424 protein-coding genes, 1 tRNA gene and 24 pseudogenes (2 of these 449 running past the window's edge) are annotated in these 450828 nt (G+C 71.0%); 222 read left to right on the top strand and 227 right to left on the bottom strand.

The window, feature by feature from the left end:
- A protein-coding gene (gene uriT, locus MOV08_RS06680) for a uridine transporter UriT (protein ID WP_275306685.1) crosses the window boundary here: on the bottom strand, positions 1-978 show its 5' portion. It extends 462 nt beyond the left edge of the window; only the first 978 of its 1440 coding nucleotides appear in the window; it begins with the start codon at positions 976-978; its stop codon lies beyond the left edge, outside the window.
- The gene (gene uriH / locus MOV08_RS06675; protein WP_039630313.1) at positions 975-1922 is read right to left on the bottom strand and encodes a uridine-preferring nucleoside hydrolase UriH; all 948 of its coding nucleotides are present in this window, start codon (positions 1920-1922) and stop codon (positions 975-977) included. The genes uriT and uriH overlap by 4 nt, the downstream gene beginning before the upstream one ends.
- Before the next feature lie 332 nt (positions 1923-2254).
- On the opposite strand from uriH, the gene MOV08_RS06670 reads away from it, so the two are divergent.
- The 3 genes from MOV08_RS06670 to MOV08_RS06660 all read left to right on the top strand — a co-directional run bounded on the left by MOV08_RS06670 (position 2255) and on the right by MOV08_RS06660 (position 5088).
- Complete coding sequence (locus MOV08_RS06670; protein WP_039630311.1) at positions 2255-3304, top strand: LacI family DNA-binding transcriptional regulator; 1050 nt, start codon at positions 2255-2257, stop codon at positions 3302-3304.
- Between the two features lie 83 nt (positions 3305-3387).
- The gene (locus MOV08_RS06665; RefSeq protein ID WP_275306684.1) at positions 3388-3903 is read left to right on the top strand and encodes a lytic polysaccharide monooxygenase auxiliary activity family 9 protein; all 516 of its coding nucleotides are present in this window, start codon (positions 3388-3390) and stop codon (positions 3901-3903) included.
- Positions 3904-4140: 237 nt separating this feature from the next.
- Entirely contained in the window at positions 4141-5088 is a 948-nt protein-coding gene (locus MOV08_RS06660) for a hypothetical protein (protein WP_039630307.1), read from the top strand.
- A gap of 181 nt (positions 5089-5269) precedes the next feature.
- Here the strand turns inward: MOV08_RS06660 and MOV08_RS06655 are convergent, their stop codons facing one another.
- The 4 genes from MOV08_RS06655 to MOV08_RS06640 form a co-directional block, all read right to left on the bottom strand.
- Complete coding sequence (locus MOV08_RS06655; RefSeq protein WP_052286556.1) at positions 5270-5683, bottom strand: DUF779 domain-containing protein; 414 nt, start codon at positions 5681-5683, stop codon at positions 5270-5272.
- A 170-nt stretch (positions 5684-5853) separates the two neighbouring features.
- On the bottom strand, positions 5854-6780 hold the full coding sequence (locus MOV08_RS06650; protein WP_275306683.1) for an aminoglycoside phosphotransferase family protein: 927 nt from the start codon (positions 6778-6780) through the stop codon (positions 5854-5856).
- A gap of 140 nt (positions 6781-6920) precedes the next feature.
- On the bottom strand, positions 6921-7628 hold the full coding sequence (locus MOV08_RS06645) for an HAD family hydrolase (protein WP_275306682.1): 708 nt from the start codon (positions 7626-7628) through the stop codon (positions 6921-6923).
- Positions 7629-7855: 227 nt separating this feature from the next.
- Entirely contained in the window at positions 7856-8776 is a 921-nt protein-coding gene (locus MOV08_RS06640; RefSeq protein WP_275306681.1) for a ScbA/BarX family gamma-butyrolactone biosynthesis protein, read from the bottom strand.
- 127 nt (positions 8777-8903) lie between these two features.
- Here MOV08_RS06640 and MOV08_RS06635 point away from each other — a divergent pair, with 127 nt between their 5' ends.
- Entirely contained in the window at positions 8904-9557 is a 654-nt protein-coding gene (locus tag MOV08_RS06635; RefSeq protein WP_039630301.1) for a ScbR family autoregulator-binding transcription factor, read from the top strand.
- A 24-nt stretch (positions 9558-9581) separates the two neighbouring features.
- On the opposite strand, the gene polX is transcribed toward MOV08_RS06635, so the two are convergent.
- The 4 genes and pseudogenes from polX to MOV08_RS06610 all read right to left on the bottom strand — a co-directional run bounded on the left by polX (position 9582) and on the right by MOV08_RS06610 (position 14883).
- Complete coding sequence (gene polX / locus MOV08_RS06630; RefSeq protein ID WP_039630299.1) at positions 9582-11315, bottom strand: DNA polymerase/3'-5' exonuclease PolX; 1734 nt, start codon at positions 11313-11315, stop codon at positions 9582-9584.
- A gap of 62 nt (positions 11316-11377) precedes the next feature.
- Positions 11378-12204 (bottom strand): annotated as a pseudogene (locus tag MOV08_RS06625) (LysR family transcriptional regulator substrate-binding protein).
- An 82-nt stretch (positions 12205-12286) separates the two neighbouring features.
- A pseudogene (locus tag MOV08_RS06615) lies at positions 12287-12553 on the bottom strand (formate dehydrogenase accessory sulfurtransferase FdhD); the annotation flags it as partial.
- Complete coding sequence (locus tag MOV08_RS06610) at positions 12553-14883, bottom strand: FdhF/YdeP family oxidoreductase (protein WP_275306680.1); 2331 nt, start codon at positions 14881-14883, stop codon at positions 12553-12555. The pseudogene MOV08_RS06615 and the gene MOV08_RS06610, both read right to left, overlap by 1 nt.
- Positions 14884-15365: 482 nt before the next feature.
- Between MOV08_RS06610 and MOV08_RS06605 the strand changes: the two genes are divergently transcribed.
- A complete protein-coding gene (locus MOV08_RS06605) occupies positions 15366-16373 on the top strand; it encodes a Dyp-type peroxidase (protein ID WP_275306679.1) in 1008 nt (335 codons plus the stop codon).
- Entirely contained in the window at positions 16370-17194 is an 825-nt protein-coding gene (locus tag MOV08_RS06600; RefSeq protein WP_275306678.1) for a family 1 encapsulin nanocompartment shell protein, read from the top strand. Before MOV08_RS06605 ends, MOV08_RS06600 begins: the two co-directional genes overlap by 4 nt.
- A gap of 51 nt (positions 17195-17245) precedes the next feature.
- On the opposite strand, the gene MOV08_RS06595 is transcribed toward MOV08_RS06600, so the two are convergent.
- Together MOV08_RS06595 and MOV08_RS06590 are read right to left on the bottom strand one after the other, a co-directional pair.
- Complete coding sequence (locus MOV08_RS06595; protein ID WP_275306677.1) at positions 17246-18232, bottom strand: alpha/beta hydrolase; 987 nt, start codon at positions 18230-18232, stop codon at positions 17246-17248.
- A gap of 123 nt (positions 18233-18355) precedes the next feature.
- Positions 18356-19981, bottom strand: coding sequence for an amidohydrolase (locus MOV08_RS06590; RefSeq protein WP_039630287.1), 1626 nt, complete (start codon positions 19979-19981; stop codon positions 18356-18358).
- Positions 19982-20101: 120 nt separating this feature from the next.
- On the opposite strand from MOV08_RS06590, the gene MOV08_RS06585 reads away from it, so the two are divergent.
- Together MOV08_RS06585 and MOV08_RS06580 are read left to right on the top strand one after the other, a co-directional pair.
- On the top strand, positions 20102-21121 hold the full coding sequence (locus tag MOV08_RS06585) for an Lrp/AsnC family transcriptional regulator (RefSeq protein WP_275306676.1): 1020 nt from the start codon (positions 20102-20104) through the stop codon (positions 21119-21121).
- A gap of 272 nt (positions 21122-21393) precedes the next feature.
- Positions 21394-22227 carry a PIG-L family deacetylase gene (locus MOV08_RS06580; RefSeq protein ID WP_275306675.1) on the top strand — a complete coding sequence of 278 codons (834 nt, stop codon included), beginning with the start codon at positions 21394-21396 and terminating at the stop codon, positions 22225-22227.
- A 253-nt stretch (positions 22228-22480) separates the two neighbouring features.
- On the opposite strand, the gene MOV08_RS06575 is transcribed toward MOV08_RS06580, so the two are convergent.
- The gene (locus tag MOV08_RS06575; RefSeq protein ID WP_039630283.1) at positions 22481-23353 is read right to left on the bottom strand and encodes a helix-turn-helix transcriptional regulator; all 873 of its coding nucleotides are present in this window, start codon (positions 23351-23353) and stop codon (positions 22481-22483) included.
- A gap of 205 nt (positions 23354-23558) precedes the next feature.
- Between MOV08_RS06575 and MOV08_RS06570 the strand changes: the two genes are divergently transcribed.
- Positions 23559-24410: an oxidoreductase gene (locus MOV08_RS06570; protein ID WP_039640252.1), complete on the top strand. Its 852-nt coding sequence runs from the start codon at positions 23559-23561 to the stop codon at positions 24408-24410.
- 375 nt (positions 24411-24785) lie between these two features.
- Here MOV08_RS06570 and MOV08_RS06565 read toward each other — a convergent pair.
- Positions 24786-25055 (bottom strand): annotated as a pseudogene (locus tag MOV08_RS06565) (transposase); the annotation flags it as partial.
- Positions 25056-25429: 374 nt separating this feature from the next.
- Here MOV08_RS06565 and MOV08_RS06560 point away from each other — a divergent pair.
- Positions 25430-25828: a spore germination protein GerW family protein gene (locus MOV08_RS06560; RefSeq protein WP_275306674.1), complete on the top strand. Its 399-nt coding sequence runs from the start codon at positions 25430-25432 to the stop codon at positions 25826-25828.
- A gap of 83 nt (positions 25829-25911) precedes the next feature.
- On the opposite strand, the pseudogene MOV08_RS06555 reads toward MOV08_RS06560, so the two are convergent.
- Together MOV08_RS06555 and MOV08_RS06550 are read right to left on the bottom strand one after the other, a co-directional pair.
- A pseudogene (locus tag MOV08_RS06555) lies at positions 25912-26260 on the bottom strand (transposase); the annotation flags it as partial.
- A gap of 145 nt (positions 26261-26405) precedes the next feature.
- Positions 26406-27290, bottom strand: coding sequence for an NAD(P)-dependent oxidoreductase (locus MOV08_RS06550; protein WP_275306673.1), 885 nt, complete (start codon positions 27288-27290; stop codon positions 26406-26408).
- A gap of 49 nt (positions 27291-27339) precedes the next feature.
- Between MOV08_RS06550 and MOV08_RS06545 the strand changes: the two genes are divergently transcribed.
- Positions 27340-27747, top strand: a complete 408-nt coding sequence (locus MOV08_RS06545) for a MerR family transcriptional regulator (RefSeq protein ID WP_039630277.1) — start codon at positions 27340-27342, stop codon at positions 27745-27747.
- Positions 27748-27971: 224 nt separating this feature from the next.
- On the opposite strand, the gene MOV08_RS06540 is transcribed toward MOV08_RS06545, so the two are convergent.
- A complete protein-coding gene (locus MOV08_RS06540; protein ID WP_073448726.1) occupies positions 27972-28331 on the bottom strand; it encodes a MerR family transcriptional regulator in 360 nt (119 codons plus the stop codon).
- Between the two features lie 59 nt (positions 28332-28390).
- Here MOV08_RS06540 and MOV08_RS06535 point away from each other — a divergent pair, with 59 nt between their 5' ends.
- Positions 28391-29491: an alkene reductase gene (locus tag MOV08_RS06535; protein WP_275306672.1), complete on the top strand. Its 1101-nt coding sequence runs from the start codon at positions 28391-28393 to the stop codon at positions 29489-29491.
- Positions 29492-29818: 327 nt separating this feature from the next.
- Positions 29819-30895, top strand: a complete 1077-nt coding sequence (locus MOV08_RS06530) for a polyprenyl synthetase family protein (protein WP_275306671.1) — start codon at positions 29819-29821, stop codon at positions 30893-30895.
- Positions 30896-31150: 255 nt separating this feature from the next.
- Here MOV08_RS06530 and MOV08_RS06525 read toward each other — a convergent pair whose 3' ends face one another.
- The 13 genes and pseudogenes from MOV08_RS06525 to MOV08_RS06470 all read right to left on the bottom strand — a co-directional run bounded on the left by MOV08_RS06525 (position 31151) and on the right by MOV08_RS06470 (position 47263).
- A complete protein-coding gene (locus tag MOV08_RS06525) occupies positions 31151-33904 on the bottom strand; it encodes a bifunctional YncE family protein/alkaline phosphatase family protein (RefSeq protein WP_275306670.1) in 2754 nt (917 codons plus the stop codon).
- A 4-nt stretch (positions 33905-33908) separates the two neighbouring features.
- Positions 33909-35282 (bottom strand): ABC transporter permease, encoded by a 1374-nt coding sequence (locus tag MOV08_RS06520; protein WP_275306669.1) that lies wholly within the window; start codon positions 35280-35282, stop codon positions 33909-33911.
- The gene (locus MOV08_RS06515) at positions 35279-36220 is read right to left on the bottom strand and encodes an ABC transporter ATP-binding protein (RefSeq protein ID WP_275306668.1); all 942 of its coding nucleotides are present in this window, start codon (positions 36218-36220) and stop codon (positions 35279-35281) included. Before MOV08_RS06515 ends, MOV08_RS06520 begins: the two co-directional genes overlap by 4 nt.
- A 655-nt stretch (positions 36221-36875) precedes the next feature.
- A complete protein-coding gene (locus MOV08_RS06510; RefSeq protein WP_275298643.1) occupies positions 36876-37388 on the bottom strand; it encodes an SDR family oxidoreductase in 513 nt (170 codons plus the stop codon).
- A gap of 132 nt (positions 37389-37520) precedes the next feature.
- A complete protein-coding gene (locus MOV08_RS43775; RefSeq protein WP_338057138.1) occupies positions 37521-38333 on the bottom strand; it encodes a reverse transcriptase domain-containing protein in 813 nt (270 codons plus the stop codon).
- A complete protein-coding gene (locus MOV08_RS43770) occupies positions 38330-38974 on the bottom strand; it encodes a reverse transcriptase domain-containing protein (RefSeq protein ID WP_338057137.1) in 645 nt (214 codons plus the stop codon). The genes MOV08_RS43775 and MOV08_RS43770 overlap by 4 nt, the downstream gene beginning before the upstream one ends.
- A 617-nt stretch (positions 38975-39591) precedes the next feature.
- Complete coding sequence (locus MOV08_RS06500; RefSeq protein ID WP_275306667.1) at positions 39592-40761, bottom strand: serine hydrolase domain-containing protein; 1170 nt, start codon at positions 40759-40761, stop codon at positions 39592-39594.
- On the bottom strand, positions 40758-42284 hold the full coding sequence (locus MOV08_RS06495) for an alpha/beta hydrolase (protein ID WP_275306666.1): 1527 nt from the start codon (positions 42282-42284) through the stop codon (positions 40758-40760). Before MOV08_RS06495 ends, MOV08_RS06500 begins: the two co-directional genes overlap by 4 nt.
- A 397-nt stretch (positions 42285-42681) precedes the next feature.
- Positions 42682-43728 carry an IS3 family transposase gene (locus tag MOV08_RS06490; protein WP_275306316.1) on the bottom strand — a complete coding sequence of 349 codons (1047 nt, stop codon included), beginning with the start codon at positions 43726-43728 and terminating at the stop codon, positions 42682-42684.
- Between the two features lie 30 nt (positions 43729-43758).
- Positions 43759-44463 carry a group II intron maturase-specific domain-containing protein gene (locus MOV08_RS06485; protein WP_275306665.1) on the bottom strand — a complete coding sequence of 235 codons (705 nt, stop codon included), beginning with the start codon at positions 44461-44463 and terminating at the stop codon, positions 43759-43761.
- Between the two features lie 149 nt (positions 44464-44612).
- Positions 44613-44879 (bottom strand): annotated as a pseudogene (locus tag MOV08_RS06480) (reverse transcriptase domain-containing protein); the annotation flags it as partial.
- Positions 44880-45783: 904 nt separating this feature from the next.
- A pseudogene (locus tag MOV08_RS06475) lies at positions 45784-46131 on the bottom strand (transposase); the annotation flags it as partial.
- Between the two features lie 151 nt (positions 46132-46282).
- Positions 46283-47263, bottom strand: a complete 981-nt coding sequence (locus tag MOV08_RS06470; protein WP_275306664.1) for an alpha/beta hydrolase — start codon at positions 47261-47263, stop codon at positions 46283-46285.
- Positions 47264-47384: 121 nt separating this feature from the next.
- On the opposite strand from MOV08_RS06470, the gene MOV08_RS06465 reads away from it, so the two are divergent.
- Both MOV08_RS06465 and MOV08_RS06460 read left to right on the top strand, forming a co-directional pair.
- Positions 47385-47786 (top strand): MerR family transcriptional regulator, encoded by a 402-nt coding sequence (locus MOV08_RS06465; RefSeq protein WP_275306663.1) that lies wholly within the window; start codon positions 47385-47387, stop codon positions 47784-47786.
- A gap of 151 nt (positions 47787-47937) precedes the next feature.
- Positions 47938-48399 carry a site-specific integrase gene (locus tag MOV08_RS06460; protein ID WP_275306662.1) on the top strand — a complete coding sequence of 154 codons (462 nt, stop codon included), beginning with the start codon at positions 47938-47940 and terminating at the stop codon, positions 48397-48399.
- 162 nt (positions 48400-48561) lie between these two features.
- On the opposite strand, the gene exaC is transcribed toward MOV08_RS06460, so the two are convergent.
- The 4 genes from exaC to MOV08_RS06440 form a co-directional block, all read right to left on the bottom strand.
- Positions 48562-50085, bottom strand: a complete 1524-nt coding sequence (exaC, locus tag MOV08_RS06455; protein ID WP_275306661.1) for an acetaldehyde dehydrogenase ExaC — start codon at positions 50083-50085, stop codon at positions 48562-48564.
- A gap of 143 nt (positions 50086-50228) precedes the next feature.
- Complete coding sequence (locus tag MOV08_RS06450) at positions 50229-51536, bottom strand: helix-turn-helix domain-containing protein (protein ID WP_275306660.1); 1308 nt, start codon at positions 51534-51536, stop codon at positions 50229-50231.
- 87 nt (positions 51537-51623) lie between these two features.
- On the bottom strand, positions 51624-52646 hold the full coding sequence (locus MOV08_RS06445; protein WP_275306659.1) for a DUF6114 domain-containing protein: 1023 nt from the start codon (positions 52644-52646) through the stop codon (positions 51624-51626).
- Positions 52637-53251 (bottom strand): DUF6230 family protein, encoded by a 615-nt coding sequence (locus MOV08_RS06440; RefSeq protein WP_275306658.1) that lies wholly within the window; start codon positions 53249-53251, stop codon positions 52637-52639. Before MOV08_RS06440 ends, MOV08_RS06445 begins: the two co-directional genes overlap by 10 nt.
- A 144-nt stretch (positions 53252-53395) precedes the next feature.
- Here MOV08_RS06440 and MOV08_RS06435 point away from each other — a divergent pair, with 144 nt between their 5' ends.
- The gene (locus MOV08_RS06435; RefSeq protein ID WP_039630249.1) at positions 53396-54052 is read left to right on the top strand and encodes a TetR/AcrR family transcriptional regulator; all 657 of its coding nucleotides are present in this window, start codon (positions 53396-53398) and stop codon (positions 54050-54052) included.
- Between the two features lie 134 nt (positions 54053-54186).
- On the opposite strand, the gene MOV08_RS06430 is transcribed toward MOV08_RS06435, so the two are convergent.
- The gene (locus tag MOV08_RS06430) at positions 54187-55515 is read right to left on the bottom strand and encodes a glycoside hydrolase family 18 protein (RefSeq protein WP_275306657.1); all 1329 of its coding nucleotides are present in this window, start codon (positions 55513-55515) and stop codon (positions 54187-54189) included.
- 362 nt (positions 55516-55877) lie between these two features.
- Here MOV08_RS06430 and MOV08_RS06425 point away from each other — a divergent pair, with 362 nt between their 5' ends.
- From MOV08_RS06425 to MOV08_RS06415, 3 genes are all read left to right on the top strand, one after another.
- Positions 55878-57050, top strand: coding sequence for an acyl-CoA dehydrogenase family protein (locus MOV08_RS06425; RefSeq protein WP_039630246.1), 1173 nt, complete (start codon positions 55878-55880; stop codon positions 57048-57050).
- A gap of 273 nt (positions 57051-57323) precedes the next feature.
- Positions 57324-58478 carry an Rv3169 family protein gene (locus tag MOV08_RS06420; protein WP_275306656.1) on the top strand — a complete coding sequence of 385 codons (1155 nt, stop codon included), beginning with the start codon at positions 57324-57326 and terminating at the stop codon, positions 58476-58478.
- Positions 58475-59683 carry a phosphotransferase family protein gene (locus tag MOV08_RS06415; RefSeq protein WP_275306655.1) on the top strand — a complete coding sequence of 403 codons (1209 nt, stop codon included), beginning with the start codon at positions 58475-58477 and terminating at the stop codon, positions 59681-59683. The genes MOV08_RS06420 and MOV08_RS06415 overlap by 4 nt, the downstream gene beginning before the upstream one ends.
- A gap of 22 nt (positions 59684-59705) precedes the next feature.
- Here MOV08_RS06415 and MOV08_RS06410 read toward each other — a convergent pair whose 3' ends face one another.
- The gene (locus MOV08_RS06410) at positions 59706-60131 is read right to left on the bottom strand and encodes a hypothetical protein (RefSeq protein ID WP_203232522.1); all 426 of its coding nucleotides are present in this window, start codon (positions 60129-60131) and stop codon (positions 59706-59708) included.
- 213 nt (positions 60132-60344) lie between these two features.
- Here MOV08_RS06410 and MOV08_RS06405 point away from each other — a divergent pair, with 213 nt between their 5' ends.
- From MOV08_RS06405 to fxsA, 5 genes are all read left to right on the top strand, one after another.
- Positions 60345-60785, top strand: coding sequence for an Lrp/AsnC family transcriptional regulator (locus MOV08_RS06405; protein ID WP_026248099.1), 441 nt, complete (start codon positions 60345-60347; stop codon positions 60783-60785).
- A 61-nt stretch (positions 60786-60846) separates the two neighbouring features.
- Positions 60847-62508 (top strand): amidohydrolase, encoded by a 1662-nt coding sequence (locus MOV08_RS06400; protein ID WP_275306654.1) that lies wholly within the window; start codon positions 60847-60849, stop codon positions 62506-62508.
- Between the two features lie 530 nt (positions 62509-63038).
- Positions 63039-64703 carry an apolipoprotein N-acyltransferase gene (lnt, locus tag MOV08_RS06395; protein WP_275306653.1) on the top strand — a complete coding sequence of 555 codons (1665 nt, stop codon included), beginning with the start codon at positions 63039-63041 and terminating at the stop codon, positions 64701-64703.
- On the top strand, positions 64700-65455 hold the full coding sequence (locus tag MOV08_RS06390; protein ID WP_275306652.1) for a polyprenol monophosphomannose synthase: 756 nt from the start codon (positions 64700-64702) through the stop codon (positions 65453-65455). The genes lnt and MOV08_RS06390 overlap by 4 nt, the downstream gene beginning before the upstream one ends.
- Positions 65456-65489: 34 nt before the next feature.
- The gene (gene fxsA, locus MOV08_RS06385; RefSeq protein WP_275306651.1) at positions 65490-66059 is read left to right on the top strand and encodes an FxsA family membrane protein; all 570 of its coding nucleotides are present in this window, start codon (positions 65490-65492) and stop codon (positions 66057-66059) included.
- A 152-nt stretch (positions 66060-66211) separates the two neighbouring features.
- Here fxsA and MOV08_RS06380 read toward each other — a convergent pair whose 3' ends face one another.
- The 4 genes and pseudogenes from MOV08_RS06380 to yczE all read right to left on the bottom strand — a co-directional run bounded on the left by MOV08_RS06380 (position 66212) and on the right by yczE (position 68632).
- A complete protein-coding gene (locus tag MOV08_RS06380) occupies positions 66212-66589 on the bottom strand; it encodes an RNA polymerase-binding protein RbpA (RefSeq protein WP_006601711.1) in 378 nt (125 codons plus the stop codon).
- Positions 66590-66854: 265 nt separating this feature from the next.
- Positions 66855-67125 (bottom strand): annotated as a pseudogene (locus MOV08_RS06375) (MFS transporter); the annotation flags it as partial.
- Positions 67126-67154: 29 nt separating this feature from the next.
- Complete coding sequence (locus MOV08_RS06370) at positions 67155-67955, bottom strand: glycerophosphodiester phosphodiesterase family protein (RefSeq protein ID WP_275306650.1); 801 nt, start codon at positions 67953-67955, stop codon at positions 67155-67157.
- Complete coding sequence (gene yczE, locus MOV08_RS06365) at positions 67952-68632, bottom strand: membrane protein YczE (RefSeq protein ID WP_476718406.1); 681 nt, start codon at positions 68630-68632, stop codon at positions 67952-67954. The genes MOV08_RS06370 and yczE overlap by 4 nt, the downstream gene beginning before the upstream one ends.
- A 107-nt stretch (positions 68633-68739) precedes the next feature.
- On the opposite strand from yczE, the gene MOV08_RS06360 reads away from it, so the two are divergent.
- Entirely contained in the window at positions 68740-70245 is a 1506-nt protein-coding gene (locus tag MOV08_RS06360; RefSeq protein ID WP_039630227.1) for an SCO1417 family PLP biosynthesis transcription factor, read from the top strand.
- A 7-nt stretch (positions 70246-70252) separates the two neighbouring features.
- Here the strand turns inward: MOV08_RS06360 and MOV08_RS06355 are convergent, their stop codons facing one another.
- Positions 70253-71890: a hypothetical protein gene (locus tag MOV08_RS06355; protein WP_275306649.1), complete on the bottom strand. Its 1638-nt coding sequence runs from the start codon at positions 71888-71890 to the stop codon at positions 70253-70255.
- A gap of 170 nt (positions 71891-72060) precedes the next feature.
- Complete coding sequence (locus tag MOV08_RS06350) at positions 72061-72255, bottom strand: hypothetical protein (protein ID WP_016576341.1); 195 nt, start codon at positions 72253-72255, stop codon at positions 72061-72063.
- 193 nt (positions 72256-72448) lie between these two features.
- On the opposite strand from MOV08_RS06350, the gene MOV08_RS06345 reads away from it, so the two are divergent.
- A complete protein-coding gene (locus MOV08_RS06345) occupies positions 72449-72913 on the top strand; it encodes a YchJ family protein (RefSeq protein ID WP_275306648.1) in 465 nt (154 codons plus the stop codon).
- A 9-nt stretch (positions 72914-72922) separates the two neighbouring features.
- On the opposite strand, the gene MOV08_RS06340 is transcribed toward MOV08_RS06345, so the two are convergent.
- Complete coding sequence (locus MOV08_RS06340) at positions 72923-73336, bottom strand: RNA-binding S4 domain-containing protein (RefSeq protein ID WP_039630219.1); 414 nt, start codon at positions 73334-73336, stop codon at positions 72923-72925.
- A 56-nt stretch (positions 73337-73392) separates the two neighbouring features.
- On the bottom strand, positions 73393-74505 hold the full coding sequence (ku, locus tag MOV08_RS06335) for a non-homologous end joining protein Ku (protein WP_275306647.1): 1113 nt from the start codon (positions 74503-74505) through the stop codon (positions 73393-73395).
- Between the two features lie 31 nt (positions 74506-74536).
- Here ku and ligD (MOV08_RS06330) point away from each other — a divergent pair, with 31 nt between their 5' ends.
- The 4 genes from ligD (MOV08_RS06330) to MOV08_RS06315 all read left to right on the top strand — a co-directional run bounded on the left by ligD (MOV08_RS06330) (position 74537) and on the right by MOV08_RS06315 (position 78671).
- A complete protein-coding gene (ligD, locus tag MOV08_RS06330; protein WP_275306646.1) occupies positions 74537-75442 on the top strand; it encodes a non-homologous end-joining DNA ligase in 906 nt (301 codons plus the stop codon).
- Positions 75443-75610: 168 nt separating this feature from the next.
- Positions 75611-76831, top strand: a complete 1221-nt coding sequence (locus MOV08_RS06325) for an MFS transporter (protein WP_275306645.1) — start codon at positions 75611-75613, stop codon at positions 76829-76831.
- Between the two features lie 131 nt (positions 76832-76962).
- Complete coding sequence (locus tag MOV08_RS06320; RefSeq protein ID WP_039630210.1) at positions 76963-78177, top strand: D-alanyl-D-alanine carboxypeptidase family protein; 1215 nt, start codon at positions 76963-76965, stop codon at positions 78175-78177.
- A gap of 281 nt (positions 78178-78458) precedes the next feature.
- Positions 78459-78671 (top strand): cold-shock protein, encoded by a 213-nt coding sequence (locus MOV08_RS06315; protein WP_039630209.1) that lies wholly within the window; start codon positions 78459-78461, stop codon positions 78669-78671.
- Positions 78672-78743: 72 nt separating this feature from the next.
- Here the strand turns inward: MOV08_RS06315 and MOV08_RS06310 are convergent, their stop codons facing one another.
- The 3 genes from MOV08_RS06310 to MOV08_RS06300 all read right to left on the bottom strand — a co-directional run bounded on the left by MOV08_RS06310 (position 78744) and on the right by MOV08_RS06300 (position 80676).
- Positions 78744-79319 (bottom strand): GNAT family N-acetyltransferase, encoded by a 576-nt coding sequence (locus MOV08_RS06310; protein WP_039630208.1) that lies wholly within the window; start codon positions 79317-79319, stop codon positions 78744-78746.
- 63 nt (positions 79320-79382) lie between these two features.
- A complete protein-coding gene (locus MOV08_RS06305; protein ID WP_039630207.1) occupies positions 79383-79577 on the bottom strand; it encodes an antitoxin in 195 nt (64 codons plus the stop codon).
- 67 nt (positions 79578-79644) lie between these two features.
- The gene (locus tag MOV08_RS06300; protein WP_039630205.1) at positions 79645-80676 is read right to left on the bottom strand and encodes an alpha/beta hydrolase; all 1032 of its coding nucleotides are present in this window, start codon (positions 80674-80676) and stop codon (positions 79645-79647) included.
- A gap of 152 nt (positions 80677-80828) precedes the next feature.
- Here MOV08_RS06300 and MOV08_RS06295 point away from each other — a divergent pair, with 152 nt between their 5' ends.
- Entirely contained in the window at positions 80829-81122 is a 294-nt protein-coding gene (locus MOV08_RS06295; protein ID WP_275306644.1) for a hypothetical protein, read from the top strand.
- Between the two features lie 15 nt (positions 81123-81137).
- Here the strand turns inward: MOV08_RS06295 and MOV08_RS06290 are convergent, their stop codons facing one another.
- Genes MOV08_RS06290 through MOV08_RS06270 form a run of 5 tightly spaced genes read right to left on the bottom strand, consistent with a single transcriptional unit; the run spans position 81138 to position 88634 of the window.
- Positions 81138-84200 carry an alpha-mannosidase gene (locus MOV08_RS06290; RefSeq protein WP_275306643.1) on the bottom strand — a complete coding sequence of 1021 codons (3063 nt, stop codon included), beginning with the start codon at positions 84198-84200 and terminating at the stop codon, positions 81138-81140.
- Positions 84201-84253: 53 nt separating this feature from the next.
- Entirely contained in the window at positions 84254-85522 is a 1269-nt protein-coding gene (locus tag MOV08_RS06285) for a glycoside hydrolase 5 family protein (protein ID WP_275306642.1), read from the bottom strand.
- Positions 85523-85553: 31 nt separating this feature from the next.
- Positions 85554-86405: a carbohydrate ABC transporter permease gene (locus MOV08_RS06280; protein WP_039630196.1), complete on the bottom strand. Its 852-nt coding sequence runs from the start codon at positions 86403-86405 to the stop codon at positions 85554-85556.
- Positions 86402-87325 (bottom strand): carbohydrate ABC transporter permease, encoded by a 924-nt coding sequence (locus tag MOV08_RS06275; protein WP_275306641.1) that lies wholly within the window; start codon positions 87323-87325, stop codon positions 86402-86404. The genes MOV08_RS06280 and MOV08_RS06275 overlap by 4 nt, the downstream gene beginning before the upstream one ends.
- Positions 87326-87338: 13 nt before the next feature.
- Positions 87339-88634 carry an ABC transporter substrate-binding protein gene (locus MOV08_RS06270; protein WP_275306640.1) on the bottom strand — a complete coding sequence of 432 codons (1296 nt, stop codon included), beginning with the start codon at positions 88632-88634 and terminating at the stop codon, positions 87339-87341.
- Positions 88635-88906: 272 nt separating this feature from the next.
- On the opposite strand from MOV08_RS06270, the gene MOV08_RS06265 reads away from it, so the two are divergent.
- The 5 genes from MOV08_RS06265 (at position 88907) to MOV08_RS06245 (ending at position 94612) form a co-directional block, all read left to right on the top strand.
- Positions 88907-89995 carry a LacI family DNA-binding transcriptional regulator gene (locus MOV08_RS06265; protein ID WP_107080426.1) on the top strand — a complete coding sequence of 363 codons (1089 nt, stop codon included), beginning with the start codon at positions 88907-88909 and terminating at the stop codon, positions 89993-89995.
- Between the two features lie 158 nt (positions 89996-90153).
- Complete coding sequence (locus MOV08_RS06260) at positions 90154-91182, top strand: alpha/beta hydrolase (protein ID WP_275306639.1); 1029 nt, start codon at positions 90154-90156, stop codon at positions 91180-91182.
- Positions 91183-91342: 160 nt separating this feature from the next.
- Positions 91343-92569, top strand: coding sequence for an acyltransferase family protein (locus tag MOV08_RS06255; RefSeq protein ID WP_275306638.1), 1227 nt, complete (start codon positions 91343-91345; stop codon positions 92567-92569).
- 10 nt (positions 92570-92579) lie between these two features.
- On the top strand, positions 92580-93929 hold the full coding sequence (locus MOV08_RS06250) for a sensor histidine kinase (protein WP_420834130.1): 1350 nt from the start codon (positions 92580-92582) through the stop codon (positions 93927-93929).
- On the top strand, positions 93926-94612 hold the full coding sequence (locus tag MOV08_RS06245) for a response regulator (RefSeq protein WP_039630191.1): 687 nt from the start codon (positions 93926-93928) through the stop codon (positions 94610-94612). The genes MOV08_RS06250 and MOV08_RS06245 overlap by 4 nt, the downstream gene beginning before the upstream one ends.
- Positions 94613-94635: 23 nt before the next feature.
- Here the strand turns inward: MOV08_RS06245 and MOV08_RS06240 are convergent, their stop codons facing one another.
- The 3 genes from MOV08_RS06240 to MOV08_RS06230 form a co-directional block, all read right to left on the bottom strand.
- Positions 94636-95028 carry a spore-associated protein A gene (locus MOV08_RS06240; RefSeq protein ID WP_275306636.1) on the bottom strand — a complete coding sequence of 131 codons (393 nt, stop codon included), beginning with the start codon at positions 95026-95028 and terminating at the stop codon, positions 94636-94638.
- A gap of 222 nt (positions 95029-95250) precedes the next feature.
- Positions 95251-96126, bottom strand: coding sequence for a lysozyme (locus MOV08_RS06235; protein ID WP_039630188.1), 876 nt, complete (start codon positions 96124-96126; stop codon positions 95251-95253).
- Between the two features lie 330 nt (positions 96127-96456).
- Entirely contained in the window at positions 96457-97113 is a 657-nt protein-coding gene (locus tag MOV08_RS06230) for a transglycosylase SLT domain-containing protein (RefSeq protein ID WP_275306635.1), read from the bottom strand.
- A 553-nt stretch (positions 97114-97666) separates the two neighbouring features.
- On the opposite strand from MOV08_RS06230, the gene MOV08_RS06225 reads away from it, so the two are divergent.
- Positions 97667-97891: a hypothetical protein gene (locus tag MOV08_RS06225; protein WP_039630184.1), complete on the top strand. Its 225-nt coding sequence runs from the start codon at positions 97667-97669 to the stop codon at positions 97889-97891.
- A gap of 87 nt (positions 97892-97978) precedes the next feature.
- Here MOV08_RS06225 and MOV08_RS06220 read toward each other — a convergent pair whose 3' ends face one another.
- The 5 genes from MOV08_RS06220 to MOV08_RS06200 form a co-directional block, all read right to left on the bottom strand.
- Entirely contained in the window at positions 97979-98686 is a 708-nt protein-coding gene (locus MOV08_RS06220; protein WP_275311707.1) for a transglycosylase SLT domain-containing protein, read from the bottom strand.
- A 449-nt stretch (positions 98687-99135) separates the two neighbouring features.
- A complete protein-coding gene (locus MOV08_RS06215) occupies positions 99136-100029 on the bottom strand; it encodes an alpha/beta fold hydrolase (RefSeq protein ID WP_039630182.1) in 894 nt (297 codons plus the stop codon).
- A 103-nt stretch (positions 100030-100132) separates the two neighbouring features.
- Positions 100133-101374, bottom strand: coding sequence for a beta-ketoacyl-[acyl-carrier-protein] synthase family protein (locus tag MOV08_RS06210; RefSeq protein WP_275306634.1), 1242 nt, complete (start codon positions 101372-101374; stop codon positions 100133-100135).
- A complete protein-coding gene (locus MOV08_RS06205) occupies positions 101371-101604 on the bottom strand; it encodes an acyl carrier protein (RefSeq protein WP_039630177.1) in 234 nt (77 codons plus the stop codon). The genes MOV08_RS06210 and MOV08_RS06205 overlap by 4 nt, the downstream gene beginning before the upstream one ends.
- A 296-nt stretch (positions 101605-101900) precedes the next feature.
- Complete coding sequence (locus MOV08_RS06200; RefSeq protein WP_039630175.1) at positions 101901-102353, bottom strand: MarR family winged helix-turn-helix transcriptional regulator; 453 nt, start codon at positions 102351-102353, stop codon at positions 101901-101903.
- Between the two features lie 168 nt (positions 102354-102521).
- Between MOV08_RS06200 and MOV08_RS06195 the strand changes: the two genes are divergently transcribed.
- The 4 genes and pseudogenes from MOV08_RS06195 (at position 102522) to MOV08_RS06180 (ending at position 105100) form a co-directional block, all read left to right on the top strand.
- The gene (locus MOV08_RS06195) at positions 102522-102932 is read left to right on the top strand and encodes an organic hydroperoxide resistance protein (RefSeq protein ID WP_275306633.1); all 411 of its coding nucleotides are present in this window, start codon (positions 102522-102524) and stop codon (positions 102930-102932) included.
- Positions 102933-103124: 192 nt separating this feature from the next.
- Positions 103125-104316, top strand: a pseudogene (locus tag MOV08_RS44110) (PP2C family protein-serine/threonine phosphatase).
- Positions 104317-104585: 269 nt separating this feature from the next.
- Entirely contained in the window at positions 104586-104873 is a 288-nt protein-coding gene (locus MOV08_RS06185) for a DUF6400 family protein (RefSeq protein WP_235095206.1), read from the top strand.
- 2 nt (positions 104874-104875) lie between these two features.
- Complete coding sequence (locus MOV08_RS06180; protein ID WP_039630171.1) at positions 104876-105100, top strand: hypothetical protein; 225 nt, start codon at positions 104876-104878, stop codon at positions 105098-105100.
- Between the two features lie 30 nt (positions 105101-105130).
- Here MOV08_RS06180 and MOV08_RS06175 read toward each other — a convergent pair whose 3' ends face one another.
- Positions 105131-105793: a S41 family peptidase gene (locus MOV08_RS06175; protein ID WP_275306632.1), complete on the bottom strand. Its 663-nt coding sequence runs from the start codon at positions 105791-105793 to the stop codon at positions 105131-105133.
- Between the two features lie 107 nt (positions 105794-105900).
- Here MOV08_RS06175 and MOV08_RS06170 point away from each other — a divergent pair, with 107 nt between their 5' ends.
- Complete coding sequence (locus tag MOV08_RS06170; protein ID WP_039630169.1) at positions 105901-106278, top strand: nuclear transport factor 2 family protein; 378 nt, start codon at positions 105901-105903, stop codon at positions 106276-106278.
- Between the two features lie 72 nt (positions 106279-106350).
- Here MOV08_RS06170 and MOV08_RS06165 read toward each other — a convergent pair.
- Positions 106351-107462: pseudogene (locus tag MOV08_RS06165) on the bottom strand (IS630 family transposase).
- 320 nt (positions 107463-107782) lie between these two features.
- On the opposite strand from MOV08_RS06165, the gene MOV08_RS06160 reads away from it, so the two are divergent.
- The 3 genes from MOV08_RS06160 to MOV08_RS06150 all read left to right on the top strand — a co-directional run bounded on the left by MOV08_RS06160 (position 107783) and on the right by MOV08_RS06150 (position 110660).
- Entirely contained in the window at positions 107783-108652 is an 870-nt protein-coding gene (locus tag MOV08_RS06160; RefSeq protein ID WP_275306631.1) for an SCO6745 family protein, read from the top strand.
- Between the two features lie 308 nt (positions 108653-108960).
- The gene (locus tag MOV08_RS06155) at positions 108961-109767 is read left to right on the top strand and encodes a hypothetical protein (RefSeq protein WP_275306630.1); all 807 of its coding nucleotides are present in this window, start codon (positions 108961-108963) and stop codon (positions 109765-109767) included.
- Between the two features lie 206 nt (positions 109768-109973).
- Entirely contained in the window at positions 109974-110660 is a 687-nt protein-coding gene (locus MOV08_RS06150; protein WP_275306629.1) for a pyridoxamine 5'-phosphate oxidase family protein, read from the top strand.
- A 70-nt stretch (positions 110661-110730) separates the two neighbouring features.
- On the opposite strand, the gene MOV08_RS06145 is transcribed toward MOV08_RS06150, so the two are convergent.
- Complete coding sequence (locus MOV08_RS06145) at positions 110731-111432, bottom strand: TVP38/TMEM64 family protein (RefSeq protein ID WP_275306628.1); 702 nt, start codon at positions 111430-111432, stop codon at positions 110731-110733.
- A 266-nt stretch (positions 111433-111698) separates the two neighbouring features.
- On the opposite strand from MOV08_RS06145, the gene MOV08_RS06140 reads away from it, so the two are divergent.
- The 6 genes from MOV08_RS06140 (at position 111699) to MOV08_RS06115 (ending at position 117323) form a co-directional block, all read left to right on the top strand.
- Entirely contained in the window at positions 111699-111926 is a 228-nt protein-coding gene (locus tag MOV08_RS06140; protein ID WP_039630160.1) for a hypothetical protein, read from the top strand.
- A 108-nt stretch (positions 111927-112034) separates the two neighbouring features.
- Positions 112035-113210 carry an elongation factor Tu gene (tuf, locus tag MOV08_RS06135; RefSeq protein ID WP_275306627.1) on the top strand — a complete coding sequence of 392 codons (1176 nt, stop codon included), beginning with the start codon at positions 112035-112037 and terminating at the stop codon, positions 113208-113210.
- A 326-nt stretch (positions 113211-113536) separates the two neighbouring features.
- Entirely contained in the window at positions 113537-114379 is an 843-nt protein-coding gene (locus MOV08_RS06130) for a patatin-like phospholipase family protein (RefSeq protein WP_275306626.1), read from the top strand.
- Positions 114380-114759: 380 nt separating this feature from the next.
- The gene (locus tag MOV08_RS06125; protein WP_275311706.1) at positions 114760-115587 is read left to right on the top strand and encodes a spermidine synthase; all 828 of its coding nucleotides are present in this window, start codon (positions 114760-114762) and stop codon (positions 115585-115587) included.
- Positions 115588-115905: 318 nt separating this feature from the next.
- Positions 115906-116364, top strand: coding sequence for a DUF4442 domain-containing protein (locus MOV08_RS06120; RefSeq protein ID WP_039630156.1), 459 nt, complete (start codon positions 115906-115908; stop codon positions 116362-116364).
- A gap of 293 nt (positions 116365-116657) precedes the next feature.
- On the top strand, positions 116658-117323 hold the full coding sequence (locus tag MOV08_RS06115) for a DedA family protein (RefSeq protein WP_275306625.1): 666 nt from the start codon (positions 116658-116660) through the stop codon (positions 117321-117323).
- 134 nt (positions 117324-117457) lie between these two features.
- Here the strand turns inward: MOV08_RS06115 and MOV08_RS06110 are convergent, their stop codons facing one another.
- Together MOV08_RS06110 and MOV08_RS06105 are read right to left on the bottom strand one after the other, a co-directional pair.
- Positions 117458-117667, bottom strand: coding sequence for a hypothetical protein (locus MOV08_RS06110; protein WP_039630152.1), 210 nt, complete (start codon positions 117665-117667; stop codon positions 117458-117460).
- A gap of 92 nt (positions 117668-117759) precedes the next feature.
- Complete coding sequence (locus MOV08_RS06105) at positions 117760-119691, bottom strand: ATP-binding protein (protein WP_275306624.1); 1932 nt, start codon at positions 119689-119691, stop codon at positions 117760-117762.
- Between the two features lie 296 nt (positions 119692-119987).
- Here MOV08_RS06105 and MOV08_RS06100 point away from each other — a divergent pair, with 296 nt between their 5' ends.
- The 8 genes from MOV08_RS06100 (at position 119988) to MOV08_RS06065 (ending at position 127821) form a co-directional block, all read left to right on the top strand.
- Positions 119988-121001, top strand: coding sequence for an alpha/beta hydrolase (locus MOV08_RS06100; protein WP_275306623.1), 1014 nt, complete (start codon positions 119988-119990; stop codon positions 120999-121001).
- 702 nt (positions 121002-121703) lie between these two features.
- A complete protein-coding gene (locus MOV08_RS06095) occupies positions 121704-122918 on the top strand; it encodes a sensor histidine kinase (protein ID WP_039630146.1) in 1215 nt (404 codons plus the stop codon).
- Positions 122915-123328: a roadblock/LC7 domain-containing protein gene (locus MOV08_RS06090; protein WP_039630144.1), complete on the top strand. Its 414-nt coding sequence runs from the start codon at positions 122915-122917 to the stop codon at positions 123326-123328. The genes MOV08_RS06095 and MOV08_RS06090 overlap by 4 nt, the downstream gene beginning before the upstream one ends.
- A complete protein-coding gene (locus MOV08_RS06085) occupies positions 123325-123705 on the top strand; it encodes a DUF742 domain-containing protein (RefSeq protein WP_275306622.1) in 381 nt (126 codons plus the stop codon). Before MOV08_RS06090 ends, MOV08_RS06085 begins: the two co-directional genes overlap by 4 nt.
- Entirely contained in the window at positions 123680-124270 is a 591-nt protein-coding gene (locus tag MOV08_RS06080; RefSeq protein ID WP_039630139.1) for a GTP-binding protein, read from the top strand. Before MOV08_RS06085 ends, MOV08_RS06080 begins: the two co-directional genes overlap by 26 nt.
- Before the next feature lie 10 nt (positions 124271-124280).
- Positions 124281-125645 carry a cytochrome P450 gene (locus tag MOV08_RS06075; RefSeq protein WP_039630137.1) on the top strand — a complete coding sequence of 455 codons (1365 nt, stop codon included), beginning with the start codon at positions 124281-124283 and terminating at the stop codon, positions 125643-125645.
- Positions 125646-125867: 222 nt separating this feature from the next.
- Complete coding sequence (locus tag MOV08_RS06070; RefSeq protein ID WP_275306621.1) at positions 125868-127007, top strand: cytochrome P450; 1140 nt, start codon at positions 125868-125870, stop codon at positions 127005-127007.
- 49 nt (positions 127008-127056) lie between these two features.
- Positions 127057-127821: an enoyl-CoA hydratase/isomerase family protein gene (locus MOV08_RS06065; protein WP_039630133.1), complete on the top strand. Its 765-nt coding sequence runs from the start codon at positions 127057-127059 to the stop codon at positions 127819-127821.
- Positions 127822-127892: 71 nt separating this feature from the next.
- Here MOV08_RS06065 and MOV08_RS06060 read toward each other — a convergent pair whose 3' ends face one another.
- A complete protein-coding gene (locus MOV08_RS06060; protein ID WP_275306620.1) occupies positions 127893-128459 on the bottom strand; it encodes a gamma carbonic anhydrase family protein in 567 nt (188 codons plus the stop codon).
- A 144-nt stretch (positions 128460-128603) separates the two neighbouring features.
- On the opposite strand from MOV08_RS06060, the gene MOV08_RS06055 reads away from it, so the two are divergent.
- Entirely contained in the window at positions 128604-129347 is a 744-nt protein-coding gene (locus MOV08_RS06055) for an acyltransferase (protein WP_275306619.1), read from the top strand.
- Between the two features lie 128 nt (positions 129348-129475).
- Here the strand turns inward: MOV08_RS06055 and MOV08_RS06050 are convergent, their stop codons facing one another.
- Complete coding sequence (locus MOV08_RS06050) at positions 129476-130345, bottom strand: DMT family transporter (protein ID WP_039630129.1); 870 nt, start codon at positions 130343-130345, stop codon at positions 129476-129478.
- Positions 130346-130464: 119 nt separating this feature from the next.
- Here MOV08_RS06050 and MOV08_RS06045 point away from each other — a divergent pair, with 119 nt between their 5' ends.
- Positions 130465-131037 carry a helix-turn-helix domain-containing protein gene (locus tag MOV08_RS06045; protein ID WP_039630127.1) on the top strand — a complete coding sequence of 191 codons (573 nt, stop codon included), beginning with the start codon at positions 130465-130467 and terminating at the stop codon, positions 131035-131037.
- A 51-nt stretch (positions 131038-131088) separates the two neighbouring features.
- On the opposite strand, the gene MOV08_RS06040 is transcribed toward MOV08_RS06045, so the two are convergent.
- The 3 genes from MOV08_RS06040 to MOV08_RS06030 all read right to left on the bottom strand — a co-directional run bounded on the left by MOV08_RS06040 (position 131089) and on the right by MOV08_RS06030 (position 132964).
- Positions 131089-131604, bottom strand: a complete 516-nt coding sequence (locus MOV08_RS06040; RefSeq protein WP_039630125.1) for a GNAT family N-acetyltransferase — start codon at positions 131602-131604, stop codon at positions 131089-131091.
- 25 nt (positions 131605-131629) lie between these two features.
- Positions 131630-132037, bottom strand: a complete 408-nt coding sequence (locus MOV08_RS06035; protein ID WP_205368489.1) for a CoA-binding protein — start codon at positions 132035-132037, stop codon at positions 131630-131632.
- A 147-nt stretch (positions 132038-132184) separates the two neighbouring features.
- A complete protein-coding gene (locus MOV08_RS06030) occupies positions 132185-132964 on the bottom strand; it encodes a type VII secretion system-associated protein (protein WP_275306618.1) in 780 nt (259 codons plus the stop codon).
- A gap of 425 nt (positions 132965-133389) precedes the next feature.
- Here MOV08_RS06030 and MOV08_RS06025 point away from each other — a divergent pair, with 425 nt between their 5' ends.
- Positions 133390-134016 carry a YigZ family protein gene (locus MOV08_RS06025; RefSeq protein WP_275306617.1) on the top strand — a complete coding sequence of 209 codons (627 nt, stop codon included), beginning with the start codon at positions 133390-133392 and terminating at the stop codon, positions 134014-134016.
- A 152-nt stretch (positions 134017-134168) separates the two neighbouring features.
- A complete protein-coding gene (locus MOV08_RS06020; protein ID WP_275306616.1) occupies positions 134169-135647 on the top strand; it encodes an APC family permease in 1479 nt (492 codons plus the stop codon).
- 34 nt (positions 135648-135681) lie between these two features.
- On the opposite strand, the gene MOV08_RS06015 is transcribed toward MOV08_RS06020, so the two are convergent.
- On the bottom strand, positions 135682-138087 hold the full coding sequence (locus MOV08_RS06015) for a glycoside hydrolase family 65 protein (RefSeq protein ID WP_275306615.1): 2406 nt from the start codon (positions 138085-138087) through the stop codon (positions 135682-135684).
- Positions 138084-138848 (bottom strand): HAD family hydrolase, encoded by a 765-nt coding sequence (locus tag MOV08_RS06010; protein ID WP_039630115.1) that lies wholly within the window; start codon positions 138846-138848, stop codon positions 138084-138086. The genes MOV08_RS06015 and MOV08_RS06010 overlap by 4 nt, the downstream gene beginning before the upstream one ends.
- Positions 138849-139036: 188 nt before the next feature.
- Here MOV08_RS06010 and MOV08_RS06005 point away from each other — a divergent pair, with 188 nt between their 5' ends.
- On the top strand, positions 139037-139903 hold the full coding sequence (locus tag MOV08_RS06005; RefSeq protein ID WP_275306614.1) for a universal stress protein: 867 nt from the start codon (positions 139037-139039) through the stop codon (positions 139901-139903).
- Between the two features lie 30 nt (positions 139904-139933).
- Here the strand turns inward: MOV08_RS06005 and MOV08_RS06000 are convergent, their stop codons facing one another.
- From MOV08_RS06000 to MOV08_RS05990, 3 genes are all read right to left on the bottom strand, one after another.
- Complete coding sequence (locus MOV08_RS06000) at positions 139934-141295, bottom strand: nicotinate phosphoribosyltransferase (RefSeq protein WP_275306613.1); 1362 nt, start codon at positions 141293-141295, stop codon at positions 139934-139936.
- A 76-nt stretch (positions 141296-141371) separates the two neighbouring features.
- Positions 141372-141671 carry a DUF1876 domain-containing protein gene (locus MOV08_RS05995; protein ID WP_275306612.1) on the bottom strand — a complete coding sequence of 100 codons (300 nt, stop codon included), beginning with the start codon at positions 141669-141671 and terminating at the stop codon, positions 141372-141374.
- 123 nt (positions 141672-141794) lie between these two features.
- Positions 141795-142664, bottom strand: coding sequence for a universal stress protein (locus MOV08_RS05990; RefSeq protein ID WP_275306611.1), 870 nt, complete (start codon positions 142662-142664; stop codon positions 141795-141797).
- 615 nt (positions 142665-143279) lie between these two features.
- Here MOV08_RS05990 and MOV08_RS05985 point away from each other — a divergent pair.
- Together MOV08_RS05985 and MOV08_RS05980 are read left to right on the top strand one after the other, a co-directional pair.
- Positions 143280-144446 carry an exonuclease SbcCD subunit D gene (locus MOV08_RS05985; RefSeq protein ID WP_275306610.1) on the top strand — a complete coding sequence of 389 codons (1167 nt, stop codon included), beginning with the start codon at positions 143280-143282 and terminating at the stop codon, positions 144444-144446.
- Positions 144443-147622 carry an AAA family ATPase gene (locus tag MOV08_RS05980; RefSeq protein WP_275306609.1) on the top strand — a complete coding sequence of 1060 codons (3180 nt, stop codon included), beginning with the start codon at positions 144443-144445 and terminating at the stop codon, positions 147620-147622. The genes MOV08_RS05985 and MOV08_RS05980 overlap by 4 nt, the downstream gene beginning before the upstream one ends.
- Positions 147623-147661: 39 nt before the next feature.
- Here the strand turns inward: MOV08_RS05980 and MOV08_RS05975 are convergent, their stop codons facing one another.
- The 5 genes and pseudogenes from MOV08_RS05975 to MOV08_RS05955 form a co-directional block, all read right to left on the bottom strand.
- Positions 147662-148108 (bottom strand): Lrp/AsnC family transcriptional regulator, encoded by a 447-nt coding sequence (locus MOV08_RS05975; protein WP_039630100.1) that lies wholly within the window; start codon positions 148106-148108, stop codon positions 147662-147664.
- A gap of 74 nt (positions 148109-148182) precedes the next feature.
- A pseudogene (locus tag MOV08_RS05970) lies at positions 148183-148573 on the bottom strand (ATP-grasp domain-containing protein); the annotation flags it as partial.
- 88 nt (positions 148574-148661) lie between these two features.
- Entirely contained in the window at positions 148662-150356 is a 1695-nt protein-coding gene (locus MOV08_RS05965) for a DUF885 domain-containing protein (RefSeq protein WP_275306608.1), read from the bottom strand.
- Between the two features lie 164 nt (positions 150357-150520).
- Positions 150521-151933, bottom strand: coding sequence for a GNAT family N-acetyltransferase (locus tag MOV08_RS05960; protein WP_039630098.1), 1413 nt, complete (start codon positions 151931-151933; stop codon positions 150521-150523).
- Between the two features lie 83 nt (positions 151934-152016).
- Positions 152017-153621 (bottom strand): alkaline phosphatase D family protein, encoded by a 1605-nt coding sequence (locus tag MOV08_RS05955; protein WP_039630097.1) that lies wholly within the window; start codon positions 153619-153621, stop codon positions 152017-152019.
- Positions 153622-153831: 210 nt separating this feature from the next.
- Between MOV08_RS05955 and MOV08_RS05950 the strand changes: the two genes are divergently transcribed.
- The 3 genes from MOV08_RS05950 to MOV08_RS05940 all read left to right on the top strand — a co-directional run bounded on the left by MOV08_RS05950 (position 153832) and on the right by MOV08_RS05940 (position 156551).
- A complete protein-coding gene (locus tag MOV08_RS05950; RefSeq protein ID WP_275306607.1) occupies positions 153832-154254 on the top strand; it encodes a VOC family protein in 423 nt (140 codons plus the stop codon).
- 215 nt (positions 154255-154469) lie between these two features.
- On the top strand, positions 154470-155369 hold the full coding sequence (locus MOV08_RS05945; RefSeq protein WP_039640229.1) for an RNA polymerase sigma-70 factor: 900 nt from the start codon (positions 154470-154472) through the stop codon (positions 155367-155369).
- 444 nt (positions 155370-155813) lie between these two features.
- On the top strand, positions 155814-156551 hold the full coding sequence (locus MOV08_RS05940) for a GntR family transcriptional regulator (RefSeq protein ID WP_275306606.1): 738 nt from the start codon (positions 155814-155816) through the stop codon (positions 156549-156551).
- A gap of 84 nt (positions 156552-156635) precedes the next feature.
- Here the strand turns inward: MOV08_RS05940 and MOV08_RS05935 are convergent, their stop codons facing one another.
- Positions 156636-157793 carry an ROK family transcriptional regulator gene (locus MOV08_RS05935; protein ID WP_275306605.1) on the bottom strand — a complete coding sequence of 386 codons (1158 nt, stop codon included), beginning with the start codon at positions 157791-157793 and terminating at the stop codon, positions 156636-156638.
- 160 nt (positions 157794-157953) lie between these two features.
- Here MOV08_RS05935 and MOV08_RS05930 point away from each other — a divergent pair, with 160 nt between their 5' ends.
- The gene (locus tag MOV08_RS05930) at positions 157954-158550 is read left to right on the top strand and encodes a hypothetical protein (protein WP_275306604.1); all 597 of its coding nucleotides are present in this window, start codon (positions 157954-157956) and stop codon (positions 158548-158550) included.
- Between the two features lie 83 nt (positions 158551-158633).
- Here the strand turns inward: MOV08_RS05930 and mug are convergent, their stop codons facing one another.
- From mug to MOV08_RS05905, 5 genes are all read right to left on the bottom strand, one after another.
- Positions 158634-159182: a G/U mismatch-specific DNA glycosylase gene (gene mug, locus MOV08_RS05925; RefSeq protein WP_275306603.1), complete on the bottom strand. Its 549-nt coding sequence runs from the start codon at positions 159180-159182 to the stop codon at positions 158634-158636.
- Positions 159183-159194: 12 nt separating this feature from the next.
- Positions 159195-160628 carry an adenylosuccinate lyase gene (gene purB, locus MOV08_RS05920; protein WP_039630089.1) on the bottom strand — a complete coding sequence of 478 codons (1434 nt, stop codon included), beginning with the start codon at positions 160626-160628 and terminating at the stop codon, positions 159195-159197.
- 106 nt (positions 160629-160734) lie between these two features.
- Complete coding sequence (locus MOV08_RS05915) at positions 160735-160890, bottom strand: hypothetical protein (RefSeq protein ID WP_203232521.1); 156 nt, start codon at positions 160888-160890, stop codon at positions 160735-160737.
- Between the two features lie 254 nt (positions 160891-161144).
- Complete coding sequence (locus MOV08_RS05910; RefSeq protein ID WP_275306602.1) at positions 161145-162425, bottom strand: methyltransferase; 1281 nt, start codon at positions 162423-162425, stop codon at positions 161145-161147.
- Positions 162422-163378, bottom strand: a complete 957-nt coding sequence (locus MOV08_RS05905) for a hypothetical protein (RefSeq protein WP_275306601.1) — start codon at positions 163376-163378, stop codon at positions 162422-162424. Before MOV08_RS05905 ends, MOV08_RS05910 begins: the two co-directional genes overlap by 4 nt.
- An 84-nt stretch (positions 163379-163462) precedes the next feature.
- Here MOV08_RS05905 and MOV08_RS05900 point away from each other — a divergent pair, with 84 nt between their 5' ends.
- Positions 163463-164167, top strand: a complete 705-nt coding sequence (locus MOV08_RS05900) for a TetR/AcrR family transcriptional regulator (protein ID WP_275306600.1) — start codon at positions 163463-163465, stop codon at positions 164165-164167.
- Positions 164168-164283: 116 nt separating this feature from the next.
- Here the strand turns inward: MOV08_RS05900 and MOV08_RS05895 are convergent, their stop codons facing one another.
- From MOV08_RS05895 to MOV08_RS05885, 3 genes are all read right to left on the bottom strand, one after another.
- On the bottom strand, positions 164284-166668 hold the full coding sequence (locus MOV08_RS05895; protein ID WP_275306599.1) for an excinuclease ABC subunit UvrA: 2385 nt from the start codon (positions 166666-166668) through the stop codon (positions 164284-164286).
- A gap of 165 nt (positions 166669-166833) precedes the next feature.
- Complete coding sequence (locus MOV08_RS05890) at positions 166834-167244, bottom strand: VOC family protein (protein WP_039630081.1); 411 nt, start codon at positions 167242-167244, stop codon at positions 166834-166836.
- 10 nt (positions 167245-167254) lie between these two features.
- Positions 167255-167698, bottom strand: a complete 444-nt coding sequence (locus MOV08_RS05885) for a helix-turn-helix transcriptional regulator (protein WP_275306598.1) — start codon at positions 167696-167698, stop codon at positions 167255-167257.
- A 222-nt stretch (positions 167699-167920) separates the two neighbouring features.
- Here MOV08_RS05885 and MOV08_RS05880 point away from each other — a divergent pair, with 222 nt between their 5' ends.
- Positions 167921-168997 carry a hypothetical protein gene (locus MOV08_RS05880; RefSeq protein WP_052286546.1) on the top strand — a complete coding sequence of 359 codons (1077 nt, stop codon included), beginning with the start codon at positions 167921-167923 and terminating at the stop codon, positions 168995-168997.
- 39 nt (positions 168998-169036) lie between these two features.
- On the opposite strand, the gene MOV08_RS05875 is transcribed toward MOV08_RS05880, so the two are convergent.
- On the bottom strand, positions 169037-169873 hold the full coding sequence (locus MOV08_RS05875; RefSeq protein WP_275306597.1) for an SGNH/GDSL hydrolase family protein: 837 nt from the start codon (positions 169871-169873) through the stop codon (positions 169037-169039).
- An 89-nt stretch (positions 169874-169962) separates the two neighbouring features.
- Between MOV08_RS05875 and MOV08_RS05870 the strand changes: the two genes are divergently transcribed.
- Positions 169963-170586, top strand: a complete 624-nt coding sequence (locus MOV08_RS05870; protein WP_275306596.1) for a TetR/AcrR family transcriptional regulator — start codon at positions 169963-169965, stop codon at positions 170584-170586.
- On the opposite strand, the gene MOV08_RS05865 is transcribed toward MOV08_RS05870, so the two are convergent.
- From MOV08_RS05865 to MOV08_RS05840, 6 genes are all read right to left on the bottom strand, one after another.
- Positions 170561-171802 (bottom strand): FAD-dependent oxidoreductase, encoded by a 1242-nt coding sequence (locus tag MOV08_RS05865; protein WP_275306595.1) that lies wholly within the window; start codon positions 171800-171802, stop codon positions 170561-170563. The genes MOV08_RS05870 and MOV08_RS05865 overlap by 26 nt on opposite strands.
- A 176-nt stretch (positions 171803-171978) precedes the next feature.
- Positions 171979-172998: a hemolysin family protein gene (locus MOV08_RS05860; RefSeq protein ID WP_275306594.1), complete on the bottom strand. Its 1020-nt coding sequence runs from the start codon at positions 172996-172998 to the stop codon at positions 171979-171981.
- Positions 172995-174332 (bottom strand): hemolysin family protein, encoded by a 1338-nt coding sequence (locus MOV08_RS05855; RefSeq protein WP_067344338.1) that lies wholly within the window; start codon positions 174330-174332, stop codon positions 172995-172997. Before MOV08_RS05855 ends, MOV08_RS05860 begins: the two co-directional genes overlap by 4 nt.
- A 265-nt stretch (positions 174333-174597) precedes the next feature.
- Positions 174598-175023 carry a GNAT family N-acetyltransferase gene (locus tag MOV08_RS05850; protein ID WP_275306593.1) on the bottom strand — a complete coding sequence of 142 codons (426 nt, stop codon included), beginning with the start codon at positions 175021-175023 and terminating at the stop codon, positions 174598-174600.
- Positions 175024-175096: 73 nt separating this feature from the next.
- A complete protein-coding gene (locus MOV08_RS05845) occupies positions 175097-175987 on the bottom strand; it encodes an LLM class F420-dependent oxidoreductase (RefSeq protein WP_275306592.1) in 891 nt (296 codons plus the stop codon).
- A 148-nt stretch (positions 175988-176135) separates the two neighbouring features.
- A complete protein-coding gene (locus MOV08_RS05840) occupies positions 176136-176552 on the bottom strand; it encodes a phage tail protein (protein WP_039629966.1) in 417 nt (138 codons plus the stop codon).
- A 294-nt stretch (positions 176553-176846) separates the two neighbouring features.
- Between MOV08_RS05840 and MOV08_RS44105 the strand changes: the two are divergent.
- Positions 176847-176891, top strand: a pseudogene (locus tag MOV08_RS44105) (hypothetical protein); the annotation flags it as partial.
- A gap of 9 nt (positions 176892-176900) precedes the next feature.
- Here the strand turns inward: MOV08_RS44105 and MOV08_RS05835 are convergent.
- Positions 176901-178382, bottom strand: coding sequence for an APC family permease (locus tag MOV08_RS05835; RefSeq protein ID WP_275306591.1), 1482 nt, complete (start codon positions 178380-178382; stop codon positions 176901-176903).
- A gap of 195 nt (positions 178383-178577) precedes the next feature.
- On the opposite strand from MOV08_RS05835, the gene MOV08_RS05830 reads away from it, so the two are divergent.
- Entirely contained in the window at positions 178578-178865 is a 288-nt protein-coding gene (locus tag MOV08_RS05830; protein ID WP_052286532.1) for a hypothetical protein, read from the top strand.
- Entirely contained in the window at positions 178862-179233 is a 372-nt protein-coding gene (locus MOV08_RS05825; protein ID WP_039629962.1) for a hypothetical protein, read from the top strand. Before MOV08_RS05830 ends, MOV08_RS05825 begins: the two co-directional genes overlap by 4 nt.
- A gap of 102 nt (positions 179234-179335) precedes the next feature.
- Here MOV08_RS05825 and bioD read toward each other — a convergent pair whose 3' ends face one another.
- The 3 genes from bioD to bioB all read right to left on the bottom strand — a co-directional run bounded on the left by bioD (position 179336) and on the right by bioB (position 182616).
- Positions 179336-180070 carry a dethiobiotin synthase gene (gene bioD / locus MOV08_RS05820; protein ID WP_039629960.1) on the bottom strand — a complete coding sequence of 245 codons (735 nt, stop codon included), beginning with the start codon at positions 180068-180070 and terminating at the stop codon, positions 179336-179338.
- An 88-nt stretch (positions 180071-180158) separates the two neighbouring features.
- The gene (locus MOV08_RS05815) at positions 180159-181463 is read right to left on the bottom strand and encodes an adenosylmethionine--8-amino-7-oxononanoate transaminase (RefSeq protein WP_275306590.1); all 1305 of its coding nucleotides are present in this window, start codon (positions 181461-181463) and stop codon (positions 180159-180161) included.
- The gene (bioB, locus tag MOV08_RS05810) at positions 181456-182616 is read right to left on the bottom strand and encodes a biotin synthase BioB (protein ID WP_275306589.1); all 1161 of its coding nucleotides are present in this window, start codon (positions 182614-182616) and stop codon (positions 181456-181458) included. The genes MOV08_RS05815 and bioB overlap by 8 nt, the downstream gene beginning before the upstream one ends.
- A gap of 310 nt (positions 182617-182926) precedes the next feature.
- Here bioB and MOV08_RS05805 point away from each other — a divergent pair, with 310 nt between their 5' ends.
- Both MOV08_RS05805 and MOV08_RS05800 read left to right on the top strand, forming a co-directional pair.
- A complete protein-coding gene (locus MOV08_RS05805; protein ID WP_275311705.1) occupies positions 182927-184060 on the top strand; it encodes an 8-amino-7-oxononanoate synthase in 1134 nt (377 codons plus the stop codon).
- Positions 184061-184335: 275 nt separating this feature from the next.
- Positions 184336-184782, top strand: coding sequence for an ATP-binding protein (locus tag MOV08_RS05800; RefSeq protein WP_039629952.1), 447 nt, complete (start codon positions 184336-184338; stop codon positions 184780-184782).
- 133 nt (positions 184783-184915) lie between these two features.
- On the opposite strand, the gene MOV08_RS05795 is transcribed toward MOV08_RS05800, so the two are convergent.
- The 3 genes from MOV08_RS05795 to MOV08_RS05785 all read right to left on the bottom strand — a co-directional run bounded on the left by MOV08_RS05795 (position 184916) and on the right by MOV08_RS05785 (position 186751).
- Positions 184916-185389 (bottom strand): C40 family peptidase, encoded by a 474-nt coding sequence (locus MOV08_RS05795; RefSeq protein ID WP_039629950.1) that lies wholly within the window; start codon positions 185387-185389, stop codon positions 184916-184918.
- A 412-nt stretch (positions 185390-185801) separates the two neighbouring features.
- On the bottom strand, positions 185802-186110 hold the full coding sequence (locus MOV08_RS05790) for a hypothetical protein (protein ID WP_039629948.1): 309 nt from the start codon (positions 186108-186110) through the stop codon (positions 185802-185804).
- 5 nt (positions 186111-186115) lie between these two features.
- Positions 186116-186751, bottom strand: coding sequence for an ATP-dependent Clp protease proteolytic subunit (locus MOV08_RS05785; protein WP_275311704.1), 636 nt, complete (start codon positions 186749-186751; stop codon positions 186116-186118).
- Positions 186752-186809: 58 nt separating this feature from the next.
- Here MOV08_RS05785 and MOV08_RS05780 point away from each other — a divergent pair, with 58 nt between their 5' ends.
- On the top strand, positions 186810-187124 hold the full coding sequence (locus MOV08_RS05780; protein WP_102925207.1) for a type II toxin-antitoxin system Phd/YefM family antitoxin: 315 nt from the start codon (positions 186810-186812) through the stop codon (positions 187122-187124).
- 55 nt (positions 187125-187179) lie between these two features.
- On the opposite strand, the gene MOV08_RS05775 is transcribed toward MOV08_RS05780, so the two are convergent.
- Complete coding sequence (locus MOV08_RS05775) at positions 187180-188127, bottom strand: M28 family metallopeptidase (RefSeq protein ID WP_275306588.1); 948 nt, start codon at positions 188125-188127, stop codon at positions 187180-187182.
- A 531-nt stretch (positions 188128-188658) separates the two neighbouring features.
- On the opposite strand from MOV08_RS05775, the gene MOV08_RS05770 reads away from it, so the two are divergent.
- The 6 genes and pseudogenes from MOV08_RS05770 to MOV08_RS05745 all read left to right on the top strand — a co-directional run bounded on the left by MOV08_RS05770 (position 188659) and on the right by MOV08_RS05745 (position 193404).
- On the top strand, positions 188659-188961 hold the full coding sequence (locus MOV08_RS05770; protein WP_039629940.1) for an urease subunit gamma: 303 nt from the start codon (positions 188659-188661) through the stop codon (positions 188959-188961).
- A 17-nt stretch (positions 188962-188978) separates the two neighbouring features.
- Positions 188979-189284 (top strand): annotated as a pseudogene (locus MOV08_RS05765) (urease subunit beta); the annotation flags it as partial.
- A 115-nt stretch (positions 189285-189399) separates the two neighbouring features.
- Positions 189400-191121, top strand: a complete 1722-nt coding sequence (locus MOV08_RS05760) for an urease subunit alpha (RefSeq protein WP_039629938.1) — start codon at positions 189400-189402, stop codon at positions 191119-191121.
- 42 nt (positions 191122-191163) lie between these two features.
- Positions 191164-191838, top strand: coding sequence for an urease accessory protein UreF (locus tag MOV08_RS05755; protein ID WP_275306587.1), 675 nt, complete (start codon positions 191164-191166; stop codon positions 191836-191838).
- A gap of 58 nt (positions 191839-191896) precedes the next feature.
- Positions 191897-192592 carry an urease accessory protein UreG gene (gene ureG / locus MOV08_RS05750; protein WP_275306586.1) on the top strand — a complete coding sequence of 232 codons (696 nt, stop codon included), beginning with the start codon at positions 191897-191899 and terminating at the stop codon, positions 192590-192592.
- Positions 192589-193404 carry an urease accessory protein UreD gene (locus MOV08_RS05745; RefSeq protein WP_039629935.1) on the top strand — a complete coding sequence of 272 codons (816 nt, stop codon included), beginning with the start codon at positions 192589-192591 and terminating at the stop codon, positions 193402-193404. Before ureG ends, MOV08_RS05745 begins: the two co-directional genes overlap by 4 nt.
- 6 nt (positions 193405-193410) lie before the next feature.
- Here MOV08_RS05745 and MOV08_RS05740 read toward each other — a convergent pair whose 3' ends face one another.
- From MOV08_RS05740 to MOV08_RS05725, 4 genes are all read right to left on the bottom strand, one after another.
- On the bottom strand, positions 193411-193785 hold the full coding sequence (locus MOV08_RS05740) for a roadblock/LC7 domain-containing protein (RefSeq protein WP_039629933.1): 375 nt from the start codon (positions 193783-193785) through the stop codon (positions 193411-193413).
- A 157-nt stretch (positions 193786-193942) separates the two neighbouring features.
- Complete coding sequence (locus tag MOV08_RS05735; protein ID WP_275306585.1) at positions 193943-194368, bottom strand: roadblock/LC7 domain-containing protein; 426 nt, start codon at positions 194366-194368, stop codon at positions 193943-193945.
- A gap of 70 nt (positions 194369-194438) precedes the next feature.
- Positions 194439-195317 (bottom strand): hypothetical protein, encoded by an 879-nt coding sequence (locus MOV08_RS05730; RefSeq protein ID WP_275306584.1) that lies wholly within the window; start codon positions 195315-195317, stop codon positions 194439-194441.
- Between the two features lie 9 nt (positions 195318-195326).
- Entirely contained in the window at positions 195327-195710 is a 384-nt protein-coding gene (locus MOV08_RS05725; protein ID WP_039629930.1) for a hypothetical protein, read from the bottom strand.
- A 484-nt stretch (positions 195711-196194) separates the two neighbouring features.
- Here MOV08_RS05725 and MOV08_RS05720 point away from each other — a divergent pair, with 484 nt between their 5' ends.
- Positions 196195-197802, top strand: a complete 1608-nt coding sequence (locus MOV08_RS05720) for an alpha/beta hydrolase (RefSeq protein WP_275306583.1) — start codon at positions 196195-196197, stop codon at positions 197800-197802.
- Positions 197803-197869: 67 nt separating this feature from the next.
- On the opposite strand, the gene MOV08_RS05715 is transcribed toward MOV08_RS05720, so the two are convergent.
- On the bottom strand, positions 197870-198367 hold the full coding sequence (locus tag MOV08_RS05715) for a YbaK/EbsC family protein (protein ID WP_039629926.1): 498 nt from the start codon (positions 198365-198367) through the stop codon (positions 197870-197872).
- Between the two features lie 286 nt (positions 198368-198653).
- Positions 198654-199358 (bottom strand): annotated as a pseudogene (locus tag MOV08_RS05710) (lysophospholipid acyltransferase family protein); the annotation flags it as partial.
- A 302-nt stretch (positions 199359-199660) separates the two neighbouring features.
- Between MOV08_RS05710 and MOV08_RS05705 the strand changes: the two are divergent.
- Entirely contained in the window at positions 199661-200074 is a 414-nt protein-coding gene (locus MOV08_RS05705; RefSeq protein WP_275311703.1) for an SSI family serine proteinase inhibitor, read from the top strand.
- A 52-nt stretch (positions 200075-200126) separates the two neighbouring features.
- On the opposite strand, the gene MOV08_RS05700 is transcribed toward MOV08_RS05705, so the two are convergent.
- The 5 genes from MOV08_RS05700 to MOV08_RS05680 all read right to left on the bottom strand — a co-directional run bounded on the left by MOV08_RS05700 (position 200127) and on the right by MOV08_RS05680 (position 204732).
- The gene (locus tag MOV08_RS05700; protein WP_039629920.1) at positions 200127-200285 is read right to left on the bottom strand and encodes a hypothetical protein; all 159 of its coding nucleotides are present in this window, start codon (positions 200283-200285) and stop codon (positions 200127-200129) included.
- Between the two features lie 152 nt (positions 200286-200437).
- Positions 200438-201397 (bottom strand): cytochrome c oxidase assembly protein, encoded by a 960-nt coding sequence (locus MOV08_RS05695; RefSeq protein ID WP_039629917.1) that lies wholly within the window; start codon positions 201395-201397, stop codon positions 200438-200440.
- Positions 201398-201514: 117 nt separating this feature from the next.
- The gene (locus MOV08_RS05690) at positions 201515-202540 is read right to left on the bottom strand and encodes a 6-phosphofructokinase (RefSeq protein WP_275306582.1); all 1026 of its coding nucleotides are present in this window, start codon (positions 202538-202540) and stop codon (positions 201515-201517) included.
- Between the two features lie 186 nt (positions 202541-202726).
- On the bottom strand, positions 202727-203455 hold the full coding sequence (locus tag MOV08_RS05685) for a type 1 glutamine amidotransferase (RefSeq protein ID WP_039629914.1): 729 nt from the start codon (positions 203453-203455) through the stop codon (positions 202727-202729).
- 38 nt (positions 203456-203493) lie between these two features.
- Complete coding sequence (locus MOV08_RS05680; RefSeq protein ID WP_039629912.1) at positions 203494-204732, bottom strand: MurT ligase domain-containing protein; 1239 nt, start codon at positions 204730-204732, stop codon at positions 203494-203496.
- Between the two features lie 187 nt (positions 204733-204919).
- Here MOV08_RS05680 and def point away from each other — a divergent pair, with 187 nt between their 5' ends.
- Positions 204920-205489: a peptide deformylase gene (def, locus tag MOV08_RS05675; RefSeq protein ID WP_275306581.1), complete on the top strand. Its 570-nt coding sequence runs from the start codon at positions 204920-204922 to the stop codon at positions 205487-205489.
- 16 nt (positions 205490-205505) lie between these two features.
- Here def and MOV08_RS05670 read toward each other — a convergent pair whose 3' ends face one another.
- Entirely contained in the window at positions 205506-206198 is a 693-nt protein-coding gene (locus tag MOV08_RS05670) for a TetR/AcrR family transcriptional regulator (RefSeq protein WP_420834281.1), read from the bottom strand.
- A gap of 186 nt (positions 206199-206384) precedes the next feature.
- Here MOV08_RS05670 and MOV08_RS05665 point away from each other — a divergent pair, with 186 nt between their 5' ends.
- Positions 206385-207635 carry an acyl-CoA dehydrogenase family protein gene (locus MOV08_RS05665; protein WP_039629906.1) on the top strand — a complete coding sequence of 417 codons (1251 nt, stop codon included), beginning with the start codon at positions 206385-206387 and terminating at the stop codon, positions 207633-207635.
- Between the two features lie 144 nt (positions 207636-207779).
- On the opposite strand, the gene MOV08_RS05660 is transcribed toward MOV08_RS05665, so the two are convergent.
- A complete protein-coding gene (locus tag MOV08_RS05660) occupies positions 207780-208310 on the bottom strand; it encodes a hypothetical protein (RefSeq protein WP_275306580.1) in 531 nt (176 codons plus the stop codon).
- A gap of 658 nt (positions 208311-208968) precedes the next feature.
- A complete protein-coding gene (locus MOV08_RS05655) occupies positions 208969-209409 on the bottom strand; it encodes a hypothetical protein (RefSeq protein WP_159030782.1) in 441 nt (146 codons plus the stop codon).
- 161 nt (positions 209410-209570) lie between these two features.
- On the opposite strand from MOV08_RS05655, the gene MOV08_RS05650 reads away from it, so the two are divergent.
- Positions 209571-210206, top strand: coding sequence for a LysE family translocator (locus tag MOV08_RS05650; RefSeq protein WP_275306579.1), 636 nt, complete (start codon positions 209571-209573; stop codon positions 210204-210206).
- Positions 210207-210423: 217 nt separating this feature from the next.
- Positions 210424-210531, top strand: a pseudogene (locus MOV08_RS05645) (acyl-CoA dehydrogenase family protein); the annotation flags it as partial.
- A 334-nt stretch (positions 210532-210865) separates the two neighbouring features.
- On the opposite strand, the gene MOV08_RS05640 reads toward MOV08_RS05645, so the two are convergent.
- The gene (locus MOV08_RS05640; RefSeq protein WP_239009952.1) at positions 210866-212095 is read right to left on the bottom strand and encodes an FAD-dependent oxidoreductase; all 1230 of its coding nucleotides are present in this window, start codon (positions 212093-212095) and stop codon (positions 210866-210868) included.
- Between the two features lie 555 nt (positions 212096-212650).
- On the opposite strand from MOV08_RS05640, the gene MOV08_RS05635 reads away from it, so the two are divergent.
- Positions 212651-214267, top strand: coding sequence for a metallophosphoesterase family protein (locus tag MOV08_RS05635; RefSeq protein WP_275306578.1), 1617 nt, complete (start codon positions 212651-212653; stop codon positions 214265-214267).
- Positions 214268-214375: 108 nt separating this feature from the next.
- Here the strand turns inward: MOV08_RS05635 and MOV08_RS05630 are convergent, their stop codons facing one another.
- The 3 genes from MOV08_RS05630 to MOV08_RS05620 all read right to left on the bottom strand — a co-directional run bounded on the left by MOV08_RS05630 (position 214376) and on the right by MOV08_RS05620 (position 217003).
- A complete protein-coding gene (locus MOV08_RS05630; RefSeq protein WP_275306577.1) occupies positions 214376-214645 on the bottom strand; it encodes a hypothetical protein in 270 nt (89 codons plus the stop codon).
- A 557-nt stretch (positions 214646-215202) separates the two neighbouring features.
- Entirely contained in the window at positions 215203-215727 is a 525-nt protein-coding gene (locus tag MOV08_RS05625) for a hypothetical protein (RefSeq protein ID WP_275306576.1), read from the bottom strand.
- Between the two features lie 49 nt (positions 215728-215776).
- Complete coding sequence (locus tag MOV08_RS05620) at positions 215777-217003, bottom strand: MFS transporter (protein WP_275306575.1); 1227 nt, start codon at positions 217001-217003, stop codon at positions 215777-215779.
- 64 nt (positions 217004-217067) lie between these two features.
- On the opposite strand from MOV08_RS05620, the gene MOV08_RS05615 reads away from it, so the two are divergent.
- A complete protein-coding gene (locus MOV08_RS05615) occupies positions 217068-217457 on the top strand; it encodes an ArsR/SmtB family transcription factor (protein ID WP_078875475.1) in 390 nt (129 codons plus the stop codon).
- Positions 217458-217752: 295 nt separating this feature from the next.
- Here MOV08_RS05615 and MOV08_RS05610 read toward each other — a convergent pair.
- Positions 217753-217826 (bottom strand) — tRNA-Met (locus MOV08_RS05610).
- Positions 217827-218092: 266 nt separating this feature from the next.
- Complete coding sequence (locus tag MOV08_RS05605; protein WP_275306574.1) at positions 218093-218548, bottom strand: VOC family protein; 456 nt, start codon at positions 218546-218548, stop codon at positions 218093-218095.
- Between the two features lie 506 nt (positions 218549-219054).
- Between MOV08_RS05605 and MOV08_RS05600 the strand changes: the two genes are divergently transcribed.
- Together MOV08_RS05600 and MOV08_RS05595 are read left to right on the top strand one after the other, a co-directional pair.
- Positions 219055-219588 carry a GNAT family N-acetyltransferase gene (locus MOV08_RS05600; RefSeq protein ID WP_039629887.1) on the top strand — a complete coding sequence of 178 codons (534 nt, stop codon included), beginning with the start codon at positions 219055-219057 and terminating at the stop codon, positions 219586-219588.
- Positions 219589-220451: 863 nt separating this feature from the next.
- Positions 220452-220811: a hypothetical protein gene (locus tag MOV08_RS05595; protein WP_275306573.1), complete on the top strand. Its 360-nt coding sequence runs from the start codon at positions 220452-220454 to the stop codon at positions 220809-220811.
- Between the two features lie 482 nt (positions 220812-221293).
- Here the strand turns inward: MOV08_RS05595 and MOV08_RS05590 are convergent, their stop codons facing one another.
- From MOV08_RS05590 to MOV08_RS44100, 5 genes and pseudogenes are all read right to left on the bottom strand, one after another.
- The gene (locus MOV08_RS05590) at positions 221294-221467 is read right to left on the bottom strand and encodes a hypothetical protein (RefSeq protein ID WP_167739036.1); all 174 of its coding nucleotides are present in this window, start codon (positions 221465-221467) and stop codon (positions 221294-221296) included.
- A gap of 158 nt (positions 221468-221625) precedes the next feature.
- Entirely contained in the window at positions 221626-221940 is a 315-nt protein-coding gene (locus MOV08_RS05585; protein ID WP_275306572.1) for a hypothetical protein, read from the bottom strand.
- A gap of 2 nt (positions 221941-221942) precedes the next feature.
- Positions 221943-222659: a glycosyltransferase family 2 protein gene (locus MOV08_RS05580; protein ID WP_275306571.1), complete on the bottom strand. Its 717-nt coding sequence runs from the start codon at positions 222657-222659 to the stop codon at positions 221943-221945.
- Positions 222602-223018, bottom strand: coding sequence for a sensor histidine kinase (locus MOV08_RS05575; protein WP_275306570.1), 417 nt, complete (start codon positions 223016-223018; stop codon positions 222602-222604). The genes MOV08_RS05580 and MOV08_RS05575 overlap by 58 nt, the downstream gene beginning before the upstream one ends.
- A 100-nt stretch (positions 223019-223118) precedes the next feature.
- Positions 223119-223421 (bottom strand): annotated as a pseudogene (locus MOV08_RS44100) (histidine kinase dimerization/phospho-acceptor domain-containing protein); the annotation flags it as partial.
- Between the two features lie 317 nt (positions 223422-223738).
- Between MOV08_RS44100 and gcl the strand changes: the two are divergent.
- From gcl to MOV08_RS05560, 3 genes are all read left to right on the top strand, one after another.
- Entirely contained in the window at positions 223739-225520 is a 1782-nt protein-coding gene (gene gcl, locus MOV08_RS05570; RefSeq protein WP_102925190.1) for a glyoxylate carboligase, read from the top strand.
- A gap of 139 nt (positions 225521-225659) precedes the next feature.
- Entirely contained in the window at positions 225660-226499 is an 840-nt protein-coding gene (locus MOV08_RS05565) for a TIM barrel protein (RefSeq protein ID WP_275306569.1), read from the top strand.
- A 61-nt stretch (positions 226500-226560) separates the two neighbouring features.
- The gene (locus MOV08_RS05560) at positions 226561-227457 is read left to right on the top strand and encodes a 2-hydroxy-3-oxopropionate reductase (RefSeq protein WP_275306568.1); all 897 of its coding nucleotides are present in this window, start codon (positions 226561-226563) and stop codon (positions 227455-227457) included.
- Positions 227458-227693: 236 nt separating this feature from the next.
- On the opposite strand, the gene MOV08_RS05555 is transcribed toward MOV08_RS05560, so the two are convergent.
- The gene (locus MOV08_RS05555) at positions 227694-228956 is read right to left on the bottom strand and encodes a cytochrome P450 family protein (RefSeq protein WP_420834129.1); all 1263 of its coding nucleotides are present in this window, start codon (positions 228954-228956) and stop codon (positions 227694-227696) included.
- A gap of 171 nt (positions 228957-229127) precedes the next feature.
- Between MOV08_RS05555 and MOV08_RS05550 the strand changes: the two genes are divergently transcribed.
- From MOV08_RS05550 to MOV08_RS05540, 3 genes are all read left to right on the top strand, one after another.
- Positions 229128-229355: a hypothetical protein gene (locus MOV08_RS05550; protein WP_039629879.1), complete on the top strand. Its 228-nt coding sequence runs from the start codon at positions 229128-229130 to the stop codon at positions 229353-229355.
- A gap of 216 nt (positions 229356-229571) precedes the next feature.
- Positions 229572-231050, top strand: a complete 1479-nt coding sequence (locus MOV08_RS05545; protein WP_275306567.1) for a DNA-3-methyladenine glycosylase 2 family protein — start codon at positions 229572-229574, stop codon at positions 231048-231050.
- Positions 231047-231556, top strand: a complete 510-nt coding sequence (locus MOV08_RS05540; RefSeq protein WP_039629875.1) for a methylated-DNA--[protein]-cysteine S-methyltransferase — start codon at positions 231047-231049, stop codon at positions 231554-231556. Before MOV08_RS05545 ends, MOV08_RS05540 begins: the two co-directional genes overlap by 4 nt.
- Before the next feature lie 63 nt (positions 231557-231619).
- Here MOV08_RS05540 and MOV08_RS05535 read toward each other — a convergent pair whose 3' ends face one another.
- A complete protein-coding gene (locus tag MOV08_RS05535; RefSeq protein ID WP_275306566.1) occupies positions 231620-232384 on the bottom strand; it encodes an SDR family oxidoreductase in 765 nt (254 codons plus the stop codon).
- 217 nt (positions 232385-232601) lie between these two features.
- Positions 232602-233537, bottom strand: coding sequence for a ScbA/BarX family gamma-butyrolactone biosynthesis protein (locus MOV08_RS05530; RefSeq protein WP_275311701.1), 936 nt, complete (start codon positions 233535-233537; stop codon positions 232602-232604).
- Positions 233538-233765: 228 nt separating this feature from the next.
- Between MOV08_RS05530 and MOV08_RS05525 the strand changes: the two genes are divergently transcribed.
- Together MOV08_RS05525 and MOV08_RS05520 are read left to right on the top strand one after the other, a co-directional pair.
- Positions 233766-234464, top strand: coding sequence for a ScbR family autoregulator-binding transcription factor (locus MOV08_RS05525; RefSeq protein WP_275306565.1), 699 nt, complete (start codon positions 233766-233768; stop codon positions 234462-234464).
- Between the two features lie 434 nt (positions 234465-234898).
- Positions 234899-237304 (top strand): MFS transporter, encoded by a 2406-nt coding sequence (locus tag MOV08_RS05520; protein ID WP_275306564.1) that lies wholly within the window; start codon positions 234899-234901, stop codon positions 237302-237304.
- Positions 237305-237438: 134 nt separating this feature from the next.
- Here the strand turns inward: MOV08_RS05520 and MOV08_RS05515 are convergent, their stop codons facing one another.
- Positions 237439-238146: a FadR/GntR family transcriptional regulator gene (locus tag MOV08_RS05515; protein ID WP_275306563.1), complete on the bottom strand. Its 708-nt coding sequence runs from the start codon at positions 238144-238146 to the stop codon at positions 237439-237441.
- A gap of 182 nt (positions 238147-238328) precedes the next feature.
- Between MOV08_RS05515 and leuA the strand changes: the two genes are divergently transcribed.
- The 19 genes from leuA to MOV08_RS05425 all read left to right on the top strand — a co-directional run bounded on the left by leuA (position 238329) and on the right by MOV08_RS05425 (position 258269).
- Positions 238329-240131, top strand: coding sequence for a 2-isopropylmalate synthase (leuA, locus tag MOV08_RS05510; protein ID WP_275306562.1), 1803 nt, complete (start codon positions 238329-238331; stop codon positions 240129-240131).
- 500 nt (positions 240132-240631) lie between these two features.
- Positions 240632-241342: a DUF4232 domain-containing protein gene (locus tag MOV08_RS05505; RefSeq protein WP_275306561.1), complete on the top strand. Its 711-nt coding sequence runs from the start codon at positions 240632-240634 to the stop codon at positions 241340-241342.
- Between the two features lie 157 nt (positions 241343-241499).
- Positions 241500-242582: an NADH-quinone oxidoreductase subunit B family protein gene (locus MOV08_RS05500; RefSeq protein ID WP_039629858.1), complete on the top strand. Its 1083-nt coding sequence runs from the start codon at positions 241500-241502 to the stop codon at positions 242580-242582.
- Between the two features lie 65 nt (positions 242583-242647).
- A complete protein-coding gene (locus MOV08_RS05495) occupies positions 242648-244429 on the top strand; it encodes a nickel-dependent hydrogenase large subunit (protein WP_039629857.1) in 1782 nt (593 codons plus the stop codon).
- Complete coding sequence (locus tag MOV08_RS05490; RefSeq protein ID WP_275306560.1) at positions 244426-244974, top strand: hypothetical protein; 549 nt, start codon at positions 244426-244428, stop codon at positions 244972-244974. The genes MOV08_RS05495 and MOV08_RS05490 overlap by 4 nt, the downstream gene beginning before the upstream one ends.
- Positions 244971-245618: a DUF5947 family protein gene (locus MOV08_RS05485; RefSeq protein WP_039629853.1), complete on the top strand. Its 648-nt coding sequence runs from the start codon at positions 244971-244973 to the stop codon at positions 245616-245618. The genes MOV08_RS05490 and MOV08_RS05485 overlap by 4 nt, the downstream gene beginning before the upstream one ends.
- Positions 245615-246307 carry a DUF6084 family protein gene (locus tag MOV08_RS05480; protein ID WP_039629850.1) on the top strand — a complete coding sequence of 231 codons (693 nt, stop codon included), beginning with the start codon at positions 245615-245617 and terminating at the stop codon, positions 246305-246307. Before MOV08_RS05485 ends, MOV08_RS05480 begins: the two co-directional genes overlap by 4 nt.
- On the top strand, positions 246304-247695 hold the full coding sequence (locus MOV08_RS05475) for a hypothetical protein (RefSeq protein ID WP_275306559.1): 1392 nt from the start codon (positions 246304-246306) through the stop codon (positions 247693-247695). Before MOV08_RS05480 ends, MOV08_RS05475 begins: the two co-directional genes overlap by 4 nt.
- Positions 247692-248270, top strand: coding sequence for a hydrogenase maturation protease (locus MOV08_RS05470; RefSeq protein WP_275306558.1), 579 nt, complete (start codon positions 247692-247694; stop codon positions 248268-248270). The genes MOV08_RS05475 and MOV08_RS05470 overlap by 4 nt, the downstream gene beginning before the upstream one ends.
- A complete protein-coding gene (locus tag MOV08_RS44095; RefSeq protein ID WP_420834128.1) occupies positions 248264-248365 on the top strand; it encodes a DUF6893 family small protein in 102 nt (33 codons plus the stop codon). The genes MOV08_RS05470 and MOV08_RS44095 overlap by 7 nt, the downstream gene beginning before the upstream one ends.
- A gap of 146 nt (positions 248366-248511) precedes the next feature.
- The gene (locus tag MOV08_RS05465) at positions 248512-248892 is read left to right on the top strand and encodes a hydrogenase maturation nickel metallochaperone HypA/HybF (RefSeq protein WP_039629846.1); all 381 of its coding nucleotides are present in this window, start codon (positions 248512-248514) and stop codon (positions 248890-248892) included.
- Positions 248893-248896: 4 nt separating this feature from the next.
- Entirely contained in the window at positions 248897-249655 is a 759-nt protein-coding gene (gene hypB / locus MOV08_RS05460; RefSeq protein ID WP_275306557.1) for a hydrogenase nickel incorporation protein HypB, read from the top strand.
- On the top strand, positions 249652-252153 hold the full coding sequence (gene hypF, locus MOV08_RS05455) for a carbamoyltransferase HypF (protein ID WP_275306556.1): 2502 nt from the start codon (positions 249652-249654) through the stop codon (positions 252151-252153). Before hypB ends, hypF begins: the two co-directional genes overlap by 4 nt.
- Positions 252154-252193: 40 nt before the next feature.
- A complete protein-coding gene (locus tag MOV08_RS05450; protein ID WP_275306555.1) occupies positions 252194-252493 on the top strand; it encodes a HypC/HybG/HupF family hydrogenase formation chaperone in 300 nt (99 codons plus the stop codon).
- A complete protein-coding gene (gene hypD / locus MOV08_RS05445) occupies positions 252490-253614 on the top strand; it encodes a hydrogenase formation protein HypD (RefSeq protein WP_039629841.1) in 1125 nt (374 codons plus the stop codon). The genes MOV08_RS05450 and hypD overlap by 4 nt, the downstream gene beginning before the upstream one ends.
- A complete protein-coding gene (gene hypE, locus MOV08_RS05440) occupies positions 253607-254713 on the top strand; it encodes a hydrogenase expression/formation protein HypE (RefSeq protein WP_039629839.1) in 1107 nt (368 codons plus the stop codon). Before hypD ends, hypE begins: the two co-directional genes overlap by 8 nt.
- A gap of 101 nt (positions 254714-254814) precedes the next feature.
- Complete coding sequence (locus tag MOV08_RS05435) at positions 254815-255897, top strand: AraC family transcriptional regulator ligand-binding domain-containing protein (protein ID WP_275306554.1); 1083 nt, start codon at positions 254815-254817, stop codon at positions 255895-255897.
- Positions 255898-255980: 83 nt separating this feature from the next.
- Positions 255981-257150 (top strand): lipase family protein, encoded by a 1170-nt coding sequence (locus MOV08_RS05430; protein ID WP_039629835.1) that lies wholly within the window; start codon positions 255981-255983, stop codon positions 257148-257150.
- Between the two features lie 360 nt (positions 257151-257510).
- Complete coding sequence (locus MOV08_RS05425) at positions 257511-258269, top strand: chitinase (protein WP_275306553.1); 759 nt, start codon at positions 257511-257513, stop codon at positions 258267-258269.
- A 31-nt stretch (positions 258270-258300) separates the two neighbouring features.
- Here MOV08_RS05425 and MOV08_RS05420 read toward each other — a convergent pair whose 3' ends face one another.
- Entirely contained in the window at positions 258301-259584 is a 1284-nt protein-coding gene (locus MOV08_RS05420) for a Dyp-type peroxidase (RefSeq protein ID WP_275306552.1), read from the bottom strand.
- Between the two features lie 195 nt (positions 259585-259779).
- On the opposite strand from MOV08_RS05420, the gene MOV08_RS05415 reads away from it, so the two are divergent.
- Both MOV08_RS05415 and MOV08_RS05410 read left to right on the top strand, forming a co-directional pair.
- A complete protein-coding gene (locus tag MOV08_RS05415; RefSeq protein ID WP_039629830.1) occupies positions 259780-260010 on the top strand; it encodes an acyl-CoA carboxylase subunit epsilon in 231 nt (76 codons plus the stop codon).
- A 128-nt stretch (positions 260011-260138) separates the two neighbouring features.
- Positions 260139-260393 carry a hypothetical protein gene (locus MOV08_RS05410; protein ID WP_275306551.1) on the top strand — a complete coding sequence of 85 codons (255 nt, stop codon included), beginning with the start codon at positions 260139-260141 and terminating at the stop codon, positions 260391-260393.
- Positions 260394-260432: 39 nt separating this feature from the next.
- Here MOV08_RS05410 and MOV08_RS05405 read toward each other — a convergent pair whose 3' ends face one another.
- Together MOV08_RS05405 and MOV08_RS05400 are read right to left on the bottom strand one after the other, a co-directional pair.
- Positions 260433-261497 carry an MFS transporter gene (locus MOV08_RS05405; RefSeq protein WP_275306550.1) on the bottom strand — a complete coding sequence of 355 codons (1065 nt, stop codon included), beginning with the start codon at positions 261495-261497 and terminating at the stop codon, positions 260433-260435.
- A gap of 91 nt (positions 261498-261588) precedes the next feature.
- Positions 261589-261822 (bottom strand): annotated as a pseudogene (locus tag MOV08_RS05400) (MFS transporter); the annotation flags it as partial.
- Between the two features lie 155 nt (positions 261823-261977).
- Here MOV08_RS05400 and MOV08_RS05395 point away from each other — a divergent pair.
- The 4 genes from MOV08_RS05395 (at position 261978) to MOV08_RS05380 (ending at position 266418) form a co-directional block, all read left to right on the top strand.
- The gene (locus tag MOV08_RS05395; RefSeq protein WP_039629826.1) at positions 261978-262718 is read left to right on the top strand and encodes an ArsR/SmtB family transcription factor; all 741 of its coding nucleotides are present in this window, start codon (positions 261978-261980) and stop codon (positions 262716-262718) included.
- Between the two features lie 180 nt (positions 262719-262898).
- Positions 262899-264455 (top strand): APC family permease, encoded by a 1557-nt coding sequence (locus tag MOV08_RS05390; RefSeq protein ID WP_039629825.1) that lies wholly within the window; start codon positions 262899-262901, stop codon positions 264453-264455.
- An 88-nt stretch (positions 264456-264543) separates the two neighbouring features.
- Positions 264544-265377, top strand: a complete 834-nt coding sequence (locus tag MOV08_RS05385) for a PP2C family protein-serine/threonine phosphatase (RefSeq protein WP_039629823.1) — start codon at positions 264544-264546, stop codon at positions 265375-265377.
- Positions 265378-265440: 63 nt separating this feature from the next.
- The gene (locus tag MOV08_RS05380) at positions 265441-266418 is read left to right on the top strand and encodes an MASE1 domain-containing protein (RefSeq protein ID WP_275311700.1); all 978 of its coding nucleotides are present in this window, start codon (positions 265441-265443) and stop codon (positions 266416-266418) included.
- 16 nt (positions 266419-266434) lie between these two features.
- Here MOV08_RS05380 and MOV08_RS05375 read toward each other — a convergent pair whose 3' ends face one another.
- Positions 266435-267496, bottom strand: a complete 1062-nt coding sequence (locus tag MOV08_RS05375) for an ATP-dependent DNA ligase (RefSeq protein WP_039629820.1) — start codon at positions 267494-267496, stop codon at positions 266435-266437.
- Positions 267497-267600: 104 nt separating this feature from the next.
- On the opposite strand from MOV08_RS05375, the pseudogene ligD (MOV08_RS05370) reads away from it, so the two are divergent.
- The 9 genes and pseudogenes from ligD (MOV08_RS05370) to MOV08_RS05330 form a co-directional block, all read left to right on the top strand.
- Positions 267601-267819, top strand: a pseudogene (gene ligD, locus MOV08_RS05370) (non-homologous end-joining DNA ligase LigD); the annotation flags it as partial.
- Between the two features lie 416 nt (positions 267820-268235).
- Positions 268236-268388, top strand: coding sequence for a rubredoxin (locus MOV08_RS05365; RefSeq protein WP_275311699.1), 153 nt, complete (start codon positions 268236-268238; stop codon positions 268386-268388).
- 3621 nt (positions 268389-272009) lie between these two features.
- Positions 272010-272246: a hypothetical protein gene (locus MOV08_RS05360; protein WP_275306549.1), complete on the top strand. Its 237-nt coding sequence runs from the start codon at positions 272010-272012 to the stop codon at positions 272244-272246.
- Between the two features lie 17 nt (positions 272247-272263).
- Complete coding sequence (locus MOV08_RS05355; RefSeq protein ID WP_275306548.1) at positions 272264-272614, top strand: hypothetical protein; 351 nt, start codon at positions 272264-272266, stop codon at positions 272612-272614.
- The gene (locus MOV08_RS05350; RefSeq protein ID WP_275306547.1) at positions 272614-272955 is read left to right on the top strand and encodes a hypothetical protein; all 342 of its coding nucleotides are present in this window, start codon (positions 272614-272616) and stop codon (positions 272953-272955) included. Before MOV08_RS05355 ends, MOV08_RS05350 begins: the two co-directional genes overlap by 1 nt.
- Positions 272956-273225: 270 nt before the next feature.
- Positions 273226-274620 (top strand): DUF3987 domain-containing protein, encoded by a 1395-nt coding sequence (locus MOV08_RS05345; protein WP_275306546.1) that lies wholly within the window; start codon positions 273226-273228, stop codon positions 274618-274620.
- Between the two features lie 116 nt (positions 274621-274736).
- On the top strand, positions 274737-275114 hold the full coding sequence (locus MOV08_RS05340; RefSeq protein WP_275306545.1) for an Lsr2 family DNA-binding protein: 378 nt from the start codon (positions 274737-274739) through the stop codon (positions 275112-275114).
- A 429-nt stretch (positions 275115-275543) separates the two neighbouring features.
- The gene (locus MOV08_RS05335) at positions 275544-276029 is read left to right on the top strand and encodes a hypothetical protein (RefSeq protein ID WP_275306544.1); all 486 of its coding nucleotides are present in this window, start codon (positions 275544-275546) and stop codon (positions 276027-276029) included.
- A 179-nt stretch (positions 276030-276208) separates the two neighbouring features.
- On the top strand, positions 276209-276547 hold the full coding sequence (locus MOV08_RS05330) for a hypothetical protein (protein WP_275306543.1): 339 nt from the start codon (positions 276209-276211) through the stop codon (positions 276545-276547).
- Positions 276548-276675: 128 nt separating this feature from the next.
- On the opposite strand, the gene MOV08_RS05325 is transcribed toward MOV08_RS05330, so the two are convergent.
- On the bottom strand, positions 276676-277842 hold the full coding sequence (locus MOV08_RS05325) for a helix-turn-helix domain-containing protein (protein WP_275306542.1): 1167 nt from the start codon (positions 277840-277842) through the stop codon (positions 276676-276678).
- A gap of 181 nt (positions 277843-278023) precedes the next feature.
- Here MOV08_RS05325 and MOV08_RS05320 point away from each other — a divergent pair, with 181 nt between their 5' ends.
- From MOV08_RS05320 to MOV08_RS05295, 6 genes are all read left to right on the top strand, one after another.
- On the top strand, positions 278024-278434 hold the full coding sequence (locus MOV08_RS05320; RefSeq protein WP_275306541.1) for a hypothetical protein: 411 nt from the start codon (positions 278024-278026) through the stop codon (positions 278432-278434).
- A gap of 830 nt (positions 278435-279264) precedes the next feature.
- On the top strand, positions 279265-279399 hold the full coding sequence (locus tag MOV08_RS05315; protein ID WP_274911822.1) for a hypothetical protein: 135 nt from the start codon (positions 279265-279267) through the stop codon (positions 279397-279399).
- Positions 279400-279569: 170 nt separating this feature from the next.
- Complete coding sequence (amcB, locus tag MOV08_RS05310; RefSeq protein WP_275306540.1) at positions 279570-280682, top strand: cyclophane-forming radical SAM peptide maturase AmcB; 1113 nt, start codon at positions 279570-279572, stop codon at positions 280680-280682.
- Entirely contained in the window at positions 280666-280872 is a 207-nt protein-coding gene (gene amcA / locus MOV08_RS05305) for a multiple cyclophane-containing RiPP AmcA (RefSeq protein WP_275306539.1), read from the top strand. The genes amcB and amcA overlap by 17 nt, the downstream gene beginning before the upstream one ends.
- A gap of 59 nt (positions 280873-280931) precedes the next feature.
- Positions 280932-281606 (top strand): pentapeptide repeat-containing protein, encoded by a 675-nt coding sequence (locus tag MOV08_RS05300; protein WP_275306538.1) that lies wholly within the window; start codon positions 280932-280934, stop codon positions 281604-281606.
- A gap of 16 nt (positions 281607-281622) precedes the next feature.
- Positions 281623-282342 (top strand): hypothetical protein, encoded by a 720-nt coding sequence (locus MOV08_RS05295; protein ID WP_275306537.1) that lies wholly within the window; start codon positions 281623-281625, stop codon positions 282340-282342.
- Here the strand turns inward: MOV08_RS05295 and MOV08_RS05290 are convergent.
- The 31 genes and pseudogenes from MOV08_RS05290 to MOV08_RS44085 all read right to left on the bottom strand — a co-directional run bounded on the left by MOV08_RS05290 (position 282339) and on the right by MOV08_RS44085 (position 307396).
- Positions 282339-282875 (bottom strand): hypothetical protein, encoded by a 537-nt coding sequence (locus MOV08_RS05290; protein ID WP_275306536.1) that lies wholly within the window; start codon positions 282873-282875, stop codon positions 282339-282341. The two genes, MOV08_RS05295 and MOV08_RS05290, sit on opposite strands and share 4 nt — an antisense overlap.
- 172 nt (positions 282876-283047) lie before the next feature.
- Positions 283048-283308, bottom strand: a complete 261-nt coding sequence (locus MOV08_RS05285; RefSeq protein ID WP_275306535.1) for a hypothetical protein — start codon at positions 283306-283308, stop codon at positions 283048-283050.
- 2 nt (positions 283309-283310) lie between these two features.
- Positions 283311-284558, bottom strand: a complete 1248-nt coding sequence (locus tag MOV08_RS05280) for a hypothetical protein (RefSeq protein ID WP_275306534.1) — start codon at positions 284556-284558, stop codon at positions 283311-283313.
- An 81-nt stretch (positions 284559-284639) separates the two neighbouring features.
- Positions 284640-284921, bottom strand: a complete 282-nt coding sequence (locus MOV08_RS05275; RefSeq protein WP_275306533.1) for a hypothetical protein — start codon at positions 284919-284921, stop codon at positions 284640-284642.
- A gap of 4 nt (positions 284922-284925) precedes the next feature.
- Entirely contained in the window at positions 284926-285180 is a 255-nt protein-coding gene (locus MOV08_RS05270) for a hypothetical protein (protein ID WP_274911813.1), read from the bottom strand.
- A 2-nt stretch (positions 285181-285182) separates the two neighbouring features.
- Positions 285183-285779, bottom strand: a complete 597-nt coding sequence (locus MOV08_RS05265) for a hypothetical protein (RefSeq protein ID WP_275306532.1) — start codon at positions 285777-285779, stop codon at positions 285183-285185.
- Positions 285779-286909, bottom strand: coding sequence for a hypothetical protein (locus MOV08_RS05260; protein WP_275306531.1), 1131 nt, complete (start codon positions 286907-286909; stop codon positions 285779-285781). The genes MOV08_RS05265 and MOV08_RS05260 overlap by 1 nt, the downstream gene beginning before the upstream one ends.
- 9 nt (positions 286910-286918) lie before the next feature.
- A complete protein-coding gene (locus tag MOV08_RS05255) occupies positions 286919-287788 on the bottom strand; it encodes a hypothetical protein (RefSeq protein WP_275306530.1) in 870 nt (289 codons plus the stop codon).
- On the bottom strand, positions 287781-288542 hold the full coding sequence (locus MOV08_RS05250) for a hypothetical protein (protein ID WP_275306529.1): 762 nt from the start codon (positions 288540-288542) through the stop codon (positions 287781-287783). Before MOV08_RS05250 ends, MOV08_RS05255 begins: the two co-directional genes overlap by 8 nt.
- Positions 288542-288763 (bottom strand): hypothetical protein, encoded by a 222-nt coding sequence (locus tag MOV08_RS05245; RefSeq protein ID WP_275306528.1) that lies wholly within the window; start codon positions 288761-288763, stop codon positions 288542-288544. The genes MOV08_RS05250 and MOV08_RS05245 overlap by 1 nt, the downstream gene beginning before the upstream one ends.
- Entirely contained in the window at positions 288720-289631 is a 912-nt protein-coding gene (locus MOV08_RS05240; RefSeq protein ID WP_275306527.1) for a hypothetical protein, read from the bottom strand. Before MOV08_RS05240 ends, MOV08_RS05245 begins: the two co-directional genes overlap by 44 nt.
- A gap of 5 nt (positions 289632-289636) precedes the next feature.
- Positions 289637-290644 (bottom strand): phage distal tail protein, encoded by a 1008-nt coding sequence (locus tag MOV08_RS05235; protein ID WP_275306526.1) that lies wholly within the window; start codon positions 290642-290644, stop codon positions 289637-289639.
- 3 nt (positions 290645-290647) lie between these two features.
- Complete coding sequence (locus MOV08_RS05230) at positions 290648-291937, bottom strand: Gp37-like protein (protein WP_275306525.1); 1290 nt, start codon at positions 291935-291937, stop codon at positions 290648-290650.
- A 301-nt stretch (positions 291938-292238) separates the two neighbouring features.
- A pseudogene (locus tag MOV08_RS44090) lies at positions 292239-292592 on the bottom strand (aggregation-promoting factor C-terminal-like domain-containing protein); the annotation flags it as partial.
- 3927 nt (positions 292593-296519) lie between these two features.
- Positions 296520-297191 (bottom strand): annotated as a pseudogene (locus MOV08_RS05220) (tape measure protein); the annotation flags it as partial.
- A 604-nt stretch (positions 297192-297795) separates the two neighbouring features.
- Positions 297796-298095, bottom strand: a complete 300-nt coding sequence (locus tag MOV08_RS05215; RefSeq protein WP_275306524.1) for a hypothetical protein — start codon at positions 298093-298095, stop codon at positions 297796-297798.
- A gap of 104 nt (positions 298096-298199) precedes the next feature.
- A complete protein-coding gene (locus MOV08_RS05210) occupies positions 298200-298478 on the bottom strand; it encodes a hypothetical protein (RefSeq protein ID WP_275306523.1) in 279 nt (92 codons plus the stop codon).
- 97 nt (positions 298479-298575) lie between these two features.
- Positions 298576-298860, bottom strand: coding sequence for a hypothetical protein (locus MOV08_RS05205; RefSeq protein WP_275306522.1), 285 nt, complete (start codon positions 298858-298860; stop codon positions 298576-298578).
- Between the two features lie 24 nt (positions 298861-298884).
- Entirely contained in the window at positions 298885-299205 is a 321-nt protein-coding gene (locus MOV08_RS05200; protein ID WP_274911802.1) for a hypothetical protein, read from the bottom strand.
- An 11-nt stretch (positions 299206-299216) separates the two neighbouring features.
- Positions 299217-299912: a phage tail tube protein gene (locus MOV08_RS05195; protein WP_275306521.1), complete on the bottom strand. Its 696-nt coding sequence runs from the start codon at positions 299910-299912 to the stop codon at positions 299217-299219.
- Entirely contained in the window at positions 299905-300300 is a 396-nt protein-coding gene (locus MOV08_RS05190; RefSeq protein ID WP_275306520.1) for a hypothetical protein, read from the bottom strand. Before MOV08_RS05190 ends, MOV08_RS05195 begins: the two co-directional genes overlap by 8 nt.
- Positions 300300-300638, bottom strand: a complete 339-nt coding sequence (locus MOV08_RS05185) for a hypothetical protein (protein ID WP_274911799.1) — start codon at positions 300636-300638, stop codon at positions 300300-300302. Before MOV08_RS05185 ends, MOV08_RS05190 begins: the two co-directional genes overlap by 1 nt.
- Positions 300638-300970, bottom strand: a complete 333-nt coding sequence (locus tag MOV08_RS05180) for a hypothetical protein (RefSeq protein ID WP_275306519.1) — start codon at positions 300968-300970, stop codon at positions 300638-300640. The genes MOV08_RS05185 and MOV08_RS05180 overlap by 1 nt, the downstream gene beginning before the upstream one ends.
- 7 nt (positions 300971-300977) lie before the next feature.
- Positions 300978-301547: a phage gp6-like head-tail connector protein gene (locus tag MOV08_RS05175; protein WP_274911797.1), complete on the bottom strand. Its 570-nt coding sequence runs from the start codon at positions 301545-301547 to the stop codon at positions 300978-300980.
- A gap of 136 nt (positions 301548-301683) precedes the next feature.
- A complete protein-coding gene (locus MOV08_RS05170; protein WP_275306518.1) occupies positions 301684-302727 on the bottom strand; it encodes a phage major capsid protein in 1044 nt (347 codons plus the stop codon).
- Positions 302728-302794: 67 nt separating this feature from the next.
- The gene (locus MOV08_RS05165; RefSeq protein WP_275306517.1) at positions 302795-303355 is read right to left on the bottom strand and encodes a hypothetical protein; all 561 of its coding nucleotides are present in this window, start codon (positions 303353-303355) and stop codon (positions 302795-302797) included.
- Between the two features lie 71 nt (positions 303356-303426).
- Positions 303427-304857, bottom strand: coding sequence for a phage portal protein (locus tag MOV08_RS05160; RefSeq protein WP_275306516.1), 1431 nt, complete (start codon positions 304855-304857; stop codon positions 303427-303429).
- A 9-nt stretch (positions 304858-304866) separates the two neighbouring features.
- A complete protein-coding gene (locus MOV08_RS05155) occupies positions 304867-306432 on the bottom strand; it encodes a terminase large subunit (protein ID WP_275306515.1) in 1566 nt (521 codons plus the stop codon).
- Complete coding sequence (locus MOV08_RS05150) at positions 306429-306869, bottom strand: phage terminase small subunit (protein ID WP_275306514.1); 441 nt, start codon at positions 306867-306869, stop codon at positions 306429-306431. The genes MOV08_RS05155 and MOV08_RS05150 overlap by 4 nt, the downstream gene beginning before the upstream one ends.
- 70 nt (positions 306870-306939) lie before the next feature.
- Positions 306940-307098 carry a hypothetical protein gene (locus tag MOV08_RS05145; RefSeq protein WP_275306513.1) on the bottom strand — a complete coding sequence of 53 codons (159 nt, stop codon included), beginning with the start codon at positions 307096-307098 and terminating at the stop codon, positions 306940-306942.
- Positions 307088-307396 carry an HNH endonuclease gene (locus MOV08_RS44085; RefSeq protein WP_420834280.1) on the bottom strand — a complete coding sequence of 103 codons (309 nt, stop codon included), beginning with the start codon at positions 307394-307396 and terminating at the stop codon, positions 307088-307090. Before MOV08_RS44085 ends, MOV08_RS05145 begins: the two co-directional genes overlap by 11 nt.
- Before the next feature lie 497 nt (positions 307397-307893).
- Between MOV08_RS44085 and MOV08_RS05140 the strand changes: the two genes are divergently transcribed.
- From MOV08_RS05140 to MOV08_RS05050, 21 genes and pseudogenes are all read left to right on the top strand, one after another.
- Positions 307894-308427, top strand: a complete 534-nt coding sequence (locus tag MOV08_RS05140; protein ID WP_275306512.1) for a hypothetical protein — start codon at positions 307894-307896, stop codon at positions 308425-308427.
- Positions 308428-308533: 106 nt separating this feature from the next.
- Entirely contained in the window at positions 308534-308941 is a 408-nt protein-coding gene (locus tag MOV08_RS05135) for a hypothetical protein (protein WP_275306511.1), read from the top strand.
- Positions 308942-309712, top strand: a complete 771-nt coding sequence (locus MOV08_RS05130) for a RecB family exonuclease (protein WP_275306510.1) — start codon at positions 308942-308944, stop codon at positions 309710-309712.
- Between the two features lie 52 nt (positions 309713-309764).
- Positions 309765-310568: an AAA family ATPase gene (locus tag MOV08_RS05125; RefSeq protein WP_275306509.1), complete on the top strand. Its 804-nt coding sequence runs from the start codon at positions 309765-309767 to the stop codon at positions 310566-310568.
- Between the two features lie 35 nt (positions 310569-310603).
- The gene (locus MOV08_RS05120) at positions 310604-311044 is read left to right on the top strand and encodes an endonuclease domain-containing protein (protein WP_275306508.1); all 441 of its coding nucleotides are present in this window, start codon (positions 310604-310606) and stop codon (positions 311042-311044) included.
- 27 nt (positions 311045-311071) lie between these two features.
- Entirely contained in the window at positions 311072-311323 is a 252-nt protein-coding gene (locus MOV08_RS05115) for a hypothetical protein (protein ID WP_275306507.1), read from the top strand.
- An 18-nt stretch (positions 311324-311341) separates the two neighbouring features.
- Positions 311342-311533: pseudogene (locus tag MOV08_RS44080) on the top strand (CHC2 zinc finger domain-containing protein); the annotation flags it as partial.
- Between the two features lie 25 nt (positions 311534-311558).
- Positions 311559-312206 carry a toprim domain-containing protein gene (locus tag MOV08_RS05110; protein ID WP_275306506.1) on the top strand — a complete coding sequence of 216 codons (648 nt, stop codon included), beginning with the start codon at positions 311559-311561 and terminating at the stop codon, positions 312204-312206.
- Positions 312206-312607 (top strand): DUF3310 domain-containing protein, encoded by a 402-nt coding sequence (locus MOV08_RS05105; RefSeq protein ID WP_275306505.1) that lies wholly within the window; start codon positions 312206-312208, stop codon positions 312605-312607. The genes MOV08_RS05110 and MOV08_RS05105 overlap by 1 nt, the downstream gene beginning before the upstream one ends.
- Positions 312604-313362, top strand: coding sequence for a hypothetical protein (locus MOV08_RS05100; RefSeq protein WP_275306504.1), 759 nt, complete (start codon positions 312604-312606; stop codon positions 313360-313362). Before MOV08_RS05105 ends, MOV08_RS05100 begins: the two co-directional genes overlap by 4 nt.
- A complete protein-coding gene (locus MOV08_RS05095; RefSeq protein WP_275306503.1) occupies positions 313362-313910 on the top strand; it encodes a hypothetical protein in 549 nt (182 codons plus the stop codon). Before MOV08_RS05100 ends, MOV08_RS05095 begins: the two co-directional genes overlap by 1 nt.
- Positions 313911-313917: 7 nt before the next feature.
- The gene (locus tag MOV08_RS05090) at positions 313918-314163 is read left to right on the top strand and encodes a thioredoxin family protein (protein ID WP_275311698.1); all 246 of its coding nucleotides are present in this window, start codon (positions 313918-313920) and stop codon (positions 314161-314163) included.
- The gene (gene nrdJ, locus MOV08_RS05085) at positions 314160-316172 is read left to right on the top strand and encodes a ribonucleoside-triphosphate reductase, adenosylcobalamin-dependent (RefSeq protein WP_275306502.1); all 2013 of its coding nucleotides are present in this window, start codon (positions 314160-314162) and stop codon (positions 316170-316172) included. Before MOV08_RS05090 ends, nrdJ begins: the two co-directional genes overlap by 4 nt.
- A gap of 58 nt (positions 316173-316230) precedes the next feature.
- Positions 316231-316722 carry a hypothetical protein gene (locus tag MOV08_RS05080; RefSeq protein WP_275306501.1) on the top strand — a complete coding sequence of 164 codons (492 nt, stop codon included), beginning with the start codon at positions 316231-316233 and terminating at the stop codon, positions 316720-316722.
- Positions 316723-316830: 108 nt separating this feature from the next.
- Positions 316831-317499: an FAD-dependent thymidylate synthase gene (thyX, locus tag MOV08_RS05075; protein WP_275311697.1), complete on the top strand. Its 669-nt coding sequence runs from the start codon at positions 316831-316833 to the stop codon at positions 317497-317499.
- Positions 317496-317909, top strand: coding sequence for a deoxycytidylate deaminase (locus tag MOV08_RS44075; RefSeq protein ID WP_420834127.1), 414 nt, complete (start codon positions 317496-317498; stop codon positions 317907-317909). The genes thyX and MOV08_RS44075 overlap by 4 nt, the downstream gene beginning before the upstream one ends.
- Entirely contained in the window at positions 317909-318103 is a 195-nt protein-coding gene (locus MOV08_RS05070; RefSeq protein ID WP_275306500.1) for a hypothetical protein, read from the top strand. Before MOV08_RS44075 ends, MOV08_RS05070 begins: the two co-directional genes overlap by 1 nt.
- A 7-nt stretch (positions 318104-318110) precedes the next feature.
- Complete coding sequence (locus MOV08_RS05065; RefSeq protein WP_275306499.1) at positions 318111-318755, top strand: transglycosylase SLT domain-containing protein; 645 nt, start codon at positions 318111-318113, stop codon at positions 318753-318755.
- 8 nt (positions 318756-318763) lie between these two features.
- Positions 318764-319024: a hypothetical protein gene (locus MOV08_RS05060; RefSeq protein WP_275306498.1), complete on the top strand. Its 261-nt coding sequence runs from the start codon at positions 318764-318766 to the stop codon at positions 319022-319024.
- Between the two features lie 61 nt (positions 319025-319085).
- The gene (locus MOV08_RS05055) at positions 319086-320972 is read left to right on the top strand and encodes a DNA polymerase (RefSeq protein WP_275306497.1); all 1887 of its coding nucleotides are present in this window, start codon (positions 319086-319088) and stop codon (positions 320970-320972) included.
- 211 nt (positions 320973-321183) lie between these two features.
- Positions 321184-321318: a hypothetical protein gene (locus MOV08_RS05050; protein ID WP_274911772.1), complete on the top strand. Its 135-nt coding sequence runs from the start codon at positions 321184-321186 to the stop codon at positions 321316-321318.
- Between the two features lie 66 nt (positions 321319-321384).
- On the opposite strand, the gene MOV08_RS05045 is transcribed toward MOV08_RS05050, so the two are convergent.
- Entirely contained in the window at positions 321385-322542 is a 1158-nt protein-coding gene (locus tag MOV08_RS05045) for a tyrosine-type recombinase/integrase (RefSeq protein WP_274911771.1), read from the bottom strand.
- Between the two features lie 81 nt (positions 322543-322623).
- Between MOV08_RS05045 and MOV08_RS05040 the strand changes: the two are divergent.
- A pseudogene (locus MOV08_RS05040) lies at positions 322624-323445 on the top strand (DNA polymerase domain-containing protein); the annotation flags it as partial.
- A gap of 146 nt (positions 323446-323591) precedes the next feature.
- Positions 323592-323960 carry a hypothetical protein gene (locus MOV08_RS05035; protein WP_159030779.1) on the top strand — a complete coding sequence of 123 codons (369 nt, stop codon included), beginning with the start codon at positions 323592-323594 and terminating at the stop codon, positions 323958-323960.
- An 85-nt stretch (positions 323961-324045) separates the two neighbouring features.
- Here the strand turns inward: MOV08_RS05035 and MOV08_RS05030 are convergent, their stop codons facing one another.
- Complete coding sequence (locus MOV08_RS05030) at positions 324046-325590, bottom strand: AMP-binding protein (protein ID WP_275306496.1); 1545 nt, start codon at positions 325588-325590, stop codon at positions 324046-324048.
- A 370-nt stretch (positions 325591-325960) separates the two neighbouring features.
- Between MOV08_RS05030 and MOV08_RS05025 the strand changes: the two genes are divergently transcribed.
- Together MOV08_RS05025 and MOV08_RS05020 are read left to right on the top strand one after the other, a co-directional pair.
- On the top strand, positions 325961-328051 hold the full coding sequence (locus tag MOV08_RS05025) for a SpoIIE family protein phosphatase (RefSeq protein ID WP_275306495.1): 2091 nt from the start codon (positions 325961-325963) through the stop codon (positions 328049-328051).
- 412 nt (positions 328052-328463) lie between these two features.
- The gene (locus MOV08_RS05020) at positions 328464-329816 is read left to right on the top strand and encodes an APC family permease (RefSeq protein ID WP_275306494.1); all 1353 of its coding nucleotides are present in this window, start codon (positions 328464-328466) and stop codon (positions 329814-329816) included.
- A 56-nt stretch (positions 329817-329872) separates the two neighbouring features.
- On the opposite strand, the gene MOV08_RS05015 is transcribed toward MOV08_RS05020, so the two are convergent.
- Positions 329873-330214, bottom strand: coding sequence for a hypothetical protein (locus tag MOV08_RS05015; protein ID WP_039640182.1), 342 nt, complete (start codon positions 330212-330214; stop codon positions 329873-329875).
- Positions 330215-330544: 330 nt separating this feature from the next.
- Here MOV08_RS05015 and MOV08_RS05010 point away from each other — a divergent pair, with 330 nt between their 5' ends.
- The 3 genes from MOV08_RS05010 (at position 330545) to MOV08_RS05000 (ending at position 335116) form a co-directional block, all read left to right on the top strand.
- Positions 330545-333268: a SpoIIE family protein phosphatase/ATP-binding protein gene (locus MOV08_RS05010; RefSeq protein ID WP_275306493.1), complete on the top strand. Its 2724-nt coding sequence runs from the start codon at positions 330545-330547 to the stop codon at positions 333266-333268.
- Between the two features lie 93 nt (positions 333269-333361).
- On the top strand, positions 333362-334735 hold the full coding sequence (locus MOV08_RS05005; RefSeq protein ID WP_275306492.1) for an MFS transporter: 1374 nt from the start codon (positions 333362-333364) through the stop codon (positions 334733-334735).
- 150 nt (positions 334736-334885) lie between these two features.
- Complete coding sequence (locus tag MOV08_RS05000; protein ID WP_039629809.1) at positions 334886-335116, top strand: hypothetical protein; 231 nt, start codon at positions 334886-334888, stop codon at positions 335114-335116.
- A gap of 144 nt (positions 335117-335260) precedes the next feature.
- Here the strand turns inward: MOV08_RS05000 and MOV08_RS04995 are convergent, their stop codons facing one another.
- On the bottom strand, positions 335261-335755 hold the full coding sequence (locus MOV08_RS04995; protein ID WP_052286524.1) for a MarR family winged helix-turn-helix transcriptional regulator: 495 nt from the start codon (positions 335753-335755) through the stop codon (positions 335261-335263).
- A 52-nt stretch (positions 335756-335807) separates the two neighbouring features.
- On the opposite strand from MOV08_RS04995, the gene MOV08_RS04990 reads away from it, so the two are divergent.
- The 3 genes from MOV08_RS04990 (at position 335808) to MOV08_RS04980 (ending at position 337939) form a co-directional block, all read left to right on the top strand.
- Positions 335808-336482, top strand: coding sequence for a TIGR03086 family metal-binding protein (locus MOV08_RS04990; protein ID WP_275306491.1), 675 nt, complete (start codon positions 335808-335810; stop codon positions 336480-336482).
- A gap of 220 nt (positions 336483-336702) precedes the next feature.
- A complete protein-coding gene (locus MOV08_RS04985) occupies positions 336703-337764 on the top strand; it encodes an isopenicillin N synthase family dioxygenase (protein WP_275306490.1) in 1062 nt (353 codons plus the stop codon).
- Entirely contained in the window at positions 337757-337939 is a 183-nt protein-coding gene (locus tag MOV08_RS04980; protein WP_275306489.1) for a hypothetical protein, read from the top strand. The genes MOV08_RS04985 and MOV08_RS04980 overlap by 8 nt, the downstream gene beginning before the upstream one ends.
- A gap of 7 nt (positions 337940-337946) precedes the next feature.
- Here MOV08_RS04980 and MOV08_RS04975 read toward each other — a convergent pair whose 3' ends face one another.
- The 6 genes from MOV08_RS04975 to MOV08_RS04950 all read right to left on the bottom strand — a co-directional run bounded on the left by MOV08_RS04975 (position 337947) and on the right by MOV08_RS04950 (position 345234).
- The gene (locus MOV08_RS04975; protein WP_275306488.1) at positions 337947-339350 is read right to left on the bottom strand and encodes an 8-oxoguanine deaminase; all 1404 of its coding nucleotides are present in this window, start codon (positions 339348-339350) and stop codon (positions 337947-337949) included.
- A gap of 288 nt (positions 339351-339638) precedes the next feature.
- Complete coding sequence (locus tag MOV08_RS04970; protein ID WP_275306487.1) at positions 339639-340841, bottom strand: MFS transporter; 1203 nt, start codon at positions 340839-340841, stop codon at positions 339639-339641.
- Positions 340842-340928: 87 nt separating this feature from the next.
- Entirely contained in the window at positions 340929-342716 is a 1788-nt protein-coding gene (locus tag MOV08_RS04965) for a M4 family metallopeptidase (protein ID WP_275306486.1), read from the bottom strand.
- A 332-nt stretch (positions 342717-343048) separates the two neighbouring features.
- Positions 343049-343342, bottom strand: a complete 294-nt coding sequence (locus tag MOV08_RS04960) for a hypothetical protein (protein ID WP_039640170.1) — start codon at positions 343340-343342, stop codon at positions 343049-343051.
- Positions 343343-343483: 141 nt separating this feature from the next.
- Positions 343484-344482: an alpha/beta hydrolase gene (locus MOV08_RS04955; RefSeq protein WP_275306484.1), complete on the bottom strand. Its 999-nt coding sequence runs from the start codon at positions 344480-344482 to the stop codon at positions 343484-343486.
- A complete protein-coding gene (locus MOV08_RS04950; protein WP_275306482.1) occupies positions 344479-345234 on the bottom strand; it encodes a glucose 1-dehydrogenase in 756 nt (251 codons plus the stop codon). The genes MOV08_RS04955 and MOV08_RS04950 overlap by 4 nt, the downstream gene beginning before the upstream one ends.
- Before the next feature lie 239 nt (positions 345235-345473).
- Between MOV08_RS04950 and MOV08_RS04945 the strand changes: the two genes are divergently transcribed.
- Positions 345474-346694, top strand: coding sequence for an IS110 family RNA-guided transposase (locus MOV08_RS04945; RefSeq protein ID WP_052286520.1), 1221 nt, complete (start codon positions 345474-345476; stop codon positions 346692-346694).
- 17 nt (positions 346695-346711) lie between these two features.
- Here the strand turns inward: MOV08_RS04945 and MOV08_RS04940 are convergent.
- Positions 346712-347826 (bottom strand): annotated as a pseudogene (locus MOV08_RS04940) (LLM class flavin-dependent oxidoreductase).
- A gap of 191 nt (positions 347827-348017) precedes the next feature.
- On the opposite strand from MOV08_RS04940, the gene MOV08_RS04935 reads away from it, so the two are divergent.
- Positions 348018-348662, top strand: coding sequence for a PadR family transcriptional regulator (locus MOV08_RS04935; RefSeq protein ID WP_275306480.1), 645 nt, complete (start codon positions 348018-348020; stop codon positions 348660-348662).
- Here MOV08_RS04935 and MOV08_RS04930 read toward each other — a convergent pair.
- Positions 348554-349171 (bottom strand): flavin reductase family protein, encoded by a 618-nt coding sequence (locus tag MOV08_RS04930; RefSeq protein ID WP_275306478.1) that lies wholly within the window; start codon positions 349169-349171, stop codon positions 348554-348556. The two genes, MOV08_RS04935 and MOV08_RS04930, sit on opposite strands and share 109 nt — an antisense overlap.
- Before the next feature lie 168 nt (positions 349172-349339).
- On the opposite strand from MOV08_RS04930, the gene MOV08_RS04925 reads away from it, so the two are divergent.
- On the top strand, positions 349340-350725 hold the full coding sequence (locus tag MOV08_RS04925) for an AMP-binding protein (protein ID WP_275306476.1): 1386 nt from the start codon (positions 349340-349342) through the stop codon (positions 350723-350725).
- On the top strand, positions 350722-351435 hold the full coding sequence (locus MOV08_RS04920; RefSeq protein ID WP_275306474.1) for an acyl-CoA dehydrogenase family protein: 714 nt from the start codon (positions 350722-350724) through the stop codon (positions 351433-351435). Before MOV08_RS04925 ends, MOV08_RS04920 begins: the two co-directional genes overlap by 4 nt.
- A gap of 108 nt (positions 351436-351543) precedes the next feature.
- Here the strand turns inward: MOV08_RS04920 and MOV08_RS04915 are convergent, their stop codons facing one another.
- The 3 genes from MOV08_RS04915 to MOV08_RS04905 all read right to left on the bottom strand — a co-directional run bounded on the left by MOV08_RS04915 (position 351544) and on the right by MOV08_RS04905 (position 354743).
- On the bottom strand, positions 351544-352527 hold the full coding sequence (locus MOV08_RS04915; RefSeq protein WP_275306472.1) for an acyl-CoA dehydrogenase family protein: 984 nt from the start codon (positions 352525-352527) through the stop codon (positions 351544-351546).
- A 156-nt stretch (positions 352528-352683) separates the two neighbouring features.
- Positions 352684-353892 carry an acyl-CoA dehydrogenase family protein gene (locus MOV08_RS04910; protein WP_275306470.1) on the bottom strand — a complete coding sequence of 403 codons (1209 nt, stop codon included), beginning with the start codon at positions 353890-353892 and terminating at the stop codon, positions 352684-352686.
- On the bottom strand, positions 353892-354743 hold the full coding sequence (locus MOV08_RS04905; protein ID WP_275306468.1) for an enoyl-CoA hydratase: 852 nt from the start codon (positions 354741-354743) through the stop codon (positions 353892-353894). The genes MOV08_RS04910 and MOV08_RS04905 overlap by 1 nt, the downstream gene beginning before the upstream one ends.
- Before the next feature lie 47 nt (positions 354744-354790).
- Here MOV08_RS04905 and MOV08_RS04900 point away from each other — a divergent pair, with 47 nt between their 5' ends.
- The 6 genes from MOV08_RS04900 to MOV08_RS04875 all read left to right on the top strand — a co-directional run bounded on the left by MOV08_RS04900 (position 354791) and on the right by MOV08_RS04875 (position 359725).
- Complete coding sequence (locus MOV08_RS04900) at positions 354791-355975, top strand: acyl-CoA dehydrogenase family protein (protein WP_275306466.1); 1185 nt, start codon at positions 354791-354793, stop codon at positions 355973-355975.
- The gene (locus MOV08_RS04895) at positions 355972-356754 is read left to right on the top strand and encodes an SDR family oxidoreductase (RefSeq protein WP_275306464.1); all 783 of its coding nucleotides are present in this window, start codon (positions 355972-355974) and stop codon (positions 356752-356754) included. The genes MOV08_RS04900 and MOV08_RS04895 overlap by 4 nt, the downstream gene beginning before the upstream one ends.
- On the top strand, positions 356747-357331 hold the full coding sequence (locus MOV08_RS04890; RefSeq protein WP_275306462.1) for a TetR/AcrR family transcriptional regulator: 585 nt from the start codon (positions 356747-356749) through the stop codon (positions 357329-357331). Before MOV08_RS04895 ends, MOV08_RS04890 begins: the two co-directional genes overlap by 8 nt.
- Positions 357332-357374: 43 nt before the next feature.
- Positions 357375-358532 (top strand): acetyl-CoA C-acetyltransferase, encoded by a 1158-nt coding sequence (locus MOV08_RS04885; protein WP_039629777.1) that lies wholly within the window; start codon positions 357375-357377, stop codon positions 358530-358532.
- Between the two features lie 96 nt (positions 358533-358628).
- Complete coding sequence (locus MOV08_RS04880) at positions 358629-358883, top strand: hypothetical protein (protein ID WP_275306461.1); 255 nt, start codon at positions 358629-358631, stop codon at positions 358881-358883.
- A 386-nt stretch (positions 358884-359269) separates the two neighbouring features.
- Positions 359270-359725: a GNAT family N-acetyltransferase gene (locus tag MOV08_RS04875; RefSeq protein ID WP_420834279.1), complete on the top strand. Its 456-nt coding sequence runs from the start codon at positions 359270-359272 to the stop codon at positions 359723-359725.
- Positions 359726-359813: 88 nt separating this feature from the next.
- Here the strand turns inward: MOV08_RS04875 and MOV08_RS04870 are convergent, their stop codons facing one another.
- Together MOV08_RS04870 and MOV08_RS04865 are read right to left on the bottom strand one after the other, a co-directional pair.
- A complete protein-coding gene (locus MOV08_RS04870) occupies positions 359814-359960 on the bottom strand; it encodes a hypothetical protein (protein WP_275306457.1) in 147 nt (48 codons plus the stop codon).
- A gap of 373 nt (positions 359961-360333) precedes the next feature.
- Complete coding sequence (locus MOV08_RS04865) at positions 360334-360627, bottom strand: DUF1330 domain-containing protein (RefSeq protein WP_039629771.1); 294 nt, start codon at positions 360625-360627, stop codon at positions 360334-360336.
- Between the two features lie 195 nt (positions 360628-360822).
- On the opposite strand from MOV08_RS04865, the gene MOV08_RS04860 reads away from it, so the two are divergent.
- The 4 genes from MOV08_RS04860 to MOV08_RS04845 all read left to right on the top strand — a co-directional run bounded on the left by MOV08_RS04860 (position 360823) and on the right by MOV08_RS04845 (position 364580).
- Complete coding sequence (locus tag MOV08_RS04860) at positions 360823-361677, top strand: LysR family transcriptional regulator (protein ID WP_039629769.1); 855 nt, start codon at positions 360823-360825, stop codon at positions 361675-361677.
- Between the two features lie 123 nt (positions 361678-361800).
- A complete protein-coding gene (locus MOV08_RS04855; protein ID WP_275306455.1) occupies positions 361801-363054 on the top strand; it encodes an MFS transporter in 1254 nt (417 codons plus the stop codon).
- 195 nt (positions 363055-363249) lie between these two features.
- Positions 363250-364089: a hypothetical protein gene (locus MOV08_RS04850; protein WP_275306453.1), complete on the top strand. Its 840-nt coding sequence runs from the start codon at positions 363250-363252 to the stop codon at positions 364087-364089.
- An 89-nt stretch (positions 364090-364178) separates the two neighbouring features.
- Positions 364179-364580, top strand: a complete 402-nt coding sequence (locus MOV08_RS04845) for a PPOX class F420-dependent oxidoreductase (RefSeq protein ID WP_039629768.1) — start codon at positions 364179-364181, stop codon at positions 364578-364580.
- A gap of 454 nt (positions 364581-365034) precedes the next feature.
- Here the strand turns inward: MOV08_RS04845 and MOV08_RS04840 are convergent, their stop codons facing one another.
- From MOV08_RS04840 to MOV08_RS04810, 7 genes are all read right to left on the bottom strand, one after another.
- A complete protein-coding gene (locus MOV08_RS04840) occupies positions 365035-365247 on the bottom strand; it encodes a hypothetical protein (protein WP_275306451.1) in 213 nt (70 codons plus the stop codon).
- Between the two features lie 204 nt (positions 365248-365451).
- The gene (locus MOV08_RS04835) at positions 365452-366198 is read right to left on the bottom strand and encodes a DUF4142 domain-containing protein (RefSeq protein WP_275306449.1); all 747 of its coding nucleotides are present in this window, start codon (positions 366196-366198) and stop codon (positions 365452-365454) included.
- An 843-nt stretch (positions 366199-367041) separates the two neighbouring features.
- Entirely contained in the window at positions 367042-367968 is a 927-nt protein-coding gene (locus MOV08_RS04830) for a tyrosine-protein phosphatase (protein ID WP_275306447.1), read from the bottom strand.
- Positions 367969-368037: 69 nt separating this feature from the next.
- Positions 368038-369024: an NAD(P)H-dependent flavin oxidoreductase gene (locus tag MOV08_RS04825; protein WP_420834278.1), complete on the bottom strand. Its 987-nt coding sequence runs from the start codon at positions 369022-369024 to the stop codon at positions 368038-368040.
- Between the two features lie 113 nt (positions 369025-369137).
- Positions 369138-369866, bottom strand: a complete 729-nt coding sequence (locus MOV08_RS04820; protein WP_275306444.1) for a CoA-transferase subunit beta — start codon at positions 369864-369866, stop codon at positions 369138-369140.
- On the bottom strand, positions 369863-370702 hold the full coding sequence (locus MOV08_RS04815; protein WP_275306443.1) for a CoA transferase subunit A: 840 nt from the start codon (positions 370700-370702) through the stop codon (positions 369863-369865). Before MOV08_RS04815 ends, MOV08_RS04820 begins: the two co-directional genes overlap by 4 nt.
- Positions 370699-371466, bottom strand: coding sequence for an enoyl-CoA hydratase family protein (locus tag MOV08_RS04810; protein WP_275306442.1), 768 nt, complete (start codon positions 371464-371466; stop codon positions 370699-370701). The genes MOV08_RS04815 and MOV08_RS04810 overlap by 4 nt, the downstream gene beginning before the upstream one ends.
- A gap of 80 nt (positions 371467-371546) precedes the next feature.
- Here MOV08_RS04810 and MOV08_RS04805 point away from each other — a divergent pair, with 80 nt between their 5' ends.
- Complete coding sequence (locus MOV08_RS04805; protein WP_275306441.1) at positions 371547-372335, top strand: SDR family oxidoreductase; 789 nt, start codon at positions 371547-371549, stop codon at positions 372333-372335.
- 1 nt (position 372336) lies between these two features.
- Entirely contained in the window at positions 372337-373257 is a 921-nt protein-coding gene (locus tag MOV08_RS04800; protein ID WP_275306440.1) for an SDR family oxidoreductase, read from the top strand.
- A 523-nt stretch (positions 373258-373780) separates the two neighbouring features.
- Here the strand turns inward: MOV08_RS04800 and MOV08_RS04795 are convergent.
- On the bottom strand, positions 373781-374302 hold the full coding sequence (locus MOV08_RS04795; RefSeq protein ID WP_275306439.1) for a cupin domain-containing protein: 522 nt from the start codon (positions 374300-374302) through the stop codon (positions 373781-373783).
- 62 nt (positions 374303-374364) lie between these two features.
- Positions 374365-374601 (bottom strand): hypothetical protein, encoded by a 237-nt coding sequence (locus tag MOV08_RS04790; RefSeq protein WP_039629752.1) that lies wholly within the window; start codon positions 374599-374601, stop codon positions 374365-374367.
- A gap of 159 nt (positions 374602-374760) precedes the next feature.
- On the opposite strand from MOV08_RS04790, the gene MOV08_RS04785 reads away from it, so the two are divergent.
- Entirely contained in the window at positions 374761-375693 is a 933-nt protein-coding gene (locus MOV08_RS04785) for a DMT family transporter (RefSeq protein WP_275306438.1), read from the top strand.
- A gap of 12 nt (positions 375694-375705) precedes the next feature.
- Here the strand turns inward: MOV08_RS04785 and MOV08_RS04780 are convergent, their stop codons facing one another.
- The 5 genes from MOV08_RS04780 to MOV08_RS04760 all read right to left on the bottom strand — a co-directional run bounded on the left by MOV08_RS04780 (position 375706) and on the right by MOV08_RS04760 (position 381405).
- Positions 375706-376728 (bottom strand): TolB family protein, encoded by a 1023-nt coding sequence (locus tag MOV08_RS04780; protein ID WP_275306437.1) that lies wholly within the window; start codon positions 376726-376728, stop codon positions 375706-375708.
- Positions 376725-378062, bottom strand: a complete 1338-nt coding sequence (locus tag MOV08_RS04775) for an MFS transporter (protein ID WP_275306436.1) — start codon at positions 378060-378062, stop codon at positions 376725-376727. The genes MOV08_RS04780 and MOV08_RS04775 overlap by 4 nt, the downstream gene beginning before the upstream one ends.
- Before the next feature lie 6 nt (positions 378063-378068).
- The gene (locus MOV08_RS04770; protein ID WP_039629744.1) at positions 378069-378962 is read right to left on the bottom strand and encodes an alkaline phosphatase family protein; all 894 of its coding nucleotides are present in this window, start codon (positions 378960-378962) and stop codon (positions 378069-378071) included.
- Between the two features lie 203 nt (positions 378963-379165).
- Positions 379166-380125, bottom strand: a complete 960-nt coding sequence (locus MOV08_RS04765; RefSeq protein WP_039629742.1) for a trypsin-like serine peptidase — start codon at positions 380123-380125, stop codon at positions 379166-379168.
- Positions 380126-380241: 116 nt separating this feature from the next.
- Positions 380242-381405, bottom strand: a complete 1164-nt coding sequence (locus MOV08_RS04760) for a CaiB/BaiF CoA transferase family protein (RefSeq protein ID WP_275306435.1) — start codon at positions 381403-381405, stop codon at positions 380242-380244.
- 129 nt (positions 381406-381534) lie between these two features.
- Between MOV08_RS04760 and MOV08_RS04755 the strand changes: the two genes are divergently transcribed.
- Entirely contained in the window at positions 381535-382953 is a 1419-nt protein-coding gene (locus tag MOV08_RS04755; protein ID WP_275306434.1) for a tetratricopeptide repeat protein, read from the top strand.
- 16 nt (positions 382954-382969) lie between these two features.
- Here the strand turns inward: MOV08_RS04755 and MOV08_RS04750 are convergent, their stop codons facing one another.
- The 5 genes and pseudogenes from MOV08_RS04750 to MOV08_RS04730 all read right to left on the bottom strand — a co-directional run.
- Positions 382970-385408 (bottom strand): SpoIIE family protein phosphatase, encoded by a 2439-nt coding sequence (locus MOV08_RS04750; RefSeq protein WP_039629734.1) that lies wholly within the window; start codon positions 385406-385408, stop codon positions 382970-382972.
- 109 nt (positions 385409-385517) lie between these two features.
- Positions 385518-386291: a uracil-DNA glycosylase gene (locus tag MOV08_RS04745; RefSeq protein ID WP_039629732.1), complete on the bottom strand. Its 774-nt coding sequence runs from the start codon at positions 386289-386291 to the stop codon at positions 385518-385520.
- 57 nt (positions 386292-386348) lie between these two features.
- Positions 386349-388451, bottom strand: a complete 2103-nt coding sequence (locus MOV08_RS04740) for a SpoIIE family protein phosphatase (protein WP_275306433.1) — start codon at positions 388449-388451, stop codon at positions 386349-386351.
- 232 nt (positions 388452-388683) lie between these two features.
- Positions 388684-389076, bottom strand: coding sequence for a CU044_2847 family protein (locus MOV08_RS04735; protein ID WP_275306432.1), 393 nt, complete (start codon positions 389074-389076; stop codon positions 388684-388686).
- A pseudogene (locus MOV08_RS04730) lies at positions 389060-389263 on the bottom strand (hypothetical protein); the annotation flags it as partial. The pseudogene MOV08_RS04730 and the gene MOV08_RS04735, both read right to left, overlap by 17 nt.
- 375 nt (positions 389264-389638) lie before the next feature.
- Between MOV08_RS04730 and MOV08_RS04725 the strand changes: the two are divergent.
- Complete coding sequence (locus MOV08_RS04725) at positions 389639-391099, top strand: SDR family oxidoreductase (protein ID WP_275306430.1); 1461 nt, start codon at positions 389639-389641, stop codon at positions 391097-391099.
- A 130-nt stretch (positions 391100-391229) separates the two neighbouring features.
- On the top strand, positions 391230-391574 hold the full coding sequence (locus MOV08_RS04720; RefSeq protein WP_039640159.1) for an MmcQ/YjbR family DNA-binding protein: 345 nt from the start codon (positions 391230-391232) through the stop codon (positions 391572-391574).
- Here the strand turns inward: MOV08_RS04720 and MOV08_RS04715 are convergent.
- On the bottom strand, positions 391561-392607 hold the full coding sequence (locus tag MOV08_RS04715; protein WP_275306428.1) for a zinc-binding alcohol dehydrogenase family protein: 1047 nt from the start codon (positions 392605-392607) through the stop codon (positions 391561-391563). The two genes, MOV08_RS04720 and MOV08_RS04715, sit on opposite strands and share 14 nt — an antisense overlap.
- Before the next feature lie 212 nt (positions 392608-392819).
- On the opposite strand from MOV08_RS04715, the gene MOV08_RS04710 reads away from it, so the two are divergent.
- On the top strand, positions 392820-393086 hold the full coding sequence (locus tag MOV08_RS04710; protein ID WP_039629725.1) for a GlsB/YeaQ/YmgE family stress response membrane protein: 267 nt from the start codon (positions 392820-392822) through the stop codon (positions 393084-393086).
- A gap of 147 nt (positions 393087-393233) precedes the next feature.
- Positions 393234-393815 (top strand): TerD family protein, encoded by a 582-nt coding sequence (locus MOV08_RS04705; RefSeq protein WP_039640158.1) that lies wholly within the window; start codon positions 393234-393236, stop codon positions 393813-393815.
- A gap of 124 nt (positions 393816-393939) precedes the next feature.
- On the opposite strand, the gene MOV08_RS04700 is transcribed toward MOV08_RS04705, so the two are convergent.
- Positions 393940-394758: a hypothetical protein gene (locus tag MOV08_RS04700; protein ID WP_275306426.1), complete on the bottom strand. Its 819-nt coding sequence runs from the start codon at positions 394756-394758 to the stop codon at positions 393940-393942.
- A 156-nt stretch (positions 394759-394914) separates the two neighbouring features.
- Here MOV08_RS04700 and MOV08_RS04695 point away from each other — a divergent pair, with 156 nt between their 5' ends.
- Positions 394915-395166 carry a hypothetical protein gene (locus tag MOV08_RS04695; RefSeq protein ID WP_078875459.1) on the top strand — a complete coding sequence of 84 codons (252 nt, stop codon included), beginning with the start codon at positions 394915-394917 and terminating at the stop codon, positions 395164-395166.
- Between the two features lie 118 nt (positions 395167-395284).
- Here the strand turns inward: MOV08_RS04695 and tatA are convergent, their stop codons facing one another.
- Positions 395285-395629 (bottom strand): Sec-independent protein translocase subunit TatA, encoded by a 345-nt coding sequence (gene tatA / locus MOV08_RS04690; protein ID WP_275306424.1) that lies wholly within the window; start codon positions 395627-395629, stop codon positions 395285-395287.
- A gap of 156 nt (positions 395630-395785) precedes the next feature.
- Between tatA and MOV08_RS04685 the strand changes: the two genes are divergently transcribed.
- A complete protein-coding gene (locus MOV08_RS04685) occupies positions 395786-397294 on the top strand; it encodes an LCP family protein (protein WP_275306423.1) in 1509 nt (502 codons plus the stop codon).
- A gap of 94 nt (positions 397295-397388) precedes the next feature.
- On the top strand, positions 397389-398762 hold the full coding sequence (locus MOV08_RS04680; protein ID WP_275306422.1) for a hypothetical protein: 1374 nt from the start codon (positions 397389-397391) through the stop codon (positions 398760-398762).
- Between the two features lie 13 nt (positions 398763-398775).
- Here the strand turns inward: MOV08_RS04680 and mgtA are convergent, their stop codons facing one another.
- Positions 398776-401535 carry a magnesium-translocating P-type ATPase gene (gene mgtA, locus MOV08_RS04675; RefSeq protein ID WP_275306420.1) on the bottom strand — a complete coding sequence of 920 codons (2760 nt, stop codon included), beginning with the start codon at positions 401533-401535 and terminating at the stop codon, positions 398776-398778.
- Positions 401519-401812 (bottom strand): ArsR/SmtB family transcription factor, encoded by a 294-nt coding sequence (locus MOV08_RS04670; RefSeq protein ID WP_078876177.1) that lies wholly within the window; start codon positions 401810-401812, stop codon positions 401519-401521. The genes mgtA and MOV08_RS04670 overlap by 17 nt, the downstream gene beginning before the upstream one ends.
- Before the next feature lie 282 nt (positions 401813-402094).
- Here MOV08_RS04670 and MOV08_RS04665 point away from each other — a divergent pair, with 282 nt between their 5' ends.
- Positions 402095-403651: a hypothetical protein gene (locus MOV08_RS04665; protein ID WP_275306418.1), complete on the top strand. Its 1557-nt coding sequence runs from the start codon at positions 402095-402097 to the stop codon at positions 403649-403651.
- 172 nt (positions 403652-403823) lie between these two features.
- Entirely contained in the window at positions 403824-404978 is a 1155-nt protein-coding gene (locus MOV08_RS04660; RefSeq protein WP_275306416.1) for a PP2C family protein-serine/threonine phosphatase, read from the top strand.
- Positions 404979-405014: 36 nt separating this feature from the next.
- Here MOV08_RS04660 and MOV08_RS04655 read toward each other — a convergent pair whose 3' ends face one another.
- The 4 genes from MOV08_RS04655 to MOV08_RS04640 form a co-directional block, all read right to left on the bottom strand.
- Positions 405015-406127, bottom strand: coding sequence for a PP2C family protein-serine/threonine phosphatase (locus tag MOV08_RS04655; protein ID WP_275306415.1), 1113 nt, complete (start codon positions 406125-406127; stop codon positions 405015-405017).
- A gap of 58 nt (positions 406128-406185) precedes the next feature.
- The gene (locus MOV08_RS04650) at positions 406186-406626 is read right to left on the bottom strand and encodes a hypothetical protein (protein ID WP_275306413.1); all 441 of its coding nucleotides are present in this window, start codon (positions 406624-406626) and stop codon (positions 406186-406188) included.
- A 198-nt stretch (positions 406627-406824) separates the two neighbouring features.
- Entirely contained in the window at positions 406825-407697 is an 873-nt protein-coding gene (locus MOV08_RS04645; RefSeq protein WP_203232514.1) for a hypothetical protein, read from the bottom strand.
- Positions 407697-408995: a VWA domain-containing protein gene (locus MOV08_RS04640; RefSeq protein WP_275306412.1), complete on the bottom strand. Its 1299-nt coding sequence runs from the start codon at positions 408993-408995 to the stop codon at positions 407697-407699. Before MOV08_RS04640 ends, MOV08_RS04645 begins: the two co-directional genes overlap by 1 nt.
- 377 nt (positions 408996-409372) lie before the next feature.
- Here MOV08_RS04640 and MOV08_RS04635 point away from each other — a divergent pair, with 377 nt between their 5' ends.
- The 4 genes from MOV08_RS04635 (at position 409373) to MOV08_RS04620 (ending at position 414354) form a co-directional block, all read left to right on the top strand.
- Positions 409373-410851 (top strand): type III PLP-dependent enzyme domain-containing protein, encoded by a 1479-nt coding sequence (locus MOV08_RS04635; RefSeq protein ID WP_275311696.1) that lies wholly within the window; start codon positions 409373-409375, stop codon positions 410849-410851.
- The gene (locus MOV08_RS04630) at positions 410848-412191 is read left to right on the top strand and encodes a pyridoxal-phosphate dependent enzyme (RefSeq protein WP_039629704.1); all 1344 of its coding nucleotides are present in this window, start codon (positions 410848-410850) and stop codon (positions 412189-412191) included. The genes MOV08_RS04635 and MOV08_RS04630 overlap by 4 nt, the downstream gene beginning before the upstream one ends.
- Before the next feature lie 5 nt (positions 412192-412196).
- The gene (locus MOV08_RS04625) at positions 412197-413414 is read left to right on the top strand and encodes an aminotransferase class V-fold PLP-dependent enzyme (protein WP_275306410.1); all 1218 of its coding nucleotides are present in this window, start codon (positions 412197-412199) and stop codon (positions 413412-413414) included.
- 163 nt (positions 413415-413577) lie between these two features.
- Positions 413578-414354, top strand: a complete 777-nt coding sequence (locus tag MOV08_RS04620; RefSeq protein WP_039629700.1) for a class I SAM-dependent methyltransferase — start codon at positions 413578-413580, stop codon at positions 414352-414354.
- Positions 414355-414413: 59 nt separating this feature from the next.
- Here MOV08_RS04620 and MOV08_RS04615 read toward each other — a convergent pair whose 3' ends face one another.
- Entirely contained in the window at positions 414414-415268 is an 855-nt protein-coding gene (locus MOV08_RS04615; RefSeq protein ID WP_275306408.1) for a COG4705 family protein, read from the bottom strand.
- Between the two features lie 293 nt (positions 415269-415561).
- Between MOV08_RS04615 and MOV08_RS04610 the strand changes: the two genes are divergently transcribed.
- The 3 genes from MOV08_RS04610 (at position 415562) to MOV08_RS04600 (ending at position 420180) form a co-directional block, all read left to right on the top strand.
- The gene (locus MOV08_RS04610) at positions 415562-416767 is read left to right on the top strand and encodes an EfeM/EfeO family lipoprotein (RefSeq protein WP_275306407.1); all 1206 of its coding nucleotides are present in this window, start codon (positions 415562-415564) and stop codon (positions 416765-416767) included.
- A complete protein-coding gene (efeB, locus tag MOV08_RS04605; RefSeq protein WP_275306406.1) occupies positions 416764-418113 on the top strand; it encodes an iron uptake transporter deferrochelatase/peroxidase subunit in 1350 nt (449 codons plus the stop codon). The genes MOV08_RS04610 and efeB (MOV08_RS04605) overlap by 4 nt, the downstream gene beginning before the upstream one ends.
- Positions 418114-418335: 222 nt before the next feature.
- The gene (locus tag MOV08_RS04600) at positions 418336-420180 is read left to right on the top strand and encodes a phospholipase C (RefSeq protein ID WP_039629696.1); all 1845 of its coding nucleotides are present in this window, start codon (positions 418336-418338) and stop codon (positions 420178-420180) included.
- A 120-nt stretch (positions 420181-420300) separates the two neighbouring features.
- Here the strand turns inward: MOV08_RS04600 and MOV08_RS04595 are convergent, their stop codons facing one another.
- Positions 420301-421359 (bottom strand): PucR family transcriptional regulator, encoded by a 1059-nt coding sequence (locus tag MOV08_RS04595; RefSeq protein WP_275306404.1) that lies wholly within the window; start codon positions 421357-421359, stop codon positions 420301-420303.
- A gap of 279 nt (positions 421360-421638) precedes the next feature.
- On the opposite strand from MOV08_RS04595, the gene MOV08_RS04590 reads away from it, so the two are divergent.
- Complete coding sequence (locus tag MOV08_RS04590) at positions 421639-422313, top strand: TetR/AcrR family transcriptional regulator (protein WP_052286512.1); 675 nt, start codon at positions 421639-421641, stop codon at positions 422311-422313.
- A gap of 4 nt (positions 422314-422317) precedes the next feature.
- On the opposite strand, the gene MOV08_RS04585 is transcribed toward MOV08_RS04590, so the two are convergent.
- The gene (locus tag MOV08_RS04585; RefSeq protein WP_275306403.1) at positions 422318-423259 is read right to left on the bottom strand and encodes a PE-PPE domain-containing protein; all 942 of its coding nucleotides are present in this window, start codon (positions 423257-423259) and stop codon (positions 422318-422320) included.
- Between the two features lie 589 nt (positions 423260-423848).
- On the opposite strand from MOV08_RS04585, the gene MOV08_RS04580 reads away from it, so the two are divergent.
- The gene (locus tag MOV08_RS04580; protein ID WP_239009944.1) at positions 423849-424007 is read left to right on the top strand and encodes a hypothetical protein; all 159 of its coding nucleotides are present in this window, start codon (positions 423849-423851) and stop codon (positions 424005-424007) included.
- Between the two features lie 95 nt (positions 424008-424102).
- Here MOV08_RS04580 and MOV08_RS04575 read toward each other — a convergent pair whose 3' ends face one another.
- The 3 genes from MOV08_RS04575 to MOV08_RS04565 all read right to left on the bottom strand — a co-directional run bounded on the left by MOV08_RS04575 (position 424103) and on the right by MOV08_RS04565 (position 427357).
- Positions 424103-425563 (bottom strand): flotillin family protein, encoded by a 1461-nt coding sequence (locus MOV08_RS04575; protein WP_275306401.1) that lies wholly within the window; start codon positions 425561-425563, stop codon positions 424103-424105.
- Between the two features lie 143 nt (positions 425564-425706).
- Positions 425707-426216, bottom strand: a complete 510-nt coding sequence (locus MOV08_RS04570) for a hypothetical protein (protein WP_275306399.1) — start codon at positions 426214-426216, stop codon at positions 425707-425709.
- 742 nt (positions 426217-426958) lie between these two features.
- Positions 426959-427357, bottom strand: a complete 399-nt coding sequence (locus MOV08_RS04565; RefSeq protein ID WP_275306397.1) for a hypothetical protein — start codon at positions 427355-427357, stop codon at positions 426959-426961.
- 246 nt (positions 427358-427603) lie between these two features.
- On the opposite strand from MOV08_RS04565, the gene efeU reads away from it, so the two are divergent.
- Both efeU and efeB (MOV08_RS04555) read left to right on the top strand, forming a co-directional pair.
- Positions 427604-429895 carry an iron uptake transporter permease EfeU gene (gene efeU, locus MOV08_RS04560; RefSeq protein ID WP_275306395.1) on the top strand — a complete coding sequence of 764 codons (2292 nt, stop codon included), beginning with the start codon at positions 427604-427606 and terminating at the stop codon, positions 429893-429895.
- Positions 429896-430038: 143 nt separating this feature from the next.
- A complete protein-coding gene (efeB, locus tag MOV08_RS04555; RefSeq protein WP_275306394.1) occupies positions 430039-431313 on the top strand; it encodes an iron uptake transporter deferrochelatase/peroxidase subunit in 1275 nt (424 codons plus the stop codon).
- 32 nt (positions 431314-431345) lie between these two features.
- Here efeB (MOV08_RS04555) and MOV08_RS04550 read toward each other — a convergent pair whose 3' ends face one another.
- On the bottom strand, positions 431346-432626 hold the full coding sequence (locus MOV08_RS04550) for an acyl-CoA dehydrogenase family protein (RefSeq protein ID WP_275306393.1): 1281 nt from the start codon (positions 432624-432626) through the stop codon (positions 431346-431348).
- Positions 432627-432909: 283 nt separating this feature from the next.
- Complete coding sequence (locus tag MOV08_RS04545) at positions 432910-433368, bottom strand: RrF2 family transcriptional regulator (protein ID WP_039629685.1); 459 nt, start codon at positions 433366-433368, stop codon at positions 432910-432912.
- Positions 433369-433868: 500 nt separating this feature from the next.
- Here MOV08_RS04545 and MOV08_RS04540 point away from each other — a divergent pair, with 500 nt between their 5' ends.
- A complete protein-coding gene (locus MOV08_RS04540; protein ID WP_275306392.1) occupies positions 433869-434780 on the top strand; it encodes a glutathione S-transferase C-terminal domain-containing protein in 912 nt (303 codons plus the stop codon).
- Positions 434781-434819: 39 nt separating this feature from the next.
- Here MOV08_RS04540 and MOV08_RS04535 read toward each other — a convergent pair whose 3' ends face one another.
- Entirely contained in the window at positions 434820-436070 is a 1251-nt protein-coding gene (locus MOV08_RS04535) for a cytochrome P450 (RefSeq protein ID WP_275306390.1), read from the bottom strand.
- Between the two features lie 543 nt (positions 436071-436613).
- On the opposite strand from MOV08_RS04535, the gene MOV08_RS04530 reads away from it, so the two are divergent.
- The 3 genes from MOV08_RS04530 (at position 436614) to MOV08_RS04520 (ending at position 439998) form a co-directional block, all read left to right on the top strand.
- Positions 436614-437150, top strand: coding sequence for a hypothetical protein (locus MOV08_RS04530; RefSeq protein WP_275306388.1), 537 nt, complete (start codon positions 436614-436616; stop codon positions 437148-437150).
- Between the two features lie 154 nt (positions 437151-437304).
- Complete coding sequence (locus MOV08_RS04525) at positions 437305-439350, top strand: hypothetical protein (protein WP_275306386.1); 2046 nt, start codon at positions 437305-437307, stop codon at positions 439348-439350.
- A gap of 168 nt (positions 439351-439518) precedes the next feature.
- The gene (locus tag MOV08_RS04520) at positions 439519-439998 is read left to right on the top strand and encodes a diadenosine tetraphosphate hydrolase (RefSeq protein WP_039629676.1); all 480 of its coding nucleotides are present in this window, start codon (positions 439519-439521) and stop codon (positions 439996-439998) included.
- A 174-nt stretch (positions 439999-440172) separates the two neighbouring features.
- On the opposite strand, the pseudogene rph reads toward MOV08_RS04520, so the two are convergent.
- Positions 440173-442786: pseudogene (gene rph / locus MOV08_RS04515) on the bottom strand (rifamycin-inactivating phosphotransferase).
- A 794-nt stretch (positions 442787-443580) separates the two neighbouring features.
- On the opposite strand from rph, the gene MOV08_RS04510 reads away from it, so the two are divergent.
- The 4 genes from MOV08_RS04510 (at position 443581) to MOV08_RS04495 (ending at position 446783) form a co-directional block, all read left to right on the top strand.
- A complete protein-coding gene (locus MOV08_RS04510; protein ID WP_275306385.1) occupies positions 443581-445011 on the top strand; it encodes a hypothetical protein in 1431 nt (476 codons plus the stop codon).
- Between the two features lie 127 nt (positions 445012-445138).
- Complete coding sequence (locus MOV08_RS04505) at positions 445139-445456, top strand: alpha/beta hydrolase fold domain-containing protein (RefSeq protein WP_239009941.1); 318 nt, start codon at positions 445139-445141, stop codon at positions 445454-445456.
- 309 nt (positions 445457-445765) lie between these two features.
- A complete protein-coding gene (locus tag MOV08_RS04500) occupies positions 445766-446155 on the top strand; it encodes a GPI anchored serine-threonine rich family protein (protein WP_159030776.1) in 390 nt (129 codons plus the stop codon).
- A gap of 109 nt (positions 446156-446264) precedes the next feature.
- Positions 446265-446783, top strand: coding sequence for a hypothetical protein (locus tag MOV08_RS04495; RefSeq protein WP_275306384.1), 519 nt, complete (start codon positions 446265-446267; stop codon positions 446781-446783).
- 81 nt (positions 446784-446864) lie between these two features.
- Here MOV08_RS04495 and MOV08_RS04490 read toward each other — a convergent pair whose 3' ends face one another.
- Complete coding sequence (locus MOV08_RS04490) at positions 446865-447797, bottom strand: LysR family transcriptional regulator (protein WP_275306382.1); 933 nt, start codon at positions 447795-447797, stop codon at positions 446865-446867.
- A gap of 108 nt (positions 447798-447905) precedes the next feature.
- On the opposite strand from MOV08_RS04490, the gene MOV08_RS04485 reads away from it, so the two are divergent.
- Positions 447906-448751, top strand: coding sequence for an oxidoreductase (locus MOV08_RS04485; protein WP_275306381.1), 846 nt, complete (start codon positions 447906-447908; stop codon positions 448749-448751).
- 227 nt (positions 448752-448978) lie between these two features.
- On the top strand, positions 448979-450394 hold the full coding sequence (locus MOV08_RS04480) for an MFS transporter (RefSeq protein ID WP_275306380.1): 1416 nt from the start codon (positions 448979-448981) through the stop codon (positions 450392-450394).
- 24 nt (positions 450395-450418) lie between these two features.
- Here the strand turns inward: MOV08_RS04480 and MOV08_RS04475 are convergent, their stop codons facing one another.
- Together MOV08_RS04475 and MOV08_RS04470 are read right to left on the bottom strand one after the other, a co-directional pair.
- On the bottom strand, positions 450419-450589 hold the full coding sequence (locus tag MOV08_RS04475; protein ID WP_203232513.1) for an SDR family NAD(P)-dependent oxidoreductase: 171 nt from the start codon (positions 450587-450589) through the stop codon (positions 450419-450421).
- An 18-nt stretch (positions 450590-450607) separates the two neighbouring features.
- Positions 450608-450828, bottom strand: the 3' portion of a protein-coding gene (locus tag MOV08_RS04470; RefSeq protein WP_275306379.1) for an alkene reductase. 877 nt of this gene lie beyond the right edge of the window; only the last 221 of its 1098 coding nucleotides appear in the window; its start codon lies off the right edge, out of view — the gene reads right to left on this strand; the stop codon is at positions 450608-450610.

The following is a 450828-nucleotide window of genomic DNA, read 5'->3' as shown; positions in this document are numbered from 1 at the left end:
GTACGGCGTCAGCGTCCACCACGCGGACTGCTCGGCGGACATCCCCAGACCGGCCTGCGCGTCCTGGGCGAAGGCCGGGATCAGCCCGTTCATCACCGCGAACACGCCGGTCATGGTCAGCACCGTGGTCAGCAGCAGCGACCAGGTGGCCCGCTGCTTGAGGTGCCGGGTGGCGACCAGCGGGTGCCCGCTGCGGTTCTCGGTCCGCCAGAACAGCGCGAACGCGGCGGCGGCCAGCACGACCAGCACGGCGATCATCGCCCAGTCGGCGTCGGCCAGCTTCCCGGCCTCGTTGAGCGCGATCAGCAGCGCGCCGACCGAGACCACCAGCAGTGCCACGCCCGGCCAGTCCATCCTGGACGCGGTGGCGGCCTTGGACTCCGGGGTCAGGGTCGCCACCAGGGCGGTGGCCACGGCCGCGACGACGCCCATCGCCCAGAAGACCGACTGGAAGCCGTGGTGGTCGGCGAGATAGCCGCCGGCCAGCGAGTCGATGCCGGCGATACCGCCGTTGACCGCGGTGATCACGCCCAGCAGGGTGCCGTACTTCTTCGGCTCCTTGACCTCGACGCGCAGCATGATCAGGCACAGCGGGACGACCGGCCCGCTCACGCCCTGGATGATCCGCCCGGCGAACAGCATCGGGATGCTGGTCGCCAGCGCGGCGACCACACAGCCGACGGCCATCAGGCCGAGCATGCCGGCCAGCACCCGGCGCCGGCCGAAGACGTCGCCCAGCCGGGGCAGGAACAGCGAGAACAGCGCCGCGGACGTGAAGAACGCGGTCTGGGTCATGCCCACCTCGGCGGAGCTGGCCCCGAGCGAGTCCTCGATGCTCTTCAGCGCCGGGCTGAGCATGCTGGCGTTCAGCTGGAAGGCGAAGCAGGCCGCGAGCAGCGCGGTGACCAGCACGCCGATCCGGACGCCGGACCCGCCGCCGGAAACCTCGGTGGTACGTGGTGCGGTGGAGATGTTCATGCCTGGCCTTCGCCGATCCGCTCCAGGGCGTCCACCACGAGGTTCCAGAACCGCTCGTGGTCGAGCTTGACCGCGACCTGGGTGTGGCAGTCGGCCGGTGCCGGCGCCCGGAAGTCGGTGACGGTCATGCCCAGGGTCAGCGCGCCGCGCAGCTCGATGTCGACCGGCGCCTTGCGGACGGTCATCACGTCCGGGTCGATGACGTACGCCACCGCGCACGGGTCGTGCACCGGCGGGTGGTCGAAGCCCTGGTTCTCGCGGTACGCCTCGCGGAAGAAGTCCAGCAGCTCCAACACGAACCGGGACGGTGCGGTGCCGACCGCGGCGATCTTCGCCTCGACCTCGGGGGTGGCCAGCGCCTGGTGGGTGAGGTCCAGGCCGACCATGGTGACCGGCCACTTCTCGTTGAAGACGATGTGCGCGGCCTCGGGGTCGATGATGATGTTGAACTCGGCGACCGCGCTCCAGTTGCCCTCGTGGTAGCCGCCGCCCATCAGGACGACCTCGCGCACCCGCTCGGCGATCCGGGGTTCCTTGCGCACCGCCATGGCGATGTTGGTCAGCCCGGCCGTGGGGACGATGGTGATCTCGCCCGGCTCGTGCGCCATCACGGTGTCGATGATCAGGTCGACGGCGTGCCGGCGGTCCAGCTCGAAGGCCGGCTCGGGCAGTTCGGGCCCGTCGAGGCCGGTCTCGCCGTGGATGTCGGGGGCGGTCTCGATGGACCGGACCAGCGGACGCGGGTTGCCCGCGGCGAACGGCACACCGGTGATGCCGGCGATGGCCGCCACCGACAGCGCGTTGCGGGTCACCTTCTCCAGCGTCTGGTTCCCGACCACGGTCGTCACGGCGACCAGTTCGACGTCGGGATTGCCGTGGGCCAGGAGCATGGCGATCGCGTCGTCATGCCCCGGGTCGCAGTCGAGGATGATCTTTCTGGCCAACGGGAGAGCCCCTTTGCTCTGCGGAACGGTGAAGCGGGGTGAACTCGATCTCTGGGGCGCGCCAGCCAGGGGCACGGCGTCAGCCGCTCCAGTGGAGCCGGTGCTTGCACCGCGCGCGACCTCGGGAAAACGTTCTCCGGAAATTTCGCTCATGCCACGCGGAGATGTCAATGAAACGTCAATGAAGTGTGAGGCAGGCGACCCGCTTACCCGCTGGTACGGAGCGCACGGAGCTGGTACGTCTGTGCACGGGCGGTGATAACGTTTGCCGCCATCGTCCGGGACGGCGCGGTGCGCAGGGCCGCCGTCCCGTAGTGGAAGGGCACGCCGTCGTGGCCGAAGTGACCTTGCGGGACGTCGCGCGGGCGGCGGGCTGCTCTGTCGCCACCGTCTCCCGAGTGCTGGCCGGCACCCGCCCGGTGGGAGCCGAGACCGCGCGCGCCGTGCGGGAGGCCGCCGACCGCCTGGGCTACCGCCCCAACGAGGTCGCCCGCGCGCTGCGCAGCCGCTCCACCGGCACCGTCGGCCTGGTCCTCCCGCAGATCACCAACCCCTTCTTCCCCTCCCTCGTCCGGGAGTTGGAGCACGTCCTGCACGCCGAGGGCCGGGCCGTGCTGCTCGCCGACTGCGACGACGACCCGGAGACCGAGGCCGCCCGGATCGGCGCCCTGCTGGGCCGCCGGGTGGACGCCCTGCTGCTCATCCCGGTCGACGAGCGGCGCAGCCGGGAGGCGGTGGCCGCCGCCGCGGCGCAGGTGCCGCTGGTGCTGTTGGACCGGGGCTGCGGCCCCGGCGTCGCCGACTCGGTCGCGGTCGACAACGCGGCCGGGATGGCCCTCGTCCTGGAACACCTCGCCGCCACCGGCCGCCGTCGCCCCTGTTTCATCGGCGCCGCCGGGACCGCCTCCGCGGCGGCCGAACGGCGCGCCGCCTACGCGGCGGGGGTGGCCGCCCTCGACCCGACCGCACCGGAACGCGCGGTGCTCGGCGAATTCTCCGTGGAGTGGGGCCGGGCCGCCGTGGACCGCATCTGGCCCGCCCGCCCGGACGCGGTGGTCTGCGCCAACGACCTGATCGCGGCCGGCGCGCTGCAACGCCTGCGCCAGCTGGGCGCCGACGTGCCCGGCGAGGTCGCGGTCACCGGCTTCGACGACGTCCCGCTGGCCGGCCTGGCCGATCCGGCGCTCACCACGGTCCGTCAGCCGGTAGCCGAACTGGCCGCCGAGGCCGCCCGGTTGCTCACCCGTCGCCCGGCCGCGGCCCTGGTCCCGGTCCCCGGCCCCCGCCGTCCGGTCCGCACCGTGCGCCTCGCGCCGGAGTTGGTGGTCCGGGCGTCCAGTGCGCCGGGCGGGGTGCGGGTCGAGCCCTGCGCGACCTCTTGACCGTACGCGGTCAGAGCGTTAAGTCTAGACCAATCGCCTGACACACCCTCGCGTCAACCACCCCCCTACGCGAAAGGGTTGACATGAACAAGAAGAGAAGGCTGGCCCTCGCCCTGGGCGCCGGCATCGCCCCCCTCCTCGTCGTCGGTCTGCCGGTCGGCTCGGCCAGTGCCCACGGTTACGTCTCCTCGCCGCCCAGCCGGCAGGCCCAGTGCGCCGCCGGCACCGTCGACTGCGGCCCCATCAAGTGGGAGCCGCAGAGCGTCGAAGGGCCCAAGGGGCTGACGAGTTGCAGCGGCGGCAACAGCCAGTTCGCCGACCTGGACGACGACTCCAAGCCGTGGCAGGTCACCCCGGTCAACAGCAGCCAGACCTTCACCTGGCGGTTCACGGCCCGGCACGCCACCAGCAACTGGCAGTACTTCGCCAACGGCCAGAAGGTCGCCGAGGTCGACGGCCACGGTGCCCAGCCCCCGGCCGAGGTCTCCCACACCGTCAACTTCGGCGACATCAAGGGCAAGCAGAAGATCCTCGCGGTCTGGAACATCGCCGACACCGCGAACGCCTTCTACGCCTGCATCGACGTCAACATCGGCTAGGTGGTGTCCGCACGTCCCGTCGTCGCCCGGACGGCAGGCGGGACAGGGCGGACCCGACCTGGCCCGCGGTCCGTCGCCTCGCCTTTCCCTCGGCCCACCTTCTCCCTTCTCCGCTCACCGTCCCCCACCGTCGCCCCGCGTTCCGTCCCGGACGCGGGGCGACGCCGCTGTCAGGGGCACCCGTTACGATCGGCGCATTCAAGGACCGATGCGGCCGGCCGCAGCCGGGAGGAAGAGATGGGTCTGTTCCGCCGAGGACCGAAGCGGGATCCCCGCGAGCTCGCACGCGACGAGGAGTTCAGCTTCTTCTCGGAGCGGGAAGGCCGGGTGTTCAGATCCGAGGTCCGGCAGGCGTTCGCCGAGCACGGTCTGGAGGTCACCGCCTATCCGGGAGTGGTCACCGACTCCGCGGGCCGCCAGTTCGGCCTCGGCAATCTGGCCGCCGTCTGTCACCGCGACCGCCGCGGCGAGCGCTGCTGGCCACGGCTCATCCGCGACCACGTCGGCAAGGTGCTGCGCACCATGGACGGCCCGCAGCCGCTGGAGATCCTCTCCCACGACGAGATCCGGGCCTGCCTCTACCCCCGGATCGTCGCCCAGGAGACCCTGCCCGCCTCCGACGCCTTCCGCTACGGCCACGAACCGGCCCCCGGTTTGCGCGAGGTGCTCGCCCTCGACCTGCCCGAGGCCGTCCAGATGCTCAGCGAGGACTCCCTCAGCGACCTCGGCGACGTGGCCGAGCTGCGCATCCGCGCCATGAACAACCTGCGCGCCCTGCCGGTCGAGGGGCACGAGACGGTCCGGCGCGGCGACGGCTCGGCGTTCGAAGTGCTGCTCGGTGACTCCTTCTTCACCGCGAGCCGGGTGCTCGTCCTCGACGACCTGGTCGAACGCCTCATGGGCACCGCCCTCACCCGGGACGGCGCCCTGGTCGCCCTGCCCTTCCGCCATCAGCTGGCGTTCCACCGCATCCACGACGCCCAGGTCATCCCGGCGCTCCAGGCCATGGCGCAGTTCGCGGCGGCCGGCCACGAGGACGCGGCGGGCGCGATCAGCCCCCGGGTGTACTGGTGGCGCCGCGGGATGATGACGCCGCTGAGCGAGCCGGACGGCGACGGCCTGCGGGTGGTGGTCGACATGGAGTTCCAGGACATGTTGGAGCGCCTGGTACAGGACGAGACGTAGCCGCCCGGGCCTCCCGTCGGGGCCCGGCTCCGGGCCCGGAAAAAATTCTTTCGCGAAATCTTCGCCCGAGGGGAACCCCGACCGCCCGCACTCCGTTATTCCCAGTGAGACCCCGCGTTCTCCCCCGTGCGCGGGGTCTCACCATTGCCGCGTGCGCCTGCCGCTGCCGCCCGTGCGGGCCTCACTCGCCGAGCCGGGCCCGCTCCTCGTCGGTGAAGAGCCGCGAGCGGATCAGGAATCGCACCCCCTCCGGCGCCTCCAGCGAGAAGCCGCTGCCCCGCCCCGGTACGACATCCACCGTCAGATGCGTGTGCCGCCAGCGGGCGAACTGGTCGGCCGACATCCAAAACCCCACCGGTTCGGGCACGCCGTCCACCGCCAGCCGCTCCAGCAGCACATCGGACGCTCCGGTACGGAACTCCCCGGCCGGGTAGCACATCGGTGCGCTGCCGTCGCAGCAGCCGCCGGACTGATGGAACATCAGCGGCCCGTGCTGCTCCCGCAGCGACCGCAGCAGCGCGGCGGCGGAGTCGGTCAGCGCGATCCGCGCGGCGTCCCGCGGGAGGCCGGTGTCCTGCTCGTCCGTGTCGTTCACGTGCTGCCCCTTTGTCGGCCGGTCACGACGGGCGCGGTTCCCCTGCCGGGCGGGGGAGTGCCCCGCCCGGCAGCATGGCAGAAGGCCGCCGCGCCGCGGAACACGGCGCGGCGCGGCGGCCCGGGCGGTGGCGACGGCTCACGCCCGACCGCGGTGCCTCATCGGCCGCGTCACATCCGGTGCTCCAACAGCGCGGTGGCGACGGCGACTTGGTCCGGTTCGAGGGCGGACTCGCCGTCCTCGACGTTCCACAGGGCGTTCTGCAGGACCCGGCCGAGCGTCCAGCCCGCGGCCCGTTCGCGGTCCAGGCCCACCACCTCGGTCAGCAGGTCGAAGCGGCGCAGCACCGCCCGCCGGACGTCGCCGGTCGCCACCACGTCGTCCCACCGGTTGTCCAGGGCGGGCAACAGCTCGAAGCCGGGGTCGCCGGCCAGCGGTTCGGGGTCGATGGCCAGCCACGGCTCCCGTTCGCCGGCCAGCACGTTGTCGTAGTGCAGGTCCCAGTGCAGCAGCCGGTCCCCGCTCTCGTCGAGCAGCCCGGCCACGGCGGACGCGCAGGAGCGCACCAGCCGTCGCTCCGCCGGGTCGTGCAGTGCGCGGACGGCCTGCGGGGTCTGGTCGAGCATGGCGGCGGCGAGGTCGGCGAGCTGCCGCAGCCCCGCCGGGGCGGGCACCGCCACCAGCCGCGCCATCAGCTCGGCCAGGATCCGCAGCGCCTCGGTGTCGTCGGGCACCGCCGACAACGGCCGGCCGGCGTCCAGCCGTTCCAGCAACTGGGTGGCGCTCGCCTCGTCGTGGTCGAGCAGGCGGACGATGCCGTTGCCGCGCCAGGCCCGCAGGCCCGACGTGGCGCCGGCGGTCTCCTCCCTCGGCCGTTGGAGCTTGAGCGCGGCGGGCGTGGCGTCCGCCCGCCGCACCGGCAGGACGAGCGAGGCCATGCCGTAGCGGGCGGGGCCGTCCGGCCGCAGTGCCCAGCGGTCGAGGAACGCCGCGCCCAGCGCGGGCAGCTCGGTCAGCCAGGCACGCTCCGCGGCGCCGTGCGCACCGTAGGACGCGACGAACGCGTCGGGGACGTCGATCAGGGCCGACGTGGTCATCGGGAACTCTCCTTCGTGGATCCGGATCAGGGATGCGGGAACGAAGGAGGTGGTGGGGGTGCCCGGGCCGCGGGCAGGCGTCAAAGCATGCCCCCACCCTAACCCGCCCGGGCGACAAGGCGTCCGGGCGCCGGTCGGGGCTACGGGGTGCCGTTCCTGGCGGATCCCTGGGCCGGGATGCGGGCCCCCGCCCAGCCCTGCACGGCCGGCTCCTCCAGGGAACGGACCCACCAGTCGGCCAGCGCGTCGGCCGGCCCGGCGGGCCGCGGGCCGACGCCGATCACCCGCAACCCCGCCGCCGCGGCGGCCTGGATGCCGCAGTGCGAGTCCTCGACGGCCAGCGCGCGGGCCGGTTCGACCCCGCAGAGCCGGGCCGCGGTGAGATAGACGTCCGGATACGGCTTGGGTCTGGTGGTGGCGTCGGGGACCACGACATGGTCGAAGTACCGCCGCAGCCCGGCCACGTCGAGGCAGGACTCGACGACCTCCAGCGGGCAGTTGCTGGCCACCGCCAGCGGTGCGAACCGCGCGGCCGAGCGCACCAGTTCGGGGGCGCCGGGCATGGTCGTCGGATGTGCGGCGACGCGCTGCCGGAAGCGGTCGAGCAGCGCCGCGGTCAGCTCCTCGGTCAGCTCCGGCCGGCCGACGGACTCGGCCATCAGCCGTCCGCACGCGGTGTAGTGCAGGCCCCGGGCCTGTTCCGAGAAGCCGGGCGCGGGGACGTGGCCGTACTCGCGCAGCACCGTGTCACGGGCGTCCACCCAGTGGCGTTCGGTGTCCATCAACGTGCCGTCGCAGTCGAAGACCACGGCGGCTGGGGTCCAGGAAAGGATGCGGTGTGCGGTCATCCGAGATTCCGTTCCGATGGGCCCGGCGGGCGGCGACGTGACCGGGCGCCTCGGAAGGCAGGACGGTGTCGGTGCGCGGCCGCGGCAGCGGGCTGAGGGGTTCCGGCGGAGGGCGGCTCCCGGACCGGGAGACCTGGGCGCGCTCGGCGCCGGAAAATAACGATCGTTACGTTACGGACGGCCACGCAACAGGGTCAATAGATCGATAAATGTCCATATTTTATGCCCTAGGGGTAGCCGAGGGTGCCGTAGGCCGTTGGTGTGCCGTCCTGGACGACGCGGAACACCCAGGTCGAGTGGTGACCGATGCACAGCACCCGTGCGGGCGGGGCGAGTTCGGTGAACCTGACCGCCTTCAGGCGCCCGGCGCACGGCCGGGCCAGCGCGCCCCGGCTGCGGTGGGCCACGGCCTGCCGCGCGGCCTCCAACAGCACGATCCCGGGCGCGTGGTCGGTGGGGTGGTCGAAGAGGAACGGGTGCAGTGGGTCGGCCGGTGCCACCAGTAACCTGTCCCCGTCCTCGGCGAGGACCGCGTCCTGGGGGTGGTTCACCGTCAGCGCGGCGGCTGCCGGCCGGTGTGCCGTCGTCCGGGGCAGGGGCGACGCCGGCCCGGGCGTACTCCTCGCCCGCAGCGCGGCGTAGCCCGCCCCGTCCACGAACCGCACCCCGCCGCCGCCTCGGCCGAACACCGTTCCGCGGGCGGCGAAGGTGACGTCCAGCCGCAGGCCGGTGACGGAACCGTCCCGGGTCCGTCGGACGTCGCTCACCCGGGCACGGCAGGTGATCTCGGTCGCGCCGGGTCCGGCCGGCGGCTCGCTCTCCGGGCACAGGCGGAAATACAGGTCGGTGATGATCGCGTGGTACGCCGCCGGCACCCCGTGGAACCGCAGCGGGACGTACAGCCCGAGCTGGCGCAGGGTCTCCACCAGGACCAGCGGGCTGTGCCGCTGCGACCCGTCGCGGGGGAACGTCGTATGGGCGCGCGGCCAGGACGCCGCCGCCTCGAAAGCGTCCGCGGCGTCCGCCCGCCGGACGTCCGTGAGGAGGACCTCCGCCACGGAGGTCCGGTGCACCAACTCCCGCTCGACGGTGCGGGACCAGCTCAGCGGTCCGCGCTCGCCGACCGTGCCGACAGATGACGTATTCATATGACTAGGGAATATCGAAATTCGAACATGCGCACCGTGGGGAAGTGCCGGCCGGCAGCGCGAATTGGCGGCGGCCGACCGCGGTAGATTTCCTGCAGCTGGCACGAGGACGACATCTGAGGGGCACGTGCAGACCCGGGCGAAGACGACGCGTAGGTTCCTGCTGGAAGCGGCCGCCACCCTGTTCGACGAACGGGGCTATGCCGGGACGAGCATCAGCGATATCAGCGCGCATTCCGGCCGCACCAGCGGCGCGATCTATTTCCACTACGCCAGCAAGGAGAAGCTCGCCCTCGCCATCGTCGAGGAGCACTTCGCCACCTGGCCGCAGTTGATCAGCCGCTATCGACAGCCCGGAGTGCCGGCCCTGGAAAGACTCGTCGGGCTGAGCTTCGAGGTGGCCCGGGCGTTCCGGGACGACATCGTGGTCCGCGCCGGGGCCCGCCTCTGGGCGGAGCGCAAGGCCATCGAGACCCAGCTCCCGGCGCCGTTCCTCGGCTGGATCGAAGCCGTCACCGAGCTGCTCGAAGAGGCCGACCGCAACGGCGAACTCGCCGTCGGAGTGCCGCCCGCCGCCTCCGCGCACGGCGTCGTCTGCGCCTTCTTCGGCCTGCACACCGTCTCCGACGCACTGGAGGGGCGGCGCAACATCGAGGAGCACCTGGGTGATCTGTGGCTGCTGCTGCTCCGCGGACTCCAGGCCGAACCGGACCCCGTGGCGCTGCTCGACCGGGTGCGCCGGCGGGCCCGCGGCCGGCAAGCGGCGGCCGAGCCAGCCTGACGGGACGGCGGATCCGGCCGGTTGCTACGACCGGCGGGCGCCGCCGCGCAGGAAACGCCGCAGCGCGGTGAGCGGCCAGGTGTTGATGATGTCGTCCTTCGTGAGCCAGCCGCGCTGAGCCGTGCCGACTCCGTAGCGCATATAGGGCAGATGCGTGGTGGAGTGGGCGTCGGAGTTCACCGCGAATTTCACGCCGTGCCGCTTGGCCCGCAGGATGTCCTCGTCGCACAGGTCCAGCCGCTCGGGATGGGCGTTGATTTCCAGCGCGGTGCCGGTCCGCGCACAGGCTTCGAATACCGCGTCGAAATCCGCGTCGATTCCCGGGCGTTTGCCGATCAGACGGGTGGTGGGGTGCCCGATGATCGAGACATGGGGATTCTCGCAGGCACGCACCAGGCGGCGGGTGAGCGCCTGCCGACTCTGGTTGAAGTGTGAATGCACCGAGGCCACGCAGAGGTCGAATTCCGCCAGGAACGCATCGGGCCAGTCGACGTCCCCGTCCGGGCCGATGTTGAGTTCGGTGCCGTGCAGCAGCCGCATGCCGCGGTGCCTGCGGTCCAGGGCGCGCACCGCTTCGCGCTGCGCGAGCATCTTCTCGTCGGTCATCCGCTGCATGTAGAGGTTGGGGGCGTGGTCGGTGACCGCGTAGTACGAGTAGCCCCGGGCGGCGGCCGCGGCGACCATCTCCGCCAGCGGGGACAGGCCGTCGGTGAGGTCGGTGTGGGTGTGCAGATCGCCCCGGATGTCGCCCTCGGCCACCAGGTCGGGCAGCTCGCCCCGTAGGCCGGCGGCGACCTCGCCCCGGTCCTCGCGCAGCGGCGGCGCGATCCACGGCAGCCCCAGCCGGGCGTAGATCTCCTCCTCCGTCTCCGAGGCGACCAACTCCCCGCTGCCGCTGTCGAACAGCCCGTACTCGGACAGCTTGAGCCCGTGCCGCACCGCGATCGCGCGAGTGCGGATGTTGTGTGCCTTGGCCCCCGTGAAGTACTGGAGCCCCGCGCCCCAGGAGGCGGGCGGCAGCACCCGCAGATCCACCTGGAGGCCCTTGGTGGTGCGGATCGAGGTCTTCTTCGCGCCGTGCGCGATGACCTCGGCGGTGGACGGGAGCTCCGCCAGCGCGGTCATGAACGGCGCGGACCGCTCGGCCGCCACCAGGATGTCGATGTCCCCGATCGTCTCCCGCATCCGGCGCAGCGACCCCGCGTAGGCGCACCGCTCGCACCCGGTGATCCGGGACAGCTCCGCGGTGATCTGCTCGGCGACGTCCATCGCGGCACTGATCAGGATCCGCCCGCCGCCCGCCTTCTGGAGCAGCGAGATGCCGTGCAGGATGTTCTCCTCGGTCTTCTCGCCGAACCCCTTCAGATCCCGCAACCGCTGCGCGTGGACGGCGTCCAGCAGCTGGTCCACCGAGGTGATGCCCAGGTCCTCGTAGAGCACCATGGCCTTCTTCGGGCCCAGCGTGGGGATGGCGATCAACTCCCGCACCCCCGCCGGGATCGCCGCCCTGGTCTCCTCGATCACCGAGACCCGGCCGGACCGCAGGTACTCCACCACCTTCTCCGCGATCGACGCCCCGACGTGCGGAATCTCCCGCAGCCCCGGCACGTCGAGCTTCGAGACGTCGGCGGGATGGCCCCCGATGGCCCGGGCGGCCTTCTCGTACGCCCGGGCCTTGAAGGCGTCACCACCACTGATCGCGATGAGGTCGGCGTACTCCTGGAGCAGCGCCTCGACCTCTTCGTTGGCGCGGACCATACCTCCAGGGTGCCCCGGTCCCACCGGCACGGCATACGAAGGACGCGGGCCCCGCGCCGGGCTCAGGAGCCCGGAGGGTGTGCCAGGCGCTCCAGGACCGCCGCGGTGTCGGTGCGCCGCGCCGTCTCCACCAGGGCGCGGGCGATCACCGAGCCCGGCTCCCGAGCGGCGGTCACCAGGCCGATGGGCGCGCTGTGGTCGGGCTCCACCAGCGGCACGGCCTGCATCCCGTGCGGGACACCGAACACGTGCAGCCAGGCGTACGGCACGATGCTGGCCCACCGGCCGGCCCTGACGTGGGCGAACAGCGAGGCCACCGAATCCGTCTCGACCCGCGGCGTCGGCCGCAGGCCCAGGCCGGCGAAGACCTCGTCCAGCACCCGCCGTCCCTGCATGCTCGTGGTCAGCAGGCACAGCGGCAGGCGGGACGCCTCGGTCCAGGTCGCGGTGGGACGGCGGGCGAGCTTCTCGGCCACGCCGGTCAGCAGCACGTACCGCTCCTCGTAGAGGGCGACCGTGTGGAAGCTCTCGGCGAGGCTCGGGTACAGATAGGTGATGCCGGCGTCGATCTCGAAGTTCCGCACCCGGTGCAGGATGTCCTCGGCGCGCAGGTCCGCCAGCACCTCCACGGTGACGAGCGGATGCGCGGCGCAGAACGGTCCGGTGAGCTGCGCGACGGCGCCCGAGGCGGTCGGGACCGAACCGATCCGCAGGCGCCCGCCGAGGCCGGTGCGCGGCCGCGCCGGACCAGCAGCACGTCCAGCTCGTCCTCCAGCTTGCGGATCGCCTCGGACAGGGCCGGCTGGGAGACGTAGCAGGACCGCGCGGCGCGCCCGAAGTGACGCTCCCGGGCGAGCGCCACCAGGTACTCCAGTTGACGGAACAGCATCGCGCTCTACCGCACCCCTATCGTTCGGAGCTGCTGTGCAGCCGGTCCGCGCCGGTGTGGACGTTCATCGAGTCGCCGCGGGCACGTTGTAGGTGTTGCCGCCGTCGGCCGTGGCGCCGGCGCAGTACCGGATCCCGGCGATGTCGTCGGCGCCGCGCACCACCCCCTCGCTCACCAGGAACCCGGCCGCGAGGTCGAAGTCGTGACCGGGGGTGCGCATGGTCACCACCAGCGGACGCCCGCCGACCCGGATCTCCAGCGGCTCCTCGCCGGCCAGGGTGTCGGGGCGGTACGAGGCCACCCCCGCGCGCAGGCGCACCACCCGCCGCCGTACGGTCACCCGGCCCATCACCGGCTCCCCGGACGGTCGGCGGGGGACCGGGGGACACCGGCGGGGACCAGCCGGACCAGGACCCCCTTCGAGGTGGGCGTGTTGCTGATGTCGGCCACGCTGTCGAGGGGGACCAGGACGTTGGTCTCCGGGTAGTAGGCGGCGGCCGAGCCGCGCGCCGTGGGGTAGGAGACCGCCACGAACCCCTCCGCGCGGCGCTCCACACCGTCGTGCCACACGCTCACCAGGTCCACCGGGGCGCGGTCGGCGAGGCCGAGGGCGTCCAGGTCGGCGGGGTTGACGAGGACGACCCGGCGGGCGTGGTGGATGCCGCGGTAGCGGTCGTTCGGCGCGTACGGGACGGTGTTCCACTGGTCGTGCGAGCGCAGGGTCTGCAGCAGCAGATGGCCCGTGGGGACGTGCGGCATGGTGAAGGCGTTGCGGGTGAAGACGGCCTTGCCGCTCGGGGTGCGGAAGACCCGCCGGTTGACGGGGTTGGGCAGCCGGAAGCCGCCGGGCGCCGCCACCCGGGCGTTGAAGTCCTCGAAGCCGGGCACGACGCGGGCGATCCGGTCGCGGATGGTGCCGTAGTCCGCCTCGAACTCCTGCCAGGGGACGGCCGGATCGGCGCCCAGGGTCCGGCGGGCCAGCCGGGCGATGATCGCGACCTCGCTGAGCAGGTGCGGGGAGGCGGGCGGCAGCTTGCCGCGGGAGGCGTGGACCTCGCTCATGGAGTCCTCGACGGTGTAGAACTGCACGCCCGTGACCTGCACGTCCCGGTCGCTGCGGCCCAGGGTCGGCAGGATCAGGGCGGTGTCGCCGCACACGGTGTGCGACCGGTTCAGCTTGGTGGAGATGTGGGCCGTGAGCCGGCACCGCCGCATGGCCGCCTCGGTGACGTCGCTGTCGGGGCTGGCCCGTACGAAGTTGCCGGCGACGCCCAGGAAGACCGTGGCGGTGCCGTCGCGCATGGCGCGGATGCCGTCGACCGAGTCCAGCCCGTGCCGGGTGGGCGGGGCGAAGCCGAACTCGCGGCCCAGGGCGTCGAGGAACTCCCGCGGCATCCGCTCCCACACGCCCATGGTGCGGTCGCCCTGCACGTTGCTGTGGCCGCGCACCGGGCACACACCCGCCCCGCGGCGGCCGAGGTTCCCGCGCAGCATCAGGAAGTTGACGACCTCGCGGATGGTGGGCACGCCGTGCTTGTGCTGGGTCAGCCCCATCGCCCAGCAGACGATGACGCTCCTGCTCGCCAGGACCAGCCGGTGCACCTCCTCGATCTCCTCGCGAGCCAGCCCGGTGGCGGCCCGGACGTCGTCCCAGGAGGTCGTGCGGACGTGCCCGGCGAAGTCGGCGAAGCCGGTGGTGTGGGCCCGCACGAAGTCGTGGTCGAGCACGGTGCCCGGCGCGGCGTCCTCGGCCTCCAGCAGCAGCCGGTTCAGGGCCTGGAACAGGGCGAGGTCGCCACCGGCGCGGATCTGCAGGAACCGGTCGGCGATCGGGGTGCCGCGGCCGATCACACCGCGCGCCTTCTGCGGGTGCTTGAAGCGGATCAGGCCGGCCTCGGGCAGTGTGTTGACCGCGACGACCTTCCCGCCGTTGCGCTTGGTCTCCTCAAGGGCGGTGAGCATCCGGGGGTGGTTGGTGCCGGGGTTCTGCCCGACCACGAAGACCAGGTCGGCGTGGTGGATGTCGTCCAGCGAGACGCTGCCCTTGCCGATGCCCAGCGTCTCCTGGAGGGCGGACCCGCTGGACTCGTGGCACATGTTGGAACAGTCGGGCAGGTTGTTGGTGCCGTAGGCGCGGGCGAACAGCTGGAGGAGGAAGGCGGCCTCGTTGTTGAGCCGCCCGGAGGTGTAGAACAGCGCCTCGTCGGGGAAGTCCAGCGCCCGCAGCTCGCGGGCGACCAGGTCCAGGGCCGCGTCCCAGCCGATCGGCTCGTAGTGGTCGGCGCCCGGGCGCTTGACCATCGGCTCGGTCAGTCGGCCCTGCTGATTGAGCCAGTAGTCGGACCGACGGCCCAGGTCGGCCACGGAGTGGGCGCGGAAGAACCCTGCGGTGACGCGCCGCGAGGTGGCCTCGTCATTGATGTGCTTGGCGCCGTTCTCGCAGTACTCGTTGCGGTGCCGCTCTCCGGCCGCGGGCTCCGGCCAGGCACAGCCGGGGCAGTCGAATCCCTTGGCCTGATTGATGTTCAGCAGCGTCAGCGCGGTGCGTCGCACCGACGTCTGGGACAGCGAGTACTCCAGTGCGTGGGCGACCGCGGGCACCCCGGTCGCCCACGTCTTCGGCGCCGTCACCGACAGGTCGTCCACCGGATCCTCGATCGGGCCTTCGATGGTGCTCATGGCCTGCTCGGCCCCCTTCCGCCCGCTGCTGACGCGTCCGGCGCACAGGGCGGCGCCGGACGGCGGAGAAGGGCGCCCGGCACCTGAATTCGCCCTTTCCGGACGCTTTCTGATCCGCCGCCGCATCAGTCTCCGTTCGCCCGCGGAAGGAAGTCAAAGAGGTGTTTCTTCTGGGGTGACAAGGAGCGCCTATCACGTGCTCGGGGTGCTTTTCGAGGCGCTGGTGCGGGACGACGACACCGCACGACGCCCGGTGCCGCATCCGGAAAGCCGACACCGCATGCGGAACGGAGGAATTCCCGGCATCGACGGCGCCCGCTCCGCCGCCCCTCGCCACGCCCCACCGCCTCCCGCCCCGCATGCGGGCCGTGCGCGGGACGTGCGCAGCGCGCCCGCGCTGCGCACGGCTCCGGCCGCACCTACGCTGACCCCGACCCCGCTGTCCCGTTTGTTCGTCATTTCCTACCCCTCCCGGGAGTCCCGTGGCCACCCCGCAGACCGTCGTCGTCCCTCCCTCGAAAGCCGCCGTGTTCCTGGTGGCCACCGTGACCCCCGGTGGCGAGGCCGTGGCGCGGGAGGCGCTGGAGGAACTCGCCGGGCTGACCCGCTCGGTGGCGTTCCGCGCCCCCGAGGAGGAGCTCACCTGCGTCGTCGGCATCGGTGCCGCGGCCTGGCCGCGCCTCTTCGACGGCCCGCCGCCGCGCGACCTGCACCCCTTCCGGCCGCTGGACGGACCCCGCCACCGCGCGCCGGCCACACCCGGCGACCTCCTGTTCCATGTGCGCGCCCGGCGGACGGACCTCTGCTTCGAGCTGTCCCGGCTGATCGTCGAGCGGCTGGGCGCCGCCGCTACCGTCGTCGACGAGGTCCACGGCTTCCGGTACTTCGAGGAGCGCGACCTGCTGGGATTCGTCGACGGCAGCGAGAGCCCGCGGGGCGCGGCGGCGGCCGCGGCGGTGTTCGTGGGCGACGAGGACGCGGAGTTCCGCGGCGGCAGCTATGTGATCGTGCAGAAGTACCTGCACGACCTGGCGGCCTGGCAGTCGCTCACCGTCGAACAGCAGGAACGGGCCATCGGCCGCACCAAGTCCACCAATGTGGAGATGCCCGACGACATCAAGCCGGCGGACTCGCACGTCGCGCTCAACACGATCCTCGACGACGACGGAGCCGAGCGGAAGATCGTGCGCGAGAACATGCCGTTCGGGACCATCGGCCGCGGCGAGTTCGGCACCTACTTCATCGGCTACGCCCGCACCCCCGAGGTGACCGAGCGGATGCTCGCCAACATGTTCCTCGGCGACCCGCCGGGCAACACCGACCGCATCCTGGACTTCTCCACGGCGGTGACCGGCGGTCTCTTCTTCGTGCCGAGCGCCGACCTGCTCGACTCCCCGCCCGCCCCGTCCACCGGCGCCGCATGCCCCGCCGCCGTCCCCCGCGGCGGCTCCCTCGGCATCGGCAGCATGAAAGGAACCCCGGCGCCATGACGCCTTCCGACCCCCTCGCCACCCCGAACAACCTGCACCGCGAACTCGCCCCCGTCACCCCGGCGGCCTGGGCGCAGATCGAGGAGGAGGCCCGGCGCACCTTCCGGCGCCTCGTCGCGGGCCGCCGGGTCGTCGATGTGCCCGACCCGGCGGGTCCGGGCCTCGCCGCCGTCGGCACCGGCCACCTCACGGAGATCGCCCCGCCGGCCCCCGGCGTCACGGCGCGCCTGCGCGAGGCCAGGCCGCTGGTCGAACTGCGGGTGCCGTTCTCCGTGGGCCGGGCCGCCGTGGACGACGTCGAGCGCGGCTCGAACGACTCCGACTGGCAGCCCGTGAAGGACGCGGCGCGCGCCATGGCGTTCGCCGAGGACCGGGCGATCTTCGACGGCTACCCGGCGGCGGGCGTCGACGGGCTGCGGAACCGCACGTCGAACCCGATGCTGAGCCTTCCCGTCGAGCCGCGCGAGTACCCCGACACGGTCAGCCGCGCACTGACGTCGCTGCGCCTCGCCGGAGTGGACGGCCCGTACGCCCTGCTGCTGGGCGCCGACGAGTACCGGGCGGTGAGCGAGACCTCCGACCACGGTTACCCGATCGCGGCGCACCTGACCCGGATGCTGGACGGCGCCCCGATCTGGGCGCCGGCGCTCAGCGGCGCCTTCGTCCTGTCCACCCGGGGCGGCGACTTCGCACTCCACCTCGGCCAGGACCTGGCCATCGGCTACGCCTCCCATGACGCGAGCACCATCGAGCTGTACTTCCAGGAGACGCTGACCTTCCTGACATACACGGACGAGGCCGTCGTCGTGCTGAAGCACTGACGCTCCGGAGCGCGGAAGCACCGGAGCAGTGGAGCGCCGCCCGGCCCCGCGTCAATCGCCGCTGTCCGCGCCCAAGAGCCTGCGCAGCCAGTTCAGATGCGCGGCCAGGGCCGCCCGGGACAGCCGCGCCCGCGGGACCAGGTCGGCGAATCCGTGGAAGCCGCCGGGCCAGACGTGCAGTTCGGCCACGCCGCCCGCCTGCCAGATGCGGTCGGCGTAGGCGACGACCTCGTCGCGGAAGGTCTCCGCGGTGCCGACGTCCAGGAAGGCCGGCGGCAGGCCCGTGAGGTCCTCGGCGCGGGCGGGCGCGGCGTACGGGGACACGTCCGGACCGCCGCGCGAGGCGCCGAGCAGCGCCGTCCAGCCGGTTTCGTTGGCCGAACGGTCCCAGACGCCGATGCCCGCCATCTGGTGGGCGGACGGCGTGTCGTTGCGGTCGTCCAGCATGGGGCACATCAGCAACTGACCGATCGGCCGCGGGCCCTTGCGGTCGCGGGTGAGCAGCGCCAGCGCCGCGGCGAGACCGCCGCCCGCGCTGGTGCCCGCGACCACGATCCGGCCCGCGTCGGCGTCGAGCTCCCCGGCGTGCTCCGCCGTCCAGACCAGCCCGGCGTAGACGTCCTCGATCGGCGCGGGGTGCGGATGCTCCGGTGCCAGCCGATACTCCACCGAGACGACGACCGCGTCCAGTTCGTCGGCCAGGGCCAGCGGCACGGTCACGCCGTCCCTGTTGTTTCCGACGACCATGCCGCCGCCGTGCACGTAGTACAGGAGCGGGCGAGGGCGCGCGGGTGCCGGCCTGGTGGGGCGGCAGATCAGGAGGGAGACGTCCGGGCCGTCCGCGGGCCCGGGCGCCCACCGGTCCTCGACGTGGAAGGCGCCGTCCATGGTCAGGTCGACCTCGGCCATCGGGTCCGCCCCCGGGCCGTTGCGGAGGGCTTCGATGTCCTCGACGGACAAGCCGGTCGTGAGCACGTCCTTCATCGACTCCAGGCTCGCGGCGAGTTCGGGGTCGAACGGCGGCGGAGCTGTCGGCATGGCTTCTCCTCACGCGTGGTCGTCACGCCCATCGACGTCATGTCGGACCCATCATCACTTCGCCCTCGTGCGTGAACCAGAGGGCCTGTCGGCACCGGCCGCCCCTGCCCGGGCCCCGGCCTCCTACCGCGTGCCGGCCGGTGCGGCCGTGACCGTGCGACCGCCGACGACGGTGTGGGTGGGGTCGAGGTCGCGCAGGGTGTCGGCGGGGCAGCGGGCGGGGTCCCGGTCCCAGATCGTGAGGTCGGCCAGGCGGCCCGGGGTGAGGGAGCCGCGCAGGTGCTCCTCGCCGAGCAGGCGGGCGGCCTGGGTGGTGTGCAGGGCGACGGCCTCGTCGTAGCTGATGGCGTGCTCGGGGCCCTGGACGCCGATGACGGTCTGCCGGGTGGTCATGCCCCAGACGGAGCGCATCGCGCCGAACCGGCCGACGGGGAAGTCGGACCCGGCGGCGACCAGGGCGCCCTGGTCGAGCCAGCCGCGGGCGGGAAAGAGGCGCGCGACGCGCTCCGGGCCCCAGAACCCCAACTCCACCTCGGCGGTGTCGTGCAACAACGGCTGCTGGACGGTGACGGGGATGCCCAGCGCGACGGCGCGGGCACGCTGTTCCGGGCCGGCCAGGCCGCCGTGCTCCATCACCAACGTGCCCGCGGGCAGGCCGGGGTGGCGTTCGAGGACGCGCTCGTAGACGTCCAGCAGGACGCGGACCGCGCGATCGCCGTAGGCGTGCGTGCCGACCCGCCAACCACGGCGGACCACCGCCTCCACGGCCTCGACCAGTGCGTCGGGTTCCCACGTCAGCGTTCCGGAGAAGGTGTGGTCGCAGGCGTAGGGCTCCTCGGTGGCCCCGGCCTCCAGCCCGCCGTCGAGGCCGAATTTCACGCCCCACACCGACAGCCACGGGTCGCAGCCGTGGCGCCGGTCCGCCATGGCGTCGAGCAGCTCCTCGACCTGGGCCGCGGAGGTCAGGCCGAGCGCCGAGATCAGCGCCCGCACCCGGGTGCTCAGCGCCCCCGCCTCCCGGGCGGCCAGCAGCGCCGCGTAGTCGTCGGGGGTGACCGCGCAGTCCCGCACGGTGCCGATGCCGGTGGCGGCGTACTGACCGCTGGCCAGGCGCAGGCCGGCGATCCGCCGGGCCCGGTCGGGGGCCGGGAGGAGGCGTTCCACCAGGGGCAGGGCGTTGTCGATCAGCCGGCCGTCGAGCCGGCCGTCGGCGTCCCGGCCGATCACGCCGCCCGGCGGTACGGGCGTGTCCTCGGTGATGCCCGCCAGGCGCAGCGCGTAGCTGTTGACGACGTCGTTGTGGCCGCCGCGCTTGACCAGGACCGGGTGGCGGTCGGTGGCCCGGTCGAGCTCCGCCGCGGTGGGCAGGCGCCGCTCGGCCAGGTTGAGCTCCTGCCAGTTGGTGGTGGTACGGATCCACTCGCCCTCGGGCGTGGTACGGGCCCGCTGCCGGATCAGGTCCAGGAACTCGGCGAGGGTGCGGGCCTGGTGGACGGGAACGTCGTGCGCCCCGTGGGCCGCGAAGATCAGGTGCGTGTGGGTGTCGTCGAACGCGGGCAGCACGGTGGCGCCCGGCAGGTCGTGGACCGTGGTGCGCGCACTCACCCATGCATCGAGGCCGTGGGGGTCGGGCGAGAGGGCCGCGATGCGGTCGCCCCGCACGGCCAGCGCCCGCTGCGGGGCGAGGCCGGGGACCAGCGTGTGCACCGCGGCGCCCCGGATCAGCAGATCGGCTCCCTGGTCGGTCATCGTCTTCTCCACCCGTCGTCTCGAAAGTCGTCGTGACGACACCGTTGTAGAAGCAGATCGCCGATTCACCTACATCTGGCAGCCCACTGCACAGAAAACACGCCACGTTCACGGCCTAAGATGCAGATCATGCGCCAGACGCTCGACGAGACGGACCGCCGGATCGCCGCCGCCCTGCTCGCCGCGCCACGCGCCTCCTGGCGCGCACTGGCCCGCTGCCTGGAGCTGTCCGAGCGCACCGTGGTACGCCGCGTCACCCCGCTGTACGCCGACGGCACCCTGCGCGCGACGGTCGTCCGCAACCCGGCACGCTTCCCGCACCTGATCCCCCTCGCCCTGCGCATCCGCTGCCGCCCCCACAAGATCCGTCAGGTCGCCCACGCACTGGCCCGCCGCGCCGACACCGTCTGGGTCGACGTCCTCAGCGGCGGCGACGAGATCTCCACGATCTTCTTCCTCGACGGCCCCGACGCCCGCAACACCCTGCTGCTGCGCGACCTGCCCGCCACCGACGCCGTCGACTCCTGGACCTCCCACACCCTGCTGCGGGTCTTCCCCACCGCGTTCCGCTGGACCGCCGGCCTCCTCTCACCGGAGGAACGGGCCCGGCTCACCCCCGAACCACCGCCACCGACCGCGCCTCCCGCGCCTCCCGCGCCCCTCGACCTCGACACCGCGCTGATCGCGGCGCTCACCGAGGACGGCCGGGCCACCTACACCGAACTCGCCCGCCGCGCCGGCACCACCGCGCTCACCGCCCGCCGACGCCTCGACGCCCTCGTCCGCGGCCAGGTCCTGCGCCCGGCCACCGAGATCGACCTCGCCCTGCTCGGCGCGCACGCCGAAGCCCTGCTGTGGATCGCCGTACGGCCCGGCGCACTCCAGGAGACCGCACGGATCCTCGCCGTCCACCCGCAGGTCCGGTTCTGCGCCGCCACCACCGGCCCCGCCAACCTCGTCGTCGCCCTCGCCGCGGCCGACCTCGACGCCCTCTACACCTTCCTCACCGACGCCGTCGGGCCCCTGGACGGCGTCACCGCCCTCGACACCACCCCGCTCCTGGCAACCGTCAAACGCACCGGCCTGATCCGCCACCCCTCCCGAACCCCCGGCCCCAGCGACCCGAAAGAAGGCGCCTGACGGGAAATTCCCCCGGTCAGGCGCGCCTTCCCGAGGGTTTGGGGGAGAGCTGGTCCCTGTGTGGTCTGGATCTTGGTCTCCACCATCGATGAGGTGCCGACCGGGAACAGCCGGGCCGGCCGGCACTGTTGCATCGACCGAGGGACCGGCGCCGCACGGGCGGGAACCGCGGAGACCACACGGTCGTCCGCCCCGATAGGACCGGGCCCCGGGATCGCGGTACGCCCGCCGCGCACTCGGACCGAGATGTATTTCCGCAGGAGGACTGTTTCATGACTGACCGGCCGTTGACGCTCATGGCGGTGCACGCCCACCCCGACGACGAGGCCACCGGAACCGGAGGGGTCCTCGCGCGGTACGCGGCGGAGGGCATCCGCACGGTTCTCGTGACGTGTACCGACGGCGGTTGCGGTGACGGACCGGGGGGTGTCAAGCCGGGCGATCCCGGGCACGATCCGGCGGCCGTCGCCTTGATGCGCCGTCAAGAACTCCAGGCGAGCTGTGACGTCCTGAAGGTCAGCGATCTGGAGATGTTGGACTACGCCGACTCCGGGATGATGGGCTGGCCGAGCAACGACGCCCCCGGTTCCTTCTGGCAGACCCCTGTGGAGGAAGGCGCCGCCCGACTCGCGGAGCTCATGCGGCACTACCGGCCCGATGTGGTCGTCACCTACGACGAGAACGGCTTCTACGGCCACCCCGACCACATCCAGGCCCACCGCATCACGATGGCGGCGCTGAAGCTGACCGCGCTGACCCCGAAGGTGTATTGGACGACGATGCCCCACTCGATGATGCAGCGGTTCGGTGAGGCCGTGCGCGAGTTTCACGAGGACGTGCCGGAGCCGGATCCTGCCGAGGCCGCCGCCATGGCCGAGATCGGCCTTCCCGACGATGAGGTCACCACGTGGGTGGACACCACCGCGTTCAGCGGCCAGAAGTTCGACGCGCTGGCCGCGCATGCCAGTCAGAGCGAGAGCATCTTCTTCCTCAAGATGGGCAAGGAGAGGTTCGGCGAGTTGATGGGCATGGAGACCTTCGTACGCGTCCAGGATGCCACCGGCGCGGCCATACCCGAGAACGACCTCTTCGCCGGACTGCGCTGATCCGCCCGTCCGACCGGGGCGTGAGGCGCGTCTGCGGCCTTCGAGATCCGGCCGGCGGGTCGCTCACGCGAGGGACACCGCCCTCCTCTCCCGCTCCGGCCGCACGAGGACGCCACGTTGAGAGCACCCGTTCTTCCCCTCGACGAGGGTTTCGGGACACCGGCGGTGGGGCGCAGGGCCGGCCGGTGTTCCATATCGCCCCCGGCTCACGGGACGCAGTCACTGTGGCCGACCGCTCCTTGTGGACCGGCGTCTAATGATCTGCGTGCTGCCCGTGCGAGGTCTCGGGCTGCCGTGTCCACGCGGCCAGTAGCCGAAGCGTCTCTTCGGAGCTGGAGCCGGCCTCGGCGGTGTAGACACTCAGCCGCTGGTCGGCGTCGGCGGGCAGGGTGAGGGACTCGTAATTGAGGGTGAGCGGGCCGACGATCGGGTGGTGGAAGTGTTTGCTGCCATGCGTGTGCCGATACACGTTCTGGTCGGCCCACCAGCGGCGGAAGTCCTCATCCATGATCGAGAGTTCGCCGACGAGTTCGGCCAGCAGCGGATCGTGGGGATGGCGTCCGGCGTCGCGCCGGAGCGAGGCGACGATGTCCTGGGCGTGGGTGTCCCAGTGGGCATACAGCGAGCGGGCGGTCTCGTCGCAGAACATGAACCGCACCAGGTTCCGCTCGCGGTGCGGCAGCGCGTCGAAGTCGGTGAGCAGCGCACGTGCCATCTGGTTGGACGCAAGGACGTCCAGTCGCCGCCCCAGCACAAGGGCGGGGGTGTGCTCGAGGATCCGGAGCAGGTCGCGCAGCCCCGGGCGGACCGGCTGCGGACGCGTCGCCGTGCGGCGGGGCCTTCCTGCGGCGGGCTTGGCGAGCTGGAACAGATGGGCGCGTTCGACGGGATCGAGGCGTAGCGCGCGGGAGATGGCCTCCAGCACGGTCTCGGAGACGTTCAACCGGCGTCCGCGTTCCAGGCGTACGTAGTAGTCGACGCTCACGCCCGCCAGCTGCGCGACCTCTTCGCGGCGCAGCCCTGGCACTCGCCGAGAGCCGCCGTCGTCGGACAGGCCCGCCTGGCGCGGGGTGATCCGTGCCCGCCGAGAGCGGAGGAACTCGCCGAGAGCTGTGTTGCGGTCCATGCCGTTCACGATAGGGCCCAAGATCGCCCCGACGGTCCGCGAAAGGGGGGCTGGCAGTCCCCCGGTCCGGCTGTCCCCGGGGCGAAGCGGACCCCCCGGAAGTCGATCAGCAGCCGATTCCGGTGCTGAAGTGGAACGTGTCGAGATCGACCGGGAGTTCACCGCCCCGGTCGGCTTCTGTTCGCATCGCACGAAGGGAACTCCCGTGTCGGACACCAAGACATTCCTGATCACCGGCGTCAGCACCGGCCTGGGCCGCGCACTGGCGTGCGCGGCGTTGGCCGCGGGCCACCGGGTGGTGGGCACGGTGCGCACGCCCGCCGACGCAACGGCCTTTGAGGCGCTCGCCGACGACGCGCACGCCCGCATCCTGGACGTGACCGACCATGACGCGGTGGGCACGGTCGTGGACGAGACCGAGCGCGACCTGGGCCCGGTCGACGTCCTCGTCGCCAACGCCGGATACGGCCATGACGGCCTCTTCGAGGAGTCGTCGATGGATGACCTTCGCCGTCAGTTCGAGGTGAACGTCTACGGAACCGTGGCGGTGATCAAGGCCGTGCTGCCGCACATGCGGGAGCGCCGCTGCGGCCACATCATCGCCGTCACCTCGATGGGCGGGCTGATCACCATGCCGGGCCTCAGCTTCTACCACGGCAGCAAGTTCGCGGTGGAGGGCATCCTCGAAACGCTCGGCAAGGAGGTCGCCGATTTCGGCATCCATGTCACCGCCGTCGAGCCGGGCAGTTTCCGGACCGACTGGGCCGGCCGCTCGATGATCCGCGCACCCCGTGTGATCGCCGACTACGACGAGCTGTTCGAGCCGCTGCGCGCCCGGCGCATCCACGGCAGCGGGCACCAGCCGGGCGACCCGGACAAGGCCGCGGCCGCGGTGCTGCGCATCGTGACGGCCGACCAACCGCCGACGCGCCTGCTGCTCGGCACCGACGCGCTTCGCCTCGTCCAGGCCGGACGCGACGCCTTCGAACGCGACATGCTGGCATGGGCCGAGCTGTCGGCCTCCACCGACTTCGACGACGTCAGCCGGTCCGCCTGACGTCACTCGCTGTCGGGCCCCCAGCGCGGGGCCCCGACGGCGACCGTCATCACCAAGTTGGCTCTTGGTCCACCACAGCCGGACCCGCTCGCAGCCGTTCACGCCACCCAGCGCCTCCTGGTAACCGGGTGGAGGGTGATCCGGCTTCTGACGGCGGCGTCCGCGCCGGCGGCGCTGGGCGGGGCGCCGGCATCGAGGCGGATCACATGGCCCCGGCGCGTTCGCCGCGTAGCAGGTCGGGGCGGGCATCGGCCACGGCGAAGGCCCTCGCGAACCCAGCCACGAGCGCGTCCTCGATCCGGTAGCGCCGTGCTCGCTCGTCGCATTGTGGGCGCGAGCAACGGACTGGACGCGCGCGTCCTGCGCTTGACGTCGCCAGCAGATGAGTACGCAGCCGAGGGTGACGAATGCTTGGTGGATGTCGTCGCGGATCTCCCAGCGGATCCGCAGGCGGCGGAACCGTCGCAGGTGGGCGAACGCGCGCTCTACGACCCAGCGTTGGGTGCCCAAGTCGGAGCCGTGCTCGGTGCCGCGGCGGGCGATCGGTGGTTTCACGCCGAGATCCCCGACCAGACGCCGGTACTTGTCGTGGTCGTAGCCGCGGTCACCCAGCACCACGTCCGGGCGGTGTCGGGGCCGCCCCCGCCTGGAGTTGTGACAGGCAGGGCAGGGCCAGGACTCACGTCGGCCCGGCGGCCTCAGCCCAGGGACTGCTGTGTGGCGCGTGCGCGAGTGGTGGCGAGGCGGCACTCTGCCCAGCACGTTGAGACGGGGACATGGGCCTCGAAGAACTGTAGGTTCCCGTCCTCATTGTCGTAGGGCGCGCCGTTGAGCTGCGGCGTCCCGTCGTTTTGTCAGCGCCGTCCTGCCCACCGGAATGTCGAATTCGGCAGGCCCAAGGGGGCTTTGAGGTGGCCGTGGTGTGCCCGGCTCCCCGCTGTGTAACCCGATCCACACGTGGCCCATGCCAGGCCGCCATATCCTCGGTACCGCCGTACCCGCCACCCCGGAGGTATCCGATGACCAACTCAGACGCACCGGACCAGCCCGTCCCGCAGGCCGACATGGCCGCAGCCCTGATGGAACGCCTGGCCGGACAACTCGGTAGTCGGGCCTCGGTGTCAGCCGTCTTCGGTGAACCCGTCACCAGCGACGGAATCACCGTCATCCCGGTTGCCGAATTCGGCTTCGGATTCGCCGGGGGCACGGGCCCCGAAGCCGGATCCGCCAACATCGGCGAAGGAGGGGGCGGAGCCGGTGCCCGCCCTCGCGGCTACATCGAGATCAAAGACGGTACCGCCACCTACAAACCCTTCCGAGCCCCCTGGGCGAATGTCGCCGTACCGCTGGCCGCCCTCATGGCAGGAGCCGTCGTCCCCCTGCTCGTTCGCCGCCTCGTCAAGCGCCGCACTCGCTGAACACCTGCAACGACGAACCAGACATCAACTCATGTACCGCCCTCTCGGATCGCAAAGGGGCTGGACGACGCGGCTCGTCTGCCGATGGCGGTCAGCGCACGGTTTCCATTGATGGCGAGGATGTCGATGAGCCGGTGGACCGTAGGATCGGAAGCCACCCGGCCCGAACATCTCCGGCTCGGCCCGCAGCATGGCGACATTGGCCAGGCAGTCGCCGCCGGGTGGCACGACGAGCGCGAGATCCAGCGCGGTCCTGCCTGGATCGTGCACCGCGTGGGCTTTGCGCCAAGGGCCCGGTGCCGTCGATAGGCTCTGATCCGGACCGGTCTTGTGAGCCGTCTCCGTCAGCGGCAGGTCCCCGGCTTGCGAGACCACACCACGACCGCCGACCTCAATGCGTACACGCAGGTAGGACCCGATGCGCTTCTTCACCTGGAAAGCGCCTCCGCACCAGGCACGAACGGGGACCTCGACAATCCTCATTGCCGCTGGTAAGAGGCGCTTTCCGCTGTGCTGACCACCTGCCGGACAGCCCGTCACTCCACAACCCGAGGTGAGATCCCGGTGTCGGGATCGGTCAGTCGTGGCGGGGTTTGCCGAACTCTTCGATCAGCACGGGATACTGCTCCCCGCCGTGTCCGGCGGCGATCGCACGGTCGGCCATCGCCTTGATCAACTTCGGCAGTTCGGCGTTGACGCCCACCGCCTCGCTCTCCTCGATCAGGTGTGCCATTGACCGGACATGGGTCTCCAGGGACGCCACCTTGGCGGGGAAGGAGCTGCTGTCGATCTGTTCGGCGTGCCCCGGCAGCCATGCGGCCACCCCGGTGGCGATCTGCCGTGCGAATGGCGCATACGTCACGGCGTCCACGCCGGCCGTCCTGAGCAGTGCCGTGCCCTGGAGCCAGGCGTTCAGGACGCTCCACATCATGGCCAGGCCCGCCACGTCGTACAGGGACGCCAGCCCGTGATCCGCACCGAGGTAGGTGACGGTGCCGAGCGCGTCGAGTGTTGTCTTGTGTGCCTCGAAGTCCGCCCGCGGCCCGCTGTGCAGAATCGTCGCCTCAGCGGTTCCGATCGCCGACGGGATCGCCATGACGGCGCCGTCCAGGTATCGGGCGCCGCGCTGCTCGGCCCATTGGGCGGCCTCCCTGGCCTGGGCCGAGTCACCCGAGGTCAGGTTCACCAACGTCATGCCGTCCAGCTCGATACCGTCCGCGCCGAGCAGATCGTGCATGGCCTGGTAGTCGGTGACGCAGACGATCGTCAGGGAACCCGCCTTGAGCGCGTCGCTCACCGTTGGCGCCAGCAGGGCACCCTCGGCGACCAACTGGTCGGCCTTGGAGGCTGTACGGTTCCACACGGTGGTGGGGTGCCCGGCTTTGAGGAAGGCGCTGGCGAGTGCCTGGCCCATCCGTCCCAGGCCGATGATGGTCACAGGTGTTGCGGTCGTGTTGTCCATGGCAGCATCGTCAACGTTGATACCGGTGTGAAGGTCAAGCGAGGTTTTGATGCGGATCGGAGAACTGGGGCGCCGGACGGGCGTCAACACCCATCAGTTGCGCTACTACGAGGCCCAGGGCCTGTTGGAGGCGGACCGCGGCGCGAACGGCTACCGCGAATTCGACGAGAACGCCGTGCTGCGGGTCAGGCAGATCCGGCATCTGCTTGGTGCCGGTTTGTCCTCCGAGGACATCGCGTACGTGCTGCCCTGTGCGGTCGGAGAGGCCCCGCAGCTGCCCGGGTGTCCCGAGTTGGTCGCTGCGATGCGGTCCCGGCTGCAGCGGCTGGACGAGCAGATGGACCGCCTTGCTCAATCCCGCGACGCTCTTGCCGACTACATCGATGCGGCCGAGCGGATGGGTGGCGAGAGCTATCCGCCCTTCGACCGTGCTGTCCAGGAGCCCGTCCCCTCCTGAGCAGCCGGGTGCCCCGTCTTGCGGACCATCTCGACCAGCAACACTCCGCCTGCCTGCGCGGCCACCGCCGATGCCCCGGCCTGAACACGAACATGAACACGCGGATACGGAGCAACACGCCCACTCGGTAGGCGACTTCTTTCCCGCGGTGGTGGACGGAGCCTTGACAAGCCCCGTCTTCCCACGTCAGGAGCACCCTCCACTCGTTCGATCGGTCACCGATGTCATGGGCGTGAGGCGGCGTCGATGACCTCGTCGAGGGTGGCTTGCGAGCGGCGCAGGTCCGCGATGGTGCGATTGATGCGCTCGCGTTCAGCCCGCAGTTCCTGCACCAGCCACGGTGTGGCGGTGACCGCTGGGCCGCCGTCGTGGTCGCGTATGCAGGGCAGCAGTTGGGCGATCTTCTTGCTGCACAGGCCGGCGGCGAACAGCTCCTGGATGCGGATGACCCGGTCCACGGCGCGCTCCGGATAGTCCCGGTGGCCGCCGGGCGTCCGCTCGGACGCGAGCAGTCCCTGCTGTTCGTAGTAGCGCAGCGAACGCTCGCTCACGCCGGTGCGGCGGGCCAATTCACCGATCCGCATCACACGTCTCCCCTCGCCGACTTGAACCTGACATTGGTGTCAGATTCTACGGTTTGCGCATGATGAAGCTCCTGACGCCCTTCACCTCATCGGAACTGACCCTCTCCAACCGCATCGTGATGGCCCCCATGACGCGCTTCCGCGCCGAAGAGGACGGCACCCCGCTACCGATCGTCGCCGACCACTACCGCCAGAGGGCCGGCGCCGGCCTCATCGTCACCGAGGGCATCTGGCCCAGCCTCCGCGGCCAGAGCGGCTGGCGCATCCCGGGCCTGGAGGCCGAACGGCACGTGTCTGCCTGGCAGCATGTCACCGAGGCAGTGCACGACGCCGGCGGTCGGATCTTCGCCCAGCTGATGCACGGCGGCCGTCAGGGGCACCCACGCTCCCGCATCCTCGGCGACATCCCGGCCGGTCCCTCCGCCGTCCCCGTGCCCGGGCCCGTACACGTGAAGGACGGCAAGGCAGAACCGGTCATACCGCGTGCGATGACGCACGACGACATCCGCACGGCCATCGCCGACCACGTCGCCGCCGCCCGCAACGCGATCCGCGCCGGCTTCGACGGCGTCGAACTGCACGGCGCGAACAGCTACCTCATCCACCAGTTCCTGGCCGACAACACCAACCTGCGCACCGACGCCTACGGCGGCGACGTCTCCGGCCGCATCCGCTTCCCGCTGGAACTGGTACAGGCCATCGCGGACGCGGTCGGCGCCGACCGGCTCGGCCTGCGCCTCTCGCCGGGCAACCCCCAGTTCGGCATGGAAGAGGCCGACCCGGCCCCGGTCTATCGCGCGCTCCTCGCCCGCCTCGACGGCCTCGGCCTGGCCTACCTCCACCTCACCGACGCCGACCGCTACCCCGCCCTCGCCGACCTGCGCCCGCGCTGGCACGGCACACTCATCGCCAACGTCGGCGAGAACCGCGCCCCGACCACCCGCGAGGCCGGTGAGGCGGTGCTCGCATCCGGGCGCGCGGACCTGGTCTCGTACGGGCGCCTGTTCATCAGCAACCCCGACCTGCCGCACCGCTTCGCAGCCGGCCTGCCGCTGAACACGCACATCGACCAACCAGCGCTGTACGGTCACGGCGCCGCGGGCTACACCCACTACCCGGCATGGCAGGAGCTCCAGCCGGTCGCGACGCGCCAACCCTGACGCTGACTCGGGCCGACTCGGTCGCTCACGGGCCGACTCGGACCCTGAGACCGACCGGCAAACGGATCACCTGAGGCGGCGCGTGGTGGGACGACTGTCCCACCGGTAGTGGGTGGTGGCTCGATCGGAAGGACAGTTCCAGGCCGATCACGCGGTCGGTTGTCCCCAGCAGCCCGGGACGCTGACTCCGCGCCCAAGCGGCGGGGCGGCCTGCCCGCTCCCGCACGATCGCCCCGGTCGCTACGCCGAGTTGATCTGGTGGTGTTGAATGCGAGCTGGCGGTGTCTGTCGACAGCCGTCCTGTTTGACGGGGTTCCAGGGAGAGCAATGACTGCTGACAACGCGGCCGGTGTACACGAGCGGCTCGCCGGATACCGGGACCGCTTCAACGGGTTGTTCGCGAACTACTTCGACTCGGTCGCCGAGCAGGGGCCGCCGCGCAATTCGTTCGTGCCCGAGGCGCTGGAGCTGGTGCGGGACATGTCGCTGCGGGGCGGGAAGCGGCTACGGGTCGCGCTGCTGTACGAGGCGGCGCGCCTGGTGGCTCCCGATACCGTGCCCGGGCTGGACGAGGCCGCGCTCAGCATTGAGCTGCTGCAGACGCACGGGCTGATCCACGACGACATCATCGACGACTCCCCGGTACGCCGGGGGGCACCGTCGGTGTACTACGCCTACCGCGAGCGGTTCCCTGACCGTCCGCAGACGGCGTTGGGTCTGGCCGTCCTGGCCGGGGACCTGGCCGCGTTTCTGTCGGTCCAGGTGCTGTTGACCGCGCCGGTTCCCCGCGAGCTGCGGCAGGCGATGGCGGCCGTACAGGCGACGGCGGGGGCGGACACGGTCCGCGGGCAATTCCTCGATCTGGAGCGTGACTTCGGCCCGATGCCCGACCGCGAGGTGCTGGACACCGTGTCCGAGTACAAGAGCGCCCGGTACTCGGTGCTGGCCCCGTTGCAGCTGGGTCTGCTCGCGGCGGGCGCGGACCCGGCGGCCCATGAGAACGAACTGGCCCGGTACGCACGACTGCTCGGGGTGAGCGGGCAGATGCGTGACGACTACCTCGACCTGTTCGCGGACGCACGCACGGTCGGCAAGCCGGCCGGATCGGATCTTCGCGAGGGCCGCCGCAGCTACGCGGTGTGCGCGCTGCTGGCAGCGACGAGCGGTGCGGAGCGGGCGGTCGTGGAGTCGGCGCTCGCCGGCCCCGGCTGCCCGCCGCAGACCGTCGAACGGATTCAGGACATCGCCCGGCGCCACGGCGTCGACAACGAGCTGCTCGCCGAGATCCGCCGCTGTGCCCAGGAGGCGGCCGCCGTCGCGGCCAACTGGCGGGGGCGGTGGCGGGACGAAGCCGTCGAGTTCTTCGAACAGCTGCCACTGTGGGGCGTGCTGCGCGCCCAGTGATCTTCCGTGCGGGCCGAGGACAGCAGAAGGTCCACCTGCAACACGTCCGTGTTCGGCTTGGGCCCGGAGGACATCGACTACGTCAGGGGCGTGATGCATGTCCGTCGCCAGGTTCGAGCGATCCACGGCAAGTTGTATTCGGCACGGCCGAAGGGGGCCCCGTGGGGCGCGGTCTGACCGGGGGACGGAAGACGGCCCGACGGCGTGGCCGTCGGGCCGTGGTGAAGCCACTCGCCGCTCAGCCGTCAGCGGACATCAGCCGTCGTTCTCCGAGGAAGGAAGGTACGCGCCCGGCACATCCTGCGGCGCGAAGATCTTGTTCTCGCCCGGGTACGGCCTGTTCCAGTTGTGCGTCTCGTACCAGGTGAGGTGGTTCATCTGGGCGGGGTTGGCGTAGTCGGGGACGGCGTGCGGGCCGGTCAGCCGCTGCTTGGACTTCCACTTGTCCCAGGTTGCCGCCAGGTCCTGCTTGCCCGCGGGTACCGTCGCGGGCGAGACGGCCGCTGCCCCGGGGCTCTGCGCTGCCGGGTTGTCCGAGCCGCAGGGCGGCTGGGTCTTGAGACCGTCGGTGAGGGGGACGCGGTTGGGCTGCGCCTTGAACGGGGTGGTGTCCGGGTGGGCGGTGAAGGCGCCGCTCATGGGGCTGGCCGCGCTGTCCTTCTGGTTCATCGGGTGGATCCCGAGGATCTGCTCGATGGTCCGGATCATCGTGATCTGGGTGTAGTAGTGGCTGTCGGTCCTGCCGTGCTGTGCCCAGGGGCTGATGATCTGGATCGGGGCCCGGTGCCCGTCGACGTGGTCGAGGCCGGCCTGGGAGTCGTCCTCGACGACGAAGATGGCCGAGTCCTTCCAGTACTTGCTGTGCGAGATTGCGTCGACCGTCCTGCCGACCGCAAGGTCGTTGTCCGCGACCTGGGCGGACGGGCTCGCGGGACCACCGGTGTGGTCGTTGGAGAACCAGAACATGTTCAGGTTCGCCGGCCCGTTCTTCTCGAAGTCCTGCTTCCAGACCTGGTACTTGTAGACGTCCGGGACGTCGAGGTCGAACATCGGGAAGCCGGGCACCGACACGTCGTTGAGCGAGGGGATCGCCGACCCGGTCTTGATGGGGTAGGCCGTGGGCTTCCCGGTTGCGTCCATGGTCCTGGCGTCGCAGTACAGGTTCTGCCAGGACGCTCCGGACGGCTTGCTCTCCACCGACTGGAACTCACCGAAGTCCTTGACGGACTTGCCCGCGGCCTGCGCACCGGTCCACAGGAAACCGGACCTCTGGTGGCCGAGCGCGTCGTTCTCGGTGTCGTAGCTGCGCTGGTACTCACCGGCCGAGGACTCGGTGTACTCCGGATTGTCGCTCTGCATCAGCCAGTTGTGGCCCTCGGCGGAGTTGGTGCCGATGTCGTAGGTGTTGTCGTACAGCCCGAACTGCTTGGCCAGCGCATGCTGGTTCGGCGTCACGTTCCCGCCGAACTGCGTCAGCTTCGGATCGCCGTTGCCCTGCGGGAGGTCGCCGAAGACCTGGTCGTAGGTCCGGTTCTCCTTGACGATCAGGAAGACGTGCTTGATCGTCGAGGGGTCGCCGAGCCGCTTCGGGACCGCTGTCGGCTTCGCGTGGCTCGTGCCGTCGGTCCTCTTGACCGAGTCGCCCGTCCAGCCGTTCTGCTTGAAGACCTTGGCCGTCTCGGACCTGATGACGCTGTCGTCGGGCAGGGTGAACCGCTGCAGGCTGGAGGTGGTGTCGTGGGTGCCGTGCGCACCGCTTGCGTTGGGGCGGCGGGCGTCGATACCACGGGTGTTGGAGACCAGCACCTGCTTGCCGACGGTGGCGATCTCCGAGGGGAAGTAGTCCGTGGGCAGCAGGCCGACGTAGCTGACCGGCTCCTGCGGGCTCTTGTACTTGTACACGGCGACCGCGTTGGCGCGGCCGAGCGTCACCAGCAGATGACCGTCGTCGGTGAGCGTCACAGCGTTGGGCTCGTAACCCACCGACGCCTCCGGCCACGGACGGGTGGCGATGGTCTGCACGACCTTGTCGCCGGTGGTGCTGATGACCGACACGTCGTTGGTGGCGGTGTTGGTGACGAACAGTGCCCCGCCCTTGGCGTACAGGGCGGTCGGGTGCAGACCGACGTCGATGCTCTTGACGGCGGCATCCGGCTTCGCCAGGTCGATGACGCTGACCGTGCCGGTGGTGGTGGCACCGGTCTTCGGGTCGGCGGGCACCTGGGTGTCGTAGGAGTTGATCGTGGGCTCGCCGGGCTTGGCCGGACGGCCGCCCTCGTTGCTGACGTAGAGCTTGTGGCCGACCTTGACCATGTCCCGCGGGGCGTTGCCCACGGCCCAGCTGTGCTTGACGGCACCGGTCGCCGCATCGAGGGCGACCACCTTGTTCTGGCCGTTGACCGCGGCGTACACGGTGGAGCCGTCGGACGAGAACACCGGCTCGCCCACCAGCGCGTGCTTGGCGCCGTCCGCCGGGATCTGGATGAACGTCGGGTTGCTGACGCTGCCGTCCGGGTTCACCGTGAACTTGGTGTAGCCGTCGGTCTGGCCCAGCCACAGCTGCTTGCCGTCGGGCGAGTACGTGGGGCCTTCCTGGCCCACGGAGTTGCTGCTGATGCGCGGGGTCGACGATGCGGAGGCGCCGACGAACTGCTGCACCTTCCAGTTCTTGCGGTCGACGATGGCCAGCGCCGCCCCGCCGTCGGTCAGCGAGGCCGCGACGTGGGTGCCGTCCGGGCTGACCGAGGACGACATGATCTTGCCGTTGTCGATGACTAGGCGGTCGCCGTACGGGGCGATGTACTGGTCGCTGGAGACGACCTGGCCGTCAGCCGTCTTCTGGCCGACCCGGGCGGTGCCGAACTGGTGCGTCTGGGCGTAACCGATGCCGGCGGTGGCGGCGAGAACGACCGCGGTGGCCGTGGCCAGGGTGCCGCGGCGGCTGAAACGTCTGCGGAGATTGCCGGCACGGTCGTTCTCGTCATGCCGGCGGCGGCGTATGACCTGCATGGAGTTATCCCTTCGAGGTGGCGAGCAGCGCGACATTGCCGTCGAACTGCCACAGCGGGTTGGGTGCGTCGCCCTGCGGGGTCCGCACCAGGAAGTAGCCGTTGACTTCCTTCGGTCCATCGCCATCGGCCACGAACCGCCCGTCCGGGCTCACGTCGAGCTGATAGATGGCCTGGCCGGCGGCGTCGACGCCGGGGAGGTGCCAGGAGACGACGCAGCGCCAGTCGTTGCCCGCCCCCTGCGCGGCAGTCCGGAGGCTGCCCTTGGTGCACGTCGCCTCGGCTTTCAGCTGGGCTTCGGTGACCTGCGGCCGGTGGAGTTGCTCGGTCTGCATGCGGTACAGGTGGGCGAAGGCCGTGGCGACCGAACGCTGCACCTTGTCCTGCTCGATCCCGGAGCCGGTGGCCGTGGCCGTGGCCGACGTGGTGAGGACCGCCACCGTCACGGCGACCAGCCCGGCCAGCGGCAGAACTCCGACGGTGACCGCGCGGCGCCCCGAGCCGTCGTAGCTCAGGTTCGTGAAGTCGCGCCGCAGGAACAGCAGGTAGGCCAACGCCGTCGCCAGCACGGCCCACGCCAGGCTGACACCGGTGCCGATCAGGAGCGGGGCGAGCTGGGCCGGGCCGGTGAACAGACCGTTCCAGGCGATGAAGGCGTAGCTGGGCAGGGCGAGGCGGACGGCGACCGGCAGCGGCATCATCTGGGCGAGCTGCATCGCGAGGGCGACGAGGACGGGCAGCAGCAGTCCCATCGGGGAGCGCCCCAGCGCGACGGACCCGAGCAGTCCGATCCCGGCGAGGGAGAGGGTCGGAGCGAGGACGCAGACCCAGGCGAGCAGGACCTTGACGGCGGCGTCCGCCGGCGTCAGCAGGTGGCCGTCGAGGCCGACCAGCGGCTGGTTGCCGATCGCCACGACCCCACCGGCCGCGCTGGAACAGGCCAGCCCGGCCACGAGCAGCAGCAGGACGGTGAGGCTGGCGAACGCCTTGGCGGCGAAGATCCGCCTGGGCGACCGGACCGCCACGAGCAGGTGGCGCCAGGTGCCGAGTCGGTCCTCGGCGGCGAACACGTCGCCGGCGACCACCGAGGTCAGCAGCGGAAGTGCCCAGGTGCCCGCGAAACCGAGCATCACCAGCGGTCCGGCCCATCCGGTGGCGTGCATCCAGCGGCCGAAAAGAGTGTCGACGGGGAGCGTGCTCTGTTGGCTCACCGCGGCGACGAAGAGCGCCGGCGCGATCCAGCAGGCGAGCACCAGCAGGCGGATCCGCCACTGCGAGACCAGCTTGACCAGCTCGAAGCGGTAGCCACGCGCCACCGAGGCGCGGCGGGTACCGGCACCGTGGGGCTGGGCGTGGGCGTGAGCGAGGGTCGCGTTCATCGTCCGGCCTCCTCAGGTTCGGTGAGGGCGAGGAACGCTGCTTCGAGCGGCGACACCACGGGGGAGAGCTCGCGTACCGCGATGCCCGCCCGCACCAGCCGCACCACCAGTTCGTCGAGGGCGGGCACCGGTGCGCGCACGACGAGCACCTGCGTGTCGTGCCGTGCCCCGGCGTCGTCGACGAGGCGGATCCCGGCTGTTTCGGCGGCCAGTCGGCGGGCGGCGTGCGCGTCGGAGGTGCGTACGCGGTAGTCGAGTTCCCGTTCCTCGGCGGCCAGTTTGCTCAACGGCCCGGAGAAGACGACCCGCCCGGCGGCGAGGATGCTGACGTCGGAGCACAGGGCCTCGACGTCGTCCATGCGGTGACTGGAGAGCACGACGCCGGTGCCGTCCGTCGCGAGCCGGGTCAGCACACCGTGCACGTGCTTCTTGCCGGCCGGGTCCAGGCCGTTGGACGGCTCGTCGAGCACGAGCAGCCGGGGCTTGGTGAGCAGCGCCGCGGCCAGCCCCAACCGCTGTCGCATGCCGAGGGAGAAGCCGCGAGCCCGGTCGTCGGCGACATCGGTGAGCCCGACCTGCGCAAGTGCGTCGTCGATCGCCGTGGTCCGCGCGTCGTCACCGCGGAGAGCGGCCAGCGCGGCGAGGTTCTGCCGGGCGGTGAGCGAGGGGTAGAGACCGGGTCCGTCCACGAAGCCCGCGACACCGTCGGGAGCGTCGAGCGCCCGCCCGACCGGCGTACCCAGGATCTGGAGGCTGCCGCTGTCGGCGACGGCCAGACCCAGCAGAAGGCCGAGCAAGGTCGTCTTGCCGGCGCCGTTCGGTCCGACCAGGCCGTGAATCTGCCCCTGCGTCACATCCAGGTCGACGCCGTCGAGCGCGACGACATCGCCGAACCACTTGGTGATCCCGCGAGCCCGGACTGCGAGGAGTGCGTCCATGAGTCCCTTCCTTCGAGAGCCTCAAGGACCGTAGATGCGGTGCGCGGCAACGTTCAGGAGCAGTCAGCTGAATGCTCAAGAAACGGTTGACGACGGGTATGCGCCGTCGGCGGCGACATCCCCACCGACATCTGGACCCGATACATGGGTGACGCCCTCGCCGGTCTCCCCGACGCCGCCTTCCCCACCCCCGCCCCCTCGGCGCCGGCACCGACGAGCCGGGCGCCCCCACGCCCTCCCCGTCCGCCCTCCCCGTCAAGAAGGGTGGCAAGGCCGACGCATCGCCATAGCGGAGATGGCCGACTTGGGCCCTGACCCCGGAGTGTGGATACCGGAGACACTCGGATCCTGCCGGTTCGGGAGGACGGAGTCGCCGCGGGGATGAAGCCCACTTCGCTCCCGCGGCCTCAGTCGCCGCAATGGACAGAGGTGTTGCGGGTGCCAAGCGTGTGCGTGACCGCGCCGGTCCGAGGGCTGCGGGAGGTGCGCCCTTGTGCAGCGGTTGTGCGGTTCACCTGGTGGGTGGCGTCTTAGCGCTACGCGGCCGTGGACGGATCAAAGGTCATCGTGGCGCTGTACTCGATACTTCCGGCCTGGCCGTCCCCGGCGGGATCGGACGGATCCCCACCCTCGGTGCCGCTGCCGGGGACGGGTGCTACAGAGAAGGTTTTTCGTCTGTTGGGGGTACAGCGCTCATAACGGTGCTGACCTGCTGCAATGGTGGCTTTGACGGCCGTTGGGAGAGCGTTGGTCCGGGTATGGTCCGGATCTTGGGTACCCTGGCCCGGCTCCGTCGTGCCGTGGGCGACCCGCTCCTGGTCCGCGCGGGCCAGGGCATGGTCCCCACCCCAGAGTGCTCGAACTCGCGCGTTGCCTTTCGGCGTGCGGTGCGGCCACCCCCGCCCAGTGCGACGCTGGCCGACCGCGTACCGGCTCCACCGGTCCAGGTGCCTCGGCGGCTCCCGCGTGTGGGTGTTCGGAACAGGCGCGGCTGACCGTTGGAAGCGCCGAGCCCGCCATCGACGGGAATGAGGGCGCCGTTGACGAAGCGGGCGTCTGAACTGGCCAGGAAGGCGGTGACATCGGCGACTTCGGCCGGTTCGGCGGGGCGCTGCATGGGGATGCGCTGGCGGAACACGGCGAGCGTGTCCGCGTGCGAGGTGAGCACGCCCTTGACCGCGCGGTTCGCTGAGTAAGCCCGGGGCGCGGTGCCGGGATCTCTCCCGGTCCGTTTCCCCGGACTTCTCGCCGAACCCGCCGTGCGCCTCTCAACGCAACGGGCTCTCCACGGAGACCGCCATCAGGCTCGAATCTCGGTCCACGGACTGGGGATGCGCGCTCCTCGCCAGCGGTATCGGGTAACGACCACCGCTGCCATGTCGAAGAGCTCGGTTCCCTCCGCCGAGATCGGCCGCCACTGCCCAGCGGGAGTGACGAACCGTCGGCGGATGTCTTTCCACGTCCAGTTGTGCCGGACCCTCAGCATCCGCATCACTCGCCACCAGATGAAGTCGGCGAGTGCGCTGAACTGGTTCTTGGCCACGGCATGTCGGAAGTAGGCGGACCAGCCCCGCACAATCTGGTTGATCCTGATCAGCAGGGTCTTGAGATCTTGTTGCGACTGCCTGCGGGTCAGAGCACGGATCTTCGCCTTCAACTGCCGGATGGGGTGCTTGGCGATGAACGTGTAGACGTGCCACTGATCCGTCCTCTTCTTGCGGCGCCACTGGATGTGGAACCCCAGGAAGTCGATTCCGTCTTCCAGGTGCGTGACCTGGGTCTTCTCCTGAGACAGGCGAAGACCCAGTGGCCTGAGCACCTGGCTGACGTCCTCGCGCACCGCCAGTACGTCTTCGCGGCTGCCGTTGACGAGCACGACGAAGTCGTCCGCGTAGCGGACGACTCGCCAGTTCGGCAACTGCTTGCGACTGCGGCGGGCTTGGCGCTGCCATGCGGTGAACATCACCCCGCCCGGCTTCCATGGCTCCATCAGGTGCTCATCGAGTACCGACAGGGCGATGTTGGCCAGTAGTGGGGAGAGGATCCCGCCCTGCGGGGTCCCGGTCATGGTTTCCTTGTTCTCGCCGAGCTCCGTCAGAATTCCGGCTTTCAAGAACGCCTTGACCAGGGCAGAACACGTTTGTCCTTCACCCGGGTGCGCACGCGGTCCATCAGGGCCACGTGGTCGATCCGGTCGAAGCACGCCTCGATGTCCGCGTCCAGCACCCAGCGGTAGCCGTTGGTGCCGAAGTGATGGATCTCGGCGATCGCGTCCTGGGCCCGCCGGCCCGGCCGGAATCCGTAGGAGACCGGCGTGAAGTCGGCCTCGAAGACGGGTTCCAGCACCAGCTTCAGCGCGGCCTGCACGACCCGGTCCGCGACCGTCGGAATGCCGAGGCTGCGGACTTTCCCCGACCCGCCCGGTTTCGGGATCTTGCGTTCCCGCACCGGAAGGGGTCGGAACGAGCCGTCCTTGAGAGCGGCTCGCAGGTCATGCAGGAACCCGGGCGTCCCGATCCGTTCCTCGACCTCGATGACCGTCAGGCCATCGACACCGGGAGTGCGGGCACCCTGGTTTCCCGCGACCCTGGCGAACGCCATGGTCAGCGTCGCTGGGTCGTGCACGAGGTTGAACAGGTCATCGAACCGACGGCTCGGATCGGCCGTCGCCCAATGGTGCAGCTTGGTCTGCATCTCCAGTACCCGAGCTCGAGAACTTGGATCCTCACTGTTCAGCGAGGTGTCTTCTGGCATTGCAGTCCCTCCTTGCATGTTTTCCGCTGCCGCCCTTCCCCGTGTGACCGGCTTTCCCGGCCTCGGAGTACTACGGCGGCTCCGCCCCGTCCGATCCGTTCGGCTGTCGGTGCACCTATCCGCGTTCCTCATCTGGGAGTTGAGGAGCGTGGAGCTGTGATCGGACGGTTCCCGTGTTCACTGTGATTCGTTTGTCGAAGTAGGAGCCCGACTGCGTCCCAGCGGCCTCGCCACGAGTACGCCGCAGGCTTTCCTCGTGGCCTCCCACGCCCGCTCTTGAATACGGTCGTGGAAGTTCCCGCCGCCCCTTCGGACGACGAGACGCACCGCGCCCGGCCCAGATCCGCCAGGTTCGAGCCGGTGTCGGGGTTGAAGGACGTAGTAACGCCGGTTCCTCGCGTACTCCTCTTCGTCTCGCTCGCCGGACCCGCACCATCTGGCAGTGCTGGTACGTCCCGGCTTTGTCAGGGCCGCTCCCGCCCTCCCCGGCACCACCCGGATCAGGCTGCCCTCAGCTACGCTGACCTGCTGCGACAGGCCAGAGGTGACGGTCTTGCACCTCCACTCGAACCACAGCGCCTCACGGCGCAATCAAGATCCCCGACAGCGTCACCCACTCAGTCCCGCCGCACCAGGGCTCGGTCCACCAGCCGGAGCGCGGCCCGGGCCTGGGCCTCCCGGCCCTTTGGGTCCGTGCGCAGGGTGAAGACCGCGGTCGCCACGGCGCGATCCCCGTCCGGGGTGACACCGCTCTCGGAGACTGTGCCGAGGTGCGTGCCACCGTGGAACCAGATCCCGGAGCGGCTGCCGGGTACCGGGCGCCAGGCGATGCCCAGCCCGTAGCGGACGCCCGGAGCGGCGATCCATCCCTCGGCGGGGACCGTCCGCCGCATCGCTGCCAGCTGCGCCGCGGGGAGCAGCCGTCCGCCCATCAGCGCGCTCAGGAACGCGGCCAGGTCGCGCGGGGTGCTGACGATTCCGCCGTCCGCCCAGCCCCCGGCGGCCAGCGAGGTGTCCACCGGCCGGGGGCTCCCGGGGAACTCCGTGTACGCCGTGGCCGTGGGCCGGGGGACGTACGGCGAGCTCCCCGGGGTGAACGTGTGCCGCAGGCCGAGCGGTTCGAGGATCCGATCGTGCAGGAACTCGGCCCAGGAGTGGCCCGTGGCCTTCTCCAGCACCATGCCGAGCAGGACATAGTCGGTGTTGGAGTAGCCCCAACGGCGTTCCTCCGCCGGGTCGTCGCGGCGCGGCAGCCAGCCGGGCGGCCGTCGCAGGGCCGCCGCCACCTGCCGGTCCGGCGGGTCGGACGGCCGGAAGCGGGCCGCGCGGTACGCCTCGGGCGTGAAGTCGCCGAATTCGGCGTACTCGTTGAGTCCGCTGGTGTGGCGCAGCAGGTTGACCAGGGTGATCCGGCGGCCGTCGTTGCCGTTGCCGTGGACCAGTCCGGGCAGCCACCGTTCGACCGTGTCGGTGAGTGACACCCGTCTCTCGTGGGCGAGTTGCAGGACGAGGGCGGCGGTGAAGGTCTTGGTGTCGCTGCCGATGCGGTAGTAGGCGTCCCAGGGCACGGGGTCGCCCGTCGTGAGGTCGGCGACGCCGGACCGGGCCGCGGCCCGGCCGCGCGCCGTGCGCACCTCGGCGAGGACGCCGGTCGCCCCGGTGGCGCGGACCGCGTCCGCGTCCCGCTGGAGCGGACCGTCCTGCCGGGCCGCCCGCGCGGCCGGTGCCGTACCCGTGACGAGGGCCGTGGCGGCGGCTGCCAGGGCCGTCCTTCTGCCGATCGTCATCGTGTCCCCTTCGGGCAGGTCAGGTCCTGGGCGGGCAGCGGCCCGCCGCGCAGATAGCCGTTGACCGCCCGGTCCGCGCACGGGACGGAGGTGCGCCCCTGCGCGCCGCGGCCGTAGACGCCGTGCGAGCGGATGTCCGCCGACACCAGGCGCGAGCCCTTGAGCTTGCGGTGCAGGGCGAGCGCCCCGTCGTAGGGGACGTTGCCGTCGCGCATCGCCTGGAGCATCAGGACGGGCACGGAATTGGCAATCCGGGTGCCGGGTTCACGGGGCGCCGTCTTCCAGAACGGGCAGGGGGCCATCATGTCGTTGACCAGGGGGCCGAAGACGGGTTGGGCGGCCCGGCTGTGCTGGATGTTCCGCCAGTAGGTCTCCGTTTCCCCGGGCCAGCCGCCCGCCGGCCAGCCGCCGTCGCCGCACATGAAGACGGCGCCGCCGGTGAACGATGCGGCGATCTCGGGGGAGTTGAGGAACGCCAGCATGCCGGTGAGCTCCGGATTGGGCCGCACCTTCCGGCCGTCCGCCGCGTCCACCAGGGTGCGCACGGTGCGGGCCAGCGCCGCGTCGTCCTCCTGCTGCTGGACGAACTGCCGCAGGAACAGCCGGATCAGCGGTGCGCCGAGCCGGGTACCGGCGACGGGGACCGGCCGCCGCTCGGCCCGGTCGAGCAGGCGCTGGACGGTCGCGCGGACCTCGGGCGCGGTGCGGCCGAGGCGGTATGTGCCGGCGTGCCGTGCCGTCCACGCGGCCCACTCGTCGAGACCGGACTCCAGCGGCTTCCCGGCCCGCCGGAACAGCTCGTACTGGGTGGTGTCCGGGTCGGTGGACGAGTCGACGACCATCCGGTCCACCCGGTCCGGGAACAGCTGGGTGTAGACCGCGCCCAGGTCGGCACCGTAGGAGACCCCGTAGTACGACAGCTTGCGCTCACCGAGGGCGGCGCGGATGGCGTCCATGTCGCGGGCGACATTGCGGGTGGACGCGTGAGGGAGGAGGACCGCGTTGTCCCCGTGCGCGAAGCAGCGGGCGGCGGTTGCCCGGTTCCGGGCCACCCCGTCCTCGAAGTCACGGCGCGGGGAGGTGCGTTCGCGGGGCGGGGCGGGCGCGGGGGCCGGGCCGCAGCCGAGCGGGGTGCTGCCGCCGATGAAGCGGGGGTCGAAGCCGATCAGATCGTAGTGGTCGGCGACATCCCGCAACGCGGGCCGCAGGCCCAGGGTGTTGGCGAGGCCGGAGCCGCCGGGCCCGCCGGGGTTGGACAGCAGGATGCCGCGGCGGTGGGCCCGATCCTTGGCCTTGATCCGGGAGACCGCGATGCGGATGGTGCGGCCGTCGGGTACCGACCAGTCGAGGGGGACGGTCAGGTCGCCGCACTCCGCGCCGGCCGCGACGAGGTCCTTCTGCGCAGCCGGGCAGGCGCCCCAACGGAGGGGGCCCGGCGGGGATGCCTGGACCGGCCGGGATGCCTGGGCGGGCTGGGCGACGAGTAAGACGAGGCCGGCGGTGAGCAGAGGCAGGGCGCGCATGGTGCTCCTGGGGCAGGACGGTTGATTGCCCCGACCCTAGAAGGCGGCCCGGCGGGCGGCCATCGGGCCGGCCCTACAGGCCATACGGGGGATTTCCCCACCTCTGCCTAAGGGTTGTCCCGTAATCCCTGGTGGATCAGCGCACGGCGTCAGATGCGGTGCATCGCAAGGCGGAGGGGCATCCGGATACCGGGCGTATCCGGATGTTCCGACAACGCGGCGTGGGGGTACCTCCCAGCGTCAGCTGGGGGAGGGCCGTAGCTGTCGTCGTGCGCCCGCCAGGGATTACGGGACAACCCTTAGTGTCCTGGGTCAGGGATTCGTTTGCAGTATGCGGCGACTTTGTCGAGGATTTCGTCGGCGGTCTTGGTGAACCGCTCCGGGACCGGTGGAGGCTCTATACGTTGACTCCAGCCGCCGGTCGGGGTTGGTGTTGAGCGTAGTGGTTGGTCTCGTACTCATGGGGCGGGATGTCGCCGGTCGCGCTGTGGAGGCGCTGGTTGTTGAACCAGTCGACCCATTCCGCGGTGCCGAGCTCGATGTCGGCGAGGCCGTGCCAGGGCCTGCGGGGTTTGATCAGCTCCGTTTTGTAGAGGTCGATCTGGCCCTCCATGAGCGCGTTGTCCAGGGCGTCGCCGATGGTGCCGATCGAGGCGTCGATGCCGGCCTCGATCAGGTGCGCGGTGAACGCGAAAGACGTGTACTGACTGCCCGCATCCGAATGATGAACCAGCCTTGGTCCAGCGGGAGTTCCGGCGCGATTGCGGCGCCATAGGGCCATGTCGAGGGCGTCGAGGACCAGCTTGGCCCGCTTGCTGGTCGCCGCGGACCAGCCGACGATCGCCCGGGAGAACACGTCCATGACGAATGCGACGTAGACGATCCCGGACCAGGTGGCGACGTAGGTGAAGTCCGCGACCCATCGCTCGTTCGGCCTGGAGGCGGTGAAGTCGCGTTGCAGCAGGTCAGCCGCCCGTTCATGCCCATCGTCGCGCAGGGTGGTTCGGATCTTCTTGCCACGACGGGCGCCTTCCAGGCCGAGCTCGCGCATCAGCCGGGCGACCGTGCAGCGGGCCGCGACTATGCCCTCGCGATGCAGCTGCCGCCAGACCTTCCGGACTCCGTAGACGCCGTAGTTGTCGGCATGCACCCGACTGATGTGCGCCTTCAGCTCCGTGTCCCGCATCGCGCGGGCGCTGGGAGCGCGGTTCTTGGCGGCGTAGTAGGTGCTCGTTGCGATCTTCAGTCCGTGGCTGGAGAGCACACGGCAGATCGGCTCGACCCCGAACACCTTCTTGAACTCGTCGATGAACGCTACGAGCGCTTTGACGGCCGGTCGGTGAAAGTCGGCCCGGGGCGCGGTTCCGGCCTTTCGACCGGCCCGTTTCCCCGGACCGCTTCCCGAACCCGGCGGGCACCTCTCAATGCACCGGGCTCTCCACAAGCCCCGGAAAGAGCCGCGTGTTGGACGTTCTCATCCCGTGACAGGCCAGGGAGTCGGGATAACGGAACCCCGATAGCGGTAGCGAGTCGTGCCTACCTTCTCGGGATCGAACAGCTCCCTGTTCTCACTGGCGGGCCACCATCCACCGCCGCAGTAACGGTTGCGGATTTCCTTCCAGGTGGACCGGCGGTGTTTGCGCCGCATCCATCGCCATACCGTCTGCCACACGTAGTGGCTCAAGTAGGCGAAGGTCACGGAGGACACCCCGGGCCGGAAGTAGGCACACCAGCCCCGCAACGCCATATTCAGTCGACGCAGCAGGTCGTCCAACGGTTGATTCACTTCGACCTCTCGGCACAGCGTCTTCACTTTCCGCTTCACGGCCTGGACGGCCTTCTTTGCGGGGTATGTATAGACGTAGTGCTGGCTGGTTCCTCTCTTGCGGTGGCGCTGGAGGTGCCACCCGAGAAAATCCAGCCCTTCCTCGATATGGGTGATCAAGGTCTTCTCCGGTGATAGGCGCAACCTCATCGTGGACAAGACCTCTGCGATCTCCTCGCGCAGAACTTCGGCATCCGCTCGGGAACCGAATACCATCAGGCACCAGTCGTCCGCGTATCGCACAAGGCGATAGGTGGGCAGACCGTGACGGTGTCGTCTGGCTCGTTCCAGCTTCCCAGCTCCGGGGCCTCCTGGCGCCTGGGCGATGTACTCGTCCAGGACGGAAAGCGCCACGTTGCTGAGCAAAGGCGAGAGGATCGACCCCTGTGGGGTTCCGGCAGTGGTCTCCGCAGCAGGCGGTCCTCACCGAGGATGCCCGCCTTGAGGAATGCCTTCACCAGGTCCAGTACGCGCTTGTCTCCAACTCGACGCCGCACGCGGTCCATCAGGGCCGAATGTGAAATCTCGTCGAAGCAGGCCGTGATGTCACCCTCAACGATCCACTCATAATTGCGTGGTCGCGAGGCGAGGTAGCGCACCTCGGCTACCGCGTCATGGGCCCGGCGATTCGGACGGAACCCGTAGGAGCACGGGAGAAAATCCGCCTCGAAAATCGGCTCCAACACCAGCTTCAATGATGCCTGGGCCACCCGGTCGGCGATGGTCGCGATCCCCAGGCGGCGAAGTTTCCCACCTGCCTTCGGGATCATGCGCTCCCGAACCGGAAGCGGGCGGAAACTACGGTCCTTCAACTGCGACCGCAGAGCGTCGAGAAAATCCCCGACCCCCTGCCCGGCCTCGACCGAACGAGCCGTTCGTCCGTCCACGCCAGCCGTGCGGGCACCCTTGTTACCCGCACCCGATCCCAGGCCACTAGAAGAAAGCCGGGATCGGCAACGAGGTTGTAGAGGTCGTCGAACCTGCGATGAGGATCATCACGAGCCCAACGGTGCAGCTTGGTCTGGATATTCAGTACCCGTCGCTCCGCCATATATACGGCGTGCTCCAGTTCGTCGGTATTCACCAGCGAAAACCTCCCGATATTCCAGCAGCCTCGACTGCTGACTTGCTGGCCCCCTTGGCCCTGCAGCCGTCTCTCACGGCCTCCACGGCGGGTCGTCACGCCCGCGACTACTACGGGGCCTCCGCCCCATCCCACGGTCCTCAGCCGGCAACGGACCTGCCCGCCCCGAAATGGCTATCCGGCAGGAGGGCGACCGCGGATGGTTCCCACGTTCACCATGTGATCGATCGGTCAGGTAGGTGCCCAGCTCTACCCCGGCAGCATCGCCACGTCTACGCCGCAGACCTTCGACGTGGCCTCCCCACCGACGGAACTAAACGGCTTCGGAGTTGAGGACCGGCCCGAAAGGCCCAGCCCTCACGCACTGCGCACCGGCCCATATCCACCAGATTTGACCCGGCTTCGCTGTTACGGGGCGTCAACCACTGGTTCGCTCTCGCTACACCTTCTGACCTCGCCGAACGGGCCCGCACCGTCTGGCAGTTCCGGCACGTCCCGCTGTCGTCGGGGCCGCTTGCCACCCTCCCCGGCGTTCCCCGGATCGGGCTGCCCCCAGGCTTCGATCAGGCCGCTGCGACGGCCCGACGGGTGTGGTCTTTCACCACCTCTCGATCAACATCGCGCCTCGTGGCGCACAGCTCGGCCGCGAAGAAAGCCGACGCCGCCTTCAAGATCTCGATCGCCCGCCGCAGTTCGGCGTTCTCCGCCCGCAGACGCTTGATCTGAGCGGCCTCCTCGGACATGGTGCGGGGCCGCTGGCCCGCGTCCACCTCGGCCTTGCGGACCCAGGTCCGCACCGTCTCGGCCGCACCGATGCCCAGCTTCGCCGCGACCGCCTTCATCGCGGCCCACTCGGTCGGGTAGTTCGGACGGATCTCCGCGACCATGCGCACCGCACGCTCGCGAAGCTCGGCAGGGTAAGGGGACGGACGTGCCATGACTCGATCCTCTCAGGGAATCGAGCCTCCATCAGACCCGGAGCGGTTCAGATGGGCTTGGCCCAAGACTGCCGCCCGCGACCAGCACGAGCATCCCGACAGGAGATCATGCCACCCCGATGACCTGCGACTTCAAAATGGCGGGGCTTTTCTATATCGAGAGGCGGGATGGCTGAGGGCGGCCGAGGCCCTCGACGTTCTCCTCGGCGACCGCGGCAGGAAGGTGCTCCTCGGCGAAGGCGACGGCGTCGGCGACCGCCTTGTCCGCGGCAGGGAGGTGAGCGGCGAGCAGATGCCACACGTGTCCCATCCCCGGCGCGACATCCAGGCGCAGGGGTACGGAGTCCTCGGCCAGCTTGGCGGCCAGCCTGACCGCGTCGCTGAGCATGACCTCGTGACCGCCGGTCTGGATCAGAACCGGAGGCAGTCCGCGGGTGTCGGCGAAGACCGGCGAGGCCAGCGGGTTGTTCCGCGGGGCGCCGCCCAGGACGATGTCCGCGGCGCGGCTCAGCCCCGCACGGTTGACGGACGGGTCCACGCCGTCCAGCGTGAACATCGTGGCCCCGGTGTGTTCGAGGTTGGCCCAGGGGGAGATGGCGATCGAGGCGGCCGGCATCGGAAGTCCCTGGTCACGGGCGGCGACCAGGGCGCTGACCGCCATCGCGCCACCGGCGGAGTCGCCGGCGAGCACCACGTTGTGCGGTTCGGCGCCCTCTTCCAGCAGCCAGCGGTAAGCGGTGACGGCGTCCTCGATGGGGGCGGGGAAGACCGCCTCGGGCGCGAGCCGGTAGTGCGGGACCACAACGCGGGCGCGCAGGCGTCGGGCGAGATCGCCGACCAGGCCACGGTAGCCCTGCGGGTCTCCCGCCAGGTAGGCGCCACCGTGGAGATAGACCAGGTGCCGGCCGGGGACGGCGTCCGCGGGAGTCGCGCACTGGGCGGCCACCCCGTCCGCGTCCACGGAGTCGAAGGTCACCCCGTCCGGTGCCGGAAAGCTGTCCTGGAAGAACTTCCGGTAGGCGAGCCGGGCGTCCTCCACAGTGTCGGGGCCTACCCCGGCGGCAGCGTCGATGACACCGCCGCTGCGAGTCGCCCATTCCTGGTAGAAGACGGGAACATCGATCGAGACCATGGCAGGTCCTCCTCGTCGCAGATGCACAGCGGCCGCGTCCTGGCCGCCCTGCGAGTCTCAGACCCTCACATATATGTGAAGGTCAAACGGGGCCCGAAGGCGACGCCGTACGCTCGGCGGCATGAGGATCGGAGAACTAGCGGAACGCACCGGCACCTCCCGGCGGTTGCTGCGCTACTACGAGGAGCAGCGGCTGATCACGCCTGGGCGTTCCTACAACGGCTACCGTGAGTACGAGGAAGCTCACGTGGGCCGTGTGATGCAGATCAAGGGACTGCTCGGCTCCGGGCTGCCGACCCGGATCATCCGGCAGATCCTGCCCTGCCTGGACAAGCCCCGGAGCATCTACTTCGACGATCTGACGCCCGAGATGCTCAGGGTTCTGGAGTGCGAACACGGCCACCTGACGCAGCGGATCGACTGCCTGACCCGCAACCGGGACGCGATCGGCGAATACCTGGAGACGGTACGCGGCATGAGAGCCGCCGCCGATCCCTCCGGTCGGGCGGGCGGAGGCTCGTAGGCTCCTTCACTTTCGCCGGAACAGCCTGCGCAACCAGCTCCCCCTCGGCCCGGGGTGACGGGGTCGCCGGCTGCCTGCACTCCCTGACCGGGCAGGTCGCGTGATCCGTATCCGGCGGCTTCCTCTTGCACGCGCGGTCCAGACGGGGTGCGTGGGCCGCGAGCAGGGATATCAGTTCGTCGCGCCAGCGGCGCACGGTGGTGTCGCCGACCTGGTTGCCGCCGGCCATGTCGGCGATGCGCTGGTCGTGGCGGAGCACGGCGAGCACGATGACGACGATCCGTCCGGGTGCCAGACGCCGCCAGCGGGAGCCGATCTTCTTCAGGTGGCGGCTCAGCAGATCGGTGCAGTATTCGTTGGTTTGCCGGGACACCGGCAGGCGGCACTGGTAGACAGGGAAGCCGGTGACCTCCGGCACGCCGGGATCTCGTTCTGGCTGTACTCCGGTGTGGACCCGGCCGAATGTGCTCGCCGCGCGGGGCAGAGCATCGAAGTCCTCTTCCGCCACTACGCCAAGTTCCTGGACGGGGTCCGGGAACAGGCCAACCGCCTCATCGAGCAGTCGATGAAGGAGTGGGACCGCGTCAGCCAGGGTGTGGTGCCTGAGGGGTGAGTCGGGGCTTTGGTCCGCGACTGGTCCGGAACAGCTGGTCAGGAGCGGGATAGCGGTGGGAGAAACTGGGAGTTGCGGCGTAGACCGGGCCCTGGGATGAGCGGGCCGAGCGGAAGGCGCCTGACCGGCTAAAGCCCAGGTCAGGCGCCTTTCCTTGGGCCTCTAGAAGAACCCGAGCTTCTTCGGCGAGTACGAGACCAACAGGTTCTTGGTCTGCTGGTAGTGGTCCAGCATCATCTTGTGGGTTTCGCGGCCGATGCCGGACTGCTTGTAGCCGCCGAAGGCGGCGTGGGCGGGGTAGGCGTGGTAGCAGTTGGTCCATACCCGGCCGGCCTGGATGGCTCGGCCGGCGCGGTAGGCCGTGGAGCCGTCGCGGGTCCAGACGCCGGCGCCGAGGCCGTAGAGGGTGTCGTTGGCGATCGTGATCGCCTCGTCGAAGTCGGCGAACGGGGCCACCGCCACGACCGGGCCGAAGATCTCCTCCTGGAAGATCCGCATGTCGTTGTTGCCCTCGAAGACGGTCGGGCGGACGTAGTAGCCGCCCTCCAGCTCGCCGCCCAACTCGGCCCGGGTGCCGCCGGTGAGGACCTTGGCGCCCTCCTTCTGGCCGATGTCGAAGTAGGAGAGGATCTTCTCCAGTTGGTCGTTGGACGCCTGCGCACCGATCATGGTGTCGGTGTCGAGGGGGTGGCCCTGGACGATCTTCTCCGTGCGGGAGACGCCGGCCGCCAGGAAGTCGGCGTAGTGCCCGCGCTGGATCAGCGCCCGGGACGGGCAGGTGCACACCTCGCCCTGGTTGAGGGCGAACATGGTGAAGCCTTCGAGGGCCTTGTCCTGGAAGTCGTCGGCGGCCCGGGAGACGTCGTCGAAGAAGATGTTGGGGCTCTTGCCGCCCAACTCCAGGGTCACCGGCCGCAGGTGCTCGGAGGCGTACTGCATGATCAGTCGGCCGGTGGTGGTCTCGCCGGTGAAGGCGATCTTGGCCACCCGGGGGCTGGAGGCCAGCGGCTTGCCCGCCTCGACGCCGAAGCCGTTGACGATGTTGACGACGCCCGGCGGCAGCAGGTCGGCGATCAGGCTCATCAGGAAGTGCACCGACGCCGGGGTCTGTTCGGCGGGCTTGAGGACCACCGTGTTGCCGGCGGCCAGCGCCGGGGCCAGCTTCCACGTCGCCATCAGGATGGGGAAGTTCCAGGGGATGATCTGGCCGACCACGCCCAGCGGCTCGTGGAAGTGGTACGCGACGGTGTCCTCGTCGATCTCCGAGAGGGTGCCCTCCTGGGCCCGGACCGCGCCCGCGAAGTAGCGGAAGTGGTCGATGGCGAGCGGGATGTCCGCGGCCAGCGCCTCCCGTACGGGCTTGCCGTTCTCCCAGCTCTCGGCGACCGCCAGCGCCTCCAGGTGCTGTTCCATCCGGTCGGCGATCCTGTTGAGCACACCGGCGCGTTCCGCCGCGGGCGTGCGGGCCCAGCCGGGGGCGGCGGCGTGGGCCGCGTCCAGGGCGCGCTCGACGTCCTCGGCCGTGCCGCGGGCGACCTCCGTGAACGGCTGACCGTTGACCGGCGTCGGGTTCTCGAAGTACCGGCCCTGGGCGGGCGCCACGAACTCACCACCGATCCAGTGGTCGTAGCGGGACTGATAGCTCATCACGGCATCGGTGGACCCGGGGTGCGCATAACGTGCCACGGACGGCCTCCCCATCACTTGCGCGGCGTGGCCCGCCGCTCCCGTGCGGCGGGCGGTGGTGGGGAGGGTAGGGCGGCGAACGTTGCACGAACGTTGCGCGGTGCGGGGTGGGGGAGCGGGGCCGGTGGGCCGGTGGCGTTCCGTCACGGGGCGGCGGCTCCGGTGCGGTCGGCGAGCCCGGGGCGCGGGCCGGTGCGGCCGGCGGTCAGGCCGTACTCGGTGCGCAGCCGACCGGCGGCGGTGGCGGACGCGGCGCGCGCTGGGGAGCGCTCCGGCAGGGCGTCCACCAGGGCCTCCCGGATCTCCAGGTCGTGTTCGCCCCAGGGCGTGTGCGCCCACGCGCGGAGCTGGTCCGGGTCGCCGGCGGCGAGCAGCGCCCGGCGCATCCGGTCCTCCAGTGCGGTGCGCAGCCGGCGGATGCCGGGCGCCTCGGACGACGGCAGCAGCGGGCCGTGGTAGGCGTCGAGCGCCGAGGTGAGGTGATGGGCCGTCACCTCCCGTTCCACGGCGCACAGATCGGTCTCCACCGGAGCGCCCAGACGGTACGGGCGGGAGCACAGCAGTGGGCCGACGAGCTGCCGCAGCCGGGCCAGCTCGGCCCGAAGGGTCACCGGCCGCACTTCCCGCTCGCCGTAGAGCAGCACCGCGAGCTGTTCCCCCGTCAGGCCGGCCGGATGGTGGGCCAGCAGCACCATGATCTCGCTGTGCCGGCGGCCCAGCCGCAGGCGCTCGCCGTCGCGTACCAGCAGCGCCTCGTCGCACCCGAGCGCCGTCAGATGGGTGCCCGACTCCCTTGTCCTGACGGCGAGATGGGCCTCCGCGGCGCGGGCGGTGGCCTGGACCAGGGCGAGGCTGTGCGGGCTGGCCAGGTGGTCGCCGCCGGTGATGTCGACGGCGCCCAGCAGCCGCCCGGTCCGCGGGTCGTGCAGCGGTGCGGCGGCGCACGTCCAGGGCTGCGCCCGCCGGTTGTAGTGCTCGGTGGCGAAGATCTGGACGGCGTGGTCGGCGGCGAGCGCGGTGCCCGGCGCGTTGGTGCCGGCGTGCCGTTCGTCCCAGCGGGCGCCGACCACGAAGTTCATCCGTGCGGCACGGCGCAGCACCCCCGGGTGCCCCTCCACCCACAGCAGCCGCCCCTGCGGGTCGCAGACCGCCAGCAGATGCACCCCGTCCTGGGCGATGCTGCCCAGCAGCTCCCGGAAGACCGGCATCGCGCGGGCCAGCGGGTGCGCCTCGCGGTAGCTGTGCAGTGCGGCCTCGTCGAGTTCGACGGGGGCCACGCCCTCCGGGGCCGCGCACGCCCGGGCCGAGCGGCGCCAGGAGTCGGCGACCACCTGCCGGACCGGCGGCGCCACCGTCCCGTCGCTCAGGAACGCCGCGTGCGCCCGGCGCACCGTACGGATACGTTCGGCCGGATCGGCGCCCGCCTCGATCGCCAGCCAAGGATTGCCCACGCGTCACCTCTCCGTTGCGGCTCCTGCCCGTACGCCGATGGTGCTCGTAGCGGGCGGGGCCGTAAACCCCGTGTCGGGCGTGTCGGATCAGCCGCCGGCCGGGTCGCCCGCCTGGAGCCGCAGGCCGTTCGCGACGATCAGGTCCGAGGTCACCAGGGCCTGCTCGGCGGTCACCCGTGTCATGTAGACGAACGGCGGGACGATCGGGGGAACGGGCAGGGTGTCGGGGGTGAAGGTGAGACAGAGCACGCCCTCGATGCAGCCGCTGAACTTGGTGAGGTAGAGGGTCACCTCGCCCTTGAGGTCCAACGCGTCGGAGGACAGGCGGAGTTGTGGGCCCTGTGCGTCATGGGTGAGGAGGCGGTAGTCGGTCAGGGAGGCCGCTTTCATGCGCAGCACCATCACCTTCTTCGGCCCGTCGACCGTCGGGACGGTGGTCACGCCGGCCAGGGTGAAGCCCTGCGGGGCGAACTTCGTGGTGGTCACGGTCGGCGGGACCGGCGGCGCCGGCGGGCCGGTCGCCACGGCCCGCTGCGCCGGCCCGCCGAGGGCGGCGAGCAGCGCGAGCGGCAGCCCGACGGCGAGGGCCTTGCTGCCGGTGCCGCGGCGGGCGGGCGCAGGGTCCGGCGCGTCCTCCGCCTCGCCGCCACCCGCCGCTCCCTCCGAGTCGTCCGCCCCCGTCCGGCCGCCGTCCGCCGTGGCGCCCCGGACCGGCGTCCAGCCGAATCCCATCGCGCTGCCGGCGATCCCCAGTCCCATCCCGACCAGGAACCCGCCGAGGTTGGTCGCGGCGAACGAGAGCACCGACAGGATCAGCGCGTTGACGCTCACGTAGTGGTGCGCGGCCGGCGTGCACCACAGGAACACCCCGGCCGCCATCAGCGCCAGCCCGATGCCCAGCGCGGCCAGTCCGCCCAGCCCCAGGCTGATCAGCACGGGCAGCGGGGAGAGCGGCACCAGCAGCAGTTCGATGCCGCCCAGCAGGAGCAGCAGCCCGCCCCAGAACGGCCGGGTCCGGCGCCACCGGCGTAGCGCGGCCCGCCGCTGCGGCCAGGGCAGGGCCCGGTCCAGGTGGGCGCCCCACCGGGCGCGGCGCGCGCTCAGAAACACGTCCGGCCGTCCAGGCTGACGCTCACCCGCAGCCCCTTGAGGCGGAAGTTGCCGCCGGTGGCGGACCAGGCGTGCGACTTGACGCCGGCCACCTCGATGGTGCCGGCCTGGAGTCCGAACTTCCCACGCGGGCCCTTGACCCCCGGCACCGCGTCGAGGGTGCCGGCGTCCCGGCCGATCTGGGCGGTGCCGAACCGGGCGTCGCCGACCAGGTCCTCCCCGTCGATGACGAGGCTGTCGGCGCGCACCGGCCCGGCGTCGCCGCCCGCGGTCAGCTTGAACACCACGGTCCCCACCGGGGTCTCGACCCGCGCGGCCTGGCAGATGTCGGTCAGGTCGGCCTTGCCGATGCCCAGCAGGGCGACCGGGTGGCCGCGGTCGTCGGCGTCGCGGTCGGTGTGCACGTACGAGGCGAGGCCGGCGCTGGTCAGCTTGCCCGACGCGACCTGGAAGTTGCTGCCGGACACCGCGAAGGAGGCGGCCAACGCGCCCTGGGCCATCGCGGCGGCCAGCGCGCCCACGGCGAGGACGGCGGGCACCGCCACCGCCGCGGTCTTCTTCCAGGCGGTCCGTCCTTCGGGCGCCGTACCGTTCGGTGTGCTCACTGCGTCCTCCCCGGGGCAGCGGTCGAATGCGCGAGGGAAGTGCTTCATGGAGCTGTCTGCGGGGGCCCGCCGCAGAGCCGAAGACGCAGATGACGTTCTGTCATACTGCGCAAAAATCCTGGCAGTTGGAGACTAGGGCGGATTTTGAATAAGAGTCAACAGCGCGGACGGGCGGCCTCGCGCGGCGCCCACGGAACCGACCGCTACCAGGCACGTCGGGCCGAACTGATAGCCACCGGAAAGAAGTTGTTCGCCGACACCTCCTACGACGCGCTGTCCATGGACGACATCGCGCGCCAGGCAGGGGTCGCCAAGGGCCTGATCTACTACTACTTCACCAACAAACGCGGCTACTACCTCGCGATCATCGAGGACGCGGTGGCCGAACTCGTCGAGCGGGCGGGAAGCACCCACGACCTGCCACCGGTCGAGCGCGTCCGGCGCACCGTCGACGGCTATCTGCGCTACGCCCAGCACCACCAGGCCGCCTACCGCACGATCGTCACGGGCGGGGTCGGCTTCGACGCCGAGGTGTTGGCGATCCGCGCCCGGGTCCGTGCCCGGCTGCTCGGCACCATCGCGCGCGGCGCCTGGGGGCGGGAGGAGATCCCGGTGCTCGCCCGCACGGCGTTGACCGGCTGGCTCTCCAGCGTCGAGGGCGTCACCCTCGACTGGATCGAGGAGCAGGAACTGCCGCGCGAGACCGTCGCGTTGCTGCTGGTCCGCGGGCTGGGCGACACCCTCCGCCTGATAGAGGAGTTCGAGCCGGGCTGTCCGGCGCCGCCCCGGCCGCCGGCCTGACCAGGCGCCGCCCCGGCCTCGGTCGGGCCGGGGTCGACGGAGCGGGCGGAAGGCCGTCGCCTCCCGCCCGCTCGCGTCCCCCGTTCCTCGGGGCGGTTCGTCGGTGCGGTCCCCCGTGGCCGGCGCTCCCGGTGCTACTTGATGGACTTGATCAGCTCACCGTCGGGGGTGTCGCCGCTCAGCTCCCAGAAGAACGTCCCGCCCAGACCCTGGGCGTCCTTGTAGGCCATCTTGTTCCCGATGGTCTGCGGGGTGTCGTAACTCCACCACTGGTCACCGCACTTGGCGTAGGCGGTGCCGCCCACCGTGCCGGTGGCCGGGCAGCGGCTCTTGAGCACCTTGTAGTCGTCGATGCCCGCCTCGTAGGTGCCCGGTGCCGCGCCGGTCGCTGTGCCGCCCGGTGCGTCCTGGGTGACGCCCGACCAGCCGCGGCCGTAGAAGCCGATGCCCAGCAGTAGCTTGTCCGACGGGACGCCCAGCTTCTTGAGCTTGGCGATGGTGTCGGTGCTGTTGAACCCGGCCTTCGGTATGCCGTCGTACGACGTCAACGGGGAGTGCGGGGCGGTCGGCCCCTTGGCGTCCCACGCGCCGAAGTAGTCGTAGGTCATCGGGTCGTACCAGTCGACGTACTGGGCCGCGCCCGCGTAGTCGGTGGCGTCCATCTTGCCGCCGTCCGACGCGTCCGCGGTGATCGCCGCGGTCACCAGGTTGCTCTGGCCGAACTTCTCCCGGAGCGCCTTCAGGACGCCGGTGAAGGCGTCCTTGCCGCTGGTGTCGCAGGTCAGACCGCAGGCGTTGGGGTACTCCCAGTCGACGTCGATGCCGTCGAAGACGTCCGCCCAGCGCTTGTCCTTGACCAGGTCGTAGCAGGACTGGGCGAACGCCGCCGGGTTCTTGGCGGCCTCGCCGAACCCGCCCGACCAGGTCCAACCGCCGAACGACCACAGCACCTTGAGGTCGGGGTGCAGCTTCTTGAGCTTGCGCAGCTGGTTGAAGTTGCCGCGCAGACCGTTCGGGTCGTCCCAGGTGTCGGCCTTGCCATCGACGCTCTGGTCGGCGGTGAACGCCTTGTCGTAGTCGGCGTAGGAGTCGCCGATGGCGCACTTGCCGCCCTGGACGTTGCCGAACGCGTAGTTGATGTGCGTCAGCCTGGCCGCGGAGCCGGAGGTCTCGATGTTCTTGACCTGGTAGTTGCGGCCGTAGATACCCCAGTTGGTGAAGTACCCGACGACCTTGTTGCCGGCCGCGGCGGTCCGGGCCGCGGTGACCGGGTGGGTGGCGGTGGGGACGCCGGTCGGGGACAAGGAGGGGTTCCGCGCAGCGGTTCCTGCCGGGGTGGTGGCGGGCGACGGGTGGGCGGAGGCGGAACCGGCGAACAGCGTGCCGGCCAGGGCCGCGGTACACAGGGCGGTCGCGGCGGCGATCAGCCTCCGCGGCGCTCGCTTCCGGTGCGGTCTGAGCATGTCGTCTCCTCGGAGGGGGGCGAGGGTGGAGCATGACGGCGTTCCGGGGCACATGCCTGCCGAATTGGCATGAACGCGCGAAACGTTGTGGAGAAGGTAGAAGGACTAGACCACTGAGTCAATGGTTCGGACCAATTTGCCGACGGCGTCGCCCGCTGCGCGATGTGGTCCGGATCTGCCCGACGATCGATGATCAACCCGTGACGCCGGGCCGCCGATCGGGCATACTCCTAGCGCCACAGCCGCAGGTCATCGCCTTCCGCGACCCGGAAAGCGATCATCGGCCAGGCACGACGGAAACCGGCGCCGCCGCCACCCTTGCGCGCGTCGCCGTAGCGCCCGAAAGGGAGGAGAGCGCCGCCATGACCGAGTACGTTCCGCCGCCGGTGGACCGCAGGCTGCCCACCGAGGAGGCCCGCGACCTGATGGCCCTGGTCCGCGAGCTCGCCGCGCGCGAGATCCGGCCAACGGCCGCCGAGGAGGAGGAAGCCGGCCGCTTCCCGCGGGCCCTGTTCGCCCTGCTCTCCGAGTCCGGCCTGCTCTCGCTCCCGTACGCCGACGAATTCGGCGGCGGCGGTCAGCCCTATGAGGTCTACCTCCAGGTCCTGGAGGAGCTCGCCGCCGCCCGGCTCACCGTCGGCCTCGGCGTCAGCGTCCACACCCTGGCCTGTCACGCGCTCGCCGGATACGGCACCAAGGAGCAGCGCGCCGAGCACCTCCCGGCCATGCTCGGCGGCGGCCTGCTCGGCGCCTACTGCCTCTCCGAGCCCGCCGCCGGCTCCGACGCGGCCTCCCTGACCACCCGGGCCACCCGCAGCGGCGACAGCTGGACCCTGGAAGGGACCAAGGCGTGGATCACCCACGGCGGGGTGGCCGACTTCTACACCGTGCTGGCCCGCACCGGCGGCAACGGCGCCCACGGCATCACGGCCTTCCTGGTGCCCGGCGACGCCGAGGGCCTCAGGCCCGCCAAGCCCGAACGCAAGATGGGCATGAAGGGCTCGCCGACCGCCCAGCTGCACTTCGACGGGGTCCGGGTGCCCGACTCCCGCCGGATCGGCGACGAGGGCCAGGGCTTCTCCATCGCGCTCTCGGCCCTGGACTCCGGCCGCCTCGGCATCGCCGCCTGCGCCGTCGGCATCGCCCAGGCGGCACTGGACGAGGCCCTCGCCTACACCGCCGGACGCCGCCAATTCGGCCGCCCGATCGTCGACTTCCAGGGTCTGCGGTTCATGCTCGCGGACATGGCGACGCAGGTGGAGGCGGGCCGGTCGCTGTACCTCGCCGCCGCCCGGCTGCGCGACGCCGGCGCGCCGTTCTCCAAGGAGGCGGCGATGGCCAAGCTGTTCTGCACGGACGCCGCGATGCGGGTGACCACCGACGCCGTCCAACTCCTCGGCGGCTACGGCTACACCGTCGACTTCCCGGTCGAGCGCTTCATGCGCGAGGCCAAGGTCCTCCAGATCGTCGAGGGCACCAACCAGATCCAGCGGATGGTGATCGCCCGGCACCTGGCGGGGCCGGAGTCGCACTGAGCCACCGGGGCGGGGCCGGTCGGACGCCCCGCCCTGCCCGTCCGCGCGCCACCTGAACTCGCCTTGTACAACGGGCGGTTCGAGTGTGCAAGGACGCCTCTTCGTCGCTCCCGGGCCGGATGCGGAGCGCTGTCGGCACACAGGTCGCCACCGGGCGCGGTGGCGAGCCGCCCCACCACCTTCCTCAGGGGTGTGGCCGCCCAGCGCTATCTGACGTACCGTCAATTCTCTGCTTCCCGGTGATCCACCGTCCGGCAGTGCCCAGGAGGGACCGTGTCCGACCGTCCGATCGCGCTCGACGAATACCCCATCCACCAGGCGCCGCTCTCCATGCGGCAGGTCGCCACCAGCGACCGCAACGCCTACGACCGCTGCATCTTCCACGTCCTGGACCACGCCGGCCGCGCCCTGCTCATCGCCGGCCTCGGGGTCTACCCCAACACCGGCGTCATCGACGCCTACGCCACCCTGCGCCTCGGCGACCGGCTGCACGCCGTCCGGGCCTCCGACGCGCTCACCGACGACCGCCTCGCGCTCACCGTCGGCCCGCTCACGATCACCGTCGAGGAGCCCCTGCGCCGCCTCCGGCTCACCTGCGACCCCGACCCGTCCGACCCCGACGGCCTCTCCTACGACCTCACCTGGACCGCCTCCTTCCCCGCCACCTGGGAACCGCACCACACCCAGCACCGCGGCGGCCGGCTGATCCTGGAGGGCCGCCGCTTCGTCCAGGCCGGCACCTGCACCGGCACCCTCCGGGCGGCCGGCGAGCGGCTCACCGTCACCGCGGGGGAGTGGACCGGCACCCGGGACCGCAGCTGGGGCGTGCGCCCGATACCCGGCGAGGACGGCGGGCGGGCCGCCGCCGAGGCGCCCACCGAGGGGTTCCACTGGATCTGGTGCCCGGTCCGCTTCGACGACCGGTTCGTCATGGTCATCGTCCAGGAGGACGCCGACGGCCACCGCACCCTCAACGAGGCGCGGCTGGTCCGCGACGACGCTCCCGACCGCCAACTGGGCTGGCCCTACGCCGACATCGGCTACCGCCCCGGCACCCGCCACCCCGAGCGCGCCGTCCTCCACCTCACCGACCCCGCCCGCAAGCCCCTCGAACTCACCGCCGAGATCCTCACCTCCTCGCCGCTCGCCCTCGGCGCCGGCTACCCGCCCGCCGACGACTGGCAGCACGGCACCTGGCAGGGCCGCGGTTGGACCGACCGTCGCGTCTACGATCTCTCCGATCCGGCCGCCCACCCCCTCGCCGCCTACGGGGTCACCGATCACGCCGCCCGCTTCACCCTCGACGGCCGCACCGGCTACGGCATCTTCGAGCACGGCAGCTTCGGCCGCCACGACCCCAGCGGCTTCACCGGCTACGACTCCGTCGCCCCCGGCCGCACCCACCGCCCCGGGGAGGCCGCACGATGACCGCCACCCCGCGCCCCCGCACCACCACCCGCGACCCCGAGGAGCTCACCCGGCGGCTCACCGCCTGGCTCGCCAGCCGCACCCGGGCTCTCGACCCCTCGCACGGGCTCCCGACTCCGCCCGAACAAGGGGGACCTCCACCCGCAGCGGGCACCCCCCTCCCGGCGCCCCGGGTCACCGCGGTCACCGCGCCCGCCTCCAACGGCATGTCCAGCGAGACCCTGCTCGTCGACATCGAGCACCCGGCCCCGGACTCCGCCGAGCCCTCGGCGGCGCACGCGCGGGGCGAGGCCCCCACCTCCTGCGTCCTGCGCCTGGCCGGCGACCCCGCCGCGTACACGATCTTCCCGCGCTACGACATGCCCCGGCAGTACCGCACCATGCGCCTGGTCGCCGACCGCACCGATCTGCCGGTGCCCCGCCCCTTCTGGCTGGAGGAGGACCCCGCGCACCTCGGCGCGCCGTTCTTCGCCATGGCCCGCGTCCCGGGCCGGGTACCGCCCGACGTCATGCCCTATACGTACGAGGGGAATTGGCTGTACGACGCGACGGACGCCGAACGCGACCGGCTGGAGGACGCGAGCGTCGCCGTCCTCGCCCGCCTGCACGACCAAGTCCCGGTGGAATCGGCGGAGTTCCTCGCCCTGCCCGGCGCCGGGAGCCCGCTCCGGCGGCACGTCGACGCCCAACGCGCCTACTACGCCTGGGTCGTCGACGGCCTCCCGCGCTCCCCGCTCATCGAGCGCGGCTTCGCCTGGCTCGCCGACCACTGGCCCGAGGACCCCGGTGAGACCGTACTGACCTGGGGCGACGCCCGGATCGGCAACATCGTCTACGACGGCTTCGCGCCGGCCGCGATCCTGGACTGGGAGATGGCCGCCCTCGGCCCCCGCGAGCTGGACCTGGGCTGGATGATCTACCTCCACCGCTTCTTCCAGGACCTCACGGAGGGCGGCGGTCAGCGCGGCCTGCCCGACTTCCTGCGCCGCGACCGCGTCGAGGCCCGCTACGCCCGGCTGACCGGGCACGAGCCCCGCGCGATGGAGTTCCACACCCTCTACGCGGCGCTGCGGCACGCCATCGTGATGCTCAGGGTGGCCTACCGTCAGATCCACTTCGGCGAAGTGCCGGTCCCGGCCGACCCCGACGGGCTGATCATGCACCGGGACACGGTGGAGGCGATGCTCGCCGGCCGCTACTGGTGAGCCGCGGCCGGCCCGCGGAACCTCAGCTCCGGCGGCGTGAGCGCGGCACCCGGGCCGGCCGCTCACCCGGGCCGCCGGGGTGCGAGAACGGCTGGCGCCGCCAGTCCAGGCCCTGGGGAAGGGTCAACAGGATCGCCGCGTCCTGCTCGTGAGCGTCCATCATGTCGTCGGTGTCCGCGGCGTCGGCCGCCGGCCGGCCGGAGCCCTGGCACACCGTCAGCGCGAACGGGTTCCACGGCGAGGGGCAGAGCGCGTGCTCCGGGAGGGTGTCCTCGTCCGCCAGCAGCGCGATCGGCTGCCCGCAGTCCGGGCAGCTCACGCGGTAGATCTCGTAGGTGTCGAAGGGATCGTCCGCGGTGTCCTCGATCAGGAAGTCGAAACTGTCGCCCTCCTGGGCGCCGATGTCGGCCGCGGCGAAGTCCTGCTTCAGGCGTCGCATGATGTCCATCCCCCTCGGGTGGGCCACTCGGACCGCTGACTTCGTTCGTGTGACCGGCGGTCTCGGCCAACACCAGCAATGCCCCTCATGCCGCGCGCATAATCGCCGACGCCCCACGGAGCCGGCGTCACCGGTGTGGCATTCCTCACATGAGCCGGTGTTGGGGCGTCCACGATCCAGCGCGCGCTGCGCGCACGCGCCCGCGCACAGTAGGTTGAGCGGGTGGAGGAGTTGGACCGACAAATCGTGGATCTGCTCGTCAAGGACGGGCGGATGAGCTACACCGACCTGGGCAAGGCCACCGGCCTGTCCACCTCGGCGGTGCACCAGCGGGTGCGCCGCCTGGAGCAGCGCGGGGTCATCCGCGGCTACGCCGCCATCGTCGACCCCGAGGCCGTGGGCCTGCCGCTGACCGCCTTCATCTCGGTCAAACCCTTCGACCCCAGCGCCCCCGACGACATCGCCGACCGGCTCGCCGAGGTTCCCGAGCTGGAGGCGTGCCACAGCGTCGCCGGCGACGAGAACTACATCCTCAAGGTCCGGGTCGCCACCCCGCTGGAACTGGAGCACCTGCTCACCCGCATCCGCAGCCTGGCCGGGGTCTCCACCCGCACGACGGTGGTGCTCTCCACCCCCTACGAGGCCCGCCCGCCGCGGATCTGAGCCGGCCGGGAGTCGACCCCCGGGCGCCGGGCGCCCCGGCGCAGGGGCGAAACTGTCCGGTATGAGCGAGCGCAACCCCGAGCAGGCCCCCTCCCGCACCGTTCTCCTGCGGGGCGGTGAGGTGCACAGCCCCGCCGATCCCTTCGCCACCGCGATGGTCGTCGAGGGCGACCGGATCGCCTGGGTCGGCGAGGAGGGCGCGGCCGACTCCTTCGCCGACGGCGTCGACGAGATCGTCCACCTCGACGGCGCGCTGGTCACCCCGGCGTTCACGGACGCACATGTGCACACCACCGCCACCGGGCTGACCCTCACCGGTCTGGACCTCTCCGGCGCGGCCACCCTGGCCGAGGCGCTCGACCGGATCCGCGGGTACGCCGCCGGCCGACCGGCCGGCACCGTGCTGCTCGGCCACGGCTGGGACGCCAGCGCCTGGCCCGAGGGCCGCCCGCCGTCCCGCGCCGAACTGGACGCCGCCGCCGGCGGTCGTCCCCTCTACCTCACCCGCGTCGACGTGCACTCCGCGGTCGTCACCACCGCCCTGCTCGACCTGGTCCCGGGCATCCGCGAGCGGTCCGGCTTCCACCCCGAGGCACCGCTGACCGGCGACGCCCACCACGCCGTACGGGCCGCCGCGTACGCCACCGTCACCCCCGCCCAGCGCGCCGAGGCCCAGGCCGCCGCGCTGACCCGGGCCGCCTCGCTCGGCATCGGCACCGTCCACGAGTGCGCCGGCCCGGAGATCTCCAGCGAGGACGACTTCACCGCGCTGCTCGCCCGGGCCGCCGACGGCACCGGCCCCCGCGTCATCGGCTACTGGGCCGAACTGATCGCATCCGCAAAGGATGCCGACCGGATCCGTGAGCTCGGCGCGCACGGCGCGGCCGGCGACCTCTTCGCCGACGGCTCGCTCGGCTCGCACACCGCGCATCTGCACGCCCCCTACGCCGATGCCCCTCCCGGCTGCGCCGGCGGGACCCACACCGGCACCGCGCACCTCGACCGCGACACCGTCGCCGCCCATGTCGCCGCCTGCACCGAGGCCGGCATCCAGGCCGGCTTCCACGCCATCGGCGACGCCGCCCTGACCACCGTCACCGACGGCGTCCGGGCCGCCGCCGACCGGGTCGGCCTGGCCCGCGTCCGCGCCGCCCGGCACCGCGTCGAGCACGCCGAGATGCTCACCGAAGCCACCATCGCCGCCTTCGCCGACCTGGCCCTGACCGCCTCGGTGCAGCCAGGCTTCGACGCCGCCTGGGGCGGCCCCGACGGGATGTACGCCGCCCGCCTCGGCGCCGACCGGGCCGCCGGCCTCAACCCCTACGCCGCGCTGCTCAAGGCCGGCGTCCCGCTCGCCCTCGGTTCCGACAGCCCGGTCACCCCGCTCGACCCCTGGGGTACCGTGCGCGCCGCCGTCTTCCACCGCACCCGCACGCACGGCATCTCCGCCCGCGCCGCGTTCACCGCCCACACCCGCGGCGGCTGGCGGGCCATCGGCCGTGACGACGCCGGCGTCCTGATGCCCGGCGCCCCCGCCGACTACGCGGTCTGGCGGACCGGCGACCTGATCGTCCAGGCCCCCGACGAGCGCGTCGAGCGCTGGTCGACCGACCCCCGCTCCGGCACCCCTGGCCTGCCCGATCTCACCCCCGGCAACGACCTCCCGCACTGCCTGCGCACGGTCGTCGGCGGACGGCCGATCTTCGACCGGCCGATCGAGTGACATCGCGGGCGCCGGTGGCGGCGGACACCGCGCCCGAACCTGCCTGCCCCACCTGGGAAGGCTCGGCACTGACCTGGGACGACGCGAAAACCACGCTGGCGGAGCGACTGTTGACAGCAGGCGCCGGTCGGCGGGTAGGTTCGGCCGGGTCCACCACAGGACGTCCGACCGGGAGACCTCCGCGCAGTCGTCGAACGCAGCTGGGCCATGGGACGGCGAGCCATCCGGCACGCCGCCACTGGGAGCCAGGTCCAGCGCCAGGGCGATGGCTAGGTCGGTCGGCAGGTGCGACCCGGATGGGGCCCGGCGCTCAGTAGACAACGGCTCTCGGTCGACCCGCAGCCAGCGGGTCCCAGGTCGGCCCGAAGGGCGCCGGGCCCCGATCCGCACCCCACCCCCCCGCACCAGACGGCACCGGGCGCCGCGCTCGTCACGGTCCGCGCACGGTCCGCGCACCCCGGCCCCACGCCCCCGGCCCCCCGATGTACGGTCAGCTGACAACCGGACGACCTGCAGGAAGGCCCGCGACCGTGCCATCGGGTTCCGACACCACCGCAGAAGCCGTGCGCGGCCCCGCGCCCGTCGGCGCGGTGCCGTCCACCGTGACCGGCGCCGACCGCCGCCCCGGTCGCGCCCGCCGACTGGCCGCCCTGGCCCGCCGCGAGGCGCCGCGCACCGCCCTCGCGGCCGTCGCCGGCGTCGCGCTCGGCCTCGCCTTCCCGCCCTACGACCTGTGGCCGCTGTCCCTGGTCGCGGTGGCCGCGCTGTCGCTGCTGACCCGCGGCCGGCGGGCCCGCCAGGGCGCCTGGACCGGCTTCGCCTTCGGGCTGCCGTTCTTCCTCATCCTGCTGAAGTGGCTGCACGTCGTCGGCTGGGACGCCGTGGTGGGCCTGTCCGTCGCCGAGACGCTCTTCGTCGTGCTGCTGGGTGCGGGGCTGGCGCTCACCTCCCGGCTGCCCGCCTGGCCGCTGTGGACCGCGTGCCTGTGGGTCGCCCAGGAATGGGCCCGGGACCGGCTGCCGTTCGGCGGTTTCCCCTGGGGCCGGCTGGCCTTCGCCAACACCGGCTCGCCGTTCACCCCGCTCGCCGCGCTCGGCGGCGCCCCGCTGGTCACCTTCGCCGTCGCGCTGGCCGGTGCGCTGCTGGCCGCCTCCGCGACCGCCCTGTGGGGGCTGCGCCGCGGCGGCGGTCCGCGCGCGGTGGTCCGGACGATGGAGGCGTTCGGGCTGGCCGCCGCGGTCACCGTGGCCGGCCTTGCGGTACCGGTCCCCACCAAGGCCGACGACACCGCCCGGATCGCCGTGGTGCAGGGCAACGTCCAGCAGCCCGGCATGGACTTCCTCGGTCGCCCGATGAAGATCCTGGACAACCACGCCACCGCCACCGAGAAGCTCGCCGACGACGTCCGGCACCACCGCGTGCCCAAGCCGGACCTGGTCATCTGGCCGGAGAACTCCTCCGACCTGGACCCCTTCCAGTTCCCGCAGGCGTACGACCGGATAGACCAGGCCGTGAAGGCGATCGGTGTGCCGGTCCTCGTCGGCGCCCTGGTGGACCATCCGACCAAGCCCGGCTACGTCTTCAACGAGGGCATCGTCTGGGACCCCAGGACCGGTCCGGGCGCCTCGTACACCAAGCAGCACCCGGTGCCGTTCGGCGAGTACGTCCCGTTCCGGGAGCAGCTCAGCAAGATCATCACGCGGTTCCAGCGGGTGCCCCGCGACTTCTACCCGGGCGACCACACCGGCCTGCTGAAGGTCGGCCCGGCCAAGCTCGGCGACGTCATCTGCTTCGAGGTCGCCTACGACGAGATCGTCCACGACACCGTCGGCGCCGGCGCCCGCGCTCTGGTCATCCAGACCAACAACGCCACCTACGGCCGCACAGGCCAGCCCGAGCAGCAGCTGGCGATGTCCAAGCTGCGGGCCGTCGAGCACGGCCGGGCCGTGGTCACCGCGGCCACCAGCGGGATCAGTGCGGTGGTCGCCCCCGACGGGACCGTTACGCACCAGATTCCCGAATTCACCCAGGGTGTGGTCTCGGCCCGCATCCCCCTGCGCGACGAAACGACGCTCGCCGACCGCGTTGGAGCGGCTCCCGAGTGGCTGCTCGCTATCGTGGGCCTCCTGTCCTGCGGGGCCGCCGTCATCGTCGGCCGCCGCGGGCGTACGAAGGACGAGAAGGGGCAGCAGTGACAGACGGTCAGCGGCAGTACGGTCCGCTCGGCAGCACGTTGGTGATCATTCCGACGTACAACGAGGCGGAGAACATCAAGCCGATCGTCTCGCGGGTGCGGTCCGCCGTCCCCGAGGCGCACGTCCTGATCGCGGACGACAACAGCCCCGACGGCACCGGCAAGCTCGCCGACGAACTGGCCGCCGAGGACGACAAGGTCCACGTGCTGCACCGCAGGGGCAAGGAGGGGCTGGGCGCCGCCTACCTCGCCGGCTTCCGCTGGGGCATCGAACAGGGCCACGGCGTGCTGGTCGAGATGGACGCCGACGGCTCCCACCAGCCCGAGGAACTGCCCCGGCTGCTCACCGCCCTCAAGGGCGCCGACCTGGTGCTCGGCTCGCGCTGGGTGCCCGGCGGCCGGGTGGTCAACTGGCCCAAGTACCGCGAGGTCCTCTCCCGCGGCGGCAGCACCTACTCCCGGCTGATGCTGGACGTCCCGATCCGCGACGTCACCGGCGGCTTCCGCGCCTTCCGGGTGGAGACGCTGCAGGGCCTGGGCCTGGACGAGGTGGCCTCCCAGGGCTACTGCTTCCAGGTCGATCTGGCCCGGCGCGCGGTCCAGTCCGGCTTCCACGTCGTCGAGGTGCCCATCACCTTCGTCGAACGGGAGCTGGGCGACAGCAAGATGAGCCGCGACATCGTCGTGGAGGCGCTCTGGCGGATCACCGCCTGGGGTGTCGGCTCCAAGGTGAGCAAGATCCGCGGTCGCTGACCGCCGGGCGGGCCGGGCCAGGCACACTGGTGGCATGACGTTCGGAGCCACACCACCGCCGAGTCCCCGCCCGCCGCGCTCGCGCGCCCGCCGATTCGCCCCGTTGGGCATCGCCGCCTGGATGGTGCTGGAGATCTGGCTGTTGACGGTGGTCGGCGGTGCCACCAACGGTCTGACGGTCTTCCTGCTGCTGCTCGCCGGGGTGCTCGTCGGCGGCGCGGTGATCAAGCGGGCCGGCCGCCGTGCCTGGCGCAACCTCACCGGCGCCCTGCAGACCGGCGGCGCCCCCGAGGCGCCCCGGGAGACCGGCTCCGGCGGCACCGGCAACACCCTCCCGATGCTCGGCGGGCTGCTGCTGATCGTGCCCGGCCTGCTCTCGGACGTGCTCGGGCTGCTCTGCCTCTTCCCGCCGACCGGGCGGCTGATCCTGCGCGGCGCCGACAAGCTGCTGACCCGGTCGGGCAGCTTCACCCCCGGTTCCTTCGGCGACGTCTACCAACAGGCGCGGATGCACCGCCCCGACGGCCAGGTCGTCCAGGGCCAGGTGATCCACCCCGACGAACCGCCGGCCGCGCGGCGCCAGGACCCGCCGCTCACCCGCTGAGACCGGGCCGCACCGGGCGGCCGGGGGCGGATCGGGCGCGCGAGGCCCGCCCACCCGGCCGCCCGGTCCGGCAGGAACGCACGGCAAGGGCCGGTGCCACCGTCGGTTCGGTGGCACCGGCCCTTGCCGTGCCGCTCTGCTCGTTCCGCCCGTCAGGCGGACTTGCGGTTGGTGTCGCGCGGATGCACGGCGATGTTCATGGTGCCGGAGCGCAGGACGGCCAGCCGCTCGGCCAGCACCTCCTCCAACTCCTCGCGGGTCCGCCGCTCCATGAGCATGTCCCAGTGCGTACGCGCCGGCTTGCCCTTCTTCTCCTCAGGACCATCCCCATCCACCAGAAGAGAGGGTGCACCGCAAACCTTGCACTCCCACTCCGGCGGAATCTCGGCCTCAACCGAGAACGGCATCTCGAAACGATGTCCGTTCTGGCATGCGTACTCCACCGCCTGGCGCGGGGCCAGGTCGATGCCGCGGTCGGTCTCGTAGCTGGTCACCACGAGGCGCGTGCCGCGGAGAGCTCGCTCACTCATGAATCGTGCCTCCCGGGCTTGTCGCCCACAGGACAGGTGTCGCTGTCGTCGTCATCCGGTCAACGTCCGGTCGGCGGTGAAGATTCCCGTCATCGGGACATACGTCGCCTGCGTCGCCCGTCGTGCCGCCCCTTGTTGTACCCACCAACGCCCGGTTTGTCACATCTGGCAGCAGATGTCACCCAGCGCCTCAAGGAGTTGAGCGCGCAGTAACGGTCCGCCTGGTGAGTCAAAGGCGTACACTACCGCCCCGCGCCCTCAAGGGCTAAATCCGGTCAGGTACCGGACCACCGGCCGCCGCGCTCGCGCGCCCCACCGGCACCCCTGCCGGCAGGGCGGATCCGACCGCGAAGGACGCCACCGGGGTCACGATCGCGTCCCGGTGGCTCCCGGTCGGCCGGCAAGCCGCCCCGAACGCCAGCGGCCCCGACCGGCTCACTCCCGGTCGCCCCTCTCGTACGCGGAAAAATACTCCGCTTTCTTGCCGCGCGGGATCGGATGGGAGAACAGGGGCGGGAGAGCGGCTGCCTGCCGCCCGGCGCCGCGGAGATCCGTCAGAAGCGCCCTAGACCCAGCGCCCCCGTGCGGTCAGCACCGTGCGCAGCGTCTCGATGTGGTCGGTCATGATGCCGTCCACGCCGAGGTCCAGCAGCGCCTCCATCCGATCGGCATCGTTGACCGTCCAGACGTGGACCTGCATGCCCAGTGCGTGCGCGGCGCGCAGGAAGAGGGGGTCGACGACGCGGATCCCGGACTGCCGCTCGGGGACCTGGACGCAGACCGCGCTGCGCCGCACCGGCGCGCCCAGCAGCCGGTCCAGCGGCAGCGCCCCGCGCCCGTAGGAGCGCAGACGCAGTCCGGCCACCCCGCGGGTGCCCAGCGAGCTGGCCATCCGGCCGCCGGCCAGGCGCTGTGCCCGGGCCACCCGGGCCTCGGAGAACGAGCCGACGCACACCCGGTCCCAGGCGTCGGTGCGGCGCAGCAGGGCCAGCAGCGGCTCCAGCGCGCCTTCCGCCTTGAGGTCGACGTTCCACCGGGCCTCGGGGAACTCCTCCAGCAGCTCCTCGAAGAGCGGCAGCGGCTCCCGGCCGGCGACCCGGGCCCGGCGGACCGCCCGCCAGGGCAGGGCCGCGATGGCGCCCCGGGAGTCGGTGACCCGGTCCAGGGTCGCGTCGTGGAAGGCGACCAGCGCGCCGTCGGAGGTGGCATGGACGTCGGTCTCCAGATAGCGGTAACCGAGGCCGGCCGCGCGGCGGAAGGCGAAGGCGGTGTTCTCCAGGCCGTCCGCGGCCCCGCCGCGGTGGGCGAAGGGCAGCGGACCTGGGTGGTCGAGATAGGGATGGCGAAGGCGTATCGCGGGGGTCACTCCGGCAGTATCGCGCGCTCCGGTGACGGCCGGGGCGAGCGGGCCACCACTGTGGACGGCCGCTCGGGCAGGCCCTCGATCGCGAACCGGCGCAGGAAGAACTGGGCCAGCGGCCCGATGGCCAGCGCGTAGACCACCGTGCCCACGCCGAGCGAGCCGCCGAGCGCGAAACCCACGGCGAGGACGGTCACCTCGATGCAGGTCCGCACCAGCCGGACCGGGCGGCCGGTGCGCCGGTGCAGCCCGGTCATCAGCCCGTCGCGCGGCCCCGGGCCGAAGCGCGCGCTGATGTAGAGGCCGGTCGCGGCACCGTTGAGGACGATCGCGGCGACCAGCAGCGGGATGCGGACGGCCAGGGGGCCCAGCGGCGGGACGAGCGCCAGCGTCGCGTCCATCACCAGCCCGAGGATCACCACGTTCGAGACCGTGCCGAGGCCGGGGCGCTGGCGCAGCGGGATCCACAGCAGCAGGATCAGCGCGCCGGAGACGATCGTGACGGTGCCGATCGTCAGTCCGGTGTGCCGCGCTATGCCCTGGTTGAGCACGCTCCACGGCTCCAGGCCCAGGCCGGCGCGGACCATCAGGCCCATGCTCACGCCGTACGCCACCAGCCCCGCATAGAGCTGTACGAGCCGGCGCGGCAGATGCGACCGCCTGGTGCCGGACCCCTGGGTGATGGACACGACTCTTCCCCCTCCTGGCAGGATTGGACTGGTGCGTGCCACCATGTGGCATGTCCGGGCTCGCGATGTAGAGCCAATTCGGGGAAGGTGGACTGATCTTTATGGCGCAGTGGACCTCCGCGGTGGGTGCGCCCCAACTCGCCCGGCTGCTCCGGTCGCAGGACCCGCGGGCCGCCGAACTCACCGCAAACGGGCGGAAGTTGCCCGCCTACCGCAGCCTCGCCGACGGCGTCCGCCGGCTCGTCCTCGAAGGGCGGGTGCCGGTCGCCGCCCGGCTCCCCGCCGAGCGCGAGCTGGCCGCCGCGTTCGGCGTCAGCCGCACCACCGTCGCCGCCGCCTACGAGGCGTTGCGCGCCGAGGGGTTCCTGGAGTCCCGGCGCGGCTCGGGCAGCTGGACCGCCGTCCCGGCGGGCAACCCGCTGCCCACCCGCGGCCTGGAACCGCTCCCGCCGGAGGCCGCGGGATCGATGATCGACCTCGGCTGCGCCGCCCTGCCGGCCCCCGAGCCCTGGCTCACCCGCGCCGTTCAGGGCGCCATGTCCGACCTGCCGCTCTACGCCCACACCCACGGCGACTACCCGGCCGGCCTGCCCGTCCTGCGGCAGGCCCTCGCCGACCGCTTCACCGCCCGCGGCATCCCCACCATGCCGGAACAGATCATGGTCACCACCGGCGCGATGGGCGCCGTCGCCGCGATCTGCCGGCTGTGTACGAGCCCCGGCGAACGGGTGGCCGTCGACTCGCCCTCGTACGCCAACATCCTCCAGCTGATGCGCGACGCGGGCGCCCGCCTCGTCCCGGTGGCGCTCGGCGAGCGGCTGGCGGGCTGGGACATCCCGGCCTGGCGCCAGGTGATGCGCGATGCCGCGCCCCGGATGGCCTATGTCGTCGCCGACTTCCACAACCCCACCGGCAGCCTCGCCACCGAGGACCAGCGCCGCCGCCTCGTGGACGCGGCGCGCTCGGCCGGCACCCTGCTGGTGGTCGACGAGACCATGGCCGAGATCGTGCTCGACCCGGACACCGAACCGCCCCGCCCGGTCTGCGCGTTCGACCCGGCCGGCAGTGCCGTGATCACCGTGGGCTCGGCCAGCAAGGCGTTCTGGGCCGGGATGCGGATCGGCTGGGTGCGGGCCGCGCCCGACATCATCCGCAGCCTGGTCGCCGCCCGCGCCTACTCCGACCTCGGCTCGCCCGTCCTCGAACAGCTCGCCATCGCCTCCCTCCTGGAGAGCGGCGGCTGGGAGGAGGCCGTCCGGATACGCCGCGAGCAGGCCCGCGAGAACCGCGACGCGATCGTCGAGGCGGTCCACCGGCACCTGCCCGACTGGGAGTTCAGCGTCCCGCGCGGCGGTCTGACCCTGTGGGCCCGGACCGGTGGACTCTCCGGCTCCCGGATCGCCGAGGCGGGGGAGCGGCTCGGGGTGCGCGTCCCCTCCGGGCCGCGGTTCGGTGTGGACGGCGCCTTCGAGGGCTTCGTCCGGCTGCCGTTCACGGTCAGCGGCGCGGTCGCCGACGAGGCCGCGATCCGGCTGGCCAGGGCCGCCCGGCTGGTGGCCACCGGGGCGTCGGTGGAGGCGGAGCCGCCGCAGGCGTTCGTGGCCTGAGACGACGTCAGGTGTGGACGGTGGGGGCGTCACAGTCCCCGCCGCCCACCGGCGTCGCGTCGCCGCGCTTGGCGAACGACACCGGCGGGTGCGTGGGCGCGGGCATCCCCGCCGCGTCCGCCGGGTCGGTGCGTTCCGGCAGCAGTGCCAGGACGGCCTGGCGGTGCGCCTCGCCGGTGGCGTCGTCGTACGGGTCGGGGGTGGCCGGTACCTGGAGGCGGAGCACCGGGCCGCTGCCGAGCCGGGCGTAGCCGCGGCCCGGCGGCACCTGGGGGAGCGGGGTGGTGTGCGGCTGGGCGCCCAGCACCGCCCGCACCTCCTCGGCGGTGGCCGGTCCGAGCACGATCCGCGCCTTGGTGTGGGCCCGCACCGGGTCGCTCAGCAGCTCCGCGGTCTCGAACTGGTCGGCCACCGCCACCGTCACCTGGGCCGCCCGGCCGTGCCGCAGCGGCACCTGGAGCAGCCGCTGGGGGTCGTCCCGGCCCTCCACCGAGGCCAGGTGGGACAGCGCCGTCAGCCGGTCCGCGATGATCCACAGCGGCCGCCGGGTGTTCGCCGGAGCGGGCTGCCCGGACTGCTGCGCCCGGTTGGCGGCGACCAGCCGCCGCTCGGTCTCGTGCGCCGCCCACTCCAGCGCCGCCAGCGCCCCCGCCAGCCCGCTCTCCACCGCCAGCACCCCGTGCCGCCCGGCCAGGCAGCCGAACTCGCCGGAGCCGCCGCCGTCGATCACCACCACATCGCCGTGCCGCAGCGCCTGGAGAGCGATCGAGCGCAGCAGCGTCGTCCCCCCGGCGCCCGGCTGCCCCAGCGCCAGCAGGTGCGGCTCGGTGGACCGCCGGCCGGTGCGCCACACCACCGGGGGCACGTCCTGCGGCGCGCCCCCGCACACCACCGGCAGCGTCCGCTGCACGGATTCGGGGTCGGTGAAGCCGAGCACGGTCTCGCCCGGCGAGGTCACGAAGGGCTGCGCCGCGATGTCCGACGGCAGCGGCCCGAGCGCCGTCATCACCAGCTGGTTGGCCGCCTCGTCCCAGTCGAAGCGGTACTCCCGGCCGCGGCCCGACTTAGCGTGCAGCAGCTGCTCGACGCGGACCCGGCACTCGTCCTCCCCGTCGGGGAAGTACGCCGGGTACTTCAGCTGGAGCCGCGCCGGCCGCCCGTCCTCGTCGAAGGCGTACGCGGTGAACGCCCGTTGCCAGTCGCCGTCATGGGTGTAGAGGGGGTTGGGGTCGCCCTCGTCCGAGAAGCACGGCACCAGCGCCTCGTAGAGCGCCTGCAACCGCCCGGTCTCCGCCTCGCTCGGGCCGGGCTCCGCCACCTGCGGCCGGTCCCGGCCCAGCCACGCCGCCACCGCCATCAGCGCCACCAGCGCGAGCAGCGGACCGTACGGCGCCACGCCCACGATCAGCACCCCCGCGCCGATCAGGAAGCACAGCGGCCCGCGCTGCTCCTTGGGCGTCGCGGCCCAGCGCCCCCGTCCGGCCGCCACCAGCCGGCGCAGCCCCCGGCTGATGGTGATCAGCGGATGGAGCACGTCGGTCGCGCCGTCGGCCGCGGTCCGCGCCAGTTCGCGGCCGCGGGCGATCGGGGCGCTGCTGGTCAGGGCGTTGCTGGTGAGGATGCGGGGCAGGGGGCGCCGGGCCACAGCGGTCTCCTGGTGCTCGTAGGGGCGGCGGGCCGGCTCTGCGTGGGCGGCGAGCCGGGGCGGGTTTCGCGCGCCGCCGCCCGGACGGGACGGACCGGCCCGGGCGGCCGGTGGGACGGGCGGCGTCGCGCGGTGGGGAGGGCGGGCAGGGCCTGCCCGCTCGGGGTGCCTTAGAGCTTGATCCCGCCGAGGAGGCTGGCCAGGCTCGCTCCGCCGGCCTTGATGCTGGGCGCGATGGCCGAGCCCGCGAGGTAGAACCCGAAGAGCGCGCAGATCAGGGCGTGGGACAACTTCAGGCCGTCCTTGCGGAAGAAGAGGAAGACGATGACACCGAGCAGGACGACGCCGGAAATGGACAGAATCATGAGGGTTCTCTCCTGGGTGTGGGGACGGTCACCGTGAGTTCTTCCAGTCTCACCGCCGGTATCAAGCCAAGAAAAGCTGCAAATGGAGTATTTATCGGGGAAATCCCTCAAATGGGCCACGGTCATGGGATCCTGACCGGCCGACACCTCGCCCGGCGCCAACCCGCCCCGCCGGACCCGGCACAATCGTGGCGTGTCAAAGCCCAGAAAGCCGTCGAGATCCCCGAAGCGCCGGACCCGGCAGCAGCCGCCCGCACCACCCACGATCACCGAGGACGCGCCCTGCCCGTGCGGCCGTGCGGCGTCGTACGGCGAGTGCTGCGCCCCCTTCCACCAGGGGCGCGCCACCGCCCCGACGGCCGAGCGGCTGATGCGTTCCCGCTACAGCGCCTTCGCCGTCGGCGACACCGCCTATCTGCTGCGCAGCTGGCACTCCACGACCCGCCCCGCGGCCCTCGAACTCGACCCGGCGCAGCGCTGGACCCGCCTGGAGATCCTCGCCGCGACCGGCGGCACCGCCTTCCACGCCGAGGGCGCGGTCGCCTTCCGCGCGCACTACACCGCGCACGGCCACACCGACAGCCAGGAAGAGCACAGCCGCTTCGTCCGCGAGGACGGGCAGTGGGTCTACGTGGACGCGCTGCCCGACATGCCGTAGGGCCCGCTGCTACGGGCGGTCGTCGGGGTCCGGGCCGGTGCCGAGCCGGCCGCGCAGCTGGTCCAGTTCGCGGCGGTCGCGCTTGGTGGGCCGGCCCGCGCCGCGGTCCCGCACGGCGATGACCGCGATCCCCTCCCGCGGCGGCGCCGGCGGGCTGTTGTCGACGTAGCACTCGACGGCGACCGGGGCGCCCACCCGCTTGCGCACCAGCCGGGTCACCACCACGATGCGCTCCTGGCCGGCCTGCCGCAGTCGCACCTCGTCGCCCGGCCGCACGCCGTAGGCGGGCTTCACCCGCTCGCCGTTGACGCGCACGTGCCCGGCCCGACAGGCCGCCGCGGCCGCCGAGCGCGTCTTGGTGAGCCGTACCGACCAGATCCAACTGTCGACCCGGGCGGTGGTCATCCCCTCGTCAGAAGCCATGCCGTGACTCTAGAGGAACGGCGGACCCGGCCGTTCGGGCCCGCGGTGGGCGGGCCCTAGGACGCCGTGGGCTTCGTCGTCCGCTTCGCCCGCGTCTGCTTCTTGGCCGCGGTCTTCCCGGTGGCGCCGCTATCGGCCGGGGTCTTCGCCGCGGTGGACGAACCGGCGCGCGCCGTGCCGGTGTTGGCCTTGGCACCGCCGGTCTTCCCCGCGGCGGCCTTGGTGGCCTTCGTCGTCCTCGTGCCCGTGGTCCGGCCGCCGACGTCCTTCGCGGGCGCGGTCTTCTTCGCGGGCGGCGGCTGCTTCGCCGCCGTCTTCTTGCGGGCCGTGCCGCGGCCCCGGATCGGGGTGACCGAGGCGGCCTCCGTGCCGTCCCCCGCCGTGCCCGAGGTGCCGCCGCGGGCGGCCCGCACGCTCCGCTCCAACGCCGCCGTCAGATCGATGACCTGGGCGCCGGGGACGGCCGGGGCGCCGGGTGCGGCCGGGGCACCGCCCTGAAGTTTCGCGGCGACGAGTTCCTCCACCGCCTCGCGGTAGTCGTCGTGGAGTTCGGCCGGGTCCAGTGCGCCCAGCGAGTCCATCAGGGTCTCGGCCAGCTTCATCTCGTTCTCGCGGATCCTGACCGCCTCCGGCGCGATCCCCTCGGCGGAACGGACCTGGTCCGGCCACAGCAGCGCGTGCATCACCAGCGCCTCGTCGTGCGCCCGCAGCATGGCCAGGGTCTCCCGCCCGCGCATCGCCACCTTGCCGATCGCGACCTTCGCGTGGTGCTCCAGCGCCTCCCGCAGCAGGGCGTACGGCTTGACGGCGGAGGCCCCGTTGGGGCCGAGGTAGTACGCCTTGTCGAACTGGAGCGGGTCGATCTCGGCGGGGTCGGCGAAGGAGAGGATCGACAGCGTCTTGGCGGTCGGCATCGGCAGCCGGGACAGGTCCTCGTCGGTGATCGGCACGACGACCTCGTCGCCGGGCGGCTGATACCCCTTGCCCACCTCCTCGTTCGGCACCTCCGCGCCGTCCAGTTCGCAGACCTTGCGGTACTGGATCGGTGCGCCGTCCTTCTCGTGGATGCGGACGAAGGGGACCGACGAGGTGCGGTCGGTGGCGCTGTAGGTCTTCACGGGGATGGTGACCAGGCCAAACGATATGGACCCATTCCAGATAGATCGCATGGTTCGTCCCTTGTGTGGGATTCTCAATGGTATGTCGCCGATCACCGTCGTGGAGGGGCGGCGCCTCTCGCTGACGAACCTGGACAAGGTCCTCTATCCCGGGACCGGCACCACCAAGGGTGAGGTGCTGCACTACTGCACCACCACCGCGGACGCGCTGCTCCCGCACCTCCACGACCGCCCGGTGTCCTTCCTCCGCTACCCCGACGGGCCGGACGGCCAGCGCTTCTTCACCAAGAACGTGCCGCCCGGCGCCCCCTCCTGGGTGAAGAGCTGCGAGGTCCCCCATTCGAGGTCGGGTCCGGCCCGCCAGGTGCTCCTCCAGGACCTCGCCTCGCTGGTCTGGGCCGCCAACCTCGTCGTCGAACTGCATACCCCGCAGTGGACCTGCGGCGCACCGGGCATGGCCGACCGGCTGGTCTTCGACCTGGACCCGGGCGCCCCCGCCACCGTCGTGGAGTGCTGTGCCGCCGCCCGCTGGCTGCGCGACCGGCTGGCCGCCGACGGCCTCGACGCCTATGTCAAGACCAGCGGCTCCAAGGGCCTGCACCTCGTCGTGCCCGTCGAGCCCACCCCCGCCGACCGCACCACGGCCTACGCCCGGACGCTGGCCGTCGAGGCCGGTGCCGCCCTGGGGGACCTGGTCACACACAAGATGACCCGGGCGCTGCGGCCCGGCAAGGTCTTCATCGACTTCTCGCAGAACGCCGCCGCCAAGACGACCGCGACCGTCTACACCCTGCGCGCCCGGGCCACCCCGACCGTCTCCACCCCGGTCACCTGGGACGAGGTCGCGGGCTGCACCGAACCGGGGCAACTCACCTTCCTCCTCGACGAGATCGCCGGGCGCAGGGAGCGCTACGGCGATCTGCACGCGCCGTTGCTGAGCCCGGCCCGGGCCCGTCCGGTGCCGCGCGGCGACCGGCGGCCCGTATAGCCCGCGGAGTCCGCCGCGCAGTTTTGGAACGATCGGTTCAAAGGTGCGGTAGGGTCGGCGCGGGCGGGGCCGGGAGGCGTTCGGCCCGGTCGATCTCCCCTGTGAACACAGGGGCTTTCGCCTGCCCTCATACGGGAACGATCGGTTGCGAAAGGTGGTGTCGGCGGAGTGCAGCGCGCCGTATATGTGCTGGCCATGGGCGTTTTCGCCATGGTGACCAGCGAGTTCGTGGTGGCGGGACTGATGCCGCAGATGGCCCGGGGACTGGACGTGGGGATCCCGGAGATCGGCTACCTCATCACCGCGTACGCGGTGGCGATGGCGGTCGGCGGGCCGATCCTCACGCTCGCCGTCCGAAGGCTCCGTCACAAGACGGCGCTGACGACGCTGTTCGGGGTCTTCCTGGCCGGCAATGTGCTGGCCGCCCTGGCGTCGGACTACGGCGTGATGATGGCCGCCCGGATCGTCACGGGGGTCGCCGCGCAGGCGTTCTTCGGCGTGGCGGTCTCGCTCTGCGTCCAACTGGTCCGCCCGGAGATCCGGGGCCGGGCCATCGCGGTGGTCATGAACGGCCTGATGCTCGGCACCCTGCTCGGGCTGCCGCTCGCCACGCTGGTCGGCGAGCACCTCGGCTGGCGGGCCGCGTTCTGGGTGATCACCGGGATGACGGTGCTGGTGGCGCCGGCCACCGTCGTCGGGGTGCCCGGGGCGGCTCGGGCCGAGGGCGGCGGGGGCATACGGGAGGAGGCGGTCGCCTTCCGCCGGCCGCGGCTGTGGCTGGCGTTCTCCACCAGCACCCTGACCATCGGGGCGACCTTCGCCGCCTTCAGCTACCTCAACCCCGTCCTCACCGAGGTCACCGGCTTCGCCACCGGTACCGTCCCGCTGCTGCTCATCGCGTACGGCGCGGCCACCGTCGTCGGCAACACCGTCGTGGGGCGCCTCGCGGACCGGCACCCGGTCGGGGTCCAGGTCGTCGGGCTGACGCTGAACTCCCTCTTCCTCGCCGGCTTCGCGCTCCTGGCCCACCTGGCCGTCCCGGCGGTGGCGATGATGCTGGGCGTCGGGCTGGTCGGGGTGACCATGAACCCGGCGATGGCCACCCGGGTCCAACGCGCCGGCAACGCCGGTCCGTTGGTGAACTCGGTGCACTCCTCCTTCATCACCCTCGGGGTGATCGTGGGCTCGTCGTTCGGCGGCCTGGTCATCGACTCCCACGGGCTGCGGGCACCGTTGTGGCTCGGCGCGGGGCTCGCCGTCCTGGGGCTGCTCACCCTGCTGCCGGACCTGTTGCGCGGCGCCCGGCCGGAAGGGGGCCCACGGTCCGCGACCGACCCGGCACCGCGGGCCGCCGCGCCGGCGCCGGAGGCGTGCGCCGTGCGGTCCTGACGGCGCGGCGGCGGGGGAGCGGAGGACGGGTTCCGGACGTCCGGGCGGGCCCGTCCACCGCCCTCGGCGACCGGAAACCGTATGGAGTAGGCCAACCGGCGCGCTGCCCTGGCCGTTCTTAGCGTGGCCACATGTCGACAGCGACGTGGTCCCCCGTCAGAGCCCTGTCCACAGCGGCCGTCTGCACCGCGAGCCTGCTGGCTCTGTGCGGTCCGGCGGTCGCCGACGGCCCCAACGGCATCGACGACCTGCGCGGCGCACCACCGACCCCGGCCGAGAACCTGCTGGACGAGCCCGGCGTGCAGTTCCTGCCCCGGCCGGGAGTCCCCGAGCCGCCCCGGGTCTCGGCGCTGTCGTGGGCCGTCACGGACCTGGCGAGCCACCGGATCCTCGCGGCCAAGGACGTCCACCGGCCGCTGCCGCCGGCCAGCACCCTCAAGACGCTCTTCGCGCTGACCGTGCTGCCGAAGTTCTCCCAGGCGGCGGTGCGCACCGTCTCCAGCGCGGACCTGGCCGGCATCGAGGCCGGCAGCTCGCTCGCCGGCCTCAAGGAGGACATGCCCTACCGCGTCGCCGACCTGTGGCACGGCGTCTTCCTGACCTCCGGCAGCGACGCCGTGCACGCCCTGGCCGCGATGAACGGCGGCTGGGGCAGGACCATCGACGAGATGCAGGCGACCGCGCGGCGACTGGGCGCCCGCGACACCACCGTCGAATCCGCCGACGGCTTCGACACGCCGGGCCAGACCTCCTCCGCCTACGACCTCTCCCTCTTCGGCCAGGCCGGGCTGACCAACCGGGACTTCGCCCACTTCGCCGCCACCAAGACCGCCCTCCTCCCGGAGGACGGCGGCCCGGACGCGTACGGCATCCAGAACACCAACCGGCTGCTGGTCGGCTCGCACGGGGTGGCCCCCTACGACGGTCTGATCGGGGTGAAGAACGGCTACACCACCCATGCCGGGAACACCCTGGTCGCCGCCGCCCGGCGCGGTGACCGGACGCTGCTGGTCACCGTGATGAACCCGCGCTCCGGCGCGGAGAACGCCGTCTACGAGGAGGCCCGCGCCCTGCTGGACTGGGGATTCGACGCGGCGCCCCGGGCCGCGGCGGTCGGCCTGCTGCCCGCCCCGTCGCCCGGCCCCGGCAGCGAGCGGGCCGCCCAGCGGGCACCGCGCACCACGCTGCACCGGGCAGGGGCCGCCGGGGCGGACGGAGGCATCGACGACCTGGTCGTCTGGACCTTCTGCAGCACCGCGGTGGTCGCACTGGCCGGGCTCGGCACCGCGCTGTGGTGGCGCCGACGGCAGCCGGCCGGTCAGGACGACGACGGCGCGACGTCCTGACCGGTCCAGGCGTCGCACATTCATGCGATCGGTCGGGGATACGGAGGACGCGGCGTGGCCTTGCCCGGTGAAGGATGACGCGTTTGCCATGGTTTGTGGTGACTGGCGGGCCTGGTCGGTGTAGCGTCCTGATCAGCTGTCATGGTTCCGAAGTGCCGGGCGCCCGTGCTGCATTCACGGGCGTTCTTGCTGTCCGGTACGTCTCCGGGCCAGGGCGATCACCTCCGGATTCCGCGGGGTGCGGGAGCCGATTCGGGCCCATAGAGCGAAGGAGACGCAACATGGCTTCGGGCACGGTGAAATGGTTCAACTCGGAGAAGGGCTTCGGCTTCATCGCGCAGGACGACGGCGGCGCCGACGTCTTCGCGCACTACTCGAACATCGACGCCACCGGATACCGGGAACTGCTGGAGGGCCAGAAGGTCACCTTCGAGGTCACCCAGGGGCAGAAGGGCCCGCAGGCGGAGAAGATCCGGGTGATGGCCACCCCGTGAGCGCGGCCCCGCCGCACCGGACGGCGCCCGCCCCCGAGCAGGGGGCGGGCGCCGCCGTACGACACGACCCGCCTACGGGAGCCGGTCGTTGAGGATCTTCTGGAACAGCCGGTGGTCCTGCCAGGCACCGTTGATGAACAGGTACTTCTCGGCGGTGCCGTACGGCGTGAAGCCGCAGCCCTCCAGCACCCGCTGCGAGGCGGCGTTGTCCAGCAGCGTGCCCGCCTCCACGCGGTGCAGGCCCAGTTCCCGGTCGGCCACCGCGCAGACCGCCCGCACCGCGGCGGACGCCAGCCCGCGGCGCAGGTGCCCGGCGTCGATCCAGTAGCCGACGCTGGCGCTGCGCAGCGGGCCGTAGGTGATCTGGGACAGGGTGATCGAGCCCACCACGTCCGGCTCCCCGGACCCCTCGTCCGCCTCGCGGACCAGCACCCAGGGCATCACCCGCCCGGCGTCCCGCTCCGCCAGCTGCCCCCGCAGGCGCTCCACCTGGCCGGCCGGGGTGTAGAAACCCTCCTCGCGCCGGGGTTCGGTCCGGCGGAGGTGGTCCAGACTGCGCTGGTAGGAGCGGGAGAGCCCGGTCGCGTCCGCCAGCTCGGCGGGGCGCATCAGGACGTCGGGGGCGAGCCGGACGGGCGTGGTGATCATCCGGTCAGGCTAATCCCGGGGTCCGTTCTTGTCCCGGGGCCTGCGCGGATTCACCGCGATCGATCACTGCGGCGGCTGGTCCGTGTCCCGGTCCGTCCCGCCGAGCTGTTCCTTGAGCTTGTCCTGGGCGGTGTCGACCTGGCTCTGGTACTTGCCTTGGGTCCGCTCGTCGACGTAGTCGCCGGCCTTGTCGATGCCCTTACCCGCCTGCTCCTCGTGACCCTTGAGCAGTTCCTTGAGCTTGTCCAGCACGGACATGGATCGTCCTCCTCGGCGTGGACCCCCCTCGACACTCCCAGCATCGCCCCCGAACGGACGAACTGCATCAGGAGTCGCTGGGAATCGGCGCCTTCAGCTGGTCGCTGATGAATTTGATGGAGCTGGTCTCCATGCCCTTCTGGTAGTCCCAGGCATTGTGCCGGCCACCGGGAATGACCTGGAACGTGGTGTGGATCGGGCCCTTTCCGTACTTCTCCCGGAAACGGCGGATGGGGTTCAGCACCCCGGCGCCTTCCTTGCTGCCGGCCTGGAACGCGATGTACACGTCCGGTCCGCCCTTTTTCAGCAGGCTCGCCGCGAGCTTTTCCGGATTGTTGGCGTCCTTCTCTTTCTGGTGCCCGGCCCACATCGGGGAGTCCGGCACGATGTCCGGGCCGCTGGCTATCGCCGCCTTGAACTTCTCCGGGTACTTCAGCACGGACTTCAGGCTCGCGAAACCGCCCGAGGACGACCCCATGAAGGCCCAGCCGTCCCGGGAGTGGAAGGTGCGGAAGTTGGCCTTGACCAGGTCGACGACGTCGTCGGTCAGCCAGGTCCCCATCTTCTGCTGACCGGGAATGTCGCTGCCGTCGTGGTAGCGGGTGTCCGGATTGAGCATCGGCATCACCACGATGAACGGCAGACTTTTACCCGCCGCGGTCCACTTCGTGAGATTTTCCTGAAGCTTGATGTCGCCGCCGACCCAGTAATTGGTGACCCCGTCCTTGTCCTGCGGACTGCCCAGGCCGCCCGGCAGGGCCATCAGCACCGGAAAACCGCTCTTGGCGTATTTGGGATCCTGGTATTCCTTGGGCGCCCATACCCAGACGCTGCCGGTGACACCGGATTTCGCGCCCTTCAGCGTGGTGCGGGCTATGTGCGTCCCGTCGTCCAGGGTCCGGGTTATTCGGAACTCGCTCTTCGGGCCGCTGGGCATCCGGGTGTCCTGGTCCACCGGCTTGACCGGGGTGGACGCGCTGCCCGGGCCGCCGGCGTTGAAGTCGACCGGGTTGCCGTTCTCCGAGCAGCCGGCGACGGCGAGCAGGGCGCAGGACGCGACGAGGACGGCGGCGAGGCCGCGGGCGTAAGGGTGTTTCAACGGTGACTCCGCTACTGACGATCACACGCGAGTGACCATGACGATCAAGTGCAAGTGACCATAAAGAGGGAATTCGGGCGCTCGCGGTTCCCTCGTGCGCCCATCGGCCCGCTCGACGGGCAGTCCGCCCCGGTCCGGCCGAGAATGCAGCGGTGACCGATGAACACCGCAGTGCCGATGACACCGCCGCCCGCGCCGTGCCCGGTGACGAGGAGCGACGGCTGGCCAGAAGGGCGCTGGCCGGCCGCGCTCGGGACGCGGCGGATCTGGCGTTGCTGATGGACATGCTCGGGCTGGACCCCCGCCGGGACCCGGCCCGGGAGGCCGCGCCCGGGCCCGGTCCGCTGCGCGGGGGCCGCGGGCGCGGCCCCGGCCGGGACCGGCGGCGGGCGACCCGCCGGGACACCTGCCGGGACGCCCGCACCCGCTCGGCCGACCCCGGCTGAGCCGCGCCGCCGGTGTCAGTCGGACGCCTGCGCCCCCACCGCCCGGCACAGCCGCAGCGTCACGATCTGGAACGGCCGCAGCGCCATCCGCACCGTGTCGCCCTCCCGCTCCAGAGCCGGGCCGTCCTCGGTCAGGCGCTCCAGCAGGTCGGTGGTGACCGCCCCCGCCAGCGCGAAACCGCAGGTCAGGGTCGCTCGGGCGCGTCCGCCGCGGGCCTCGTGGAGCCGGACCACCACATCGCCGCTGTGGTCGTCGGCCAGCTTGACCGCGGTGACCACCACCGCGTCGTCGTCCACCGAGACCAGCGGCGGCACCGCACCGGACCCGGTGACCGCCCGCTCCGGCAGATTGATCCGGTGCCCCTCGCGCACCGCGTCACCGATCGTCGCCCCGGGGACCAGCGCGTAGCGGAAGCGATGGGTGCCCTGGTCCGTCTCCGGGTCCGGGAAGCGCGGGGCGCGCAGCAGCGAGAGCCGCACGGTCGTGGTCGTGCCCCGCTCGCCCTCGGAGCCGCCCTCCCGCACCGTCCGGGTCACGTCGTGCCCGTACGTCGCGTCGTTGACCAGCGCCACGCCCCAGCCCGGCTCCGCGGCGTGCACGAACCGGTGCGCACACGCCTCGAACTTGGCCGCCTCCCAGCTGGTGTTGGTGTGGGTCGGCCGGTACAGGTGCCCGAACTGGGTCTCCGCCGCGTACCGCTCGGCGTGCAGGTCCAGCGGGAACGCGGCCTTGAGGAACTTCTCGGTCTCGTGCCAGTCCACCTCGGTGTCGATGTCCAGTCGCCGCTGCCCGCGGGCCAGCGTCAGCGTCTGGACCACCCGCGAGCCGCCGAAGCTCCGCACCACGCGCACCGTCGCGGCCTCCGGTGACGCCGCGGCGAGCACCACCTCGTCCGCGTCGGTCAGGTCGGTGACCACCTCGCGGTAGAACGCGTCCACGTCCCAGGCGTCCCACATGTTGGGGAAGTCCGGATGGAGCTGGAGGAGGTTCGCCGCCGCGCCCGGGGCGACAGCCTCCCGCCCGGCGCCCTTGTCGTACGCGGAGACGACCAGGCCGCGGCCGTCGATCTCGATCCGGAGCAGGTCGTGCTGGAGGACGAACCCGCCGGCCGGGCGCGGCCCGGCGACCACCGGACCGCCCTCCGCCGCCGGCGGGGCCACCGCGCCGGCCGCCACCCCGCCCCGGGCGTGCGGCGCCGCGTTCGCCACCAGCCGCCGGTCGCCGCCGCCGGCCAGGGCCGCCAGCGCGCCGCCGATCAGCCCCTCCAGCTCGGCGGCGACCGCCGCATAGGTCCGCTCCGCCTCGCGGTGCACCCAGGCGATCGAGGAACCGGGCAGGATGTCGTGGAACTGGTGCAGCAGGACGGTCTTCCAGATCCGCTCCAACTCCTGGTACGGATAACGGAATCCGGCGGTGACGGCGGCGGTCGCCGACCACAGTTCGGCCTCCCGCAGCAGGTGCTCGCTGCGGCGGTTGCCGCGCTTGGTGCGGGCCTGGCTGGTGAGCGTCCCCCGGTGCAGCTCCAGATAGAGCTCGCCCACCCACACCGGGGCGTCGGGGTGCTCCGCCGCGGCCCGGGCGAAGAAGTCGGCGGGCTTCTCCCACCGCACCACCGGCGAGCCGTCCAGGTTCCGCAGCCGGCGGGCCTTGGCGACCATCTCGCGGGTGGTGCCCCCGCCGCCGTCGCCCCAGCCGGTCGGCGCCAGCGAGTGCCGGGCGGTGCCCTTCTCCTTGAAGTTGCGTGCCGCGTGGGCGAGTTCGGCGCCCGACAGTTGGCAGTTGTAGGTGTCCACCGGCGGGAAGTGGGTGAAGATCCGGGTGCCGTCGATGCCCTCCCAACGGAAGGTGTGGTGCGGGAAGGAGTTCACCTGGCTCCAGGAGATCTTCTGCGTCAGCAGCCACTTCGCCCCGGCCGCCTTGATGATCTGCGGCAGCCCCGCCGCGAAGCCGAAGGTGTCCGGCAGCCATGCCTCGTCGTTCTCGACGCCGAACTCCTCCAGGAAGAACCGCTTCCCGTACACGAACTGACGGGCCATCGCCTCCGAACCGGGCATGTTGGTGTCCGACTCCACCCACATCCCACCCGCCGGAACGAACCGCCCCTCCGCGACCGCCTGCTTGACCTTCGCGTAGACCTCGGGCCGGTGCTCCTTGATCCAGGCGTACTGCTGCGCCTGCGACATGGTGTAGACGAACTCCGGCTCGTCCGCGAGCAGCGCCGTCATGTTCGCCGTCGTCCGGGCCACCTTGCGCACCGTCTCGCGCAGCGGCCACAGCCACGCCGAGTCGATGTGGGCGTGCCCCACCGCGCTGATCCGGTGCGCGGACGCCGCCGCCGGCGCCGCCAGCACCTCCCGCAGCCGGCGGCGCGCCGCCGCGGCCGTCCCGCCCACGTCCTGCAGATCGACCGCGTCCAGCGCCCGGCCCACCGCCCGCAGCAGCTCCCAGCGCCGCGGGCTGTCCACCGGCAGCTCCGCCATCAGCTCGCCCAGCACCTCCAGGTCCAGGGCCAGCTCCCACACCTCGGTGTCGAACACCGCCAGGTCCATCCGCGCCAGCCGGTACTGCGGTTCGTCGCCCGCGGTCGCCCGATCGCCCAGCGCCGTGGGCCGGAACGGGGGGACGTCGAGGATGACGGGGTTGGAGGCGGCCTCCAGGTGCCACTCGACCCGCTCGCCGCCGCGGGCCGGCGCGCCCACCCGCACCCACTGGTTGCGGGGATTGAGGCCCTTCACCGGCGTGCCGTCCGGCAGGTACACCAGCGCCTCGCACTGGAACCCCGGCATCCGCTCGTCGAACCCCAGGTCCAGCACCGCCTCCACGGTGCGGCCCGCCCACGCCTCCGGGACGGTGCCCCGCACCCGGAACCACGTCGTCGCCCAGGGCGCGCCCCAGGCGTCCCCCACCGCCACCGGGGAGTGCGCCGCGGCCAACCCCTCGGCCACCGACACCGGTTCGCCAGGGGCCACCCAGGCGGCCACCTCCAGCGGCACCGATTCCGGGTACACGGCGGGACGGATCCGTTCGTCGAGCACCCGCTTGAGGCGGGCTTCGACCAGTGCGCGATCGTCATGCATGGCTCACGGCTCCAGAGGTCGGGGAGACGGGGTGCGGGGCGGGCCGGCAGGGGTCACTGCCCCACCTCGTCGGGGGTGCACACCTCGGTGATCCCACGCGACGTCAGATATGCGGTGTCCGTGGCGAGTTGGGCGAGCACGAGGGCGGGCCTGGCGCCTTGCGCGGCCAGCCGCGCCCACGCCTCGAAGACCGGGCCGCCGGGCGCGCACACCGACCGGTGCGGCGCCTCCTCGGCGTCGCCGACGTCCACGACCAGTGCGGTGGTGCGCGCCGGCGGGCGGTGCGGCCGGTCCCGCCAGTGCGCCGCCTGCTCCGCGAAGGCCCGGCCCACCGGCTTGACCGCCCGGTCCTCGGTGAGCAGACCCAGCCCGTACTCCAGCTCCGGGAAGTCCGCGAGCGACCGCGAAACGTCGTACGCACACCACCAGGTGATGCCCCAAACCTCTTGGCAATCAAGGGAGTTGGCGACGGTCGTGGTGGTGAAGCGGGCCGCGCGGTCCTCGGGGATGTGCGGGGCCGGGGCGCCGACCTCCTGGAGCCAGACCGGGCGCCGCGGGTCGCGCGCCCACGCCTTGGACAGCTCGATGAGGTACGCGGCGTGCTGCTCGGTGGCGACACCGGCCGGACCGTGGCGCTGCGCGGTCCCGTTGAACACCCAGGAGTGCACCGCCGTCATCGCGCCCAGCCGGGCGGCGTGCGCGGGGGTGAAGGGATGGCCGTCGAGGTACCAGGCGGCGTCGTACGCGGCGTGCAGATGCGCCCGGCCGGGCGCGCCCCGCTCGCACGCGGCCAGCATCCGCTCCAGCCAGGCCGCCGCCTGCGCCCCGGTGATCCGGTCCGGGTCGGGGTGCGGGCGGTCCGCGAACTGGTTGATCTCGTTGCCGAGGGTCATCCCGAGGAAGCCGGGCCGGTCGGCGAGCGCGGCGGCCAGCGTCCGCAGGTACTCCTCCTGGCCGGCGAGCACCTCCGGGTCGGTGAAGAGGTTGCGGCGGTGCCAGGTCCGCGTCCAGGCGGGCAGGAAGTCGAAGCTGGACAGGTGACCCTGGAGGCCGTCCACCGCGACGTCCAGGCCGCGCTCGGCCGCCGCGTCGGCCAACTGCACCAGTTGCTCGACGGCGCGCGGCCGGATCAGCGTGCGGTTGGGCTGGAACAGCGGCCACAGCGGGAAGACCCGCACATGGTCCAGGCCGAGGGCGGCGAGCGCGTCCAGGTCGGCGCGCACCGCGTCCGGATCGAAGTCCAGCCAGTGGTGGAACCATCCCCGGCTGGGCGTGTAGTTGACGCCGAAGCGGATCCGGCGGGGCTCGTCGGGTACGGGCATGGTGGTCCTGTCCCTCCGGGTGGGTGTGGCATCAGCCCTTGACGGCGCCCTCCCCGACGCCGCGGAAGAAGTAGCGCTGGAGACCGGCGAACAACACGATCAGCGGAAGGACGGCGATCACCGAACCGGCCGCCACCAGCCGCTGGTTGTCCGCGAAGGTGCCGTGCAGATAGTTCAGGCCGACGGTCAGGGTGAACTTGGACTGGTCGCTCAGCACGATCAGCGGCCACAGGAAGTCGTCCCAGGCACCCATGAACGCGAAGACCGCGACCACCGCGAGGGTGCCCTTGACCGACGGCAGCGCGATCCGCACGAACCGCTGCCAGGCGGAGGCGCCGTCCACAAACGCCGCCTCCTCGACCTCGTACGGCAGCGCCGCGAAGGCGTTCCGCATCAGCAGGACGTTCATCGCGCCGATGCAGCCGGGCAGTACCACCCCGAGCAGGGTGTTGTGCAACTGCAACTGACGCATCGTCATGAACTGGGCGATCATGATGCTTTCGACCGGCACCAGCATCGCCATGACGAAGACCACCACGGCGACCCGGCGGCCACGGAACCGCAGCCGGGCCAGCGCGTAGCCCGCCAGCGCCGCGCCCGCGCAGTTGGTCAGCACATTGGCCGCGGCGACCTTGAGGGAGTTCAGCGCGAAGTCCCAGACCGGGATCACCCGCGCCACCTCGGCGTAGTTGGCCAGCGTCGGACGGTGCGGCAACAGGCTCGGCGGAAAGCGGTAGATGTCCTCGCCGGGGCCCTTCAGCGACGTCGACAGCTGCCACAGGAACGGTCCGACGGTCAGCGCCAGCACCGCGAGCAGCAGCAGATAGCGGGCCGCCAACGACCATCCGGCCGCCCTCCGCCGGCGCCCCACCGCCCTGGTCACCGGTCCTCCTCGCGATGGGCGCGCAACACCAGCAGCATCAGCCCGAGCGTGAGCACGAAGACCACCACCGACAGCGCCGAGGCGTACCCGACCCGCCCGCTGAGCCCGGTGCCGGCCTGCTGGACGAGCAGCACCAGCGTGGTGTCCTCCCCACCGGGGCCGCCGGTCGCCCCGGCCATCAGATACACCTCGGAGAACACCTTGAAGGCGTTGACCGCGGAGAGCGCCGCCACCAGCACCATCGTGGCGCGCACCGCCGGCACCGTGACGGTCAGGAAGCGCCGCACCGGCCCGGCCCCGTCGACCGCGCACGCCTCGTGCAGCTCCCGCGGCACCTGGGCCAGCGCCGCCAGATAAATGATCATGTAGTAGCCGAGGCCCTTCCAGACCGTCACCGCCATCGCGCTGAGCAGCAGCAGCCACGGATCGCTGAGGAAACCGGCCCGGCCGAACCCCAGCGCCTCCAACAGCGCGTTGATCAGCCCCCGGTCGTCCAACAACCACACCCAGATCAGCCCGACCACCACGACCGAGGCGACCACCGGCAGATAGAACGCGGCCCGGAAGAAGGCGATGCCGGGGACGCTCCGCCGGACGAGCAGCGCCAGCAGCAAAGGCAGCACCACCAGCGGCGGCACGACGCCCAGGACGTAGAGCACGCTGTTGCGCAGCCCCGTCCAGAACATCGGGTCGTGGAGCATCTCCCGATAGTTGGCGCCGCCGGTGAACCGCCCGGCCCGCAGCGTCCGGGCATCGGTGAAGGAATGCGCCACCGTACTCAGGAACGGATAGAGGCTGAATCCGCCGACGACCAGCAGCCCGGGCGCGAGGAACAACCAGGGGCTGGTGGGCAGATGCGTACGGATTCCCCGGCGGCGACCGGAGTCCCGTGGCGCGACGGCCGCCGCGGCATTCCGCATGCCCATCCCGGCCTCAACCGGTCTTCAGCAGACGATTGCACTCCGCCACCGCGGAATCCAGTGCCTCCTTGGGCGACTGCTTTCCCTGGAGGGCCCGGGCGACCGCATTGCGCAACACCGTCTTCATCTGGTCACTGAGCACTACCGGGGTGTAATTCACGGCGGTCTTCAGGGATTTCGCCGCCGCCACCCGCACCCGCGTGGCGTCCGTACCGTCCTCCTGGGTGAAGTACGGATCGTCCAGCGACCCCTTCGTGCTCGGAAAGACCGCGACCTGTTCCGCGAACGCCATCTGGTGCCGCCGGTCCGTCACGAAGTGCGCGAACGCCACCGCCGCCGGTTTCGCCTTGCTGTCCGCGCTCACCATCAGGCCCTGCACATACATATTGGCCTTGCCGGTGTTGTTGACCGCGTCGGTGATGCCGATGTTCTTGTAGAGGTCCGGCGCGTCCCGTTGGAAGTTCTCCAGATCGAGCGCGCTGCCCGGATTCATCGCCACCGACTGCTGCTGGAACTTGCGCCCCGCCGACTCGGCCACCGCGGTGAGCGCCTGCGCATCCAGCGCCCCGGCCGCGTACAGCTGTCGGTAGCGCGTGAGCAGCTCCACGCCCTTGGGTTCGTTGAAGGTGAACTCCGTGCCCCGGGCGTCCATCAGGCGCACGCCGTAGCGACCGAAGTCCTCGATCGACGGCGCGCCGGCCAGCATCGCGATCCTGCGGTCGCTCTTCCGCGCCATGGTCAGCGCGTCCGCGAACAGCCGGTCGTAGGTGGTCGGCGGCTTCGCCGGATCCAGACCGGCCTTCCGGAACAGGTCCTTGTTGTAGAACATCGGGCCGGTGTTGAGATACCAGGGGAAGGCGTAGACGCCGGACAGGCCCGGCATCTCCTGGCTCCGCCAGGCCCCGTCCAGATACTCGCCCCGGTATGTGCCCGCCGCCGTGCCGATGTCGAGCGCCAGCCCGGCCTTCGCCAGCGGATAGGCGAGGTCCGGCGACACATTGACCACATCGGGCAGGGTGCCGGCGGCGGCGTCCGCACTCAGCTTCTGCGGATAACCCTCGGCCGGCTGGTCGATCCACTTCACCTTGGTGCCCGGGTACTTCTTCTCGAACTCCGCGATGACCCCGTCGAAATACTTCTGGAAACGCGCCTTCAGATTCCAGGTCTGAAAGGTGACCTGCCCTTCCACCTTCCCCGCTGCGCTGCCGGAATCCCCGCCGCCGTCCGGGGCGCCACACGCGGACAGGAGAAGCGCGGAGGCGGCGAGTGCCGCGGTGGCGGCGGGTGTTCGACGGGAATGACGACGCATGGCCGGCTCCTTGGCTGAAGTGCTCGGAAGTGCTCGGACCAGAAATCTGTCGAAGGTCTCGCAGCGCGGGGAACCGGTGCCGTACCGCGGGCCTCAAGGCTCCCGGATCGCGACGCGGCAGACGCTACTAATGCGATTTAGTAGGTGTCAACACCCCGGTATCACAGCGCTTTTGAGGTGCTGCCCGCTCGCTGCCCGAGCATTGATTGACAGGCCCCGCCGCCCTGATCAGACTGTCGGCACTCATGCGGTTCGGCCCGGAGGAGCCCGCGATGACAGCGCCCGGTGAGGCGGCCCGCCGCAAGCCGGCGCGCCGCCCGACGATCAAGGACATCGCCCGGCGGGCCGGCGTCTCCGAGAGCGCGGTCTCCTTCGCCCTCAACGACCGGCCGGGCGTCTCCGCCGACACCCGTGCCCGGATCCGCAAGGTCGCCGACGAACTGGGCTGGCAGGCCAACAGCGCCGCCCGCGCCCTCTCCGGCGAACGCGCCGACTGCCTGGGCCTGGTGCTGGCCCGCCCCGCCCGCACCCTGGGCGTGGAGTCCTTCTTCCTCCAACTCGTCTCCGGCATCCAGGAGGTGCTCTCCGCCCGGCGCACCGCCCTGCTCTTCCAGGTCGTCGAGGACCTCGACACCGAGTGCGCGCTCTACCGCCGCTGGTGGGCCGAACGCCGGGTGGACGGCGTCCTCGTCGTCGATCCCCGTACCGACGACCCCCGCCCCGCGCTCCTTGCCGCCCTCGGCCTTCCCGCCGTCGCCATCGGCGGCCCCACCGCCCCGGCACCCACCGGACCGCCCACCGCGCCGCTGCTCTCCACCGTCTGGGCCGACGACGCCAAGGCCATGGCCCGGATCCTGGACCACCTGCACGACCTCGGCCACCGACGGATCGTGCACATCGCCGGACTGCCCGGCCTCGCCCACACCGCCCGCCGGATCCACTCCCTGCGCACCGAGGCCGTCCGGCGCGGCCTGGACGCCCGACAGGTCCGCTCGGTCACCACCGACTACTCCGACGCCGAGGGCGCCGAGGCCACCCGCCGCCTCCTCGACGCGGCGGCCCCGCCCACCGCGATCATCTACGACAACGACGTGATGGCCGTCGCCGGCGCCTCGGTCGCCGCCGGCCGCGGCATCCCCGTCCCCGGCCGGCTGTCCGTCGTCGCCTGGGACGACTCCCCGCTGTGCCGCGTCGCCCACCCCCCGCTCACCGCACTGGTCCGGGACACCGCGGGCTTCGGCCGGCTCGCCGCCGGCGAACTGCTCGCCCTCCTCGACGGCGGTCCGCCCCGCACCGTCGAGGGCGAACTCCCGCACCTGGAGCCCCGGGAGAGCACCGGCCCACCGCCGCACGGCAACTGACGAACCATCACCACCGCCGTGGCGGCCGCACCCCCTACCCGTCATACCTGAGGACTACGCGCGAGATGCGCTCCCTGGCGGGACGCCGATCACTCACCGCGCTCCCTAGCTTCGGTGCCGGAACCACCCACCGCCCCGGCACGGAAGGACCACCCACCATGGCGCCCCGCCCGCGCACCAGACGCCTGACCCGCACCCTGCTCGCCGTGCTGGTCACCGCCTCGGTGGCCGTACCGGTGTCGGGCGCGGCCCGACCCGCCGCGGTCCCGGCACCGGCCCCCACCGCCCTCGGCCCGCTGCGGGACACCACCCCCACCGCCCTCGCCCGCCGCTACGCCACCACCCGCGCCGACATCCGCGCGGCCGAGCGCGCCGCCGACGCCCACGGCGACCACCGGCGGGCCGCCGCCCTGCACGCCATGGCCGACCCCGGCCGGCACTTCCTCACCTTCGACGGCCGCGACGGCGGCCGCAGCACCGAGGTCTACGGCGACCTCGCGCACGCCGACCGCATCGCCGTCCTGGTCCCCGGCTCGGACACCGGCCTCGACACCTACCAACGCCTCCGCGACGGCGCCCGGGCCCTCCAACAGCAGCTCCGGCGGGAACCCGGCGGCCACTCCGCCGTCCTCGCCTGGCTCGGCTACCCCACCCCCGCCACCTTCGGCCCCGCCGCCCTCACCACCGCCCGCGCCGACGACGCAGCCCCCGAACTCATCGACTTCACCAGGCAGTTGAGGAGCGCCGACCCCACCGCCCGGATCGCCCTGCTCTGCCACTCCTACGGATCCGTGGTCTGCGGCCGGGCCGCCCCGGACCTCCCCGCCACCGACCTCGTCCTCTACGGCAGCCCCGGCGTCGGCGCCGACACCGCCGCGGACCTGCACACCCGGGCCACCGTCTGGGCCGGCCGCGCCGCCGGCGACTGGATCGGCCACGTCCCGCACGCCCAACTGCCCCTGCCCACCACCACCCTCGGGTTCGGCACCGACCCGGTCTCCCCAGGGTTCGGCGCCCGGATCTTCCCGGCCGGCGACGGCGGCCACAGCGACTACCTCAAGCCCGGCACGCTCTCCCTGGAGAACCTCGCCCGGATCACCGCCGGACGCCCCCCGGTCGCGGCCCCGCACGGGACCACCCCGGACCGGACCGCCGCCGCCCCACAGCGGGAGGCCCGCCGTGGCTAGGGTCTGTCGTCAAACTCCCGTCGTTCGCCCGGAGGGCGGGCCTCGCGGCGTCTGGTGCGTGCGATCTCAAGGCGGAGGGTCATCCCGGTACCGGGCGTACCGGGATGAGCCTGACAACGCGGAGAGCGTGCGTGCCAGGCGTCGCGAGGCAGGCGGGAGTTTGACGACAGGCCCTAGCACCCCACGCGCCGCCGCCGCGGCCCTCGTCCGCCGCGTCCAGGCCGCCACCCCGCCCGGCCGCGACCGCGCCACCGACGCCCTGCGCGCCTTCGCCATCCTCGGCGTGGTCCTCGGCCACTGGCTGGTCACCGCCCTGATCACCGACAGCGGCACCCTGCACGGCGCCAGCCCGCTCCAACGGATGCCCCAACTCGCCCCGATTTCCTGGCTGTTCCAAACGCTGGCGGTGTTCTTCCTGGTCGGCGGCGAGGTCGCCGCGCGCAGCCACGCCGCCGCCCGCGCCCGCGGCACCGCCCACCACCACTGGCTGCACGCCCGACTCGGCCGACTGTTCCGCCCGGTCGCCGCGGTGCTCGCGGTCTGGACCGTGGCCACCGCCGCGATGCTCGCCGCCGGCGTCGGCCTGGACACCGTCCACACCCTGGCCAAACTCGTGCTGTCGCCCCTGTGGTTCCTGCTGGTCTTCGCCGCCCTCACCGCGGCCACCCCGCTGATCGCCCGCCTGCACCCGGCCTGGCCGTGCGCCGTCGTCGTCCTCGTCGACGCCCTCCGCTTCGGCCTCGACGCCCCCGGCTGGCTCGGTTGGCTCAACCTCCCCGCGGGCTGGCTCGTCCCGTACTGCCTCGGCGCGGCCCGCGCCCGCGGCGCCGCCCACCGCCGGACGACCGGGTGGGCACTGCTGCTCGGCGGCGCCACCGCCACCGCCGCCCTGGTCCTGTGCGCCGGCTACCCCGCGTCCATGGTCGGCGTCCCCGGCGCCGCGGTCTCCAACCTCAACCCGCCCACCCTGGCCGCCGTCACCTTCGGCCTCGCCCAGTGCGGCGCGGCCCTGCTGCTGCGCGCCCCGCTCAACCGGGCGCTGCGCCGCCCCGGCGCCTGGACGGCGGTCGCCCTGCTGAACCTCTCCGCGATGACCGTCTACCTCTGGCACCAGACCGCGATGATGGCGGTCACCGCCACCGGCTGGTTCCTGGCCGGCCCCCTGCCCGGTCTGCACACCCTCCCCGACGGCCCCGCCTGGATCCTCGCCCGACTCGCCTGGCTGCCGGTCTTCGCGGGCGCACTGCTGGTGTGCTGGGCCGCGTTCGCCGCGTACGAGCACCGCCGGCCGCGCGCCCGCGACCGGCACGGGGCGGAGCCCGAGGGCACCGGCCCGGTCGCCGACGAAGGGAACCCCGCCCGCCCGGCGGTGCTGCCCCATGCCTAAGGTGCATCCCGTGACGAGGGGGAAAGCGGCAGGTCGGCTGAGGGCGGCCCTGCGAACGGTGCCGCACCGGCTGCGCGAGGATCTGTGGACCCACGCGGCCGAGGAACCGCCGGCGGCCGGCGGCCGACCACCCGGCTGGCTGGAATGGCGGCCGGCGATCATGGTCCCGCTCCTGATCGGGGCGATCGTCCTGCTCGCCGGGAACACCAACATCTACGCGTTCGGGTACGGCATGGGCATGCCGCTCGCCGTCCTCGCCGCCGGGATGCAGGCAGCGGCGCTCGTCCTCGTCCTCTACCGCCCGGTCCTGGCCTGGTGGGCGACGACCGCGGTGCTGCTCCTGGCCGGCTGCTACGCGGCGCTCCACGTCGACCCGTTCACTCCGTTCGGACCCGAACCACCCTGGCGGCGCACCGCGTTGCTCGCCCAGGCGGCCGTGCTGTTCCTCGCGGCGCTGCGGGTCCGCCCCAGAGCCACCGCCGAAATGCTGGCCCTCGGGGCGCTGGCCGGCCTCCTCGCCGACGGCCTGTGCCTCGGCGGACCGCTCATCGGCCAGCTGAACGGTGCCCGCCTGCCGGTCACCGTCCTCGCGCTCTGCGCCCTGATCGGCGCCCTCCTGAGGGGCCGCCAGAAGGCCCGCACCGAACTGGTCGTCCAGGAAAAGCTCACCGCCGAGGAACGCGCCCGCCGCACGCTCCTGGAGGAGCGCAACCGGATCGCCCGCGAACTCCACGACGTGGTCGCCCACCACATGTCGGTGATCTCCATCCAGGCCCAGGTCGCCCCCCACCTGACCGAGAACCCCTCCGACGAACTCAAGGACAACCTCCGCGGCATCCGCCAGAACGCGGTCGAGGCGCTCACCGAACTCCGCCGGGTCCTCGGCGTCCTGCGCTCCGAGGACGTCCGACCGGAGCACGCCCCGCACGCCCCGCAGCCCACCCTCGACCGGCTCGACGAACTCGTCGGCAACGTGCGCGGCGCCGGCGTCCCGGTCACCGTCGACACCACCGGCACGCCCCGCCCGCTCTCGCCCGGCACCGGGCTGTCGGCGTTCCGCATCGTCCAGGAGGCGCTCAGCAACGCCATGCGGCACGCGCCCGGCGCCGCCGTGCACGTCGCGCTCGGCTACCGCCCCGACCGCATCACCCTGCGCGTCACCAACACCGCCCCCGACCGCCCCGCCCCGCCCTCCCCGGGCACCGGCCACGGCCTGCTCGGCATGCACGAACGCAGCGCGATGCTCGGCGGCGAACTGGCCACCGGCCCCACCCCCGACGGCGGCTACGAGGTCACCGCGATCCTCCCGGCCCCCGCCGCCCACGCCGCCCCCTCCGACGACGCCGAGGACACCCGATGACGACCGCCGCCACGCCCTCCATCCGCGTACTGATCGCGGACGACCAGATGATGGTCCGTCAGGGCTTCACGGTGCTGCTCAACGCCGAACCGGGCATCGAGGTCGTCGGCCAGGCCGTGGACGGCCACGACGCCATCGCCAAGACCGCCGAACTCGCCCCGGACGTCGTCCTGATGGACATCCGGATGCCCGGACTCGGCGGCATCGAGGCCACCCGCCGGATCACCGAACCGTCCGACGCCACCGTCAAGGTTCTCGTCCTGACCACCTTCGACCTCGACGAATACGTCTACGAGGCGCTGCGCGCCGGCGCCTCCGGCTTCCTCCTCAAGGACGCCTCGGCCGACGAACTCGCCCAGGCCGTACGCGTGGTGGCCGCCGGCGACGCGCTGCTGGCACCCGGCATCACCAAGCGTCTGATCGCCGAGTTCTCCCGGATGTCCGGCGCCCCGCGCGCCCCGCTCAAGGACCGGGTGGCCGGTCTGACCGAGCGGGAGACCGAAGTGCTCTCATTGGTCGCCCAGGGCCTGTCGAACGCGGAGATCGCCCAGCGCCTGGTGGTCGCCGAGCAGACCGTGAAGACCCATGTGGGCCGCATCCTGGTCAAACTGGAACTGCGCGACCGGACCCAGGCCACCGTCTTCGCCTACGAGACGGGGCTGGTGCGGCCCACCGGATACTGAACCCCCTTACCGGGGCGGCCGGTTCAGTGCCGGACCACGACCCCGGGCGCCATCCGCCCGCAGTTGGAGCCGGCGACCCGGACGCTCACCTTCTCGATGGCCCCGCCCCAGTCCACGCACCGGCCTTTCGCCGCGAGATAGACCGGTCCGGCGTACGTGGTGTATTTCCCGCTGTCGAATACCGGATCGGAACTGTGGTCGGACGGCCCGAGCTCGGCATGGATGAATACCGGCTTCCCCGGACTGTTCCGGATCGTCACCACACAGTTCTTTCCGGTCTTTGCGCTGTACGTGAGATAGACCGTGCCTTTTCCGCTGACCGGTGCGGAATTCACGACGCCGTAACCGCCGCCGCACGCCCCGTTGTACGCCGCGCTGCGGACCGGCGCGGCCGCGGCGCTGGTGGCCAGGCCCATGGTGGCGACGCTCGCCGCGGCCAGCGTCGCGGAACCGATGAGGAGAGAGGAACGCTTCATGGAAAACCCCCGTCAGGTGGTGTCCTTCGCGTGGTCGTGCACCGAATGGGTGCTGCACCGTGTTGGACACCGGCCGGACGGGGAGGGTTGTAGGCGAAATTCCGCCAGGACGCGTGTTCCTGTTTCCGCTGCGTCGCCTTTTGCCCGCTCGCGGGCCTTCGCTCAGTCGTCGTCCTCGCCGTTGGCCAGCACTTTCAGCCTGCTGTACGGGCCGTTGAACCGGTTGTGGTCGCCGACGGTGTGCCCCGAGGAGGTGTGCTGCCAGATGCTGTGGAACCGCCAAGCGCCCGGCAGGGTCCCGACGTCCGAGCCGTAGCGCGGGATCCACAGCGGGTTGCTCCGGCCGAACCGACCGGAGTTGCCGGTGCACCGCTTCCACCAGTTCGTCGAGGTGTAGATCACCGCGTCCCGACCGGTCTCCTCCCGGTAGGCGCGCACGAAGTCGGCGATCCAATTGACCATGCTCGAATGGCTCCTGCCGTAGCAGGTCGCGCCATAGGGGTTGTACTCCATGTCGAGCGCGCCCGGCAGCGTCCGGCCGTCCCGCGACCAGCCGCCGCCGTGGTGCGAGAAGTACCGGGCCTGCTCGGCGCCGCTGGAGTGGTCCGGCAGCGCGAAGTGGTACGCACCGTGGATCATGCCGGCGTTGTACGAGCCCCGGTACTGCTGCTCGAAGTACGGGTTCTTGTAGCTGTTCCCCTCGGTGGCCTTGACGTAGGCGAACCGCACCCCCATCCGCCGCAGCTTGCGCCAGCCCACGGTGCCGTTGTGGCTGGAGACGTCGACGCCGGCCACGGTCTTCCGGTTCCAGGCGCCGCGCTGCTCCGACGCGCCGGACCGCTCGGTCCCCTCGTGCACCGCGATGGTCGAGCCCATCCAGTCCTGCTCGGGGTGGGCGGGGGTCTTTCCGGCGTCCGGTGTCGCGGTGGCGGTGCCGGGCAGGCCGAGCGGCAGTGCGAGCACGGTGACGAGTGTGACGAGGGAGCCGGCCGCAAAGGGGACCGTACGCCGGGCCGGTGCGGATCTGCGCAAGGGCATCGCGTGCCTCCGAAGAACTTCGGTCGAGTCTGTTTCAGCAGCTTTTGAGCAGGATTCTGCCGATGAAAAGACTTATACGCTGAACTGACCGATTCCATGGCTCGATGGGCCCGCGGTCCGCCGTCCGGCCGGGCCATCTCACTCGTCTGGGCGGCCCCCGCGAGCCCTCCGCCCGACGGCCGTGGCACATGACGAGCGGGCCCCGGCAGTGCCGGGACCCGCTCTCCGCTCAGCGGCGAACGCGCCATGTCGCCGCTTCGCCAGCTCTCTATGTCGACCCTGCCGGGTCGCCTGTCTCCTGCGTTGCTTCCGTCATCGACGGTGGCTCGCTCAGTACGCCGAGTTGACGTTGTCGATGGAGCCGTAGCGGTGCGCCGCGTAGTTGGCGGCGGCGGTGATGTTGGCCACCGGGTCGGTGAGGTCATGGGCGGTGCCGGACACGTGGTAGGTGTCGAAGGTGGGCTGGATCACCTGCAGCAGCCCCTTGGAGGGTATGCCGTTCTGGGCGTTGACGTCCCAGTCGTTGACGGCCTCGGGGTTGCCGCTGGACTCGCGCATGATGTTGCGGTGCAGGCCCTCGTAGCTGCCGGGGATGCCCTTGGACTGCATGATGTCCAGGGACTGGCGGATCCAGCCGTCGAGGTCGTCGGCGTACTTCTTCGGCGCGGCCGGGCGGTCGGCGGAGCGGCTGGCGGCCTGCTCGGCGACGCGGTCCTGCTTCGCGACGGCGGTGACCTTGATGTGGTCCGCGACGGACGCGCTCACCGGACGCTCGGCCTTGCTGTCGGCCTTGGCGGGCATCCCGTCGGCGCTGACCGGCTTGACCGCGGCGGGGGCGTGCGCGGCCGTGGTCGCGGCGTGGCTCGGGGCCGCGGTGACGGCCAGGCCCGTGGTGGCGCCGGCGGCGGCCAGGGCGGCGACGGCGACCTTGTGGGTGCGGGTGATGCGGGCGATCCGGGCAGCGCGGGGCAGGGTGAAACCGGGCATACGGGGGTGACCTCTTCCAGGTGCGGGGGACGGGGAGGCGGCCATCGTTGGCGCGTTCGGACCGGAGGCTCTTGGCCGCGTTCGCCGTTGGGGCGGGAGGTGCGGCGCGCTCTCGGTGCGACGAGATCCATGGTTAACGGCCGACCTCGTGGGTGGCAATGCCCCCCTGTACTACCCCTCTTCGTGAGATGTCAGCGGATGTCCGAATTGGGTGGGTATTTACGCCGTGTTTGCGGGTCGGCTCCGCCCTGACATCGACTAGGCGGACTCGTACGTGACGTACGTCGCGTGCCCGGGGTCACCCGCGGAGGCCCTCGAAAGCCCCCACGGAGTCCCGCGAATGTTGCCTGGGTCACATCCGAAATCCCCATCGCCGCCGCCCACTTCGGGCTCCCCGGGGCGCGCCCGAAGCGGTTCGCGCCCCCCTCGTCCGTCGATACGGCGGTGCCGCTCGTCCGTTCGTAGCAGCGCCCGGGCTGTCGGAAGGCGGCGGAACCGCAGGTCCCGGAGAGTGAGACCACGCACAACCACCACTCACCGTAGGGAAGTGCTCATGCTCCGTCGCCTCACCGTCGTGCTCGCCGGCCTGGTCGCCGCAGGATCCCTCGCCACCGGCGTCGCCGCCGCGGCCCCCGCCGACCACCACGGCCGCCAGCGTCAGCACGACCGTCATCACCAGCACCGCCTCACCCCCAGGGAGCGCGAGGGCCTCCGTATCGCCGGCCACGTCCTGGACGTCCTCTTCGGCGGCCCGTCACGCCAGGACCACATGTACTGACGCCCATGGCGATGGCCCTGACCGCACAGTGCGGTCAGGGCCATCGCCATGGGCGTCACAGGCGCCTCAGGGGCGCGAAAGGCCGCCTCAGTAAGCCGAGTTGACGTTGTCGATCGAGCCGTAGCGGTGCGCCGCGTAGTTGGCCGCGGCGGTGATGTTGGCCACCGGGTCGTAGAGGTTACGGGCGGTGCCGGACACGTGGTAGGTGTCGAAGGTGGGCTGGATCACCTGCAGCAGGCCCTTGGAGGGTATGCCGTTGCGGGCGTTGATGTCCCAGTCGTTGATGGCGTACGGGTTGCCGCTGGACTCGCGCATGATGTTGCGGTGCAGGCCCTCGTAGCTGCCGGGGATGCCCTTGGACTGCATGATGTCCAGGGACTGGCGGATCCAGCCGTCGAGGTCGTCGGCGTACTTCTTCGGCGCGGCGGCCTTGGGGGCGGCCTTGGGCGCCTCCTTGGCGATCTCCGTGCGCTCGGCGGAGCGGTTGGCGGCCTGCTGGGCGGCGTGGCCCTGCTCGGCGACCGCGGTCACCTTCAGGCCGTCCGAGACCGAAGCGGCGACCGTGCGGTCCTGCTCCTTGGCGTCCGCGCCGGCCTGCTCCTTCGCGACGACCGGCAGGCCGTTCGCGCTGACCGGCTTGACCGCGGCGGATGCGTGGGCGACCGGGGACGCGGCATTGCTCGGCGCCGCGGTCATGGCCAGGGCGGCCGCGCAGCTCGCGGAGGCCACCAGCGCCGCGGAGACCTTGTGCGTGCGGGTCAGGCGGACGGAGCGGGGCAGGGAGAAGTGGGGCATGGGCATGCGGGGGTGACCTCTTCCAGGGCGTGGTGGCGGGGGAGGTGGCCATCGGTGGCGTTTGTCGGAACCGAGGGTCAGTGCCGCGCTCGCCGCTCTGGCGGGGTCCGCAGGCCCGTTCTCGGTGGTACGGCAAACATGGTTAGCGCCGGCCCGGGATGATGGCAATGATGCCGTGTACTACCCATCTTCGTGCGTTCGGGCGAGATGTCCGTAATGGGGCCTGCGATTTCCGGCCCGCACCGCCCCCGGACCCGACTAGCCCGCGTCGTACGTGACGTACGTCGCGTGCTGGGCGTCACCGCCGGAAGCCCTCAAGGACCCCTCCGGACACGGCAGTTTGTGCCCCCGGTCACAGCCCGGCGGGGCCGGTCCGCCACTCCCGGCGACCCCGGCCCCGCCACTGCGCGGTCACCCGGCTACGGCACGTGGCCGCCGGGCCCCTCCGCTCACGCCCACGCCGGATCGGCGACCGCTCCCGCCCCCGTCGCGGCCCGGCGCGCCACCGTCCCCAGCGGCCGGTCCGTAAAGAAGCGGACCGCCAGCTCCGCGACCTCCGCCGGGCGTTCCAGCACCACCCAGTGGTCCGCGTCGGGAATGCTCAGGAAGTGGCTGCCCGCGATCGTCGCCGCGAAATCCCGCTGCCGGGCCGGTGGGGTCACCGTGTCGTGCTCACCGCTGAAGACCAGCGCGGGGATGCCGGACAGGCCCCCCGAGAAGTCCGGCCGGTCGGTCAGCGCCCGGCGCAGCGAGTCCACCGCGTGCGGCGAGTGCAGCGCCGCCTGCAACATCGCCCGCCGTACATAGCGGTACGCCAGCTCCCGCCGGGTCACCGACCGGCTCTCGTCCCGACACAGCAGCCCCTCGGCCACCATCGTCGCGAAGGTGTCGGTGTCCCCGTCCGTGAGGAACCGCGAGGCCCGCCGCCAGTGCGCCACCTGTCCCTCGGTGATGTGCGACGGCACCCCGCCCAGCGCGAGCCGGGCGATCCGCCCGGGGAACCGCCGGGCACACCCGAAGGCCAGGCCCGCCCCGTAGGAGAAGCCGAAGAGATTGATCCGCGGGGCGCCGAGATCGTCGATGATCCGCAGGATCGCCGCACACAGCAATTCGATGCTCGGCCCCGGCGGCAGCGCCTCCGCGCCGCCCATCCCCGGCAGATCCGCGGTCACCACGTCCGCCACCGACGTCAGCCGGTCCTCCATCTGCGGCCAGCCGAACATCCCCTGCAACGCACCGCCCAACACCATGACGGGCTCGACGCACCGGTCCGGCCGCCGCAGCACACGGTACGCGTACGACACCCCGCGCACCGACAAGGAACGGATCACTTCCTCGGACATGGCTTTCCTTCTGGGAGAGGCTCGATGGGGCCCGGAGCACCGGTCATGCCCCGGGGCGCGACCGGTGGATCACGACCGGGCGCCCCGATCCACCGGAGGGGCCCTAACCGCGGGTCAGGACGAGCGCCGCATTGTGGCCCCCGAACCCCAGCGACGTCTTGACCGCACAGTCGAACGCCGCCGACCGGGCCTCGGCGTGCACCACGTCGATCGGGATCCGGGGATCGGGCACCGTCAGGTTGGCGGTCGGCGGCACCAACTGCTGCTCCAGCGCCAACACGGTCAACGCGGTCTCGATCCCGCCCGCCGCGCCCAACGTGTGCCCGGTCATCGCCTTCGTCGACGTCACCAACGGATGCTCGCCGAGCACTCTGCGCAACATCACCGCCTCGATGCGGTCGTTGAGCACCGTCGAGGTGCCGTGCGCGTTCACATGCCCCACGTCGTCGGGCCGGACGTCGGCGTCCGCCAGCGCGCTGCGCAGCGCCCGCTCGACGCCCCGCCCCTCGGGATCCGGCGCCACCGCCCCGTACGCGTCACTGGACGCCCCGTAGCCGGCGATCTGCGCGCGGATCGGCGCCCGCCGGGCCCGGGCGTGCTCGGGCCGCTCCAGCACCAGCAGCCCCGCACCCTCGCCGACGACGAAACCGTCCCGGTCCACGTCGAACGGGCGACAGGCCGCCGCCGGGTCGTCGCGCCGCGTGGAGACCGCCTTCATCTGGCAGGCGCTGGCGATCAGCAGCCGGGAGAGCACCGACTCCGCGCCGCCCGCGATGGCGATGTCGCACGCCCCGGCGCGCAGCAACTGGTGCGCCGTGCCCACCGCGACGGTCCCGGAGGAGCAGGCCGTCGCCACCCCCAGGCTGGGGCCGTGCGCCCCGAGGTCCATGCAGACGCTGCTGGCCGCGCTGTTGATGACGGTCAGCGGCGCGAGCTTGGGGGAGACCCGCCGGGCGCCGTAACCGGCCATCGCCGCGCTCTGCTGGTCGTAGAACGGCAACCCGCCGTGGGCGGATCCGATCACCACCGCGACCCGGCCGCTGTCCCAGCTCTCCGGGTCCAGCCCGGCGTCGCCGACCGCCTCCCGGGCGGCGATCACCGCGAGCTGCGAGAAGCGGTCCATCAGCCGCTGGGCGGCCACACCGAGGAGCGCGGTGGTGTCCAGATCCGCCGCGGTGTACATGAAGTCGCAGGGCAGGTCGACGAGTTCGGCCTGCTGGGACACGTTGCCGGGCACCACCTCATGGGTGATGGTGTGCCAGGTGGCCTTCGTCCCCACGCCCGCGGCGGTCACCAGGCCCAGTCCGGTCACGGCCGCGGCGAACGGCTGCTGGCGGGCCGTCACGCGGCGACTTTGCCGTCGATGGCCGCCACCAGCTGTCCCACCGTGTCGCGCGAGGTCAGCGACACCTCTTCCAGATCGATGTCCAACCGCTCCTCGATGAGCACCCGGAGCTCTTCCAGGGCGAGGGAATCCAGCCGCAGGTGGCGCAGTGGGGTCTGCGCGGTCACCTCTCCGCGGGCGACCCCGAACCGTTCCTCCAGCAAGGTGTTGACAACTTCTGCCGCATTCACGTGGCGCTCCTCCGCTGTTCGTAGGCGATGCCGCCAACCGCGTTCTGGGCGGGATTCGCCGGTGGCTCCGGCTGGTTTGGCCACCCTTTATACGCCTTTGTCCCGGTCGCTCCCCAACCGTGGTAGCTCAAAGGGGTGATGGGGCACACCGGAGTGGGGGAGAGGCCCCCTTACGGGCGCCATGCGCCGCGGGGGCAGCTTGTTGTCTAACGCTCGAACGGGCAGCGGGGTACGGGTCGGACGGCGGCGGCTGCGGTCCGCCCCCCGCGCCGGACCCGCCGGGCCGCGGCTTGCGCTCAGGCTTCGTCGAGCGCGCCGGTGACCCGTCCCAACAGGCTGCGCAGCGTGCGGAGTTCGTCGACGGTGAGCCCGGTGGCGGCCATCATCCGCCGGGGGACCGGCAGCGCCCGCTCCCGCAGTTCCTCGCCGGCCCCGGTGAGTCGGATGATCACTGAGCGCTCGTCCTCGGGGCTGCGCTCCCGGTGCACCAGCCCCGCCGTCTCCAGCCGCTTCAGCAGCGGCGAGAGCGTGCCGGAATCCAGCCGCAGCCGCTCGCCGATGCTCTTCACCGGCTCCGGCCCGTGCTCCCACAGCACCAGCATGACCAGGTACTGGGGGTAGGTCAGCCCCAGCTCCTTCAGTGCGTCCCGGTAGACGTTGCCGAACGCCCGCGAGGCGGCGTGCAGCGAGAAGCAGACCTGGTGGTCGAGGCGGAGCAGTTCGGCGTCGGAAACCGGGAGCGTGGTCATGGCTCCAGGTTAACGTGCCGCGGCCAATTGAGTTGTGCACAACTAACTTGCGTACAACTCAATTGCGTGCGAGTGTGGTGTTCGGCCGGATCGCACGGCCGGCCCACCACGGGCCGCGAGATCGTGCGCCGTCCGCCCTCATCCACCACCCGCTCGAAGGGACCCCTCATGGACGCGCTGTACACCGCCGCCGCCACCGCCAACGGTCGCGAGGGCCGGGCCGTCAGCTCCGACGGCCAGCTCGACCTCGCCCTGGCCATGCCCCCGGCCCTCGGCGGCAACGGCGCCGGCACCAACCCGGAGCAGCTCTTCGCCGCCGGGTACGCCGCCTGCTTCGCCAGTGCGATGGCCAACGTCGGCCGCCAGATGAAGCTCGACACCAAGGACGTCTCGGTCACCGCCGAGGTCTCGATCGGCAAGGACGACACCGGGTTCGGCCTCGCCGTCGTCATGCGGGTCGAGCTCCCGGACACCCTGGCGGGCGAGGCGGGGCGGCAGCTCGTCGAGGCCACGCACCAGTTCTGCCCCTACTCGAAGGCCACGCGCGGCAACATCGACGTCGAGCTGGTCATCGAGTAGCGGGCCGAGGGCGGGGCGGCGACGCGTCGCGGAGGGGCCGGCGCCGGCACCGCGCCGGCGCCGGGGATGTCACAGGATCATCGTCGCGAATCGGGTTATCCAGGCATTTGCCTCATGCGAGTGCAACCATGGTGCATGCCCTTTCGACGGCTGACGCATCTGTACCAGCGACCGGATCCGAGCCACGCCCTGATGCTGATCCCGGTCGGGCTGATCGTCGCGGTCTGCGTGATCGACGTGCTCTCCCCACCGGACATCCACCTGGGGCCGCTCCTCGTCGCCGCCCCCGCCCTCACCGCCGCCCTGGCCGGCCCCGGCCCGACCGCCCTGATCGGCACGCTGGCGGTCGCTGCCCAGGTGAGCATCGGCCTCGCCCGCGGCGTGTTGTTCACGGAGAACCTCTACGCGCAGATCGGTGCCCTGATCGTGGTCTCCGCACTGGTCTTCGTCTTCACCGTCGTACGGGAACGCAACGAACGCCGCCTCTCCCGCAGCCGCTCCGTGGCCGCCGTCGCCCAAAAAGTCCTCCTACGCCCCCTCCCCCCACACAGCGGCGACCTCGAAATCGCCTCCCTCTACCTCCCCGCCGAAGAAGAAGCAGAAATGGGCGGCGACCTCTTCGCCGCCGCCCGCACCACCGCCAGCACCCGCCTGATCATCGGCGACGTCCGCGGCAAAGGACTCCCCGCCTACAGCCACGCCGCCCTCATCCTCGGCGCCTTCCGCGCCGCCGCCCACCGCCAAGCCACCCTCCCCCGCCTCGCCCGCCACCTCGACGGCGCCATCCGCTGGGACACCAGCCAATGGCACACCACCACCAACAACACCAACCCCAACACCAGCACCGGGACCGGGGTTGATACCGAGGCCGACACCGGGACCGGAACCGGGACTGGTGCCGGCGTCGGGGCTGGGGCTGGGGCCGAGGAGACCTTCGCCACCGTCTCCCTCCTCGACATCCCCGACCACCGCCACGAACTGAGCACCATCAGCTGCGGCCACCCACCCCCACTCCTCCTCCGCAACGGCCACGCCCACCCCTCACCCCCACCACACCGCCCTCCCCATCGGCCTCGGCACCCTCGCCGGACCCCCCAACTACCCCATCGAAACCTTCCCCTTCCACCCCGGCGACCTCCTCCTGCTCTACACCGACGGCGTCACCGAAGCCCGCAACCCCCACGGCACCTTCTACCCCCTCACCGAACGCGCCCCCGCCTGGACCCACCACACCCCCCACCACCTCCTCCAACAACTACGCCAAGACCTCCTCACCCACACCAACGGCCGCCTCACCGACGACGCCGCAGCCGTCGCCATCCGCCGCCTCCCACCCCACCCCCACACCCCCGACCATCCGCATGCGGGGGACGGGGCCACGTAGCCGGCCCGGGGCCCGAAGGCGACATCGACGCCGGCCGCCACCGCCGTCCAGCCGGGCGTGACGTCCCACACGCCGGGCATGACATCCGTCACGCCCCGCCGCCCGGCCTCCCGCCTCGCCCCCGATATTCCGCGCTTCCGCGGCCTTCCCTCGGCCCACATCCGGAGGGTTCGTCCGGCTGACGCTTCCTCAGTCGCGTCCCACTTGCTAAACACGTCCGATCGGGGGGACTCGTCCGAATCGTCCGCGAGTGGTACAGGAAGCGCAGCATGACCGACCGCACCGGCTCCTCCGACTCCGGAGCCGACATATCCCGCGTCACCGGCATCTCCGGTGACGGTTCCCTGGGGACCTTCGAGTTCGACTTCGCCGGCCACGAAGCCCGACGACGGGCCGAGATCGTCGCCGCGCTCGGCGACGACTGGGACCCCGTCGCGGTGCTCGCGGGCGAGGCGGAGGCGCAGCGGCTCCTCTACTCCGACCTCGACGCCGACCAGCAGGCCCTCTACGCCCGGCTGGTCGCCGCCGGAGTACTGCCGGCCGCCGAGCAGGGCTGAGCATGCTGCCGATCGACCCCACCGCCGACATCGGCCGCCGCGCCTGGGTGCCCTGCCCCCGCTGCCAGGACCACCAGGACTGCGGTACCTGCCGCGACGGCCGCACCTGCGCCGACCACTGGCGCTACCTGCTCTCCAACAAGGGCAGCCGGCTGCACCTCCAGTGCCCGACCTGCGCCCACCTCTGGTCCTGGGACTCCGGCTTCGGCGCCGGCGGCCGCCCCTGACGCGGCCGCTCCCGCTGCACCGGCACCCGCTTACACCTCGCTCCGCCGGGCCTCCTCGTAGGCCACTTCGAGCGCCCGCTCCGCCGGAACGGGGCGGTCGGGGCGGACTCCCACGCCCTTCCAGTTGGTGCCCGTCACCGCGTTCACGGTCCGCGTGGTCGGCACCGCGACGGTGATGTACGCGGTCACCGGATGCCGGGCGGTGGGATGCGCACCGCCCCGCGTCGTCTCGCCGACCACCACCGCCCGCCCGAGCGCCTGCAGCGTGTACGCCACGTCCTCCCCGCCGGAGAACGTGGTGGCACTGGTCAGCACGTACACCGGCCGGTCGAGGTAGCGGGGCGCGGGCAGGTGCGCCGTCGTCCAGTACTGGCGGGTGGAGTCGGTGGCCCGCTCGTAGATGTCGTTGAGGTGCACCTGGTCGTCGGGGAAGAAGTAGCTGCACCACATGGCCGCCCCCTCGGGCGAGCCGCCGAGGCAGCACCGCAGGTCGAGCAGGAGGGCCCGGGTGTGCGCGACCAGCTCCATCGCCGCGCCGATCGCCCGAGCACCCTCACCGGCGTCGGCGATCCGCCGGAGCTCGATCCGGCCCACGTTCCCGTCGAGCCGCTCCACGGCGCGGATGCCCTGGTCCTCCGCCCTCAACCCGGCGAGGAACGCCGCCCGGCCCGCGCCGTCGTCCTCCGATGCCACGGACTGCGGCTCGTCCTGCCACCCAGTGCTGTGACCGGGATGGTCCACCGTGGTCGGACGGCGGCTCGCGGGACGAGCGCACGCGCAACGGCTGGTATTACTGGGGCATGCAGGAAGAGACGGCACGCTCCGCGATCGACACGTTCATCTCCGCGTTCAACGCCTCGGACGACAGCTATGTGACTGCCCTGCTCTCCCAGGCCCTGACCTCAGACGTGGTCTTCTGGGGGCCGTTGGGTCGCATCGAAGGAATCGCGGCGGTCGAGCGGTTCGTGCTGGACATCCGGCGCCACCCGGCGGGAACCGGCACGATGGTGCGCTGCTCAGCGGTGGACATGCCTGACGAGTGGGCCCGATACCAGTGGGTCTTCACCACGCCGGATGGAGGCCCCCGCCTGGCGGGAACGGACGTCGTCCATCTGCGGCGGAGCCTCATCGACCAGGTCATCGTCTTTGCGGGGGAGATCGAGCCGTCCGCCTCCTGAGTCGTCCTTCTGTCGCTGTCCTTCTCGTGAACTTGTCCCTTTCAGCACTCCGGGGCTGCGGTTCGCGGTCGGTCAGGCTGCGGCGTTGAGGGGGCGTCCGCCCCAGCGGATGCCCTTCTCGCTGCGGATGCGGGCGCGTTCCTTGCGTTGGGCGGCGAGTACGTCGGGGTGGCGGGCGTTGGCTTTGCGCCAGCGCAGGTAGCGGTGCAGTGCCTGGTTTTGCGTGGGGTCGCTGCGATGGTGGGAGTTGGCCAGGGTGAACTGCCGCAGCGGGCCGAAGTGGGCCTCGATCGGGTTGGCCCAGGATGCGTAGGTCGGGGTGAAGCACAGCTCGACCTTGTTCTTCTTCGCCCAGCGGCGGATGTCGGCGCCGGTGTGGGCGGAGAGGTTGTCCAGGATGAGGTAGATCGGGGCGCCGTCGGGTCGGGCGGCGCGGATCGACTTCAGCGCGGCCAGGGTGTTGGCGGTGCCCTTGCGGCAGCGGTTGTCGCCCCACAGGCGGTCGTCGCCCACGGAGTAGCAACCGTGGAAGTAGGTGACGCCGTGGGTGCGGCGGTAGGTCGCCGGCAGCCGGTTTGGCTTGCCCTGCTTCGCCCAGCAGGAGCCTGCGGTGGGCCGGATCCCCAACGGCCCGAACTCGTCGAAGGCGAAGACCCGGTCCGGGAAGCGGTCCAGAACCTGCTCGATCCGGTCGAGCTTGGCGTCGCGATGAGGGGCGGGTGATTCCTTCCATGTCTTGGTGCGCTGGAAGGTGATGCCGCGGCGCCGGAGCAGGCACCGTAAGGGTTCACGGCCGATGCGGATGACACGTCCGTGCACTTCCCGCAGGTAGGCGGCGAGTTTGCCGATCGACCAGCGGGTGAAGGGCTGGCTGAGCCCGGTGGGGCGGGTGGTGGCCGTCCGGATGACGAAGTCCTCGTCGTCAGGGGTGAGCAGGCGGGGACGGCCTCCCGCCCACTGAGGGCCAGGCCGATCTCGTTGAAGCGGTGGATCACGTCGCGCACGGTGTCCTCATCGGCCTGGACCGGCTGGGCGATCACCGGCACCCGGTTTCCGCCCGCCGCAGCGAGCAGCATCATCGCCCGCCGGTAACGCACCGAACTCGTGCTGCCCCGGCGCACGATCTGCTTCAGCTTCTGCCCCTCCTTGCCGGTCAATCTGCGTATACGGACAGGCTCAGCCACCGCGCCTCCAGCGATCGAATGGACGTCACCGCACATCCAACCGTCACGACCACCAACCCGGCGAACCTACGCGGTCACAGCACTAGGCCCCGCCCGGCCTGCACCCCGCCCCCTGTTTCCCGGGAGGGACGGCGCCGGACCGGCACCGACCGTGCCCCCGACCGCCGCCCGGACGTCCTTTCCCGCCGCTCTCCTGCGCCGCCGCCCGGACGGCGATAGCGTGCGGATCACGGAGCCACCCCGGGAACCGCCCCGCGCAGGCCACCGGGACCGCCCCACCGCCCATCGCACTTCCAGCAGCCCACCGAGGAGTACACAGCATGGAGCCGACCACGGCACAGCGGGCACGATCGCTCTGGCTGATGACCGAACCCCTGCACGCGGTCTGCTACTTCGACGACGACTGCCGGGCCCTGGGCAAGTCCCTCGGTCTCAAGGGCTTCTGGATGGGCTACTTCGCCTTCCGCACCGCGCCCCTGGGCGCCGTCGAACCCGCGGCCGCCACCGCCGTCCTCGGCGTCTTCGCCCCGGGTATGGTGGCCCGCGCGCTGCCCGCCGCGTGGCACATCGTCAGCCCCGCCCACGTCCTCGACGAACGCGGCACCCGCGCCGCCCACGCCCTGCGCAGGATCGCCCCGGACCTGGACCGGACCGCCCCCGCACTGCTGCCCCGCCTCCAGGAACTCGTCGACGCCGCCCCCGACACCGCGCGCCCCCTCTTCGCCGCCAACCGCGCACTGTGCGACCACGCCGACCCCGTGGAACGCCTGTGGCAACTCACCACCGCGCTGCGGGAGTTCCGCGGCGAGGCCCATCTCGCGGTGCTCGCCGAACGGGAACTGGACGGCTGCGAGGCGCTGGTCCTCACCGCCGCCTCCGGCCGGGTGCCCGAGGGCACCATGCGCGAGGACCGCGGCTGGACCGAGGAGGAGTGGGCCGCCGCCGCGGACCGACTGCGCTCCCGCGACCTTCTCGACGCCCACGGCGCGCCGACCGCGTCGGGGCTGCGCGAACGCACCCACATCGAGGAGGAGACCGACCGCCTGGCCGCCCGGCTGCTCCGCCCCCTCTCCCCATCGGAAGTCGACGAGCTGCTGGAGCTGCTGCACCCCGTCGTCCGCCGCATCCTCGCCGCGGACGTGCTGCCCTTCCCCAACCCCATCGGCCTGCCCCACCCCGACACGCCGTAACGCCGTTCGACACCGTGCCCCCGAAGCATCCCGTACCACCTTCCGCTCGTCGGAACGACCGGTACGAGCCGCCGACCCCCGGCACGTCCGGCTGATTCAGAAGGTAACGCGCCGCACTGACAATCGAGTTCTCCCCGATGAAGGCGGCCCCTGGACTACGACGTGATTGTCAGCCGCGCTACGAGGTGATTGTCATCTGGTGGTCCGATGGGTGCTTTGGGGTGCTTTGCAGCGACAGATCGGATCACCTCCGACGGAAGCGGCGTTGTCTGAGTATGGATCCGAGAGATTTGTGGGACCGTAACGCCGTGCTGGCAGAAGCGTTTTGTCGTGGTGACGAACGTGTCCGGGAAGCACAGGCCAGACTTGACGAGGCACAGGCCGACCGCTCCCGCGTGCTGGCGGCGTTCGCGGTGACGGTGGGCAGTACGGGCGCGGTGGCCGGACTGTTCGGGCTCAACGAACGGGAAGTGCGGATCGCCCGGCGCACAGTGGGCAAGGACGACGCGCGCGCCGTCGCCGAGGAACTCCTGTCCACCACCGCCCGCGTGCCGCCCAGGGAAAAGGAACCGGAAGAATCAGCTCCGGTGATCGATCACAATTCCGATCCGCTCACCGCGACCGGCAGTCGCCCGGCCGCTACGGTGCCCCCCGCCGTCCCGCCGGAACAGAACTGGTCGCCCGCCATGGACGCGGTCCTGATCGGCAGTTGGCAGACCGGCGTGGACCTGAGGGAACTGGCCGTCGAATTCGGTCTCGACCTCTCGCGCCTGATCGCCCGCGCCCAGCAACTGTCCGCCCAAGGGCGCTTCTATCCGGGCCCCACCGAGACCTACGCGGGCCGGCACCGCCGCGGCCCCGGCGACGTCCAAGAGGCCGAATACACCATCCCCGCCCAGCAGTCGGCGACCTGGAACGGAGCGCCGGCCGCCCATCACATGACCTCCGCCTGGCACACGGGCGCGATGTCCGCCACCGACCCCGTTGCCGACGTCACCGCCCTCAGCTCCGACTGGGACAGCGCCCTCGCCCCCTGGGGCAGCATCGCCCCGGCCCACGAGGAGCCCGCCGCAGCGGCCCACCAACCCTGGGCCCAATATCACCTCAGCTCCTGACCATCGACTCTGTACGAATTCGGTTGCTGCCTAGCCCCTTGGCAACGAATTCCGTGAAATACCTGGCATGAATATTGTGAAGTCGTTAATCTGACGGGCAGACCCGCTGGGCTGCCCACTCGCGTACACAGCCCGCCTCCCGGCCCGTGGCACGGCAGCGCCCGTACCCCGGCAGCCCACACAGACAGGTAGACAGGCAGACCGCCATGACCACGTCCATACCCGCCACGGGCCGCACACTGAACGAAACCGACCGCACCCGACACCGCCGGCTCCGCGAACAAGGCAGCCTCGACCGCGCCGAACTCGACGCCATCCTGGCGGCCGGCTTCGTCTGCCACCTCGGAGTGACCGTCGACGGCACCGTCCGCGTGATACCCACCGTCTACGGAACGGACGGCACCACTCTCTACCTCCACGGCTCGGTCGCCAGCCGCAGCCTCGTCTCCTCCCCGGGCGCGGACGTCTGCGTGACCGTCACCCACGTCGACGGCCTGGTGCTGGCGCGCTCGGTCTTCGAGCACGGCGTCAACTACCGCAGCGCGATGATCTACGGAGCACCCCGCCCCGTCACCGACGACGAGGAAAAGCTCGCGGGACTGCGCTGCCTCACCGAGCAGTCCGCACCCGGCCAATGGGAGTACGCCCGTCGGCCCAACCGCAAGGAACTGGCCGCCACCGCCCTGCTCGCCCTGTCCCTCGACGAGGCATCGGTGAAGATCAGGACCGGCGCCCCGGAGGACGGCGACGGCCCGGACGCCGAACTGGGCCTGTGGGCCGGCGTCCTCCCGCTCCGCACCGCATGGGGTACCCCCGAACCGGACCCCGCACTCGGCACTGGGACACCGCTCCCGCCCCACATCGCCGCCCGCGCCGGAACACCCGCGTCCTGAGGGCCGCAGGGCACGAACTCCCGAGTGAACGGGCCACGAGGAAGCGGTCCCGCGTGAACGGGCCGTGCGATCAGCCCCCGCGCAACGCCTTCCGCTTGTACCAGGCGATGGCCACCGCCACCAGGCCACTGACCGCGATGAAGCCCATGGACAGCAGGAACGCCGGCGAGGTGGGCGCCGACGCCCGCGCCCCCGCGACCGCATAGGCCGCCGTATTCGGGACGCTCCCCAGAGCCGTGGCCACCAGAAACGGGAACCACCGCATCCTGGAGACCGCCGCGCAGTAGTTCGTCGCCGCGAACGGCAGCCCCGGGAGCAGCCGGATCAACAGCATCGAGCGGAACCCGTGCTCGCTCAACTGCCGGTCGGCGGCGGTCAGCCAGCGGGCGCGCAGCAGCGGCCGCAACGCCTCCTGCCCGAGCAGCCGACCGAGCCCGAACGCCAGCCCGGCGCCCAGCACCGTCCCGGCGAGCGCCGTGACCAGCCCCGACTGACTTCCGAACAGCGCGCCCGCGGCGAGGTTCAGGACCGGCCGCGGCACGAAGGCGGTGGTGCACACGCCGTACGCCACCGCGAACATCACCAGCGCCGTCGGCCCCGACCACTGCGCGGGCCAGCCACCGGACAGCAACTGTTGCGGGCGCCACAGCAGCATCGCCGACGCGGCGCAGACCAACAGGACCAACAGCAGGGCAAGCCGCGACCAGGGCGAGAACAACACACGCGTGCAGCGCGCGGCGAGGCCGTCGGGCGTGGCGGCGGGGACGGGCATCCCGGGAGCGTAACCGACGCCTCCGGCGTGCCGGAGGAATCCGGGCCGCACGGCCACGAATCGGGACAGTCGGCAGGCCCGGGTCCGCCGCGCGCCGGCGCCCTGCACCGCGCACCGGGCGACCGCGCAGCGCCGCGAGACGTCGTCCCGATGCTGTCCCGATGCCGTCCCGATGCCGTTCCACTGCTGCCGTAGCGCTGTCCGACTGCCGTCCCGCGGCCGTAAATCATTCGACGCCGGAGCGGCGCCCCGGCACCATATGACGCATGTTCCGGCACGCCTTCCTTCCGATGCCGTCCGCGGTCGCACCGACCGCCGCGGATGCGCCGAAGGCTGCCGCCGCATTCCTCGCCGCAGCCCCGGCGATCGACGGTGCCGTCCCCGCCGCATGCCTGGCCGACACCGCAGCGCCCGCCGTCGCAGCAGCCACCACCGCTCCCGCCGCCGCGGCAGCCCTCCAGGCCGCCGTTGCCGCAGACGGCGCGCGAAGCTGACCCTCTCCGGATCGTCCGGCGGACCCCGCAGGGGGAGGGTCGGAGCGGACCAGGGGTCCCCACGGCGCCACGTCGCCGTCATCACCGCATTTCGCGAGGAAGAACACCATGCCCAAGACGGCATACGTCCGGACCAAGCCGCATCTGAACATCGGCACCATGGGCCACGTCGACCACGGCAAGACCACGCTCACCGCCGCCATCACCAAGGTCCTCAGCGACCGGGGCACCGGCACGTTCGTACCGTTCGACCGCATCGACCGGGCCCCGGAGGAGGCCGCCCGCGGCATCACCATCCAGATCTCGCACGTCGAGTACGAGACCGACACCCGGCACTACGCCCACGTCGACATGCCCGGCCACGCCGACTTCATCAAGAACATGGTCACCGGCGCGGCCCAGCTCGACGGCGCGATCCTGGTCGTCTCCGCGCTCGACGGGATCATGCCGCAGACCGCCGAGCACGTTCTGCTCGCCAAACAGGTCGGCGTACGGCACATCGTCGTCGCGCTCAACAAGGCCGACGCGGGCGACCCCGAGCTCACCGACCTCGTCGAGCTGGAGGTGCGGGAACTGCTCACCGCACACGGCTACGACGGCGAGCACCTGCCCGTCGTCCGGGTCTCCGGCCTGCGCGCGCTGGAGGGCGACCCGCGCTGGACCGACGCGATCGCCGCCCTGCTGGACGCCGTGGACACCTATGTCCCGGTGCCCGAGCGGTATGTGGACGCGCCGTTCCTGCTGTCCGTGGAGAACGTGCTCACCATCACCGGACGCGGCACCGTCGTCACCGGGGCCGTCGAACGCGGCACGGTGCGCTGCGGCGACCAGGTGGCCGTACTGGGCGGGGAGACGCTGCACACGGTCGTCACCGGGGTGGAGACCTTCGGCAAGCCCATGGAATCCGCCCAGGCGGGCGACAACGTCGCGCTGCTGCTGCGCGGCCTGCCCCGCGACCAGGTGCGCCGCGGCGACGTGGCCGCAAGTCCCGGCAGCGTCACCCCGCGACACCGTTTCACCGCCGAGATGTACGTCCTCTCCTCCGAGGAAGGCGGTCGCCGCACGCCGCTGTCCACCGGATACCGACCGCAGTTCTACATCCGCACCGCGGACGTGGTCGGCGCCATCGACCTCGGCGAGCGGGCCGTCGCCCGCCCCGGCGAGACCGTGACCGTGACGGTCGAACTCGGCCGCGCGGTACCGCTGGAGCCGAGCCTCGGCTTCGCCATCCGCGAGGGCGGCCGAACCGTCGGCGCGGGCACGATCCGCACCGTCGAGGGCTGACCGCGTAGGGACCAGCGGGGGAGGACAGGCCCGCCACCGAGCGGGGCCCACTCGGCGCCCATCAGGGGCCCGTCCGGCCATGCCCGGCCGGACGGGCCCCGACTCCGTCGGCCCCGCCGTCCCTCCCGGCCGCCGTGTCCGGTTCGCTTCCCCGTGCCACTGGTCACCTCCGCGCCTCGCCTTTACGATTCCGCCGGACCCCGTCCCCTACGACGACCACCACAGCCACAGCCACAGCCACAACCATGATCACGACTGCTACTGCTGCTGCGAACTTCGGCCACCCACTACGGCGAGGAACCAGGGCGCGAGAGGAAGGTCATCGCATGCCGAGAACGGCGTTGGTCCTCGGCGGTGGGGGACTCACCGGCATCGGCTGGGAGGTCGGCATGCTGGTCGGGCTCGCGGAGGCGGGTGTTGACCTCGGCGGGGCCGATGTCGTGATCGGCACCTCCGCCGGATCGATCGTCGGCGCGCAACTGACCTCCCGTCTGCACCCGTTGGAGGAGCTGTACGCGCACCAACTGGCCGCGCCGGACGGGCTGCCGGTCGACCGCATGGGCCCGGCGATGTTCGCCCGGTTCGCCGCCATCGCGCTGCGTTCCCGGAACGCGGTGTCCTTCGGCGCCCGGCTGGGCCGGCTCGCGCTGACCGCACACACCGTCCCCGAGGCGGCGCACCGCAGGGGGATCGCCCGGACCTTGGGCGTGCACGACTGGCCCGCGCGACGGCTCATGATCACCGCTGTGGATGCGATGACGGGGGAGCGCACCGCGTTCGACGCCACCAGCGGAGTCCCGCTCCTCGACGCGGTGAGCGCCAGCTGCGCCGTACCGGGCGTCTACCCGCCGGTGACCATCGACGGGAAGCGGTGGGTGGACGGCGGAGTGCACTCCAGCGCCAACGTGGACCTGGCCGCGGGCTACGACCGAGTCGTGGTCATCGCCCCCATCGCCGTCAGCGGTGGCCCGATCGTCGCACCTCGGACGCAGGGCGCACGACTGACGGGCGAGGGCGCACGGGTCTGCGTGATCACTCCGGACCGCGCCGCAAGATCGGCGTTCGGCCGCAACGTCCTGGACCCCGCCAAACGCGCCGACGCCGCCCGTGCCGGCCGCCGCCAGTCAGCCACCCACGCCCCAGAAGTCCGCGCCCTCTGGATCACTTGATCATCCGGTTGAACAGATCGCTCGTCCGACCCCACCACCCGATCACCCCTCACCACCAGATCCCCCGGCGCCCTACCGCAAGAGGCACCTCAAGAGGCTCTGTCGCCTCACTTCACTCCAGTCGCCGCCACCCCACCCCACTCCAGTCACCCCCCACCCCACTCCAGTCACCCCGCCCCGCCCGTCACAATGGCAGCGTGCACAACGAATCACCGGCGAACGGCGAACCGCGGACCGACCAACCCCCGACGGCCGACCGGACCGCCCAGGACCCCACGGTCGCCCACACCTCTGCCGAGACCTCCGACGAGACCTCCGACGAGACGGCAGGAGGTGATCGACGCGGATCGGTCGCGCCGCCCGCCGAGAACCCGGTCCCCGTGACCCGCGCCGTCGACCACGGCACGGCCAAACTCCTCCCGGACATCGATCGCCCCCGCGCATGGCTGCTCACCGTGGACGGGGCCCCGCAGTCGTACGTCGACCTCGACGACCCCACCCACCTGGAGTTCGAGTACGTCCGCAGGCTCGCGCACGTCCTGGACGAGGCCGCGCCGGCGGGGCAGCCGCTGGACGTGTTGCACCTGGGCGGCGGCGCGCTGACCCTGCCCCGCTACCTTGCCGCGACCCGCCCGCACTCGCGGCAGGACGTGATCGACGCCGACCACGGCCTGCTCGCCCTCGTCACGGAATACCTGCCGCTGCCGGACGACTCCGGGATCACGGTGCACGCGCGGGACGCCCGAGCGGCCTTGGCGGACGCGCCGGAGGCCGGCGTCGACGTGATCGTGGCGGATGTCTTCAGCGGCTCACGGGTGCCCGCGCAGCTGACCTCCATCGAGTACGCGCGCGCCGCCGCCCGCGCACTGCGCCCCGACGGCTGCTACGCCGCGAACCTCGCGGACAGCGCCCCCTTCGACTTTCTGCGTCGCCAACTCGCCAACTTCGCCGCGGTCTTCGCCCACCTCGCCGTGATCGCGGAACCGTCGGTGCTGCGCGGCCGCCGCTTCGGCAACGCCGTGCTGCTCGCCTCGCACGCGGAGCTCCCGATCGCCGACCTGGCGCGTCGCACCGCCGCCGACGTCTTCCCCGCGCGTGTCGAACACGGCCCAGCCCTGGAACGCCTGATCGCCGACGCGCGCCCCGTGCCGGACGCCGAGGCGCTCCCGTCCCCCGTACCGCCTGACGGGACCTTCAGCGTCGCCTAGTCGCCTAGTCCCTAGAGCCGCCTAGCCCCTCGACTCTGCTCTCGGTGCTCTCGGCCCTACAGCTCTCCGCATCATCGGCAACGCTTACGCAGCGTGATTGATTCCCTTCGCCGTGTTGCCTTCGGGTGGGGTGGGCGTCGTCAAGGTTGGGGGCTGTCGTGCGGGTGTGGCCGGTGGGTGGCGGACCGGGGTTGGGTTCCGGGTGTGCGGTGCGGGGAGGGAACGCCCGTGGCGGGGTTTGAGGTGTGGGGTGCGGGCCGGTCGCGGGGCGGGGGATGGCCTCTTCACAGCTAAGCTACTGCTAGGTAACATGGCGCCATGTCCTCAGAGTCCTTGCCGTCGATCGGCGACATGATGGCGGCATCCGTGCCGATGGTCCGCACCCTGAACCTGGAGTTCACCGAGACCACCACCGAGCGTGCCGTGGTCCGCATGGCCGACCAGCCCGACTTCCACAACCACGTCGGTGGCCCGCACGCCGGCGCGATGTTCACGCTGGCCGAGTCCGCCAGCGGTGCGATCGTGATGACGGCCTTCGGCGATCAGCTCGGTCGCGCCGTGCCGTTGGCGGTGGGTGCCGAGATCGGCTACAAGAAGCTCGCCATGGGAGCCGTCACCGCCACCGCCGAGCTGGGCCGCCCGATATCCGAGGTGATCGCCGAGCTGGACGCCGGGGGGCGCCCGGAGTTCCCGGTGAAGGTCGAGATCACCCGCGACAAGGACGGCGCGGTCACCGGCGAGATGACGATCGTGTGGACGCTCCGCCCCAATCAGTGAGGCTGATGAGCCAGGCTGCGGCCCGACGGTGACCGTGGGTGAGCGGCCGGGGCCTCCCCGCTGAGGCTCGCCGCCTCGGCCGTTTCGGGTCGGAGCGGAACTTTGACCGGTGTTGAGGCGTCTCCATAGGTGTCGTCGCGAAAGCCACCGCTCGTTCGGGGATTCATGATCGGGACGATCCGGTCGAGTACGCTTCCCTGGCGCGCCGCATCGGCGCGCCAGGGAAACGACCGACCGGTGCCGCAGCACCGGGCAACGGCCCATGGGGCCCAACATCAGCGGAGGAAGCGGCCTTGCACATCCAGGAGTGGCTGGCGACGGTACCCGCCGTGAGCGTCTACCTCCTTGTGGGGTTGGTCATCGGGCTGGAGAGCCTGGGCATTCCGCTGCCCGGTGAGATCGTCCTCGTCAGCGCGTCGATCCTGGCCGCGACCCAGGACCACATCAACCCCTATGTGCTGGGTGCCTGTGCCTCCGCCGGCGCGATCATCGGTGACTCCATCGGCTACATGATCGGTCGCAAGGGCGGCAAGCCGTTGCTGGCCTGGGCCGGCCGGAAGTTCCCCAAGCACTTCGGTCCGGACCATGTCGCCATGGCGGAGGCGAAGTTCGAGAAGTGGGGCATGTGGGCCGTGTTCTTCGGCCGCTTCATCGCGCTGCTGCGGATCTTCGCCGGTCCGCTCGCGGGCGTGCTGAAGATGCCGTACTGGAAGTTCCTGATCGCCAACATCCTCGGCGGCATCATCTGGGCCGGCGGTACGACCGCCCTGATCTACACCGTCGGCATCGTCGCCGAGCCCTGGCTCAAGCGCTTCTCGGTGTGGGGCCTGGTCGCCGCGGTGCTGTTCGGCATCGGGTCGTTCCTGCTGATGAAGCACCGGGCGAAGAAGGCCGCCGCGGCGCGTGAGGCGGCGGCGGTCGAGGCCCAGGCCCCGGTCGTCGCGACCACGCGCGACTGAGCCGGCGGCCGGCGCACGCACACGGCGCCCCGGATGTCCTGACGTGGACATCCGGGGCGCCGCGCTTTTCCCGTGCTCGGCCCGGGGGACGGAAGGGGATCCCGTTGTCGTGGCACCCGCCCGCTGGGTGCCCGCTACGGCATCTGCCAGGTGTCCGGCCCGCCGTCGCGCCACTCGATGACGCCGGTGTCCTCCCAGACGAAGCGTGCGGTGGAGAATCCTGCCCGGCGAAGGATCGCGGCCACGTCGCCGGGGCGCAGTGCCCGGCCCAGATCGTGTCCGTGGAGCGTGACGCGGCGGCCGCCGGTGGACGGCGGATGCACGATGACGGGGGCACGCTTCATGCCTCCAGGATGCGACGGACCCGGCGGCTCCGCATCCCGAGCGCAGTTGCCGCGTCACGTACAGTTCCGGTCCCGAGGCCGGTGGCGTGGGCTCACGGCCCGGTGCGCGGCCGGGAGAAGAACGGACGGTCGTCGGGGTCGGGGTCGGCACGGCGCCACCAGCGTGGCTCGCCGCCGGTCGGGCGCACCGGGGCGGCGGTGCGGACGCCGCGGCGCAGCCCGGCCAGCATGGTGCGGGCGCCCACGATGAAGAGCGGGTCGCCGATCAGCTTCTTGGCGACCAGGGCCTTGCGGCAGGCCCGGAGCGCGGCGGCCGGGTCGCCGTGGGCGCGTTCGATCAGCGCGCGGGCGTAGAGGATCGTGGAGTGCAGCCAGAAGTCGCTGTCGGCGTGGCGGGATTCCCAGGCGCGGCGGGCCGCGGTCCGGGCCCGGACCGCGTCGAGCGGGGCGAGGGCGATGGCGAGCAGGGCCCAGCTGTGGGCGGGGCTTGGGCCGAACCACGGGTCGCGGGAGGAGTGTCGGGCGGCCTCTTCCAGACAGGCCACGGCGGTCGCGGTGTCCTCGCGGTGGAGCGCGAGGACCGCGTGTGCGTGGGCGATACGGGCCAGGCCGTCGGCGTCCGCGTGCATCACGGCCGCCTGCCACGCCCGGTCGAGCAGGGGTTCCGCGGCGGCGGGGGCGTTCTCCTGGGCCGCGAGGTAGCCGGCGAGCCACAGGGCGCGGGCCCGGAGCGCGGTGTCCTCCTGGGCGAGCGGGAGCAGTCGGTCCAGGTGGGCGCGGCCTTCGCGGCGGAAGCCGCAGGCCGCCCACTGGAACCACAGGGAGACCGCGATGTCCAGGGCGCCGAGTGCGTCCTCGGCGTCCAACGGGGGCCGGGTCAGCGCCGCGTCGAGGTGGTGCTGCTCGTCCTCGACGAGGCGGACGGCGAGTTGCTGGCCGGTGCCCTGCCAGGTGATCTGGGCCTCGGCCGCGAGGGCCGCGCACGCCTGCCGGAACCGGCGCAGGGCCCCGGCCTCGTCGCCGGCCTCGCGCAGTCGGAGCCGCCCGAAGTCGCGGGCGCCGCGCGGGAGCCGGTAGCGGGGCGGCAGCGCGGTACCGGAGCCGGGGGCGCCCTCGGCGTCCCGTACGCATACGAGGACGGAGGCGGTGCGGAGGCGTTCCAGGGCGTCGCCGACGGCGGCTGCAGAAACGTCACTGCTGGCGCAGACGCACTGCGCGAGCCAGGGGTCGAAGTCGCCGGGGAGGACCGAGAGACGGGCCCAGACCTGGCGGTCGAGAGGGGAGCAGAGGGCGTAGCCGGCGGCGTGCGCGGCGTGCAGCGAGGTGTGGCGGGTGGTGGGGGAGGGGCCGGAGAAGTGCAGAGGGCCGTCCGCGTCCAGCCGGGCGGCGAGTTGGGCCAGCGTCATCCGGTCCAGCTGCCGGGCGGCCAGTTCGATCGCCAGCGGGCAGCCCTCCAGCGCCCGGCACACCGCGACCAGCAGCTCCGCGGCGGCGGGGCCGGTGCGCGCGGCGAGGAGTTCGACGGCCGGTCCGGCGATGCCCTCGCCGAGGGCCACCGGCAGCGGGGCGAGGGCGACGGTCCGTTCTCCAGGCAGTCCCAGCGGGCGGCGGGCCGTTGCCATGATCCGCAGTGCGGGTTCGGTCCGCAGCAGCCGGCGGACCAGGGCCGCGCAGGCGTCGAGCAGCGGGTCGCAGTCGTCGAGGAGGACGATCATGCGGTGGGCGCGGCAGTGCCGGGCGAGTCCTTCGACGGTGCCTGCCGGGGGGAGGCCGGCCGTGCGGCGGAGGGCGCCGGTCAGCTCGTCCGCGGTCAGTCCGTCCCAGCAGGCGATCCGGACGACTGTGCCCGGGTGGGCCGCGGGGTGCTCCTGGAGGACGGCCCGGGCCAGCAGGCTCTTGCCGACCCCGGCCGGGCCGGTGAGCGTGACCGGTCCGGGCCCGCCCAGCAGCCCGGTCACCTGCTCGTGCTCAACGGCCCGCCCCACTACGGCGGGCAGCGGCCCGTGATCGGCCCACGCGGTCATCGGTCATCCCCAACCACGGCACAGCGCCGTGCACTTCCCTAGGAACGACCCACGATGCCAGAGCCGGCTGTGGGGCAAACAGCGGATGGGCTGCACCGTTAGGGGGAAACGTGTTCGGTGCGCTTGACGCGGGTGTTCGTCTTCATGGTGCTACAGATCGGTAAACCCCAGGTCACGAAGGGCGGGGGCGGCGCTCGACAGCGGACGGGTCGATCTTAAAGTGGTGCCTTTCGACCGGTTTCGCGGTGGCACCGTGGTGTCCCGGCCGGCCCCAAGTGCCTGAGGAGATCGTTCCGATGAAGTCCCTGCGCGTCCGAGCTGCGGTGAGTGTGGTGGCCTTGGGGCTGCTGGCCGGATGCGGCGGGCCGGGGCAGGACGTCGTGGACGCGTCGAACGTGCCCCGGCTGCGGGCCCGTACCGCGGACGCGCTCAACGGTCGGCCGCAGGTGGTGATGCCGCGGGGCCCCCGCTCGGTGTTCACCACGTACCGCGCGACCGGGGAAGACGGCACCAAGGTGGTGCACACCAAGTGGCACGGGAGGGTGTCCGGCTACACCGGGGACATGTGGGCCTGGGTGCCGCCGCAGTACAACCAGGCCAAGTACGCCCGGAGCGGCTTCCCGGTGCTGATCGCGCTGCCCGGTGCCTGGGGGTATCCGTCCAACTACTGGACGGATGCGCCGTTCGCGCTGGAGGAGCGGCTGTCGGAGTGGGCGAAGGAGGGCAAGACGCTGCCCTTCATCCTGGTGATGCCGGTGCTCAATCCCCGCAAGACGTACTACGACGGCAGCGACATCCCGGGGCAGCCGAAGATGGGGAGCTGGCTGACGCGGGACGTGCCGGAGTTCGCCCGGACCAACTTCCGTACGTATGCGACGCGGGACGGCTGGGCCTTCATGGGCTCCTCGTCGGGCGGGTTCGCGGCGTTGAAGGCGGTGCTCAAGGAGCCGCAGCGGTTCAAGGCGGCGATCGTCAACGGTCCCGACACCGCTCCGGACTCGCCGCTGTGGAAGGGGCACCCGGCCGAGAAGCTGGCGAACGACCCGCGGCATCTGGCGCGGCAGTTGGCGGCGCGCGGCGGGCCGCAGGTCTACCTGGCCTTCGAGCTCGGGAGCAAGGAGGCCGCGGTGCCCGATGTGAAGCGCTTCGTCAGTGGCTACACCGACGGGGTCCGCGGGCCGATCCACTCCACGCTCTTCGAAATACCGGATGGTGTGCACAGCGGTCACACCTACATCAAGCGGATGCCCGAGTCGCTGCACTGGATCAGCGAGCAGATGCAGGGGCCGGTGGCGGCGCCGTCGGTCTGACGGTCCGTCGGCCGCGGTGCGCGGCGGGCCCGTTGGTGGGCGGCGCGACCGGTGTCGTGCCGCGGTCCGAGGGTGCCGGTCGCTCTCGGACCGTTTGACTCCGTCGTTGACGCCGTGCGGGACGCGGTGTGTTGACGGCGGACGCGGCCTGCGTGCGGATGGGCCGCTGCGCGCCGCTCCCCGCGGGGCGCCGGCCCGCGGGTGACGGTGCGGGGTGCGGTGCCGGCGACAAGATCGCATGCGTCCACGGTGTCCCGAATCAGCGATCCGGCCTGCGGTTTCGTGGTGCGTTGCGTTCGCTGCCGGGCGGTGGCGAAGTGCTAGCGGGTCGTCAGGAAGCGACCCAACCGGTTGCGCTCGGGAGCGGCGTCGGGAGCCAATGGCCCCAAAGGGAACCTTTGTTGAATCCCCGTCAGGTGTCAGAAGGTTACGGATCGTTGTTGGACTACCGTCGATGGCGTGATGCTAAGATCATCGCACTTGCCAACCGGGTAGTCACCTGCTATGGCAAAAGTGAATTCCGCGTATCAGCCTGAGAAAAACGCCACCCCGGGGAGAGCTATGCCATTATCCGGGCCTTCAGAGGCTTTCTGGCAGGCGACTGTGCGCGGCCGTTCGTCGAGTGTCTGGGGCCGCGTTTGAATATCCACACGGCAGCCGGGCACACGGCACCTGGTGGCTTCGTCATCCGAAGAGAGACCTATGACGCAATATCTCCAGGACCCAGCGCTTTGGGCATTGGTCGCTGGTACCCCTGTCGCCGCTACCGCGATTATTCGTGGTCGAAAAAAGATATCGGAGCTGAGAAAAGAAAAGCTTGATCTGAAGCAGCACTACGCTCAACTGGAAGAGCACTATGCGGAGGCTGTGGAGGAGGCCAAGGATCGCGCCGAAGAGGCCACCAAGAATACTCTGAAGGCCGCCATGCGGACCCTCCAGGGTCTGGCGAGCGAGCAGCAGCTGACGATCTCCAAACTTCAGGAGACATACGGCGAGCATAGGATTCTCCAGGATCTGCTCGATATCGACCACATGAACTCGCAGTTCGCGCGGCGCGCTCAGTCTATCGCCGTGCTCTGTGACGGATGGCTCGGTCGGCGCCGTAATGACGCCTCGCTCTACGACGTAGTCCGCAGTGCAAAGGGACGTATTCGTCACTTCACCCGCGTCGAGATCCGCTCGCAGAGCAATTTCGCCATCGTGAGCCGCGCCGTCGAACCGGTGGCGCTGGTCCTCGCAGAATTGCTGGACAACGCCACCAGCTATTCCGCGCCGGAAACGGTGATCGAAATCAACATCCGCCCGGTACCCAAGGGCGTGTGCATCGTCGTCGACGATGCCGGTGTCGGCATGAACGAGGAGGAAAAGGCTCGGGCCGGCCAGCTGCTTTCCGGCGGCAATGCGGCCAGCGTTTCCAGTCTCGGCAACCCGCCGCAGTTCGGTTTCACGGTCATCGGCGTGCTCGCCGCCCGCTACGGCTTCACGGTCTCGGTCGACTCCACCTCGCCGTACGGCGGTGTGCGCGCGGTCGTCCTGCTCCCCGACGAGTTGCTCACGTCCCTGCACGAACCCGAGGAGGCTCCTGCCGTGGCTGCCGCGTCCACCCCGTTGCCGCCCGAGAACCCTCCTGGTCAGCAGGGTGCCCCGCTCCCGGGGCGGCACCGTGCGACGGCACCGCCGCCGAGCTTCGACGACTCCGGCGCGGACGCTGTGGCGGCGTCCGAGACGACCGCCGGCGGACTGCCGAAGCGCCGCCGCCGCGGCGCCATTTCGATTGTGCCGCCGGCGGCCGAGAGCACCCCCACCCCGGCTCGCGACAGCGCCCGGACCGCGTCCGCCATGGGCGCGTTCCAGCGCGGTACGCAATCGGGCCGTCGTTCCACCCAAGCAAGCAGTGAAGGGCATGAGGTTCCGTGAACTACGATCTGTCGTGGATGCTTGACAGTGCGCTGGAATTGCCTGAAGCACAGCATGCGATCCTCGTCTCCGCCGACGGCCTGCTGATGGCCCGTTCGAAGGAGGTCGGCCGGGACCACGCCGATACCGTGGCCGCCGCGATGAGTGGTATGCAGTCGCTGAGCCGAACGGTCGCTGATTTCTGCAACAGCACCGGTCCCGCGGTACGCCCGCAGTGGCGGCAGACGCTTGTGGAATTCGACCACGGCTGGGTCTTCCTCATCTCGGCCGGTGAGGGTGCCTATCTCGCGGTGTCGGCGTCGCCCGACGTCGACATGGGGGAGATCTCGTTCCGGATGCAGCAACTGGTCGGCCAGCTCGGCAAGGCACTGACCAGTCCTCCGCGTGAGAGGGCCGATATCCAACCATGACGACCGATGACGAGCCGGAGCTGGTACACGAGGCAGCGGAATTAGTACGGCCGTACGTCATCACCAACGGCCGGGACCTTGTCGACGACAGCGCCTTCTCGCTGCTGACACTGGTCACCGTCGCTCAGGATCCACCCCGGACCAAGCCGCTCGACCCGGAGAAGCAGCGCCTGTTGGAGCTGTGCGCCGGGGGTTTTCTGTCGATCGCCGAGATAGCCGGGCACACCGGGCTGCCCGTGGGCGTCGTCAAAATTCTGGTGTCCGATCTCACGGAGGAGGGCCATCTCTATGTCCGCGCGCCCATCCCCAGCGCTCAGCTTGTCGAACGGCAAATCCTGGAGGAGGTGCTGAATGGGCTCCAGGCTCGCTTTGGATGACGGGGTGTACCTGCGGAACTCGGTGCAGACCGCGGCGAAGATCCTCGTCGTCGGGCACTTCGCGGTGGGCAAGACCACGTTCATCGGAACCCTGTCGGAGATCCCGCCGCTGCGCACCGAAGAGGTCATGACGCAGGCCAGCGCGGGCATCGACGACCTGAGGGCGGTGCCGGAGAAGACCACGACGACCGTCGCGATGGACTTCGGCCGGCTGACGCTGAGTGAACGACTGGTCCTGTACTTGTTCGGAACTCCCGGTCAGCAGCGTTTCGTTCAGGTATGGGAGGACATGACGCGCGGGGCGCTCGGGGCGCTGATCCTGGTCGACCCGCAGCGACTCGAGGAGTCCTTCCCTGTCATGGACCTGGTGGAACACTACGGCATCCCGTATGCGATCGCGGTGAACCGTTTCGACGGGACTCCGGAGCATTCGTTCGACGAGATCCGGGAGGCGCTCGATCTGCTCCCGGATACGCCGGTCGTCCATTGCGATGCGCGTGACCAGAAATCGTCGGCAGATTCTCTGATCACGCTGGTCCGCTATCTCCAGTCCCGCCTCAACTAGGAGTGCATTGATGCAATCTCAACCGGAATTCCAGACTCCACCGCCAGGTTGCCCCGCACATGCAGATGGCATGAGCACGTCCCTGCACGGTCCGGAATTCGCCGCCGCCCCGCACGCGGTCTACACACGGCTGCGGCAGTACGGTTCGACCGCCCCGGTCGAACTGGCCCCCGGCGTCGAGGCGGAACTCGTCACGGACTACGCCACCGCGCTGCAGATCCTGCAGAACCCGGACACCTTCGCGCGTGACCCGCGCCGCTGGCGGGCGCTCAACGAGGGCCGGGTGCCCCTGGACAGCCCCGTGCTGCCGATGATGATGTACCGGCCGAACAGCATGTTCTCGGACGGGGCCACTCATCTGCGGCTGCGTCAGGTGGTCACGGACAGCCTCGCCAAGGTCGATATGCACCGGGTCGCCCGGCACGTCGACCGGGTCGCGGCCTACCTCGTCGACCAGTTCAGCATCCGCGGCAAGGCCGATCTCATCGGCGACTTCGCGCAGGTCGTGCCGCTGCTGGTCTTCAACGACCTGTTCGGTTGCCCCGCGGAGCTCGGCGACCGGCTGATCGTCGCGATCTCCAGCCTGTTCGACGGCATCGACGTGGAGCGGGCCAACGAGGAGATGGCCGGGGCGCTGTTCGAGCTGGTCGCGCTGAAGCGGGCGCTGCCGGACGAGGACGTGACGTCCTGGATGATGCAGCACCCCGCCAAGCTGACGGACGAGGAGATGGTCCATCAGCTGGCGCTGCTCATCGGGGCGGGCACCGAGCCGGTGCAGAACATCATCGGCAGTTCGCTGCTGCAGCTGCTGTCCGAGGAGCAGTTCGCCGATGGTCAGCACGGTGGGGGCGTGCTGGTCGAGGACGCCATCAACGAGGTGCTCTGGAACAGCCCGCCCATCGCCAACTACGCCGCGCACTACCCGACCCGCGACGTGGAGGTCTCCGGGAGCAGGCTGTCGGCCGGGTCGCCGGTGCTCATCAGCTTCGCGGCGGCCAACGCCGACCCGACCCTGTCGGCCAGTCGGCAGACCTTCAGCAAGCGGGCCCACCTCGCGTGGGGTGCCGGGCCGCACGCCTGCCCGGCCAAGGACCCCGCGCTGCTGATCTCCATCCGGGCGATCGAGAAGCTGCTGAACACCCTGCCCGACATCGAGTTGGGCGTTCCGCAGGAGACGCTGACCTGGCGGCCGGGTCCGTTCCACCGCGCGCTCAATGCACTGCCGGCCCGGTTCACCCCGATACGGGCGGACCGGCGTTCCTCCGCGGCCCACCCCGCACAGCAGGCCGCGCAGCCCGACGGTTCCGCTCAGGAGCAGGGCAAGCGCAGGAAGAACGGTTGGTGGAGTGGATTCCTGAACTGGTGGAAGGTGTGAGCTTTGCGACAGCGTAGATGTTCAATCCTCGCATAAACGTTCACGCGGAGGGGTATGCAGCGCTGGCGATTACTGTGTGATCTTCTGGAAAGGGAGTCGCCCGTGGAGCCCGCCCTGGCTACCACCTCCGTCGACCGACGCAGTGTGGTTGCGCTTTTCTCTCGACTGCGTTCGGCGCGAGGGCAAGCGAATCCGTTGCCGTTCTACACGCAACTCCGGGCCATGGGAGAAATGGTTCCGGCGCCCTGGGGCGGGCACGTGGCGACCTCGTACCGGCTCTGCCACCAGGTGTTGCGGAGCCGGGACTGGCGCGTCCCGGACAGCGGCTGGCGGGCCGCTCAGGTCGATGCGGCACGGTGGCACGCGCCCGCTTCGCGGCAGATGGGTGCCACGATGCCGATGCTCAACCCGCCGCATCACACGCGGATGCGGCGGCCGTTGGGAAATGTCTTCGACCGCACCTCGCTGCAGCGCATGCAGAAGTCGGTCGAAAAGAACGCGGACCGGCTGCTTGGCAATTTCTTCGAGGAACTCCGCGGCGGTACCGCCGATTTCTGCGCGATGGTCGGCGACGAACTGCCGATTATCACTGTCGGTGAATGGCTGGGACTGCCTTCCGCGGATTTCCCGCTGCTCCGTACGCTCACGCACGACCAGGTGCACACTCAGGAACTCTTCCCCTCGCCCAGTCAGCTCGCCATTTCCGATTCGGCCACCCGGAGTTTGCGTGAGTACTTCACCGGTCTGATACGAGAACGCCGAAAATCCGCGGGAGACGATCCGGTGTCGTCCTGGATCCGGATGTGGGACGAGTTCGAGGCCGACCGGGACGCCGCCGACGAGGCCGTCTACGCCCTGGCGCTCTTCATGGTCCTGGCGGCGCTGGAGACCACCTCGCACCTGCTGACGAGCCTGGCGTGGCTCCTCCTGGAGCACCCCCGGCAGCTGGACTGGCTGCGCATCAACCCCGAGCACATACCGGGCGCGATCGACGAGACGCTGCGCTACGACGCCCCGATCCACATGATCAGCCGGATCGCCCCCGAGGACACCGAGCTCGCCGGAGTACCCGTCCGCAAGGGCGAGATGGTGCAACTCATGGTGGGAGCCGCACACCACGACCCGGAGCAGTACGCCGCTCCCGAGGTCTTCGACATCCGGCGCAAGGCGCCGCACTTGAGCTTCGGCGGTGGCATCCACTACTGCCTCGGCAACGCGCTGGCCCGTATGGAGGCCGACTGCGTCCTCTCTTCGCTGCTGCGGCGCCTGCCCGGCCAGGGGCTGCGGGTCGCCGGCACCCCCACCTGGGCGCCGCGGGTGGCCTTCCGCCGACTGATGGAACTCCCGGTCGTCCGTGCCTGATCGAGGGCATCCCCCGCAGGCAGCGTGGCTCAACGAACAAGGAACAACCATGATGCACGACTTCAAGACCCTCCTCGTGACGCACGAGGGACCCGTGCTCCGGGTCAGACTCAACAGCCCCGAGACCGGCAACGCCGTCTCCGGGCTGATCCTCGACGAACTCCTCACCGTGCTCGGCGCGTTGGACGACGAGACCGGCATACGGGTGCTGGTCCTCTCCGGTGAGGGCGACGACTTCTGCCTGGGCGGCGACCGCAGCGAGTTCCCGGAACTGCTCGCGCAGGACAGCGGCGGTCTGGCGCTGCGCGCGCTCGGCAACAAGGCCCGCCGGGTGTGCGACGCGCTGGCGACCACCGACGTGGTGACCATCGCCCGCCTCCACGGCGGAGTGGTCGGAGCCGGCGTGGGCCTGGCGATCTTCTGCGACCTGCGGGCGGGCGCCGACACCTGCCGCTTCCGACTCCCGGAACTCGGCCTCGGGGTACCGCCGGCCTGGGGCGGCATCATGCCGCGGCTGCTGAACGAGGTGGGCGCCGCCAGGGTCCGCGAACTGATCCTCACCGCGAGCACCTTCGACGCCGCGACCGCCCGGGAACTCTCCATCCTGCACACCGTCGTCCCCGAGGACGAGCTGGACGCGGCCGTCGCCCGCTGGACCAGGCCGCTGGTCCGCCGGTCGCCCACGGCGCTGCGTACCGCCAAGGTCATGATGAACGCCTACGGGAACGCCAACCGCCTCGCGGACGCCACGCTCTTCGACGCGGAGCTGCTCTCCTCCGCGCTGAGCCGCGGCCAGCAGGCCCGGCGGGGCTGAACCCCGCGAAACGGGGAGGCGGACCCGTCGGTGCGGCCCTGACCAGGCCGCACCTAGCGCATCCGGGCCCGTCAGGCCGTCGACTCCCTGGCATCGGCACCGTCCGCGGCGACCGGGACCGCCGCGCGGTGGCGGGCGGCCAGCTCCAGGTACATCGCGGCGTTCAGCTTGATGGACTCCCGCTCCTCCGCGGTCAGTTCGCGCTTGACCTTGGCCGGCACGCCGGCGACCAGCGAGCCCGGCGGCACCCGCATCCCCTGCGGGACCAGCGCCTGGGCCGCGATCAGCGAACCCGCGCCGATGTGCGCCCCGTTCAGCACCGTGGCGCCCATGCCCACCAGCACGTCGTCCTCGACGGTGCAGCCGTGCAGCACGGCGTTGTGGCCGACCGAGACCCGCTCGCCGACCGTCACCGGGAAGCCCGGGTCCACGTGCACCGTGCAGTTGTCCTGGATGTTGCTGTCGGCGCCCAGGACGATGGGGCCGCAGTCGGCGCGCAGCACCGCGTGGTACCAGACGCTGGTCCCCGCGGCCAGGGTGACGTCGCCGACGACGACGGACGTGGGCGCGGTGTACGCCCCGGGGTCGATGCTCGGCGCCTCGCCGCCCACTGCCGCGATCACTGCCCGTTCTGCCATCTGCGCATCTCCTCGCCGGTTGAGTGCCGCGCCACCAGCACCGTAGACGAACCGGCCGCCGGGCGAAGGGGGCGGCGGCGGGTGGGGTGAAGATCACAGTCCGGCGCGCGGTCGGTGGCCGGGCGCGCTGAGTACGGTGTGCGGGTGCCGATAAACCAGAACGTGTTCTCGTCCCTGACGGCCTGGCGGCGCCGGGCGGTGTCCCGCGCCGTTCACCGCGGGGCGCGTTGGGTGCGGGAGACCGGGGCCGTCACGGCCGAGCGCCCGGGCCCGTACCGCTTCCGCCGGATCGGCACCGGCACCCGGCTGGCGTTCCCGCAGGGCACGGTCTTCGGCGACCCGTGGATCGAGCTCGGTGCGTACTGCATCATCGGCCAGGACGTCACCCTCACCGCGGGCATGATGCCCGATCTGGATCTGGGCGCGGACCCGATCCTGACGTTGGGCAACGGCGTGGTGCTGGGCCGCGGCAGCCATGTGATCGCGGACGTCCGGTTGACTATCGGTGACGACTGCTTCTTCGGCCCCGGCGTCTACGTCACCACCACCAACCACAGTTACGACGATCCCGAGACGCCGGTCGGCAAGCAGTGGCCGCGCAGCGAGCCGGTCGCCATCGGGCCGGGCGGCTGGATCGGCACCGGTGCGGTCATCCTTCCCGGCGCGCGGCTGGGGCGGAACGTGGTGGTCGCGGCCGGGTCGGTGGTCCGGGGCGAGGTCCCCGACCATGCGGTGGTGGCCGGGGCGCCCGCCAGGATCGTCCGCCGCTGGGAGCCGGGCGCGGGCTGGCAGCCACCGCTGCGGACGCCGGCGCCGGTGCCGATCCCCGAGGGCATCACGCCGGAGCAACTGGTGGCGTTGGGGGAGTGGGAGAAGGCGGAGAGCTAGGGCGTGTCCGCAAAGTCCCGCCTGCCGTCACGTTTCCGCCTGCCGTAGGTCGTCCGGGGTCTGCCCCCTGTGGGGTCTTGTGGGGGCTCGTGTGGTGGGTGGCTGTGCGGTTGTCCGGGTGTTCTTCGTCAGCCGTGGGTCGCCAGCAGGACCGAGCCGACCAGGGCGAGGGAGGCCCCGGCGGTCTGGACGGCGCGCATCCGTTCCTTGAGGACTCCGAGGGCCGCCAGCGTGGTGACGACCGGGTACAAGGAGGCCAGCACCGCCGCCATGGTGACCGGGCCGTGCTGGGCGGCTATGGCGTAGGTGCCGTTGGCGGCGACGTCGGCGATGCCGATGAAGGCGAGGGCGGGGAGCGCCCCGCGCAGGGCGGACAGCCCGCCCTCGGGTAGTGCCGGGACGCCGCGCCGGACCGCGGCGAACAGGGCCGCGCCGCCGACCGCCACATTGCACACCCGCTGGACGAACAGGGCGAGGAAGAGCCCGGTCACGGTCGTGGACGCCTCGGCGATCAGCGCCATCACCGCGCCGAAGCCGAGCGCGGAGAACAGGGTGAGCGCGATCGTCCGGCGGGCCACGGACGTGCCGCCGAGTCGGGGCCCGCCGGCCAGCAGGACGCCGATCACCGCGACGACGATGCCCGCGGCCTGGAGGAGTCCCGGCCGTTCGCCCGCGACGATGCCGACGCCGAGCGGGACCAGGACGGTACCGACCGAGCCGAGCGGGGAGACCACGCCCATCGGGCCGAGGGCGAGTGCGCGGTAGAAGCAGAGCATCGCGGCGGGGCCGACGACGCCGGCTCCGACGGCGAACCACAGTTGCGGACCGGCCTCCCGCCAGCCGCCGGTGGCCAGCACGATGCCGCCCAGCACCAGGGCGGCCAGCGTCTGCGAGACCACCACGACGGTCAGGGCGGGCAGGCGCCGGGTGAGCAATCCGCCGCCGAAGTCGGCGAGCCCCCAGAGGAGGCAGGTGGCCAGGGCGAAGGCCGCGGTCATGGAGAAACCTCGCAGTACAGTGAAGCGGACGCTGAAGTACACCACACCGTAGTGCAATAAATTGAACCGCGGTAGCGAATATATTGACCTGCCGCCCCGACCACCGACTTGGACGGACCGTGACGGACCTCGACCAGCTCACGCAGGCGCTCGCCCGCAACCTCAAACGCTGGCGCACCGAGCGCGGCTACACCCTCGATGCGCTGGCGGCCCGCGCCGGAGTCAGCCGCGGCATGATCATCCAGATCGAGCAGGCCCGGACGAACCCGAGCGTGGGCACCACCGTGAAGATCGCCGACGCGCTCGGCGTCAGCATCACCACGCTCCTCGACTACGAACAGGGCCCGCAGGTGAGGATCGTGGCACCGGGTCAGGCGGTCCGGATGTGGTCCACGGAAGCCGGCAGCTACACCTCGCTCCTCGTGGGCGGCGAGGCGCCCGGCCCGTTCGAGATGTGGGACTGGCGGCTGATGCCGGGCGACGAGAGCGCCTCCGACCCGCATCCGCCGGGCACCGTCGAGCTGTTGCACGTCCGGTCCGGCACCCTCACCCTGATCGTCGACGGCGCGACGCACGAGGTGCCCGCCGGGGCCTCGGCGACCTTCGAGGCCAAGGTCCCGCACGGCTACCGCAACGACGGCACGGAGCCGGTGGAGATGACCATGTCGGTGATCATCCAGGCGGCCCGCTGAGGCCGCCGGGCCCGCTCGGGCGGTGGCATCCGGCCGCGTGGCGCCGGTCGTTCAGCCCGCCACGGTGCCCGGCCTCCGGCGCAGGTCCAGGGAGAGCGGCGTGGCGTGCTCGGCGAAGCCCAGGCTGCGGTAGAGCGGCGCGGCGGCATCCGTGGCGTGCAGGTCGACCCGGCCGATGCCGTGCCGCGCGAACCACGCCAGCAGCGCCTCGGTCGTCGCCCGGGCGTAGCCCCGGCCCCGATACCGCGGATCCGTGCAGACGTTGAAGACGAAGCCGACCCGGCCCGTCGGATTGGCCGGGGACGGCAGCCGCTCGTCGATCCGGCCGAGCGCGCACGCCGCGAGATGCGGCGCGGCTGCCCCGGCCCCGGTCCCGGCGGGCTCCCCGTCCAGCACGAAACCGATCAGCCGGGCCCGTGGGTCGGCCAGCTGCCGGCGCGCCACGGCCTCCGCGTCCCGCTCCCAACTGCCGGGCTCATCACGGCCGTTCATGGCCAGATACATCAGCCGGCGCAGCCGGACCAGCTCGGCGGCGTCCTGCGGACGGGCGGCACGTGGCGTGATCATGGCGGCATGCTAGGGCACCCCGCGTTCACGCCAAACGGGGTATCTCGATCGCCGGGCAGCGGTTCATCACCATGGCGAGGCCGGCGGCGCGGGTGCGGTGGGCGGCGGCGTCGTCGATGACACCGAGCTGGAACCAGACGGCCTGGGCGCCGACGGCGACGGCCTCGTCGGCGACGGCACCGGCGAGTTCGCTGCGCACGAAGACGTCCACCACGTCGATCTTGAAGGGGACGGCCTCCAGGGTCGGGTACCCCACCTCCCCGTGCACGGTCTCGGCCTTGGGGTGCACCGGCACGATCCGCTTGCCGTAGCGCTGGAGGGTCTCGGCGACGCCGTAGGCGGCGCGCTGCTGGTTGGCGGACAGCCCCACCACCGCCCAGGTGTCGCCGAGCTCGGTGAGGATCCTGCGGATGGTCGCCTGGTCGGCGTGCATGGGCGTCTCCTGTCGTCCCTGGTCCCGGTCTGCCACAACGGGCGGCGGGCTCCGAACATTCCGGACGCGCCGCGTTGCGTTCGGCCGGGAGACAGCGAGACGCCCCGCCCGAAGGGGAAGACGGGCGGGGCGGGTTCAGGGGGCGGGTCAGCCGGTGCCGCGGGCCAGGCCGGCGCCGACGACGTTGCCGGTCGCCGCGGAGCGGGCCGGCTTGCCGATCGCCCGGCCGCCGGTCACCGGCTCGGGTGCGCCGGCGCCGGTGCCCGGCCGCAGCGCGGTGGCGGGGGCGACCTCCCGGGTGTGCTGCCCGGCCTCGGCGCCGCCCGTGGCGGCCAGCGCCGCACGCAGCTGCTCGGGCTCCACGACCATGCTCACCGGGCCGGACGGGTTGACGTAGAGGGCGTGGCCGGGCGGCAGTTGCTTGACGAGTTCGGCCGCCGGCCGCCGGTCGAAGCACAGCCGGCCGGCCGATTCCAGGTGGGCGACGGAGGTGTAGACGGGGACGACCGGGGCGCCCTCGGGGGACGCCGCGGCCAGAGGTGCGCCGGTCGTGGTGACCAGGAAGGAGAGCTCCGCCCGCGCCAGCTCCTCGTAGACCGCCTGCTCCGGGCCGTATCCGGTGGCGGACAGCTGCACCGCGCGGTCCACGGCGTCGGTGGGGTCCGCCCAGTCCAGCATCTGCGGCGACGGGCGGTACTCCGGGTTGTCCCGCCACTCCGTGATCTCGCCGTCCGGGCCGGACCGCCACTGCCCGACCACCGCCCACAGCGGTGGTGCGTCCTCGCCGGACCAGGTCAGGTCCACCATGGCCAGCCAGTGGTCCGGTGCCTGGCGGGCCGCCTCGACGACCTCCGGGGGCGGCACCGGCATCTCCTCACCGGTCACCGGAGCGCCGGCCGTCATCGCCGCCTGTGTGCTGTCGTCCATGAAGCCCTCCGCCGAGCCGCCGTTCCGTTCCCGCCGGGCCCCGTGGCTCCGTGCGGCGCCGGGTCCCGCTTGGGCCACAGTGCCCATGGGCACGGCGGACGTCTCCCCGACGCACCGTGCGGACGGCCCGGGTACGCCGCCCGGCGGTGCGCACTGCGCCCGTACGGCGGACACCGCAGCGCGGCGCGGGGCGCCGGGGGCGGGACCGCCCCGTCCGGCGGCGGTGGAGAAGGTTCTAGGGCCTGTCGTCAAACTCCCGCCTGCCTCGCGACGCCTGGCACGCACGCTCTCTGCGTTGTCGGGCTCATCCCGGTACGCCCGGTACCGGGATGACCCTCCGCCTTGAGATCGCACGCACCAGACGCCGCGAGGCCCGCCCTCCAGGCGAACGACGGGAGTTTGACGACAGGCCCTAGGCTGGTCGGATGCAGGAGCAGTACCGGACGCTGGCCCGTGAGGGTGTCCACGAGATCGAGATCAACAAGTCCCGCTTCCTCTGTGCGCTCGCGCCGGTCGCGACGGAGGCGGAGGCCCAGGACTTCATCGCGCGCGTCCGCAAGGAGCACCCGACCGCCCGGCACCACTGCTTCGCGTACGTCCTGGGGGCCGACGGCGGGGTGCAGAAGGCCAGCGACGACGGCGAACCGGGCGGTACGGCCGGGGTGCCGATGCTGCAGATGCTGGTCCGGCGGGACGTGCGCTATGTGGTCGCGGTGGTCACGCGGTACTTCGGCGGCATCAAACTGGGGGCGGGCGGTCTGATCCGTGCCTACGGGGGTGTGGTCGGCGAGGCGCTGGACGCGCTGGGCACGGTCACCCGGCAGCGGTTCCGACTGGTGACGGTCACCGTGGACCACCAGCGCGCGGGCCGGCTGGAGAACGACCTGCGCACCACGGGGCGGGCGGTGCGCGAGGTGACCTACGGGGCCGAGGTCCACATCGAGGTGGGGCTGCCGGAGGCGGACCTGGAGGGCTTCCGGGCCTGGCTGGCGGACACCACGGCAGGGACGGCCCGGTTGGAGCTCGGCGGGGAGGCGTACGGGGAGGTGTAGGCGGCGGCCGGCCGCCCGGTGGCCGACGCCGGGGTGCGGCGGGTGCGGGTTCGGTCCGGGCCGGTGCGCGGCGGTGGTCGGCGTGTCAGCCTGGGGTCCCGCGGAACGGGCCGCGGCCGGTGTGCGCGCCGGCAGGGGAAGGGGCTTGACGGGTGTCGGACCTGCTGGGGGAACGGGCGGGTTTCGTCCGCCGGATCGGGCTGTTGCAGGCCATCGCGATCAACATGAGCCAGATGTGCGGCATCGGGCCGTTCGTGACGATCCCGTTGATGGTGGCGGCGTTCGGCGGGCCGCAGGCGGTCATCGGGTTCGTGGCGGGTGCGGCGCTGGCGCTGGCGGATGGGCTGGTGTGGGCGGAGTTGGGGGCGTCGCTGCCGGGGGCGGGCGGCAGTTATGTGTATCTGCGGCAGGCGTTCCAGTACCGGACCGGGAAGCTGATGCCGTTTCTGTTCGTGTGGACGGCGATGCTGTTCATCCCGCTCGGGATGTCCACCGGCGTGATCGGCTTCGTGCAGTACCTGGGCTATCTGTGGCCGGGGATGAGCCAGGCGCAGGGGGACGCGGTCGGACTGGCCGTCACGGTCGGCATCGTGGTGCTGCTCTGGCGCCGGGTGGAGCGCATCGCCCGGCTCACCGTCGTGCTGTGGACGGTGATGATCGCCGCCGTCGGCCTGGTCGTCCTCGCGGCGTTCACCCACTTCAGCCCGGAGCGGGCCTTCACCTATCCCGCGCACGCGGTGGAACTGACGTCCAGTCACTTCTGGGTGGGGTTCGCCGGCGGACTCACCATCGGCATCTACGACTACCTCGGCTACAACACCACCGCCTACATGGGCGCCGAGATCAAGCGGCCCGGCCGCACCCTGCCGCGGGCCATCCTCTTCTCCATCCTCGGCATCATGGCGATCTACCTGCTGCTCCAGATCGGCACCCTCGGCGTCGTCGACTGGCGCGAGATGCTCGACCCGCACAGCACCGCCGGCTCCTCGGTCGCCTCCGCCGTCCTGGAACGCGCCTGGGGCCGAACCGCCGCCGAAGCCGTCACCGTGCTCATCCTCGTCACCGCCGTCACCTCCGTCATGACCGGGCTGCTGGGCGGCTCCCGGGTCCCCTACGACGCAGCCCGGGACCGGGTGTTCTTCCGCCCGTACGGCACGCTGCACCCCCGCCACCGCTTCCCCGTCCTGGGGCTGCTGACCATGGGCGGCATCATGGCGGCGGGCTTCCTCCTGGGCCGGCACACCGACCTGACGACCGTCATCCAGCTGCTCACCACGGTGATGGTGCTGGTGCAGGCGCTGGCCCAGATCGCGGCGGTCACCGTGCTGCGGCGCCGGCAGCCGGCGCTGCGCCGCCCCTACCGGATGTGGCTCTACCCGCTGCCGAGCCTGATCGCGCTGGTCGGCTGGCTGGTGATCTACGGCTACGCGGACCGCAACGCCCCCGGCCGGCACCCCGTCGAATGGTCGCTGGCCTGGGTCGCGGCGGGGCTGGCGGCGTTCCTGGGATGGGCCCGCCACGAGCGGGAGTGGCCGTTCGGGCCGAAGCGGATCAGCGAGGAGTACCTGCGCGGGACGGACCCGGACGCGGCGGTGGCCGGGGCGGGGACTCCGCTGCCCCAGCCCGATTGACCGCACCGTCCAGCCGCGGTGGTCGACGGTCGGGTCAGCCGTCGGGGAGGTCGATGCGGCGGGTCGTTCCCGGGGCGACGGTGAACGGCCGGCCGCGCAGCCGGACCCGGACCGCGGCGTGCGCGGACTCCGGCACGGTGATCCGCACCCGATCGGTGCGGATCCGCAGGTCGATGTCCCGGTGGCGGCGGTAGCGGATCCGCACGCCGAACTTGGAGAGCTGGGGGAGCGGCGCCGGATCCAGCCACAGGGCGCGCTCCCGGGTCTCCAGGCCGGTCATCCCGCGCTGCACGAAATCGAGGGTGCCGGCCATCGCGCCCAGGTGGATGCCCTCCGCGGTGGTGCCGCCCTGGACGTCCGCGATGTCGCCGGTGAGCGCCTCCGCGCAGTACGTCCAGGCGTCGTCCCGGCGCACCCGCGCCAGCACCCAGGCGTGGACCACGGCGCTCAGCGTCGAGCCGTGGCAGGTGCGGTGCAGATAGTGGTCGACGGTCGCCCGCCAGACGTCGTCGTCGAGGAGATAGCCCAACTGGCCGAGCATGCCGGCCAGTTCGGAGGGCGAGAAGAGATAGCCCAGCATCAGCACGTCGGCCTGTTTCGACGCCTGGTAGCGGTTGACGGTGTCGCCCTCCGCCTCCAGGATCCGGTCCAGCCGCCGGATGTCGCCGTAGCGGGCGCGGTAGCCCGCCCAGTCGAGCTCGGCCAGCTGCCCGTAGCCCGCGAACTGGCTGATCACGCCGCGGTGGAACGGCACGTACAGCCGGTGCGCGAGGTCGTCCCAGTGCTGCCGCTCGTCGTGGGACAGCTCCAGCCGTTCGAACAGCGGCCGCCGGCGCCCCTCCGGCAGCGTCCGGCACAGGTCCAGCGCCCGGGTCAGCACCCAGGCCGCGGTGACGTTGGTGTAGGCGTTGTCGTCCAGGCCCGGCCGGTCGGCTTCCGGATAGCCGTCGTGGTACTCGTCCGGGCCGACCACCCCGCGGATGCGGTAGCGCTCCAGCGCCGGGTCCCAGTCCGCGCTCGCCGCCCAGAAGCGGGCGACCTCCAGCAGCATCTCCGCGCCCTTGGTGTGCAGGAACGCGGTGTCGCCGCTGGCCTGCCAGTACTGCCACACGTTGTAGGCGATCGCCGAGCCGACATGGTGCTGGAGGTGCGAATGATCCGGCAGCCAGCGGCCCGAGCGCGGGTTGAGGTGCAGCCGCTGGGTCTCCTCGCGGCCGTCGCTGCCGCTCTGCCACGGGTACATCGCGCCCGCCCGACCCGCCTCGCGCGCCGCCCGGCGGGCCGCCGGCAGCCGCCGGTGCCGGTAGTCCAGCAGCGCCCGGGACACCTCCGGGAAGTGCAGGTTCAAGAACGGCAGCACGAACAGCTCGTCCCAGAAGACGTGCCCCCGATACGCCTCGCCGTGCAGGCCGCGCGCCGGCACCCCGACGTCGAGTCGCGCGGTGTGCGGGGAGAGGGTCTGCAGCACGTGGAAGACGTGCAACCGCAGGATCCGGCCGGCCTCGCCCGGGACGTCCAGCCGCACCTGCCGCCACAGGTGCTGCCAGGCGCGGTGGTGCGAGGCCAGCAGCCGGGGGACGGCCGGGGCGCGGCGGACCGTCTCCAGGGCGGCCGGGAGCGGTGCGGTGCGGGCCCGGTCCCGGGAGGTGTGCAGCGCCACCGTCTTGTCGACGGTGGCCGGGGTGCCCGGCCGGACCGGGACGGTGAGCACCCGCCGGGCCGTGCGGGCCGCGAGGGCGGTGCGGGCGGTGCCGCCGCGCGGCGCGGCGCGGATCCGGGCGGCCAGCGCGACGGTGATGCCGGAGGCGATGGTCCGGCAGCGCAGCCAGTACACGCCGTCGTCGGCGGAACCGGTCTCCCAGTCGGTGAGGTGGGCGTCGGCCAGCTCGCGGTACCGGGCCACCCCGGTGTTGCGGACGTCGCCGTCCAGCCCCGCCTCGACCTCCACCTCCCCGGCCCAGCCCTGGGCGGTGAACACCGCGCGCTGGACGGCGAGATCGGGCTCGGCCATGTGCACCAGACGGCGTTCGGTGACGGTCAGCCGCCGGCCGGCGCCGTCCTCGTAGGACGACCAGCGGGTCAGCGTGCCGCGGCGCAGGTCCAGCGTCCGGCGGTGGCCGGTGAGCTGCGGGTGGTCGGGCGAGAGCCAGGGGCCGGGTCCGTCGGCGTCCGCCGGGCGGATGCGGTAGCGCAGCGGCAGCCAGTCGGGCAGGTTGACCAGGTCCTCGTTCTCCACTCGGCGGCCGGCGACGGTGGAGGTCAGCCGGTTGTAGACGCCGGCCGCGTAGGTGCCCGGGTAGTGCGCGGGGCCGCACGGCGCCTCCGGGGCTGCGCCGCGGGTGGCGAACCGGCCGTTGCCCAGCGTGCACAGCGCCTCCCGCAGCCGCTCCTCCTCGGGGTCGTACCCCTCGTACGTCCAGGTCCAGGCCGGCGCCGTCATGGGGCCGTCCCGGGGGCCAGCAGATCGCCGGGGTCGGCGACCACCACATCGGCGCCGTGCCGGCGCAGCGCGGCCGCGTGCCCCGGGGTGCCGCTCCGGTCGACGCCCACGACCAGACCGAATCCGCCGCGCCGGCCGGCCTCGACCCCGGCGGTGGCGTCCTCCACCACGGCCGCCTCCCGGGGCGGCACGGCCAGCCGCCGGGCCGCCTCCGCGAACAGCGCCGGGTCCGGTTTGCCCGGCAGTCCCAGCCGCGCCGCCTCGTTGCCGTCCACCACGGCCCGGAACAGCCCGAGCAGTCCCGCCCGGGTCAGCAGCTCGGTGGCGTGCCGGGACGCGGACACCGCGGCACAGGGGATCCCCTCCCCGCGCAGCGCGTGCACCAGCCGCACACTGCCCGGCCACACGGCGGCCCCGCGCTCCCGCAGCAGCGCCCGGAACACCTCGTCCTTACGGGCCGCGACCGCCGCCACGGTGCCGGTGCCCGGTGCGTCACCGGGGGAGCCGGGCGGCAGCGCCAGCCCCCGGGAGGCCAGGAACGCGGCGGCGCCGTCCAGCCGGGACCGGCCGTCCACGTGCCGGAGGTAGTCGTCGACCGGGTCGAAGGGCCGCTGGCCGCCCGCGGCCGCCAGACAGGCGTCGAACGCCTCCTGCCAGGCCGCGGCGTGCATCCGCGCGGAGTCGGTGAGCACCCCGTCGGTGTCGAAGACCACGGCCCGCACCGGACGCAGACACGCGGCCAGCGGTGACGCGGCGGACATGACGGGTCCCTTCGGCATTCCTTCATCACACTCGCCCCTCCATGGCACCACGGCATCCGGTCCGGGGCCGCTCGGATGCGCCCGCGGGCCCTGGCGTGCCCCCGGTGCCGGGGCACACGATGGAAGTGGGCCACCCGGCGCCCGCCCCGGCACGGCCACGGCCCGAGCGACGGAAGGCGGTGGGGACCATGGAACTCCCCCTGGTCGTAGGCGTCGACGGATCGGACGCCGGGCTGCGCGCCCTGGACTGGGCGGTGGACGAGGCGGCGCTGCACGGACTGCCGCTGCGCCTGGTCTACGCGTCCCGGTGGGAGCGGTACGAGGGGGTGGCGCCGCAGGAGAGCGCCCCCGAGGAGCAGGCGATGGCCGACCGGGTCGTCGCCTCCGCCGCCGACCGCGCCGCCCGCCGCAACCCCGAGGTCGAGGTCACGGTCCAGGTCCTGGCCGACGACCCGGTCACCGCGCTGCTCCGCGAGGCCCCCTATGCCTCCGCGGTGGTCCTCGGATCCAAGGGGCGCGGGGAGTTCGCCGATCTGCTGCTGGGTTCGGTGAGCCTGTCGGTGGCGGCCCGCGCCGGGCATCCGGTGGTGGTGGTCCGCGGCGACCGGGCCGGCCTGGAGAGCGGCCACGACCGGGTGCTGCTCGGCGTCGGCGACACCGCCAAGGGCTCCCCGGCCGTCCGGTTCGCCTTCCGGGAGGCCGAGGCCCGGGGCTGCGCCCTCGACGCGATCCGCGCCTGGCGCTGCCCCGCCTACGAGACCGCGGACCGCGACGGGCGCGCCGCAGGACCCGAGCACCACTACGAGCAGCAGGCGTCGGCGCTGGTCGACGCGGCGGTGGCGGAGGAGGTCGAGGCGCACCCGACGGTGCACGTCCGCCGCACCACCGTCGAGGGCCCGGCGCACAAGGTGCTGGTCCGGCGGTCCGCCGCCGCGGACCTGCTGGTGCTGGGCGCCCGCCACCGGCACGGCCACTTCGGGTTGCAGCTCGGCCGGGTCGGGCACGCCGCGCTGCACCACTCCGCCTGCCCGGTCGTGGTGGTCCCGCGCGGCTGACGCCGCGGCGCCACCCGCGCGCTCCGGTCGTCAGGCGAAGTGGTCGTACGGCGCCAGCACCGCCCGCTCGATCCGTCGCCGCACGTGCCCGGCGAGGGTGGCCAGCGGAGTGGAGGTCGACGGCACGACCGGGACCGGCGACCGGATGGCCCGGGCCGACGCCGGCAGCTCCGCGAGGTCGGCGGTCAGCCGGGCCCGGGCGTCGGCCAGCGGGGTCCGCGGCGCACAGCGCACCCCGTCGCGCATCAGCGTCTTCAGCAGCGCCACGCTGCCGGCCGGCGCCGGCTCCTCGGCCAGGCCGATCACATCGCGGCAGCCCGGGTGCCGGAAGACCTGTTTCCGGCCCGGCGCGGTGACCTTCTCCGACGACAGCTTCATCACCGGCCGCCCGTCGTAGGCGACGAGCTTGTACGCCGAGTCGAGAGACGGCGCGTCGGCGCTCACCCCGACCCGGGTACCCACCGCGAACACGTCGATCGGCGCCCCGGCCCGCACCAGGTCATCCACCGCGAACTCGTCCAGCCCGCCGCTGGCCACGATCCGCACCCCCGGCAGCTCCGCCCGGTCCAGCATCGCCCGGGCCCGGACCGCCAGCGCCCCCAGATCGCCGCTGTCCAGCCGGATCGCCGACCCCTCGGCGCGGCCCAGGGCGTGCAGCACCCGGGCCGCCGCGGCCACCCCGGAATCGACGTCGTAGGTGTCCACCAGGAACGTCACCGGCCCCGGGTGGGCCCGTGCGAAGGCGGTGAAGGCGGCCTCCTCGTCCTCGAACACCTCGATGTAGGAGTGCGCCATGGTGCCCACCACCGGCAGGTGTTCGGCGTGCGCCGCCGCCACGTTGCTGGTCCCCGCGAAACCCGCCATCGCCGCCAGCCGGGCCGTGCGCAGGCCCGCCTCCACCCCGTGCGTCCGCCGCAGCGAGAAGTCCACCACCGGCCGGCCGCGGGCCGCCAGGACGCACCGCGTGCACTTGGCGGCGATGGCGGTCTGGTGGGTGATCCGGTTCAGGACGAGGGTCTCGACCAGCTGGGCCTGCGGCAGCGGCGCGGTGATCTCCAGCAGCGGCTCACCGGCCAGCACCACCCGGCCCTCCGGCACCGCCCGGACCTCCCCGGCGAACCGCAGGCCCAGCAGCGGCGCCAGGTCCGTGGTGGGCCGGTGCAGCGCCTCGGCGAACACCTCGATGTCGTCCGGCCCGATCCGGAAGCGCGAGAGGTGGTCGAGCACCTCCTCCACCCCCGCGGCGACCAGGAACCCCCGGTCGGCGGGGAGTTCCCGGACGAAGCAGCTGAAGGTGGCCGGCCGGGTCAGGCCCTCGCGCAGATACGACAGGGCCATGGTCACTTCGTACAGGTCGGTCGTGGTCGGACCGACCGTCGTCGCATCCGGCATCGCCGGCTCCTTCCCGGGCCGGGCCGCGCCGGCGGACCTGGGGCCGTGCGGCTCGGCGGCCGGCCCGCGGGCGGTCTCAGGCCAACTCGTCCGCCCAGCCGTAGAGGGTGCGCCGCTCGTGCCCCGGCGGTGCGGCGCCGACGCCCGCCAGGTCGTGGTCGGCCAGCCGAATCAGCTGACCGGCGAGGTCCTTCATCGCCCGCCCGGCCGCCAACTCGTCCCCGATCACCGGGACGTCCGGGTCCTCGGGATTGCACCGGGCCCGGCCGTGCCCGGTGAGCGACCGGGTCCCGGTTTCCAGCTCCACCCGCGCCCGCGTCGTCCCGTCCTCCTCGGTGACGATCAGCCGGACCGGCCACTGGGTGCTCTTCGCCATGGCTCACCTCCGCGGTGTCCTGCGGGGGCCGCGCCGGACCGCGCCACGGGCCCGCCCGGCGCCCGACGCCCCTGCCACCATTGTTGGGAGAAACCGCCCGGGGCGCCTGTCCGTGCGGGCCGCTCACTCGTGCGGCACGATCGCGACCGGGCAGGGCGCGTGGTGCACCGCGGCCTGGACCACGTGCCCGATCCTCGGGGCCGGGAAGCGCAGTTTGTGCCGGCGGCCGACGACCAGCAGCGCGGCGTCCGCGGCGTCCCGCAGCACCGCCCGGGTCGGGCTCTCCACCTCCACCCGGCCGTCCACCGTGACCTCGGGGAACTTCTCCCGCCACGGCCGCAGCGCGGCCAGCAGCTCCTGCCGGGCGTCCGTGGCCGCCTGCTGCGCGGCGACCGGCTCGACCCCGCCGCCCCGGTTGTAGGCGTACGACGGCAGGCGCCGGCCGTGCACCACGCGCAGCGGGACGCCCCGCCGGGCCGCGCTCTCGAACGCGAACGCCAGCAGTGCCTCGCAGGGCTCGTGCAGGCTCAGCCCGGCCGTGACCGGGGCGTCCGGGGCCGGCTCGGAGGCGCCCGGGCGGGCCCGGACCAGCACCGTGGGGGTGCGGGTGTGCGCCACCACCTGGAGGCCGATCTCGCCCATCGTGTACCGGGCCAGCGCGCCCAGGTCCCGCGAGCCCAGGACCAGCAGCGACGACTGGTCGGCGGCCTCCTCCAGGGCGGCCAGCGGGTCCTTGGCCACCAGGGCCTCGTCCACCGGGAGGTCCGGGTGGTGGTCCCGGACGGCGTCCCGGGCGTCCCCGACGATCCGGTGCGGCCAGTAGTTCTGGTCGTCCTCGGGGGCCGTCCCGGGCTCCGGCTCGGGTGCCAGCAGCACCCAGGCGTGCAGCAGCCGCAGCCGGGCCCGCCGCAGCTCCGCCTCGCGCGCCGCCCACAACACGGCGGCCGTCGCCTCGGGGGTCCCGTCGACGCCCACGGTGACCACGTCCTGCATGACCTCACCTCGCTCCGGTCCGCGCACCGCTGACGGGGACAGCGGCGTGCCGCCCTTCCAGTCTCCGTCGGACCGGCGACCGGCACCGGCCGGACGCCGAGGGACCGGGGGGACCGGGGGACCGGGTGGGCGTCGGAGGGGCAGGCCCTCCGACCGGTGCCGTCGGTCCGCCGAGATCGGCGGGTCCGCGCGGGCGCGCCGGGGTCGGCGGAACTCCTCGATCCGGTAAGGGAGTTCGGGGCGGCGGCCGGGGTGGGATCCGGCGTGCCGCCGTCGTTGCGTATGTGCCGGGTGCGTCCCGTCCGCGCGGGGCGGGGCGGGGAAAGTGACGGGGCGGTGTGACGGGCGACCGGGTCCTGGCCCGCCTGATGGGCCTGGCGGCCGGCCGTGCCTGACCCCACCGGCTTGCGGTATCCCCGGTCGAGGCCGGTGACGGCGGCGGGGCGCACAGCGGCTAGGGTCTGTCCGATGGGTCAGGGTCGGATAGGCCACGGCGTCTGGTGCGGTCCCTGGTCCGGGTCCGCAGCGTCTGGCCGTTCGCCCCGAGGGCGGACCGGGGCCGGCCGCGGACGGCGCACAAGGAGCGGAGAACATGCAGGTCGGAGCGGTGCCGCGGTGAGATTTCTGCATACCTCCGACTGGCACCTGGGCCGGTCCTTCCACCGTGTGAACCTGCTCGCCGCCCAGCGCGCGTTCCTCGACCACCTCGTCGAGACCGTGCGGGCCCGCGACGTCCAGGCGGTGCTGGTCGCCGGCGACGTCTACGACCGGGCGGTGCCCCCACTGGCCGCCGTCGAACTCTTCGACGACGCCCTGCACCGGCTGGCCGGGCTCGGCGTGCCGACCGTCATGATCTCCGGGAACCACGACTCCGCCCGCCGGCTCGGCGTCGGCTCCGGACTGCTCCGGCAGGCCGGCGTCCACCTGCACACCGACCCCGCCGACTGCGCCACCCCCGTCCTCCTGGAGGACGCGCACGGCCCGGTCGCCTGCTACGGGCTGCCGTACCTCGAACCGGCCATGGTGCGCGACACCCTCGGCGCCCCGCGCGCCGACCACGCCGCGGTGCTCGGCGCGGCCATGGACCGGGTCCGCGCCGACCTCGCCACCCGGCCCGCCGGCACCCGCTCGGTGGTGCTCGCGCACGCCTTCGTCACCGGCGGCGCCGCCAGCGACAGCGAGCGGGACATCACCGTCGGCGGGGTCGCCTCCGTCCCCGCCGCGGTCTTCGACGGCGTGCACTACGCGGCGCTGGGCCACCTGCACGGCAGCCAGACCCTCACCGAGCGGATCCGCTACTCCGGCTCGCCGCTCGCCTACTCCTTCTCCGAGACCGACCACCGCAAGTCATCCTGGCTGATCGACCTCGACGCGGACGGCGCCGTGCGGGCCGAGCGGGTGGACTGCCCGGTGCCGCGCCCGCTGGCCCGCATCCGGGGCCCGCTGGAGCAGCTTCTCGACGACCCCGCGCTGGCCCGGCACGAGGACTCCTGGGTCGAGGCCACGCTCACCGACAACTCCCGCCCGGCCGAGCCGATGGCCCGACTCGGCAAGCGCTTCCCGCACACCCTCAGCCTGGTCTTCGACCCCGACGAGGCCCCGGCCCGCCCCTCGGCCTCCTACGCCCAGCGGCTGCGCGGCCGCAGCGACCAGGAGATCGCCGAGGACTTCGTCGCCCACGTCCGCGCCGGCCGCGGCGCCGACGACGCCGAACGCGCCGAACTGCGCTCGGCCATCGACGAGGTACGGACCACCGACGCGGCCGCGGAGGTGGCGCGATGAGGCTGCACCGGCTGACCCTGACCGCCTTCGGCCCGTTCGCCGGCACCCACACCGTCGACTTCGACCGGCTCGCGCAGGACGGCCTCTTCCTCCTGCACGGCCCGACCGGCGCGGGCAAGACCTCCGTCCTTGACGCGGTCTGCTTCGCGCTCTACGGATCGGTGCCCGGCGCCCGGCAGAGCGGCCAGGCGCTCCGCAGCGACCTGGCGGACCCCGCCACGCCCACCGAGGTCGTCCTCGAACTGACCGTCGCCGGGCGGCGGTTGGAACTCACCCGGCTGCCCGAACAGCCCCGCCCCAAGAGGCGCGGCACCGGGACGACCAGGGAGAAGGCGCAAAGTCGCCTGCGGGAGTTCGCCCCCGCCCCGGACGGCGACCCGGCCGCCGGCGAGTGGCGCGCGCTCAGCCGCTCCCACCAGGAGATCGGCGAGGAGATCGGGCAGCTGCTCGGCATGAGCAAGGAGCAGTTCTGCCAGGTGGCGCTGCTGCCCCAGGGCGACTTCGCGCGCTTCCTGCGGGCGGACGCGGAAGCCCGCGCGCGGTTGCTCGGCCGGCTCTTCGACACCGGGCGGTTCGCCGCGCTGGAGGACCAGCTCACCGCCCGCCGCAAGGCCGCCGCCGACCGTGTCGTGGCCGGCGACGAACGGCTGCTCGCCCTCGCCCACCGGATCGCCCAGGCGGCCGGCGACCTCCCGGACCTGGTCGACCCCGCCGTCCCGGCACCGTTCCCCCAGCTCTCGACTCCGTTCGAGCGGGGAAGGCCCCACTCCCGGGTCGCCGTGCCCGCCCAGACCGGGCCCGCCGGGCGCGGCGCCCGGACCACCCGCGGCACCGCACCGGCCCGCCCGGTCGACGCGGACGGCGCCGTCGCGCCCGGCCCGGGCGAACCCGGCTTCGCCGACGCGGTACTGGCCCGCGCCGCCGTCGCCCGGGTCGGCGCCCGCGAGCGCCTGGAGAACGCGCAGGTCGCGGTGGCCGCCGCCGAGGCAGCCGAGGACACCGCGGCCGGGCGGCTGGAGCGGGCCCGTGAGCGGGACCGGCTCCAGCGGCGGTACGCCGACGCCCGGCAGCGCGCCGACCGGCTCGCCGCCCGCAGCGACGAACACGACCGGATCCGCGGGCAGTTGGAGCGGGCCGGGGCCGCCGCCGAGGTGGCCCCCGTCCTCGCCCTTAGGGACGCCGCCTGGCGGGAGCTGACCGCCGCCCAGGACGCCGAGCGGCGCCACCGCGCCCCGCTGCCGCCCGTCCTCGCGGACGCCGGGGGCGACCAACTCGCCACGGAAGAGCGGGAGTTGCGATCCACCCTCGGCTCCCTCGGAGCCGCCCGGCGGGCCGAGCGCCGCGCCGCCGACCTCGTCCGGGAACGCGCCGACCTCGACCGTGAGGCCCGCGCCGACGAGCAGACGCTGCTGGACGCCGCCGAGTGGCTCGCCGACTGGGACACCGCCCGCGCGGCCCACCAGCGCCGCATCGACGACGCCCAGGCGGCCGCCCAGCGTGCCGAACAGCTCGCCGGACAGCTCGACCTGGCCGCCCAGCGCCTCGCCGCCGCCCGCCGCCGCGACCGGCTGGCCGCCGAACTCGTCGAGGCCGAGCGGCGGGTGCTGGCCGCCCGGGAGCGCGCCGCGACCGCCCACGAGCACTGGCTGGACCTCAAGGACCGGCGGCTGCGCGGCATCGCCGCCGAACTCGCCGCCAATCTGACGGATGGTCAGGCGTGCGCGGTGTGCGGGTCCACCGCCCACCCGGACCCGGCACGGGCCGGCGCCGGCCACGTCGACCGGGCGACCGAGGAGGCCGCGCAGGCCGACCACCGCCGCGCCGAGGACGCCCGCCGACAGACGGAGGACCGCCGCCAGTCCGTCAAGGAGGCACTGGCCGCGGCCACCGCGGCGGCCGGCGACACCCCGACCGCCGAACTCGCCGACCAGGTCGAGCGGTTGACGCAGGAGGCGGCCGGCGCCCATGCCGCCGGCGCCGCACTGCACGCCGCCCGCGAGGCGTTGGCCCGCGCCGAGCGGGAGTACGAGCGCCGCCGCGACGACCGGCAGCGGGCCGAGCGCCGGGCCGCCGCCCGCACCTCGCACCGCGAGGCCCTGGACCGCGAGCGGGCCGCGCTGGAGGCCGAACTGGCCGAGGCCCGCGGCGACTGCGCCAGCGTCGCCGACCGGGCCGCCAGGCTGGAGCGGCAGGCCACCCTGCTCGCCGCCGCGGCCGAGGCGTCCCGCACCGCCGCGGCCTGCGCCGAGCACCTCAAGGAGGCCGACGCCAGGCTCTCCGACACCGCCTACCGCGCCGGCTTCGCCACCCCCCAGGACGCCGCCGACGCGCTGCTCCCGGACGCCGTACGCCGGGCGCTCCAGCAGCGCCACGACGACGCGCGGGCCGAGGCCGCGGCCGTCGCCGCCGAACTGGACCGCCCCGAACTCCGCGCCGCCGCGGCGCTGCCCCCCGCCGACCCGGACGCGGCCCGCACCGCCCACCAGGCCGCCGCCACCCGGCTGCGCACCGCCACCACCGCCCTCGCCGCCGCCCGGGAGCGCTGCGCCGCCCTCGACCGGCTCTCCGCCGACGCAGCGACCGACGCCCGGGAGCTGGCCCCGCTGCGCGCCGCCTACGACCGGATCGCCCGCCTCGCCACGCTCGCCGCGGGCACCTCCGTCGAGAACGAACGCCGGATGCGGCTGGAGTCCTACGTCCTGGCCGCCCGCCTCGAACAGGTCGCGGCCGCCGCCACCGCCCGCCTGCACCGGATGTCCGGCGGCCGCTACACCCTGGTGCACTCCGACGAACGCGCCGGCGGCGCCCGGCGCTCCGGCCTCGGCCTGCACGTCATCGACGCCTGGACGGGCCAGGAGCGGGACACCGCCAGCCTCTCCGGAGGCGAGACCTTCTTCGCCTCGCTCGCCCTGGCGCTCGGCCTCGCCGACGTCGTCACCGACGAGGCGGGCGGCACCCGCCTGGACACCCTCTTCATCGACGAGGGCTTCGGCAGCCTCGACGAGCAGACCCTCGACGAGGTCCTCGACGTCCTCGACGGCCTGCGCGACCGCGACCGCAGCGTCGGCATCGTCAGCCACGTCCCCGACCTCAAGGCCCGCATCCCCGCCCAACTGGAGGTCGTCAAGAACCGCACGGGCTCCAGCGTCCGCCACCGGGTACCGGCGGGGCCCTGACGGCCCGGACCGGGCGCCCGTCGGGCGCGCCCCGTGGGGTCAGGCGCTCACCGGCCGTGGGGGCAGGGGGGAGGAGTAGACCACGCTGGTGGACACCTCGCCGAGTGTGCCGATGCGGCCCGACACCTCCTCCAGGTGCTTCATCGACCGCGCCGCGACCTTGATGAACAGGCTGTTCTCGCCCGTGACGTGGTGCGCCTCCAGGATCTCCGGCAGGTCCGCCGCCAGGTCCCGGAACGACTGTCCGGTCTCGCCGGAGTGTCGCAGCCGGACGAACGCCAGCACCGGCAGCCCGATCCGCTCCGGATCGATCACCGCCGCGTACCCGGAGATCACCCCGGCCTCCTCCAGGCGCCGCACCCGTGCCGAGACCGCGCGCGGTGACATGTTCACCGCCCGCGCCAGCTCGGCGTGGCCCGCGCGCCCGTCGTGCTGGAGGACGTCGAGGATGCGCCGGTCGGCGGCATCAGGGGAGTATCCGGTCATCCCCGCTGTCTAGCAGGGGAGCCGCCGGCAGAGCAAGGGTTTCCCGGGCACCGATCGGGAGGGCCCACGGCCGGTCAGGGGTGTCGGCGCGGGTCCGGCGGGGCCGCCGCCAGTGCCCGGTACAGCGGACCCGGGTCCGCCCCCGCGGGCAGCCCGCTGACCTGGCCGTCGCCCACCTCCACCACCCAACCACACCCGCGCCTCGCCCACCGTCCGGTCGAAGTCCTCGAAGGCCCGCAGCACCACGCCACCGGTCAGGAACTCCGCCTGGAGGGCGACGAACCGGCCGACGACCGCCGCCAGCCGTGCCGTGTCGGCGGCGTCCGGGACGTAGGCGGCCTCCGCCCACTCGTGCTTGCGGGACTTGACCCAGTCCTTGACCACGACCGGGCGCGGTCCGTCCGGGCCGCCGAGGGAGGCGGCGCGGCGGGCCAGCGCGGTGGGCTCCGGCGGTCGGCCGGGGGCAGGGTCGGCGGTCATGACGGCGGAGCCTACGGACCGCCGCGGCCGGCCACAACGGGGTTGTGGCCGGCCGCGGGAGCGTGTGTCCCGGTCAGAGCGCGGAGAGCTCGGTCAGCAGGTCGTCCAGGCCGAGCGAGCCCTGGGACAGTGCCGCCATGTGCCACGCCTTCAGGTCGAAGTCCGCGCCGTGCCGGGCCCGGGCGGCCTCCCGCCCCTGGAGCCAGACGCGCTCGCCGAGCTTGTAGCCGATCGCCTGGCCGGCCATGCCCTGGTAGCGGATGATCTCGCTCTCGACGAAGTCTGCCGGGCGGCTGCTGTGCGCGGCCATGAACGCGTGCGCCAGCTGCGGCGTCCAGCGCTCGCCGGGGTGGAACGGGGAGTCGGCCGGGATCTCCAGCTCCAGGTGCATCCCGATGTCGATGATGACCCGGATCGCCCGCATCATCTGCGCGTCCAGATAGCCCAGCCGCCGCTCCGGCGTGGTCAGGAAGCCCAGCTCGTCCATCAGGCGCTCGGCGTACAGCGCCCAGCCCTCGGCGTTGGCGCTGACGATGCCGACGGTCGTCTGGTAGCGCGAGAGGTCGTCCGCGACGTGGACCCACTGCGCCAGTTGGAGGTGATGGCCGGGCACGCCCTCGTGGTACCAGGTGGAGACCAGGTCGTACGCGGGGAAGCGGGTCTCGCCCATGGTCGGGAGCCAGGTGCGGCCGGGGCGGGAGAAGTCCAGCGACGGCTGGGTGTAGTAGGGGGCGGCGGCGCTGCCCGCCGGGGCGATCCGGGACTCCACCCGGCGGACCCGCTCGGCGAGTTCGAAGTGGGTGCCGTCCAGCGCGTCGATGGCCTCGTCCATCAGCGACTGGAGCCACTGCCGGGTCTCCTCGACGCCCTCGACCGCCTCACCGTGCTCGTCGCACCAGGCCAGCGCCTCCCACGGGGTCTTGGCGCCGGGCAGCACCTTCTCGGCCTCGGTCTCCATCTCGGCCAGCAGCCGGTGGAACTCGGACCAGCCGTACGCGTACGCCTCTTCCGGGTCGGTGTCGGCGCCGTTGTAGTAGCGGGCGAGCCGGGCGTACCGCTCGCGGCCCACCACGTCCGACGCGCCCTCGATCGCCGGGGCGTAGACGTCCCGGAACCAGTCGCGCAGCTCCACCAGGGCGCCGGTGGCCACCTCGGCGGCGGCGTCCAGTTCGGTGCGCAGCGACTCCGGGCCGGGGGCGGTGAAGTCGGCGAACCAGCTGCGGTCGGTGCCGATCCACTCGCCGAGCTGCCCGATGACGGTGGTGACCTGGAGCGGACCGGCGGGGAGGTGCTTGTCCAGGCCGGCCTGGAGGGCGGCGCGGTAGCCGGCCAGCGCGGCCGGTACGGCGCGCAGCCGCTGGGCGATCGCCGCCCAGTCCGACTCGGTGTCGGCGGGCGTGAGGGTGAGGGCCTCCCGCACGTGGTGCGGCGGCGAACTGAGATTGCTGACCTGGCGCAGCCCCTCGCCGGCGTCGTGGACCGCGAGTTCTGCGGTGAGCCGTTCGCGCAGCAGCCGTGCGCAGACCTTCTCGGCGGCGCTGTCCGCGCCCGGCCGCGCCTCGGCCCCGGCGAGCCTGTCCAGGGTCGTACGGGCGAGCCGGGCCACTGCCTCCTGGCCCTCGGGCGAGAAGTCGGGGAGCTTGCCGGAGCTCTCGGCGACACCGAGGTAGGTGCCGGTGATCGGGTCCAGTTCGACGAGGGCGTCGACGTAGGCGTCGGCGACCTGGCGGGGCAGCGGACCGCCCGCGGGGGAAGTGGTGTTGGACATGCGGGCCATCCTCGTACGGATCGGCCCGCCGCGTCACCAACATTCCGGCGGACGTTCCTGTCACGGCCGGTGCCGAGCCCGCCCGGCACCGGCCGCGGTGGGACGGTACGGGGCCGCCGGGGCGTGGACGGCGTCGGCTCCGGTGGGCCGTGCCCGCGCCGGGCTCAGCCGTGCCGGGAGCCGTCCCGCAGCCGGAGTTCCGTACGGTCCTCCCGGAGCGTGGGGACGCCCGTCGGGCGCGCGGTGATCACCAGTGTGCCCTCCTCGATCTGGTAGTCGAGCGGCAGCCCCAGGCCGCGCATCGCCGCGACCATGCCGGTGTTGGACGCCTGGGTGATCGCGTAGACGCTCTCGTTGCCGGCCTCGGCCGCCATCGCGACCAGCCGCCGCAGCAGCTCGGCGCCGATGCCGCGCTGCTGCCAGGCGTCCTCGACCAGCAGCGCCACCTCGGTCTCCTCGCCGTCCCACAGCAGGTGGCCCAGGGCCACCAGGCGCCCGGAGGCCGTCTCCACGGCGAGCGTGCGGCCGAACCGCGGGCTGAGCAGGTGGCCCAGATAGCGGTCGGCGTCGCCGACCGGGCCGTGGTAGCGCTGCGCCAAAGTCCGGTCCGAGCAGCGCTGGTGCATGGCCCGGGCGGCGGCCAGATCGCCGGTGTCGGCGCGACGGACGGTGATCGCGTTGCCCTCGGGCAGGGTGAGCACATCACGCCGCGGCGGCACGCGCTGGCCGAGCCGGGCGTCCAGCTCGACCAGCGCCCGCACCCGGGCGAACTCGGTGGGGGTGAACGGCAACTGCGGCCTTTCGATGGTGAGCGAGCCCCCGGAGGGGTCGCGGAACTTCATGGTGTGCTCCTCCAACACTCCTTCGGCGGGCACCTCTTCGGCCAGCGGCTGGCCGGTCAGCGACCGGGCGGGCACCGAGTGGATGGTGCAGCGGCCCAGCAACTGCCGCAGCGCCAGGGGGAGTTCGGCGGAGTCCAGGGCCGTGCGGGTGGCCAGGCTCAGCATCCGGGTCGGCGCGTCGACCAGGTCGTGTGCGTCGGCCCGCTCCAGCCAGCTGTGCGCGCCGCCGGCGCCGGCGACCGTACGGGTCAGCTGCGCGGGCGCCAGGCCGGCCGGGGCGCGCAGCAGGAACTCGTCGACCGTCCCGTCGGACAGCGGGTGGGTCTGGAGGCTGAGGATGTCCACCCGCAGCGCGGCCAGCGCCGTGGACAGGGCGGCGAGGCTGCCCGGCTCGTCCCGGACGGTGGTCCGCAGCCGCCACAGCACCGTCTCGCGGGCGCCGCCCTCGGGGGCCGGCGCGGCGGACCGGGCGGCGCCGTCGGTCGCCGTGGTATCCGGTGGTGGTGGGGCGTGTTCATGGCGACGTGCCCACCAGATGTGGAAGCCCGTCGTGGCCAGCAGGGCTACCGCCATGGTGCACAGCAGCACCGGGCCCGACGGGCCGTGGGCGATGGTGTTGGCGACGGCGTCGGCCACCGCCACGGCCGTGAACAGGGCGGCGAGCTCGACGGCGTCCCGGCGCCAGTGGTGGCGCCGGGCGGAGCGGGCGGAACGGGCGGTGGTCGTCTCGGTCATGCGGACAGCCTCGCCGACGGGTGTTGCCTGGTCGCCAACACCTTGTGTCGCACGGGTAAAAGACGCAATTGGCGCATTGGCCTCTACTGTCCTACCCGTCCCGGTTGTAGCGACTTGGTAAACAAGACCTCTCCACCCTCCTGACGCAGCCGCACCGTCAGCTCCCCGCTTCCCCCGTCGATATCGACCTCGCCGAAGTACTGCGGACTCTCCGCCGGGGAGACGTTCGCACGGTCCGGTGCCTTGATGAACGGCTGCTCGGGCCCGAAGGTTCCATCGAGTTTCACGGCCGGGAAACCGCCCGCGTGCAGCGGCCCGGACACGAATTCCCAGAACGGCTCGAAGTCCCCGAACGCCGCCCGCTCGGGTGCGTAGTGCTGCGCCGAGGTGTAGTGCACGTCCGCGGTCAGCCACAGGGTGCCGGTGATCCGCTGGTGCTTGATGTGCCGCAGCAGCTCGGCGATCTGCAGCTCCCGTCCCAGGGGCGCCCCGGGATCGCCCTGCGCCACCGCCTCGAAGTTCGCCGGGCCGTCCGTGACGACCAGCCCCAGCGGCATGTCCGAGGCGATCACCTTCCACACCGCCCGCGAGCGCGACAGCTCCCGCTTGAGCCAGCGCAGCTGCTCGGCGCCCAGGATGCCCTGCGGGTCGTCGGTCTGCCGATCGGGGGAGTTGGCGTTGCGGTAGCGCCGCATGTCCAGCACGAAGACGTCCAGCAGCGGACCGTGCCGCAGCACGCGGTACACCCGTCCTCGGGCGTCCGGCCGCAGCGTCCGGATCGGGAAGTACTCGCTGAACGCGCGCAGCGCCCGCGCGGACAGCACGTCGACGTCCTTGACGCGGTACCGGTCGTCCTCCAGCAGCTGGCCCGGATACCAGTTGTTGTGCACCTCGTGGTCGTCCCACTGGGTGATCGTGGGCACCTGGGCGTTGAACCGGCGCAGGTTCTCGTCCAGCAGGTTGTAGCGGAACGCGCCCCGGAACTCCGCCAGCGTCTCGGCGACCTTGGACTTCTCCTCCGTCGTGACGTTCCGCCAGATCCGCCCGTCCGGCAGCGTCACCCGCTCCTGGATCGGGTTGTCGGCGTAGATGTTGTCGCCGCTGCACAGGAAGAAGTCCGGGTTGCGGCGCCGCATGTCCTCGTAGATCCGGTAGCCGCCGAGCTCGGGGTTGATGCCCCAGCCCTGCCCGGCCAGATCGCCCGACCACAGGAACCGCACGCCCTCCTGCCGCCCACCACGGCCCCGGCTCTCGGGCGCCGTGCGGAACGTGCCGGCCACCGGCTCCCCGGCGCGCTCCGGGTGGTCCGGATCGGCCAGCAGCACCCGGTAGTGGATCTGTTCACCGGCCGGCAGCCCGTGCAGCGCGGTCACCCCGGTGAAGTCCGTACCGGGCCCCAGCAGCGGCCCGTGCCACGTACGGGCGCCCCGGAACGACTCGGTGGCCGCGGTCTGCACCACCATCCGGGCCGGCCGGTCGGACCGCACCCACACCAGGCCCGACGACGCGGTCACGTCCCCGGCCTGCACTCCCCAGGAGGCGCGCGGCCGCCCGCCGTGTACCAGTGCCGGGGCGGCCGCCGCCGACGCGGCCCCGGTCACCGCGGGAAGCGCCAGCGCCGCGGACCCCGCCGCCGCGCCCTGAAGGAGCGACCGTCGCCCGAAGCCGCCGCCGGAACCCTGCGCCATCTCGCACCTCCGTGATGCGTCCGATCTCGTCACGCCCTGTTCGTATCGCCGCCCGATGCCGGAGGGGCGAACTCCCGGTGAACACCGGTCCTCAGGGGCGTGGACCGGGACCAGCGTCGCAGGACCGATGACCGATCGCCAGGAACCGGCCCGAACCCCTACGGTCCGATGACACGCCGCCGCACGGCGGCCCCATGGAAGGCGACACCCATGCCGGCCCTCGGCCCCGCACCCCTCCGTCTCGCCCGCCCGTCCCACGACCTGGCCGCCGCCGGCCACTTCTGGCGCGACGGGCTGGGCCTGCACGAGCTCTACCGCCACACCTCTCGGGAGGGCGAGCACTCCCTGTTGATGCTGGGGTGGCCGGACGCCACCTGGCACCTGGAACTGACCCTGGACCCCACGGGAGCGCCGCGCCCGACACCCACACCGGACGACCTCCTCGTCCTCTATCTGGGCGGGCCGGTCCCCTACGACCTGGTCGCCCGCCTGGAGCGCTGCGGCGGCACCCGCGTCCCCGCCCACAACCCCTACTGGGACGAGTGGGGTGTCACCATCGAGGACCCCGACGGCTACCGGCTGGTCCTGTCCACCCGCGACTGGAGCAACACACCAGCCCCCTCCGCGTCCTGAAAACCCCTCCCCGGGCGGTGTGCTGAGGGCCAGCAGGACCGCCCCAGACGCGCCGCCGCAACGGCACCGGCCCCAGGGCGCCGCCCCGAGGGCGACCCCACCGACCTCTCCCGCGCCGCACCCGGCGCCGGGTGAGACGAAGCCAACACCCGCAAAGCGCCCGTCGGATGGCGTTCGCGCTGGACAACCCACCGCCCGCCCGCTGGGATGGAACGGTGCCGACCGATCCCGCCACCGACGCCACCGCGGTCTTCGAAGCCCACCGCCCGCTCCTCCAGGGCGTGGCCTACCGCATGCTCGGAAGGGTGGCCGACGCCGAGGACGTCGTCCAGGACGCCTGGCTGCGCTGGGCGGACGCCGACCGGACCGAGGTGCGCGAACCGCGCGCCTACCTCGTCCGGATCACCACCCGGCTGGCCATCGACCGGCTCCGTCAGGTCCAGTCGCGCCGCGAGTCCTACGTGGGGCCCTGGCTGCCCGAACCGCTCCCCACCGACTTCCTGGCACCTGGTCGGCCCGCCCCGGACACCGCGGAGCGGGCGGTGTTCGCCGAGACCGTCACCCTCGCCGTCCTCGTCGTCATGGAGGCGCTCTCCCCGTTGGAGCGCGCGGTGTTCGTCCTGCGCGAGGCGTTCGGCTATCCGTACGCGGAGATCGCCGCCGTCCTGGAGCGCAGCGAGGCGGCGGTGCGTCAACTGGCCGGCCGGGCCCGGCGCCACGTGGAGGAGCGCCGACCGCGCTTCGACGTCGACCCGGACCGGCAGCGCGAGTTGACCGAGCGGTTCCTGTCCGCCGCGGCCGGGGGCGACCTCGACGGGCTGCTGAGCCTCCTCGCGGCGGACGCCAGGCTGGTCGGGGACAGCGGCGGCAAGGTCAAGGCCCCGCTGCGGATCATCGAGGCCCCCGACAAGATCGCCCGGTTCTTCATCGGCATCGTCCGGACTTCCCCGGCGGGCCTGGAGCTCCGCTTCCTCGAACTCAACGGCGGCATCGCGCTGCTGACGCACTTCGACGGAACCCCGGACTCGGTCTTCCAGCTCGACATCCGGGACGGCCGGATCCAGACGCTCTACGTCGTGCGCAACCCGGACAAGCTGGCGTCACTGGCCCACTAGGTCATCCGGCCTCCCCTCCAACTCCCGCCCCGGTTCGACGAGTTCCCTCCGTGCCGGATGCCGTGCCCGATGCCGTACCGGATGCCGTGCCGGCAACCCCGGGAACGCGTGTCGCTCGGCGCGTCCGGCGCCGGGACGCGGACGGGCGGGGCGCACGGCGGTCGGACGGTGGGCGGGCAGTGGCCGGGGCGCCGCCGTGTGCGGGCGGGATCGGATGGTTGATTGGTCTTGACCAAGGGTGGGGTCGGTCATATCGTCGGGATACTGCAACAACCTTTAATAAAGAAGCGCTCAATATCCGGCTCGGTGCGGGTCGAGAAGTCCTGGTCCGTCCGCGGGTCAGGCGATACCGGCCCGGGCGCGGGCCGCAAAACTTCGGGGGCCCGCTCGCGGGCCGCACATCACCGGGTCCGGATGCGGGCCCGCGGCCTGGGGGTAGGGATCATGAAGCTCGAAACGGCTCCGGAGCCCAAGTACTGGCATCTCAAGACCGTGCTCAGCGACGCGCTGGACACCGAGTTCACGGTCGGTGAGATCCTGCCCAACGAGCGGGACCTGGCGGCGCGGTTCGGCGTCGCCCGGGCCACGCTGCGGCAGGCGCTCGAACAGCTGGAGCTGGAGGGCAGGCTCCAGCGCCGCCGCGGTGTCGGCACGACCGTCGCCCCGCCCCGGGTCGGCGTCGCCGTCGATCCCACCCGGCACACCTGGCCCGGCGCCGCCGGCGACGACTGGCAGGCCGTCGCCGCCAGCGAGACCGACACGGTGCCGGCCGCGGTGGCCCGACTGCTGGAGACCGCCCCCGGCGAGGCGGTCCACGTCGTGCGCCGCAACCGGGTCTCGGCCGGCCAGCCGGTCGCCGCCGAACTGCTCTACGTACGGTCCGACGCGATCCCCGACTGCGCCGAGGCGGTCGCCGCCGACCCCGCCGCCGGCGCCCGCGCCGTGCTCCGGGCCCTCCAGGCGCTCGACCTGGACGGCCAGGACCGCACCGTCGAACTGGGCTCGGCCCGCGCCGAGGACGCCAAGCAACTGGACCGGCTGCCCGGATCCCCGGTCCTCGTCGTCACCACCCGCTACGTCTCCCAGGGCCGGGCCACCGCCGTCGCGGTCTCCACCTACCGCGCCGACACCTGCCGGCTCACCTTCGGCGAGCGTGAGGCGGAGCCGCTGCTCGCCGGCTGAGCGGCGACACCACCGCGCGGGGCCCGCACCGGGGCGTTCCGGTGCGGGCCCCGTCGTCGTGCCGTCCGGTCCGGGGCGCGTCGTTCACCGCCGCCCCGTCATAGTCCCCTCCACCGCGAAGAGTTCGCCCTCGACGTGGTCCAGGGCCAGCCGCAGCGCGCCGGTGGTGACCGCGGCCGGGCCCAGCTGCGACAGCACGACCTCCGGCGGCCGCAGGCAGTAGCGCGCCAACTCCCGGCGCAGCGGCTCCAACACCCCCGCCAGCCCGGATGCCCAGCCGCCGATCACCACCAACTCGGGGTCGAGGGCCAGCACCAGCGCGGCGACGTCGTGCACCAGCCGCCGGATGAAGCGGTCCACCGCCTCCCGCGCCTGCCCGTCCCCGTCCCTGGCCGCCGCGAACACCGCCGCGACCTGCGCCTCGTCCAGCGGATGCAGCGGCTCACCGGTCGTGGACAGCAGGGTCTCCGGTGTGGCCTCCCGGCCCAACAGGTGCAGCGCGCCGATCTCCCCGGCCGCGCCGCCGAACCCCCGGTGCAGCCGCCCGCCGATCAGCGACCCGGCGCCGGGGCTCAGCCCGGCCAGGACGAACACCACATCGCCGGAGCCGGTCGCCGCGCCCTGCCAGTGCTCGGCCACCGCCGCCGCGTTGGCGTCGTTCTCCACCAGGACCGGGCAGCGGAACGACCGCCGCAGCCGCTCGCCGAGCGGCAGTCCGGTCCAGCCGGGCAGCGCGGTGCCGAGCCGTACGGTGCCGTCCGCCTCCACGATGCCCGGACCGGCCACCCCGACCGCCCGCAGCGAACTGCGCGCCACGCCCGCGCGGCGCAGCAGGTCGGCCACCATGGCCCGCACCCGCTCCAGTCGCTCGTCGGCCGGCGCGTGCTCCGTCACCTCGCGCTGCGCCGAGCCCCGCACCTGCCCGCCGAGGTCGGACAGCAGCGCCGCGACCCGGTGCGGCCCGATCTCGATGCCCAGCAGATGGCCGGCCTCGGTACGGAAGCGGAATCGGCGGGCGGGGCGCCCCTGGCGTCGGGTCTCGCCCTCCTCGGCGGGCGCCTCGGCCACCAGCCCGGTCTCGATCAGCCCCTCGATCACGCCCTCGACGGTCGGCCGGGACAGGCCGGTCACCTGGACGAGATCGGTGAGCGTGGGGGAGTCCGCGGCGCGCAGTGCGTGCAGCACCACCGCGGAGTTGATCCGTCGCAGCAGAGAAGGGTCCCCGCCGGTGAGCCGACCCAACGTCCGTCTCCTCGCCTCGCCTGTCTGGCGGATCGTAGCCGGTCAGCGGGTGTGCGGCGAGCCCCGAGGGGCCGGTGGGCGCCGAACGGGGACGGCCCGGCGGCGGCTCCGCGGAGCGCGCGCACGGCCAATTGTCAGACCCCGGAGGTTTACTGACGGTATGACGCCCGAACCGAACCACGTCCCGCCGAAGCCGACGCCCCCACCGCTCCCGACCGTCCCGACCCTCCCGACCGCTCCGGCGGCAGCGATGCCGCCGCGGGGCCCCGCGTCCCCGGCGCCCGGCGGGCCGCACGGGCCCGAGCCGCCCGGCGGGCCGCCCGCCGCGCTCGCCCGGCTCGATGCCTTATACGCCCGCCCCTTCCCGGAGCGGAGGGAGCACACCGCGACGGGCACCAGCGGACCGGGCTTCCATATGGCGCGACTCTGGGCGAGCGGCCCGCTGTGGGACGTGGATCCGGCGGATGCCGCGGCGGCCCGCGACCAGTGCGTCGAGGAACTCGCGGCGCTCGTCGCGCTGGTCTCCGCGCGGCACGGCGAGCCCGTCGTGCACGACCTGGCGGAGGCGCTGGAGCGGAGCGCCATGGGGCTGCCCGTCCCGCCGCCGCTGGAGCTGCTGAGCGCGCTGGTGCCGCGGGTGCACGCCTGGCCGGACGACGGCCGTTGGATCGCGGTCGGTGCCGGGCGACCGGAGTTCGGGCAGCCGTGCCAGGTGGTGGGGGTCATAGCGGAGGGGCCGCTGCCGGGAGGCGGATAGCCGTGCGGTCGGGGACCGCACCGCCGGTGCGCTCCGATGCCGGTCCGTCCGTCGGCCCGCCGTGGTGCGTCGTCCGCCGCCGGTCAGGGCTCGGCGAACGCCGCCGCGCGCAGCCGCCCGTACTCCTCCGCCATGGTCGCCGGTGTCCAATGGGCGTTCAGGCCACTGGGGTTGGGCAGCGCCCAGATGCGGGTGGCGCCCAGGGTGCGCTCCTGGGGGCCGATCGCGGCGTGCTTGTCGTCGAAGGCGACGCGGTAGGCGGTGACGCCGGCGACCGCGAGCCAGCGCGGTCGGAGCCGGGCCACCTTCTCGGCCAGCAGCCGCCCGCCTTCGCGGTACTCCTGCGCGGTCAGCTCGTCGGCGCGCGCGGTCGGCCGGGCCACGACGTTGGTGATGCCCAGCCCGTGGTCGAGCAGTTCGCCCTGTTCGGCGGGGCGGAGCTGCCGGGGGGTGAAGCCGGCGGCGTGCAGGACGGGCCAGAAGCGGTTGCCGGGGCGGGCGAAGTGGTGCCCGGTGACGGCCGTCATCAGCCCGGGGTTGATTCCACAGAAAAGCACCCGCAGGTCGCTCGCGACCACGTCGGGGACGACGCGGTCACGAGCGGCCTCCAGCTCCTCGGGGGTGAAGCGCACGTCAGCCCCGGGTCAGAGGATCGCGCCGGGGGCGTAGGCGGCGGCCTCGGGGTGCTGCTTGGCGATCTCCTCGATCCGGGCGACGACGGCGGCCACCTGGTCGCCGGCCGCGCCGGTGAAGGACAGCTTGTCGGCCATCAGCTCCGCCAGCTGGGCCTTGTCCAGCGGGATCCGGCTGTCGGCGGCCAGCTTGTCCAGCAGCTCGTTGCGCTCCGCGCCCTGCTCGCGCATGGCCAGCGCCGAGGCGACCGCGTTCTCCTTGATCGCCTCGTGCGCCTCCTCGCGGCCGACGCCGGCCCGCACCGCGCCCATCAGGACCTTGGTCGTGGCGAGGAAGGGCAGATAGCGGTCCAGCTCGCGGGCGACCACGGCGGGGAAGGCGCCGAACTCGTCGAGCACGGTCAGGAAGGTCTCCAGCAGGCCGTCCAGCGCGAAGAAGGCGTCCGGCAGCGCGACCCGGCGGACCACCGAGCAGGAGACGTCGCCCTCGTTCCACTGGTCGCCGGCCAGCTCGCCGGCCATGGAGGCGTAGCCGCGCAGGATCACCATCAGGCCGTTGACGCGCTCGCAGGAGCGGGTGTTCATCTTGTGCGGCATCGCCGAGGAGCCGACCTGGCCGGGCTTGAAGCCCTCGGTGACCAGCTCGTGCCCGGCCATCAGCCGGATCGTCTTGGCCAGCGACGACGGCGCGGCGGCCAGCTGCACCAGCGAGGTGACCACCTCGTAGTCGAGCGACCGCGGGTAGACCTGGCCGACGGAGGTGAACGCCTGGCCGAAGCCGAGGTGGCCGGCGATCCGCTGCTCCAGCTCGGCGAGCTTGGCGGCGTCCCCGCCGAGCAGGTCGAGCATGTCCTGGGCGGTGCCGACCGGGCCCTTGATGCCGCGCAGCGGGTAGCGGGAGAGCAGCTCCTCCACCCGTGCGAAGGCGACCAGCAGTTCGTCGGCGGCGGTCGCGAAGCGCTTGCCGAGGGTGGTGGCCTGCGCGGCGACGTTGTGCGAGCGACCGGCCATGACCAGCTCGGAGTGCTGGCCGGCCAGCGAGCCCAGGCGGGTCAGCACGGCGACGGCGCGGTCCCGCACCAGTTCCAGCGACAGCCGCACCTGGAGCTGCTCGACGTTCTCGGTCAGATCCCGGGAGGTCATGCCCTTGTGGATCTGCTCGTGCCCGGCCAGGGCGTTGAACTCCTCGATCCGGGCCTTGACGTCGTGCCGGGTGACCTTCTCGCGCTCGGCGATCGAGGCCAGGTCGACGGTCTCCAGCACCCGCTCGTAGTCGGTCAGTGCCTGCTCGGGGACGGCCACCCCCAGGTCCTTCTGGGCGCGCAGCACCGCCAGCCACAGCTTCCGCTCCAGCTTGACCTTGTACTCGGGGGACCACAGCACGGCCAGCTCCGCGGAGGCGTAGCGGCCGGCCAGGACATTGGGGATGCGAGGCTTCGCAGACACAGCAGTCACGTGGCCAGAGTCTACTGGCGATTTGCGCAGGCCAGCGCGCCGGTCCCGGCTGTGCTTTCCTACAGTCCCCGCCCGGTCCTCGTCGTCCTGTGCCCGCTCAGTCCTCGTCGTCCTCCGCCCGGCGCTCGCCCTCCGCCTGGGACGGCTGGGTGCGCATCGTCTCGGGGTGCCGCGGCTCGGCCGGATCCATGTCCTCCTCCAGCCGCTCGCCCTCGGCCTGCGACGGAGTCGTGTACTCGTCGTACTGGCTCATGGCCGCCTCCGCACGATCGGAACGTCTACGGACAAAACGAGCGTAACGCCTGGACCGGTCGAAGGCTCGGGCTGTTCGCGGGGGCGGCCGGCCGGCCGCCGCGCCCGGCGCCGCCGAGGGGATCCCGCCGGCCGGGAGCACCCCCGTCGCCCCTCCCCGATCTCCGTCGGTCGCCTCGGCACGCACCCCGCGGTCCGCTCAAGTGGGCTGTGCCACGGGGGAGTTCGTGCCGATCGCGCCGGCGCCGCCGCGCGCTACCGGGTGGCGGTGCGGGGCCGCTGCGGGATGTCGCGCGGGCCCGCCCCGAACGCGTCGGCGCACAGCTGGACGAACCACCGCAGCCCCGGGACCACCAGCAGCCAGCCCAGCACCGCCCAGCCCAGGTGCAGATGGTTGAGCATCCGGCCGAGCGCGGCGATGCCCTCGGCCCGGACGGCGCCGTCGTCCGTCTCGTACGTCATCCGACGCAGGCGCAGCGGGTGCCGCTCGGCCGGTACGAGGTCCAGCGCCACCGGCCGCCGGCGGGCGATCCAGCGCCCGAACTGGCTGCACGGGCCGCAGCTTTCCGAGACGTACAGCCGGGCGGGGGCGCTGCCGGGCCAGGGCCGGAGCCTGGGCCGCCAGGCGGGCACCGCGGCCCGGTAGGCGACCCAGGGCTCGCCGTAGCTCTCCCGCATCCGGCCGCCCTCGTGCCAGGCGGCGAGCCCGGCGCCGTAGGCGAAGGCCGCGGCGGCCCCGGCGAGCACCCGTGGGTCGCGCGTCAGCAGCCCGAGCAGGGCGTAGAACAGCACGACCGACAGCTGCATCGGATTGCGGACGTAGGCGTACGGACCGCTGGCGACCAGCCGGCGCGGTGGGTCGTAGGGCAGCGGGGTGCCGCCGCCGCGCTGGACGAACTCGCGCACCGCGACCACCCCGAGCAGCAGTGGCACGGCGAGCAGCTGCCCGGCGACCGCCCAGCCCACCCGGCCGCCGGGCAGCGCGGGCCGGACGAGCCCGAGCGGCAGGGCGAACATCAGCGCGCCGCTGAGCAGCATCTGGGCGCCCGCGCGCAGGGCCAGGCGCCGGTCGCGCACCGTCCAGCGGGCGAGCAGCAGCCCGGGGACGAGCACCAGCGCCACGGCGAGCGCCTCGCCGGCGAGCCAGTGCGGGCCGAGCCGCACGACGGGGGCGGCGAGCGGCATCGCCGCCAGGTCGAACCAGGCCAGCCCCGCGGCGAGCAGCGGCAGCCCGATCCGGTCCGCGTCGGCGACGACGGGGAGCGTGCCCCACAGCAGCGCCCAGCCGAGGAGGAGGTCGAGCGGGAGCCCGGCGGCCGAGCCGCCGTCGACGTGGAAGGTCCACCAGGCGCGATCGACGGCGAGGAGGTTGACCGCGGGGAGCCAGACCGCGTTCCAGGCGGTCGCCAGGATCGCGGCGGCGATCGTCCGCCGGTCCGGTGGCCGCCGGAGCAGGGCGGCACCGGCGGCGAGGAGTGGGCCGAACAGGCAGGCGGCGCGGATGAGCGCCGGATCGGCGCCGGGGAGGGCGGTCATCGCGCGCTCGTACCGGCCGGCGCGGTGGGGTGGGAGAAGGTGTCCGAGAGGTAGGCCGCCGCCTGCTCCATCCCGTACTGCTGGATCGGGCCGAAGTACCAACCGGGGTCGAAGGTGCGGCGGTAGTGCAGGGTCCAGGTGACCTCGGTGCGGCCGGCGGCGGTCGGCCGCCAGGTCACCTCGGCCGAACGCAGGTCGAGCCAGCGGGCGAGCGTGGTGTCGTGCGTGACGACGAAGCGGACGCGGCCCGGGGTGTGCGCGGCGACGACCAGGCGCATGGAGCGCGGCGTGGGGTGCGACCCGATGCCCAGGGACCGGTGCGGGTTGAAGGCGACCTCCCGGTGGGCGCCGACTCCCAGGCCCGTGCCCTCGGAGTGCTGCGGCCGGGGGAAGGGGATCTGCAGGAACACCGGCTCGGGCGCCGCGAAGCGGGGCGGCGCGGCGAGGGTCCGCTCGAACCGCGCGGGGCTCGTCGCGACGGTGCGGGTGACGGTGGCGGTCCCGTCCCGGGGGAGTTCGTAGGCGCCGGTGCCCTCCAGTGCCAGGAGCGCGATGAGCGGCACGGTCGCGAAGGCGTGCGTGCGGCCGCCCCGGCCCTTGCGCGCCCTGCGCCGGGCGAGGTCCACGGGCGCGGCGATGATCACGGCCAGCAGGTAGAACAGCGGCGCCGCCATGACCAGGCAGATGATGCCCTCGTCCAGCAGCGGGCCGGCGAGTGCCAGGCCGACGGTCACCGCGGCGAGGGCGGTTCCGGTGACGCTCTTGGGTCGGGCGCCGACGGCCACCGCGAGGGCGATGAACGCGGGCAGGCCCACGTAGAAGAGCGCGGTCTGCTCCAAGTCCCCGGCGTGCAGCACCTTGTAGAGCAGCATCGCCGCGAACAGCACCACCAGCACCCCGACCAGTTGTCGTCGGGCCCGCGTCATGGGCGCGCGCTTCGGTGTCTCGTCCATCGTCCCCACCCTGCCTTTCATTCATCAACTGATTTAACCACTCGATTAAACCCTATGATGAAGACTTCAGTGAGAGGACGGTCGATGACGGCGGAAAGCAACGGCGGCGAGAGCCCCGCGGGAACGACGGGCGCCGGGGGCGCGAAGCGGGGGAAGGGCACCAAGGGAGCCGGCGGCGCCGGGGAGACCAAGGACCGGCTGATCGAGGCGGCCACCGCCGTCCTGAAGAGCCAGGGCTACGCGGGCACCAGCGCCCGGACCATCGCCAAGGAGGCCGGCGTCAACTCGGCGCTCGTCTTCTACCACTTCGGCGGCGTCGATCCGCTGCTGCTCGCGGCGCTCGACCGTTCCTCCGCCGAGCGGATGGCCCGGCACCGCGCCACGGTCGCCGACGTGCGCACCCTGGAGGAACTGGCCGACGCCGCCACCCGCGTCTACCGGGACGACCTCGACGGCGGCCACATCACGCTCTTCTCCGAGCTGGTGGCCGCCGCGGTGGCCAAGCCCGAGCTGCGCGAACCGCTGTCGGAGCGCGCCGAGCCGTGGCTGGCGTTCATCGAGGCGACCCTCGACCGCGTCATCGGCGGCACCCCACTGGCCCGCCTCACCCCACCCCGCGACCTGGCCAACGCGGCGATCACCTTCTACCTCGGCGTCAACCTCTTCACGGTCCTGGACGCCGACCGTTCGCGCACGGACTCGGTGTTCGCGATGGCCCGACGCCTCGCCCCGCGCGCCAAGTTGCTCACCCTGCGGATGCCGCGGCGCCGGTCACGGGGCGACGCCTAGGGCGCTTCTGGCGGATCTCCGCGGCGTCGCGCCTGCCGTTCCGGCGCACGAAGCCGCGGCCGGCCCCCGGTGGGGATCCGGCCGCGGCCCGGCCCGGGTCCGTGCCGTCGTCGCGGTCAGGCGCCGACGTACTCGGCGAGGTGCTCGCCGGTGAGGGTGGACCGGGTGGCGACGAGGTCGGCGGGGGTGCCCTCGAAGACGATGCGCCCGCCGTCGTGTCCCGCGCCCGGGCCGAGGTCGACGATCCAGTCGGCGTGCGCCATGACGGCCTGGTGGTGCTCGACGACGATGACCGACTTGCCGGAGTCCACCAGCCGGTCGAGCAGGCCGAGCAACTGCTCGACGTCGGCGAGGTGCAGGCCCGCGGTCGGCTCGTCGAGGACGTAGACACCGCCCTTGTCGGCCATGTGCGTGGCCAGCTTCAGCCGCTGCCGCTCGCCGCCGGACAGCGTGGTGAGCGGCTGGCCCAGGGTGAGGTAGCCGAGCCCGACGTCCGCGAGCCGTTCGAGGATCTTGTGCGCGGCCGGGGTGCGCCGCTCGCCCCCGGCGAAGAACTCCAGAGCCTCGGCCACCGGCATCGCGAGCACCTCGGAGATGTCCCGGCCGCCGAGCCGGTACTCCAGGACCGAGGCGTCGAACCGCTTGCCCTCGCAGTCCTCGCAGGTGCTGGAGACCCCGGCCATCATCGCCAGGTCGGTGTAGATGACGCCGGCGCCGTTGCAGGTGGGGCAGGCGCCCTCGGAGTTGGCGCTGAACAGCGCGGGCTTGACGCCGTTGGCCTTGGCGAACGCCTTGCGGATCGGGTCGAGCAGCCCGGTGTACGTCGCGGGGTTGCTGCGCCGCGAACCGCGGATCGGGCTCTGGTCGACCGAGACGACGCCGAGGTCCGCGGGGATCGACCCGTGGACCAGCGAGCTCTTGCCGGACCCCGCGACGCCGGTGATCACGGCGAGCACGCCGAGCGGGATGTCCACGTCGACGTCCTGGAGGTTGTTGGCGCGTGCGCCGCGGATCTCTAGGGTGCCGGCCGGCTCGCGCACCGCGTCCTTGAGCGCGGCGCGGTCGCCGAGGTGGCGCCCGGTGACGGTGTCGCTGCCGCGCAGTCCGTCGACGGTGCCCTCGAAGCAGACGGTGCCGCCCGCCGTGCCGGCGCCGGGGCCGAGGTCGACGACGTGGTCGGCGATCTCGATGACCTCCGGCTTGTGTTCCACGACGAGCACCGTGTTGCCCTTGTCCCGCAGCCGCAGCAGCAGGCCGTTCATCCGCTGGATGTCGTGCGGGTGCAGGCCCGCGGTCGGCTCGTCGAAGACGTAGGTGACGTCGGTGAGCGAGGAGCCGAGGTGGCGGATCATCTTGACGCGCTGCGCCTCACCGCCGGAGAGCGTGCCCGCGGGCCGGTCCAGCGCGAGATAGCCGAGGCCGATCTCCACGAACGAGTCGAGGGTGTGCTGGAGCGCGGTGAGCAGCGGGGCGACGGACGGCTCCTTGAGGCCGCGCACCCAGTCGGCCAGGTCCCGGATCTCCATCCGGCAGGCGTCCGCGAGCGAGGTCTTCTTGATCTTCGAGGCGCGGGCGTGCTCGGCGAGCCGGGTGCCGTCGCAGTCCGGGCAGGTGGTGAAGGTGACCGCACGCTCCACGAACGCCCGGATGTGCGGCTGCATCGCCTCTTTGTCCTTGGACAGCATGGACTTCTGGACGCGCGGGATCAGGCCCTCGTAGGTCATGTTGATGCCCGCGATCTTCATCCGGGTCGGCTCGCGGTGCAGCAGGTCGTGCAGTTCCTTCTTGGTGAACGTGCGGATCGGCTTGTCCGGGTCGAAGAAGCCCGACTCCGCGTACAGCCGGGAGTTCCAGCCGCCGCCGGTGTAGCCGGGGATGGTGAAGGCGCCCTCGTTGATCGACTTGGTGGCGTCGTAGAGCTGGGTCGGGTCGAGGTCGGAGACCGCGCCGCGGCCCTCGCAGCGCGGGCACATGCCGCCGACCCTGTTGAAGGTGACCTTCTCCGCCTTCTTCGCGCTCCCCACCTTGATCGCGCCGGCCGCGGAGACCGAGGGCACGTTGAAGGCGAATGCCCCGGGCGGGCCGACGTGGGGCTTGCCGAGGCGGCTGAACAGGATCCGCAGCATCGCGTTGGCGTCGGTGGCGGTGCCGACCGTGGAGCGCGGGTCGGCGCCCATCCGCTGCTGGTCGACGCTGATCGCGGTGGTCAGCCCGTCGAGGACGTCCACCTCCGGCCGGGCCAGCGTCGGCATGAAGCCCTGCACGAACGCGCTGTAGGTCTCGTTGATCAGCCGCTGCGACTCCGCGGCGATCGTGTCGAAGACCAGCGAGCTCTTGCCCGAGCCCGAGACACCGGTGAACACCGTCAGCCGACGCTTGGGCAGCTCGATGCTGACGTCCTTGAGGTTGTTCTCGCGCGCGCCGTGCACGCGGATCAGGTCGTGGCTGTCGGCATCGTGCGGCACGGGCGGCTGCGCGGCCTTCCTCGTGACCTTGCTCATCGTGTCTCCATCTGCGAGGCGCAGCCGCCTTCGCGGTGTCGCTTGGTAGGTGTTGCGCGGGAAAGCGGGAAAGCGGGAAAGCGGGAAAGGTGTCACCGGGGCCCGGGGAGCACCGCCGCGACCGGGCCCGCACCGATCGGCTCGCGGCGGCGGCCGCCGGGCGGCTCAGCGCAGCTCGTTGACCCGGATCAGGTTGCCCGCGGGATCGCGGAAGGCGCAGTCGCGCACCCCGTAGGGCTGCTCGGTCGGCTCCTGGACGACCTCGGCGTCGCCGGACTGCAGCCGCTCGAAGGTGGCGTCGAGGTCCTTGGTGGCCAGGACGATGATGCCGTAGGTGCCCTTGGCCATCATCTCGGTGATGGTGCGGCGCTCCTCGTCGGTGACGCCGGGGTCGGCGGCCGGCGGGTGCAGCACGATCGAGGTGTCGGGCTGACCGGCGGGGCCGACCGTGATCCAGCGCATCGTGCCGCTGCCGACGTCGTTGCGGACCTCGAAGCCGAGGGTGTCGCGGTAGAAGGCCAGGGAGGCTTCCGGGTCGTCGTGCGGGAGGAAACTGGCGTGAATGGTGATGTCCATGCCCGCCAGGCTAGGTCTGGCCGGTCGGCGGCGCTTCTCGATTCCTGACCGGTCTGGTCACCTGTTTCGCCACGCACGCCGGCATCCCCGCCGTCGCGCGCGCCGCCTCGCGCCGGTAGGCGCTGGGAGGCATGCCGACCAGCTCGGTGAAGCGCGTGCTGAAGGTGCCCAGCGAGGCGCAGCCGACCGTGAAGCAGACCTCGGTGACGCTGAGGTCGCCGCGGCGCAGCAGCGCCATCGCGCGCTCGATGCGCCGGGTCATCAGGTAGGAGTACGGCGATTCGCCGTAGGCCAGGCGGAACTGGCGACTGAGGTGCCCCGCCGACATGTTCACGCCACGTGCGAGCGCCTCGACGTCCAGCGGCTGCGCGTACTCCCGGTCGATCCGGTCCCGGACGCGACGCAGCCGCGCCAGATCGCTCAGCCGCTGGCTCGCGGCGGGTCTGCTGCTCACCGGCGAAATCGTGCCACGTCGGATCGGGGTTGCCCAGCCGACCGGGAGGCCGCCCGGCGGGGGCCGGGTGCGGGCCGCGGGGGCACCGCGCCGCAGCGGGACATCCGGACATCCGGTTCGCCACGGGTTACCCCGGGACGTCCGGGCGCAGGATGCCGAGCAGAATGTGCGCGGGGCCCGACGATCAACGGGGGCCGCGAGCGGTCGGAGGGGGAGTCGAGGATGACGGATCGGACGGAAGGGGCGCGCCGCCGCTGGCGGGCGCGGCTTCCCGTGGGCATCGGCGTGCTGCTCGTGCTGGTGTCGGCCGGGCTGTTCGCCGTGGTGCCCCTCGCGGAGGCGAGCAACCGGGCGTACGCCGGGGCGTCCGCCTGCCCGGCCGGCACCCGGTCGACCTCCTGCACGACGACGGCGCCGGCGGTCGTCAAGGGCGCGGTGTACGAGCACAGCGGCAAGAGCGTCCGGTACTGGCTGCTGCTCACCGAGCGCGGCACGGGCATCGCGCGGCGGGTGCGGATGCCCCGGCGGTCGCCGGTGTTCGACGCCGTGCACGCGGGGGACACGGTGGCGTTGACGTACTGGCGGGGCGAGGTCCGCACGGTGCGGTTCGGGGCCGCGACGCAGGAGGCGTGGACGTCACCGGCCGACGACGGTCGGCTGCCGGCGGCGCTCGGCTTCGTGGCGCTGCCCTTCGGACTGGGCGCGCTGCTGCTGGGCCGGTGGCGCCGGCGCCACCCGTCCACCGCGGCCCATGCCGCTCCGTGGCAGCTCACCGCGGCGCTGGTGGTGCTCCTCGTGCTGGGCGTGCTCGGCGCCACGACGAGCTTTCTGGCGGACGCGGTGCGGGACGCGTTCCTGCTCGTGGCGGCCGCCGCGGTGCCCGTCGTGCTGCTGGCCGTGCTGTTCGCGCGGTGGATGGCGGGGCGGATGCGCCGCGCCGCGGACACCAGTGACATCGTCCCGGTGCCGCCCACCGGGAGGCGGTGCGTGCGCGCGAGCGTGTACGGGGACGTGCCCTACAGCGTCGCCGGCTTCGACCACCTGGTGGTGGGGGACGGGCGCCCGGCGGCCACCCCGGACCCCGACGGACGCGTCGCCCGCCGGACGCTCCCGGAGACGCTGACCGTGCGGTGCGTCCGCTCGCTCGGCCCCGGCGACCCCGAATTCTGGCCGACCGCCTACAAGTACGACTGCGCCGTCATCGAATGCCGGGACGGCGACCGTACGGTCCTGATCGCCGGCCGACGGCGCGACGCCGCCCTGATCCTCGGCGCGCTGACCACTGTCGTACCGGGCTGACGAGCGCACCACTTCTGACGCGACGTCAGGTGCGGCGGGTCACGCTCCGGCCTGGCGCCAGCCCGTCACGGGGCCGGGGTTCGCGTCGTCCGCGGGGCCTATCCAGAAGGCTCGGCCCGACTCGGCGCTGAACTGGGCGCCCGTGCGGCCATCGCCCGAGGAGCGCCCGGTGAGCCGGCGGCCGATCCACGGCACCAGATGTTCGCGGGCGAACCGCAGGTCGGCGGCGCGCCGGGCGGCCCAGTGCGGCGGCGCCTCGGCCGGCAGCGGCGCGTCCCAGTCCGCCTCGGCGGGCAGCCCCAGCGCCTGCCAGACCGCCTCGGCTGCCCGGCGGTGCCCCTCGGCGTTCAGGTGCAGCCGGTCCTCGGCCCACAGTCGCGGATCGGCCAGCGCCCGGGAGCCGTAGAGGTCCACCACCACGGCGCCGTGCCGGCTCGCCAGCTCGTCGATCGTCGCGAAGAGCTCCTCCATCCGCGGGCGGAAGCGCTCCAGCACCGGCCCGCGGCGGCCCGGGCTGCGCATCAGCACCAACTGCCCGCCGCCGCGCGCCAGCAGGTCCGCGCACTCCCCGAGCCGCGCGCACACCCGCGCCACGTCGCAGTGGGGACGCAGTACGTCGTTGAGCCCGCCGACCAGCGTCACCAGGTCCGCGCCCATCGAGGCGGCGGGGCCGCACTGCTCGTCGGCGATCTGGTCGATGAGCTTGCCGCGCACGGCGAGGTTGGCGTACCGGAAGCCGGGCGCCCGCGCCGCGAGCCGGGCGGCGAGCAGATCCGCCCAGCCGCGGTAGGAGCCGCCCGGGAGGGCGTCCGACATGCCCTCGGTGAAGCTGTCGCCGACCGCGACGAAACTGTTGTATCGCACATTCGTCTCCATGGCGCGGTGATCCTATCCCGCGGTGTACGGTCGATGGCGGCCGGAGTCCGGGCCGTGCGCAGACAGCGAAAGACAGAGGTGGGCGTGGGATGAGTCCTCGGCGGAGCGCGGATCCCGAGGCGGCGACGTTCACCGAGCGGGCCCGCCGGCAACAGCTGATCGACTGCACCATCGAGCTGATCTCCACCCGCGGCTACCCGTCGACCTCGCTGTCCGCGATCGCCGAGCGGGCCGGGGTCTCCAAGGCGGGGGTGCTCTACCACTTCTCCTCGAAGGACAACCTCACCCAGGCGGCGCTGACCCAGGTGCTGGACCAGTTCGGCGGCTACGTCCGGGAGCGGGTCGCACAGGCCGCGGACCCGCTGGCGGCGCTCCTCGCCTACGTCCACGCGATGATCGCCTACCAGCGGGACCACCGCCGCCAGGTCCGGGTGATCACCGAGATGCTGCTCGACGACCACGGCGGCACCCGCCTGAAGACGCCCGGGTCGCACGACACCTACGGCCGCTGGCAGACCCTCGCCGCGCTCCTGGCGGACGGTCAGGAGGCGGGCGTGCTGCGGGAGTTCGACACCCGCACGATGTCGCTGGCGATCGGCGGCGCGATCGACGGGGTGATCGGGCACTGGCTCGCCCACCCGGACCTCGATCTGGACGCCGCCGCCGCCGAGTTGGAGACCTTCACCCTCAACGCCGTGGTGCGCCGGGCCTGACCTTGGCGAACTCCGGGGTCGGCTCGGGTCGGAAGCCGATGCCGCCGAGGTAGCCGGTGACGGTCCGCAGCGCCGGCACCCGTCGCAGCAATCGCATCGGCACCGGCAGCCGGTCCCCGTGCAGGGTGCCGTCGAGCGCGGCGCGGATCATGGCGTGCTCGCCCTGCTGCGACTTCTGGACCAGCGCCATCGGCCACTCCCGCCGCCGCTGCACCCGGGCCAGGTCGTCGCCCTCGACCGTCCCGCGGCGCAGCGGACCGGCCAGGATCCGGGCGGCGGCCACCGCGTCCTGGAGGGCGAGGTTGACGCCGACCCCGCCGACCGGCGACATGGTGTGCGCGGCGTCCCCCAGGCAGAGCAGGCCGGGCCGGTGCCAGCGCCGCAGCCGCCCGAACGTGACCTCCAGCAGCTTGACCTCGTCCCAGGAGTCGATGGTGCCGGTGACCTCGTCGTCCCAGTCGAACAGCGTGCCCAGCCGGTCCCGCAGCCACTGGATGTCATGGCGGCGCATGGCGGCGTCCTGGCCCTTGCCGATCAGGTAGGACGTCTGGAAGTAGCTGCCGCGGTCCATGGTGACCGCGGCCTGGCCGCCGCCGAACCGGCCGAAGACCCGGCTCTCCTTGAGGGCGTCGGCCGGGGCGTCCACCCGGATCTGCCAGACGTCCATCGGGACGTCGAAGTACTGCTGCCGCATCCCGGCCTGCTCCCGGATCGGCGAGTCCCGGCCGTCGCAGGCGAAGGTCAGGTCCGCGGCCAGCTCCCCGGGCTCGCCGTACTCGTCGACGTAGTGCACCCCGGTCACCCGGCCGTCGTGGGTGCGCAGTCCGGTGGCCCGGGTGCGCATCCGCAGGCTGAAGGAGGGCTCCTGGGCGGCCGCGCCGGCGATCAGGTTGAGGAAGTCCCACTGCGGGACCATGGCGAAGTACTTGTGCCGGCCGGGGATGCGCCGCATGTCGGCCAACACCACGGTGGTGTCGCCGATCTGGACCCGCATCTCCTCCAGCTTCGGGAACGGCAGCTCGGCGAACTTCGCGCCGAGGCCGAGGTCGTCGAGCAGGTTCAGGGTGGACGGGTGGACGGTGTCGCCGCGGAAGTCGCGCAGGAAGTCCCCGTGCTTCTCCAGGACGGTCACCTCGATGCCGGCCCTGGCCAGCAGCAGCCCGAGCATCATGCCGGCCGGGCCACCGCCCACCACGCAGCAGGTGGTGCGATCCATGGTGTTTCCCCCTCGTCGCGTGCGCGTACGGATGTGTGACCGGGCCGCCGCGGCGGGGTTGCCCGCACGCGACTGACCGATCGGTTAGCAATCTAACCGATCGGTCAGTGTCGGGATTCTCGGGGGTGCCCACCGGTTCCGGCCGGGCCGTCACCGGCCCCGGCCCGGCGCGGGGATCAGGCCGCGGGCCGCTGCAGCACCAGCTCCCTCAGCACGTCCTCCATCGTCACCAGCCCGGCCAGCGTGCCGTCGTCGCCGATCACCGCCGCCAGGTGCGTACGGGAGCCGCGCATCGCGGTCAGCACGTCGTCCAGCGGGGTCGCCGCCCGGACCCGGGCGATCGGGCGCAACGCCGACACCGGGAACGGCGCGCTGCGCGGAGCCGCGTCCAAGGCGTCCTTGACGTGCAGATAGCCCAGGATCCGCCGGGTGTCGTCGACGACCGGGAACCGCGAGAAGCCGGACGCGGCGGCCAGGTGCTCCAGCTCCTCGGCGGTGGTCCCGATGCGCGCCGAGACCACCTCGCTCACCGGCAGCACCACGTCCCGCACCGGGCGGCGGCCCAGCTCCAGGGCGTCCCGGAGCCGCTCCTGGGCCCGCTCGTCGAGCAGTCCGGCGGCCCGCGAGTCCTCGACCAGCTGGGCCAACTGGGCGTCCGAGAAGGTCGCCGCGACCTCGTCCTTGACCTCCACCCGCAACAGCCTGAGCAGGCCGTTGGCCAGCGCGTTGATGGCGAAGATCACCGGGCGCAGGGCCCGGGTCAGCGCCACCAGCGGCGGGCCGAGCAGCAGCGCGCTGCGCACCGGCTCGGCCAGCGCCACGTTCTTCGGGACCATCTCGCCGAAGAGCATGTGGAGATAGGTCGCCACGGCCAGCGCGATCACGAACGAGATCGGGTGGATCAGCGCGTGCGGGATCCCCACCGCGTCGAAGCCCGGTTCGAGGAGGTGCGCGATGGCCGGTTCGGCGACCGCGCCCAGCACCAGCGTGCACAGCGTGATGCCCAGCTGCGCCGCGGCCAGCAGCGCCGAGACGTGCTGCAGGCCCCACAGCACGCTGCCCGCCCGGCGGTCCCCGGCCTCCGCGTACGGTTCGATCTGGCTGCGGCGCACCGAGATCAGCGCGAACTCCGCGCCCACGAAGAAGGCGTTGACGACCAGCGTCAGCAGCCCCACGAACAACTGGAGTGCGGTCATCGGCCGGCCTCCTCGCCGTCCGGGACACCGGCAGGCGGGGCGTGCAGCAGCACCCGCGCCGCGCGGTGGCCGGCGGCGTCCAGCACGTCCATCGTCCAGCCGGCCACCGCCACGGTGTCGCCGCGCTCGGGGATCCGCCCCAGCTCGGTGGCGATCAGCCCGGCCAGGGTCTCGTACGGGCCCTCCGGCAGACGCAGCCCGATCCGCGCCAGTTGGTCGGAGCGGGCGGCGCCGTCCGCGTGGTACACAGCGCGTCCGTCGGCGTCGGTACCGGCCGGTGCCAGGTCCGGGAGCTCCAGCGGATCGTGCTCGTCGCGGACCTCGCCGACCACCTCCTCGACGATGTCCTCCAGGGTGGCGACCCCGGCCGTGCCGCCGTACTCGTCGATGACCACGGCCATCGTCCGCCGGCCGGACAGTCGGTCCAGCAGCCGGTCCACGGTCAGCGTCTCGGGCACCAGCAGCGGCTCGCGCAGCAGCTCGGAGACCGGGCGGCGGGGCCGTAGATGGGCCGGCACGGCCAGCACGTCCTTGATGTGCGCCACACCCACCACGCTGTCGAGGCTGCCGCGGTAGACCGGGAAGCGGGACAGCCCGGTGGCCCGGGTCGCATTGGCCACGTCCTCGGCCGTGGACTGCACCTCCAGCGCCACCACCTGCACCCGCGGCGTCATCACGTTCTCGGCCGTCAGATCGGCGAGGTTGAGCGTCCGGACGAACAGCTCGGCGGTGTCCGCCTCCAGCGCGCCCTCCTTGGCGGAGTGCCGGGCCAGCGCCACCAGCTCCTGCGGGCCGCGGGCGGACGCCAGCTCCTCGGCCGGCTCCAGGCCCAGCCGGCGCACGGTCCGGTTGGCGGTGTTGTTCAGATGCGTGATCAGCGGCTTGAAGGCGGCGCTGAAGCCGCGCTGGGCGGTGGCCACCCGTTTGGCGACGGCCAGCGGGCTGGAGATCGCCCAGTTCTTGGGGACCAGTTCGCCGACGACCATCAGGACGACGGTGGACAGCGCGGTCCCCAGGACCAGCGCGATCGAGTCCGCGGCGGACCCCGGCAGCCCGATGGCGGTCAGCGGCCCGTCCAGCACGGTCGCGATCGCCGGCTTGGAGAGCATGCCGATGATCAGGCCCGTCACGGTGATGCCGAGCTGGGCGCCGGACAGCTGGAAGGTCAGTCCGCGCACCGCCTTCAGGGCGCTGTCGGCGCCGCGCTCGCCGCGGGCGGCGGCGCGCTCCAGATCGCCGCGCTCGACCGTCGTCAGCGAGAACTCCGCGGCGACGAAGACGCCGCACGCCAGGGTCAGCAGGAGTGCCACGGCCAGCAGGAGCAGGTCGGTCATCGGGTCACCTCCGTCCCATGGTCGGACACGTTCGGGAGGTTCGCGCCCCGTCGGGAGGACGCATGACGACTAGGAGGTTCGGCCATGGCCGGACGCTCACACACCTTTCGTAGCGGAGGGTTTCGCGGGAGTCCGTGCTCCCGGAAACCAATGGTAAAGGATCGGTAAAGCGGCGGGGGCGGGGAGGAACCAGCGGGTGGGGAGAAGGGGAGGAGCCCGTCCCCGGTGGCGGGGCGGGCTCCTCGGAAGCGGCAGTCGGGGGCGGTCAGGCGTCCAGCGGCTTGACCCAGCGGCTCCACTGCGGCTCCGGCGCGTACCCGGCGGCCCGCCAGGCGTGGTGCGCCAGGGCGTTGCGGTCCAGCACCATCGCGTCCCCGCGCCGTCCGCCGAGCGCGCCGAACCGCTCCTCGGCCGCCGTCAGCAGCGCGCCGCCGATCCCGCGCCGGCGGTGGTCCGGATGGACCGCCAGCCGGTACAGATGGCACCGCCAGCCGTCGAAGCCGGCGATCACCGTGCCCACCAGCTCGCCGCCCCGCTCGGCGAGCAGTAGCGCCTCCGGGTCGCGCGCCACCAGGCGCGCCACGCCGTCGCCGTCGTCGCTGATGCTGGAGCCCTCGGCGGCCACCTTCCAGAAGGCCAGGACGGCGTCGAGATCGGCCGGACCGCCGGCCCTGATGTGGAGATCAGTCATGGCGGGATCCCATCACCGGCCCGCCCGCCCTGTCGATCGGATTCCGTGCCGCGGACCGGCGTCGGCCCTCCGGTCAGCTGCCCTTGAGCTCCTCGACGACCGGCGCGAACGCCTCCAGGAACGGGTCCAGGACGGTGATGTACGAGAAGCCGTACCGCTCCCGGCGCTCCCGCAGCTGGTCGGCCATCTGCGCCGGTGTCCCGATCAGCAGCGTCGGCACCTCCAGCGCCTGTTCCTCGTCCACCCCGACCGCGTGCCCGGCGAACTCCCGGGCGGCGGCCCGCCGGTCGTCGGTGACCAGCACCTGCTGGACGAGGATGTTCAGCTCGGCGGGCTCGGCGCGGTCCGCGGCGTACTCCTGGTACGCGGCCACCGAGGCGGCCACCTTCCCGGCCGGCAGCAGCTCCAGCGTGCCCTCCGGCTTGCCCGGTGCCTGCCGTCCACCGGTGAACGCCGCGATCTCCGCGTGCCGCGCCGCGAGTCGCAGCATCCGCGGGCCGTTGCCACCGATCAGCAGCGGCGGGCGGGGCCGCTGGGCGGCCCGGGGCAGGTGCTCGGGGTCGCCGAGCAGCCGGTCCAGCTCGGTGACCGTGCGCTCCAGGTGGTGCACCCGCTGGCCGGGCGTCCCGAAGGGCAGTCCGGCCGCGTCGTGTTCGGCCTTGACGTACCCGGTGCCCAGGCCCAGCTCCAGCCGTCCGCCGGTGAGCGCGTCGGTGGTGGCGACCTCGCGGGCCAGCAGGGCCGGGTTCCAGAATCCGGCGTTCAGGACGAAGGTGCCCACCCGCGGGCGCTCGGTCGCCTCGGCCGCGGCCACCAGTGCCGGGAACGGCGACGGCCACCCCAGATGGTCCGGGACGAGCAGCACGTCATAGCCCAACTCCTCGGCCCGGCGGCACTTTTCGCGCCAGGTCGGGCCGGTGTCGAGGGTGAGCATATTGACGCCGAAGCGGAACGGACGTGGCATGTGGGCCCCCTTGAGACGTGAACACCGTCAACTCGTGTACGTGCCATGGGACATGCCACCACGGTCGGTCCGGTGCCACGTGCGCGGGAGCCCCGGCCCGTGGCGGGCGGCACCGGGACTCCCGGCCGGCCGGACCGCCGGCGGCCGGTCAGCCCGAGACGGTCAACTCCTCGTACGCCAGGGTCACCGACTCCTCGGCCGGGCCGGCGTCCGTCCCGTCGTCGGGGGTCTGCCACGCGGTCGGGACGGCGCCGGCGAGACGGTAGCGGCGCAGCGGGGTGCGGTCGGCGGCGTAGTGGACCACCGTGACCGCCTGCCGGGACCGGTCGGCGGCGCGCTCCACCAGGCATCTGGTGAGCCAGTCGGTGAAGGCGGCGCTCTTGTCCGGGCCGCGCACGATGGTGACCTCGCCCGGCCGGCCCGCGCCGTCCAGCGGCCCCCCGCAGGGCGGCGCGGTGCCGAACGCCGGACCGGACACCGAGCGGACCGTCTCGACCTGGAACGCGCCGAGTTCGACGGTGACGGCGGCCGGCTGCCGGGCCTCCGGAGTGTCTTCGATGGGCATGTCTTCCTCCGCGCACAAGGACGGGGCCGGCCGGCCCCGTGTCGGTAGCCCGACCGTTCCCCCGGCCGATGCGGGCGCATTCCCGAGCTCGCTCGAACGGCGGCAGGAAGAACGATTCGGCTCGCTCGAACGGGGTGGCTGCCACCCGACCGTGACGCGGGCCGGCCCGGCGGCACCCCGTGACGGCGCACGCTCCGCCGTGCTACGGAGTCCTCGACGGCGGCCGGTGGGTCCGCGCCGCCGCGGCACCAGCCCGCCGCACTCGGCGCGGTCGAGGCGACCCAGGCGGCCGAGGTGCCGTTCACCCTGCTCGGGGAGGCCCTGCTGGCCGGGGTCGCGCCGCTCGCGCTATCCGGCTGGGCCGGACTGGCGCTGATCGTCGCCGGGCTGTGCGCGCATGCGCTGGGTCACGTACCCCGCGCCGGCGACCGCCAGCAGCAGTCCGACGGTGCCCAGGGTGAACGTCTCGAAGGTGGACCGGGAGACGCCCCACACCGCCCGGAAGGCGTAGGGGATGCCGACCGCGGCCTCCAGCGTGCCGGGGAACAGCGCCACCCATGAGCCCAGCAGGATCCAGGCATAGACCACCAGCGCGGCGACGGTGAAGCCCGGGGTGCCGAACGGGACCCGGTAGGGCCGGGGCACCTCGCCGTGCCACAGCCGGAGCGCCAACAGCGCCGGGATCACCGTGAGGTACGACAGCAGCAGCGTGGTGATCGCCACGGCCAGCACCACACCGAAGACGTCCGAGGCGTCGCCGTGCGCCAGGTGCATCGCGGCGACCATGAAGGCGGTGGCGGTGACCCCGGAGAGCAGGTTCATCCGGACCGGGGTGCCCAGCCGCGGATGGAAGGCGCCCAACGCCCGGGTGAAGAAGCCGCCGTCGGCCGCCGCCATCGCCTGCATCCGGTCGGCGACGATCATCCACGCGCTGCCCTGGGTCAGCAGGGCCACCGCGAACAGCACCGCGGCGCCCGTCAACAGCGGCCCGCGCCAGCTCCCGTAGATCCCGAAGACCAGCTCCGCGGCATCCATGAAACCGCCGACCCCGGTGACCTGGCCCGGCGGTGCGGCGGACAGGATCGCCGCCACCGGCAGGAGGTAGCAGGCGGCGGCGATGGCGCCGGACACCCCGATCGCCACCGGCACGTCGTGCTGCGCGTCGAGCATCTCGTCGCCCGCCGCGTTGGGTGCCTCGAACCCGACGTAGGCGAAGAGCAGCACCGGGACCAGCGCCAGGAATCCGGCGGCGGTCGGCGTGAAGTGCGCCTCCGTCAGGCCGCGGAAGCCGTGCCGGATGCCGTAGGCCACCGCCGTGGCGGTGAAGAAGGCCAGGGCCAGGACCTTCGCCGCGGCCCCCGCCGTGGTGATCCACTTGCCGCGGCGCAGCGAGACCACCGCGGTGAGGATGGCCGCCCAGATGAAGACCAGCTTGAAGACGTAGTCGGCGGTGGTCCCGGAACCCAGCGGGAAGACGAAGCCGTTCCAGGCCCGGGCGGCGAGGAACGCCAGCGAACCGCCCAGCCAGACCGGGTTGGTGACCCAGTAGAACATCGTCGTCAGCGCCGCCGGCAGCCGTCCGAACGCCACGTCCACCCACACATAGGGGCCGCCCTCCTGCGGGAAGGCGGCGCCGGTCTCCGCGAACAGCAGGGCGTACGGCAGCAGGAACGACACCGCGAGCACCGCGATCCAGGTGATGGCCTGGCCGCCGCCCGCCGCGATCTGCCCGATCACGTCGAACGAGACCACCGCGGCGACGCCCATCGCCATGATGTCGAACCGGCGCAGACTGCGCCGCAGGTGCGGGACGGGGGCGGGGACGGACACGGCGGCGCTCCTTCAGGGGCGGGACGGCCGGCCGGTGCGCACGCCCGCCGGTTCACATCGTGCGGCATCCGTCCGGGCCGCCCGGCGGTGGCACGGCGGACGGGGCACCCCGGTCGCCCCGATGGCCCGTGGCCCGGCGCGCGCCCGCGGCGCCGGCCCTTGCCGGTGCTAGCGGATCCGCGCTAGCGTGGAGGCGTGGCGAAAACGCAGTTGAACGTCCGGGTGGACGAGGCCACCGCCGAAGCGGCGCGGGAGCGTGCCCTGCAGCGGGGAGTCAGCGTGAACCGCTATATCGAGGAGTTGGTCCTCAAGGACGCCGGCGAGGTCGGCCAGACCTTCGTCGAGGCCGCCGCGGACTTCATGAAGCAGTACGAGCGGGTCTTCGCCGAGGAGTTCGGCCTCGACCCGGGTCCGGACCGCCCCCGCCCCGCCCCCGAGCACCGGGACACCCACCACCGGGAAGGACTGCCGGGCACAACGTGACACTGCGCATCGATCTCGCCTGGCTCCTCCTGATCGCCGAACAGCACACGCCCGGAGACCCGCAGGTCACCGACTGGGGCGCACTGATGGCCGCGATCGGCCGCCACGAGGCGGAGATATTCGGCGTCCCCGTCTACCCCGAGCCCCAGGACCGCGCCGCCGCCCTCCTCCAACTGCTGCTCCACGTACCGGCGTTGGAGCGCTCCAACGCGATGTTCGCGACCGCCGTCGCCTACGGCTTCCTGGTCGCCAGCGGCCTGAAGGTCGCCACCTCCCCCGAACAGGTCCGCGACCTGGCCCGCATGGTCAAGGACGGCACCGCGGACGTCCGCGCCATCGCCGACGAACTGCGCACCTGGACGGTCTGACCCGGGCCTTCCGCTCCGAAGGCCCCCGATCCCGGCGCGCAGCGCGGGAAGCGGGGGCCTTTCCGGGCGCCGGCCGACGCGGCACGGCCCGGGGTGGGCGGCCTACGACGCGAGGGCGGCCGGCGCGAGTGCGGCGAGGTCGGCGGGGCCGAAGGCGCCCGAGCCCCCCAGCTCCGGTGCCAGCCAGCCGGGGGCGGCGGCCTGGAAGGCGTCCGGCGGCAGCGCGCCGGAGCCCTCCGGGATCAGGCCGAGGAGCGGGGCGCCCGCGGCCGGCGGCAGGTCGCCGAGGTTGCAGCGGGCCGCGAGGTCCGGCTCGGCCGGCCAGCTGCCGACGACCACGCCGGTGCAGTCCAGGCCGTGCGAGCGCAGTGCCAGCGTGGTCAGCGCCGTGGTGTTAAGGGTGCCGAGCCCGGCCTGGACGACCACCAGGACCGGGGCGCCGGCCATCCGCGCGGCGTCGGCGAGGGTGTTCCCCTCGTCGTCGAAGCGGACCAGCAGACCGCCGGCGCCCTCGACCAGGACCAGGTCGTGCGAGGCGGCCAGTTTCGCGGCGGCCTCGGCGATCTCCTGCGGGCGCACCGGCGGCAGACCGGCCCGCAGGGCCGCGGTGGCGGGCGCCAACGGCTCGGGGAACCGGGCGAGTTCGCAGACGGTGACCGCGCCGGCCAGCCGCCCCGCCTCGGCCGCGTCCCCCGGCTCGTCCACCGCGAGCCCGGTCTGTGCGGCCTTGAGGACCGCGACCGAGCGGCCCCGGCGCAGCGTCGCCGCGGCGATCGCGGCGGTGGTCACGGTCTTGCCGATCTCGGTACCCGTACCGGTCACGAACAGCACCGACATGTGGTGTGCCTCCGAACTCTTCGCTGATGGTGCTGAGGAGGGCGCTGCGGGGCGGGGGCGGTCCGGCCGCCCCCGCCCGCGGCGGGGATCAGCCCTCGCGCGCCGCCGCGCGTACCGCGGCGCAGATCCGCGCCACGTCCTCGTCGCCGGTGATGTACGGCGGCATGGTGTAGATCAGGTCCCGGAACGGACGCAGCCACACGCCCTCCCGGACGGCGGCCCGGGTCGCGGCGGCCATGTCCACCGGGTGGTCGAGCTGGACCACGCCGATCGCGCCCAGCACGCGCACGTCGCGCACCCCCGGCACCTCCCGGGCGGGCGCCAGTCCCTCCCGGAGCCCGGCCTCGATCCGCTTGACCTCCTGCGCCCAGTCCTGGGACAGCAGCAGCTCGATGGACGCCTCGGCGACCGCGGCGGCCAGCGGATTGCCCATGAAGGTGGGGCCGTGCGCCAGCACCGGCAGTTCGCCGCGGGAGATCCCCTCGGCGACCTCCGCGGTGCACAGCGTCGCCGCGAGGGTCAGATAACCACCGGTCAGGGCCTTGCCCACGCACATCACGTCCGGCGCGACCCCGGCGTGATCGGCCGCGAAGAGCGCGCCGGTGCGGCCGAATCCGGTGGCGATCTCGTCGAACACCAACAGCACGCCGTGGGCGTCGCAGGCTTCCCGCAGCACCCGCAGATAGCCGGGGGAGTGGAACGCCATCCCGCCCGCGCCCTGCACCACCGGCTCGACGATCACCGCCGCCAACTCTTCGGCGTGCCGGCCGATCAGCTCCCGCAGGTGCGCCGCGTACCCGGCGTCCGTCGGGGCGTCGAAGCCGGCCGGCGGCGTGTCGGCGAAGACCTGCCGGGGCAGCACGCCCTGCCACAGGTCGTGCATCCCGCCGTCCGGATCGCAGACCGACATCGGCTGCCAGGTGTCGCCGTGGTAGCCGCCGCGCCAGGTCAGCAGCCGCTGCTTCTGCGGCCTGCCCACCGAGCGCCAGTACTGGAGGCACATCTTGACGGCCACCTCCACCGACACCGAACCGGAGTCGGCGAGGAAGACGTGCCGCAGCGGTTCGGGGGTGATGTCCACCAGCCGCTTGGCGAGCCGGACCGCGGGTTCGTGGGTGAGCCCGCCGAACATCACATGGCTCATCCGCGCCAACTGGCCGCGGGCCGCGTCGTTGAGCACCGGGTGGTTGTAGCCGTGCACCGCCGACCACCAGGACGACATCCCGTCCACCAGCTCGGTCCGCCCCTCGGCCGGCCGGCCGAGCCGGAGCCGGACACCGGCGGCCGACTCGACCAGCAGCGGCTCGCTCCGGCCGGGCATCGGCCCGTACGGGTGCCAGACGTGCTGCCGGTCGAGTGCCAGCAGGGTGTCGGGGGCGAGCGGCTCAGGCATTGGGAGGCAGGTCGGTGCCGGCGCCGCGGCGGCGCACCGCGACCAGATCGCGGCGGGTCTCCTCGGAGGGGGCCGGCACGGTGGCCGACTCCGCGTCCGCGTCCGTCGGGGCCGCCGCGTCCGCCGGCTCCGTGGCGTCCGCGGTGTCCCTGCGGTGGGCCGGCAGCGTGGTGGTGTCCGTGCCCTCCACCTCGAACCCGGCGTCCGCGATCATCGCCAGGTCGTCCTTGCCCGCCTGGCCCTCGCTGGTCAGGTAGTCGCCCAGGAAGATGGAGTTGACCAGATGCAGGGCGAGCGGCTGCATGCTGCGCAGATGCACCTCGCGACCGCCCGCCAGCCGGACCTCCACGTCCGGGCAGACGAACCGCACCATCGCCAGGATGCGCAGGCAGCGCTGCGGGGTGAGGTTCCACTCCTTGGCCAGCGGGGTGCCCTCGAACGGGATCAGGAAGTTGACCGGCACCGAGTCGGGGTCCAGCTCGCGCAGCGCGAAGACCACGTCGACCAGGTCGGCGTCGGTCTCGCCCATGCCGGCGATCAGCCCGGAGCAGGCAGACATCCCCGCCGCCTGGGCCTGCTGGACGGTCTCGACCCGGTCGGAGAAGTCGTGCGTGGTGCAGATGTCGCCGTAGGTGGCTTCCGAGGTGTTGAGGTTGTGGTTGTAGGCGTCCGCGCCCGCCGCGCGCAGCCGTTCCGCCTGGCCGTCGTTGAGGAGCCCCAGGCAGGCGCAGACCTCGACGCCCTCGTTCTGCTCCTTGATGGTGGCGATGGTCTCCGAGACCCGGTCCACGTCCTTGTCCGTGGGCCCCCGGCCACTGGCGACCAGGCAGACCCGCTTGGCGCCGCCGGCCACCCCGGCCGCGGCCGCCTTGGAGGCGTCGTCGGGCTTGAGCCAGGTGTACTTGAGGATCTCCGCCTTCGAGCCCAGCCGCTGGGAGCAGTACGAGCAGTCCTCCGGGCACAGGCCCGACTTGAGGTTGACCAGGTAGTTGAGCTTGACCCGCCGCCCGAACCACGTGCGGCGCACCTTGCCCGCCGCGGCCACCACGTCGAGCAGTTCGTCGTCGGACGTCGCCAGTACGGCGAGCGCCTCGTCACGGGTCGGCACCTCGCGCCGCAGTCCCTTGTCCACCAGTGTGTTCAGCAGGTCCATGGCGATGATCCTGGCGTACGCCCCGGCCCCCGGCCAAGGAGGATTCCCACAATGCCCGTCGATCGGGGTGTGTGTATCACCACACCGTCTGTGGGCGGAACGACCGCTAACGTCTATCGGCAGCCCACAATCGAGGCTCCGCAAGCCCGTTGCCCGGATCCGTTCCGCACGCCCGCGCGCCGGGCCCGGGACCGGGTTCGTCCGCCGGGCCGACAGACGAAGGACGCCGATGCTCCAGGACCCTGCCCCGCCGCTGCTGCGCGACACCCCGCACGCGCCGCCCGCCGCGGTCCCCCGGCCGGCCTCCGGCGTGGCGTTCGACTGGATCGACGCCGCCGGCGCCGCCCGCCGTCGCGCCGGCCTGGTCCGCACGCTGCGGCCCCGGCCGGCCGACTCCCCGCTGCTCGACCTGGCCGGCAACGACTACCTCGGACTGGCCCGGCACCCGGAGGTGACGCGGGGCGCGGCCGAGGCCGCCGGCCGGTGGGGCGCCGGCGCGACCGGCTCGCGACTGGTCACCGGCAGCACCGAACTGCACGCCCAACTGGAGCGCGAGCTGGCCGAGTTCTGTGGTTTCGAGGCGGCGCTGGTGCTGTCCTCGGGGTACACCGCCAACCTCGCCGCGGTCACCGCGCTCACCGCCGCCGGCACCCTGGTCGTCTCGGACGCCGGCAACCACGCCTCCCTCATCGACGGCTGCCGGCTCTCCCGGGCCCGCACCGAGGTGGTCCCGCACGCCGACCCGGCGGCCGTCCGCACCGCGCTGGCGGGGCACCCCGGCCGGGCGCTGGCCGTCACCGACTCGGTCTTCTCGGTCGACGGCGACGCCGCGCCGCTGCCCGCGCTCGCCGACGCCTGCCGGACCCGGGACGCCGCGCTGCTCGTCGACGACGCGCACGGGCTCGGCGTGTTGGGCGACGGGGGCCGCGGCGCGCTGCGGGCCGCCGGCCTGGCCGGGGACGCCGACGTGGTGGCGACCGTGACGCTCTCCAAGTCCCTCGGCTCCCAGGGCGGTGCCGTGCTCGGCCCGGCCCGGGTCGTCGAGCACCTGGTCAACACGGCCCGCTCGTTCATCTTCGACACCGGGCTGGCACCGGCCGCGGCCGGCGGCGCGCTCGCCGCCCTCCGGCTGCTGCGCCGGGAGCCGCACCGCCCCGTGCGCGTCCGGGAGGTGGCGCGGGACCTGCACGCCCGGCTCACCGCGGCGGGCCTGACGGCGGTCCGCCCGGACGCCGCGGTGATCTCCGTCCGCGCCCCCTCCCCGGAGGCGGCGGTCCGCTGGGCCGCGGACTGCCGGGCGGCCGGGCTCGCGGTCGGCTGCTTCCGCCCGCCGTCCGTGCCCGACGGGATCTCCCGGCTGCGTCTGACCGCCCGCGCGGACCTGACGGACACCCAGATCGCCACCGCGGCGCGCACCATCGTGGCCACCGCGCCGGTCGTCTGACGACGTCGCCCGGCGACGGCGGCGCCGCGCACGACGGGTCGCGGCGCGCCCCGGGGGCCTCATACACCCCAAGCGCCCTCCGCCGCAGCAGCGTTCACCGCATCGGGCGAGAGAACGGCGATAGAACTCCGTATGTCTTGGGCGATCGCCCGCCACACGGGCAGCATGGGTGGCAGTCTGGCGCAGAGCACACAACCGAGGTCGTCGGCCCCGGTCGGCAACCCGGCAGCACGCCGGCCGGAGCCGCGCCTCGGTGGGAAAGGGACGGCGTCGTCATGGCAGACCACCAGGAATCCACCCGCACTCTGCCGAGCCTCCCCGCCTCGGTGGCCGCCGCCCGCGGACATGTGCGGGACGTCCTCTCCCGATGGGGCCTGCCGCCCGGATCGGCGGCCGCCGACGATCTGCTGCTGATCGTCTCCGAACTCGCCACCAACGCCGTCCAGCACACCCGTGGCCAGTCCCCGGCCTTCACCGTCGCCCTCCGCCTCGACCGCGAGGAGCGGCTGTGCCTGGGCGTCACCGACGCCCATCCCCGCCCGCCGCGCCGGCTGCCCGCCGCGGTGCAGCAGGACAACGGCCGCGGCCTGGTCATCATCCGTTCGCTGGCCGCCGAGCGCGGCGGCCGGCTCTGGGTCGAGCCCGTGGCGTCCGGCGGCAAGACGGTCTGGGTGACGGTGCCGTGGCCCACCGCGGCACCCTGCCGGGTCGACGCCACCTGACCGCCGCTCGCGACCCTTCCGCGTCCCCGCGCGGCGGCCCGGAGACGCCGCCGTACGGTCGGGACGGTGCCGCCGGCCGCCGCCAAGTCGCCCGGCCCCGTGTCAAGTGACGGGGCATCGGCGCGGCGGCCGGTCAGGGCACCCGCCCGTACCAGACCGAGCGGCTCCAGATCCGTTCCAGCCGCACCACCGTGCCGGCCTTGGGCGCGTGCCAGATCCGGTCGTCGCCCGCGTAGATGCCGACGTGGTAGACCCCGCTGCCGGAGTGGAAGAAGACCAGGTCGCCGCCCTTGCGGGAGGAGCGCGACACATGCTCGGTGTGCCGGTACTGAGCGGCTGCGGTGCGGGGCAGGGTCCGTCCGGCCCGCCGGTAGGAGTAGCGCGTCAGCCCCGAGCAGTCGAAGCTGTCCGGCCCCTGTGCCCCCCACTTGTAGGGGGAGCCCTCCTTGGAGGCGGCGATCTGCAGGGCCTTGGCGGAAACGGAGGCTAATGACGGCTCCGCGGCCATGCCGGGGGCCGGTGCGGGGCCGCCCAGGGTGATCAGGGTCAGAGCGGAGACGGTGCCGGCACGCGCCAGCAGATGCGGCATCTGCACGCGCATGGTCATGCGCAACCCTTCGTCAGCCGGTGATCCGGACGACGGCGGGATCAGCTGCCCGTCCGGACCGCCCCGTCGCTGTGGCGGGGGCTTGTCGTCGAAGGGATCGTCACGCACCACCCACCCGATTTCCGAGCCGAAAATGCCCTATGTGATATTGGTCACGTCTGGCCTGAATGGGTGGATTTGCATATCGCAGGCCGGTGACGGCCGCGGAGCCGGGGCCGTCACCAGCGTCGAAACCCAAGGGATGCGGGAAATTCCGGCGACCTGCGCAATTCCTCGCCCCCTTACAACAGCCGTGCACGCTAAGCCGTCTGTGCACTTTCGAGCCGTACGTGTCCCGGACACGCGGGGCGTGACCCCCGTACGCGCCCCGCGCCAGGGCCCGTACGGCTCCCGAGGGCCCCGGCGGGGCGGGTCAGGCGCCGTCCTGCGGCGGCACGGTCACCCGCCGCGCCCGGCGCTCCCCGTCCAGCACCCGCAGCGCCCGGCCCAGGGCCTCGGTGTGCAGCTCGCTCTCCCCCCGGTCGTGCATCAGGGCCAGTGCGTCCCGCAGCTCGGCGGACTTGGCGACCAGGGCCTGGGCCGCACGCAGACTGCCGTAGGTGCTGGTGCCGCGGGCCGGGTTGATCCGGCCCAGCAGATCCAGGGCCTCCAGATAGCGGTCGATCACCTGCCCCTCGGCCCGGGTCAGGGCGGGCAGCGGCGGCAGTTGTGGTGGCCACATCGCGGTCACCGCCCGACGAGCTGCGGCGCGGACCGCTTGCGACTGCGGGTCAACCCGTCGACCAGGCCGTACTCGTGGGCGGTCGGCGCGTCGAAGAAGGTCTCCCGCTCCAGGTCCGCGGCGATCCGCTCCCGGGGCTGTCCGGTGTGCTCGGCCAGCATCCGCTCCAGCTTGTCGCGGGTGCGCAGCAGTTCCTCGGCCCGGATCCGGAGGTCGTCGGTCTGGCCCTGGACCGGTTCGTCGAGCGACGGCTGATGGATCGCCACCCGCGCGTGCGGCAGCGCCAGTCGCTTCCCCGGGGTGCCGGCGGCCAGCAGCACCGCCGCCGTCGTGGCCGCCTGGCCCAGGCAGACGGTCTCTACGTCGCACGAGACGTAGCGCATCGTGTCGTAGATCGCGCACATCGCGGTGAACGAGCCGCCGGGGGAGTTGATGTAGAGCGAGATGTCCTGGTCCGGCGCGGCGTGCTCGAGGTGGACGAACTGGGCCATCACGTCGTTGGCGGAGGCGTCGTCGATGGGGGTCCCCAAGAAGATGATCCGCTCGCTGAGCAGCTTGGAGTACGGGTCCAGCGTCCGGGTCCCGTAGCTGGTGCGCTCGGTGAACTCGGGCAGGACATAGCGAGCCGTCGGCCGCAGCATGACTGCTCCCTTCATCTGTAAAAAATGTACAGGACGTACGTCCAGTTAGAATGGGAGCATGGCCTACGAAATTCCGGTGACGCAAGCCCGGGCCGAACTCGCGGATCTGATCAACCGCGTCGTCTATGGCGGCGAGCGGGTGGTCGTGACCCGCCACGGGAGGCCCCTCGTCGCGCTGGTATCCGCCGCTGACCTGGAACGACTCGAAGAACTGGGGCGGCAGGAGGCGGACGCCGAAGGGGTGGAAGTGATCAGCACGGTCTCGTCCGTGCGGTCCCTGCCGTCCGCTCCGGGCGAACGGCGGCGCTTCGGCATCGCGGCGGAACACCGCGACCCGGCCGCCGGGGATCGGCGACCGGGTCGGGAGAGGTGACCGCGGGGACGGAGGACGGCCGCGCGCAGGGGCGGCCGTCACTGCCGTCGCGGCGTCAGGAGCTGAGCTGCCAGACGGCGTTGGCGATGGCGTCGGTGTGGTTGTGCAGCGCGGTGTCGTCGATGTTCTTGGACGTGTCGCAGGAGCGGTGGTAGCAGGCGTCGAACGCCTTGCCCGCGGTGCCGCCCCACGCCTTCGCCTGGGCGTCGGTCTTGATGTAGTCGGCGCCGGAGAAGAGCCCGCCGACCGGGATGCCGGCGTGCTGGAAGGGGGCGTGGTCGGAGCGGCCGTCGCCCTCGGTGTCCCGCTCGGTGGCGATGTTCTTCGTGGTGAACCAGTCCTTGAAGAGCTTCTCCAGTTTGGCGTCGTAGCCGTAGACGAAGTAGCCCGGGTTCGGCGAGCCGATCATGTCGAAGTTGAGGTACGCGGAGATCTTCGAGGTGTTGGCGCCGAGGGCGTCGACGTAGTGCTGGGAGCCGACCATGCCGTCCTCCTCGTCGCCCCACCAGGCGAACCGCAGGTGCTTGGTGGGCTTGAGGTGCTCCCGGGAGACGGCGAGGGCGACCTCCAGGATGCCGGCCGAGCCGGAGCCGTTGTCGTTGATGCCCGGGCCCGCCTCGACCGAGTCCAGGTGCGAGCCGGCCATCACCGTGGAGTCCTCGGCGCCGCCGGGCCAGTCCGCGATCAGGTTGGAGCCCTTGGCGCCGCCGCTGTTGAACTCCTGGACCGTGGTGGTGAAGCCGGCCGCGTCCAGCTTCCCCTTGATGTAGTCGATCGACGCCTGGAAGCCGGCCTGCCCGTGGGCGCGGTTGCCCCCGTTGGCGTCGGCTATGGACTGGAGCTGGTCCAGATGTGCCTTGATGCCGGCCACCGGGATGTCCGGCGCGGCCTGGACGTGGGGGGAGGTGGCCTGGGCGACCGCCGCGGTGCCCAGGAGGGCGGCGACGGCGGTGCAGGTGCCGGCGGCGAGCGCCGCGCGGCGGATACGGGAAGAGCGAATCACGGGGGGCTCCGATGCTGTTGTGGGGGTTGGTGCGCAGCGGAATTCTTGACAAGAGCATGAGGATTACGACCGCGTTTGAAACCTGTCAAGACCGGATAGTGAACGCGCGGGTTCGTGAATCGGAATGGGTGCCGGTTTTGTGGAGATACTTCCGGATGGTTACGTGCACTTCCGCCGGATTTCCGTATTCCGGAAGGGGGTTGGGGATGTGGAATGTGCCACCCCGGCTCCGTGCTCCCCTCGGTCTCCGGCCTGGAAGTCGCCGCCGTGAAGCAGGTCGCCGGTCGGTGGCGCGCAGGGATTTCCGGCGTGTTACGCCAGGCGTGACGCAGGTCGTGTAAGGCGACGTCCGCTGTAACGCCGTCGAAATCTCGCCTAACTAGGCTTCCACCATGAGGAAGTTGATGGTCAACTACTGAAAGTCGGTTTGCTCCGCCTTTAAACATTGTGTGGTACATCTAACTGCGCAGGTGTGCTCACGCCTGTGGCCTGGGTAAATGCGCCCGGGTGAAAACCTGTGAGGTGGAACGTATGCAACTGACCCCGCATGAGCAGGAACGGTTGTTGATTCATGTGGCGGCAGACGTGGCGGAAAAGCGGCGGTCCCGGGGTGTGAAGCTCAACCACCCGGAAGCCATCGCCCTGTTGACGGTGCACATCCTCGAAGGGGCGCGGGACGGCCGCACCGTCGCCGAGCTCATGTCCTCCGGGCGCAAGGTACTCACGCGCGACGACGTCATGGAAGGCGTCCCGGAGATGATCCACGACGTCCAGGTCGAGGCCACCTTCCCCGACGGCACCAAGCTCGTCACCGTTCACGAACCCATCAACTGACCGCGGGAGAGCAGAAAATGATCCCGGGACAGATCCTCTACGCCGACGAGCCGGTGCGCCTCAACGATGGCCTCCCCCTCACGCGCATGACCGTCCTCAACTCCGCCGACCGCCCTGTGCAGGTCGGCTCCCACTACCACTTCGCCGAGGCCAACCCCGGCCTCGACTTCGACCGCGCGGCCGCGCACGGCAAGCGGCTGAACGTCGCGGCCGGCTCCGCCGTGCGCTTCGAGCCCGGCATCCCCACCGAGGTCGAGCTGGTCCCCATCGGGGGCAAGCGGATCGTCGCGGGGCTGCGCGGACAGACCGGAGGACCGCTCGACGCGGGCGACGGGCGGGAGGCCGCCGGGCCACAGCCGTGGAACGACCTGCACCGCGGCCGAGCGGGCGGAGACGGGGACGCCCCCGGACGGATTCTCGGGGAGAACGGAGTCGAAGGTGCCTGAACTGACCCGCCAGGAATACGCCGACCTGTTCGGCCCGACGGCCGGCGACCGGATCCGGCTCGCCGACACCGACCTGGTCATCGAGATCTCCGAGGACCGCTCCGGCGGCCCCGGCCGGGCCGGCGACGAGGCGGTCTTCGGCGGCGGCAAGGTGATCCGCGAGTCGATGGGCCAGTCCCGCGTCACCCGCGCCGAGGGCGCGCCGGACACCGTGATCACCGGTGCCGTGGTGCTCGACCACTGGGGCATCGTCAAGACCGACGTCGGCATCCGCGACGGCCGGATCGTCGCGCTGGGCAAGGCCGGCAACCCCGACACCATGGACGGCGTCCACCCCGACCTGGTGATCGGCCCGGAGACCGAGGTCATCGCCGGCAACGGCAAGATCCTCACCGCCGGCGGCATCGACACCCACGTCCACTTCATCTGCCCCCAGCAGGCGGACGAGGCGCTGGCCGCGGGCATCACCACCATGATCGGCGGCGGCACCGGCCCCGCCGAGGGCAGCAAGGCCACCACCATCACCCCTGGTGCCTGGCACATCGCCCGGCTCTTCGAGTCGATGGACAACCTGCCGGTCAACGTCGGCCTGCTCGGCAAGGGCAACACCATGTCCCTGCCGTCGATGCGCGACCAGCTGCGCGCCGGCATCCTCGGCTTCAAGATCCACGAGGACTGGGGCGCCACCCCCGCCGTCCTCGACGCCTGCCTGACGGTGTGCGAGGAGAGCGGCGCCCAGCTCGCGATCCACACCGACACCCTCAACGAGGCCGGATTCCTCGGCGACACCATCGCCGCCATCGCCGGCCGCTCCATCCACGCGTTCCACGTCGAGGGCGCCGGCGGCGGCCACGCCCCCGACATGATCGCGATGGTCTCCGAGCCCAACGTGCTGCCCGCGTCCACCAACCCCACGCGGCCGCACACCGTCAACACCGTCGAGGAACACCTCGACATGCTGATGGTCTGTCACCACCTCAATCCCGCGGTCCCGGAGGACCTGGCCTTCGCCGAGTCCCGGATCCGGCCCTCCACCATCGCCGCCGAGGACATCCTGCACGACCTCGGCGCCATCTCCATCATGTCCTCCGACGCCCAGGCCATGGGCCGGATCGGCGAGGTCGTGATGCGGACCTGGCAGACCGCGCACGTCATGAAGCGTCGCCGGGGCGCGCTGCCCGGCGACGGCCACGCGGACAACCACCGCGCCCGGCGCTACGTCGCGAAGTACACCATCAACGCGGCCATCGCCCAGGGCATCGACCACCTCGTCGGCTCGGTCGAGAGCGGCAAGCTCGCCGACCTCGTCCTGTGGGACCCGGCGTTCTTCGGCGTCAAGCCGCAGCTGGTCATCAAGGGCGGCCAGATCGCCTACGCGCAGATGGGGGACGCCAACGCGTCCATCCCCACCCCGCAACCGGTGCTGCCCCGCCCGATGTTCGGCGCCTTCGGCAAGGCCCCGGGTAGCAACTCGGTCAACTTCGTCTCCCAGCAGGCCCTGGAGGACAACCTCCCCGAGCGCCTCCTGCTGGCGAAGTCCTTCGAGGCCATCCGCTCCACCCGCGGTGTCAAGAAGGCCGACATGCGCAACAACGACGCCCTGCCGCGCGTCCATGTCGACCCCGACACCTTCACGGTGACCATCGACGGCGAGGTGGTCGAACCCGCCCCGGCCGCCGAACTCCCCATGGCCCAGCGGTACTTCCTCTTCTGACGTACCGTCCATGCCGTCACCGAACGATCCGGAGCACCAACGATGAGCCGCTCTGCGCTGCTCGTCCTCGCCGACGGCCGGTTCCCCGCCGGAGGGCACGCCCACTCGGGCGGCGCCGAACCGGCCGTCGCCGCGGGGCACATCAAGGACGCCGCCACCCTGGAGACCTTCTGCCGGGGGCGGCTGCACACCGCGGGGCTGGTCGCGGCGGGTCTGGCCGCCGCGGCCGCGGCCGGACACGACCCGCTGGCACTGGACGAGGCCGCGGACGCCCGCACCCCGGTGCCGGCGCTGCGCCAGGTCGCCCGCCGGCTCGGCCGCCAGATGATGCGGGCCGCCCGCGCCACCTGGCCGAGTGCCGAGCTCGACGCGCTGGCCTTGGCCCGCCCGCGCGGTGCCCACCAGCCCGTCGTTCTCGGCCTGGCCGCCCGGTCCGCCGGGCTGACCCCGCTGGACGCCGCGTACGCCGTCGCCTACGAGAACATCAGCGGACCGGCCACCGCGGTGGTCCGGCTGCTGAGCCTGGACCCGTTCGACGCCACCGCCGTCCTCGCCCGCCTCACCGACGACCTCGAACAGGTCGCGGAGCAGGCCACCGAAGCCGCGCACCGCGCCGCCACCGAAGGTCTCGGTGCGCTGCCCGCCGCCTCCGCGCCGCTGCTCGACATCGCCGCGGAAGCGCACGCCGCCTGGCCGGTACGGCTCTTCGCGTCCTGACCTTCCGCCCGCCCACCGCGCCGCGCACCCCGCGGCCGTACGAACCACCGGAGTCACCATGCACCTCGATCATCAGGACGGTTTTCCCGAGCGGCATACCTACAGTGCGGCTGCTCCCGTGCGTGGCGACGGGACGCGGCGTGCGTTGCGGATCGGGTTGGGCGGTCCGGTCGGTACGGGCAAGACCGCGACCGTGGCGGCGTTGTGCCGGGTGTTGCGTGAGGAGTTCTCGATCGCCGTCGTCACCAATGACATCTACACGCGGGAGGATGCCGAGTTCCTGCGGCGTGAGGCGGTGTTGCCGACGGAGCGGATCGTGGCGGTGGAGACCGGGGCCTGCCCGCACACCGCGATCCGTGACGACATCTCCGCCAACCTGGAGGCGGTGGAGGATCTGGAGGAGAGTGTGGGTCCGTTGGACCTGGTGTTGGTGGAGTCCGGTGGTGACAACCTGACCGCGACGTTCTCCAAGGGTCTGGTCGATGCGCAGATCTTCGTGATCGACACCGCCGGTGGTGACGACATCCCGCGCAAGGGTGGGCCGGGTGTGACCACGGCCGACCTGTTGGTCGTCAACAAGACCGATCTGGCCCCGTATGTGGGGGTGGATCTCGACGGCATGGCCCGTGACGCCAAGGCGCAGCGCGGCGAACTGCCGGTCGCCTTCACGGCCCTGAAGCAGCCCGACGGTGTCAAGCCGGTCGCCGACTGGGTCCGGGCACAGCTGGCGCACTGGACCACGGCCACCGCATGACCCGCACCCTTCCCCGTCCCGCCGCACCGCAGGCCCCCGCCGTCCCGGCGGCCGGCCTGCGGGCCACCGCCCGCGTCGTCGCCCGGGCGGACCATGGGGGTACGAGCCGGCTGCCGGTGCTGGAGGGCGGTGGCCCGTTCGCGCTGCGCCGCGTCCAGTCGCACGCCGACCAGGCCCGGGTCTGCCTGGTCGGCGCCATGAGCGCGCCCCTCGGCGGCGACCGGCTGCGCATCGAGGCCACCGCCGAGGCCGGCGCCTCCCTGCGGATCACCGCGGCAGCGGCGACCGTCGCCCTGCCCGGCCGCACCGGCGAGCTCGCCACCTACGACGTCCACCTGACGGTGGGCGACGGCGCCCGCCTGGAATGGCTGCCGGAGCCGCTGATCTCCGCCGAGGGCAGCGACCTGCGGATGACCACCACGATCGACCTCGCCCCGACCGCCCGACTGGTGTTCCGCGAGGAGCAGATCCTGGGCCGCAGCGGAGAGCACACCGGCGCGCTGCGCAGTCGCCTGACGATCCGTCAGGCCGGCCGGGTGCTCCTCGACCAGGAGACCGCCTATGGGCCCGGCGCCCCCGGCTGGGACACCTCCGCGGTCCTCGGCGGCCACCGTGCCGTCGGTCAATTCCTGTCCGCCGGACCGGAGTTCATCGACAAGCCGGCCGAGGTCCGGCTGCTCGGCGGGGCGGCCGGCGATGGCGCGGCCCAGGGCGTCCTGGCCCCGCTCGCCGGGCCCGCCGCGCTGGCCACCGTGGTCGCCCCGGACGGCCTGTCGCTGCGGCGGCTGCTGGACCAGGCCGCGGCCGGCTGAGGAGGCTCACACCTCCAGATCGGCCTCCAGGCGGGCGAGGCGGTGGCGCGCCAGCGCGAGGTTGGCGCGCTTGCGGTCCAGCACCAGGTACAGGAAGAGACCGTTGCCGTTCTTGCCCGTCACCGGCCGGATGATGTGGTACTGCGAGGTCAGGGTGATCAGTATGTCCTCGATGGAGCCCTGGAGTTCCAGCATTTCCATCGTGCGCAGCTTGGCGCGCACCACATCGGTGTTCCCGGCCGCCGCCACGTTGAGGTCGAAGGTCTGCGGATCGCCCAGGGTGGCCAGCGCCATTCCGCTGGTGTAGTCGACCAGGGCGACGCCTATCGCGCCTTCGATCGTCGACATCGCTTCGCCGAGCGCGGTTTCCATCTGCGTCATGAGGGGTCGGGCCTTTCCGTTCGGTGGTTTCGCTGGATTGTCGTCGGGTGGAATGTGGTCTTCGGTCGACGGCCGCGAGCGGGGTGCGCAAACGGCACTCAGCGACAGTCAGACGGCAACGAGCCGTCGGCGGCCGTCGGTTCGACGGTCGGGAGGGTCAATCGGCGAGCGCCGTAGGCTGGTTGGCGGGGCTGCCCGGCGGCGCATCGAGCAGGGTCGCGATCCGCGCGGCGGTCCGCCGGGCCTGCAGATGGAGCCGGCCGACGTTGGTTTCCGGGCCCGCCACGGCCGTGAGCACCGCGCGGTTGCCGGCCGCGTAGGCCGCGATGTAGCCGCGACTGCCCCGGGTGAGGGACTCCTCGAAGCCGCCCTGCCCGGTGGCGTCGGTCAGGCGTTTGGCGACGCCGATCGCGGCCGCGGTGAGCGCGGCCAGGCCGTCGGGCTCGATGTCCGGCAGATCATGGGCGATCACCATGCCGTCCGCACTCGCCACCATTCCGCCGTGCAGATGCCGTATGTGATCGCGCAGTGCGCGCAATTCGTCCCGGATCCCGGAGGCGATCGCCTCGGTCTCGCTCGTCATCGGTCTTCTGACGCTCCTTCTCCTGGCACGCATTCCGAACACGTGCCTCATGGCCGGGATTCACAGGGGTTCACAGGTTTTCCTCCAGTGCGGTACGCAGACGGACGAGGAGGGCGACGTCCGGATCGGTGGTTTCCAGGGCGCCCGGGTCCGGCAGGTGCCACACCCGTGCGTCCGCCGCGGTGTCCCGTGCGCGCCGCTGGTGCGGAACGGCCCCGGGGCGCCGCCGCGGCAGCGCCGCCGGCGGGGGCAGCCGCACCCGTCCGGCCGCGGCCAGCCGCCGCACCTCCAACAGGGTCAGGAACGCCGAGTGGCCGAGCGCATGGGCGAGTTCACCGGGGGTGCGCTCGCCGTCGGCATGCGCGAGCAGCCACCGCTGCCGGCCGGTCAGCGGCGGGCGGTCCGGGTGCCCGGGGTGCTCCGGGGGGATCGGGACGACCGGTGCGCCGTCGGCCGCCGCCCACGCGTCCAACCGGTCGAGCTGCGCCTGCCGGCGGGCCACCGCCGCCAGCAGCGCGGCGGCCTCGACCGGGCGGATCACGCCCAGCCAGTGCGCGTCCCCCCGCGCGAAGGAGGTGGCGCCGGCCTCCTGCGCCAGGACGAAGCAGGCCGCGTCCAGCAGCGCCGACAGCTGGCAGACCTCCAGTTCGCCGCGGGTCAACCAGCCTTGTTGGAGGAGGAATTGACCGCCGCGGTGGTGCGCTCCGGCCGCGCTCTCCGCGTGCCGCCAGCATTCCGGGGGCAGGCGGCCGGCGGTGGCGAGCCGGGCCCCGACGCCGGGGGCCGTCGGGCACTCGACGCAGTAGACCGCGCCCCGGTGGAGGTAGACGCAACCGGCCGGGCCGCGCAGGGCGCCGGTGGCGCGCTCGGCGGCGTACCGGTCGAGCGGGCCGGGCCGGCGGTCGTCACCGGCGCCGCGGCCCGAACGGGAGGGGGACGTCCAGTTCATGACGGGGCGTCAGTCCGTCACCAGCTCCGCGGCCAGTTCGCGCAGCCTCAGTCGGGCGATGGCGAGGTTGGCCCGGGTCCGGTCCAGCCACAGGTGGAGGCAGGTCTGGCTGTCGAAGGCGGTGGGCACCAGGCGGATCAGGTGGTAGCTGTTCCCCGCCGTGATGATCAGGTCCTCCAGCGGTTCCGCGTCCCCGCCCGCGGTGTCGAACGTGGCGTTCCGGGTCACCGCCTGGACCACTTCGGCGGTGTCCGCGGCGGCCGCGTCATGATCGCCGTGCGGGGCCCGCCCGGCGGTCCCCAGGGTCAGACCGCTGGTCCAGTCGGTCAGTCCGGCCCCGAGGACTCCGGGTATCCCCATCGCACGGGCCAACACCTGGTCGATTCCGGGCACCTGACGTCTCCCTCCGGCGAGCACGTTGCACCACGCAGCACACGGGCACAACACGGAGGCTCTCCCACGTGGCGGTGTGTGGGAGAGCCTGCACGGAAGGTTACTGAAGGCGGCGCCGCCCGCACCGGCATATGCAGAACGGCGGGGCCAATTGACCTGTTCTCGTCTCTCCTCGGCCCGTTGTCGGCGCTCTGTTGACCCGCGGCCCGCCGACCGCCGCCGGCGCCCGTCCCGCCCGCTCCCCGACGGCCGGCGTGCGCCCGCCGACCAGCACCGGACCGCCGACGGCGCACGCCGGGTGCGGCACCGGCGCCAGGCGCGTCCGGCCGCCGGCGCGCCCGCTGCGCAACCCCCCGTTTCCTACGGGTTGGTAAAGAAATTGTGGCCAAATCTGTTCAAGTGTGGTCCGTACACGACAGGATCACCCTGTAGCTCTGCGATCACCGCCACCACAAGTGGCGCTCCAAGCTGGGGGATCAACCACGTGAGACGAACAGTAGCGCTCGGCGCCGCCGGCACCTTGGTGACCGGTGCGCTCCTCGCCGGCGCGATAGCCACGCCCGCCACCGCCGGCGAGCGGCGGACGGGTGGCACGGCCGAGGCACGCGGCGTCGCGCTGGCCGCCGCCCGTGCCGCCAAGGCAGGCATTGCATGGCAGGACTGTCCCGCCGACTGGGGGCTGAAGGCCCCGATCCAGTGCGGCTTTGTCACCGTCCCGCTCGACTACGCCAAGCCCGACGGCCGGACCATCAAGATCGCCGTCGACCGGGCCGTCGCCACCGGCGGCCCGCAGCAGCGCCAGGGTGCGCTCGTCTACAACCCCGGCGGGCCCGGCGGTTCGGGCATGCGCTTCCCGAGCCGCGTCACCACCAAGAACCCGCTGTGGGCCAAGACCGCCCAGGCGTACGACTTCGTGGGCTTCGACCCGCGGGGCGTGGGCCACTCCGCGCCGATCTCCTGCCAGGACCCGCAGGAGTTCACCAAGGCGCCCAAGGCCGACCCGGTGCCGGGCGGCGAGGCCGACAAGCTCGCCCAGCGCAAGCTCGCCCACGCGTACGCCCAGGGCTGCCTGGAGCGCACAGGCCGCGCGATGCTGTCGCAGATGACCACGGCGAACACCGCGCGCGACCTGGACGTGGTCCGCGCCGCGCTCGGTGAGAAGAAGCTCAACTACCTCGGCGTCTCCTACGGCACCTACCTGGGCGCCGTCTACGCCTCGCTCTTCCCGGACCACGTCCGCCGGATGCTCGTCGACAGCGTGGTCAACCCCTCGCGCGAGAAGATCTGGTACCAGGCCAACCTCGACCAGGACATCGCCTTCGAGACCCGTTGGGGCGACTGGAAGAAGTGGGTCGCCAAGAACGACGCCACGTACCACATCGGCGACACCCCGCAGAAGGTCCAGGCCGCCTGGGAGAAGCTGCGCGCCACCGCCAAGAAGAACCCCATCGGCGGCGTGGTCGGCCCGGCCGAGCTCACCGGCTTCTTCCAGAACGCCCCGTACTACGACGACTCGTGGGCCCAGGTCGCCGGGGTCTGGAGCGCGTACGCGGCCGGCAACGCCAAGCCGCTGATCGACGCGGCCGGTTCGCACCCCGACGACAAGGCCGGCAACATCAAGGCCGAGAACAGCAACGCCGTCTACACCGCCGTCGAGTGCACCGACGTCAAGTGGCCCACCAACTGGCGCACGTGGGACCGTGACAACACCCGCGTCAACCGGCAGGCACCGTTCATGACCTGGTCCAACGCCTGGATGAACCTGCCCTGCGCCAGCTGGCCGGTCAAGCAGCAGAGCCCGGTCGAGGTCAAGACCGGCAAGGGCCTGCCGCCGGTGCTGATCGTGCAGAGCACCCGTGACGCGGCGACCCCGTACGACGGCGCCGTCGAGCTGCACAAGCGGCTCGCGGGCTCCCGCCTGATCACCGAGCGGGACGCCGGTTCGCACGGCGTGACCGGCCTGGTCAACCCGTGCATCAACAGCCGGGTCGACGCGTACTTCCTGAAGGGCACCACGGACCCCAAGGACGTCACCTGCGCGCCGCACGCCACGCCCGTCCCGGAGAAGCCGACCGCCAAGGCCGCCGGCTGATCCACCACCGGGGGCGGTCGGGAGAGGGAGTTCCCGGCCGCCCCCGGCCTCTTTCCCGGCTGCCCGCTCAGCCCGCGATCGGCTCGACCCGCGGCTCCGCGATCGCCCTGTAGTCCTCGGTCGCGAGCGCCAGCGAGCGGTCCAGTCGCGCCGCGTTGAAGTAGATCTCCGGCTGCGCCAGCAGCGCCGGGTCGACGATCAGGGTCAGCTCCTCGTCGAAGGAGAACGGCAGGATCGTCCCCGAGACGCTCCGGGCCAGCCGCTCGGCGACCTCCGTGTTGGCGAACCCCGCGTACGAGCCGCCCAGCAGCGCCTTCACCGCGCCCAGATCCACCCGCCGGTCGCCCGGCACCACCGCCAGCACATACCGCTTGGTCTTCTTGTCCAGCTTCACCATCACCACGATGCACTTCGCGGCCTGCTCGACGGCGTTCCCGCGCAGCGCGCTGACGGCCTCCGTGGCCCCCTCCGCGGGGTGCTCGTAGATCCGGTAGCGCGCCCCGCGCTCGTCCAGCAGACCGATCAGCTTGCGGTAGGTCTCGTACTCGGTCTCGTGTTCACTCACCGTTTGTGTCCGCACTCTCTCTTTTCGCACCGCACCACGCGGAACCTCGCCGTCAGGCCGGGAACACCGCGCGAACCCCGCCCTGTTGGGGGGAGTCCGTCCGACGCTCCGGCACTGCGACGACGATACGTCCGAACCACCCCGCGAAGCGGCCGTCGGCCGACAGGAGACCCCCGAACGCCCGTGCCGACGCGGCCGGTTCGTTGCGAACACCCCGCATCCCCAGGCACCGAGCACCAGTTGACGGTGCCCTCCCGCCGCCGCGGGCCCGGCGGCTCAGCTGTCGGCGCCGTGCCCCCGCCGCCCGCGCCTCGGCCTGCGCCGCGGCTTTGGCCTCCGTGGCGTACAGGTCCACGTACTCCTGACCGGAGAGCGTGAGGATGGCGTACATGATCTCGTCGGTGACGGCCCGCAGCGCGGTCCGCTTGTCCAGCAGACCCGCGTAGCGCGAGAAGTCCAGCGGCGGTCCGAAGCGGACCGTGACCCGCATCGCGCGGGGCAGCCGCCGCCCGGTCGGCTGCGCCTCGAACGTCCCGATCATCGCGCACGGCACCACCGGCACCCCCGCCTTCAGGGCCAGCGCGGCCACCCCGGTGCGCCCCTTGTACAACCGCCCGTCGTGCGAGCGGGTGCCCTCCGGATAGATCCCCAGCAGCCGCCCCTTGCGCAGCACCGCCAGCCCCGAGGAGAGCGCCGCCTCGGACGCCCGGCCCCCGGAGCGGTCCACCGGGATCTGCCCGACCCCGCGGAAGAACGCCGCGGTCAGCCGCCCCTTGAGACCGGCCCCGGTGAAGTATTCGGCCTTCGCCAGGAACGTCACCCGGCGCGGCACGATCGCCGGCATCACGAAGTGGTCCGCGAACGACAGGTGGTTGCCCGCGATGATCGCCGGGCCCTCCTCGGGCACCTGCGCCAGCCCCTCCACCCGCGGCCGGAACAGCAGCCGCAACAGCGGCCCCAGCAGCACGTACTTCAGCACCTGATACAGCACCGCGGCCCCCTACCCCGTCCCCCGGACCGCCGGCGCGGCCGGATCGTGCCAGGTCACAGGGGGACGACCAGGGCCGTCAGTGTAGGCGCGGAAGCCGTCGGCCGTAACCGTGCCGGCCCGTCACCGCACCATCGGGCCCCGCGGACCTACAGGGCCGTCCGGGCGACCGCACGGCGTGGTCCCTTGTGCGCCGGGGCGCGGGGGAGTGGCCTGGGGGCCGTCGGGCGCCGTCCGCCGTCCAGGCGCCCGGCCCCGCCGGGCCACCGCCCCGAGCGTTCCAGGAGAACCCGATGCCCGTGAGGATGCCCGTGAGCCGCCGACGCCGAACCTCCCGCGCCGTCCTGGCGGCGGGCGTGACCGTGGCGCTGTGCACCGCTTTCGGTGTGGCATCGGCCCGTGCCACCGACCGGGACGTCTCCGACGGCCTGTTCCTGACCGTGTCCGGCGCCGGCGACACCTGGATCCACGGCGTACGGCTCTTCTGCCCGGACACCCGCGGCACCCATCCGCACGGCGCCGCCGCCTGCGCCGAGCTGGCCTCGGCCCACGGCGACCTCAACGCGCTGCGGGGCGACCCGCACATCTGCACCCGGGAGTACGACCCGGTCACCGTCGCCGCCTCCGGCCACTGGCGCGGCAGGACCGTCACCTGGCACCGGCAGTTCCCCAACGCCTGCACGATGGACGCCGCCACCGGCCCGGTCTTCCGCTTCTGACCCCGCCCCGGCCGCCGCACCGCCGCAGGACGACGGGCCCCGGCCGCGCGGCTCAGGTCCCCCGCGCCGTCACCACCCCGACGGTCACCAGCGCCAGCACCACCCACAGGAACCACACCCAGCCGTTGCCGCCCAACGCCACGGTGTAGGCGGACGCCGCCACCAGCCCGCACACCGTGCAGACGGCCATCGCTCTGGCAGATCCGGGCATACCCGCAACCTCCTCACGCGGCGGCCCGGGGACACGACGCCACGGGCCGCGGCCAGGGATCCATCGTCCCCGGCCACGGCCCGTGCCGCCAGATGACCGACCGCGCCACGGTGGCCGTTTCCGGCCGTCCGCGTCTCGCGCGGGTCCCGCGCTCACCGCCCCCGGGCGTTGAGCGAGGCCAGATAGGCGTTGTAGTCCGCCAGGTCCTTGTCGCCGTTCCGCTCCGCGGCCCGGTCCGCGCGCGCCGACTGGCGCTCCTCGGACTTGTACCACTGGTAGACCAGCGCGATCAGCACCACCACCGACGGGATCTCGCTGAACGCCCAGGCGATCCCGCCGGCCGCCTGCTGGTCGCCCAGCGCCTCGATGCCCAGCGTGGCCGGCGGGTGCAGGAAGGTGTCCACCATCGGCTCGGACGCCATCATCAGCGCGATGCCGAAGAACGCGTGGAACGGCATCCCGGCGAACAGCTCCAGCATCCGCATCACGTACCCCGGACGGTGCGGGCCCGGGTCCACGCCCATGATCGGCCAGAAGAAGACCAGACCCACCGCCAGGAAGTGCACCATCATCGCGATGTGCCCGGTCCGGGACTGCATCAGGAAGTCGAACAGCGGGGTGAAGTACAGCGCGTAGAGGCTCGCGATGAACAGCGGGATGGTGAACGCCGGGTGCGTGATGATCCGCATGTAGCGGCTGTGCAGCAGCGCCACCAGCAGCTCGCGCGGCCCCTTGCGGCCGCGCCCGGCGGTCGGCAGGGCGCGCAGCGCCAGCGTCACCGGCGCCCCGAGCAGCAGCAGGATCGGCGACAGCATGCTGATGATCATGTGCTGGACCATGTGGACGCTGAACATCGCCATGCCGTAGTCGTTCAGCTTGGTGCACATCGTCACCGCCACCGTCAGCACGCCCAGCACCCAGGCGACGAGCCGGCCCATCGGCCATGCGTCCCCGCGCCGTCGCAGTCGGACCACCGCCCAGACGTACAGCGCCAGCCCCAGCAGACAGCCGACGAGGAAGAACGCGTCACCGCCGAACGCGAGGCCCCGCCCCAGCGTGAACGGCGGCAGATCCATGTTCATGCCGTCCATGCCGTGCCCGCTGTGATGCATCCGCTCGCTCCTGATTCGTACCAATGCTCCGGCGACAAGCGTAGAGGCGCCCCCGGCCGGCGGAGCGGCCGGGGGCGCCTCTACGGACGCGCGTCCCCGAGGGGGACTACGGACGGGTCACAGCACGCACTCGGCCTCGTCGTAGCGCTCGGCGGGCACCGTCTTGAGGCTGGCGACCGCCTCGGCGAGCGGCACCAGCGTGATGTCCGTGCCGCGCAGCGCGGTCATCATCCCGAACTCCCCGCGGTGCGCGGCCTCCACCGCGTGCCAGCCGAACCGGGTGGCCAGCACCCGGTCGTACGCGGTCGGCGTACCGCCGCGCTGGACGTGGCCGAGGATGACCGGCCGGGCCTCCTTGCCGAGCCGCCGCTCCAGCTCCACCGACAGCTGCCGGGCGACCCCGGCGAACCGCTCGTGCCCGTACACGTCGGTGTCGCCGACGTCGAAGGCCATGGAGTCCGCGCGCGGCTTGGCGCCCTCCGCGACCACCACGATCGCGAACTTCTTGCCGGCCTCGAACCGCTGCGCGACCCGCGCGGTCAGCTCCTCGATGTCGAACGGCCGCTCCGGCACCACGATCGCGTGCGCGCCGGCCGCCATCCCCGAGTGCAGCGCGATCCAGCCGGTGTGCCGCCCCATCACCTCGACGATCATCACCCGCTGGTGCGACTCGGCGGTGGTCTTGAGCCGGTCCAGCGCCTCGGTCGCCACCCCCACCGCGGTGTCGAAGCCGAACGTCACGTCGGTGACGGCGATGTCGTTGTCGATGGTCTTGGGCACGCCGACGATCGGCAGCCCGGCGTCCGACAGCAGCCGGGCCGCCTTCAGCGTGCCCTCGCCGCCGATCGGGATGATCGCGTCCAGCCCCAGCTCGGCGACGTGGCCGCGGGCCCGCTCGACCCCGTCCCGCAGGTGGGCGGGCTGCACCCGCGACGACCCGAGGATGGTCCCGCCGCGCGCCAGGATGCCGCCGACGGCGTCCAGGTCGAGCTTGCGGTAATCGCACTCCAGCAGGCCCTTCCAGCCGTCCTTGAAGCCGATCACCTCATCGCCGTGGTCGGCGGTGGCTCGGTGGACGACGGACCGGATGACGGCGTTCAGACCGGGGCAGTCGCCCCCGGAGGTGAGGACACCAATACGCATTGCTCGTAGCAACCTCTGCAACTCAACCGGACGCCCGGACCCCGTCGTCCGGTTGGATTCCGCCCAGCCTACAAGCGCACGGCACTCCGGCACACGAGCGCCCGGAGTGCGGACACCGGCGCACGGAAAACGGCCGGACCCGGGTCGGCTGACCCGGATCCGGCCGTTGTGGGCCTGCCGAAACCGTCAGGCGTTCTCGGTCGCCGCCGCGATCCGCTCCTGGCGCAGCGCCTCGTACCACCGGTCGTCGGCCGGCGGCAGCGCGTTGACGTCCAGCGCCAGCTTGATCAGCAGGTCCGCGATGTGCGGGTTGCGGGCCATCACCGGGCCGTGCATGTACGTCCCGAAGACGGTGTCGTTCCAGGCGCCCTCGTAGCCGTCGCCGACGCCGTTGCCGTTGCCGAACCGGACCTTGGCGAACGGCCGGGCGCTCTGGCCCAGGTGCGTGACGCCCTGGTGGTTCTCGAAGCCGGTCAGCGGCGGCAGCCCCAACTTCGGGTCGATGTCGGCCAGTACGTCGCCGACGCACCGGTCGCCCTCGCCGCGGGTGCTCACCACGTCCAGCAGCCCCAGGCCCTGCTGCCGCTCACCGAGGTCGTTGATGAACTCGTGGCCCAGGATCTGGTAGCCGGCGCACACCGAGAAGACGATCGCGCCGTTGGAGACCGCGCGGTCCAGTCCGCCGTCGCGGATCAGCCGCTCGGCGGCCAGCCGCTGCGGCCGGTCCTCGCCGCCGCCGATCAGGTAGATGTCCCCGGAGGTGGGGATCTGCTGGTCGGACCGGACGTCCAGGCGCTGGACGTCCAGGCGGCGCTGGCGCGCCCGCCGCTCCACCACCAGGACGTTGCCCTGGTCGCCGTAGGTGCTCAGCAGGTCCGGGTAGATCCACACCACGCGCAGGCTGTTGTCACTCATGCTCGCTCGTCCTTGTCCGTGTTCTCTGTGGACCGCACTCAGTTGCCCACGCGGCGGCGCAGGTCCTGGAATGCCGTGTAGTTGGCGATGACCTCGATCCGGCCGGCCGGGGCCTGCCCCACCGCCTCGTCGAGGGTCTCGCACACCTGGAAGTCGAGCCCGGCGACCTCCAGGCGCACCGCCAGGTCCAGCTTGCGGTCGCCCAGCACGAAGATCGGGTGCCCGGCCAGCCGGGTGTAGTCCACGTCCCACAGCCAGGAGGTGTCGGTGCCGTCCGCGCCGCGCGCGTTCACCGACATGATCACCGGGGTCGGCGGCCCGTCGATCAGCGAGAAGGTCTCCAGCCAGCCGGCCGGGTTCTTGGCCAGCAGCAGGCGCAGTTCCCGCTCCTGGAAGGTGACCACGTCGTAGCGGCCGGCCACGGCCTGCACCGAGAACATCCGCTCCAGGGCGACCTGCGGCGGCACCCCGAAGGCGGCCGCGACCGCGGCGGAGGTGGTGGCGTTGGCCTTGTTGGCGCGGCCCGGCAGCTGCAGCTTGATCGGCCAGGCGCTGCCGTGCGGGTCCAGGACGTGGTCGCCGGAGAGCGCCCAGCTGGGCATCGGCCGGCGGAAGCCGCACTCGGCGCAGAACCAGTCGTCGCCGGGTCGCTGCATCACACCGCCGCAGGACGGGCACGACCAGGCGTCGTCCTTCCACTCCTGCCCGGCGGCGACCCACACCACGTTGGCGGACGCCGAGGCCGCCCACACGATCAGCGGGTCGTCGGCGTTGGCGATGATCAGGGCCTTGGAACCGGACAGGCCCTCGCGCCAGCGCTCGGCCAGCATCCGGGTCTCGGCCGCCCGGTCGAGCTGGTCCCGGGAGAGGTTCAGTAGCGCTATGGCCTTGGGGGTGACGTCCCGGGCCACCGTGGCCAGGTACTTCTCGTCCACCTCGATGACGCCGAACTTGGCGTCCGAGCCGCCCGCCAGCGCCGAGGTGATCCCCGCGGGCATGTTCGCGCCCAGCGCATTGGAGACGACCGGGCCGCTGGCCCGCAGTGCCTCGGCGATCAGCCGGGTGGTGGTGGTCTTGCCGTTGGTGGCGGACACCAGGACCACGTCCAGGTGCCTGGCCAGCGAGGCCAGCAGGTCGGGGTCGAGCTTGAGCGCCACCCGGCCGCCGATCACCGATCCGCTGCCGCGGCCCGCCGCGCGCGACACCGCTGCTGCGGCCTTGCCGGCCGTCACGGCCAGTTTGGCCCGCGGCGACAGCGGCTCCGTGTTGCCTGCCATGGTCCTAGATCCTCCTTGCATCCGGCGCACTCCTGCCCTGGGGCTGCCGGGAGAACGCGCCTCCTCCAGCGGTCGCCGACCGGCCGGAGGCTTCGGTCGGGGATCAGCCTATCGAGATCCGGCGGCCGGCCCGAACTCCGCCACCTGTGTGACGCGATCCGGAATGCCCGGCCCGTACCCTGGGCCCATGCGCCACCGCACCATCCCGGGCAGCTCCGGCCGCCCCCGCCCGCTGCGCCTGTACGGCGATCCGGTCCTCTCCCGCCCCTGTGTGGACGTCACCGTCTTCGACGGTGAACTGGCCACGCTGGTCGAGGACATGTACGCGACAATGTACGCCGCCAACGGCGTGGGCCTGGCCGCCAACCAGATCGGCGTCCCGCTGCGGGTGTTCGTCTACGACTGCCCCGACGACGAGGACCGTCGGCACCTGGGGCACATCGTCAACCCCCGGCTGGTGGAGGCGGACGGTCCGGTCGTCCGCGGTCCCGAGGGCTGTCTGTCGCTGCCCGGTATCGAGGCGGGCACGCCGCGTCACGATCATGCGATCGTCGAGGGCCTCGACCTCACCGGCGAGCCGGTGACGGTGACCGGCACCGGGTTCTTCGCCCGCTGCCTCCAGCACGAGTGCGACCACCTCGGCGGCGGCCTCTACGTCGACCGGCTCACCGGCCTGCGGCGGCGCCGGGCGCTGCGCGCGGCGGCCCGGGCCCCATGGGCGGCGGCGGGCGAGGAGCGGGCGGCGGCACCGGCCTGACGCCGCCCGCGACCCCTCAGAACCCGGGGCCGTCCGCCAGGTCCTTGACGGTGGCCAGCTGGCCCCACAGCAGGTCGGTGAGGTGGCGCACCAACTGCTCGCGGGGGCACGGGCGTTCGCGCAGCCACCAGTCGCCGGCCGCGTGCATCATGCCGACGATGCCGTGCCCCCACACCCGGGCCCGCTCCTCGCTGTCCGGCCCCAGGTCGAGCCGTTCGGAGATGACCTTGGCCAGCTCCTCGCCGAGCCGGCGCAGCAGGGGGGCGGAGTGCCGGCCGACGTCGAAGCCGGACTCCGCGGGGTGGTCCTCGTCCGCCGGGTGCATCAGGAAGCGGTAGACCTGCGGCCGGGCCTCGATGGCGGCGAGATAGGCGTCGAGGGTGGCCTCGACCCGCTCCCGGCGCAGCATCTGGGCGTCCAGCGCGGCCCGGAGGTTGGCCAGCAGGGCGTCGGTGTGCCGGACGGCCAGGGCGCGGTAGAGACCGCCCTTGTCGCCGAAGTGCCGGTAGAGGATCGGCTTGGTGATCCCGGCCTCGGCGGCGATCGCGTTCATCGACGCTTCCGGGCCGTCGCGCAGCACGATGCGTTCGGCGGCCTCCAGCAGTTCCCGTCGTCTGCGCTCGGTCGCGGTCTGCTGCCGGTCGGCGCCGTCCGCGGCGGCCTGTTGTGCGCCGGCCCGGCCCGTGCCGTTCTGTCCGGTGCTGTCGATGCTGTCCATGGTCGTGCTCCCCACCCTTGTGAATCCGTGGTGCTCGCGCAACGTAACACCCGGACTCGGCGACCCCGAACTCCGCGGCGAATTCGGCTCCTGAGAGGAGTTGACATCCATTACCGACGGGTAACAGACTCTGGTTACCGGAAGTAACGGCTGGCCGTACGCACCACTGGAGGGGACATGGCCGAGTTCACCATGGAACTCAACGACGAGCAGAAGGAAGTCCGTGACTGGATTCACGGCTTCGCCGCGGACGTCATGCGCCCCGCCGCCGCCGAGTGGGACGAGCGCGAGGAGACCCCCTGGCCCGTGATCCAGGAGGCCGCCAAGATCGGCCTGTACTCCCTCGACTTCTACGCCCAGCAGTTCTTCGACCCCACCGGCCTCGGCATCCCCATGACCATGGAGGAGCTGTTCTGGGGCGACGCCGGCATCGCGCTGTCCATCGTCGGAACCGGCCTGGCCGCCGTCGGCGTGCTGGCCAACGGCACCGAGGAGCAGATCGGCACCTGGGTCCCGCAGATGTACGGCGACGCGCACGACGTCAAGGTCGCCGCCTTCTGTTCCTCCGAGCCGGACGCCGGGTCCGACGTCGCCTCGATGCGCACCCGCGCCGTCTACGACGAGGCCAAGGACGAGTGGGTGCTCAACGGCACCAAGACCTGGGCGACCAACGGCGGCATCGCAGGCGTCCACGTGGTGGTCGCCGTCGTGGACCCGGAGCTGGGCTCCAAGGGCCACGCCTCCTTCATCGTCCCGCCGAACACCCCCGGCCTCTCCCAGGGCCAGAAGTTCAAGAAGCACGGCATCCGCGCCTCGCACACCGCCGAGGTGGTGCTGGAGAACGTCCGGGTCCCCGGCCACTGCCTGCTCGGCGGCAAGGACAAGCTCGACGAGCGGCTGGCCCGCGCCCGCGAACGCGCCAAGGGCGGCATGGGGGTCCCCCCGGCCGGAGGCTGGGGGAGTGTGAAGAACGCCGCGATGGCCACCTTCGAGGCGTCCCGCCCGGCCGTCGGCGCGATGGCCGTCGGCACCGCCCGCGCGGCGTACGAGGAGGCCCTGGAGTACGCCAGGACCCGCGAGCAGTTCGGCCGCCCGATCATCGACAACCAGGGCGTGGCCTTCCAACTGGCCGACATGCGCACCCAGATCGACGCGGCCCGCCTCCTGGTGTGGCGTGCCTCCTGGATGGCGGTCACGGGCAAGAAGTTCGAGAGCGCCGAAGGCTCGATGTCGAAGCTCTTCGCCAGCGAGACCGCCAAGAAGGTGACCGCCCAGGCGATCCAGATCCTCGGCGGCAACGGCTTCACCCGCGAGTACCCGGTAGAGCGGATGCACCGCGACGCGGCGATCTACACCATCTTCGAGGGCACCAGCGAGATCCAGCGACTGGTCATCGCCCGCACGCTGTCGGGGATGCCGATCCGCTAGGGCGGAGCTCCTGTTGAGGGCCGGCAGACTCCCTGTGGCGGGTGACCGGGCCCGAAACCTGGCCGCCGGCTGGACCTTCCCAAGAAGTCCAGCCAGCGGCCCAGCGTTTCGACTGCGGGGCGTGCGGAGCCCCGCGGCCTGGCCTTATGAGGTCGTGAGGGTCTCGGTTTGGACTGTGTAGCGGAGAGTGGGCCGCGGTGTCATCGCCTGCTGTTCCCCGCCTTTGCCTTCCCTGTTCTCCGAGCATCCGCACTTCTGTGCGTCGCCGCCCTTGTCTCCGTTGCTTGCGCTTTCCTCTGAGGGGCTGGCCTCCGGCTTCTGGGCTTCTGGCCGCTGAGCCTCTCGGCCTCTGCCCTTGTCTTCGTCACCGCCCTTGCTTTCCTTGCTTTCCTTGGGGAAGTCGGCGCGGTTGTCGCAGCCCATGTCCGAGCCCATCTTGGTGCTCTGGGCACCCGGGGAGCCCTCGCCGTTGAGCAGGTTTCCTCCCAGACCGTTCGCGATCCCGACCTGGCCGAGGACGTCGACGTTCGAGTCGTGCGACCTGCACTGGCTGCCCTGCTTGATGTCGAGGTCGGTGCCGCCCTTCTCGCCGTGGGCGTAGGCGGTGCCGGCGCCGAGGAAGCCGAAGCTGCCGAGGGCGACGGCCAGGACGGCAGTCTTCTGAAGCTTGCGCATTTCTTCTCCGGTGGTCGACGGATGCAATCCGTGATATAGCCACTTCGTACAGTCACAAGAGGTTAATACGGGATATGCCGCAGGTGTTCGGCGGCGCGCCGGATTCAGGGCCGCTGCGAACGGGTGGCTGTATTACTGCAGTTGCGGGCCCTCCGCCTCAACGGCCCAATATGAAGTTAAGTGTTGATCATTTGAGACGACCCGCTCACGAAGCCGCCGCGGCAACTGGAGTCCCACAGCAAGTGATCCGACAGCGGGCGAAGCGCGGCAAGATCCGCCGCTTCTCCGCCAAGAACCGGCTCACCGGAAACGGGCGCGAGTAAAAGACCATGTACGCGCTCCCCGAAATCCAGCAGCGGGCCCGCGCCTATCGGGCAACCCCGCGGCGCGGCATACGTACCGCCGCCTGAATTCCTCGCGGCGGCTGTGGCATGGCAGTCGAGAGTGGCAGCTCGGCCGGTCCACGTTGGGGCACATTGCCAACAACGTCCGGCTCGGACTCGGGTCCGAGCCGATGCGGAACCACGTTCACGTCATCAGGCTCGCCCACGACTGCGACCGGCTCCTCCGCCAGCATGAAGACCGTGAGGAACTCTGAGTTCACGGCGCAGAGGCCCCACACGCCGCTACTTGCTGAAGTAGGCGGGCTGGCGTCTGGTCACCCCCAGCTGCCCGTTCGCTCCAACCGCCAACGGGTGATGATGAGCGAGCCGGATCGATCCCGGCGATAGACGGACCCGTTGTACACCTCGTAGAAGTCGCCATCGCTGTTTCCCTTGACGACGGCGTCTTCGTGAGGGATCTTCCGCATGGCCTTCATCTTGCGTGTGTCGATGCCGGTGTTGAACCTGAGTCGGCCTTCGCCCGGGTATCCACCGCCGATCGCGACACTGCGCGCGCACTCGGAAAGGAAGGAGTCGAATTCCTCGATCCAAGCCCGCAGCATCTCAGCCCTCGGGCGCATGCCCGCCCAGTGTGTGGTGTCATCTTGGCCCTCCGCGAGAAGGTCCTGCTCACTGCCTCGCCAAACGGGCGCCTTCATGAGCCACTTGTGACAGACCTTCGTGGCTTCCGCCAGACGTGCCTCGTAGTCGTTCATGCGCCGAGTCTGAGCCACCGGCTCACGGCATGGAACCAGAGGTATGAGAACGGCCCGTTTTCGAGGTCGCGTGGCTGTCCAGCGGATCTTGTGCGTTTTAGGCTGCCCGGGCGGGGCCTGTGCTCCGTGCTCGCTCGTAGTGGCTAGAACAGGGGCTCATCGTGACAACTTCCTTCATCAGTTTCTCCCTGTTCGCCCTGGTGGTGACGATGGCTCCAGGCCCGGACACACTCTTGGTACTGCGTAATTGCATGCGCGGCGGCCGTCTCCCGGGCGTCTCGACCGCGCTCGGTGCGGCGGCAGGCTCGCTCGCCTGGGCGGTCGTGGCCGCCGTCGGGTTGGCTGCGGTTCTGCAGCGGTGGGACATGGCCTTCACCGTGGTCCGTCTGGCTGGCGCCGCGTACCTGGTGTTCCTGGGTGTGCAGAGTCTGTGGGCATACCGTCGTGGCGCAACGGGCCGACCGGAGATGCCCGGGGAGTCGCCGGGGCTCACCCCGGCCGCCGGGCGGGCTTTCCGTCAAGGGTTGTTGAGCTGCCTACTCAACCCCAAGGTGGGAATCTTCTTCGTGTCGGTGGTCCCACAGTTCCTCCCCAACGGCCATGGGACGTTCGCTGCGACGCTGACCTTCGGTGTCATCGATGCCGGTATCGCTGCTGGGTGGTTGATGCTGGTCACGGTGTTCGCAGCCCGCATGCTGACGTGGCTGCGTCGTCCGCGCGTGAACACGGCGATGGAGCGAACCGCCGCCGGCGGTCTGGTGGTTCTGGGCATTGGCACTGCCGCCGAATCGGTCTAGACATGCGCGGAGCCCGTCAGTTCCGGAGCCATACCCGGATCGCCGCGACAGCTGTAGGCGCTGACGTCCTCCACCGTGCGCGCCAGGCGGACATCAGCGGGCGCACTCGCAACCCTGAGCAACACCCAAGGAACCCGGCAGAACCCAGCAGAACCCGGCGGAACCTGGCGGAAATCACAAGGAATGCGGAGCTCGGGACGGCGATGCGGCACGTTGCGTCGAGCGGATGCACCGCGACGCGGCGATCTACGCCATCTTCGAGGGCACCAGCGAGATCCAGCGGCTGATCACCGCCCGCACGCTGTCGGGGATGCCGATCCGCTAGGGCAGAGCCCCTGCAAGCCGCGCACAGACCGGTATCGCGCCGGACGGGCCCCACTCCCTCGGGAGCGGGGCCCAATCGCGTCATGCGGATCCTCGATTCCCCGGACAGCGTCACCGGCGATTCCCTGGACAGCGTCACATGCGAGTCCCTGGGCAGCAGCGGTACCTGCGAGGAAAGACCCGTCACGCCGGGCACGGGCCGGATGTCAGAGCGTTCCACGGCCCTGATCGACCTCTCCGGCAGTTCCCGGCGGGCCGTTCACGCGCTCACCGTAGGGTCCCCACCGGTCCCCACCGGTTCCTACCGGTTCCCACCGGTTCCCATCGGAATGCCCTCAGGATGTCGGTAGTGGGTCTTGGCCCAACATGCGCTGTCCGTTGTCCGCAGAGAGGCGCACCGCGTCGAATCCGTATCCGGTCATTGCGGATTCGTACGCGGCAATCGTCTCGACGAGGGGTCTGCCGTCGGCTGCCTGCTCCAGCGCAGCGGCGAGAATTCCGGCGTCGCGCAAGGCGGTGTTCGCGCCGATCCCACCCGCGGGGCTCATTGCGTGTACCGCATCTCCGAGCAAGGTGATGCGGGTTGGCCGCCAGGCAGGAATGGGCACGCTGGTGCGCAGAGCCAGTGGAAAGACGCTTTCGGGCAGCCAGTGTTCGATGATCCGGCGGACATCCGGGTGCCACGCCTCCATCAGGCGCAATGTCGCGCTGCGCAGTTCGGCCCCGGACATGGCCTGCAACTGGGCGTCGCCGAAGGGCAGGAGTTCCCGGCGGGAGCCGAACGAAACGGTCATGTAGTCCGCCGTGTCGTTCAGCGCTGCCGTGGGCGCAAGCCGGCGGGCCGCCAATCGAGGCGGCTCGGGGAATTCCACCGGGGCGACGCCGATGAATTGCTTCGCGGGTCCGATCACCGGCGTGAACACAGCGAACATCTCCGGCGGGAACAGGGCTCTGGTCTCCTTGGTGAGCGGGACTTTCCCGTACAGCTGCCGCAGGCCGGTGTCCACCACCCGAGCGTGCGGCAGATACTGCCGACGCACAGGGGAATTCACTCCGTCCGCGGCCACGATCACATCGCCGCGCGCCTCGGTCCCGTCGTCGAAGCACGCTACAGCGCCGCCGTCCGTTCCGACGCGGTAGTGGGTGAACCGCTTGCCGAATGCGACGGCGTCCGCCACTCCGGTGAGCAGGATCTGCCGCAGTGTCAGCCGGTCGACCGCGAGATGCGTACCGCCGTCCCCCTCCAACTCGGCCAACTGACGCAACTGCTCGTCGAATACGGGGGTGCGGGACAGCGGAACGCCTGCCGTGGCCCGGAACAACTGGTAGAGCTCGGGCGGGAGCGCATCCCTGAGCGAGTCGTCCCCGTGGGTGTCGATATGGATTCGATAGCCTTGGCCGCGGGATATCAAAGAGGCATCCCGTTCGTACACGCAGAAGTCGATGCCTCTGCGGCGCAGGCCCTGCGCGAGGCAGAGCCCACCCAGCCCTGCGCCGACGATGATCACATGTGGATACGGCATGCCGACCGTTCCTTCCTCGTATCGTGACAGAGAAAGGAACACGCAGGTCACATACGGCAGTTGCAGACCCGCTCGGGGACTGACTGCACATGCGGTGTTCGGTGCCGTGAAGCGCTGTCCGGACTAACCCATACCGGACCGTGTCTTCGCGCGTCCTCGGAGTTCAGGCTACAAGCCCGGCGCGCGAACTTCCATCCACTCGGGGACTGACCACATTTCCACCACGGCCTGGCCGCGACAGCTCTGTCCACCAGCACGTCCGGCGGGCCGTAGCGGCTGTATCGCGCCGCCTGCATCGTCGTGGGCAGAGTTGTGGTCAATGGAGCCTCGTTTTCCCGTGGATGGGGACTGTCGGGCCGTCCCTCCTACACGTCGCCTGCGTGAGACGGGCCGACAGGCGTCAACTCGCCCACCCTGTCCCGGTCCCGGCCGAGACAACCGGCGGGGATTGTCGCAGCGGCGGCACCCGGGAGTGACCGGGACGTGCACATCACCCATCGATGCGCCACAGCGTCGATCTCTTTCTGCGCCTCCGGGACGGCGACCTGCGCCCCTATGGTGCAACTGAGCAACTTTCTTCTCATGTAAGGGTGTTACATGTCGATCGCACGCAGATCCCTCCTGACCGGATCGACGGCGGCTGTGGCTGCCGGCGCCCTCGGCACCGCGGGGAGCGCCGAGGCCGCCGGCCCGGCGCGGCCCGGTCCGGACCCCCTGCTCGCGCGTACCCCGGGCCGCCTCGGCGTACCCGGTGTCACCGGCCTGCACCTCCAGTTCGGGGCCGACCCCGCCACCGAGATGACGGTCTCCTGGATCAGCCCCTGCTCCGTACGCCGCCCGCAGGTGCGCCTCGGCACCCATGACGGAGGCACCGGCAACGTGGTCGACGCCGAGACCCGCACCTACCGCGACGGACTGAGCCACGAGGAGGTGTACGTCCACCACGCCCGCCTCACCGGACTGCGGCCGGACACCACCTACCTGTACTCGGCCGGGCACGACGGCACCGCCCCGGAGACCGGTGCGTTCACCACGGCGCCGCGCGGGCGTACCGCTTTCACGTTCACCAGCTTCGGCGACCAGGGCGCGCCCAATCTGCGCCGGGTCGTCACCTGGCCGGCGGGCGGCGCCCCGTCACCCTCAGGGCGCTTCCCGCTCTACACCAGCAGCCAGGCCGGCAGCCCTGCCGCCGCAGACATCGTGGCCGCGGTGGAACGCGTCGGACCGTTGTTCAACCTGGTCAACGGCGACCTGTGCTACGCCTCCGCGGCCGGCCTCTTCGGCCAGAACCGGGTTGCGACCTGGGCGGACTGGTTCATCGGCAACAGCCGGTCGACGCGGCTGCGCCCGTGGATGCCGTGCGTCGGCAACGGCGAGAACGAGAAGGGCAACGGCCCCCTGGGGCTGACCGGCTACCAGACCTACTTCACCCTGCCCGGTCCGACGGGCACCGACCCCGAGACCCGGGGCCTGTGGTACGCGTTCACGGTCGGCGCGGTCCGCTTCATCAGCCTGGCCAACGACGACGTGGCGATCCAGGACACCGGCGACACCTATGTGCGCGGCTACTCCGGCGGGGCGCAACGGCAATGGCTGGAACGGGAGTTGAAGGCCGCACGCGGCAACGCGGGCATCGACTGGATCGTCGTCTTCATGCACCACCCGATGATCTCCAGCAGCCGCAGTGGTAGCGGCAGCGACGTCGGCATCCGCGCGGCATGGGGCCCGCTCTTCGACGCGTACGGGGTCGATCTGGTGCTGTGCGGCCACGAGCACTACTACGAGCGCTCGCTGCCGGTCCGCGGCGCGATGCCGAACGAGGCCCGCACGCCGGTCCCGGTGTCCACCAGGACCGATGTCGCCGACACCGCCAAGGGCACGGTCCACATGATCATCGGTGGTGGCGGGAACTTCGCCACCACCCAGGACGACCTGTTCCAGGAGCCCAAGGGGCGCGTCGTGGTCGACCTGGCCAAGGAGACCGAGGGCCGCCACCGCAAGGCGATCTTCGTCACCGAGGACGCCCCCTGGCGCGCCGTCCAGGACCGCGTCCACACCCACGGCTTCGCCGCCTTCGACGTCGACCCGGGAGACCAACGCACCGGCCGCACCCGCATCCACGTCACCTACTACACCTTCGACGGCCCCTACGGCGACCTGACCCCCGTGGACACCTTCACCCTGGAGCGCCCCCGCAGGGACGCCCGCCCCTGACCAACGACGCCTTCCGGTACGGGAGGTGACGCGGCCGCGGCGGAGCTGGACGCCGGCGGTTGAGCGGGCCACGGCTCCTTCCGTGACACACATCCGAACGGGACGCCTCTAATCCCGATGCGCGCCACTACTGCCGTTGCGCAGCTGTGTTGCCAGTCGGGCTGCCGCTACGAGTGCGCCGGGCCCGAAGAGCACGAGCCACAGAGTGATCATGTCGGTCCCTCCTGCGGCGAAGCAGGTGATCAGGCATACCTCTGCCAGGAGGACCGCGATGAACCACCACAGCCGTGCGGTGTGCGACTCGTGCGCGAAGGGGGGCAAGGAAGCCAGTGCACCGCCGTAGGCGCTGATGGCCACCAGGCTTACTACTGGGCCCATGAGCAAGGCGAGCAAGAGGATGCCCAGGGAAATCGCGGCGATGGTCCAGCCGAGATTCTTCAGGGAGCCTCGCGCTCCCATGGCCGTGACGGCACTCCCCAGTCCGAGAAATGTTATGACGCTCAGTATCAATTCTTCTTCCGGTCGTTTTTGGGTTCATGCTTGATTGACATGAAGGGGTGCCTGGTCCTTCCGCGAGAAATGCGGAAGGACCAGGCGGGTGGATCTCGTACCGTCGGTCGTCGAGGGCGTGGGCGAACCAGAAGTGGCTGGTGTAGCCGGTGCCCGGTTGCTGGAAGTCGACCTCGCGGAGTCGGTGGCGAGGCTGAGGCGGGGAGTGCCGCTGTTCTTCTTGGCTGGGAGCAGCCGGGTCGGGAGACCGGGGTGTCGTCCGGGACATCATCGACGACCAGACCATTGCCGGGAATGCCGTTGGTGGTGCAGCTGGGCGGGTAGGCGATGCCGTCGGCCTCTTCCTTGTACGTATCGTTAGACCGGAGCAGTTCGTTGCCACAGCTGCCATTGTCGCAGTCCTTCCACTTAGCCGGTTTGCTCCATCAGCACTTCAGGTCGCCGCTGGTGCATGCGCTCAGCCCCCGTTCGTTCTTGTCATCGGGTCCGACCTTGCTGGGGTCGCACTCGTTGTCTGCTGTGCAAAACAGTCTCTCCGGCGGTCTGACTGCTTTGCGCGTGGGGTTGGTGGTCCACCAGGCAGCCCGAAAGCCGTGCACCAAACCGGCGTCCCACTTGTCGCCGTTGGTGGTCAGGTCGTCCTTGTGGGTCTGGTTCCACTTGTCGGCGAGGATGTTGGCGCCGGTGGCGCTGTTGGCGGTGTAGTTCAGGGCCGCGGCCTCGTAGTTCAGGGCCGCGGCCTCCTGCTGCAGTTTGGTCATCAGCGGCTCGTCCGGCTTGTCCTTGCCCGAGACGCGCATTCCATTGGGCACGGTGGTGTGGAGATGTCTGGGCCGCGAAGGCGAGCGGACGTTGGTGGTCGCGCAGCGGCCATCTGGATCTGCGGCACGGCCGCCGAAGAAGCCAACGGCTCCCCAGCGGCCGCAGCCGCCCAGGAGGTAGTCCTTCACGCGATGCGGCAGGTCGCAGAGTCCGGGCCATGATGGTGCGCGTTCGGTGTTACTCCGCGCCGGCCGGATCCGGGGCCGTGGGGGTGGTGGAAGTCGCCGCTGTCCTTGCGTCGTTGTGGGGCGCATTGGCTACCGGTACCACCTGGCGCACAGTCACCAGGGCGGCGAGTGCGATCGCTGCCGCGACGGCGGGAACGGCTGCCGGTCCGGCCGTGGAAAGGGTCACGCCGCCGAGCGCGCCGGCGACGGCGACGCCGAGGAACTGGGCGGAGAAATGCAGGCCGAGTGCCTGGGAGCGCTGCTCGGGGGCGAGGCCGGCCAGGCGCGTCTGCTGGCTGATGCCGCCCGACCACCAGACCATGCCGAAGGTGAACAGGAGGGGGAAAGCGGTGATTCGCGCCACCGTGTGCATGTGCGCGACGGTCAAGAGGGTCAGTACCGCGAGGAGGGCGGAGACCAGCAGCAGTGCCGCGCGCAGGACGCTCGCCAGCGCATGCCGTGCGAGGACTGAGCCGATGAGGCGGCCGCCAGTGAATCCGCCCGCGCCGAACACGATCATCAGGGCGGCCACGCCGGTGCTGCCCAGGCCGGTGGAGCGTTGCACGATGGGGGAGAGGTACGTGTACATGGTGTAGGCGGCCAGGAACAGGCCAATCGTGGTGACCAGGCCCCAGCGGACGGCGCCGCGGTGGAGCAGGTTGAGCCGTCCGGCCGTGGCGACCGCGGTACTTGGGATGTCCGGAAGCCACGCGGCGAGGGAGCCGGCGGTGACCAGGGCGAGGGCCGTGACGAAGCCGAAGGAGGCCCGCCAGCCCAGGGCCGCGCCGACAACCGTGCCAAGGGGAGCTCCGAGGGTGAGGGCGATCGCGTTGCCGCCGGCCGTGACGGCGATCGCGCGGGGCAGTTCCTCGGGTTTGCTCAGCGCCGCGGCGGCAGCGGCGGCGGGTGCGGTGAAGAGGGCGGCACCCAGCGCGGCGAGGACGCGGGCCACGGCCAGGGTGGCGAGATCGGGGGCGAGGCCGGCCAGCACATTGGCGACGGCGAAGCCGACGGCCGCCCAGATGAGGAGCTTCTTGGGCGGCACGTGCTGAAACCGGCCGATCAGGGGCGGGCCCGCCAAGGCATAGACGACGGCGAACACCGTGACCATCTGCCCGCACATCGACACCGTCGAGTGGAGGTCGTGCGCGACGTCGGGGAGAACCCCGGCGATCACGTAACCCTCGGTTCCGACCGTGAAGGTGCCAAGGGCCAGGAGGTAGATCCTTGGATTCATGGTCTAACGGTACAAGAGTCGTTGAACCTTTGGAAGGAGGATTCGTGGCAGTAGGGTCGTAGGCATGCGCGACAGGTTTCACGCCGAACTGGCCAACGTCAGCCTCGCCCAGGCAATGCACGGGCTCAGCGACCCGCTGCGTCTGGGGATCGTCGCCCTACTCGCCGAGCGCGGCGAGACCGAATGCTCGGTGATCTACAACGACCTCGGCATCAGTAAGTCGAATGCCTCGCACCACTTCCGCGTCCTGCGCGAGTGCGGACTGATCTGGCGCAGTCACCAGGGACAGCAACAGAGCGCCCGGCTGCGCGCCGACGAGTTCGAGGAGCGGTTCCCGGGACTGTTGCATGCCGTGATCCGCAACATGGGTGTCGGTGAGCCCGCGTCCGGGCAGCAGCGCGAGGGGAATGAGTGCGAGGGCGATGAGCCCGAGGGCGCGCCGACTTCGAGCTGACCGGGCTGGTCATTGGCCATTGGTCACTGGTGGCGCTTCCTGAGCGTGCCGTCCGCCCATCGACTGCCGCAGACCACCTGCTCGGTGTGCCACGCCAGCCCCGATCCCGAGTGCGCACCGCCCCTGCCGGATCCCATCGGATCCCACCTGAGCGTGACTGGACCGCATGTACCTCATCGGCATGATCGATGACCTCGGGTGAGACCACTCCGGATGGCCTCGATCGAGAACGCGAACAGCATGAGAACGCGAACAGTGAAGGCCCGGTGGGAGCCACCGGGCCTTCACATGTGAGTAGCGGGGACAGGATTTGAACCTGCGACCTCTGGGTTATGAGCCCAGCGAGCTACCGAGCTGCTCCACCCCGCGTCGGCAAAAGGAACTCTACGGCACTTCCCCGGATCGGCCGAATCGACCTCCGCCCCGGCCCATCGGCGAGCTCTTCGGGCCGCCGCATCGGCCTCGGAGCCGACCGTTGAGCAGCAGGCCATCCGTACGGCGCCGCGCCAGTCGGCCGCCAGGCGTGCCGGGCCGAGGAGTAGGAGCGAGGGTCGTCTTCGCGCACGGCGCATCTCCGGGTGAGGGTTCAAGTCAGGGACGTCGTGAGAGGTCGAGCCGGGGCAGCCCGTGCACGCTCAGCCTCTGGAGTTCTCGTCAATGGCAGGCATGGCTTCCCCGCCTGGATGCCACTTGTCGAGGAAGGCGGTCTGCCGACTGACGTCGACGAGCTCGATGCGGGCCCCGATGCTGTCCATGTGGTGATAGGCGAACGGTCGACCGTAGGGGCAGCCCGAGAAGTCCACAGGCATGCCTTCCTCCTCCAGGTGCCGGGATCCTTGCCCGACATCGCTGGACCAGAAGCCCATGTGATCGAACCTGGCGCCTTGCGACGCGTCCCAAGGACTTCCTGTGGGGCCGGTGATGAGTTCAATGAACGGTGGCCCGCCCGTGCTGAAGGCGATGCGGTAGTCCCACTCGCCCATCCGATCGGACACCGGGTCACTCCACTCGACCCCGGCCGAACGCTGAAAGTCCCGCATCGCCTGCTCGATGTCGGGGACCACGAAACACACATGGTAGAAGCCAGTCATCCACCCATGATCGAACACGTCGGCGCAGAGTCCCAGCAGTTAAGAACCAGGCTCGGTCGACGCGCACATCCATGCAGCTCCGGCCTGAATGGACCGGCTCGTGCAGCTTCGTGCAACTTCCTGGCGCCCTCATCACCCAGCCCGTCAAGCTGGCTCCCCGTATCGACTCACCGAAGACAGGGGGGTGCACAACCATGGGAGCGGACAGCGCGGCGATGGACGAGGAGTATCTCGACGAGATGGGTGAAAGCTCCGGGGGCCAAGCTGCACCCGGGTGGCTGGTTGGGTGAGGCCGAGAGGTCCGGGGTGCCTTCCCCGCTCCATTGGGCCGCGGGCCCTGGCGGCTGCTCCTCAACACCCCTTCCACGAAGGAGACTTGTGGACGTCGGCAGCGGACGTCGACTGTCGATGCTGCCGCGTAGAGATTGGGTCGGGCGACACCGGGAGCGACAGTCCAGCGAGTGCCGATTTCCGACGAGTGCCTTGCCTTCGGCAGGATGGGTGCCATGACTGAGATCCGCACCCCCCGCCTCCTGCTCCGTCGCTGGCACGACGACGACCTCGTGCCCATGGCCGACATCAACGCAGACCCTCGGGCCATGCGCTGGGTCGACGACGGCTCGGTGCGCGACCTGGACCACACGGCAGAGGCGATCGAGCGGTGGGAGGAGGAGTGGGATGAGGAGGGCTTCGGGCTCTTCGCCGTCGAGCTGCTGGCCTCAGGGGAACTGGCCGGCTTCACGGGGCTGTACGTGCCCGAGTTCCTGCCGGAGGTAGGGCCCGCCGTGGCGATCAGCTGGCGGCTCGGCTCACAGTTCTGGGGCCAGGGATACGCGTCCGAAGCCGCCCAGGCCACGCTGGAGTTCGCGCTCCAGGACCGCGGCCTTGACCGCGTCATCAGCATCAGTCGGGTGGGGGACACTGCCTCCGAGAACGTCATCAACAAGCTCGGCATGGTGCTGGAGCGCGAGACGACCCACCCGGTGTACGGCTTTCCGCTGCGCGTTCACGCCATTGACCTCACCGAGTACCAGGCGTGAACCAGCCGAGCCCTCGGATCGTCACGGGACAGCCGACTGCTGTCCGTACGTCCTCGGCTGCATCGGTCGCCACGGAGTAGGACGCCCGGATGTAAGGCACTGCACGGGGTTCAGGAACCTGCCTGCCGTCGGCAATCGCCTCAGTGCTGTCCTGGACGTTGACCGTCAGGCCAGGTCGATCATCAGGATCGGTCTTCGGAGGGTGCTTCTGATCCGGACGCCAAGCCTTCGGCGGGGGCGCGCATCGTGCATCGCCGCCCCGTCCCGCGAGGCCGGGCGGGCTCGACGGCAAGCGCTCCGGGGGGCTCTCTCTTCCCGGTGTGTGCGGGCTTCCTTTCGTGAGGGATGGTGCGCTTCGTCCTCGTGGATTCCTGGACGGCGGGTTCTTTTGTTGAGGGGGAGGGATTTGGGAGATGGTCTTGTGCCTCCAATCCTGAGCGACATCCATGGAACGCGGTGGATCGCGGCGGGAATCACGGTGGAGGCGCAGTTCCCTGCGGCAGCTCTGGGGTCGTGTGGGAGATCCGGTGGCTGGTCATCGCCCGGACGCTGGCGGGGGTGCCGATTCGCTGACGGGGGCCTGAGAGGTCCGCTCAATTCGATGTGGCACGGACGGCTTCGCCCTTTGCTGGGGCGGTGCCTTCTGTGCCGAGAAGAGGACCGATATTCGAGTCGGTGGGGGAGAGCAGCGATGCCGCCGCCGGGTTGTCGCGGCGCATCTTAAGCGGGATGGCGTCGGCCTGCTGCGAATCGCCGGGGGGCCGAACCGCCGAGCGGGTGAAACGGGGCGTGATGGCCGGGAATTGGTGGCATGGATTCCACGTCCCAGCGACCCCGACGATATTTCGGAGCTCAGCATGCGTATGCGTACCGCCCTCACCACCGCAGCCCTGTGTTCGGCCGCCCTCCTCGGCCCCGTCGGCACCGCCGTCGCCGACGACGACTACACGGGCGGCGTGATGAACACCGCCACCATGAACTTCCAGGACGTGAACAACGACGGTGCCGGCTACCGCTGGGCCTTCGGTGACGAGGACTCGGAGAAGGGCAAGCACGGCAAGGAAGGCGCGGGGGGCAAGGAAGGCGGTATGGGCGGCAAAGAAGGCGGCAAGGAAGGCGGCAAGGAAGGCGGCAAGGGGGGCAAGGAAAGCGGTATGGGCGGCAAGGAAGGAATGGGTGGCAAGGAAGGCAAGGTGGTGAATGGTCCGGAGGAGGACAACTAACCTTCCCCGTACATCCCCGCCCCTCCTTCGGCGCGCACGCCGAAGGAGGGGCGGGGTCTTTCCTGCCCGGCCGCCGTCCGGAATTGCGGCATGGCGACGTAGGCTCGGATTGTGCATTCGGGTTGGGTGCCGGAATGCGGGGAGCGGGGCGCGCGTGGCGGGGATCACCCGGAGGGCGGGGTGGCGATTTCCCGATCGGGGTGGCGGGAACGGGCGCTCGTACGGGTGAGGGGCGCCGCGGTCGGCGTAACGGCGGGGAATTCCCACGTCGCCATTGCGGACGATCCCCGCGCGCGAGATATCGCGCGGAAGAATCCTCGGAAGTGATGACTCCGGAAGCGATGTCTTTGGAAGGGCGTCTTCGGAAGAGGCACTTCGGAAGCGGGGCCTTCGGAAGATGCACCGTCGGTGGTGGAGCCGTCGGTGGTGGTGGTCGGAGGGCGGGGTCGGGCGGGTGCTCCGACCCGGCCTCCGCGGTGGGGTCAGTCCCGGCCGTCGCGCGGGGCGAAGTGCAGCAACCGGTCGGCCTCCCGCTGGGTCTCCTGCGCGGCGCGGCGGCTCTCGGCGACCACATCGCCGTGTTTCGAGACCAGGCTCTCGTAGATCGGTGAACCGCTCGCAGGGGCGGGCGCGGGTACGGGGACGGGGGCGGGCATCGGTGACTCTCCTGAAAATCGATCGGGCAGACGGCGGCAGCCGGACAATGGGTGCGCGCCGCCGGCGCCCGACTACCCAATCATGTCGAGCCCATTCCCTGCTCTCTATGTGATCAGTTCCACGTCCAGCTGGTGAGACGGCGGTGCCTGAGCGCCGGTCAGGATTCCCGGGCCACCGAACCGTCCGTCACCGGTTCCGCGTTGCGCCGGGTCTTGGCCCAGCCGTTGCGACCCCGGAGCATCCGCACGAACCCACGGGCCGACACCACGAAGGGGTGGTAGGCGTACAGCCACAGGGCGGCGCCCCACAGGAGGGCCGTCAGCCGGGACGCCTCCAGCGCGTGGTCGCGACGGTAGACCGGGCTCCACAGCAGGAACGGGCCGATGGCCAGCACCGCCAGGATCGGCGCCAGCGGCCACAGCGTCAGCGCGCCGAAACCGCCGAGCACCAGCAGTGCCAGGGGCAGCCCCATCGTCACCAGGTGAGCCACCGGCTGGCCGAAGGTGTAGAGCGTCTCCAGACGCCCCGGCCGCTGTAGTGGCGGGAGGAGACGATGCGCGGGGCGTAGCGGACGCACTGGAGGTTGCCCTGGGCCCAGCGGGTGCGCTGGGTCAACAGCCGGCGGAGGTGCGGCAGGCCCTCCTGGGGGACCCAGGTGTCGGCGAGGTGGGTGACCCGGAAGCCGGCCAGGATCATGTGCAGGCCCAGCTCGTAGTCCTCCAACAGGGCGCCCCGCTTCCAGGGGCGGCGCTCGGTGGCGGCGATCCGGTCGAGGGCGGACAGCCGGGTGAACTGGCCGTTGCCGCCCAGCCCGACCGAGCCGGTGCGCACCCGCACCAGCTGCATCCCCGCGTTGGACACCGCGAACTCCATGTCCTGGACCTGGACCGGCAGACGGGCCAGGGCGTTGGCGACCCGGCCGCGGTCGGGCAGCGGACGCTCCTCGCCGACATTGCGCATCCGCACGCCCACCTGTACCCCGCCGACCTCCGGATCGGCGAACCCGGCCGCTCCGGACACCGCCGCGAGGGCTCCGGGGCCCAGGCGCCCGTCGGCGTCGACCACGCAGACCACCACCGCCGATCGGTTGGTGTCCGCCGGCAGGAACTCCGCGAGCTGGTCGTAGGCGGCGTTCAGGGCGTCACCCTTGCCGGTGCGGGCCTGCGGGCGCACCCGGCGGACGAGGTGCACCCGGCGGTCGTCCTCGGCGAGCGCGGCGACGATGTGCCCGGTCCGGTCGGGGCGTTGGGGGCCCGGACGAAGCCGGAGAAGATCTCCTCACGGTGCGACTCGGGCACGCCGATGCCGGTGTCCGCCACCACGATGCGCCAGGTGTCGCCGTCCGCCGCGGCACCGACCTCGACCTCCCCGCCGGACGGGGTGAACTTGGCCGCGTTCTCCAGGAGGTTGTCGAGCGCCTGCGCCAGCCGGTGCTCGTCCCCGTGCAGCGCGGGGCCCGGCGCGCAGCGCAGCACGGTGAACACGCCGGCCGCCGTCAGTGTGGGCATCCGGTCCCGCACCGCGTGCTCGACCAGCCGGGCCACGTCCACCGTGCCGAACTTCCAGCCGGCGCCGCGGCTCGCGCAGCACGGCGGTCTCCAGCAGCGCGGCGATGACGGACGCCATCCGCTCGGCGTTGCGGCGGATCGTGGCGAGGAACTCCCGCTGCTCGGCGCCGAGCGGGCCGCAGGCCGGGTCGGCGAGCAGGTCGCGGAAGCTGAGGACGGAGGTCAGCGGGGTCCGCAGGTTGTGCGAGGCGGAGGCGAGGAACTCGTTGCGCCGGCGGGCGAGTTCGGCGAGTGCCGCGTTGTCGCGGTGCAGCGCGTGCTCGCGGTGTTTGCCCTCGGCGGTCCACGGCGAGCCGAAGGGCCGCCCGTCCGCGTCGTAGAGCGGGGCCGTCTCGCGCCGGATGATCCGGCCGTCGGCGAGCGGGAACTCGGCGGCGCGGTGCACGCGGCGCGCCGCGAGCGCGGTGGTGCGCGCGGCGCGCCGGGTCCGGGGGCACCGCGAAGGCGGGCCGCCGTATGCCGCGTACCGGGCGTTCGCCTGGTGCGCGCTTCTTCCGTGCTCCGGGCCGAGCTCCGGGTCGTCCTCCGGGCCGTGCTCCGGCCCGTCCTCCGACTGCCGTCGCAGCGCGATCGCCTCTTGACGGGTCGAACGTCTCGCTCTACGTTCCTTCCATAAAGCAAAACATTAATTCCATGATGCGGAATTAAGCTCCGGCCTCTTCGGTCGGTGATGCCCGTGACAGGTCGACGCAGGAGTACTCGATGCCTCGAATGACAGCCGCCCGCGCTGCGGTGGAGATCCTCAAGCGCGAGGGCGTGACCAACGCCTTCGGAGTGCCCGGCGCGGCGATCAACCCCTTCTACGCGGCGCTCAAGGCCGCGGGCGGGATCGACCACACGCTGGCCCGCCACGTTGAGGGCGCCTCGCACATGGCCGAGGGCTACACCCGGACCCACCCGGGCAACATCGGCGTCTGCATCGGCACGTCGGGCCCGGCCGGCACGGACATGATCACCGGCCTGTACTCCGCCACCGGCGACTCCATCCCGATCCTCTGCATCACCGGCCAGGCGCCCACCGCGGTGATCCAGAAGGAGGACTTCCAGGCCGTCGACATCGCCGCGATCGCCAAGCCGGTCGCCAAGGCCGCGACCACGGTCATGGAGGCCGCCCAGGTCCCCGGCGTCTTCCAGCAGGCGTTCCACCTGATGCGCTCCGGCCGCCCCGGCCCGGTCCTGATCGACCTGCCCATCGACGTCCAGCTCACCGAGATCGACTTCGACCCGGAGCTGTACGAGCCGCTGCCTGCCTTCAAGCCGGCCGCGACCCGCGCCCAGATCGAGAAGGCGATTACCCTCCTCAACGAGTCCGAGCGCCCGCTGATCGTCGCCGGCGGTGGCATCATCAACGCCGACGCGTCCGACCTGCTGGTCGAGTTCGCCGAACTGACCGGCACCCCGGTCATCCCGACCCTGATGGGCTGGGGCATCGTCCCCGACGACCACGAGCTGAACGCGGGCATGGTCGGCCTGCAGACCTCGCACCGCTACGGCAACGCGAACTTCCTGGAGTCCGACTTCGTCCTCGGCATCGGCAACCGCTGGGCCAACCGCCACACCGGCAAGCTGGACCTGTACACCAAGGGCCGGAAGTTCGTCCACGTCGACGTCGAGCCGACCCAGATCGGCAAGATCTTCGCGCCGGACTACGGCATCGCCTCGGACGCCAAGGCCGCCCTGGAGCTGTTCGTCGAGGTGGCCAAGGAGCTCAAGGCCGCCGGCAAGCTGCCCGACCGCAGTGACTGGGCCGCCTCCACCCAGGAGCGCAAGGCCCAACTCCAGCGCCGTACGCACTTCGACGACATCCCGATGAAGCCGCAGCGCGTCTACGAGGAGATGAACAAGGCGTTCGGCCCGGAGACCCGCTACGTCACCACCATCGGCCTTTCCCAGATCGCCGGCGCGCAGATGCTGCACGTCTACAAGCCGCGCCACTGGATCAACTGCGGACAGGCCGGCCCGCTCGGCTGGACCATCCCGGCCGCCCTGGGCGTCGCCAAGGCCGACCCGGAGACCCCCGTCGTCGCGCTGTCCGGCGACTACGACTTCCAGTTCATGATCGAGGAGCTGGCGGTCGGCGCCCAGCACAAGATCCCCTACGTCCATGTCCTGGTGAACAACGCCTACCTGGGCCTGATCCGCCAGGCGCAGCGCAACTTCGACATCAACTTCCAGGTCAACCTGGAGTTCGAGAACATCAACTCGCCGGAGCTGGGCGTCTACGGCGTGGACCACGTCAAGGTCGCCGAGGGCCTGGGCTGCAAGGCCATCCGGGTCACCGACCCCAGCCAGCTGGGCGCCGCCTTCGAGGAGGCCAAGAAGCTGGCCGCCGAGCACCGTGTCCCGGTCGTCGTCGAGGCGATCCTGGAGCGGATCACCAACATCTCCATGGCCGCCGCGGAGATCGACAAGGTCAACGAGTGGGAAGAGGTCGCGACCGAGCCCGGCCACGCGCCCACCGCGATCAAGCCGCTCAAGGTCTGACGGGCGGAGCCGGTTTCCGGACCCGTTCCGGGCCGACCCGGTCCGGATGCCGGGCGCGGCTTGACCGCCGTGCCCGGCCTCCGCAACATCCCGTAAAGCAAAAACAGAAATCCGCTATCCGGAAGGAGTGCCGGGCCTTATGGGTTTCACGGACACGCGCTTCAACGTCAATCTGTCGATCCTGTTCACCGAGCTTCCGTTGTTGGAGCGGCCGGCGGCCGCGCGGGCGGCGGGTTTCACCGCGGTGGAGCTGTGGTGGCCGTGGGTGGACGCCCCGACCCCGGAGCGGTCCGAGCTGGACGCGCTGGGCGATGCGCTGCGTGATGCCGGGACGCAGTTGACGGGTCTGAACTTCTACGCCGGGCAGTTGCCGGGTCCGGATCGTGGTGCGCTGTCGGTTCCGGGGGTGGAGTCGGAGAGGTTCCGGGCGAACGTGCCGGTGGCGATCGCGTTCGCCGCGTCGCTGGGCTGCACCACCTTCAACGCCCTGTACGGCAACCGCGTCGAGGGCACCACGCCTGAGGAGCAGGATGCTCTTGCGCTGGAGAACCTGGCCTTCGCGGCGCGGGCGGTGGGCGAGGTGGACGGCACGCTGCTGATCGAGGCGCTCAACGCGCCGGAGTCGCCGGCGTGTCCGATCGTCTCGGCACCCAAGGCGATCGAGGTGGTCGACGCGGTCAACGCCGCCACCGGGTTGGACAACGCACGGTTCCTGATGGACCTGTACCACCTGTCGATGAACGGCGAGGACCTCGCGGAGGTCATCGACCACTACACGCCCAAGACCGCACACGTGCAGATCGCCGACAACCCCGGCCGCGGCGCGCCCGGCACCGGCTCGCTCCCACTGGAGGAGTTGCTCGGCCGTCTGAAGAAGGCCGGCTACGACGGCTACGTCGGCCTGGAATACAAGCCGGGCGACCGCCCGAGCACCGAGTCCTTCACCTGGCTCCCCGCGGCCCTGCGCGCCGCCCACTGACCCCTTTTCGGTCCGCCGGCGTACGCGTCCCCTTAGTTCTGAGTGTGAAAGAGGCTTCTCAATGAGCAACCTGCCGAAGATTGCGTGGATCGGGCTGGGCATCATGGGTTCGCCCATGGCCGAGAATCTGATCAAGGCCGGCTACGCGGTGACCGGTTACACCCTGGAAGCCGACAAGCTGGAGCGCCTGGCCGCGGCCGGCGGCACCGCCGCCACCGACATCGCCGCGGCCGTCGCCGACGCCGACGTCATCATCACGATGGTCCCGGCCTCCCCGCACGTCGAGGCCATCGCCTACGGCCCCGACGGCATCCTGGCGAACGCCAAGTCCGGCGCGCTGCTGATCGACATGTCCTCGATCACCCCGCAGACCTCCATCGACCTGGCCAAGAACGCCGCCGAGAAGGGCATCCGGGTCCTGGACGCCCCCGTCTCCGGCGGCGAGGCCGGCGCCATCGAGGCCGTCCTGTCGATCATGGTCGGTGGCCAGCAGGCCGACTTCGACGCCGCCAAGCCGATCCTGGAAGCCCTGGGCAAGACCATCGTGCTGTGCGGCCCGCACGGCGCCGGCCAGACCGTCAAGGCCGCCAACCAGCTCATCGTCGCCGTCAACATCCAAGCCTGCGCCGAAGCCGTGGTCTTCCTGGAGAAGTCCGGCGTCGACCTGCCCGCCGCCCTCGACGTCCTGGCCGGCGGCCTGGCCGGCTCCACCGTCCTGGCCCGCAAGAAGGACAACTTCGCCCACCGCGACTTCAAGCCCGGCTTCCGCATCGACCTGCACCACAAGGACATGGGCATCGTCACCGACGCCGCCCGCACCGTCGGCGCCGCCCTGCCCGTCGGCTCCGTCGTCGCCTCCCTCGTGGCCTCCCTGCGCGCCCAGGGCGACGGCGGCCTGGACCACTCCGCCCTCCTCCGCGGCGTCGAACGCCTCTCCGGATACGACCTCAAGGACTGAACCCGGGTCCGGATCCAGGTCTGTAGCCAGGTCCGCATCCAGGGCTGAACCAAGCGCTGGAGCAAAGGCTGAAGCAGGGGCTGGGGCAAGGGCCGACCCGTTCCGCGGTCCCGGACCGCGACGGGCCACGGACGACCGGCGCCGCGACCGCCGCACTGCGGTCGCGGCGCCGGTGCCTTGAAGAGGGCCGTCGCACGCCGAACGGCCGGGCCGGGCCGTCCGCGAGCCGCCTCGCCTCAACGCCGCGCCGGCGGCGCCCCGTTCGTGCCGCCCGCGATCGGCCCCAGGAGCGCCGGGAGCCGGGCCGGGCCGCGCATGAGCCGGGTCCGTCGCCAACTGACCCCGTCGGGGCCGTCGGAGGCGTCCCTGCCGTCCGCGGCGGGTCGCAGTGCGGGGAAGCGGGCGAGCAGTACCGCGAAGGCGATCCGGGCCTCGGCCCGGGCCAGCGGCGCGCCCAGGCAGTGGTGCGGCCCGTGCCCGAAGGACACATGGCCGCCCGGGGCCGGGCGGTCCAGCCGTACCGCGTCCGGCTCGTCGAACCGCGCAGGGTCGCGGTTGGCGCCGCCGGGCGAGACCATGACCACGTCCCCCGCCCCGATGCGGGCGCCGCCGAGGTCGAACGGCTCGGTGGCGTAACGGAAGGTCGCCAGCGTCACCGGCGCGTCGAACCGCAGGAACTCCTCCACCGCGGCGGGCAGCAGCCCCGCGTCGTCCCGCAGGCGGGCGCGCAGCGCGTCGTCGCGGAGCAGGGCCAGCAGGCCGTTGCCGATCAGATTGGCCGTGGTCTCGTGCCCGGCGACCACCAACAGCACGGCCAGCGAGACGAGTTCGGGCTCGCTGAGCCGGTCGCCGGCGTCCCGGGCGGCGATCAAGCCGCTCAGCACGTCGTCCCCGGGCGCCGCGCGCCGCGCCGCGATCAACTCGGCCAGGTACCCGGCCAGGGCGTGCGAGGCCCGGTCGGCGGTGTCCGGATCCGCCGCCGCGAACAGGTCGTCGGACCACCGGCGCACCGCGGCCCGGTCCGGGTCCGGCACCGCCAACAGCTCGCAGATCACCGTGATCGGCAGCGGCGCCGCGAACCCCTCGACCAGATCGACGGGGCCGCCGCCCGCCGCCTGCGCGGCCCCGGCCAGCGCCGCGGCCAGCCCCTCCGCGATCTCCCGGATACGGGGCTCCAGCCGGCTCACCGCCGCGGGGGTGAAGGCCGTCATGGCCAGTTTCCGCAGCCGGCCGTGGTCCGGCGGGTCGGTGGCCAGCATGCTCCGGCTGACGGCCGGTGCCAGATCGCGTCCGGAGGGCCGGTCCGCGAAGTACCGTGCGGTGTCCTTCGACAGCCGTCGGTCGGCCAGCGCCGCGCGTGCCTCCGCCCAGCCGGTCACCACCCACGTCGTGCGGTCCTTGCCGGTCCGCACCCGCTGCACCGGGCCGCCCGCCCGGAGCGCGGCGAGCAGCGGGTAGGGGTTGCGGGAGAACTCGGCCGACTCCATGGGGTTGTTCACTGCCACCCTCGTGCTCTCGTTCGCGGTCAGGTCCGCGCCCGTCCTCCCGGACCGGCCCGGTGACCACCTTCGCACCGGCGCCGGTCGCCCCGTCCGGTCCCGATCCCAGCCGTCCGGGTGAGATCCCACCGCCGAGGTGCGAGCGCGCGGAGCCCGGCGCACGCTGGAGGCATGTCCGAGCATCCGCCTGTCATCGTGCACCCACCGACGCCCTCCGGTGGACGCCGGGTGACCGTGCACGGGCAGATCGTCGGCCTGGCCCATGGCCGCGGCGACGTGGCGGAGTTCCTCCGGCGCGCGGGCGTTGCCGGCCCCGCCGAGGACATCGCACTGGACGACCCCCGCCTGGTCGAGTGGCGCGGCGGCTCCCTGGACGACTGGCCGATGCCGTCGCCGTGACGGGCCCCGGCCCGGCACCTCCGAGACGCGCCCGGCCCGTCCTCCCTCCCCGAGCCCACGCCGGCCCCCCGCTTGCATCCGTGGGCACCCGTTGTCGCTCGACGTGGTCCTCCTGGCCGCCGCACCGGCTCGGCCCTCGCCCCGGCCCGGCGCCGACAGCGCCGTGTCCGATTTCCGCCAGAGCGGCGGCGCGGAATGACGCACAGTGGGGGTGTGATGAGCGAGGACAGCAGGTACGAGGCGGTGCGGAGCCGGGACGCCAGGTTCGACGGGGCGTTCTTCTTCGCGGTGTCGACGACGGGGATCTACTGCCGGCCGAGCTGCCCCGCGACCACCCCGCGGCGGCGGAACGTCACCTTCTTCCCGACCGCCGCGGCCGCGCAGGGCTCCGGATTCCGGGCCTGCCGGCGGTGCCGCCCGGACGCGGTCCCCGGCTCGGTCGAGTGGAACGCCCGGGCGGATGTCGTGGGGCGGGCGATGCGGCTGATCGGCGACGGGGTGGTCGACCGGGAGGGCGTTGCCGGGCTGGCCGACCGGCTCGGCTACAGCGCCCGGCAGGTGCAGCGGCAGCTGACCGCCGAGCTCGGCGCCGGACCCGCCGCCCTGGCCCGGGCGCAGCGCGCGCACACCGCGCGGGTGCTGCTGCAGACCACCGCGCTGCCGATCGCCGACATCGCCTTCGCCGCCGGATTCGCCAGCGTCCGGCAGTTCAACGACACCGTCAAGGAGATCTATGCGCTCACCCCGAGCGGACTGCGGGCGGTCCGCCCCGGGCCCGGTTCCCGCTTCGGCGGCCTTGCGGCCCCGTCCGGCACGCCCGGCGTGCTGCCGCTGAGGTTGGCGTACCGCGGCCCGTACGCGGCCCGGCAGATCTTCGACTACCTGGCGCAGCGGGCGCTCGACGGGATCGAGGAGGTCACCGGGGAGCCCGGCGGCCGGACGTACCGGCGCACCCTGCGGCTGCCCCACGGCACCGGCATCGCGGAGGTCGACGAGGCCACCGGCGACGGCTGGCTGGACTGCCGACTGCACCTCACCGAGCTGCGGGACCTGGCCACCGCCGCCCAGCGCGTCCGCCGCCTGTTCGACCTGGACGCCGACCCGTTCGCGGTCGGCGAACGCCTCGGTGCGGATCCCGCGCTGGCCCCGTTGGTCGCCCGCTGCCCGGGGCTGCGCTCCCCGGGGACCGTGGACCCGGACGAACTCGCGGTGCGCGCCGTCCTCGGCAGGCGGGCCGGGACCGCCGCCGGCCGGGCCCTGGGCGCACGCCTGGTCGCCGCGCACGGGGAGCCGCTGCCCCGGCCTGCCGGCACCCTCGGCCATCTCTTCCCGCGGGCCGCCGAGTTGGCGGACGCGCCACTCACCGGGCTCGGCCTGTCCGACGCGCGGATCGCCGCGCTGCGCGCCCTCGCCGCCGCCCTCGCCGCCCGGGACGTCGTCCTGGACGCCGGGACCGACCGCGACCGGGCCGAACGCGCGCTCCGCGGGCTCCCCGGCATCGGTCCGTGGACCGCCGACTACATCCGGATGCGGGCGCTGGGCGACCCCGACGTCCTCCTCGGCGCACCGCCGGCGGGCACCGACCCGGCAGTGTGGAGCCCCTGGCGCTCGTACGCGACGCACCACCTCTGGGCCGCCGACCCCGCCGGCACCGCGGAACGGCACCCGAACCCGACAGAACGGATCGATGCATGACCCTCTACGCCACCCTCGACAGCCCCCTGGGCGAACTCCTGCTGGTCGGCGAGCGGTCCGCCACCGCACCCGGCGGCACCGCGCTCGCCTCGCTCTCCGTGCCGGGCCAGAAGCGCGGGGCCGTCGTCCAGGACGACTGGACGCACGACCCGGCCGCGTTCGCCGGGATCGCCCGCCAGCTCCGGGCGTACTTCGACGGGGCGCAGCAGCCGTTCGCCGTCGAGTGCGCCCCCCGCGGCACGGACTTCCAACAGCGCGTCTGGGCGGCGCTGGAGGCCATCCCGTACGGCACGACCACCACCTACGGAGCGATCGCCGCCGCCATCGGGGCGCCGCGCGGTGCGGTCCGCGCCGTCGGGACGGCGATCGGCGCCAACCCGCTGCTGGTGGTCCGGCCCTGCCACCGCGTCATCGGAGCCGACGGGTCGCTCACCGGCTACGCCGGCGGCCTGGCCCGTAAGCAACTGCTCCTCGGCCTCGAAGGGGCGGCGCCGGAGGCCCGTTGAGCCGGCCGAACACGGCCGCGCCCGCCGGTCCGGGCACCCACCCGGACCGGCGGACCGGGTCGGTCAGAGCATCGACCCGCCGGTGACGTCGATGCGCTGGCCGGTGATCCAACGGGAGTCGTCGGAGGCGAGGAAGGCGACCACGTCCGCGACGTCGGCGGGTCGGCCGAGCCGGTTGAACACCGAGATGGCGGCAAGTGCCGCATGTGCCTCGGGAGTTGACCGCATGGCCGCGTTCATATCGGTCTCTATGAATCCGGGCGCCACGGTGTTCACCGTGATCCCGCGCTCGCCGACGTCCTTGGCGAGGGTCCGGGTGAGGGTGTCGATCGCGCCCTTGGAGAGCCCGTAGGCGATGGTGGAGGGGAAGGCCGTACTCGTCACCGCGGACGAGATGTTGACGATCCGCCCGCCGTCCCGCATCCGCCGCAGACCGTGCTGGATGATGAAGAACGGGGCCTTGGTGTTGATCGCGATGGTCCGGTCGAACTCCTCGGTCGTCACCTCGCCGATGTGCCCCGGCAGGCTGATCGCCGCGTTGTTGACGAGGATGTCCAGGCCGGGTTCCGCGCCCGCCGCGGCCAGCCCGGCGTCGAAGGCGTCGAACAGCGCCTCGGCGTCGCCCGGGACGCCCAGCTCCGCACCGACCAGGAACGCCCGGCCGCCGTTGTCCCGGATGCCCTCGACGGTCTCCTTGGCCGCGCCCTCGTTGCTCCCGTAATGGACGGCGACCACGGCGCCGTCCTGCGCGAGGCGCTGGGCGATGCCCCGCCCGATGCCGCGGCTGGATCCCGTAACCAGCGCGGTCTTTCCGTAAAGGTCACCCATGGTCGTTGTCGGCCTTCCGTAGTGCTTCTGGCGGTCGGTTGCCGCCGTGTCAAAGAGGAGTGCTGTGCGGGCGGCCCGGCCGTTGTTCCGGTATGTCGTCTGCCTACACGGTGCATGAGCCGGTCTGGCTCATGACGAAGGGGGGTGGCGCGTGCGCGCCGGCGCTCATGCGGCGGTGGGCTCGGACGGGCGGTTCGGTGGCGGCCCGCCCGTCCGGTCAGCTGCGCGCATCCAGGGCCGTGAGGACGGAGGCGAAGACCGGATCCCCGTCCTGGGACCCGGTGACCTGGACCGTCGTGGTGCCGGTGGCCGTCGGCACCTTCCGCCGCGCCTCGATCAGACACGGGCGGCCGTGTTCCGCGTAGCGGTGGAACTCGGTGCCGAAGGCGTAGGGCAGGAAGGAGCTGCTCCCGGTCAGCGCGCGGGCGGCCTGCTGCGCCGCGTCGAGCAGGGACAGTCCGGGCACGTGGTCGTTGGCGGGATTGACGACCGTGGGGTGGCCGGGCGCGATCCGCAGCAGCCATCCGCCGGGCTGCCCGGCGGGGGAGAGCAGGACGTCCCGCTCGGTGGCGCTGCCGGTCAGTCCCGGCGCGACGGGGGTGGGGAGCGGGCCGGGGACGTGGCGGGCCGTGATCCGTTCCCCGCGGACCCGGCGGTAGACGGCCGGCGAGGTGACGCTGACATGGGAGTGGCCGGTCGCGACGACGCGGCCGTCCTTGCGGATCGTCATGTCGAAGCGGCTGCTGGACAGCATGCCGGCGCGCATCCGTGTCCGGCTGCACACGACGTCGATGCTCAGCTGCGTCGGCCCGTTCCCGGAGACGCGGTGCGCGGGGTCGGCGGTGTAGACGAGGTCGTGAAGGATGAAGTGATGACCGAGCGGTACCCCGAACTCGGTGTGGCAGAGCAGTAGTCCGGCCTGTCGGATGGTCTCTCCCGCCAGCATCGGATGGGGCCGGCTGTCGTGGGGGGCGAAGTAGAGGTGATCGTGCGGCCACTGGGCGGTCACGGAGAAGCGGTCCTGGCCCAGTCGGCGCCAGGAAGTGATCAAAATGTCCTCCACGAGAGGGCGGTGCAGAAACTCGTGAGGGATCGGGGCACTGGTGTCGGACCCCGGCCGGCTTGCGGCCGGTGGGTTCTGGACCTGCTGCATCCGGCGTCGGCTCGTGACTGGAACCGTGCTGCTGGCCTGCAACGTGTCGCTCATGACAGCCCCTATGTGTGTCTCTACGGAAGAGCTCCGGACACGATTAAGATACGTACCATCCGGTTTTCTTTTCAATGCCGGTGTGCGGGCAAAGGCGATCCGCCGATCTGGAGGAGACTTGAGCTGTGGCGAAATACTGAGAAGCTTGAGCCTTTGACAGACAGGAGGCGCTCTGTGGCACGTCAGGACCGCGCAATCAAGACGCGACGAGTGATCTTGGAAACCGCCGCGGCGGTCTTCGATGAACACGGCTTCGACCGCGCGACGATTGCTGAGATTCTCTCGCGCGCCGGCGTGACGAAGGGTGCCCTGTATTTCCACTTTCCCTCCAAAGAAGATCTTGCGCTCGCCGTGCTGCACGAGCAGGTGCTCGATATTGCGGTGCAGCCGCAGCCGATCAAACTCCAGGAGTTCGTGGACGCCGGGCAGATTCTGGCGTGCCGGCTGCGACACGATCCGATCCAGCGCGGCGCCGCCCGTCTCGCCATCGAGCCGGGTGCCAACCAGCTCGATCGCAAGCAGTCGATGTCGGCGTGGACCACGTTCGTCGAGGGACTGCTCAGGGAGGCCAAGGCGCGGGGCGAAGTCCTGGAGAGCGTCAACGTGCGGGACACGGCGGAGCTGTTCGTCGGTGCCTTCGCCGGGCTTCAGATGATGTCCAAGGCGTTCACCGACCAGAACGACGTCAGTCATCGGCTGTTGGTCTTCTTCGAGCACACCCTGCCCACCATCGCGGTGCCGGCCGTTCTCGCCAAACTCAGGCTCGACCCGGAGCGGGGTGCGCGGCTTGATGCGGAGCTCCGGGAACGCGCGGCGGAGGCGGCGGAGCACGCCGCCGCGCTGGAGGCGGACCTGCAGAACGCGGCGCCGTAGCGCGCCGCGGGAGCTCCTCGGGGTGCGGATGTCGCGGGGCGGAAGTTCCCCGGGTGTGCTGATACGTCGGTTCCGTCCCGGGCGCGGCCCCGCTGCCCGTGCTCCGCTCTTGACCCAGTCTTGATCCCTCGGCCGGTCGATTGTCAGTGGTGTGCGGTTCACTGGATCCCGTGTCCGGAACGAGACCGGGGGAGGGGCGATGGACGGGATGGCGGGCCCGAAGGGGCGGGCTGCGTACGGGAGTTGGTGCAGGCGGGGGCCGGGCGTGGTCGGCGTGAGCGAGATCACCGTCCGGAGCCCGAGATCTGGCCGGGTGGCTTGGAATAGGCCCCCGAGCTGAAACGTTCGCCATGCACGTATCAAGGGGCCATGCCCCATGCTTCGCGCGCCGCGCACCCTCTCCGCTCGCTCCTGCCGCCCTGGAGGCCGCACGCATGACCCAGACGATGACGGACCAGCTCCCCGCGGGGGCTGCGGACTCCGCCGCCGTGCCGCCACTGCCCCCGCCCGCCAAGGGCGGACACCGCAGAACGCACGCCGGCATCGTCCCGGTGCTCGCCTTCGCCGGCATCGTCGTCGCGGTGATGCAGACGCTGCTCGTGCCGGTCATCAAGGACCTGCCGACCCTGCTCGGCACCGCGCCCAGCAACGCCACCTGGGTCATGACGGCCACCCTCCTCGCCGGTGCGGTCGCCACCCCCATCATGGGCCGCCTCGGCGACCTCTACGGCAAGCGGCGGATGCTGCTGACGAGTCTCGCCGTCATGGTCGTGGGCTCGCTGATCTGTGGCTTCACCGACCAGTTGCTCGTCATGATCGTCGGGCGGGCGCTGCAGGGCTTCGCGATGGGCGCGATACCCCTCGGCATCGGCCTGATGCGCGATGAACTGCCCCGGGAGCGGCTCGGCTCCGCCATGGCCCTGATGAGCTCCTCGATCGGCGTCGGCGGCGGACTGGCGCTGCCCGCCGCGGCCCTGGTGGCCCAACACGCCGACTGGCACACGCTGTTCTTCGCCGCCGCCGGGCTCGGCGTGCTGTCGATGCTGCTCACCGTGCTGGTCGTCCCGGAGACCTCGGTGCGGGCGCCCGGCCGCTTCGATGTCGCCGGCGCCCTCGGCCTGTCGGTCGGCCTGGTCGCCTTCCTGCTGCCGATCACCAAGGCGAGCGAGTGGGGTTGGGGATCGCCCCGCACCCTCGGCCTGTTCGGGGCCGCGGCGCTGATCCTGGTGCTGTGGGGCGTGATGGAGCTGCGGATCGCCGACCCGCTGGTGGATCTGCGCACCACCGCCCGGCGCGAGGTGCTGCTCACCAACCTCGCCTCCATCACGGTCGGAGTGGCGTTCTACGCCATCTCGCTGGTGCTGCCGCAGCTGCTCCAGCTGCCCACGTCGACCGGCTACGGCCTCGGCCAGTCGATGGTGGTGGCCGGGCTGTGCGTGGCGCCGCTGGGGCTGACGATGATGTTCGTGGCACCGCTGTACGCACGGATCGCGGCCCGCCGCGGCCCCAAGGTCTCGCTGCTGCTCGGCATGCTGGTCATCGGGGTCGGTTACGGCGGCGGGATCGGCCTGATGCAGGCCCCCTGGCAGACGGTCGTGATCGCGGTGGTGGTCGGCGCGGGCATCGGCCTGGCGTACTCCTCGCTCCCGGCGCTCATCATCGGGGCCGTCGATCCGTCCGAGACCGGCGCGGCCAACGGCCTGAACACCCTGATGCGTTCGATCGGCACGTCCGTGTCCAGCGCCGTCATCGGCATGGTGCTGGCCCGTATGTCCGAGCCGCTGGGGCCGGTCACGGTGCCCACGATGGCCGGGTTCCGGGTCTCGTTCCTGATCGCCACCGCCGCGGTCGCCCTCGGGGTGCTGGTGGCGGCCTTCCTGCCGTCCCAGCGGAAGGCCGCCGGGGCGCGGACGACGCCGCTGGCGCAGAGCGCGGACGAGGCCGGCACAGCCGGTCCCGGCGCCGCGGTCGCGGCGGACGTCCCGTCGGACGCGGCCGGGCGGAGCGCACCCGTTGCGGGAGCGGCGGACGAGCCGGCCGCCGGGTTCCGGGGGCGGGTCGTGGACACCGCAGGCGGCCCGGTGCCGGGCGCCACGGTCACCCTGATCGACCGGCACGGGCAGCAGGCCGGGGTCACCACGGCCGCGCCCGACGGCAGTTATGCGCTGGCCGCCCCGGCCGCGGGCACATACGTCCTGACCGGCGCCGCCCAGGCGCACGCCCCGCAGGCCGTCTCCGTCGCGCATGCCGGCGAGGGCACGGTGGCCGGGGCGGACCTGGTGCTGACGCCCACCGGCAGCCGCCTCGCCGGCACCGTGCTCGGTGGCCCGGAAGGGACGGCGCTGACCGGAGCGCACGTCGTGATCACCGATGCCCACGGCGACGTGGTGACGCACACGACGACCGGAGCCGACGGGCGGTGGACGGTCGCCCAACTGCCGGACGGGCCCTACACCCTCGTCTTCAGCGCTCCGGGGCACCAGCCGACCGCGCATGCCGTCCAGTTGGGCGGGGGCGTCGACGGCGCCGGGGGCGATACGCGCCACCAGGAGGTGCGGCTGCGGCCCGGCGCCACCGTGCGCGGTACGGTCCGCGGGCCGGACGGGCACCCCTTGGCGGACGCCACCGTCACCCTGCTGGAGGACGGGACGGTCGCCGGGCACGCGGTCACCGGGCCGGACGGCGCCTATGCCTTCACGGACCTGGCCGGAAGCCACTACACCCTCTCGGCGGCCGGCTATCCGCCGCACGCCGCGCCGATATCCCTGGCGGGCGGCGCGGATGCGCGGCTGGACCTGGAGTTGGCGCAGCCGGGTGGGGCCGGGCAGCGGGAGCGCTGAGCGTGTCGCCCGTGGCGTGCGCCGGCCCGCGGTGATTCCTCGTCAGCGCGGAGGGTCGCTGCCGACGGCCGTGCCGACGCAGGCAGCGCTGGCGGCACCGCTTCCGGCGGCGTGCGCACCATCCTGACGAGGTGTCACCCATCCTCCGCGGGGCGCCCCGTCAGCAAGAGCGCCCGGGTTTCCGCCAGTTCGGACTGGAGGACGTCGCCGGCGGTGTCGGCGTCGCCGGCGGCCACGGCCTCGACGAGGGCGGCGTGGCGGGCGTCCCCGTGGTGCGGGTCGTGATCGCGCAGGCCGAGCAGCCGGACGAGGTCGATCAGGCCCTGGCGCAGGGCGGGGACGAACTGGCCGAAGAGGTCGGTCAGTACGGGGTTGTGGGCGGCGTCCACCACCGCCGCGTGCAGGGCGATGTCCGCGTCGACGAAGGCTGCGTCGTCGGCGGCGCCGTCGGTCCGCCGCCTCTCCAGTGCCGCGTACAGGGCCGTGACATCGGCCTCGGTGCGGCGCTCGGCGGCGAGGCGGGCGGCCTGGACCTCGACCATCGCGCGCACCTCGTAGACGTCGGCGACGGCCGCGCGGCGCAGGCGGGTCGGCCAGTCCTCGGTGGGTTCGGCGGCGATGACGAAGACACCGGCGCCCTGGCGGGGCTGCACCATTCCGGCGCCGGCCAGCGCGCGCAGCGCTTCGCGGACCGTCGAGCGGCCGACGCCGAGGGTCTTGGCCAGCGTCGTCTCGCCCGGGAGCCTGCTGCCCACCGGCCAGTGCCCGCCGGTGATCTGGTCGCGCAGCCGTTGCGCGGCCTGTTCGACCAGGGGGCTGGGGCGGAGGGCTTCCAGCGGCATCCCGTTTCTCCTGTCCTCATAACTCCTCAGCTTGTCTGAGGAATTGGTTCGTGGTTAGTGTACCCGTCATGACGCTGCGTGGCCTCCTCCTCGGGTGCCGCGGCGGGGCCTGACGCGACCGGCACCCCGCCGCGGGGTCCGGTGCTGCCGGTCTCTCCCCCCGGCTTCTGTGAAGGAACGCGATGTCCCGCACTTTCCCCACCGTCCGCACGCCCCGCGGGCCGGTGCCCGCGACGGCCCCGGCCTGGAATCCGCAGCGCGGCAGTGACATGCCGGCCCACCGCTACCGGCCCGCCCACCAGCGGGTCGAGGTGCCGCACACCGACCGTGAGTGGCCCGCCGCCCGGATCGAGCGGGCGCCCCTGTGGGTGCCGGTCGACCTGCGCGACGGCAACCAGGCGTTGGCCGAACCGATGGACACCCCGCGCAAGCGCCGGCTGTTCGACCTGCTGGTCGCCATGGGCTTCAAGGAGATCGAGGTCGCCTATCCCTCGGCGAGCCGCACCGACTTCGACTTCGTACGGCATCTGGCCGAGAGCGACGCCGTCCCCGACGACGTGACCGTCGTGGTGTTCACCCCGGCCCGCAAGGAGCTGATCGAGCGGACCTTCGAGGCGATCGACGGGCTGCCGCGCACCGTCGTCCACCTCTACACGGCGACCGCCCCCACGTGGCGCGAGGTGGTCCTCGGCCGCACCAGGGACGAGGTGCACGCCATGGTCCGGGACGCCGCGACGCTGATGGCGCGGCTGGCCGACGCCCGTCCGCACGCCGACATCCGGTTCCAGTTCTCGCCCGAGGTCTTCAATCTGACCGAACCCGATCTGGTGCTGGAGATCTGCAACGGGCTGACCGCGCTCTGGGACGCCGCCCCGGACCGCCCGGTGACGCACAACCTCCCGGCCACCGTCGAGATCGCCACGCCCAATGTGTACGCGGACCAGATCGCCTATATGCACCGGCACTTGGCCCGCCGGGACGCGGTGGTCCTCTCCCTGCACCCGCACAACGACCGCGGTACCGGCGTGGCCTGCGCCGAGCTCGGCCTGCTCGCGGGAGCGCAGCGCATCGAGGGCTGCCTGTTCGGCAACGGCGAGCGCACCGGGAACGTCGACCTGGTCACCCTGGCCCTCAACCTGTACACCCAGGGCGTCGATCCGATGCTGGACTTCTCCGACCTGGACACCGTCCGCCGCACCGTCGAGGACTGCATCCGGCTGCCCGTCCACCCCCGCCACCCCTACGCCGGCGACCTCGTCCACACCGCCTTCTCCGGCACCCACCAGGACGCCATCGGCAAGGGGTTCGCCCACCACGCCCGGCGCGCCGCCGAGTTGGGCGTCCCCGAGGCCGAGGCGCCGTGGGACGTGCCGTACCTGCCCGTCGACCCGGCCGACCTCGGCCGCGGCTACGAGGCGGTGATCCGTGTCAACAGCCAGTCGGGCAAGGGCGGGATCGCCCACCTCCTGCACACCCACTACGGGCTGGACCTGCCCGGTGACCTGCGGCCGGAGTTCTCCCGCACCGTGCAGCGCGCGACCGACGGCAGCGGGCAGGAACTCACCCCGAAGGACCTGTGGGAGCTGTTCCGCAGCAGCTACCTCGCTCCGGGCGTGGACGGCCCGCTGACCCTCGGCACCTGGAGCACCGGCGAGCCGAGGCCGGGGGAGCACCTGGTCCGCTGCGAACTGGGCGGCGGGTCGGACCTGCGGACGTACCAGGGGCGCGGCAACGGGCCGCTGGCCGCGTTCGCCGACGCCCTGGCCGCGGCGGGCCACCCCGTGGACATCACCGCCTACGCCGAGCACGCCACCGCCGCCGGGCCGGACAGCGCCGCCGTCGCCTACGTCCGCTGCCGGATCGGCGGGGACACCGCCTGGGGCGCGGGCCAGGACACCTCCGTGCTGACCGCGTCTGTACGGGCCGTCCTGGCGGCTGTCAACCGGGCGGCGCGGGCGGGGGCCGATCGCCCCGGTCCGGCCTGAGCCGCGAACCGGGCTCCGGCGGCCGAAAAGTGCCGTTCTCGTGCAACCCCGGTGTCAAGGGAAGCGTCTCTTCTACTCCCTATGGTGGGATTTCGGTCGAGTGCGGACCCCCGGTCCGCCCCGGGCGCACCGCGGCACCACCAGCATCGACGCCCGGGGCCCGGCCCTGCGCACTTACCAGGGGCATGGGCCCGTCGCACGGGGCACCTGGGGCGGAAGGGGTCTTCCGGGGGCGGTGCGCAGGAAGGCTGAAACGGCCGAACCTCGTAGTGCCGCGTCCGCAACCGCAGAGATTTCTGCGAGCCTGGGCGGCACACCGGAGTTCCGGCTGGTCACACAGGCCGCCGGGGCAGCGCCGAACCGGGCGCGCGGCCTCGTTAGCGGGGTGTTAGTGCCTCGTTAGCGGACCGGCAGTGCCCGGGAGCACGCTGGAAGAGCAACGGACGGACCGTACGCACCCACATTCACGAGGGTACCCACCTACCAGACGAGGGGGACTCATGTCGCTCACCATCAAGACTGTCGGCCGCGGCCGCCGTGTCGCCGCCGGATCGCTGATCGCCGTCACCGCGTTGACGCTCTCCGCCTGCCAGAACGGCACGGACCGTGCGTCGTCCCAGTCCTCGTCGGCCGCCGCGCCCGCCACCTCCAGCGCGAGCCGGGCGCAGGGCGCGCCGTCGACCGGTGGCAGCCCGCAGTCCGCCGGGAACGCCGCCCGGCCGTCCAGCGTGGCCAAGCCCTCCGCGGGCACCTCCGGCGTCCCCAGTGCCAGCCAGGCCAACCCCTCGGCCATGACGGCCTCGGACCGCTGCACCGCGGAGAACATGTCGCTGCGCCTGGGCCGCACGGACGTCGGCGCGGGCAACATCCGGGTCCCGCTGGTCTTCACCAACAAGGGCAAGAAGGCGTGCTCGCTGCGGGGCTACCCCGGCGTCTCGCTGATCCAGCGTGACGGTTCGGCGGTCGGTACGCCCGCCTCCCGCGAGGGCGGCGCCGGCGGCGGCGTACGGCTCCAGCCCGGGCAGAGCGCGCACGCCGTGCTGCACACCGTCAACGACGGCGTCTCGGACATCCCCTGCTGGAAGGACTCGCAGATCGTCTTCGTCTACCCGCCCGGCTCCAAGGAGTCCATGACCACCAACAGCGGTGGGCTGCGGGTGTGCGGCGGCACGTTCACCGTCACCGCCATGGAGGCCGGTGTGCCGTCCTGACGGCAGACCCTCCTCGGGCCATGGGGCCGTTCCGGTGCTGGTGCGTCACCGGAACGGCCCCTGTCGGCTCTCCTCGCCTCCCGGGCGGTGTTACCAAGGTGGACGGAAGCCGTGCCGAGCGCTTCCGCTGCCCACCTCGCCGAGGAGGCGTTACGCCATGGATGCCGCACCTGCCACCGCGACCGGGGCCGCTCCGGCGGCCAAGAAGGACGACGAGCCCCCGATCCACGTCCTCTGGATCAACGCCGGCCTGAGCTGCGACGGCGACTCGGTGGCGCTGACCGCCGCGACCCAGCCGAGCATCGAGGAGATCGCGCTCAGCGTGCTGCCGGGCCTGCCCAAGGTCCAGGTCCACTGGCCGCTGATCGACTTCGAATGCGGTCCGGTGCAGGGCGCGGACACCTTCATCGAGTGGTTCTTCAAGGGCGAGCGCGGAGAGATCGACCCGTTCGTGCTGGTCGTCGAGGGCTCCGTCCCCAACGAGGCGATCAAGCCGGAGGGTTACTGGTGCGGCTTCGGCGACGACCCCGAGACCGGGCAGCCGATCACCACCAGTGAGTGGATCGACCGACTGGCCCCCAAGGCGCTCGCCGTCGTCGCCATCGGCACCTGCGCCACGTACGGCGGCATCCACGCCATGGCCGGCAACCCGACCGGCGCCATGGGCGTGCCCGACTACCTGGGCTGGGACTGGAAGTCCAAGGCCGGGATCCCGATCGTGTGCGTCCCGGGCTGTCCGATCAAGCCGGACAACTTCGCCGAGACCCTGGTCTACCTGCTCTACCAGGCCGCCGGCGCGGCGCCGATGATCCCGCTGGACGACCAACTGCGGCCCACCTGGCTCTTCGGCGAGACCGTGCACGAGGGCTGCGACCGGGCCGGCTACTACGAGCAGGGCCAGTTCGCCACCACGTACGACTCGCCCAAGTGCCTGGTGAAGGTCGGCTGCTGGGGTCCCGTGGTCAAATGCAATGTGCCCAAGCGGGGCTGGATGGACGGCATCGGCGGCTGCCCCAACGTCGGCGGGGTCTGCATCGCCTGCACCATGCCCGGCTTCCCCGACAAGTTCATGCCGTTCATGGACGAGCCGCCCGGCGCCAAGCTCTCCAGCACCGCCAGTACCGCGTACGGCAACGTCGTCCGCCGGCTGCGCGGCATCACGGCCCGGACCGTGGACCACGAGCCCAGGTGGCGGCACCGCGGCGAGAAGCTGACCACCGGCTACCGCCGGCCCTGGTGACCCCCCTGACCCGACGCTCCGTCAGATCCCCACCTCGGCAAGCGAAGAAGGGCATGGCACAGACAATGGCAGCGAAGACCAAGACGGCCGGCGACGGCAGCGGTCTGACGGAGATGTCCTGGGACCCGATCACCCGGATCGTGGGCAGCCTGGGCATCCACACCAAGATCGACTTCAAGCAGAAGCGGGTCGCCGAGTGCTACAGCACCTCGTCGGTCTTCCGCGGCTACAGCGTCTTCATGCGCGGCAAGGACCCGCGCGACGCGCACTTCATCACCAGCCGGATCTGCGGGATCTGCGGCGACAACCACGCCACCTGCTCGGTCTACACCCAGAACATGGCCTACGGGGTGAAGCCCCCGCACCTGGGCGAGTGGATCATCAACCTCGGCGAGTCCGCGGAGTACATGTTCGACCACAACATCTTCCAGGAGAACCTGGTCGGGGTCGACTACTGCGAGAAGATGGTCCGCGAGACCAACCCGGGCGTCTGGGAGCTCGCCCAGCGGACCGAGGCCCCGCACGCCGGCGACCACGGCTACCGCACCATCGCCGACATCATGACCTCGCTCAACCCCATCGAGGGCGAGTTCTACCGCGAGGCGCTCCAGGTCAGCCGCTACACCCGGGAGATGTTCTGCCTGATGGAGGGCCGCCATGTGCACCCCTCCACGCTCTACCCGGGCGGCGTCGGCACCGTCGCCAGCGTCCAGCTCTTCACCGACTACCTCAGCCGGCTGATGCGCTACGTCGAGTTCATGAAGCGCGTGGTGCCGCTCCACGACGACCTCTTCGACTTCTTCTACGAGGCACTGCCCGGCTACGAGGAGGTCGGCCGACGGCGGGTCCTGCTCGGCTGTTGGGGCGCCCTCAACGACCCCGAGCACTGCGACTTCACCTACCGCAACATGTCGGACTGGGGCCGGCGGATGTTCGTCACCCCCGGCATCATCGTCGACGGGAAGCTGGTCACCAACGACCTCACCGAGATCAACCTCGGCATCCGCATCCTGCTCGGCAGCTCCTACTACCAGGACTGGGAGGGCCAGGAGAAGTTCGTCACCCACGACCCGCTCGGCAACCCCGTCGACGCCCGCCACCCCTGGAACCAGCACACCATCCCCGCCCCGCAGAAGCGCGACTTCGACGACAAGTACAGCTGGGTGATGTCGCCGCGCTGGTTCGACGGCAAGGAGCACCTGGCCCTGGACACCGGCGGCGGCCCGATCGCCCGCCTGTGGTCCACCGCCCTCTCCGGCCTCGTCGACACCCCCTACGTCAAGGCCACCGGCAACAGCGTCGTCATCGACCTGCCGCGCAGCATGACCCGGCCCGAGGCCCGCTTCGAGTGGAAGATCCCGAAGTGGAGCAACGCGCTGGAACGCAACCGCGCCCGCACCTACTTCCAGGCGTACGCGGCGGCCATGGCGCTGCACTTCGCCGAGCAGGGGCTGGAGGAGGTGCGCGCCGGACGCACCCAGACCTGGGAGAAGTTCGAGGTGCCCGACGAGTCCATCGGCTGCGGCTTCACCGAGGCGGTGCGCGGCGTCCTCTCCCACCACATGGTCATCCGCGACGGGAAGATCGCCAACTACCACCCCTATCCGCCGACACCGTGGAACGCCAGCACCCGCGACTCCTACGGCACCCCCGGCCCCTATGAGGACGCCGTCCAGAACACCCCGATCTTCGAGGAGAACACCCCGGAGAACTTCAAGGGCATCGACATCATGCGGGCGGTGCGCAGCTTCGACCCCTGCCTGCCGTGCGGCGTCCACATGTACGTCGGCGGCCGGACCGTCGAGACCATGCACGTCCCCACCGGGCTGAGCGGACTCGCCGGATGACCGCGCCTGTCGCCGCCCCCGACGCCGAGCTGACCGGCCGCCGGGTCGAGGAACTGCTGGACCGACTCATCGAACACGGCGACGCCGCGACGGCCGCGACCGCCGAGGAACTCGTCCGGGTCCTGATGGACTTCTACGGCGCCGGACTGGCCCGCATCATGCACCTCGTCGAGCGGCGCACCGGCGCCGACGGGCCACGGGCCGCGCTGCTGGGCGACGCCCTGGTCAGCAGCCTGCTGGTGCTGCACGACCTGCATCCGGAGGACGCCGCAGCCCGCATCGACCGGGCGCTGGCGAGCGTACGGAGCCAGGACGCGGTCGAGGTCGCGGAGTTCGCCCCGGAGACCGGGGAACTGCGGTTGGCGGAGAGCGGATCGGGCGGCTGCGGATGCGGCGGCGCGGTCGACCGGCCGGCGGTGGAGGGCGCGTTGTCCTGCTTCGCGCCGGAGGTGACCTCGGTGGCGTGGGAGACCCGCCGCGCCGCGCCGGAACTCCCGCTGCTCCAGATCTCGCGCCGCCCGCCGACCGCCGCCCCGGTGTCGTGAGCGCCCCGCCGACCGCCGCCGCCCACCGCGGCCTGCGGCGCTTCCGGGCCCCCGCGCCCCCGCCGCCCGAACGCTGCGAACTGTGCGGCATCGAACTCGCCGGCCGCCACCGCCACTTGGTCGACACCAGGAACCGCGGGCTGGCCTGCGCCTGCCCGCCCTGCGCGCTGCTCTTCGAGCGGGCCGGCGCCGCCGGCGGACAGTTCCGCACCGTCCCGGACCGCTTCCTGTCCGACCCCGACCACCGCCTGGACGACGCGGTCTGGGACCGGCTCCGGATCCCCGTCGGCGTCGCGTTCCTGCTGGACAACACCGCGCTGGGCCGGGCGGTGGCGCTCTACCCCAGCCCGGCCGGCGCCACCGAGAGCGAGCTGGAACCCTCCGCCTGGCAGGCCGTCCACGACGCCACCCGACTCGCCGGGCTCCTCGCCCCCGACGTGGAGGCCCTGCTGCTGCGCCGCACCGAGGACCGGATCGAGTGCCACCTGATCCCGGTCGATCTCGCCTACGAACTCACCGGCCGGCTGCGGATGCTGTGGCGGGGCTTCGACGGCGGGGCCGAGGCCCGCGCCGCCCTCGCGGACTTCTTCGCCGACGTCGCCCGGCGGGCCCGGGAACCGCACGAGGAGGCCCGACGGCCGTGACCGAGCTGTCCTTCGTCTGCACCGGCGTCCGCGCCGACCGCTACGCCGCCGCCCCCACCCTCCTCTTCCGCCTGCGGATCACCGCCGCGGGCGACGCCCGGGTGCACGCCCTGGCGCTGCGCTGCCAGCTCCGCATCGAACCGGCCCGGCGCGACTACGACCCCGAGGAGGCCGCCGCGCTGGCCGACCTCTTCGGCGCGCGGTCCCGCTGGGGCAGCACCCTCAAACCCCTCCAGTTCGCACAGGTCTCCCTCGTCGTCCCCGGCTTCACCGGCGAGACCGAGGTGGACCTGCCGGTCCCGTGCAGCTACGACCTGGAGGTGGCCGCCGGCCGCTACATGCACGCCCTGCGCGACGGCGAGGTGCCGCTGCTGCTGCTCTTCTCCGGCACCGTCTTCGCCGGCCCGAGCGGTTTCCAGGTCTTCCCGGTGCCCTGGCACAAGGAGGCCGAGTGCCGGCTCCCGGCCGCCGTGTGGCGGGAGATGACCGACACCCACTTCCCCGGCTGCGGCTGGCTGCGCCTCCCCAAGGAGAGCCTGGACGCGCTGCTGGCGTTCCGCTCCCGGCACGCCCTGCCGTCTTGGGAGGCCACCGTCCAGGCGCTGCTGGCCGCCGCGGACGGCACCACGCCCGGGCCACGCGGCTTCCCCGCCGTCGCCCGCCCCGCCACCGAGAGGACCGCACCGTGACGACGCCGGCGCCCACCGACACGCTCGCGGAACGCTTCGCCACCGCCCGGCAGGTCGCGGACGCCGTGCTGTTCGAGGGCTACGTCCTGTACCCCTACCGGGCGTCCGCCGCCAAGAACCGGCTGCGCTGGCAGTTCGGCGTCCTGGTGCCGCCCGGCTGGGGCGCCGACCACGCCGAACACTCCCACCAGCGCACCGAATGCCTGATGGAACCGCGCTCCGGAGCCCGGCTCGCCGCCGAGCTGCGCTTTCTGCGCGCCCAGCGGCGTACCGTCCAACGTCTGGACTCCGACGGGGAGTTCACCACCGCCGCCGAGCTGGAGCTGCCGGACCGGGTGCTGGTCCCCTGGGACGAGGGCATCGAGGAGCGCTGCCCGATCGACGTCCCGGTGGCCGAGTTGGCCGGCGACGGCGTCACCGTCCCGTTCAGCCGGCCCGCCGGCGAGGAGACCGAGCCGGTGCACGACGCCGACGGGCGGCCGGTGGGCCGGCTGGTACGCCGCCGCGAGGAGATCCGCGGGATGCTGCGGCTGACCGCGCAGGAGATCGAGGGCCCGTACGCGGTGCTGAGACTGACCGCGACGGTCGAGAACACCAGCGGCTGGGCCCCGGACCCGGCGGCGGACGACCGGGACGCGGCGCTGCCCCGCTCGCTGGTCGCCGCCCACCTCCTCCTCGGCCTGAGCGCCGGCCGGTTCCTCTCCCAGACCGACCCGCCCGAATGGGCCCGGGGCGCGGTCGCCGGCTGCCGCAACGAGCACACCTGGCCGGTGCTGGCCGGCCCGCCCGGCAGCGCCGAGGTGGTGCTGTCCGCCCCGATCATCCTGGAGGACCACCCGGCCATCGCCCCCGAGAGCCCCGGCGCGCTCTACGACGCCCTGGAGATCGACGAGATCCTCGCCCTCCGCACGGCGACCCTCACCGACCAGGAGAAGCGCGAGGCCCGCGGCACCGACCCGCGGGCCGCCGAGGTGATCGACCTCGCCGACGGGATGCCCCCCGAGGTGCTGGAGCGGCTGCACGGCGCCGTACGGGCGCTGCGCGAGGTCACCGGCCCGGACCCGGAACCGGCCCGCCCGGACACCCCCTGGTGGGACCCGGGCGGCGACCGCGACGTGGACCCGCTGACCGACCGGATCAGCATCGACGGCCGCTCGGTCGGCGCCGGCAGCCGGGTGGAACTGCGCCCCGGCCGCCGCCGCACCGATGCCCAGGACCTCTTCCTGCACGGGCGCGCCGCGCGCGTCGAGGCCGTGCTGCACGACGTGGACGGCGGGGTGCACCTCGCGGTGACCGTCGAGGGCGACCCGGGCGCCGACATCCGGCGCGCACAGGGCCGGTTCCTCTACTTCCAACCCGACGAACTCGCGCCCCTGGAGGACGAGTGAGCAACGCCCCGCCCCGCCCCCTCCCACCCGGCCGCACCCTGATCGCGGGCGTCGGCAACATCTTCCTCGGCGACGACGGCTTCGGCGTCGAGACCGTCCGCGCGCTCGGTGCGCACACCCTCCCCGACGGAGTGGAACTGGTCGACGCCGGCGTCCGCGGCGTCCACCTCGCCTACCGGATGCTGGACGACTACCGGACGGTGCTGCTGGTGGACGCCGCGGCGCGCGGCGGCGAGCCCGGCTCGCTCTACCTCCTGGACGCCACCGATCCCGCCGACGCCGCCGCCCGCCCGGAGAACACCCCCCTCGACGCCCACCACATGACGCCCGACGCCGTCCTGGCGCTGCTCGACACGCTCAGCGCGGGCACCGGCGCCCAGCGCCCGGAACGCGTCCTGGTCGTCGGCTGCGAACCCGCCGACACCGAAGAGGGAATCGGCCTGAGCACCCCCGTCGCCGCCGCCGTCGACGAGGCCGTCCGGCTCGTGCTGCGGCTGGTCGGCGCGCAGGAGCCGGCGCCGGCCCCCACCGGCGCCCCGACCGCCACCAGTGAGAGGAACACGACACCATGCTGAAGCTCGCCCTCGGCAGCGCCCTGGCCGCCGCCCTCGCGCTCGCCCTGCGCAACCTGCCCGACCTCAAGCGCTATCTGCGGATGCGCGCCATGTGACGCGGGCTCCCCACCGGCGGCGGGCGCGCTGCACCGAACGGTGTATGCCGCCGCGCCGCCCCGGCGAGGCACCCCGAACGCCCCGGTGCCGCGCCGTCTAATGAAGCCAGCGGCAACCGGTCGTCACACCCGAAAGAGACGGACCGATGCACGAGATGTCCATCGCGCTGGCGGTCATCGACCAGGTGGAGAGCGCGGTACGGCCCGCCGGCGCGACCGCGGTCAGCAGTGTCCGGCTCCAGATCGGCGAACTGGCCGGGGTGGTCCCCGACGCCCTGGCCTTCTCCTTCCAGCTCGCCTGCGAGGGCACGGTCCTGGCCGGCGCCGAGCTGATCACCGAACCGATCGCGGCCCGCGCCCGCTGCGCCGCCTGCGACCGGACCTGGCCGGCGGGCATGCCGCCGCGCCTGAGCTGCCCCGGGTGCGGCGGGGCCCGTGTGGAGCTGCTCTCCGGCCGCGAACTGCGGATCGCCGACGTCAGCTGGCACGACGCCCCGGTACCCACACCGACGCACGAGGAGCGCTGATCCCATGTGCCGTGTCCTTGATCTGCAGCAGGCGGTGCTCGCCAAGAACGACGCCTGTGCGCACACCCTGCGCGAGGAACTGGCCGGCCGCGGCACCGCGGTCGTCAATCTGCTCTCCAGCCCAGGCAGCGGCAAGACGGCCCTGCTGGAACGGGAGTTGACGCGGGCGCGGGAACGTGGGGTGCCGGTCGCGGCGCTCACCGCCGACCTGGCCACCGAGAACGACGCGGTGCGGCTGGCCCGCTCCGGAGTCCCCGTCAAACAGGTGCTCACCGACGGGCTGTGCCACCTGGAGGCCGAGATGCTCGGCGGGCACCTGGACGGTTGGCTCCCCGCCGGGACCCGGCTGCTGTTCGTCGAGAACGTCGGCAACCTCGTCTGCCCCGCCTCCTACGACCTGGGGGAGACCCTGCGGGTGGTACTGGCCTCGGTGACCGAGGGCGAGGACAAGCCGCTGAAGTACCCCACCGCCTTCGGGCTGGCCCACCTGGTCCTGATCACCAAGACCGACATCGCCGCGGCGGTGGACTTCGACGAGGCGGCGTTCCGGGCCAACGTGGAACGGGTCAACCCCGGCGCCGAGGTCGTCCGCACCTCGGTGCGCGCCGGTGAGGGCGTCGGGGTGCTGCTGGACCGGGCCCTGGCGGCGCGGGAGGGCGGGCCGGCGCACATCCCGGTGATGACCCGTCAGTCCCACCATGTGCACGACGCGTCGGTGGACCGGGTCGGCCAACGCGACACCGTGGGGTCGAGCCGCTCATGACCGTCGGGCGGCCCGGTGCCGGCACCGCTCCCGCACCCTCCCCCGAGCCGTCGACGTCCCTCGACGAGGGGGCGTCCCCGGGCGTGGGGGAGGATCCCCGCACGGGAGCGGTGGGCACCGTGCGCCGTGCCGAGGCCCCCGGGGCCGCCCCCGCCCGCCACCGGATCATCGTGCGCGGCATCGTCCAGGGCGTCGGCTTCCGCCCGTTCGTGCACGGCCTCGCCACCGAGCTGGGGCTGGCCGGCCACGTCAGCAACACCGGTGAAGGAGTCGTCGCCGAGGTCGAGGGCCCGCCGGGCGTGCTGCACCGGTTCGGTGCGCGGCTGCGCGCCGAGGCGCCGCCGCTGGCGGTCGTGGAGGCGGTGGACGGCCAGGACATCGCGGTCACCGGCGGCACCGGCTTCACCATCCTCCCCTCCCGCACCGGTGGCCCGGCCCGCACCCTGGTCGCGCCGGACGCCGCCACCTGTGACGCCTGCCTGGCCGAACTGACCGACCCCGCCGACCGCCGCTACCGGCACCCCTTCGTCACCTGCACGCACTGCGGGCCGCGCTTCACCATCGTCCGCGCGCTGCCCTACGACCGGGCGCAGACCACGATGGCCGACTTCCCGATGTGCCCGCGCTGCGCGGCCGAGTACGCGGACCCGGCCGACCGGCGGTTCCACGCTCAGCCGGTCGCCTGCCATGACTGCGGGCCGCGGCTGCGGCTGCTGGCCCACGGCCCGGACGGGCCCGCCGGCCCGCCGCGTCCGCTGCCCGGCGACCCGGTGGCCGGCGCCCGGCGGCTGCTCGCCGAGGGCGCCATCGTCGCCGTCAAGGGACTGGGCGGCTACCACCTGGTGTGCGACGCCCAGGACGACCGCGCGGTGGCCGAGCTGCGCCGGAGGAAGGCCCGCGGCGACAAGCCGTTCGCCCTGATGGTTCGTCAACTTGCTGACGTGGAAGGGCTGGTGGAACTCAGAGCGGAGGAGCGGGCGCTGCTCACCGGGCCGGTGCGGCCGATCGTGCTGCTGCGCCGGCGACCCGGCGGGCCCGCGCCGGGGGCCCCGGCGGTCTCCGACCACGTCGCCCCCGGCTGCCCCGACCTGGGGCTGATGCTCCCCTACACCCCGCTGCACCACCTGCTGTTCGGCCTGCCTGGCGACCCCCAGGGCCCCCGGCTGCTGGTGATGACCAGCGGCAACGTCTCCGGCGACCCGCTCGTCACGGACGACGCGGACGCCCTGGTGCGGCTGGCGCACCTGGCCGATGCCTGGCTGGCCCACGACCGGGCGATCCAGGTCCCGTGCGACGACTCGGTGGTCCGGATCAGCGACGGCGCACCGCTGTACGTCCGGCGCTCGCGCGGCTGCGCCCCGTACCCGGTGCCGCTGCCGGTGTCGGTCCGGCCCGCGCTGGCCACCGGCGGCGACCTGAAGACCGTACTGTGCCTGGGGGACGGGCACCGGGCCTGGCTGTCCGCGCACATCGGGGACATGGACGACCTCGCCACCCAGCTGGCGTTCGAGCGGGCCGCCGAGCACCTGGCGACCCTCACCGGGGTCCGGCCCCGGCTGCTGGCCACCGACCGGCACCCCGGCTACCGCACCGGCCAGTGGGCCCACCGGCACACCCGCGGTCGCCCCCTGGTCCGGGTCCAGCACCACCACGCGCACATCGCCTCCGCCATGGCCGAACACGGCCTGGACGGCAGCCGACCGGTTATCGGCGTCGCCTTCGACGGCACCGGCTACGGCGACGACGGTGCGGTCTGGGGCGGCGAGGTCCTCCTCGCCGACTACGCCGGATACCGCCGCTTCGCCCAGCTCGGCTACGTCCCGCAGCCCGGCGGCGACAGCGCCGTCCGCCGGCCCTACCGGATGGCCCTCGCCCATCTGCACGCCGCGGGCCTCCCCTGGACACCCGACCTGCCGCCGGTCGCCGCCTGCCCGCCCGACGAACTCCAGCTACTGGCACGCCAGTTGGAGCGCAACCTCAACTGCGCGCCGACCTCCAGCATGGGCCGGCTCTTCGACGCGGTCTCCTCGCTCGCCGGGATCTGCCACCACGCCGGCTACGAGGCGCAGGCCGCCGCCGCACTGGAGGCCGCCGCCCGCGCCGCCGGCGACGACCGCGGCCCCAGCTACACCTTCGGGCTGCGCACCGGCGCCCCGGGCGACGGAGGGGCGGCACTGGTCGCCGACCCCGCCCCCGTGCTCGCCGCGGTCATCGAGGACGTGCGGGCCGGCGCCGGCCCGGCGCCGGTCGCGGCCCGCTTCCACGCCGCGATCGCCGGGCTGGTCCGGCGCTGCTGCGGACTGGCCAGGGAGCGCACCGGCCTGTCGACCGTGGCGCTGACCGGCGGGGTCTTCGTCAACACCCTGCTCGCCGAGACCGCCGCCCGGATGCTGCACCAGGACGGTTTCACCGTGCTGCGGCACCGCCTGGTCCCACCCAACGACGGCGGACTGGCGCTCGGCCAACTGCTGGTCGCGGCCCGGCGGCGCGGCGCCTAGCCCCCTGGATGTCCCCGCACCCGTACGACGAGGAGGAGCCATGTGCCTGGCGGTGCCCGGCAAAGTGATGGAGATCGAGGAACGGGACGGCACCCGGATGGCCACCGTCGACTTCGGCGGGGTGGTCAAGGAGGTGTGCCTGGAATACGTGCCGGACCTCGTGGTCGGCGACTACGCGATCGTCCATGTGGGCTTCGCGCTGCAGCGCCTCGACGAGGAGTCGGCCCGGCGGACCCTGGAGCTCTTCGAGGAACTCGGCCTGCTTCAGGAGGAGTTCGGCGACCCGTGGGAAGCGGTGACCGCCCAGGAAGCGATGCAGGCACAGGAGGCGCGGAAGTGAAGTACCTCGACGAGTTCCAGAACCCGGAGCTGGCCCGGCGGCTGCTCGGCGAGATCCGCGCCACGGTGACCCGGCCCTGGGCGCTGATGGAGGTCTGCGGCGGCCAGACGCACACCATCATCCGGCACGGCATCGACCAACTCCTCCCCGAAGAGGTCGAGTTGATCCACGGGCCGGGCTGCCCGGTGTGCGTCACCCCGCTGGCGGTCATCGACCAGGCGCTGGAGATCGCCGCCCGCCCCGAGGTGATCTTCTGCTCGTTCGGCGACATGCTCCGCGTCCCGGGCACCGACCGCGACCTGTTCCGGGTGCGCGGCGAGGGCGGCGACGTCCGCGTGGTCTACTCGCCGCTCGACGCCCTGAAGATCGCCCAACAGAACCCGCACCGCGAGGTGGTGTTCTTCGGCATCGGCTTCGAGACCACCGCCCCGCCCAATGCGATGACGGTCTATCAGGCCCGCAAGCTGGGCATCCGCAACTTCAGCATGCTGGTCTCGCACGTCCGGGTGCCGCCCGCGATCGAGGCGATCATGACCTCGTCGAGCTGCCGGGTCCAGGGATTCCTGGCCGCCGGCCATGTGTGCAGCGTGATGGGCACCGACGAGTACCCCGCACTGGCCGACCGCTTCCGGGTGCCGATCGTCGTCACCGGCTTTGAACCGCTGGACATCCTGGAGGGCATCCGCCGCACCGTCCGCCAGTTGGAACGCGGCGAGCACACCGTGGAGAACGCCTATCCGCGCGCCGTCCGCCCCGACGGCAACCCGGCCGCCCGGGCCATGCTGGCCGACGTCTTCGAGGTCACCGACCGCAGCTGGCGCGGCATCGGCACCATCCCCGCCAGCGGCTGGCGGCTCTCCGACCGCTACCGCGACCACGACGCCGAACACCGCTTCTCGGTCGGGGGCATCACCACCCGCGAGCCCGCCGCCTGCCGCAGCGGCGAGGTCCTGCAGGGGCTGATCAAACCCCACGAGTGCCAGGCGTTCGGCACCATCTGCACCCCGCGCACCCCGCTCGGCGCCACCATGGTCTCCAGCGAGGGCGCCTGCGCCGCCTACTACCTGTACCGCCGGCTCGGCAGCACGCCGACCCCCTTGGAGGCGACCCCCGTTGTCTGACACCACCTCGCAGACCCCCACCACCGGGCAGGGCCCCCGCGACCTGCCCACCATCGACATCACCGGCTGGACCTGCCCCGCCCCGCTGCGCGAGACCCCGCGCGTGGTGATGGGGCACGGCGGGGGCGGGGCGCTCTCCGCTGAACTCGTCCAGCAGATCTTCGTGCCCGCCTTCGGCGGTGAACTCCTCGCCCAGCTCGGCGACTCCGCGGTCTTCGCGCTCGGCGGACAGCGCCTGGCCTTCTCCACCGACTCCTACGTCGTCCGCCCGCTGTTCTTCCCCGGCGGCTGCATCGGCGACCTGGCGGTCAACGGCACCGTCAACGACCTCGCCATGAGCGGGGCCCGGGCCGCCTACCTCTCCTGCGGTTTCATCCTGGAGGAGGGCGTGGAGATGCCGGTGGTCGCCGGGGTCGCCGACGCGATGGGCGCCGCGGCCCGGGCCGCCGGCGTGGAGGTGGCCACCGGCGACACCAAGGTCGTCGAGGCCGGCCGCGGCGACGGGGTCTACCTCAACACCGCCGGCATCGGGGTGATCCCGCCCGGCGTCGATCTGCGGCCGCAGCGGGTGGTGCCCGGCGACGTGGTGATCGTCAGCGGCGACATCGGTGTGCACGGCGTGGCCATCATGAGCGTCCGCGAGGGCCTGGAGTTCGGCGTGGAGATCGAGAGCGACTGCGCGGCCCTCGGCGGGCTCGTCCAGACGATGCTCGCGGTCACCCCCGAACTGCACGTGCTGCGCGACCCCACCCGAGGTGGACTGGCCGCCGCGCTCAACGAGATCGCCACCGCCTCCGCCACCGGCGTGGTCATCGACGAGCGCGCCGTCCCCGTCCCCCCGGCCGTCGCCAACGCCTGCGCCATCCTCGGCCTCGATCCGATGTACGTCGCCAACGAGGGCAAGCTGGTGGCGTTCGTCCCCCGTGAGCACGCCGACGCCGTGCTGGACGCGATGCGCGCCCACCCCTTGGGCGCCGGCGCCGCGGTGATCGGCGAGGCGGTCGCCGCCCACCCCGGCATGGTGGTGGCCCGCACCCCGCTCGGTGGCACGCGGGTGGTGGACCTGCCCCTGGGGGAGCAGCTGCCGCGGATCTGCTGAGCCGGCGGTCGCACCGCTCGGCGGGGCCGCCCGCACCGGCCCCGCCGACCGGCGGCGTCACGACCGCTGACCTCTGCGCCCGCCACCGCTACGGTGCGGCCATGAGCGGGTTGACGATCGCGGTGCACCACGTACGGGCGGCGCTGGGCGGGGCGCGGCGGCTCGGGATCGACACCGCGCCGCTGCTCCAGGGCGCCGGCATCCCGCCGCTGCTGCTCGCCGACGACCGGGCCCGGGTCACCGCGGAACAGTTCACCCGCCTGATCCGGGCCCTGCACCAGGCCACCGACGACGAGTTCCTGGGCCTGGGACCAGTCCCCAGCCGCCGCGGCACCTTCGCCATGATGTGCCACGCCTGCCTGGGCTGCCCGGACCTCGGTTCCGCCCTGGACCGGGCCACGCGCTTCTACCGGCTCTTCCCCGGCGGCCCCGACCTGGCCGTGGCGCTCCGCCCGGACGACGGGCCGGCCGTCCTCACCGTCCGCAGCGCACTGCACCGGCACGACGAGGCCGCCTTCCTCGCCGCCTGCCTGCTGCTCATCTGGCACCGGCTCGCCGGCTGGCTGATCGGGCGTCGGATCCCGCTGCACTGGGCCCAGTTCGCCCACCCGGCCCCCGCGCACGCCGACGAGTACCCGGCCCTGTTCGGCTGCCCGGTCCACTTCGGCGCCCCGTACACCGCGGCCGGCTGGGACGCCCACTGGCTCACCGCGCCGGTCGTCCGGGACCAGCCGGCGCTGGCCGCCCTGCTGCGGCGGGCCCCGGCCGACCTGCTGGGCCGCCGCGACTACGGCACCACCGTCGCCGAGCAGGTGCGCCGCAGCCTCGCCCAGGCGCTGCGGTCCCCGGCGCCGGCGCGGCTGCCGGAGGCCGGCGAGATCGCGGCCCGGCTGGCGGTCAGCCCGGCGACGCTGCGGCGCCGGCTGCGTGCCGAGGGCACCTCGTACCAGCGGCTGAAGGACACGGTGCGCCGGGACGCCGCGCTCACCGCGCTGACCGCCGGGCGGGAGCCGATCGCCGCACTCGCGGCCCGGATCGGCTTCTCCGAGGACACCGCCTTCCACCGCGCCTTCCGCCGCTGGACCGGCACCACCCCCGGCGCCTACCGACTTGCCGGCGTCACCCCGCGGCCCGGCGAGGCCCCACCGCCCGGCCCGCCCGTCCCGCGCGGCCAGCAAAGCTGAGCGTTCCGGTCAGCGCCCGCCCCTGCGCAGCTCACTACGGTCGGCCCCACCACCCCGGCCCACAGGACAGTTGGGAGAGCCGCATGCACCGTCGCGCCACCGCCCTGGGCACCGCCGCAGCGCTGGCCCTGTCGCTCGGCACCGTCGGCGCCGCCGCCGCGGACCCGCCACGCACCGCGGCCGGCCGCCCCGGCGACATCGTCACCGCCACCCCCACCGCGTTCCATCCGCTGCCCGGCCAGCCGACCGGTACCCGCGCCTGGCACCTCACCTACCGCTCCACCTCCGCCAAGGGCACCCCCAACACCGTCTCCGGCACCGTGATCGTGCCCGACGACGGCCGCACGGGCCCGCGCCCGCTCGTCACCTACGCCGTCGGCACCGTCGGCCTCGGCGACTCCTGCGCCCCCTCGGCCGGCTTCCCCAAGGGCACCACCATGGAGGCCAATCTCATCCAGCAACTCACCGCCCGCGGCTGGGCGGTCGCGGTCACCGACTACGAAGGGCTGGGCACCCCCGGCGACCACACCTACACCGTCGGGCGCGCCGAGGGGCAGGCCGTCCTGGACGCCGCCCGGGCCGCCGAGCGACTCCCCGAAGCGGCCGCCGCCGGCGTCACCCAGGATTCCCCGGTCGGCATCATGGGCTACTCCCAGGGCGGCCAGGCCACCAGCTGGGCCGCCGAGCTGCACCGGACCTACGCGCCCGAACTCAAGGTCAAGGGCACCGCGACCGGCGGCGTCCCGGCCGACCTGCGCAAGGTCGCGGACGCCAACAACGGCAACGTCGGCGCCGGGCTGATCCTGATGGCCGCCATCGGCCAGAACGCCGCCTTCCCCGAGCTGGACCTGGCGAAGTACCTCAACGACCGGGGCCGGCGCTATGTCGCCTTCCTGCGCGAGAACTGCGTCGTCGCCGACGTCGCCGCCGGGCTCTTCAAGAGGATCTCCGACGTGACCGTCCGCAACCCGCTGGACCAGCCGGACTGGCAGGCCCGGCTGCGCGAGTCCACGCTCGGCACCCGGACCCCGGACGCGCCCGTGTACCTCTACCACGGCACCGCCGACGAACTGATCCCGTACGCCGTCGGCAAGCGGCTGCGCGCCGACTGGTGCGCCCGGGGCGCCCGCGTCCAGTGGACCTCGATACCGCTCGGCGAACACGTGCTCGGCGCCATCGTCGGCGCCGCACCGGCCGCCGACTGGCTCGCCGACCGCTTCGCGGACCGACCGGCACCCGACAACTGCTCCTGAGCCATGGGGCGTTGACCGCACGGGCGAGCGGGCACGGCCTAGTACAGGTCGATCCGGAACACCACCCCCGAACCGGTGCCCGCTGCCTCCGTCGTCGTCCGCGTGGGCGGTGGTCGACCACAGGGGGGTGGGCTGGCAGAGCGTTGGTCGCCGGCCGTCGCCGCAGTGGTATGGACATGCTCGCGCGGCCGCCCGTAGGGTGACCTGGTCTAGACCGCGGATCGCCCCCGGTCGCAGCCGCCGACCTGCCTGATCACACCTCAACAAGCCGACGCCGCACGGTACTTGCCCCCCACAGGTGGTCGCCCCTCCCGCACCCTCCTCGTCGGCGGGGCCCGGCCGCCCGAAGGAGTCACCGCCATGAAGACCCGCCTCGCCGCCCTGTTAAGCGCCACCACCATGGCCGTGGGCCTCGCCCTCGTCGCACCCGCCTCGCCGGCGGCGGCCTCGGCGGGCTGTCCTTCCTGTGTCGCCCCGGCCGGTGCCGACACCCGAGCCGACGGATTCGTCGTCAGCGAGGTGCAGTTCAACCAGATGTTCCCGAACCGGAATCCGTTCTACACCTACAGCGGACTGGTCGCCGCGCTGAGCTCCTACCCGGAGTTCGCGAACACCGGGAGCGACACCGTCAAGCGCCAGGAGGCCGCCGCCTTCCTAGCGAACGTCGGCCACGAGACCGGGGGCCTGGTCTACGTGGTGGAGCAGAACACCGGCAACTACCCGCACTACTGCGACGCCACCCAGCCGTACGGGTGCCCGGCCGGCCAGGCCGCCTACTACGGACGCGGACCGCTCCAGCTCAGCTGGAACTTCAACTACAAGGCCGCGGGCGACGCGTTGGGCATCGACCTGCTGAACAACCCGTACCTCGTCGAGCGGGACGCCGCCGTCGCCTGGCGGACCGCGCTGTGGTACTGGAACACCCAGAACGGACCGGGCACCATGACCGCGCACAACGCCATGGTCACCGGCGCCGGCTTCGGCGAGACCATCCGCAGCATCAACGGCTCGCTGGAGTGCAACGGCGGCAACCCCGGCCAGGTGCAGAACCGGATCGACAACTACACGCGCTTCGCGCAGATCCTCGGCACCGTGCCGGGCGACCACCTCAGCTGCTGACCGGGGCCCCGCCGCCGGGACACCCGCCTCGTCAGCGGGTGTCCCGCATCAGCCGGGCGCCGAACCAGTCCTCCTCGTCCCGCACACCGGGCGGCACGAAGAAGTAGCCGCCGCCCTCCGGGGTGATGAAGCGGGACAGCGGCTCGTGCCGCAGCCGGTGCTGCACGGTGGCGAACTGCCGTTGCACGTTCTGCTGGTAGCCGCAGAAGACCAGGCCCAGGTCCACCTGCCCGTGCCGGTCGTACCCCTGGTTGTAGTTGTAACTCCGGCGCAGGAAACGGGACTTGTCGGTGCGTCGGGTGCGCGGGTTGGCCAGTCGGATGTGCGAGTCGAGCGGGACGGTCCGGCCGTCCGGGTCGTCGCGGTAGTCCGGCGCTTCGTCCTCCCTGGTACCTCCCAGCGGCGCACCGCTCGCCTTGTGCCGTCCGAAGATCTCCTCCTGGCGCCGCACCGGCACCTCGTCCCAGGACTCGGAGTGGAAGCGGATCAGCCGCAGCACCTGGTAGCTGCCGCCCTCGGCCCAGTCCGGCTCGCCGCACGGCGGCGTCACCCAGATCAGGTCGTCCAGTTCGGCCGCCGACTCGGTGTCGGGGTTGACGATGCCGTCCTTGAATCCGAGGAAGTTCCGCGGCGATCCCGAGGGCCGGGACGGGTTCATGAACGCGTCCATCCGCCAGCGCGGCCGGAGCATGCCGTGGGTCGCCCGGCTCAGTTCGCGCAGCACGTGCACGATCGCGTCCGGGTGCTCCGCGCAGACCTGGACGGAGAGGTCGCCGTGGCAGCGCGCCGGCTCCAGCCGGTCGTTGGGGAAGGACGGCATCGCCTTCAGGTGCCGCGGCTTGTGCCCGGCCAGCCCGAACCGGTCGTCGAAGAGGGACGCCCCGAGGCCGACCGTGACGGTCAGCGAGTCCGGGGTCTGCGGCTCCGAGGCCGTCCGCTCGTCCTTCGGCTTCACCCCGGCGGACAGCACCCGGGAGTGGTCGGTCAGCCTCTGCAGCAGCCGCGCCAGGTCCGCCCGGTTCTGCACCAGCACGTCGAACGCCGCGAACCCGGCGAAGAGCTGCTGCGGGGTGATGATGCCGGCCTGGTGGCGGCCGTGGAACGGCACCCGGTCCGGCGGCAGCTGACGGCCGTCGCCCGACGGGTCGGGGGAGCCCTCCGCCGCCGTCCGGCCCGCCGGGACGGCCACCGCCGTGCCGCCGCCCAGCCCGGCGCCGGCCGCCACCCCGGCGATCCCCGCCGCGTACTTGAGGAACCCCCGGCGCCCGCCGTCCTGCGCCGGGCCCTGCTCGTCGCCGGTCCGCTCAGATCTCATCGCCCAGCCTTCCCCACTGCGGCATCCGCCGCCGGTGTGCGTGCCCCTACTTGCGCGCGATCCTCGCCGCCCGCCCGGCGGCGCCCGGGAACAACACGGCCGGGCCCATCGAAATCACGCCTGTGGAGGCGGACCGGCCGCCGAACGGCGCAGGCCGCCGGGCCGCCGCCACCTCCCGCTCCTAGCGTCGGCGGTATGACCCGTCCGCCCGAGGAGTCCGCCGAGGTGCCGCTGCGCATCGTCCGGGGCCGCGCCGATCCCGAGGAGCTGGCCGCGCTCACCGTCATCGTGTGCAGTCGGCTCGCCCTGGCCCGCGCGCTCGCCGAGGGCCGGGGCGACGAGCACCGCGACGCGCTCACCGGGCCGCAGTTGCGCAACCACCAGGTCCGCTCCGCGTGCTGGGCGGGCTGCTGGGTCTGCGGGTGAGCACCGGGGCCGGAAGCGCCCTCGCGCGACGGGCGGGACGTCCCGGGCGGATTCCGCTCCCGGACGCGGGTGTGCCGACGCGGATCACGGGCAGGCGGCCGTCGGGAACGACCGTGAGGAGCAGCCGTATGACGTTGCCGTGGCGGGAGGACGAGAGCTGGCGCCGCCGCTATCCGCAGCCCGGCCCCGACTGGACCAGCGGGATGCCGCAGGGTGCGACCGAGCCGCTCACGCCGATGGGGCGGATCGAGCAGTACGGGCGGATGGGCGGCGCCCTGCGGAGCGGCTGGCTGGCGCCCTGGCAGCGCAAGGTGATCCTCGCGTTCGTCGTCGGGGCGGTGGCGGTCGCGGCGGTGGCCGTCGGGCTGATCGCCTTCGGGTGAGGACGGCGGGGGCGCGACGCGGGCGCGCGGGGGCACGGCCTAAGCCGTGCGGGCCGTGCCCGGTGCGCGGCGTGCCGTGAGCAGGGCCGCGACCAGGAACCCGGCGGCGCCCACCACGGCCGCGGTGTGCAACCCCGGCACCAACCCACCGGCGGTCAGCGTGCCGAAGACCGCCACGCCGAGGACGCTGCCCAGCTGGCGGGCGGCGTTGAACACCGCGGCCGCGGCGCCGCCCCGTTCACCGGGGGCGGACTCCATCACCGCCGCGGTGGCGGACGGCATGGTCAGCGCGGTCCCGAAACCGGCCGCGGCCATCGGGCCGACCAGCGCCGCATAGGGCGTACCGGGTCCCGCGCACAGCCAGCCGGCCAGGCCCGCCGCCCCGATGACCAGGCCGACAACCATCGGCGGCCGCGGCCCCGTCCGGGCGGTCAGGCGCCCGCCCAGCGCGGAGCCGACCGCCAACAGGCCGACGGCCGGCAGCAGCGCGAAGCCGGTGCGCAGCGTGCTGTAGTGCTGGACCCGCTGGAAGTAGAGCGGGGCGAGGAACAGCAGCCCGTAGAAGCCGGTGTTGAGCAGGACGCCGACGAGTGTGGCGGCGGTGAAGGCCCGGCCGCGGAAGAGGGCGAGCGGCAGCATCGGCGCCGGCGCGCGGCGTTCCAGGAACACGAACGCGGCCAGGCCCAGCACCGCGACGGCGAACGCGCCGAGGACGACGGAGTGCGGGTGCCCCGGGGCGCCGGCCTCGATGCAGCCCGCGGCCAGTGCCGCGACGCTCACCGCCGCGGCGGTCTGGGCCGGAACGTCCAGGCCGCCGCGGCGTGGTCCGGTGGGGGAGCGCGGGATATGGCGAATCGTCAGCACGAGGGCGACCAGCGTGGCCGGGAGGTTCACCAGGAACGCCGCGCGCCAGCCGAACGAGGCGACCAGCACCCCGCCGAGCACCGGCCCGGCCCCGGCGGCCATTCCGGCGATCGCGCCCCAGACGCCGAACGCCCGGGCCCGCGCGGCCGGTTCCGGATAGGCGGCCCGCAGCAGCGCCAGCGACGCGGGCACCAGCAGCGCCGCGCCGACGCCCTGCACCAGCCGGGCCGCGACCAGCACCGCGATCGACGGGGCGAGCGCGCACGGCCGAGGCCGCCGCGAACACCGCCAGCCCGGTCAGGAACACCGTCCGCCCGCCGAACCGGTCGGCCAGCCCGCCGCAGAACAGCAGCAGCCCGGCGAACACCAGGGTGTAGCCGTCCACCGTCCACTGCAGACCGGTCACCCCGGCGCCCAGTGCCCGGTCCAGGTCCGGCAGTGCCACGGTGACCACGGTGACGTCGAGGATGACCAGGAAGTAGCCCAGGCACACGGCCACCAGGGGCAGCGGCGAGGCGCGGCCGGTGCGGGCCGGGGCCGGGGCGGAGGTGTCGATCGTCGTCATGCGGTCAGTGTCGGGCCGGATCGTTGCGGTCCCCGGCGAAACGTTCTGGCCACGGGGCGGGGCGGTGCGCACGGCGGTCGAGCCGTCCCCCGTCCGTTTCCGCGCGCGAGAACGTTTCGCCGGTTGGCGAAGCGTTCGCGCCGTACGGTCGCGGTATGGACGCCCGGACGCAGCTCGAAGCCCGCACCGAGACCGATGTGGCCGAGGTCGCCGCGGCGATCGGCGACCCCTCCCGGGCCAAGGTGCTGCTGGCCCTCGCCGGCGGTGGTGCGCTGCCCGCCAGCGCCCTGGCCGCCGAGGCCGGGGTGAGCAACTCCACCATCAGCGGCCATCTGGCCAGGCTCCGTGCGGCACGGCTGCTCACCGTGGAACTCGACGGCCGGCACCGCTACTACCGGCTTGCCACGCCCGACGTCGCTCGCGCCCTGGAACAGCTCGCCCTGATCGCCCGGCCGCTGCCGGTGCACTCCTTGAACGACGACACCCGCGCCCGGGCCCTGCTGCGCGCCCGCCTGTGCTACGACCATCTGGCGGGCCGCCTCGGCGTCGCGCTGATGGCGGCCCTGCTGGCCGACGGCATCCTCCGGGAGGAGCGCACCGAGGCGGCCCAGGCGCCGGTCCGCTACCTCCTGACGCCCCACGGCCGCAGCCGACTGACCGCGCTCGGCGTGGAGTTGGAGCACCTGCCGCGCCGCCGCTCGGCGGTCCGCTACTGCGTCGACTGGGGCGAGCGGCGCCACCACCTCGCCGGCGCGGTCGGCGGCGCGGTCACCGCCCGGCTGTTCGCGCTGGACTGGCTGCGCAACGGTCGGTACCGGCGGGTCGTCCGGCTCACCGACGCCGGGCGCCGGGGGCTCGGCGAGACCTTCGGCCTCACCCCCGAGCAGCTCGTCTGACCCCGCCGCCACACGCTTCACACTGCCGCAACATTCGGCCTCCCTCTGGCGCGAACATGTCGAGTAGGGTCCTGACCAGCGCAGATCGCGAGGCGAGGAGGCCGTTCCGTGGCGGAACGTCAGGTATCGGGCGAGCCCGGCGGGGGCGCAGCGCCCGAAGTGCGGGCACAGGAACGCCGATTGCGGCGGGACCTGGGCTTCTGGGGGCTGACCGGCATCGGCTTCTCCAACATCGTCGGCTCCGGCTGGCTGTTCGCGGCCATGTACGCCGCCCAGACCGCCGGACCGGCTTCGCTGCTGTCCTGGATCGGCGCGGGCCTGCTGTGCGGACTGGTCGCCCTGGTCATGATCGAGCTGGGTGCGTCCCGGCCGGAGGGCGGCGGCACCGTCCGCTGGCCGCTGTTCGCCAACGGCCGGCTGGTCGGCACCCTCGTCGGCTGGTCGGTGCTGCTGTCGGTCGGCGGGACCGCCGCCGAGATCAGCGCGATCATGCAGTACACCGCGCACTACCTCCCCGGCCTCTACAACGGCCACACCCTCACCCTCGCCGGGCTGGCCCTGGCCTGTGGGCTGAGCGTGCTGCTGACCGCGCTGAACTGGTTCGCGGTCAAGCTGTTCGCCCGGCTCAACACCCTGGTCTCGATCTTCAAGATCGCCGTACCGATCGCCACCGTGCTCGCCCTGATCGCCTCCGGCTGGCACTCCGGGCGCCTGACCGACCACGGCGGATTCGCCCCGTACGGCTACGTCGCCTGCCTGACCGCGCTGGCCGGCGGCGGCATCGTCTACTCCGTCAACGGCTTCCAGGCGCCGCTGGACTTCTCCGGCGAGACCCGAAAGCCCCGCCGCACCCTCCCCTGGGCCGTCCTCGCCGGCATCGGCCTGGCGCTGCTGATGTACCTCGCGCTCCAGGTCGCCTACCTGTTCACCGTCCCCGAACACCTCCTCGGCGGCGGCTGGAAGGGCGTCTCCTTCGACTCCCCCTTCGGTCAACTGGCCCTGATCCTCAACCTGCACTGGCTCTCCAGCCTGCTCTACGCCGACGCGGTGCTCTCGCCCGGCGGTTCGGCCTACGTCGGCGTGGCGATCGACGCCCGGCACACCTACGCGCTGGCCAAGAACGGCACCATTCCCCGCTACTTCATGAAGGTCGACGAGGGATCCGGCATGCCGCGCCGGGCACTGGTCATCAACCTCGTCGTCATCGTGCTGTTCCTGCTGCCGTTCGGCGGCTGGCAGGACATCGTCAGCGTGATGGGCGACATGTACCTGCTGGTCTACGCCGCCTCCGCGGTCGCCGTCGCGGTCTTCCGCACCGGGCCCGGCGGCACCGCCGGCTGGGTGCCGGGACTGCGCTGGATCGCCCCGCTGAGTTTCGTGGTGGCCAGCGAGTTCGTCTACTGGTCGGGGTGGCAGCACCTCCGGCTGGCGCTGCCGCTGGTCCTCGCCGGAGTGCTGCTCTTCCTGTGGATGCGGCGTCCCGGCGCGCGGGTCATCGAGGACGACGGCGCCGGGCCGCGCCGCTCGCTGGGGGCCGAACTCCGCATCGGCGCCTGGCTGGTGGTCTACCTCGTCGGGCTCACCGTGCTGTCCTGGCTGGGCACCTTCAAGGGCTCCGGGCACCTGCCCGCCCCCTACGACTCGCTCACCGTGGCCGCCGCCGCGCTGGCGGTCTTCTTCTGGGCGGTGCGGTCCGGCGTCGGCCAGCTGACCGCGGCCCCGCAGCCGGCCGGCTGAGCCCGCCACGCCCCGGAGCCGCCACCGGGGCGCCCGCGGCCGTTCAGGCCGTCAAGCGGATGCCGGACCCCCGAAATATGATGGGGCCATGCTTCGGCGTCGTCCCCCGCGGGCGGCGAGCGCCGACGATCTGCTCACCACGCTCGGGCGGCTGACCGCCCAGGCGCGGGAAGGCGCGGAGCTCCAGCGGGCCAGAGTGGAGCTGGCCGAGGTGCTGCAGCGCGAGATGCTGCCGGCCGCCCTTCCGGAGCTGCCCGGTCTGCGCACCGCCGCCACCTACGCCCCCGCCCGGCACGGCCTCGCCATCGGGGGCGACTGGTACGACGGATTCCCCCTGCCCGACGGGTCGCTGGCCTTCTCCGTCGGCGACGTCCAGGGCCATGACGTGGAGGCGGCCGCGTTCATGGGGCAGATCCGGATCGGCCTGCGGGCCGTCGCCGCGCACGCCGCCGACCCCGGCGAAGTCCTCAGCCGGGCCAACGACCTGCTCCTGTCCATCGACTGCGAGCTCTTCGCGACCTGCACCTTCGTCCGGTTCGACCCGCTGTCCTGGGAGCTGACCAGCGCCCGCGCCGGACACGTCCCCGGCGTCTGGGCCACCACCGACCGACGATGGGGCGTCGCCGAGGACCCCGGCGGCATCCCGCTCGGTGTGCTGCCCGGTCAGCGGTATCCGGTCACCCGCCGGCGGCTCACCGCGGCGGGTGCGTTCGTGCTGCTCACCGACGGGGTGATCGAGGGGCCGTCGTTCCCCATCGAGGCCGGGCTGGCGGAGGTGGCCCGGCTGGTCAGCGCCATGGCCGGCGACGACCCGGCCGAGGTCGCCGGCGCGGTGATGTGCGTCGCCGAGCTGACCGGCCACACCGACGACGCCGCGGTGATCGTGTTGTGCCACGACGCGGGGCGGCGCGGGGCCGGGTGAAGCCCCGACCGGCAGCGCGTGTCGCGTCCGACGGCCGCCCGCCGGCATTGTCTGATGGCAGATGTGGTGCGCACCGGGGAAATCCGTCGGCTGGCTCCGGCCGCCCTGGGCAACCTCGTGCTCGCCGCCCTCTACTACGGGGCCGCGAAGATCGGCCTGCTGGAGCAGGTGGTGATCGCGGGCGCCGTGGTCACCCCGCTGTGGCCGCCCACCGGCATCGCCCTGAGCTGTCTGCTCCTGCTGGGCCTGCGGATGTGGCCGGGCATCGCGGTCGGCACCTTCCTGGTCATCTCCACGCTCACCCGGCCGGACCTGGCCGGCTTCGGCGTGGTGGCGGGCAACACCCTCGCCCCGGTCTGCGCCTGCCTGATGCTGCGGCGGGTCGGCTTCCACACCGAACTGGACCGGTTGCGCGACGGCGTCGCCGTGGTCTCCCTCGGCGCCTTCGCCGCGATGGTGATCAGCGCGACGCTGGGCAGCGGCACCCAGGTGCTCACCGGGTCACTGCCCGCCGGGGACTTCTGGCGGACCTGGGCGTCCTGGTGGGTGGGCGACGCGATGGGCGTGCTGGTGATCACCCCGCTGGTGCTCGCCTTCCGGACGGTCCGGCCGTTCCGCGACGTCCCCCTGTACCGGTGGGGCGAGGCGGCGGCGCTGCTGGTGACCGCGGTGGTGGTCTCGCTGGTGGTCACCCGGACCTCGCTGTCCGTGCTGTTCCTGGTCTTCCCGGTGATCGTGTGGGCGGCGCTGCGGTTCCAACTGGTCGGGGCGGCGCCCTGCGTCCTGCTGATGTCGGTCTTCGCGATCAGCGCGGCGACCGGCCGGTACGGCCCGTTCACCGGGCGGAGCCTGCTGGAGTCGATGGTCAACCTCCAGGCGTTCAACGCCTCCGCCGCGCTCACCGCGCTGCTGCTCTCGGCGATCGTCACCGAGCAGAACACCATCCGCCGGAAGATCGAGCAGGTGTGTCAGGAGCTCGCCGAGGTGGTGGACCGGCTGGCACCGGGGGAGAGCCGGCGCCGCTGGCCGCCGGAGCGCTGACCGGCCGCCCGCCGGGTCAGTCGCCGAGCAGTTCGCCCAGGTCGTAGCCGACCGGCTCCTCCAACTGCGCGTAGGTGCAGCTCTCCGGCGTGCGGTCGGGACGCCAGTGGCGGAACTGTGCGGTGTGCCGGAACCGGCTGCCCTCCATGTGGTCGTAACCCACCTCGCACACCCGCTCCGGGCGCAGCGGCACCCACGACAGGTCCTTGCCGCCGCTCCAGCGGCTCGGCCCGCCCGGCATCCGGCGGCCGGCGTGCGCCGCCTCGTCGGCCCACGCGCCCCAGGGGTGCCCGGTGGCGTCGTCCATCCGCAGCGGCGCCAGCTCCTCGACCAGGGCGCGCCGCCGGGCCATGGGGAACGACGCGCACACCCCGACGTGCTGGAGGTGCCCGGCGTCGTCGTGCAGTCCGAGCAGCAGCGAGCCGACCACCGGCCCGCTCTTGTGCAGCCGGTAGCCCGCGACCACGCAGTCGGCGGTCCGGGCGTGCTTGACCTTGTACATCACCCGCTCGCCCGGCCGGTACGGCAGGTCCGGCGGTTTGGCGATCACCCCGTCCAGCCCGGCCCCCTCGAACTGCGCGAACCACCGCTGCGCCAGCTCCCGGTCGGTGGTGGCGGGCGCGAGGTGCACCGGCGCCCGGGCCGGCCGCACCGCCTCTACCAGGGCTTCCCGGCGGGCCGCCTGCGGTTCGTCCAGCAGTGAAGCGGAGTCCAGCGCCAGCAGGTCGAAGGCGACCAGCGAGGCGGGCGTGCGGGCGGCCAGCGTCCGCACCCGGGAATCGGCCGGGTGGATGCGCTCCAGCAGTTCCTCGAAGTGCAGCCGGCCGTCGTGCGCGATGACGATCTCGCCGTCCAGCACGCAGCGCGGCGGGAGTTCGGCCCGTGCCGCGGCCAGTACCTCGGGGAAGTAGCGGCTGAGCGACTTGGTGGTGCGGCTGGCGATCTCGACCTCGTCGCCGTCCCGGAACACGATGACGCGGAAGCCGTCCCACTTGGCCTCGTACTGCATACCGGCGGGGATCTTCGCCACCGACTTGGCGAGCATGGGGGAGACCGGGGGCATCACGGGCAGGTCCATGCCCTCGATCCTGCGGGCCGGCGCCCGTTCCCGCCCGCCGGGACCGGCCGCCCCGCCGGGCCGCCCACCGCGCGGGGTCCCCCGGCGGCCCCTAGCGTGGAGGCATGGCCGGAGCCCGAGCTGTGGAACTGGACGTCGCGGGGCGTGCGGTGCGCGTGTCGAACCCGGACAAGACGTACTACCCGGCGCGCGGATTCACCAAGTTGGACGTCGCCCAGTACTACCTCTCCGTGGCGGACGGGGTGCTGCGCGGCCTGCGGGACCGGCCGACGACGATGCAGCGGTTCCCCGACGGCGTCGAGGGCGAGTTCTTCTACCAGAAGGGCATCCGGGGGTGCAGAGGAGTCTAGCCTGATCTGCGGTTGACCTGCATCGCAGCAGGTCAGAGCAGGTTTTCGGGGTCAGTAAGCGAGTTGCAGGTGTGACCCCCTGAAACAGCCTCTGACAGGACTCATGCTGACTCAATGCTGACTACGGTGACAGCCCATCAGATGGTCTCCAGGGCGGGCCCGGCGTTCACATCGCCGGGCCCGTCTCCTGTGAGCGGGCCATTGCAGAGAGTCACGAGTGAGTTAGGTTGGTTCACGGAGTGTGGCCCTCGACGGCCACCTCTTAGTACTCCTGGGTGAAGTTCCCCGAAGCCGCCAGGGGTGGCCTGTGTAGTGCGTAGGGTCGCCTGGCAGAGATCACCAAACGCTTAGGAGGTAGAGCGTTGAACGAGATCGGGTTCCGCAAGTACATGTGCTTACTCTGTGGCTGCGTATACGACGAAGCGAAAGGCTGGCCGGAAGCCGGCATTGCGGTGGGAACCCGCTGGGGAGACGTGCCACCCGCTTGGCGTTGCCCAGAGTGTGTTGGCCCGAAGGAAGACTTCGAGCTGGTCGAGCTCTAGAACGTTCCCTTAGCCCTTCACTGGATGCAGGGAGAGGGCGGGAGGGTATAGGCCCCTATGGACTGATCATCCATGGGGGTCTTTTTGTGAAGAGATAAACCAGTGAAGCAACCCCCGGCTCCGATAGCCGGGGCTTACTCATATCTAGATCATCTATTAGCCGTTGCATGTCTACCTATACCTAGGCTAGAGGTCCATCTATGGCTGGAGGGTATATATATTTACCCCTCCACTAATGACGTACTTGTCACTCTCTCGATTTAGTGACACTGCTGTGATGGAGTTCACAAACATAGGGATAGGCGCCCTAGGTTGGAGGGGTTAGACGGACCCTCAATGCCTCTAGGGAGCCCTCTATGGCCTCTTAGGGTGATTCGGGGTGCCCCTTGGCATCATTGGTCGCCAAGCCTCTCGAAAGGCTCTTAGAAGGCCATGTTGAAGCTCGTTAGATCGCCTAAGCATATCAGGGATGCCAAAACAAGATCATTAGACCCTTGGTTCGTACGTATGCCGAGCGAGAGCCTCCGGCGGTTCCTTATGCGGATACGAACTAACATTACCCCCCATATGCATAGACATTCCTTATTGAATGCAGGCAAGGGAACCTACCTAATCAACTATTAACCCTATGGTTAGGGATGGATGCCCTCTGTTGTGGGTTAGTTAGGTTGGTTCCCATCTTTCTTCCGGCAGGCAAGTAGCGGACCCTCTGTCGAGTGGGGGAGTTCCTTAGGTGGGTTGTGGATGCCGAATGAGAGATGTCTGTTTTAGGCATTCTTTCTACGTTATATGTTTGTTTGCATGTTGCCTATGCTTCTCTATGGTGATGCTTGTCTCATTGGGATGGTGATGCTTGATTGGAGAACCCAAGTCAAGGGTTGCAGAGTAAAGGATGAATGAAAACACAAAGAGTGAAGCCAAAGCGCAAAGAGTAGCAATGGATAGGTGTCTGCATGGGGGCCTATCTATATAGGGGTGCCGTATAGGACCTAGGTGTATGCGGTAGGCGCCTAGATTGGCATACATGGCTTTCTGGACATAGGGATAAATGGTGTGCTAGATGCGTGCGCGCATATTCCTATGTATCTAGGTAGAGTCAGCTTGGGTACTGTACGTAGTGCTATGACTACTTAGATTAATATGTACTTTACCTAGATGGCATTTATGCAGGTCAGGGCGTTGGTGATGTTAAAAACCGCAGGTCAGAGGCTTATGGACTTGCTTGCGTACAGCTAACAAGTTGCGTAATGTTCTGGGTGTCGCAAGGGGAACGGCCCAAACGAAGCGAAGAACCAAGGTTCTAAGCCGGGGACAGACTCTAAGCGGCCAAGGATCTAAGGATCCGGGAGAGAGCGGAAGCGCACACGCCAAAGCCAAGTGGCTAAGGAAGGTGTCAAACCGCGTACGGGTTGCCCGGTGGCCCCAAGCGACAACCGGCGGAGGTATCACCCTCATGAGTCCATGGCTACCGGTGTAAGCGGTTATCAGGTGCAAGACCGGTCATGGGCACGCAGTAAAACAAAGGGGAGGCGACATGGCTGTCAATCTCAAACGCGAGTGCGACATCAGGCACTGTCAGGCAACAGGTGCCCTGCCTTACGTGGTCGGGTACCGGCACGGGAGGCAATCCCGGAACCTGTGCAGCGAGCACTTTGGGGCACTGGAAGTCTTTGGGTGTCCGGTTGATTTCACGGTACCTCGGGGCTTGTTCCGAAAGATCATAAAGAGATCAAGAGTCGAGCCGCCTACGGTCGATCAACTTATGGAAACGCTGGGAGTGGGTTGGTAATGAGGAACTGGATTCTTGCGGGTGTGGCTGCCGTGATGCTTGCTACTGGCACAGGGGTCACGGTTCATAGCGTGGACGCTAAGGCTGCCGATAAGGCGCACGTGACCGACTACAACGACGGGTTTACGGACGGCAGTGCGGACGGCCGTGACAGGCTCGCAGACTGCCTTATGGATGGCACGGATAAGGCGCCCAACGATATGGCTCTGTGGCACAAGACCTACGCGGCGTGCACGTCAGCCACGGGCGAGAGGTGACAGGGGTAATGGCGGAGCGGTTTTTCTACTACGAACCTGCGGACTATCAGGCGTGCGAGTCATGCATGGCTGATGCTCTGGCTGGCTGGTATCCGGAGATAGCGGAGATGTGTCAGGGATGGGATTTCAACTACGTGGGATACGACCTTGACGCTCTCGTGAGCACTATTAGCGAACGCGCCACGGATGGGCTTTTCGAGTCTCACCATTTCAGGCGGCTAGGTACCCGCATGGGGTCGGTTGAACACCACTGCATGGCTCTGCACTGACGAGAGGTACGGCTATGACTACGACGCTCGATTACTTGGACATGTCTTGGCATCAGCGTCAGGCGGCGGCGCGTGCCGGTTCCGCACTGCGCTCCGGTCGGGACTGTGCGCACGGTTACCGCTACTGCGATTGCTGCGGCACGCCCGTGATAGGTCCACTGGATGATTCCGAATACTTCTGTGAGCCGTGCGACGACGCTAAGGCGGATGGTCGTGCATGTGATCCGGCCGAGTCGTTGCATTGCTTCACGGGTTACTGCGATGGGTCCGGGTGTTCGTACCCCGGAGAGTGCGAGGGATGGCGATGAGCGTCGATCCTGACAACGAGATCATCCGGGAGGCGCGCGAGTGCATAGCTAACCGGGTAGCGAAGATCAACAGGAATGAACACTGGGATCCCAACGACGCATGGTGCCTAGATCACGATGTGCGACACCTTGAGTTCATGATTGACGTATTTCGGGAGCGTGAGAGCAAGTGAGTAAGCGTGTGGGAGTCCACTACAGCAGCTATGCGGCAGCGGAGGGGGTTAAGTGCATACCTTTCTGTGAGGAGCCTGTAACCCATTGGGAATGCAGGGAAATGTACGGGGAGAAGCATTTTGCCTGTGACCCTCGTTGCGACAAGCATCGCAGGGCTAGTGAGCCTGGCGTAACACACAACCCGATCAAGGAAGGATGCAATAAGTAATGGATCGCGTAGCGGTGTTCATAGCGAGCAGGAACACGTCCCCGACTAAGCGTCGGGTGTTGTGGCATGTCTCCGAGTCGGATGCTCGCAAGATATGCGGCGATCGGCGGACGGGAATCAAGGCGCACCCTAGCCACATGTTGTGTTGGTCGTACGACCTTGACCCGGAATACAACGTGTTCGTGTCGGACAACGGCCGATATGCGGACGTGTTGGCCGAGCATGGCGTAACCATCCTGGCGAGCAAGACGCATTCTCTTGTCAGCTAACTTGTTAGCTGTACCGAGCGTGACGCGCTTTGGTCGGGCCCTACCTGCCAGGGTCCGAGCCATGGCCTGTCAGGCCACCACAAGGCAATACGGAGGGATCTAGTGATGCATCACAGTGCGGAAAGCATCCTCGCCAGGCGTCCCCATGGTTCGCATGGAACGGTGCTCGTAGAGCTAGGTGACGGGGATAGTGCATGGCACCCGGGAAGCGCTAAGAAGATAGTTAAGGGTGTAGGGGAGTTGCGTTACACGTTTTTCCCGGATGGTGGGATCGAGTTCGATATGCAGGCTGGAAAGTTCTTCGAATCTCGAAGCATGGGAACGCGGCCACGCAAGGACGGTGGGGAGTGAAGCTCAAAGATGTACAGCTAGGCGTGCGTGTCCGCAATAGGAAGTACACGTTTCTGGAGCGTGGCCCGATCGTGGGAGTCCTGTATGAGGGCCCGAAGATGAACCGACCCAACATTACGCATGTGGTTGTCGAGAAAGAGCCGGACCAGAACCTGGACGGCTCGTATAACAAGGTTCACGAGTGGGACCGGTACAAGATATTTCCACTTGACGCCGTGGAGGTCATCAAGTGACAACTGCGTTTGATCAGATGGCAGTCGGGTTCACGCCCAACATCTTCGGGTTCAAAGTCGTCGCGAAGTGGAGCAAGGCCCGGCCGGGCCTGCGTGTGGTCGTGCTCGACCAGGACGACGAGGCCGTCCGCGTGGTGACGCTCGAACATCACTGGATGCGGACCGACGCAATGGACGGACCCCTGTTGTGTCAGTCGGTGCTGCGTGCGCTAGCGGCCTCCCACAAGGGACTGACGGGTGACTGGTGGCGGGATCCCGAGACGGCCGTATGGGAGTGCGCCGACCACGGCGACATTGACTGGTTCGCGGCGTGCGACATAGCAGGGGCGGCAAGGGCTTTGGCGGAGATAGCGGGGGAGGAACAGTGATGACGAACAACGGTGAGAAGCCGGGCGTGTTTGGGGCGCTTGTGGGGCGTGTTCAGCGTCGCCACGACATCGGGTTGTACGTGGAACGGCAGGGGGGCGCCATCGTGAACGCGCTCCACGTGTACGCGGACAAGCAAGGGCAGGCCGCTGCGGAAGCGCAGCACGCTTACGAGGCCGGCCAGCGTGACCCCGAAGTCAGGGTCAAACAAGATGGGTCACTCGTGACCAATGACGGTTACCGGCAGGCTGCCGAGATACTGCGACAGTCCGCGCAGCAGGCACGAGACATTGCCATCACGCTAAGCGGTATGGCGGAAGATGCCGACGATTTCGGTGACTGAGCGGCTTTAGTGGGGGCCCGGCTACGGTCGGGCTCTTTGCTATGGAAGCTCAAGCTCGAAGGGTGATCATGGTTATTAGCTGGACTGTTTGCGACCTCTGCCACCGCAAGGGAAAGAATCAGGTGGCTACCGAGGAAGCGTCGATTGGGAACATGCGTGCGGACCTTTGCAAGGAACATGCCGACAAGCTGCATGCTATTCTCTTCGGGGTGGATTCTGTGGAGTCTGCGAATGAAGTAGAAGCGTCTGAGGTGGGGAAGGAATTGCCGAGTGAGTGAGCATCCCGTAGAGGGAATGACCGTCGGGAAGGTTAGGGAAATCCTCGACCTGGTCATGCCCGAGACTGAAGCTGACCCCGCCGGCGTTCTGGCCGCCCTTCTATCTCAGGTCTCTTGCATGGTCGGGGATAAAGTCATGCTGAACATTGGCGGCCGAGAGATGCCCGTCAGTGTCTGGACGCTTCTCATTGGTGCCACGGGTAAGGGGCGCAAAGGCACTGCCTATGCCATGGCTGCACGGGTCTGCAACGTGGCGTGCCCGGACTTCCTGACCGACCACGAGTCGTCTGGTGCGTCGTCTGGGTCCGGCATCATCCGGGCATTCGTTAAGCGCCGTGAGAGTGCTCTTGCGGCCATGCGGGACGCCGAGGAGAACGGCCGCGAGTACGCCGGCCTGAGCGTCACCGACACGCGCATGCTCCTGGTGGAAGCCGAGTACGAGACCGTCATTAAGCGCGGTAAGCGGGACGCGACCTTGCAAGGTGTCATGCGTAAGGCATGGGACGGCGCTGACCTTCAAAACATGGTGGCCGATGGTGGGGTACTGCGGAGCCCTCGCTTCGTTGTCCACGGCCACTCGACCCCGCGAGGTTTCCGGGACAACATCAGCGCGACCGATGTTGCGGGCGGAACTTACAACCGCATGGTCATTCAGCACGTGACCCGCTCCAAGCGCCTGTCCATGCGGCACGTCATCAACGAGGACAGCATCAAGGAAGCCGGAGCGATCCTCGCTCGGGCCGTCGCCTTCGCTGGTGGCATCGACGAGATCACGCTCTCTGAGGAAGCCATCGATCTCTTCGATGAGGGCCTGCGGGACGAGATCGACGAGTACCGCTGCGAAGACGAGTACATCGAGGACTTCCTTCCTCGCGCGGTAGAGAACGTGTGGCGCGTCGGCGCCATCTACGCACTCATCAACCTGCGGGACGAGATCAGCGTGGCGGACATCGAGGCCGCATGGAGCTTCGTGCGGCACGGCCTTGACTCTGTCGCCCACATCATGGGCGAGAGTGCCGACATGGTGAGCGGGGAGACTGAGGAGGACAAGATCCTCAAGGTTCTTCGCCGTAACCCCGGAGGGATCTCCGGCACGGACATCTTCAAGCTGACTGGCGTGCCTGCCCGGTACACCAAGTCTTGGGCCGAGAAGCGCGAAGACATCGACATGTGGCGTGGCCTGGGCAGCCTCAACGGTGGCCGCAAGCCCACCATGTTCCGACTCATGACCGCGGAAGAGATGGGCGAGGCCGGCGAGGAGCCGACGACATCCGTGCCTGAGCAGGCATCCGGGCCCCGGCTCAAGGCCATTGGCTGTGAGACTCCTGTGGCCTCTGTGACTATGTCGGTCGAAGATGACAACGAGTTCGCCGACTTGTTGAACTAAACATCCCGCAGATAGCTCAGATAGTGATAGCCAGTCCTAAGGGCTGGCTTTTGCTATGTGTGCTAACTATGCTAGCGTGCAAGAAACATAGAGAAGCAAGGGGAAGGGAGCGCATCATGTCTAGCCCGTTCGAGGTCAAGAAGCTTGTAACCATCACCATTGATGGCAAGGAGTACAAGGGTGAAGTAGCTGAAGATGCTATGGAGAACCTTGAGAAGCTTGGTAAGGCGTTCTCGACCAAGCTGACGGCCTACGAGAAGTCTCGCGATGACCTCCTGGACGCGCTGTCTGAGGCTGGTGTGGAGCGGGTAGTGGAGGCCCCGGCTCCCTCCTACATTGCTCGGCCTGCGAAGCGGACGGCGGGCACGAGCCCCGACCGGACCATGAAGCTCGCCCAGATCCGCGCGTGGGCCAAGGAAGCGGGATACGAAGTGTCGGACCGCGGTCGTGTCCCCACCGAGATCGAAGAGGCATACGACAAGGCCCACTCATAACCAGATGTAGGAATGACCCCCAAGGGATCCTTGGGGGTCTTTTCTTTTGGTCGCCGTTCTCGGCTCCCGTGACTTGTCATGGGAACGACCAGTGAACATTAAATAAAGACAGCACATGACAAAGGTCCCGCGGCGTCGGGACCTTTGCTGTGCAGCGAGCAAGTCCAAAGGATGTTTACTGTTCATGACACGCGACTCAAGAGGTCTGGGAAGGGAAAGATGGACACGTGGGAGCATCGCAGGGTTATTGACCCTCGGGTGATAGCCAAGATGCATAGAGAACTGGATATGACGGCTGCCGAAATCGGCAAGCAAGTCGGGCTCTCCACATCCAACGTGTTTTGGATCCTCACAGGACTCGAAGCTAAAGAAAAAGGCCAGCCCGCGGACGCGGCATAGGCATCCACAACAAGAAGAAAAGACAAGAAAATGAAGTCGCCCTTGAAGAGCCTGCTCGGTGTTGTCGCCGGAGTTGTCGTGCTCGGTGCCGTCAGCGCCTGCGGCAGCCTCTCGACGGCGGAGCATGCGGCCGGCACCAGCCACACCGGGGCCGGTGCCAAGTCGGGCAGCACCACCAACGATGACGTCGTCACCGGCTCGGACAACACGGTGAGCGACCCGCGCAAGGACGTGACGCTCACCTCGGCAAAGATTGACGAGCCCTACGAAGGCCAGGGGTTCGACAAGATCGAATACAAGCTCGTCAACCACAGCTCCAAGCGTTCTAACTACGAGATTGACGGCGAAGTAGACGATCCGTCGGGTAACCGAGTCGCAGACTTCAGCGACTTTAAGAACGACGTGAAGCCCGGACAGACGGTCATCGGCAAGACGTCATCGGCGGAAGAACTCAAGGAATCCGCCCACTACACGTGGAAGATCACCAAGGTTGACCGCACCAAGTCTTGGGACTAACAAAGCATGCCCCCGGCACACGCCGGGGGCTCTTTTTTATTTTCCCACACACGTTACTCAGAGTAGTGAAATCAATACATCACTTTCCGTCTAATGGTTAGTTGGGTTGATTAGGCTCAAAGCATGGAATTGCAACAAACAAGGTTTGAATAGGGTGCGGACATGGGATTGCGAAACCCATGATCCGAGCAAAAAAGCTACTCCTCGAAGTCGAGATCAGCGAGAACGGCAAAGACTGGCATGTCTGGCCTAACCCTGGTGTCGGGTATGAACGCATCATCGAAGTCGCAGCCATGCACAGCATCAAAGAAGCAGAGATGGCCACCGAGGCTCTAGGGAAACGAACGGCCTACGTGTATCAGGAGTTCGAACGGCCTGACGGGTTGCCGTCGGCTCCCGAGTGGTTCCGGATCCTGGGCAAGGCAGAGAACGGGCACCGTGTCAGCCGTGCACGGTACCGTCGAGACGCGGGCACAGGTGAGTACGCCTGCGTGGCAGGGCCGGAGATCTTGTCATGAACCAAGCGCCGGCGGGTGTAAGGTGCTGCCTGCTAGGACAGTCCTAGCAGTGGATTACAGGGAAAGCCCCCGGCTGATACGGGGGCTTTCTTGTTGCTCCGGGGAAGGGCAGGTCAGACGGTCGGACCCTAGATGGAAACCTTGGCCCTCTTGGCGATCTGGTTCAATCGCGGATTGCTCCTTTTGTGCAGCGAGATCAACACCCGAAAAAGCTCCTGGCTCGTGGGGTGAACCTTCGCCAACTGGGGGGCAACCGCCCATGCTGATTCCAGGGAGTCCAAGGCTCCATCTCTGTCTCCGAGAGCGAGCCGCGCCCTTGCCGTGTCCAGGTGCATCGGCCCGACCCTTGTGGCGGGCAGGTTGATCTCTTGCCGCTGAAGATCGTTGGAGACCTGAAGTGCTTTGCTATGCCTACGAAGGTCCCCGGACGTCGAGATGATGTGAACGGCGGCATTTTGGGGGCCAAAGTGCATTTCGTGCTTGACCACATCGCTTTGAAACTCGCCGGCCAGCCGCTCGGCTCGTTCGATGTGCTTGTCAGCCTCCGCCTTGTCCCTGAGTCGGCCAGCCAAGGTGAGCCCCCGAAGGTGCAAAGTTCCTAGGCCGAACGCCCTTTCGGGGCCGGTGAGAGTGGACTCGGCCTTGACGATGGCTCGCTCTACGACGGCCAGGCCCCCAGCGAAGTCGCCACCGTTCAGGAACATTCCGGCGTGATCCCTGGCGGCCACAACCTGAACCAGGGTGGTTGCCCTCTCGGCGGCGAGTACCTGCTTGACCGAAGCCAGTTCGGCCAGATCGAGCCACCTGTGCCGGGCGGCAACCCAATAGATCGTGCTGTAGGTGTCCGCAACCATCGCCCAGGCTTCCGGTGTGCCGGCCGCGTGAGCGTAGTTCGTGACTCGGCTGGTGAGCCCGGGAAGCATTGACAGGACTTCCGACAGCTCAGTGTTAAACCGGTGCTTGGTGAGCCTCGCGAGGTCCAGTTTCAGGGCTTCCGCTTCGACGGGAGGTTCCCCCGGAAGGTCGAAGCGGCGCATGGCGGAGCGAAGCTCCTTGAGGTTGTCTTCGCTCGTGACCGGAGCCTTACCGAGGACTTCATCCAGGGTGATGCCCATAGCGTTCGCCAGGGCGGCCCCCATGCCCTGAGTCAGAGGCCGGTCGCCCACCTCGATTTTGCTCAGCATCGAAAGTGAGACCCCAGCCATGCGCGCTAGCTGAGCCTGGCTCAGACCACGCTCCTTGCGGAGGGTCGCAACGTTCCTGCCCGGTCCTGGTGTGCGTTCCACATGGGTCATCTGATCCCCTTCGGTGCAGTGGGTATCTCCATCCTCCCAAGGGCCCGCTCCGGGGCGCACCCCCACTGTGCAACTTCTGTGCAAGTTCGGTCCCTCGAATGGCCGTTAACTAAGCGTAGGCAGCTAGTCACGTGAACCCCCAAGCAGTCAACGCTGCAACGTCGTTGAGGAGTGATCCGCCATGCCCGACGTGTCGGTGAGGACGCCACACCAAGCCGCCGAAGAGGTACGAGGACGGCTGGACGCCGGGCTGCGTCGGGCCGAGGTCAGTGCTGAGTCCAGGGTGTCGAGCGGCGTCGTCGAAGGCGTCAAGGTCTCGCGAGTCCGCCTCACGGCGCTGACGTTGGAGGAGACGCAGCGGCTGACCCTCTCCATCGGCGGTCGCGTCACCCGATCCAGGGAGCCCCTTGCACGCGTAGCTGCCAAGGAGCTGGATGCGGCTCTACTCGGGATCAGCATCCGCACTTCACCCTCATTGGTCATCGTGGGCACGGTGAAGGGTCGTACGGCGAACAAAGTACTTCCGCCTTCACTCTCGATCACCAACGCGCGACGACTCGCCAACGCCCTTGATGCCGGTGAGGAGGAGTGATGAGTGGGACGACTGAAGACCTGAGTAAGAAGCTCAAGGAGTGCGAGAAGAAGTCGAAGGACAAGCAGGCCACGGAGAAGATGGGCCAGAAGGTGAGGCGGGGATGACCTTCACGCCGCCCCCACTTCCCAAGGTCCCCGTCGAGCTTGACGCCGTGACATTCGAGGACGCGAGTAAGGCATGCCTTCGCCTCCGTGATGTGCTGGAGAGGTTCGGAATCAAGTTCCGCACCCTCTACGTGGACGAGGAAGGCACCCGGCCCACCGTCCACTTCGGTCGAGTCAACGTCGCAACCACCAACAAGCTCTGCGATGTCCTGGAGGCAAGGTGGGTCTCAACGCCGGATGCCTCTTCGAGCTGTGCCGCTGGTTCTGCAAGTGGCTCTACAAGAAGACGAGAGACCGAGTCCTCAGGTACGCAGGACCGTTATTCGTCCTCCTGATCTGTTCCAGCATCGGACTTCTCTTCGCCGCCCTCTGGCAGACAGAGAACCACTAGACCTCTCTCCAATGAACTCCCGCTCCCTGATCCCCCGAGGTGACACTCATCATCAGGGGGCGGGTCACAACCCCCGGCCAGCAATGGGCCGGGTGCGCTCCGTCTCCGGTTCCCCGCGCATGCGGAGGCGTGGGAGCGCAAGCGGGTCGCTCGGCCTTGGTCGGGGACTGGGCGGCCCGCCACAAGTTCCCGCCTCTGCCTTCCTGACACGCTCGGTTGGTCGGGGCGGGTTACTACCCAGTGCTACCAAGGATGGTGATGGTCTGAGCGATCACTTAGAGCACGAGATCACAGGATGCGCCGGCTGCAACGCTGAAGCACACCAATAGGCCGTGGAGGAGCGAGAGAAGCAGCAACGCGAGGACAACGTCATCATGGTCGGCCTGACCTTGGCCGCGGCATTCGTGGGCCTGGTGGTACTCGGCCTGTGGGCTGGTGTGATGGTGCTCCTGTCGAACATCACCTAAGCAGGCGCCGCCAGGACGGCATCAGACTCCCGTCCCTGCCGACTGGCCTTCGAGGTTCCCCCGATTTCGATGAGTCTCGGAAGGGGGCGGAAGAGGTGCTGGGGGTCACGTACTGTACGTGATCCCCAGTGCCACCCATGCACCACTCGAACCCAATCGAGAGGAGCACGATGCGCAATCCCGTACAGCTCGCGACCGTTCCGCACGCTGTGATCATGCAGCCGACCACTCAGTGCCTGCCGATGGACTGTACGTACTGCTACCTGCCGTTCCGCAAGGTCAAGAACCTGATGCCGGTCTCCGTGGCACAGGCTGTGGCGAAGTCGGCCAACAAGTGGGCCGCCGACGATCCCGCGTTCGAAGTCGTGTGGCACGGCGGCGAGCCACTGGCCGCCGGCCGTGAGCATCTGGCCAGACTGATGGCCCCCTTCGAGGGCGTGAAGCACAGTGTGCAGACGAACGCGGCCCTCGTCGATGACGCCTGGTGCGGCTACCTGCTGGAGCACAACGTGCATGTGGGCGTCAGCATCGACGGTCCGGAGGACATGAACCACCACCGTGTCACTCGTGCTGGCCACCCCGCGTTCCGCGTGATCATGCGAGGGATCCAACGATTACGTCGGCACGGGATCCCGTTCTCCGCCATCGCAGTTGTCTCCGACCCTGACCCCGGAACGGCCGCCAGGTTCTACGAGTTCTTCGCCGAACTGGGTGTTACCACCCTCGGCGTGAACGTCGAAGAGGAAGAGGGCGTCAACCGCGGCGTGCAGGCAACCGACCCTGCAAGGACAGCAGACTTCTGGGCCGCCCTCACGGACGCATGGAGCGCCAATCCGGTAGTCCGCCTACGAGAGATATCGCGCGTGCTGAACTTCGCCAGCACGGTCCTCAGCACTCAACAGCCCCAGCCTGCCCCGGTGTCGGCACTGTGGGACCCATTGCCCACTGTCAGCGTTGACGGCGGAGTGGTTCTGCTCTCACCCGAGCTGGCCGGCTTCACCGACGAGCGGTTCGGTGACTTCACCACCGGCAACGTGCTCCGTGATGGCCTGGACGTCCTCGTGAGCGAAGCCGACACCCGAACCCCCTGGATCGCCGAGTTCCGGGATGGCGTAGACGCCTGCCGCAACACCTGCGGGTACTTCGCGTTCTGCGGCGGCGCGCACCCTGCGAACCGGTACTTCGAGCACGGGGGCCGTATGGATGGCACCCGCACTCGATACTGCACAACGGCAAAGATCGCTCTCCTGGAAGGAGTCACACGACATGTCCGCAGCCAGTGAAATGATCTCCCGCGAGGCCAACACGTCCACGGCCGTTGGCCTGATCCTCAGCGCCGCCGACGGGTTCCGTGATCTGATCGGAAGCACGCCGATCGACCCGGTGGCGAAGTTCGACAACCGCCCCACGTGGGACAACGCGGGCAACACCTTTGACAACCGCGCTACGTGGGACAACTGGAACAAGAAGTAGCAGTAGAGGGGCAGGCTGCCTTTCGGCGGCCTGCCCGCCCGTCTCGAACCAGGAGCGCCATGGACACCATCACCTTCGGCCGCGTCAGGCTCACTCTGCCCGGCCTCGATGAGCCGGGCCTGTACCTGTCCAACGTCGGTACTCTCGACAGCCCGCGCGGCATGGTCCAGGACTTCGCCTACAGTGACGCTGACCTACGCTCACTCGACATCACCGACACTCAGCTCATCACCGGCCGGATCAGCGGCGTCCGTTCAAAGCGGACACAGTTCGAGGCCCTGAACCTGCACGGCGTGGAGATCACTCGCAGCGACCTCGGCACGATCGGCTGGAGTGAAAGCAAGCTGACCCGCGTGGTCCTCCGCGATTGCAAGCTGATGGGCGCCACGCTCGACGGCCTAGTACTGGACGATGTCCTGTTCGAGGGCTGCAAGCTCGATTTCGCCACGTTCGAGAAGGTGCGTGCCACGGGGCCCGTGGCCTTCGTCAACTGTGTCCTCAGCGAAGCCACGTTCACCGATTGCGACCTGACCGACGTCGTGTTCTCCGAGTGCACACTCAGGCTCACCGAATTCGAGGCCGGCCGCTACCGAGGCACCGACCTGCGGGGCAACGACCTGGCCACCATCCGGGGCCTCGCGAACCTCAAGAAGGTCCGCATCGACCCCGGCCAGGAGGCGGACCTTGCGCAAGCGCTGGTAGCCGAGCTGGACATCACCCTTGGAGAAGACTGATAACAGGAGGGCCCGCATGCCCCTGCACATCGTCTATGACGATGAAACCGCGCTTCGTTCCCGGTGCGAGATCGCCACAGTTAGAACCGCACGTCCCGACGAAGTCACCTACGAGACTGGAGCGGTAGTGCCCTCCGGCACATGGCGCTCCCTGACTCAGGCAGAGATCAAGTCCATCACCGCGCCTCGCCAGACCTTAGACAGCACCGTGGTAGAGATCGTCCAACCGCCTTTTCAGGACGGGCTACCGCTGGAACAACTCGCCCAGCCTCTAGGCGATGCTGACGCGGAATACCTCGGTCAGGCACTTGCCGAGCCAGGCATGGCCACGACCACCAACAACTACCAGGATGGCCGGCTGATCGGGCTGCACCTGGATAACTGGGACAAGCTGAGGTTTGCCGACAAGCACACGGGACGCCGTCGGCTGTGCCTCAATCTCGGCCCTGGAACCCGGTACATCATTCTCGGCGACATCGACGCACAGGCAACGTGCCGAGCCATCTACCCCACCGCATATGCGCACCGCTACCCACACACAGATGACTACCGGGCGTACGTCGCCAGCGGGCGTTCGTTCCGCATCGTCCGAATACGGCTCGCCCCTGGTGAGGGCTACCTAGCGCCGACCGAATACCTTCCCCACGATGGATCTACCGATGGGGCTCCTCTTCCTTCGGCGGCGGCCTTCTGGCTTGGACGGTGGCCGCGCAGAGTACTTCCCACATTGGTCTAGCTCTTCCCGCAACTGGATGGGGGTGTGTCCGTGTTCACGGTGACCCATGGCGCGTCAGCAGCGTTGCTGCGGGCGGGCAACTTCGCGTGGGTACCCCAGGGTTCGGAGAAGAGGTATCCCCACACACTGATGTCGTCCACGCCGACGGAACACGTGGCTCCGAGCCCTTCCCAGTAGACCCACGGGAACGTGGTGTGCTGCCACTGCCCGGAGCCGGGTGCAGCCGGCGACCACGCCTCGACCATGGAGTGACCGCTGCTGCTGGCAGCCCGTATCCGTGAAGCCAGAGACAGGGACTTGGCGCTCGGGATGCCCTGTATGTGGATCCGGAGCGTTTGCCACTCGTCGGGGTACTCGTCAGGGAACCCGCCATGCTCGACGCCGCGGGCTTCAGCGCGGGCGAGGATGGCCTCTCGGGTCTGGGGTTCGGTGGTGAAGTCGATGCGCAGGCCGGCGAGGACTACCGACTCCTGGCGGCTCAAGGTCTGCGGGTGCAGCAACGTGAAGCGGATCGTGTCGGCCGTAGGGATCATGGCTGAAATCTAGGTCATGGCCACGGAGTTGGGGAGTGCAGGCAGGTCATGGCCAGGCCGTCACTCTCTGTATGACAGTTAGTTAGGTTGGTTCGAGCCCTCAACGCAAAAGACCCCCGGCCTCCACTCAGGGAAGCCGGGGGCTTTTCTTTTCTCAAACTCGGACACTGCCTCAAGCGATAGGCGCATCCGAAACATGCGAGATGCCAGCAGACTCGACAGGGATGTCAGAGAGTCGGGCATCGTTGGTCTTCTTGTTCTCCACCCGTTGAGCGATCTCGCCACCCAGGATGGACACGGCCAGCATCACCAGGGAAACAATCTTCCCCTGAAGGTCCGGGCTGATGAAGTCCGAGAACAAGGCCAGAACGGAAACAAGTGCCGCCTTGATGCGGACAGGGTTCTTCTTCAGGAAGTCAATTAGGGCGTTCATGGTCAGTCCCAGTAGAGAGCTTCGGCCGTACGGCCGCTAATGGTGAACTCCTGGTCGTCCTTGCCGAACACGGCTACCTGACACACCAGGTGACGGCCAGCGTTCATGTGGCCCATGGCTGAGAAGTCCACAAACGAGTAGTCACCGGTAGCAACACGCTCCACCACCGCATAGCCGCCATCACTGTCGCCGGCGCCGGTGAACTTCAGGAAGCGGCCCTGGACGGTGGCGCCGGCCGGGACATCGGCGAAGGCAAGCTTCACATTGGACGAGAACTTGCAGTCCCCATTGGAATGGATGACCGTCCCGTCTCCCTTGCCGGTGACATCAACTGTCGTCCACGTATTGGCCTTGACCTTGGAAGGCGACGGGTTGCTCAGCCACACAGTCTTAGGGACAGTGTTGCCATCCGGCTTAGGGGTCGGGTCAGGCTTAGGCGGAGTCGGCTTCTGAACCGGCCACAGGCCCTGACCGTGCTCCGTCTCAAGCCGTGTCAGCTGCTTCAGGCCCGGCACACCATCCGCCGAGTCGGCGTCGCCGATGGCGATCTGATAGGCCCGCACCGACTCCGTGTGCCCGCCACCCCAGGCATGCGCATCCTTGGGGCCCTTCCAGTAGCCGGCCTTCCAAAGGCAATCCGCCATGTACTGGATGTGGTCACCCTCAGCGCCAGGGCCATACACAGCCCCGTTGATGGTCACCTTCCCAGGGGTCGGCTCCGAGTGCTTTCGAATGTCGACCGCGGACGCTTCCTGTCCGAAGTAGCTCACGTTCGGCTTACCCTTCCAGGCCGGGTCAGCGCATGTGATGCCCTCCGGATAGTCCGGGTAGCCATACGAGTGCGTCCAGGCGGACTTGCGGGACGGGGATCGAAGATAGACCCCGTTCCCATTGCTCGAACCATCGTTATTCGTGTTGCCACCGATGGTGTATACGCGATCCTTGTCGTAGGCATACACGACTTCTGTGTGCGAGCCACCAGGCCCGTACGAAGACGATGAGTCGCCATAGAAGACCTGGCTCCCGATAGCGGGGTAGTCGCTGAGTCGCCCTCGCTTCCGGAACCAGTCCTGAGACACGCCGCACGAGGCGCTGTTGGGGAACACGTCGCCGTTACCCGACTCGACCGCGACGGCAGAGACGAAGTCAGCGCACCAGGACTCCGCCGGGCGACCCATCTCCTTAGAGAAGCGGTTGGCGTTCCCCGCGCCTTCGCGATAGCCCACGTATGACTTCGCCTTGTCAATCATTGCTTTGGCTCCAGTAGCCATGTGCACCTCCAGGGCATGAAAAAAGCCCGGCATCGGCCGGGCGGCATACGGTGTGGTTACTTACTTGACAGGCTTCGGCTCGAACCGGAGCCGTGCGACGAGGACCAGGGCGAGGACGAGGTTCGCCGCGATAGTCAATGGCACGTCGAGCGCCGGTAGGGCCCACAGGCCGCGGGCGACAGCCCTCAGCGCGAGATACACGGCCAGCCAGAGGCAGAACACATCCTCGTCGGTCGGCCGGCCCAGGCGGGCCAGCAACGGCTTCTCCTGGTGCTTGCGGTGCTGCATCACCAGGCCGAGACAGAAAGCGGCCATAAGGCCGTACAGGGCTACAGCTGTCATAGTGCTAATCAACCTTCCCAACCTCCTCACCGAGCCGTGAAGCGAGGTAGGCACGAAGTGAATAGTTCTCCTTGCGGAGTTCAATCACCTCATCGCGTAGTTCCTTCAGTTCCTCGCTGAGCGCGGTAGATCGGTCCTGCCATTCCTGGCATTCCTGGCGAAGCGTGTTCACCACATCGCTCCTGTACTTCCGCAGGCCCAGCACCAGGGCCGAAAGCACCGGCACTAGTACCTCAATAGATGAGACAAGATGATCCATAGCTAAAACTCATTCCCATCGCTAGCCTCGCCTGGGGCAATCAAGTAAGCGCCCATTCGGCTAGCAATGTCCCGATCCTGGATAGGATTCTGCCAGGCATAGCCGGAATAGATAGCGGCGCAAATGTAGTCACCCTCCTCAAGGAAGGCTATGCAGTTTGCGGAATTCGACATGTGGTATTTCTTGACTTCGCTCTGAACAATCCCCGATGTCAAGTGAACGGAAGAATCCTCATCGCCAGGGCTAGTACGCTTCTCGATATACATCCACCAATGGCGCCCAGCGTTCGTATCGCTATCGGCGCGCAGGAAGATCTCGGAGAATATGTAGTACGTGCCAGTCGTAGGCACGCGGAAAGCGGTACCATTCGGATTATCCCCCGTTTCAACCTTGTGTCGAGTCCAGCCACCATGCTGAACAAATCCTGATTCTTTGAAATCCACCACTGCCATTTTCGGGCCAAACAGGGTGGCAAAGTCATTCATGCCAGCCTGACGGAATCGAGACATGTTGCGGATGGCGTCATACGGCGCTGTAAGTGCCTCCTTGAGGCTCTGGGCATCAACGGCATCTCGCGACTTCCAAGTTTTAAGATCCATTACGTCACGTCCGCAAAACTAGACTCGGGGGAAACCATGAAAATATTCACCGCACCCATAGCGATATCTTCGCCCGAAATCCACTTATCGTCACCACCGCTGAGGTTCCACTGAAAGGTAATCTTGTCGCCCTTCGCGAGTTGCCTAACCTCTTGAATGGCGCGACTGTGCAGATAGTTCTTACGATGTGCGCCCCCCTGCGACAGGGCGACACGGTCATCATTGAGCTTCGCGTAGAAGTTGAAATTCGAATGCAAGTCCACATTTGGTGCATTGATCGAGGCGTGTGACGAAACAACGTAGACGCCAGTCTCGGGAACGGTGATAGTGGAGGCATCCTCATTCCACTCCCAGCCCCCACTGTGTCGAACATGCTCCGTGCTCCAGTGAATGTCCTCGAAACTACCTTGGGGATAGTTGCGATTCTTCGTTCCGCGAAGCTGAAAACGAGGCATGCCAAGCAGTGACCTACTAACACCCGTCGTTTGTTCCTGCCAGAGAACGGTGTCTAGGTGCTCCCCATCCTTCCAATCACGCTTCAATCCGGGTATCGGCTCACAAGGCCCTGTGAGATCCCCTTCGGAAACCTTGAAAGCGCCGAAGGTGCAAAGCTGACCCTGGTTCTCGATGCGGAAATCAATCCCGGCTTTCTCCATTGCGAAAATCTCGGCTTGCAGCACAGTCCCCTTCTTGCACTCCACAAGGACACCGTGCGTAGTCGTGACTTCGTTTTGCATTGGGCATGAGACGGCAGTGGACGAGAAATCCGTGCCGTCCTTCACGATGGTCAGATAGATCACCGGAATATTGGTGGGGGATGGGCCCTTCAAAGGGGCCGCACCCGCGTTAGCGTAAACGAAATAGACGCCATCCTCAGGAACAATGAAAGCCGAACGGTCATCCCGAATCTTCCACCCTCCATGCTCACGTCCAGGACCGGGCCACCTAATGAACTGATTGTCGGCGCCCGCGGGGAACTTCTGGCAATCCTTCACGTCCTGGTCCGGCATCATGATGTGAAACCATGGCCGGTTGCCAAAATGGGCTTGCATGTCCCGGATCTGTGAATTCATCTTGTCCGGGACAATGATCTCGCGCTCTTCCCAATCAAGAATCTCAGGAACAGGCATTATCTCCTCCTACTGAAGAACCGTCGTAGTGCCGAGCGTCGAACGCTCACCATCACCAAGAATCCACACGCCCTTATGGTCTGGATTCTCCATACCGGGAACAGTGATCAGGGCAACCGCGACTTCATCCACTGCCGAATCCAGGAGGAGCTTTCCAGGCGAAGCCTTAGAGCCCACCGTGTGGGCGGCCAACATGTGGACCTTGTCCTCCCCGAACGTCCCGAACTCCTCGAACTTCGACGTGAAGCCCTCAGGCCAGATGCCGTTAGTGAGGTCACTGGCGAGGGCCAGGGCGACGTAGAGGGATGTGTAGTCCGAGGAAGCTTGCAGCTCGATCTCGTCGGCCTTCTCGGCCGTCTTGTAGTCCACGATCGGCTTCGCCGGAATCTTCGTTGTGTCGGTGTCCCGGTATACGAGGTTCATGACGACGGCGTTCGTGTCCTTCTGGCCAGACACGCGCCAAGACACTGAACTGCCCTTGGACGGCTCCCACATGAACATGCTGGCCTGCAAGTGGAGCTTCGTCGGATCCAGTGTCACGCCCTCGGAGGCCCTGACGGGAAGCAGCTCGACGAGGCCCAGGCCGCGGGGCGGTGCCGGCTCCTGGTCCCCGTAGGAGGCGCATACCGACACCACCGTCTCGCCCAGGCGCATGCCGTCAGGGAGGCTGAGTGTTGCGACATCAACGCCCTCGAAGCTTCCATGCGTCTGTGAGGCCGGCTGCGGGAACTCCACGGGACTGGGTAGGCCGGTCATCCATTCCGTCCCGTCCCACACCGCATAGGAACTAGCTCTAACCCACTGGCTCTTGTCGTCATAGACCTGAGCTTCAGTCTGGTTCCAGATGACCCCGTCATAGAAGAGAAGCTTGTTACCCATCGCTCCCCTTAGGGGTATCGGCAGCGAGCTGCACCCACACGTCACCGATCTGGGGATTGGTGGGCGCCTTCGACCCGGAGAAGACTCGGACGCCGCCGATGTTCGGGGCACTCACAGGCCCAGTGAACGAAGCCGAACCATCGCCATTAATCTGCGCTGTGGCCTTACCGGACTCCCGCGAGGAAGCAACGAAGGCAGCCTTGTTGGCGTCAACCACATACTTGATGCCATCGACGCCACCCTTCGCCTTGGCCTCCATGGAACCGTCCTGCCGGACATTCCACGAACAGTCATCGTCGCCATTAGCGGCGAGGATCATCGAGCTGGAGGTTCCACTGATCTTGGGCTTCAGCCAGCCGTCGAGGCCGGACACGTCCATGACGTTGGAGCTGTCGTTGTGGACGTAGTGCCTCAGCTGCTCGTCCGTGTACTGCTTCGACTTGTGAGGGTCGGCGGCCGTCACGTGCTCCTCAAGGCCCGCAGCGGTGTCTACAGGGATGAGGCCGTACTTGCCGGGACCGAAGTCCACCCAGAGTTCCGTGTAGCCGTCAGGGCCCTGGAACATCGGGACCATGCCGTTTTGGTCCGAGGTGACGAACTCGATGTGGTGGCCGTCCATGTCACGTAGGTCGGTGACCTTCTGGGCGTCCTCGCCGGCCCCGTCGTACACGTCTCCCTTATGGTTCGGGAGACGGTTGCCTTCCATGTCCTCGGCGGCGGCATCGGTGGTGCCACCGAAAGTGTGCACAGGCATTAGCTGTTCCCCTCTCGGAACTGGTCGGCCTCGTACACGCCGCTGATGAACACCGCGGCGTTGTGCGGAATCTTGGTGAGCCAGTCACCCATAGCCCTGTAGTTGTTGACATTCGGGAAGACTGGCTGACAGGTGCTTCCGCCCGAGATGTAGGCGTTGCCGATGTAGTAGTTGTCTTCACTCTCGGCACGGTCGGAGTTGTTGAACAGGGTCGCGTTCACGAGCTGGTACATGCCCCCCGCGGGCCTTAACGGGCAGATCCACGTTCATGTAGGTCTGCTGGCCGCCGGCAACGATGTTCCGCGTGTTGTCGTTGTTGGTGATGTTCGCGCAGAAGTACACGGTGTTCTGTGCGATCCACTTCCAGTGCCCCTTGATCTCAGGCTTAGGAGAGTCAACCGAGGCATAGTTCAGGTTGGGCTTATAGGTGCGGTACTTGCCGATGTCTTCGTTGACGGCCCAGCCACCGCGGTTCGAGTAGGAAACGAAACTCTCGTATCCGCTCTTCGCCTCACGCATGAACAGGAGATCACCCGGGTTAGGCTCCACGTCGGCCTTAGATGGGTCGTACGCCTGCGGGAGATTGCCACCATCAGAGAAGATGCGAAGATCTGCAATCTCCGCAATCTCGTTAGACGACTTCTTGAGCAGCACATAGGCAATGGGGAAGTCCCAGACACCGCCCTGTTCCCGCTTGAGTTCGGCAGGCTTAGGGTCCTCGGCCGGCGCACCCATCAACGAGGTTGCGGAGATATTATTGTTCGCCATGTCCAGGCGAAGCACGATCGTGTCCAAGCGGGGCTGCGGGGTGCGCGAGTTGTCCTTGAGCTGTACGGACACGCCATCGGTCTTGTAGCAGAAGCCACGGACCATGGCTTCGCCAGGAGCGACATCGACAGACGGGGGAGTGCCGGCCTTCGATACGGAAACTTGCAGAGCGGCATCACCGAGCTTGCCCGAGACGGCGGTGTACGTCATGCGTGCCGCCATGTCCTGCCACTTAGCCTGATCGACGGCAGTTCCCTTGCCGTCACTGAAAGGCCAGGAATACTCAGATCCTTGACCGTTAGGTGCATCGAAACTAGGCATGATAGTCAGCCTCCAGAGTAGGAAAGGTATCGAGGAACGTAGGTGACGCGAACAACCGTTGCGTCTCCTGGCTCGGCGCCGGTAATGGTTATCTGGTTGTCGCCGGGGATGAGGGACCACATAGCGCTAGCAGGCTTCACCTGCGGCCAGAGATTCTCTTCCCCCTTCTTGTCCCTGAGGATCACTGACTTCACGCCAGGGGTAGTGTCAATCGTGACCTTTTCCCCTACCTGAATAGTGAAGTTGTCCAGGAAGTCAAAAGACTGGCCCGTGGTCAGGTTCTTCACGGCCATAGAAGAGATGGGGCCTTCAACCGTCCACATGGGCCAGCAGTCGAGAGACGAATCATTGGTGACCGTCACAGGGTCACCAGGCTTGAATCCGGTGGCACCTACCTGAAGCGGAAGGAAGTGATCGGAGAGGAATGGCTTAGCGTCGTCCTTGTAGATGTGCCACTCAACCTGATCATGACGGTTCGCATACCAGTAGGGATCCATGGCGCGGAAGACGAGGGCGTAAGTTATCCAGTAGAAGCCGGCCTGGTCTCGGCCTTCGTTTCCCTGGGCCCCATCGACGTAATAGCACTCAAGGTGCCGCGGATGACCATCGCCCTCGGTCACGGTAATCCGACCGGGGCCCCTGAGCGGATTGAGGGAGTGGAACAAGTACTGCTTCAACTGAATCAGAGACTTGCGGTCCAGGGCCTGAATGCGGATAGGTATCGTGACGTCTCGACTAGTGGCCCGAGCTGACTTGAAGAGCGAACCATCCATGTTCGGAATGGCATCGGCCTTCACGTCATAGGAAGGCATGTCAAAAGCCTGCGGGCCCCACATAATTCCAATGCCGGCGGGATTGTCCCTACAGGTAAGATCACCAGTAAGCGGAATGATTCTGCCGTCACTGCCAGACCACGTGACAAACGTGTGCGGCCACGTAACCGGCTTGTACTTTTCCTTATCGCCGCCACCATCGTGGTCGGGGAAGTAGTCGTATGTTGCAGGAATGGGCATAGGTCATCGTCTCGACTTGAGTTCGTTCAATTGCCTCCACAAGGACTGGATCTCTGTGTACACATTCGCGGACGCGGTCGTACCCTGAGCGCCAAGAGAAACAACCAGGGAAGTGCCGCTAGCAGAATCGGAGATCGTCACCTTGGTGACCGGATCGGAATGCACGTCACCATCGATGATGCAAGACACAACATCACCGATCCACCAGTCACGACCGAACATGCACTGCGGAGTATCAAGCGGGTAAAGCTGGAGATTTCCTGTAGGGCCGTTCTCTCTTAGGTGGGTATCGCCCTTCTGGTGAATCATGGATAGAGCCTTATCCAGATTCATGTCACCTTGACCCGTGTAGTTCGGATCAATGATGGGGTCGCTCCAGGGGGCTTTGGCGTCCCGCATGATCGGCACATCGGTAGCGTCAAAGAACTGCTCGGCGACAATGCCCCAAGTCTTCTCGGCCTCCTCGGCCTCCGCGTTCGTGTACGACTCGACATAACGAAGATGAGCCTCGCCGCGGGCACCAATGACAGCCCTCGTGCACAGCGGGGCCCGTATCGAGTACACGAACTCTTTAAGGTTGCCGATCTCCGGGCTGAACCTCACGAGCTTAGAAAGGTCCTTAACCTGCCAGCATTCGAGCTTGATCTTCCGGGCCTGGTGGTCGTACGCGTTACGCCAACCAATGCCACTCTTAGTGGCAATAGGCTTCACGGCATCCAACAAGTTGTCGTAGCGGATGCTGTAGGGAACCGGATCGCCGAAGGTGTCGTACGGCCAATCCCGCCTACCGTCACCGGGAGTGTCATAGCCGACAGGAACGCGGAAGGGAGAAGACTTCGAGTCGTAGCCGGCATTGGCACTGATCAGACCCTCAAGAGCCCTCGAAGAGGGAAAGTCGGTGTTGGCGTCAGTGTCCCAGTCCTGATGAGAGATAGGCTGCAAGGGGTCCGGGTAGCAGATGTGGTACTTGGCTATGTAGTTGTCGTCATAGCCGGTAACGATCAGAGCACCAGGGCCGGAGTCCTCATCCACCGTCCAATACTTCTGGATTCCAGTAACAGTGCCGGAGAACAAGACTCTATCGACGCCCTTGCGGTGCACCACAATGCCCGTATTAGGCTGGAACAACTTCGCATGCTGCGATGCACACGAAATCTTGAGCTGCCACGTACCGACATCACAGAACTGAAGAGTGGCAGTGAACTCCTTGTAGTCATCCACCATGCCAATGATGCTCATCTGGCCTTTGTCGTCCGCCTTGTCGCGGACATAGATCGTGTATTCACCGTTCAAGGCGACTTCCTTCCATGAAGAAGGGGAGGCCAGTCCGAAGACCAGCCTCCCCAACCTTGTTTTCTTAGCCCCAGAGCATGCCGTGCATCATCGCTGCACGATCCATAGCCCTCATCAGAGATTGCTCCGTAGGAACATCCCGAGCCGCATGAATGGTGATGTTGGTTTCACCGCGGCGAGACATCATGTCCTGCGTCTCACTGTTGTTGTAGACCCGCTCACCACCACGGAAGTTGACCAGCTCAGGGCCTCGCTCGCCCACCAGGGCGAGACCAGGACGAGCGGACTTGGTGCCCTTCTCGTACCAGTGATTCGCCTGCCAGAAGCGCCAAGCCTTAGCGGGATCCCCGTAGCGCTCCTTGATGTAGCTCAGGCCCCACTGGATCTGAGTAGCCGCGTTGTCGCGCCAGTCGGAGCCGGCCGAAGCCATCTTGGACCCGGGAAGCGACTGAGGGATGCCGTAGGCCCCGGAGCTGGGGTTGGTGGCATTCCAACGCCACCCAGATTCGTTGGTCCACATCTGCTCAAGAGCAGCGAACTGCGAGCCCCACCCCAGGGACTTGAGCATGGCTACCGCGATGCCCTTGGCCTTAGCCGGCGATGCATGGACGCCACCGCCACCCGTGTACGGCAGGACGCCGTCAGGGGCAACCAGGGAGCCAGGCCACGGGTTGAAATGGCCCCCACCAGAGCCGCCACCCGTCACGTTGAGCGGGTGGGAGCCGATCCGAGGCGCCCAGTAGCCCACACCAGCACCCCAGCCGTTCTCAATGGCGGAGATCGGCACACGGTCAATGCAGCCACGGCGAAGCACGTCGTTCGACCACACGTAGCCCGGAGTGGTGTCCGCAAGGGCGATGTGCCCGAAAGCCCCGCCGATGTTGGGCCAGTACACGGCAGCACCCGGAGGGATGTTCTTGTCCCCGCGGGTAGCACCGGAAGCCCGGTAAGCGGCAGCCGCAGAGGGGTACAGGCCGGAGAGGCCCCAGGCGGTCTCTGCGTTCATCTCACAGAGGTTGTACCAACTCGCCGACCCAGACTCGGACCGAGCCCGCTCGACAGCAATCGCGTTCTTGGCGGACTGGGTAGCCGTAAGCGCGGTGTGCGCATCGATGTACTGAGCCCACTTGTTGGCCATCGGCTCTGTCCTGGCGAACATGCCCTTCTGGATGTGACCGACAGTGCCAAACGCAGAAGCGATCTTGCCCAGAGCGGGATTGATCACGGCCTTCCAGCCGGCAGTCAGAGCATCCGAATAGCCTTTGTACGGGTCGTTCTTGTGCTGGTTGACCCAGCCAGCGCCGTCCACGTTGAGGCTCAACGGAGCCTTCTCGCCGACGACACCGCCATTGGCGAACATGTTGCCCCCGCTCCTGGCGGCAGCGTTCCATGCGTGGATCGTCTCGGCGCCCAGGGCGCGAACCACCTCCGGACGAAGGATCCCTTCCCCTGGACTGAGCACGGCCGGAACCGTGTCCACACCAGGGGCGTAACCGGGCACCACACCACCCGTAGCGAAGTGCACGGGCTTGAGGGGGTTGCCGGTGCCGGCGAGCTTCGCCATCTGCCCCAGCATCGCCACAGCACCGCCGTTGTACGGGCCATTGACCGCGCTCCTGGTGGAGCTGGTCACGAAGCTCATGGCGTTGCCCCAGGCGCTCTTGATCGCCGAGGCCGACGACTGGAACTGCGACTGCACCCCACGAACACCACGCTCGATCGAGGAGAACGAGCCCGACAGCTTCGTCCAGGAGGCGCCCACCGTGGACGTGACGCCCGCCCATACGGACGTGTTCGATGCCTGGAACCGCTTCTCACTGTTGGTGAGATCCACAGTGAGGTAGCGGCCGATGGCCTGAAGGCTTGGCTTGACCTTGGCCACCCAAGACGTCTGGATATCAAGAGAGATCCGGTCCCAGTTCGACTTGTTCTGAGAGACGAACTCCTTCTCAGCGGCGACCATCGTCACCGTGAAATAGGTATCGATCTTGTCCAAGACTGGCTTCATCTGCTGAAGCCACACCTGGTTGGACTTCTCCGCAGCCTGCTTCAGAGACTCGGCAGTGTTCGGGATGCCTTGCTTGGAAGCGTCGCCAGTACTGCCACTCCGAGCGGCCTTGTTGAGAGCCAAGATGTTTCCCGCACCGAGAAGCCTCACGGCTTCCGGGCGAAGGACGGCCTCACCAGGAGACAAGACAGCCGGCACGGTATCCCTGCCCGGCGAGTATCCGGGGACGATACCGCCAGTGGCGTAGTGCTTAACGCCACCACTCTTCTTCTTGGGGGCCCGGGAAGAGTGGACGATGCTATCCACAATGGCACCGGCAGCACTAGCAGGGTTTGACCACTTTGCGAAGAATGCCGCGATATCCCCGATGTGCTTCTTGAAGGACCGAGAGATGGCCTCACCCATGTCGGAACCAATTTTTTCCATGGAGTTGACGATGGAATCATGGTTCTTGTCGATGGTCTTCGGCAGGCTTCGCAGCGCCGAGTCGAGCTTGCTGTTAGCTTCCGACGGCTTGAACTTCGACTTCATGCCGGACCAGAGGTCAGCCATAGCCCGCATGTGCGGGTCCTTCGACTTCCTCAGAACCGAGAGGTTCTTACTCCACGTGCCTTGCCAGTTCTTGTTGACCTTGCCACCGTTCTGAACGAACTCGTTGTACAGGTCCTCAAGATTGGTCTCGGCAGTCGAGAGGGACTTAACCGTGCCCTTGCTTACCGAGTTCGGGAGCTGCTTCATGTACTTATCGAAGGCGCCAGCGATACCCGAAGCGGATACCTTGCCCTTAAAGCCCATCTCGTCGAAAGCCGCACCGGCTTCCTTGGACGTGATGCGGGTCTTGTCGCCCATCAGGGCGAGATCACCGCGAAGGCTCAGAAGCGCCCCAGAGCCCTTCTTCATGGCTTCAACCACGAAGCCACCCATGGTGTCGCCCAGCTCGTGTGAGGCAACCTTCGCCGCCTGCGACTGGGAGGTCATGCCTCGAACCTGGGAAATGGTCTGCTCAAGACCCGGGTTCTCCCCGACCTCCTTGAGTCGGGACATCTGAGTGGCGAGGTTGCCGACGGCTTCCTTGGTGTTGAGGCCGTGCGACTCCAGGCTGATCAGGGTGCCGATGACCTGTTGAGTATTGAGGCCGGCCTTCGTGAGCTGATCCCCGTACTTGTTGATGTCGGTGGTCAGCTTGTCGAAGCTGACGCCCTTCATGTTGGCGGCCACGGCCTTGATGGCGTCTCCCATGCCGAAGGCAGCCAACTGGATCTTGCGCTGCGTCTCGGTCGTGGCCTGAGAGATGTTCTTCATCCACTGGTCGAGATGCGTGGCCATCGCCTTAGTGGCGGCATCGCCATGCTGGTTGACCTTAGCGAGGGTAGTTTTCCACTGCTTCGACTGCTCGGTGGTGATCTTCCCGCCGTTCTTGAGGACCGCATGAAAGATGCCGTCGAGCTTCGTGCCCATATCCACGTTCATGTTCCACGCGGCATTGGACTCGGAGTCCTGCATCTTGCGCATGTTGGACTTCCATGTTTTCAGCACGGCGTCTCCGCCGGTCTGGACGACATGGAGGTACTTCTTCAGGTTGTCCTGTGCCTTGTTCTCAATACCGTCAAGCTTGGCGGCCTGGATCAAATCTCCAGTAGACCGAGCCATAGCATCAGTGCTGACCTTGAAAGAGTCCGCGATATTGCTCCACGCGGCAGAGAAAGACTTACCTGCCTTACCGAACTGGAACGTCAGTATGTAGTAGAGGCCCATGAAAACGTTGCCCAGGGCCTTCGTCCAGTCCCAGGAAACGCGAAGCGCAGCAACGATAATCCGGACCGTCGAAGCGACTGAAGCACCAATTACGTGATCGTGGCGCTCGATAAAGTTCGCCAGTCCCTGAATGGCGCCGGCCACCTCGTCGATGATCGGCTTCAGGTCCGTGTACAGCTCATCTGAGAACGCCGAGAAGGCGCCCTTGATGCCGCCGTTGCCCGTGCCGTCCGGGTTGCCGGATACCGCGGTACCGATAGACCCCAGAGCGTGCCCGAGGGCCGAGAAGGCGTCGCGGAGCGGCTTCGACTTGTCGTAGGCGAAGGCGAACCCGGCGGCCAGGGCGGCGACGCCGGCAGCGATGGCCAGCACCGGAGCAGAGATCGGCGCCATGGCAACGTCCAGGGCCGTGGCGCTGACAGCGGCCTCGTCCTCCGCAGCACTGAGGAGGGTCATCCCCGCTGCCGTGGCTCGCAGCCTCCCGATGAGCTGAGTGGAGCCGAGAGCCGTCGCCATGGCCTTCAGCTCGCCAACGCCCTTCGTGACCTTGCCGATCACCACCAGCCCCGGGCCCAGGAGTGCGACGGCCGTCATCACCTTGCCGATGCTGGTCTGAACAGACGGAGGCAGCCGACCGAACTCTTCGCCGAGCTTCGCCACCGCACGCAGAGCAGCAGCCGACTTGTCCACGACGAACCCAGAGAACTGGATGAGCACCGGGAACGCGTTCTCCAACGCGGAGTTCAGGTTGCCGACGGAGCCGGCCAGGCCCTTGACCTGCCCCTGGACCTCCGGGCCGACGAGGCCCGTCTTGAAGGTGTTCTTCAGAAGGATCCACTGGCCCTGAAGGGACTCGGAGGCCGCTGCCGCGGAGTCTGTGTATGTCTTGTCTGTCTGAAGGAACTTGATCAGCTTGGGCATGACGTCCTTGGACAGGAGTCCGCCGGTTGCCGCCATCTTCTTCAGCTCGTCCGTGTTCTTGCCCGTGGCCCTGGACAGCAGGTCCCATGCCGGGATGCCGTCCATCGTCAGCGTGTTGAGTTCCTTGCTGTTGATGGCCACACCCATGAGCATGTGCTCAAACTGGATCATGGCGCGGTTGGCCTGCGACTGAGTCAGATGGTGAGCTGCGATGGCATTCGACATCGCGTGAATCTCGTCAGTGACCGGAGCGACATTGGTCTTGATGGACGACAGGATCCGCGCAAGCCGGTACATGTCATCGACGGACACCGGGAGCTTCTTCGACAGCTGGTCGATGGTGTCCACCATCTCGTTCGCGGCCTTGGCACCCTTGAACGCCTCGATCGCCGCAATCGTCCGATTGCGGAGGTCACCGAACTTCACGGCAACGTCGAGCACGCCGGCACCGATAGCCACCAGAGGACCTGACACGAAGTGCGTGATGCCGCGGCCGGCGCCGCCGATGGCGTTGCCCAGCCGGGTCGTCTCGTTGTGGAGATGCCCTGTAGCGGTGGAGGCCCGGCCCATGGACGACACAGACTGATCCGTGGCGCGGTTGCTCAAGAGCTGCTGTCGCTGAAGAGCAGCCTCAGCAGCGGCCCGACGCTCCTGGGCGGACTCGTTGGCGACGAGAGTGCGCTGAAGACGTGACTCCGCAAGGGTCTGTTCGTTCTCAGACCGCACCAGATTCATGCGGGCCGTGAACAGGTTCTTGGAGGCCGTAGCAGCTTCCTTCGTCGCAGCCGCAGAGCGCTCCTGGGCGGCAGCGAGACCGATCTCGGCCTGCTTCGTCCGCTCGACCTCGACCGCCAGGCGGCCCATCGTGGGACTCAGCCTCTCAATGGACTCATTGAAGGAGCCCAGAGCCTCACGAGCCGCCGCGGTGCCCTCAACGATGCCCCGCGAGAGACTTCGACCAATCCTCGTCCCAAGGGCAGCCATGTCCGTCTTGCCAAGAGACTCCGCGAACGAAGCCGAGAAAGACTTACCGCCCTCCCTACCGATAGCCCCCAAGCTCTTAGTGACCCTGGAAGCAAAAGCATCCATAGCCTTCTGATTGAGGATGGGGGCTACTTCCACATAACCCTTGCCGACGTTGATGTCGGCAGAATTACCAGCCATAAGTCTTTCCTTACAACATAGCGTTGATATCGTTAAAGAACTTGGCCACCTCCGCCGAAGACGCCAATTCGGGCTGAGACTCCTCTGCCGAACCCATGCCGGGCCGAGGCAAGGGCTCCGGGATGGGTGCATCGCTGTCTTCACTGTTGGCCTTGATGAACATCCAGTTGGACGCCTCAAGGCTGTCCGCAATGTTTGCCAGGATGTGAGTCTCATCCGGCCAAGTAAGACGCTCATCAATAGCAGGAGCCAAAGCGCACTGGCCACGCATATCGATAAGACGGGATACGAGAACGTACAGGCGACGCAAGGAAAGCCGTCCACGCCACAAGTCGCACAAGTCGATGCGGAAGAACTGGAGCAGATCTGCTTCTAGTTCCTCGGAGTAGTCATTGAGGACGTGGACGACCCATGTCAGTTTCCCGGATTACCGAATCCCGCAGCCTCAGCAATCTTCTCGGCAAACTCACCAAATTCACGGATCGTGCACCGGAGACCCTTATAGGCGGCCCACTGCTCTTCGCCAATGATCGCCTTCATAATCTTCGTCTCACCCGCGCCATCCTCGATCACCTCAAGAACCTCAGCAGACAGATCCATCGGAGCCGGGATCGTGAACTCGACACCCTTGAACTCGAATGTGGTCGGCTCGTCGTTAGCCTCAGCCTGAACGGCCTTCTTCGCAGCAGCCATGATGAAAACCTCTAAAAATCTATGCTTGTTTGAGAAAAGAAAAGAGGGACGCTTCGGGTGCGTCCCCAGAACCCATGAAGTTATGATCTGGAGTCTATTAGCTCTTGATCTCGGCCGTAGCGGTGTAGGAACCCTGATCGAAGTTCGAACCGGTAGCCTTTCCATCGACGCCCGCGGTAACGTCCGCGATCTGGTCGAGCTGCGGCTGCGGCTTCGGAGCGTTCAGCTTGAACTCGCCGGTCGCAATCGGATCAGCATTCTCACTGTCCTTGGCGAAAACCTTCAGGGTGTAGGTACCCGGAGTGTCGGCAGCGTCAGACTTGATGGTGCCGGACAGCTTGCCGTCTGCCTTGACATCGTCAATAGTGACGGAAACAGCCATGTTGGCCTCCTTAGTGAATTGGGATTACTGCTTTTCCGCAGTACCCGTGTAGGAACCGGCCCCGAAGCTAGAGCCGGAAATCTTCGCATCGACACCGGCCGTGACATCGCCGATCGCGTCGATAGTGGGCGTCGCATCAGACACGACGATCAGAGAAGTGGAGGCAGAAACCTTAGCCTTCTCCGGGTCATCACCTTCATACACAGTGATGGTGTACTCACCAGGCTGGCAATCCGACTCCACGTCGAGCTGAGCCGAGAAAGTACCCTTATCCGTGGTCTTCACGTCATCATCAAAGTGAATCTTGTCGGGAGTCGGCCCTTGGACATCAATGAAACGAGGCATGGTCGTACTCCTTACTTCTGCTTCGTCGCCTGGGCGTGAAGCTCAGCGTTCTTGTCGAACTCGCGACCGTTGATGGCGGTAGCGCCGCCGGCCCTAACCTGAGGAGTCTCAACCGCAACAGTCGGCAGGAGCATGTTCGCGTCGGTGTAGTACTGGCCAAGCGAACCGTTCTCGTCCAGGGCGTCAATGGTGATACCGAACGACTCATTGTCAGTACGGTTCAGCTTGATGGCGTCACGGTCGGAAACAATGGCGTGCGGGATGACCAGGCGGTTATGCACGTCCTTGTCGGCCCAGTCAACAATGACGACGATCTGGGAAAGGTCCGGGCTCGAAGCCAGATCAAGAACGTACTCGTCGGCATTGCCTTCAACCGGCTGCCACTCCGCACCGAAGTACAGAGACGTGACAGTCGGGTTGACCTCCATGAGCGTGCTCTTGAGCTGAAGCGAAGCCGACTTGACCGAGTACATAACTGGGGTGGCGGACTGCCATGCCTCAAGAGACTGGGTCTCGATCTTCGGAGTAAGGTCAACGCCCTCGGTCGTGGCATAGCCAAGCGCGTGGAAACCATCCGGGATCTTCGGCAGGCCGGTCTCAGGGTCGATCTCACCGATGCCCTTCGGGGCCGCCGCGGAGCCGTAGGTGCCGACGGCGATGCGGCCATGCGGCGCAAAGCGAATGTTCTTGGAGTTATTCTCAGCCATTGTCTACCTCAAAAATAAAGAACTGGATCTGGTGGACGAATCGAGACTCATCAGACCCATAGTCGGGAAGTGTGACGGGGGAATCGACTTCCCGAACATCCGCCACGTAGTAATTGGAAACAACCTGATCAGGGAAGTGCTCTAGCAGATACTCGCGGGCCACATAGGCAAGGCCGGCGGCCTCGGACTTTGACTTACCGAAGAAGTTCAGGGTGAAGTCAAACCGGTCCATGCGGTGCTTGACGACACGTTCGCCACCAGCATGGTCAGCAATGATGGCCGGTTGGCCAGTCTTGCGGCCTACCATGTCGCCACCGATGAACACATGCTTCAGCTCTTCCAGAGACCGCAGGTAGCGAACCAGGATCTCGGCGGGATCTATACGCATCAGTACCTCGAAGCCTTCAAACCACGCGACAACAGATGAAGACCTGCATGCCACCTGCCGGCGCGGTCCTTGAAACCGAACTCCAGGAAGCCCCAGTTCACCGAGTCCGAGTACGCCACGGCCTTCCAACCGTCAGCAGTGAGCCGGGACTCGGTCTTGAGGTTCGCCGCGTACGAGTCCGGATGCGGGGCCTTCCCCGTCTCCTTGTCGTGCCGCTTCGGGGCGTGCGCGTACGCATACTTGGCGGCCTGCAGAGCCTTCTCATGGCACAACTGGCCAACCTCGTCGGTGCGAGCCACACGCTTCGAAAACTCAGGATCGAACTCAAAGGTGGCCATCAGCAGACCACCTTCTTCAGATCAACCCGCACGTGCTTCAAGGCGCCAAAGCGCCAGTCCTCGGCGAGACCGTAGACCTCCCACATGTCGCCTTCGTGCCCGACAAGGTCAGTGGTCTGGATCTCAACGCCCGAAGGGAAGTAGCCCGTCGCGTACTGAACGGCCGTATCCCGGTCGCCCTTGAGGTCACTCGCCTTGTTCTTCCACGGCGACACACAAGCCAGCCCAGACCACCTTGGAGACGTCTCACGCTCCCTATGCGCCTCGTACACGTCCCGGACCAGGACCGTGCCGTACACGGCCACGGGATCCACGAAATAGCGATCGAACATGGCCGGCCTACCTCCGAAGCGAGGTAGACACGACGCGGAGCCGGTACTTCTTCAGGGCCTGCCTGGACGCCGACGAGAGAGTCTGCGTACCAGACGAGTACTGCACCTGAAGCTCCCCGACACGTTCCATGGAGACCCCGGGAGACTGGGCCAGCCACCGGATGACCTCCTGGGCGCACACGGCCCGGATGTCCTCGGGCACCTCGGCGTAGCCGTACGTGAGCCGCACGAACACCACAGGGAACGTGGTCTCGGCCTGCGTGGGCCACCAGCCGCGGCGGCGGACGAGGAACCCGTCCTCGTAGAACCAGTCCCTCAACGGCGCAGGATCCGTACTGAACTTGACGTCGAAGATGTCCGTGATGGGGAAGAGCTTCCAGGGGAGCCGAAGACGGGGACCACGGCAAGACGTAATCCCGATGACTTCGTCTGTGTGGCTCTGAAAGTCCTTGCCGGTCTCCGCCGTGATGAGAGCTGAGACGTCCTCGATCAGGGCCTGGATCTTTGCCTTTTCATCCTCGGAGATGGGCCGCCCGAGACGAGCGGCCACATCATCCAACGTAATGAGGGCAGTCATCAGCCCTCCGAAGCATCCTTAGTAACAGCACGCTTCTTGGCCGGCGAAGCCTTCGCCTTCACTTCTTCTCCCTTGCCCCAGCCAAAGCCAGCCGCCCGAGTATTGGCGCCCGCCTTGACACTGTTCGGCGCAAGGGCTAGCGAGGGTCCGCGGGGCAGATAACAAGCTGCTCGGGGCGAATGACCTTCGCGTCGAACGCCACACGGGACTTGATGCGGTCCGTGAACGAGGCTTCCGGCTTGTACGCCTGCATCTCTGCGAACGGGGTCACAACGCTAAGGGCGTTGGTCGAACCGAGGAGCATGTCAATGCCCTGGGCGTCAGTGCTGTAGGTCTTCACCAGGCCCGGGTTCGAAGTCGGAACCAGGTTGCCAAGAGCGTTCGAGACGCGGACGTCAACACCCAGGATGGTGCCGATGGTGCCGGTCGGAATGACCGAGCGACCGAGCTTGCTGGCCTCAATGAAGCGCTGGTCACGAAGCAGAGCCGCACGAACGGCCGGCGAGACCACCAGGAACCGGTCCGCCGGAGCGTTCTTCAGGTCCAGGTTCTGCATCATGCTGATGAGGGTTTCGTAGACAAGGGCATGATCGCCGTTGTCCTTCTCCATGGCAACGTTGTCGATGATGCCGTGAAGAATGTCCTCGTCGGTCGGAGCGGCGCCGTCCCTAACGGCGTTGTAGTCCAGGCCCGATCCCTTGTGCGCCTTGGACTCCGTCGCCGCGAACTTGACCGTGGTGGCCACGAGCTGGTCCATCTTGATGGCGGCCTGGCGGCCACGCTGACGGACCAATTCGGTCATCTTGTCGATGCCCGGCTGAGTGAAAAGCTGGTCGAGCTTATCAATCTCCAGATGGAAAGAGCAGCCCTTCTGAACCGTCATGGATATGTACTCAAGCGCTGCACGGTCAACCTTATCCGTGATGTTGTCGTAGGCGCCCACCGCGTCATAGACGTTCACGGTGTCAAGGAAATGCGGGATATGAATGGTGTCGCCACCGCGCCGGAACTCGCCCTCGTAGGAGCGGTTCACGATCTCCGGAGCAGCCAGAACAGTGGACTGCTCCAGGTCACGGAGGAGCTGAGAAGTCCAGATCTCGGGGCGGAAGGTGGCCTCAACGTTCGAGGTGAGACCATGCCCAGGCTGGACGTTGAAGCCAGCATCCGGGGTAATAGCCATAACTCATGTCCTTAAAAAGAGGAAACAAAAAGGGCCCCGAAGGGCCCTGAAGAGAGAAACGAAATGGTTAGATCTGCCCGCGCATCAGCGCGTCGAGCTTTCCAGCATCACGAGCCTCATTGATCTCACGCGGGCTCATGTGCTTGAGGTCATCGGCAGTGAGCTGACGGACCTTTGTCGGGCCACCACGAGGGCCCGTGTCCCTAAGCGGCGGAGGAGTCTTCTTGGGCTTCGCCGGCAGGGAAGAGATGAACGAGTCGATAGCCTCGCTGTTGGGCGAGCCATCCTCACCGAGGAACTTGTTCAGGTCCAGGAAGTCAGACGAAGGAAGCTCCGTGCCGGCCTTGCTGGCAGCGGCCTTCAGCTCCGCACCCACTAGCCGCGTACCGAACTCGCCAGCAGCCGCATTGCGGCCTTCCTGACGTGCAGCCTCAAGGGCCTTCTCCTGATCAGACATCTGGGCCTTGCGCAGCTCCTCAAGCTCCTCAAAGTTACTCTTGGCGCGGGCCTCATTCTTTCGAGCCAGGGCCTTCCACTTCTCGGCCTCTGCCTGCCAATCAGGACTAGTCGATTCCTCGGGAACCTCATCAACCTTTGCGGTCTCTTCGTGAGTCTCATGCTCGCTCATGTTTGTTGCTCCTTTTCGGGCATGAAAAAAGACCCTCGCCGTTACGGCAGGGCCACGGATCAAAGTGCGTGTTAGACGCCGGCCTTTTCACGGGCTGCGTTCTCAGAGTTACCCCGAGGAGCCTTGTCGGCTTCTTCCTCGGCGGTGGGGGCAGCCTTAGCCGGCTGCGGATTGATCGACGGGAACTGTTCCTGCATCTTTTCCTGTTGTTCCAGCATCGACGTGAACCGGGAAATCTGACTGGGGGAGTACCCGGCATCTTCCCAAAGCTGCTGCCTCGGAACACCGAGAGACAGCTTCTTCACCAGGGAATCAATGTGCTGTGCCTCAGTGCGATGCTCAGGGTCACGCCACAGAACCTCGATAGCTCCCGGCTCCAGGTCCTGGCCCATCACACGGAATGCCAGAAGCATGATGCGTTCCCATGCCTCACCGAAGTGCAGCATCCTCTCGCGGGTCTTAGAGATCAGGCCGGCCTCGGCCGACGTGATCGCATCACCGGAGGGGATAACAGCACCCTGGAGGAAGTAGTGGAACGGGATCCGGGAAGCAGACGCGAGATGCTGAACGAGCATCGTCACCAGCGTCGAGTAGTTGCCGAGATCCGCGGCTTCAAACTGACCGAAGCTCGCTCCGGGATCCTCGGCCTGGAGCAACTTGTCTACCGCGACCCGGAAGGGCTCGATGGGGTTGCCGTCGGCATCCTCCTGGATCTCCAGGCCGGTGACGTAGCGCTGCGGCCATGCCGCGTACTCCGACGCCACCAGGGCGTCAGCCACCGTCTTATTGATGGCGTCCTGAAGCGGAATAATCGAATCAAGATCAGACAGGGGATCACCGGTGAGCCGGGATCGGTTGTTGATCGGCACTACCGGGATAACCCCGAGAGGATTCGGTATGCCCTCGGAGCTACCAACCCAGTCACCGTCATAGGTCTCGAACTCGTAGACCGCGTCAGCCATCCACAAAGTGGCGTACTGCCGACCCCAGTCATCCGTAAGGAACTTCGCTGCGGCCACCAACTCACGACGAGACCCAGGCATGTACTGGACAGCCATGTTCTCAGCCGACTCGATAGTGATAGCCGGCTCGCCATCCTCGCCCCACCACACAACTCCATAAGAAGCACCCTGGATCATCGCATCGAGGTGGGCCGCGTTGGAGTCGGCATCGAGGAAGTTGCGTTCCCAGATCTTCTGTGCAGCGTTGTCAGCCTCAGGGGTATCCGCCATCCGGAAGCCCTCGATCTTCATGCGCTCATTGACAGAGTCAACAATGAGTCCACAGAAGTTGTCCGACCAGCTAGAGAACGCCTCACCGAAGGCATTGCTGAACTTAGCCTGAGCGAACATCATGCGCTGATGCTCACCCTCGTAGTACTCGGCGAACCGCTTGATGCGGTCCAAGTTCCCCTCGTACTTAGCGAGGAGATACTGAAGCCACTGAATAGGCGTATCAGGCACACCAAAGGCGGCGCCAGGAGTCTCTATCTCGTATCCCATATAGCTTCCCTAGAATCCGACCACTCTCCCTCTCCGTCGGTTGAGTCGTCCATCAGCAATAGCGTCCGCCCGAGCCTCATAGGCCAGAATCGAGCAGACAGCGAGGTCAATCTTTCGCTTAGAGCGAGGAGTGTTCTTGCAAACAAGAAGCCCTTGCGGAACTTCGCGGGTCACACAGTTCAAAACATGTTGGGTGATCTTTGGGTCACCGTCATGCTTCAGATCGCCGACCATCACGGCGGAGTGCATGCGCTCTGTCGCGTTCACCATGCGAGTGGGCTTGTTGGTCCAGTACTCGTAAACGATGTCGTCGCCGTACTCGATCGCCCACCGACCAATGGCGTCCTGCCAGTAAGGCGGGTCGCAATACATCCACTCGACCTTGTACGTCTCGAAGGCCCGCCGCACCGCGGCCTCGACACTCAGAACATCGACTTCCCAGTCATCGTCTGACTTGACATGCTCAGGGCGCTCCCACAGGCCCAGGAGGAACAGCTTCCCGTCCCGTAGGCGGGCGCCGACCAAACCTGTGCTGTCTCCGCGGATCGACCCATCGAAGCCGACGGCTATCTGCTCGCCTGGCCTCACCGGATCCTTCTCGTCCAGACACGCTTCCCAGGCTGCCTTCGACATCCAGCCGTCAGCGTTCTCCTGGATGTTGTTGAGGTAGAACCGGTACGCGACACCAGGCGGCGTCAGCGGAGACTGAACCGTCTCCACCAGGCCCTCGATGTCGGCCCACCAAGAGTCTCCGTACGCATCACGAAGGCCCTGGGCGACCGCCTCATCGTCGCTCAGGTCGATGTCAGCCTGAGCCTCGATGCAGTCGTACAGGTACCGCTGAGAGCCGCTGAGAAGCGCCTCGTGGATCCTCTGAGCCACAGAGTTCTCAAGCGGGTTGTAGGCGTTCGTGGTCTGCACCCAACGAGAGCCAGGGTTACCCGGCTTATGCACGTTGCGATCCAACGTCTCGAAGACGTACGTGCCTTGGTTCGAGTCCACCCAGTGATGCGTCTCGTCCATGATGACGAACGTCGGGCGGCCACCCTCAAGACCACGGCTCGACGCCGTAACGGGAACGATCTTCCCTGGCCGGCCATCGTTGAACTGGATCAGATGCTTACCGATGTCGAGCCCGTACTCAGCCTCAGCAGGGGACTCGGCGAGCATGCCGCGGAGCATGTCTAGCGTCTGGCCGCACTGGTCGATCGAGGTAGCAGCGATCTGCACCAGGGGCAGCGGCACGGTTTTAGCAACCGGCATGCCGTTCTCGTCGAAGTGGCTGAAGCGGCACGGGCCGATGAACTCGATGATGCAGAGCGCTGCGAGGAGCGGGGTCTTGCCCCAGCCCTTTGCCCGCCTCAGACAAGCATCCGAGTACAGCCACTTGCCCTGATCATCGATGGAAAACATCCAGAGGATGAAGCGGATTTGTTCCGGAGTGAATCTCCAGGGCTCACCCGAGTGATCGCCGTCAGGCTGGACGATGTAGCGCTGAGCCCAGCGGATGATGCCGTAGCCGAGAGACCTGTTAGGAGCCGGGACGCCTTCAGGGAGGTTCCCGGACTGGCTCATGCTCCACCGCCGCCGTTCAGCATGCGGTACAGCTCCTCATCGGAGATTTCAGGCTCGGCCTGCGCGGGGTTGCTGGTGCCCTGGACCGTCTTCCCGCCCTGGTCCTTCATGCGGAGCCGCTGACGGTCCGCCACGGTGGCGCCGAGCATCGACTCGTTCTGACGGATCTCGGCGAGCGTGCTGGCCTTCGGATCGTTCCAGTAGGCGTTGACAAGGGCAGCGAGCTGCTGAAGGCGCTCCCAGTCGGTAGGAAGGAAGGCTTCGACCTGGGGGGAGTTAATCCACGTGATCCACCAATTCAGCGTCTCGGGGTGGTATGCCTCTCCGTTGCGGAGCACAGGCACCGGGACCTTCCGACCCTCAAGGATCTCCTCAGGGTTCTTGTTGCGCCGCATCGGGTTGTCCTTGGGGAGACGACCCTTACCATGTGTTGCCATTTCGGCCTCCTTGTCTATGCCTCCTTTTTCAGGCAGCACTAAAAAGCCGGGCCTTCAGGGCCCGGCAACATTACTTCTTGCGCTTCGGCGCAGCCTTCTTAGCGGGAGCCTTAGCCACAGCCTTCTTCGGCGCCGGCTTGGCGCCAGGCTTCACCGGGGCACCGGGAGCAGCAGGCTTGCCCTTGGTCTTCGCCTTGTTCTTGTTCACGTTGAGGTTGCTAGCCGCCATGGCGACTCTCCTTCTGGGTCTTGTTTCGATGACATTCCTTGTGGAGGCTTCTCAGGTTCGACATGTCGTGAGAGCCCCCGCGGGCCAGCGGAACCAGGTGGTCTACCTCGGTAGCTCCTGTGCCTCCGCAGAGGTCACACACGCCTCTGTCCCGGATCAGGACCTTGCGCCTGGTGCTCGTCCACCCTGCGGGCCTCTGCGTCCTCCAGGCCGAGCCCCTGAAGGGCTCCCGCTGATGCCCAGGGCACCGGCCTTCGCGGGTCGCTGGTTTGGTGCAGCCTTCACGGATGCAGACCATCTTTGCCCTGGGCATGGGTAAGTCCTTCCTTGGCCGATAGATTCTCTCGTCCAGCCATAGCCGCATAGGGCGGCTATCTTTGTGATTCTTTATCTGCGGTTATCTCCGACCAAGGAGAATGGGGAGAGGCCCAGGGATTCATGTCTGGCCTGGGCCTCTCGGTTGCCTAGGATCTCTACCAGGAGGAACTAAATGAATTATCTAACTCAACTAGGAGATCAACTAGGATTCTATGTAACTTACATCCCTGTAGAATCTAACTCCTTGGAGTGTAAGTAGAGATCTTATATAGAGTAACTACTCTCTCTTTTCTTTCTTACATGAGATACGTACTTGTCACAAACGCCGATTGGTTACCCTGATGTGGCGAAGGTCACGAGATGTGGGGTCCTAGGGCCCTGGGGGCGGCACGTTCCGCCTTGGATGGTGTACCGTGGTTGACCATACGCAGAAAGGTAAAGCGTATGATCAACAACTGAAGATCGAGGAAGGCAGGCATGAGCAACGAACACGTGGACCTCTCCATGTTCCCGCAGCCCGAGCGAGGCGAGAAGCTCCCCTCGGGGCACGTGCTGAAGCGCCTCCACCAGGCTGGATACAACTGGAGCCAGCTCGCGAGGATCTACACCCAGATCAACGGGGAGAAGGTCACCCAACAGGGTGTGCAGTGGAAGGCCGCCAGCATCGGCTACAAGCCCCACCTCGGGTCGAAGGAACGGGTCAGGATGATCCCGTACACGATCCGCCGTGAGCCCGGCCACGACCACGGCAACTCAGCCCTTCACCAGCGGCTTCGAGACCACCTGACAGAACGTGCCGGCGAAGACCTCCCCGTACGCCGCGGCGCGCTCCTCATGAACTGGCGGGGTCGGCTCCAGGACCAGGTCATGGTCTACGACTGGGAAAAGGGCTGGAAGCTGACTCCTCGAACCGAACAAGATGAGGATCTTGTGATTCGCTGGCCCGAGGGTGTTGCGAAACCGGATCCGGCTGACCTTGATCTCTTCAGACTCCCGCCTAAGTTGACCTAAGCAACTTTTTATTCGATCTTCAGATTCATCTCGTTTTCATCACGGCCCCTGCCGAGGGTAGATCAACTTCCCGGCAGGGGCTTTTTCGTGGTGTAATCTAACTTGGATGCTGTACGGTGGTGCGTACGGCTCGTTAACGCCAGAGAGAGAGTCCAAAGGGATGCTTGTCCTAGCCGAAACCCTCGATTATGTCGATCTTGAGGAAGCAGGCCGGATAGCCATGTGGGCCTTTGGGCTGATGGGATTGGCGCTCGGGAAGATAGTTGACTGCTCGACTATCTATCGCAGAGCAGCGACCGTGATCGTAGACGCCGAGGTGAGAGAACTGGGGACGGTCTACACCGTCACCGCCTCTCCAGCCATCTCCCAGCAGGACCTAAAGATCATCGAGGACCGCATAGGACTCCTCAGTGACATGGACAAGATCACAGAGTTCCGGCACACGAGCACGGCGCAGTGCCTGCCCGGAGCTCCTGAATGTACCGTCACCTACTACGCGAAGAAGGACCCCTAATTGTCTGAGCACTACTCGGTATCGCAGTACACCACCTACGCGCAGTGCGCCCACCAGTGGCGCCTACAGCGGCGAGAGCGGGCCCCGCAGCGACAGGCAGCGTGGTTCGAGCACGGCAAGGCATTCCATGCCGCCATCGAGCAGTACGAGCGCCACGGGCGCACGCTGGGCCCTGAGACCGTGGTCGGCTTCTTCGAGCACGAATACGACATGGGCATCGAGGCTGCTCTCGACCGGGAGCCCGAGCCCTACATGTGGATGGCCGGCGGTCGCACCAAGCCCGAGACCGACATCAAGCGCAGGCTCGACGTAGGCGCCCAGCAGACCCGGGACTACATCACCTGGGCCCAGCAGAGCCCTGACCGCATCTGGACCACACCGGACGGCCGGGCAGCCATCGAGCTTGAGTTCCGCCTCGACCTGGACGGCGTTGCTGTCGTCGGCTTCATTGACCAGATCGTCGAACACCCCGAGCGGGGCCTCGTAGTGCGAGACCTCAAGACCGGCACCACGCGGAGCCTCTTCCAGCTCGCCACATACAAGATCGCCATTGAAGAGCTGTACGGCGTTGAGGTCAACTACGGAGACTGGTACATGGCCAAGACCGGCGGTCTCAGTGAGCCGGTAGACCTCCGCTATGTGACGCGTGACTGGCTCGCCGAGCAATACAGCATGCTCGACCGCGGCATCAAGAACGAAGTCTTCATCCCCAACCCAGGCTCCCACTGCTTTGCTTGCACCGTGAAGCCGTCCTGTAATTACGCCTCGTAACTTGTAGGCTGTACTATGGAAGTAGGAGGTTAAGTTGTTCAGCCTTAGTCAGATGACTCAGATCAAGGGTGCGGCCGGCGAGCCGCTGCCCAGCCCCTTCCCCGGGCTGGAGAAGCGCGAGACGCAGTTCCGGCGAGGAGAGTTCTCCATCATCGCTGCCGGCCCCGGCACGTTTAAGAGCATGTTCTCGCTCCTCCTGGCCATCCACGCCAACCGGCCGACCCTGTACCTCTCGGCGGACTCCAACGCCGCCACGCAGCTCGCCAGGGCCGGCACGATGCTCACTGGAGTCCCCTCCAAGGTCATGAAGCGCAAGGTCCGGGAAGACGACCTGGACGACGTGAAGAAGGTCCTGGCAGACCGCTGGTGGCTCCGGTTCAACGTCTCGGCGCAACCCACCCTCGACGAGCTGGAGCGGGACGTGGCTTGCTATGAAGAGGTCTACGGCCGCGGATTGTTTCCGCACCTGATCGTGGTGGACAACATCACCAACCTGGAGAACAACTCAGCCGACGCAGAGTCGTTCACCTTCAGCCTGGAGAACATGTGCGACTACCTCAACAGCATGGCGCGGGAGACTAATGCTCATGTCCTTGCCCTGCATCACGTCACAGGGGAGTGGTCGGACGGCCTGAAGCCGATTCCCCTGTCTGGCGTGAAGGGCAAGATTGGTCGAGTACCCTCCATGATCCTCACCATCCATAAGGAAGTGGACGACATGGACAACAGCACCATCCATGTCAGCACGGTCAAGAATCGAGAAGGCTTCGTGGACCCTTCCGGGAACTCGTTCGTCTCGTACAAGTTCGACACCAACAGCCTCACCGTGACCGAGGTCAGCGGCGAATTTTTTTAGGTCCCAACTTGTAAGCTGTACGGAGGTGTGAGAGAATGGAAGTACAAGCAAGGGGGAAACCCCGGAAGGGGTACCGCTTCTGCGGAAGCTGCGAGAAGAACCGATCGGAAAGGTTCTTCGCCCCAAGTGGCAAGACGTGTTCTTCTTGCCGGAAGAAAGCCCGCTCTAAGTCCACACATGAATCCCGGGTCACGGAGACTTACGGCCTCCTCTCCGGTGAATACGACAAGCTCCTAAAGGAGCAGGGCGGGTCTTGCTCCATCTGCAAGCAGACCAGAAGTGGGCGTCTCGACGTAGACCACTGCCACAAGACAGGGCAAGTGCGGGGCCTTCTATGTGCCCGGTGTAACCGTCAGCTCTTGGCTAGGGGACTTAGAGACAGTCCCGAGATAGCGCTTAGCGCCTATCGTTATCTGAATGATCCGCCGGCGCCGAGAATCATCGGCGTACGGCTCCACAAAGACCACTCTAAGTAACGAGTAAGTTAGGTAGCTTCCGCGGTTATGGCCCATCCCGACTCTGCGCACGGCTTCATCTCGGCGCACCATCTCAAGGCCATCTCTGGCCGCCGGATGACCTCGCGCCTTGAGAAGGACGTCGTCAAGTACTCCTACACCGACGGTGAAGAGCAGAAGCAGCCCTACCGCCACTACAAGATGCCCATGACGGTCCGCAAGCAGACCGCGGAGGACAAGGCCCGACTCGACCGCCTTCGCACCCGTCGTGCCATCAAGTCGCCTTTTGCTCCCTTCTAACTTGGAGGCTGTACCGGCATGAGTAAGCCGGACATTGCAACGGTCATCGCTCACTACTACGGGACCGACGTCTCTCCCCGATACCGGTGGACAAAGATCCTGTGCCTTGAGCACGACGAAACAAACCCCAGCGCAAGCGTCAACACCGAAGACCAAAGGTGGACATGTTTCGCCTGCGGGATCTCGGAAGACTCATTCGACATGATCATGAGAATGGAAGGCGTCGGCTTCATAGATGCCCGCAACATCGCAGAAGAGCGCTTTGGCTGCCGAAGCGCAGATGTACGCCCAGGCGTACAAGGGAAGTCCCGCCGAGGCGTACATGGTAAAGCGCGGACTGGGTCAAGTCGCAGAACGTTTCGGAATCGGCTATGTGAGTAATCCGGCCCCGGGGCACGAACGAATAGAGGGCTGGCTATCCATCCCCTACCTCCGGCCGGCTGGACCGGACTACACCACCACCATCCGCTTCCGGTGCATCGAAGATCACGACTGTAAAGACTTCGGACACGGCAAATACTTCGGCCTTCCTGGAGTCAAGCCCCACCTTTTCAATACGCAGGCGCTCGTAGGGGAGTCTTCCTATGTTGCGATCTGCGAAGGGGAAATGGACGTTCTTGCTGCCGCAGCTTGCGGAATCCCGGCTGTCGGAGTCGCAGGAGTGTCCGGCTGGAGAGACCACTTTCGCCCGGCATTCTTCGGATACGAAACCGTCTATCTCCTGGCAGACGGAGACGACGCCGGCCAAGGACTCGAATTCGCGGACAAGGTAGCCGCACAGCTCACTAACGCGAAGGTCATCCCCTTCAGTGGGCACGACGTTAACTCTCTCCTCCTGGCCGAAGGCCCGGAATCCGTACGAGCAAAGATTGGCCTTAGCTAATGACCTACACAGTTGGTGACCACGTCAGGGCCGTCAAGACCGACTATGCGGGCCTTGAAGGAATGATTGTTGCAGTCTGGCCCACCTATCACCTCCGTTACGAAGTCGAGTTCTACAACGCCGTAGGTGGGAACACCATCTGCTTCACCGAAGGTGAGCTTGAACTCAACTACCCGGAACTCCCCGAAGAGTCGGAAGCGGTAAAGCACCCCAGTCACTACACCAGTCACCCGAGCGGCATTGAGTGCAAGGAAATCGTTGGACACTTCCCCTTCTTCATCGGGTCCGCAATCAAGTACCTGTGGCGAGCTGGACTCAAGACCGCCGACCCCACGCAAGACCTTGAGAAGGCTATGAAGAACGTCGAGTTCGAGCTTGAGCGCCTGGAGGCAAGTAAGTGAAGCACATCGTCGTTATCTCGGACTTGCAGATGCCCTTGGAGCACAACAAGGCCAACAAGAACCTGATTCGCTTCATTGGTGAGTACCAGCCCGACGAGGTCATCAACATAGGCGACATCACCGACTACACCGCGCCGGCCCGCTGGTCCGCCGGTAAGCGTGCTGAGTACGGCATGACCGTCAAGCAAGAAGCCGCCTACACGATCAAGAACCACCTTGAGCCCGTTCGGGCTGTCTATGACGGGCGGTACACCCTTCTCGGCTCCAACCATGGCGAGCGGCCCCACAAGTACTTGGTTGAGCGGTGCCCCGCCATGTTCGATGAGGACGCATTTCAGGAGCAGAACCTTCTCTGCCTGGATGACCTCGGGATGGACTTTGAGCCCCTGAAGTACGACTTCGCTCCGGGATGGATAGCCACGCATGGGCATGCACGAGGGATCAGCCTTGCACGCTATGCAGGTGGCACAGCCATTAACGCGGCCAAGAAGTTCGGTAAGTCCGTCGTCATGGGGCACACCCATCGAGCCGCGATCACCAATGAGTCATCCGGGGAGTTCGCTTCCAAGAAGCTGACCGGTGTCGAAGTCGGTCACCTCATGGACGTGAAGAAGGCCGGCTACCTCGGCGGTGCCGGACTCAGTAACTGGCAGATGGCCTTCGGACTCCTCTACGTCGATGGCTCGAACGTCACCCCGCACATCATCCCCGTCAACGGAAACGGATCTTTTGTGGTCGAAGGGCAGCGCTACTAATGACTGACATCAACTGGACTGAAGCCCAGGAGATTGCCCGAGTACAGGCAACGCAGATCGCTAAGCGGTGGCCTGTCGTTGAAGTGGAGGACGTTGAGCAGGAAATCGTCCTCTGGGCCGCCGAGAACATCAACGCCTGGCACGCCAAGACTGACGCCGTAAAGCACGGAATCTTCAAGAAGGTCGCCACCCGATACGCATCCGGTGAACGCACCTACCAGGACATGTTCACCTGCCAGTACTGGTACACGCCCGAAGAAGTGAGAGCCGCACTTCGCTCCCTCACCGAACCCCCGGAGTCCTTCTCACACATCAACAGTGACAGCTCCCCGCTGCTCGCAAAGATGGACGTGGATCGAGCACTAAAGAAGATCCCAGACAGGTACAAGAAGCTCATGTTCGAGCACATAGTTCTGGGACGCCCGTTCCCGAGCCCTGGCGATAAGAAGGCCACATATCGAGGAGTGGACATCCTCACTTCCTGGATTAACCGGCATTCCGCTATCGAAACGAAGACGTCCCGAAAGGGGGAAGATCTCCTTGCCTAAGATCACCATGTTCAAGAGTCCGACTTGCGGCCCCTGTCACAAGGCAGGTCCCATCGTGGCCGACATTGCCGGGGAACTGGGGCTAATCCTTAGCATCCTCGACGTCTCCATCGATCCCGAGACAGCGCGAGAGCGGAATGTCACCGCAGTGCCGACCATCATCCTCGAAAAGGATGCTGAAGAGGTTTACCGGATGGTCGGTGTACCTAACCGAGTCGAGTTCGAGAACGTCGTCAAGGAGTTCGCTAAGTGAGTCAGTTCGTCAACGAGACCGCCGAGACCGTCTACTACCGCACCTACAGTCGTGAGCTTCCCGACGGTTCCAAGGAGACTTGGCCGCAGACGGTTCAGCGTGTCGTAGATGGAAACCTCTCCCTCGTTCCGGATCGGTTCATCGAGGACGGTGAGCGAGAGCGCCTTATCGACCTGATCCAGAACTTCAAGATCATGCCCGCAGGCCGGCACCTGAAGTCCAGTGGTGTCAACGACTACGCGAACAACAACTGTTGGTCAGCAGGCTGGATCCCCGGAGACCCCGCGGAGCACTTCCGCTTCACCTTGCTTCGCCTCGCCGAAGGTGGGGGAGTGGGTAGCAACTACAGCTCCCGCTACCTCCAGGAATTCCCTCACATCGTCACGCCCGTCCAGGTGCACATCGTGTGCGACCCCGAGCACCCTGACTACCTGGATCTCGCTGCGGCCGGCCTCATCAGCACCGAGTACTCCCACACCTGGACCGGCGCCTACGAGGTAGCCGACAGCCGAGAAGGATGGGCCGCCGCGCTGGGTGATCTCATCGAGACCGCGCACCGGGCAGCCAAGAACACGAACCGCGTGTACGACGTGAGCCGAGTCCGGCACAAGGGCGCAGCCCTCAAGAAGTTCGGTGGCACTGCCAGTGGCCCGCAGCCGTTCGCGCAGATGCTCGCCAACGTAGGCAAGATCCTCAGCCGAGAGGTCAAGCTGTCCGGCAAGCCGATTACTGGTCTTCAGGCCATGGAGATCGACCACGAGATAGCCCAGTGCATCGTCTCTGGCGGTGTCCGGCGCTCAGCCCGCATGTCCGTCATGCATTGGGATGACTTCGACATCTTTGAGTTCATCAACTCGAAGAGGGACATGTCTAAGCACTGGACCACGAACATCTCCGTTGAGATCGACGAGGAGTTCATCCGGCTCGTGACAGACCCAACGATCTTCGACGGGAAGCGAGACCAGGCCCGGCGAGTCTACGAAGCAATGTGTAAGGGCATGCTGGAGAACGGTGAGCCCGGCTTCTGGGACTCGTCCCTGAGCGCCGTAGGCGAGCCGGATGGCACGTACACCACCAACCCGTGCGCCGAGATCACGCTGAACCCGTGGGAACCCTGCTGCCTGGGGCACGTGAACCTCTCGGCTTACGTGGATGACTGGGACGGGATGGTGGAGGCCCACCGGCTCATGACGCGCTACCTGATCCGGGCAACCCACTCTGGAGTGAAGGACCGCAAGTCAGAGAGCATCATCGGTCGGAATCGGCGGATCGGTGTTGGGCACTTCGGTGTCTCCGATTTCCTGGCGATGTCAGGGATCGACTACTCGAAGGCTTGGGTCGTCGGCTTCTGGGGGACCCTCGAAGACCTGAAGGAAGAGGTGGAACGGGCCGCTCAGGAGTACTGCCACCAGCTTCGAATCCCGGTGCCGGTGAAGACCACCACCGTTGCCCCCACGGGATCCGTCAGCAAGCTGTGCGGCGTCTCCGGTGAAGGCATCCATGCACCCTTCTCCCAGTACTTCCTTCGTCGTATCCGCTTCTCCGACGTGGACCCTCACGAGAGCCGGCAGGTAGAGGAGTACAAGGCCAAGGGGCACAAGGTCGAGCCCTGCATGTACGCCGCTAACACGTCTGTCGTGGAGATCCCCACCAAGGACCCCCTCATGGACAAGGCGCCTGATCCGCAACTCGTAGTGTCCCAGCAGGACTTGACCGTTGAAGAGATGCTGTCCTTCCAGAAGATGTACCAAGAGCACTGGGCCGACAACGCCGTCTCGTACACCGTGAACATCGACCCTGAGCGGTACGGCCTGGACGACTTCATGACGGTGCTGTCCGGCTACCTGGGGCGTCTGAAGGGGTCAACCATCTTCCCGGCCCTGTCCCGAGACCAGGCCCCGTACGAGCCGATCACAGGCGACGAGTACAACCAGCTCGTGTCTGAACTCGGTGAGTCCGTGGAGTCGGGATTCGATGAGGAGTGTGCGTCGGGCGCATGCCCCATCTGAATTTGCGACATCCAACTTGTAAGCTGTACTCTTGAAGAAGAAGTAAGGGAGTCCCCGCATGACCGCGCCTGACCCGTTCGCCGTCACCTCTTCCCCCTGGGAAGACACCCCCACCGCTACCCCCGAAGCCTCCACTGAGGAGAAGTCGCCTATGAACTCCATTTCGCGAGACTGCATGGACATCAATCGAGTCCGAGTCACCCTCAAGGGGGGTGTCGGCTACGAGGCCCCCTGGATCACCATCGACGGCGCCGACATCCCCGACGCCCTCAAGGCCATGCAGGACTTCAAGGCCGAGCTTGCCGAGCTGATCGAGATCACAGGTAAGTCCGCCTCGTTCTTCCATGCCAAGTATCAGGCCCCCGCCAAGCAGGCGTTCGGTGGCGGTGGTGGTGTGAAGCAGCCCGCTCCGTCTGCTCAGCCGGATCGACCCGCCAACGTTCCCCCGCACTTCGTCTACCGGGAGGGAGTTGGTAAGGCTTCCGGGAAGCCGTACAAGATGTGGTGCTCGACCGACCGGAACTCCAACGAGAAGCCGATCTTCGTCTAACTTTTCATTTGCTCGCCAACTTGTAAGCTGTACCGAAGGTGGGGGCCCTCAAAGCCCCCGCCCCCTGGAAAGAGATATTCCTTGACGGCGATCACCTTCCGCCATGACATGACAGTCGAACTCATCGACTCCATGGGCGGAGACCACTCCATCATCCGAGCCGCGCGAGTCTCCTCCGGAACCGCCGGCGACGACAAGAAGGACTGTGGCCTCCTCAACATGCTCATGAGGGACCGGCATGGCAGCCCCTTCGAGGCCGTCACGATCCAGTTCAAGATTGAGTGCCCCATCTTTGTTGCCCGAGAGTTCTTCCGGCACCGCATCGCCTCGTACAACGAGGTCTCGGGTCGATACAAGGTTCTTGAGTCTGTCTTCTATGTCCCCTCTGCCGAGCGTCCACTAAGGCAGGTAGGAAAGCCCGGCGCCTACACCTTTGAGCAAGGCGACTACAAACAGATGCAGGCCACTCACGCCGAGCACATGCGCATGGCTACCGAAGCCTGGGGATCCTACGAGCACCTTCTCAAGCATGACGTTGCCCGAGAAGTCGCCCGCAACGTCCTCCCTCTCAGCCTCTACACCTCGTTCTACGTGACCATGAATGCCCGAAGCCTCATGAACTTCCTGAGCCTTCGAGCCACCCACGAGAACACCACGGTTCCCACCTTCCCTCTCCATGAGATCGAGATGGTTGCTCACCAGATGGAAGACGAGTTCAAGAAAGTCTGTCCCATCACACAGGAACTCTTCAACCATCACGGCCGGGTTTGCCCGTGAATCAACGTCTCGACTGGCAAAGCTATTTTCTCGGCATAGCTAAGGCAGTCTCAGCGCGAGGCGACTGTCACCGCTCACAGGTTGGCGCAGTACTTGTCGGTGCCGACAAGAGGATTCGAGCAACTGGATACAACGGCACCCCGCTGGGTGGGCCCTCTTGTATGGCGGGGGAGTGTTCACGCTGCAACTCCGACCAGCCCTCGGGCTCCGGATACGAGGCATGCGAAGAGACGCACGCGGAAGCTAACTGCCTCTTGTATGCGAACTGGTCGGATTGCCAAGGGGCCACGATCTACATAACGCGCGCACCGTGCCGCGACTGCACAAAGCTCATCCGCTCCGCAGGAATAGCACGGGTCATATGGCCAGGGGGGTCAATGAATATCAACAACCGAGAGGGAACCTCATGATGAACATCGATGTCCAGAAGCACTTCACCATCACCAGCGAGCTGAGCCCGGAGTCTGTGAAGCTCCTCCATGACCTTGTCGCCAAGGAGATCCACACCACCGACATGACGACCGTCATCGACCCCAACCACCTGAACAAGCTCGGCGAGATCCACCACCAGCTCGCCTCTGCCCTGGGGGCCATCAGTGAGTAAGCGCCGAGTGCAGGTCAGTGCTCAGCGGACGGCCTTCCGTAAGACGGTCATCTCCACCACCGCCACAACCGCTCTGCTGGGCACCGCTGCCGTAGCCGCGGCACTTCCGGCGCACAAGCCGAAGCCCGAGGCCGAAGACGCGCCGCACCTCGCGGCCTTCACCGCCCCCGGTCACGACCTGGAGCACTCGATCAGCCACCAGGCGGACAAGCAGCAGGCCGAAGGCCATAAGCAGAAGAGCAAGCCCAAGCCGAAGCCGCCGCATCGTCTGTACCAGCGGCACAAGGTCCAGCCCAAGACGCAGCACGCGCCGATAGTCCAGAGCTACCCGAACAACCTCGACGGGTGGATACGTCAGGCTCAGGCCACTCTCAAGGCGCACGGGATCCCGGCACCGACATACAACGGCTTCTACCGGAACATCATGCGTGAGTCCAGCGGAAACCCGCGCGCGATCAACCTGACGGACAGCAACGCGGCAGCCGGCCACCCGTCAAAGGGATTGCTTCAGGCGATCGACTCCACGTTCCGGGCGTATCACGTCGCAGGAACCTCCTGGGACGTCTATGACCCGGTGGCAAACCTGTGCGCCTGTGCCAACTACGCCTACCACGTGTATGGCGGCCTCGATAACGTCAACGGCCCGTACTGAGGAGACACATGTTTAAGAAGAATGACGATGGCTTCAGCGAGGACGACATCAAGGAGTTCGCCGAGTACCTGAACAGCGTCGTTGACGCCGAAGAGGTCACCGAACAGGTTGCTGCCGACGCCCTTGCCAAGGCAGCCCGAGTCGCCATCCTCACCATCGCGCAGGCCGGTGAAGTCAAGAAGGCCGCCCTGGAGGCCGGTCTGAGTCACGACTTGGCCGAGGGGCTTGCTTCAGACTTCTGGACTCACGCCATGGGTGGCGACGCCTAACACATTTACCCGGCAACTTGTTAGCTGTACCGCTGAAGGGAGACGAACCAAAGTGATAAGCATGTGTCTGGCTCGAAAGATCGCTGGAGACGTAGCCGTCATCAACGTCCTGGAGTCCGATGCTGATATCCCTGAGTTCGTCTCCTGGGTCAAAGCAAACAAGAAGGGCCTCGGTTGCGATACCGAGACCACCGGGCTCGACTGGTGGGCCGACGACTTCCGTCTGCGGCTCGTCCAGTTCGGCAATGCCACCGAAGCCTACGTAGTACCGGTAGAGCTGTCTGAGGCCCTTCTTGCCGCCGCCGTGGGTGCTATCCGCTACGTGCACAAGCTCGTCTTCCAGAACGGCACCTATGACCTTTTGGTACTCGATGCCAGCACCAATCTTGCCATGGAAGAGGTCTGGCCCAAGGTCACCGACACGAAGATCCTCGCCCACCTGGTGGACTCCCGCGGAGTCAAGGACGGCTGTCCTGGTCACTCCCTGGAAGCCCTCACGGGCCAGTACATCGACTCGGACATAGCCCTCCGGGTTAAGGGATCCATGGCGGAAATCGCCAAGAGCCTCAAGACCACGAAGGCCCAGGTCTGGAAGGAAGTCGATACCTTCCACCCCGGATACCTGACCTACGCCGGCCTGGATCCGATCCTGGCGTACCGCCTCGCTGCCAAGCTCAAGCGTCTCGTGCCGGCCTCGGCCCGCAAGCTCATCTCGTTCGAGCACAAGGTGGCTGAGGTCTGCTCGTACATGAGCCGCCGCGGCTTCCTCCTGGACGTGGAGTACACGGAGGGCCTTGCTCGGGAGCTGGAGGCCCAAGAGGCCGAGTGGACCCAGGTAGCACGTGACCTTGGCTGCGAGAACCCATGGAGCACCGACCAGTGCGCCGAGGCGCTGCGTGATCTCGGTGTTAATTTGTCCGCATTTGCCCTGACCAAGACAGGGAAGCTCAAGGTGGACGGGGCACTCCTCGACAAGGTTCGAGCACCCGAGTACCCCGACATGGTTCGCCTCCTGGCCGGCGCCATCGACAAGGCCAAGAGCGCCCGCAAGAAGCGTCAGACATGGCTGCGGAGCTTCCTGGACCTGCGGGACGCTGAAGGTCGGGTTCACCCCGCAATCAACTCCATCCAGGCACGTACGGCCCGGCAAAGCATCACGGGAGTCCCAGCACAGACCCTCCCGTCTGGTGACTGGGAGATTCGGCGCTGCTTCGTCGCCGATGAAGGCCACATAGCCCTCAGCACGGACTACTCGAACATGGAGCTGCGGTTCCTGGCCGCCCACGGCGGCGACAAGACCATGCTCCGGGCCTTCAAGAACGGCGATGACCTCCACCAGATCACCGCCGACGCTGCCGGCGTCCCCAGGAAGGCCGGGAAGACCACCAATTTTTGCGTCTGCTTCGGCGGGGGCTGGAAGGCAGTCCACGAACAGGCCGGCGTCACGGAAGAACTCGCCAGGAAGGCCGTCGAAGGCTTCTGGGAGACCTATCCGGGGGTCAAAAGGCTCGCTGAACGGCTCACAGAGCAGGCCAGGCGCTTCGGACACATCGAAACGGCCTCCGGTCGGCGCCTCTATGTGGATCGAAACCGCGCATACAGCGCCCTCAACTACTTCATCCAGTCCGGATCCCGTGACATCACATGCCGGGCCCTGGTTCGGATGCATGAATCCGGCCTTACTCCCTACATGCGACTCCCAATCCATGACGAAGTCGTGTTCTCGGTGCCTGAAGAGCATGGGGACAAGGCTATGAAGCTAACCGCGGACCTCATGGCCGAGACCATCAAGGGACTAGAGATACCCACAGACCCAGATAGAGGCGGAAGGTCCTGGGGATCTCTCTACTTCAAAGACCTGAAGACGGCTACCGCCAATGATCCCTACTACCAGGCGCATCCAGAACAAGCAGAAATCGATCTCAAGCGAAGGGGGATCATCAAGTGAGTCGAGACCATGACATGGGACTCATTGAAGAGCTGGAAGTTGATGCATGTGACGGCTGTCGCCGAGAAGAGTCCTTGGATGAGCTGTATCGGATTGACTGGGATGGCATCGAATCCTACGTCTGTGGCCTGTGCCGGTCGGCGATCCTGAGTGGGTGGATGTAATGGAATCCATCATGATGGACGCGAAGCAGACCGCAGCCTTCCTTAACATGTCCCTGGTATGGGTGTACCGAGAAGCCCCGAAGTGCGGCCTTCGCGGATACAAGTTCGGCGCCGGGAAGAACTCCAAGATCCAGTACAAGAAGACCGACGTGCTGAAGTGGCTCGAACAACAGAAGATCTAGCAGGCAGTGCAAAGCCCCCTTGACGGAATGATTGAATCATTCTATCGAGGGGGCTTTTTGTGTTTCCTAGGCGGCCAAGTCGATTCCCTCATCAAGGATCTTCGCGGCGCGGCCGATGGAGCCCGGCATCAGATGGCTGTAGGTCTGGAACGTGACGTTGATGTTTCGGTGACCCATCCAGGTGGCAACATCAGTGATCGGAATGCCTCTAGTGAGGCAGCGAGATGCAAACCAATGCCGCAGTGCGTAGAGAGTGAAGCCTTCCGGAAGTTCCTGCTTAAGTTCGTGCTTGTGGCGAGACCACTGGTTTTGGATTGCAGTGATCGTTAGTAGCTTGTCGCTGCCCTCACGGACCCGCATAAGGTAACCGTCTTCGGTCGTCCCATGCTTTTCCGCGTACGCCAAGATAGCCTTCTTCACGTACAGGGGGAGTGGCGTTTCTCGAAACTCTCCAGGCTTACGGTGTTTAAGTGGAGATAGCTTGTTTGTCTTTCTGTGTAGCTGCTCAGTCACCCGGTAAACATCATCTGCAACAATGTTGTTTATGTTTACGGCGAGTGCTTCAGCGTTTCGCAGACCACAGCCGCCCATCATATCGACGAAGAGCGAGAAGGCGTCCCCATTGAGGCTATGTATCTCACTGACCAGTTCCGGAGAAGGGATGACTATGCGCTTGGGTCGGTAGTCGGGGGAGACGACGCCCTCACAGGGGTTCTCCTCCAAGATCCCCATCTTGTGTGCGTCGAGTAGCGCGGCCTTCAGTCGTATGTAAGCGTTGCGCTGAGTGGCCACACCGACACCGGCGCGTTCCATAGCCCGAATGAATCCCTCGACCACCGTCGAGTCGAAGGAGTTCATCCTTCGGGAACCTAGCTCCGGGTACAGATGTGTATCGAGAAGATGCTGTACCTGTCCGGATGTGTAGTCGCTGAGGTCGCGCTGACGCTGGAGGTGATCATTTGCGAAGTCTTCAAAGCGCATCTGGCCGTACCGTTGGATGCGTTCCAGCTTGGTGGCCGGTGTGGACTTCTTTTGCTTGTAGATCTCCGTCAGCCGCTCGATGGCAAGCGTCTGGGTGGCGAACCCAGACTCCTCCGTCTGCTTCCCGGCAGCGTTGCGGTACCGGATCTTGTAGGCATGGGGACACTTGGACCACCGGGACTCAGGGTGCTCGCAGTCCTTGAAGAAGGTGCCCATGCCCCGGGCGAGGGTCTTGCTGGCCATGGTGCTGGTGACTCCGGGATTGCTGATGCTGACGGGATGCTGACCCCCAAGTGTCCGTTAGGTCCCTGACCTGCGGAAAGGGTAAAAAGTCCTCACTTCTACCAGAAGCGGGCGCCCAAGGGGCTGCCGGACTGGCTGCCGACCGCCCGCATCACCTTCCCCAGTGGGAGGTTCGCGGACGAGATGTGTCCGAACGAACCCGCCGCCGTGGTCTGGGCGGCCAACCTGGGGTGCCTGACCTTCCACCCCTGGCCGGTCCGCCGGGCGGACACCGAGCACCCCGACGAGCTGCGGATCGACCTCGACCCGCAGCCCGGCACCGGCTTCGCCGACGCCGTCACCGTCGCCCACGAGCTGCGCGCGCTGCTGACCGAGCACGGGCTGCGCGGCTGGCCGAAGACCTCCGGCGGCCGCGGGGTGCACGTCTATGTACCGATCCGCCCGCACTGGACGTTCACCGAGGTCAGACGGGCCGCGATCGCCGTGGCACGGACGTTGGAGCGGCGGCTGCCCACGCTGGTGACGTCCGCCTGGTGGAAGGAGGAGCGCGGCGAGAAGGTGTTCGTCGACTACAACCAGATGGCCCGCGACCGCACCATCGCCTCGCCCTATTCGCTGCGCGCCCGGCCCCGGGCGACGGTCTCCACCCCGCTGCGCTGGGCGGAGCTGTCCGCCGTCGAGCCGGAGGACTTCGACCTGCGCACCGTCCCGCCCCGGTTCGCCGAACTCGGCGACGTCCACGCGGACATGGCCGACCACGCCTTCGGCCTGGAGGGCCTGCTGGAGCTCGCCGACCGGCACGCCGCCGACGAGGGGCTGGGCGATCTGCCCTATCCGCCGGACCATCCGAAGATGCCCGGCGAGCCCGCCAGGGTCCAGCCCAGCCGGGCCCGCAAGCACTGACCCGACCGGCCGCGGAACGCACCGCCGCGCGGTGCCCGCCCGGGCCCGGTCGTCCCGACATACTCGTTCGGCCGCAATCCGCGGGCTGTTGGAGTGGCCGTCCGCTGCGCCTGCGAGGAACCCGGTACCGCGCGGTACCGATCACTTTGTCCGATTTCCTGCCAAATCAGGAGCAGCGCATGCGTAAGTTCATAGGACGTTCCCTGGCCGTCGCGGTGCTCACCGCCGCGACGGTCGTCCCGACAGTCGGTATGGCCCAGGCTGCCCCTCAGGGTCAGACCGTCGCGGTGAGCGGGGATCACGGCCGTGGTCATCACGGTCGCAACCACCGTCACCACCGGGACGATGACTGCGACTTCGTCGGCTTCGGAAAGTTCGGCGAGGAGGGGCGATCCGGTCACGAGGGCCGTGAGGGCCGCCACGGCCGCGGTCACTATGAGCGGGAAGGCTGCGAGTTCCACGATATCGGGCTCATCGGACGCATTCTCCGCGGCCTGTTGGGTTGGTGGTTCTGACCGTGAGCAGCCGGCGGGCCGCCGCAGACACGTGCTGCGGCGGCCCGCTCTCACCGGCCCGGCGTCCCGGGACCGGTCGATGTGATCAGGCCGCGGCGCCCGACTCCTCGGCGCGGCGCCGGAGTTCCTTCTTGTCCGGCTTGCCCGCGTCGGTCAGCGGCAGCGCCTCGGTGAAGGTGATCCGGGCCGGCTCGTACATCGGGCCGCGGACCTCGCGCACCATCGCGCGCAACTGCTCCGCGTCGACGTCGCCGCCGGGGGTCCGCACCACCGTCGCGTGCACCCGCTCCATCCGGTCCGCGTCGCGGACGCCGTAGACGGCGCTCTGGAGTACCTGCGGGTGCGAGTTCAGCAGGTCCTCCAGCTCGGTGGTGTACACATGGCCGCCGACCACGACGATCATGTCCTTGAGCCGGTCGACGATGGTCAAGTAGCCCTCTTCGTCGACGAATCCGACGTCGCCGGTGTGCAGCCAGCCGTCCCGCAGCACCTCCGCGGTCAGTTCGGGCTGCTTCCAGTACCCCTGCATGATCATGCTGGAGCGGACGCAGATCTCACCGTGCTCGCCGGGCGGCAGATCGCGCCCGGACTCGTCCCGGACCGCCACCTCGACATCGGGCAGCACCTTGCCGGCCGAGCGCAGTCGGTCGGGGCGCTCGGGGTCGTGGTCCTCCTGGGTGAGCACGCTGATGCCGCCGGCCTCGTTCTGGCCGTAGCCCTGCACCAGCACCGGGCCGAACGCCCGTACCGCGTCGGCCAGTCGGGCCGGCGACGCCTGGCAGCCGCCGTAGGTGACCATGCGCAGGCTGGAGGTGTCGGTGTGCGGCCGGTCGGGGTGGTCCATCAGCTGGTACAGCAGCGGCGGCAGCAGGAACAGGGCGGTGATCCGCTCCCGCTCGATGGTGGCGAGCGCCTCCTCGGCGTCGAAGTCGTCGAGCAGGACGACGGTGCCGCCGGAGCGCAGGACGCCGTCGGCCATGTAGCCGGCCGCGTGCGCGAGGGTGGTGCAGACCAGCTGCCGGTGCACCACGTCCTCGAACTCCGGGAGCGCCCCGGTGAACCACCGCACCTGCTCGAAGCTGGTGCAGATGCCCTTGGGGTGGCCGGTGGTGCCGCCGGTGTGGCGGATGGTGCAGATGTCGTCGGGCCGGGCGTCGGTGACGAACGGCTCGTCGCTGTGGCCGGCCGCCAGCTCCAGCAGGTCGGTGCCCAGCTTGGCCGGACCCAGCACCAGGACGTCCGGGACGGGCGCCAACTCGACCAGTTCCGCGGCCCGTTCGGCCAGCCGTGGATCGACGATCAGGGCGCGGGTCTCGACGTCGCGGACGATCGCGGCCTGGGAGTCGGCGGAGAGCTTGTTGTAGAGGTGGTTGACCCGGGCGCCGACGAGGTTGGCGGCGTAGCGGGCGGCGACGGTCTCCGGGAGGTTGCCGCTCAGCAGGGTGACGGTGGTGCCGCGCTGGACGCCGCGCTCGCGCAGGGCGCGGGCCATCCGCAGGACCAGTGCGCGGAACTCGCCGGCGGTGACCCGGCGGCCCTGGTGGACCAGGGCCTCGTGGCCGGGGTCGCGGTTAAGAGCATCGAGGTTCTCCTCCACGTATGTGCGGAACGACTGGTCGGATATGGGCATTGAGGGCTTCCTCCTGACCCCGGCGGCGTATGGGGATACGCCGGGGGGTGCGAAAACGATTATTGGTTGCCTCCAGCAACTAATGTCAGGGTAGTCCCAAGAGATCGACATCTCCAAGTCGGGTGCTCCCGCGCGGACGTTGTCCGGCCACCGCGCAGTGGATCAATATCGTCAACCCGGTCGCCCGGGCGGGGGACGGCGGCACATAATGCTCCCTCCGGTACGGCCCTCGCCCCGGGCGGGCCCTGCTCTGCCTGCGGGTCCGTCCGGTGTCGAGAGATGATGGAGGGCAGCGGCAGCACGGCACGACCAGTCCGTGCACGGAGCGCCACGGCTGTCGGTCTCGCAGACCGGCGGAAGGAGTGCCTGGATGGGTGCGACCGACGCGTTCCCGGAGAGTGCTGCCCAGGCCGGGGCAGGGGCCGGGCCGTCGCACCCCGGCGGGCTGCTGGACGTCCTGGGCGTGGCCGCCGTCATGCTGGACGCCAAGGGTCGGATCACGCTGTGGAGCCCGCAGGCGGAGGAACTCTTCGGATGGCGCGCCGAGGAGGCGCTCGGGCGGTCCGCCGCCCGGCTGCTGGTCCACCCCGAGCACGTGGAACTGGTCCTGCGGCTGTTCGCGGAGGTGATGTCCGGCGGGGAGAGCTGGGCCGGGGTCTTCCCCGTCCGGCACAAGGACGGCAGTACCCGGCTGGTCGAGTTCCGCAACATGCGGCTCCAGGACGAGCACGGCGCCTCCTACGCCCTGGGCATCGCCACCGACCAGGCCGTGCTGCGCGAGGTGGAGCGGGACCTGGCGCTGTCGGTGCGGCTGGTGGCCCAGTCGCCGATCGGGCTCGCGGTGCTCGACACCGACCTGCGGTTCGTCATGGTCAACCCGGCGCTGGAACGGATCAACGACCTGCCCGCCGAGCGGCACATCGGACGGCACGTGCGGGACGCGCTGTCCTTCCTGGACACCGACGCGATCGAGGAGCGGATGCGCGAGGTGCTGGCCACCGGCCGGCCGCTGCTGGACGATTTCTCCGTCGGCCCCACCGCCACCCACCCCGACGCCGACCAGGCGTGGTCGGTCTCGTACTACCGACTGGAGGACGCCAACGGGCGGGTGCTGGGCGTGGCGACCTCCGTCGTGGACGTCACCGACCAGCACCGGGCCGCGACCGAGGCCGCCCGCGCCCGCCGGCGCCTGGCGGTCATCGCGGACGCCTCGGCGACCGTCGGCACCACCCTCGACGTCGGCCAGACGGCCCGGGAGCTGGCCGACGTCATCGTGCCCGAGCTCGCCGACCTGGCCGCCGTGGACGTCCTCGACGCCGTCCTGGACGGCCGCCGTCCCGCCATGCGCGACCGCGGCGGGCCGGCCCGCTTCCGGGCGCTGGCGACCGCCGCGGCCGGCGAGACGCCCGCCATGGGGGCAGCCGACCCCACCGGGCAGCTGGCCGCCTACGAGACCGAGCGGCTGATCACCCGCTGCGTCACCGAGGCCCGGCCGGTGCTGGTCACCGAGGTGGGCCCGGCGGACCGTCGGCACATCGCCGCCGACCGACGGGGCGCCGAGCTGCTGCGGGAGGCCGGGCTGCACTCCTATCTGGCGGTGCCGCTGATCGCCCGCGGCGAGGTGCTGGGCGCGCTGTCGCTCTACCGCACGGACAATCCGGTCCCCTTCGACGAGGACGACGCGGTGCTCGCCGTCGAACTGGCCGCCCGGGCGGCGGTCTGCATCGACAACGCCCGCTCCTACCAGAGCGAGCGCCGCACCGCGCTCACCCTCCAGCGGCACCTGATGAACCACCGGCCGCCGAAGCCCACCACCATGGACATCGCCTACCGCTACCAGCCCGCCCAGGCGGCCAGCGAGGTGGGCGGCGACTGGTTCGACGTCATCCCGGTCGCCGAGGACAAGACCGCGCTGGTGGTCGGCGACGTCATGGGCAGCGGCATCAACGCGGCGGCCACCATGGGGCAGTTGCGCACCACCACCCGCGCGCTGGCCGACCTCGACCTCGCCCCCGCCGAGGTGCTGCACCACCTCGACCACATCGCCGGCGGCCTCGACCCGGCGTTCGCGACCTGCCTCTACGCCGTCCACGACCCGCAGCGGGAGGAGTGCCGGATCGCCGTCGCGGGACACCTGCCGCCCGTCGTGGTGCGCCCCGGCCGACCGCCGGAACTCCTGGACCTGCCCACCGGCGCCCCGCTCGGCGTCGGTGGCGTGCCCTTCGAGCAGACCACCGTGCCGCTGCGCGCCGGCGATCAACTGGTGCTCTACACCGACGGGCTGATCGAGACCCGCGACCAGCCCATCGACGCCCGCCTGGACCTGCTCCTCGGGCTGCTCGCCGAACCCGAGCGGCCGCTGGAGGAGCTCTGCGACCGCCTCCTGGGCGAACTGCGGCACGGCAACGACCACGACGACGTCGCGCTGCTGATCGCCCGCGTCCGGGGCCAAGACGGCTGAAACCCGCCCGTGGGGGCGCGCGGCGCGGAAAGTCGCCGGACCGCACCGCCGAAGAATCCGCAGCCCGCCAAAAAGCCCGCGGATTCCGCGCGGATGGGGCTACTGGAGCGTGGATAGCGGTGTTTGCTGCGACGAGAGCTACGGATTTCGTCGCCGAATGGGGTTAACGAACTCTTGACGGGAGTGACGTACGGAGGTTGTATTCCGGTCACCGCAGCGGCCCCCGCAGTGCATCTGGTGCGACCGCTCGCCGGCACGCCACCCGTGGCAGTGCCGCCCCTCCTGCCCTCCAGCACCGATGGGACCCGGATGACCGATATGCCCACCACGCCAGTTGCCACCGCCACCGCAGCGCCGGAGACCCGGCCCGCGACACCCGGCGGACAGTCCCCAACTCACCCGGTCGATCGGTGTGGTCGGCGGCACCCTGCTCACCCTGTCCTGCCTGACCCCGGCATCCTCGCTGTTCGTGATCGTGCCGGACTCGTTCGCCACCCTCGGCACCGGTACGGCGCTGACCATCGCGATCGCGGCGGTGCTGTGCGTCGGAGTGGCGTTCACCTACTCCGAGCTGGGCACCCTGATCCCCAGCTCCGGCGGCGAGTACGCCATGGTCGGCACCCTGATGGGCCGGCTGGCCGGCTGGCTGGTCTTCGTGCTCTCCCTGATCGTCGTCATGATCGTGCCCCCGATCATCGCGCTGGGCACCGCCGACTACCTCGCCCCGCTGGTGCACCTGGACAAGCAGATGACGGCCGCCGCGGTCATGCTGCTGGCCACCGCCATGGGCCTGCTCGACCTGCGCGCCAACGCCTGGATCACCGGCATCTTCCTCGTACTGGAAGTGGTGGCCGCCGCGGTCGTGGCGTTCCTCGGCTTCAGTCACACGCAGCGGTCCGCGTCCACCCTCATCCACCCCGTCATGGACGCCGGGCACGGCACCAGTACCGCGGTCACCGGCGGGCTGATCGTGGCCGGGCTCGCCACCGCGCTCTTCATTCTCCAGGGCTTCTCCACCGCGGTGTACCTGGCCGAGGAGATGGAGAACCCGCGGCGCAACGTCTCCCGCACCGTGCTGTGGACGCTCGCCATCGGCGCCGCCGTGGTCCTCGTCCCGGTCATCGCCATCACCCTCGGCGCCCCCGACCTCAAGACCCTCGGCGCCGGCGACCTCGCCGGAATGGTCCGGGGCTGGAGCAACTCCGCCGTCGGTACCTTCGTCAGCCTGTGCATCGCCCTGGCGATCATCAACGCGGCGATCGTGATGGTGATCCAGAACTCCCGGGTGGTCTTCTCCTCCGCCCGCGACGCCGCCTGGCCGACCCCGGTCAACCGGATCTTCTCGCACGTCGGCAAGCGCTTCGGGTCACCCTGGGCGGCCACCCTCGCGGTCGGCGTCCCCGGCGCCGCGCTGTGCTTCGTCACCCTCGACACCCTCAACGAGGTGACCGGTGTGGCGGTGGCCGGGATGTACGTCTTCGTCGCGCTGGGCGCGCTGGTCTCCCGCCGGGGCGAGCACAAGCACCGGCTGGCCTGGCGGATGCCGCTGTGGCCGGTGGTCCCCGCGCTGATCGTGATCGTCCTGGCGTGGGTGCTGTGCCAGCAGAGCGCCGAGAGCCTGCTGATCACCGGTGGGGTGGTCGCGGTGGCCGCCGTCTACTGGGCCGTCTACCTCCGCCCGCGACAGGACAGCCACTGGGTCATCTCGGTCCCGGAGGACGAAATGGCCGGAACCACGGAGCTGACGGAACCGGCCCGACCCTGACCCGTCCGACGGATCCCGGGCGCTGCCCCGGGTCCGTCGTCAAACGCCCCGTCCGCTCACCGGCCGTCCGGCCGGGACAGCGCGAGCGCGTCCAACAGCAGACACACGTGGTCGACGGCGTCCCGCCCGGCGGGGCCGTCGGCCACGTCCGTCGTGTCCAGCAACCCCGCGGTGGATCGCAGCAGCGCCAGCAGCCCCGCGCTCACCGGCGCCGCCGGCTCCGGGACGGCGAGGGCGGAACGGATCTGCTCGGCATCGAGCGGCAGCCCCGTCTCCAGGAAGCGGAACAGCGCGACGGCGGCCTTCCGGTCCGCGTCGTTCGGCTGCCACGCTCCGCGCGCATGGTGGTCGATGAGCACGGCCGCCTCGGCACGGATCTCCTCTGCTGCAACATGCATGCCCACGAACGTCTCATACGCGCCCGGCGGCCCCCGGAGCGGCCCCGGCCGTTCCCCGATCTCCCCCACGCCTCACCCAACTCCCGAGTAAACCCCGCTGACCAGGAACGTTGCGTGTGGCGCCGGGCCCGCCCGGCAGATTCGCGGCCGGTGCGCAACCGTCCCGCCCTGTGGGAAGAGTTACATGTACGCGGCCGGGGAGTGCACACCCGTAGCCGGGAAACATACCGACAGGTTTTACTGACGCTGCTGTGCCGCACGCTTTCCGGCGCCACTGCGCTGCGCAGTGCGCGGCTCGCCCACCGTATGCGGGAGGTGTAGAAAGAGGACATGGCCGGACGCTACGGCCGCCCGCGTTCGGTTCTGAGGATGCGAACTGTCGCTGGTCAGGTCTTTCTCCTGCAAGTGGCGATCGTGGTCTTGCTCGTCGCCGCCGCCATCGCGGCCCTGGTGCTGCAGTCCGGGACCGACTCGGAACGGGAGGCCCAAAACCGCTCGGTCGCCGTGGCCGAGACCTTCGCCAACTCCCCCGGCCTGGAGGAGGCGCTCAAGAGCCCCGACCCCACCGCCGTGCTCCAGCCACGGGCCGAGGCCGCCCGCAGGGGCTCGCAGGTCGACTTCCTCGTCGTCATGAGCACCCACGGCATCCGCTACACCCATCCGCTCCCCGACCGGATCGGCAAGAAGTTCGTCGGCACCATCGGGCCCGCGCTGGCCGGGAAGGTGGTCACCGAGAAGATCACCGGCACCATCGGCCCGCTCGTCCAGGCGGTGGTGCCCGTCATCGGTCATGACGGCAAGGTCGTCGGCCTGGTCTCCGCGGGCATCACCATCAGCAAGGTCAGCGGTGTCGTCGACGATCAGTTCCCGCTGCTGTTCGGCGTCGCGGCCGGCGTGCTGCTGCTGACCACCGGCGGCACCGCGCTGGTCAGCCGACGGCTGCGGCGGCAGACCCACGGGCTGGGGCCGGAAGAGATGACGCGGATGTACGAGCACCACGACGCGGTGCTGCACGCCGTCCGAGAAGGAGTGATCATCGTCCGCGGCGACGGGCGACTGGTGCTCGCCAACGACGAGGCCCGACGGCTGCTCGACCTCCCGCCCGACGTCGAGGGCCGCCAGGTCGCCGAGCTGGGGCTCGACCCGGCCACCGCGCTGCTGCTGGAGTCCGGCCGGATCGTCACCGACGAGGTGCACCCGGTCGGGGACCGGCTGCTCGCGGTCAACCAGCGCTCCACCGAACGCGCCGGCGGCCCGCCCGGCAGCGTCACCACCCTCCGCGACACCACCGAACTCCAGGCCGTGACCGGCCGCGCCGACATCGCCCGCGGCCGGCTGAAGCTGCTCTACGACGCCGGCGCCGAGATCGGCACCACCCTCGACGTGGTGCGCACCTGCGAGGAACTGGCCCTGTTCGGCGCCGAGCGGTTCAGCGACCTCGTCACCGTCGACCTGGCCGAGTCGGTGCTGAGCGGCGAGGAGCCCGCCACCGGGCCGGCCATCGAGATGCGCCGCACCGCCGTCGCCGGCGAGGTGCCCGACGGGTCGCTCTACCCGGTCGGCGAGCCGATGCGGTTCGCGCCCACCACCATGCTCGGCACCCGGCTGCCGGCCGGCGAACCGGTCCTGGAGGCCGACCTGGCCGCGTTCTCCGGCTGGCAGCGGCAGGACCCCGAGCGCGCCCGGCAGATCGTCGCGCACGGCATCCACTCGATGATCGCGGTGCCGCTGCGGGCCCGCGGGGTGATCCTCGGCGTGGTCCTCTTCTGGCGCTCGCACACCCCCGAGGCGTTCGACGACGAGGACCTCTCGCTGGCCGAGGAACTGGTCGCCCGCGCCGCGGTGAGCCTCGACAACGCCCGCCGCTACACCCGCGAGCACACCATGGCGGTCACCCTCCAGCGCAGCCTGCTGCCGCGCGCCCTGCCGGACCAGAACGCCGTCGAGGCCGCCTTCCGCTATCTGCCCGCGCAGGCCGGGATCGGCGGGCTGGGCGGCGTCGGCGGCGACTGGTTCGACATCATCCCGCTGCCCGGCACCCGGGTCGCGCTGGTCGTCGGCGACGTCGTCGGCCACGGTCTGCACGCCGCCGCCACGATGGGCCGGCTGCGCACCGCGGTCCACAACTTCGCCAACCTCGACGTCCCGCCCGACGAGCTGCTGTGGCACCTCGACGAGCTGGTCACCCGCATCGACCAGGACGAGGGCGCGGAGGGCACCGGCAACGGCCCCAAGGCCCCGGTCACCGGCGCCACCTGCCTCTACGCCATCTACGACCCGGTCACCGGCGCCTGCACCATGGCCCGCGCCGGGCACGTCCAGCCGCTGCTGCTGCGGCCGGACGGCAGCGCGGAGTTCGTCGAGGTGCCCGGCGGCCCGCCGCTCGGGCTCGGCGGGATGCCCTTCGACACCTGCCGGCTGGAGCTCCCCGAGGGCAGCCGCCTGGTCCTGTACACCGACGGGCTCGTCGAGGACCGCGCCCGCGACATCGACGAGGGCATGGCGCTGCTGCGCCGCACCCTCGGCGGCGACCCCGGGCGGACCCCGGAGGACACCTGTGAGGCGGCGCTCGACGCGCTGCTGCCGGACCACCCGGCCGACGACATCGCCCTGCTGGTCGCCCGCACCCGACGGCTGGCCGCGGCGCAGATCGCCGACTGGGAGGTCCCCGCCGACCCGTCCGCGGTCGCCCAGGTGCGCGCCGCGGCGGTCCGCAAACTGATCGAGTGGGGGCTGGCCGACGAGGCGTTCACCACCGAGCTGATCCTCAGCGAGCTCGTCACCAACGCCATCCGCTACGCCTCCGGCCCGATCCACGTCCGGCTGATCCGCGACTCCTCGCTGATCTGCGAGGTCGCCGACCACAGCAGCACCTCCCCGCACCTGCGGCACGCGGCCACCACCGACGAGGGCGGTCGCGGCCTCTTCCTGATCGCGCAGCTGGCCGAGCGGTGGGGCACCCGCTACACCGGCGACGGCAAGGTGATCTGGACCGAGCAGGCACTGGCCGACGCGGACCGGGACCCGCAGGCGCCGGGTGATCACGGCTACTGACCGGTCAACTCTCGACTGCTACCCTCCAGTTGCCCGAGACGCGCGGCGTGCGGCGGCCGGGGGAGCAGCCGCAACGGGGGAGGACGCAGTCACATGACGGGGACGAACGACGCTCCGCGGGTCCGCGACACGGCGGCCGGTGCCGCCGTCGAGTCCCCGGCGGTGATCCCGGCCAAGCGCTGGGTCTATGTCATCCCGGTGGCCGCGATCATGTACATGCTGGCCTACCTCGACCGCAACAACGTCTCCGTCGTCCTCCCGTACATGCACGGCGACCTGGACCTCTCCAACGCCGACAAGGGCCTGGCCGGCGGCATCTTCTTCCTCGGCTACGTCTTCCTGCAGATCCCGGCGGCGGTCCTGGCCCAGCGCTGGAGCGCCCGGAAGACCGTCCTGATCCTGATGGTCGCCTGGGGCCTGTCCGCGGTTCTGTCCGGCCTGGTGCAGTCCCGCACCCAGTTCTACGCCGCCCGGTTCGTGCTGGGCTTCTTCGAGGGCGGCGTCTGGCCGGCCGTCCTCATCCTGCTCGCCTCGTGGTTCCCGCTCCGGGAGCGGGCCCGCGCCAACGCGCTGTGGATGGCCTGTCTGCCGCTGTCGTCGGTGCTGATGGCGCCGCTGTCCGGCTGGATGCTCGACCACGCGGGCTGGCGCTGGGTGCTCGTCCTCCAGGGGCTGCCGCCGCTGGTGTGGGCGGTGGTCTGGTGGTTCGCCGTCGCCGACCGTCCCGCCCAGGCCCGCTGGATCTCCTCCGCGGAGGCCGACCACCTGGCCCGGACCATCGCCGCCGACGAGGCCACCAAGCCCGCGGCGGGCGGCGGCTCCTACCTCGGCGCGGTCCGGCAGCCGTCGGTCCTGGTCCTCATCGGGGTCTATTTCTTCTGGATCACCGGTTTCTACGGTTTCAGCCTCTGGCTGCCGGCCGTCATCAAGGAGCTCACCCACAACGGCTCCGCCACCGAGGTCGGGCTGCTGACCGCGGTCCCGTTCACCGTCGCGCTCGTGGCGATGATCGCCAACGCCGCCTGGTCGGACCGCACCGGCCGACGGTGGCAGGCGGTCGCCCTGCCCCTGGTCGTGGGCGTCGTCGCGCTGCTGCTCGGTCAGGCGGTGCACGGCGCGCTGCCGCGCATGCTGCTGCTGTGCGTCACGGCCGCCGCGGTCTACGCGCCCTACGGACCCTTCTGGGCGATCCCGGGCCAGCTGCTCCGCTTCGAGGTGGTGGCCGTGGCGATGGGGCTGATCAACGCGCTCGGCAACCTCGGCGGTTTCGCCGGTCCGTACCTGGTCGGCTGGCTCACCGATGCCACCGGGACCAGTCTGACCGGCTTCGCGGTGCTCGCCGGCTTCCTGGCGGTGGCCGTCATTCTGGTGACGCTCGGGCTGCGGCCCGTCCCCGCACCGCCCCGTGACCGTTCCGGGGACGCCCCGGCGCGGCCCGCCAACTCGGCGGCAAAGACGGAGAGTTGACGCGAGCGCGGCCCGGGGGTGAGGCGGTGGGGCCGCCGGCTCCGACCGGCGGGGTCCGCACGATTGGCGGTAAGTAGGGTTTTGGTCGCTTTCGTCAGGGTGATTCCTGAAAGGGCTGATATCACACTTCGAGCTTCCTGAGGAGCAGACATGCGTATCCGTGCCGCGATCGCTGCCAGCGCCCTGGCCGCCACCATCGTCCTCGGCGCAGCGGGCACCGCACTCGCCGGGGACGACGACTACCACGAGCGCAACTACGGCAGGGGCTGGTACAACGGCTACTCGTTCGACGCGGCCGTCGTCGACGGCAACCCGATCTTCCACGACGGTGCGCACCGGGGTCACTTCTCCCACGGCAAGGAGCGCTTCGACGGGGAGTGAGCGGGCGCCGGGCCTGCGGGCCGGGCGCCCCCGCGTCACCTCGTCGGACGCCGCCTCGCGCGGGTGCCGGCCGGGAAGCACCGCCTTCGGGCGTGCCCGGCCGGCACCCGCCGCGTTCGGTGCCGGGTCGCCCTCCGGTGCCGCTCAGGCGTCGCCGGAGGGGCGGTGCGGAGGGATCTCGGGGAGGGCGTGCAGCGTCAGCAGGCCGCGCACGAAACCCTCCCGGTCGGCGGCCGGGAGGCGGGTGAGCAGTTCTTCCTCGCCGCGCTGGATGTCCCCCTGGACGGCGTCCCGCAGGCGCCGCCCCTCGGGGGTGAGGGAGACCAGCCGGACCCGGCGGTCCCCGGGGTCGGGTCGGCGGTGGATAAGCCCGCGGGACTCCAGGTCGTCGAGGACCGGGATGATCCGGGTCCGGTCGGCCCGGATGGCGTCGGCCAGGGCGGCCTGGGTGCGGATCGGGGTGTCGTCGAGGCGCAGCAGCACGGAGTAGGCCCACATGGTCAGGCCGTGCGCGTCCAGGACCGGCCGCTCGGCGTCCACCAGGGCGCGGCACAGCGGGACCAGCATCGCGGCCAGGTCGGGGCGGGCCGTCGGCCGCCCTCCGGTCGGGGTGTCCCTGGGTGCTGCGTTCTCGGCCATGGACAGGAAAATACCCCTTGACAGATCATGTGCTCGCGCAGATCGTAGGCGCATGCATACGAACTTGGAACGGGACGCGGTGGACGGGGTGTTCGCGACGACCGGAGCACCGGACCTGGACCGCCTGCGCAGGCTCGACGCCCGCGCGGTGCGCGACAGCGTGGCACTGGTGAACCGGCTGGCTCCCGGGGATCTCGCCCGGCCGACGCCCTGCGCCGGCTGGGACCTGGCGGCGCTGCTCGGCCATCTGACGGCCCAGCACCGGGGGTTCGCGGCGGCGGCGCTGGGGCGCGGGCGGGACCTGGCGCACTGGACGGTCCGCCCGCTCGGCGACGACCTCGCGACGGCGGTGACGCGCTACCGCCACGCCGCCGAGGACGTCCTCGCGGCCTTCGCGACCGTGGACGACCCCGACCGCCCGTTCGCGCTCCCGGAATTCACCACCGAGCGGACCGTCCCCGCCGCCCGAGCCATGGGCTTCCACCTCATCGACTACGTCGTCCACAGTTGGGACCTCGCCCGCACGCTGGACCTGCCCTACGCGCCGGACCCCGAACTCCTCGACGCATCGCTGCCGATCGCCCGGGCCGTCCCCGACGGCCCGAACCGGCTCGCCGCCGGCAGCTCCTTCCGGCCCGGCCTGCCGGTGACCGAGGGTGCCGGGGAACTGGACCGGATCCTGGCGCTGCTGGGACGCGCGCCGGACTGGCGGGCGCCGGAGCACTGAGGGTCTGCGCGCGCGTGTCCGGAAATCGGCGAAGGCGCTCCGCATAAAGGGGAGTCGACAGGGGGTCCCGGTCAAGGGGCGGCAGATTTCGGCTTGTTCGGTTCGGGAGCGTTAACAAGAAGTTCATCAATCTGTTGAAGCGGATAGGGGAGGGTGGGCGCCGCGCGGGACCGGCGGACGCCTCCGGGGAGGGGAACGGCGCGAGGGAAGGAAGGCTGCGATGGGCAGGGCCACGGCCGTGAACGGGGTACTCGACGTACCCGTCATCGACATCTCCGCCTGGGCGGACGGCACCGCCGCCGACCGGGCCGGCATCGCGGGCGAGATCGACCGGGCCGCCCGCACCGTCGGATTCATGCAGATCAAGGGGCATGGGATCGCCGACGCCGCGGCGCACGCGTTCGCCGCGGCGCTGGACGGCTTCTTCGCCCTCCCGATGGACGAGAAGAAGGCGCTGCGCGCCCCGTCCCCGGACGTCAACCGCGGCTACACCCCGCCGCGCACCGAGAGGCTCAGCCTGAGCCTGGGCGTGCCGGCGGCGGCCGAGGACCTCTTCGAGGCGTTCAACGTCGGGGCGGAGGCCGCCGCCTACCCGGACCTGGCCCTGCCCGCGGCCCACTACCCGGCCAACATCTGGCCGGCGCTGCCGGGATTCCGGGAGGCGGTGGAGGAGTGGTGCGCCCAGGCCGGCGGGCTCGCCCGCCGGTTGACCGGGATCTTCGCGCACGCCCTGGGCCTGCCGGCGGACCACTTCGCACCGTTCACCGACCACTCCCTCGACGTGCTCCGGATGAACCACTACCTGCTCCCCGAGCGCGAAGTGGTCCTCGACCGCGACCAGATGGGCATGGGCGCCCACACCGACTACGGCATCGTCACCGTGCTGTGGGCCGACCGGGTCCCCGGGCTGCAGATCCTCGACACCGACGGGCGCTGGCACGACGTCCTGCCGGAGCCCGGCTGCCTCCTCGTCAACCTCGGTGACCTGCTGGCCCGTTGGACCAACGACCGGTGGCTGTCGACGCTGCACCGGGTGCTACCGCCGACCGACGCCACCGGGCGGGTGGTGCGCCGCCGCTCCGCCGCGTTCTTCCACGACGGCAACTGGGACGCCGAGATCAGCGCTCTGCCCGGCTGCGTCCCGGCGGGTACCGAGCCGCTGTACCCGCCCACGACCGTCGGCCGGCACCTCGCCGAGAAACTGGGCGGCTCGCGGGCCGGGAAGCCCAACGCCAACTCGCCCCGCGAGGCCGCCCGACTGCGCGTCGCCAAGGGTGACTGACCGTCACCACCGCCCGCGGGCCGCCCGCGCCGACGGGGAACGGCACCCCACCGCCGGCCGGACGGTGGGCCTCGGCGGCAGCTCCTCGACCGCGGCGCTGGTGGTCGCCCTGGTGCTGCACCTGGCGTTCCAGCACGGGCGGCGCCGGGCCGAGGGGGCGTCAGCTGCGGCCTGACGGAGCGTCAATCAAGGCCCTGCATCCGCCGGGCGGCCCGGGTGTGTTCCCGCAACTTCTCCTCCAGAGCGGGAAGTTGCGGCTCCCCGTCGGCCAGGAGGACCCGGCCGCCGACGACCGTGGCCCAGGCCCGGGACGGGGCGCAGCGCAGCCATGCCTCGACCGGGTCGGTGAGCGCCCCGGCCAGCGCCACCTCGGGGGTGTCCCAGACCACCAGGTCGCCGCAGGCGCCCGGGCGCAGATGCCCCAGCTCGTCCGCCCGGCCCAGGCAGCGGGCCGAGCCGCGGGTGGCGAGGTCCAGCGCGTCCCGGGCGGTCATCGCCGTCGGGCCGCCGCGGTACCGGCCCAGCAGCAGGGCGCTCCGGGTCTCCAGCCACAGCGAGGCGTGGTCGGTCGAGGCGGAGCCGTCGCAGCCGATGCCGACCGCCATCCCGAGCCGGCGCATCTCCCGGACCGCCGCGGTGCCGCCCGCGATCAGCATGTTGGAGCTGGGGCAGTGCGCCACCCCGACGCCGGCGGCGGCGAGTGCGGCGAGCTCGGCCTCGTCGGGGTGGATGCAGTGCGCGACCCAGGTGCGGTCGGTCATCCAGCCGACGGACTCGAAGTACTCGACGGGACGGCAGCCGTAGGTCGCCAGACAGTACGCGTCCTCGTCCGGGTCCTCGGCGAGGTGGGTGTGCAGCCGGACGTCGAGCCGCTCGGCCAACTCGGCGGTGGCGGTCATCAGTTCCGTGGTGACCGAGAACGGTGAGCAGGGCGCGAGCGCGACCCGGATCAGCGCGCCGGGTGCCGGGTCGTGGTAGGCGCTGACCAGGCGTTCGCTGTCCGCCAGCACCTCCTCGGCGGTCTGGGTGACCGAGCGGGGCGGCAGGCCGCCGTCCTCGGTCGACCGGGTCATCGAGCCGCGGGTGGCGTGGAAGCGGAAGCCGAGGTCCTCGGCGGTGCGGACCTGGGCGTCGATCAGGCGGGGCCGCGGATGGACGTAGTGGTGGTCCATCGAGGTGGTGCAGCCGCCCATGAGCAGTTCCGCGATGCCGACGTAGGTGGCGAGGTGGACGGCCTCCTCGTCGAGGGTGGCCCACCGGGGGTAGAGGGTGGTGAGCCAGGTGAAGAGGGTGCCGTTGACGGCGGGGGCGTAGGAGCGGGTGAGGTTCTGGTACAGGTGGTGGTGGGTGTTGATCAGGCCGGGGGTGACCAGGCGTCCGGTGGCGACGAGCGTCCGGGCGGCTCCCGTGGGTTCGGAGCCGGGGCGTCCGTAGGCCGCTACGCGGCCGTCCCGCAGCGCGATCCAGCCACCGGGGATCTCGGTGTCGGCGTCGACGACCAGCAGGCGGGCGTCGCGGACGAGCAGTTCGCAGCCGTCGGGCGGGGCGGTGTCGGCCGGGCGGGCGGTGGCGCGGGTGTCGGTCATGCGGGGACTCCTGTGGTGCGGCGTGCCGGGCTCCGGCACGGGGCTCGATGCATGCGCGCGGGCCCTGTACCGGTGTGGTGCGCGGCCACCGGATCGTCACCGCCGGGTCTGCCGGCGGACGGGCGGCCCTCCTTCCGGACGTCTCGCTCCTGTGGGTGTCCGGGCGTCCCCCGGGGGCGTCGCCGTGCCGCCGCCGACGCGCACGGACCGCCCAACTCGGCTGTTGCAAAGGGTTGTTGGAGCCCTGCCCGGGATCCGGCCGGTCAGTCCCGAGGGGACGCACGGGGTTCAGGCGGCGTCCTCCGCCGGCAGGGGGTGCCGCAGGACGTACCCGCCGACCGCCACCGCCACCGCGATGACGCATCCGGCGAAGACGAGCCCCGCGCCGCGCAGCCCCAGGGCCATGGTGAGCGCGCCGACGCCCACCACCGGCAGGGAGATGCCGAGGTAGGCGACGAGGAAGAAGGCGGACAGGGTGCCGCCGCGGTGTTCCGGCGGGGCCGCGGCGCCCACCGCGGTGAGTCCGGCGCGGAACGCCAGGCCCTGGCCGGTGCCGCCGCACAGCGCGCCGGCGACCAGGACGGGCAGCGAGTCCGCGGTGAGGGAGGCGCCGACCAGACAGAGCCCCAGCACCAGGATCAGAGCGCCGACCGGCAGGGCGGTGCGGGCGCCGAGCCGGCCGGTCAGGGCCTGGCCGAGCGTCGAGCCCAGGAAGACCGTGCAGACGACCGCCCCGGAGACCGCGAGGTTGTGCTCGCCGAGGGTCCGCGCGACGAAGCTCGGCGCGATCGCGGTGAACAGCCCGAGGAGCGCGAAGCCGGCGAACGCGGCGATGGCGGCGGGGGCGAACACCCCGCGGACGGCCGGGGGGATCCGCAGCCCCTGGGGGCGCGGGGAGCGGGCCCGGTGCGGGTGCGCGACGGTCTCCGGCAGGAACCAGGTGACCACGGCGGCAAGGGCCAGCAGGACCAGGTGGACGAGGAAGGGGAGGGCCAGTGGCCGGGGCGCGTACTGGGCGAGCAGTCCGGCCAGCAGCGGTCCGCAGCCCAGTCCGCCCATGTTGGCGGCGGTGGCGGCGAAGCCGGCCCGGGATTCCCGCCCGGGGCGGGCCAGTTCGAGGACGGCGGCGGTGGCGGCGCCGCTGAACAGCCCGGCGGCGAAGCCGGACAGCACCCGGCCGAGCAGCAGCAGCGGCAGCCCGCCCTCAAGGAGGAAGCACAGGGCGCTCGCCGCGGACAGGCCCAGCGCGGCGAACAGCACCGGGCGCCGGCCGGTGGTGTCGGAGACGTCGCCGGCGCCGAACAGCACCGCGATCACCCCGACGGCGTAGGTGGCGAAGACCACCGTCACCATCAGCTCGGAGAAGCCCAGTTGCTGCCGGTAGAGCCCGTAGAGGGGGGTGGGCAGGGTCGTCCCGGCCATGCCGATCGCGAAGACGCCCGCCGCGGCGGGGCTGCCGAGGCGGCGCCCCCGCCCGGTGCGCACGGTCATGGCGTCAACGTAGGCGCCGGCACGCCGGCCGGCCAGGACCGGTGCCCCGCGTGGCGGGGGCACCGGTCCGATCGGTGCGGTGCCGGGTCAGCGCCGGGGGGCGTTGGCGGCGGTGACGTTGACCGCGGCCCAGGCGCGATCGACCGTGCGGTACGCGGTGCTGCCCGCGCCGTAGAGGTCCTTGGCCGCCTGGAGGGTGGCGGTCCGGGCGTCGTGGAAGTCGGTCGTGGAGACCATGTACCGGGTCAGCGCCCGGTAGAAGATCGCCAGGGCCTTGTCCCGGCCGATGCCGGTCACCTTGGCGCCGTCGTAGGTGGCGGAGTCGTAGGCGACGCCGCCGATGGTCTTCTTGCCGCTGCCCTCGGCCAGCAGGTAGAAGGCGTGCGAGGAGACCCCGGAGCCGGCGTGCACCTCGGTGTCGTAGGTGTCCTTCGACCAGTAGTCGACGGTCCCTTCGAGCTTGTCCAGGGACGGCTTGTCCAGCCGGCGCAGGAACTTCTGGGCCAGGCCGAGCTTCTCGCCCATGAGGTAGTTGGGCGGGTTCTTCGGGTTGTTGGTGGCGAACTCCACCGCGCTGCCGAAGATGTCCGCGAGCGACTCGTTGAGCGCGCCCGGCTCGCCGAACTGGCGGCCCTCGGGGTCGACGCGGGTGGGTTCGAGGCCGGCGGTGGCGTCGACCACGCCGTGGGTCAGCTCGTGACCGGTGACGTCCAGGACGACCAGCGGCTTGGTGAAGAGCTTGCCGTCGCCGTCGCCGTAGAGCATGCAGCCGCAGTCCGAGGACCAGAAGGCGTTGCCGACGTTCGCGCCGTAGTGGACCAGGGCGTGCGCGCCGGCGCCGTCGTTCTTGATGCCCTTGCGGCCGAAGGTCTTCTTGTAGAAGTCCAGGGTGCTGGTGATGCCGAACTGGGCGTCGACCGCGGCGGTGGTGCGGTTGCCGGTGGTGCCGTTGCCCCAGCGGTTGGTGCCGCTGGTGAAGGGCTTGCCGGTGAGGAACTTGTCGAGTTCCTTGCCGCCCGCGTCGCGGGTCTCGGTGTTGCCGCGGGTGCCGTCCCGCAGGACGAAGGCGTCCTTCGCGGTCTGCGTGGTGGACAGCGGCACGGTGCCGACGAAGAAGGACACGCCGGAGCCGGTGGCCGGGGCCGGGTAGTGGCCGGCGGCGGGCTTGCCCGGGGCGGGCGGGGTGGCGGCCACCGCGGTGCCGGGGGTGAGCCGTTCGCCGCGCTGCCGGAGCTTGTGCTGGACGGACGGCGACAGGAACGGCTCGTTGACCGGGATGTCGCTGAGGACGTTGCCGGTGGCGGCGTCGATGACGACGGTCCGGGCGCCGCCGGCCTCGGCGGTGCCGCTGTCGTCGACCTGCACCTGGTAGGCGAGGGTGGTCCGGCCGGCGCGGGCGTCGACGACGAGTCGGGGCTCGCCGGCGGTGCCCTGTGCCACGGCGGCGGCCTTGGCGGCGGCCTGGCGGCCCGACAGCTTCGGGTCGGCGGCGGGGAGATCGACCGTGTGGCGGGCGGCCCGGGTCACGCCCTGGTAGGAGGAGTCGGCGCCGAGGTGGACGACCAGGTCGCCGCCGAGCACCGGCATGCCGCGATGGGTGCGGACGAACCGCACGTGCCGGCTGCCGTCGGCGTCGACCAGGGTGTCGGTGGCCTTGAGGGTGTCCTGTGCGCCGACGCCGGTGGTGGCGGAGTGGGCGTAGGCGGCGGCGCGCGCCGCGTCGACGATCGCGGGGGTGCCGGTGGCCGATCGTGCGGAGGGGGAGGCGACGGGGGAGGCCGGCGTCGCGACGGCGGCGCCCGCGCTGAGGGTGGCGGCCGTGGTCACGGCCAGGGCTATCGCCAGGCGGCGGCTGCGTATGTGGGGTCTACGCACAGATCTGCGTCCTTATGTGCTGTGAGCGGTGGAATGCGCCAACCGCCCGTACGCGCGGTGGCGTTGCACACCGCGGGGGCCGTCCGGCCCCGCACAGACCCTGGTCTGCCTGGCATGGGCATGTAAAGGGAAATGATCAATTTTCAACACTAGGTAGTCAAAAATTGATAATTGATCAGCTTTAGGTAGTCGGAAGATGACCAATCGTGTTCCGACGGGAGAGACTCACCAGACCGCGCCGGGGTTGCCCCGCGGCGTGCGGAAGTTTCCGGGCATGACGAAGCCGGGACGGCGATCGCCGTCCCGGCCTGCGCGCGGGGATGCCGAGGGGGCTATCCGGTGCGGAAGAGCTCCTCCAACGACGCGTGGGCCTTCTCGCCGCCCCGGACCGCCTCGACGACGGCCTGGTGGAAGGCCCGGCTGTCCGCCTCCGAGTGACAGGGGACGGGGCTGCCGACCATGGTGTACCAGTCCGAGGAGCCGGTGTACTGGACGGCGACGTGCGCCTCGTCCTCCGACCATGTGGTGTGGATGGTCAGGTCGCCCTGCATCGGGCCGATCTCCTCGGTCTGCACCGCGCCGGGGCGGGCGTGAATCCCCACCGTCGTCCAAGATGCCCAGGTCATGTCGTTCCCCTCGGTCACATGGGCCCCGGCCGGCGGCCGGGCGCGGTGCTTCAAGTCTGGCACTCGACGTGCGGCGGCGCACCGCATCGACGAGCCGCCATGGCGTCCCCGCACAGTGTCACCACCCTAGCCACCCGCCGCTCACCCGCTCGTCACGCCACCGTCACACAGCGTGCCGACCAGCCAGTTGGTGGCCGCTTCCAGTGCGGCGTCGGCGGCCGGCAGTCGCCCCGCCGCCCCGAGGAACCCGTGGAAGGTGCCGGGGTATTCGGCCACGCGCGCCGGCACGCCGGCGGCCCGCAGCGCCTCCCCGTAGGCGCGCCCCTCGTCCCGCAGCGGATCGCACTCGGGCAGCACCAGCAGCGCGGGCGGCAGCCCGGTCAGGTCCGGGGCGAGTCCCGGGGAGGCGTACGGGTGCCCGCGGTCGCCGTCCGGGCCCAGGTACTGGTCCCAGTACCAGCGCATATGGGCCGTGGTGTGGAAGAAGCCGGTGGCGTGGTCGACGGCCGAGCGGCCCGCCAGCCGGTGGTCCAGGGCCGGATAGAGCAGCAGTTGGGCGGCGAGCGGCGGGCCGCCGCGGTCCCGAGCCATCAGGGTGACCGCGGCGGCCAGGTTGCCCCCGCTGGAGTCGCCGGCGACCGCCACCCCGGCCGGGTCGCAGTCCAGCTGCGTCGCCCGCGCGGCGGCCCATGCGGTCGCCGCGTAGGCGTCCTCGACGGCGGCCGGGAAGCGGTCCTCGGGGGCCCGGCGGTAGTCCACCGAGACCACCACCGCTCCGCAGCGCCGGGCGAGTTGGCGGCACAGACCGTCGTGGGTGTCCAGGTCGCAGAGCACCCAGCCGCCGCCGTGGAAGAAGACGATCAGCGGGCGGGGCCCGGCGGCGGGGCCGTCCGGCCGGTAGACGCGGACCGGGAGGGCCGGCGCGCCGGGCGGACCGGGGACGGTGCGGTCGGCCGAGGTGACCCCGTCGTCGCCGGGCTCGGGCGGGGCGGCCCGGGAGGCGCGGCGCAGCGCGGCGGCGTCCAGCGGGCCGCGCGCCGGGTCCGGGAAGTCCGCGGACATCGCGTCCACGATGAGCCGCGCCCGGGGGGAGAGGGGATCGGGAGCGCCGGCGGCCGGCCAGGGCGGGGTGCCGGTCATCGGGTGCTCAGCCCCCCGTCCACCGCGAACTCCGCACCGGTGATGTAGCCGGACGCGTCGGACGCCAGGAAGCGGACCAGCTCCGCCACCTCGTCCGGGCGGCCGACGCGGCGCAGCGGCACCCGCGGCCAGTCCTGTTCGCCGGGGGCCGGACCCAGGACGTCCGCCACCATCGGGGTGTCGATCATGCCGGGGTGGACGGAGTTGACCCGGATCCGGTCGCCGGCCAGGTCGAGCGCGGCGGACTTGGTGAGCCCGCGCAGCCCGAACTTGCTCGCCCCGTAAGCCGAGTGACCGGGGATGCCGCGCAGTCCGGCGGTCGAGGAGATGTTGATGACCGAGCCGCCGCCCGCCGTGCGCAGCGCGGGGATCACCGCCTGGATGCCCAGGAACGGGCCGAGCAGATTGACCCGCAGCAGCCGGTCGAAGTTCTCCTCGGTCTCCTGGTCGACCGGCGCGGTCCGCCACAGTGCGGCGTTGTTCACCAGGACGTCCAGTCGGCCGAAGGCGGTGACCGCGGTGTCGACCACCGCCCGCCAGCCGTCCGCGTCGGTGACGTCGTGCCGGACGAACCGGGCCGCGTCGCCCAGTTCGGCGGCGAGCGCCCGGCCCTCCTCCTCGCGGACGTCGCCGAGCACCACCCGGGCGCCGGACGCCACGAACAGCCGGGCCTCCGCCGCGCCCTGCCCGCGACCGGCGCCGGTGATCACCGCGACCTTGCCGTCGAGCCGTGCCCCGTCGGCGGCGCTCATTAGAGGACCATCCCTTCTGCAGCCCTCATGGGTAGGGTTGTGACCTCTCGGTCCCGGCGGGGTACGGCCAGTGGTGCGAGCCGTTGGACGGCCAGCATGAGTTCCGCCGGCCCTGCCGGGCCCGAGGCCGTCTGATCGGCTTCAGGGACACGCCCCGCAGAGGGCCGATTAATGAGCTCCCGGCAGACGTCCTCACCACCGAGCAGGTGCTCCGCGCACGACACTGGAGTACTTCTTTCGTGTTCATCGGATGGGACTGGGCGACCGAGACCCACGACGTGACCGTCATGGACCACCTCGGCGCCCGCGTGGACCGGTGGGAACTGGCACACACCGAGGAAGGCATCACCAAGACGCTGGCCCGCCTGGCCCGATACGGGGCTCCGGCGGATCTTCCGGTGGCCATCGAGACCACCCGCGGCCTGGTCGTCGACCGGCTGCTGGCCGCCGGTCACCCGGTGGTGCCGGTGCACCCGAACGCCTTCCACGCGATGCGGCCGCGCTGGGGTGCCGCCAAGGCCAAGACGGACGCGGGCGACAGCATGAAACTCGCCGACTACCTGCGCACCGACGGGCACTTCCTGCCCCGCCTGGAGCCCACCGACCAGGCCACGCTGGACCTGCAGGCGCTCACCCGCCAGCGCGCCGACCACATCGAGGCCAAGGTCGCCGCCGTCAACCAGCTCGCCGCGTCGCTGGACGCCCACTGGCCCGGCGGAAAGGCCGTCTTCTACGAACTCGACAGCGACATCGCCCTGGCCTTCCTGGAGCGTTACCCCACCCCGGCCGCCGCCTCCAAGCTCACCGCCGGACGGCTTCAAGCCTGGTGCAAACGCCATGGCTACTCCGGCAACAAGCCCGGCAGCTTCCTCATCGAGCGTCTGCGTTCGGCACCCTCGGCTGCGTCCCGGCTCAGCCCGGCCGCCGTCGAACAGCTCATCCGCATCCAGGTCCAGCTCGTCCAGGGCACCCGTGCCACCCTCCGCGCGCTGGACAAGGCCATCACCGAGGCCGTCAAGGCCCACCCCTACGCACCGCTGTTCGCGACCATGCCGCGGATCGGCAAAATCAACCTCGCCCAGATCATCGGCGAACTCGGCCCGATCCTCGAACGCTCCCAGACCTGCGAGCAGTTCATCGCCGAAGCCGGAGTCGTCCCGGTCACGAAAGCCTCCGGCAAGTCCCGCACCGTCGCCTTCCGCTACGCGACCAACCGCCGCGCACGCCTGGCCGTCACGACGTTCGCCGACAACAGCAGACACGGCAGCGACTGGGCTGCGAAGATCTACACCGACGCCAGGACCCGCAAGAAGCGACACCCCCACGCCATCCGCATCCTGGCCCGCGCCTGGCTCCGCGTGATCTGGGCCTGCTGGCGCGACGGAGCCTGCTACGACCCCGCCACTCACCAAGCCAACGGGAAGATCAACACGAGTGCCGACACACCCGTCGCGGCATAGAGGTTGACTCAGGAAACTCATGCCCGTCCCTCCAGGGCCCGGAAGTGCGGGATGACCGTCTCGCCCCAGTGCCGGATGGTCTCCAGGCAGGCTTCCTGCGGCACGGTGCCCATCTGGATCAGGCACATCACCTCGTCCACCCCGATCTCCCGGAGCTGTTCGACGTAGGCGATGGCGTCCTGGGCGGTGCCGTAGGCGTGCCGGGCGTTGTAGGTGCCGGTGTCGACCGGGCGGGCCGGGATGTTGGCCTCGTGCAGCTTGGCGACCAGTTCCTCGCGGTCCTGAGCCAGCGCCGCCACGTGGTCGTCGTGCTCGTCGTGGACGGTGGGCGCCGGGCCGTTGCCGTACCAGTGGGCGATCGCCTCGGCGAAAAACCGCTGGCCGCGGGTGCCGATGCGGTACGCGGCCGGGCCGTCGTCCAGCACGACCGTCGGGCAGAGCGCGGAGAAGTGGTCGTTGGCCTCGGTGGAGACGAAGCGGTCGCCGCCGCGGGTGGCGATCGCCTCGTCGTAGACCTTGCGCATCGCGCGCACGTCGTCGGCGCCGGCGAACCCCATCACCAGGGCGCCGATGCCCAGTTCGGCGGCGAGCTTGAGGGTGTCGTGCTTGGAGCAGGCCATGAACAGCGGCGGGTGCGGGGCCTGTACGGGGCGGGGGAGGATCGCGCCGGGGCCGATGTCGAGTGCGCCGTGCCACTCGAAGGTCTCCTCCCGCCAGGCGTTGCTGAAGATCCGCAGCGCCTCCTCCATCTGCGGGTAGGTGTCCTCGGGCGGACCCCGTACATCGCCATCTCCTGCTTGGTGGCGCCGCGTCCGGCACCGATGTCCACCCGGCCGCCGGAGAGCACGTCGAGCATCGCGGCCCGTTCGGCGACCCGCACCGGGTGCTGGTAGCCGAACGGCATGGTGACCACGCCGTGGCCGATCCGGATCCGGGAGGTCCGGGCGGCGACCCAGGTGAGGAAGATCTCCGAGGCACTCATGTGCGCGTACTGGGTGAGCGAGTGGTGCTCCACCGCCCAGATGCGGTCGAAGCCCATCTCCTCGGCGTAGACGGCCTGTTCGACGCAGTCGTGGATGACCTGGCGCTCCCGTTCGGGCGTCGGGTCGGCCAGCTGCGCCTCGAAGATCATCGAGAACTTCACGGAACTGCCTCCTCGTTCTGGAGGGTGCGAGACTATTTCTAATAGGAATATGTCTAGCAGGTATATCTGGTGGTGGGGAAGGGGGATCGGCGATGTCCCGTCGTGCGCCCGGGGACGTGCCGGGTGCACGACGGCGGGCGGGACTTCGCGGGCGCGACCCAGGCCGTAGACTGCGGAGCGTGACGGAGAAGAAGGTGCGCGGAGCGCGGGCAGCGGACGACGCGGAGCGCCCGGCGCTGCCGGCGACCAGTTGGGCGGTGCTCGGACTGCTGTCCTTCGGCGAGGAGTTGTCCGGTTACGACCTCAAGAAGTGGTCGGACTGGTCGCTGCGCTTCTTCTACTGGAGCCCGTCGTTCAGCCAGATCTACGGCGAGCTCAAGCGCCTGGAGAAGGTGGGCTACGTCAGCTCGCGGATGGTCGCCCAGGAGACCGGCAACCGCGACAAGCGGGTCTACGTCATCACCGACGAGGGCATGGCGGCGGTCCGGCGGTGGGCGCGCGAGGCGCCGGTGGAGCCGCCGGTGCTCAAGCACGGGGTGATGCTGCGCCTGTGGTTGGGGCACCTGCTGGAGGCCGACCAGATGCGCGAGGTGCTCGGCCGGCACCGGGAGTACGCCGAGACCATGCGGCGGCGCGCCGAGGCGGACGCCGCGGGCGCCCGCGCCGACGTGGCCTGGGCCTACCCCTCGCTCGCCCTGAAGTGGTCGGAGCGGTACTACGCCTCCGAACGCGACCTGGCGGACGCGATGCTGGCCGACCTGGACGAGATGGCGGCCGCCGAAGCCGCCGACGGTGCCGGCGACGAGGGGCCCAAGCGCCCGTAGGTGCGCCGGAAGTAGAGCAGCGGCCCGTTCTCGCGCAGCCGCTCCGCGGGGGTCAGGGCGGTGACCCGGCCCACCGCGATCAGATGGTCGCCGCCGGGCAGCACGTCCGCCAGCTCGCATTCGAGCGTGGCCAGCGCCGCGGTCAGCAGCGGTGCGCCGTTGACGCCGGAACGCCAGTCGACGCCGGTGAACTTGTCGCCGCCGGTCACCGCGAACCGGCGGCACAGCTCCTCCTGGTCGGCGGCGAGGACGTTGACCGCGAACCGCCCGGCCGCGCTGATCTTCGGCCAGGTCGTGGACGTCCGCGCCGGGCAGAAGCACACCAGAGGCGGGTCCAGGGACACCGAGGAGAACGACTGGACGGCCATGCCCGTGGGGCGGCCGTCGGGCTGGACCGCGGTGATCACGGCCACGCCGGTGCAGAAGCGGCTGAGCGCGTCCCGCATCGCGGCGTCGTCGAACCTTGCGGTGGGGGCGGGGGGAGTGGTGGGCGGGGTGTAGGTGGGCACGCGACCTCCCGGGTGAGGGTCTTCCGCTGCGAGTTCTGCGAATGTGTTTCTACTAGGTATATGCCTAACCGAAACACCGTGATTGGATACCGGCCACGTCCGCACGTCAAGTAGGCGGTACCGCACGGCACACCGCCGCCACCTCCGAGCAAGGGAGCGGGAGGGCCAATGACCTGGGCACACCACACCCCGCAAGGGCCGCCGCAGTCGGCGGCACCGGCCACCGTCGCGCAACTCGCCGCCCACGCGGCCCACCTCCACGGCGACCGGGAGGCGCTGTCCGACGGCGAAGTCCGTTGGACCTTCGCAGAGTTGGCTGGGCGCATCACCGCCGCGGCGCGCGCCGCCCTCGCCCACGGCGTCCGCCACGGGGACCGGATCGCCGTCTGGGCCCCCAACGGCCGCCAGTGGATCACCGCCGTCCTCGGCGCGGTCTCCGTCGGCGCCGTCCTCGTCCCCCTCAACACCCGCTACAAGGCAGCCGAAGCCGCCGACATCCTCTTCACCTCCGGCACCACCGGCCGCCCCAAGGGCGTGCTCGCCACCCACGGCCAGACGATGCGGGTCTTCGACGCCTGGGCGCGACTGGTCACCCTGCGCGCCGGCGACCGCTACCTGCTGGTCAACCCCTTCTTCCACACCTTCGGCTACAAGGCCGGCATCCTCGCCTGCCTGCTGCGCGGCGCCACCATGCTGCCCGAGCCGGTCTACGACGCCGACCGGGCCCTGCGGCGCACCGCCGAGGAACGCATCAGCGTGCTGATGGGCCCACCGACCGTCTTCCACGGCCTGCTCCACCACCCCGAACGCGCCCGGCACCGGCTCGACTCGCTGCGCCTGGCCGGCACCGGGGCCGCAACCGTCCCCGCCGAACTCGTCGTCCGGATCCGCGACGAACTCGGCATCCCCGACGTCTTCACCGCCTACGGGCTCACCGAATCCGCCGGGGTCGTCACCATCTGCCCGACCGACGCCGACGCCGAGACCCTCGCGCACACCGTCGGACTGCCGCTGCCCGGCACGGAACTGCGGATCGTCGACCCCGCCAACCGGCCGCTGCCGCCCGGCGAACCGGGCGAGGTGGTGGTCCGCGGCCACCACGTCATGCGCGGCTACCTCGACGACCCGGCCGCCACCGCCGCCGCCGTGGACCCCGACGGCTGGCTGCACACCGGCGACGTCGGCGTCCTCGACGACCGCGGCTTCCTCACCCTCACCGACCGGATCAAGGACATGTACGTGGTCGGCGGCTTCAACGCCTATCCGGCGGAGGTGGAACGGGTGCTGCGCGGCCACCCGGCGATCGCCGACGTCGCCGTGGTCGGCGCCCCCGACGAGCGGCTCGGCGAGGTCGGGGTGGCGTTCGTCGTCCCCGCCGAAGGGGCCGCGCCCGACCCGGGGGAACTGACCCGGTGGGCCCGCGCACGGCTGGCCAACTTCAAGGTGCCCCGGCGCTACCACCTCGTCCCGGAACTGCCCCGCAACGCCGGCGGCAAGGTCGTCAAGGGCGAGCTGCGCCGCACGGCCAGGAGCGAAGAGAGGAACGGCGGATGAGACCGACCGACGAGCAGCAGGAACTACGCGCCGCGGTACGGCAGTTGTTGGCGCGCCAACCCGGCCCGGACGCCTGGGGTCCGCTGACAGGACAGATCGGCGCGGCCGGGCTGGCGGTCCCCGAGGAACACGGCGGGGCCGGCTGCGGACCGCTCGAAATCCATGTGGTGATGGAGGAGTTGGGGCGGACACTGGCCCCCGTGCCGTTCCTCGGGTCCGCGGTGCTGACCACCCAGACGCTGCTCGCCTGCGGGGACGGCGCGCTGCTCCCCGCCCTCGCCGAGGGGGCCGCGGTGGGCGCACTGGCCTGGGCCGAGGAGGGCGCCTGGGATCCGGACGCGGTCCGCGCCGCGGCCCGTCGGGCCCCGGACGGAGGGTGGCGGCTGACCGGCGTCAAGGACCACGTACTGGACGGCGCGGACGCCGACCTGCTGGTGGTCGCCGCCCGGACCGATGCCGGGCTCGCGCTCTTCCACGTCCCGGTGGACGAGCCCGGCGTCCACCGCGAGCGCCTGGTGCCGATGGACGCCACCCGCCCGCAGGCACGCGTGACGCTGGACGGCGCCCCCGGCCGGCTGTTGGGTGCGGCCGGGGACGGCGGCCGGGTGTTGGCCCGGGACCACGGCAGCACCCGGCTCCTCGGGGCACCGGCCGAGCACCGGCGGCGGTTGGCGACGGAGCTTCGCCTGACCTATCGTCAAATCGCTTGAAAGACAACGTCATTGCTCTGGATCTCTCCGGGGCAGGTGCGCCGCGGCCCCGTACCGCCGGAGGTGATCCGGAGGTACGGGGCCGCGTCCTTGGTGTCGCCCGCCGGGCTAGCCGGCCAGCACCCGGGCCCGGCAGGCGGCCGGGGTGCCCCAGGCGTCCCGTAGCGGGCGGGCCTTGCGGATCCAGAGGGAGAGGTCCGGCTCGTCCGTGTAGCCGACCGCGCCGTGCAGTTGCAGGGCGGTGCGGGCGGCGGCGTAACACGCCTCGCCGGCCGCCGCCTTCGCCGCCGCGGCCTCCGCGCCGGCCGACGGGTCCTCCGCGGCCAGCGCCAGGGCCGCGGCGTGCACCAGCGGCTGGGCGAACTCCAGCCCGATCAGGGTGTCCGCCAGCCGGTGCTTGACCACCTGGAAGGAGCCGATCGGCCGCCCGAACTGGGTGCGCTGCTTCACGTAGTCGACGGTCCCGTCCAGCAGGGCCCGGCCCAGCCCCAGGGCCTGGGCGGCGGTGAGCACCCGGGCCAGGTCGATGGCGTGGCGGGCGGCGGCGGTGACCGCCGGGCCGCGGGCGAGGACGGTGCCGCCCAGCGGGCGGGAGAGTCGTCGGGCCGGGTCGAGGGCGGGCTGGACCGGGCCGTGGGCCTCGGTGCGGCACACCGTGTCGTCCCGGACGACCAGGACGGTGTCGGCGGCGTCCGCGTCCAGGGCGAACGGGGCGTCCTCCGCGCACAGGCCGACGAGTGCGCCACCGGCGGCGATCCGCGGCAGCCAGTCGGCCGCCGCGTCGGCGTCCCCCAGCCGGTGCAGGAAGGCCGCCGCGGCGACGGTCTCCACGAGCGGGCCCGGTACCGCGTGTCGACCCAACTCGACGAAGGCGACGGCGAGTTCGACCGGGAGCGGGCCCATGCCGTCGTGCTCCTCGGGGACCGCGAGGACGAACACCCCGGTCCCGGCGAGCCGGGCCCACAGGTCACGACCGGGCTTGTGCTCCCCGGCCGCCCAGGCGCGGACGGCGGCCGGGGTGCCGGCGGCACCCAGCAGGGAGTCCAGCGTACGGGCGAACTCCCGCTGCTCATCGGTCAGCAGGAACCGCATCACCGGCACCCTTCCGGCAGGCCGGGCCGGCGCGCGCCGCCCCGGTGCGTACGGGTACTCATGCCCGGGCCTCCTTCGGCAGGCCGAGCAGTCGCTCGGCGCTGTGCTGTCCCGGGGGCAACCCCCGGACCCCCGGCCGGACCGTGCCGCGCTCCGTCATGCCCGGGCCTCCTTCGGCAGGCCGAGCAGTCGCTCGGCGATGATGTTGCGTTGGATCTCGTTGGTGCCGGCGTAGACGGGGCCGGCGAGGGAAAAGGTGTAGCCCTCGGCCCAACTGCCCTGTGCCGGCGCCTCGTCGGCGTCGTCGGCGAGCGCGCCGTGGGGTCCGAGCAGGTCCAGGGCGGTCTCGTGGAGGGCGATGTCCAGCTCCGACCAGAAGACCTTGTTGAGGCTGGACGCGGCGCCCAGGTCCCCCGCTTTCGACGGCGCTCGACCGGGGGCACCCCCGTCGCCGGCGGCGAGCCGGGAGGCGTTGGCGTAGGCGAACAGCTGGTAGGCGCGGGCGCCGATCACCGCGTCGGCGACCCGGTCGCGCAGTGCGGTGTCGGTCGGGTCGGCGGTCTCCCGCCACAGCGCGGTGAGCCGAGCGGCGGCGGCGGTGAAGCGGCCGGGGCTGCGCAGGGTCAGCCCGCGTTCGTTGCCGGCGGTGCTCATCGCCACCCGCCAGCCCTGGCCGGGCTCGCCGATGACGTCCGCGTCCGGGACGAAGACCTCGTCGAGGAAGAACTCGGCGAAGGCCGGTTTGCCGTCCAGCCGGCCGATCGGACGCACCGTCACCCCGGGAGCGTCCAGCGGGAACATCAGGTACGTCAGGCCCTGGTGCGGGCGCGGCGTGCCGGGTTCGCTGCGGAACAGGCCGAACGCGCGGTCGGCGAAGGCGGCCCGGGACGACCAGGTCTTCTGGCCGCGCAAGCGCCAGCCGCCGTCGGTGCGGACCGCCGTCGAGCGCAGCGACGCGAGGTCGGAGCCGGCCTCCGGCTCGGACCACGCCTGGGCCCAGATGACCTCACCGGTCGCCATCGGGCCGAGGACGCGGGCGCGCTGCTCCGGGGTGCCGTGCTCGAAGAGGGTGGGGGCGAGGAGGTTGATGCCGTTCTGGCTCACCCGGCCGGGGGCGCCCGCCGCGTAGTACTCCTCCTCGAAGATCAGCCATTGGAAGAGGGAGGCGTCCCGGCCGCCGTACTCGGCCGGCCAGGAGACCACCGACCAGCGGTCCGCGGCGAGTCGGCGTTCCCAGTCGCGGTGTGCGGCGAAGCCCTCGCGGGTCTCCAGTGACGGCAGCGGCGTCGCAGGCACGTGCGCGGCCAGCCAGGCACGGGCCTCGCCCCGGAACGCGGCGTCGGCGTCGCTTGAGTCCAGGTCCATCAGGAACCGGCCTCCTTCATCTTCTTGATGTCCATGCCGCCGAGCGGGTCCGGGGCGGTCTCGGCGTTGTGGGCGTGGGCGAGGTGGTGCAGGCCGAAGACCGAGTCCAGGCCGGTGTGCAGGCCCTGGAGGTCCTCCGCCTGGTTGACCGCGCGCTTGGTCAGCGCCAGGCCCATGCGGGGCATCTCGGCGATGCGCTCCGCCAACTCCCGGGTACGGTCGGCCAGTTCGGCGCTGGGGACGACGCGGTTGACCATGCCCAGCTGGTAGGCCCGCTGGGCCGGCATCCGGTCGCCGGTGTAGAGGAACTCCTTGGCGATCCGGGGCGGCATCACCCACGGGTGGGCGAAGTACTCCACGCCGGGGATGCCCATCCGCACGACCGGGTCGGCGAAGAACGCGTCGTCGGCGGCGACGATCAGATCGCAGATCCAGGCGAGCATCAACCCGCCCGCCACGCAGGCCCCTTGGACGGAGGCGATCACCGGTTTGGGCAGCTCCCGCCACCGGCGACACATCCCCAGGTAGACCTCGGACTCGCGGGCGTAGCGGCTCTCCGCTCCGGTCTTGTCCGAGTGGTCCCACCACAGTCCGGCCCGGCGCTCGAAGGGGAGATGCGCGTCCCGGCCGGGGCTGCCGATGTCGTGTCCCGCGGAGAAGTGCCGGCCCTCGCCGGCCAGCACCACGACCTTGACCTCGTCGTCGTCCGCGGCGCGGTAGAAGGCGCGGTCCAGGGCGTAGGTCATCGCGGAGTTCTGGGCGTTGCGGTAGTCCGGGCGGTTCATCGTGACGGTGGCGACCGGGCCTTGCCGGGCATAGCGCACCACGGGCGTTTCCTCGCCGGCGGTCATCGGCGACCTCCTTCCCTAACAAGTGTTTGGTAGGTTAACGTACGGCCATGAGCAGCGTCGAGGCCCCCACCACCGTCGAGAGCTTCCGCACCGAGATCCGCAGCTGGCTGCGGGCCAACCTCACCGGGGAGTTCGCGGCCCTGCGCGGTCGCGGCGGCCCCGGTCGGGAACACGAGGCGTTCGCCGAACGCCTGGCCTGGGAACGGCACATGGCCGCCGCGGGCTGGACCTGCGTCGGCTGGCCCGTGGAGTACGGCGGACGCGGGGCGACCCTGGAACAACAGGTCGCCTTCCACGAGGAGTACGCCCTCGCCGACGCCCCCGCCCGGGTCAACCACATCGGCGAACAACTCCTCGGCCCCACCCTGATCGCCTTCGGCACCGACGCCCAGCGCGCCCGCTTCCTGCCGGAGATCGCCGCCGTACGGGAGCTGTGGTGCCAGGGGTACAGCGAGCCGGACGCCGGCTCCGACCTGGCGAACGTGCGGACCCGGGCGACCTTCGACGAGGAGCGCGGCGACTGGGTCGTCGACGGGCAGAAGATCTGGACCTCGCTCGCCCGGGAATCCCAGTGGTGCTTCGTCGTCGCCCGCGCCGAACCGGGCTCGGTCCGCCACCGGGGGCTCTCCTACCTCCTGGTCCCGCTCGACCGGCCCGGCGTCGACATCCGGCCGATCGCCCAGCTCACCGGCACCTCCGAGTTCAACGAGGTGTTCTTCGACGGAGCCCGGGCGCCGCACGTCGTCGGTGCGCCGGGCGACGGCTGGCGGGTCGCGATGGCCACCCTGGGGTTCGAACGCGGGGTCTCCACCCTCGGCCAACAGGTCGGATTCCGGCGGGAGTTGGAAACCCTGATGGAGCTGGCCCGGCGCAACGGGGCGGCGGACGACCCACTGATCCGCGACCGGCTGGCGCGGGCCTGGATCGGCCTTACGGCCATCCGCTGCAACGCCCTGCGGATGCTGGAGGGCGTCGACGCCGGCGCCCCCGGCCCCGAGGCGTCCATCGGGAAGATCTACTGGGCGACCTGGCACCGCGAACTGGGCGAACTCGCCATGGACGTCCGCGGCGCCGGCGGCATGATCGCCGCCGGCGCGCCCTACGACCTCGACGACTGGCAGCGGCTCTTCCTCTTCTCCCGCGCCGACACCCTCTACGCGGGCTCCAACGAGATCCAGCGGACCATCATCGCCGAGCGGGTGCTCGGCCTGCCGAAGGAGGCGAGGGCATGACAGCGCCGTCGTACGTGGCCGGTCACGAGCTGCTCAAGGGGCGGACCGCCGTGATCACCGCCGCCGCCGGGGCGGGGATCGGCGGGGCCACCGCCCGCCGGTTCCTGGAGGAGGGCGCTCGGATCGTCATCGGGGACGCGCACGCCCGGCGGCTGGCGGAGAGCGCGGCGGCGCTGGCCGAGGAGTTCGGGGTCGACCGGGTCGCCGGGTTGCCCTGCGACGTGACCGACGAGGCGCAGGTGGCCGCGCTCCACGCGCTCGCCGAGGAGCGGCACGGCCGGCTCGACATCGTGGTCAACAACGCCGGGCTCGGCGGCACCGCCGACCTCGTGGAGATGACCGACGACCAGTGGGCGAAGGTCATCGACGTCACGCTGGGCGGCACCTTCCGCTGCACCCGGGCCGCGCTGCGCCGGATGAAGTCGTCCGGAGCGGGCGGCGTGATCGTCAACAACGCCTCCGTGGTGGGCTGGCGCGCCCAGCGCGGGCAGGCCCACTACGCCGCCGCCAAGGCCGGGGTGATGGCACTGACCCGGTGTGCCGCGATGGAGGCCGCCGAGTACGGCGTGCGGGTCAACGCGGTCTCGCCCAGCCTGGCCATGCACCCGCACCTGGTGAAGGTCACCACCCCCGAGCTGCTGGCCGAGCTGACCGAGAAGGAGGCGTTCGGCCGCTACGCCGAGCCCTGGGAGGTGGCCAACGTGATCGTCTTCCTGGCCGGCGACTACGCCTCGTACATGACCGGCGAGACCGTCTCGGTCAGCTCGCAGCATGCCTGAGGAGCGGCGCGGCGAACTCCTCGCCACCGCCGCCGAGGTGTTCGCCGCGCAGGGCTACAACGCGACCACGGTCCGGCAGATCGCGGACGCGGCCGGGATGCTGGCGGGCAGCCTCTACTACCACTTCGATTCCAAGGAATCGATGGTCGACGAGATCCTCACCGCCTTCCTGGACGAGCTGTGGGCCGGTTACGACGCGGTGCTGGAGGCGGGCCTGGGGCCGCGGCAGACCATCGAGGCGCTGGTCACCGAGTCCTTCCGGGAGATCGACCGGCACCGCGCCGCGGTGGCGATCTATCAGAAGGAGGCCCGGCACCTGGCCGACCGGCATCCGCGCTTCGGCTACCTCGCCGACGCCCGGCGCCGGTTCGCGGGTGCCTGGCTCGGCACGCTGGAACGCGGCGTGGCCGACGGGATCTTCCGCGCCGACCTCGACATCCGGCTGGCCTACCGCTTCCTGCGCGACACCGTCTGGGTCGCCGCCTCCTGGTACCGGCCGGGCGCACGCCACGGCCCCGAGGAGATCGCCCGCCAGTACCTCTCGATGGTCCTGGACGGCATCGCCTTGCGGGACTGACCGGTACATCCGCAGAATCTGACCAAGGACCGAGGAGTTCACCATGTCCGAGGCGTACCTCGTCGATGCCGTCCGCACCCCGGTGGGGAAGAAGGGCGGCGGGCTGTCCGCCGTCCATCCGGCCGACCTCGGCGCACATGTGCTGACCGCGCTGATGCAGCGCACCGGGATCGATCCGGCGGCGGTGGAGGACGTCGTCTTCGGCTGCCTGGACACGGTCGGGCCGCAGGCCGGGGACGTCGCCCGGACCTGCTGGCTGGCCGCCGGGCTGCCGGAGGAGGTGCCCGGCGTCACCGTCGACCGGCAGTGCGGGTCCTCGCAACAGGCCGTGCACTTCGCCGCACAGGGGGTGCTCTCCGGCACCCAGGACCTGGTCGTGGCGGGCGGGGTGCAGAACATGTCGCAGATCCCGATCGCCTTCGCCAGCCGCCAGGCCGCCGAGCCCCTGGGGCTCACCCAGGGCCCCTTCGCCGGCTCCGTGGGCTGGCGGGCCCGCTACGGTGACCGGCCGGTCAACCAGTTCCACGGCGCCGAGCTGATCGCCACCAAGTGGGACATCTCCCGCCGAGACATGGAGGAGTTCGCGCTCCGCTCCCACCGGCGGGCGGTCCGGGCCATCGACGAGGGCCGCTTCGACCGGGAGATCGTCCCCTACGGGGACGTCACCGCGGACGAGGGGCCGCGGCGGAACACCTCGCTGGAGAAGATGGCCGCGCTGGCGCCGGTGGTGGAGGGCGGCCGGCTGACCGCCGCGGTCTCCTCGCAGGTCTCCGACGGGGCGGCGGCGATGCTGCTGGCCTCCGAGCGGGCGGTGGCCGAGCACGGCCTGACGCCGCGCGCCCGGATCCACCACCTCTCGGTCCGCGGCGAGGACCCGATCCGGATGCTGTCCGCGCCGATCCCCGCCACCGCGCACGCGCTGAAGAAGGCCGGGATGACGATCGACGACATCGACCTGGTCGAGATCAACGAGGCGTTCGCGCCGGTGGTGCTGGCCTGGCTGAAGGAGACCGGCGCCGATCCGGAGCGGGTCAACGTCAACGGCGGTGCCATCGCCCTGGGCCACCCGCTGGGCGCGACCGGCGTCCGGCTGATGACCACGCTGCTCAACGAACTGGAGCGCACCGGCGGCCGGTTCGGCCTGCAGACCATGTGCGAGGGCGGCGGCCAGGCCAACGTCACCATCATCGAACGCCTCTGACGGTGGTCCGATGCCACCCCAACCGACCTTGGTTGCCGCTCGCTGCGCCCGACCCACCGTGCCCCCGGCGGGTGCAGGCCCTGCGGTGTTCTGCGCGTGTCCTGGACGGGCAGTCAGCAGGCTTCCCGTTCCTGCCTGTTCACTGTCGCCGTCGACTTCTTTCCCTCCGGTGAGCACCGTGTCCTGGCGCGAGTCCCCTACCGCGAGGCCGCCGAGCGGTTTCGCGTCTGGTTGGCCGAGACGGCCCCTGCCGTGGCCGCCGCGGCCGGTCCTGACCGCTTGGACGGCCTCCCTGCCCAGTCCCGGCCCGTCATCGCAGACACCAGCGGCGAGGGCCTGGCACTGTTCTGAGCGAACACCAGGAGACCTGACACCCCAACATCGCCCCGCAACTGCTGGCCCCTGCGCCCGGTTCGACAACCAGAGAGATAGCCCGCGACAGGCTGGTGGAAGGCAGGGTGCGAAGTCGCCAACACAGGGGCGTGTGTTGCCCGACACTCAAAATGCACATGGCGGCGGCGTTCACGGTGCCGATGTTCCGTGACAGCGACGTCCCGCCCAAGGGGTGCCAGGTGGGGCGATCGTCGGCGAGGTGTCGCTGTCGTCGGCAAGGTGCCGGTTGGTCAGTGAGTAAGTGAGATCTGCAAGGTCATGCCTTCGGCGGCCTGTCGTTCGCAACCGCTCATGTGGATCATTGAGGTTCGACGGTGGCAAGCCTGTGGAGGTGCTCAGTGGGGATTGTGATCCGGCCTGCGCGGCTGGACGAAGCGAGCGTTTTGACTGACCTGGCGCTTCGTTCGAAAGCGTATTGGGGGTATGACGCTCAGTTTCTTGAGTCGTGCTGTGAAGAACTCACGCTCAGAGCAGGTGAGCTTTCTGTCCGGCGAGCCACTGTGGCAGAACAGGACGGCGGCATTGTGGGCTTCACGACCTTGGAGGGCGATCCGCCGCAGGGCGTGCTGGGCATGATGTTCGTCGATCCCGATGCCATCGGGAAGGGCGTCGGCCGTCTGCTGTTCCAGCACGCCGTTGCGACTGCTCGGCCCCTGGGGTTCACGCAGTTCACCATTGATGCGGACCCGCACGCCGAGCCCTTCTACGAGGCCATGGGCGCAGTGCCGGTTGGCGTTGTCCCCTCGGGATCGATCCCCGGCAGGACACTCACCCAGTTGCTGCGCAGCATCCCCGGCTGAGTTGTCAGTCGACCACCTCGCTGACGGCGGCGCGGGCGGAGGTGTCGTCGACGAGGTTCTTGCCGATGGCGCAGGCGGCGACGAGGGACTACAGGACAAGGTTGTTGACCGCCCGCGGGTAGCCGCGCGAGGTCGTGTGGATCAGTGAGAGGGCGTCCTCCGCGAACAGCTGGTCGGGTCGGCCGACGAGCTTGAGGTGGTGGGCGATGTAGGCGATGGTCTCGGTTACGGACATGCCCGGCAGGGTGTAACGCAGGGCGGTCCGCTGGTCGAGCCGGCCAGGAGCCGTCTTCTGCCTCTATGTGTTTCGGCCAGCCCGCGAACAGCGCATCACGGACGGCGGTATGCCGACCGGTCAACGCCAGGAGCGGGCTCGCTGGTCACTGTCATGTAGCGGGGATCGGCGGGGTCGCCAACCTCCATGAGGGCGTACAGATCCACGTCGTGCCGAGCGAAGCGGTGAAGGTACTGCAGGAACAACTCCAGCTCCTCGCCAGACAGCGGTTCGTCGGCGCAACATGCCGACCCGGACGGGCGGAATGGGAACTGGAGGCGGTGCCTTGACCGCTCGGCGTTTCAGGGCATGGACCACGCGGTTGTTGGGGCGCTCAGTCAAGCCCCTCCACGACCCGTACATCCCGGTCGGCACCGTCGTCCAGCACCGCGACGGCCTGCTGGTAGTCCTCGCTCAAGTAGGCCGCGACCGCGGCGTCGTAGCTGGGGAACTCGACCAGGACCGTGCGCTCGGGCACCCCCGACTCGAACGCGGTCACCCGGCCGCCCCGGGCCAGAATCCGGCCGCCGGCTGCCTCCAGCGCGGGCTTGGCCAACTTCCCGTACGCGGCGATCTTTTCCGGGTCGCGCACCGATCGGTAGGTGCCGACCAGGTATCCCTTGGCCATGCTGCTTACTCCTCGCTCTCTTCGTTCACTTCGTTCCTCGGGAACTTCGACCCGAGTCGCACACCTTTCGGCGCGGTCAGGAGGGGAGCCTGACCCCGTCCCCGTGGTTGCTGCCCCAGTCGCCTGCACCCCGAACGTAGCCAGTCCGTCCCAACGTGGGAAATGCCTTGTGCGCTCGGGCTATGCTCCACAGTCATGGATGTCGAGCTGCGTCATCTGCGCGCGTTCGCCGAGGTGGCGCGACAGCAGTCGTTCACCCGTGCTGCCGAGAAACTGGCCATCACCCAGCCGGCGTTGACCCGCACCGTTCAGCAGTTGGAGACCGCGTTGCGGGTGCGGTTGTTCAACCGAAGCTCCCGGCACGTGGAGCTCACCAACGTGGGCAACTCCTTCCTCGCACAGGTGGAACGGGTGCTGAACGAGCTGGACCGGGCGATGAGCGCGTTGAGTCAACAGGTCAGCATCCGGCTGGGATTCAGCTGGCTGATGCCGGATCCGTGGGCGCAGCTCACCGTCAGCGAGTTCGAGCGAACCTCGGGGAGCACGGTGAACCTCGTGCGCACCGACGATCCGATCCAGGCACTGCTACGTCATGCGATCGACGTCGCGCTGGTGCGTGGCGGCGTGCGTTCGTCCGCGCCGGTCAAGACGGTGCACCTCTTCGACGAACCGCGGGTGGCAGTCGCCTGCGCCGCCAAGTCCGAGGTGAGCCGACTCGACGAGGTGGACTGGGGCGACGTTCCCAGGTGGCCGCTGGTGGAGAACGTGGTCAGCGGTGCGACCGGCCACTGGTCCTGGGCTCCCGGCAAGGGTCCGCGAGACGTGATCGAGACGGCCAACTACGACGAGTGGGTCGAGTCGGTGGCCGCCAATCGCGGCATCGGGGTGGCCCCGACAGTGGGGGTGCGCCGGATCAACCACCCCGGGGTGACCTTCGTGCCGCTGGTCAACGCGCCTCCGGTCCCCGTCGAACTCGCCTACCTGCCGCACATGCAGGAGCTCCTGCTGCGCCGTTTCATCGATGTGGCGATCGCCGCAGTACACCGCTGACGCGTCCGCTCACGTCGCACTATGCCTGCCGGATATCGGTGTTCCATGACAGGCATTACACAAACACCGTGCGGAGAACCTAACGTCGCTCACGGCCACGCCGCTCTACGTGGAGAGACCGTGATGACTGACGACCACCCGCCGCACGGCGCCGGGGGAAACACCATGCTGGGTAAGCCGGTTGACTGGCAGAAGCCGACCCGGTCCGCAGCGCGTGCGCAGGCCCGGCCCGGGAACAGCGGGCCAGCCGGGAAGCTACGTGTCTTCGCGGTGTACGCCGGCGCTGCGCTCGGGCCGCTGGGCGGCGGCGTGGTGGCACCGATGCTGCCGCAGATCGCCGACTCACTCGACGCCTCGACGAGCGCCACCACGCTGACGGTGACCGCCTACTTCGTGCCGTTCGCCCTGGTACAACTGGTGTCCGGGACGGTGGGCGAGCGGTGGGGCCGCCGACGCACCGTGCTGCTTGCCTACCTGGTCTACCTGATCGCCTCACTGCTTGGCACCATCGCACCGAACGTCGCGCTGCTGCTGGTGGTACGGGCGGTGATGGGCACCGCCAACGCGTTCATCTCGCCGCTGCTGCTGTCTGGGCTGGCCGACATGGTTCCACCACACCGACTGAGCCGGTCCGTGGGGCTGCTGGCCAGTTGCCAGGCCGCCGGCCAGTCGCTCTCGCCGCTGCTCGGCGGGGTGGCCGCGGCGGCGAACTGGCGCTGGGCGTTCGTCGGTGTCGCAGCCGCGGCCGGGCTGCTCGCGCTGGCACCCCCACCCGGCGGGGCCCGGCCGGGCGCACAGGCTCCGCGCCTGCGCCCCCTGGTGAACGTGCGCATGGGGCTTCTGTCGGTGGCCGCGTTCGTCAGCTACTTCGGAGCGGCCGGGCTGCCGTTCCTTGTCTCCCTGCACGCCGAGGAGCACCTCGGCATCCGCCCCGACCTCACCGGGGTCGCGCTGCTGGGCTTCGGCCTGACCGGGTTGCTGCTGGGCGCGAGCTGGGGTTCGGTCGGTGACCGCCTCGGCGCGCGCCGCTGCGGTGGGATCGCCGCCGCGCTGGGGGCGGTGCTGGTCGCGCTGACCGGTTCGACGCACAGCCTGCCGGCGCTGGTGCTGTGCTGGACGGGCGCGGGGGTCGCCTACTCGATGCTCAACGTGTGCCTGCAGAACCTCACCGTCCGCGAGGTGCCCGACAACCGGGGCGGCGCGCTCTCAGCGGTCTCCGCCTTCCGCTTCGGCGGCGCGGCGATGGCCCCGATCGCCCTGCTGCCGCTGTACCACGCGGCGCCCCCGCTGTCCTTCGTCATCGGCGGCAGCTCACTGCTGCTTGCCTCTGTCGGCCTCGCCGCGCTGCGGTCGCCGCGAACCGGTAACCCGGTCTGACGAGTGTCGTGCCGTGGTGAGCTCTCCTGGGCCGCCCCCACCACGGTCGGCTCTTCTTGCGCGATAGCCGGAGGAGACGTGTTGTGGTGTGGCGCGACGGGCGAACGATCAGCTGGGCGGCAGTGACCGCGGTCGCGTCGTCCTCGGGCCCGCCGGATCGGCGCCGATGTCCGCCCCGGGTGCGATCATGGCCGGATGTCCGAGATATCCGCCCTGGTCGCTGCCCGCTGGCCGCTCGCCCCGTCAAGCGCGACCGGCTGGCTGCTGGAGCTGGCCGGTGATGACGGCCTCACCGGGTTCATGCCACCGCCGCTGCCCGACGCGGCCTGGGTGCTCAACGCCATGCACGAGCACGCACAAGGCCCGTCCGGTATGTCGCACGACGAGTACCTCCAGGACCAGGTAGCGGCCGGGCGCATCCAACCCGAGATCATCGGGGGTGTCGACCTCACAGAAGTAGGGACTGCCACTGGCGGCGGTCTGGGCCGCGCAGAACATCCCGGCCCCCGCTGGCGGCGCCTGCGCTGGGCCGAGCTCGCCCAGCGGACCGGTGATCCGCTGGTGCCCGACGGGTTGTTGCCCTCTTACCGCTGCTTTCCCTCGGCCAAGATGGACGGCAGCTGGCCACTTCATATCAGCCCGCCCACCGAGGGCAGCCTCGACCGCGAGACCTGGAACCGGCTGATCGGCATCCTCACCGAGCACAGCCCGGCGGGCGCAGACACCCGCTGCCTGGCGTACTACAGCCCGTTGATGCTCGGCGCCATCGACTTCGAGAACCTGCACGTCCAGGCCGGCCGACTCGGCGACGCCGGAATCCTGTACGACAACCCCGAGGTCGACTTCAGCCCGTCCAACCTCTGGGCCGAGGACCACTCGTGGGTCGTCTGCACCGACTACGACCTGTGGGCCACCAAGGTGGCAGGCCCCGCACCGCTCATCGAGGCTCTCCTGAATGACACCGAGATCGAGGCGGTACGACTGCCCTGGGCCCCTGAGCCTGAGCTCCGCCCGGATCAGATCCGGATCAGATAAAGACCAAGAGGGGGGTGGACGAAGGCCGGGCGCCCGCCCGGACTAGCGTTGTCCAGCACCCCCCATCGATCCGGCCCCTGGAGAACCGCGTGCCCGTATCCCTCGGCGATGACCTGGTGGCGCTGCTGCGCCGTCCCAGTATCTGTTACATCGCCACGACCATGCCCAATGGCTCGCCTCAGCTGACCCAGACATGGGTCGACACCGATGGCGAGCACGTCCTGATCAACAGTGTCGAGACGCATCAGAAGACCCGGAACATCGCACGTGACCCACGGGTGGCCGTCACGGTCTCCGATCCTTCGGACCCGACCTCCTACGTCCAGATCCGGGGTCGTGTGGTGCGTGTCACCACCGAGGGGGCGGTCGAACACATCGAGGCGCTCGCGCAGAAGTATCTTGGCGGGCCCTACCCCTGGTTCGGCGGCCGCGACGAAGTCCGGGTGATCTATGTGATCCGGCCCGAACGGATCAGCAGCCCCCGCGGCTGATCAGCGATGCCAGGTGTCCCGCCCGGGGACGCTGATCGCTCTGCGCCACTGCTGATTCCCCATGTGGTTGCCGACGCCCGGGAATTGACAACGGCTTGGGGAATCAGCAGTCCAGGGGACTGACGCCCGGAGACGCAGCCGCTGGGGGGGCGCGGATCCGTCTCCTCGCCCGCGACTGGCGACTCAGCCGGCCCGCTCATGCCCCCGCGGCCCGGCCCCCGAGGTGTGGGGGCGAAATTCCCGTGTGGCGGCTTGCGGCCATGCGAGCGCATCGGTTGCTTCAGTGTCCAGTGGCTACCGTGCTCCATCGCCGCTGGCCGTAGGGATGGGTCAGCGTTTGACGCGACTGCGGACGGCCGGGACGGCAAGGCCGAGGAGGACGGGCTCGAGCAGCGGGAGGTCATCTCGGTGTAGGTGCCGGTAGTGGTGAGCCCCTGGCCAAAGGAGCGGAAGATCACCGAGTTGAACACCGCGCGCAGGGCTTCCTCGAACCGCTCGGTTCGGTAGTGAGGTGTTCGGTCCACGAGCCGGAGGGGTAGTGCGGGGCGGGGGTGTCGGTGGCGAGGGTGATCTTCTCCCCGGCTGCGACCTGTTGGCCGGTGGTGATCGGCTTCGGGGCATCAGCAGGCAGGCCCCGCAGCACCATCACCGCGATCGTGGCAGCCATGGGCACCCCCAGCCAAGCCGGCGCGCGGACTGGCGCGCAGCCCATATCCCGACGTGGCCGAGTGGGCGGTCAGCAGTGCGCGCTCCCTATGGGCGGCGGATCGCTCCCTCACCCCTCACACGGGCGGCGTGCGGCGTCCTAGCCGCAGAGCGGCGGCATGCGCTGCTGCCGCCGCTCTCTGACTGCCATCTCCGGTGCCGGCGGTTAGGTTCGGGTGTCTGTCGCTCCCTTGACGGTGTGGCAGATTCCACCGTTGACCGCCTGGAGGTGCTTTGCCACTGTGGGCCGGGCGGCTCGGGCGGTCGCGCGGATCTTGGAGTCCTTGCCGGAGGACACTTCTTTGTCGATCAGCGCGAGGGCTTGCCGGTGGCTCGTGTCCTGGCCCTGCAGCCACACCGGCTTGTAGTCCGGCCTACCGTGCAGGGACTTCAGCATGGTGAGCTGTTTCTGCTGGGTGGCTGCCGCCGTGGAGGGCAGGGTGACGCCCTTGCTGCGGGCCAGCGCCATGACCTGCGCGTCGAACTTGGTGTGGTCGCGCACGAACATGTCCGCTGTCTGTTTCACACAGGTGCTGGTGGTGTGCTTCTGGGCATCCTTGGCGGTGGCGATCTCGGCGAGATTGCCTTGGTGGATCATCTTGAGGAAGGTGGCGTCGGGTCCGGCGACCGGGGCTGCCGCCGTGGCCGGAACGGTGAGTCCGGCCATGGCGAGCACAATGGTTGCGACGACTGTGCCGCGCGGGCGGTTCATTCGCATGGTGTCCTCCACGTGTCCGTGGAACCGGATGATGAGCCGGCCGACGAGCCCGGGCGCCCCGTGCAGCGGACGCGTCGGACCTGCCGTCTCCCGGGCCATGCTGACTGCCTTTGCCATCCGCTCGCTTTCCGAGCCGCCCGACGGAAGTGACGCATCCGCCGGGGAATCCGGGCCTGGCCTGAGCAAGGTGACCACGTACGGTCGCACGATCACGTACGCCCAAACGGGTGAAGAGGGGGTGCCGCCATCATGAAGCCCCTGGTCCGCACCGGTCCGCAGAAGTCGCGTGTGCGGCTGTGAGCCGGACCGAGCGCTACGGAGGCGAGCCGTCTGCCACGCTGAGCACCGGCGCCGTCGCGCACCCCGACGCGGCGGGGCCTTCTACTGCGCGCCGGCGCCCCGGTCGTGCGGCTGCCCGCCGCGTCATTCAACCCAGTGCGGGTCATCGATGACGGTCTCTGGGTCTTCAATCCCGGCTCAGTGCAAGGTCTCTAGCGACTCAACTGTTGTTGATGTAGGGCCACTTGTAGTTTCCGTGCAAGCGCGTTGTATTGCGGCCGGGCCGGCGGATCGCCTCCCGGTACAACTGGCCGGAGGGACGTGCCGGGCGGGCTGAGGAGTCACGTGACCATGTATTCCAGGACGGCCGCTGCTGCGGCCGTCACCCTCATCGGCCTGGCCACCCTTCCCCCTGCCGCGGCGAACGCTGCCGACAGTCCCCGAGCCATCGGCTCCGTTCGGAACCTCTCGGCGGCATCACTCCTATCCGAGAAGGTCACAACCAAGAAGGAATGTAAGGCTGAGGGGGGCAAGCGGATGTCCAAACAACTCATTTTCAAGGGCAAAAAGGTCTACGCGCGCTACATCTGCAAGAGCCGTGGGAAGCTGAACGGATACACGGTCTACGACCCGCCATTGCCTGGTCATCCGGCTACCCCAGGACCCGTCGACGGCACGACACTCAACACCCTAAACGCCTCTGACGGTACGTCACCTGGTCGCCGCCGGCGGGCCAGGGGTCCGGCGCCCGGGACCGGATCAGTGCAGCAGCTGTGCGCGGATGCGGGCCGCCGTGTGGGCGTCCACGCCGAGTCCGGCGCTGAGGTAGCGGGGGATGCCGCCGTAGTCCCGTTGCAGCCGGGTAAGCCCGGCCGCGAGATAGCCGGTGCGCACCTCCTGGAGGGGGATCAGCAGGTCCGGGTTCTGCATCAGCCCGGCCTGCTTGAGCTGCGCGCGGACCGCGGCGTCGGCGTCGCGGCGCAGGGCGTTGGAGAGCAGGTAGTCCCGCAGGGCGGTGGTGTGCGGGACGCCGAGCAGGCGCAGCAGGAGGTAGCTCAGCCAGCCGGTGCGGTCCTTGCCCGAGGTGCAGTGGTACAGCAGCGGCAACCGGTCGCCGTCGGCGATCCGGGTGAGCAGGGCGCCGAAGGCGGCGCGGTCGGCGGCGTTGGTGACGAACGTCGGGTACATGGCGCGCATCAGGGCCTCCGCCTTGCCGTCGCCCAGCCGGCGCTGCTGTTCGACCGGGTCCTTGGTGGCGATGGCCGCCTGCATGGCGGCGAACAGCCCGGTGTCGTCGACCGGCAGCGACGTCACCGCCAGGCCGGTCGGCAGCCGGTCCGCGCCGTCGAACGAGATCTCCGAGGTCACCCGCATGTCGATGACGGTGCGCAGTCCGAGGCGGCCCAGCGCGGTGACGTCCGCCGGGGTCAGCTTGGCGAGCGCGTCGGAGCGGAACAGTCGGCCGGAGCGCAGCTGCCGGCCGTCCTCGGTGCGATAGCCGCCCAGATCACGGCAGTTGACCGCGCCGTGCAGCGGGACGTGGCGGTCGGGCGGTGGGGCGCTCCGCCGGGCGGGCGGCGCGGTGGCGGCGTCGGCGGGGGCTCCGCAGCCGCCGGCGGTCAGGCCGCCGAGGGTGAGCGCGGAGCCGAAGAGCAGGGTGGTGACGCGTCGTCGGGAGGGGAACACGCGGCAGCTCCTGAGGGGGAGGGGAGGGACCCGGGTGCGGTCCGGTGCCGGTCCGCACCCGGGGCGGGGTCAGCGGGGCAGGCCCGCCAGCGTCCGGTGCGCCTCGGTCATGATCCGGTCGACCAGTTCGGCGCACGACGGAAGATCCTCGATCACCCCGGCGACCTGCCCGGAGGCCATCACGCCGAGGTCGGTGCGGCCGTCCACCATCGACGCCTTCAGCAGCATCGGGGTGTTGGCCGCCAGCAGGACCTGACTCCACGTCAAGTCCTTGCCGTGCTTCATCGCCAGCCCGTCACGGACCATCTGGGCCCAACTCAGGCCGGACAGCTTGCGGAACGAGGCGGCGTGCCGCACCGCCTTGAGCAGCGCCGACGTCCGCCCGGACCGCTCCAGCGCCCGGACCAGCTCGCTGCGCAGCATCCGGTGCGGCAGCCCGTCCACCTTGGTGGTCACGGTGACGTCGGTGACCGCCGCCGCCAGGTAGTGGTCCTGGACGGCAGGCGGCACGGTGCTGTCCGAGGTCAGCAGGAAGCGGGTGCCCATGGCGATCCCGGCGGCCCCGTAGGCGAGCGCGGCGACCAGGCCGCGGCCGTCGAAGAAACCGCCCGCGGCGATCACCGGGATGTCCACCGCGTCCACGACCTGGGGGAGCAGCACGGTGGTGGCGACGCTCCCGGTGTGGCCGCCGCCCTCGCCGCCCTGGACGACGACCGCGTCGGCGCCCCAGGCCGCGACCTTCTCGGCGTGCCGGCGGGCCCCGATGGACGGGATGACCACCACCCCGGCGTCCTTGAGCCGGGCGATCAGCTCCCGCGAGGGCGCCAGCGCGAAGGAGGCGACCCGTACGCCCTCGTCCACGATGATCCGCACGCGCTCGGCCGCGTCGCCGGCGTCGGCCCGCAGATTGACCCCGAACGGCCGGTCCGTACGGGACCTGACCTCGCGGACCGCCGACCGCAACTGGTCCGGGGTCATGGTGGCGGAGGCCAGGATGCCCAGCGCGCCGGCGTTGGCCGCGGCGGACACCAGGCGGGGGCCGGCCACCCAGCCCATGCCGGTCTGCACGAGCGGATGCCGCACCCCGGTCAGCTCGGTCAGCGCAGTGGCGACGACCGGGGGTTCCTCGACGGTCGGGGGGTGGCCGGTGGCCGACGCGGCGTCGGCGCTCATGCCGGCACCTCGCGGTCCCGGAGCCCCTGCGGATCGATCACCTCGCGGATCAACCGCAGTTCCTCGGCGGTGGGTTCACGGGTGCAGGGGACCTCGTCGGCGTGCGCCAGCGGGAAACCGGTGGCGTCCTGCACCTCCTCGGCGGTGACGCCCGGGTGCAGCGAGACCAGCCGCATGGTGTGGTCCGGGGTGGCGAAGTCGAAGACGCCGAGGTCGCTGACCACCCGGGGGATGCGGTGGTAGCGGGTGGCGGAGGGTCCGGCGGCGGCCGCGCTGTCGTAACCGACGCCGCAGACCATGTCGACCTTCTCGACGAAGACCCGTCGGGAGTGCTTGGGGACCCAGTAACTCGTCGGGTTGTTCAGGGTGTTGACCGGTGCGCCGCGGACGCCGAGGAGCTGTCGGGCCGGTCGCTCCCAGTCGCCGATGCAGGAGATGTTCTGGTTGCCGAACCGGTCGAGCTGACTGGCGCCCATCATCACGTGCCGCCTGCCGCCGGTGACCATGGCCAGGTGCTGGCGGTAGGGCAGCCAGCCCTCGGCCCGCCCGTCGAGGCCGACCAGCAGCGCCTCACCGTCGGTGAGCAGCAGGTCGGGGGAGAAGGTGCGCTTGGCGAGCCGGGCGCCGATAGCGGGTACGGTGCCCATCGGGCTGGCGAGCACCTCGCCGTTGTCGCGCCAGGCGTCGGCGCAGGCGAGCACGCAGTATTCGGCGCGACTGGTCATGCGTTCTCCTCGTGCCAGGTCTGGACGGCCGACTGGTAGCTCTTCTCGTCCCCGTGCAGGAACCGCGCGGCGAACTCCGGCCAGGGCGTGGTCGCGTAGAGCTTCTGGAACGCCTCGTCGCGGTCGTAGTCCGGGACGCAGGAGGTGAAGTGCGCGCCGTGCGGCGTCGCCACGACGCCGGTGACCGCATGGCGCTTGATGAGCAGGGACTGCGGCGCGGCGGTGCCGAAGTCGGCCACCAGTTCCTCGCACGAGACGTACGCGCTGTCCGCCGCCTCGCAGAACAGGTCGTCGAAGTACGGGTCGGGGCCCAGGTACTGGCCGTTGCCGAGCCGGTCGGCGCGGTTGACGTGGACCAGCGCGGCGTCCATCCGCAGCGCCGGCATCGCGACGAAGCTCTCCCCGTCCTCGTACGGCGAGGTGACCGTCTTCAGCTCGGGGTTGACCCGCATCACGTCCGAGCCGAGCCCGGCCCGGACGGGAAGGAACGGCAGCCGGTTGGCGGCCGCCTGCAACCCCCACATGAACATGGCCTCGTCGACCTCGCTCAGCTCGAACGCGCCCGCCTGGCGGGCCGCCCGGAAGTGCGGCTCCAGGGGGATCGAGTCGAGGGTGACGAACGCGGTGACCAGCCTGCGGATCTTCCCGGCGGCGGCCAGCAGCCCCACGTCCGGTCCGCCGTAGGAGACCACGGTCAGGTCGGTGACGTCGGAGCGGAGCAGTGCCCGCACCAGCGCCATCGGTTTGCGGCGGGAGCCCCAGCCGCCGATGCCCAGGGTCATCCCGCTGCGCAGCCGCGCGACGACGTCCTCGGGGGTCATGGTCTTGTCGGTCACGCCCGGACCTCCTCGTTCTCCGTGCCGAAGGTGTCGCGTACCCGGTCCGCCACCCCGCTGAGGTTGGCCTCGAAGGTGAAGCCCTGCTCGAAGCGGTAACTGCGGCGCACGTCGACCGGGTCGATGCCGTTGATGGCGGCCTTGGCGAGCCGGAGGAGGTAGCCGTCCTTCCGGGCGATCTCCCGTGCCAACTCCTGTGCCACATCGGCCAGTTCGTCACGCGGTACGACCTGCCAGACCGAGCCGTGCGCATGCAGTTCCCGCGCGGTGGCGGTCCGTGAGGTGTAGTACAGCGCCCGCATCAGGTGCTGGGGGACCAGTCGGGCGAGGTGGGTGGCGGCTCCGAGTGCGCCCCGGTCCAGCTCCGGGAGGCCGAAGGTGGCGTCGTCGCTGGCCACGATCGCGTCGGCGTTGCCCACCAGGCCGATCCCGCCGCCCAGGCAGAAGCCGTGCACGGCGGCGACCACCGGCACCTCGCACTCGTAGACCGCGGCGAACGCCTCGGCGCAGCCGCGGTTGGCGTCGATCAGCGCCCGGTGGCCGCCGGCTGCGGTGTCCCGCTGCATCTCCTTGATGTCGACGCCGGCGTTGAACCCGCGGCCCTCGGCGGTGAGCACCACGCAGCGGACGTCGGGGTCGCGGCCCGCGGCCCGTACGGCGTCGGCGAGGTCGTACCAGCCCTGTACGGGGAGGGCGTTGACCGGGGGGAAGTCCACGGTGACGACCGCGACGCCGCGGTCGGGTGCGGAGGTGGAGACACCCATGAGGAGATCAGCTACCTTTCCACCAAGCGTTTGTTAGGTAGCGAAGTTAGCAGCGGATCGCCCGCCGCGGGAGGTACCAGTTGTCCCTGAACCTCGATCTGACCGGACGGGTCGCCGTCGTCACCGGCGGCACCCGGGGCGTCGGCGCCGGCATCGCCCGCGCCTTCCTCCAGGCCGGCGCGGCGGTCGTCGTCTGCGCCCGGCGACCGCCGGACGCCCCGATCGCCGCGGACGGCCGCACCGCCCGCTTCCGCCCCGTCGACCTGCGCGAACCGGACGACGCCCGGGAACTCCTCCAGGCCGTCGCGGCCGAACACGGGCGCCTGGACTGCCTGGTCAACAACGCCGGCGGCACCCCCTACCGGCTGCTCGGCGAGACCACCGCGGAGCGCCACGCCCGGGTCGTCGAGCTCAACCTGGTCGCCCCGATGACCGCCTCGCTCGCCGCGTACGAAGTGATGCGCGGCCAACCGGACGGCGGCTCGGTGATCATGATCGGCAGCGTCAGCGGCACCCGCCCCTCGCCCGGCACCGCCGCCTACGGCGCCGCCAAGGCGGGCCTGGACAACCTCGCCCGCTCGATGGCCGTCGAATGGGCGCCGCACGTCCGGGTCAACACCCTCGTCCTCGGCATGGTGCGGACCGAACTCTCCGCACTGCACTACGGGGACGAGGACGGCATCGCCGCGGTCGGCGCGACCGTGCCGCTCGGCCGGCTCGCCGAACCCGCCGAGATCGGCGACGCCTGCGTCTTCCTCGCCTCCGGCCGCGCCGGCTATGTCAGCGGCGCCAGCCTGCTCGTCCACGGCGGCGGCGAACGCCCCGCCTTCCTCGACGCCGCCACCGTCAACCACCCCAAGGAGTCATGAGATGACCGGAATCTGCACCGGACGCGTCGCCGCCGTCACCGGGGCCGGCCGGGGCCTGGGCCGCGCCCACGCCCTCGCGCTGGCCGCCGAGGGAGCCGCCGTCGTGGTCAACGACCTCGGGGTGGCGGCCGACGGCGCCGGCACCTCCTCCGGCCCCGCCCAACAGGTCGTCGAGGAGATCCGGGCGCGCGGCGGCCGGGCCGTGGCACACACCGACGACATCACCACCGACGACGGCGCCCGCTCCCTCGTCGCCACCGCCCTGGACACCTTTGGCCGCCTGGACGCCCTGGTGAACAACGCCGGCTTCCTGCGCGACCGGATGCTGGTCAACCTCGACGAGGACGACTGGGACGCGGTGATGCGGGTCCACCTCAAAGGCCACTTCCTGCCCCTCAAACACGCCGCCGCACACTGGCGGGCCGAGGCCAAGGCCGGACGGACACCCGACGCCCGGGTTGTCAACACCAGCTCCGGCGCCGGGCTGCTGGGCAGCGTCGGCCAGGGCAACTACTCCGCCGCCAAGGCCGGCATCCTCGGCCTGACCCTCGTCGCCGCCGCCGAACTGGCCCGCTACGGCGTCCAGGTCAACGCCCTCGCCCCGGCGGCCCGCACCCGGATGACCGAGCAGACCTTCGCCGAGACGATGGCAACCCCCACGGACGGCGTCTTCGACGCCATGGCCCCCGAGAACGTCTCCCCACTGGTCGTCTGGCTGTCCTCCGCCGACAGCACCGGCGTCACCGGCCGGGTCTTCGAGGCCGAGGGCGGCCGCATCACGGTCATGGAGGGCTGGCGACCGGGGCCCACCATCGACCGAGGGGCCCGTTGGGCCCCCTCCGACGTGGGAGCGGCCACCCGCGAACTCCTCGCGGCGGCGGAGGTGGCGTTGCCGGTGTATGGCTCGCGGCTGTCCGCCTGACGGCGGGGTGTTGCGTGCCGCTGCGCGGGGCGGGTCCGCTGCGCGGGGCGTTTCGGGTGCGGTGCGGGTCCGCTGCGCGGGGCTGTTGGGTGCGGTGCCGGGTCTGCGGGGCAGGGGTTGTCCGGACTGCTGCGCTTTACGTCCGGTCAACCCCTGCCCCGCAGACCCGTCCCCTCCCGTGGGTGGTCATGGAAAGGGTGGGTGGGGGTGTCTGTTGGTGGGTTCCTGCGGGGTTCGTTGTGGAGTGGTGGCCGTCAGTGGACCACCGGCATCGGCGCCCGCGTGCCTGTCTTTCCCACCCACAACGGGAGGGGACGGGTCGGAGGGGGTGGTGTGCAGGACGTAAAGCGCAGCAGTCCTGCACACCACCCCCGCAGGCCCGTCACCGCACCCGACAGCCCCGCGCAGCGGACCGGCCCCGCGCAGCGGAATCGCAAGACCCCGCCGCCAGGCGGGCCCGGCGCCGCAGGCGCAAAAACGCGAACCCCTACGGCGGGGGAGCCGATAACGTGGGAGGCCCACGTCAAAGCGTTGGGAGGTTCACGACGATCGCCTCCTGCGTGCTGCGGGCGATCACCACCACGGCCTCCTCGTCGGGGTGGGGATTTTCCTCGCGGTGGGGCACGTAGGGCGGGACGAAGATGTAGTCGCCGGGGGCGGTCCGGAGGCGGACCTCCTCTCGGGTGTCGTCGGCGAAGACGAATTCCGGGTGTCCCTTGACGACGTAGATCGCGGTTTCCGAGGCGCCGTGGTGGTGGTTGGCGGACGCGGTCGCGGGGGCGACGTGGGTCTGGCCCATCCAGAGGCGTTCCGAGCCGACCCGTTGGCCGCTGATCGCGGCGAAGCGTCGCATTCCGCCGGTCTGTGCGGTGTCGCCGTCCAGCGCGTCGGCGCGGATGTGGTGCAGGCGGTTCCGCAGGGGCCGGCGGTCGTCCTCGGGGGCGGGGTCGGGGAGGTGGGGATGGAATGCGTCGCCGGGGGCGGCGGAGCCGCGGGGCGCAGGGGTGGGGGACGCGTCGTGGGGCGTCGGGTCGTGTGGCGGCATGGCGATCCTTTCCCTCTCGGGCCGTGGGCCGGTGTCGTGCGGGCCCGCCGGTCGGCTGGATGTCAGCCGATCGCCACATGCTCCCATCGGGGCATCGTGCGCCGGTCCGTCAGTGCGCCCGGTGGTCCTTCCGCCGTCACCGGCCATGGCATCAGTACCGGCGAGGGCCGGCCGGGTGCGACCGTGCGTCGGGCCGAGCCGCCGGGGCTCGGGCCGGCGTGGGGGGCGGAGGTGCAGCCGGCGGCGGCGAGGGAGGCGGCGGCCAGCGCGGTGGCGAGGAGGGGAGCGATGCGGCGCACGGTCTCACCGTGCGGGAGGGTCGCCGGGTGGCCAAGCGACGCGCCGAGGTGTCACGCGGACGAACGACAGGGGCGGACCCTCCTGTACGAGCGCGCGGGGCGGTCCGGGTGGGCTGCGGTTAGCGTCGGGTGGACGTCGGGCGAGGGAAAGGTGGGTGCGTGGCCATCTGGACGGCCGTCCTGTTCGCGGTGCTCGCGGCGGCGTGCAATGCGCTGTCCACGGTGTTGCAGCGCCGCGCGGCGCGCACCGTACCGGTCGCGGGGCGGCTGCGGCTGGGCCTGATCGCCGACCTGTTGCATCGCGCGGCGTGGCTCGCGGGGATGTTGATGGTGCTGCCGGCCGCCTGCTTCCAGGCGCTGGCGCTGCTGTTCGGGCCGCTGTCGGTGGTTCAGCCGATCTTCGTGTTGGAACTCCCGTTGGCGTTGCTCATCGGCCGGGTGCTGTTGGGCGGACCGGTGCCGGTGCGGATCTCCCGGCGCGGCTGGGCGGGTGTGGGACTGCTGGTCGTCGGGCTGGGCACGGCGCTGGCCGCCGCCGCGCCCACGGCCGGGCGCGACCACGCCCCGCTGAGCCGCTGGGTGCCGGCCCTGATCGCCTGCGGCTCGGTGATCTTCGTGACGGTCGGCGCGGGACTGCGGCGCGGGGCCGGCAGCTTCCGCGCCGCCTGCTTCGGCGCGGCGACCGCGGTCGGCTACGCGCTGACCGCCGCGCTGCTCAAGGACGCCACCCACGCCTGGGCGAGCGGCGGTCCGGCCCGGTTCTTCACGTCCTGGCAGAGCTACGGCTTCGCGCTGACCGGCGTCCTGGCGCTGTTCATGATGGAGAACGCCATGCAGTCCGGCCCGTTGACCGCCTCGCAGCCGGTGCTCACCGTCGGCGACGCGCTGGTCAGTCTCTCCCTGGGGGTCACGCTCTTCGACGAACGGGTCCGCGCCGGGTGGTGGCTGCTCCCCGAAGCGCTGGGCGTGGGCCTCGTCCTGTGGGGCGCGGTGCTGATGTCCCAGGTCTCGCTCGCCCGCGACCTGGCGACCGGTCAGTCCGGCGAACCGCTGCCCCGGGCCCCGCGCGGGCGGCCCGGGCGCGGTGGCTAGCCGGTCCTTCCGTCAGCCGGCGTACGCGGGCGCGACCGCCGAGGTCATCATCCGCCGGGCGGTGCCCGAGCCGTCGGCCGGGACCGTCCACAGGTCCGAGCCGTAGTCGCCGGGCAGCGCGTAGACCAGGGTGTCGTCGCCGGACCAGAGCGCCTGGTCGTCGATGTTGCGGTGCTCGGCGGTGGCGGTCTCCTTCATGGTGGCGAGGTTCAGCACGTAGAGCCGCCAGGGGGCGTCCGGGGAGGCGCCGGGGACCCGCTTCTTGTACGCGATGCGGGTGCCGTCGGGGGAGAGCGAAGGGCATTCGACGTTGCCGTGCAGGGTGGTCAGGGTGCGGGCGGTGCGGTCGCCGCGGACGAGGTAGGTCCGGCCACCGGTGGCGAGGGTGGCGTAGAAGCGGGTGTCGTCGGCGAAGGTGACGCCCCAGATGTTGATGTCGGAGGCGTGGTACGGGCGGCCGTCCTTGGTGACCGCGTACTGCTCCAGGTTGTCGTCGAGCGCCCAGGTGCGGGTGTCGGCGATGGCCGTGCGGGTGGAGAAGGCGGTGCCCGCGTACGAGTCCCCGCTGACGAAGACCGTCCAGGCGATGAGGTGGCCGGAGGGGGAGACCCGGGACCGGGTCGGGATGCCGGGCGCCGGGAAGCGGTGCCGTATCCGCAGGTGGGCGTCGAGCACCACCGCCTGGTAGGTGTCCGCCAGCGCGCCGCGCTCGGCCTGGAGGCAGATCCCGGTGCCGGCGGCGGCGTGGAAGCGCAGGCACTTCACGCCGGAGGCGGTGCGCGGCCCGTCGGGGTGCCCGGCCGGCACCGTGGCGATCTCGTCGCGGTGCGGGCCCCAGGCCAGGTTGCGCACCAGCAACTGCCGTTCCCCGGGCGGGTGGAGCACGACGTCGCCGGTGCGGACGGTGGGGCCGTCCGCCTGCTGTTGGTCGCGGACGGCGGACCGGTCGGCGGCCCGCAGCACCGCCGCGGTGCCGACCGTCCCCAGCAGCACCACCGCGAACAGCAGCACGGCCAGGCGGGTCCTACGGTTCATCGGGGTGCTCCTTCGGGGGTACGGCGGTCGTCGTGGTCGGCGTCGCCGGGGTCGCGGTCCGTGCCCGACGGGTCGCCGGTCCGCAGCAGTCGCGCGGCGCACAGCGCGGCGGCGGCGAGCGCGACGGCCGCGACCGCCAGTGCGTCCCGCCCGTCCCACAGGCTCCAGGCTGCGCCGAACGCCAGCGAGCAGACGAAGCGGGCCAGTGCCTGGCCGGTGCCCACCAGGGCCTGTCCGGCGCCCAGATGCTCCGTCGGGACCACGCCCGCGGTGGCGGCGGCCAGCACCCCGTCGGTGGCCGCGTAGAAGGCCCCGTGCAGGACGAGCACGGTGCCCACGGCGACCGGGCCGCGCAGCGGGGAGAGCACCAGTGCGTACGCGAGGAGCAGGACGGCGTGCCCGGCCAGGAAGAGCCGGCGGCGCCCGATCCGGTCGGCGAGCGCGCCCAGCGGCACGGCGAGCAGCAGGAAGACCGCGGCGGTGCCCAGTGGCAGCAGCGGGAACAGGTCGGCGGGCACGCCCAGTTCGCGCTGGAGGAGGAGGTAGAGGAAGGCGTCGCTGACGGTGGTGAGGCCGAGCAGTGTGGCGCACAGCGTCAGCCGGCGCAGTCCGGGGCGGCGCAGCAGGGCCAGCGAGTCGCGCAGTGCGGGCCGGGCGGGCGCGGGTCCGGACGCCGGGTGCCCGGTGTCGAGTCGGGCCGGGACGAAGAGCACCAGCACCAGCACGCCCAGCGCCGCCACGCACGCGCTCACCGTGAACACCGCGTCGTAGCCGTCGACCGCGACCCGCAGCACCGCGAACGCCGTCAGCGGTCCGAGGAGCGCGCCGGCGGTGTCCATGGCGCGGTGCACGCCGAACGCCCGGCCGCGGTGCTCGGGCCGGGTGGCCAGCGAGATCATCGCGTCCCGGGGCGCGGTGCGCAGTCCCTTGCCGGCGCGGTCCGCGGCCAGCACGGAGCTGATCGCCGGCAGTCCGTGGGCGAGCAGCAGCAGCGGCTTGCACACCGCCGACAGGCCATAGCCGATCCCGGCCACCACCTTGTGCCGGCGCCCGCCGCCGTCCGCCAGATGTCCGCCGGCGAGCCGGACCAGGGCGCCCACGCCGTTGTTGATGCCGTCCAACAGGCCGAAGCCGAGCGGCGACAGCCCGAGCGCGGTGACCACGTACAGCGGCAGCACCGCGGTGATCATCTCCGCGGAGACGTCGGTGATCAGGCTGACCGCGCCGAGTGCGAGCACCGTGCCGGGCACCGCGGGCCGCCGCCCCGGGCGGGTGCTGCCCGGGGCGGCGGTGGGGGTGCGCGTGGTGCTGTTGCGGGAGTCCGCGAGGTACACGGGCCGTTAGTTCCAGATGCCGGTGACGTCGGACGCCGATGCGGCGTTGCCGGCGTGGGTGCTCAGGCCGGCCAGGTCCTCCAGCGTGCGCAGGACGTTGTAGTGGTTGTACGTGGTGCTGCTGGAGCTGCCGGGTGCCACGTGCGCGCCGTAGAACAGCGTCGGGATGCGGTTGCCGGACAGCCGGTTGTCCTCGTCGAAGGTGACGGCCAGCATGCTGTTGTGGGTCTTGGCCCACTCCGCGTAGCCGCTCAGATTGTCCTTGATCCAGGTGTCACCGGTGCCCACCGAGCAGTCGTGCATGTCGTTGCACAGGTCGGGGATGACGAAGGAGACCTTCGGCAGGGTGCTGTAGTCGGACGGGAACTGGTCCATCGTCTTGGCGGTGTCGGTCGGCACGTTGGAGAAGCCGAACCACGGGTTGTGCTTCTGCGCGTAGTCGCCGCTGCTGCAGGTGGTCGAACCCTGGCTCGGCAGCCCCTCGTTGTAGCTCGCCCAGGTCTGGCCGGCGGCGAGCAGCTCGGAGGCGAGGTTGGGCGCGGACATCGAACCGACCGGCACGCAACTGTCGTCCGTGCGGCCCTGGTTGGAGCCCGAGAGGAGCATGTAGTAGTTCGGCTCGCTGGGGTGGGTGAGGGCGAACGACTGGGTGAGGTTGGCGCCGCCGGCCTTGAGGGAGTTCAGGTAGGGCGCGCTGGAGCTGCCGACCACCTGCCCGTAGGCGTGGTTCTCCAGCATCACCACGACCACGTGGTCGGGCGAGGGGAGCCCGGCGGTCTGCGCGGTCGCGGTGGCGCCGGTGGCGGCCCACAGGCCGACCGAGGCGGCGGCGAGGGCCGCCGCGCCGGCCAGCGCGGTGAGGGAACGCCGGGTGCGCTTGCGCGCCTTGACTGCGGTCATGACTGTCCTCCGGACAGAAGTGACGAGCGTATGGGGGGAAGGAGCGCGGTAACCCTAGAAGCCACCGGATGGACTCGGCCGCGTCCACCGGATGAAGAACAGACGAACGAATGACCTCTATGGTCGAACGATGATGACCGTGAACCGGCCATCGGCACAGGGGAATTCAGGCCACCCGGTGGTCCCGTGTACGCCCGGTCGCGTCAGGTCGCGGTGCGCGGCGCCGCCGGGGTGTCGCCCCGCACGGCGTGCAGGTACAGCATCGCCATGTCGAGGGTGAAGTACGCGCTGTAGGAGATGTCCGGGGTGTCCCCGCCGGTGTGGTAGCCGCCGATCACCCCGATCACGGCGTAGCCGCGGAAGTCCCGTACCAGGAACGGCCCCCCGGAGGTGCCGCCGATGTAGCCGGCGCAGGGGATCTCCAGGAAGTCCCCCGGCGCGGCCGGGTCGGTGCTGGTGTAGCGGTGCGTGGACGAGGAGCAGTCCAGCGGTTCGGGGTAGTGGGCGTCGCTGCTGCCGGGGTAGCCGATGAGCCGGACGTCGGAGTGGTCGTACCCGGGGTAGGGGAGGAGGTCGAAGCCGCCGGTCACCTGCTGGACCCGGGAGCCGTCCTCGCGGGGGCCGACCCGCACGAGCGCGTAGTCCCAGCGGGCGCCGGCGTCCGTCCCGAGGTCGTAGTAGCGCTGGTCGAGGTAGATCCGCTCGACGGGGTAGATGCCGTGCGGCTTGAGCCCGTCGTGGTACTGCGGCACGAAGGACAGGTACTTCTTCGGGTCGGGGGAGCGCAGGCAGTGTCCCGCGGTGATGACGAGGTCGCGATGCGGGCTGCGGATCACCGTCCCGCCGCAGAACCGGCCGGTGTTGCTGCCGTCCGTCCAGAAGAACGTGCCCACCTGGGGCAGGCCCGCGAAGGGGTGGCTGGGCGGGATCGGCGTGGTGGCGGCACGGGTCCGGGGGGCTTCGGGCCCCTTGTCCACCACGGGTTCGGCGGCCTCCATGCGCCGTGCGCTCCAGTACGCGTCGACGGTGGAGGCCGGGTCTCCGGGCGCGCCGGCGGCGTGCGCGGGCGGTGCGGGTACCGCGAGGAGTGCCAGGACCAGCACCAGCAGGGCGGCCAGCGGCGCGGGGACGGGACGGCCGCGGGCGGCGAGGGGTCTGCCCATGGACGGGTTCCTTTCGGAGGGAGGGTGGGCCCGGCCGTCGACTCCCGGACGACGGGAACCTGGCGACGGGGCCGGGGACATGGTCGTACGACGGGCGGCGGCTGGCCAGAGGGCCGTCACCGCTCGCCTTCCGTTTCCCGTTCCGTGGCGTCGAGTTCCGCCAGAATGCGCGTCCGGTCCTCGTCCAGGGCCGGGATCCGGTCCATCCGGGGTTCCCGGCCGGCGACGGTGACCGGCGGCAGCAGCGCGTCCAGCGGGCCGACGGGGGAGTCCACGGTCCGCCAGCGGTCCCGGGCGGCGAGCTGCGGGTGCGCGGTGAACTCCGCGACGTCCCGCAGCCGTGCGTGGGCGATCCGGGCGCCGGCCAGCCGCCGTTCGATCTCCTCGGCCGCCAGTTGGACGAAGCACGCCTCGATCCGCTCCCGCAGCGCCTCCCGGTGGGCGACCCGGGCGGAGTTCCGGTCGAACCGGGGATCGGCCGCCAGTCCAGGGAGTTCCAGCACCTCGGTGCAGAACGCCGTCCACTCCCGCTCGTTCTGGACGCCGAGGAAGACGCGGGTGCCGTCCGCCGCGGGGTAGGGCCCGTAGGGGGCGATGGCGGCGTGCTCGGCGCCGGAGCGGGGCGGGGTGGTGCCGCCGTAGCGGGTGAAGTAGGCCGGGTAGCCCATCCATTCGCCCAGCGCCTCCAGCATCGAGACCTCGAAGGCGCCGCCCCGGCCGGTGCGTTCGCGCTCGTAGAGGGCGGTCAGGATGCCGCTGTAGGCGTACATTCCGGCGGCGATGTCGGCCACCGGGATCCCGATCTTGGCCGGTTCTCGCTCCGTGCCGGTCAGCGACATCGCCCCGGCCTCGCACTGCACCAACAGGTCGTACGCCTTGGCGTGGGCGTACGGGCCGCCGGTGCCGTAGCCGGAGATGCCGCACACCACGAGCCGCGGGTGGGCCGCGAGCAGCGTCGCGGCGTCCAGGCCCAGCCGTTCGGCGGCCCCCGGCGCGAGGTTCTGCACGAAGACGTCGGCCCGGGTGAGCAGCCGGTGCAGCACCGCGGCGTCCTGGGGGCTCTTCACGTCGAGCGCGAGGGACTCCTTGTTGCGGTTGAGCCAGACGAAGTGGCTGGACATCCCGCGCACCGTCTCGTCGTAGCCGCGGGCGAAGTCGCCCGTGCCGGGGCGCTCCACCTTGATGACCCGGGCGCCCACGTCGGCGAGTTGGCGGGTGGCGAAGGGGGCCGCGACCGCCTGTTCGAGCGCGACCACGGTGATGCCGTCCAGCGGGAGCATAAGCGGACCTTTCCAGAAGAGACGGGGCGGAGCGGGGCGAGGGGGGTACCTATGTGCCCGTGGATCCGGACCGACGGACCCACGGATCCGGCAGGATCCTTCGGCACCCACGCACCCGCAGGAGTCACCATGACAGCCGACCGGCACGGGCACGCCATGACCGAGACCGGCACCGAGGCCCTCGGCCACTACGAACGGGCCCTGGACGACCTGCTGTTCTTCCGCCCCGGCGTCGAGGAGCCCGCGCGGGCGGTGCTGACCACCGCGCCCCGCTCCCCGATGGGCCACGCCCTCGCCGCCTATCTGGGCGTGCTGGGCACCGAGGAGCAGCAGGCGGCGGCCGCCCGCGACACCTTCACCGCCTTCCGCACCGGCCTCGACCCCGCCCGTCTCACCCCGCGCGAGCGGATGCACCTGGCCGCCGCGGAGGCGTGGCTGGACGGCGACCTCGGCACCGCCGGACGGATCCTCGGCGAGATCACCGTCGCCCACCCCCGCGACCTGCTGGCCCTCTTCGCCGGCCACCAGCACGACTTCCTCACCGGCGACGCGCTGCGGCTGCGCGACCGGGTCGGCGGCGCCCTGGACTCCTGGGACGACGACGATCCGCACTACGGCCCGCTGCTGGGCATGTACACCTTCGGCCTGGAGGAGAACGGCCACTACGAACACGCCGAGCAGACCGGCCTGGCCGCGCTGGAGCGGCACCCGCAGGACGTCTGGGCCATCCACGGCGTGGCGCACACCTACGAGATGCGCGGTCGCTTCACCGACGGCACCCGCTTCCTGGACGCCCGCACCGACGCCTGGTCCAAGGGCACCCTGCTCACCGTCCACAACTGGTGGCACTACGCCCTGTACGCCCTGGAATCCGGCGACACCGCCCGGGTCCTGGAGATCTACGACGCCGCGCTGCGCCACGACGAGACGCGGGACGTGGTCATGGAACTCATCGACGCCGCCGCCCTGTTGTGGCGCCTGCACCTCGCCGGGCACGAGCTGAGCGCCCGCTGGGCCGCCGTCGCCGACGCCTGGGAGCGCCGCGACGACGGCCCGTACTACGCCTTCAACGACGCCCATGCGGTGATGGCGTACGTCGGTGCCGGCCGCCCGGACCGGGCCGAGCGGCTCGTCCGGGAGCGCGAGGAGTGGCTGGCGCGGACCCCGGCCGGCCCGACGTCCGCCAACCGCACGATGACCGCCGACATCGGCCTGCCCGTCTGCCGGGCCCTGCTCGCCTACGGCCGGGGGGACTTCGCCGGCGCCGCCGATCTGCTGCTGCCGGTCCGCCACCGGCTGAACGACTTCGGCGGCAGCCATGCCCAGCGCGACGCCGTCCAGCGCACCCTGGTCGAGGCCGCGCTCCGGGCCGGCCGCCACGACCTGGCCCGCACGCTGCTCAGCGAGCGCAGTCGGCTCCGCCCGATCTGCCCCTACAACTGGTCGGCCAAGGCCCGGCTGGCGGAGCAGGTGGGCGCACCGGAGGCCGCGGCGGCGGCCCGCGCGCGGGCGACGGCGCAGGCGGCCGGCGCCGCGCACGCCGGGTGAGCCGGGCCGGGCGGGGTCAGGTGGTCAGCACCTGCTCCGCCCAGATCACCTTGCCGTCGGTGGTGTAGCGGGTGCCCCAGCGGTGGGTGAACTGGGAGATCAGGAACAGCCCGCGGCCGCCCTCGTCGGTCGTCCGCGGATGCCGCAGGTAGGGCGAGGTGCTGGAGCCGTCGCACACCTCGCAGATCAGGGTGTGCTCCAGGATCAGCCGCAGCCGGATCGGCCCCGACCCGTACCGGATCGCGTTGGTGACCAGCTCGCTGACCACCAGCTCGGTGGTGAACGTCAGCGCCGGCAGGCCCCATTCGGCCAGCTGCCGGGCGGCCATCTCCCGGGACCGGCCCACCACGGCGGGGTCGGCGGCCAGTTCCCACGAGGCGAACCGGTCCGTGGCCAGCCCGCGGGTCCGGGCCAGCAGCAGCGTGACGTCGTCGTGCTGCCGACGCGGCACCAGCGCGCCGATGACCGACTCGCACAGCGCGTCGAGGGAGTCGCCGGGCGCGGCGAGGGCGTGCAGCAGCCGCTCCCTGGCCGGTTGGCCGGCCTCGCGGTCCGCGCCGGCCAGCAGTCCGTCGGTGTAGAGCGCGAGCACGCTGCCCTCTTTGACGGCCACCTCGACGGCCTCGAACGGCAGCCCGCTGACGCCGAGTTGGGGGCCGACCGGGAGCTCCGCGTAGGCGGCGGTGCCGTCGGGGGCGACGATGACCGGCGGCGGGTGGCCGGCGCTGGCCATGGTGAAGCAGCGGCCGACCGGGTCGTAGACCGCGTAGAGGCAGCTGGTGCCCGTCGCGCCGGTCTCCGCGCCCTTGCCGCCCTCCTCCGACACCCGGCTGACCAGGTCGTCGAGGCGGGCGAGGAGCTCCTCCGGGCGCAGGTCCAGGGCGGCGAGGGTCTGCACCGCGGTGCGCAGCCGGCCCATCGTGGCGATCGCGCTGATGCCGTGCCCGCGCACCTCGCCCACCACCAGCGCCAGCCGTGCCCCGGACAGCGGGATCACGTCGAACCAGTCGCCGCCCACCCCGGCCAGTTCGTCGGCCGGCCGGTAGCAGGTCGCCAGGGACAGTGCGCTGTGGTCGGCGACGCCCTGCGGCAGCAGGCTGCGCTGGAGGGTGAGCGCCGCCGCGCGCTCCCGGGTGTAGCGGCGGGCGTTGTCCAGGCAGACCGCGGCCCGGGCCACGAACTCCTCGGCCAGCCGCTGGTCGTCCGGGCCGAACGGTTCGCCGGGCGCGCAGCGGAAGAAGCTGGTGACGCCCATGGTCGTGCCGCGCGCCCGGATCGGCACCACCATCGCGGTGTGCAGGCCCTGTTCCCGCAGCTGCCGCCGCCGGCCGCCGGGGACGTCGGCGGCCCACTCCGGGCCGTGCGGGTCCAGCCACTCCACCCGCCACGACGTGCCGTCGGCCATCGCCCGGATGGGCGGGGACCAGGAGTGGTAGGACGCCAGGTCCCCGACGGCGACGACCGCTTCGGGGATGCCCGCCCGGGAGGACTGCTGGCCGCCGCGGCGCAGCGCGACCCGGTCCGCGTCGCCGGGCGGCCCGGTGAGCGGCTCCCCGCCGCGGATCACCGAGTCCAGCAGGTCCACGGTGACGAAGTCGGCGAGGTCGGGCACCGCGACGTCGGCCAGTTCCTGAGCGGTGCGCAGCACGTCCAGGGTCTGGCCGATGGCGGTGCCGGCCCGGTCCAGCAGGACCAGCCGCTGGCGGTTGCGGTACCGCTCGGTGATGTCGATGACGGTGTAACACACGCCGAGCGGGCGGCCGTTGAAGCCGTCGAGCCGGACGAAGGACATCGCGTGGGCCCGTTCGTGGTGCGGTTCGGACTGCGGGCGGCCGATGTGCTCGTAGCCCAGGACCGGTTCGCCGCTCTCCAGGACGCGGCGCATCTGCTCCTCCAACGCCTCCGCGTCGAGGCCCGGCTGGACCTCGGCCAGCCGCCGGCCGATCCGGTCCCGCGCCCGGCCGCCGCCGAACCGCTCCAGGGCGAGGTTGGACCAGACGAACCGCAGGTCGGTGTCGACCACGGCCATGCCGACCGGCGTCTGCATCAGGAGCTTCTCCAGCACCGCCCGGCTCATCTCCCAGCCCGGCAACGACGACGCCTCGGCCGCCACCGCCAGCCAGTGCGCGGCGCCCTCGCCGTCGGTCACCCGGGCCAGCTGCACCATGACGTCGACCGGGGCGCCGTTCTTGCGCCGGGCGGTGAGCGTCCCGCTCCAGCCGCCGTGCGCCCGGCACTCCGCGGCGAGCTCGGGCAGCCGGTCCGCGTCGTCCGGGGCCAGCAGGGCCGCGGCGGCCCGGCCCACCACGTCCGCGGCCGGGTGGCCGAACAGTCGCTCGGCGCCCTCCGGCCAGCTCTCCACGCGCCCGTGGGCGTCGCACAGCACCAGGGCGGCGTCGGCGATGTCGAGCGGCGCTCGCCGCCCGCTGTGGCCGTGCTCCTCGAAGTCCACCATCTGAGCCGTTCCGTCTCTGCCGGACGAGCAGGATGCATGCGTTATGTGTGGTATTTACCCCATCTGAGGGTACTGGCCTCGGGACTTTCGGTCCCCCGCACCGCCCGGCTCACAGCCCGGCGCATGCGCGGGCCCGGGCGAGCAGCTCCACCAGCATCTCCGGGGTGAGCGTGCGGGTGAAGGTGTTGCGCTGGCTCGGGTGGTAGCACCCGAGCACCCGCAGCTCCCCGCGCCCCGCGGCGGCCGGCAGGGTCACCTCGGCACCGTGGCCGAACGCCGGCCGCGGACGGGGCACCGGCCAGCCCGCCGCACCGAGCGCCGGCCACAGCGCCTGCCAACCGAACCCGCCCAGCGCCACCACCACCCGCAACCCCGGCGCCAGCAGGTCCAGCTCCCGCACCAGCCAGGGGCGGCAGGTGTCCCGCTCGGCCGGCGTCGGCCGGTTCTGCGGCGGAGCGCAGTGCACCGGCGCGGTGACCCGCACCCCGTACAGCTCCAGCCCGTCGCCCCGGTGCGTGGCGGTCGGCTGCGAGGCCAGCCCCACCGCGTGCAGCGCCGCGAACAGGAAGTCCCCGGAGGCGTCGCCGGTGAACATCCGGCCGGTGCGGTTGCCGCCGTGCGCGGCCGGTGCCAGGCCCACCACCGCCAACGCCGCGTCCGCGGGGCCGAAGCCCGGCACCGGCCGCGCCCAGTACTCCCAGTCCCGGAACGCCGCCCGGCGCTCCCGCCCCACCTGCTCCCGCCAGGCCACCAACCGGGGGCAGGCCCGGCACCCGGCCACCGCGGCGTCCAGCACCGGCAGTCCCGCGCACCCCGGCGCCCGGTGCGCCGGATACCCGCGGTCCTCCGTGTCCGGTGGTGCACCGCCCGGCTCCGGATCCATCCGTGCCCCTCCGCTCCGTACGCCGCCCGCGGACGCACCGCCTCCCGGTATACCGGGTCATGCTCCGCCGCCCGGTACGTCGGCCGTCGGGGCGAGCAGCAGCAGCGCCACGTCGTCCAGCCGTTCCGTATGGGCCCCGCGCCGGGCGAGGACGGTGTCGGCGAGGCCGCTCGGGTCCGGGTACCGCGCCGCGGCCAGATCGGCGGCCAGGGCCGCCACCCCGTCGTCCAGGTCCGTGCCGGGCCGCTCGACCAACCCGTCGGTGTAGAGCGCGAGCACCGCCCCCGGCGGCAGGGCGACCGTGGTGGCCGCGAAGCGGGTGCCCGGCGCGACGCCCAGCAGCATCCCGGGCGGCACCCGCAGCACGTCGGTACGCCCATCGGGGTGGCGCAGCACCGGCGGCGGATGGCCGGCGCTGGCCAGGCGGGCCAGGTGCGTGCGCAGGTCGAGGTGGACGTAGAGGCAGCTGGTGAACAGGTCCGGGTCCAGGTCGGCGAGCAGCCGGTTGGTGCGGGCCAGCACCTCGTCCGGCGCCGCGCCGGCGGTCGCGTAGGCGTGCACGGCGGTGCGGGCCTGGCCCATCAGCGCGGCGGCCGCCGCGTTGTGCCCCTGGACGTCGCCGATCACCGCGGCCACCTGGTGCTCGCCGAGCCGGATCAGGTCGTAGAAGTCGCCGCCGATGTCCATCCCGCGGGTCGCGGGCAGGTAGCGCGCGGCGACCTGGAGTCCGTGGACCGGCGGCAGCCGGTGCGGCAGCAGACCCGCCTGGAGGTCGTGTGCCAGCTGCTGCGCGGTGTCGTAGAGGCTGGCCCGGTCCAGGGCCTGGGCCATCAGCCCGGCCAGCGACGTCAGGACCTGCCGCTCCTCCGGGCTGAAGGTCCGCGGACGCCGGTACGCCAGGACGCAGCAGCCCACCGGGCGGCCGGAGACGATCAGCGGCAGCACCGCCCGGGCCGCCATCCCGGTCTGCCGGGCCAGCCCCGGGAAGCGGGCCTCGGTCTCCTCGGCGGAGCTGAAGAAGCTCGGCTCGCCGGTGGCCAGGGCGCGCACGGTGGGGCTCTGCGCGGTGTTCAGCGGCAGGCCCTCGAACGCCTCCACGACCTCCGGCGGATAGCCGCGCTCGGCGACGGTCCGCAGCCGGCCGGCCTCCGCGGCGTACATCAGCATGCCCTGGGCGCCGAACGCCGGCACGATCTGGTCGGCGAACAGCTCGGTGACGTCCTTGACGCCCACCGCCTCGGTGAGCGCGGCCGCCAGGTGCAGCACGTGGTACATCTGCCCGGCCCGCAGCGGGATGGCCTCCGTGGGCCAGCGAGCCTCCGGGCGCGACTCCTCGTCCGAGGCACTGATCCACACGCTCACCCCGCGGCCGTCCGGGAACAGCCGGAACGCCAGCCACTGCCCCGGCGGGCGGCAGGCGGTGAACGAGACCGGGCGGCGGCTCAACACCGCCGCGCGGCAGCGGTCCTCGAAGGCCGGGCTGGCCAGCCAGGGCAGCACCTCCCACGGCCGGGCACCGCGCAGCGCGTCCGCGTCCGCGCCCAGCAGCCCCGCCGCGCCGGCGCTGAGCATGGTGACCCGGCCCTCCAGGTCGAGCGCGCAGCCGCCGCCCGGCAGCCGCTCGACGTAGTCGACCGCGGCCAGCGCCTCGTCGGGGCCGACGACGCGGGCCGGCGGCTCCAGGACCACCAGCGGCCCGTCGGGGGTGCCGCCACCGGGCAGCAGTGCCGCCAGTCGCCGGCAGGCGGCCTCGAACGCGGTGTGCTCGGCCGCCGACAGCTCGGACCCGTGGCCGGACGGCCACAGCAGCACCACCGCGCCCCGGCAGCCGGTCCCGTCGTCCAGCGGTGCCGCGCCCAGCGCGAAGTCGTACGGCAGTGCCACTGCCGTCCGGGGGAAGTCCCGGGCCAGTTGCTGGTGGTCGGCCGCCCACACCAGCCGTTGCCGGCGCGCCGCGACCGCCACCGGGATGGGGGCTGCCAGCGCGATCCGCCGCCAGGGCTCCAGCACCGGCGGCGGGATCCCGCTCAACGCCGTCAGCCGCAGCACCGGCGCGTCCGGCGCCAGTTCGTAGACCATGGCCGACGAGGCCCCGGTCTCCGCCCTCGTCCGCAGCAGTTCCTGGCCCAGCGGAGCTTTCTCGGCCCCGCCGGTCGTCATGGCGCACCTACCCACAGCCGCGGCACAGTGCTGACGTTACGCCGCCGGGCGGGGTGCGGCCTCGCCGGAGCCGGTGCGTGGATCACCGCTGCGGTTCGGCAGCTCCTCGCCCGGTTCGACGGTCGGCGGCAGCGTCGATCAAGTGGTGGAATTCATCTTTCGAATGGCGAAAGCTCGATGTGGGGTCCGGGGTCTCGATGTGGGGTCCGGGGTGCAGCGGGGCACCGGTCCCTCACTCGCCCTGCTGCGGCCGCCAGGTGGCGGTGATCGTCAACGACGCCCGCCCGTTGGCCCCGACGATGCCGAGCTTGAGGTCCTGGCCGATCTGCACCCCGAACTGCACCGACATCTGGTCCGGGGGCTGTTCGGCGGAGGCGACCGCGTCATGGATCTCCTGGAGCAGCGGGCCCAGCGGCCGGAGGGTGGTGCGCAGTGCCGCCACCGCGGTCGCCGCCGCCCGCTCGCCACCGCGCGCCCTCGGCACCAACTCCTCGATCCCGTCCGGCAGATCGGCCGCGGGGTCCCCGTCGGGGGAGTCCGCCGGCCAGGGCGCGCCGTGCGCCGGAGCGAGCTCCAAGCGGATGGATGTTCCATCGGCGAGGGTGAGTTCAGCGTGATTCGGCACGCCCCCATTGTGTCCATCGCCGGTGATCATGGCAGCGGAACGACGCGTTCGTCGCCGCGTTCGCCTCGCGGAGGGCCGCCCAGGCGTCCGCCACCGGGCCCACGTGGCCGAGCTTGTCGGGGTTGAGGACCGCCCGGATCGCCTGGATCTGCCCGTCCAGGATGTCGAGCGCCCAGGCGCCGAGGACCTAAGCATCGCGGTCGTCCGGTGCGCCCTCGCGTCCGGCCGGGACGAGGCCGTCGTCGCACCGACCCGACGCCACCGGATCCGTCCCGTCCGTCCCGTCCGTCCCGTCCGTCCCGTCCGTCCGGTCCGTGTGGTCCGTGCGGCCCGTCGTGACCGCCTCCGCCGGCTCGGCCCGCAGCGGGCGGGGAGGTCGGGTGCGCCTGGCCGTGCGGTGCCGCGGGACGGGAACCCGCGGGACGGTCCGCCGACCGGGGGTGTGATCCCCGTCTTTGGGTGGGGGCGCGGAAGTCAAGTAAAGTTCCGCCGAAGCTCGAACATGCGGTCCCGAGGGCCAAGGCCCCGAGAGACCGAACGATCCAGGAAAGCGGCAGCGGCGATGACGGTGATCGAAGAAGGCCGGGCCGAGGGCGCCGGAATCGACGCGGAGCGGATGGCGATCTGCCTGGGCGTCCTGGAGGAGCTGGACGAGCTGCCGGTGGACCACCCCGACGCGATCACCATACGGCGGGCCACCGCCGGCATCTTCCGCGAGGTCAAGCGCCGCCGCCGGCAGGAGCGCCGGTTCGCCAAGACCGCCCACGACAAGGCGGTCACCGAGGCCACCGCCACCGGCGCCGCCGACCGCATCGACGACGAGACCATGGGCCGCGCCCTGGCCAGCTCGGTGAGCACGGAGTTCGCCGGCATCCTGGAGCGCCCCCGCAGCTGCTACGTCTGCAAGAGCCGCTACGTCGAGGTCGACGCCTTCTACCACCAGCTGTGCCCGTCGTGCGCCCACGAGAACCGGGCCCGCCGGGAGGCCCGTACGGACCTCACGGGGCGGCGGGCGCTGCTCACCGGCGGCCGGGCCAAGATCGGCATGTACATCGCGCTCCGGCTGCTGCGGGACGGCGCCCACACCACCATCACCACCCGCTTCCCCAACGACGCGATCCGGCGCTTCACGGCGATGCCGGACAGCGCGGAGTGGCTGCACCGCCTGAAGATCGTCGGCATCGACCTCCGCGACCCGTCGCAGGTCCTCTCGCTCGCCGAGACGGTCGGCGCCGAGGGCCCGTTGGACATCCTGATCAACAACGCCGCACAGACCGTGCGCCGCTCGCCCGAGGCGTACGGCAGGCTGATCGAGGCCGAGTCGGCGCCGCTGCCCGCCGGGGAGCTGCCGACCTCCGTCGTCCTCGGCCGCTTCGGCAGCGGCGCCCCCGCGCTGCCCGCCGTCGCACCCGGCGGGGCGACCGAGCTGACCGCGGAGAACCTCACCGCCCTCGCGCTGACCAGCGGCTCCGCCTCGCCCGCCCGGATCGAGGCGGGCACCGCGATCGACGCCGGCGGCCTGGTGCCGGACCTGCACGCGACCAACAGCTGGATCCACACGGTGGACGAGGTCGACCCGGTCGAGCTGCTGGAGGTCCAGCTCTGCAACATGACCGCGCCGTTCCTGCTGGTCAGCAAGTTGCGCCCGGCGATGGCGGCTTCCCGGGCGCGCCGTAAGTACGTGGTGAACGTCTCCGCGATGGAAGGCCAGTTCAGCCGCGGCTACAAGGGTCCGGGCCACCCGCACACCAACATGGCCAAGGCCGCGCTCAACATGCTCACCCGCACCAGCGCCCGCGAGATGCTGGAGACCGACGGCATCCTGATGACCGCGGTCGACACGGGCTGGATCACCGACGAGCGCCCGCACCCGGACAAGATGCGCCTGGCCGACGAGGGCTTCCACGCCCCGCTCGACCTGGTGGACGGCGCGGCCCGGGTCTACGACCCGATCGTCCGCGGCGAGCAGGGCGAGGACGTCCACGGCTGCTTCCTCAAGGACTACGCACCGTCCCCCTGGTGAGCCCCCCGACGGGCCCGGTGGAGCGGGGAGCGCGGGGCGCCGGCGCGGTGCCCCGCTCCGGCGGTCCGGTGCGTCCCGCGTGGAGATCATCGCACCGTACGCTGGTGTCGTGACACCCGTATCCGGCTCCGTGCCCGACTCCGACGACGTCCGCCGCATCGCGCTCGCCCTTCCGCAGACCGCGGAGAAGCAGGCTTGGGGGATGCCCACCTTCCGGGTCGCCGGGAAGATGTTCATCACCGTGCCGGACGACGAGACCTCGTTCGCCGTGCGGTGCCCGATGCACGAGCGGGGCGAACTGATCGCGGCGGAGCCGGAGAAGTTCTGGGTGCCGCCCCACGAGGCGGGTTCGAACTGGGTCCGGGTGCGCCTGGCCGCCCTCGACGACCTCGACGAACTCCGCGACATCCTCGTCGACTCCTGGAAGCAGGCGGCCCCCGCCGACCTCGTCGCGGCCTATCTCACGACGGACTGAAGTCCGGGTCGGGCAGCAGCACCGCGGCCCCCTGGACCCGGTCGCCCGCCAGGTCGCCGAGCGCCTCGGGGGCGCGGCCCAGGGGATACGGCGTGGTCGTCACGCGGATCCCGATCCGTTCCGCGGTCTGAAGGAACTCCCGCCCGTCGCGCCGGGTGTTGGCGCTCACGCTGCACAGGTTCCGCTCGTAGAAGAGGTGTTTCTGGTAGGTGAGCGGGGGGATGTCGGTGAGGTGGATGCCGGCGACGGCGAGCGTCCCGGAGCGGTCCAGCGCCGCCAGCGCCACCGGCACCAGCTCGCCCACCGGTGCGAAGAGGATGGCGGAGTCCAGCGGCTCGGGCGGGCGGTCGTAGGCGTCGCCGGTGGACACCGCGCCCAGTTCGCGCGCCAGTTGGCGGGCCCGCGCGGATCGGGTGAGCACGTGCAGCCGGGCCCCTTCGGCCACCGCGACCTGCGCGGCCAGGTGTGCCGAGCCGCCGAAGCCGTAGATGCCCAGCCGCCCGCCGGGTGGCAGCGCGCACCGCCGCAGCGCCCGGTAGCCGATGATCCCCGCGCAGAGCAGTGGTGCGAGCGTCGCCGCGTCCTGCGACTCCGGCAGCGGGTAGGCGTAGTCCGCCGCGAGCAGCGTCAGGTCCGCGAATCCGCCGTCCGCGTCCCACCCGGTGTACCGCGAGGCGGGGCAGAGGTTCTCGGCGCCGGCCCGGCAGTACCGGCACTCCCCGCAGGTGGCGCGCAGCCAGGCCCCGCCCACCCGGTCGCCGGTCCGGAACCGCGTCACCGCCGCACCCGCGGCAGCCACCCGGCCCACGATCTCGTGTCCCGGTATGGTCGCCGGCCGGTGCGCCGGAAGATCACCCTCAGCGAGATGCAGATCCGTACGACAGACACCGCAAGCCTCCACCCTCACCAGCAGGTCCCCGGGCCCCGGCTCCGGAACGGGCCGGCGCACCGCCGTCAGCGGCCCGGAGGCAACCGGCCCCGGCCGCTCGACGGCCCACCCGGACAGCGTCTCCGGGAGCGCGGCGCGCGCCATGCCTCCAGCGTCCCGCCCGCCCGTCACCCGGGCAAACGCTGCGCGGACCGCCCTGGCTCGTTCGTGCCCAACCAACTTCTACAGTGATGTAGATTTTCGGTCCGTACGCAACGGCGGTCGTCATCAGGGCGTCCTTGGAGAGCGACGTCCGTTACGCGGCGAGGGCCGTGGACGGCGACCGCCGTGGACAACGACCGAGGAGAGGATGTCCCGTGGGCATCATCAGCTGGATCGTGCTCGGGCTCCTGGCCGGGGCGATAGCCAAGTTCCTGCTTCCCGGACGCGATCCGGGCGGCCTGGTGGGCACCACGCTCATCGGCATCGCCGGTTCGTTCATCGGCGGCTGGCTGTCGGCGAAGTTCCTGCACCGACCGATCGCACACAACTTCTTCGACCTCGCCACCTGGGTCGCGGCCGTCGCCGGCGCCCTGGTCCTGCTCATCGTCTACCGGTTGCTGTTCGGCAACTCCCGTAACTGAACGGGTGCCCGGTCCGGCGGCCGGCGGCGGCCTCCGGGCCGCGGTGTCGGCCCCTCCCGCGAGCCGACCTGCGGATTGGTCGGCGGAAGCCGGAACTGCCGTGCCGGTGTATCCGTTTCCACTGGAGACCGACATATGGGGAATCAGATGAGTGTGAACTTGAGCAAGGGCCAGAAGGTCAGCCTGAGCAAGTCCGACGGCGGCGCGCTGAGCGTGGTCCGGATGGGCCTGGGCTGGCAGGCCGCGCGCCGCAAGGGCTTTCTCGCCCGGCTCACCGCCCGGGAGATCGACCTCGACGCCTCGGCGGTGCTCTTCGCCGGCCAGCAGCCCGTCGACGTCGTCTTCTTCAACCACCTCGTGAGCGACGACGGCTCGGTGCGCCACACCGGCGACAACCTCGTCGGCGGCGCGGGCCAGGGGGGCGACGACGAGTCGATCCTGGTGGACCTGGCACGCGTGCCGGTCCACGTCGACCAGATCGTCTTCACCGTCAACTCCTTCACCGGGCAGACCTTCCAGGAGGTGGAGAACGCCTTCTGCCGCCTGCTGGACGAGACCAACGGCCAGGAGCTGGCCCGCTACTCCCTCTCCGGCGGCGGCTCGCACACCGCCCAGATCATGGCCAAGGTCTTCCGGTCGGACGGCGGTTGGGAGATGGCGGCGCTCGGTGCGCCCGCGCACGGCCGCACCTTCGAGGATCTGATGCCCACCATCGCCGCGCATCTGTGAGTTCCCGGTCCGCGCGCTCCCGGCCACCGGTGTCGGGAGGGCCGCGGATCGGCGGCCGTGGGCGTGGGCGTGGGCGTGGCCGGACGGTGCCGGCGCCGCCGAGGGGTTGCCTCGACGGCCCCGGTCAGGGCGCCCCGGGCGCCGTCGGCCCGGAGAAGCCCGGGCTGCCGAAGTCGGGTGCGGTGAAGTCCGGGGCGGCGTAGTCGGGAGAGCTGAAGCCGCGGCCGTCGGCCGGTGTCGGGCGGGCCTCGCCCGCGCCGCCGGCCACCCCGGCCGTGGCCGGGCGGGGGAGCGCCGGCCGCCCGAGGGGTCTTCCGCCGCTGGTCGCGGTATCGAGCCGACCGAGCAGGAACGGCATGATCCCCCGCTCCAGCAGGGCCAGTTGCCAGGCTTCGTGCGCCCGCGCGACGTGCGGATCGGCCTCGTCGGGCGTCCGGGCGTCGGCCGCCGCACGGTTGCGCGAGGCCGTCACCAGCATCCAGACCAGCCCGATCAGGACCGCCACGCCGGCGACCCCGGCGGACGTCCAGCCCGCCGTGAGCAGTTCGTCGGCGAGCCGGGACGACGCGGTCACCGTGTGCAGCCCGAAGCCGAACAGCAGGAAGACGACCGCGGCGGTGGCGGCCAGGCCGGGCACCAGCACTCCCAGCGCGGGCAGCACCCCGCCGCTCCGGGACGCCGTCCCGGCGGCGGGCGGGGGCGGCACCGGCCGCGGGGCGTCGGCCGCGGCGGCGCGCTGCCGGACGAGCTCGCGGTATTCGGCGGTCGCGGTGGCGGCGAGGGTGTCGCGCGCCCCGAGCGCCGCGCTGCGTAGCTGCTCGGCATTGAGCGAACCGGCCGTCTGCGACAGCGCCGCCCTGATCTCCGGGGAGCTCAGGGCCTGGTCCACGGTGCGCTCGAATGCGGTGGTGTCCGGTGCCTGTAAGCGGTCGTTCTGGTGCACGTGTAATCCCCGATGGGTCGAGAGTCAAAGTTGCCCGACGGTCCGGTCCGGTGCTGGGCCGCGCGGCCCGGACGGGGGCCATGTCGGGCCACTGTCCGGACAACGCGGCGCGCCTCTTGATGGTTCCCTGATTGCGCAATCCCTAAAGTGTTGCTCATGGATGACATGAAGGCGATGCGGGACATGGCGGGCGTGGAGCCGTGGGAGACGGCGGTGCTCTTCGGCGGGCCGGCCGACGGGGTGCGGCTGCGCCTGACCGGCCGGCCGAGCGTGCTGCAGGTGAGCCACCCCTGCCGGGTCGAGAACGCCCCGGACGGGATGCAGATCGCGGCGCTGCACATCTACCGCCGCGACCTGAAGGTGAAGAGCGAGCCGCTGCGGTACGGCTTCGACGGGGTGAGCCCGTGAAGCGGGGCCAACTCCGCGCACAAGGTGGACCCTTGAGGGGCGGCCCTTGAGGAGCGGTCCCCCGAGGGGGGTTGGCGCGCACCGCATCCGGCTGTCGGACGTCCGCTGCCGCCCCGCCTCACGGTGCCGGGTTCGGTCCGGCCTCCCGGTCCGTACGGGCGGCGGCCGGGTGCTCGGAGGCGACGCCTCCGGGTGCCGCCCCGGCGGTGCCGGCGGTGGCCGGAGCGCCGGGTGCCGGGTGCAGTGTGCGCGGTGCCTCCGCCGGCTCCTGCGGGCCGTGCGCGTACGTGGTGGTGGGCGGCGTCCCGTCGTCGTCCTTCATCGCCTTGGCCTCGCTCTTGAGGATGCGCAGCGACTTGCCCAGCGCACGGGCGGTGTCCGGCAGCTTCTTGGAGCCGAAGAGGAGGATCACCACGAGCGCCACGACCAGCAGATGCCAGGGTTCCAGTCCGTTGCGCAGCATCGCTGCCACCCTTCTCTCGTTGTCACCACGGTCGGTTTCTGCGCCCGGTCGCGTGGGTCCGGCCGCGGGTATCACTTGCTACATTGCGCAACTGTATAACCCTGGGCGGGGGAGAGCCTTCTGCCGGCAGGAAAACGCACGGACGAGGGTGCACACGTGACACGCAGCCACACCGCAGGCGCCGCACACGGGGGCGGGGACGGGGCCGCCGGAGAGGGGCGGCGCGGGCTCGGCGGGATCCGAGCGGCGGCCGCGCTGACCCTCTCGCTCCTGGTGCTGCTGATCGCCGGCGCGGGCTGGCTCTACCTCCAGCTCAACGGCGACATCAACACCTTCGGCGCGGACGGCCTCAGCGCGAACCGGCCCGCCGCGGGCGGCGGCGGCAACGTCCTGGTGATCGGCTCCGACTCGCGGGCCGGCGGCAACCGCCGACTCGGCGGCGGGGAGGGCGACGTGGGGCGCTCGGACACCGCGTTCCTGCTGCACGTCTACGGCGACGGCCGGCACGCGCTCGCGGTGTCCTTCCCCCGGGACACCCTGGTGGACATCCCGCCGTGCCGGCTGCCCGACGGCCGATGGACCCCGCCGCAGTCCGACGCGATGTTCAACTCCGCGTTCACCGTGGGCCGCACGACCAAGGGCAACCCAGCCTGCACCCAGAACACCGTGGAGCAGCTCACCGGGCTGCGGGTGGACCACACCGTCGTCGTCGACTTCGCGGGCTTCGCCGCGCTGACCACCGCCGTCGGCGGGGTGCCCGTATGCCTGCCCCAGGACGTCTACCAGGGGGACCTCGACCCGAACCGGGGGGCCCGCGGCGGGCTGGTCTTCGCCCGGGGTCCGCAGACCGTCTCCGGTCAGCGGGCGCTGGACTACGTACGCCTCCGGCACGGCATCGGGGACGGCTCCGACATCGGCAGGATCAAGCGGCAGCAGGCGTTCACCGCCGCGCTGATCAAGAAGGTCAGGTCCCACGGCATGAACCCGTCCGCGCTGCTCCCGCTGGCCCGGGCGGCCACCGCGGCCCTGACCGTGGACCCCGGACTGGGCTCCGCGGACCGGCTCCTGGCCTTCGCCCTGTCGATGCGGGACGTCGACCTGCACAACACCACGTTCCGGACCCTGCCCTGGCGCTACCAGGGCGCCCGGGTCGCGATCGTCCACCCGGACGCCGACGAGCTGTGGGCCGGGCTGCGCGCCGACCGCGCCGTGGACGGCCGGGCCGCCGGCGGCACCGGCGCCCCGGACGACGGCAAGGCCCCGCTGCCCGTCCCGACGCCGGACGCCGCACCGCCCGTGGCCGGCATCGGCGTCGCGGTCTACAACGGCACCACCGTCCCCGGGCTCGCCGCGCACGCCGCCGCCGAACTGCGCGCGGCCGGCTTCGACGTCACCCGCACCGCCACCGCCGACGGTCAGCAGCACACCACCACCGTCATCGGATACGGCCCCGGCCGGCAGGAGCCCGCCCGGACCGTCGCCCGGTACTTCCCCGGTGCGGTCCTCCAACAGGCCGCCGCCCCCGGCGTCCGCGTCACCCTCGGCCGGGACTACGCCGACCGGCCCGCCCTCGGCGCCGGCGCCCCGACCGCCCCGCCGGGAAGCGCGGGCGGCGCCGCACGCTCCGCCGCCGACGACCCGTGCTCCGATCTCTCGTACGGTTAGCCGCAGCGCATCGCGCGGCGGTCACCGGCACCGGTACGTCACCTCTTGCCCATGTCCCCTGTATCACCATGATGTTGAGGAGAAGATCAGCCCTATGTACGCCCTTCGCCGGCCCTCGCCCGGCGCTCTGCCCAGACTCCTGACCGGCCTGCTGCTGGCGGCCCTGGTGCTGCTCGTCGGGGCCGGCGCCCTGCCGCAGCCCGCCCACGCCGCAGGCACCGGCCTCGACACCGTCGCCGAGGCGCTCAAGAAGAGCCCGGTGTACGTCGATCCGCGGGTCCGCGACCAGCTCCCGGACGCCGACCGCAACGCCCTCGCGGAGAAGATACGGAACGCCGACAAGCCGGTCTTCGTCGCCGTCCTGCCGGACGCCCCCGAGTTCCCCCGGCCGACCCTGATGCGGGACCTGCGCACCAAGGTCGGCATCACCGGCGTCTACGCCGTCCACATCGGCGCCAACGGCTTCAACGCCGGCGCCGACCGACAGGTCCTGTCCCACAACGCGGTGACCAACCTCAAGGATGCCGTGCGGGACTCCCACAAGGGCGACACCAAGGGCATGCTCACCGAGTTCGTCCAGCAGGCCGCCACCCAGGCGCACGGCGCGGCACCCTCCTCCTGGAACGACGGCGAAGGCGGCGGCTCGGCCACCGGCCTGCTCATCGGCGGCGCCGTGGTGGTGGCCGGCGGCGTGGGCGGCTACGCCCTCCTGCGCCGCGCCAGGAAGCAGCGCGAGGAGCGGGAGCGCGCCGAACTGGACGCCCTGCGGGTGGTCGTCGACGAGGACATCACCGCCTTCGGCGAGGAACTGGACCGCCTCGACTTCAACCCGTCCGAGCCCGGCGCCACCGACGCCATGCGCACCGACTACACCAGCGCCCTGGACGCCTACGACCTCGCCAAGACGCGGATGGCCGAGGCCCGCCGCCCCGAGGACGTCCGCCCGGTGACCGAGGCCCTGGAGGACGGCCGGTTCGCGCTGGCCACCCTGGCCGCCCGCCGCACCGGCGCCCCGCTGCCCGAGCGCCGACTGCCCTGCTTCTTCGACCCGCGGCACGGCCCCTCCGCCACCGACGTCCAGTGGGCCCCGGCCGGCGGTGCCCCGCGCCCGGTCCCGGCCTGCGCCGCCGACGCCACCCGCGTGGCCGACGGCCTGGAGCCGATGTCCCGCACCGTCCAGACCCCGGGCGGGCCGCAGCCCTACTGGGACGCCGGACCGGCCTACTCGCCGTGGGCCGGCGGCTACTTCGGCGGCGGCGGTGTGCTCACCGCCATGGTCGCCGGGACCGTGCTCGGCTCGGTGCTCAGTGCCCCGAGCGCGTACGCCGACTCCCCGTCGTTCTTCAACGGCCCCGAGGGCGGCAGCGAATCCGGCGCCGACTTCAACGCGGGCGACTTCGCGGGCGGCTTCGGCGACGGTGGTGGCTTCGACGGCGGCGGGTTCGACGGCGGAGGCGGCGACTGGTGAGCCGCCCGCCCCGTCAGGCGTTCTGACCCCCTACGAGGGCGTGTTCCGCGGATCGTTCCGGCGATCCGTCGGGCACGCCCTCGCCGCTCTCCCGGCGCGCGTACCGCATCCGCGCGAACGCCAGCGCCGCACCGTAGAGCGTCAGGACCGCCGACAGCAGCAGGTAGTACAGCGGCGGCGGGGCCGACATGGCCAGCAGCGGGGCCACCGGCGACACCGGCAGCAGCAGCCCGACCACCGCCAGTCCGGTCACCGCCAGGTGGACCGGCCCCACCACGCGCCCCTCGGCGGCCCGCCGCCCCGTACGCAGCAGCAGCATCACCATCCCCTGGGTGAGCAGGTTCTCGGTGAACCACCCGGCGTGGAACATCGTCGGGCTGTCCGTCCCCGGCGTGGCATGGGCGACGAACGCCAGCACCCCGAAGGTCGCCAGGTCCGCCACGGCGTTGATCAGGCCGAACCCGGTGATGAAGCGGAGGAAGACCCGCGGTCGCAGCACCGCCGGTCGGCGCGCCGCCCCCACGGTCGGCCGGTCGAAGGCGAGCGAGAGCTGTGCCGCGTCGAAGCAGAGGTTCTGCACCAGGACCTGCGCCGGCAGCATCGGCAGGAACGGCAGCAGCAGCCCCGCCGCCAGCATGGCGATCACGTTGCCGAGGTTGGACGACAGGGTGATCCGCAGATACGCCGCGATGTTGCCGCTGGCGTGCCGGCCGGCGGTGATCGCCCGCTCGATCGCGGTCAGGTCCTTCTCTGCCAGCACCACATCGGCGCCCTCGCGCGCCACCGGCACCGCCCCGCGCGGGCAGATCCCGACGTCCGCCGCCTGAAGCGCCGGCAGGTCGTTGACCCCGTCGCCCAGGAACCCGGTGGTGTGCCCGTCCGCCCGCAGCGCGGCGACGATCCTGGCCTTGTCCTGCGCCGTGCAGCGCGCCACGACCGTGGCCGCGCCGACCGCCTCGGCCAGCGCCGGCCCCTCCAGCCCGGCGAGCCGGCCGGCGGTGACCACCTCGCCCGGCGGCAGCCCCAGGTCCCGGCAGGCCCGGGCCGCGGTGCCGGGATGGTCGCCGGTGAGCACCTTCACCGCCACCTGGCGCTCGGTCAGCACCCGCAGGGCGTCCGCCGCCGACGGCGCCAGCTCGTCGCTCAGCGCCACGAAGCCCAGGAAGGTCAGGCCCCGCACGTCCCCGTCGGTGTATCCGCCGAGCCGGGGCCGGCGGTCGCCGCGGGCCACCGCCAGCAGCCGGAACCCGCCATCCGCCTCCTCGGCCGCGCACCGCAGCAGCCGCTCCCGGGCCGCCTCGTCCAGCGCGGTCTCGCCGCCGCCGCCGCCGGTCAGCAGCCGCCCGCACCGCTCCAGCACGTCCTCCACCGCGCCCTTGACGACCAGGGTGTGGGTGCCGTGCCGCCCCGGGCGGCGGATCACCGCCGTGGACATCCGCACCATCGGGTCGAACGGCAGCGCCGCGATGCCCTCGTACTCCAGCGGGTCCGTGCCCCGTGCGTCCGCGGCGGTCAGCACCGCCTCGTCCAGGGCGTCCGGTACCGGCAGTTCGGCCAGTTCGATGGTCCAGAAGCTGTTCACGGCCGCCCAGTGCAGCACGTCCGGATCGGGCGCGCCGTCCGGGCCCGCGGACCGCACCACGACCGGCCGGTCCTGGGTGAGGGTGCCGGTCTTGTCCAGGCACAGCACGTCGATCGCGCCGAGGTCGTGCAGCGCCGGCAGCCGTTTGACGATCACCCCGCTGGTCCGGGCCAGCAGCGAGGCGCCCCGGGCGAGCGCGGTGGTCACGATCACCGGCAGCATCTCCGGCGTCAGCCCGACCGCGACGGCCACCGCGAACGGCAGCGTCTCCAGCCCCCGCCCGCGCAGCGCGGCATTGGCCATCAGCACCAGCGGCGGCGTCAGCAGCATGAAGCGGATCAGCGTCCAGGCGATGCCGTGCACCGACCGGTCGAAGGCGGTCTCGCCGCGCCGCCGGGCCGGCCCGCGGTACGCGGCGGCGAACCGGGTGTCCGCGCCGGTCGCCACCACCAGACCGGTCCCGCTGCCGGTCGCCACGCTGCTGCCCTGGAAGCACATGTGCGGCGGCTCGGGCGCGTCCTGGTCGGTGCCGGGCGGGGCGTCCACCGCGCGCTTCGGCACCGGCGCGGACTCCCCGGTCAGCGCCGCCTGGTGCACCGTCAGCCCGTTGGCGCGCAGCAGCCGGACGTCCGCCGGTACCAGGTCGCCGGGGCCCAGCCGCACCACGTCACCGACCACCAACTGGTCTACGGGGAGCTCCCGCAGCTGCGGCGGCGCGTCCGCGGCGGACCGGCGCTGCACCGTCGCGGTGGTGGCGACCAGTTCCTGCAGCGCCGCCATCGCCCGACCGGCCTGGTGCTCACCGCCGGACCGCAGCGCACAGCTGACCACCACCAGCGTCATGATCACGCAGGCGGTGCCCCAGGACGCGACGGCCGCCGAGACCAGCCCCAGACACAGCAGCACCGTGGTGAACGGATCCCGCAGCGCACCCAGGAAGCGCCGTGGCCAGGACACCGGACGCCACGACGGCACGGTGTTCTCCCCGCACCGGGCCAGCCGCTCCTCGGCCTGGGCCTCGGTCAGCCCGCGCGGCCCGCTGTCCAACCGCCGCAGCAGCTGCAATGACGTCAGCGCGGTCAGCGCCGCCGGCTCCACCGTCCCGGCCCCGACCTCCGCGCGCACCGCTTCGGCGTCCGGGGGCACCTGGCCGGCCCCCGGCGCCGCGGTGATCTCAGGCACCGAGCTCACGCAGGCGGGCCGGCGACACACCCTCGCTGCGGGCGGCGAGTTGGACGACGAGGGTGCGCATCACGGCGACGGTGTCGGGGTCGTCGACGAAGTAGACGACCCGGCGGCCCTCGCGGCGGGAGCGCACCAGTCCGGCGAGTTTGAGCTTGGACAGGTGCTGGCTGATCGCGGGCAGGGCGCCGCCGACCCGTTCGGCCAGTCCGCTGACGTCGCTCTCTCCCTGGGCCAGTGCCCAGACGATGTGCAGCCGTGGGGGAGAGGCCAGCAGCCCGAACATCGCGGCCGCCTCGGCCAGTACCTCGGCGGACGGATCGGCCGTCGCGGCTTCCCCCTCGATGCTCCTCACCACTCGCACTCCGTCCCATCGGTGGCCCAGAGCGCCCAGTGTAGGCGGCGCGTCCGACCCGTCGGCAGGCCGAAGCGGCCTGCCGAACAGGCGAGCGCGGAGTGCCGGGCGGGTCCGCGGCCCGCATGATGGCGGTGGACCCGACCAGGGCCGGTCCGGGACCGCTCGGCGGACCGTCCCCAGGTGCGCCCACCCATCCCGCGAGGTGTGCCCATGGAAGAGAGCCGGTTCCTGCCGGAGGGCCGGGCGGTGCGGACGGCCCCGGTGCCCGGTCCCGCGCACTGCCGGCCCCCTGCCGTGCCGCGTGCCGCGGCGCGCCCGCTGCCCTGGCTGGCCCTCACCGGCGCGGCCTTCGCCCTCCTCCAGCTGGTCCTGGTGGTCCCCGGGACCGGCCTGGGCTGGGACGAGACGGTCTACGCCAGCCAGGTCGCCCGGGACGTACCGGCCGCCTTCTTCAGCGCGCCCCGGGCCCGCGGCATCACCTACCTCATCGCCCCGGTCGCCGCGCTGACGCCGTCCGCCACCGCCCTGCGGATCACCCTCGCGCTCCTCTCCGGCGCCGGCCTGTGGGCCGCGCTGCGGGTCTGGCGGCGGCTGCTCCCCACCCGGGTGCTGGCCCTCGGCGGCGCGCTCTTCGCCACGCTGTGGATCACCCTCTACTACGGGCCCCAGGTCATGCCCAACCTCTGGGCCGCCTACGGGGCGCTCGCGGCCACCGGCTGCTTCCTGCGCGCCGTACAGGACCGCACGGACCGCCGGGCGCTCGTCGGGCTGCCGCTGGCCGTCGCGGCGACGGCGCTGATGCGTCCGCCGGACGCCGGCTGGCTGGTGCTGGTGCCGGCCGTCGCGGCCCTCGCGGTGCCCCGGTGGCGGCGCCCCGCCCTGGTCCTGCTGCTGGCGGGTGGGCTGCTGCTGGGCGCCGCGGACTGGATCGTCGAGGCGTACCTCCGCTACGGGGGCCTGTTCGCCCGTCTTCAGCGCGCGGCCGAGATCCAGGGCGGCATCGGCTGGAACCTGGCCGTGGACGACCAGATCCGCAGCCTGGACGGGCGCGGGCTGTGCCGCCCCTGCGACGTGCCCTGGACCCATCCCGTCACCGCCGTGTGGTGGTTCCTGCTGCCGCTCCTGACCGCCGGTGGCGTGCTGGCGGCGGTGCGCGCCCGGCGCCCGGCCACCGCGCTGCTGCCGACCGCCGTCGCGGTGGCGACCGCGGCGCCGTACCTCTTCCTCATCGACTACGCCGCGCCCCGCTTCCTGCTGCCCGCCTACGCCCTGCTGTCCCTCCCCGTGGCCGACGGCCTGTGGCGACTGGCCGCCCCTGGAGGCCGGCTCCGGCCGCGCGCCACCGCGCTGCTCGCCACGGCGCTCGCCGCCCACCTGGCCGTCCAGTTCGCGGTGCTGACCGGGAACACCGCCCGCAACCGGCACATGCGCCAGGACTTCACGGCCGCCGCCACCGCCCTGCACGCGCTCGGCGTCCGGCCGCCCTGCGTCCTGACCGGCGACCATGCCGTCCAACTCGCCTACTACGCCGGCTGCGCCTCCCGGCAGACCGTCGGCCCCGACGCCGGCACCACCCCGCAGCAGCTGCGCGCCGCGGCCGCCCGCCGGCCCGTCGCGGTGCTCGTCCCACCGTCCGCCGCCCCGCCCGCCCTCGCCCGCGGCTGGCGGCCCGCGGCGCTGTCCGGCACCGGCAGCTTCCGCGGCTACCGCGTCTACCGCTCGCCCGCCCCGGAGGCCGGTGCGGCTCCCGCACCGACCGCCCGCTGACACCCCGGCGTACGCCGGGGCACGCCGTGCACCCAGAATTCATCCGCTCTCCGCCCGCCGGTACCGATGGCGGGCTTGCGCACCGTGTTTGATCGAAGGTGCGGGGGAGTGTCCCCTCACCGCCCCCTCCGCGTCAGCTCACCGCACCAGCAGCAGTTCCGGAAGTGGACCCATGAGCGCGATCAGCACCGGCCACGCCGAGCGGGCGCGGCGGCTGCGCGCGGCCGAGGACGCCGCCGAGCGGATCGGCACCACGCTGGACGCCGACACCACCTGCGCCGAACTCGCCCGGTTCGTCTGCCGGTCGCTGTGCGACGCCGCCGCGGTGGAGCTGCTGCCCGACAGCCCGGACCACCCCGCCGCCGACCTCGACGCGGTCGACGGCCACCCGGCCGCCCTGCACCGGGTCGCGGCCGAGGGCCGCATCCTCCTCCTGGAACCGCGCGGCGCCGCCGTACCGGCCCCGCTGTCCGTACCACTGCTGGCCCACGGCCGGCTGTACGGCGTGCTGCGCGCCGCCCGTGCCGGCGGCGGCTTCACCGCGCACGAGACCGCCACCCTCCAGCACGCGGCGCGGCTGGCGGCCGTCCACCTCGCCCACGCCCGCCGGCACGCCGCCGCCCGGCGCACCTCCCTGGACCTCCAGCGCGCCCTCCTGGCCGAGCCCGGCCGCCCCCACCCCAACCTGGAGCTCGCCACCCGCTACCTGCCGGCCGACAGCGGCGCCCTGGTCGGCGGCGACTGGTGCGAGGCGGTGCGGCTGCACTTCGGGCGGACCCTGCTGGTCATGGGCGACGTGATGGGCCACGGCCTGGAGGCCGCGGTCGAGATGACCGCCTACCGCTCCGGGCTGCGCTACGTCGCCGCCGCCGAGCTGCCGCCCCACCGGGTGCTGCGTCAACTCGACGCGGTGGTGGCCCGGGACGACCACCGCCGCCCGGCGACCTGCCTGCTGGCCCAGATCGACCCGGCCCGCAAGATCGCCTCGTTCGCCAGCGCCGGCCACCTCCCGCCGGTCGTCTTCGGCGCCGACGGCACCGCCCGGCCGCTGCCGGTGCCCGCCGGTCCTCCGCTGGGCACCGGCGCAGGTGGCTACGAGATCGTCACCCGCGGGCTCACCCCCGACGACACCCTGTTGATGTTCACCGACGGCCTGGTCGAGCGGCGCGGTGAGGACATCGACGCCTCCCTGGCCCGGCTCGCCCGGATGCGGCTGCCCGCCGGTGCCGGTGTGGCCGAGGTCCTCGACGAGGTGCTGGCGCGCCTCGGCGGCCGGTGCGGCGAGGACGACGTGGCGGTGCTGGCCGCGCGGATCCGCCGGCGCTGACCGCCGCCGTTGACCTGCCCTGCGGACCGGCCCCGGTCACCGCGCCGCGTACTCCGGCGGCCGGGTGATCGCGATCACGGCGACGTCGTCGCTCAGATTGCCGCCCGCGTAGCGGAGCAGATCGTCGCGGAGGCGCCGGACCAGCGCGGCCGGGTCGGGCTCGTTCCACTGCGCCAGCCGGTCGGTCAGCGGATAGAACGCGCCCGAGCGGTCCCGGGTCTCGATCACCCCGTCCGTGTACAGCAGCAGCACCTCGTCCGGCCCGAACGCGAAGCTCTCCAGCTTGTAGTCGCTCTCCAGCGGCGCGGTCAGTCCGAGCGGCAGCGCCGGCTCGGTGACGTCCAGCGACCGGACCCGCCCGTTCCGAAGCACCAGGGGCGGGGGGTGCCCGCAGTTGACCATCTCGATGCGCGGTCCGTCGTCGCAGACGTCCAGGACCACGGCGGTCACGAAGGACTCCGGGTACTCCTCGGGGGCGTGCGCGAGGTTCCAGAACACCGAATTGCCCAGGTGCGCCGCGATCGCCGGCAGCGGCAGGTTCCGGTAGGCCGAGCCCCGGAACGCCCCGATCAGCACCGCGGCCTCCCCGATCGCGGGCAGGCCCTTGCCGCGCACGTCCCCGATCACCAGGCGGGTGCCGCCCGGCACCGGCACCGCCGCGTACAGGTCGCCGCCGATCTCGGCCTCCTCCTCCGCCGCGATGTACGCCGACTCGATGCGCAGCCGGCCGATCCGGCGCGGCAGCGGCCACAGCAGCACCTGCTGGGCCGCCACCGCCACCGACCGGACCTGGCTCAGCTGCCGGTGGTGCCGGTCGCGGGCGTAGCGGAAGACCGTGACCAGCACCGAGAGCACGAAGAGCGCGGCGATCTGCGCCTCGTGGTTGGCGGTCGTCAGCCCGCCGTGCAGATGGCCGATGAGGATCTGGGCGGCCACCGCCAGGGCACCGATCACCCCGGTGAGGCGGGCTCCCGCGAACGCGGCGGTGAGGGCCGGCGCCGCGACCAGGAACGGGCCCAGGTGGATGGTGGTGGGTGAGCTGATGTCCAGCGCGGTGACCGCCACGATCAGGGCGAGCGGCAGGGCGACCAGCCCGTGGCTCAGCCGCCAGGGCCTGCCTTCGCGGAGCGGACCGCGCCGGACGCGCATATCTCTTCTCTACACCTGCGGCGGCCCCCGCGCCCGCAGGGGCCGCCGCAGGGTCGGATCAGAGCGTGACGGCCTTGGTCGCGTCCGCGTAGTGGCCGCCGCGCGGGGTGACGACGGCCGCCTCGATCACGACCCGCTGCCTCTTGTGGAACACCGAACCGGGCTTGGGGTGCAGGACCAGCCGGACGATGTGGTTCCGGGCGTCGCACCGCAGCTTCTTGTTCGCGAGCGTTCCGGTGGCCACGGCCTTGTGGTGGCCCTTGGCGACCAGGCTGGTCGCGGTGGCCGCCAGGTGGACGGTCGACCCCGGGTCGCAGGAGTAGGTGATCTCGGCCGTGACGACCGCGGGGCGGCCGGCGCCGAGCGCGACCTGGCCGACGGCGATCGAGTTGGCCTTGGCGACGGCCGGGGAGGCCAGGGCGCCGACGGCACCGGCGGCCAGCAGCAGGGCGGTGGCGGCGGTGCCGGCGACCCGGCGGACGGGACGGGCTGGCTTCACTGAGAATCCTCCACGGACGAGGGGCGGGCCCGATCGGGCCCGCGGAGCGTACTGCTGTCGTCCCTAGTGAGGGTGATTCCCGCCGCGCGGTTGCCGATTGCGCCCGGCAGCTTCCGGACGAGCGGATTCCGCCGGCCGGGCGGCCCCGGTGGGGCGGGGGAGCCCCACCGCGACCGCCCGGCACCTCCACCGGTCCGCTCAGGCGCCCGGCGGCAGGTGCGCCGGCCGGCCCGACCCGCGCGTCATGCGGTAGCCGCCGACGCCCGCCAGCGCCGCCAGCACACCGCCCACCGCGGTCCACACCCAGCGGTCCGACCACCGGCCCGAGGACCAGCCGCCGTCCGGCGCCCCGTCCGCCGCCTGCTGCTGCGCCGACGCGCTCGGCTGCGGTGTGGGCGAGGCCGTGCCGGCGCCCGGCACCAGCGGGGCGGACAGCTTGCCGTCCACCGCCTGGGCGCCGCCCGTGTCGGTCGCGGACGCCACGACCTCGGTCTGCACCGGCTGCCCCAGGTCCTCCTGGGACAGACCGACCACGGTCAGCCGGACGTAGTAGTTGCCCGGCAGCGGGTCGTTCGCCCACTGCTCCGCCCAGCCGCGCACCGTGCGCAGCGTGCAGGACAGCTCGACCGTCCCGGCGCCCTTGGCCGCCGCCCTGGTCGTCACGCCGTACTGGCACGCCTGGCGGCGGCGCAGCCCGTCGTAGACGTCCAGCTGCCAGGTGGCCGCGCCGTGCCGGGCGGTCTCCGGCAGGGTCACCTTGGCCTTGACGGTGACCCGTTGGCCGGTGTCGGCCGGCAGCACCCAGTACAGGTAGTCGCCGGTGGAGGCGCTGGCGGTGGCCCGCTGGTCCAGCGCGATCGGGGTCGCGGTGCGGAAGGACGTGCCGGCCTCCGTGGGGCCCTTGGCGGCGTCCCCGCCCTCGCTCGCGCTCGCGCTGGTACTCGGGCTCGGGCTGTCGGCGACGGCCGCGCCCGCCCCGGCCACGCCGCCGGCGAACGCCAGGGCCGCGGCGCTCGCCAGCAGCCCGGCCGCCCGCACCGCACGGGCCGTCACGTTACGTACGCTCCGCATCAGTTGGTCCTCCAGACGGTGATGCGCCAACGGGAGATCCAGCCCCACACCAGGCCGCCCAGGAACCCGGCGACCACCAGGGCACCGAGCAGCCACCAGCCCCGGCCGAGGCCGAAGGAGGCCACGTCGGAGGCGTTGTGCGGACCGTCGACGAGGTCCACGGCCAGCTCCACCGGCAGGCCCGGTTCGGTCTTGACCGAGGGGCCCGCCGCGAAGGAGTTGCTGACCTGGAGGCAGACCGTCTCGGGCGCGTCCTTGGTGGCGTCGTCCGAGGAGGCGACCTCGGACTTGGCGTAGCGCAGCCCGGTGGAGACGACGTCGGTCCGGCCGTCACCGGCCTCCGAGCCGCGGACGATCTCCCGGCCGTGCTGGGTCGAGGCCCTCAGCAGCACCCCGTAGTCGTTGTTGACCGCGCGGTCCGCGCCGATGCTCACCGAAGCGCGCAGTTCCTGGCCCGGCTTGACGTTCACCCGGTACCAGCGGTGCTCGGCGAACGTCTCGCGGTCGTTGTACAGGCCCGGCTTGAGCTCCGGGGCACCGGCGCACTCCGCGGCGCCCTGAACCTTCACCGGCGTGGCCACCCGATGGGCCGTGCGGTCCACCAACTGGTGGACGCGGTCGCGGAGTTGGTTGGTGTGCTGCACCGAGGTGTAGGTGCCGCCGGTCGCCTCGGCGATGCAGCTCAGCTGGCTGCGGGTCTTGGCGTCCGGCAGCAGCCCGAGGGTGTCGACGGTGAGGTGGATGCCCTGGGCGGCGATGTCCCGGGCCACCTGACAGGGGTCGAGCGGCTGGCAGGTGTCCTCGCCGTCGGTGATCAGGACGATCCGGCGCTGGCCGTCGCCGCCCTTGAGGTCCTCGGCCGCGGCCTGCAGGGCCGGGCCGATCGGCGTCCAGCCGGTGGGCACGAGCGTGGCCACCGCGGTCTTGGCCTCGGTCCGGTCGAGCGGCCCGACCGGGTAGAGCAGCTTGGTGTCCTTGCAGCCGACCTGCCGGTCGTTGCCGGGGTAGGTGGCGCCGAGCGTCCGTATGCCGAGCTGGACGTCCTTCGGCACGGCGTCCAGCACCTCGTTGAACGCCTGCTTCGCCGCGGCCATCCGGCTCTGCCCGTCGATGTCCCGGGCCCGCATCGAGCCGCTGACGTCGAGGGTCAACTCCACCTTGGGGGCGGCCCCCGGGACGGGTTCGCCGGCGCTGGCCGGGGTGGGCGACAGCCCGACCGTCATCGCGGCGAGCAACCCGCAGACCCCGGCCGCCAGCCTTCTTCTGGTGATCCGTTTGCTGATCGTTCTGGTGATCATCGCCGGATCGTATGGAGAAAACGGCCCGACTCCAAAACGACCCTGACGGAGGCCGCAAACGCCCCATAGGCGGAGCGGCCGTGCGGAACTCCCCGTCCCCGTTTCAGCCCCGCCGCCCGCTCGATCACACCTCTCCGGCCGAGCCGGGGTCGCGCACTGCACCTGTGCCGCCTGGAGGACCCTGTCCCGGGCGCCCCGGTGCGCCGCTGAGCGGCCCTGCGGCGCGCGCCGCCGTCCGCCCGGCCCCCGGCATCGGGTCAAGTCCGGGCGGGCGGCGGCGGGTGGGCGTAAAGGCCGTCGGGAGCGGGAAGTGGTTAACGGCGAACCGTGCGGGGCGCGTTCGCACCCACGTCGAAGGGGGTCTCTTGGCGGCTGCTGTGCCATCGTCTCCGGAGACGCTGTCTCTGGAACCGCGCCTGGACGTGCGCCTGGCGTCGCTGCTCGGCGCGGGGCACTTCCTCCCCTCGCTCGTCGACGCGCTGGGCTCGCCGCTGAACGTGCTGCTGCCCGACCAGATAGCCGAGAACGCCACCCGGTTCCGCGCCGCGTACGGCACCCACCGGCTCGGCGGCCAGGTCTACTTCGCGCACAAGGCGAACCGCTCCAGCGCGCTGCTGCGGCGGCTCGCGGCGACCGACGCGGCGGTGGACGTCGCCTCACTGGGCGAGCTGCAACACGCCCTAGGCGCCGGCTTCGCCCCGGACCGGATCATGGCGACCGGCCCGAAGAACCGCGAGTTCCTGTGGCTGGCCGCCCGGACCGGCGTCACCGTGCACGCCGACTCCGCCGGGGAGCTGGACGAGTTGGCGGCCCTGGTGCGCGCGCACCAACTCGCCCGCATACGGGTGCTGGTGCGGCTGTCCGCCTTCGACGGCCCGGGGGTCAAGGTGCTGACCCGGCCCAGCCGCTTCGGCACCCCGGCGGGGGAGCTGGACCCCCTGCTGAAGACCGTCGAGCGGCACGCCGACGTCCTGGAGCTGACCGGCGTCGGCTACCACCTCGACACCACCAGCCCGGAGGAGAAGGCGCGCGCCCTGGAGGGCTGCGTCCGGGCCCTGGACGTCTGCCGGAGCCGCGGGCTGCGCCCCCGGGCGGTGGACATCGGCGGCGGCTTCGGCGTCAACTACCTCGCGCACGCCGCGCAGTGGGAGCGCTACACCTCCGAGCTGACCGCCGCGGTGCTCGGCCACCGCCCCCCGCTCACCTGGCGCGGCCACGGCTACGGGCTCCGCAACGACGCCGGCACCCTGCGCGGCGCGCTCGGCCTCTACCCCGCCCACCGTCCCGTCGCCGGCGCCCGCTACCTCGGCGAACTGCTGGCGCTGCCGGCCGCGTCGTTCGGCGGCCGGAGCCTGGCCACCCTCCTGCTGGAGAACCTCTACGACCTGTACATCGAGCCGGGCCGGGCGCTGGTGGACCAGTGCGGGCTGGTGCTCGCCCGGGTGCTTGAGGTGCGCCGCACGGACAGCGGGGAGCCGCTGGTGCGGCTGGCGATGAAGGCCGACGACGCCGGGCTGGAGGAGCACGGGGTGCTGATGGACCCCGTACTGCTCGGGCGGGACGGCACCCGTGCGGTGGCGGGCAACGGCCCGGCGGCGGGTGTCTACCTCGCGGGCAGCCTGTGCCTGGAGGCCGACCTGATCACCCGCCGGATGGTCTTCCTGCCCCGGCTGCCCCGCCCCGGTGAGCTGCTGGCGTTCGTCAACACGGCCGGCTACTGCATGGACTTCCAGACCAGCCGCGCGCAGCACCAGCCCGTCGCGCGCAAGGTCGCCGCCTGGCAGGAGGACGGTTCCTGGCGCTGGTGCCTCGACGAGCAGTACTGGCCGATCACACGTCCAGGGGGAGAGCCATGAGGTACGAGAGCATCACCGAGGCCATCGGGAACACCCCGCTGGTACGGATCGATCCGGCCGTACACGGTCTGCGCCACATCGACCTGTACGCGAAGCTGGAACTGCTCAACCCCTTCGGGTCGGTGAAGGACCGGGCCGCCTGGAACATGGCCCGGCCGGGGCTGGCCGCCGCCGCGGAGCACGGCAGCCAGGTCGTGGAGCTCTCCAGCGGCAACACCGCCAAGGCGCTGGCGGTGATCGCGGGGATGCACGGGCTGCCGTTCAAGAGCGTGACGAACCGGATGCGCATACCGGAGATCAAGGACCTGCTCCTGCTGCTGGGCGCCGACATCGAGGAACTGCCCGGGCAGAGCGAATGCCTGGACCCGACCAACACCGAGGACCCGCTCACCCTCTTCCACCGCGAGCTGTCCGAGCCGGGCAGCAGCTACCTCCACACCGACCAGTACTTCAACCCCCGCAACACCGAGGCGCACGCCACCGGCACCGGCCCGGAGATCGTCAAGGACCTGGACGGGCGGGCCCCCGACTGGTTCGTCGCCTGCGTCGGTACCGCCGGCTCGTCCACCGGTGTGGCCCGGGTGCTGCGCGAGCACGACCCCCGGGTGCAGGTGGTCGGCCTGGTCGCCGCCAAGTCCGACTTCATCCCCGGCATCCGCACGCTGGACGAGGTCCACGAGGTCGGCCTCTTCGACCCGGCGACCTACGACACGGTGGAGTCGGTCACCTCCGACGAGGCCATCGAGGGCATGCTGACCCTGGCCCGCCGCTGCGGCATCCTGGCCGGCCCCACCGGCGGCGCCGCGTACTTCGGCACGGTGCGTCATCTCCGTTCCCTGGACGCCCAGTTGACGGATGATCGGCAAACGGATCCGGGAGCCCGCAGGTCGGCGGTGTTCATCGTCTGCGACCGGATCGAGAGCTACCTCAGCTACACCAGGCGGCGCCGGCCCGACCTCTTCCGCCAGCCGCCGCGGCGCAACGACCCGGCCGACCTGACGGACGCCGAGGTCGCCGCGGCCCCGGCCGTCGACACCCCGGACGCGCAGAAGTGGATCGAGCGGGACCGCCCGCTCGTGGTCGATCTGCGCAGTCCGTTCGCCTACGCCGCACTGCACATCGAAGGGGCGATCAACATCGTGGACGAACTCTTCGACGAACTGGTGCGCGGCGGCCTGCCGTTCAGCACCCGGCAGCCGGTGCTGCTGGTCTGTCCCGTCGGCGAGCAGTCCGCCCGCTACGCCGCGCTGCTGACCCGGATGGGCCATCCCGACGTGCGCAGTCTCACCGGGGGCGTCATCGCCTGGCGGGACGCCGGCGCGCCGCTGGTGCGGGACTGACCGCGGTGGCCTCGATCGCCGCGCACGGCCAGGGCGCCGCGCTCTTCACGGAGTGGGGGCCGTGGCAGCGCGCGCTGCGCGCCCAGTTCCCGCTCCTCGCCGCCCATCCGGAGCTGGCGTACCTGGACAGTGCGGCCACCGGGCAGAAGCCACAGGCCGTACTGGACGCCGTACAGGGCCAGTTGACCGACGCGCACGCCAACGCCGGCCGCGGTTCCTACCCCTGGGCCAACTCCTCCACCGCGCTGGTGGAACGGGTCCGCGACCGGGTCAAGAGCTTCCTCGGCGACCCGGATCCGGAGCGCTCGGCGGTCCACTTCACCAGCGGGACCACCGAGGGGCTGCGTCTGGTCGCCCGGGACTGGCTGGCGGAACTCCTGGCCGACGGGGACGAGATCGTCGTCCCGTTCGCCGACCACGAGGCCAATCTCGTCCCGTGGCTGGAGGCGCAGCGCCTGCTGGACCGGCAGGGCGTGCGGATCCGGGTGCGGGAGATGCCGTACCAGACCTCGTCCGGGGACTACGACCCGGCGGCGCTGGCCCGGCTCGTCGGCCCCCGGACCCGGTTCGTGGCCGCCACCCACGTCCATCACGTCTACGGCGGCAACATGAACGTCCACCTCATCCGCCGGGCGGTCGGGCCGGCGGTGCCGATCTGCCTGGACGCCGCGCAGAGCGTCGGCCATCTGCCGGTCTCGGTCGCCGAACTCGACGTGGACTTCGTGGTGTTCTCCGGCCACAAGGCGCTGGCGCTGCCCGGCTCCGGGGCGCTGTGGGCCCGGCAGACCCGCGGCCCGGAGCTGCGGCCGGGCGGCTGGCGGGGCAGCCCCAACACCACCGGGATCGCGAGCCTGGCGGCCGCGCTGGACTGGCTGGAGGCCGCCGGCACCGACCGGATCGGGCGCTGGACGGTGGCCCTGGCCGCCCGCCTGTCGGACGGTCTGCGCCATCTCGACGCCTACGAAGTCCTGGGCTGTCAGCGCAGTCTGGCCGCCGAGGCACCCGTCCAGCAGCGCTGCGGGATCGTCACCTTCCGGCACCGCGACATCGGCGCGAGCGACCTCGGGTTCATCCTCTTCAGCCATGGCTTCATGGTGCGCACGGACGGCCACTGCCAGGCGGGCGCGGGGGAGCGGACCAGTTCCGTACGGGTCAGCCTGCACGTCTACAACACCCCTGAGGAGATCGACCGGTTGCTCGCCGTGCTCGCTTCGCTGACATGAGTGCCGTTCCGCGCCCGCTTCGTGCCGCTGTGAGCCCGTTCCGTGTCGGGCGGTGCCTCTCCGGAGTGAAAGGGGCGCCTTATGGCTAATGGAAACCGTTTCCACCTGTAGCCTCGTGGGTGACCGTGCGGCACAGGGAAAACGGCAGGGGTGGTGCGACCAGATGGGGCTGAGCATGGCCGTCGCGGAGTGGTGGGTGGAGCGCTGGGAGCGCCAGCAGCGGCGCTACGCCATCGACCGCGAGGAGCGGTTCACGGTGATCGCCGACGTCGTCGAGTATGTGACGGCCGGTCAGCGGCGCCCGCTGGTGGTCGATCTCGGCTGCGGCCCGGGCTCGCTCGCCGCCCGGCTCGCGGACCGGCTGCCGCGCGCCGAGGTCGTCGGCGTGGACATGGACCCGCTGCTGCTGGAACTGGCCCGCACCCATCACTCCTCGGCCGCTCGCTACGTCGATGCCGTGATCGGCGCGGACGGCTGGACCGAGGCGATGGCGCTGGGGCGCCCGCTCGACGCCGCGGTCTCCACCACCGCGCTGCACTACCTCCCCGAGCCCGTCCTGCGCCGCACCTATGTCCAACTCGCCGCCCTGCTGCGCCCCGGCGGCGCCCTCGTCAACGGCGATCACCTCCCGCAGCCCGGGGCCGTCGCCGGCGCGCTCGCCGCCCATGTCGGACGCCGGCGCGCCGAGCGACAGCGGGACGGCGACCACGAGGACTGGGCGTCCTGGTGGGCGGCGGTGGCCTCGGAACCGGAGCTGGCCGAGTCGCTCGCCGAGCGCCGCCGCCGGCTGAGCGCACCCGTCACCGGCGGGGACGACGGCGGCGCGGACAACGGCCTGTCGGTGTCCGACCACGCCGCCCTGCTGCGCGCGGCCGGCTTCGCGCACGTCGTCCCGGTGTGGCAGTTCGGCGACAGCTGCGTGCTGGTCGCGATCCGGTAGCCGTCGGCCGGAGCGCGACGCGCGCCCGGCCCCCGTCCGCTCAGGCCGACCGCCGTCGCTCAGCCCGCGACCGGTACCGCCGCTCCGGGACCGCCCTCGGCCGGCCCGTCCGCGGGCGTGTCCTTGCCGGTCACCGCGAGATAGCCGATGAGCAGGGCGATGGGCACGGTCAGCGCGAGGGTGACCGGCCCGGTGCCCCAGTCGAGGCCGCCGCGGGTGGCCGGGACGCCCATCCAGTCGGCGAACGAGGCCCCGAGCGGGCGGGTCAGGATGTAGGCGCCCCAGAACGCGGCGACCGCGTTCAGCCCGAGGAACCGCCCGGCCAGCGCCGGCACCAGGATCAGCGCGCCGAAGACGATGCCCGAGGTCAGATACCCCAGGCCCAGGGTGCCGGCGGTGAGGTCGCCGGCCGCGGTGCCCAGGGCGAAGGTGGTGAGCACGGTGGCCCAGTAGAAGGTCTCCCGGCGGCGGGTGCGGACGCTGTGCAGGGCGAGCGTGCCCTCGGAGGCGTACCAGGCGAGCAGGATGACGGCCAGTGCCACCGAGAAGGCGAGGGTGGAGACGAGGTAGGGGACGCCGACGATGACGTGGACGACGTCGGCGGCCATCGTCCCGAAGACGCTCACCATGACGATCGTCGACCAGTAGAGCCCGGCCCGGTAGCGGGGCGATCGGAACTGCGCCACCATCAGGATCGCGAACGCCGTGAAGCCCAGGGCGCCGGCGGGTATCGGCCCCAGTGTCCGGCCGAGGTAGTCCGAGGCGGTCTCGCCCATGCCGGTGGTGAGGATCTTCACCACCCAGAACAGCGCCGTGACCTCGGGGACCTTGCTCCGGAGCGGAGCGGCGCCGGGGCGTCGCCCCCGGGCCGGGGGTGTCGCCACCGCCGCGCTGTCCGGCTGTCCGATCGTCATGTTCCGCCCTTCCGGCGCACGGCTGGCGCACGGTCGTCACCCAGAAATGTCTACAGGACTGTAGACGGTCATGGTGGGCGGAAGGTTCACCCCTCCCGGCGACGGACCTCGGGGACGGCCGGCCGCCCGGCCACGGTCACCGCCCGACGGGATGGTGAAGGCGCGGGAAACTCTTGGTGTCCAGACCGTCGGAAGGATGTTCGGCGGCGCCGCGTCTGCCTAGCATGTGCGACGGGGAGGCCGCAGGTCCTTCCCGCGAGCCAACGCCCTTTCCGTACGCCCCAGGAGGACCCGTGCCACGAGCCGGCCTGCGGCGGCTTCGTTCGCCGCGCGTCTGGGGTCCCGGCGGCGCCGTCATCGTGGCCGGAGCGGTCACCGCGGTCGCCCTGACCGCCGGCGCCGGACCGGACACCGCGGCCACCGCGGACGGCCTCCCGCACACCACCGTCGAGATCTCCCCGGGCGACTGCGGACGCGGCTGGCAGCACCCGCACTCCGGCACCCAGGTCTTCGACCTCCGCAACAGTTCCAGCGGCGCCGCCGAGGTCTACCTCCGCGGTGCCGGCGGCGGCCCGGTCTACGGCGAGGTGGAGGGCATCGGCCCCGGCACCACCCGCCAGTTGCGGGTCCGCCTCGGCCCCGGCGCGTACGCCTTCACCTGTCTGCCCGACGACGCCAACGCGACCACCGGGCCCACCGTCCGCGTCACCGGCGGCGGACCCGCCGGCCCGGCCGCCGCGCCGGTCACCCAGCACGACCTGATCGACCCGGCGATCGACTACCAGAAATGGGTCGCCGGCGGCCTCGACGACCTCGTCCGGCAGACCGACGCCCTGCGCGCGGCGGTCACCGACGGCGACCTGGCCGCCGCCCGCACCGCCTGGCTGCCCGCCCATCTGACCTACGAGCGGCTGGGCGCCGCCTACGGCGAGTTCGGCGACGCGGACCAGAAGATCAACGGGACCACCGCCGGACTCGCGGGCGGCGTCCACGATCCCGGGTTCACCGGCTTCCACCGCGTCGAGTACGGCCTGTGGCACGGCGAGTCCGCCGCCGGGCTGCGCGCCCCGGCCGCCGCGCTCGCCGAGACGGTGCGCGCCCTGCGCGAGGAGTGGGCCCAGGACCGCATGGACCCGGCGGCGCTCGGCCTGCGCGCGCACGAGATCCTGGAGAACACCGCGCAGTTCGAGCTGACCGGCCGCACCGACTACGGCAGCGGCAGCAACCTCGCCACCGCCCGCGCCAACCTCGACGGCACCCGCGCCGTGCTCGTCCGGCTGCGCCCCCTGCTGACCACCCGCTACCCGGAACTCCCGCGGCTGGAAAGCGGGTTGGACCGCACCGGGCGACTGCTCGACGGCTTCCGGCGGGACGGCCGCTGGACCCCGCTCGACGCGCTGAGCCGCGCCGAACGGCAGCGGACCAACGCGGCGGTGGGTGACCTGGTGGAACGGCTGGCCTCGGTGGCCACCCTGTGCGATCCGCGGAGGACGGTGTGAACGACGCCCAGCACGGCGGCGACGACGGTACGGAGGGCACGCGGCGGACCCGCGTCGGTCGGCGCGGCTTCCTGCGCGGCGCGGCGCTGGCCGGCGCCGGCGGACTCGTGGCCGGCGGCGCCGGCGGATTCGTGGCCGGCGGAGCCGGACTTGCGGCCGGCGCCGCGCCCGCCCGGGCCCCGTACGCCGACGGCACCGGCCCGCAGCTCCCGCTGCCCGGCACCGGACCGCTCGGCGGCCCCGCGCCCGCCGCCCCCTTCCACGGGCCGCACCAGGCCGCCGTCCTCACCGCGCCCCACCGGGTCACCGCGTTCGTCGCCTGCGACGTCACCGCCGACGGCCGCGCGGACCTGGCCGACCTGCTGCGCACCCTCACCGAACGGGCCCGCTTCCTGACCGGCGGCGGCGTCCCGGACCCGCTCGGCGTCACCGGCCCGCCCGCCGACTCCGGCATCCTCGGCCCCCAACTCCCGGCCGGGGCGCTGTCGGTCACCGTCGGCGTCGGCGCGACGCTCTTCGACGACCGGTTCGGGCTGCGCACCCGCGCGCCGCGCCGCCTCACCACCATGCCCGCCTTCCCCGACGACGACCTCCGGTCCGACTGGTGCCACGGCGACCTGAGCCTCCAACTGTGCGCCGACGACACCGACACCGTGCTGCACGCGCTGCGCGACCTGACCCGCCACACCCGCGGCGCCCTCCAGGTCCGCTGGCGGCTGGACGGCTTCGCCAGCCCGCCCCGCCCCACCGGCACCGCCCGCAACCTCTTCGGCTTCAAGGACGGCACCGCCAACCCCGACCCCGGATCGAGCCGCGAGATGCGGCGCCTGGTCTGGGTCGAGGCGGGCATGGGCGAACCGGACTGGGCAGTCGGCGGCAGCTATCAGGTCGTCCGGCTGATCCGGATGCTGGTGGAGTTCTGGGACCGGGTCTCGCTGACCGAGCAGGAGCGGATGTTCGGCCGCACCCGGGAGACCGGTGCCCCGCTCGACGGCAACGACGAGCACGACACCCCCGACTACCCCGGCGACCCCAAGGGCGACGTCATCCCCCTGGACAGCCACATCCGCAAGGCCAACCCGCGCACCGCGGACACCGCCGACCAGCGCCTGCTGCGCCGCGCCTACAACTACGACCGCGGCATGGACGCCAACGGCAACCTCGACATGGGCCTGCTCTTCTGCTGCTACCAGCAGGACCTTGCCCGCCAGTTCGAGACCGTCCAACACCGCCTGGCGGGCGAGCCGCTGACGGACTACATCAAGCCGTTCGGCGGCGGCTACTTCTTCGCGCTGCCGGGCGTACGGGACCGGGCCGACTGGTACGGCCGGGCGCTCCTGGCGTAGCGGCCGTGGCCCGCCACCTGGCGGGTCGCCCACCGCTCGCGTAATAACGGAGGCACGATCGGGTCGTTGACCTCATCGGTCAACAGACGGTCAAGCTTTGCCCTGGGATACCTGACCCGGTGTTCACCTTCGCGCCATGATGGCTCTGCCCCGCCGCCGTTCGCCCGGCAGAGCATCCGGCCGTACGGAGCAACCGCGACCCGCCCGGAGGATGAGAACCAGATGGCCATGAGGGGAAAGACGCACGTGATACGGACCCTGGGGGCCGTCACCGGAGCCGTGGCACTCGCCGCGCTGGGCGGCGGCGCACCCGCCCTGGCCGCCGGCGGTCCGCACCCCGGCACCCCCGGGACCGCCACCCCCATCAAGCACGTGGTCGTCATCTTCGACGAGAACATCTCGTTCGACCACTACTTCGCCACCTACCCCAAGGCCGCGAACACCGACGGGACGAAGTTCACCCCGTCCCCGAAGACCCCCCGGGACGTCGACAACCTGCGCACCGCCGGGCTGCTCAAGCACAACCCGAACCAGTACCTCCCCAAGCGGCTCACCCCGCAGCAGGCCATGACCTGCGACCAGAACCACGAGTACGGCCCCGAGCAGTACGCCTACAACGCAGGCAAGGCCGACAAGTTCGTCCAGAACACCGACTCCGGCAAGTGCTCCGGCGGCCTCTTCGGCGAGCCCGGACTGGTGATGGACTACTACGACGGCAACACCGTCACCGGCCTGTGGAACTACGCCCAGCACTACGCCCTCAACGACCGCTCCTTCGGCTCGGTCTACGGCCCGTCCTCCCCGGGCGCGATCAACCTGGTCTCCGGTCAGACCCACGGGGTGATCTCCACCGACCCGACCTCGGGCACCGAGAACCCCAAGCAGACCGCCAAGCCGGACGGTTACGCCGTCCAGTCGCCCGACGCCAAGGGCGTCGGCACGATGATCAACGACCCGGACCCGGCGTTCGACGACTGCTCGGGCAAGGACCACTCCAGCAAGAACGCGCTCGCCGCGATGCAGGGCCGCAACATCGGTGACCTGCTCAACACCCGCAACGTCAGCTGGGGATGGTTCCAGGGCGGCTTCCGGCCCAGCGCCCCGTGGGACGGCAAGCAGGGCCACTACGCCCAGTGCCGCGGCACCACCCACACCAACGTCGGGGGCGCCGCGGTCGTCGACTACAGCCCGCACCACGCCCCGTTCCAGTACTACAAGTCCACGGCCAACCCGCACCACCTGCCGCCCAAGAGCGTCGACGAGATCGGCCACGCCGGCCAGGCCAACCACAACTACGACCTGACCGACTTCGACGCCGCGCTGCGCGCCGGCAAGCTGCCGGCCATCAGCTTCCTCAAGGCCCCCGCCTACCAGGACGGCCACGCCGGCAACTCCGACCCGCTCGACGAACAGCACTTCCTCGTCGACCAGATCAACCACATCCAGCAGGCGCCGCAGTGGAAGGACACCGCCGTGGTCGTCGCCTACGACGACTCCGACGGCTGGTACGACCACGCCTTCGCCAAGCCGCGCAACGGCTCCAAGGACTCCTCGACCGACGCCAACGGCAAGTCCACCGACAGCCCGGCCTGCCAGTCCGGCCCGGCGGCCGCCGGCGGCTACCAGGACCGCTGTGGCCCGGGCACCCGTCAGCCGCTGCTGGTCGTCTCCCCGTACAGCAAGACCAACCACATCGACCACACCGCCACCGAGCAGACCTCGGTGATCAAGTTCATCGAGGACAACTGGCACCTCGGTCGGATCGGCGACGCCTCCTTCGACGCCCGCGCCGGCGCGCTGACCTCGATGTTCGACTTCCGGCACCCCAACAACAAGCAGGTGCTGCTGAACGCCGACGGCTCGGTCAAGTCCGTCGGCCCGATCCGCCCGGTCAAGCCGGTCCGGACCAGCATCACCCAGGGCGCCGCGATGCAGAACACCGCCGCCGTCGACGACCAGTCCGGCTTCCCGGTCCTGCCCGTCGGCATCGCCGCCGCCGCGGTCGCGGCCGGCGCCACCGGCACCTTCTTCGCGCTCCGGCGCCGCAAGGAGCAGGGCGCGGCCTGAACCGGGTGACCCCCGGGCCCGCATCCCCCGCGCCCGGCCGGACCACCGCCCACAGCGGCGGCCCGGCCGGGCGCGGCCATGCCGGCGCGGTTCTCCCGCCGCCGCCCGCCGCGACCGCGGTCACAGCTCCTGCGCGGGCCAATCCAACAGCCGGGCGCCGATCACGGCGGTGTGCAAGGTGTACCGGTGCACCGGATCGGCCGGATCCGCGCCGGTGAGCTGGTGCACCCGCGCCAGGCGGTAGGTCAGCGCCCGCACGCTCAGCGACAGGCGCCGGGCCGCCTCCGCCGCGACGCACCCCGCGTCGAAGTACACCGCCAGTGTCTCCAGCAGCGGCCCGGCCCCACCGCGCGCCTCCTGCAGCGGCCCCAGCGTGCTGCGCACCAGGTCGGCCATGGCCTGCCGGTCCCGGGTGAGGACCGGGTAGACCAGCAGGTCGGCGGCGTGCAGCACGGGATCGCCGAGCCCCATCCGCTCGGCCAGCTCCAGCGCGTTGAGCGCCTCCTCGTAGGACTGGACGATGCCCCCGGCGCCGCCGTGCGTCCGGCCCACCGCCACCCGGCCCCGGGTGGCGGCATGCGCCTGCCGCGCGAAGTACGCCAGCACCTCCGCCGGATCGCCCGGGGCGATGCAGATCAGCCGGCCCTCCTTCGTGGTCAGCAGCATCTGCCGGTCCCCGAACCGGCCCACCAGCGCCTGTTGCACCCGCCGGGCCACCGGGTCGGCCTCCGAGTACGCCACGGACCCCTCGGCCACCGCGACCGCATGGGCATGCGAGAGCCGCAGCCCGAAACGTTCCGCCCGCTCCGCCAGCCGGCCCAGGTCGCTGCCCCCGTACAGCAGGTCGTCGATGAACTCCCGGCGCGCGGCCTCCTCCTGGCGCACCGCGAGGTGCTGCGCCCGTTCGTAGCCGCCGGCCAGCGCGTCCACCGCCTGGGCCAGCGCCGCCAGCACGCTGTCGGTCGGCGCCGACGCGGTCCGCGGCCAGGACGCCCGGGTGACCGCGAGGTGCGCGTTGACCAGCGCCCGCAGGCTGTGCCCGGCCTCGGCGGCCCGTTCCCCCGCGGCGCGCCGCGCCTGGAGCTCCTGGCGATTGAGTCGGCGCCCGGTGTGCGCGACGTCCCCGAGGACCCCCGCATACCCGTCCACGAACTCCTCGGGCAGCTCCCGCCCCGTCACGCGTCCCCCACCCCTCGGTGTGTTCCTTTTGGCTTCTTCTTGACGCTTTCTTAACACTTCTTAACACATGAGGGGTGTGGGCCGTCCAGGCGAGCGGTTGCGGGGGAGCGGGGCGGGCCGTCGACGATCGTGCTGGTCCGCGGCCCGCGGAGGCGCTCCATGGTGCGACCGACCGCCGGAGGTCGAGCTTCCGCCGCGCGTCGGGCACTATCGGATGTCGGCCCGCGGTGATCGCCGGCCGGCGCCGTGCGCCCGAACCGACGCCACGTGGAGGCGAGAGTGACCGAGTCCCGGCGGAACGCCGCCCGGCCCGAGCGGTTGCCCAGCGGCCGCCACCACCTCAGCCGTGACGAGGTGGTGGCGTCGCAGCGGGTGCGGATGCTGACCGCCACCGCGGAGGTGATGAAGGAGAAGGGGTACGCGGGGACCTCTGTCGCGGACATCATCCGGCGCGCCGGGGTGTCGCGGGAGACGTTCTACCAGCAGTTCCGCTCCAAGGAGGACTGCTTCGTCCAGGCCCTGGACGCCGCCACGCACCAGCTGATGGGCCTGCTGGAGGCCGCCTGGCAGCAGCCGCCGGCGGACTCCCCGCGGGCGATGCCGTCCCCTCCGCAGCCCACCCCGGAGGAGATCTTCCGCCGACTGCTGCGCCGCTATCTCCACGCCCTCGCCGAACGGTCGGCCTTCGCCCGGCTGTTCCTCGTCGAGGTGTATGCGGCCGGGCCGGCGGCGACGGCCCGCCGTATGGAGTGGCAGTGCCGGTTCGCCGACGCCCTCGCCGAGATCTTTCCGGCGGGGGACGAGGACGATCCGGACGAGCGGCGCTTCGGCTGTGAGGCGCTGGTCGCGGCCGCCGCGCACATGGTGACGGTGCGTCTGGTCGCCGACGACGTAACGGGCCTGCACGCGTTGGAAGAACCGCTCGTCCGTCTCGCGGTACGGCTCCTCGGCTGACCGGCTAGCCGGCCGCGGGGAGCCGGGGGAACTGCGCCAGCCGGTTCCGGAGGTCGGCGGGCAGCAGCGACCCGACCGCCGCGCGGTGCCCGGCCAGCTGCTGCCGGCCTGTGGCGGGGGCGCCGTTGAGCAGCGTGTGCGATGTCCTGCGCGGGATCCGCAGCCCCGGGCCGCAGACCGGGACCTTCGGTGCCTGGCGGTTGAGCTGGTCGCCGCCGCCGGAGACGGCATGGGGGTTGATGGCGTAGCCGTGGTCGCCGGTGAAGTAGCCGACCACGCCGTTGACGAAGCAGGCCAGGTTGGTGAGCACGTTCTCGGAGTAGCAGATGCCGTCGTTGGTGTTGCAGAGCTCCTTGACCGTCAGATCGCCGAAGCCGCGCGGCCCCCTCATGGTCATGCCCGGCAGGATCGTCGGCAGGTTGGTCTCGATGCCGCCCGGGCCGCCGTTCGCACCGGGTCGCCGGGGGTCTCCGTAGAGCACGCCGTTGAGCTGGTCGTGCGGGACGGCGTTGCTGCCGGAGAGGGCGGCCAGCTCGTCGCCGGCGACGAGCGCGCCCTGCGAGTAACCGGCGATGGTGAGGTGACTGGCGGTGCAGGCGCCGTGGAACTCCTTGACCGCCGCGTCGAGTTTGGTGATGCCCTCGGCCACCGAGTCGTCCAGCGTCACGGTGTCGCCGGGATACGGGGCGATCGACGCCGAGTAGTGGATCTTCGTGAACGACACACCCTCGGGGAGGCTGGCGTTGCTCGGGTCGTAGACCGCGGCATCGCGATCCAGGTGGCCGCCGACCTCGAAGATCATGGTGTTCGGGCAGTCGGCGCGTGTCTGGGCCGGTGTCCGGGCCGGTGTTCGGGGCTGTGGGGCGGCCGCGAGGGCGTGTGGCGAGTTCAGTCCCAGCACGGGCAACGCTACGAGCAGCGCCAGGAACGATCGTGCCTTCCGCATGAGCACCTCGTCTCGAATTGGCTTGGGGGGAACGGGAGTTCCGGCCCAGTGCGTCGCCAAAGGTAGCGCCGGGCGAGGTTCTGCGAACAGAGGTGTTCGTGAAAGTACGGTGTGCGGGGGCGGCGCATCGTGCAGGCGGGAAGCGCGGCCGAGCAGTTCCTCGCCGGTCCGGTGGAACGAAGCGGCAGTACTCGGGCGGCGAGAGCCCTGGGAGAGCGCGGCGGCCATCATGGTCCGCAACGCCCTTTGACGCCTCGTCGGCGATTGTCGGGCGGCCCCGCCCGGCGACTGCGTGGTTGGTGGGTGTCGGCAAGACGGACGGCGCCGTCCTCGTGGATACGGGTGAATCCGGCGGTGCCACCACCGCGATGGAGTAACGCTGCGTGATCTCTTGGTTGTCGTGTCGTTACCGCGGTGAACCCGGCGCACGGTCGGGGCCGGACAGGAAGGAAGTTCCGTCGTGGGTAAGGCAATGCGTGTGGCCGCGGGAGCCCTTGGGGCCGGTGCGCTGCTGCTGTCAGCGGCAGGCACGGCCAGCGCGAAGGGGGGCTGGGGCGAGGGATTGCTGTTCGATCAGGACATTCGGTGCATGCCGTCGTTCAGCCTGCTGCTCCCGCCCACGGATGGTGGGTGCATCACCAACGTCTTCATCGACAACCACAAGAGGGTGGACCGGGCCAGCCAGCAGGCCGGTACCTACATCAGTGGCGGCGCCGCCGTGAGCGGCCGTGGAGGCGGCCGCCGCTGATCCGAGCGCCGCACCCTGGAACGCGATGTTCCGGTGCGCGCAGCGACGCCCGCGCTCCTGTCGGAGCGCGGGCGTCAACTTTCTTATGTGCAGGGTCAGTCGGTGACCTCGATCCTGCCGTTCGCAGCCGCAGCGGACGTGGCCGTCGCGGGGGCGGGAGCCGCGCCGCCGGTCCCGGTCGGACCATCGGTGCCCCCGGTCACCCGCTTCAGCAGGCCGGCCAGATCCACCCCCGAGACCGACCCGAGGAGTTCCACGCCCTGGGCGACGTTGTTCGCCACCGTGCGGGGCAACTGCCCGGCGCCGTCGGTGGAGATCACCGTCAGCTTGTCCACGGCGCCCAGCGGTTCGGACGCCTTCGCGACGACCTGGGGAAGGACCTCCACCAGCATCTGGAGCACGGCCGCATCGCCGTAGCGGGCGAAGGCGTCGGCCTTCTTGTGCATCGCGCCGGCCTCCGCGGCCCCCTTCGAGGCGAGCGCGGCGGCCTCCGACTCGCCCTCCAGCCGGACCGCTTCGGCGAGCGCGGCGCGGCGGAGCTTCTCGCCCTCACCCGTCAGCCGGGCCCGCTCGGCGTCCGCCTCGGCCTCCTTGACCTGCGCGATCCGGCGGGCCTCGGCCTCCTGCTCGGCCTGGTACCGGGCGGCGTCCGCGGGCTTGCGGACCTTGGTGTCCAGCTCCCGGTCGGTGAGCGCGGCCTGTCGCTCGGCGACCTTCTCCTGCTCGGAGAGGACCTCCTGCTGGCGCGCGGCCTCGGCCAGCGGGCCGGCCGCGTTCGCCTTGGCGGAAGCGGCCTCGGTCTCGACCCGGATCTCGGCCTGCTTGAGGTAGAGCGTCCGCTCCGCGACCGCGATCTCCTCGGCGGCCTTCAGCCGCGCCTGCTCCGACACGCGCTTGGCGTTGGCCTCCGCGATGTCCGCCTCCTGGCGGGCCCGCGCGGCCTCCGGCCGGCCCAGGTCCTCCAGGTACGAGCCCTCGGTGGTGATGTCCTGGATCTGGAACGCGTCCAGGATCAGGCCCTGCCCGGACAGGCTGGCCTCCGCCTCCTCGGCGACCTGCCCGGCGAACGCGGCCCGGTCGCGGATGATGTCCTCGACCGCCATCCGGCCGACGATGGCCCGCAGCGCGCCCGAGAGCACCTCCTGGGTGAAGCCGACGATGCCGTCCTGTTGCTGGAGGAAGCGCTGCGCCGCGGCCCGGATGGCGTCCTCGCTGCCGCCCACCTTGACGATCGCGACCCCGTCGAGGTTGGCCTTCACGCCGCGCAGGGTGACGGCGCCGCGCACCGCCACCGGCAGGTGCCGGCTGGACAGGTCCAGCGAGAAGCGCTGCTGGACGAACGGGATCACGAAGACGCCGCCTCCGACGACGACCTTCTGGCCGCTGTTGTCGACGCTGACCTGGCCGGTCTCCGGGTCGGTGGACATCTTGCCGCGGCGGCCGGTGATGATGAACGCCTCGTTCGGCCCGGCGACCTTGTAGCGCGTGATCACTACCAGGGCGAGCAACACGACGAGGACGACGGCGCCTATCACGGCGACAATGACTGAACTCATAACGAATCCCCCCTGCCTTCCTGGGGGTAGGCAGATCAAGGTGATGGTGTGCATGACCGGCCCGGCGGCGGGTGTGCCGGGTCCGGGGTGTGTAGGGGCGGGGCCGGGCCCGCATCAGCGTCGGGGCCAGGCCCCGCCCCCGCTCAGCGTTCGACGGGACGGACCGCCACCGAGGTGGACGAGAGGGAAGCCTCCACCCAGATCTCGGCGCCGCGGGCCACCGGGACCGCGCTCCTGGCCGACAGCTTCACGGGGTGACCGGCGAGCCGCAGCAGCACCTCGCCGTACCCGTCGGCGGGGATGGCGGTCACCACCGAACCGGCGGTGCCCACCAGGTCCTCGCGGCGCGGTGGCGGGTCGGTCCGGTCGCGCATCAGCGCCCGGCTGAACCGCCAGGTGGCGCCCCCGGCCACGACCCCGGCGACCAGTCCGGCACCGATGGCCGGACCGGCGCCCAGCCCGGTGCCGCCCCACACGATCGCGCCGGCGAACCCGAACATCGACAGGAACCCGGCGATGACCGGCAGGGACAACAGCCCGTCGAAGAGCCCGTCCAGCACGCCGCCGAACAGCCCCGCCAGCAGCCCGTCGAAGATCAACGACAGGGCGAGTACGACGATCCCGCCGATGCCGAGACCAAGAAACCAGGCCATGTGCAGCCCTCCCGCACTCGCTCATTCCGCCTGAACGGGGATGATCGTCACACGTGGCCGGGTCGTCGCACATTGCCGCATCCCGGCAATCTTTATGCGCTCTTGATGTGCAGCACCGCGCGCCGACCTGCCGCGACGGTTATTTCCGCTCTCGTTCGGCTCAGCTCTTGACTATGGGCAAAACGGGAGGAAACTGGACATTAACCAGAAAACCGGAGAGCCGCACCGTTGACAAAGACGTTTGTTGACAGGAGACCCTTGACGTGGCCCTGGCTAGGCCCCCGGAAGCCCCGCGAACCGGAGCCCCAGCGACGACTGAGGTAGATGGTGGCGATGCGGACTCCCGGGGACTGTGTTGTTCACGATGAGCGGAAGCGACGGAGCCCGGGGTTGTTGACCCCGGGCTCTCGTGCGTGCGAGCCCGCGCGTGTCCCCTGCGGCTGCTTCGCCGTCCGTGGTGAGCGGATCCCCGGTGGGCCGGTCGCCACGCCGATCGCCACGCCGATCGTCGTGCTGACGGTCGTGCTGATCGGCGACCTCGGTGGCGGGGCCTGTGCGCGTGGGGTGGCTGCTGCACGGCCACTGGCTTTGGGAATCCGGGGGCAGGGATCCAGGGGTCAGGGGGTACCGGATCTGAGTCCTGATGTGTCATCACATCGGCGTCGGGGGTGGCTCGTTCGGCGGGATGAGGGTGTTCCGCCGGAAGTCCGTCATGCCGCGGCGTCGACCGGGGGCTCGCGTTCTATCGACCGTCGCCGCAGGACTCGCGGGTCTTGACCACGGTGAGGGTGATCGCTCGGTGCGGCAGTGGGGTGCCTGGGCGGGGGTATTGGTCGCAGACCTTCCAGTTGCTGGGCCACAGCACGTGGCGTCTGGCGCCCCGACCGTCTCTGAGTTGGACCGCGGTGTCGTAGCCGAGTGCCTGGTAGGCGGTGACCAGGCCCCTGCCGCTGACGTGGGGCATGGTGCCGCCGTCGGCGTGTGCCGGACCCGCCGCGGCGAGGGTGGCCAGGGTGAGGGTCGCGGTGACGAGGGGGGACAGGAGGGTGCGGCGGATGGGGCCGGTGCGTCGGAGGATGCCGGCTCGCGTGCGCGAATTAGCTGAATTGTCCGTTGTGTTGGGGATGTGCGTGTTGTTCATGCCTGGAGAACGCGTGGAGAGGGTGGCGGTCACGACAGGGTGTGGGGTGGCTGGGGGTGCGCCGAGGCGGGGGCGGCGGAGTGGGGACCCCGTGTCCGGTCCGTGCGGGGCGCTGGCTAGGGTTGTTATCCCCTCGTGACTATGTGACTACAGGGATGTAGACATCTTCGGACCGCCTGACTAAGGTATGCCTTCGCTAACTGAGGTAAGGCATACCGGTGCGGTTGCGGGCCGGAGAGGACAACTATGTGGGACGACGCGTTTCCGAGCTTCTTGATCGGGTTGAGAGAAGGTCTAGAAGGCGGACTCATCGTTTCGATCCTCGTCGCCACACTTGTCCGGGCCGGGGCCAAGTCCCGTCTGCCGCAGGTGTGGACCGGTGTACTGGCCGCGATCGCAGTGGCCATGAGCTTCGGCGCGGTCCTCACCTTCACCGCCGCCTCGCTCTCGGCCACCGCGCAGGAAGCTTTCGGCGGCACGCTGAGCGTCATCGCGGTCGCGTTCGTCACCGCGATGGTGTTCTGGATGCGCCGCTCCGCGCGCAGCCTCTCCGGTGAGATCAAGGAGAAGGTCACCGGGGCGCTCGCCATGGGCTCGGGCATGCTGATCGTCACCTCCTTCCTGGCCGTGGGCCGTGAGGGGCTGGAGACCGCGCTGTTCCTGTGGACCACGGCGCGGGCGGCGGGCGAATCCGTCGGGCCGATGATCGGCGCCGGGATCGGGTTGGTCATCGCGGCGGGGCTCTGCTGGGGCCTCTACCGCCGGGTGCTCAAGATCAACCTCACCAAGTTCTTCACCGCGACCGGTGCCGTGCTCATCGTCATCGCCGCCGGTGTCCTGGGCTACGGCCTGCGGGACCTCCAGGAAGGCGGGGTCCTGCCCGGCAAGGCCGCGTTCGCCTTCGACCTCGGTCAGAGCATCGACCCCAACGCCTGGTACACCACCCTGGTCCAGGGCGTGTTCAACCTCATGCCGGCGATGACCTGGCTCCAGGTCCTCGGGTACGCGGCATACCTCGTCATCGTGATGACGCTGTTCGTCCGCGGAATACGGGCCACGGCGAAGCCGGCACCGGCGCAGCGGGTGGCGGAGGACAAGGCGGACAAGCCGGCGGCGGTCAACGCGGCGGCGGTCAAGGCGTCCGAGACGGGCGAGGCGGTCGACGCGGTCGAGGAGAAGGTCGTCGTCGAGAAGGACGGGGCCGTGGCGGAAGCCTCGGCGGAGGGTCCGGCTGATGGGACGGACGCCCCGGAGCCGGAGACGGAGCCCGAGTCGAAGCCGGCGTCCGAATCGGCGTCTGAATCGGGGTCCGAGCCGGGGTCCGAGCCTGCGTCTCCGGCGGATGCGGAGCCGGTGGCGGCGCCGGCCGGCGGGGGGCGGAAGCGGCCCGCGTGGCTGCTGCCGGTCGCCGTGGTCGCCGTGCCCGCCGTCGTCGCGGGCGGGATCGTCGCCTTCGGCAAGTCCAAGCCGGCCGGGGCGCCGACCATCGCGGTGTCCGAGAAGGAGTGCGGCAAGGGCTTCACCCCGCCCAAGCCGGGGCGCCAGACCTTCCAGATGCAGAACACCGGTGACAAGACCTCCGAGGTGTACCTCGTCGACCCCGCGACCAACGCGGTCTACGGCGAGATCGAGGGCCTGGCCCCCGGCACCACCCGCGACCTGGTCGCCACCATCGCCGGTGGTTCGTACGCCTGGCGCTGCGTCCCCACCGGCGGCAAGCCGGTCACCTCGGCCGCCGTACAGGTCAGCGGCGGGGGCGGCACCAAGGCCGTCATCCCGGTCTCGGAGGAGGACCTCGCCGGGCCGCTGCGCGCCTACAAGCAGTACGTCGACCAGGGGCTGGCCACGCTGACCGGCCAGACCCAGAAGCTCAGCGACGACCTCGCCGGCGGCGACCTGGACAGCGCGCGGACGGACTGGCTCACCGCGCACCGCACCTACTCCTCGCTGGGCGCCGCCTACGGCACGTTCGAGGACTTCGACAAGAAGATCAACGGGCGGGTCGACGGGCTCCCGGGCGGCGTGCACGACAAGGACTTCGCCGGCTTCCACCGGATCGAGTACGGGCTGTGGCACGGCGCGTCCGCCGACGAACTGAGCGGACCGGCCCAGCAGCTGCACGACGATGTGGTGGGACTGCGCAAGGCGTTCCCCACCCAGGACTTCGACCCCGGTGACCTGCCGCTGCGGACCCACGAGATCCTGGAAAACACCCTCCAGTTCGAGCTGACCGGCGACACCGACCAGGGCAGCGGCAGCAACCTCGCCACCGCCGACGCCAACCTCACGGGCACCCGGGAGCTCCTCGACGTCCTGCGCCCGCTGATCGCCAAGCGCGAGCCGCAGCTGCTGACGTCCATCGAGAGCGACATCGCCCGGATGCAGAAGCTGCTCGACGACGCCCACCACGACGGGACGTGGACGCCGGTCGAGAAGCTCGACGCCACCGCCCGCCAGCGGCTGAACGGGATCACTGGGCAGCTGCTGGAGCACCTGGCGCCGGTGCCGGACCTCCTGGAGATCCGCAAGTCCGCCTGACCCGCCCGCGGCCGGGACGCCCGGTGCGTCCGAGCGCACCCCGCCGGACCCACCGGGCGTCCCGCCCGAACGGCCACCGCACCACCCGCCCCACCCCGAGTCACACCGCACCACCCCACGCACGCTCCGAAGGGAACCACGAGATGTCCGCCGAAACGCCCGGTCCGCAGGGCCGCTGTCCCGCCGACCGGCGCTCGTTCGTGAAGACCGCGCTGGGTGCCGGCGCGGCCGGTGCGGTGCTGGCCGGCGGCGGCTTCGCGCTGAGCCAGAGCAACGCCGGTACGGCACGGGCCGCCGACACCGCCGACGCCGGGAAGGTGCCGTTCCACGGCGTCCACCAGGCGGGCATCCTCACCCCGCAGCCCGCCGCTGCCGCCTTCGTCTCCCTGAACGTCATCGCGGAGAACCGCAAGGAACTCACCGACCTGCTGCGGACCATCACCGAGCGGGCCCGCTTCCTGACCGCCGGCGGCGCCCCGCAGGACCTCGGCGTCGGGGCCCCGCCGTCCGACAACGGCATCCTCGGGCCGGTGGTCCCCGCCGACGCGCTGACCGTCACGGTGGGCGTGGGCGCCTCGCTCTTCGACGGCCGCTTCGGTCTGGCGAAGGCCAAGCCGCGCAAGCTCGGCCCGATGCGGACCTTCCCCAACGACAACCTCCAGGCCGCCGAGTGCCATGGCGACCTGTCGCTGCAGATCTGCGCGGAGCGCCAGGACACCGTGCTGCACGCGCTGCGCGACATCGCCCGGCACACCCGCGGCGGGATGCAGATCAAGTGGCGCATCGACGGCTTCCAGAACGCGCCCCGGCCCAGCGGCACCCAGCGCAACCTGCTCGGCTTCAAGGACGGGATAGCCAACCCCGACGTGGAGTCGGGGCGCGAGATGGACCGTCTGGTGTGGGTCGGCGACGGCCACGGTGAGCCCGCCTGGGCCACCGGCGGCAGCTACCAGGTCATCCGGATCATCCGGATGCTGGTGGAGTTCTGGGACCGGGTCTCGCTGGCGGAGCAGGAGAAGATGTTCGGCCGCCGCAAGGACACCGGTGCCCCGCTGGACGGCGCGGGCGAGTTCGACGTGCCCGCGTACCACAAGGACCCGCACGGCACCGCGATCCCGCTGGACTCCCACATCCGGCTCGCCAACCCGCGGACCGCCAAGACCGACGACTCCCGCATCCTGCGCCGCGGCTACAACTACGACCGGGGCGTCGACAACGTCGGCAACCTGGACATGGGGCTGGCCTTCTGCTGCTACCAGCAGGACGTCCTCCGCCAGTTCGAGGTCACCCAGGAGCGGCTGATCGACGAGCCCCTGGTGGACTACATCTCGCCGACCGGCGGCGGGTACTTCTTCGCGCTGCCCGGCGTACGGGACTCCGCGGACTGGCTCGGCCGGAGCATGCTGGCCGCCGTCTGAGCCACCCGCCGCCCGCTATCCGCCGCTGACCCTCAGATCCGCAGGGTCAGCGGCGGATGTGCTCCGTTGAGGTAGTGGTCGCCGATGGCCCGGAGGCTGTGCGCGGACGAGCGCTGGGCGGTCAGTACGCGGGCGTTGCGCCAGAACCGGTCGAAGCCCGGGTCGCCGCCGGCGGCGTCGGCGGTGGCGGTCAACTCCAGGATGCGGGTGGTGATCTGCAGCGCGGACTGGCCGGTGACCGCCTCGGCCGCGGCGACCAGCACCGCGATGTCGGCGCGCTCGTTGACGCCCAGCTCCTGGCCCATCAGCAGACCCCTGGCCAGTGCCTCGGTGGCCGGCTCCACCACGGCCGCGGCGGTGTGCGCGGCGGCGACCAGTTCGCCGTACGCGAGCAGCAGGTAGGGGTCGCCGCCGGGCCGCTCGGCATACGGGGCCGGGACGGCGTCCTCGGCCTGCCAGGTGCGCGGGGCGGCGCGGTTGAGGTCGCGGGCCTCGGCGAGCGCCCCTTCGGCGATGCCCAGCGCGACGTGGACGAGAGCCAGCCGCAGCGTCAGCGGTGCCAGGGTGGCGTACGGGGTGACGTGCTGCTCGTCGTGCGAGACGGTGCCGAGGATCTGCTCGGGCGGTACCGGCACGGCGTCGAAGGCGACGCTGCCGGCACCGGTGAGCCGCTGGCCCAGACGGTCGTGCGCCGGGTCGGTGGTGACGCCGGGGTGGGCCGGGTCGACCAGCGCGATCAGCCAGTCGCCGGTCTCGGCACAGGCGGCGCCGACGACCAGGCGGTCGGCGACGGTGACCCCGGCCGCGAACGACCGCCGCCCGTGCAGCAGATGGCCGCGACCGTCCGGGGTGAGGGTGAGGTCGGGGGCGGTGCCCGGGGCGGGCGGTTCGGCGTCGCTCGCCGGGTTGCCGGCGTCGCCGGCCAGCAGCCACTGCTCTTGCGCCACCCGGCGTTCGAGCGCGTCGGCCTGGTCCGGGGTGCCGAAGAAGCGGGCGCTCCAGGAGAGGGCGTAGTGGCGGGCGAGGAGTTCGCCGATGGAGCTGTCGGCCGCCGCGATCTCACGGACGACCCCGCAGGCGGTGCGCCAGTCGCTGCCGCCGCGGAGCGGGCCGGGCGGGGTCAGCAGGGCCGGTAGCCCGGCCTCGCGCAGCCGCGACAACTCGTCGAAGGGCGGCTTGCCGGCCCGGTCGCGGACCAGCGCGTCGACGGCGAGGTCGTCGGCGAGTTCACGGGTGACGCGCGGCCAGATCTCGTCTTCCGCCGGGGCGATGGCCTGCGGGGCGGCGGGGCGTGTTGCGGACCTCTTCGGCATGGCGCCGTTCACCGTCCTCCTCGGCTGGAACCGGGCTGCGCACCGGACTGCGGGGCCGCACCGGTCAGGATTTCCCAGTTTTCCCACTGGATTAGTAGGGAATTAGAACGACTGCATGATGCGACCTGAACTTCGCTCCGAGCAAGGTGTGTTCGAGGGGTGGACGGATCAGGGTCGCATTCCGGACGCGTACGCGAGGTCCGGCGGTGGTTTTCGCGTCACCGATTCGCTTCACCGGTTTGCGATACGGGTGCGCGTCACCGGGTTCCGATGCGCGTGCGCGTCACGGGTTCGTCCACGAAGCCGGGTCCTCGGTCAGTGCCGAGACTCGGCTGGGGAGTTCGGCCGACGCCACATCGGCCAGCGAGACGCCGTCGAGGATCTGGCGGACGTTGGCCCGCAGCGCCACCCACAGCGGCAGCAGGGACTCGGCGGGTCCGGTGTACGACAACTCCGGCGGCCGCACGCCCCGTACGGACACCAGCGGCCCGTCCACGACCCTGATCACATCGGCGACGCTGATCTCCTCCGGCGCCTTGGCGAGCCGGTAGCCGCCGTTCCCGCCGCGCTGGCTGAGGACCAGCCCGCCCCGCCGCATGTCGTTGAGGATGCCCTCCAGGAACTTGTGCGGGATGTCCTGGGCATCGGCGATGGCCTCCGCCTTGAGCGGGCGCCCGTCCCGGGCGTGCGCGAGTTGCAGCGCGGCGCGCACCGCGTAATCCGCTCTGGCTGAAATCCGCATGCCGGCATTATCCCCGAGGGGGAGAGGTGGAGGCGTCGGGCTTCGGCCCGGATCGGCCCGTCCTGCGGGGCGGGTGGGAAGCGCAGAGGGCGTGGGTGTTCGTCGCGCGGGGCATGCGTCGCGCGGTTCACCACCGGAACCGCGCCGGCGCACCACCCTTGACGCCGGCCGGTACCGCCTCGACACTCGAAGGCGGGAACCCTAGCGAACGGGTGGGAATCCATGGGGCACGCACAGCAGGACGGCGACCGCGCGGTACGCGCGGGCCGGCCGCTTCCCCTCCTCACCTCACGCCGACACATCGATCTGCTGCGCGTCTGCAGCGCCGCATAGTCCTCCCGCGGGGCGCCCACGCCCCGGTTCTCCGACGCCGCGCCACCCTCGCGGGCCCCGGCCCGTGCCCGGCGCCACCGTGCGGACGTCCGTCCACGCCCGTACGCGCCCGCCGCCAAGTGCCCGCCCGTACGCCCACGCACCGGACCTCGCACCCAGGGACTCGTATGACCTCCACCTCCGCCTCGGACGCATCCGCCGCCGAGACGTCCGCCGCCACCGCCACCGCGCCGGCCTTCCGGGGCCGCATCGGCTCCGACATGCGCAGCGGTCACTACCCCGTCCCCCACCGCTACCGCCTCTACCTCTCGCCCTCCTGTCCGCACTGTCTGGGCATCGCCATCACCCACAGCCTGCTCGACCTCGACGACACCCTCCCGGTGACGCCACTGCCCGCCGTCCCCGACGCCCCCGAGTGCGGCTACGCCGCGCTGCGCCCCCTCTACGAGGCCAGCGCGCACCAGTACCGTGGACCGGCCACCGCCCCGGTGCTCAGCGACGACTGGACCGGACGCATCGTCAGCACCCACGCCCCGGACATCCTCCGCGACCTCGCGGAGCGGTTCGGCACCCGCGGACCGGCCCTGTACCCGGACCACGCCCGCGACGCCATCGACGCCCTGGCGCGCCGCTGTGAGCAGGACCTCAACCAGGCCGCCCAACACGCCGGTGGCCTCGGCAGCGACCACCCCGGCTACGAGGCCGCCCTGGGCACCCTGCTCGGCACGCTCGCCTCACTGGAGCGACGACTGGCCGACCGCCCCTACCTGCTGGGTGACGAACTCACCACCGCGGACGTCCAGTTGTGGGTGACCCTGGTCCAACTCGACACCGTCCACCGCTGGCACCTCGACGCCGCGGCCGTGCAGCGCATCGCCGGCCACCGACGCCTGTGGTCCTACGCCCGCCGGCTGGCCGCCCTCCCCGCCTTCGGCCGACACCTCGACCTGGACGCCATCGCCCGCCGCCACCACGCCGGCTGCCGCGGCCAGGAGGCCGCCGGGGCGGCCGTACAGATCGTGGACTGGACGACGGCCCACACCCCCGAACGGCACGTCACACCGGCCACCCCGCACTGACCCGTCGAAGCGCTGCCCCGCCGGCCTGTCACCTCCGCCTCAGGTCGCCAGGCGCAGGGGCAGCGACTTCAGCCCGTGGATGAAGTTCGACACCAGCCGCTGTGGCGGTCCGGCCACCGCCACAGCGGGCAGCAGCGCGCAGGTCTCCTCGTAGAGCACCCGCAGTTGCAACCGGGCCAGATGCGCGCCCAGGCAGACGTGTGGACCGTCGCCGAAGGAGACATGGGGATTGGGCGAGCGCGCCAGGTCCAGTCGGCCGGGGTCGGCGAAGACCCGCTCGTCGTAGTTGGCCGAGCCGTGGAAGACCACGACCTTGTCGCCGGCGCGGATCCGCCGGCCGGCCAACTCGGTGTCCGCCGCGGCGGTCCGGCGGAAGCTCAGCACCGGCGGATGCCAGCGCAGCAACTCCTCCACCGCCGGGCCCACCGCGACCGCGCCGCCGCGCAGCGCGGCGTAGCCGTCCGGGTGCCGGGCCAGCGCCAGCAGCCCGCCGGGCGCGGCGCTGCGGACGGTGTCGTTGCCCGCGATGGTCAGCAGGAAGAAGAACATCTCCAGTTCGGGCACGGCCAGTTCGGGGTCGGTGGCGAGCACCGTCATCACGTCGTCGCCGGGGTACCGCCGCTTGTGCGCGGCCAGCTCGCGGGCGAACGCGAACATGTCCTGGAGCATCGCCGGGGAACGGGGGTCGGCGGGCCGGCCGTCCGTCCCGGTCGCCGCCGGGCCGGCCTCGTCCGGGTCCTGGTAGCCGATGACCCGCCGGGTCCAGTCCAGCATCAGCCCGCGTTCACCGGGCGGGACGCCCAGCAGATCGGCGAGGTTGAGCAGCGCGTAGTCGTCGGTGACGGTGCTGACGACGTCGCACCCGCCGTCGCCGGACCGCGCGGTGTGCACCGCAGTGGTCAGCAGCGCGCGGGCCCGCTCCCGTACGGCGGTCTCGAAGCGGTCCACCCGCCGTGGGGTGAAGGCCCGGCTGACCAGCCGCCGCAACCGCCCGTGTTCCGGCGGATCCTGATTGAGCATCATCCGCCGGATGAACGGCAGGTCGACGGGATCGGGGTCGCGGATCTGGGTGGCACCCAGCTGGGAGGAGAAGGTCCGGGCGTCCTTCAGCACCCGTACGACGTCGCGGTGCCGGGTCACCGCCCAGAAGCCGGGGCCGGCCGGCCAGCCGAGCACCTCCGGCTCGTCCTGCCAGGCCACCGGGTGGTGGTCGCGCAGCAGCCGATACGCGTCGTGCGGCAGGCCCTTGGCATACCGGCGCGGATGGAAGACGTCTGGGACTTCTGGCAACCGTGGGACCGCTGACACCTTCGGGACCTCCTGAAACTCCGGGACTTCCAGGTCCTCTGGGAGCTCTGTGTCCTCCAGGATTTCTGTGTCCTTCGGGATCTCTGGCGTGGTAGGGGTGGCTGGGGTGGTCGGGGCGTCTGGCTCGTCCGGCGGGAGGGCCGCTTCGGGGGTGTACGGCTCCCCGGGCCCGCCGATTCCCGCGGTCACCCGGCCGCCGTTCCGCCGCTCGCGGAGCTGGCGCCCATCGAGTGGCCGATCACCTTGTGCGGACCCCCGCTGTGCAGGGTGTGCGGGAGGACGAAGGAAGCCACGCGCTCTCCACCTCTGTACCGGGCCGGACACCGCCGACCACCGGACGGGACGATGCCGACCACCCTGACCGCCCCCACCCCGCCCCGCAAGGGCGCCGCGCTCCCATTCCCACTCCCGCTCCCACCACGGTTCCCGCTCGCCATGATGCTCCGTCACCGGCGTCGGTCGGCAACGCGGCGGGGCACGGAGGCACGGGGGAGGGGACTACTGCTGCTGACCGGGGCTTTCGCGGTGGCCGTCGAACCGGTTCACGGGGACGCGCAGGCGCAGGCCCGGCGCGCGCTGGAGTTCGCTCAGGAGTCGTGGCTGGACGGAGCCATCGTGGACCTGTACGGCCGCCCAGAGGACGGCATGACGGTGATCCGCAAGAAAGTGGCGGAGGGGCATTGGCGGCTGGAGGTGGATCTGGGTCGGCGTGGGTCGTTCGTCGTGCGGTGGCCGGAGCGGCGGCTCGAACGGTTCAGATGGGAGGAGCCGGACAGGGGCAGGGACGGGGGCGGGGACGGGTCGGTTGGCGGCGGCGGTGGGGTGTGGGCCGCGGGCCGGGCGCGGAGCGCCGGTGACCGGTTCGTCGGGAAGTGGTTCCCCGAGGTGCGGGCGGGCGCCGAGGTCACGGTCGTGCCGCTGCGGGATGGGCGGGGCGGTCACCTGCTGAGTTATCGGGATCCCGCGTCGGGGGGCGGGGGACCGGCGCGGCTGGAGGCGAGGGTGTCGCCTGGCGGTCGGGTGGTGGAGGTGACGGCGCACGGTGTTCCGAGGGTCGGCTGACGTGGCTGTGGCTGTGGCTGTGTCTGTGCCTGCGCTTGTGTTTGTGCCTGCGTCGGTGTCAATGCCGGCTCCGGCGCCTGTGCCGGGGTCTGTGCCTGTGCCGCGGACGAAACCCGTTCGTGGTCGTCCGAGGCCGCGATTAGGCTGTGCGTCCATGGAATCCGCAGGTGAGGGCCGCGTCACGTTCGACTGGCAGTCCGTGGTGTACCGCGACTTCGACGTCGATCTGGACGAGCCGGGCAGTCGAAGCGGGGCGGCTCTCGACGCCCTGCTGGACGACCTGGGTGTGCCGGAAGGAGAGGGCTGGGCGCTCGTCGGCGCGTGGGCGGAGCAGTTGTCCCGGGCGTTGGCGGCCGGAGTGCCGGAGCTGCTCCGGCGGCTCACCCACCCGGACGTGGCGGTGCGACGCATGGTGCCGGTGGTGCTCGCCTATGCGGCCGCTCCCGCCGACGCGATCGTCCCGGCGATCCGCGAACACAGCCTGCACGCCACCGATCCCGCGGTCCGGCTCGGGCTGTTGTTGGTCCTGGGTCGGTACGCCGACCGCCCCGACGTACGTGCGCAGCTGCGCCGTTGCCTGCGGGGCGAACCTGCCGCCGCGCTGGGCGCCGCACTGGGCCTGCTGCTGCGCCCGGCGCCGCGGCCCGGCGGGGCGCCGGCAGGTGTGGGCTCCGGCGCGACCTCCACGACGGACGGCGCCGGACCCGTTGAGGACGTGGTGGTCGAGGCGCTGACACTCTGCGGCGGTGAAGCCGGAGCGGCACTGGGGGAGTTGGCCTGGTGCGATCCGGAGTGGGCCGGCGCGGTGCCGTACGGCCCGGTGGACGCCGTCGACTCCTGGCTCGTCGGCGCGCCCGAGGTGCGCTCGCGCTGGCTGGCCCTGATGCTGGCGGCCCTGGGTGACGGCCGGCTGGACACCGTCACGGCGCGTGTCCTTGTCGGAGCCGCGGACCAGCTGTACTCCACGGACTCCACGCGGTACGCATGCCACGCGGCGGCCGTCGGGGCGCTGCTGGACCACCCCGACCCGGCGGTCCGGAGGGCCGCGGTATCGACCAACTACCTTCATGCATACGGCAGTTACCTCGATGCCCTGGCGGTGGCCGCGAGTGGCCCCGCGGCCCGGCGGGACCCCGAGGTGGCACAGGCGGCGTTGGCCCGGCTCGCCCGACGCGGCGACCGCAGGTGTCTGCCGGGCCTCCGGGAACGTGTGGCCGTGGGCACCGCAGGGGCCGAACTGCTGCGCCTGGCCGCGGCGTTGGCCGACGATCTGTGGCCGGCGATCCGGGAACGGCTGGCACAGGACCTCCCGGCAGCCGAGGTCAACGCGCTGCTCACCGGTACGCAGCAGTGGCGCGGCGGCGGCCCGGCGGTGCCGGAGGTGGTGGCCGCGCTGGAGCGGCTGAGCCGACGCATCGACGCCACGGTTTCGGGCGACCCGGACGCCCGCCCCCAGTTCGTCGAACTGGAGGCCGCGTCGGCGACCTGTGCGTTCCTGCGCAGGTGGGGGCTGGACGACGCACGGGCGCTGGCGGCGCTGCGGCGGGTCGCCGTGGGCGCCGACCCGGAGACCGGACTCGCCGCCATCCGCGCCCTGATGGGACAGAACACCTCGACGGACACCACGAAGCACTCCTCAGCGCACTCCTCAGCGCAGTCCTCAAGGCACTCCTCAACGGATTCCTTGACGGACGCAGCGGCGGACTCGGCCGACTCGGCCGACTCGGCCGCGGACGCGATGGCGTCCCAAGTCATCCCGCTCCTGCTGAACGTGCTGGCCCGCCGTCATCGGCCCGGCCGCGTCGTCGGCCGGCGCGGCTGGCGGTTCGACGACAACGCCTGTGGCTGGCTGGGCGAGTTGGGGAGGCGCGCCGGAGCCGCGGCGCCCGCGCTGCGCGGCATGCGCGACGACCCGGCGGAGGCCGGCGCCCTACGCGTAGCCGCCGCTGACGCACTGTGGCACATCACCGGGGACGCGACCGGCGCACTGCCTGTGCTCCGCCACTTCGCGAACCCCGGCATCGCCAGCGCCACCGCCGCCACCACAGCCACCGAACGTGCCTCCGTGGCCAACGAGGACGGTGACGACGCCACTCTGTCGGCACGGGCCCAGGACGCCCTCCGACGCATCGAGCACGAGATCGCGGCAGCCGGCCCGGGCGACGAGGGTGACGACGACCGGCCAGGCACTGCGGGCTGAGGCGGCGCCCGGGGGCCTGGCCACCACCCTGCATCGACCGGACAGGCACTCTCTCCGGCTCCAACCCCGGCCCTCCGCCACGCCCGTACCCGAAGCCGGAGCCCGCTCACTGCTCACCGCTCACCGAACGAAATCCGTCGTGGTAGCGCCACCAGGTAGGTTCTGATCATGGTTGATGACTGGCGGATGGACCGGATCGGCAGTGCCCTGAGGGGCGAGAACCCCACTGTGCTCCGGCGCTTGGACGCAGGGTTCGCAGTGATCGGAGATGTGCAGTTTCTGCCGGGCTACTCGGTGCTCCTGGCGGATGACCCCGCAGTGGAGAGGCTGTCGGACCTCACCAAGCACAAGAGACTGGCCTTCCTGTCCGACATGGACCGGCTCGGAGAGGCAGTCGAGCGAGCCTCCCGTCGCATGGACACAGCCTTCCGGCGGGTCAATCTTGAGATCCTTGGCAACACCGACGGGTTCTTGCACGCGCATGTCTGGCCACGGTTCGAGTGGGAGCCGATCGACTTGGTGAGCAAGCCGGTCTGGCTCTACCCCCACGACAGTTGGACCGACGAACAGTTCGCACTCGGGCCGCAGCACGACGCGCTGCGCCAGGCCATCGGGGACGAGCTCGACGGTCTGCGCTCGGCGAACTGACAGCAGTTGATCGGGAAGCGGCCTTGCTTGAGCACGCGGTGGAGGTCGGGCGTGCCGCACGTCGCACGTCGATGTCCACCTCGACGTTGTCCACGGCTTCCACGTTCTCACAGGCATGCCTGGCGTCGTTCAGTCGGAAGTCACGCAGGGCTTGGGGCTTCACGGTGTGGTCGGTCAAGGCAGGATCTCGACGTACCCGTCGGTTCCGTGCACGCGGATCCGCTGCCCGTCCCGGATCAGCCGGGTGGCCTGCTCCACGCCCACGACCGCCGGCAAGCCGTACTCCCGGGCGATCACCGCGCCATGGGTCATCAGGCCGCCCACCTCCGTCACCAGGCCCGCGATGCCGACGAACAGCGGCGACCAGCTGGGGTCCGTGAAGGTCGTGACCAGGATGTCGCCGGCTTCGAGATCGGCCTGCGCCATGTCGAGGATGACGCGGGCTCGGCCCTCGACGGTCCCGACGGAAACCGGTAGACCGGTCAGGGCGCCGGCCGGCACGTCGTCGCGCCGGTACGCCCCGGTCAGGGCCTCACCGTCCGAGGTGAGCACCCGGGGCGGTGTGAGCGCGTGGTACGAGCGGAACGCGTCCTTGCGCTGCTGGATGAGTCGGCCATCCACGTGGTTCGAGCGCACGACGTCGTGGAGTTCCTGGAAGGTGAGGTAGAAGATGTCGTCCTTCTCAGGAAGCACGTCGGCCCGCACGAGGCGCTCGGCCTCCTTCAGCAGGGCCTGCTTGTAGACGAAGTAGCGGCTGATGATGCCGTACTTCGGGTACTCCCGGTACCCGATGAAGGTTCTGACCCGGTCGATCATCCGCTTGGTCTCGTCGGCTTTCTGGTCCCCGTCCGGCAGGGCCCGCAAGCGCGACAGCACGTCCTGTTCCTTCTTCTGGGCCTTCTGCCGCCCTTGCTCGAAGCGCCGCTCGGCGGCGCCCGGCTCGAAGTTCCTGACGTTGTCGAGGATCACGGGCACCAGCGTGGTGGGGCGCTCGCGCCAACGTGGCCTGGTGATGTCGATCTCACCGACGCAGCGCATGCCGTACCGGTCGAGGTAGCCCTCGATGGCGGCGCGCGCTTCGGCCCCGCCCGCGCGCTTCGCCAGCCCGTCCAGGAAGTCCTCGTCCTCGACGCCCTGGAGGAACGCCACCACCTCCGGCCGCGCGCGGATCACGTCCGCGACGTCGAGCAGCGCCAGTCCCATTTCGGAGGTGATGTTGTCGGGGGCGGACAGCGTGAGCGTGTCAGCGACGTTCTTCTCGCCCAACCACTCCTGCAGCTTGTCGTTGAGCCACCATGTGGCCTCCATCCCCGCCATGATCGCCCGGATGTTCAGTGGATCACTGAGCACGCGCTTGTGCTCCTCGAAGGCCGCCAGCAGGAAGTCGAACAGCGCCGGTCCGGTCTTCGTCCGGATGCCGCGCTCCAGGGCGGCGACGGACTCCCGGCTGCGCCCGATCAGCTCGGTGACGATGGCCGGATCGGTCGCGATCGGGGTGGGCGCGCCGCTGGCCGGCGGCCCGCCGGACTGCGGCCTGCCGGGAGGGGCGTCCGGGAGCGACGGGACGAAATCGTCGTGGCCGAGGACGGTCTCCAGAGCGTCCCTGACCAGCGGATCGCCTCTCCCCATGACGTCCAGGAGGGCGGCGCGGCTCGTGGGCGAGGCCAGGCGCCGGGTGACGTCGACGAACAGCCTGCCGCCGGCCTCGTGCATCGGCACCATGGCCGTCAGCTGCCACATGGAGAGCCCCAGGGGCTTCATGGGGTCGGTCATCATCTGCTGATGACCGACGGAGACATAGACGTGATTCTCCTGGTCGCCGGCCTCGGGGACGGGGAACAGCGTCGTGATCGGCCGGCTCTGAACGATCTGGAAGCCGTCGTCGACCAGGCACCATTCGATGTCCTGCGGGCGGCCGAAGTGCGCCTCGATCCGCCGACCGAGCTGTACGAGCCGCAGGACCTGCGCATCCGTCAGCGCCGGCTGCTCCTGCCGCTGCGGGGCGATCGCCACTTCCTGCGTACCGCCGGCCGGCAGGGCGTGAACGGCACGCGTTTTGGCGGCGATCGCCTTGGCGACGACTTCGCCCTGCCGCACCGTGAAGACGTCCGGGTTCACCAGGCCGGACACCAGGGCCTCGCCGAGGCCGAAGCCGGCGTCCACGGTGGCGACCTTCCGGTTGCCCGTGACGGGGTCGGCGGTGAACAGGATGCCGGCCGCATGCGGGAAGACCATCTGCTGCACGACCACGGCCATGTGGACCGTACGGTGGTCGATGCCGTTCCGCTGGCGGTAGGTCACGGCCCGCTCGGTGAACAGCGAGGCCCAGCACCGGCTGACGTGCCGGAGGACGGACGCCGGGCCCACGACGTTCAGGTAGGTGTCCTGCTGGCCGGCGAACGAGGCCGTCGGCAGGTCCTCTGCCGTCGCGCTGGAACGGACGGCGCAGGCAGCCTGCTCGCCGAGCCGGGCGAGCGCGCGGGTGATCGCCACCGAGATGTCGTCCGGGACGGCGATGGCTTCGATGGTCCGACGAATCTGCGCGCTGAGCGTGCGGATCGCCTCCCGGTCGTCCGGTTCCACGCGCGACAACTGATCGAGCCGGTCGTCGATCGACGGCGCTTGCGCCAGGATCCGCCGGAAGGCGTCCGTCGTCACACAGAAGCCCCCCCGGCACACGGATGCCTTCGACCTGCGACAGCTCGCCCAGGTGCGCGCCCTTGCCACCGACGGCCGCAATCTGCTTCTCGTCGACCTCTCGAAGGTCCCACACGTACTGCTCGATCACTGCGATACCTCCGAGGCAGCCGCGCTCCGTCGCACTGCGGTGGCCGATCGCATCACCGGCGCCGCCAGATCTGTCGAATCCCCTGTCGGGCACGTCCTCATCCCCGGGTGTCGTCCCCTCGACGAGTCGGCCGGCCGCTCCGCCCTCCCGGGTGCGCACCCCCGCACCTCCGCCCCGAGCGCCCACGACCGCACGGCCGGTCCCACCACCGGTCCGGCGTCACCGCGTCCTCCACGCGTCGACAACAACACACGCACGTCGTGCCTCCATCTCCGCAGGTTTGCGGCATCGGCCGACGATTCTGCGCCATGACCGGGGCCTTGCGGCAAGCCCCCCAGTGCGCTATACGTTGAGAGTGGCAAGGAGAGGTTTCTCCTTGCCTTTGCTTTTTCCGCCCAAGGGAACCGACGGGCTTCTCGCGGAGCGGTGGAGCGCCGCGTACGGCTGCCGCCCCTCGTCTTGCTTGTGCCCACCGAGCTTCCTGCCGGCTCCCGCGGCGACCGGTCGCCCAGCGACAGCGCTGTCGTCCACCGGATCCCGGCTGCTCCGCTCCTTCACGGCGATTTCATCGGCTGCTCCTAACCTGTGGATCCTCGGGCACGCGCTACGGGGAGGGGAGCTGTTCGACCAGACCGCGGCTCCGCGCATCGGCGTTGGGGATGCTGATGCGCCGGGATGGCACGCGCCTGCAGAACTGGTGACGACCGTCCCCACCCCAGAACCATGGCCCGACCGAAGTTGGCGAGGCAGCGCGCAGCCTCAGCTGTCCGGCGTGCTGCGGGAAGGAGCGCGCCGTGAGTGACTACGTCAAGCGTCTGCCCGCGGGGGCACTGCCCGAGGGCGGCGTGGCGTCCTGGTCGCTCGCCGACGCCGAGCGCTGGAGGAAAGCTCGCGTCCCGGTCGTCTTCGCCCCGGTCGCGGGCAGTTGGGTCCTGCTCCTCCTGGTCGCCGTGTCGTACGTCCTGACCGGTGGGTTCTCGATCTTGTGGTGGAGCGGTGGCGGGTCCGCGCACGATGGCACCCACTGGCTCGGCTATCCCGCGGCGGTCCTGCTGGCCGCGCTGCCGTTGTGGTACCGCTATCTGCCGGTCCCGACCGTGCCGGCCACGGTCGTGGTCGCGGTGGACGCGGCGGTGTCACTGGCGTCGCCCGACGTGCTCGACGCCGACGGCCGCCTGGCCGCAAGCGGATACTTCCTGGCCCTGGTCGCCTCCGCAGGGGCGTTCACCGGTGCGTGCCTGCGCCTTCGGGCCCGCCGCAAGCAGCGGGCACTTGCGCTCGCCGCGGCCGGCCGGCGCCGTCACGAACTCCCGGACGGGGTGCCCGAGACGGACGATTACCGCGGGTACCGGCAGTTCTACCTCGGGCTCGTCCTCTGCCTCATCGCCGGCGCCATCCTCACCGACGGTCTCGTCGAGGACCTGACGGCACCGGACCGCGCACCGTACGACGCCGTCGGGCAGCAGATCGCCGCCCTGCTGTTCCTCGTCCCCGGCACCATCGTGTACGGCTACGGCCACGTCGCCTTCCGGGCGGCGCGCCGCCTGCACGAGCAGCCCCAGCCGGCTCTGATGGTGGGCGTACGGATCGCGCCGGACGGTTGCCACTGGCTGTATCCGGATGCCCGCGCCACCTCGGGACGGCCTCTGATCGCGTACTTCCCCAAGGGCCGGGACACCGACCGCACGGCGCGGCTCCTGGGCACGAGCTCCACCTACCGACCCGACGGCGGGCACTACGACATCGACCCCCGCAGCGAACCCTTCGAGGCGGTCCTGTACGGCGCGCCCTGGGAAGGCGCCGAGGTCGCCCTGGAGTACGCCGTCATCGAACGCAAGGCATACCAGGGGCCGGAGAACACGTATGCCGGCGTCACGGTCGCCCCGCTGCTGCCGCGACGCCGCCATGGCCTCGGCCCGTGGCAGCCGGCCGACGGCGCGGCCCGGGACGCCGCCCGGCGCGAAAAAATCCGCAAGGAGGAGCAGGAGAAACGCGAGCGGGACGAGTGGTGGGCAGCGAGCCTACGTCAGCAGGAACGGGCTTACCGGGCGCGGGGAGCAGGTCGGCCCCGCGGTAGCGGGGCGCGCGGGCAGCGCTACGGCAGGCCCGACAGCTGGGGCGGCGGGGACGGCTGCGGAGGCGGCCACAGCTGCGGCGGGCACGGCTGCGGGGGGCACGGCTGCGGTGGCCATGGCTGTGGCGGGCACGGCTGCGGCGGCGATTGACAGCGAGGGGGCGTCCAGGGTGCCTCCGAACACCCCTTTCCGGCCGCGATCGAGGACACCCTGAGCGCCTACCGGGCGCTCCTCGACCGCGGCGAGGACCCGCGCGGCCCTCGAACACACCGGAGCCATGTACCTCGCCGGAGCCGACCCGCGCCAGCCCCTGCTGAGTCCGGCCGTCCACGCCGACCTGACCGGCCTTCCCCCGATGCTCATCCAAGTCGGTTCCAACGAGGTGCTGTTGGACGACTCCACCCGCCTGGCCGCGCGGGCGAGCGCGGCGGGCGTGGACGTCATCCTCGACGTCACCGCCGACGTGCCGCACGTGTTCCAGTCGTTCGCCGGCGTCCTCGACGAGGCGGACGAGGCACTGGACCGTGCCGCCCTCTTCCTGCGTCAGCGGATCCGCGCCGGAGGCGCCGCGCGGAGCACTCGGTTCACCGGGTAGCCAGCATGGCGGCGCGACTGTCTCGGCCGGTCGTCCGCCGGCGGGCCGGCCGGCGAGTAGCTGTGGCCGTCCTTGTGCATCAGTACGTGCGCGGGTGCGTGGTCGTTGCGGCTGCCGCCCGGCATGTTGGTGTGGGCTCTTCGTCGTCCTTCTTTACGGTGACCGGAACCCGCCTCATGAGGCAGAGGCAGTCACGCGGGACAGATTGACTGTGTGACGAGTACCTCAGCAGCAAGTTCCCGCCAGCGCCGCTGCCACCCCATGGGCGCTCTCCGGCACGTCGTCGTGTCCGCTGCGCTGGCTGCCTCGATGAGCGTCAGCACCGGAGCCGACCCCGCGGCAGCGGACGCTCACCCGGCCCCGGGCGCGTCCACGAGCGTCGGTTCGGACGTTGTCAGCCTGACGTCCCCTCTGAAGGGCGACATCTACCGCGCCGGATCTCAGATGACGATTGCCTGGACCGATCCCAAGGTCCAAACCATCAGTCAGATCGTTTTGGCGGCAGGGTCCGATGACGGCCTCCAGCCGGTGGTGACCGTCGCTGAGAACGTTGACGCCCAGAGTGGCAGCTACGAGTGGACTGTCCCTGACGATCTGACGGAGGGCTTGTACACACTGGAGGTGGGGACACCCCCGAATGTGACGTACTCGGGCCAGTTCTGGGTCGAGCGGCCCGATTTGTTGAGGCTCAACTGGTAGCGGGCGACAACCGGTGTGGCAGCCGCCGCACCCGACGACACCCAGGCCCGCCTCGTCGGCCGACGGTTTCCCGGGCAACGCCGATCGGGCGGTGCATAGCCTGTCTGCCATGGCGAAATGGGCGTACGTGATAGTCATGCACTTCGGTCACGGCAAGAGCTCGGCGAAGGGGGTCGGCTCGAAGTACAGCTACGGCAGTCCCGAGGCCGCCCGTCGGGCGATGCTGCAGGAGCTCCACGAGCTGAGCGCCGAGTATCAGGACCCCGCGACAGCGCAGCGACCGGGCGACGTCGAGACAGTCGGGACTCAGGAGCCGGTGGTACTGGCACGGCACAGCGGGCGGGTGTACCGGCCTCGGGGGAAGGGGCGTCAGCAGGTGCCAGTGCCGGTGCAGGAACCGGACGGGGCGGCCGAGCCGGTCACGGTGACGGTGGCCGCCCCGGTGGGCCCGTCGGGCGGCAGCAACTCGCCGGGACGATTGCTCGTCGGTCTGGGGGTGCTGTTCCTGGGGGCCGCCGCGATCACGATGGCGGTTGACCGGGGACAGGTCGGCGCTGTCCTCGGCGCGCTGGCCACCGGGGCGATCGGTGTGGCCTGTCTGGTCAGCGGTATCCGCGAGCTCCGCTGAGCGCCGGGACGGGCCGCTCTGAGCCGTCCGTCCGAGGCGCTCGGCTGAGGTCGGGATTCTGAGTTGAGGAAAGGCGGAGTGTCACGGGGGCGGTGCGGTTCGGGAGGTGCCGGCTGCCACCTTTGCCGCCGCGGCCAGGTAGGCCACCACCAAGGGCCGTTCGTCGTCCCGTCGGGCGGCTACCGCCAGATGGGAGGGGGAGATGCCCCTGACCGGCACGGCGATCACCTCGTCCCGGACGACCAGCGAGGCGTTGCCGGTGGCCAGAAGTGCCACGCCCTGGCCGTTGGCGACCGCCTCGTGGGTCTCCTCGGCGCTGCCCACCACCCCGCCGATCCGCGGCGCGCGATCGTCCCGGGCATCCAGGGCCAGCCAGTAGTCCCGTAGCGGACCAGCCTCGGACGGGAGCGCGAGGAACGGCTCGTCGAGGAGATCGGCGAAGTCCACCGCTCCCTCGCTGTCCGCTGCGGCCCGTGCCGCCAGGGGGTGCCCCTGCGGCAGCGCCACAAGGCGGGGCTCCTGGGCCACCACCGCATACCGGTAGCGGTCGCCGTCCGGAAGCGGCAGCCAGACGAAGGCGACATCGCTGGACCCGTCCGCCAACCCGGCACTGGGATCGGCCCAGTTGACCTGCCTGAGGACGGGCCGTGCGTGCGGATGCCGGGAGACCAGCCGGGTGCGCAAGGCGGGCAGCAGTCCGCGGCCCGGGCTGGTCGACATGCCGATCACCAGGGTGTGCAGCTCGGCGGCCTTCGCCTCCTCCACCGCCGCCTCGGCGGCCTCCCACGCGGCCAACATCCCGCGGGCGTGCGGCAGCAGGGCTTTCCCCACCACGGTCAACCGCACCGCCCGCCGGTCCCGGTGGAACAGATCCGCGCCGACCTGCTTCTCCAGCATCCGTATCTGTTTGCTGAGCGCGGGCTGGGAGACGAACAGCCGCTCGGCGGCTCGCGTGAAGTTCAACTCCTCGGCGACTGCGGCGAAGTAGCGCAGATCGCGTCCATGGACATCCATAACTCATGGCTATCACAACAGGTCTTGGACGAGGTCCCGGATCCCGGCGAAGGATGGAGGTCGTCGGCGGGGAAATCCCGAACTGCGGTTGATGAGGGAGACGAAGAGATGACCGAGAACGGCAAGGTCTGGCTGGTCACCGGTGCGAGCAGCGGTTTCGGGCGGGCCATCGCCGAGGCCGCGGTCGCCGCCGGTGACACGGTGGTCGGCACGGCCCGACGGCCCGAGGCACTGGCCGACCTGGTCGCCGCGCACCCCGACCGGGTGGAAGCGATCGCACTCGACGTCACGGACGGCGGGCGGATCGACGCGCTGGCCGCCGACGTCCTGGCTCGCTACGGCCGGGTGGACGTGCTGGTGAACAACGCCGGGCGCACACAGGTCGGGGCGTTCGAGGAGACCACCGACCGGGAGCTGCGCGACCTGTTTGAGCTGCATGTGTTCGGCCCGGCGCGGCTGACCCGGGCGCTGTTGCCGCAGATGCGGGAACGGGGCAGCGGTTCGATCGTGAACATCAGCAGTTTCGGCGGGCAGTTGTCCTTCGCCGGGTTCTCCGCGTACAGCGCGACCAAGGCGGCGCTGGAGCAGATGTCCGAGGGCCTGGCCGACGAGGTGGCGCCGTTCGGTATCAAGGTGCTGATCGTGGAGCCCGGCGCCTTCCGCACCAACCTGTTCGGCAGGGGCGCGGCCTACTTCTCCGAGGAGCACCCGGCGTACGCGGAGAAGGTCGGTGCCACCCGGAAGGCGGTGCAGGGCGGCGACGGCACGCAGCCCGGGGACCCGGCGAAGGCCGCGGCGGCGATCCGACTGGCCCTGGACGCCGAGAACACCCCGCTGAGGCTCGCCCTCGGCGGTGATGCGGTGGACTCCCTCGTCGGGCACCTGGACGCGGTGCGGGCCGAACTCGCCACGTGGGAGAAGGTCTCGCGAGGGACGGACTTCGACACACAGTGACACGGCAACAAGGGTCTGCCCCACACAGTCGGCAGGCAGCAGGGGGTAGCAGGCTGCCGGGCAGGTAGCGCTACGTCGGGCGGCGGGACTCTCGCCGCCGGCGTCCGCTCACCTCACCTCACCTCACCGCGCCAGGCAGCTCCCGCTACCGGCCGGCCCGTCAGGGGTTGCCCCTGCCCGCCCTCGTCTCGATCACACACCTTCAAGAATGTCTCAGGAGCGCCTTGATGAAATCCCTGCTCACGTCATCCCCCGGAGCCGGAGCCGGAGCCGCGGCTCCGCACGCGGCCCGGGGCGGATCCTCCACCGTGCTCGGCGCCGCCCTGTTGGGCTTCTTCCTCATCTCGCTGGACGCGTTGATCGTCACCGTCGCACTGCCCGACATCGGCCGCAGTCTTGGCGGCGGCATGTCCGGCCTGCAGTGGGTGGTGGACGGATACACGCTGATCTTCGCCGCCCTGATGCTCTCCGCCGGCGCCCTGTCCGACCGCATCGGGGCCCGCCAGGCGTACGGCGGCGGCCTCGTGCTCTTCGGGCTGGCCTCGGCCGCGTGCGGACTGGCGCCCGGTCTCGGCGTGCTGGTGGCGGCGCGGTTGGTGCAGGGGGGTGCGGCGGCGGTGATGATGCCGGCCTCGCTGGCGCTGGTCCGGCAGGGCTTTCCCGACCAGGCGAAGCGGGCCCGGGCGATCGCCGTCTGGACCGTGGGCGGCGCGGTCGCGGTGGCGGCCGGGCCGGTGCTCGGCGGGGCGCTCACCGCATCCGTGGGCTGGCGGTGGATCTTCTTCGTCAACCTCCCGGCGGGCCTGCTGGCGCTCGCCCTGCTCACCCGTGTACCCGCCTCCCCGCGGCTGCCCGCCCGTCTTGACGTGGTCGGGCAGGTGACGGCGGTGGTCGCGATGGGCGCGCTGACGTACGGCGTGATCGAGGGCGGTGACAAGGGCTTCGGCCGGCCAACCGTCGTGGTGGCGCTGCTGGTGGCCGCGGGCGCGGCAGTCGTCTTCCTCGCCGCGCAGGCCAAGGGCTCGCACCCGATGCTCCCGCTGCCGCTGTTCCGCTCCCGGGTGGTCGCGGTGTCCTTGGTGGTCGGCTTCATGCTCAACGCCGCCTACTACGGAGGGGTGTTCATCTTCAGCCTGTATCTCCAGCAGGAACGCGGTCAGTCCGCCCTGCACGCGGGCCTGATGTTCATTCCGATGACGGCACTGGTCGCCGTGGTGAACCTGGCCTCGGCGAAACTGGCCTCGCTGTTCGGCCCGCGGGTGCCGATGGTGTCGGGACAACTGGTCGGGACGGCCGGGCTGTTGGCTCTGCTCACCGTCGGCCCGCACACCAACGTGTGGGTGGTGGCCGCGCTGATGGTGCCGGTCGGCCTCGGCGGGGCGCTGACAGTCCCGGCGCTGACCGCGATGCTGCTCGATGCCGTCCCCGCAGACCGGGCGGGCACCGCGTCCGCCGTGCTCAACACCGGCCGCCAGGTCGGCGGGGCCATCTCGGTGGCGGTCTTCGGAGCGCTGCTGGCCGGGGCGGACACGTTCCTGGCCGGCATGCGGTGGAGCATGCTGCTCGCGGCGGCCGGACTCGTCCTGACGGCCGGCGCGACGCTGACGCTGCCGCGGGCCGGGCGCGGGCGTACGGAAGCGTGAGCCGGGCTGGACGGCGGAAGTCGGCTACGGCGGGGAGGTGTTGGTGACCGGCGAACGGTCCGCACAGTCCAGGACGTCGCTTCGGCGGCCGGCGACGATGACGGCGTTGCCGAGGCGGTGCAGGGCCTCGGCCAGGCCGCGGCCGATACCGCTGCCGCCGCCGGTGATCAGGATGGTGTTTCCGGTGAGCGTCATGGGGTGCTCCTCGGGGTCTCAGACCGCGGCCAGGGCCGGGTAGTCGGTGTATCCGCGGGCGCCGGAGGCGTAGACGGTGGTCCAGTCGATGTCGGCGAGCGGGGCTCCGGTGGCAAGCCGGGCCGGCAGGTCGGGGTTGGCGATGAACGGGCGGCCGAAGGCGACCACGTCGGCGAGCCCCGATGCGACCAGGTGGGCGGCCCGCTCGGCGTCCATCTCGGCGTTGGCGATGAGCGTGC

It is taken from the genome of Streptomyces yunnanensis, assembly GCF_029011865.1.
Taxonomy (GTDB): domain Bacteria; phylum Actinomycetota; class Actinomycetes; order Streptomycetales; family Streptomycetaceae; genus Streptomyces; species Streptomyces yunnanensis.
This window is presented reverse-complemented; position numbering and strand designations above follow the sequence as displayed.

Excerpts from the sequence above, each read along its gene's own strand:
- MOV08_RS05685 (WP_039629914.1), bottom strand. The coding sequence starts at position 203,455 with ATGAGTGACAACAGCCTGCGCGTGGTGTGGATCTACCCGGACCTGCTG.
- MOV08_RS05280 (WP_275306534.1), bottom strand. The coding sequence starts at position 284,558 with ATGATTGACAAGGCGAAGTCATACGTGGGCTATCGCGAAGGCGCGGGG.
- MOV08_RS05860 (WP_275306594.1), bottom strand. The coding sequence starts at position 172,998 with ATGACCGCACTCCAGTTGTTCGTGGGGCTGCTGACGCTGGTCGTCAAC.
- MOV08_RS06270 (WP_275306640.1), bottom strand. The coding sequence starts at position 88,634 with ATGCGTCGTCATTCCCGTCGAACACCCGCCGCCACCGCGGCACTCGCC.
- MOV08_RS04520 (WP_039629676.1), top strand. The coding sequence starts at position 439,519 with ATGGTTGATGACTGGCGGATGGACCGGATCGGCAGTGCCCTGAGGGGC.
- MOV08_RS04800 (WP_275306440.1), top strand. The coding sequence starts at position 372,337 with ATGACCGGAATCTGCACCGGACGCGTCGCCGCCGTCACCGGGGCCGGC.
- MOV08_RS05135 (WP_275306511.1), top strand. The coding sequence starts at position 308,534 with ATGCTGTACGGTGGTGCGTACGGCTCGTTAACGCCAGAGAGAGAGTCC.
- MOV08_RS06095 (WP_039630146.1), top strand. The coding sequence starts at position 121,704 with ATGACGCAATATCTCCAGGACCCAGCGCTTTGGGCATTGGTCGCTGGT.
- MOV08_RS05900 (WP_275306600.1), top strand. The coding sequence starts at position 163,463 with ATGACGGCGGAAAGCAACGGCGGCGAGAGCCCCGCGGGAACGACGGGC.
- MOV08_RS06060 (WP_275306620.1), bottom strand. The coding sequence starts at position 128,459 with ATGGCAGAACGGGCAGTGATCGCGGCAGTGGGCGGCGAGGCGCCGAGC.
- MOV08_RS05560 (WP_275306568.1), top strand. The coding sequence starts at position 226,561 with ATGAGCAACCTGCCGAAGATTGCGTGGATCGGGCTGGGCATCATGGGT.
- MOV08_RS05140 (WP_275306512.1), top strand. The coding sequence starts at position 307,894 with ATGAGCAACGAACACGTGGACCTCTCCATGTTCCCGCAGCCCGAGCGA.
- MOV08_RS04640 (WP_275306412.1), bottom strand. The coding sequence starts at position 408,995 with ATGATCACCAGAACGATCAGCAAACGGATCACCAGAAGAAGGCTGGCG.
- MOV08_RS06470 (WP_275306664.1), bottom strand. The coding sequence starts at position 47,263 with ATGGTCTCGATCGATGTTCCCGTCTTCTACCAGGAATGGGCGACTCGC.
- MOV08_RS06215 (WP_039630182.1), bottom strand. The coding sequence starts at position 100,029 with ATGTCCGAGGAAGTGATCCGTTCCTTGTCGGTGCGCGGGGTGTCGTAC.
- MOV08_RS05110 (WP_275306506.1), top strand. The coding sequence starts at position 311,559 with ATGCCCGCAACATCGCAGAAGAGCGCTTTGGCTGCCGAAGCGCAGATG.
- MOV08_RS05025 (WP_275306495.1), top strand. The coding sequence starts at position 325,961 with ATGGGTGCGACCGACGCGTTCCCGGAGAGTGCTGCCCAGGCCGGGGCA.
- MOV08_RS04750 (WP_039629734.1), bottom strand. The coding sequence starts at position 385,408 with ATGGTGGACTTCGAGGAGCACGGCCACAGCGGGCGGCGAGCGCCGCTC.
- thyX (WP_275311697.1), top strand. The coding sequence starts at position 316,831 with ATGACAGTCGAACTCATCGACTCCATGGGCGGAGACCACTCCATCATC.
- MOV08_RS05980 (WP_275306609.1), top strand. The coding sequence starts at position 144,443 with ATGAGGCTGCACCGGCTGACCCTGACCGCCTTCGGCCCGTTCGCCGGC.
- MOV08_RS04705 (WP_039640158.1), top strand. The coding sequence starts at position 393,234 with ATGAGTGTGAACTTGAGCAAGGGCCAGAAGGTCAGCCTGAGCAAGTCC.
- MOV08_RS04810 (WP_275306442.1), bottom strand. The coding sequence starts at position 371,466 with ATGGGTGTCTCCACCTCCGCACCCGACCGCGGCGTCGCGGTCGTCACC.
- polX (WP_039630299.1), bottom strand. The coding sequence starts at position 11,315 with ATGGTCCGCGCCAACGAAGAGGTCGAGGCGCTGCTCCAGGAGTACGCC.
- MOV08_RS05435 (WP_275306554.1), top strand. The coding sequence starts at position 254,815 with ATGAGCGGGTTGACGATCGCGGTGCACCACGTACGGGCGGCGCTGGGC.
- MOV08_RS06070 (WP_275306621.1), top strand. The coding sequence starts at position 125,868 with ATGGGAGAAATGGTTCCGGCGCCCTGGGGCGGGCACGTGGCGACCTCG.
- MOV08_RS05855 (WP_067344338.1), bottom strand. The coding sequence starts at position 174,332 with ATGACCGACCTGCTCCTGCTGGCCGTGGCACTCCTGCTGACCCTGGCG.
- MOV08_RS06600 (WP_275306678.1), top strand. The coding sequence starts at position 16,370 with ATGACGCCTTCCGACCCCCTCGCCACCCCGAACAACCTGCACCGCGAA.
- MOV08_RS05365 (WP_275311699.1), top strand. The coding sequence starts at position 268,236 with ATGTGCTTACTCTGTGGCTGCGTATACGACGAAGCGAAAGGCTGGCCG.
- MOV08_RS05010 (WP_275306493.1), top strand. The coding sequence starts at position 330,545 with ATGGCCGGACGCTACGGCCGCCCGCGTTCGGTTCTGAGGATGCGAACT.
- MOV08_RS06120 (WP_039630156.1), top strand. The coding sequence starts at position 115,906 with ATGTCCTCAGAGTCCTTGCCGTCGATCGGCGACATGATGGCGGCATCC.
- MOV08_RS05210 (WP_275306523.1), bottom strand. The coding sequence starts at position 298,478 with ATGGCTGCTGCGAAGAAGGCCGTTCAGGCTGAGGCTAACGACGAGCCG.
- MOV08_RS05500 (WP_039629858.1), top strand. The coding sequence starts at position 241,500 with ATGGATGCCGCACCTGCCACCGCGACCGGGGCCGCTCCGGCGGCCAAG.
- MOV08_RS04780 (WP_275306437.1), bottom strand. The coding sequence starts at position 376,728 with ATGAACCGTAGGACCCGCCTGGCCGTGCTGCTGTTCGCGGTGGTGCTG.
- MOV08_RS05530 (WP_275311701.1), bottom strand. The coding sequence starts at position 233,537 with ATGCAGCAGGTCCAGAACCCACCGGCCGCAAGCCGGCCGGGGTCCGAC.
- MOV08_RS06400 (WP_275306654.1), top strand. The coding sequence starts at position 60,847 with ATGAGCGAGCGCAACCCCGAGCAGGCCCCCTCCCGCACCGTTCTCCTG.
- MOV08_RS06105 (WP_275306624.1), bottom strand. The coding sequence starts at position 119,691 with ATGACCGCGTGGGCCGATCACGGGCCGCTGCCCGCCGTAGTGGGGCGG.
- MOV08_RS05240 (WP_275306527.1), bottom strand. The coding sequence starts at position 289,631 with ATGCCTAGTTTCGATGCACCTAACGGTCAAGGATCTGAGTATTCCTGG.
- MOV08_RS05995 (WP_275306612.1), bottom strand. The coding sequence starts at position 141,671 with ATGGCGAAGAGCACCCAGTGGCCGGTCCGGCTGATCGTCACCGAGGAG.
- MOV08_RS05335 (WP_275306544.1), top strand. The coding sequence starts at position 275,544 with ATGAAGTCGCCCTTGAAGAGCCTGCTCGGTGTTGTCGCCGGAGTTGTC.
- MOV08_RS05150 (WP_275306514.1), bottom strand. The coding sequence starts at position 306,869 with ATGGCAACACATGGTAAGGGTCGTCTCCCCAAGGACAACCCGATGCGG.
- MOV08_RS06430 (WP_275306657.1), bottom strand. The coding sequence starts at position 55,515 with ATGCTCAGACCGCACCGGAAGCGAGCGCCGCGGAGGCTGATCGCCGCC.
- MOV08_RS05430 (WP_039629835.1), top strand. The coding sequence starts at position 255,981 with ATGCACCGTCGCGCCACCGCCCTGGGCACCGCCGCAGCGCTGGCCCTG.
- MOV08_RS05050 (WP_274911772.1), top strand. The coding sequence starts at position 321,184 with ATGTCCCTGGTATGGGTGTACCGAGAAGCCCCGAAGTGCGGCCTTCGC.
- MOV08_RS06080 (WP_039630139.1), top strand. The coding sequence starts at position 123,680 with ATGGGCTCCAGGCTCGCTTTGGATGACGGGGTGTACCTGCGGAACTCG.
- MOV08_RS06040 (WP_039630125.1), bottom strand. The coding sequence starts at position 131,604 with ATGATCACGCCACGTGCCGCCCGTCCGCAGGACGCCGCCGAGCTGGTC.
- MOV08_RS04500 (WP_159030776.1), top strand. The coding sequence starts at position 445,766 with ATGAGCGTCAGCACCGGAGCCGACCCCGCGGCAGCGGACGCTCACCCG.
- bioB (WP_275306589.1), bottom strand. The coding sequence starts at position 182,616 with ATGGACCTGCTGAACACACTGGTGGACAAGGGACTGCGGCGCGAGGTG.
- MOV08_RS06285 (WP_275306642.1), bottom strand. The coding sequence starts at position 85,522 with ATGCCCGTACCCGACGAGCCCCGCCGGATCCGCTTCGGCGTCAACTAC.
- MOV08_RS06305 (WP_039630207.1), bottom strand. The coding sequence starts at position 79,577 with ATGTCCGTGCTGGACAAGCTCAAGGAACTGCTCAAGGGTCACGAGGAG.
- MOV08_RS05165 (WP_275306517.1), bottom strand. The coding sequence starts at position 303,355 with ATGAGCGAGCATGAGACTCACGAAGAGACCGCAAAGGTTGATGAGGTT.
- leuA (WP_275306562.1), top strand. The coding sequence starts at position 238,329 with ATGTCCCGCACTTTCCCCACCGTCCGCACGCCCCGCGGGCCGGTGCCC.
- MOV08_RS05355 (WP_275306548.1), top strand. The coding sequence starts at position 272,264 with ATGGCAGTCGGGTTCACGCCCAACATCTTCGGGTTCAAAGTCGTCGCG.
- def (WP_275306581.1), top strand. The coding sequence starts at position 204,920 with ATGCGCCACCGCACCATCCCGGGCAGCTCCGGCCGCCCCCGCCCGCTG.
- MOV08_RS05090 (WP_275311698.1), top strand. The coding sequence starts at position 313,918 with ATGTTCAAGAGTCCGACTTGCGGCCCCTGTCACAAGGCAGGTCCCATC.
- MOV08_RS05185 (WP_274911799.1), bottom strand. The coding sequence starts at position 300,638 with ATGGCCACCTTTGAGTTCGATCCTGAGTTTTCGAAGCGTGTGGCTCGC.
- MOV08_RS05615 (WP_078875475.1), top strand. The coding sequence starts at position 217,068 with ATGCGCGACAGGTTTCACGCCGAACTGGCCAACGTCAGCCTCGCCCAG.
- MOV08_RS05255 (WP_275306530.1), bottom strand. The coding sequence starts at position 287,788 with ATGGGTAACAAGCTTCTCTTCTATGACGGGGTCATCTGGAACCAGACT.
- MOV08_RS05515 (WP_275306563.1), bottom strand. The coding sequence starts at position 238,146 with ATGCCGCTGGAAGCCCTCCGCCCCAGCCCCCTGGTCGAACAGGCCGCG.
- MOV08_RS04920 (WP_275306474.1), top strand. The coding sequence starts at position 350,722 with ATGAGACCGACCGACGAGCAGCAGGAACTACGCGCCGCGGTACGGCAG.
- MOV08_RS05730 (WP_275306584.1), bottom strand. The coding sequence starts at position 195,317 with ATGAACTGGACGTCCCCCTCCCGTTCGGGCCGCGGCGCCGGTGACGAC.
- MOV08_RS05465 (WP_039629846.1), top strand. The coding sequence starts at position 248,512 with ATGCACGAGATGTCCATCGCGCTGGCGGTCATCGACCAGGTGGAGAGC.
- MOV08_RS04725 (WP_275306430.1), top strand. The coding sequence starts at position 389,639 with ATGACGGTGATCGAAGAAGGCCGGGCCGAGGGCGCCGGAATCGACGCG.
- MOV08_RS06260 (WP_275306639.1), top strand. The coding sequence starts at position 90,154 with ATGGCGCCCCGCCCGCGCACCAGACGCCTGACCCGCACCCTGCTCGCC.
- MOV08_RS06085 (WP_275306622.1), top strand. The coding sequence starts at position 123,325 with ATGACGACCGATGACGAGCCGGAGCTGGTACACGAGGCAGCGGAATTA.
- MOV08_RS05410 (WP_275306551.1), top strand. The coding sequence starts at position 260,139 with ATGACGTTGCCGTGGCGGGAGGACGAGAGCTGGCGCCGCCGCTATCCG.
- MOV08_RS04985 (WP_275306490.1), top strand. The coding sequence starts at position 336,703 with ATGGGCAGGGCCACGGCCGTGAACGGGGTACTCGACGTACCCGTCATC.
- MOV08_RS05265 (WP_275306532.1), bottom strand. The coding sequence starts at position 285,779 with ATGGATCTTAAAACTTGGAAGTCGCGAGATGCCGTTGATGCCCAGAGC.
- MOV08_RS04740 (WP_275306433.1), bottom strand. The coding sequence starts at position 388,451 with ATGACGACCGGCGGGGCCGAGAAAGCTCCGCTGGGCCAGGAACTGCTG.
- MOV08_RS05260 (WP_275306531.1), bottom strand. The coding sequence starts at position 286,909 with ATGCCTGTTCCTGAGATTCTTGATTGGGAAGAGCGCGAGATCATTGTC.
- MOV08_RS05495 (WP_039629857.1), top strand. The coding sequence starts at position 242,648 with ATGGCAGCGAAGACCAAGACGGCCGGCGACGGCAGCGGTCTGACGGAG.
- MOV08_RS05180 (WP_275306519.1), bottom strand. The coding sequence starts at position 300,970 with ATGTTCGATCGCTATTTCGTGGATCCCGTGGCCGTGTACGGCACGGTC.
- MOV08_RS04620 (WP_039629700.1), top strand. The coding sequence starts at position 413,578 with ATGGGGCTGAGCATGGCCGTCGCGGAGTGGTGGGTGGAGCGCTGGGAG.
- MOV08_RS05595 (WP_275306573.1), top strand. The coding sequence starts at position 220,452 with ATGCGTACCGCCCTCACCACCGCAGCCCTGTGTTCGGCCGCCCTCCTC.
- MOV08_RS05890 (WP_039630081.1), bottom strand. The coding sequence starts at position 167,244 with ATGGACATCACCATTCACGCCAGTTTCCTCCCGCACGACGACCCGGAA.
- MOV08_RS04585 (WP_275306403.1), bottom strand. The coding sequence starts at position 423,259 with ATGCGGAAGGCACGATCGTTCCTGGCGCTGCTCGTAGCGTTGCCCGTG.
- MOV08_RS04860 (WP_039629769.1), top strand. The coding sequence starts at position 360,823 with ATGGATGTCGAGCTGCGTCATCTGCGCGCGTTCGCCGAGGTGGCGCGA.
- MOV08_RS04570 (WP_275306399.1), bottom strand. The coding sequence starts at position 426,216 with ATGGCCTGGTTTCTTGGTCTCGGCATCGGCGGGATCGTCGTACTCGCC.
- MOV08_RS05030 (WP_275306496.1), bottom strand. The coding sequence starts at position 325,590 with ATGCCCATATCCGACCAGTCGTTCCGCACATACGTGGAGGAGAACCTC.
- MOV08_RS05950 (WP_275306607.1), top strand. The coding sequence starts at position 153,832 with ATGCCGGCCCTCGGCCCCGCACCCCTCCGTCTCGCCCGCCCGTCCCAC.
- MOV08_RS05870 (WP_275306596.1), top strand. The coding sequence starts at position 169,963 with ATGAGTCCTCGGCGGAGCGCGGATCCCGAGGCGGCGACGTTCACCGAG.
- MOV08_RS05895 (WP_275306599.1), bottom strand. The coding sequence starts at position 166,668 with ATGAGCAAGGTCACGAGGAAGGCCGCGCAGCCGCCCGTGCCGCACGAT.
- MOV08_RS06030 (WP_275306618.1), bottom strand. The coding sequence starts at position 132,964 with ATGGACGACAGCACACAGGCGGCGATGACGGCCGGCGCTCCGGTGACC.
- MOV08_RS05420 (WP_275306552.1), bottom strand. The coding sequence starts at position 259,584 with ATGAGATCTGAGCGGACCGGCGACGAGCAGGGCCCGGCGCAGGACGGC.
- MOV08_RS06350 (WP_016576341.1), bottom strand. The coding sequence starts at position 72,255 with ATGATTCTGTCCATTTCCGGCGTCGTCCTGCTCGGTGTCATCGTCTTC.
- MOV08_RS06240 (WP_275306636.1), bottom strand. The coding sequence starts at position 95,028 with ATGGGCCTGGCCACCAGCGCCGCGGCCGCGCCGGTCCGCAGCGCGGCG.
- hypB (WP_275306557.1), top strand. The coding sequence starts at position 248,897 with ATGTGCCGTGTCCTTGATCTGCAGCAGGCGGTGCTCGCCAAGAACGAC.
- MOV08_RS06290 (WP_275306643.1), bottom strand. The coding sequence starts at position 84,200 with ATGCATGACGATCGCGCACTGGTCGAAGCCCGCCTCAAGCGGGTGCTC.
- MOV08_RS05155 (WP_275306515.1), bottom strand. The coding sequence starts at position 306,432 with ATGAGCCAGTCCGGGAACCTCCCTGAAGGCGTCCCGGCTCCTAACAGG.
- MOV08_RS05330 (WP_275306543.1), top strand. The coding sequence starts at position 276,209 with ATGATCCGAGCAAAAAAGCTACTCCTCGAAGTCGAGATCAGCGAGAAC.
- MOV08_RS06640 (WP_275306681.1), bottom strand. The coding sequence starts at position 8,776 with ATGAATACGTCATCTGTCGGCACGGTCGGCGAGCGCGGACCGCTGAGC.
- efeU (WP_275306395.1), top strand. The coding sequence starts at position 427,604 with ATGTGGGACGACGCGTTTCCGAGCTTCTTGATCGGGTTGAGAGAAGGT.
- MOV08_RS05535 (WP_275306566.1), bottom strand. The coding sequence starts at position 232,384 with ATGGGTGACCTTTACGGAAAGACCGCGCTGGTTACGGGATCCAGCCGC.
- MOV08_RS06180 (WP_039630171.1), top strand. The coding sequence starts at position 104,876 with ATGCTGCCGATCGACCCCACCGCCGACATCGGCCGCCGCGCCTGGGTG.
- MOV08_RS06035 (WP_205368489.1), bottom strand. The coding sequence starts at position 132,037 with ATGCACGCCGACCAGGCGACCATCCGCAGGATCCTCACCGAGCTCGGC.
- fxsA (WP_275306651.1), top strand. The coding sequence starts at position 65,490 with ATGACGTTCGGAGCCACACCACCGCCGAGTCCCCGCCCGCCGCGCTCG.
- MOV08_RS05060 (WP_275306498.1), top strand. The coding sequence starts at position 318,764 with ATGTTTAAGAAGAATGACGATGGCTTCAGCGAGGACGACATCAAGGAG.
- MOV08_RS05700 (WP_039629920.1), bottom strand. The coding sequence starts at position 200,285 with ATGCCCGGATCTGCCAGAGCGATGGCCGTCTGCACGGTGTGCGGGCTG.
- MOV08_RS05320 (WP_275306541.1), top strand. The coding sequence starts at position 278,024 with ATGCCCGACGTGTCGGTGAGGACGCCACACCAAGCCGCCGAAGAGGTA.
- MOV08_RS06665 (WP_275306684.1), top strand. The coding sequence starts at position 3,388 with ATGAACAAGAAGAGAAGGCTGGCCCTCGCCCTGGGCGCCGGCATCGCC.
- MOV08_RS05940 (WP_275306606.1), top strand. The coding sequence starts at position 155,814 with ATGAAGCTCGAAACGGCTCCGGAGCCCAAGTACTGGCATCTCAAGACC.
- MOV08_RS06560 (WP_275306674.1), top strand. The coding sequence starts at position 25,430 with ATGACCAACTCAGACGCACCGGACCAGCCCGTCCCGCAGGCCGACATG.
- MOV08_RS05175 (WP_274911797.1), bottom strand. The coding sequence starts at position 301,547 with ATGACTGCCCTCATTACGTTGGATGATGTGGCCGCTCGTCTCGGGCGG.
- MOV08_RS04505 (WP_239009941.1), top strand. The coding sequence starts at position 445,139 with ATGTACCTCGCCGGAGCCGACCCGCGCCAGCCCCTGCTGAGTCCGGCC.
- MOV08_RS05325 (WP_275306542.1), bottom strand. The coding sequence starts at position 277,842 with ATGACCCATGTGGAACGCACACCAGGACCGGGCAGGAACGTTGCGACC.
- MOV08_RS06000 (WP_275306613.1), bottom strand. The coding sequence starts at position 141,295 with ATGCCGGATGCGACGACGGTCGGTCCGACCACGACCGACCTGTACGAA.
- MOV08_RS05300 (WP_275306538.1), top strand. The coding sequence starts at position 280,932 with ATGGACACCATCACCTTCGGCCGCGTCAGGCTCACTCTGCCCGGCCTC.
- MOV08_RS05845 (WP_275306592.1), bottom strand. The coding sequence starts at position 175,987 with ATGCCACGTCCGTTCCGCTTCGGCGTCAATATGCTCACCCTCGACACC.
- MOV08_RS05520 (WP_275306564.1), top strand. The coding sequence starts at position 234,899 with ATGACCCAGACGATGACGGACCAGCTCCCCGCGGGGGCTGCGGACTCC.
- MOV08_RS06230 (WP_275306635.1), bottom strand. The coding sequence starts at position 97,113 with ATGCCCGGTTTCACCCTGCCCCGCGCTGCCCGGATCGCCCGCATCACC.
- MOV08_RS05290 (WP_275306536.1), bottom strand. The coding sequence starts at position 282,875 with ATGATCCCTACGGCCGACACGATCCGCTTCACGTTGCTGCACCCGCAG.
- MOV08_RS04655 (WP_275306415.1), bottom strand. The coding sequence starts at position 406,127 with ATGCGCGTCCGGCGCGGTCCGCTCCGCGAAGGCAGGCCCTGGCGGCTG.
- MOV08_RS06220 (WP_275311707.1), bottom strand. The coding sequence starts at position 98,686 with ATGCCCCACTTCTCCCTGCCCCGCTCCGTCCGCCTGACCCGCACGCAC.
- MOV08_RS05200 (WP_274911802.1), bottom strand. The coding sequence starts at position 299,205 with ATGCCTCGTTTCATTGATGTCCAAGGGCCGACTCCCGACAAGATTCAC.
- MOV08_RS06160 (WP_275306631.1), top strand. The coding sequence starts at position 107,783 with ATGGAGCCGACCACGGCACAGCGGGCACGATCGCTCTGGCTGATGACC.
- MOV08_RS04480 (WP_275306380.1), top strand. The coding sequence starts at position 448,979 with ATGAAATCCCTGCTCACGTCATCCCCCGGAGCCGGAGCCGGAGCCGCG.
- MOV08_RS06580 (WP_275306675.1), top strand. The coding sequence starts at position 21,394 with ATGACTGACCGGCCGTTGACGCTCATGGCGGTGCACGCCCACCCCGAC.
- hypF (WP_275306556.1), top strand. The coding sequence starts at position 249,652 with ATGACCGTCGGGCGGCCCGGTGCCGGCACCGCTCCCGCACCCTCCCCC.
- MOV08_RS06110 (WP_039630152.1), bottom strand. The coding sequence starts at position 117,667 with ATGAAGCGTGCCCCCGTCATCGTGCATCCGCCGTCCACCGGCGGCCGC.
- MOV08_RS04865 (WP_039629771.1), bottom strand. The coding sequence starts at position 360,627 with ATGGCCAAGGGATACCTGGTCGGCACCTACCGATCGGTGCGCGACCCG.
- MOV08_RS05660 (WP_275306580.1), bottom strand. The coding sequence starts at position 208,310 with ATGCGCAAGCTTCAGAAGACTGCCGTCCTGGCCGTCGCCCTCGGCAGC.
- MOV08_RS04900 (WP_275306466.1), top strand. The coding sequence starts at position 354,791 with ATGAGCAGCGTCGAGGCCCCCACCACCGTCGAGAGCTTCCGCACCGAG.
- MOV08_RS05840 (WP_039629966.1), bottom strand. The coding sequence starts at position 176,552 with ATGCCCATCGAAGACACTCCGGAGGCCCGGCAGCCGGCCGCCGTCACC.
- MOV08_RS05125 (WP_275306509.1), top strand. The coding sequence starts at position 309,765 with ATGACTCAGATCAAGGGTGCGGCCGGCGAGCCGCTGCCCAGCCCCTTC.
- MOV08_RS05755 (WP_275306587.1), top strand. The coding sequence starts at position 191,164 with ATGAGCCGCTCTGCGCTGCTCGTCCTCGCCGACGGCCGGTTCCCCGCC.
- MOV08_RS05915 (WP_203232521.1), bottom strand. The coding sequence starts at position 160,890 with ATGAGCCAGTACGACGAGTACACGACTCCGTCGCAGGCCGAGGGCGAG.
- MOV08_RS05105 (WP_275306505.1), top strand. The coding sequence starts at position 312,206 with ATGACCTACACAGTTGGTGACCACGTCAGGGCCGTCAAGACCGACTAT.
- MOV08_RS04525 (WP_275306386.1), top strand. The coding sequence starts at position 437,305 with ATGGAATCCGCAGGTGAGGGCCGCGTCACGTTCGACTGGCAGTCCGTG.
- MOV08_RS05740 (WP_039629933.1), bottom strand. The coding sequence starts at position 193,785 with ATGACGCAGATGGAAACCGCGCTCGGCGAAGCGATGTCGACGATCGAA.
- MOV08_RS05800 (WP_039629952.1), top strand. The coding sequence starts at position 184,336 with ATGGCAGACCACCAGGAATCCACCCGCACTCTGCCGAGCCTCCCCGCC.
- MOV08_RS05490 (WP_275306560.1), top strand. The coding sequence starts at position 244,426 with ATGACCGCGCCTGTCGCCGCCCCCGACGCCGAGCTGACCGGCCGCCGG.
- MOV08_RS06225 (WP_039630184.1), top strand. The coding sequence starts at position 97,667 with ATGCTCCGTCGCCTCACCGTCGTGCTCGCCGGCCTGGTCGCCGCAGGA.
- MOV08_RS06410 (WP_203232522.1), bottom strand. The coding sequence starts at position 60,131 with ATGGACATCATGCGACGCCTGAAGCAGGACTTCGCCGCGGCCGACATC.
- MOV08_RS04645 (WP_203232514.1), bottom strand. The coding sequence starts at position 407,697 with ATGCGGAGCGTACGTAACGTGACGGCCCGTGCGGTGCGGGCGGCCGGG.
- tatA (WP_275306424.1), bottom strand. The coding sequence starts at position 395,629 with ATGCTGCGCAACGGACTGGAACCCTGGCATCTGCTGGTCGTGGCGCTC.
- MOV08_RS05190 (WP_275306520.1), bottom strand. The coding sequence starts at position 300,300 with ATGCGTATAGATCCCGCCGAGATCCTGGTTCGCTACCTGCGGTCTCTG.
- MOV08_RS04890 (WP_275306462.1), top strand. The coding sequence starts at position 356,747 with ATGCCTGAGGAGCGGCGCGGCGAACTCCTCGCCACCGCCGCCGAGGTG.
- MOV08_RS05285 (WP_275306535.1), bottom strand. The coding sequence starts at position 283,308 with ATGAACGCCCTAATTGACTTCCTGAAGAAGAACCCTGTCCGCATCAAG.
- MOV08_RS06525 (WP_275306670.1), bottom strand. The coding sequence starts at position 33,904 with ATGCAGGTCATACGCCGCCGCCGGCATGACGAGAACGACCGTGCCGGC.
- MOV08_RS04765 (WP_039629742.1), bottom strand. The coding sequence starts at position 380,125 with ATGGGCAGACCCCTCGCCGCCCGCGGCCGTCCCGTCCCCGCGCCGCTG.
- MOV08_RS06595 (WP_275306677.1), bottom strand. The coding sequence starts at position 18,232 with ATGCCGACAGCTCCGCCGCCGTTCGACCCCGAACTCGCCGCGAGCCTG.
- MOV08_RS04630 (WP_039629704.1), top strand. The coding sequence starts at position 410,848 with ATGAGGTACGAGAGCATCACCGAGGCCATCGGGAACACCCCGCTGGTA.
- MOV08_RS05745 (WP_039629935.1), top strand. The coding sequence starts at position 192,589 with ATGACCCGCACCCTTCCCCGTCCCGCCGCACCGCAGGCCCCCGCCGTC.
- ureG (WP_275306586.1), top strand. The coding sequence starts at position 191,897 with ATGCACCTCGATCATCAGGACGGTTTTCCCGAGCGGCATACCTACAGT.
- MOV08_RS05005 (WP_275306492.1), top strand. The coding sequence starts at position 333,362 with ATGACGGGGACGAACGACGCTCCGCGGGTCCGCGACACGGCGGCCGGT.
- MOV08_RS06315 (WP_039630209.1), top strand. The coding sequence starts at position 78,459 with ATGGCTTCGGGCACGGTGAAATGGTTCAACTCGGAGAAGGGCTTCGGC.
- MOV08_RS04795 (WP_275306439.1), bottom strand. The coding sequence starts at position 374,302 with ATGCCGCCACACGACCCGACGCCCCACGACGCGTCCCCCACCCCTGCG.
- MOV08_RS06010 (WP_039630115.1), bottom strand. The coding sequence starts at position 138,848 with ATGTCCGCCGCGTCACCGCTGGCCGCGTGTCTGCGTCCGGTGCGGGCC.
- MOV08_RS05735 (WP_275306585.1), bottom strand. The coding sequence starts at position 194,368 with ATGACGAGCGAGACCGAGGCGATCGCCTCCGGGATCCGGGACGAATTG.
- MOV08_RS05505 (WP_275306561.1), top strand. The coding sequence starts at position 240,632 with ATGTCGCTCACCATCAAGACTGTCGGCCGCGGCCGCCGTGTCGCCGCC.
- MOV08_RS06170 (WP_039630169.1), top strand. The coding sequence starts at position 105,901 with ATGCAGGAAGAGACGGCACGCTCCGCGATCGACACGTTCATCTCCGCG.
- MOV08_RS06645 (WP_275306682.1), bottom strand. The coding sequence starts at position 7,628 with ATGACCGCACACCGCATCCTTTCCTGGACCCCAGCCGCCGTGGTCTTC.
- MOV08_RS06520 (WP_275306669.1), bottom strand. The coding sequence starts at position 35,282 with ATGAACGCGACCCTCGCTCACGCCCACGCCCAGCCCCACGGTGCCGGT.
- MOV08_RS04895 (WP_275306464.1), top strand. The coding sequence starts at position 355,972 with ATGACAGCGCCGTCGTACGTGGCCGGTCACGAGCTGCTCAAGGGGCGG.
- MOV08_RS04745 (WP_039629732.1), bottom strand. The coding sequence starts at position 386,291 with ATGGATCCGGAGCCGGGCGGTGCACCACCGGACACGGAGGACCGCGGG.
- MOV08_RS04960 (WP_039640170.1), bottom strand. The coding sequence starts at position 343,342 with ATGACCTGGGCATCTTGGACGACGGTGGGGATTCACGCCCGCCCCGGC.
- MOV08_RS05795 (WP_039629950.1), bottom strand. The coding sequence starts at position 185,389 with ATGACCATGCGCGTGCAGATGCCGCATCTGCTGGCGCGTGCCGGCACC.
- MOV08_RS44085 (WP_420834280.1), bottom strand. The coding sequence starts at position 307,396 with ATGGTCTGCATCCGTGAAGGCTGCACCAAACCAGCGACCCGCGAAGGC.
- MOV08_RS05080 (WP_275306501.1), top strand. The coding sequence starts at position 316,231 with ATGACCGCGCCTGACCCGTTCGCCGTCACCTCTTCCCCCTGGGAAGAC.
- MOV08_RS06590 (WP_039630287.1), bottom strand. The coding sequence starts at position 19,981 with ATGACCGACCAGGGAGCCGATCTGCTGATCCGGGGCGCCGCGGTGCAC.
- MOV08_RS05875 (WP_275306597.1), bottom strand. The coding sequence starts at position 169,873 with ATGGAGACGAATGTGCGATACAACAGTTTCGTCGCGGTCGGCGACAGC.
- MOV08_RS04715 (WP_275306428.1), bottom strand. The coding sequence starts at position 392,607 with ATGGCGCGCGCCGCGCTCCCGGAGACGCTGTCCGGGTGGGCCGTCGAG.
- tuf (WP_275306627.1), top strand. The coding sequence starts at position 112,035 with ATGCCCAAGACGGCATACGTCCGGACCAAGCCGCATCTGAACATCGGC.
- MOV08_RS05865 (WP_275306595.1), bottom strand. The coding sequence starts at position 171,802 with ATGGATCGCACCACCTGCTGCGTGGTGGGCGGTGGCCCGGCCGGCATG.
- MOV08_RS05880 (WP_052286546.1), top strand. The coding sequence starts at position 167,921 with ATGACGGATCGGACGGAAGGGGCGCGCCGCCGCTGGCGGGCGCGGCTT.
- MOV08_RS04680 (WP_275306422.1), top strand. The coding sequence starts at position 397,389 with ATGTACGCCCTTCGCCGGCCCTCGCCCGGCGCTCTGCCCAGACTCCTG.
- MOV08_RS05395 (WP_039629826.1), top strand. The coding sequence starts at position 261,978 with ATGGACGCCCGGACGCAGCTCGAAGCCCGCACCGAGACCGATGTGGCC.
- MOV08_RS05905 (WP_275306601.1), bottom strand. The coding sequence starts at position 163,378 with ATGGACGAGACACCGAAGCGCGCGCCCATGACGCGGGCCCGACGACAA.
- MOV08_RS05275 (WP_275306533.1), bottom strand. The coding sequence starts at position 284,921 with ATGACAGCTGTAGCCCTGTACGGCCTTATGGCCGCTTTCTGTCTCGGC.
- MOV08_RS06500 (WP_275306667.1), bottom strand. The coding sequence starts at position 40,761 with ATGACGATCGGCAGAAGGACGGCCCTGGCAGCCGCCGCCACGGCCCTC.
- MOV08_RS04660 (WP_275306416.1), top strand. The coding sequence starts at position 403,824 with ATGAGCGCGATCAGCACCGGCCACGCCGAGCGGGCGCGGCGGCTGCGC.
- MOV08_RS05450 (WP_275306555.1), top strand. The coding sequence starts at position 252,194 with ATGTGCCTGGCGGTGCCCGGCAAAGTGATGGAGATCGAGGAACGGGAC.
- MOV08_RS06150 (WP_275306629.1), top strand. The coding sequence starts at position 109,974 with ATGACCACGTCCATACCCGCCACGGGCCGCACACTGAACGAAACCGAC.
- MOV08_RS05600 (WP_039629887.1), top strand. The coding sequence starts at position 219,055 with ATGACTGAGATCCGCACCCCCCGCCTCCTGCTCCGTCGCTGGCACGAC.
- MOV08_RS05605 (WP_275306574.1), bottom strand. The coding sequence starts at position 218,548 with ATGACTGGCTTCTACCATGTGTGTTTCGTGGTCCCCGACATCGAGCAG.
- MOV08_RS05705 (WP_275311703.1), top strand. The coding sequence starts at position 199,661 with ATGCCCGTGAGCCGCCGACGCCGAACCTCCCGCGCCGTCCTGGCGGCG.
- MOV08_RS05170 (WP_275306518.1), bottom strand. The coding sequence starts at position 302,727 with ATGGCTATTACCCCGGATGCTGGCTTCAACGTCCAGCCTGGGCATGGT.
- MOV08_RS06275 (WP_275306641.1), bottom strand. The coding sequence starts at position 87,325 with ATGCGGAATGCCGCGGCGGCCGTCGCGCCACGGGACTCCGGTCGCCGC.
- MOV08_RS06545 (WP_039630277.1), top strand. The coding sequence starts at position 27,340 with ATGCGGATCGGAGAACTGGGGCGCCGGACGGGCGTCAACACCCATCAG.
- MOV08_RS05910 (WP_275306602.1), bottom strand. The coding sequence starts at position 162,425 with ATGACCGCCCTCCCCGGCGCCGATCCGGCGCTCATCCGCGCCGCCTGC.
- MOV08_RS05120 (WP_275306508.1), top strand. The coding sequence starts at position 310,604 with ATGGAAGTACAAGCAAGGGGGAAACCCCGGAAGGGGTACCGCTTCTGC.
- MOV08_RS04485 (WP_275306381.1), top strand. The coding sequence starts at position 447,906 with ATGACCGAGAACGGCAAGGTCTGGCTGGTCACCGGTGCGAGCAGCGGT.
- MOV08_RS05590 (WP_167739036.1), bottom strand. The coding sequence starts at position 221,467 with ATGCCCGCCCCCGTCCCCGTACCCGCGCCCGCCCCTGCGAGCGGTTCA.
- MOV08_RS04495 (WP_275306384.1), top strand. The coding sequence starts at position 446,265 with ATGGCGAAATGGGCGTACGTGATAGTCATGCACTTCGGTCACGGCAAG.
- bioD (WP_039629960.1), bottom strand. The coding sequence starts at position 180,070 with ATGTCGGTGCTGTTCGTGACCGGTACGGGTACCGAGATCGGCAAGACC.
- MOV08_RS05990 (WP_275306611.1), bottom strand. The coding sequence starts at position 142,664 with ATGCAGGACGTGGTCACCGTGGGCGTCGACGGGACCCCCGAGGCGACG.
- MOV08_RS06530 (WP_275306671.1), top strand. The coding sequence starts at position 29,819 with ATGACTGCTGACAACGCGGCCGGTGTACACGAGCGGCTCGCCGGATAC.
- MOV08_RS06065 (WP_039630133.1), top strand. The coding sequence starts at position 127,057 with ATGATGCACGACTTCAAGACCCTCCTCGTGACGCACGAGGGACCCGTG.
- amcA (WP_275306539.1), top strand. The coding sequence starts at position 280,666 with ATGTCCGCAGCCAGTGAAATGATCTCCCGCGAGGCCAACACGTCCACG.
- MOV08_RS04840 (WP_275306451.1), bottom strand. The coding sequence starts at position 365,247 with ATGGCTGCCACGATCGCGGTGATGGTGCTGCGGGGCCTGCCTGCTGAT.
- MOV08_RS06495 (WP_275306666.1), bottom strand. The coding sequence starts at position 42,284 with ATGCGCGCCCTGCCTCTGCTCACCGCCGGCCTCGTCTTACTCGTCGCC.
- MOV08_RS04825 (WP_420834278.1), bottom strand. The coding sequence starts at position 369,024 with ATGGGCTGGGTGGCCGGCCCCCGCCTGGTGTCCGCCGCGGCCAACGCC.
- MOV08_RS04695 (WP_078875459.1), top strand. The coding sequence starts at position 394,915 with ATGGATGACATGAAGGCGATGCGGGACATGGCGGGCGTGGAGCCGTGG.
- MOV08_RS04990 (WP_275306491.1), top strand. The coding sequence starts at position 335,808 with ATGCATACGAACTTGGAACGGGACGCGGTGGACGGGGTGTTCGCGACG.
- MOV08_RS05780 (WP_102925207.1), top strand. The coding sequence starts at position 186,810 with ATGGCCTACGAAATTCCGGTGACGCAAGCCCGGGCCGAACTCGCGGAT.
- MOV08_RS06310 (WP_039630208.1), bottom strand. The coding sequence starts at position 79,319 with ATGATCACCACGCCCGTCCGGCTCGCCCCCGACGTCCTGATGCGCCCC.
- MOV08_RS05930 (WP_275306604.1), top strand. The coding sequence starts at position 157,954 with ATGACGCCCGAACCGAACCACGTCCCGCCGAAGCCGACGCCCCCACCG.
- MOV08_RS05770 (WP_039629940.1), top strand. The coding sequence starts at position 188,659 with ATGCAACTGACCCCGCATGAGCAGGAACGGTTGTTGATTCATGTGGCG.
- MOV08_RS05540 (WP_039629875.1), top strand. The coding sequence starts at position 231,047 with ATGACCCTCTACGCCACCCTCGACAGCCCCCTGGGCGAACTCCTGCTG.
- MOV08_RS05235 (WP_275306526.1), bottom strand. The coding sequence starts at position 290,644 with ATGCCCATTCCTGCAACATACGACTACTTCCCCGACCACGATGGTGGC.
- MOV08_RS06610 (WP_275306680.1), bottom strand. The coding sequence starts at position 14,883 with ATGAGCACCATCGAAGGCCCGATCGAGGATCCGGTGGACGACCTGTCG.
- ku (WP_275306647.1), bottom strand. The coding sequence starts at position 74,505 with ATGCGATCTATCTGGAATGGGTCCATATCGTTTGGCCTGGTCACCATC.
- MOV08_RS05955 (WP_039630097.1), bottom strand. The coding sequence starts at position 153,621 with ATGGCGCAGGGTTCCGGCGGCGGCTTCGGGCGACGGTCGCTCCTTCAG.
- MOV08_RS05115 (WP_275306507.1), top strand. The coding sequence starts at position 311,072 with ATGGCCCATCCCGACTCTGCGCACGGCTTCATCTCGGCGCACCATCTC.
- MOV08_RS04870 (WP_275306457.1), bottom strand. The coding sequence starts at position 359,960 with ATGTCCGTAACCGAGACCATCGCCTACATCGCCCACCACCTCAAGCTC.
- MOV08_RS06185 (WP_235095206.1), top strand. The coding sequence starts at position 104,586 with ATGACCGACCGCACCGGCTCCTCCGACTCCGGAGCCGACATATCCCGC.
- MOV08_RS04970 (WP_275306487.1), bottom strand. The coding sequence starts at position 340,841 with ATGACCGTGCGCACCGGGCGGGGGCGCCGCCTCGGCAGCCCCGCCGCG.
- MOV08_RS04925 (WP_275306476.1), top strand. The coding sequence starts at position 349,340 with ATGACCTGGGCACACCACACCCCGCAAGGGCCGCCGCAGTCGGCGGCA.
- MOV08_RS05630 (WP_275306577.1), bottom strand. The coding sequence starts at position 214,645 with ATGGGCCCAGTAGTAAGCCTGGTGGCCATCAGCGCCTACGGCGGTGCA.
- MOV08_RS06100 (WP_275306623.1), top strand. The coding sequence starts at position 119,988 with ATGAAGTCCCTGCGCGTCCGAGCTGCGGTGAGTGTGGTGGCCTTGGGG.
- MOV08_RS05690 (WP_275306582.1), bottom strand. The coding sequence starts at position 202,540 with ATGCGTATTGGTGTCCTCACCTCCGGGGGCGACTGCCCCGGTCTGAAC.
- MOV08_RS05585 (WP_275306572.1), bottom strand. The coding sequence starts at position 221,940 with ATGGGGCTGCCCCTGGCACTGCTGGTGCTCGGCGGTTTCGGCGCGCTG.
- MOV08_RS05565 (WP_275306569.1), top strand. The coding sequence starts at position 225,660 with ATGGGTTTCACGGACACGCGCTTCAACGTCAATCTGTCGATCCTGTTC.
- MOV08_RS04850 (WP_275306453.1), top strand. The coding sequence starts at position 363,250 with ATGTCCGAGATATCCGCCCTGGTCGCTGCCCGCTGGCCGCTCGCCCCG.
- MOV08_RS05680 (WP_039629912.1), bottom strand. The coding sequence starts at position 204,732 with ATGGCAGGCAACACGGAGCCGCTGTCGCCGCGGGCCAAACTGGCCGTG.
- MOV08_RS04615 (WP_275306408.1), bottom strand. The coding sequence starts at position 415,268 with ATGACGATCGGACAGCCGGACAGCGCGGCGGTGGCGACACCCCCGGCC.
- MOV08_RS06200 (WP_039630175.1), bottom strand. The coding sequence starts at position 102,353 with ATGACCACGCTCCCGGTTTCCGACGCCGAACTGCTCCGCCTCGACCAC.
- MOV08_RS05635 (WP_275306578.1), top strand. The coding sequence starts at position 212,651 with ATGTCGATCGCACGCAGATCCCTCCTGACCGGATCGACGGCGGCTGTG.
- amcB (WP_275306540.1), top strand. The coding sequence starts at position 279,570 with ATGCGCAATCCCGTACAGCTCGCGACCGTTCCGCACGCTGTGATCATG.
- MOV08_RS06415 (WP_275306655.1), top strand. The coding sequence starts at position 58,475 with ATGACCGCCACCCCGCGCCCCCGCACCACCACCCGCGACCCCGAGGAG.
- MOV08_RS04665 (WP_275306418.1), top strand. The coding sequence starts at position 402,095 with ATGGAAGAGAGCCGGTTCCTGCCGGAGGGCCGGGCGGTGCGGACGGCC.
- MOV08_RS04915 (WP_275306472.1), bottom strand. The coding sequence starts at position 352,527 with ATGCGGTTCCTGCTGACCGATGAGCAGCGGGAGTTCGCCCGTACGCTG.
- MOV08_RS05350 (WP_275306547.1), top strand. The coding sequence starts at position 272,614 with ATGACGAACAACGGTGAGAAGCCGGGCGTGTTTGGGGCGCTTGTGGGG.
- MOV08_RS06235 (WP_039630188.1), bottom strand. The coding sequence starts at position 96,126 with ATGCCCTTGCGCAGATCCGCACCGGCCCGGCGTACGGTCCCCTTTGCG.
- MOV08_RS06340 (WP_039630219.1), bottom strand. The coding sequence starts at position 73,336 with ATGGCTTCTGACGAGGGGATGACCACCGCCCGGGTCGACAGTTGGATC.
- MOV08_RS06660 (WP_039630307.1), top strand. The coding sequence starts at position 4,141 with ATGGGTCTGTTCCGCCGAGGACCGAAGCGGGATCCCCGCGAGCTCGCA.
- gcl (WP_102925190.1), top strand. The coding sequence starts at position 223,739 with ATGCCTCGAATGACAGCCGCCCGCGCTGCGGTGGAGATCCTCAAGCGC.
- MOV08_RS04975 (WP_275306488.1), bottom strand. The coding sequence starts at position 339,350 with ATGACCGACACCCGCGCCACCGCCCGCCCGGCCGACACCGCCCCGCCC.
- MOV08_RS06265 (WP_107080426.1), top strand. The coding sequence starts at position 88,907 with ATGACAGCGCCCGGTGAGGCGGCCCGCCGCAAGCCGGCGCGCCGCCCG.
- MOV08_RS05145 (WP_275306513.1), bottom strand. The coding sequence starts at position 307,098 with ATGGCGGCTAGCAACCTCAACGTGAACAAGAACAAGGCGAAGACCAAG.
- MOV08_RS06465 (WP_275306663.1), top strand. The coding sequence starts at position 47,385 with ATGAGGATCGGAGAACTAGCGGAACGCACCGGCACCTCCCGGCGGTTG.
- MOV08_RS06195 (WP_275306633.1), top strand. The coding sequence starts at position 102,522 with ATGGACGCGCTGTACACCGCCGCCGCCACCGCCAACGGTCGCGAGGGC.
- MOV08_RS04755 (WP_275306434.1), top strand. The coding sequence starts at position 381,535 with ATGACAGCCGACCGGCACGGGCACGCCATGACCGAGACCGGCACCGAG.
- MOV08_RS05850 (WP_275306593.1), bottom strand. The coding sequence starts at position 175,023 with ATGACTGATCTCCACATCAGGGCCGGCGGTCCGGCCGATCTCGACGCC.
- MOV08_RS06075 (WP_039630137.1), top strand. The coding sequence starts at position 124,281 with ATGCAATCTCAACCGGAATTCCAGACTCCACCGCCAGGTTGCCCCGCA.
- MOV08_RS05785 (WP_275311704.1), bottom strand. The coding sequence starts at position 186,751 with ATGCTGCGGCCGACGGCTCGCTATGTCCTGCCCGAGTTCACCGAGCGC.
- MOV08_RS06320 (WP_039630210.1), top strand. The coding sequence starts at position 76,963 with ATGTCGACAGCGACGTGGTCCCCCGTCAGAGCCCTGTCCACAGCGGCC.
- MOV08_RS04760 (WP_275306435.1), bottom strand. The coding sequence starts at position 381,405 with ATGCTCCCGCTGGACGGCATCACCGTGGTCGCGCTCGAACAGGCGGTC.
- MOV08_RS05295 (WP_275306537.1), top strand. The coding sequence starts at position 281,623 with ATGCCCCTGCACATCGTCTATGACGATGAAACCGCGCTTCGTTCCCGG.
- MOV08_RS06005 (WP_275306614.1), top strand. The coding sequence starts at position 139,037 with ATGGAACTCCCCCTGGTCGTAGGCGTCGACGGATCGGACGCCGGGCTG.
- MOV08_RS06050 (WP_039630129.1), bottom strand. The coding sequence starts at position 130,345 with ATGACCGCGGCCTTCGCCCTGGCCACCTGCCTCCTCTGGGGGCTCGCC.
- MOV08_RS05375 (WP_039629820.1), bottom strand. The coding sequence starts at position 267,496 with ATGGACCTGCCCGTGATGCCCCCGGTCTCCCCCATGCTCGCCAAGTCG.
- MOV08_RS05045 (WP_274911771.1), bottom strand. The coding sequence starts at position 322,542 with ATGGCCAGCAAGACCCTCGCCCGGGGCATGGGCACCTTCTTCAAGGAC.
- MOV08_RS05415 (WP_039629830.1), top strand. The coding sequence starts at position 259,780 with ATGACCCGTCCGCCCGAGGAGTCCGCCGAGGTGCCGCTGCGCATCGTC.
- MOV08_RS06515 (WP_275306668.1), bottom strand. The coding sequence starts at position 36,220 with ATGGACGCACTCCTCGCAGTCCGGGCTCGCGGGATCACCAAGTGGTTC.
- MOV08_RS05015 (WP_039640182.1), bottom strand. The coding sequence starts at position 330,214 with ATGCATGTTGCAGCAGAGGAGATCCGTGCCGAGGCGGCCGTGCTCATC.
- MOV08_RS05000 (WP_039629809.1), top strand. The coding sequence starts at position 334,886 with ATGCGTATCCGTGCCGCGATCGCTGCCAGCGCCCTGGCCGCCACCATC.
- MOV08_RS06015 (WP_275306615.1), bottom strand. The coding sequence starts at position 138,087 with ATGACGGCGCCGGCCTGGACCTGGACGTACGAGGGGTACGACCCCGAG.
- MOV08_RS05620 (WP_275306575.1), bottom strand. The coding sequence starts at position 217,003 with ATGAATCCAAGGATCTACCTCCTGGCCCTTGGCACCTTCACGGTCGGA.
- MOV08_RS05655 (WP_159030782.1), bottom strand. The coding sequence starts at position 209,409 with ATGAACGACTACGAGGCACGTCTGGCGGAAGCCACGAAGGTCTGTCAC.
- MOV08_RS06540 (WP_073448726.1), bottom strand. The coding sequence starts at position 28,331 with ATGCGGATCGGTGAATTGGCCCGCCGCACCGGCGTGAGCGAGCGTTCG.
- MOV08_RS05695 (WP_039629917.1), bottom strand. The coding sequence starts at position 201,397 with ATGCATCACAGCGGGCACGGCATGGACGGCATGAACATGGATCTGCCG.
- MOV08_RS05790 (WP_039629948.1), bottom strand. The coding sequence starts at position 186,110 with ATGTGGCCACCACAACTGCCGCCGCTGCCCGCCCTGACCCGGGCCGAG.
- efeB (WP_275306394.1), top strand. The coding sequence starts at position 430,039 with ATGTCCGCCGAAACGCCCGGTCCGCAGGGCCGCTGTCCCGCCGACCGG.
- MOV08_RS05965 (WP_275306608.1), bottom strand. The coding sequence starts at position 150,356 with ATGTCCAACACCACTTCCCCCGCGGGCGGTCCGCTGCCCCGCCAGGTC.
- MOV08_RS04770 (WP_039629744.1), bottom strand. The coding sequence starts at position 378,962 with ATGACCGCAGTCAAGGCGCGCAAGCGCACCCGGCGTTCCCTCACCGCG.
- MOV08_RS04575 (WP_275306401.1), bottom strand. The coding sequence starts at position 425,563 with ATGAGTTCAGTCATTGTCGCCGTGATAGGCGCCGTCGTCCTCGTCGTG.
- MOV08_RS06575 (WP_039630283.1), bottom strand. The coding sequence starts at position 23,353 with ATGGACCGCAACACAGCTCTCGGCGAGTTCCTCCGCTCTCGGCGGGCA.
- MOV08_RS04545 (WP_039629685.1), bottom strand. The coding sequence starts at position 433,368 with ATGCGGATTTCAGCCAGAGCGGATTACGCGGTGCGCGCCGCGCTGCAA.
- MOV08_RS06025 (WP_275306617.1), top strand. The coding sequence starts at position 133,390 with ATGCAGGAGCAGTACCGGACGCTGGCCCGTGAGGGTGTCCACGAGATC.
- MOV08_RS05070 (WP_275306500.1), top strand. The coding sequence starts at position 317,909 with ATGAACATCGATGTCCAGAAGCACTTCACCATCACCAGCGAGCTGAGC.
- MOV08_RS06130 (WP_275306626.1), top strand. The coding sequence starts at position 113,537 with ATGCCGAGAACGGCGTTGGTCCTCGGCGGTGGGGGACTCACCGGCATC.
- MOV08_RS05270 (WP_274911813.1), bottom strand. The coding sequence starts at position 285,180 with ATGGATCATCTTGTCTCATCTATTGAGGTACTAGTGCCGGTGCTTTCG.
- MOV08_RS06585 (WP_275306676.1), top strand. The coding sequence starts at position 20,102 with ATGCAGATCATGCGCCAGACGCTCGACGAGACGGACCGCCGGATCGCC.
- MOV08_RS05665 (WP_039629906.1), top strand. The coding sequence starts at position 206,385 with ATGGCCGAGTTCACCATGGAACTCAACGACGAGCAGAAGGAAGTCCGT.
- MOV08_RS04600 (WP_039629696.1), top strand. The coding sequence starts at position 418,336 with ATGGCCATGAGGGGAAAGACGCACGTGATACGGACCCTGGGGGCCGTC.
- MOV08_RS05975 (WP_039630100.1), bottom strand. The coding sequence starts at position 148,108 with ATGACCGGATACTCCCCTGATGCCGCCGACCGGCGCATCCTCGACGTC.
- MOV08_RS05545 (WP_275306567.1), top strand. The coding sequence starts at position 229,572 with ATGAGCGAGGACAGCAGGTACGAGGCGGTGCGGAGCCGGGACGCCAGG.
- MOV08_RS06550 (WP_275306673.1), bottom strand. The coding sequence starts at position 27,290 with ATGGACAACACGACCGCAACACCTGTGACCATCATCGGCCTGGGACGG.
- MOV08_RS05815 (WP_275306590.1), bottom strand. The coding sequence starts at position 181,463 with ATGCCTGAGCCGCTCGCCCCCGACACCCTGCTGGCACTCGACCGGCAG.
- MOV08_RS04855 (WP_275306455.1), top strand. The coding sequence starts at position 361,801 with ATGACTGACGACCACCCGCCGCACGGCGCCGGGGGAAACACCATGCTG.
- MOV08_RS06140 (WP_039630160.1), top strand. The coding sequence starts at position 111,699 with ATGTTCCGGCACGCCTTCCTTCCGATGCCGTCCGCGGTCGCACCGACC.
- MOV08_RS43770 (WP_338057137.1), bottom strand. The coding sequence starts at position 38,974 with ATGCCAGAAGACACCTCGCTGAACAGTGAGGATCCAAGTTCTCGAGCT.
- MOV08_RS06145 (WP_275306628.1), bottom strand. The coding sequence starts at position 111,432 with ATGCCCGTCCCCGCCGCCACGCCCGACGGCCTCGCCGCGCGCTGCACG.
- MOV08_RS05055 (WP_275306497.1), top strand. The coding sequence starts at position 319,086 with ATGTGTCTGGCTCGAAAGATCGCTGGAGACGTAGCCGTCATCAACGTC.
- MOV08_RS04475 (WP_203232513.1), bottom strand. The coding sequence starts at position 450,589 with ATGACGCTCACCGGAAACACCATCCTGATCACCGGCGGCGGCAGCGGT.
- MOV08_RS06650 (WP_275306683.1), bottom strand. The coding sequence starts at position 6,780 with ATGACCACGTCGGCCCTGATCGACGTCCCCGACGCGTTCGTCGCGTCC.
- MOV08_RS04885 (WP_039629777.1), top strand. The coding sequence starts at position 357,375 with ATGTCCGAGGCGTACCTCGTCGATGCCGTCCGCACCCCGGTGGGGAAG.
- MOV08_RS05385 (WP_039629823.1), top strand. The coding sequence starts at position 264,544 with ATGCTTCGGCGTCGTCCCCCGCGGGCGGCGAGCGCCGACGATCTGCTC.
- MOV08_RS04905 (WP_275306468.1), bottom strand. The coding sequence starts at position 354,743 with ATGACCGCCGGCGAGGAAACGCCCGTGGTGCGCTATGCCCGGCAAGGC.
- MOV08_RS04820 (WP_275306444.1), bottom strand. The coding sequence starts at position 369,866 with ATGACCAGTCGCGCCGAATACTGCGTGCTCGCCTGCGCCGACGCCTGG.
- MOV08_RS06360 (WP_039630227.1), top strand. The coding sequence starts at position 68,740 with ATGGCGCAGTGGACCTCCGCGGTGGGTGCGCCCCAACTCGCCCGGCTG.
- MOV08_RS05960 (WP_039630098.1), bottom strand. The coding sequence starts at position 151,933 with ATGACCGAGACGACCACCGCCCGTTCCGCCCGCTCCGCCCGGCGCCAC.
- MOV08_RS04540 (WP_275306392.1), top strand. The coding sequence starts at position 433,869 with ATGACCTCCACCTCCGCCTCGGACGCATCCGCCGCCGAGACGTCCGCC.
- MOV08_RS05095 (WP_275306503.1), top strand. The coding sequence starts at position 313,362 with ATGACTGACATCAACTGGACTGAAGCCCAGGAGATTGCCCGAGTACAG.
- MOV08_RS05425 (WP_275306553.1), top strand. The coding sequence starts at position 257,511 with ATGAAGACCCGCCTCGCCGCCCTGTTAAGCGCCACCACCATGGCCGTG.
- MOV08_RS06380 (WP_006601711.1), bottom strand. The coding sequence starts at position 66,589 with ATGAGTGAGCGAGCTCTCCGCGGCACGCGCCTCGTGGTGACCAGCTAC.
- MOV08_RS05205 (WP_275306522.1), bottom strand. The coding sequence starts at position 298,860 with ATGGCTGTTTCCGTCACTATTGACGATGTCAAGGCAGACGGCAAGCTG.
- MOV08_RS44095 (WP_420834128.1), top strand. The coding sequence starts at position 248,264 with ATGCTGAAGCTCGCCCTCGGCAGCGCCCTGGCCGCCGCCCTCGCGCTC.
- MOV08_RS04580 (WP_239009944.1), top strand. The coding sequence starts at position 423,849 with ATGCCGTCGTTCAGCCTGCTGCTCCCGCCCACGGATGGTGGGTGCATC.
- MOV08_RS04950 (WP_275306482.1), bottom strand. The coding sequence starts at position 345,234 with ATGAGCGCCGCCGACGGGGCACGGCTCGACGGCAAGGTCGCGGTGATC.
- MOV08_RS04550 (WP_275306393.1), bottom strand. The coding sequence starts at position 432,626 with ATGCCGAAGAGGTCCGCAACACGCCCCGCCGCCCCGCAGGCCATCGCC.
- MOV08_RS04995 (WP_052286524.1), bottom strand. The coding sequence starts at position 335,755 with ATGGCCGAGAACGCAGCACCCAGGGACACCCCGACCGGAGGGCGGCCG.
- MOV08_RS04910 (WP_275306470.1), bottom strand. The coding sequence starts at position 353,892 with ATGGACCTGGACTCAAGCGACGCCGACGCCGCGTTCCGGGGCGAGGCC.
- MOV08_RS04490 (WP_275306382.1), bottom strand. The coding sequence starts at position 447,797 with ATGGATGTCCATGGACGCGATCTGCGCTACTTCGCCGCAGTCGCCGAG.
- MOV08_RS05195 (WP_275306521.1), bottom strand. The coding sequence starts at position 299,912 with ATGGCTGAGAATAACTCCAAGAACATTCGCTTTGCGCCGCATGGCCGC.
- MOV08_RS06245 (WP_039630191.1), top strand. The coding sequence starts at position 93,926 with ATGACGACCGCCGCCACGCCCTCCATCCGCGTACTGATCGCGGACGAC.
- MOV08_RS05550 (WP_039629879.1), top strand. The coding sequence starts at position 229,128 with ATGTCCGAGCATCCGCCTGTCATCGTGCACCCACCGACGCCCTCCGGT.
- MOV08_RS05160 (WP_275306516.1), bottom strand. The coding sequence starts at position 304,857 with ATGGGATACGAGATAGAGACTCCTGGCGCCGCCTTTGGTGTGCCTGAT.
- MOV08_RS05250 (WP_275306529.1), bottom strand. The coding sequence starts at position 288,542 with ATGCCTGTGCACACTTTCGGTGGCACCACCGATGCCGCCGCCGAGGAC.
- MOV08_RS04955 (WP_275306484.1), bottom strand. The coding sequence starts at position 344,482 with ATGACCGGCACCCCGCCCTGGCCGGCCGCCGGCGCTCCCGATCCCCTC.
- MOV08_RS06425 (WP_039630246.1), top strand. The coding sequence starts at position 55,878 with ATGACCGAGTACGTTCCGCCGCCGGTGGACCGCAGGCTGCCCACCGAG.
- MOV08_RS06535 (WP_275306672.1), top strand. The coding sequence starts at position 28,391 with ATGATGAAGCTCCTGACGCCCTTCACCTCATCGGAACTGACCCTCTCC.
- MOV08_RS04670 (WP_078876177.1), bottom strand. The coding sequence starts at position 401,812 with ATGTTCGGGCTGCTGGCCTCTCCCCCACGGCTGCACATCGTCTGGGCA.
- ligD (WP_275306646.1), top strand. The coding sequence starts at position 74,537 with ATGTCGCCGATCACCGTCGTGGAGGGGCGGCGCCTCTCGCTGACGAAC.
- MOV08_RS04565 (WP_275306397.1), bottom strand. The coding sequence starts at position 427,357 with ATGAACAACACGCACATCCCCAACACAACGGACAATTCAGCTAATTCG.
- MOV08_RS05340 (WP_275306545.1), top strand. The coding sequence starts at position 274,737 with ATGTCTAGCCCGTTCGAGGTCAAGAAGCTTGTAACCATCACCATTGAT.